Source organism: Micromonospora pisi, assembly GCF_003633685.1.
Lineage (GTDB): Bacteria > Actinomycetota > Actinomycetes > Mycobacteriales > Micromonosporaceae > Micromonospora_G > Micromonospora_G pisi.
Genome location: NZ_RBKT01000001.1, coordinates 8154769 through 8607562 on the forward strand (window position 1 = coordinate 8154769; position 452794 = coordinate 8607562).

General features: G+C 69.1%; 475 protein-coding genes, 33 tRNA genes and 10 pseudogenes (2 of these 518 running past the window's edge). 195 read left to right on the forward strand and 323 right to left on the reverse strand.

Features of this window, described 5'->3' with window-relative positions:
- The 3 genes in view from BDK92_RS39910 to BDK92_RS35015 are tightly spaced (at most 13 nt apart) and all read left to right on the forward strand, a layout consistent with a single transcriptional unit that may run on beyond the window.
- Positions 1 to 238, forward strand: the 3' portion of a protein-coding gene (locus BDK92_RS39910) for an XRE family transcriptional regulator (protein WP_211349481.1). It extends 209 nt beyond the left edge of the window; only the last 238 of its 447 coding nucleotides appear in the window; its start codon lies beyond the left edge, outside the window; the stop codon is at positions 236 to 238.
- 13 nt (positions 239 to 251) lie between these two features.
- Positions 252 to 848, forward strand: a complete 597-nt coding sequence (locus tag BDK92_RS35010; protein WP_147457214.1) for a hypothetical protein — start codon at positions 252 to 254, stop codon at positions 846 to 848.
- Between the two features lie 11 nt (positions 849 to 859).
- Positions 860 to 2107: an MAB_1171c family putative transporter gene (locus BDK92_RS35015; RefSeq protein WP_121160591.1), complete on the forward strand. Its 1248-nt coding sequence runs from the start codon at positions 860 to 862 to the stop codon at positions 2105 to 2107.
- 73 nt (positions 2108 to 2180) lie between these two features.
- Here the strand turns inward: BDK92_RS35015 and BDK92_RS35020 are convergent, their stop codons facing one another.
- From BDK92_RS35020 to BDK92_RS35135, 26 genes are all read right to left on the reverse strand, one after another.
- Entirely contained in the window at positions 2181 to 3029 is an 849-nt protein-coding gene (locus BDK92_RS35020) for a TIR domain-containing protein (RefSeq protein WP_121160592.1), read from the reverse strand.
- Positions 3026 to 3226 (reverse strand): hypothetical protein, encoded by a 201-nt coding sequence (locus tag BDK92_RS35025; RefSeq protein WP_121160593.1) that lies wholly within the window; start codon positions 3224 to 3226, stop codon positions 3026 to 3028. The genes BDK92_RS35020 and BDK92_RS35025 overlap by 4 nt, the downstream gene beginning before the upstream one ends.
- Positions 3223 to 3615, reverse strand: coding sequence for a hypothetical protein (locus BDK92_RS35030; protein ID WP_121160594.1), 393 nt, complete (start codon positions 3613 to 3615; stop codon positions 3223 to 3225). The genes BDK92_RS35025 and BDK92_RS35030 overlap by 4 nt, the downstream gene beginning before the upstream one ends.
- A complete protein-coding gene (locus BDK92_RS35035; protein ID WP_121160595.1) occupies positions 3612 to 3947 on the reverse strand; it encodes a hypothetical protein in 336 nt (111 codons plus the stop codon). Before BDK92_RS35035 ends, BDK92_RS35030 begins: the two co-directional genes overlap by 4 nt.
- Positions 3940 to 4158, reverse strand: coding sequence for a hypothetical protein (locus tag BDK92_RS35040; protein WP_121160596.1), 219 nt, complete (start codon positions 4156 to 4158; stop codon positions 3940 to 3942). The genes BDK92_RS35035 and BDK92_RS35040 overlap by 8 nt, the downstream gene beginning before the upstream one ends.
- Positions 4158 to 4727 carry a hypothetical protein gene (locus BDK92_RS35045; protein ID WP_121160597.1) on the reverse strand — a complete coding sequence of 190 codons (570 nt, stop codon included), beginning with the start codon at positions 4725 to 4727 and terminating at the stop codon, positions 4158 to 4160. The genes BDK92_RS35040 and BDK92_RS35045 overlap by 1 nt, the downstream gene beginning before the upstream one ends.
- Entirely contained in the window at positions 4724 to 4957 is a 234-nt protein-coding gene (locus BDK92_RS35050; protein WP_121160598.1) for a hypothetical protein, read from the reverse strand. The genes BDK92_RS35045 and BDK92_RS35050 overlap by 4 nt, the downstream gene beginning before the upstream one ends.
- Positions 4954 to 5640: a nucleotidyltransferase domain-containing protein gene (locus BDK92_RS35055; RefSeq protein WP_121160599.1), complete on the reverse strand. Its 687-nt coding sequence runs from the start codon at positions 5638 to 5640 to the stop codon at positions 4954 to 4956. Before BDK92_RS35055 ends, BDK92_RS35050 begins: the two co-directional genes overlap by 4 nt.
- Before the next feature lies 1 nt (position 5641).
- On the reverse strand, positions 5642 to 6568 hold the full coding sequence (locus BDK92_RS35060; RefSeq protein WP_121160600.1) for a phosphatase domain-containing protein: 927 nt from the start codon (positions 6566 to 6568) through the stop codon (positions 5642 to 5644).
- Entirely contained in the window at positions 6568 to 7674 is a 1107-nt protein-coding gene (locus BDK92_RS35065; RefSeq protein WP_246017422.1) for an RNA ligase, read from the reverse strand. Before BDK92_RS35065 ends, BDK92_RS35060 begins: the two co-directional genes overlap by 1 nt.
- Positions 7671 to 8012 (reverse strand): hypothetical protein, encoded by a 342-nt coding sequence (locus BDK92_RS35070; protein ID WP_121160601.1) that lies wholly within the window; start codon positions 8010 to 8012, stop codon positions 7671 to 7673. The genes BDK92_RS35065 and BDK92_RS35070 overlap by 4 nt, the downstream gene beginning before the upstream one ends.
- Positions 8013 to 8014: 2 nt before the next feature.
- Positions 8015 to 9052: a hypothetical protein gene (locus BDK92_RS35075; RefSeq protein ID WP_121160602.1), complete on the reverse strand. Its 1038-nt coding sequence runs from the start codon at positions 9050 to 9052 to the stop codon at positions 8015 to 8017.
- Positions 9053 to 9055: 3 nt separating this feature from the next.
- Positions 9056 to 9271, reverse strand: a complete 216-nt coding sequence (locus tag BDK92_RS35080; protein ID WP_147457215.1) for a hypothetical protein — start codon at positions 9269 to 9271, stop codon at positions 9056 to 9058.
- On the reverse strand, positions 9268 to 9576 hold the full coding sequence (locus tag BDK92_RS35085) for a hypothetical protein (protein WP_121160604.1): 309 nt from the start codon (positions 9574 to 9576) through the stop codon (positions 9268 to 9270). The genes BDK92_RS35080 and BDK92_RS35085 overlap by 4 nt, the downstream gene beginning before the upstream one ends.
- A gap of 3 nt (positions 9577 to 9579) precedes the next feature.
- Complete coding sequence (locus tag BDK92_RS39420) at positions 9580 to 9741, reverse strand: hypothetical protein (RefSeq protein WP_170208800.1); 162 nt, start codon at positions 9739 to 9741, stop codon at positions 9580 to 9582.
- Positions 9738 to 10004, reverse strand: coding sequence for a hypothetical protein (locus tag BDK92_RS35090; RefSeq protein ID WP_121160605.1), 267 nt, complete (start codon positions 10002 to 10004; stop codon positions 9738 to 9740). Before BDK92_RS35090 ends, BDK92_RS39420 begins: the two co-directional genes overlap by 4 nt.
- Before the next feature lie 95 nt (positions 10005 to 10099).
- Positions 10100 to 10282, reverse strand: a complete 183-nt coding sequence (locus tag BDK92_RS35095; RefSeq protein WP_147457216.1) for a hypothetical protein — start codon at positions 10280 to 10282, stop codon at positions 10100 to 10102.
- Between the two features lie 95 nt (positions 10283 to 10377).
- Positions 10378 to 10731, reverse strand: a complete 354-nt coding sequence (locus BDK92_RS38655) for a hypothetical protein (RefSeq protein WP_147457217.1) — start codon at positions 10729 to 10731, stop codon at positions 10378 to 10380.
- Positions 10728 to 11096, reverse strand: coding sequence for a hypothetical protein (locus tag BDK92_RS35100; protein ID WP_121160607.1), 369 nt, complete (start codon positions 11094 to 11096; stop codon positions 10728 to 10730). The genes BDK92_RS38655 and BDK92_RS35100 overlap by 4 nt, the downstream gene beginning before the upstream one ends.
- Before the next feature lie 3 nt (positions 11097 to 11099).
- The gene (locus BDK92_RS35105) at positions 11100 to 11768 is read right to left on the reverse strand and encodes a hypothetical protein (protein ID WP_121160608.1); all 669 of its coding nucleotides are present in this window, start codon (positions 11766 to 11768) and stop codon (positions 11100 to 11102) included.
- Positions 11769 to 12173: 405 nt separating this feature from the next.
- Positions 12174 to 12247: transfer RNA gene (locus BDK92_RS35110), tRNA-Cys, on the reverse strand.
- Between the two features lie 12 nt (positions 12248 to 12259).
- A tRNA-Arg gene (locus BDK92_RS35115) sits at positions 12260 to 12332 on the reverse strand.
- Between the two features lie 210 nt (positions 12333 to 12542).
- Positions 12543 to 12616 (reverse strand) — tRNA-His (locus tag BDK92_RS35120).
- 14 nt (positions 12617 to 12630) lie between these two features.
- Positions 12631 to 12704 (reverse strand) — tRNA-Val (locus BDK92_RS35125).
- Positions 12695 to 13234 carry a hypothetical protein gene (locus BDK92_RS35130; RefSeq protein ID WP_121160609.1) on the reverse strand — a complete coding sequence of 180 codons (540 nt, stop codon included), beginning with the start codon at positions 13232 to 13234 and terminating at the stop codon, positions 12695 to 12697. The genes BDK92_RS35125 and BDK92_RS35130 overlap by 10 nt, the downstream gene beginning before the upstream one ends.
- 25 nt (positions 13235 to 13259) lie before the next feature.
- Positions 13260 to 13676 (reverse strand): SEL1-like repeat protein, encoded by a 417-nt coding sequence (locus BDK92_RS35135; RefSeq protein ID WP_147457218.1) that lies wholly within the window; start codon positions 13674 to 13676, stop codon positions 13260 to 13262.
- A gap of 162 nt (positions 13677 to 13838) precedes the next feature.
- On the opposite strand from BDK92_RS35135, the gene BDK92_RS41355 reads away from it, so the two are divergent.
- On the forward strand, positions 13839 to 14543 hold the full coding sequence (locus tag BDK92_RS41355; RefSeq protein WP_425462330.1) for a Scr1 family TA system antitoxin-like transcriptional regulator: 705 nt from the start codon (positions 13839 to 13841) through the stop codon (positions 14541 to 14543).
- On the opposite strand, the gene BDK92_RS35145 is transcribed toward BDK92_RS41355, so the two are convergent.
- The 3 genes from BDK92_RS35145 to BDK92_RS35155 all read right to left on the reverse strand — a co-directional run bounded on the left by BDK92_RS35145 (position 14506) and on the right by BDK92_RS35155 (position 14731).
- Positions 14506 to 14576, reverse strand: a tRNA-Asn gene (locus tag BDK92_RS35145). The two genes, BDK92_RS41355 and BDK92_RS35145, sit on opposite strands and share 38 nt — an antisense overlap.
- Before the next feature lies 1 nt (position 14577).
- Positions 14578 to 14654, reverse strand: a tRNA-Glu gene (locus tag BDK92_RS35150).
- 5 nt (positions 14655 to 14659) lie between these two features.
- Positions 14660 to 14731 (reverse strand) — tRNA-Val (locus BDK92_RS35155).
- Between the two features lie 31 nt (positions 14732 to 14762).
- Here BDK92_RS35155 and BDK92_RS35160 point away from each other — a divergent pair.
- Positions 14763 to 15086, forward strand: a complete 324-nt coding sequence (locus BDK92_RS35160) for a helix-turn-helix domain-containing protein (protein ID WP_170208801.1) — start codon at positions 14763 to 14765, stop codon at positions 15084 to 15086.
- Here BDK92_RS35160 and BDK92_RS35165 read toward each other — a convergent pair.
- The 22 genes from BDK92_RS35165 to BDK92_RS35270 form a co-directional block, all read right to left on the reverse strand.
- A tRNA-Met gene (locus BDK92_RS35165) sits at positions 15065 to 15139 on the reverse strand. The genes BDK92_RS35160 and BDK92_RS35165 overlap by 22 nt on opposite strands.
- Before the next feature lie 2 nt (positions 15140 to 15141).
- Positions 15142 to 15214 (reverse strand) — tRNA-Lys (locus BDK92_RS35170).
- The gene (locus BDK92_RS41360; protein ID WP_121160612.1) at positions 15205 to 15576 is read right to left on the reverse strand and encodes an endonuclease domain-containing protein; all 372 of its coding nucleotides are present in this window, start codon (positions 15574 to 15576) and stop codon (positions 15205 to 15207) included. The genes BDK92_RS35170 and BDK92_RS41360 overlap by 10 nt, the downstream gene beginning before the upstream one ends.
- Before the next feature lie 235 nt (positions 15577 to 15811).
- Positions 15812 to 15887 (reverse strand) — tRNA-Arg (locus BDK92_RS35180).
- Between the two features lie 3 nt (positions 15888 to 15890).
- Positions 15891 to 15966: transfer RNA gene (locus BDK92_RS35185), tRNA-Lys, on the reverse strand.
- A gap of 4 nt (positions 15967 to 15970) precedes the next feature.
- Positions 15971 to 16053, reverse strand: a tRNA-Ser gene (locus tag BDK92_RS35190).
- Positions 16054 to 16057: 4 nt separating this feature from the next.
- Positions 16058 to 16131 (reverse strand) — tRNA-Pro (locus tag BDK92_RS35195).
- Between the two features lies 1 nt (position 16132).
- Positions 16133 to 16206: transfer RNA gene (locus tag BDK92_RS35200), tRNA-Pro, on the reverse strand.
- Between the two features lie 4 nt (positions 16207 to 16210).
- Positions 16211 to 16284 (reverse strand) — tRNA-Pro (locus BDK92_RS35205).
- A 5-nt stretch (positions 16285 to 16289) separates the two neighbouring features.
- Positions 16290 to 16362 (reverse strand) — tRNA-Arg (locus BDK92_RS35210).
- Between the two features lie 136 nt (positions 16363 to 16498).
- A tRNA-Ile gene (locus tag BDK92_RS35215) sits at positions 16499 to 16572 on the reverse strand.
- 4 nt (positions 16573 to 16576) lie between these two features.
- Positions 16577 to 16661 (reverse strand) — tRNA-Ser (locus BDK92_RS35220).
- A 5-nt stretch (positions 16662 to 16666) separates the two neighbouring features.
- Positions 16667 to 16741: transfer RNA gene (locus BDK92_RS35225), tRNA-Asp, on the reverse strand.
- A 125-nt stretch (positions 16742 to 16866) separates the two neighbouring features.
- Positions 16867 to 16939 (reverse strand) — tRNA-Ala (locus BDK92_RS35230).
- A gap of 14 nt (positions 16940 to 16953) precedes the next feature.
- Positions 16954 to 17028 (reverse strand) — tRNA-Leu (locus tag BDK92_RS35235).
- Between the two features lie 13 nt (positions 17029 to 17041).
- Positions 17042 to 17114 (reverse strand) — tRNA-Met (locus tag BDK92_RS35240).
- Between the two features lies 1 nt (position 17115).
- Positions 17116 to 17192 (reverse strand) — tRNA-Thr (locus BDK92_RS35245).
- Between the two features lie 5 nt (positions 17193 to 17197).
- Positions 17198 to 17270: transfer RNA gene (locus BDK92_RS35250), tRNA-Leu, on the reverse strand.
- Between the two features lie 6 nt (positions 17271 to 17276).
- A tRNA-Gln gene (locus BDK92_RS35255) sits at positions 17277 to 17347 on the reverse strand.
- 37 nt (positions 17348 to 17384) lie between these two features.
- Complete coding sequence (locus BDK92_RS35260; protein ID WP_121160613.1) at positions 17385 to 17828, reverse strand: HNH endonuclease; 444 nt, start codon at positions 17826 to 17828, stop codon at positions 17385 to 17387.
- Between the two features lie 60 nt (positions 17829 to 17888).
- Positions 17889 to 17959 (reverse strand) — tRNA-Gly (locus tag BDK92_RS35265).
- Positions 17960 to 18032: 73 nt separating this feature from the next.
- Positions 18033 to 18109: transfer RNA gene (locus BDK92_RS35270), tRNA-Leu, on the reverse strand.
- Between the two features lie 231 nt (positions 18110 to 18340).
- Between BDK92_RS35270 and BDK92_RS35275 the strand changes: the two genes are divergently transcribed.
- Positions 18341 to 18778, forward strand: a complete 438-nt coding sequence (locus tag BDK92_RS35275) for a histone-like nucleoid-structuring protein Lsr2 (RefSeq protein ID WP_170208802.1) — start codon at positions 18341 to 18343, stop codon at positions 18776 to 18778.
- Positions 18779 to 18780: 2 nt separating this feature from the next.
- On the opposite strand, the gene BDK92_RS39425 is transcribed toward BDK92_RS35275, so the two are convergent.
- From BDK92_RS39425 to BDK92_RS35335, 14 genes are all read right to left on the reverse strand, one after another.
- Positions 18781 to 18854 (reverse strand) — tRNA-Gln (locus BDK92_RS39425).
- 5 nt (positions 18855 to 18859) lie between these two features.
- Positions 18860 to 18930 (reverse strand) — tRNA-Gly (locus BDK92_RS35280).
- A 152-nt stretch (positions 18931 to 19082) separates the two neighbouring features.
- Positions 19083 to 19157: transfer RNA gene (locus BDK92_RS35285), tRNA-Glu, on the reverse strand.
- A gap of 213 nt (positions 19158 to 19370) precedes the next feature.
- Positions 19371 to 19443, reverse strand: a tRNA-Ala gene (locus BDK92_RS35290).
- 118 nt (positions 19444 to 19561) lie between these two features.
- Positions 19562 to 19634, reverse strand: a tRNA-Trp gene (locus tag BDK92_RS35295).
- 351 nt (positions 19635 to 19985) lie between these two features.
- A complete protein-coding gene (locus tag BDK92_RS35300; RefSeq protein ID WP_147457219.1) occupies positions 19986 to 20330 on the reverse strand; it encodes a hypothetical protein in 345 nt (114 codons plus the stop codon).
- A 20-nt stretch (positions 20331 to 20350) separates the two neighbouring features.
- Positions 20351 to 20518 carry a hypothetical protein gene (locus BDK92_RS39430; protein WP_170208803.1) on the reverse strand — a complete coding sequence of 56 codons (168 nt, stop codon included), beginning with the start codon at positions 20516 to 20518 and terminating at the stop codon, positions 20351 to 20353.
- A 58-nt stretch (positions 20519 to 20576) separates the two neighbouring features.
- The gene (locus BDK92_RS35305) at positions 20577 to 20894 is read right to left on the reverse strand and encodes a hypothetical protein (protein WP_121160616.1); all 318 of its coding nucleotides are present in this window, start codon (positions 20892 to 20894) and stop codon (positions 20577 to 20579) included.
- A gap of 112 nt (positions 20895 to 21006) precedes the next feature.
- Positions 21007 to 21273 carry a hypothetical protein gene (locus BDK92_RS35310; RefSeq protein ID WP_147457220.1) on the reverse strand — a complete coding sequence of 89 codons (267 nt, stop codon included), beginning with the start codon at positions 21271 to 21273 and terminating at the stop codon, positions 21007 to 21009.
- A gap of 190 nt (positions 21274 to 21463) precedes the next feature.
- Entirely contained in the window at positions 21464 to 21796 is a 333-nt protein-coding gene (locus tag BDK92_RS35315) for a hypothetical protein (RefSeq protein WP_121160618.1), read from the reverse strand.
- Complete coding sequence (locus BDK92_RS35320) at positions 21793 to 22191, reverse strand: hypothetical protein (protein WP_121160619.1); 399 nt, start codon at positions 22189 to 22191, stop codon at positions 21793 to 21795. Before BDK92_RS35320 ends, BDK92_RS35315 begins: the two co-directional genes overlap by 4 nt.
- Positions 22188 to 22424, reverse strand: a complete 237-nt coding sequence (locus BDK92_RS35325; protein WP_121160620.1) for a hypothetical protein — start codon at positions 22422 to 22424, stop codon at positions 22188 to 22190. Before BDK92_RS35325 ends, BDK92_RS35320 begins: the two co-directional genes overlap by 4 nt.
- A gap of 2 nt (positions 22425 to 22426) precedes the next feature.
- Positions 22427 to 22687, reverse strand: coding sequence for a hypothetical protein (locus BDK92_RS35330; protein ID WP_121160621.1), 261 nt, complete (start codon positions 22685 to 22687; stop codon positions 22427 to 22429).
- On the reverse strand, positions 22684 to 22962 hold the full coding sequence (locus tag BDK92_RS35335; protein ID WP_147457221.1) for a hypothetical protein: 279 nt from the start codon (positions 22960 to 22962) through the stop codon (positions 22684 to 22686). Before BDK92_RS35335 ends, BDK92_RS35330 begins: the two co-directional genes overlap by 4 nt.
- Before the next feature lie 89 nt (positions 22963 to 23051).
- On the opposite strand from BDK92_RS35335, the gene BDK92_RS35340 reads away from it, so the two are divergent.
- A complete protein-coding gene (locus BDK92_RS35340; RefSeq protein WP_147457222.1) occupies positions 23052 to 23594 on the forward strand; it encodes a hypothetical protein in 543 nt (180 codons plus the stop codon).
- A gap of 17 nt (positions 23595 to 23611) precedes the next feature.
- Here the strand turns inward: BDK92_RS35340 and BDK92_RS35345 are convergent, their stop codons facing one another.
- The 11 genes from BDK92_RS35345 to BDK92_RS40645 all read right to left on the reverse strand — a co-directional run bounded on the left by BDK92_RS35345 (position 23612) and on the right by BDK92_RS40645 (position 28998).
- Positions 23612 to 24166, reverse strand: coding sequence for a hypothetical protein (locus tag BDK92_RS35345; RefSeq protein ID WP_147457223.1), 555 nt, complete (start codon positions 24164 to 24166; stop codon positions 23612 to 23614).
- A 362-nt stretch (positions 24167 to 24528) separates the two neighbouring features.
- Positions 24529 to 25209 (reverse strand): hypothetical protein, encoded by a 681-nt coding sequence (locus BDK92_RS35350; protein ID WP_121160625.1) that lies wholly within the window; start codon positions 25207 to 25209, stop codon positions 24529 to 24531.
- Complete coding sequence (locus tag BDK92_RS35355) at positions 25206 to 25589, reverse strand: DUF7736 domain-containing protein (RefSeq protein ID WP_121160626.1); 384 nt, start codon at positions 25587 to 25589, stop codon at positions 25206 to 25208. Before BDK92_RS35355 ends, BDK92_RS35350 begins: the two co-directional genes overlap by 4 nt.
- Complete coding sequence (locus tag BDK92_RS35360) at positions 25586 to 26044, reverse strand: HD domain-containing protein (RefSeq protein ID WP_121160627.1); 459 nt, start codon at positions 26042 to 26044, stop codon at positions 25586 to 25588. Before BDK92_RS35360 ends, BDK92_RS35355 begins: the two co-directional genes overlap by 4 nt.
- Positions 26037 to 26450: a hypothetical protein gene (locus BDK92_RS35365; protein WP_121160628.1), complete on the reverse strand. Its 414-nt coding sequence runs from the start codon at positions 26448 to 26450 to the stop codon at positions 26037 to 26039. The genes BDK92_RS35360 and BDK92_RS35365 overlap by 8 nt, the downstream gene beginning before the upstream one ends.
- Positions 26447 to 26827: a hypothetical protein gene (locus BDK92_RS35370; RefSeq protein ID WP_121160629.1), complete on the reverse strand. Its 381-nt coding sequence runs from the start codon at positions 26825 to 26827 to the stop codon at positions 26447 to 26449. Before BDK92_RS35370 ends, BDK92_RS35365 begins: the two co-directional genes overlap by 4 nt.
- A complete protein-coding gene (locus BDK92_RS35375; RefSeq protein WP_121160630.1) occupies positions 26824 to 27270 on the reverse strand; it encodes a hypothetical protein in 447 nt (148 codons plus the stop codon). Before BDK92_RS35375 ends, BDK92_RS35370 begins: the two co-directional genes overlap by 4 nt.
- Positions 27263 to 27613 carry a hypothetical protein gene (locus BDK92_RS35380; protein WP_121160631.1) on the reverse strand — a complete coding sequence of 117 codons (351 nt, stop codon included), beginning with the start codon at positions 27611 to 27613 and terminating at the stop codon, positions 27263 to 27265. The genes BDK92_RS35375 and BDK92_RS35380 overlap by 8 nt, the downstream gene beginning before the upstream one ends.
- Positions 27610 to 28347 carry a hypothetical protein gene (locus tag BDK92_RS35385; protein WP_121160632.1) on the reverse strand — a complete coding sequence of 246 codons (738 nt, stop codon included), beginning with the start codon at positions 28345 to 28347 and terminating at the stop codon, positions 27610 to 27612. Before BDK92_RS35385 ends, BDK92_RS35380 begins: the two co-directional genes overlap by 4 nt.
- Complete coding sequence (locus BDK92_RS35390) at positions 28347 to 28505, reverse strand: BldC family transcriptional regulator (protein WP_121162862.1); 159 nt, start codon at positions 28503 to 28505, stop codon at positions 28347 to 28349. The genes BDK92_RS35385 and BDK92_RS35390 overlap by 1 nt, the downstream gene beginning before the upstream one ends.
- A gap of 25 nt (positions 28506 to 28530) precedes the next feature.
- On the reverse strand, positions 28531 to 28998 hold the full coding sequence (locus BDK92_RS40645; RefSeq protein ID WP_246017423.1) for a hypothetical protein: 468 nt from the start codon (positions 28996 to 28998) through the stop codon (positions 28531 to 28533).
- A 609-nt stretch (positions 28999 to 29607) separates the two neighbouring features.
- Between BDK92_RS40645 and BDK92_RS35400 the strand changes: the two genes are divergently transcribed.
- The gene (locus BDK92_RS35400) at positions 29608 to 29859 is read left to right on the forward strand and encodes a hypothetical protein (RefSeq protein WP_121160633.1); all 252 of its coding nucleotides are present in this window, start codon (positions 29608 to 29610) and stop codon (positions 29857 to 29859) included.
- Between the two features lie 188 nt (positions 29860 to 30047).
- Positions 30048 to 30566 (forward strand): PASTA domain-containing protein, encoded by a 519-nt coding sequence (locus BDK92_RS35405; protein ID WP_246017611.1) that lies wholly within the window; start codon positions 30048 to 30050, stop codon positions 30564 to 30566.
- Between the two features lie 108 nt (positions 30567 to 30674).
- Here BDK92_RS35405 and BDK92_RS35410 read toward each other — a convergent pair whose 3' ends face one another.
- The 8 genes from BDK92_RS35410 to BDK92_RS35435 all read right to left on the reverse strand — a co-directional run bounded on the left by BDK92_RS35410 (position 30675) and on the right by BDK92_RS35435 (position 35940).
- Positions 30675 to 31568 (reverse strand): hypothetical protein, encoded by an 894-nt coding sequence (locus tag BDK92_RS35410; protein ID WP_121160635.1) that lies wholly within the window; start codon positions 31566 to 31568, stop codon positions 30675 to 30677.
- A gap of 58 nt (positions 31569 to 31626) precedes the next feature.
- On the reverse strand, positions 31627 to 32652 hold the full coding sequence (locus tag BDK92_RS35415; RefSeq protein ID WP_121160636.1) for a GIY-YIG nuclease family protein: 1026 nt from the start codon (positions 32650 to 32652) through the stop codon (positions 31627 to 31629).
- A complete protein-coding gene (locus BDK92_RS35420) occupies positions 32649 to 33122 on the reverse strand; it encodes a riboflavin biosynthesis intermediates N-glycosidase (RefSeq protein ID WP_170208804.1) in 474 nt (157 codons plus the stop codon). The genes BDK92_RS35415 and BDK92_RS35420 overlap by 4 nt, the downstream gene beginning before the upstream one ends.
- Positions 33115 to 33648 carry a hypothetical protein gene (locus BDK92_RS39435; protein WP_170208805.1) on the reverse strand — a complete coding sequence of 178 codons (534 nt, stop codon included), beginning with the start codon at positions 33646 to 33648 and terminating at the stop codon, positions 33115 to 33117. The genes BDK92_RS35420 and BDK92_RS39435 overlap by 8 nt, the downstream gene beginning before the upstream one ends.
- 166 nt (positions 33649 to 33814) lie before the next feature.
- Positions 33815 to 34063 carry an HNH endonuclease gene (locus BDK92_RS41365; protein ID WP_121160638.1) on the reverse strand — a complete coding sequence of 83 codons (249 nt, stop codon included), beginning with the start codon at positions 34061 to 34063 and terminating at the stop codon, positions 33815 to 33817.
- 88 nt (positions 34064 to 34151) lie between these two features.
- Positions 34152 to 35006 carry a hypothetical protein gene (locus BDK92_RS38660; RefSeq protein ID WP_147457225.1) on the reverse strand — a complete coding sequence of 285 codons (855 nt, stop codon included), beginning with the start codon at positions 35004 to 35006 and terminating at the stop codon, positions 34152 to 34154.
- Positions 34990 to 35568 (reverse strand): HNH endonuclease, encoded by a 579-nt coding sequence (locus BDK92_RS35430; RefSeq protein ID WP_121160639.1) that lies wholly within the window; start codon positions 35566 to 35568, stop codon positions 34990 to 34992. Before BDK92_RS35430 ends, BDK92_RS38660 begins: the two co-directional genes overlap by 17 nt.
- 126 nt (positions 35569 to 35694) lie before the next feature.
- Positions 35695 to 35940, reverse strand: coding sequence for a hypothetical protein (locus BDK92_RS35435; protein WP_147457226.1), 246 nt, complete (start codon positions 35938 to 35940; stop codon positions 35695 to 35697).
- A gap of 174 nt (positions 35941 to 36114) precedes the next feature.
- On the opposite strand from BDK92_RS35435, the gene BDK92_RS35440 reads away from it, so the two are divergent.
- From BDK92_RS35440 to BDK92_RS35530, 23 genes are all read left to right on the forward strand, one after another.
- On the forward strand, positions 36115 to 36810 hold the full coding sequence (locus BDK92_RS35440; protein ID WP_121160641.1) for a hypothetical protein: 696 nt from the start codon (positions 36115 to 36117) through the stop codon (positions 36808 to 36810).
- Entirely contained in the window at positions 36810 to 36971 is a 162-nt protein-coding gene (locus tag BDK92_RS39440) for a hypothetical protein (protein ID WP_170208806.1), read from the forward strand. The genes BDK92_RS35440 and BDK92_RS39440 overlap by 1 nt, the downstream gene beginning before the upstream one ends.
- Entirely contained in the window at positions 36968 to 37168 is a 201-nt protein-coding gene (locus tag BDK92_RS35445; protein WP_121160642.1) for a hypothetical protein, read from the forward strand. The genes BDK92_RS39440 and BDK92_RS35445 overlap by 4 nt, the downstream gene beginning before the upstream one ends.
- Before the next feature lie 87 nt (positions 37169 to 37255).
- Positions 37256 to 37444, forward strand: coding sequence for a hypothetical protein (locus BDK92_RS35450; protein ID WP_121160643.1), 189 nt, complete (start codon positions 37256 to 37258; stop codon positions 37442 to 37444).
- Positions 37444 to 37611: a hypothetical protein gene (locus BDK92_RS39445; protein ID WP_170208807.1), complete on the forward strand. Its 168-nt coding sequence runs from the start codon at positions 37444 to 37446 to the stop codon at positions 37609 to 37611. The genes BDK92_RS35450 and BDK92_RS39445 overlap by 1 nt, the downstream gene beginning before the upstream one ends.
- Positions 37612 to 37701: 90 nt before the next feature.
- On the forward strand, positions 37702 to 37893 hold the full coding sequence (locus BDK92_RS35455) for a hypothetical protein (RefSeq protein WP_121160644.1): 192 nt from the start codon (positions 37702 to 37704) through the stop codon (positions 37891 to 37893).
- Entirely contained in the window at positions 37893 to 38366 is a 474-nt protein-coding gene (locus tag BDK92_RS35460; protein WP_121160645.1) for a hypothetical protein, read from the forward strand. The genes BDK92_RS35455 and BDK92_RS35460 overlap by 1 nt, the downstream gene beginning before the upstream one ends.
- Positions 38367 to 38508: 142 nt before the next feature.
- Entirely contained in the window at positions 38509 to 38649 is a 141-nt protein-coding gene (locus BDK92_RS39450) for a hypothetical protein (RefSeq protein ID WP_170208808.1), read from the forward strand.
- A 121-nt stretch (positions 38650 to 38770) separates the two neighbouring features.
- A complete protein-coding gene (locus BDK92_RS39455; RefSeq protein ID WP_170208809.1) occupies positions 38771 to 38947 on the forward strand; it encodes a hypothetical protein in 177 nt (58 codons plus the stop codon).
- Positions 38948 to 39162: 215 nt separating this feature from the next.
- Positions 39163 to 39561, forward strand: a complete 399-nt coding sequence (locus tag BDK92_RS35465; RefSeq protein ID WP_121160646.1) for a DUF6573 family protein — start codon at positions 39163 to 39165, stop codon at positions 39559 to 39561.
- Positions 39562 to 39564: 3 nt separating this feature from the next.
- Positions 39565 to 40368, forward strand: coding sequence for a YgjP-like metallopeptidase domain-containing protein (locus BDK92_RS35470; protein ID WP_121160647.1), 804 nt, complete (start codon positions 39565 to 39567; stop codon positions 40366 to 40368).
- Positions 40369 to 40493: 125 nt separating this feature from the next.
- Positions 40494 to 41531 carry a hypothetical protein gene (locus BDK92_RS35475; protein ID WP_121160648.1) on the forward strand — a complete coding sequence of 346 codons (1038 nt, stop codon included), beginning with the start codon at positions 40494 to 40496 and terminating at the stop codon, positions 41529 to 41531.
- Positions 41528 to 42616, forward strand: coding sequence for a deazapurine DNA modification protein DpdA family protein (locus BDK92_RS35480; protein ID WP_121160649.1), 1089 nt, complete (start codon positions 41528 to 41530; stop codon positions 42614 to 42616). Before BDK92_RS35475 ends, BDK92_RS35480 begins: the two co-directional genes overlap by 4 nt.
- A gap of 85 nt (positions 42617 to 42701) precedes the next feature.
- Complete coding sequence (locus BDK92_RS35485) at positions 42702 to 44237, forward strand: hypothetical protein (RefSeq protein ID WP_121160650.1); 1536 nt, start codon at positions 42702 to 42704, stop codon at positions 44235 to 44237.
- Positions 44234 to 45172, forward strand: coding sequence for a Mom family adenine methylcarbamoylation protein (locus BDK92_RS35490; protein ID WP_121160651.1), 939 nt, complete (start codon positions 44234 to 44236; stop codon positions 45170 to 45172). Before BDK92_RS35485 ends, BDK92_RS35490 begins: the two co-directional genes overlap by 4 nt.
- Positions 45173 to 45193: 21 nt before the next feature.
- Positions 45194 to 45445 carry a hypothetical protein gene (locus BDK92_RS35495; RefSeq protein WP_121160652.1) on the forward strand — a complete coding sequence of 84 codons (252 nt, stop codon included), beginning with the start codon at positions 45194 to 45196 and terminating at the stop codon, positions 45443 to 45445.
- Positions 45446 to 45563: 118 nt separating this feature from the next.
- Positions 45564 to 46217, forward strand: coding sequence for a PH domain-containing protein (locus BDK92_RS35500; RefSeq protein WP_147457227.1), 654 nt, complete (start codon positions 45564 to 45566; stop codon positions 46215 to 46217).
- A gap of 139 nt (positions 46218 to 46356) precedes the next feature.
- Positions 46357 to 46857: a hypothetical protein gene (locus tag BDK92_RS35505; RefSeq protein WP_121160654.1), complete on the forward strand. Its 501-nt coding sequence runs from the start codon at positions 46357 to 46359 to the stop codon at positions 46855 to 46857.
- Between the two features lie 156 nt (positions 46858 to 47013).
- Entirely contained in the window at positions 47014 to 47742 is a 729-nt protein-coding gene (locus BDK92_RS35510; protein ID WP_121160655.1) for a DUF4097 family beta strand repeat-containing protein, read from the forward strand.
- Between the two features lie 29 nt (positions 47743 to 47771).
- A complete protein-coding gene (locus BDK92_RS35515; RefSeq protein ID WP_147457228.1) occupies positions 47772 to 48131 on the forward strand; it encodes a ParB N-terminal domain-containing protein in 360 nt (119 codons plus the stop codon).
- A 128-nt stretch (positions 48132 to 48259) separates the two neighbouring features.
- Positions 48260 to 49087, forward strand: a complete 828-nt coding sequence (locus BDK92_RS35520; protein WP_147457229.1) for a hypothetical protein — start codon at positions 48260 to 48262, stop codon at positions 49085 to 49087.
- A gap of 137 nt (positions 49088 to 49224) precedes the next feature.
- Positions 49225 to 49755, forward strand: coding sequence for a hypothetical protein (locus BDK92_RS35525; protein ID WP_121160658.1), 531 nt, complete (start codon positions 49225 to 49227; stop codon positions 49753 to 49755).
- Between the two features lie 34 nt (positions 49756 to 49789).
- Positions 49790 to 50212, forward strand: coding sequence for a hypothetical protein (locus tag BDK92_RS35530; RefSeq protein WP_121160659.1), 423 nt, complete (start codon positions 49790 to 49792; stop codon positions 50210 to 50212).
- Positions 50213 to 50287: 75 nt separating this feature from the next.
- Here the strand turns inward: BDK92_RS35530 and BDK92_RS35535 are convergent, their stop codons facing one another.
- A complete protein-coding gene (locus BDK92_RS35535; RefSeq protein ID WP_147457230.1) occupies positions 50288 to 50527 on the reverse strand; it encodes a hypothetical protein in 240 nt (79 codons plus the stop codon).
- Here BDK92_RS35535 and BDK92_RS35540 point away from each other — a divergent pair.
- From BDK92_RS35540 to BDK92_RS35650, 22 genes are all read left to right on the forward strand, one after another.
- Positions 50520 to 50825, forward strand: coding sequence for a hypothetical protein (locus tag BDK92_RS35540; RefSeq protein ID WP_121160661.1), 306 nt, complete (start codon positions 50520 to 50522; stop codon positions 50823 to 50825). The genes BDK92_RS35535 and BDK92_RS35540 overlap by 8 nt on opposite strands.
- Before the next feature lie 59 nt (positions 50826 to 50884).
- A complete protein-coding gene (locus BDK92_RS35545; RefSeq protein ID WP_121160662.1) occupies positions 50885 to 51097 on the forward strand; it encodes a hypothetical protein in 213 nt (70 codons plus the stop codon).
- A gap of 108 nt (positions 51098 to 51205) precedes the next feature.
- Positions 51206 to 51622 carry a hypothetical protein gene (locus BDK92_RS35550; RefSeq protein ID WP_121160663.1) on the forward strand — a complete coding sequence of 139 codons (417 nt, stop codon included), beginning with the start codon at positions 51206 to 51208 and terminating at the stop codon, positions 51620 to 51622.
- A gap of 148 nt (positions 51623 to 51770) precedes the next feature.
- A complete protein-coding gene (locus BDK92_RS35555; RefSeq protein WP_121160664.1) occupies positions 51771 to 52034 on the forward strand; it encodes a hypothetical protein in 264 nt (87 codons plus the stop codon).
- 26 nt (positions 52035 to 52060) lie between these two features.
- On the forward strand, positions 52061 to 52423 hold the full coding sequence (locus tag BDK92_RS35560; protein WP_121160665.1) for a hypothetical protein: 363 nt from the start codon (positions 52061 to 52063) through the stop codon (positions 52421 to 52423).
- A gap of 14 nt (positions 52424 to 52437) precedes the next feature.
- Positions 52438 to 52752 carry a hypothetical protein gene (locus BDK92_RS35565; RefSeq protein ID WP_121160666.1) on the forward strand — a complete coding sequence of 105 codons (315 nt, stop codon included), beginning with the start codon at positions 52438 to 52440 and terminating at the stop codon, positions 52750 to 52752.
- Between the two features lie 22 nt (positions 52753 to 52774).
- Positions 52775 to 53164, forward strand: a complete 390-nt coding sequence (locus BDK92_RS35570) for a hypothetical protein (RefSeq protein WP_147457231.1) — start codon at positions 52775 to 52777, stop codon at positions 53162 to 53164.
- Between the two features lie 103 nt (positions 53165 to 53267).
- Entirely contained in the window at positions 53268 to 53636 is a 369-nt protein-coding gene (locus tag BDK92_RS35575) for a hypothetical protein (protein WP_121160668.1), read from the forward strand.
- 112 nt (positions 53637 to 53748) lie between these two features.
- Entirely contained in the window at positions 53749 to 54312 is a 564-nt protein-coding gene (locus BDK92_RS35580) for a hypothetical protein (RefSeq protein WP_121160669.1), read from the forward strand.
- Positions 54313 to 54317: 5 nt separating this feature from the next.
- Positions 54318 to 54908 (forward strand): DUF262 domain-containing protein, encoded by a 591-nt coding sequence (locus BDK92_RS35585; RefSeq protein ID WP_170208810.1) that lies wholly within the window; start codon positions 54318 to 54320, stop codon positions 54906 to 54908.
- Positions 54905 to 55318 (forward strand): hypothetical protein, encoded by a 414-nt coding sequence (locus BDK92_RS35590; protein ID WP_121160671.1) that lies wholly within the window; start codon positions 54905 to 54907, stop codon positions 55316 to 55318. The genes BDK92_RS35585 and BDK92_RS35590 overlap by 4 nt, the downstream gene beginning before the upstream one ends.
- 2 nt (positions 55319 to 55320) lie before the next feature.
- Positions 55321 to 55590 carry a hypothetical protein gene (locus tag BDK92_RS35595; RefSeq protein WP_121160672.1) on the forward strand — a complete coding sequence of 90 codons (270 nt, stop codon included), beginning with the start codon at positions 55321 to 55323 and terminating at the stop codon, positions 55588 to 55590.
- Positions 55591 to 55592: 2 nt separating this feature from the next.
- Entirely contained in the window at positions 55593 to 55907 is a 315-nt protein-coding gene (locus tag BDK92_RS35600; RefSeq protein ID WP_121160673.1) for a hypothetical protein, read from the forward strand.
- A gap of 2 nt (positions 55908 to 55909) precedes the next feature.
- Positions 55910 to 56122 carry a hypothetical protein gene (locus tag BDK92_RS35605; RefSeq protein ID WP_121160674.1) on the forward strand — a complete coding sequence of 71 codons (213 nt, stop codon included), beginning with the start codon at positions 55910 to 55912 and terminating at the stop codon, positions 56120 to 56122.
- An 11-nt stretch (positions 56123 to 56133) separates the two neighbouring features.
- On the forward strand, positions 56134 to 56595 hold the full coding sequence (locus BDK92_RS35610; protein ID WP_121160675.1) for a hypothetical protein: 462 nt from the start codon (positions 56134 to 56136) through the stop codon (positions 56593 to 56595).
- Positions 56588 to 56923 (forward strand): hypothetical protein, encoded by a 336-nt coding sequence (locus BDK92_RS35615; RefSeq protein ID WP_121160676.1) that lies wholly within the window; start codon positions 56588 to 56590, stop codon positions 56921 to 56923. The genes BDK92_RS35610 and BDK92_RS35615 overlap by 8 nt, the downstream gene beginning before the upstream one ends.
- A complete protein-coding gene (locus BDK92_RS35620) occupies positions 56916 to 57101 on the forward strand; it encodes a hypothetical protein (protein ID WP_121160677.1) in 186 nt (61 codons plus the stop codon). The genes BDK92_RS35615 and BDK92_RS35620 overlap by 8 nt, the downstream gene beginning before the upstream one ends.
- Positions 57085 to 57390: a hypothetical protein gene (locus BDK92_RS35625; protein WP_121160678.1), complete on the forward strand. Its 306-nt coding sequence runs from the start codon at positions 57085 to 57087 to the stop codon at positions 57388 to 57390. The genes BDK92_RS35620 and BDK92_RS35625 overlap by 17 nt, the downstream gene beginning before the upstream one ends.
- Positions 57387 to 57704, forward strand: a complete 318-nt coding sequence (locus BDK92_RS35630) for a hypothetical protein (protein ID WP_121160679.1) — start codon at positions 57387 to 57389, stop codon at positions 57702 to 57704. Before BDK92_RS35625 ends, BDK92_RS35630 begins: the two co-directional genes overlap by 4 nt.
- The gene (locus tag BDK92_RS35635; protein WP_121160680.1) at positions 57701 to 58339 is read left to right on the forward strand and encodes a hypothetical protein; all 639 of its coding nucleotides are present in this window, start codon (positions 57701 to 57703) and stop codon (positions 58337 to 58339) included. The genes BDK92_RS35630 and BDK92_RS35635 overlap by 4 nt, the downstream gene beginning before the upstream one ends.
- Before the next feature lie 492 nt (positions 58340 to 58831).
- Entirely contained in the window at positions 58832 to 59278 is a 447-nt protein-coding gene (locus BDK92_RS35645; protein WP_121160682.1) for a hypothetical protein, read from the forward strand.
- Between the two features lie 41 nt (positions 59279 to 59319).
- The gene (locus BDK92_RS35650; protein ID WP_121160683.1) at positions 59320 to 59571 is read left to right on the forward strand and encodes a hypothetical protein; all 252 of its coding nucleotides are present in this window, start codon (positions 59320 to 59322) and stop codon (positions 59569 to 59571) included.
- A gap of 57 nt (positions 59572 to 59628) precedes the next feature.
- Here the strand turns inward: BDK92_RS35650 and BDK92_RS35655 are convergent, their stop codons facing one another.
- The gene (locus tag BDK92_RS35655) at positions 59629 to 60765 is read right to left on the reverse strand and encodes an XRE family transcriptional regulator (protein WP_342775878.1); all 1137 of its coding nucleotides are present in this window, start codon (positions 60763 to 60765) and stop codon (positions 59629 to 59631) included.
- A 444-nt stretch (positions 60766 to 61209) separates the two neighbouring features.
- A complete protein-coding gene (locus tag BDK92_RS35660; protein ID WP_121160685.1) occupies positions 61210 to 61491 on the reverse strand; it encodes a hypothetical protein in 282 nt (93 codons plus the stop codon).
- 218 nt (positions 61492 to 61709) lie between these two features.
- Between BDK92_RS35660 and BDK92_RS35665 the strand changes: the two genes are divergently transcribed.
- From BDK92_RS35665 to BDK92_RS35755, 22 genes and pseudogenes are all read left to right on the forward strand, one after another.
- Positions 61710 to 63440, forward strand: coding sequence for a hypothetical protein (locus tag BDK92_RS35665; protein ID WP_121160686.1), 1731 nt, complete (start codon positions 61710 to 61712; stop codon positions 63438 to 63440).
- A gap of 11 nt (positions 63441 to 63451) precedes the next feature.
- Positions 63452 to 63688 carry a hypothetical protein gene (locus BDK92_RS35670; protein WP_147457232.1) on the forward strand — a complete coding sequence of 79 codons (237 nt, stop codon included), beginning with the start codon at positions 63452 to 63454 and terminating at the stop codon, positions 63686 to 63688.
- The gene (locus BDK92_RS40930; RefSeq protein WP_281278669.1) at positions 63685 to 63810 is read left to right on the forward strand and encodes a hypothetical protein; all 126 of its coding nucleotides are present in this window, start codon (positions 63685 to 63687) and stop codon (positions 63808 to 63810) included. Before BDK92_RS35670 ends, BDK92_RS40930 begins: the two co-directional genes overlap by 4 nt.
- A gap of 150 nt (positions 63811 to 63960) precedes the next feature.
- Complete coding sequence (locus BDK92_RS38665; protein ID WP_147457233.1) at positions 63961 to 65241, forward strand: hypothetical protein; 1281 nt, start codon at positions 63961 to 63963, stop codon at positions 65239 to 65241.
- 13 nt (positions 65242 to 65254) lie between these two features.
- Positions 65255 to 67537, forward strand: coding sequence for a hypothetical protein (locus BDK92_RS35680; RefSeq protein WP_121160689.1), 2283 nt, complete (start codon positions 65255 to 65257; stop codon positions 67535 to 67537).
- Positions 67537 to 68280 (forward strand): metal-dependent hydrolase, encoded by a 744-nt coding sequence (locus tag BDK92_RS35685; RefSeq protein WP_121160690.1) that lies wholly within the window; start codon positions 67537 to 67539, stop codon positions 68278 to 68280. The genes BDK92_RS35680 and BDK92_RS35685 overlap by 1 nt, the downstream gene beginning before the upstream one ends.
- A 445-nt stretch (positions 68281 to 68725) precedes the next feature.
- Positions 68726 to 69958, forward strand: a complete 1233-nt coding sequence (locus BDK92_RS35690) for a helix-turn-helix domain-containing protein (RefSeq protein WP_121160691.1) — start codon at positions 68726 to 68728, stop codon at positions 69956 to 69958.
- Positions 69959 to 70205: 247 nt separating this feature from the next.
- Positions 70206 to 70448, forward strand: coding sequence for a hypothetical protein (locus BDK92_RS38670; protein ID WP_147457234.1), 243 nt, complete (start codon positions 70206 to 70208; stop codon positions 70446 to 70448).
- Between the two features lie 5 nt (positions 70449 to 70453).
- The gene (locus tag BDK92_RS35695; RefSeq protein WP_147457235.1) at positions 70454 to 70957 is read left to right on the forward strand and encodes a hypothetical protein; all 504 of its coding nucleotides are present in this window, start codon (positions 70454 to 70456) and stop codon (positions 70955 to 70957) included.
- Positions 70954 to 71184: a hypothetical protein gene (locus tag BDK92_RS35700; protein WP_121160693.1), complete on the forward strand. Its 231-nt coding sequence runs from the start codon at positions 70954 to 70956 to the stop codon at positions 71182 to 71184. The genes BDK92_RS35695 and BDK92_RS35700 overlap by 4 nt, the downstream gene beginning before the upstream one ends.
- Positions 71181 to 71402, forward strand: a complete 222-nt coding sequence (locus BDK92_RS35705; RefSeq protein ID WP_121160694.1) for a hypothetical protein — start codon at positions 71181 to 71183, stop codon at positions 71400 to 71402. Before BDK92_RS35700 ends, BDK92_RS35705 begins: the two co-directional genes overlap by 4 nt.
- 324 nt (positions 71403 to 71726) lie before the next feature.
- A complete protein-coding gene (locus BDK92_RS35710; RefSeq protein ID WP_147457236.1) occupies positions 71727 to 72749 on the forward strand; it encodes a chymotrypsin family serine protease in 1023 nt (340 codons plus the stop codon).
- A 258-nt stretch (positions 72750 to 73007) separates the two neighbouring features.
- Entirely contained in the window at positions 73008 to 73436 is a 429-nt protein-coding gene (locus BDK92_RS35715; protein ID WP_121160696.1) for a hypothetical protein, read from the forward strand.
- 91 nt (positions 73437 to 73527) lie between these two features.
- A pseudogene (locus tag BDK92_RS41370) lies at positions 73528 to 73782 on the forward strand (DUF6879 family protein); the annotation flags it as partial.
- Positions 73742 to 74038, forward strand: a complete 297-nt coding sequence (locus BDK92_RS41030) for a DUF6879 family protein (protein WP_342775879.1) — start codon at positions 73742 to 73744, stop codon at positions 74036 to 74038. The pseudogene BDK92_RS41370 and the gene BDK92_RS41030, both read left to right, overlap by 41 nt.
- A gap of 47 nt (positions 74039 to 74085) precedes the next feature.
- On the forward strand, positions 74086 to 75021 hold the full coding sequence (locus tag BDK92_RS35725) for a hypothetical protein (RefSeq protein WP_147457237.1): 936 nt from the start codon (positions 74086 to 74088) through the stop codon (positions 75019 to 75021).
- A gap of 79 nt (positions 75022 to 75100) precedes the next feature.
- The gene (locus BDK92_RS35730) at positions 75101 to 76240 is read left to right on the forward strand and encodes a hypothetical protein (RefSeq protein ID WP_121160698.1); all 1140 of its coding nucleotides are present in this window, start codon (positions 75101 to 75103) and stop codon (positions 76238 to 76240) included.
- Entirely contained in the window at positions 76237 to 76770 is a 534-nt protein-coding gene (locus tag BDK92_RS35735; protein WP_147457238.1) for a hypothetical protein, read from the forward strand. Before BDK92_RS35730 ends, BDK92_RS35735 begins: the two co-directional genes overlap by 4 nt.
- Positions 76767 to 77135: a hypothetical protein gene (locus BDK92_RS35740; protein WP_121160700.1), complete on the forward strand. Its 369-nt coding sequence runs from the start codon at positions 76767 to 76769 to the stop codon at positions 77133 to 77135. The genes BDK92_RS35735 and BDK92_RS35740 overlap by 4 nt, the downstream gene beginning before the upstream one ends.
- Positions 77128 to 77565, forward strand: a complete 438-nt coding sequence (locus tag BDK92_RS35745) for a hypothetical protein (RefSeq protein ID WP_147457239.1) — start codon at positions 77128 to 77130, stop codon at positions 77563 to 77565. The genes BDK92_RS35740 and BDK92_RS35745 overlap by 8 nt, the downstream gene beginning before the upstream one ends.
- Positions 77565 to 77810, forward strand: a complete 246-nt coding sequence (locus tag BDK92_RS35750; RefSeq protein ID WP_121160702.1) for a hypothetical protein — start codon at positions 77565 to 77567, stop codon at positions 77808 to 77810. Before BDK92_RS35745 ends, BDK92_RS35750 begins: the two co-directional genes overlap by 1 nt.
- Positions 77811 to 77915: 105 nt before the next feature.
- Complete coding sequence (locus BDK92_RS35755) at positions 77916 to 78428, forward strand: hypothetical protein (RefSeq protein ID WP_121160703.1); 513 nt, start codon at positions 77916 to 77918, stop codon at positions 78426 to 78428.
- A gap of 52 nt (positions 78429 to 78480) precedes the next feature.
- Here the strand turns inward: BDK92_RS35755 and BDK92_RS35760 are convergent, their stop codons facing one another.
- The 113 genes from BDK92_RS35760 to BDK92_RS36295 all read right to left on the reverse strand — a co-directional run bounded on the left by BDK92_RS35760 (position 78481) and on the right by BDK92_RS36295 (position 151951).
- Complete coding sequence (locus tag BDK92_RS35760; protein WP_121160704.1) at positions 78481 to 78993, reverse strand: hypothetical protein; 513 nt, start codon at positions 78991 to 78993, stop codon at positions 78481 to 78483.
- A gap of 323 nt (positions 78994 to 79316) precedes the next feature.
- Complete coding sequence (locus BDK92_RS39460) at positions 79317 to 79457, reverse strand: hypothetical protein (RefSeq protein WP_170208811.1); 141 nt, start codon at positions 79455 to 79457, stop codon at positions 79317 to 79319.
- A 217-nt stretch (positions 79458 to 79674) separates the two neighbouring features.
- Positions 79675 to 80136, reverse strand: a complete 462-nt coding sequence (locus BDK92_RS35765) for a hypothetical protein (protein ID WP_121160705.1) — start codon at positions 80134 to 80136, stop codon at positions 79675 to 79677.
- A 429-nt stretch (positions 80137 to 80565) separates the two neighbouring features.
- Complete coding sequence (locus tag BDK92_RS35770; RefSeq protein ID WP_147457240.1) at positions 80566 to 81057, reverse strand: hypothetical protein; 492 nt, start codon at positions 81055 to 81057, stop codon at positions 80566 to 80568.
- The gene (locus BDK92_RS40935; RefSeq protein ID WP_281278671.1) at positions 81054 to 81185 is read right to left on the reverse strand and encodes a hypothetical protein; all 132 of its coding nucleotides are present in this window, start codon (positions 81183 to 81185) and stop codon (positions 81054 to 81056) included. Before BDK92_RS40935 ends, BDK92_RS35770 begins: the two co-directional genes overlap by 4 nt.
- Positions 81182 to 81457 (reverse strand): hypothetical protein, encoded by a 276-nt coding sequence (locus BDK92_RS35775; RefSeq protein ID WP_121160707.1) that lies wholly within the window; start codon positions 81455 to 81457, stop codon positions 81182 to 81184. Before BDK92_RS35775 ends, BDK92_RS40935 begins: the two co-directional genes overlap by 4 nt.
- Positions 81458 to 81589: 132 nt before the next feature.
- Positions 81590 to 82513, reverse strand: coding sequence for a peptidoglycan recognition protein family protein (locus BDK92_RS35780; protein ID WP_121160708.1), 924 nt, complete (start codon positions 82511 to 82513; stop codon positions 81590 to 81592).
- Positions 82514 to 82530: 17 nt separating this feature from the next.
- On the reverse strand, positions 82531 to 83199 hold the full coding sequence (locus BDK92_RS35785; protein WP_121160709.1) for a hypothetical protein: 669 nt from the start codon (positions 83197 to 83199) through the stop codon (positions 82531 to 82533).
- 10 nt (positions 83200 to 83209) lie between these two features.
- Positions 83210 to 84145, reverse strand: a complete 936-nt coding sequence (locus tag BDK92_RS35790) for a hypothetical protein (protein WP_121160710.1) — start codon at positions 84143 to 84145, stop codon at positions 83210 to 83212.
- Positions 84146 to 84148: 3 nt separating this feature from the next.
- Entirely contained in the window at positions 84149 to 85306 is a 1158-nt protein-coding gene (locus tag BDK92_RS35795; RefSeq protein ID WP_121160711.1) for a siphovirus ReqiPepy6 Gp37-like family protein, read from the reverse strand.
- Positions 85307 to 85324: 18 nt separating this feature from the next.
- Entirely contained in the window at positions 85325 to 86152 is an 828-nt protein-coding gene (locus tag BDK92_RS35800) for a phage tail family protein (protein WP_170208812.1), read from the reverse strand.
- Positions 86153 to 86272: 120 nt separating this feature from the next.
- Positions 86273 to 89779 (reverse strand): phage tail protein, encoded by a 3507-nt coding sequence (locus BDK92_RS35805; protein WP_121160713.1) that lies wholly within the window; start codon positions 89777 to 89779, stop codon positions 86273 to 86275.
- Between the two features lie 22 nt (positions 89780 to 89801).
- Positions 89802 to 90011 (reverse strand): HNH endonuclease, encoded by a 210-nt coding sequence (locus BDK92_RS41375; protein WP_121160714.1) that lies wholly within the window; start codon positions 90009 to 90011, stop codon positions 89802 to 89804.
- 737 nt (positions 90012 to 90748) lie between these two features.
- Positions 90749 to 91033 (reverse strand): hypothetical protein, encoded by a 285-nt coding sequence (locus tag BDK92_RS35815; RefSeq protein ID WP_121160715.1) that lies wholly within the window; start codon positions 91031 to 91033, stop codon positions 90749 to 90751.
- Positions 91033 to 91509 carry a hypothetical protein gene (locus BDK92_RS35820; protein ID WP_121160716.1) on the reverse strand — a complete coding sequence of 159 codons (477 nt, stop codon included), beginning with the start codon at positions 91507 to 91509 and terminating at the stop codon, positions 91033 to 91035. Before BDK92_RS35820 ends, BDK92_RS35815 begins: the two co-directional genes overlap by 1 nt.
- A complete protein-coding gene (locus BDK92_RS35825; protein WP_121160717.1) occupies positions 91502 to 91771 on the reverse strand; it encodes a hypothetical protein in 270 nt (89 codons plus the stop codon). Before BDK92_RS35825 ends, BDK92_RS35820 begins: the two co-directional genes overlap by 8 nt.
- Positions 91764 to 92168, reverse strand: coding sequence for a hypothetical protein (locus tag BDK92_RS35830; protein WP_147457241.1), 405 nt, complete (start codon positions 92166 to 92168; stop codon positions 91764 to 91766). Before BDK92_RS35830 ends, BDK92_RS35825 begins: the two co-directional genes overlap by 8 nt.
- A gap of 100 nt (positions 92169 to 92268) precedes the next feature.
- Positions 92269 to 92829 (reverse strand): phage tail tube protein, encoded by a 561-nt coding sequence (locus BDK92_RS35835; protein WP_121160719.1) that lies wholly within the window; start codon positions 92827 to 92829, stop codon positions 92269 to 92271.
- Positions 92830 to 92911: 82 nt separating this feature from the next.
- Complete coding sequence (locus BDK92_RS35840) at positions 92912 to 93247, reverse strand: hypothetical protein (protein WP_121160720.1); 336 nt, start codon at positions 93245 to 93247, stop codon at positions 92912 to 92914.
- Between the two features lie 65 nt (positions 93248 to 93312).
- Positions 93313 to 93708 carry a hypothetical protein gene (locus BDK92_RS35845; RefSeq protein WP_121160721.1) on the reverse strand — a complete coding sequence of 132 codons (396 nt, stop codon included), beginning with the start codon at positions 93706 to 93708 and terminating at the stop codon, positions 93313 to 93315.
- Between the two features lie 3 nt (positions 93709 to 93711).
- Entirely contained in the window at positions 93712 to 94041 is a 330-nt protein-coding gene (locus BDK92_RS35850) for a hypothetical protein (RefSeq protein WP_121160722.1), read from the reverse strand.
- 10 nt (positions 94042 to 94051) lie between these two features.
- On the reverse strand, positions 94052 to 94786 hold the full coding sequence (locus BDK92_RS39920; RefSeq protein WP_211349484.1) for a hypothetical protein: 735 nt from the start codon (positions 94784 to 94786) through the stop codon (positions 94052 to 94054).
- Between the two features lie 2 nt (positions 94787 to 94788).
- Positions 94789 to 95880: a hypothetical protein gene (locus tag BDK92_RS35860; protein WP_121160724.1), complete on the reverse strand. Its 1092-nt coding sequence runs from the start codon at positions 95878 to 95880 to the stop codon at positions 94789 to 94791.
- A gap of 14 nt (positions 95881 to 95894) precedes the next feature.
- Entirely contained in the window at positions 95895 to 96278 is a 384-nt protein-coding gene (locus tag BDK92_RS35865; RefSeq protein ID WP_121160725.1) for a phage tail fiber protein, read from the reverse strand.
- 71 nt (positions 96279 to 96349) lie between these two features.
- Entirely contained in the window at positions 96350 to 97369 is a 1020-nt protein-coding gene (locus BDK92_RS40940; protein WP_121160726.1) for a PKD domain-containing protein, read from the reverse strand.
- Positions 97366 to 99621, reverse strand: coding sequence for a fibronectin type III domain-containing protein (locus BDK92_RS35875; protein WP_121160727.1), 2256 nt, complete (start codon positions 99619 to 99621; stop codon positions 97366 to 97368). The genes BDK92_RS40940 and BDK92_RS35875 overlap by 4 nt, the downstream gene beginning before the upstream one ends.
- A 15-nt stretch (positions 99622 to 99636) precedes the next feature.
- Positions 99637 to 100173: a hypothetical protein gene (locus BDK92_RS35880; RefSeq protein ID WP_121160728.1), complete on the reverse strand. Its 537-nt coding sequence runs from the start codon at positions 100171 to 100173 to the stop codon at positions 99637 to 99639.
- A 64-nt stretch (positions 100174 to 100237) separates the two neighbouring features.
- Positions 100238 to 100933, reverse strand: a complete 696-nt coding sequence (locus tag BDK92_RS35885; RefSeq protein WP_121160729.1) for a glycosyltransferase family 2 protein — start codon at positions 100931 to 100933, stop codon at positions 100238 to 100240.
- Positions 100930 to 101724, reverse strand: coding sequence for a glycosyltransferase family 2 protein (locus BDK92_RS35890; protein ID WP_121160730.1), 795 nt, complete (start codon positions 101722 to 101724; stop codon positions 100930 to 100932). Before BDK92_RS35890 ends, BDK92_RS35885 begins: the two co-directional genes overlap by 4 nt.
- Before the next feature lies 1 nt (position 101725).
- The gene (locus tag BDK92_RS35895) at positions 101726 to 102361 is read right to left on the reverse strand and encodes a class I SAM-dependent methyltransferase (RefSeq protein WP_121160731.1); all 636 of its coding nucleotides are present in this window, start codon (positions 102359 to 102361) and stop codon (positions 101726 to 101728) included.
- A complete protein-coding gene (locus BDK92_RS35900; RefSeq protein WP_121160732.1) occupies positions 102361 to 103050 on the reverse strand; it encodes a glycosyltransferase family 2 protein in 690 nt (229 codons plus the stop codon). The genes BDK92_RS35895 and BDK92_RS35900 overlap by 1 nt, the downstream gene beginning before the upstream one ends.
- Positions 103047 to 103640: a glycosyltransferase family 2 protein gene (locus BDK92_RS35905; RefSeq protein ID WP_211349485.1), complete on the reverse strand. Its 594-nt coding sequence runs from the start codon at positions 103638 to 103640 to the stop codon at positions 103047 to 103049. The genes BDK92_RS35900 and BDK92_RS35905 overlap by 4 nt, the downstream gene beginning before the upstream one ends.
- Positions 103637 to 104284 (reverse strand): glycosyltransferase family A protein, encoded by a 648-nt coding sequence (locus BDK92_RS35910; protein WP_211349486.1) that lies wholly within the window; start codon positions 104282 to 104284, stop codon positions 103637 to 103639. The genes BDK92_RS35905 and BDK92_RS35910 overlap by 4 nt, the downstream gene beginning before the upstream one ends.
- A 28-nt stretch (positions 104285 to 104312) precedes the next feature.
- Entirely contained in the window at positions 104313 to 104795 is a 483-nt protein-coding gene (locus tag BDK92_RS35915) for a hypothetical protein (protein ID WP_121160735.1), read from the reverse strand.
- Positions 104795 to 105730 (reverse strand): phage major capsid protein, encoded by a 936-nt coding sequence (locus tag BDK92_RS35920; RefSeq protein WP_147457243.1) that lies wholly within the window; start codon positions 105728 to 105730, stop codon positions 104795 to 104797. The genes BDK92_RS35915 and BDK92_RS35920 overlap by 1 nt, the downstream gene beginning before the upstream one ends.
- A 130-nt stretch (positions 105731 to 105860) precedes the next feature.
- Positions 105861 to 106217 (reverse strand): capsid cement protein, encoded by a 357-nt coding sequence (locus BDK92_RS35925; RefSeq protein ID WP_121160737.1) that lies wholly within the window; start codon positions 106215 to 106217, stop codon positions 105861 to 105863.
- 1 nt (position 106218) lies between these two features.
- Complete coding sequence (locus tag BDK92_RS39465) at positions 106219 to 108345, reverse strand: 2'-5' RNA ligase family protein (protein WP_170208813.1); 2127 nt, start codon at positions 108343 to 108345, stop codon at positions 106219 to 106221.
- Entirely contained in the window at positions 108338 to 109762 is a 1425-nt protein-coding gene (locus BDK92_RS35935) for a phage portal protein family protein (RefSeq protein WP_121160738.1), read from the reverse strand. Before BDK92_RS35935 ends, BDK92_RS39465 begins: the two co-directional genes overlap by 8 nt.
- A 16-nt stretch (positions 109763 to 109778) precedes the next feature.
- The gene (terL, locus tag BDK92_RS35940) at positions 109779 to 111320 is read right to left on the reverse strand and encodes a phage terminase large subunit (RefSeq protein WP_170208814.1); all 1542 of its coding nucleotides are present in this window, start codon (positions 111318 to 111320) and stop codon (positions 109779 to 109781) included.
- Positions 111307 to 111831: a hypothetical protein gene (locus BDK92_RS35945; protein WP_121160740.1), complete on the reverse strand. Its 525-nt coding sequence runs from the start codon at positions 111829 to 111831 to the stop codon at positions 111307 to 111309. Before BDK92_RS35945 ends, terL begins: the two co-directional genes overlap by 14 nt.
- Positions 111832 to 111948: 117 nt before the next feature.
- Positions 111949 to 112025 (reverse strand) — tRNA-Met (locus BDK92_RS35950).
- Between the two features lie 61 nt (positions 112026 to 112086).
- Positions 112087 to 112308, reverse strand: coding sequence for a hypothetical protein (locus BDK92_RS35955; protein WP_147457244.1), 222 nt, complete (start codon positions 112306 to 112308; stop codon positions 112087 to 112089).
- Positions 112309 to 112437: 129 nt separating this feature from the next.
- Entirely contained in the window at positions 112438 to 112749 is a 312-nt protein-coding gene (locus BDK92_RS35960) for a hypothetical protein (RefSeq protein WP_147457245.1), read from the reverse strand.
- 9 nt (positions 112750 to 112758) lie between these two features.
- The gene (locus tag BDK92_RS35965) at positions 112759 to 112965 is read right to left on the reverse strand and encodes a hypothetical protein (protein WP_211349487.1); all 207 of its coding nucleotides are present in this window, start codon (positions 112963 to 112965) and stop codon (positions 112759 to 112761) included.
- Between the two features lie 102 nt (positions 112966 to 113067).
- Positions 113068 to 113487 carry a hypothetical protein gene (locus BDK92_RS35970; RefSeq protein ID WP_121160744.1) on the reverse strand — a complete coding sequence of 140 codons (420 nt, stop codon included), beginning with the start codon at positions 113485 to 113487 and terminating at the stop codon, positions 113068 to 113070.
- Entirely contained in the window at positions 113484 to 114335 is an 852-nt protein-coding gene (locus BDK92_RS35975) for a hypothetical protein (protein WP_147457246.1), read from the reverse strand. The genes BDK92_RS35970 and BDK92_RS35975 overlap by 4 nt, the downstream gene beginning before the upstream one ends.
- A gap of 117 nt (positions 114336 to 114452) precedes the next feature.
- A complete protein-coding gene (locus BDK92_RS39470) occupies positions 114453 to 114593 on the reverse strand; it encodes a hypothetical protein (protein WP_170208815.1) in 141 nt (46 codons plus the stop codon).
- A 5-nt stretch (positions 114594 to 114598) separates the two neighbouring features.
- Positions 114599 to 114868 (reverse strand): hypothetical protein, encoded by a 270-nt coding sequence (locus tag BDK92_RS35980; RefSeq protein WP_121160746.1) that lies wholly within the window; start codon positions 114866 to 114868, stop codon positions 114599 to 114601.
- Positions 114865 to 115062: a hypothetical protein gene (locus tag BDK92_RS35985; RefSeq protein WP_121160747.1), complete on the reverse strand. Its 198-nt coding sequence runs from the start codon at positions 115060 to 115062 to the stop codon at positions 114865 to 114867. The genes BDK92_RS35980 and BDK92_RS35985 overlap by 4 nt, the downstream gene beginning before the upstream one ends.
- 8 nt (positions 115063 to 115070) lie before the next feature.
- Entirely contained in the window at positions 115071 to 115547 is a 477-nt protein-coding gene (locus tag BDK92_RS35990; RefSeq protein WP_121160748.1) for a DUF6221 family protein, read from the reverse strand.
- Positions 115544 to 116053 carry a DUF6221 family protein gene (locus BDK92_RS35995; protein WP_121160749.1) on the reverse strand — a complete coding sequence of 170 codons (510 nt, stop codon included), beginning with the start codon at positions 116051 to 116053 and terminating at the stop codon, positions 115544 to 115546. Before BDK92_RS35995 ends, BDK92_RS35990 begins: the two co-directional genes overlap by 4 nt.
- 504 nt (positions 116054 to 116557) lie before the next feature.
- Entirely contained in the window at positions 116558 to 116857 is a 300-nt protein-coding gene (locus tag BDK92_RS36005; protein WP_147457247.1) for a hypothetical protein, read from the reverse strand.
- Between the two features lie 183 nt (positions 116858 to 117040).
- Positions 117041 to 117388, reverse strand: coding sequence for a hypothetical protein (locus BDK92_RS36010; protein ID WP_121160752.1), 348 nt, complete (start codon positions 117386 to 117388; stop codon positions 117041 to 117043).
- Complete coding sequence (locus tag BDK92_RS36015; RefSeq protein WP_121160753.1) at positions 117385 to 117777, reverse strand: hypothetical protein; 393 nt, start codon at positions 117775 to 117777, stop codon at positions 117385 to 117387. The genes BDK92_RS36010 and BDK92_RS36015 overlap by 4 nt, the downstream gene beginning before the upstream one ends.
- The gene (locus BDK92_RS36020; RefSeq protein ID WP_121160754.1) at positions 117774 to 119198 is read right to left on the reverse strand and encodes a hypothetical protein; all 1425 of its coding nucleotides are present in this window, start codon (positions 119196 to 119198) and stop codon (positions 117774 to 117776) included. Before BDK92_RS36020 ends, BDK92_RS36015 begins: the two co-directional genes overlap by 4 nt.
- An 81-nt stretch (positions 119199 to 119279) precedes the next feature.
- Positions 119280 to 119519 carry a hypothetical protein gene (locus BDK92_RS36025; protein ID WP_121160755.1) on the reverse strand — a complete coding sequence of 80 codons (240 nt, stop codon included), beginning with the start codon at positions 119517 to 119519 and terminating at the stop codon, positions 119280 to 119282.
- 367 nt (positions 119520 to 119886) lie between these two features.
- Positions 119887 to 120243, reverse strand: coding sequence for a hypothetical protein (locus BDK92_RS36030; RefSeq protein ID WP_147457248.1), 357 nt, complete (start codon positions 120241 to 120243; stop codon positions 119887 to 119889).
- A complete protein-coding gene (locus BDK92_RS36035; protein WP_121160757.1) occupies positions 120240 to 120722 on the reverse strand; it encodes a hypothetical protein in 483 nt (160 codons plus the stop codon). Before BDK92_RS36035 ends, BDK92_RS36030 begins: the two co-directional genes overlap by 4 nt.
- Positions 120723 to 120724: 2 nt before the next feature.
- A complete protein-coding gene (locus BDK92_RS38680; RefSeq protein ID WP_170208816.1) occupies positions 120725 to 120880 on the reverse strand; it encodes a hypothetical protein in 156 nt (51 codons plus the stop codon).
- The gene (locus BDK92_RS36040) at positions 120877 to 121422 is read right to left on the reverse strand and encodes an ADP-ribosylation factor GTPase-activating family protein (protein WP_121160758.1); all 546 of its coding nucleotides are present in this window, start codon (positions 121420 to 121422) and stop codon (positions 120877 to 120879) included. The genes BDK92_RS38680 and BDK92_RS36040 overlap by 4 nt, the downstream gene beginning before the upstream one ends.
- A complete protein-coding gene (locus BDK92_RS36045; RefSeq protein ID WP_121160759.1) occupies positions 121419 to 121712 on the reverse strand; it encodes a hypothetical protein in 294 nt (97 codons plus the stop codon). The genes BDK92_RS36040 and BDK92_RS36045 overlap by 4 nt, the downstream gene beginning before the upstream one ends.
- Positions 121709 to 121921, reverse strand: coding sequence for a hypothetical protein (locus tag BDK92_RS36050; RefSeq protein ID WP_121160760.1), 213 nt, complete (start codon positions 121919 to 121921; stop codon positions 121709 to 121711). Before BDK92_RS36050 ends, BDK92_RS36045 begins: the two co-directional genes overlap by 4 nt.
- On the reverse strand, positions 121918 to 122277 hold the full coding sequence (locus tag BDK92_RS36055; protein WP_121160761.1) for a helix-turn-helix domain-containing protein: 360 nt from the start codon (positions 122275 to 122277) through the stop codon (positions 121918 to 121920). The genes BDK92_RS36050 and BDK92_RS36055 overlap by 4 nt, the downstream gene beginning before the upstream one ends.
- Entirely contained in the window at positions 122274 to 122870 is a 597-nt protein-coding gene (locus tag BDK92_RS36060; RefSeq protein ID WP_121160762.1) for a hypothetical protein, read from the reverse strand. The genes BDK92_RS36055 and BDK92_RS36060 overlap by 4 nt, the downstream gene beginning before the upstream one ends.
- The gene (locus BDK92_RS36065; RefSeq protein ID WP_147457250.1) at positions 122867 to 123238 is read right to left on the reverse strand and encodes a hypothetical protein; all 372 of its coding nucleotides are present in this window, start codon (positions 123236 to 123238) and stop codon (positions 122867 to 122869) included. Before BDK92_RS36065 ends, BDK92_RS36060 begins: the two co-directional genes overlap by 4 nt.
- A complete protein-coding gene (locus BDK92_RS39925) occupies positions 123235 to 124341 on the reverse strand; it encodes a dATP/dGTP pyrophosphohydrolase domain-containing protein (protein ID WP_211349488.1) in 1107 nt (368 codons plus the stop codon). Before BDK92_RS39925 ends, BDK92_RS36065 begins: the two co-directional genes overlap by 4 nt.
- Positions 124334 to 124645 carry a hypothetical protein gene (locus tag BDK92_RS36075; protein WP_147457251.1) on the reverse strand — a complete coding sequence of 104 codons (312 nt, stop codon included), beginning with the start codon at positions 124643 to 124645 and terminating at the stop codon, positions 124334 to 124336. The genes BDK92_RS39925 and BDK92_RS36075 overlap by 8 nt, the downstream gene beginning before the upstream one ends.
- On the reverse strand, positions 124645 to 126009 hold the full coding sequence (dnaB, locus tag BDK92_RS36080; protein WP_246017424.1) for a replicative DNA helicase: 1365 nt from the start codon (positions 126007 to 126009) through the stop codon (positions 124645 to 124647). The genes BDK92_RS36075 and dnaB overlap by 1 nt, the downstream gene beginning before the upstream one ends.
- Entirely contained in the window at positions 126006 to 126461 is a 456-nt protein-coding gene (locus tag BDK92_RS36085; protein WP_121160765.1) for a hypothetical protein, read from the reverse strand. The genes dnaB and BDK92_RS36085 overlap by 4 nt, the downstream gene beginning before the upstream one ends.
- Positions 126458 to 127453: a hypothetical protein gene (locus BDK92_RS36090; RefSeq protein ID WP_147457252.1), complete on the reverse strand. Its 996-nt coding sequence runs from the start codon at positions 127451 to 127453 to the stop codon at positions 126458 to 126460. Before BDK92_RS36090 ends, BDK92_RS36085 begins: the two co-directional genes overlap by 4 nt.
- A gap of 11 nt (positions 127454 to 127464) precedes the next feature.
- A complete protein-coding gene (locus tag BDK92_RS36095) occupies positions 127465 to 127821 on the reverse strand; it encodes a hypothetical protein (protein WP_147457253.1) in 357 nt (118 codons plus the stop codon).
- A complete protein-coding gene (locus BDK92_RS36100; protein ID WP_121160768.1) occupies positions 127818 to 128234 on the reverse strand; it encodes a helix-turn-helix domain-containing protein in 417 nt (138 codons plus the stop codon). The genes BDK92_RS36095 and BDK92_RS36100 overlap by 4 nt, the downstream gene beginning before the upstream one ends.
- Positions 128227 to 128871: a hypothetical protein gene (locus tag BDK92_RS36105; protein WP_121160769.1), complete on the reverse strand. Its 645-nt coding sequence runs from the start codon at positions 128869 to 128871 to the stop codon at positions 128227 to 128229. Before BDK92_RS36105 ends, BDK92_RS36100 begins: the two co-directional genes overlap by 8 nt.
- Positions 128868 to 130034 carry a hypothetical protein gene (locus BDK92_RS36110; RefSeq protein ID WP_121160770.1) on the reverse strand — a complete coding sequence of 389 codons (1167 nt, stop codon included), beginning with the start codon at positions 130032 to 130034 and terminating at the stop codon, positions 128868 to 128870. The genes BDK92_RS36105 and BDK92_RS36110 overlap by 4 nt, the downstream gene beginning before the upstream one ends.
- 80 nt (positions 130035 to 130114) lie before the next feature.
- Complete coding sequence (locus BDK92_RS36115; RefSeq protein ID WP_211349489.1) at positions 130115 to 131632, reverse strand: hypothetical protein; 1518 nt, start codon at positions 131630 to 131632, stop codon at positions 130115 to 130117.
- 148 nt (positions 131633 to 131780) lie between these two features.
- The gene (locus BDK92_RS36120) at positions 131781 to 132455 is read right to left on the reverse strand and encodes a hypothetical protein (RefSeq protein WP_121160771.1); all 675 of its coding nucleotides are present in this window, start codon (positions 132453 to 132455) and stop codon (positions 131781 to 131783) included.
- A 35-nt stretch (positions 132456 to 132490) separates the two neighbouring features.
- A complete protein-coding gene (locus tag BDK92_RS36125) occupies positions 132491 to 132841 on the reverse strand; it encodes an HNH endonuclease (protein ID WP_170208817.1) in 351 nt (116 codons plus the stop codon).
- A 125-nt stretch (positions 132842 to 132966) separates the two neighbouring features.
- Positions 132967 to 133464: a single-stranded DNA-binding protein gene (locus BDK92_RS36130; protein WP_121160773.1), complete on the reverse strand. Its 498-nt coding sequence runs from the start codon at positions 133462 to 133464 to the stop codon at positions 132967 to 132969.
- A 40-nt stretch (positions 133465 to 133504) separates the two neighbouring features.
- Positions 133505 to 134653: a DNA polymerase III subunit beta gene (dnaN, locus tag BDK92_RS36135; RefSeq protein WP_246017425.1), complete on the reverse strand. Its 1149-nt coding sequence runs from the start codon at positions 134651 to 134653 to the stop codon at positions 133505 to 133507.
- On the reverse strand, positions 134650 to 134904 hold the full coding sequence (locus tag BDK92_RS36140) for a WhiB family transcriptional regulator (protein WP_121162866.1): 255 nt from the start codon (positions 134902 to 134904) through the stop codon (positions 134650 to 134652). The genes dnaN and BDK92_RS36140 overlap by 4 nt, the downstream gene beginning before the upstream one ends.
- Before the next feature lie 65 nt (positions 134905 to 134969).
- Entirely contained in the window at positions 134970 to 135173 is a 204-nt protein-coding gene (locus BDK92_RS36145; protein ID WP_121160775.1) for a hypothetical protein, read from the reverse strand.
- A complete protein-coding gene (locus tag BDK92_RS36150; RefSeq protein WP_121160776.1) occupies positions 135170 to 135376 on the reverse strand; it encodes a hypothetical protein in 207 nt (68 codons plus the stop codon). Before BDK92_RS36150 ends, BDK92_RS36145 begins: the two co-directional genes overlap by 4 nt.
- Positions 135373 to 136323, reverse strand: a complete 951-nt coding sequence (locus tag BDK92_RS36155) for a DUF5131 family protein (protein WP_121160777.1) — start codon at positions 136321 to 136323, stop codon at positions 135373 to 135375. Before BDK92_RS36155 ends, BDK92_RS36150 begins: the two co-directional genes overlap by 4 nt.
- On the reverse strand, positions 136316 to 137014 hold the full coding sequence (locus BDK92_RS36160; RefSeq protein ID WP_121160778.1) for a hypothetical protein: 699 nt from the start codon (positions 137012 to 137014) through the stop codon (positions 136316 to 136318). Before BDK92_RS36160 ends, BDK92_RS36155 begins: the two co-directional genes overlap by 8 nt.
- Entirely contained in the window at positions 137011 to 137430 is a 420-nt protein-coding gene (locus BDK92_RS36165) for a hypothetical protein (protein WP_121160779.1), read from the reverse strand. The genes BDK92_RS36160 and BDK92_RS36165 overlap by 4 nt, the downstream gene beginning before the upstream one ends.
- On the reverse strand, positions 137430 to 137861 hold the full coding sequence (locus BDK92_RS36170) for a hypothetical protein (protein ID WP_121160780.1): 432 nt from the start codon (positions 137859 to 137861) through the stop codon (positions 137430 to 137432). The genes BDK92_RS36165 and BDK92_RS36170 overlap by 1 nt, the downstream gene beginning before the upstream one ends.
- The gene (locus BDK92_RS36175) at positions 137861 to 138322 is read right to left on the reverse strand and encodes an ASCH domain-containing protein (protein ID WP_211349490.1); all 462 of its coding nucleotides are present in this window, start codon (positions 138320 to 138322) and stop codon (positions 137861 to 137863) included. The genes BDK92_RS36170 and BDK92_RS36175 overlap by 1 nt, the downstream gene beginning before the upstream one ends.
- The gene (locus BDK92_RS36180) at positions 138315 to 139151 is read right to left on the reverse strand and encodes a hypothetical protein (RefSeq protein ID WP_121160781.1); all 837 of its coding nucleotides are present in this window, start codon (positions 139149 to 139151) and stop codon (positions 138315 to 138317) included. Before BDK92_RS36180 ends, BDK92_RS36175 begins: the two co-directional genes overlap by 8 nt.
- Positions 139152 to 139168: 17 nt before the next feature.
- Positions 139169 to 139612, reverse strand: a complete 444-nt coding sequence (locus BDK92_RS36185; RefSeq protein WP_121160782.1) for an endonuclease VII domain-containing protein — start codon at positions 139610 to 139612, stop codon at positions 139169 to 139171.
- Positions 139613 to 139622: 10 nt separating this feature from the next.
- Positions 139623 to 139967, reverse strand: a complete 345-nt coding sequence (locus BDK92_RS36190; RefSeq protein WP_121160783.1) for a hypothetical protein — start codon at positions 139965 to 139967, stop codon at positions 139623 to 139625.
- Complete coding sequence (locus tag BDK92_RS36195) at positions 139964 to 140497, reverse strand: HNH endonuclease (RefSeq protein ID WP_121160784.1); 534 nt, start codon at positions 140495 to 140497, stop codon at positions 139964 to 139966. Before BDK92_RS36195 ends, BDK92_RS36190 begins: the two co-directional genes overlap by 4 nt.
- Positions 140494 to 141312, reverse strand: a complete 819-nt coding sequence (locus tag BDK92_RS36200; protein ID WP_121160785.1) for a 3'-5' exonuclease family protein — start codon at positions 141310 to 141312, stop codon at positions 140494 to 140496. Before BDK92_RS36200 ends, BDK92_RS36195 begins: the two co-directional genes overlap by 4 nt.
- Positions 141297 to 141857, reverse strand: coding sequence for a hypothetical protein (locus tag BDK92_RS36205; protein WP_121160786.1), 561 nt, complete (start codon positions 141855 to 141857; stop codon positions 141297 to 141299). Before BDK92_RS36205 ends, BDK92_RS36200 begins: the two co-directional genes overlap by 16 nt.
- Positions 141854 to 142750 (reverse strand): recombinase RecT, encoded by an 897-nt coding sequence (locus BDK92_RS36210; protein ID WP_121160787.1) that lies wholly within the window; start codon positions 142748 to 142750, stop codon positions 141854 to 141856. Before BDK92_RS36210 ends, BDK92_RS36205 begins: the two co-directional genes overlap by 4 nt.
- Positions 142747 to 143754: a YqaJ viral recombinase family nuclease gene (locus BDK92_RS36215; RefSeq protein WP_121160788.1), complete on the reverse strand. Its 1008-nt coding sequence runs from the start codon at positions 143752 to 143754 to the stop codon at positions 142747 to 142749. Before BDK92_RS36215 ends, BDK92_RS36210 begins: the two co-directional genes overlap by 4 nt.
- Positions 143751 to 144056 carry a hypothetical protein gene (locus tag BDK92_RS36220; RefSeq protein ID WP_121160789.1) on the reverse strand — a complete coding sequence of 102 codons (306 nt, stop codon included), beginning with the start codon at positions 144054 to 144056 and terminating at the stop codon, positions 143751 to 143753. Before BDK92_RS36220 ends, BDK92_RS36215 begins: the two co-directional genes overlap by 4 nt.
- On the reverse strand, positions 144053 to 144241 hold the full coding sequence (locus BDK92_RS36225) for a hypothetical protein (protein ID WP_121160790.1): 189 nt from the start codon (positions 144239 to 144241) through the stop codon (positions 144053 to 144055). Before BDK92_RS36225 ends, BDK92_RS36220 begins: the two co-directional genes overlap by 4 nt.
- Positions 144238 to 144627 carry a hypothetical protein gene (locus tag BDK92_RS36230; protein ID WP_121160791.1) on the reverse strand — a complete coding sequence of 130 codons (390 nt, stop codon included), beginning with the start codon at positions 144625 to 144627 and terminating at the stop codon, positions 144238 to 144240. Before BDK92_RS36230 ends, BDK92_RS36225 begins: the two co-directional genes overlap by 4 nt.
- Positions 144624 to 145016 (reverse strand): hypothetical protein, encoded by a 393-nt coding sequence (locus BDK92_RS36235; RefSeq protein WP_121160792.1) that lies wholly within the window; start codon positions 145014 to 145016, stop codon positions 144624 to 144626. Before BDK92_RS36235 ends, BDK92_RS36230 begins: the two co-directional genes overlap by 4 nt.
- Positions 145017 to 145118: 102 nt before the next feature.
- Positions 145119 to 145481, reverse strand: a complete 363-nt coding sequence (locus BDK92_RS36240) for an HIT family protein (protein ID WP_211349491.1) — start codon at positions 145479 to 145481, stop codon at positions 145119 to 145121.
- A complete protein-coding gene (locus BDK92_RS36245) occupies positions 145468 to 145698 on the reverse strand; it encodes a helix-turn-helix domain-containing protein (RefSeq protein ID WP_121160794.1) in 231 nt (76 codons plus the stop codon). The genes BDK92_RS36240 and BDK92_RS36245 overlap by 14 nt, the downstream gene beginning before the upstream one ends.
- The gene (locus BDK92_RS36250) at positions 145691 to 146017 is read right to left on the reverse strand and encodes a hypothetical protein (RefSeq protein ID WP_121160795.1); all 327 of its coding nucleotides are present in this window, start codon (positions 146015 to 146017) and stop codon (positions 145691 to 145693) included. The genes BDK92_RS36245 and BDK92_RS36250 overlap by 8 nt, the downstream gene beginning before the upstream one ends.
- Positions 146014 to 146301 carry a hypothetical protein gene (locus BDK92_RS39475; protein ID WP_170208818.1) on the reverse strand — a complete coding sequence of 96 codons (288 nt, stop codon included), beginning with the start codon at positions 146299 to 146301 and terminating at the stop codon, positions 146014 to 146016. The genes BDK92_RS36250 and BDK92_RS39475 overlap by 4 nt, the downstream gene beginning before the upstream one ends.
- A complete protein-coding gene (locus BDK92_RS36255; protein ID WP_121160796.1) occupies positions 146298 to 146834 on the reverse strand; it encodes a hypothetical protein in 537 nt (178 codons plus the stop codon). The genes BDK92_RS39475 and BDK92_RS36255 overlap by 4 nt, the downstream gene beginning before the upstream one ends.
- Positions 146835 to 146878: 44 nt before the next feature.
- Positions 146879 to 147034 (reverse strand): hypothetical protein, encoded by a 156-nt coding sequence (locus tag BDK92_RS39480; RefSeq protein ID WP_170208819.1) that lies wholly within the window; start codon positions 147032 to 147034, stop codon positions 146879 to 146881.
- Positions 147031 to 147225: a hypothetical protein gene (locus BDK92_RS38685; RefSeq protein WP_147457254.1), complete on the reverse strand. Its 195-nt coding sequence runs from the start codon at positions 147223 to 147225 to the stop codon at positions 147031 to 147033. The genes BDK92_RS39480 and BDK92_RS38685 overlap by 4 nt, the downstream gene beginning before the upstream one ends.
- Positions 147206 to 147529: a hypothetical protein gene (locus BDK92_RS36260; RefSeq protein ID WP_147457255.1), complete on the reverse strand. Its 324-nt coding sequence runs from the start codon at positions 147527 to 147529 to the stop codon at positions 147206 to 147208. Before BDK92_RS36260 ends, BDK92_RS38685 begins: the two co-directional genes overlap by 20 nt.
- Before the next feature lie 342 nt (positions 147530 to 147871).
- Entirely contained in the window at positions 147872 to 148093 is a 222-nt protein-coding gene (locus BDK92_RS36270; protein WP_121160799.1) for a hypothetical protein, read from the reverse strand.
- Entirely contained in the window at positions 148090 to 149946 is a 1857-nt protein-coding gene (locus BDK92_RS36275; RefSeq protein ID WP_211349492.1) for a DNA cytosine methyltransferase, read from the reverse strand. Before BDK92_RS36275 ends, BDK92_RS36270 begins: the two co-directional genes overlap by 4 nt.
- 86 nt (positions 149947 to 150032) lie before the next feature.
- Entirely contained in the window at positions 150033 to 150245 is a 213-nt protein-coding gene (locus BDK92_RS36280; protein WP_121160801.1) for a hypothetical protein, read from the reverse strand.
- Between the two features lie 105 nt (positions 150246 to 150350).
- The gene (locus BDK92_RS36285) at positions 150351 to 151283 is read right to left on the reverse strand and encodes a hypothetical protein (RefSeq protein WP_121160802.1); all 933 of its coding nucleotides are present in this window, start codon (positions 151281 to 151283) and stop codon (positions 150351 to 150353) included.
- 184 nt (positions 151284 to 151467) lie between these two features.
- Positions 151468 to 151677 carry a hypothetical protein gene (locus BDK92_RS36290; protein ID WP_121160803.1) on the reverse strand — a complete coding sequence of 70 codons (210 nt, stop codon included), beginning with the start codon at positions 151675 to 151677 and terminating at the stop codon, positions 151468 to 151470.
- Positions 151667 to 151951, reverse strand: coding sequence for a hypothetical protein (locus BDK92_RS36295; RefSeq protein WP_147457256.1), 285 nt, complete (start codon positions 151949 to 151951; stop codon positions 151667 to 151669). Before BDK92_RS36295 ends, BDK92_RS36290 begins: the two co-directional genes overlap by 11 nt.
- 208 nt (positions 151952 to 152159) lie before the next feature.
- On the opposite strand from BDK92_RS36295, the gene BDK92_RS36300 reads away from it, so the two are divergent.
- Entirely contained in the window at positions 152160 to 152606 is a 447-nt protein-coding gene (locus BDK92_RS36300; RefSeq protein ID WP_170208820.1) for a helix-turn-helix domain-containing protein, read from the forward strand.
- A 4-nt stretch (positions 152607 to 152610) separates the two neighbouring features.
- Here BDK92_RS36300 and BDK92_RS36305 read toward each other — a convergent pair whose 3' ends face one another.
- A complete protein-coding gene (locus BDK92_RS36305; protein ID WP_147457257.1) occupies positions 152611 to 154200 on the reverse strand; it encodes a recombinase family protein in 1590 nt (529 codons plus the stop codon).
- Positions 154201 to 154223: 23 nt separating this feature from the next.
- Here BDK92_RS36305 and BDK92_RS36310 point away from each other — a divergent pair.
- The 8 genes and pseudogenes from BDK92_RS36310 to BDK92_RS36345 all read left to right on the forward strand — a co-directional run.
- Positions 154224 to 155108 (forward strand): annotated as a pseudogene (locus BDK92_RS36310) (PTS transporter subunit EIIC); the annotation flags it as partial.
- A 32-nt stretch (positions 155109 to 155140) separates the two neighbouring features.
- Positions 155141 to 155449 carry a PTS lactose transporter subunit IIB gene (locus BDK92_RS36315; protein ID WP_121160808.1) on the forward strand — a complete coding sequence of 103 codons (309 nt, stop codon included), beginning with the start codon at positions 155141 to 155143 and terminating at the stop codon, positions 155447 to 155449.
- Complete coding sequence (locus tag BDK92_RS36320) at positions 155442 to 155900, forward strand: PTS mannitol transporter subunit IIA (RefSeq protein ID WP_246017426.1); 459 nt, start codon at positions 155442 to 155444, stop codon at positions 155898 to 155900. The genes BDK92_RS36315 and BDK92_RS36320 overlap by 8 nt, the downstream gene beginning before the upstream one ends.
- Positions 155897 to 156937, forward strand: a complete 1041-nt coding sequence (locus BDK92_RS36325; protein ID WP_121160809.1) for a zinc-dependent dehydrogenase — start codon at positions 155897 to 155899, stop codon at positions 156935 to 156937. Before BDK92_RS36320 ends, BDK92_RS36325 begins: the two co-directional genes overlap by 4 nt.
- Before the next feature lie 33 nt (positions 156938 to 156970).
- Positions 156971 to 157255: an HPr family phosphocarrier protein gene (locus tag BDK92_RS36330; protein WP_121160810.1), complete on the forward strand. Its 285-nt coding sequence runs from the start codon at positions 156971 to 156973 to the stop codon at positions 157253 to 157255.
- Entirely contained in the window at positions 157248 to 158903 is a 1656-nt protein-coding gene (gene ptsP / locus BDK92_RS36335) for a phosphoenolpyruvate--protein phosphotransferase (RefSeq protein WP_121160811.1), read from the forward strand. Before BDK92_RS36330 ends, ptsP begins: the two co-directional genes overlap by 8 nt.
- A gap of 103 nt (positions 158904 to 159006) precedes the next feature.
- On the forward strand, positions 159007 to 160068 hold the full coding sequence (locus BDK92_RS36340; protein ID WP_121160812.1) for a methyltransferase: 1062 nt from the start codon (positions 159007 to 159009) through the stop codon (positions 160066 to 160068).
- A gap of 200 nt (positions 160069 to 160268) precedes the next feature.
- Positions 160269 to 160916: a hypothetical protein gene (locus BDK92_RS36345; protein WP_342775883.1), complete on the forward strand. Its 648-nt coding sequence runs from the start codon at positions 160269 to 160271 to the stop codon at positions 160914 to 160916.
- 82 nt (positions 160917 to 160998) lie between these two features.
- Here the strand turns inward: BDK92_RS36345 and BDK92_RS40655 are convergent, their stop codons facing one another.
- Positions 160999 to 162705, reverse strand: a complete 1707-nt coding sequence (locus tag BDK92_RS40655) for a glucuronyl esterase domain-containing protein (RefSeq protein ID WP_246017427.1) — start codon at positions 162703 to 162705, stop codon at positions 160999 to 161001.
- 385 nt (positions 162706 to 163090) lie between these two features.
- Between BDK92_RS40655 and BDK92_RS36355 the strand changes: the two genes are divergently transcribed.
- A complete protein-coding gene (locus BDK92_RS36355; RefSeq protein ID WP_121160815.1) occupies positions 163091 to 164194 on the forward strand; it encodes a hypothetical protein in 1104 nt (367 codons plus the stop codon).
- Between the two features lie 109 nt (positions 164195 to 164303).
- On the opposite strand, the gene BDK92_RS36360 is transcribed toward BDK92_RS36355, so the two are convergent.
- Together BDK92_RS36360 and BDK92_RS36365 are read right to left on the reverse strand one after the other, a co-directional pair.
- Positions 164304 to 165272 carry an expansin EXLX1 family cellulose-binding protein gene (locus BDK92_RS36360; RefSeq protein WP_121160816.1) on the reverse strand — a complete coding sequence of 323 codons (969 nt, stop codon included), beginning with the start codon at positions 165270 to 165272 and terminating at the stop codon, positions 164304 to 164306.
- A gap of 61 nt (positions 165273 to 165333) precedes the next feature.
- Positions 165334 to 166170: an MOSC domain-containing protein gene (locus tag BDK92_RS36365; protein WP_121160817.1), complete on the reverse strand. Its 837-nt coding sequence runs from the start codon at positions 166168 to 166170 to the stop codon at positions 165334 to 165336.
- Between the two features lie 138 nt (positions 166171 to 166308).
- Here BDK92_RS36365 and BDK92_RS36370 point away from each other — a divergent pair, with 138 nt between their 5' ends.
- From BDK92_RS36370 to BDK92_RS36395, 6 genes are all read left to right on the forward strand, one after another.
- The gene (locus BDK92_RS36370; protein ID WP_121160818.1) at positions 166309 to 166899 is read left to right on the forward strand and encodes a GNAT family N-acetyltransferase; all 591 of its coding nucleotides are present in this window, start codon (positions 166309 to 166311) and stop codon (positions 166897 to 166899) included.
- A gap of 166 nt (positions 166900 to 167065) precedes the next feature.
- Positions 167066 to 167821 (forward strand): IS701 family transposase, encoded by a 756-nt coding sequence (locus BDK92_RS36375; protein ID WP_246017428.1) that lies wholly within the window; start codon positions 167066 to 167068, stop codon positions 167819 to 167821.
- Positions 167822 to 168189: 368 nt separating this feature from the next.
- Complete coding sequence (locus BDK92_RS36380; RefSeq protein WP_147457258.1) at positions 168190 to 169806, forward strand: IPT/TIG domain-containing protein; 1617 nt, start codon at positions 168190 to 168192, stop codon at positions 169804 to 169806.
- 399 nt (positions 169807 to 170205) lie between these two features.
- Positions 170206 to 174216 carry a Pls/PosA family non-ribosomal peptide synthetase gene (locus BDK92_RS36385; protein WP_121162869.1) on the forward strand — a complete coding sequence of 1337 codons (4011 nt, stop codon included), beginning with the start codon at positions 170206 to 170208 and terminating at the stop codon, positions 174214 to 174216.
- On the forward strand, positions 174213 to 175544 hold the full coding sequence (locus BDK92_RS36390) for a M1 family metallopeptidase (protein WP_121162870.1): 1332 nt from the start codon (positions 174213 to 174215) through the stop codon (positions 175542 to 175544). Before BDK92_RS36385 ends, BDK92_RS36390 begins: the two co-directional genes overlap by 4 nt.
- Positions 175545 to 175628: 84 nt before the next feature.
- Positions 175629 to 176081: a GNAT family N-acetyltransferase gene (locus tag BDK92_RS36395; RefSeq protein WP_121160820.1), complete on the forward strand. Its 453-nt coding sequence runs from the start codon at positions 175629 to 175631 to the stop codon at positions 176079 to 176081.
- 94 nt (positions 176082 to 176175) lie between these two features.
- Here the strand turns inward: BDK92_RS36395 and BDK92_RS36400 are convergent, their stop codons facing one another.
- Entirely contained in the window at positions 176176 to 176388 is a 213-nt protein-coding gene (locus tag BDK92_RS36400) for a Rossmann-fold NAD(P)-binding domain-containing protein (RefSeq protein WP_211349493.1), read from the reverse strand.
- Positions 176389 to 176445: 57 nt separating this feature from the next.
- The gene (locus tag BDK92_RS36405; protein ID WP_211349494.1) at positions 176446 to 178026 is read right to left on the reverse strand and encodes an alkaline phosphatase D family protein; all 1581 of its coding nucleotides are present in this window, start codon (positions 178024 to 178026) and stop codon (positions 176446 to 176448) included.
- Between the two features lie 287 nt (positions 178027 to 178313).
- Here BDK92_RS36405 and BDK92_RS36410 point away from each other — a divergent pair, with 287 nt between their 5' ends.
- On the forward strand, positions 178314 to 182228 hold the full coding sequence (locus BDK92_RS36410) for a phosphodiester glycosidase family protein (protein WP_147457259.1): 3915 nt from the start codon (positions 178314 to 178316) through the stop codon (positions 182226 to 182228).
- Between the two features lie 379 nt (positions 182229 to 182607).
- Here the strand turns inward: BDK92_RS36410 and BDK92_RS36415 are convergent, their stop codons facing one another.
- Entirely contained in the window at positions 182608 to 183153 is a 546-nt protein-coding gene (locus BDK92_RS36415) for a TetR/AcrR family transcriptional regulator (RefSeq protein WP_121160824.1), read from the reverse strand.
- Between the two features lie 38 nt (positions 183154 to 183191).
- Here BDK92_RS36415 and BDK92_RS36420 point away from each other — a divergent pair, with 38 nt between their 5' ends.
- Positions 183192 to 184067, forward strand: coding sequence for an SDR family NAD(P)-dependent oxidoreductase (locus BDK92_RS36420; protein WP_121160825.1), 876 nt, complete (start codon positions 183192 to 183194; stop codon positions 184065 to 184067).
- Positions 184068 to 184460: 393 nt separating this feature from the next.
- Here the strand turns inward: BDK92_RS36420 and BDK92_RS36430 are convergent, their stop codons facing one another.
- From BDK92_RS36430 to BDK92_RS36440, 3 genes are all read right to left on the reverse strand, one after another.
- The gene (locus BDK92_RS36430) at positions 184461 to 185030 is read right to left on the reverse strand and encodes a TetR/AcrR family transcriptional regulator (RefSeq protein ID WP_170208821.1); all 570 of its coding nucleotides are present in this window, start codon (positions 185028 to 185030) and stop codon (positions 184461 to 184463) included.
- The gene (locus BDK92_RS36435; protein ID WP_121160829.1) at positions 185027 to 186382 is read right to left on the reverse strand and encodes an MmgE/PrpD family protein; all 1356 of its coding nucleotides are present in this window, start codon (positions 186380 to 186382) and stop codon (positions 185027 to 185029) included. Before BDK92_RS36435 ends, BDK92_RS36430 begins: the two co-directional genes overlap by 4 nt.
- Positions 186383 to 186528: 146 nt before the next feature.
- Entirely contained in the window at positions 186529 to 187395 is an 867-nt protein-coding gene (locus BDK92_RS36440) for an NAD(P)-binding domain-containing protein (RefSeq protein WP_170208822.1), read from the reverse strand.
- A 202-nt stretch (positions 187396 to 187597) separates the two neighbouring features.
- On the opposite strand from BDK92_RS36440, the gene BDK92_RS36445 reads away from it, so the two are divergent.
- From BDK92_RS36445 to BDK92_RS36460, 4 genes are all read left to right on the forward strand, one after another.
- Entirely contained in the window at positions 187598 to 188305 is a 708-nt protein-coding gene (locus BDK92_RS36445) for a ThuA domain-containing protein (protein WP_121160833.1), read from the forward strand.
- Positions 188278 to 189396: a Gfo/Idh/MocA family protein gene (locus BDK92_RS36450; RefSeq protein ID WP_121160835.1), complete on the forward strand. Its 1119-nt coding sequence runs from the start codon at positions 188278 to 188280 to the stop codon at positions 189394 to 189396. The genes BDK92_RS36445 and BDK92_RS36450 overlap by 28 nt, the downstream gene beginning before the upstream one ends.
- A gap of 404 nt (positions 189397 to 189800) precedes the next feature.
- A complete protein-coding gene (locus BDK92_RS36455) occupies positions 189801 to 190802 on the forward strand; it encodes an aldo/keto reductase (protein ID WP_121160837.1) in 1002 nt (333 codons plus the stop codon).
- Between the two features lie 71 nt (positions 190803 to 190873).
- Entirely contained in the window at positions 190874 to 191806 is a 933-nt protein-coding gene (locus BDK92_RS36460; RefSeq protein ID WP_121160839.1) for a helix-turn-helix domain-containing protein, read from the forward strand.
- A 239-nt stretch (positions 191807 to 192045) separates the two neighbouring features.
- Here BDK92_RS36460 and BDK92_RS36465 read toward each other — a convergent pair whose 3' ends face one another.
- Positions 192046 to 192615 (reverse strand): RICIN domain-containing protein, encoded by a 570-nt coding sequence (locus BDK92_RS36465; protein ID WP_170208823.1) that lies wholly within the window; start codon positions 192613 to 192615, stop codon positions 192046 to 192048.
- Between the two features lie 611 nt (positions 192616 to 193226).
- On the opposite strand from BDK92_RS36465, the pseudogene BDK92_RS41380 reads away from it, so the two are divergent.
- Positions 193227 to 193445 (forward strand): annotated as a pseudogene (locus BDK92_RS41380) (IS5/IS1182 family transposase); the annotation flags it as partial.
- On the opposite strand, the pseudogene BDK92_RS41385 reads toward BDK92_RS41380, so the two are convergent.
- The 10 genes and pseudogenes from BDK92_RS41385 to BDK92_RS36520 form a co-directional block, all read right to left on the reverse strand.
- A pseudogene (locus BDK92_RS41385) lies at positions 193409 to 193604 on the reverse strand (ISL3 family transposase); the annotation flags it as partial. The pseudogenes BDK92_RS41380 and BDK92_RS41385 overlap by 37 nt on opposite strands.
- Positions 193605 to 193770: 166 nt before the next feature.
- The gene (locus BDK92_RS36480; protein ID WP_121160844.1) at positions 193771 to 194931 is read right to left on the reverse strand and encodes an alkaline phosphatase PhoX; all 1161 of its coding nucleotides are present in this window, start codon (positions 194929 to 194931) and stop codon (positions 193771 to 193773) included.
- A 336-nt stretch (positions 194932 to 195267) separates the two neighbouring features.
- The gene (locus BDK92_RS36485) at positions 195268 to 198036 is read right to left on the reverse strand and encodes an FtsX-like permease family protein (RefSeq protein ID WP_121160846.1); all 2769 of its coding nucleotides are present in this window, start codon (positions 198034 to 198036) and stop codon (positions 195268 to 195270) included.
- Positions 198033 to 201215 carry an FtsX-like permease family protein gene (locus BDK92_RS36490; protein WP_121160847.1) on the reverse strand — a complete coding sequence of 1061 codons (3183 nt, stop codon included), beginning with the start codon at positions 201213 to 201215 and terminating at the stop codon, positions 198033 to 198035. Before BDK92_RS36490 ends, BDK92_RS36485 begins: the two co-directional genes overlap by 4 nt.
- 7 nt (positions 201216 to 201222) lie before the next feature.
- Positions 201223 to 201945, reverse strand: coding sequence for an ABC transporter ATP-binding protein (locus BDK92_RS36495; protein WP_121160849.1), 723 nt, complete (start codon positions 201943 to 201945; stop codon positions 201223 to 201225).
- Positions 201942 to 202874, reverse strand: coding sequence for an ABC transporter ATP-binding protein (locus BDK92_RS36500; protein ID WP_121160851.1), 933 nt, complete (start codon positions 202872 to 202874; stop codon positions 201942 to 201944). The genes BDK92_RS36495 and BDK92_RS36500 overlap by 4 nt, the downstream gene beginning before the upstream one ends.
- Before the next feature lie 372 nt (positions 202875 to 203246).
- Positions 203247 to 204260, reverse strand: coding sequence for an RNA polymerase subunit sigma-70 (locus BDK92_RS36505; RefSeq protein ID WP_121160852.1), 1014 nt, complete (start codon positions 204258 to 204260; stop codon positions 203247 to 203249).
- 390 nt (positions 204261 to 204650) lie between these two features.
- Complete coding sequence (locus tag BDK92_RS36510; RefSeq protein ID WP_121160854.1) at positions 204651 to 206288, reverse strand: substrate-binding domain-containing protein; 1638 nt, start codon at positions 206286 to 206288, stop codon at positions 204651 to 204653.
- A gap of 17 nt (positions 206289 to 206305) precedes the next feature.
- The gene (locus BDK92_RS36515; RefSeq protein WP_147457260.1) at positions 206306 to 207361 is read right to left on the reverse strand and encodes a hypothetical protein; all 1056 of its coding nucleotides are present in this window, start codon (positions 207359 to 207361) and stop codon (positions 206306 to 206308) included.
- Positions 207362 to 207542: 181 nt separating this feature from the next.
- On the reverse strand, positions 207543 to 210281 hold the full coding sequence (locus BDK92_RS36520; protein WP_121160858.1) for an ATP-binding protein: 2739 nt from the start codon (positions 210279 to 210281) through the stop codon (positions 207543 to 207545).
- Between the two features lie 58 nt (positions 210282 to 210339).
- Here BDK92_RS36520 and BDK92_RS36525 point away from each other — a divergent pair, with 58 nt between their 5' ends.
- Both BDK92_RS36525 and BDK92_RS36530 read left to right on the forward strand, forming a co-directional pair.
- Entirely contained in the window at positions 210340 to 211014 is a 675-nt protein-coding gene (locus BDK92_RS36525; protein WP_211349495.1) for a dihydrofolate reductase family protein, read from the forward strand.
- A 66-nt stretch (positions 211015 to 211080) separates the two neighbouring features.
- Positions 211081 to 211440, forward strand: a complete 360-nt coding sequence (locus BDK92_RS36530; RefSeq protein WP_211349496.1) for a DUF1801 domain-containing protein — start codon at positions 211081 to 211083, stop codon at positions 211438 to 211440.
- A 218-nt stretch (positions 211441 to 211658) separates the two neighbouring features.
- On the opposite strand, the gene BDK92_RS36535 is transcribed toward BDK92_RS36530, so the two are convergent.
- Genes BDK92_RS36535 through BDK92_RS36550 form a run of 4 tightly spaced genes read right to left on the reverse strand, consistent with a single transcriptional unit; the run spans position 211659 to position 221570 of the window.
- Positions 211659 to 212249, reverse strand: coding sequence for a phage tail protein (locus BDK92_RS36535; RefSeq protein WP_170208825.1), 591 nt, complete (start codon positions 212247 to 212249; stop codon positions 211659 to 211661).
- Positions 212246 to 212863, reverse strand: a complete 618-nt coding sequence (locus BDK92_RS36540; protein WP_211349497.1) for a phage tail protein — start codon at positions 212861 to 212863, stop codon at positions 212246 to 212248. Before BDK92_RS36540 ends, BDK92_RS36535 begins: the two co-directional genes overlap by 4 nt.
- 9 nt (positions 212864 to 212872) lie before the next feature.
- On the reverse strand, positions 212873 to 213436 hold the full coding sequence (locus BDK92_RS36545) for a phage tail protein (RefSeq protein WP_121160865.1): 564 nt from the start codon (positions 213434 to 213436) through the stop codon (positions 212873 to 212875).
- A 31-nt stretch (positions 213437 to 213467) separates the two neighbouring features.
- Complete coding sequence (locus BDK92_RS36550; protein ID WP_121160867.1) at positions 213468 to 221570, reverse strand: RHS repeat-associated core domain-containing protein; 8103 nt, start codon at positions 221568 to 221570, stop codon at positions 213468 to 213470.
- Positions 221571 to 221954: 384 nt separating this feature from the next.
- On the opposite strand from BDK92_RS36550, the gene BDK92_RS36555 reads away from it, so the two are divergent.
- Both BDK92_RS36555 and BDK92_RS36560 read left to right on the forward strand, forming a co-directional pair.
- On the forward strand, positions 221955 to 222428 hold the full coding sequence (locus BDK92_RS36555; RefSeq protein ID WP_121160869.1) for a carboxymuconolactone decarboxylase family protein: 474 nt from the start codon (positions 221955 to 221957) through the stop codon (positions 222426 to 222428).
- A gap of 152 nt (positions 222429 to 222580) precedes the next feature.
- Positions 222581 to 223504, forward strand: coding sequence for an RNA polymerase sigma-70 factor (locus BDK92_RS36560; RefSeq protein ID WP_121160871.1), 924 nt, complete (start codon positions 222581 to 222583; stop codon positions 223502 to 223504).
- Between the two features lie 63 nt (positions 223505 to 223567).
- On the opposite strand, the gene chrA is transcribed toward BDK92_RS36560, so the two are convergent.
- The 4 genes from chrA to BDK92_RS36580 all read right to left on the reverse strand — a co-directional run bounded on the left by chrA (position 223568) and on the right by BDK92_RS36580 (position 227230).
- Positions 223568 to 224959, reverse strand: coding sequence for a chromate efflux transporter (chrA, locus tag BDK92_RS36565; protein ID WP_121160873.1), 1392 nt, complete (start codon positions 224957 to 224959; stop codon positions 223568 to 223570).
- A 122-nt stretch (positions 224960 to 225081) separates the two neighbouring features.
- Complete coding sequence (locus BDK92_RS36570) at positions 225082 to 225513, reverse strand: chromate resistance protein ChrB domain-containing protein (RefSeq protein WP_121160875.1); 432 nt, start codon at positions 225511 to 225513, stop codon at positions 225082 to 225084.
- Positions 225510 to 226013 carry a Chromate resistance protein ChrB gene (locus BDK92_RS36575; RefSeq protein ID WP_121160877.1) on the reverse strand — a complete coding sequence of 168 codons (504 nt, stop codon included), beginning with the start codon at positions 226011 to 226013 and terminating at the stop codon, positions 225510 to 225512. The genes BDK92_RS36570 and BDK92_RS36575 overlap by 4 nt, the downstream gene beginning before the upstream one ends.
- Positions 226014 to 226066: 53 nt before the next feature.
- Complete coding sequence (locus BDK92_RS36580; protein ID WP_121160879.1) at positions 226067 to 227230, reverse strand: cation diffusion facilitator family transporter; 1164 nt, start codon at positions 227228 to 227230, stop codon at positions 226067 to 226069.
- 73 nt (positions 227231 to 227303) lie between these two features.
- Here BDK92_RS36580 and BDK92_RS36585 point away from each other — a divergent pair, with 73 nt between their 5' ends.
- Positions 227304 to 227702 carry an ArsR/SmtB family transcription factor gene (locus BDK92_RS36585; RefSeq protein WP_121160881.1) on the forward strand — a complete coding sequence of 133 codons (399 nt, stop codon included), beginning with the start codon at positions 227304 to 227306 and terminating at the stop codon, positions 227700 to 227702.
- Between the two features lie 36 nt (positions 227703 to 227738).
- On the opposite strand, the gene BDK92_RS36590 is transcribed toward BDK92_RS36585, so the two are convergent.
- On the reverse strand, positions 227739 to 228818 hold the full coding sequence (locus BDK92_RS36590; RefSeq protein WP_121160883.1) for a HupE/UreJ family protein: 1080 nt from the start codon (positions 228816 to 228818) through the stop codon (positions 227739 to 227741).
- Between the two features lie 403 nt (positions 228819 to 229221).
- Here BDK92_RS36590 and BDK92_RS36595 point away from each other — a divergent pair, with 403 nt between their 5' ends.
- On the forward strand, positions 229222 to 230418 hold the full coding sequence (locus BDK92_RS36595; RefSeq protein WP_246017431.1) for a cytochrome P450: 1197 nt from the start codon (positions 229222 to 229224) through the stop codon (positions 230416 to 230418).
- Positions 230419 to 230433: 15 nt separating this feature from the next.
- Here the strand turns inward: BDK92_RS36595 and BDK92_RS36600 are convergent, their stop codons facing one another.
- On the reverse strand, positions 230434 to 231615 hold the full coding sequence (locus tag BDK92_RS36600) for a glycosyltransferase (RefSeq protein ID WP_121160887.1): 1182 nt from the start codon (positions 231613 to 231615) through the stop codon (positions 230434 to 230436).
- Positions 231616 to 231927: 312 nt separating this feature from the next.
- On the opposite strand from BDK92_RS36600, the gene BDK92_RS36605 reads away from it, so the two are divergent.
- Positions 231928 to 233340, forward strand: a complete 1413-nt coding sequence (locus tag BDK92_RS36605) for a methyltransferase (protein WP_246017432.1) — start codon at positions 231928 to 231930, stop codon at positions 233338 to 233340.
- Positions 233341 to 233374: 34 nt separating this feature from the next.
- On the opposite strand, the gene BDK92_RS36610 is transcribed toward BDK92_RS36605, so the two are convergent.
- From BDK92_RS36610 to BDK92_RS36625, 4 genes are all read right to left on the reverse strand, one after another.
- Entirely contained in the window at positions 233375 to 237412 is a 4038-nt protein-coding gene (locus BDK92_RS36610) for a non-ribosomal peptide synthetase (RefSeq protein ID WP_170208826.1), read from the reverse strand.
- A gap of 870 nt (positions 237413 to 238282) precedes the next feature.
- On the reverse strand, positions 238283 to 241669 hold the full coding sequence (locus tag BDK92_RS36615; protein WP_121160891.1) for a CHAT domain-containing tetratricopeptide repeat protein: 3387 nt from the start codon (positions 241667 to 241669) through the stop codon (positions 238283 to 238285).
- Between the two features lie 65 nt (positions 241670 to 241734).
- Positions 241735 to 242352 (reverse strand): hypothetical protein, encoded by a 618-nt coding sequence (locus tag BDK92_RS36620; protein ID WP_121160893.1) that lies wholly within the window; start codon positions 242350 to 242352, stop codon positions 241735 to 241737.
- Positions 242349 to 242696: a hypothetical protein gene (locus tag BDK92_RS36625; protein ID WP_147457261.1), complete on the reverse strand. Its 348-nt coding sequence runs from the start codon at positions 242694 to 242696 to the stop codon at positions 242349 to 242351. Before BDK92_RS36625 ends, BDK92_RS36620 begins: the two co-directional genes overlap by 4 nt.
- A 361-nt stretch (positions 242697 to 243057) precedes the next feature.
- On the opposite strand from BDK92_RS36625, the gene BDK92_RS36630 reads away from it, so the two are divergent.
- Positions 243058 to 243381: an acyl carrier protein gene (locus BDK92_RS36630; protein ID WP_121160897.1), complete on the forward strand. Its 324-nt coding sequence runs from the start codon at positions 243058 to 243060 to the stop codon at positions 243379 to 243381.
- Here BDK92_RS36630 and BDK92_RS36635 read toward each other — a convergent pair.
- A complete protein-coding gene (locus BDK92_RS36635) occupies positions 243359 to 244813 on the reverse strand; it encodes an AMP-binding protein (RefSeq protein WP_121160899.1) in 1455 nt (484 codons plus the stop codon). The two genes, BDK92_RS36630 and BDK92_RS36635, sit on opposite strands and share 23 nt — an antisense overlap.
- 193 nt (positions 244814 to 245006) lie before the next feature.
- Here BDK92_RS36635 and BDK92_RS36640 point away from each other — a divergent pair, with 193 nt between their 5' ends.
- Together BDK92_RS36640 and BDK92_RS36645 are read left to right on the forward strand one after the other, a co-directional pair.
- Positions 245007 to 245834: a class I SAM-dependent methyltransferase gene (locus tag BDK92_RS36640; protein WP_170208827.1), complete on the forward strand. Its 828-nt coding sequence runs from the start codon at positions 245007 to 245009 to the stop codon at positions 245832 to 245834.
- A 57-nt stretch (positions 245835 to 245891) separates the two neighbouring features.
- Complete coding sequence (locus BDK92_RS36645) at positions 245892 to 248276, forward strand: L-tyrosine/L-tryptophan isonitrile synthase family protein (RefSeq protein ID WP_121160901.1); 2385 nt, start codon at positions 245892 to 245894, stop codon at positions 248274 to 248276.
- A gap of 30 nt (positions 248277 to 248306) precedes the next feature.
- Here BDK92_RS36645 and BDK92_RS36650 read toward each other — a convergent pair whose 3' ends face one another.
- Together BDK92_RS36650 and BDK92_RS36655 are read right to left on the reverse strand one after the other, a co-directional pair.
- Positions 248307 to 249719 (reverse strand): condensation domain-containing protein, encoded by a 1413-nt coding sequence (locus BDK92_RS36650; RefSeq protein WP_170208828.1) that lies wholly within the window; start codon positions 249717 to 249719, stop codon positions 248307 to 248309.
- 520 nt (positions 249720 to 250239) lie between these two features.
- Positions 250240 to 255753 carry an ATP-binding protein gene (locus BDK92_RS36655; RefSeq protein ID WP_121160905.1) on the reverse strand — a complete coding sequence of 1838 codons (5514 nt, stop codon included), beginning with the start codon at positions 255751 to 255753 and terminating at the stop codon, positions 250240 to 250242.
- A gap of 427 nt (positions 255754 to 256180) precedes the next feature.
- On the opposite strand from BDK92_RS36655, the gene BDK92_RS36660 reads away from it, so the two are divergent.
- Positions 256181 to 257776: an alkaline phosphatase D family protein gene (locus tag BDK92_RS36660; protein WP_121160907.1), complete on the forward strand. Its 1596-nt coding sequence runs from the start codon at positions 256181 to 256183 to the stop codon at positions 257774 to 257776.
- Between the two features lie 165 nt (positions 257777 to 257941).
- Here the strand turns inward: BDK92_RS36660 and bioB are convergent, their stop codons facing one another.
- The 5 genes from bioB to BDK92_RS36690 all read right to left on the reverse strand — a co-directional run bounded on the left by bioB (position 257942) and on the right by BDK92_RS36690 (position 266068).
- Positions 257942 to 259057: a biotin synthase BioB gene (bioB, locus tag BDK92_RS36665; RefSeq protein ID WP_121162874.1), complete on the reverse strand. Its 1116-nt coding sequence runs from the start codon at positions 259055 to 259057 to the stop codon at positions 257942 to 257944.
- 363 nt (positions 259058 to 259420) lie between these two features.
- Entirely contained in the window at positions 259421 to 262495 is a 3075-nt protein-coding gene (locus BDK92_RS36675) for an AfsR/SARP family transcriptional regulator (protein ID WP_147457262.1), read from the reverse strand.
- Positions 262496 to 262675: 180 nt separating this feature from the next.
- The gene (locus BDK92_RS36680; RefSeq protein ID WP_121160911.1) at positions 262676 to 263053 is read right to left on the reverse strand and encodes a peptidase inhibitor family I36 protein; all 378 of its coding nucleotides are present in this window, start codon (positions 263051 to 263053) and stop codon (positions 262676 to 262678) included.
- A 44-nt stretch (positions 263054 to 263097) separates the two neighbouring features.
- Entirely contained in the window at positions 263098 to 264114 is a 1017-nt protein-coding gene (locus BDK92_RS36685) for a hypothetical protein (RefSeq protein WP_121160912.1), read from the reverse strand.
- 562 nt (positions 264115 to 264676) lie between these two features.
- Positions 264677 to 266068 carry an aminotransferase-like domain-containing protein gene (locus tag BDK92_RS36690; RefSeq protein WP_121160914.1) on the reverse strand — a complete coding sequence of 464 codons (1392 nt, stop codon included), beginning with the start codon at positions 266066 to 266068 and terminating at the stop codon, positions 264677 to 264679.
- Between BDK92_RS36690 and BDK92_RS36695 the strand changes: the two genes are divergently transcribed.
- On the forward strand, positions 266067 to 267005 hold the full coding sequence (locus BDK92_RS36695) for a DMT family transporter (protein ID WP_121160916.1): 939 nt from the start codon (positions 266067 to 266069) through the stop codon (positions 267003 to 267005). The two genes, BDK92_RS36690 and BDK92_RS36695, sit on opposite strands and share 2 nt — an antisense overlap.
- Before the next feature lie 146 nt (positions 267006 to 267151).
- Here the strand turns inward: BDK92_RS36695 and BDK92_RS36700 are convergent, their stop codons facing one another.
- The gene (locus BDK92_RS36700; RefSeq protein WP_147457263.1) at positions 267152 to 267688 is read right to left on the reverse strand and encodes a hypothetical protein; all 537 of its coding nucleotides are present in this window, start codon (positions 267686 to 267688) and stop codon (positions 267152 to 267154) included.
- A 215-nt stretch (positions 267689 to 267903) separates the two neighbouring features.
- Here BDK92_RS36700 and BDK92_RS36705 point away from each other — a divergent pair, with 215 nt between their 5' ends.
- Together BDK92_RS36705 and BDK92_RS36710 are read left to right on the forward strand one after the other, a co-directional pair.
- Entirely contained in the window at positions 267904 to 268293 is a 390-nt protein-coding gene (locus BDK92_RS36705; RefSeq protein ID WP_121160920.1) for an MmcQ/YjbR family DNA-binding protein, read from the forward strand.
- 162 nt (positions 268294 to 268455) lie between these two features.
- Entirely contained in the window at positions 268456 to 269019 is a 564-nt protein-coding gene (locus tag BDK92_RS36710; RefSeq protein ID WP_147457264.1) for a hypothetical protein, read from the forward strand.
- A 7-nt stretch (positions 269020 to 269026) separates the two neighbouring features.
- Here the strand turns inward: BDK92_RS36710 and BDK92_RS36715 are convergent, their stop codons facing one another.
- Entirely contained in the window at positions 269027 to 270076 is a 1050-nt protein-coding gene (locus BDK92_RS36715) for a helix-turn-helix transcriptional regulator (protein ID WP_121162875.1), read from the reverse strand.
- Between the two features lie 146 nt (positions 270077 to 270222).
- Here BDK92_RS36715 and BDK92_RS36720 point away from each other — a divergent pair, with 146 nt between their 5' ends.
- Positions 270223 to 271323: a winged helix DNA-binding domain-containing protein gene (locus tag BDK92_RS36720; protein WP_121160924.1), complete on the forward strand. Its 1101-nt coding sequence runs from the start codon at positions 270223 to 270225 to the stop codon at positions 271321 to 271323.
- Positions 271324 to 271381: 58 nt separating this feature from the next.
- Here the strand turns inward: BDK92_RS36720 and BDK92_RS36725 are convergent, their stop codons facing one another.
- Positions 271382 to 272419 carry an acetamidase/formamidase family protein gene (locus BDK92_RS36725; RefSeq protein WP_170208829.1) on the reverse strand — a complete coding sequence of 346 codons (1038 nt, stop codon included), beginning with the start codon at positions 272417 to 272419 and terminating at the stop codon, positions 271382 to 271384.
- 964 nt (positions 272420 to 273383) lie between these two features.
- On the opposite strand from BDK92_RS36725, the gene BDK92_RS36730 reads away from it, so the two are divergent.
- The 3 genes from BDK92_RS36730 (at position 273384) to BDK92_RS36740 (ending at position 275534) form a co-directional block, all read left to right on the forward strand.
- The gene (locus tag BDK92_RS36730) at positions 273384 to 274268 is read left to right on the forward strand and encodes a fructosamine kinase family protein (RefSeq protein ID WP_246017433.1); all 885 of its coding nucleotides are present in this window, start codon (positions 273384 to 273386) and stop codon (positions 274266 to 274268) included.
- 195 nt (positions 274269 to 274463) lie between these two features.
- Entirely contained in the window at positions 274464 to 274844 is a 381-nt protein-coding gene (locus tag BDK92_RS36735; protein ID WP_211349499.1) for a MarR family winged helix-turn-helix transcriptional regulator, read from the forward strand.
- A gap of 30 nt (positions 274845 to 274874) precedes the next feature.
- The gene (locus tag BDK92_RS36740; RefSeq protein WP_246017613.1) at positions 274875 to 275534 is read left to right on the forward strand and encodes an SDR family NAD(P)-dependent oxidoreductase; all 660 of its coding nucleotides are present in this window, start codon (positions 274875 to 274877) and stop codon (positions 275532 to 275534) included.
- A gap of 288 nt (positions 275535 to 275822) precedes the next feature.
- On the opposite strand, the gene BDK92_RS36745 is transcribed toward BDK92_RS36740, so the two are convergent.
- From BDK92_RS36745 to BDK92_RS39935, 3 genes are all read right to left on the reverse strand, one after another.
- Entirely contained in the window at positions 275823 to 276485 is a 663-nt protein-coding gene (locus BDK92_RS36745) for a hypothetical protein (RefSeq protein ID WP_121160931.1), read from the reverse strand.
- Positions 276486 to 276619: 134 nt separating this feature from the next.
- A complete protein-coding gene (locus tag BDK92_RS36750; RefSeq protein ID WP_121160933.1) occupies positions 276620 to 277357 on the reverse strand; it encodes a GOLPH3/VPS74 family protein in 738 nt (245 codons plus the stop codon).
- Positions 277358 to 277359: 2 nt separating this feature from the next.
- Positions 277360 to 277551, reverse strand: a complete 192-nt coding sequence (locus tag BDK92_RS39935; RefSeq protein WP_211349500.1) for a hypothetical protein — start codon at positions 277549 to 277551, stop codon at positions 277360 to 277362.
- Between the two features lie 313 nt (positions 277552 to 277864).
- Here BDK92_RS39935 and BDK92_RS36760 point away from each other — a divergent pair, with 313 nt between their 5' ends.
- Together BDK92_RS36760 and BDK92_RS36765 are read left to right on the forward strand one after the other, a co-directional pair.
- Positions 277865 to 278473, forward strand: coding sequence for a class I SAM-dependent methyltransferase (locus BDK92_RS36760; RefSeq protein WP_211349501.1), 609 nt, complete (start codon positions 277865 to 277867; stop codon positions 278471 to 278473).
- A 297-nt stretch (positions 278474 to 278770) separates the two neighbouring features.
- Positions 278771 to 279421 carry an HAD family hydrolase gene (locus tag BDK92_RS36765; protein WP_121160936.1) on the forward strand — a complete coding sequence of 217 codons (651 nt, stop codon included), beginning with the start codon at positions 278771 to 278773 and terminating at the stop codon, positions 279419 to 279421.
- A 319-nt stretch (positions 279422 to 279740) separates the two neighbouring features.
- Here the strand turns inward: BDK92_RS36765 and BDK92_RS36770 are convergent, their stop codons facing one another.
- Positions 279741 to 280334 carry a TetR/AcrR family transcriptional regulator gene (locus tag BDK92_RS36770; protein ID WP_121160938.1) on the reverse strand — a complete coding sequence of 198 codons (594 nt, stop codon included), beginning with the start codon at positions 280332 to 280334 and terminating at the stop codon, positions 279741 to 279743.
- Between the two features lie 132 nt (positions 280335 to 280466).
- On the opposite strand from BDK92_RS36770, the gene BDK92_RS36775 reads away from it, so the two are divergent.
- Positions 280467 to 281423, forward strand: a complete 957-nt coding sequence (locus tag BDK92_RS36775; RefSeq protein ID WP_246017434.1) for a quinone oxidoreductase family protein — start codon at positions 280467 to 280469, stop codon at positions 281421 to 281423.
- 1028 nt (positions 281424 to 282451) lie between these two features.
- Here the strand turns inward: BDK92_RS36775 and BDK92_RS36785 are convergent.
- Entirely contained in the window at positions 282452 to 283531 is a 1080-nt protein-coding gene (locus BDK92_RS36785; protein ID WP_121160942.1) for a S66 peptidase family protein, read from the reverse strand.
- Between the two features lie 242 nt (positions 283532 to 283773).
- Complete coding sequence (locus BDK92_RS36790; protein WP_121160944.1) at positions 283774 to 284571, reverse strand: maleylpyruvate isomerase N-terminal domain-containing protein; 798 nt, start codon at positions 284569 to 284571, stop codon at positions 283774 to 283776.
- A 619-nt stretch (positions 284572 to 285190) separates the two neighbouring features.
- Here BDK92_RS36790 and BDK92_RS36795 point away from each other — a divergent pair.
- From BDK92_RS36795 to BDK92_RS36805, 3 genes are all read left to right on the forward strand, one after another.
- Positions 285191 to 285589: a hypothetical protein gene (locus tag BDK92_RS36795; protein ID WP_121160946.1), complete on the forward strand. Its 399-nt coding sequence runs from the start codon at positions 285191 to 285193 to the stop codon at positions 285587 to 285589.
- A gap of 18 nt (positions 285590 to 285607) precedes the next feature.
- A complete protein-coding gene (locus BDK92_RS36800; protein ID WP_121160948.1) occupies positions 285608 to 287968 on the forward strand; it encodes a polysaccharide lyase family protein in 2361 nt (786 codons plus the stop codon).
- 637 nt (positions 287969 to 288605) lie between these two features.
- A complete protein-coding gene (locus tag BDK92_RS36805; RefSeq protein WP_147457265.1) occupies positions 288606 to 290432 on the forward strand; it encodes a glucuronyl esterase domain-containing protein in 1827 nt (608 codons plus the stop codon).
- A gap of 76 nt (positions 290433 to 290508) precedes the next feature.
- Here BDK92_RS36805 and BDK92_RS36810 read toward each other — a convergent pair whose 3' ends face one another.
- From BDK92_RS36810 to BDK92_RS36855, 10 genes are all read right to left on the reverse strand, one after another.
- Positions 290509 to 291213: an ABC transporter ATP-binding protein gene (locus tag BDK92_RS36810; protein ID WP_425462286.1), complete on the reverse strand. Its 705-nt coding sequence runs from the start codon at positions 291211 to 291213 to the stop codon at positions 290509 to 290511.
- Positions 291210 to 291932, reverse strand: coding sequence for an ABC transporter ATP-binding protein (locus BDK92_RS36815; protein WP_121160954.1), 723 nt, complete (start codon positions 291930 to 291932; stop codon positions 291210 to 291212). Before BDK92_RS36815 ends, BDK92_RS36810 begins: the two co-directional genes overlap by 4 nt.
- A complete protein-coding gene (locus BDK92_RS36820) occupies positions 291929 to 292936 on the reverse strand; it encodes a branched-chain amino acid ABC transporter permease (protein WP_121160956.1) in 1008 nt (335 codons plus the stop codon). The genes BDK92_RS36815 and BDK92_RS36820 overlap by 4 nt, the downstream gene beginning before the upstream one ends.
- Positions 292933 to 293793, reverse strand: coding sequence for a branched-chain amino acid ABC transporter permease (locus BDK92_RS36825; RefSeq protein WP_121160958.1), 861 nt, complete (start codon positions 293791 to 293793; stop codon positions 292933 to 292935). Before BDK92_RS36825 ends, BDK92_RS36820 begins: the two co-directional genes overlap by 4 nt.
- Positions 293790 to 295055 (reverse strand): ABC transporter substrate-binding protein, encoded by a 1266-nt coding sequence (locus tag BDK92_RS36830; RefSeq protein ID WP_121160960.1) that lies wholly within the window; start codon positions 295053 to 295055, stop codon positions 293790 to 293792. Before BDK92_RS36830 ends, BDK92_RS36825 begins: the two co-directional genes overlap by 4 nt.
- 123 nt (positions 295056 to 295178) lie before the next feature.
- Positions 295179 to 296492 (reverse strand): hypothetical protein, encoded by a 1314-nt coding sequence (locus BDK92_RS36835; RefSeq protein ID WP_147457266.1) that lies wholly within the window; start codon positions 296490 to 296492, stop codon positions 295179 to 295181.
- Between the two features lie 269 nt (positions 296493 to 296761).
- Positions 296762 to 297016, reverse strand: a complete 255-nt coding sequence (locus BDK92_RS36840; RefSeq protein WP_147457267.1) for a hypothetical protein — start codon at positions 297014 to 297016, stop codon at positions 296762 to 296764.
- Between the two features lie 112 nt (positions 297017 to 297128).
- Positions 297129 to 297500, reverse strand: a complete 372-nt coding sequence (locus tag BDK92_RS36845; protein ID WP_211349502.1) for a peptidoglycan-binding domain-containing protein — start codon at positions 297498 to 297500, stop codon at positions 297129 to 297131.
- Positions 297501 to 297737: 237 nt separating this feature from the next.
- Positions 297738 to 298181, reverse strand: a complete 444-nt coding sequence (locus BDK92_RS36850; RefSeq protein WP_281278673.1) for a tyrosine-type recombinase/integrase — start codon at positions 298179 to 298181, stop codon at positions 297738 to 297740.
- Positions 298182 to 298244: 63 nt separating this feature from the next.
- Complete coding sequence (locus BDK92_RS36855; protein WP_121160966.1) at positions 298245 to 298895, reverse strand: TetR family transcriptional regulator C-terminal domain-containing protein; 651 nt, start codon at positions 298893 to 298895, stop codon at positions 298245 to 298247.
- Between the two features lie 54 nt (positions 298896 to 298949).
- Here BDK92_RS36855 and BDK92_RS36860 point away from each other — a divergent pair, with 54 nt between their 5' ends.
- Entirely contained in the window at positions 298950 to 299789 is an 840-nt protein-coding gene (locus tag BDK92_RS36860; RefSeq protein ID WP_121160968.1) for an alpha/beta fold hydrolase, read from the forward strand.
- 418 nt (positions 299790 to 300207) lie between these two features.
- Here BDK92_RS36860 and BDK92_RS36865 read toward each other — a convergent pair whose 3' ends face one another.
- Positions 300208 to 301209: a GntR family transcriptional regulator gene (locus BDK92_RS36865; RefSeq protein WP_211349504.1), complete on the reverse strand. Its 1002-nt coding sequence runs from the start codon at positions 301207 to 301209 to the stop codon at positions 300208 to 300210.
- A gap of 101 nt (positions 301210 to 301310) precedes the next feature.
- Between BDK92_RS36865 and BDK92_RS36870 the strand changes: the two genes are divergently transcribed.
- Together BDK92_RS36870 and BDK92_RS36875 are read left to right on the forward strand one after the other, a co-directional pair.
- Positions 301311 to 301922, forward strand: coding sequence for a GNAT family N-acetyltransferase (locus tag BDK92_RS36870; RefSeq protein WP_121160972.1), 612 nt, complete (start codon positions 301311 to 301313; stop codon positions 301920 to 301922).
- Positions 301923 to 301960: 38 nt separating this feature from the next.
- A complete protein-coding gene (locus tag BDK92_RS36875; protein ID WP_121160974.1) occupies positions 301961 to 302842 on the forward strand; it encodes an alpha/beta hydrolase in 882 nt (293 codons plus the stop codon).
- Positions 302843 to 303075: 233 nt separating this feature from the next.
- Here BDK92_RS36875 and BDK92_RS36880 read toward each other — a convergent pair whose 3' ends face one another.
- Both BDK92_RS36880 and BDK92_RS36885 read right to left on the reverse strand, forming a co-directional pair.
- Positions 303076 to 304266: an amidohydrolase family protein gene (locus BDK92_RS36880; RefSeq protein WP_121160976.1), complete on the reverse strand. Its 1191-nt coding sequence runs from the start codon at positions 304264 to 304266 to the stop codon at positions 303076 to 303078.
- On the reverse strand, positions 304263 to 305234 hold the full coding sequence (locus BDK92_RS36885) for a hypothetical protein (protein ID WP_211349505.1): 972 nt from the start codon (positions 305232 to 305234) through the stop codon (positions 304263 to 304265). The genes BDK92_RS36880 and BDK92_RS36885 overlap by 4 nt, the downstream gene beginning before the upstream one ends.
- Positions 305235 to 305619: 385 nt before the next feature.
- Here BDK92_RS36885 and BDK92_RS36890 point away from each other — a divergent pair, with 385 nt between their 5' ends.
- Positions 305620 to 306264, forward strand: a complete 645-nt coding sequence (locus tag BDK92_RS36890; RefSeq protein WP_147457268.1) for a hypothetical protein — start codon at positions 305620 to 305622, stop codon at positions 306262 to 306264.
- A gap of 370 nt (positions 306265 to 306634) precedes the next feature.
- Here BDK92_RS36890 and BDK92_RS36895 read toward each other — a convergent pair whose 3' ends face one another.
- Positions 306635 to 307939, reverse strand: a complete 1305-nt coding sequence (locus BDK92_RS36895) for an MFS transporter (protein WP_121160982.1) — start codon at positions 307937 to 307939, stop codon at positions 306635 to 306637.
- A gap of 499 nt (positions 307940 to 308438) precedes the next feature.
- On the opposite strand from BDK92_RS36895, the gene BDK92_RS36900 reads away from it, so the two are divergent.
- Entirely contained in the window at positions 308439 to 310265 is a 1827-nt protein-coding gene (locus BDK92_RS36900; protein ID WP_147457269.1) for a glycosyltransferase family 2 protein, read from the forward strand.
- Here the strand turns inward: BDK92_RS36900 and BDK92_RS36905 are convergent.
- Positions 310256 to 310489, reverse strand: a complete 234-nt coding sequence (locus BDK92_RS36905; RefSeq protein WP_121160986.1) for a hypothetical protein — start codon at positions 310487 to 310489, stop codon at positions 310256 to 310258. The two genes, BDK92_RS36900 and BDK92_RS36905, sit on opposite strands and share 10 nt — an antisense overlap.
- Before the next feature lie 229 nt (positions 310490 to 310718).
- On the opposite strand from BDK92_RS36905, the gene BDK92_RS40665 reads away from it, so the two are divergent.
- Both BDK92_RS40665 and BDK92_RS36915 read left to right on the forward strand, forming a co-directional pair.
- Complete coding sequence (locus BDK92_RS40665) at positions 310719 to 311027, forward strand: transposase (RefSeq protein ID WP_246017436.1); 309 nt, start codon at positions 310719 to 310721, stop codon at positions 311025 to 311027.
- Positions 311028 to 311399: 372 nt separating this feature from the next.
- Complete coding sequence (locus BDK92_RS36915; protein ID WP_121160988.1) at positions 311400 to 312275, forward strand: oxidoreductase; 876 nt, start codon at positions 311400 to 311402, stop codon at positions 312273 to 312275.
- A gap of 96 nt (positions 312276 to 312371) precedes the next feature.
- On the opposite strand, the pseudogene BDK92_RS40670 reads toward BDK92_RS36915, so the two are convergent.
- Positions 312372 to 312638, reverse strand: a pseudogene (locus BDK92_RS40670) (helix-turn-helix domain-containing protein); the annotation flags it as partial.
- A gap of 505 nt (positions 312639 to 313143) precedes the next feature.
- On the opposite strand from BDK92_RS40670, the gene BDK92_RS36925 reads away from it, so the two are divergent.
- Genes BDK92_RS36925 through BDK92_RS36940 form a run of 4 tightly spaced genes read left to right on the forward strand, consistent with a single transcriptional unit; the run spans position 313144 to position 322135 of the window.
- The gene (locus tag BDK92_RS36925) at positions 313144 to 314685 is read left to right on the forward strand and encodes a DUF2397 family protein (RefSeq protein WP_121160990.1); all 1542 of its coding nucleotides are present in this window, start codon (positions 313144 to 313146) and stop codon (positions 314683 to 314685) included.
- Positions 314682 to 315977, forward strand: a complete 1296-nt coding sequence (locus BDK92_RS36930) for a DUF2398 family protein (RefSeq protein ID WP_121160992.1) — start codon at positions 314682 to 314684, stop codon at positions 315975 to 315977. Before BDK92_RS36925 ends, BDK92_RS36930 begins: the two co-directional genes overlap by 4 nt.
- A 5-nt stretch (positions 315978 to 315982) precedes the next feature.
- Complete coding sequence (locus BDK92_RS40945) at positions 315983 to 320950, forward strand: SbcC/MukB-like Walker B domain-containing protein (RefSeq protein WP_121160994.1); 4968 nt, start codon at positions 315983 to 315985, stop codon at positions 320948 to 320950.
- Positions 320951 to 320956: 6 nt separating this feature from the next.
- Complete coding sequence (locus BDK92_RS36940) at positions 320957 to 322135, forward strand: TIGR02679 domain-containing protein (RefSeq protein ID WP_121160996.1); 1179 nt, start codon at positions 320957 to 320959, stop codon at positions 322133 to 322135.
- Between the two features lie 76 nt (positions 322136 to 322211).
- On the opposite strand, the gene BDK92_RS36945 is transcribed toward BDK92_RS36940, so the two are convergent.
- The gene (locus tag BDK92_RS36945; protein WP_121162879.1) at positions 322212 to 323501 is read right to left on the reverse strand and encodes an IS256 family transposase; all 1290 of its coding nucleotides are present in this window, start codon (positions 323499 to 323501) and stop codon (positions 322212 to 322214) included.
- A gap of 198 nt (positions 323502 to 323699) precedes the next feature.
- On the opposite strand from BDK92_RS36945, the gene BDK92_RS36950 reads away from it, so the two are divergent.
- Positions 323700 to 324335: a hypothetical protein gene (locus BDK92_RS36950; protein ID WP_121160998.1), complete on the forward strand. Its 636-nt coding sequence runs from the start codon at positions 323700 to 323702 to the stop codon at positions 324333 to 324335.
- A 659-nt stretch (positions 324336 to 324994) separates the two neighbouring features.
- Here BDK92_RS36950 and BDK92_RS36955 read toward each other — a convergent pair.
- On the reverse strand, positions 324995 to 326044 hold the full coding sequence (locus BDK92_RS36955; RefSeq protein ID WP_121161000.1) for a fatty acid desaturase family protein: 1050 nt from the start codon (positions 326042 to 326044) through the stop codon (positions 324995 to 324997).
- Positions 326045 to 326157: 113 nt separating this feature from the next.
- Here BDK92_RS36955 and BDK92_RS36960 point away from each other — a divergent pair, with 113 nt between their 5' ends.
- Entirely contained in the window at positions 326158 to 327459 is a 1302-nt protein-coding gene (locus BDK92_RS36960) for a sensor histidine kinase (RefSeq protein ID WP_170208892.1), read from the forward strand.
- Positions 327411 to 328046 (forward strand): LuxR C-terminal-related transcriptional regulator, encoded by a 636-nt coding sequence (locus tag BDK92_RS36965; protein WP_121162880.1) that lies wholly within the window; start codon positions 327411 to 327413, stop codon positions 328044 to 328046. Before BDK92_RS36960 ends, BDK92_RS36965 begins: the two co-directional genes overlap by 49 nt.
- Positions 328047 to 328267: 221 nt before the next feature.
- On the opposite strand, the gene BDK92_RS39940 is transcribed toward BDK92_RS36965, so the two are convergent.
- Positions 328268 to 328495: a hypothetical protein gene (locus tag BDK92_RS39940; RefSeq protein ID WP_211349506.1), complete on the reverse strand. Its 228-nt coding sequence runs from the start codon at positions 328493 to 328495 to the stop codon at positions 328268 to 328270.
- A 5-nt stretch (positions 328496 to 328500) separates the two neighbouring features.
- Here BDK92_RS39940 and BDK92_RS39945 point away from each other — a divergent pair, with 5 nt between their 5' ends.
- The gene (locus BDK92_RS39945; RefSeq protein WP_211349507.1) at positions 328501 to 328725 is read left to right on the forward strand and encodes a hypothetical protein; all 225 of its coding nucleotides are present in this window, start codon (positions 328501 to 328503) and stop codon (positions 328723 to 328725) included.
- A 246-nt stretch (positions 328726 to 328971) separates the two neighbouring features.
- On the opposite strand, the gene BDK92_RS36975 is transcribed toward BDK92_RS39945, so the two are convergent.
- Both BDK92_RS36975 and BDK92_RS36980 read right to left on the reverse strand, forming a co-directional pair.
- Positions 328972 to 329544 carry a hypothetical protein gene (locus BDK92_RS36975; RefSeq protein WP_147457270.1) on the reverse strand — a complete coding sequence of 191 codons (573 nt, stop codon included), beginning with the start codon at positions 329542 to 329544 and terminating at the stop codon, positions 328972 to 328974.
- A 156-nt stretch (positions 329545 to 329700) separates the two neighbouring features.
- On the reverse strand, positions 329701 to 332874 hold the full coding sequence (locus BDK92_RS36980; RefSeq protein ID WP_147457271.1) for an AfsR/SARP family transcriptional regulator: 3174 nt from the start codon (positions 332872 to 332874) through the stop codon (positions 329701 to 329703).
- Between the two features lie 435 nt (positions 332875 to 333309).
- On the opposite strand from BDK92_RS36980, the gene BDK92_RS36985 reads away from it, so the two are divergent.
- From BDK92_RS36985 to BDK92_RS37010, 6 genes are all read left to right on the forward strand, one after another.
- Positions 333310 to 334857 (forward strand): FG-GAP repeat domain-containing protein, encoded by a 1548-nt coding sequence (locus BDK92_RS36985; RefSeq protein ID WP_121161005.1) that lies wholly within the window; start codon positions 333310 to 333312, stop codon positions 334855 to 334857.
- A 192-nt stretch (positions 334858 to 335049) separates the two neighbouring features.
- Positions 335050 to 336453, forward strand: a complete 1404-nt coding sequence (locus tag BDK92_RS36990) for an FAD-dependent oxidoreductase (protein WP_121161007.1) — start codon at positions 335050 to 335052, stop codon at positions 336451 to 336453.
- Between the two features lies 1 nt (position 336454).
- Entirely contained in the window at positions 336455 to 336688 is a 234-nt protein-coding gene (locus BDK92_RS36995; RefSeq protein WP_121161009.1) for a hypothetical protein, read from the forward strand.
- Positions 336689 to 337380: 692 nt separating this feature from the next.
- Positions 337381 to 338196, forward strand: a complete 816-nt coding sequence (locus BDK92_RS37000; protein WP_147457272.1) for a hypothetical protein — start codon at positions 337381 to 337383, stop codon at positions 338194 to 338196.
- 2 nt (positions 338197 to 338198) lie between these two features.
- On the forward strand, positions 338199 to 339068 hold the full coding sequence (locus BDK92_RS37005) for a hypothetical protein (protein WP_121161013.1): 870 nt from the start codon (positions 338199 to 338201) through the stop codon (positions 339066 to 339068).
- Between the two features lie 178 nt (positions 339069 to 339246).
- Entirely contained in the window at positions 339247 to 339573 is a 327-nt protein-coding gene (locus tag BDK92_RS37010; protein ID WP_211349508.1) for a hypothetical protein, read from the forward strand.
- Between the two features lie 369 nt (positions 339574 to 339942).
- On the opposite strand, the gene BDK92_RS37015 is transcribed toward BDK92_RS37010, so the two are convergent.
- The 8 genes from BDK92_RS37015 to BDK92_RS37050 form a co-directional block, all read right to left on the reverse strand.
- Positions 339943 to 341196, reverse strand: a complete 1254-nt coding sequence (locus tag BDK92_RS37015) for an iron-containing alcohol dehydrogenase (RefSeq protein WP_121161015.1) — start codon at positions 341194 to 341196, stop codon at positions 339943 to 339945.
- Between the two features lies 1 nt (position 341197).
- Positions 341198 to 341641, reverse strand: coding sequence for an Ldh family oxidoreductase (locus BDK92_RS37020; protein WP_170208831.1), 444 nt, complete (start codon positions 341639 to 341641; stop codon positions 341198 to 341200).
- 43 nt (positions 341642 to 341684) lie between these two features.
- Positions 341685 to 343145 (reverse strand): NAD-dependent succinate-semialdehyde dehydrogenase, encoded by a 1461-nt coding sequence (locus BDK92_RS37025; protein WP_121161019.1) that lies wholly within the window; start codon positions 343143 to 343145, stop codon positions 341685 to 341687.
- 275 nt (positions 343146 to 343420) lie between these two features.
- On the reverse strand, positions 343421 to 344497 hold the full coding sequence (locus BDK92_RS37030) for an ABC transporter ATP-binding protein (RefSeq protein ID WP_121161021.1): 1077 nt from the start codon (positions 344495 to 344497) through the stop codon (positions 343421 to 343423).
- Entirely contained in the window at positions 344497 to 345564 is a 1068-nt protein-coding gene (locus tag BDK92_RS37035) for an ABC transporter ATP-binding protein (RefSeq protein WP_121161023.1), read from the reverse strand. Before BDK92_RS37035 ends, BDK92_RS37030 begins: the two co-directional genes overlap by 1 nt.
- Positions 345564 to 346475, reverse strand: a complete 912-nt coding sequence (locus tag BDK92_RS37040; RefSeq protein WP_121161025.1) for a carbohydrate ABC transporter permease — start codon at positions 346473 to 346475, stop codon at positions 345564 to 345566. Before BDK92_RS37040 ends, BDK92_RS37035 begins: the two co-directional genes overlap by 1 nt.
- Positions 346475 to 347383 (reverse strand): carbohydrate ABC transporter permease, encoded by a 909-nt coding sequence (locus BDK92_RS37045; RefSeq protein WP_246017437.1) that lies wholly within the window; start codon positions 347381 to 347383, stop codon positions 346475 to 346477. Before BDK92_RS37045 ends, BDK92_RS37040 begins: the two co-directional genes overlap by 1 nt.
- A 38-nt stretch (positions 347384 to 347421) precedes the next feature.
- Positions 347422 to 348828, reverse strand: coding sequence for a sugar ABC transporter substrate-binding protein (locus BDK92_RS37050; protein WP_246017438.1), 1407 nt, complete (start codon positions 348826 to 348828; stop codon positions 347422 to 347424).
- Between the two features lie 420 nt (positions 348829 to 349248).
- On the opposite strand from BDK92_RS37050, the gene BDK92_RS37055 reads away from it, so the two are divergent.
- The 5 genes from BDK92_RS37055 to BDK92_RS37075 all read left to right on the forward strand — a co-directional run bounded on the left by BDK92_RS37055 (position 349249) and on the right by BDK92_RS37075 (position 352684).
- Positions 349249 to 349992, forward strand: coding sequence for a GntR family transcriptional regulator (locus BDK92_RS37055; protein ID WP_121161031.1), 744 nt, complete (start codon positions 349249 to 349251; stop codon positions 349990 to 349992).
- Positions 349993 to 350086: 94 nt separating this feature from the next.
- The gene (locus BDK92_RS37060) at positions 350087 to 350656 is read left to right on the forward strand and encodes a DJ-1/PfpI family protein (protein WP_091407098.1); all 570 of its coding nucleotides are present in this window, start codon (positions 350087 to 350089) and stop codon (positions 350654 to 350656) included.
- Positions 350657 to 350675: 19 nt separating this feature from the next.
- The gene (locus tag BDK92_RS37065) at positions 350676 to 351497 is read left to right on the forward strand and encodes an alpha/beta fold hydrolase (RefSeq protein ID WP_121161033.1); all 822 of its coding nucleotides are present in this window, start codon (positions 350676 to 350678) and stop codon (positions 351495 to 351497) included.
- A 69-nt stretch (positions 351498 to 351566) separates the two neighbouring features.
- The gene (locus tag BDK92_RS38690; protein WP_211349510.1) at positions 351567 to 352202 is read left to right on the forward strand and encodes an SGNH hydrolase domain-containing protein; all 636 of its coding nucleotides are present in this window, start codon (positions 351567 to 351569) and stop codon (positions 352200 to 352202) included.
- On the forward strand, positions 352130 to 352684 hold the full coding sequence (locus tag BDK92_RS37075; protein WP_147457274.1) for an SGNH/GDSL hydrolase family protein: 555 nt from the start codon (positions 352130 to 352132) through the stop codon (positions 352682 to 352684). Before BDK92_RS38690 ends, BDK92_RS37075 begins: the two co-directional genes overlap by 73 nt.
- On the opposite strand, the gene BDK92_RS37080 is transcribed toward BDK92_RS37075, so the two are convergent.
- The gene (locus tag BDK92_RS37080; protein ID WP_121161039.1) at positions 352565 to 353860 is read right to left on the reverse strand and encodes a cytochrome P450; all 1296 of its coding nucleotides are present in this window, start codon (positions 353858 to 353860) and stop codon (positions 352565 to 352567) included. The genes BDK92_RS37075 and BDK92_RS37080 overlap by 120 nt on opposite strands.
- Before the next feature lie 589 nt (positions 353861 to 354449).
- On the opposite strand from BDK92_RS37080, the gene BDK92_RS37085 reads away from it, so the two are divergent.
- Positions 354450 to 354749 (forward strand): inositol monophosphatase family protein, encoded by a 300-nt coding sequence (locus BDK92_RS37085; RefSeq protein WP_121161041.1) that lies wholly within the window; start codon positions 354450 to 354452, stop codon positions 354747 to 354749.
- On the opposite strand, the gene BDK92_RS37090 is transcribed toward BDK92_RS37085, so the two are convergent.
- Positions 354720 to 355331 (reverse strand): dihydrofolate reductase family protein, encoded by a 612-nt coding sequence (locus tag BDK92_RS37090; RefSeq protein WP_121161043.1) that lies wholly within the window; start codon positions 355329 to 355331, stop codon positions 354720 to 354722. The genes BDK92_RS37085 and BDK92_RS37090 overlap by 30 nt on opposite strands.
- 27 nt (positions 355332 to 355358) lie before the next feature.
- The gene (locus BDK92_RS37095) at positions 355359 to 355742 is read right to left on the reverse strand and encodes a helix-turn-helix domain-containing protein (RefSeq protein ID WP_211349511.1); all 384 of its coding nucleotides are present in this window, start codon (positions 355740 to 355742) and stop codon (positions 355359 to 355361) included.
- Positions 355743 to 355879: 137 nt separating this feature from the next.
- Between BDK92_RS37095 and BDK92_RS37100 the strand changes: the two genes are divergently transcribed.
- The 4 genes and pseudogenes from BDK92_RS37100 (at position 355880) to BDK92_RS37115 (ending at position 360500) form a co-directional block, all read left to right on the forward strand.
- The gene (locus tag BDK92_RS37100) at positions 355880 to 357703 is read left to right on the forward strand and encodes an Hsp70 family protein (RefSeq protein WP_147457275.1); all 1824 of its coding nucleotides are present in this window, start codon (positions 355880 to 355882) and stop codon (positions 357701 to 357703) included.
- 371 nt (positions 357704 to 358074) lie between these two features.
- Positions 358075 to 359466 carry a serine hydrolase domain-containing protein gene (locus BDK92_RS37105; protein ID WP_121161047.1) on the forward strand — a complete coding sequence of 464 codons (1392 nt, stop codon included), beginning with the start codon at positions 358075 to 358077 and terminating at the stop codon, positions 359464 to 359466.
- A gap of 81 nt (positions 359467 to 359547) precedes the next feature.
- A pseudogene (locus BDK92_RS37110) lies at positions 359548 to 359838 on the forward strand (transposase family protein); the annotation flags it as partial.
- Positions 359839 to 359876: 38 nt separating this feature from the next.
- Positions 359877 to 360500 carry a hypothetical protein gene (locus BDK92_RS37115; protein WP_147457276.1) on the forward strand — a complete coding sequence of 208 codons (624 nt, stop codon included), beginning with the start codon at positions 359877 to 359879 and terminating at the stop codon, positions 360498 to 360500.
- Between the two features lie 159 nt (positions 360501 to 360659).
- On the opposite strand, the pseudogene BDK92_RS37120 reads toward BDK92_RS37115, so the two are convergent.
- The 3 genes and pseudogenes from BDK92_RS37120 to BDK92_RS39485 all read right to left on the reverse strand — a co-directional run bounded on the left by BDK92_RS37120 (position 360660) and on the right by BDK92_RS39485 (position 362996).
- Positions 360660 to 361749: pseudogene (locus BDK92_RS37120) on the reverse strand (IS630 family transposase).
- 44 nt (positions 361750 to 361793) lie between these two features.
- A complete protein-coding gene (locus BDK92_RS37125; RefSeq protein ID WP_121161051.1) occupies positions 361794 to 362366 on the reverse strand; it encodes a peptidoglycan-binding domain-containing protein in 573 nt (190 codons plus the stop codon).
- A gap of 291 nt (positions 362367 to 362657) precedes the next feature.
- Positions 362658 to 362996, reverse strand: a complete 339-nt coding sequence (locus tag BDK92_RS39485) for a peptidoglycan-binding domain-containing protein (protein WP_170208832.1) — start codon at positions 362994 to 362996, stop codon at positions 362658 to 362660.
- Between the two features lie 403 nt (positions 362997 to 363399).
- Here BDK92_RS39485 and BDK92_RS37135 point away from each other — a divergent pair, with 403 nt between their 5' ends.
- A complete protein-coding gene (locus BDK92_RS37135) occupies positions 363400 to 366213 on the forward strand; it encodes an AfsR/SARP family transcriptional regulator (RefSeq protein WP_121161055.1) in 2814 nt (937 codons plus the stop codon).
- Positions 366214 to 366523: 310 nt separating this feature from the next.
- Here the strand turns inward: BDK92_RS37135 and BDK92_RS37140 are convergent, their stop codons facing one another.
- Both BDK92_RS37140 and BDK92_RS37145 read right to left on the reverse strand, forming a co-directional pair.
- A complete protein-coding gene (locus tag BDK92_RS37140; protein WP_121161057.1) occupies positions 366524 to 367195 on the reverse strand; it encodes a response regulator in 672 nt (223 codons plus the stop codon).
- The gene (locus BDK92_RS37145) at positions 367192 to 368394 is read right to left on the reverse strand and encodes a sensor histidine kinase (RefSeq protein ID WP_121161059.1); all 1203 of its coding nucleotides are present in this window, start codon (positions 368392 to 368394) and stop codon (positions 367192 to 367194) included. The genes BDK92_RS37140 and BDK92_RS37145 overlap by 4 nt, the downstream gene beginning before the upstream one ends.
- A gap of 164 nt (positions 368395 to 368558) precedes the next feature.
- Here BDK92_RS37145 and BDK92_RS37150 point away from each other — a divergent pair, with 164 nt between their 5' ends.
- From BDK92_RS37150 to hemC, 4 genes are all read left to right on the forward strand, one after another.
- On the forward strand, positions 368559 to 369068 hold the full coding sequence (locus BDK92_RS37150; RefSeq protein WP_121161061.1) for an anthrone oxygenase family protein: 510 nt from the start codon (positions 368559 to 368561) through the stop codon (positions 369066 to 369068).
- Positions 369065 to 371236: an MMPL family transporter gene (locus BDK92_RS37155; protein ID WP_246017439.1), complete on the forward strand. Its 2172-nt coding sequence runs from the start codon at positions 369065 to 369067 to the stop codon at positions 371234 to 371236. The genes BDK92_RS37150 and BDK92_RS37155 overlap by 4 nt, the downstream gene beginning before the upstream one ends.
- A gap of 81 nt (positions 371237 to 371317) precedes the next feature.
- Entirely contained in the window at positions 371318 to 372415 is a 1098-nt protein-coding gene (locus tag BDK92_RS37160) for an alpha/beta fold hydrolase (RefSeq protein ID WP_147457277.1), read from the forward strand.
- Positions 372416 to 372846: 431 nt separating this feature from the next.
- Complete coding sequence (gene hemC, locus BDK92_RS37170) at positions 372847 to 373788, forward strand: hydroxymethylbilane synthase (RefSeq protein ID WP_121161067.1); 942 nt, start codon at positions 372847 to 372849, stop codon at positions 373786 to 373788.
- Positions 373789 to 374374: 586 nt separating this feature from the next.
- Here the strand turns inward: hemC and BDK92_RS37175 are convergent.
- From BDK92_RS37175 to BDK92_RS37190, 4 genes are all read right to left on the reverse strand, one after another.
- Positions 374375 to 374785, reverse strand: coding sequence for an arsenate reductase ArsC (locus BDK92_RS37175; RefSeq protein WP_121162882.1), 411 nt, complete (start codon positions 374783 to 374785; stop codon positions 374375 to 374377).
- A gap of 14 nt (positions 374786 to 374799) precedes the next feature.
- Entirely contained in the window at positions 374800 to 375447 is a 648-nt protein-coding gene (locus BDK92_RS37180) for an arsenate reductase/protein-tyrosine-phosphatase family protein (protein ID WP_121161069.1), read from the reverse strand.
- Positions 375448 to 375534: 87 nt separating this feature from the next.
- Positions 375535 to 376611, reverse strand: a complete 1077-nt coding sequence (arsB, locus tag BDK92_RS37185) for an ACR3 family arsenite efflux transporter (protein WP_121161071.1) — start codon at positions 376609 to 376611, stop codon at positions 375535 to 375537.
- A gap of 19 nt (positions 376612 to 376630) precedes the next feature.
- Positions 376631 to 376966, reverse strand: coding sequence for an ArsR/SmtB family transcription factor (locus BDK92_RS37190; protein ID WP_121161073.1), 336 nt, complete (start codon positions 376964 to 376966; stop codon positions 376631 to 376633).
- Between the two features lie 20 nt (positions 376967 to 376986).
- Between BDK92_RS37190 and BDK92_RS39490 the strand changes: the two genes are divergently transcribed.
- Positions 376987 to 377127: a hypothetical protein gene (locus BDK92_RS39490; RefSeq protein ID WP_170208434.1), complete on the forward strand. Its 141-nt coding sequence runs from the start codon at positions 376987 to 376989 to the stop codon at positions 377125 to 377127.
- 97 nt (positions 377128 to 377224) lie between these two features.
- Here BDK92_RS39490 and BDK92_RS37195 read toward each other — a convergent pair whose 3' ends face one another.
- The gene (locus tag BDK92_RS37195; RefSeq protein WP_121161075.1) at positions 377225 to 377605 is read right to left on the reverse strand and encodes an ArsR/SmtB family transcription factor; all 381 of its coding nucleotides are present in this window, start codon (positions 377603 to 377605) and stop codon (positions 377225 to 377227) included.
- A gap of 260 nt (positions 377606 to 377865) precedes the next feature.
- Here BDK92_RS37195 and BDK92_RS37200 point away from each other — a divergent pair, with 260 nt between their 5' ends.
- The 6 genes from BDK92_RS37200 (at position 377866) to BDK92_RS37225 (ending at position 383006) form a co-directional block, all read left to right on the forward strand.
- Positions 377866 to 378108 (forward strand): hypothetical protein, encoded by a 243-nt coding sequence (locus BDK92_RS37200; RefSeq protein WP_121161077.1) that lies wholly within the window; start codon positions 377866 to 377868, stop codon positions 378106 to 378108.
- On the forward strand, positions 378105 to 379364 hold the full coding sequence (locus tag BDK92_RS37205) for a M28 family metallopeptidase (protein WP_211349512.1): 1260 nt from the start codon (positions 378105 to 378107) through the stop codon (positions 379362 to 379364). Before BDK92_RS37200 ends, BDK92_RS37205 begins: the two co-directional genes overlap by 4 nt.
- A gap of 18 nt (positions 379365 to 379382) precedes the next feature.
- A complete protein-coding gene (locus BDK92_RS37210) occupies positions 379383 to 379709 on the forward strand; it encodes an ArsR/SmtB family transcription factor (RefSeq protein ID WP_121162884.1) in 327 nt (108 codons plus the stop codon).
- The gene (locus BDK92_RS37215; protein WP_246017440.1) at positions 379709 to 380197 is read left to right on the forward strand and encodes a GNAT family N-acetyltransferase; all 489 of its coding nucleotides are present in this window, start codon (positions 379709 to 379711) and stop codon (positions 380195 to 380197) included. Before BDK92_RS37210 ends, BDK92_RS37215 begins: the two co-directional genes overlap by 1 nt.
- Positions 380198 to 380274: 77 nt before the next feature.
- Positions 380275 to 381699 carry an FAD-dependent oxidoreductase gene (locus BDK92_RS37220; protein ID WP_246017441.1) on the forward strand — a complete coding sequence of 475 codons (1425 nt, stop codon included), beginning with the start codon at positions 380275 to 380277 and terminating at the stop codon, positions 381697 to 381699.
- Positions 381700 to 381704: 5 nt separating this feature from the next.
- Positions 381705 to 383006 (forward strand): MFS transporter, encoded by a 1302-nt coding sequence (locus BDK92_RS37225; protein WP_121161081.1) that lies wholly within the window; start codon positions 381705 to 381707, stop codon positions 383004 to 383006.
- A 118-nt stretch (positions 383007 to 383124) separates the two neighbouring features.
- On the opposite strand, the gene BDK92_RS37230 is transcribed toward BDK92_RS37225, so the two are convergent.
- Positions 383125 to 383475: an NAD(P)/FAD-dependent oxidoreductase gene (locus BDK92_RS37230; RefSeq protein WP_211349513.1), complete on the reverse strand. Its 351-nt coding sequence runs from the start codon at positions 383473 to 383475 to the stop codon at positions 383125 to 383127.
- A gap of 71 nt (positions 383476 to 383546) precedes the next feature.
- On the opposite strand from BDK92_RS37230, the gene BDK92_RS37235 reads away from it, so the two are divergent.
- Entirely contained in the window at positions 383547 to 384128 is a 582-nt protein-coding gene (locus BDK92_RS37235; protein ID WP_147457278.1) for a hypothetical protein, read from the forward strand.
- Positions 384129 to 384152: 24 nt separating this feature from the next.
- On the opposite strand, the gene BDK92_RS39495 is transcribed toward BDK92_RS37235, so the two are convergent.
- Together BDK92_RS39495 and BDK92_RS37240 are read right to left on the reverse strand one after the other, a co-directional pair.
- Complete coding sequence (locus BDK92_RS39495; protein WP_170208435.1) at positions 384153 to 384314, reverse strand: hypothetical protein; 162 nt, start codon at positions 384312 to 384314, stop codon at positions 384153 to 384155.
- Positions 384315 to 384431: 117 nt separating this feature from the next.
- The gene (locus tag BDK92_RS37240; RefSeq protein ID WP_147457279.1) at positions 384432 to 385937 is read right to left on the reverse strand and encodes an SMI1/KNR4 family protein; all 1506 of its coding nucleotides are present in this window, start codon (positions 385935 to 385937) and stop codon (positions 384432 to 384434) included.
- Positions 385938 to 387039: 1102 nt separating this feature from the next.
- Here BDK92_RS37240 and BDK92_RS37245 point away from each other — a divergent pair.
- The 7 genes from BDK92_RS37245 to BDK92_RS37280 all read left to right on the forward strand — a co-directional run bounded on the left by BDK92_RS37245 (position 387040) and on the right by BDK92_RS37280 (position 396763).
- A complete protein-coding gene (locus tag BDK92_RS37245; RefSeq protein ID WP_211349514.1) occupies positions 387040 to 389016 on the forward strand; it encodes an APC family permease in 1977 nt (658 codons plus the stop codon).
- 693 nt (positions 389017 to 389709) lie between these two features.
- Positions 389710 to 389799: a K(+)-transporting ATPase subunit F gene (kdpF, locus tag BDK92_RS37255; RefSeq protein WP_121161089.1), complete on the forward strand. Its 90-nt coding sequence runs from the start codon at positions 389710 to 389712 to the stop codon at positions 389797 to 389799.
- Positions 389800 to 391455, forward strand: coding sequence for a potassium-transporting ATPase subunit KdpA (gene kdpA / locus BDK92_RS37260; protein WP_121161091.1), 1656 nt, complete (start codon positions 389800 to 389802; stop codon positions 391453 to 391455).
- 35 nt (positions 391456 to 391490) lie between these two features.
- A complete protein-coding gene (gene kdpB / locus BDK92_RS37265; protein ID WP_281278707.1) occupies positions 391491 to 393665 on the forward strand; it encodes a potassium-transporting ATPase subunit KdpB in 2175 nt (724 codons plus the stop codon).
- Entirely contained in the window at positions 393665 to 394546 is an 882-nt protein-coding gene (locus BDK92_RS37270) for a potassium-transporting ATPase subunit C (RefSeq protein ID WP_121161093.1), read from the forward strand. Before kdpB ends, BDK92_RS37270 begins: the two co-directional genes overlap by 1 nt.
- 37 nt (positions 394547 to 394583) lie before the next feature.
- Positions 394584 to 396098, forward strand: coding sequence for a DUF4118 domain-containing protein (locus BDK92_RS37275; RefSeq protein WP_425462287.1), 1515 nt, complete (start codon positions 394584 to 394586; stop codon positions 396096 to 396098).
- Positions 396095 to 396763, forward strand: a complete 669-nt coding sequence (locus BDK92_RS37280) for a response regulator (protein WP_121161097.1) — start codon at positions 396095 to 396097, stop codon at positions 396761 to 396763. Before BDK92_RS37275 ends, BDK92_RS37280 begins: the two co-directional genes overlap by 4 nt.
- A gap of 301 nt (positions 396764 to 397064) precedes the next feature.
- On the opposite strand, the gene BDK92_RS37285 is transcribed toward BDK92_RS37280, so the two are convergent.
- The 11 genes from BDK92_RS37285 to BDK92_RS37335 all read right to left on the reverse strand — a co-directional run bounded on the left by BDK92_RS37285 (position 397065) and on the right by BDK92_RS37335 (position 405377).
- Positions 397065 to 397826, reverse strand: a complete 762-nt coding sequence (locus BDK92_RS37285) for an ABC transporter permease (protein WP_121161099.1) — start codon at positions 397824 to 397826, stop codon at positions 397065 to 397067.
- Positions 397827 to 397835: 9 nt separating this feature from the next.
- Positions 397836 to 398642, reverse strand: coding sequence for an ABC transporter ATP-binding protein (locus BDK92_RS37290; protein ID WP_121161101.1), 807 nt, complete (start codon positions 398640 to 398642; stop codon positions 397836 to 397838).
- Complete coding sequence (locus tag BDK92_RS37295; protein ID WP_211349515.1) at positions 398642 to 398965, reverse strand: DUF1048 domain-containing protein; 324 nt, start codon at positions 398963 to 398965, stop codon at positions 398642 to 398644. The genes BDK92_RS37290 and BDK92_RS37295 overlap by 1 nt, the downstream gene beginning before the upstream one ends.
- A 46-nt stretch (positions 398966 to 399011) precedes the next feature.
- A complete protein-coding gene (locus tag BDK92_RS37300; RefSeq protein WP_121161103.1) occupies positions 399012 to 399341 on the reverse strand; it encodes a PadR family transcriptional regulator in 330 nt (109 codons plus the stop codon).
- A gap of 15 nt (positions 399342 to 399356) precedes the next feature.
- Positions 399357 to 399638, reverse strand: coding sequence for a P-loop NTPase family protein (locus BDK92_RS37305; protein ID WP_147457280.1), 282 nt, complete (start codon positions 399636 to 399638; stop codon positions 399357 to 399359).
- Between the two features lie 196 nt (positions 399639 to 399834).
- Complete coding sequence (locus BDK92_RS37310) at positions 399835 to 400365, reverse strand: EXLDI protein (protein ID WP_121162887.1); 531 nt, start codon at positions 400363 to 400365, stop codon at positions 399835 to 399837.
- Positions 400366 to 400843: 478 nt separating this feature from the next.
- On the reverse strand, positions 400844 to 401347 hold the full coding sequence (locus tag BDK92_RS37315) for a hypothetical protein (protein WP_121161107.1): 504 nt from the start codon (positions 401345 to 401347) through the stop codon (positions 400844 to 400846).
- 80 nt (positions 401348 to 401427) lie between these two features.
- Positions 401428 to 402663 (reverse strand): aminoglycoside phosphotransferase/kinase family protein, encoded by a 1236-nt coding sequence (locus BDK92_RS37320; RefSeq protein WP_211349516.1) that lies wholly within the window; start codon positions 402661 to 402663, stop codon positions 401428 to 401430.
- Positions 402664 to 402779: 116 nt separating this feature from the next.
- Positions 402780 to 403439: a response regulator transcription factor gene (locus tag BDK92_RS37325; RefSeq protein ID WP_121161109.1), complete on the reverse strand. Its 660-nt coding sequence runs from the start codon at positions 403437 to 403439 to the stop codon at positions 402780 to 402782.
- Entirely contained in the window at positions 403436 to 404941 is a 1506-nt protein-coding gene (locus tag BDK92_RS37330) for a sensor histidine kinase (RefSeq protein ID WP_121161110.1), read from the reverse strand. The genes BDK92_RS37325 and BDK92_RS37330 overlap by 4 nt, the downstream gene beginning before the upstream one ends.
- Positions 404922 to 405377 (reverse strand): hypothetical protein, encoded by a 456-nt coding sequence (locus tag BDK92_RS37335; RefSeq protein WP_121161112.1) that lies wholly within the window; start codon positions 405375 to 405377, stop codon positions 404922 to 404924. The genes BDK92_RS37330 and BDK92_RS37335 overlap by 20 nt, the downstream gene beginning before the upstream one ends.
- 293 nt (positions 405378 to 405670) lie before the next feature.
- Here BDK92_RS37335 and BDK92_RS37340 point away from each other — a divergent pair, with 293 nt between their 5' ends.
- From BDK92_RS37340 to BDK92_RS37350, 3 genes are all read left to right on the forward strand, one after another.
- Entirely contained in the window at positions 405671 to 414178 is an 8508-nt protein-coding gene (locus BDK92_RS37340) for a right-handed parallel beta-helix repeat-containing protein (protein WP_246017615.1), read from the forward strand.
- 347 nt (positions 414179 to 414525) lie between these two features.
- Positions 414526 to 416004 carry a sensor histidine kinase gene (locus tag BDK92_RS37345; protein ID WP_170208834.1) on the forward strand — a complete coding sequence of 493 codons (1479 nt, stop codon included), beginning with the start codon at positions 414526 to 414528 and terminating at the stop codon, positions 416002 to 416004.
- A complete protein-coding gene (locus BDK92_RS37350) occupies positions 415982 to 416644 on the forward strand; it encodes a response regulator transcription factor (RefSeq protein WP_121161117.1) in 663 nt (220 codons plus the stop codon). The genes BDK92_RS37345 and BDK92_RS37350 overlap by 23 nt, the downstream gene beginning before the upstream one ends.
- 189 nt (positions 416645 to 416833) lie before the next feature.
- Here the strand turns inward: BDK92_RS37350 and BDK92_RS37355 are convergent, their stop codons facing one another.
- Positions 416834 to 418357 carry a purple acid phosphatase family protein gene (locus tag BDK92_RS37355; RefSeq protein ID WP_121161119.1) on the reverse strand — a complete coding sequence of 508 codons (1524 nt, stop codon included), beginning with the start codon at positions 418355 to 418357 and terminating at the stop codon, positions 416834 to 416836.
- A 211-nt stretch (positions 418358 to 418568) separates the two neighbouring features.
- On the opposite strand from BDK92_RS37355, the gene BDK92_RS37360 reads away from it, so the two are divergent.
- Positions 418569 to 419654, forward strand: a complete 1086-nt coding sequence (locus BDK92_RS37360; RefSeq protein ID WP_121161121.1) for a DUF2293 domain-containing protein — start codon at positions 418569 to 418571, stop codon at positions 419652 to 419654.
- Between the two features lie 147 nt (positions 419655 to 419801).
- Here BDK92_RS37360 and BDK92_RS37365 read toward each other — a convergent pair whose 3' ends face one another.
- Positions 419802 to 420443, reverse strand: coding sequence for a TetR/AcrR family transcriptional regulator (locus BDK92_RS37365; RefSeq protein WP_121161123.1), 642 nt, complete (start codon positions 420441 to 420443; stop codon positions 419802 to 419804).
- Between the two features lie 160 nt (positions 420444 to 420603).
- On the opposite strand from BDK92_RS37365, the gene BDK92_RS37370 reads away from it, so the two are divergent.
- Positions 420604 to 421644, forward strand: coding sequence for an aldo/keto reductase (locus BDK92_RS37370; RefSeq protein ID WP_121161125.1), 1041 nt, complete (start codon positions 420604 to 420606; stop codon positions 421642 to 421644).
- An 83-nt stretch (positions 421645 to 421727) separates the two neighbouring features.
- Here BDK92_RS37370 and BDK92_RS37375 read toward each other — a convergent pair whose 3' ends face one another.
- The 3 genes from BDK92_RS37375 to BDK92_RS37385 form a co-directional block, all read right to left on the reverse strand.
- A complete protein-coding gene (locus BDK92_RS37375) occupies positions 421728 to 422162 on the reverse strand; it encodes a hypothetical protein (RefSeq protein WP_121161127.1) in 435 nt (144 codons plus the stop codon).
- Between the two features lie 108 nt (positions 422163 to 422270).
- Entirely contained in the window at positions 422271 to 423284 is a 1014-nt protein-coding gene (locus BDK92_RS37380; RefSeq protein WP_121161129.1) for a helix-turn-helix transcriptional regulator, read from the reverse strand.
- 42 nt (positions 423285 to 423326) lie between these two features.
- The gene (locus tag BDK92_RS37385) at positions 423327 to 423515 is read right to left on the reverse strand and encodes a hypothetical protein (RefSeq protein ID WP_147457282.1); all 189 of its coding nucleotides are present in this window, start codon (positions 423513 to 423515) and stop codon (positions 423327 to 423329) included.
- Between the two features lie 360 nt (positions 423516 to 423875).
- Here BDK92_RS37385 and BDK92_RS37390 point away from each other — a divergent pair, with 360 nt between their 5' ends.
- The 3 genes from BDK92_RS37390 (at position 423876) to BDK92_RS37400 (ending at position 426366) form a co-directional block, all read left to right on the forward strand.
- Positions 423876 to 424694 carry an alpha/beta hydrolase gene (locus tag BDK92_RS37390; protein ID WP_121162889.1) on the forward strand — a complete coding sequence of 273 codons (819 nt, stop codon included), beginning with the start codon at positions 423876 to 423878 and terminating at the stop codon, positions 424692 to 424694.
- Positions 424691 to 425443 (forward strand): MBL fold metallo-hydrolase, encoded by a 753-nt coding sequence (locus BDK92_RS37395; RefSeq protein WP_121161133.1) that lies wholly within the window; start codon positions 424691 to 424693, stop codon positions 425441 to 425443. The genes BDK92_RS37390 and BDK92_RS37395 overlap by 4 nt, the downstream gene beginning before the upstream one ends.
- A 254-nt stretch (positions 425444 to 425697) precedes the next feature.
- The gene (locus tag BDK92_RS37400) at positions 425698 to 426366 is read left to right on the forward strand and encodes a TetR/AcrR family transcriptional regulator (protein ID WP_170208835.1); all 669 of its coding nucleotides are present in this window, start codon (positions 425698 to 425700) and stop codon (positions 426364 to 426366) included.
- Positions 426367 to 426524: 158 nt separating this feature from the next.
- On the opposite strand, the gene BDK92_RS37405 is transcribed toward BDK92_RS37400, so the two are convergent.
- Positions 426525 to 427427 carry a hypothetical protein gene (locus tag BDK92_RS37405; RefSeq protein ID WP_121161137.1) on the reverse strand — a complete coding sequence of 301 codons (903 nt, stop codon included), beginning with the start codon at positions 427425 to 427427 and terminating at the stop codon, positions 426525 to 426527.
- A 703-nt stretch (positions 427428 to 428130) separates the two neighbouring features.
- Between BDK92_RS37405 and helR the strand changes: the two genes are divergently transcribed.
- Positions 428131 to 430269 carry an RNA polymerase recycling motor ATPase HelR gene (gene helR, locus BDK92_RS37410; protein ID WP_211349517.1) on the forward strand — a complete coding sequence of 713 codons (2139 nt, stop codon included), beginning with the start codon at positions 428131 to 428133 and terminating at the stop codon, positions 430267 to 430269.
- 60 nt (positions 430270 to 430329) lie between these two features.
- Here helR and BDK92_RS37415 read toward each other — a convergent pair whose 3' ends face one another.
- Positions 430330 to 431169, reverse strand: coding sequence for an SMI1/KNR4 family protein (locus BDK92_RS37415; RefSeq protein WP_121161139.1), 840 nt, complete (start codon positions 431167 to 431169; stop codon positions 430330 to 430332).
- A 248-nt stretch (positions 431170 to 431417) separates the two neighbouring features.
- Complete coding sequence (locus BDK92_RS37420; RefSeq protein ID WP_121162891.1) at positions 431418 to 433106, reverse strand: ABC transporter ATP-binding protein; 1689 nt, start codon at positions 433104 to 433106, stop codon at positions 431418 to 431420.
- Between the two features lie 218 nt (positions 433107 to 433324).
- On the opposite strand from BDK92_RS37420, the gene BDK92_RS37425 reads away from it, so the two are divergent.
- Together BDK92_RS37425 and BDK92_RS41390 are read left to right on the forward strand one after the other, a co-directional pair.
- Positions 433325 to 433768: a MarR family winged helix-turn-helix transcriptional regulator gene (locus tag BDK92_RS37425; protein ID WP_121161141.1), complete on the forward strand. Its 444-nt coding sequence runs from the start codon at positions 433325 to 433327 to the stop codon at positions 433766 to 433768.
- Between the two features lie 794 nt (positions 433769 to 434562).
- Positions 434563 to 434724 (forward strand): annotated as a pseudogene (locus BDK92_RS41390) (recombinase family protein); the annotation flags it as partial.
- A 334-nt stretch (positions 434725 to 435058) separates the two neighbouring features.
- Here BDK92_RS41390 and BDK92_RS37445 read toward each other — a convergent pair.
- The gene (locus BDK92_RS37445) at positions 435059 to 435835 is read right to left on the reverse strand and encodes a maleylpyruvate isomerase family mycothiol-dependent enzyme (protein ID WP_121161145.1); all 777 of its coding nucleotides are present in this window, start codon (positions 435833 to 435835) and stop codon (positions 435059 to 435061) included.
- A 238-nt stretch (positions 435836 to 436073) separates the two neighbouring features.
- On the opposite strand from BDK92_RS37445, the gene BDK92_RS37450 reads away from it, so the two are divergent.
- From BDK92_RS37450 to BDK92_RS37460, 3 genes and pseudogenes are all read left to right on the forward strand, one after another.
- Positions 436074 to 436856 (forward strand): DUF1062 domain-containing protein, encoded by a 783-nt coding sequence (locus BDK92_RS37450; RefSeq protein WP_211349518.1) that lies wholly within the window; start codon positions 436074 to 436076, stop codon positions 436854 to 436856.
- Between the two features lie 890 nt (positions 436857 to 437746).
- Positions 437747 to 440542 carry a TIM-barrel domain-containing protein gene (locus BDK92_RS37455; RefSeq protein ID WP_121161149.1) on the forward strand — a complete coding sequence of 932 codons (2796 nt, stop codon included), beginning with the start codon at positions 437747 to 437749 and terminating at the stop codon, positions 440540 to 440542.
- A gap of 202 nt (positions 440543 to 440744) precedes the next feature.
- Positions 440745 to 440984 (forward strand): annotated as a pseudogene (locus BDK92_RS37460) (SAM-dependent methyltransferase); the annotation flags it as partial.
- 247 nt (positions 440985 to 441231) lie between these two features.
- Here the strand turns inward: BDK92_RS37460 and BDK92_RS37465 are convergent.
- Positions 441232 to 442111, reverse strand: a pseudogene (locus tag BDK92_RS37465) (Tn3 family transposase); the annotation flags it as partial.
- Between the two features lie 319 nt (positions 442112 to 442430).
- Between BDK92_RS37465 and BDK92_RS37470 the strand changes: the two are divergent.
- Positions 442431 to 442823, forward strand: coding sequence for a Rid family hydrolase (locus BDK92_RS37470; protein WP_121162892.1), 393 nt, complete (start codon positions 442431 to 442433; stop codon positions 442821 to 442823).
- A 15-nt stretch (positions 442824 to 442838) separates the two neighbouring features.
- Here BDK92_RS37470 and BDK92_RS37475 read toward each other — a convergent pair whose 3' ends face one another.
- Complete coding sequence (locus tag BDK92_RS37475; protein WP_121161150.1) at positions 442839 to 443603, reverse strand: SDR family oxidoreductase; 765 nt, start codon at positions 443601 to 443603, stop codon at positions 442839 to 442841.
- Between the two features lie 68 nt (positions 443604 to 443671).
- Here BDK92_RS37475 and BDK92_RS37480 point away from each other — a divergent pair, with 68 nt between their 5' ends.
- Positions 443672 to 444307: a TetR/AcrR family transcriptional regulator gene (locus tag BDK92_RS37480; RefSeq protein WP_121161152.1), complete on the forward strand. Its 636-nt coding sequence runs from the start codon at positions 443672 to 443674 to the stop codon at positions 444305 to 444307.
- Positions 444308 to 444404: 97 nt separating this feature from the next.
- Here BDK92_RS37480 and BDK92_RS39955 read toward each other — a convergent pair whose 3' ends face one another.
- From BDK92_RS39955 to BDK92_RS37490, 3 genes are read right to left on the reverse strand one after another with little or no spacing between them, the layout of a single operon-like run.
- Entirely contained in the window at positions 444405 to 445076 is a 672-nt protein-coding gene (locus BDK92_RS39955; RefSeq protein ID WP_211349522.1) for a hypothetical protein, read from the reverse strand.
- 17 nt (positions 445077 to 445093) lie between these two features.
- Entirely contained in the window at positions 445094 to 445615 is a 522-nt protein-coding gene (locus BDK92_RS39960) for an NAD(P)-binding domain-containing protein (RefSeq protein ID WP_211349523.1), read from the reverse strand.
- Positions 445616 to 445646: 31 nt separating this feature from the next.
- Entirely contained in the window at positions 445647 to 446195 is a 549-nt protein-coding gene (locus BDK92_RS37490) for an OsmC family protein (protein ID WP_121161154.1), read from the reverse strand.
- Between the two features lie 82 nt (positions 446196 to 446277).
- Between BDK92_RS37490 and metX the strand changes: the two genes are divergently transcribed.
- From metX to BDK92_RS37505, 3 genes are read left to right on the forward strand one after another with little or no spacing between them, the layout of a single operon-like run.
- Positions 446278 to 447516 carry a homoserine O-acetyltransferase MetX gene (gene metX / locus BDK92_RS37495; protein ID WP_121161156.1) on the forward strand — a complete coding sequence of 413 codons (1239 nt, stop codon included), beginning with the start codon at positions 446278 to 446280 and terminating at the stop codon, positions 447514 to 447516.
- Entirely contained in the window at positions 447513 to 448850 is a 1338-nt protein-coding gene (locus BDK92_RS37500; protein ID WP_121161158.1) for an O-acetylhomoserine aminocarboxypropyltransferase/cysteine synthase family protein, read from the forward strand. The genes metX and BDK92_RS37500 overlap by 4 nt, the downstream gene beginning before the upstream one ends.
- 5 nt (positions 448851 to 448855) lie before the next feature.
- Entirely contained in the window at positions 448856 to 449335 is a 480-nt protein-coding gene (locus BDK92_RS37505) for a CoA-binding protein (RefSeq protein ID WP_121161160.1), read from the forward strand.
- Between the two features lie 42 nt (positions 449336 to 449377).
- Here BDK92_RS37505 and BDK92_RS37510 read toward each other — a convergent pair whose 3' ends face one another.
- Entirely contained in the window at positions 449378 to 450616 is a 1239-nt protein-coding gene (locus tag BDK92_RS37510) for a D-alanyl-D-alanine carboxypeptidase family protein (protein WP_425462331.1), read from the reverse strand.
- A 451-nt stretch (positions 450617 to 451067) separates the two neighbouring features.
- Here BDK92_RS37510 and BDK92_RS37515 point away from each other — a divergent pair, with 451 nt between their 5' ends.
- A complete protein-coding gene (locus BDK92_RS37515) occupies positions 451068 to 452030 on the forward strand; it encodes a LamG domain-containing protein (RefSeq protein WP_121161163.1) in 963 nt (320 codons plus the stop codon).
- Between the two features lie 96 nt (positions 452031 to 452126).
- Positions 452127 to 452794 carry the beginning of a PQQ-dependent sugar dehydrogenase gene (locus BDK92_RS37520; protein WP_121161165.1) on the forward strand. Its footprint extends 1378 nt past the window's final position, so 668 of the gene's 2046 nt are visible here — the first part of the coding sequence; it begins with the start codon at positions 452127 to 452129; its stop codon lies off the right edge, out of view.

Consider the following 452794-nt stretch of genomic DNA (forward strand, 5'->3'; position numbering starts at 1 on the left):
CGAGGTGGTTGAGGGTCTGGCCAAGGTGTTCGACGTGGAGCCGAAATTTTTCCTTGCCGACGACGAGGAGGTCAAGGGTTTTGAAGATCAGCTCGCACTGCTCGTATCGCTACGGGACAGCGGCGTCAGGCAAGTGGCGCTGCGTGCGTTTGGCCTACCGGCTGACTCCCTGGCGTTTGTACTAGAGGTGATCAAGCGAGAGCGGCGGCTTGGAGGGCTCCCGCCTGACTCGCCGTGACAGAACGGGGATCTTGGAATTGATCATTGGCATGTGGACGTCTGTGGGGGACGCGAAAGTGGGGTCATCAAAGGCGCTACGGCGAAGGTGCGAGAAGATCGTCGCCGAACTCGACGTGCCCGTACCGCTCAACCTGGATGCGATCTGTGCCGAGGTCAGCCGGCTCACCGGTCGACCTATCACCACTCAGGTAGTAGATATGCCCGCGAAAAGCCCTTGCGGGTTGTGGGTCGCGTTCCCGGACGTGGATGCGGTGTACGTCGCCGGAGCTACATCGCTGGAACACCAGCACCACATCACCCTGCACGAGTTGAGTCACGTGCTCGCGGGCCACACGGCCGCGCCGGTCGACGCCGACGAGGTGTACCGCCTGCTCGTGCCGGATCTTGACCCGGAGTTGGTCCGGCGGATTATCGGCCGTACCCGATATCACGGCGGGGTCGGCGGGGAGAGCCACTACCAGATTCCGGAAGAAGTCGAGGCGGAAACGATCGCGTCGATGATCGCGGCCAGGGCTACCGCCTGGACGGGGACGCCGCCGTTGGGTGATGTGCCTGAGTCTGCCGCTGACGTTGTTGCCCGTATTGGGAAGGCTCTTACAAACTCGTAGGGAGGAGTTCCATGCAGGACGTTATGTACCCTTTATGCGCTCTGATCAACTTCACCGCGTTCATCTACAAGGTGGTAGCCCTACGCCGCAACGGCCGCGACCCCGGCACGGTTGCCCTAGCCGCCTCGTTCCTGTTCATCACCGCGACATTCGCCCTCGCCACCCCGGCGGTATGGGAACGGGTCGACGCCGCACTAGGCGTACCGAACATCACCGCGCTGATCTACCAGAGCTGCGTGATCATCTACACGGTCCTCATCCAGATGATGCTGCTGTTCTGGATGCACCCCACCACCAAGCAAGCATGGCGTGCCGGCCGGTGGCGCCTGATCCTCGGCGTTGTCACCCTGCCGCTGATGGCCCTGTTCTTCTCGCTCGCCGAAGTCGACGAACAACGCACCCGAGACTTCATGGCCCACTACGCTGGCCTGTCCGTGTTGTCGATCTACGTGCTGGTGTACCTAGTTACCTTCACCATCGGTCGAATCGACATCGTCCGCCTATGCCTCCAATACGCCCCGCTCGTCGGCCAGCAGTGGCTACGCCGCGGCCTGCACATCACCTGGGTTGCCGGAGCCATCGGCATCGTCTACGGCATCGCCCGCTTCGCCGATGTAATCGCCCCCGCCTTCGGGGGCGACCCAACCCGCTGGGAACCAGTCGCCCAGCTCGGCGCACTCGGCACCAACATCGGAACGATCATCGGTCTCACCATCCCCTCGTGGGGGCCGCACCTCACCCGCGCCAACGAGTGGCGGCGCCGGTACCGCGACTTCCGCCGCCTACACCCTCTCTGGGCGACCCTCACTGCCGCGTATCCGGATATCCGCCTGCCCGGCATGGTGCCATCCCGGTACGCGGTGGCGCGTCATCCCACGCACGTCGGGTTGTGGCTTGACCGGATGGTGGTCGAGATCCGGGATGCGCAGGGCCAGATGCGCGACCACCCCAGTGTGGTCGAGGCCGGTGGGACCGCCCGAGCCCTCGGTGTCACGGCCGGGCTGAAGGACGGGGCACTGGAGGCAGTTGTGCAGGCGTCGCAGATCGCGGTCGCACTGCGGGATGCACCCCCACGTCCGGCGCAGACTTCAGCCCGTGCCGCTGCTACTGAGGCGGGTATGTACGGCGGCCAGGGGATTCTGGGCGAGGTTGCGTTCCTGGTGGACGTCGCACAGGCACTTCGGTCATCGCCGGTCGTCGCCCGGACTCTCCTGACAATTGAGGTGCGGCCAGCGGTGTCAGCCGCGGTTACCGGTTGATCGGCGCACACAGATGCGGGCGACCCGCACATTGTCAGGATGTGCGGGTCGCCCGCAGGCGACACCCGACCGGTCAGAACGTCGGGGTTGAGCTACCCGTGATCGCCGCCGCCCCGGTGCCGGCAACAGCACCGGTTTCCTCGTACCGGTAGGTGACGGGCTTGCCGGCCTGTGTGGCGTGGTCGATCTCGGCGCGGGTGCTGTCGCCCATGTATTTGCCGGGGCACACCACGATGACCTCGTCGGACATGCCGATCGCCGCGAAGTGCCTCGCCTTGAGGTTGGCGATCTGCTCCGAGGTCGGGGCCGGCTCCCCTGGTAGGGGGAAGGCGGGGGACAGGACGACCACCCCGGTCAGGGCCAACTCCCGTTCGACGCGCCGGAACTGGTCGGCGAAGCGGATCGACCCGCACAGGGTGACGACCCGCGGCCGGGTGTTGGCGGCCCGAGGTGGGTGCCCGTCTCCGCGAGATCGCAGTGCAATATCGACGGCGGTCATGGCGGCGACCGCCTGCGCCCACTCCTCCTCGAAGTCCCGCCGGGAGTTGTCCTCCAAGGCGTTCTCGAAGCCGGACAGCGCCTCCCGCAGCTCGGCCAGCGACGAACTCGCCGACACTTCGGCATTCTGCCGGTCCAGGAGCTGGTTCAGGTACTTGACCAGGCGAACCAGGGCCTCTTCCATGTCGAGGGTCTTGAACACCCCACGCCAGTCGCGGTCGCGGTGCCGGCCGGGGTGGAGTTCGTGGACGAAGATCCCGCCGTCGCTGCTGATCGTGTCGAGTCCTTCGGTGGACCTCAGCTCAAACGTGCGGGTCTTGAGCTCGTTGGTCCACCGCTCGGGGAAGTCGACGGTGACGACGGCGATCGGGCCGCCCCACTCGGCGGTGCTGCGGGTGATGGTGAGGTCGTCACGGGTGATCACGGCTTCACCTCCTCCACCTGCGCGAGCAGGCGCATGGCCGTCTGGTGGTTGTGGTAGTGCGGGGCGCTGGTCAGGTGATTGACCACCTCGCTGAGAGTGGCGTCCGGGTCCTCGGGGGACACCTGGAACTGGCGGATGCAGGGCGGCTTGGTGGTGGACGGGCACCGCAGCACCGTGCCCTCGGGGATGTCGTTCACGGGGTCACCGTCGTGATGAAGCCCGTCGGGTCGGGCAACCGCTGGGCGGCGGCGTTGAGCCCGTCGGCCATGGCCTGGGCTTGTGCCCACCGGGCCGGGGCGTCCGTGGACGGGTCACCGTCCTCCACGTACAGGCTGTCCCACAGCCTGATGATGTCCCCGGCGTAGCAGGGGTTGGGCAACCGCAGGTTCATCCGCTCGTCCTCGGTTGAGTCGGGGCCACTCGGGAGGGCCGTGCCGCGCCGGATCGAGATGTTGACTTCGTCCTCGTCGGTGAGGTCGGTGAGGTCATCGAGGACAAAGCCGTCCGTGTCGGTGAGGATGGCCCGCCACGGGCCGCGCAGGTGCTCGTTGATGTCGGGTTCGGTGGTGGTTTGGGTGTCGGTCATGGCATCTCCTCAGTGGCAGGTGGGCGACGGGGAACGATGGACGCAGTCCCCTCCGGCTCGGGTGGCAGGAACTCGTCCAGCAGCGCGGCCTTCGCCTGGCTGCTGATCTGCCGGTCGGTGCCCAGCACCAGTGCGACAGACATGTGGCGCAGGCGGATGACGTACGCGCGGCGCGCGGCGAACAGGTCGCCGGCCAGGGTGGCGCGGCGGTACGGCTGCGTGGGGGCGAGCCGGGAAATGTAGTAGCCGACCCGTAGGTGGGCGGCCCGGAGGAGGAACCCGGCCGCGATGAAGGCGGGGATCGTCAGCAGGCCGAGTAGGTAGTTAGCCACGGTGGCACCACCGTTCCGGTGTGTTCCCGAGCGCCACCCGGGCGGCGTGCATGATCGCCGGGTGGGCGGTCGCCGGGTACTGCTCGGTCAGGGACTCGATCGCAGCGGCGATCTCCCGCTCGGTACGGGCAATGATCTGTGACTCGGCGAGCATGGCTTCGACCTGGGCGGGGTCGCGGCGGGCTGCCTGCGTGGGGTCGTAGCGTGGCATCAGCCAGCCTGATCGGTAAGGAACCGGTCGATCAGGTCCAGGTGCTTCCGGGTCAGCCCGACACCGGTCTTCGGCGACACGATCAGCGTCGGTGCGTGCTTGGCCAGTGCGGCACCGTCGTCGTGGGCACGCAGCTCCCAGTTGGCGTCGTCGTCGGTCCAGACCAGGGCCCGACCCTCGATTCCCACCACCCGCTCCGCGGCCGGGTACTTCCACCACCCGCGCCGCGTCGACAACGCGGCCAGGCCGGCGAGCCCTTGGGGGCACTCAGTGAAATCCGGGGCGGGGCGCACCGGGAAGTGCGGCAGGTCGAGCAGTCTCGACAGGTTGACCGCCTCGTCCTGCCAGGTGGTGTGCCACCAAATCTCGGCCCGGCCGCGGTCGTGGGCGTCGCGGAGGAAGTCGAGAACGGGGGTGGCGGCGAGGATCGGCCAGTCCTGGCCGCCGCTGCGGGCACGACCGGTGAACCACTGGTGCTTGGGCCACACAGGGGTGACGGGTTTGCGGCTGATGGCGTTGATGACCCCGTCGATGTCGAGTAGCCAGATCGGGGGTTTGGAGTCGGTCATGCTGCCTCCTTCGATGTCTCGTTGCGGTGGGCCAGTTCCGCGTCAACCCCTTCGAGGAGGGCGAGCGTGAGAAGCCCGGACTGCGCGGGTGGGGCCGACCCTTTCGGCCCCACCCGGTGGAACGTGCCGGCGGCGAGGTGCCCTGCAACCCGGTCCAGGCCGGCCAGCAGGTTGGCCCGGATCGTGTGCAGCGTCTCGGTGGACGCGGCCTCGAACCCGCCGCCGGTCACGCCGGGGCCAGATGCGCCCGGCGGGCCCGCAGCAACCACGCCTCCACCGGGGTCCGGTCCGGCTCGTCCGGGAGCACCGTGCGGGCCTTTTCGAACATGTGCTTGTACATGGCGATCAGGTGCTCGGCGTCGTTCAGCGCCCCGTCGGCGACCCGCTCACCGAACTTGTGCAGCTCCTCCGGGTTGTGGACCCGGATCGTCAGCTTGCCGGTGGTGTACAGCTCGTACCCCTGCTGGCACAGGCGGGCCAGGTGCCGGGCGTGCTTCGCCGTGCGTTTCCTGGTGTCGGCCGAGAACGAACCGTCGCCGCGGGCCGTGAGCCGCCCGAACTGGCCGATGGCGTACCCGAGGTACGCGTCCCGGACCCGGTGCGCGGACAGGAACGCCGACCGGATGCCGATCAGCTCGTCACCCAGTGGCGTTCGGGTCTCGTACTCGTCGAGCCACACCAGCTCCATCGCCGTCGGGTTGCCCCCCAACGCGAGCCGGCACCACTTCGCCGCCTCGTGGTACGTGGCGTCCGGCTTGTTGGTGACGTGGGTGTCCTTCGGCGGGGTCAGCCCGAGGACGGCTTCGGTGGGGGCGGCAAACAGGCCGAGCCGATCCACGTCCGAACCGGGGCCGGCCAGCCCGTAGGCGGTCGACCCGACCACGCCGGCCAGCAGTAGATTGGTGGGCACCATTTCAGAAGTCACCATCGGCTACCTGGAACACGGTCAGGCCGAGCGACCTCCACATCCGGACCACCCGGTCCCGGTCGTCGAACACCGCAGCGACCCGGTATCGGTCCCGGACGTGGGCGTTGAACAGCTCCAATTTCACGACCGCGTCGTCCCGGCCGTCGCCGGCCGCGCGCATGAACAGACCCTCGTACGCGTACGGGTAGTGCTCCGCCAACCACTTCTCGGTAGCCTCACGGCAGCCCTCAGACCGGCCAGACATGAAGACCACCCGGTGCCCCGCGTGGACCATGGCCAGCACGGCGGACCGTACCGGCATGTTCGGGGCGTCGCCGCCGACAAGGGTTTCGTCGTACGGCGACCGGCGGCCCTCGTGGAGGCACATGGTCCCGTCGAGGTCGACCAGCACGATCGATGGGGCGACGGCCGGCGCCACGTACTGTTCGGCGACCGGGGCGGTCGGCAGCTCCGGGATCGGTAGCCGCTTGCCCTTGGCCTGCTTGAGGTACCGGTCGAACGTCTTCTGGATGAATTCCTCGCCGACCTGGTCGTGCCCCTCCCGGAGTGCGTCCCGGCGCACGCACTCGTCAACCGGAACCTCCAAGAACTCGTCCCGGATGACCAACTCGGCGCCGACCTGGGCGGCGAGCTTCTGCCAACCCTTCACCGCACTGGCCGGCAGGTTGGTGTCGTCCGCGATGACGCTGACGCCGGAGCGGAGCAGCGCCCGGACCTGGGCTTGGTGCGCCACGGTGATCTGCTGCTCGGCCTCGTCGGTGTAGAGCGGCTTGCCGTGGAACAGTCGGCGGAGGCTGTCGCGGTTGACGCGGGCGACCGGTTGTCCGGCGGCCAGCATCTCGTCTCGTAGTGCTAGCGCGAAGGTGGTCTTTCCGGAGGCCATGAGCCCACGGGTGATGATCAGTTTGGCCATCAGGCCGCGTCCTCTCCGTAGGTGCGGCCGGTGGGGGTCCACCCGGCCTCAGGCTTGGCCCGCTTCCACAGCTCGGCGGTGATGTCCTTGCCGTCGAGCAGGTTGAACAGCGCCCACCGCAGTGCGTGCGGGGCGGCGAGGGCGGCGAAGTCCCGGCGAGGGAACTCGTCAGGGAGTTGGGCGAGGATCAGACCAAACACCCACTGTGCGGCGGCTTCGGCTTCGTCCACCCGCTTCGACAGGGTGTAGGCGACCGCCTTGCACCAGTCGTGGAACTCGTCGGGCAGCGGGGCGATCAGGTCGGCGAGCGGTTTGCCGTCCATGAGGTGCTGCCAGATGACGCGGGCGTTGAATCCGGTGACGATCCGATGCAGGGCTACGTAGTCAGCCTGCTTGATCTTCACCATGCCGCCGTCGACCAGCGACCGAACCACCACACCCTCAGCGTTCGGCCGGGGCGGCATCGCCAGCGCATCGGCGAACGTAGCCGCCGGGAAGTGCTCCACGATCGGCCCGTACCAGGTGCCGAACCACGACGGGTCGTACACCGCCCCATCGCCGATGCCGACCCCGCCGAGGAGGATCAGGTCGTCCAACCCGTCGTAGTCGAGCACGATCCGGTTGGCCGGGTAGACGATCTCGACCAGGGTGGTCGTGCCCGGCGTCGGCCGGAAGCTTGCGTACCGGTTGCGCAGCACCTCGGTTGCGTGCACCGCCTGCTCGCTCGTGAAGGAGCCACGAGTGGCGACCGCCCAACCACCGAACGGCAGCGGGTAGATGATTCCGAGGGAACCATCCGCCTTGTCCGTAACCAACACGGGGTCGTTCAGGCCAATCGTGGCGGCGCCGGCCTGACCGTGGTTGAAGAACTTTGGGTAGGGCCGGGCGACGACCTCGTGGGTGTCGCTGCGCGCGATCAGACCCCGGCAGGTCAGAGTGACCGGAGTCCAAGCCCCCGCGTACTGGCACATTTCGGTGTAGTTGTAGATCACCAACGGCTGCGTCGGGTGGTACTGGACACGCACGTACCCGTCGTCAATCGCCTGTTCCAGGTCGCGCAGGTCGAAGAGATGGTCCAGGTACAGCGGGGCGGTCAGCGTGGTCACCGGGCACCGTCCGATGCGAAGAACCCGAACCCGTCGCGTCGCAACCGGGCGTTGATCGCCGCCGACACGGTTGCGTCGTCCTTCGCCTTCTGGATCGGGTCGTAGGTGCTCACCTCGTAGTCGGCGGCGAACGGGTAGTGGTAACCCTTCGTGGTTCTGACCATCAGCACCTCAGTGCCGGGCGTCGCCCGCTTGGCGCCGATGACCCAGCCCATCAGCCACGACGGCGAATCGGTTTCGATCGACCTGCCGTAGGACTCGACGCTATCGACCACGAAATAACCGTGGCCGGTGCGGATCCCGTCGCCGCGCTCCAACTCGTCGGCTCGTTTGCTCATGGTCACTGCCCTTCCGGGGAACTGGTGACCGGCCGGCGGGCGGCGTCGACCTCGGCGGCCTTTGCCCGGATCACCGCGATCAGCTCGGCCCGGAACTCCGGTCCGCGCAGCGCGTCGAGGTCGACCGGACCGGTCCCCGTGATGGGGTAGGCCACGCACCGGGCCGGGCCGTCGCCGAGCAGGTCCAGGTATCCGGACCGCAACCCCCACGCGGAGATGGCGGCGTCGGCGAACCCGGGCAGGATCTTGATGTGCCAGCCCGGGGTCCAGGCCGGGGTCCGGACATGTTCGTTCCTGATGCGCGGGGTCCGGCTGTTCGGGTCCAGACCCCGGTACAACTCGGCCAGGATCGGCACGTCGGCCAACTCCCGCATGATGTCGAGCACCAACGCCTCCGCGACCGCCCGAGTGTTCTCGGCCGGGTCACGCTCCACGACCGGCGGGGCCACGTAGTCGTGCAGGCGGCGGGCCTTGAAGGTCTTGAGCGAGTTCGCCGGGATGACCTGCTGGTCGAGCAGGGCGGCATACACCTCCGGGGTGATCCGCGCCTTCGGGACCTGCCCGTTGCCGTCCACGATGATGGAGATCTCCGTGACCCGCCCAGGGTCGTCGCCCCAGCCCCGGTCCCAGAACACCGACACCCAGTCGTTGGTCTCGGCCAGCTCGCGGAGGGTGGTGATGGCCGCGTCGACCGTGGACAGGGTCGGAACCTCGGGCTCGGCGTCGGCAATCGGGGTCATCTCCCGGAAGCCAGGCGCCTGGTGGACCTGCTCGGCGTGCTTCCCACACACCCCCGTGCGGGTCTCACCGGGGTAGAACAGGCCCTCGGTCTCCATGCCGGTCCGGTAGTCGTCCACGACGACCCGATGGGTGGCCTTGGCCGGGCACATGTCCGCCTCGGACCGCCACGCCTCGGCGAGGAGGACGTAGCAGCCGGTGGTGTCCTTCCGGCCGCCGGTCATCAGGTAGACCTGCTGCACTGCGATGGCCAGGCGGTCGGCGGCTCGGACGGTGCCGGCGTTGTCCAGGGTGTTGATCACGGGCTACTCCTTCGGGTCGGTGAGTTGGGGGAGTGTGGTCTTGCGGCAGCCGGGGCACCGGTCGATGCCACCCGGGCCGGCGCACAACCAGCCGTCGGTACGCATCCGCTCCCGGACTTCGGCGACGGACACACCGGTCCACGCGGCGTCATCCGGGCATCCGAGGTCGGCGTTGGCCGGGCCGTTGCAGCGGACCTCCACCAAGCGGTGAACGCTCACCGGTTGCCGCCGGCCAGCAGTGGCGCCGCGCGGGGGTGGTCAATCGGGACGATGCGGAAGACGAGCGCGTTAGCGGTGATGATCTGCCGGTCCCGGCTGCCGACCTCGTTCATGGCGTTGGTGTACCGCCAGAACCGGCGCCCGCTGGCGGTGAAGATCATGGACGTGGTGACGCGGGTGACCGTCGTCGCGTGGGCCTCGTACTTCCCTCGCCCGAGGTAGGCAAGTTCGGCCACCGGCTCACCGAGGGCGAACCAGCGCTCGGCCTCGGTGAGCGCGACCTGGCGGGCGATGCTTCGGTTCACAGGTCAGCCCTCGTCTTCGTGCTTGGTCGGGTCGACCGGTACGGCCTGGCGCTCCCGTACGGCCTCGATCAACGTGAGGGAGTCGCGGTGCCAGTCGGCGAGTACGTCCAACTCTGGGACCGACAGGTCGGCCAGGTTGATCGGCGGGAACGCCTGGACGGTCATCGGGTGCCGTCGTTGGAGGCGGCGAGGTTGACCACGCGCACCGGGCCGTTGTGGCGCTCGATGAACTTGTCGAGGTCGCTGCGGAACACCTGTCCCCGGACCCCGTCCGGCACCCACTCCTGATCGGTGGGCCAGAAGGCGTCGAACTGTCGCCGGTTGTGGTCGTCGGCCGGGCGGCTCAGGTCGACGTGGACGATGACCTCCGTCGGGAAGGTGAAGTCCTCCCGCGAGGGGATTCCCGCCGTGGGCTTGGTCGTCTTCATCGCTACTCCCTGGCCGATCGATACCGCTTACATCTACTAAGTTACAGTACGGCAGGCATGATCGCTATCAGATCTATCAAGTTTGTGTGAGATTACTAGGCCGACTTGCACTTGGCGAGCGCGGCGATAGTCGCCAACGCGCGGAACAACGCCCGAATCTGCTCGGGAGTGAGCGCAGCCAAGTCCCCGCCGGTCAACCGCACGTCGAGACTCAGCCCCACCAGCACGCCCATGTGATTCCGGACGACGCGTTGGCGAGACACCACAGGCTCAGGCACGCGGGGCACCACCGGCCGAGACAACCGGAGGACGTGCGACCTACTCGGGTCGATGCCGATCGCGGCGAGCGTCCGGGCCACACCCACGTGGGTGCTCAACGGGGGCCACCGCCATCGGCTTCGCGTTCGGCAATGCGTTCCAATGCCTCGTTGTAGTGGCCGCGAGCCCTCGGTGGCGTGGCTTTCCGGGCGGGCTCATCTCGGCCCGCGTGTGGGCTGCACGCGGCGCCGTGGCTGGCCTTCCAGCCATGCCCGGTTGCCGTGACCAGCCACCAGGACTTGTTCTCCCCGATCAGTTCGCCGCCCACGTCGCAGCGGCGCACCGTGGGGATCAAGGGGTGGGGGCCACTGACAACGAACAGGCCGCTCGCTGGCGCGGGACCCTGGACCGGGTTGACCACGGCGCCGAGGTTGTCGAGGCTGATCTCGGGAGGTATGGGCTGCGTCATCGGATGCCCGCCTTGCTGGCCGCGCCCTCGCGGTTTGTCAGTCCGGCGATCCACGCCGGGGCTCCGCTGTTCGGGTCACCCTCGGTCTGCCGCTTTCGCAACCGGGCCGCGAGTTCGGTCAGCCGGGCCGCGAACCGTTCGAGGTGGTCCGCGTCCTCCACGTTGATCCCGCCGACTTGGATCACCCCGCCCAGGTCTACGACGATCACCGCCCGGTCGTTGGTGCCGACGAGTTGTGCGTGCCCCTGCGGGTCGGACAGGTAGACGCCGGGCGCCAACCCTCGGCTGTCGTCGGTGTGCATGTTGGCGGCGGCGAGCGCGGACAGGTCGTCATCCTCGGGCGCGGGCAGTGCGGTGAAGTTCATGGGTTACGCCGCCTTCCGGACGGTGGACTGCTGCTGGGCGATGAGCGCGTCGACCTGCGCGCAGGTGAGTCGCCTGATGACCAAGCGGTGCTGGCGGTAGACCTGCCAGCCGTAGTCGGTCAGCGAGTAGTCACGGGAGTAGCCGTCTCCGGAGAGGGCACCTTCGCTGAAGATTCCCTTCGCGACCAGCGACAGGACCGTCTGCCGTTCCTGGTGGTCGCCGTGGAAATGGGCGGTCGACGCCCAGGTCTTCCCACCGGATTCCGCCGCGCGCTCGATCTCCTCGGCCTGCTTCTCGGAAAGCCGTACACCCCTCGGGGTCGGCTGCTTCGCGTCTTTGGCCGGGATCGGCTTGGCGGCGGCCTCAGCCTCCGCAACCAGCTCAGCCGGCGCATCCCACGGGCTGCGGCGGTACTGGAACACCAACTCGCCGTACGTGTGCCGCTGCTCGGTCGACCAATCGGCGATCCGGGTGCGTCGCGCCTTGTGAGTCGGTACGAGGGTGAAGTTTCCGCCGCCGGTTGACTGGCACTCCTGGCCGAATCCGCGCCGGCAGGTCGGGCAGATGACGGCGTCCGATGCCATGTAGTAGAGGCGCGTCTGCCGGTAGTCGCCGTTGGCAGCTTCGATCGAGGTGTGGACAAGGTCGACGCTGGTGATCGTGGTGGTCATCGGCTTGCCCTCCTGCGGGTCGGCGCTACTTGCATCTACCAATCTACGCCGTCCGCCACGATGAAGCTAGTTTATCTATCAAGTTAGGCCAAGATCTTTCCGCAGGTCGCAGGCAACCCGCTGTACCGTGACGCGGGGGAGCCCCGGCCGCATATGGCGTGGCCGGGGCTCCCTTCGGTGTGGGTCAGACCCACTCGAACGTGCCTCGCTTCATGCGGCCCCCCTCCTTGGTTCGCGAGCCCTCCCTGCGCTGCCCCTCGGCAACACCTCGCCGTTGCATCTATCAAATTAAGTGATGCGTACGTCAAACACAAGGACATCTATCAAGTTTTGTCTGTCCTGGACACGACAAAACCCCGGACCCACATGGGGACCGGGGTTCAGCCACACCACAGCGGACAGCATTGGAGACCGAGCAGGGATTCGAACCCTGGTGTGCGGTGTTGCAGACCGCTCCCTAGCCGCTCGGGCACTCGATCAAGATGGTGAAGTGCCCCCGAGAGGATTCGAACCTCCGACCCCCGGCTCCGGAAGCCGGTGCTCTATCCACTGAGCTACGAGGGCAGGACCGGCGTCAACGGCGAAGGGCCCACCCGAGGCAAGCGGGCGAGCCCTTCCGTGTCCGCATGACCAGACAACCCATGGAGGTGGGCAACTACGTCGGATCGTAGCGGTACCGGTGTGCTGGTGCGCGTCCCTGGTGCCGACCCAGGTATGCCCGAAGGCGACGGAGTTACAGTCCGCTGGGCGTGCCGCCGCCCACGACGCGCAGAGGGTGACTGACGGGGTTTGAACCCGCGAACCTCCCGGACCACAACCGGGCGCTCTACCAACTGAGCTACAGCCACCATGATCACTTGCGTACCCGCGCCTGGGATCGAACCAGGGGCCTCCGCCGTGTGAAAGCGGCGCTCATCCCAACTGAGCTACACGGGCATCTCCGTCCGCCCCCGCCGCCAGTACGTCAGCGAGTTCGGGCACAACTGACAACCGCTCACCGGCGGCTCACCAGGCTTCGGGGCCCACGGCTTCCCCTCGCCGCAGCACATGCCGTCCTCGCGCGGCGCCGGGATGACCGGGGGAGCGGGCACCGCGGCCGGCGGGTCGACGGGCTGCGGGTTCCGGCCCCGTCGCCCCCACCAGTCACCGGTGTTCAGCTTGTGAGCGGGCGCCGGGTCGTAGTCGTCGGGCGACCAGCCGGGGCACATCGCGTCCAGGGCGGCGCGCAGCTCCCCTGCCGGTTCCACCCGCACGTCGAGCCGGTTGCCCTCGGTCCCGCTGTCCACGTACTCGCCGAGCTGCCACGTCGCGGCGGTTTGGGCGGCGGTCAGCGGGCCGGTGACCGCGAACTCCCGGCGCTCCCCGGTTCCCTGAGCGCCGGCCAGGTACAACAGGTGGACCACGGTTGACAGGCTCTCGACGCCGGGGACGGTGACGTACACGCGGGGCAGGGTCGGATCGGTCATCCCAGCAGTCTGCACCAGCACGCGGCTACAGCTCGTTGCGGCGCTCCAACTCGCGTATCGCGTGACGGTCACCACGGCTCGCCGCAGTTCGGTACCAGTTCAGCGCCGCAACGCTGTCGCCCAGTTCCTCGCACAGCACGGCGGCGTTCCACGCAGCTTCAGCGTCCCCAGCTTCGGCGGCTTGCGCGAACCACGGCAGCGCCTCCGGCTTGCGGTTCGCGTCGCCGTCGAGCAGCAGACCGAGGTTGTTCGCGGCGTCGGAGTCCCCAGCCTCAGCCGCCGCCCGGTACCACCGCTCAGCACCCTCACGGTCGCCTGCCCGGTCCAGAGAGAGCCCCAGGTTGAACTGTTCGACGGTGTCCCCGGCGACCGCACCGGCCTGGTGCCGCCGCCCGAGCAGGCGATGCACGGGGGATAACACGCGGGTCAGCAGGTCCGTCATGCCTACCACTGTCGCATACTGCCTGGCGGCAGGGCTTGAACAAGTGCGGGGACGCCACGGGGGCGCCGGCAGTTCGGCGCCGGCCCGGCGAGGGCTACTGCACGTCGGTATGGGAGCGTGCATGATGGGCCGGTGGTAGAGAACCCAACTCCCCGCCGCCGGGTGGCGACCGAGTTGAAACGGCTCCGGGAGACGATCGGCGTACTCGGCGACGATGTTGCCGCCGCCCTCGGTTGGTCGCAGTCGAAGGTGTCGCGCGTCGAGACCGCCCGGATCGGGATCAACCTCCGGGACCTCGCCACGCTGCTGCACTACTACGGCGCCCCGTTGGAGGTTCACGCCGAACTGATGGCCGCGACCGCCGACGCCGAGGGCGTCCCCGGGGCGTGGATCGTGCAGGCCAGCGGGCCACGTCATCCCCGAGCCGGGACCCAACCGATCGGATCCCGCGCCACCTCTGTCCGCCAGTACAGCCCGCTCACCATCCCCGGCCAGTTGCAGCCCGCCGCTGACCCCAGCTCGCCGAGCTACACGCTCCTGCTGGACGCACGCGTGTTCCTCTCGTGGCCAGGTGACGTGAGCCGCCGGCAGGTCCACGCCCTCCGGGACCGCGCACAGAAGCCCGGGATCGTCGTCAAGGTGATTCCCCTCGGGGTCGAGCAGGCAGTTACCGCGGCAACGCCGTTCACGATCTACGAGTTCCCTGCCGCCCCGACCGTTGTCCACGTAGCGACTCAAACGGCGGACCTCTACCTGTCGGCGGCTACCGACGTCCGTACCTATGGGGATGTCTTCGATCGACTCGTGGCCGACGCGCTTGACATCTCGGCTCCGGTGCAGGGATTCGAACCCCGATTAGGCGGTTAACAGCCGCCCGTCCTGCCGTTGAACGACACCGGAATGGTAGCGCCGACGGGATTCGAACCCGCGAACTCCGGGTTGAAAGCCCGGCGACTTTAGCCGCTTGTCTACGACGCCATGCGTGCCCCGAGTTGGGTTCGAACCAACGGCCTCCGTCGCGTCAGGACGGCGCTCTCCCGCTGAGCTACCGGGACATGACCTTGCGTTACTGCTACCGTCCCCATCGTGACCGACAGCGTGTCGACCAGCCGGGCCACCCTTGGAGACTTCCTGACCCGTGCCCGCGAGGCACGCGGCTTCACCCGGACGGACGTCGCCAGGCATATCGGCTGCACCCTGGGAAAGATCACGGGGATCGAACGGGGCGAGGTACGCACCTCAATCCCCGACCTGCGCGCCCTGCTGGAGATCTACCAGGTCACCGATCCGCAAACCGTGGCTGACCTGACGGAACTGGCTCGTGCTACCCGGCGACCGTCACCGCAGTTGGGGGTGCCGGTGCCGCCGAAACGTGGCACGAGCGAAGTTGGGGGCGGGACCCGGAGTTGAACCGGGGGCCCGCGGCTTATGAGGCCGCCGCGCTACCACTGCGCCATCCCGCAAGTGCCCCTGTCCGGATTCGAACCGGAAACCCGCCGATTAAAAGTCGGCTGCTCTGGCCGTTGAGCTACAAGGGCTTAGTGCGATCACGTTCTACCGATACCCGCGCCGGGCGGGCGTTGCCATGCCGTGCCAGTTCGGCGTCTAGATCCGTAACTCGGAGCGCCCGGCGATCGACGTAATCATGGAGTAGTTCAAGGAACGACTTGAAGTCGTGGTTCGGCTGGGCCTCCAACCACCCCACGTTCGTGTTGCACTTCCGACAAAGAAGTGCTCGGACGCACCGGCCGCACGATCGCTCGCCGGGGCAGCACCGATGATCGTGGTCGACTGCCATGCGAGTCTCGTCAAGACCCGTGAAGCACAGGGCACAGAGACCATCCTGGCTGTCCCAGAGTGCTTGCCAGTCTGCGGGCCGGAGTCGGTATAGGGTCCACATCCGGTTGACTACTCGCCGGTTCGCGTGCTTCTTCAGCCACTCGCTGACGTACGCGCTGTTGCACTTTCGGCAGTAGGTCTGCCGCTTATTCTTTGTGCTGATCGAGAAGTCGACTATAGGCAACGTCTGCTCGCAACGCGGGCAACGTTTCGGTGTGTCTACTATGGCTGCCGTCACCTTTTAATCATAGACCATTGGCTAAAGTCCGGAGCCCGGCCATCAGGCGCCGGCGGCATGGTCCCCCGGGCAGGACTCGAACCTGCCACGCCCGCCTTAGGAGTGCGGCGCTCTGTCCTCTGAGCTACCGGGGGGAGTGGTACGCCGGGTGGGAGTCGAACCCACGGCCTACGGATTAAGAGTCCGCAGCTCTGGCCTCTGAGCTACCGGCGCATAGAGGAAGGTGGAGGAGTCGAACCCCTGCCGTTGCCGACACCCCGGTTTTCAAGACCGGTCGCCCACCGCTGAGCGGCACCTTCCGAAGTCGGGTACGAGGGACTTGAACCCCCGGCCTCGCGGTCCCAAACCGCGCGCTCTTCCAAGCTGAGCTAGTACCCGGTCGGGTTGACAGGATTTGAACCTGCGCCCTCGTCGTCCCGAACGACGCGCGCTACCAAACTGCGCTACAACCCGTAAGTCGGGATAGCCGGATTTGAACCGACGACCTCTGCACCCCCAGTGCAGCGCCCTACCAAGCTGGGCCATATCCCGTTGCGTGCCCCTGAGACGAGTCGAACGTCCGACCTCCCGGTTCGTAGCCGGGCGCTCTATCCACTGAGCTACAGGGGCATGAGGTGGAATGCCAGCAGCGTCGTGTGCCATAATGCTGGCTCCCGGAGCCCTTGGGCTCCGGTCACGTGGGAACAGGGATCGCCCCTCCGCTTGTCATGTGCCCCGGAGGGGCTTTTCTGTGCCCCAAGCCGCGTACCGTCGGCGAGAGTCGAACTCGCTGCCTCCGCTGTATCAGAGCGGCGCCCTTACCACCTGGGCCACGACGGCAAAGCGGAAGCGGAGGGATTTGAACCCCCGGTGGTTTCCCACTCCGCGCTAGCAACGCGGTGCAATAGGCCGGACTCTGCCACGCTTCCATGCGCGCCTCGTACGGGATTTGAACCCGTGACCTCCGCCGTGACAGGGCGGCGTCCACTCCTGACTGGACCAACGAGACTTGACACCAGGGCGAGAGGCGCTGTCCTGCGCCGCCCGTACGGTGGGCCATGACCCCACGCGGCGACGTGTCGTGCGTGACCCTGGTGGACTGTACCGACGTTGCCATGGCGTCGGCCTTGGTCGTGGACCCGATCGGTTTCGAACCGACTGCCTCCGATTTGCAAGAGCGGCGCTCTACCAAATGAGCTACGAGCCCAAACTGTTGCTGCGTACCCGGGGCGGGACTCGAACCCGCACAACTCCGCAGTCTGAGTGCGGCGACTTTGCCAATTTGCCCACCCGGGCAGGTGGTGCTGCGTACCGACGCCCGGTCTCGAACCGGGTACCTCCTGGTTATGGACCAGGCGCTCTACCTGCTGAGCTACGTCGGCATGGAGCCGGTGACAGGAATCGAACCCGCGTCCTGCCGCTTACAAGGCGGCTGCTCGACCAACGTGAGCTACACCGACGTGCGTGCCCTCGGTGCGATTCGAACGCACCCTGGACGGCCCCTCAGACCGCTGCCTCTACCGCTGGGCTACGAGGGCATTGCGCTCCCGGACAAGGATTCGAACCTCAGTTCCCTGATCCAGAATCAGGTGTCCTGCCGCTAGACGATCCGGGAAGGGGCCGGCGGGGCTGCGGGATCCCGCCGGCCGGTATCAGCGCTGAGCGAGCGTCGCCCAGGTCGGGGACGCAGGCTGGACCCGCAGCATCATCCCCGCCTCGGCGGGGGTCCGGTCGCCCTTGCGCTGGTTGCAGTCGTAGCAGCTCGCCACGGTGTTCTTCCACGTGTTCCGGCCGCCCCGGGAGCGGGGGAGGATGTGGTCGACGGTGGTGGCCGCGGCCGGGCAGTACCCGCACCGGTGGCCGTCGCGGTTGAGGACACCGCGTTTCGACCAGGCGGGGCCGGCGGTGTACCGCCACTTGGTGACCACGTACCGGACCAGGCGGAGCACCTTCGGCATCGGGAAGACACCGATCAGCCGGTCCGGCTCGGCTTCGTGGATCTCGGCGACCTGGCGCAGCAGCATCCGGATCGCGTGTTTGACCGGGACCCGGTGTAGCGGGCCGAGGTCGGCGTTGAGGATCAGTACGGCGTCCACCAGGTCCCTCCTTTCGGTTCTGGTTGGTTGGACAGATTGACAGATGATCCGTCAATCAAGAGCGGCTGCGGGGAATCGAACCCCGGTATCCACCATGGCAAGGTGGCGCTCTGCCGTTGAGCTACAGCCGCAGAGCCTTCGACGGGCCTCGAACCCGTAACTCCCGTCGTACCAGGACGGGGCCCGACCGGTCGGGCGAAGGCGTGGTGTCCTGGGCGAGAGTCGAACTCGCACTGTGCGCGTTTTGAAGGCGCTGCCTCCTGCCGTTGGGCTACCAGGACCCAACTCGGGGAGTTAAGTAGAAGTTCCATGCTTTCGGTTGACCTTGGGGGGTCCGCCTAGCGTGCTTGGATCACGAAATCGGTTCATGATCCGGAAACATGAGGTCAACCTGAACGGCCACTCGGGTCAGGATCAGTAAGGACCATTGATCCACCCCACACGAGGCGCCTATGTTGGGCCACCTCAGCGGTTTGACCAGCTCAACCCGCCCGACCTGGGGGAAGGTCACCATGTCACGACAGATCATCACCGTCATCACCGACGACCTCGACGGCACCGAAGGCGCTGAGACCGTCCATTTCGCCTTCGAGGGCCGCGAGTACCGAATCGACCTCAGCGACCACAACCGCCGCCGACTGCTGGCCCGCCTGGAGCCGTACATCAACGCCGGGTTGCCCGTCCGCGGTGACCGCACCGCGCAGGCACCGGCGCAAGACCGGGCCAGGCGTGCACAGCTCCGAAAGATGCGGGACTGGTGGAACACCAACCACACCGCGTTGGGGCTGCCCGAGCCGAAGGGCTACGGGCGGATCCCGGCCAAGGTAGAGGAGGCGTACCGGGTGCACGGCAACCGGCAGGTGCCGGTGGTTGCTCGCCCGGTGGAACCGGTCGTGCCGCGGTTGCGTGTGGTGCCGCCGATCCCCGAGGCTACGTTCGCCGCCGGGTGAAGCTCCGGGTGCAGGAATCGAACCTGCGGGCCCCGCGTCCAAAGCGCGGTCACGGACGCCAACGCCGTACCCCGGAAAGAGAGCGGCCACGGGGAATCGAACCCCGGTTCGCTGGGTGGAAACCAGCAGCTCTACCACTGAGCTATGGCCGCGAACGGTGGCGCGGTTCCATCGTCGCTGAGGACTTGCCCCGCGCCACCGGTTGTCGGTCTACCCCTCGTCTCCGACTGCGCGGTCCATCTCGTCTCTCCGCGCTCCCGTCCCGCTGGCGGGATATCCACTTCTCGCAGGCCAGCGGGCTATGTAGGCCAGGCCGGGCTTGAACCGGCGTTCTCCGCCTTGAGAGAGCGGTGAGCTTTGCCAACAGCTCCACTAGCCCATGGAGCTGACAGGGGCCGGGTGCCTCGCCCGGGAGGTTCCCCCGTCAACGTGCCTACCCTCCGACTCGAACGGAGACCCTTCCGGATTTCACCCGGACGCTCGACCAATCGAGCTAGGTAGGCGTGAAGATCGGGTGTCGCTCTGCCCGCACTCGCGGGGCGGGGACCAACCGCCCGCCGGGTGGTCAGCCCGACGTATTAACGACACCCAGTGGACCTGCCCGGATTCGAACCGGGGACCTCTTCCCTGCCGAGGAAGCGCGCTACCAACTGCGCCACAAGCCCATTGCGACAACCCCGGCCGGCGGCGGGCGTGTGCTGCCGCCGGCCGGGTGTCGTTGTATATGCCATCCGCTGTGGAGTTGAGATCGAACATTCCCGCCGGCCGAAGTCGGGGGATGAGCAGGGGTGACAGGACTTGAACCTGCTGCCTGCGGTTTTGGAGACCGCCGCTCTACCTGTTGAGCTACACCCCTATGAAGTTGTTGCTGTGCAACAAAAAAGCCGCCCGGTCCCTTTCGGGTGGGCGGCTTCGCGGTTCGCATCGCGCTAGCCGCGCCACCTGCCCAGCTTGTAGTTATCGGCGGAGCTTTCGGTCCCAACGATGGGCGTGCACCACTCACCGAGCGACAACATGTGTCGCTGCGGTGCGAAGGCGGCTTGCCGCATCATGTCCGTGCTCCCTGCGTCGGTGTTGCTGTGAAAGGTAGTTCCTGGGCTGTCGCGTCGGCAACGTGTTTCCGGTGCTGCGGCCCGTGACGTCAACGGTACGGGTCGACCGCCGTCAACGCAATGACATCTACCAAGTTTCTTGGTGTGTTGGCAGATCAAACCGCGAGCAGTGTCACGTCCATGCCCCGGTACAGGCCAGGCTCGCAGGTCACCACGGCCGCGCGCATGGCCCGTGCCTCGTGGACGGCGTGCCGAACGGACAGCTCCCCGGCCCAGCCGCCGATCTCAATCGCGGCGTGCTGGGCGAGGGGGAGTGGTAGGACGCCGGGGGACAGGAGTAGGGCGTGCCACGCGTCCATGCTTGCCCCGAGTTTGGCTTGGGCGTCGGCGATGGCGGTGGTGGGAAGCAGGAGGTTGACGGTGCCGGCGTCGGCTTGGTCGAGCAGGGCCATCAGGCGGGGGTGGGCGCCGAAGAAGGCCACCATCGCGGACGCGTCCAAGACGCGAGGTGGGCGGTGCCTCACGCGGCGCGGCGCTCGCCGTACCGGGCGGCCAAGTCCAGATCGGCGGCGTCCTGCTCGCGCTCCCAGGCGGCGGCCTCAACCTCGCTGAGCGGGCCAGGGTGCGGAACACCGAGCACGGCGCAGAACCGCTCGGAGGCGGTCATGGGTCGCTGGTCGTCGGCCATGTCCGGATGCTACCCAACACGGGCATGATCATGTTTGTGTCGGCGTGGCGTGTCCGGGTCACGCCGCTTCTCGGTCAGCCGCCTCCCGCGCGTGCCGGCTCATCGCTTTTGTAGCCTGGTACAGCAGCGCCACCGCCTTGTCCTGCGCGTACGCGGCTTGCAGCAGCGCCCTTCGTTCCTCGACGTTGGCAATCCGGTCACTCGCTGCGATCTCCCGGATCGCGCGGTGGAGTGTGACGGCCGTGGTTAGTAGCGCTTCGGTGAGGTGTTGGGGGTCGCCGGGGTCTGTGCCTGCCGTGAGGGACTGGCTGAGGTTGAGTCCGGCGCGTTGGAATTTGTGGGCGAGGTCCGGGACTGGCGGCGAGACATGATCCACATGATGGATCTTGCCAGGCCGGATCAACCGAAAAACGCCAGCCGGCCCCGAACCGCCACGGCGACCTCCCTGGCCAACTCCCGGCCCGCACGGCACTCCTCGACGAATGTGCTCACTGGCGTTCCTCACTACCCGCTGCGGGCTGCCGGTCCAGCCACCACTGCGGCACCCTGAGCAGGCTCGGAGTCCACCACAGGCACCGGCCCGTAAGGCGGTAACCCGCGCTCGCGGACGTGTACCGCATTTCCACCCTCACCGCCCGCCGGGTCACCGACACTTCCCGCACCACACCCTCCCGGAGCTTCGGGTAGGCGCGACCATCGAACTCGTAGCAGAGCACAGGACCGTCGATGTGCGCTGCGGCTTCCGCCAGATTCACCGCCGCCTCCGCCCGTACTCGGTGCGCATCCGGCGGGCCCGGTCGAACGCCCCACACCGGCAGTGCCGGCGGCAGTACCACCGGTCGACGGGGCCGTCTGGTACCCACCACCGGTCCGGGCCGACGTTCCGCTTCGGCTGGGTGCTCGTGTACCGGCCGCGTTCACGGCGTTCCGCTTTTGGTGTGCGGCTCACCGCCGTCGCCGCCCGTACGCTCGGTGCATCCGGGACACCCTGGCCTGACGCCGGTACCAGTGCGCGCACCCGTCGCACCCACCCATCACATACCGGACTTGGTACCTCGGAGGGTTCTCGCCGGGCCGGTCGATCAACTCGGCGCGCGTCGCGTCCGGGCCGTGCGTCTCCAGTTCGGGCGACCCGTACGGCAGGGTGACCCGCTGCCAGCCGTCGACATCGTCGTGCCACACCTTGCAATCGCTGCACCACAGTGGCAGGCCCCCCTCGTTGCCGGCCGACGGCGCGCAGTCACCGTGCTTCCACCACCCGGCCAGCCTCGTGATCACCGGTGCTCCTCGGCGAACGCGGGCAACACCACGTCCTCGTACACGGCGGCCACCGCCATGGCCATTTCGTCGCGCTCGTCCTCCGGTGGCAGGGCCTCGTACGCGGCCAGGATCCGCTGGTGCGCGGTGGTGGGCTGGTGGCCGTCGAGCGTGGCGAGAACACCGGCCGCCGCTGCCCCGGCCCGGTCGAGATTACGCAGGATCTTTCGGACTATGCGCATGTCGTCCTCGTACTCGGGCGCGTCCGGGTCGACTGGCACCTTGAGTATGCCGGGTATGGGGTTCGCGTCGAGCCAGGTCAGGCGCACGTACTGACCGGACCGCTGGCCGGCGACAACCCAGCCGGCGGCGCGGAGTTGGGCTACGAGCTGCTGTGGGTCGAGTGCGGTGCTCACTTGTCCTCCGTGTTGGGCTCGTCGGGGAAGTAGCGGACCTCGTTTATGACGAACAGGTCGACGTACCCCACGTAGTCCGGCCCGTCGGGGTGGTCGACGTTGTCGACGATGGAGAAGACACCGACCTCGTTCCGGACCACCCGCGCATCGGGCACCCGGCCGGCGATGTCGCGCAGGGTGGGCAGGTGCGTTTCGATGTGCTCGACCAGTTCGGTCAGGCTGATGGACGGCATGGTCAGTCCTTTCGTGCTGGCGCGGCTTGCACATACCGCGTTCGGGTGTCGCCAGCGAGTTCGAGGTGTTGGTTGAGCCAGTACACGTCCGCCTGGGTTGCCCCGGGGATTGCGCGCAGTTCGGTTGACGGCTGCTTTGGCGGCGGTACCGACGGGGCCGGGAAAAGCTCGTCGGCGATGCCGATCGCGGCGAAGATGATTGCGCCGAACGACACGAGGCAGACCACGATCATCACGGTGAACGCCCAGAGTGGCACGGTCATGTCCTCCGGTCAGGCGAGTTCGGGCAGGTGCCGCCGGGGCAGTCCTCCGGAAGGTGCCCGGTGAAGGGAACACCGGCCAGGGCGGCCGAGGCGTCGAAGTGGCCGCCAGCGACGATCGCGAACGCCGCGTCGGACATCCAGAAGTGCCCACCGGCGTGGCCTTCGTCGGCGGTCCACCCCTTCGGGATGGGTTTGCGGCACGGCAGCCCGTCGGGGGATGCAACCGGGCAGGGAAGCGGGTTCTCGTTGGTGCTCGTCGGGGCCGGGTTCGTCACGCTGTCCACGTCCCGGATGTCGTCATGCCGACATCACCCCGCCCGTGTGGACCATGCCACCGGTGGCCGCCTGGTTGCACACTGCTCCGATGCGCATTCGTTCCCACATCCTTGCCGTGCCCGCCCTGGCCGTGGCCCTTGCCCTCACCGGTTGCGGGGGAGACGACACCACCCAGCCGAGCACCCCTCAGGTCACCGCCGTTGGACCGGCGGCCCCCGCCCCGACCACCGCGCCGGCGGCTGCCACGGTTGACGCGAAGACGGTGCTCGACAAGCTCACTGCGGCGAAGGTTGGGCTCACGGCCGGCACCGTTCAGGACGAGAACACCGACCCGAACGACCTCCTCGGCCGGCCCAACGGCTACCAGTCCCGGGCCGCGGCTGACCTGCCCGGTGGTGACCCGGAGGGTGACAAGTTCGGGATCGACCGCGGGTTGGTGATCGAGCAGTTCGCGGACACGGCGGGGGCGGACACCCGGTCGAAGTTCATTCAGGACACCCTCCAGAGCCTGCCGATCATGGGCACCGAGTACCACTACCGGGCCGGTGGCGGCACCGTACTGGTGCGGGTCACCGGCAAGGTCAAGCCGTCCGACGCCAAGAAGATCGAAACAGCGGTCGCCGGGCTGTGACCGGTGCGGGGCGGTGGTCACAGGGTCGCCGCCCCGCCCGCCGCCGGCCGCCGCTCGGGCCGCCGATACCCGGTCGCTCCCGGGTGACCCTGCCGGGAGCATCCGCGAGGGCAGCCGGGCATATCCTCCGGCCGGGCCAGGTAGGCGTCTCCGACGTAGCAGGCCGCATGAGCGCCGTGGTCGTGGGTCAGGTGCCCCCGGCAATCGGGTTCGCTCTCGTGGTCGCCGGCAAGGCCAGGGCCGGATCGGCATTCGCTGCTCCCGTCGCCGTGCACGACCAGGATGCCCCCGCATTTCGGGTACGTCAGGATCCGCTCCCGGCGGGGGTCGACGGCGATCCACCGCAGCTCGTACCGCTTCGCGTCACCCGAGCACGTTTCCCGGGTGTGGAACCGGGCCTCGGGACCGCCGGGCAAATCGAGGTTGTCGCCGGGGTAGTCGACGGCCCGTTGCCGGGAGCTGATCGGCTCCCCGCACGACCAGCAGCAGCCGGGTAGGCGGGTGGCGAACACCTCCACCTCGGCGAGCCGGGCGGTGACCTCCCGGTCCTCCAATTCGGCCCGGCACGGCATCGGTTCCCCGCAGCACGAACAGGATGGCCACCGGCCGCTTGATGGGTATACCTCCCAACCGATCCGCTGCCATTTCTGGGCGGGAACGTCCATGTGGGCGGCCGGGACCGGCGCGGGCTGGGCGGGAGCCCAATCGGGTCGCGCACCGGCAATGTGCTGGACGTCAACCCGGTACGGGCGGCCCTTCCACGCGGGAAGGTCTGGCATTCCGGCGTCCAACCAGATCTCCCGGTCGGCAGCAGACAGGGGCAGGTCGGTGACCTTCTCAACCTGCCACACGGCGTGGTCATGGGCGATGAGTCGACCAGGTTCGGGCGGGCTCCACCGGGACTGGGTGCGAATCGGGTACCAACGAGGGACGGTCACGGAAGCGCCCCGCTCGGGACCTGCTTACCGGTCTGCTTGCAGTCCCGGCACGGCCACGACAGATCGACACCAACGAGCGGGTCGAAGTCGTCCACCACGCCCGTGCCGTTGCAGGTTTCGCACGGCTTGTCGGCGCAGTCCGGGTGCCACACGTCCAGGGCGTCTTCGATTGGGTTCTGCCACACGTACACCGCGTCGCCGCAGCCCTCACACCACCCGGTCTGGCAGTCCTCGCACACCAGAGCGCGGCCGTCGACATCGGTCTCCCAGCCGTCGATTTCGTAGTCGCCGAGCTTGGTCAGGGCCTCCGCCGGCCAGGTGGTGGGTTCGCGGTAGTCAGGGTCCCGGTGGACCTGGTGGCAGTGGGAGCAGTGCAGGTGGTAACGGGTGGCGGGCCGGGCGTCGAGACCGGCCGGCACCGTGGCGTTCAGCGCGTCAACCGGCAGGACCCGGCCGTGGATGAGGGCGCCCAGCACCTCCTCGACGAAGATGCGGGCCAGCCCCGCCCCGGTGGCGGTGATGCACTTCGCCGGGTCGGTGTTGCCTTCCTGGCAGCCGCAGGCGTCGGCGTGAAACGGTGGCAGGGCCTCGGTTTCGAGTTGTTCCCCGTACGCCTCGATCAGGGCGGTGGTGGGCTCGTCGAACCCGAACCGGTCCCGAAGCGGCAGGTAGCTCACGGTGTGCCTCCCGGCTGGTTGCGGAGGGCGGCCCTGCGCATCACGAATTCGGTGAGCGGCCCGATCGGGGTGTGGTCCACCTCGGGCATCGGGGTGATGTCCCGGAACTCGCCGTACTGGGCGACCATCTGGGACAGCCATGCCCGCCAGTCAGCCTCGCTGGTGAGCTGCGGCATCACGATGGCCCGAAGGTCGGGGTGCTGCTCGTAGATCGCCGGCTGGCACTCGCTGCCGAACCGGGGGAGCTGGTGAGTCATTGGGGTGTCGCCGGTCATCCAGGCGCACAGGTTGTAGATGCCGTCCATGCCGTTCGGACTGCACATGATGCCGGTGGCGACGCTGAGGATGTCGCCGAGGTGGAAGGGCCTGCTCTCGGTCATGGTGTTGCCTCGCCGGCCAGCAGCACCAGCCGCGCCTTGGCGTACTTCTGCCGGAACCACGCCGCCTGCTCCGGGTCAAGCAGGGCCAGGCGTTCCGGGTCGCTGTTGTGCCTGTTGTCGGCGAGCTTGATCAGCCGACCGAGCGGGTTCGCGGCGGCCCGGCGGATCAGGTCCATGTACGGCTCGTCCGGGCGTCGGGTCACCGAGTCGACGGCGGCCACGACTTCCTCCGGGTAGCCGGCGACGCGAAGGTCATCGAGGGTGATGTTCGTGTCCTCGACAACGTCGTGAAGCAGTCCGGCCATGACGGCGTTGTCGCCGTGGACGTACAGCTCCTTGGCGACGGCGCGCGGGTGGTCGATGTACGGGTTACCGGCCTTGTCGACCTGGCCCCGGTGGGCGGCCTCAGCAAGCCGGTCAGCGTCAGCAACGGTGGGGATGGGTCGATCATTCATGGGGTTCACCTTTGATTCTGAGAGCCCGCGCGATCGTCTCGTTTGCCCACGGCTGCGGCAGGTGCTCTGTCCAGTCGGGGCCGGCGACGACGGCGCGGAGGGCGTCGTACATGCACTGATTGGCTTCGACCCAGTCGTCCGGGTCGTCACTGTTGGCCCAACCGTCGAGCCTCGCGAGGATCTGGACGCGCAGGGCGGTGGTGCCGGCCGCGGCGCGGCTGCGACCGGTAGGCAGGGTGTGCGCCCATTCCAGTCGGTCGCCGGTGACGGCCAGGAAGTAGCTGCCGGGGTGCAGTTCTTGCAGTTTGGCGATGCGCGGGCCGAGCCCGTCGAGAGAAACGGTCTGGTCGTCGCGTGTGTAGTCGAGCCCTCCGCTGACCGGCCGCCAGACGATCATGTACGTCACGGTGTCGCCTCCGGCTCCCAGGCCGTCACGAACACGGCGCCGTCCGGCCACCGGTACACATCACGGCGAACGAGCTGCGCGGTCACCGGGTAGGTGCAGGCGGCCAAGAACCGAACGCGGTCGTTCTCTGCTTCGTTGCGACCGTTGTACGGCAGCGACACGCCCTCACCGTCAGCGGCGGACGACTTCCGTACTGACCACTGCTCGGTGTGCTTGGCGTCGGCGAGCAGTGGAACACCAGCACTCCCCACCGGGGCGGTAAGCGCCAGGATGGCGTGGACCTGGGCGAGCGCGATGTTCCCGCTTGTCGGACCCTCGTAGAGGGCGTTGACCGCGATAAGCCGATCGGCCTCGCGGTGGTGCTCCGTCCCGTTCACGACACCGACCGCCGCTCGTATTCGAGGCCCCACCGGTCCGCGTCGGGCCGTGGATCGTCGCCCGTCAGCACTTCCTTGATGTTGTGGGAGGCGTTGTTGCAGGACTCGCCGATGTACTCCTCGATGGCGGCGAGGGCAGCGAAGCGCTCCCGCAGGTCCGCCAACTCGTCCTGCAACGCGTTCACGTTGGGGTGGGCGGCGGCAATGGGCGCCGACAGCCCGCCCGCGGCGTCGAACGCTGCAAGCACCTGCCGTGCGTCCGCGCGGAACAGTTCCCGGTCGCCCTCACCTCTGCGGGAGTAGCCCCGCCCGTGCCAGTCGTCGTCGGCGTGCCGGTCCTGATCCTCAACCGGCCGGTGCGACATACTCGCCGTCGCGATGCGGTGGTGCAGGGCTCGGGCTACCGCCTCCACCCACGCTTTCGGGTAGTCGCGGTCAGCCATGGTCGGGCTCCTCTGGAACCGGCTGCCACGTCTGGCCGCCAAGGCGAACGGCGAGCATCCGCACGACTGGGCCGGATCCGTGGAGATCGCGCTTCCAATCGCGTGCGTGCTCCTGGTCGTCGCACTCGAAGATCTCGCCCGGCTTGGCCGGGTCCCACACGACGCCGTAGTGCCAGTCGGCGGTGAACAGGGGCAGCATGGCGTCCGCTACGGCGTCGCATACGGCGCGGGTAGCTGGGCTGCGGTACCCGTCGAGAGAGATCCCGTGCCGGCGGGTGGCCTCGGTCTCGGCCAGCAGGTCCCGCAGGGCTGCGGTTGCGGTCTCGATGTCGTCGGTTGTCATGCCGGCCGCCGGGTGGTGATCGGGCCGAAGTGCTGGACCAGTTCCCGCCACGCCGATGGGTAGCCGAAGTCATCGTTGAGCGGAAGGCCGTGCCACGACCTCGGAATCCAGCCCGCCGTGACCCGCTTCCACTGGTCGCCGTCGCAGTCCCAGACCTCGGTGACCTCGGGGCCGGGCTCGGCTTCGAGGCGCCCGGGGCCGGGGCCTCGGGTGACGTGGTAGGTGACTACCTCGGGGGTCGGTTCGTCCGTAGGTTTGTCGTACGGCGGACACCACGGGTGGTGCAGTTTGCCGCACTTCGGGCACTCGCCGGACGCCTCGGGTCCCGGGCCGGTGACCGCGGGCAGAGTGATGGACGCAGTGCCGACGCTGCGGCCGAGCGTGGGTAACGCCGGCTTGGCGTCCGTGTCCGCTATCTCACCGGTCGGGTTGTCTGCATCTGGAAAGTGCTCGGTGATCGCATCAGCCAGGTAGGACCACGACAGCGGTCCGGGCGGCAACGACACGGTCCAGCCGCACGAGTGTTCCATGACGATCCGGGTGTGAGCCGGGCCCGCCATGGCACCCATGCGTTCCCGGTACTCGGCTTCGGGGCCCATGAAGTTCTGCCACGCCTCGACCACCACCTGCGAGGGGTCGGCGTCGGGGTTCGGGCACGCGGAGTTGATGCTTGGGGAACGCCAGACCGCCGGGCGGGGCTCGGCGTCAATCCGGATGGGCTCGATTTGGTTCATCACGCCCCGCCCCCTTTCAGCAGCGCCCGGACCTCGGACTCACGGAACCGGCGGTGCCCACCCGGCGTGCGGATCGACCCGATCCGGCCGGCAGCAGCCCACCGGGTCACGGTCTTCGGGTCAACCCTCATCAGCGCGGCGACCTCGCCGGGGGTCATCAGCCGGTCACCCGGCAGCAGCGGACTACTCACCGGTGCCACCGTTCGCCAGCGCCCGGGTCACAGCCAGCGCGGTCTTCTCGACCGCCTCCATGCCGGACCAGCCGTGCTCGTCGTAGTTGGCGGACGCCACCAGCGCGCCGTCCACCCAGACCTCGATGGCCTCGTCATTCGGGCGTTCGATGGTGACACGGTCAACCCTGGTCGACGGCTCATCGGCCTGGTAGTGCTCGCGAACCGTCATCAGCAGTTGCTCCGCGACCCTGACCGCGTTGTCGGCCGTGAGGTGCATCGGCGCCTCGTGGGTCGGCCCGTTCGGGTCGTTGAGGTCGGTCGGCGCGGTCGCGCGCAGCCAGACGTGCGGGCCGATCGCGGCGGACGGCTCGGACACGGACACGTGGCCGCCGTACTCGGACGGAATGTTGGGCAGGTAGGAGAACCCGCGCTCGCTGACGACCTTTTGGAGGTGCCAGCGTTCGTTGGTGTCGGTCATGCCGGTTGGCCTCCAAGTAGCTCGGCGGCAGGGATATCTACCAAGCTACGGCATGACCAGGCTCGCGGCAATCACATCTACCGAGTTTCGCTAGCCGCCTCTCGGGCCAGGGCCCGCTTCAGCCGCCGGCGCACCTGGCGGGGCGAGTGGGATCGCACCGGGCAGTCCGGTCCCGGCGGCTTCCGGCAGATCGGGCACCACGGCGGCGACGCACGACCCGGCATCCGAGCCACGTCAACCACCCCCGAACGTACGGCGGCCCCGGTAACCGCCGGGGATTCTCCCCCCAGCGCCGGGGCCGCAATGTCGCATAGCCGCGCTTCCACTTCGGTCACACCCGCACGGACGATGCGACCTGCCGATCGGACGGCCCAACCGCGCTGAGTTTTCCCTAGTAGCCCGCCCGGCGTTGGCCCTGCGGGGATTGTCCGCAGGCAAGGCGCCGGGCAGTACGTTCGGTACGCCAGGGTTAAGGGCTGGGAACTACCCCTGGTTCGTGTGCTTCCCGTGACCCGATCTGCCGTTGAGTGTACCGGGGGTCACCGACCGTTTCGAGGCGCCGGGGCCAGTCAGCCCACTCCAGCCCGGGTTGTCCCGTACGGTGACCCGATGAGCGACAGCGAAGGGCTCACCCGGAAATTCGGCCCGATCACCGTCACCGCCAGCCCCGCCACCGGCCTCGCCAGCCTGTCATTTCTCACCGAAGGTGGGGAACGCGTCGCCGTGCTCTCGGTAGACGAACTAACGAAGATCGAATCCACCCTGATCGAACGCATCGCCGCACACCTCGAATTCGGAGAACCCATCGACCTCGCCGGGGCGTTCACCGAGGCGATGGGCCGGAACCCGTTCGAGGCGTAACCCGTCCGCGGCGCGCTTCCAGCGGGGGACCGGATGGCAATTTGCCATGGGTTTGCTATCCGCTTGCTACCGGGTTGCCATGGCTTGATGGCAAAAGGCCATCGCCGGGGGTCGGATCACCGACAGCCCGCAACCCGATCAGGCAGTGCAAACGATCAACGACGCCCATCACACTTCGCCACGTGACCATGCCTCAACCACACGCTCACGGCCCGCAGCAGCAGACCAGCCGAACCGCCCTGATCGTCTTCGGCGTGGCCGGCGTCCTGATCCTCTGCGGAGGCGCCGTCGGGATCGTCGCCGCTCTCGGGGAAGATCCCGTTGACCCAGCGGCCCAACCGCTGGCGACGTCGACACCCGCAAGCCGGCCGCCGGCCGCGCCCGCGGCGACCGCGGCGGCACCCCAGGTGGTTCCGACGGTCGAGCCGGTGACCAGCCCCACAGTGGCGGCACCGAGTAGCGCCGCGCCGGCCAAGACCGCCGCCCCGAAAACCCTGACGGTGCCGACCCTGGTGGGGAAAAACGCGGCCGTCGCCGACGACGAGCTGCGGAAGCTCGGGTTTACGAACATCAGCTTCGGGTCGCAGGACAAGAACGACACCGTCGTGATCCTGCTGACGAACTGGACGGTCACGAAGCAGTCAACGAAGGCGGGCGCGAAGGTGGCGGCGGACACGCTCATCGTCCTGACCTGCACGAAGGAGTAACGGCGCGTCGCAGTTCGGTTGCCCAGGTGACTTTAGGGTCGCCAGTGCAGGACGCCTACGGGCTCCCGCACCCGCCTTAGGCCCCGCCCCGTGCGGGGCCTTCGTGCATCACCGGGCGAACGCCTCCTCCAACCGGGCATCCCGGTCGTGGGCGAGCAGGTCGAACACGGACAGGCCGTGCCCGAACACGAACCCATCCCAGTCGTCCGGGGTCAACTCCAGACGGCCTGGGTTGCCCCGCAAACCGGCCATGCCCAGCTCCCACCGCCGGGCGGTCGGGATCTCGGACCACAGCTCCTCGACGTGCTGATCCCGGTAGTCCTCCTGCCCCGCGGCCGTCATGTCCGCCCACTCGTTGGCCCCGTCCCCGTACGCCCAGTCCGGTCGCCAGTCCGGTTTGATGACCGGCTCCCACCTGGCGGCCTTCCGGTTCGGGAACTGATCCTCCACCGAATACGACGTAACCACCGGCTCGTCATCGCGCGCCCGTAGCAGCTCGATCACCTGCGTCCAGCCCTGGTCCGACCACCGGCGAGGCCCGTCCGGTCCGTCGTTGAACCAGAACCCGTCCCGGAAGACCGACCGGTTGAGCCCGTCCTGCATGATGTCGGCCAGCCACGCCCGGTTCGGCCCGTCGACCCAGGCGTGAATCTCGCACTGGTAGTACAGGCGGGCGGCCAACCGGATTGGGTCGTTCCCGAGGGCAAGGGCGGTGTTGAACAGCAGTGGCTTCGACGCGATCGGGTGTCCACGCCAGTGGAACGGGTCGTCGCCGACGACGAGCGACGTCTCGACGCCCCGTCGCCACCCCTGGTACTGGTGGGCGGGCGGGACCTGGCCCACGGCGGGTGACAGGAGTTTGGCGATCCGCTTCACCGCGATGGGGCTGCCGAGCCCAAGCATGGCGATGACCATGTCGGTGCACAGTGCACCGAAGTGGGCGTGTTCGCTGCCATTCAATGCGGCTTCACCGAAGGGGGAGTGGAAGTGAAGCTTGCTCATGCTGCGCGGCCTTCCTCGCTGGTGGTTGCCCGCTCGACCAGGATGGTGCGGATCTCCATCAGCAACCGGCCGAGGTAATTCTCCCCGGTCGCCTGACGGCCAGCTTCCAGCCCTTGTGAGCGTCACGCTTGCCGTTCAGCAACTCACTGAGTTTTCCCTTGTCCAGATGGTGCGCGGCGGCGAAGGCGACAACGCCCACGCCTTCGACCTCTTCACCCTCGGGGTTTAGCAGAACGAAGTGCTTCCGTGGACGAGGGATGGCGCGAACGGTGCCACGCCGGCCAGCAAGCAACTGCACCGCCTTGGCTGCCTCCTCCGAGGTGCAGTGCCCCAGGTCTACTGCGGCCCTGACGGCGTGAGGTGTGTTCGCGCAGGCCGTTGCGTGCGTTTGTGCCGCCGCCCGCATCGCCCGCGAGAACGAGCTACGGCACCCAGGACACACCAAAGACTCGTCCGTGTCGAACAGGGTCGCTGGTAATGGATCGGCAACCAGCCGCCATCCCTGATGCGACGGGCGCACTCCCCAAGCCACTGCCCGAAGGTTGCTGTAACTCAGTCCCACCTCCTTGCAGAACTTCCCCGGGTTGCTGATCACGATCGACTCCCCGGACGGGTTGATCAAAGTCCAGGGCCGTCGCCGCTCCGCGAAAGTCGCCGCTGCGGCAATGTACGCCCGTTCGGGGAGTCTGCGTCCCTGCCACAGCTCGCTCAACGCCTGACGGCGTTCGGGCGTCATCGCCGATCGGAGTGCATCGCGTGCCTGCTGGCTGACCGCACCGATTCCGTTGCCAGCGCGGAGGTTATACCCGTGAGGCGCGAACGTGTTCTGGCACACGGCCCAAGCCTTCTCCGCAGCGTCCAGGGCCTCCTGGCTATCGCACTGGGCCAGCTCCCTCATGACGAACGACTCGACCCCGTACTTGCGAAGGGCTGCCGTAATCGGCTGAGTCCGTCGGCGGTTGCTCATAGCGTGGACATGACCCCGCCATCGCCGCTCAAGCGTAAACGTGGTCTGACCGACGTATTCCTTGCCCGTCAGCTTGTTGATGATGACGTAAATCCGGCCGTACGGCTCAGCCGTCATCCCTGCTCCCGCAGTTCGGCACGTAGAGCCATGAGCAACTTGCCTAGGCAGTTCTGCCCCGGCCGGACGCACGCTGGCCGCCCGCAGTGGCAGAACCCTCCCCAGGTCAGGTCATGCCACATCGTGCCCTCAATCAGGGTTGCGTCTCCGGTCGCAACCAGGGCGGCGGCCTTGTCCGGGTGCGCCCGGAACTTCGCCGCCAACACCTCGGCCATCACCTCGTACCTGACCTTCTCGTCCCACCGCGGCCGGAGCTGCACCGACCGGCCGCGGCGCTTCGCCTCGGCCGGGGTCCGAGCTTCGGCGATCCACAGCCGGACGCCCATGTCCAGGGACTTGCCGGCGTTGAAGCTGTGTTCGGTGGTCGGGTAGTCGATTTGCTCCCACCGGTGGGGTGCGTGGTCGAAGTTCGACAGGAACCCGTGCCGGCCCCGGAAGTCGCTGATCACCACCCTGGCCACGTCAACCACGGCGCACCTCGGTCTTGTGCTCGGCGTGCCACTCACGCCGGGCGTTGTCCGACGGCAACACCGGGGACGGCTCCCCACACGAGCAGGCAGTGGCGCCTTCCCGGATCCGGGAACCCTGGTCGAAGATACGGCCTTCGGCGGGCAAGGTGTGCCCGGCAAGGCGGGCGCCCGGCCGCTGCCGCTCCGTCTCGTCTGCGAACCCCAGAACATCCAGGATTGTCTGTACGCGAAGGAGGTCTCTCGGCTGTTCGGCGGCTAGGGCTTCGAAGAACGGGGCCACCTCTACGAACGCGGAAAACATATCGTCCAACACCCTCACCTGGATCCTCGGACTACCGAAAATCGCGCTGATGTCCTCGACAAGGACCATCCAGGCATCTTGTTCGTTGTTGTCCTGTTTGAAGATGTGGATCGAGGGCGAGGGAGCTTTGCCGAGTATCCGGGCCTCGCTCTTGGCGTACCAGTGTTCGTGTTCCACGGTGTACGCAAGCCGGTAGCCGGGGTCGGTGCTCAGCTTCTCCGTCATGGTGCGCTCCTGTCGTAGTGGTTCAGTGTGTGTGACTGCGGTGTGACTTCCGCGTGACTCACGGCGTGACGGGCGGTCAGCCGCGAGACACGGCCGGGGCGAGCAGGTCCGTACGACCATGCACATCCTCATCGCGATCAATAACCATCACGGTCACGGGCGGAGGTCACCCCAGGCCGGCGGCGCGCCGCTGCTCCTCCCACTCCTCCACGAGAAGGTCACCCTTCTCAAAGTTGCACTCAGCGCAGGCGCAATCCAGGTTGTCCAGCTCGTTCGTCCCACCCCGAGAGACGGGCACCCGGTGCTCGACCCAAAACGGCCCGTCAACGTTGCCGCAGTAGCAGCAGCGGCCGATACCAAGAACTCGGCGACGGCGCGCGATGGGAACCCTGGTCCGCTTCCTCCCCCTAGGCATGGGTGGCTCGCCTGCTACTGGACCGCCAGTAGCGGCGGCAGCCGGTCCGGGTGTACCAGGTTGTGCGAGATGGTCAGTTTCGTATCGGTCATGCGGCTGGCTCCTGTTCTGGCTGGTCAAGGTACATGTCGGCGGTGTGGTCAGTTCCGTGTGCTGCGTTCCATGTGTCCAGCACCTTCTGGACCACGTCAAGCAGGGTGCCGTTCCGCTTGACCGCCACCCACCAGCCGTTGCCGTCCACGAGGTTGTCGGCGGTGATCCGGGCGATAAGCCAGTCGGCGTCGGTTCCGATCCAACCGATCTCGGCGAGGTACCGGTGGGGGAGACTCCTGAACTTCGGCTTGGGCCTCTTGCCGTCTCTCTCACGATCTTGATTTGCCCGCCGCGTCGGCGGTGGTGCGTTCGCGCCGGAGAGAGAGGCGGTAGTTAGTGGTTGTTCTTGTAGTGGTCCTAATGGTTGCGTTCCACCGTTGGAACTACCAGCGGCCGAAGTGGAACTACCGTGGTCCGCTGATGGAACTACCGTAGTTCCGACGTTGGAACTACCGGCCGTTTCGTCGGTGGTTCCAACGTCGGAACTACCAGCATCGTCGTTAGTTCCGACGCTGGAACTAACGACGGGAACCACCAGCCGGTAGATCGTGGACCGGCGAGGCGCCTCGTGCACCAGTGCCAACCAACCGGCCGCCACAAGACTGTCGACGATCGCCGGTACCTTCGCCCGCCGCCGGATACCGGACTTCGCCATGAGCCTCGGGTACGTCAACCAGGCCAGGTCCGCATCGGGCCCCTTGTCGCCGGCCGCGTTCCGGGCGTGCCGGGCGTACGTCTCCAGAACGGCCTTCTGGTCGGCGCTCAGGTGCTCAGACTCCCACACGGCATCCCGGTAGATGTCGCGGAACCATCGGCCACTTGGGCGCTCGCTGTCAGTCGGCGAGGTCATCGATTACCTCGATCCGGGCGCCCTTACGGGAGTTGCACGATCCGCACAGCACCCGCAGGTTTTCGACGGTGTCCGGGCCGCCCCTGGACCACGGGTAGATGCGATCGAGGGCGAGCAAGTGGGTCGAACCGCATTTGATGCACGCGTCGCCGTCCCGCGCGAAGACCGCCACCCTCACGGCCGTGGGGATGGGGCGACGTCGGACACCCTCGGGGGCAATCCGTTCGGCGGAGTAGCGAGGCGCCCGGACGGGCTTCGTCCCCTTGATGTGGAGTGGCACGTCGTACACGGTGGGCCGTTGCCCGGACGCCAGGTTATGCACCAGCGTCTGGTCCCCGAGCAGCAGGAGACCGAGCGACCGAAGCCGTGCGATATCGCGTTGGGTTTGCTTGACCGACTTGCCTGTCTTCTTCGCGATCTTCGCTACCGGTTGGGACGAGCCCTGCCCCTGGTCATCGCAAGCGCGGGCGATGACGACCAGCGTGCCGGCAAGTTCGGCTGGCACGGGGGCATCGTCAATCACCCAATCGATGGCGCGCATGCAGACCGGCTCGTGGTCCATCGGTCGGCCGCTCGCCGGTGGGATCTTGCTAGTGTGTTGCACAGCCCAGGGCCTACTTTCTGGGTCAGGCTCGGGGGCGCATGGCGTTGGTAGCGCCGCTCCCGGGCCGAACTATTTGCGCTGCCGCTACTGCGGCCCGTCAGTCTTCGCGGGTTCCTCCTTGAGGATCTTGTCGAGCCAGGTGTCTGACCAGACGTGGCCCATACCGCGCAGGATCGCGGCCTTCCTTATGTTCTCGGCGTACGCGGCGCGCGCTTCGGCGGCCAGCCTGTCTCGCGGGCCGGCAAGGATCCGTTCGGCTTCGTTTCGTGCCTGCTGATACTCGTCACCCGCTTTCTTGAGTCGCGCGAGCCGCGCGCTGTGATCGGTCATGCCGGGGATCATGTCATGAACCGGTTGGGAAAGCAATTAGCCAACATGTTCCCATCATGTTTGCCAACCTGGTTGACATGGCCCAACGCAGCCCGTAACTTGGTAGATGTAAGGCGAACGGCCACGGCCGGTGCTACCAACACCACCGAGGCCCTGATCGGGAGAGGCCCCGATATGAGCAGCACCACCAGCACCACCAGCCGGCGGATCTTCGGCGCGCTCACCATCACCGCACAGATCACCATTGACGGCGGCTACACCATCAACGTCTTAACCGGCCCGATCCGCGAGCACGAGCTGTTCTTCTCCACCAAGGACCGAGACCTGTACCGCCGCGTCTACGCCGTCATCCGCGAAGGCGGACGCAAAGGGGTCACGCCGGCCGGTATCCACGCCGCCGTGGTCGACGCCCTCACCGACGACCTGCACGCCGCCCGCCGCAACCGGGACGGGCGCCGGATCGAGTTGCTGAACCAGGCGCTCGACCGGCTCGAAACCCAGGCCCAGCGGAAGGCGAACCAGGAGCTTATCGGCGGCATCCGCGCCAACATGCAGGCGGCTGCCGCCGGCAACCCTCGTGTCGACGAGCCGAACGCGCTCGAAACCCTGGCTGCGCAGGGCACCCGCTCGGTGACTCCGCCGACCCGGGGCGGCGCCGAGTACACCCCGGCGTCCGACCCCGGCATGAAGGTCATCCGCGCGGCCAAGGCCAACGGCGGCACCATCGCCCGAGGCCAGAGCGCCAGCATCACCCAGCTCCACGCCCTGGAGCGGCGGGGCCTGATGACCCTCACCCGCCGGCCCGGTACGGCGATCGTCACCTCCGGCACCCTCACCGGCCCCGGCTGGCAGACCCCGGTCGGTGCCTGATGGCCGCCGACCAGCAGACCAACCCGCTCGACGACCTGTACCGCGAGTTCCTGGAAGCGGACGACGACGGCGCGAGCAGCAACGACATCGCGCAGATGCTCGACGACTTCCTCACCAAGCGCGGTTACCCGACCGTCCTGTACCGGGCCGGTCGACGGTGAGCGCCGGGAAGCCGGCGAAGGACCCGGCGGAAGACCCGGCGGACCGGCTCGACAGGCAGATGACCGAGGCCGTGGATCACATCCGGCAGATGCTCGCCAAGCTCGCCCGCCCGGTCGACGTGTCGTACGGCTACGACGCCGACGGGGCGTTCCGGGCCGACAGCAGCCCCACGAACGGCCCCACCACCGAGCAGTAACCCGCTCCCGGTCGGGCCGTCCACAAGGCGGCGGCCCGGCCCGCACTACCAAACCCAACCCATTCCACTCGCAAGAGGAGCACGGCCATGACCCGCACCGACACGATCGCCCGCCGCGCCGCCCGCACCGTCACCCGCACCAACCGGCGCCGCAACGTCCAGATCCCCGCCGACGACCGGTACCCGAACCTCCGCCCGCAGCGCCTCGACCGGCCCAGCCGGCACAGCGCCAACACGGTCGCCATCCAGGCGTCGCTGTACGGGGTCACCGCCTGATGGACGACACCGCCCCCGATCCGGTACCGGCCGAGATCGCGGACGCGGTGGCGGATGAACTCACCGCCCTCGGCGACCTCCTCGCCCCGCCCGTTTCGTACGGCTACGACACCGAGGACACGTACCGGGCCGACACCAGCCCGACCACCGGCCCCACCCAGGAGTAACGACCTCCGGTCGGGCCGCCGCCTACGGGACGGCCCGGCCCGCACTACCCGAACCCAAACCCAGAGCACAACCACGTCAAGGAGCACGCCATGAACACCGTCATCGTCACCCCGGCCGACCGCCGCACCAACCGAATCGACGCCCGCAGCAACCGGCGCCGCCGGATCCAGCCCACCAACGACCGGCACGCGAACCTCCGCCCGCAGCCGCTCAACCGGCCGGCCCGCCGTAACACCGCCGCCGCCGCGATCGCGGAGTCGCTGAACGGGGTCACAGTCTGATGGGCGAGCTCAACATGGACGCCATCGCGCGGCTCAACGACGACGTTCAGCAGTGGGCCGCCGACCGGCTCCGGGCCGGCGAGTTCACCGACCGGATGGCGTCCATGTTCGACGCGGCGATCGGGTGGCGGGTCGAGCGGCGGGACTGCTGCGACCGGTGGGGGATCGACGTTGACTCCGCCGCGAGGACCGCCCTGCGGGCCGAGCTGGCGGAGGAGAAGGCCGACATGTACGGCAACGGGACCCTGCTGATCCTGCCGGACGGGCACGAGCTGTACGCCCGGCACCGGTCCCAGGGAGCGCGGGCGTTGGCCGCCGCCGAGTACCGGGCGTCCATGACGGCCGCGCCGGCGCCCCGCCGCTGGTCACTCACCGAGCTTGCCGTGTCGGCGACCAGCGTGGCCGCGTACACGACCTTGGTGTTCCTGGTCGGCGCCGCCTCCATGTTGATCGCCCTCGGCTACCAGCCCTGAGCCTGCCGGTAAGCCTGCGGGGCCGGAACCAGCACGCCCGGCCCAAGCAGGGTCACCGCAGACCAGACCGGGGCGCGGCCCATGCCCTGAGAAGCCGGCCGCGCCCCGCCCGTTCCCTCCCGCAGGAAGGAGAAACCCCATCATGTCCGACGCCCAGCTTCGCCGGCAGTCCGAGTACGTACGGGCCCGCGCCCGTGACGCCCGCCTGGCGCAGATGGCCGAAGCGCAACGGCAGGCCGACGAGCGCAACGCCGCCAGGGCCGCCGCCGCGACGACCACCTGACCGTGCGTGGGGGCGGCCCCGCCTGCGAAGCGAGCCGCCCCCACTGAACCCCAACCACAGGATTCACCCCGCCGGGTGCTCGAACACCGAGGCGGGTCGACCAGCCCGAAGGAGGCTGACCATGTCGAACAGTTTCGCAGACCAGCACGCCGCGTGGCAGGAGCAGACCGCTGTCGCGCGGCAGACCGGCACCGAAGCGGACCGGGCCGAGGCCGAACGGCTGCGGCAGGAAGTCGTCGCCAGCCCGGCCGTGCAGCGCGCCCGCAAGGCGACCGACGCCCGTCCGGTGCGCTCGTAACCCGCACCCATATCGGTGCACCCCCATGTGGCCGCGCACGTCGGCATGCTCGCCGCCGCGCTCGGGGGTGAGGGCACATCGAGCTGTAGTGACTGGCCCCCGAGGTGATTCTCGGGGGCTTCTCTTTGGACAAACTTGGTAGATGTTCTGTCGTTCAGTCGGTCAAACTGGTAACTTGGTAGATGTAAGGATTGTCGAGCGGCAAGGAGCGGGGCATGTTCACCGAAGACGACATCATCCACCGGTACACCCGGGCGCAGGCCCTCGCCGACGGCACCCTGATCGACGCCGGACCGCTCGCACGAGAGGCCGGCTTCCGCTGGCCGGTCGCACTCACCGCCGCCGCCTGGGCCGACTGCGTCGCCTGGACCGACGCCGATAACAAGCGCAAGGGCGCCATCCAGGACGAGACCGGTCGCCTGTGGGACGTCCTCAACATGGCCCGCTTCGCCGCCGCCCGCAGCGGCGGCGGCAACCGGATTCTGTTCCAACTCGTGCGGGTACCAGTCGCCGGCAAGGCCACCCGTCCCCGGCTGGTGACCCTCGCCCTGATGGCTGGCCCCGGTGACAACGGTGAGCCGGTCATGGTCATCGGCACCCCCGACGAGGACTGACCGATGACCACCGACACCGCCGCCGCGCCGTACGTCACCGCCCTTACTGCTGCCGCCCTACCGGACTGGCTCCGCTGGCGGGTCGAGATCCGACCCCGGCGCCGCAGCCTCGGGATCATCACCGAGCCTGGTGGCCAGGTCGTGATCGCCATCCCGCCGGGCGTGGACCCGCAACGGGTGGTCGCCGTGGTGCAAGCCAGCCTTGCTCAGCTACGCCGGCACGTGCGCGACAGCGAAGAGAGCGCCCTACGTCGCCCGGTCAAGGAACTGGTGAACGGCGAAGGGTTCCCCCTCCTGGGTGCGAACCACCGCCTGCGGCTCGTGGGCGACGCGGATATGCCGATCGTCGGCGAGCCGGGGCCGTCGACCTGGAGCGGCGTCCGGACCCGGCAACTGACCCTCCGTCGAGACGCGGCCAGCGCCGCCACCATCGTCGGCTGGTACCAGGCGCAGGGTCAGGCGTTCGCCGACCGGTACGCCCCGGAGATGGCCGCCCGCCTGGGTGTCGCCGACGGGCTGACGGTGCGGGTACGCGGCTACCGGCCCGGCCAAGGCGTCGCGAGCTGGGGCACGTATCGCCCACGTACGCACAGCATTTCGCTCCACTGGTCCCTGTTCCAGCTTCCCCGGGAGATGCCCGAAGCGGTGCTGGCGCACGAGGTGGCGCACGCCGCCCGGCCGAGCGGAGGGCCGCACGGCCGGGGGTGGGAACGCCTGTTCGTGCGACTCGTACCCGAGTGGCGGGAGCGTGCGCGGGAGTTGGAGCTGGCTGCCCGATCGATGTGGTTCGGTGACGTAGCCCCCTGACTCGATGGCCCCCGGGTGTCACCGGGGGCTTTCTTGTGCCCGAACTTGGTAGATGTTCTGGCGGTAGCAAGGGAGATGCGGTAACTTGATAGATGTAAGAGCTACCGAGCGCCACGGAGGCACGGATGACCACCACGACGACCGAGCGAGTCACCCCCACCAGCAGCCCCGTCGAAATCGACACCCACCTCCACCGCCTCTACATCCGGGAGATGCAGGCCACCCAGCGCCTCATGGCCGCGAACATCAGCCTCCACCGCGCCAACGGCGAAACCCCCGTGCACCTCGGCCGCCGGCAGGAATGGCCCACCAGCGACGCCGACGCGCTCGCCGCGTGCCGCGCCAAGGTCGCCGCCCCCGACTACAAGGAGGTCCCCTGGGGTTCCTCTCCCACCAAGGCCATCGCCGCTCTCACCGCCGCCACCGCCGACCTAGCCGCGATCGAAGCTGAAGCCGCGTCCCTCGAAGCGGAATGGGTCCGCCGGGGGCGCTGGACGCGGTACTTCACGGTGCAGCAGCACGACGGGCATATCCACTCCAGCATGAACTGTTCGACCTGCAACCGGGGCATGTCCGCCACCCGGTTCACCTGGAACCCGGACCTGTCCGGTCTGACCGAAGCGGAGGCGGTCGCCAAGCTTGGCCCGAATCTGTGCACCGTGTGTTTCCCCTCGGCCCCAGTGGAGTGGACGAGGGGCGCCGACACCGACGCCGTCGCCCTGGCCGATGGGTGGTGCCTCAACCGGGTGCCGACAGACAGCAACTACAACACCCACCGCCCGTACGGCCGCTGCAACGACTGCGACGCGCGGAACGTCCCCCTTACCCAGCAAGGGCTCCGCAAGCACAAGCACGAGCGGAACCTGACCGAGGCCGCCCGCAAGGCTCGACGCGAGGACCCGAAGCTGATCGGAACCCCGGAGGGGGACGAACTGCGGGTCGACCGCGAAACGATCAAAACGGTCGTCGCCGCGAAGAACCGCTACGTGTGGCACATGGAGTGGGTGCTGACCAGCCGCAACCCGGCGTTCGCCGCCGACCACGCGAAGCACGCCGCGACGATCGCCGAGGCCCTGGCCGCGAAGCTCGGCAAGCGGGTGGACGAGATCCGGGCGGAGTTGCAGCCCCGCGTCACCAAGATGTTGAAGGCGTACGGCCGATGAGCCCGGCCGCGGTGGGGGTGCTCGACCGCCCCCACCGGCCCGGCCTGCCCCCGGAGACCGGCGACGAAGCGGCCGACCTCGCCGCGTTCCTCGCATGGGAAGCCGACGAGCGGGAAGCCAGCAGGGCAGCCGCCGCCGAGTACCACCGGGAGTTGCGCCGCAAGTACGGGCTACGACCCGAACCGGCGACCATGAGCACCGAGTGGGGCGAGCTGACCAACCCCACCATCGACCGCGACGACCCGGCCCGCCGGCTGACTTACTACCTCGGTGCCCACCACCCGAGCTGGCTGAACTACTCCCCGGTGCCGTTGTTCATCTCCGCCGCGTCCCTCGCCCGGTACCGCACCACCGGCGACAGGTGGCCTGTCCGGATGGGGATGACCTGGGCGCTCGACTCCGGCGCGTTCACCGCGCTCACCCCGGCCGGGATCGCCAAGGGCGACGCCCCGTGGTGGCAACACCCCGACGAGTACGGCGGCATGGCCACACGGTTCGCAGAGGAAGTCGGCCCGCCGGACTTCTGCGCGCCGCAGGACTGGCCGTGTGAGCCACCCGTACGGGAGCGGACCGGGATGACGGTCCGCGAGCACCAGCAGCTCACCCTGGACAACTTCCTGTACCTGCGGGAGGAGTTCTACTTCCTGCCCTGGATCCCGGTGTTGCAGGGTTGGGAGGCGGACGAGTACCTGGAGCATGCCGAGATGTACGAGGCCGCCGGGGTCGACCTGGCCGCCGCGTACCGGGTGGGTGTTGGGTCGATCTGCCGGCGCGGGCATGTCCCGTCGATCGTGCGGGTGATCGAGCAGTTCGCGTCGCGCGGGTACCGAATGCATGGTTTCGGGGTCAAGGTGACTGCGTTGCCGCTGATTGGTCACCTGTTCGCGTCGGCGGACTCGATGGCATGGTCGGACACCGCCCGGCGGGACCGGATCCGGCTGCCGGAGTGCACCCACCGGTCGAAGTCGGGGGAGTTGTCGGACTGCCGGAACTGCTTCCGCTGGGCGTTGAGGTGGCGGGAGCGGGTGTTGGAGTCGTTGCGGTCGGGTCGTCCCGCCCGGTCGTCGCAGCTCGCGCTGTTCTGAGCCAAACTTGGTAGATGTACTGGCTGTGACTGACCGTTCATGCTAACTTGATAGATATACGGCGACCGAGTTACCGGAGGCACCAATGACCACTCGCAACCCCACCAAGGCGCAGCTCGTCGCACTGCTCGACGCCATCGCGAACGGCAATGAGGCGTTGCACAAGTACCGCAAAGACATGATCGACCGAATGGAGCTCGCCGGTCTCCTGGATGGTTACGCCGTCACCGACGCGGGCCGCGTGGCCGCTCACCGCAGCGACCCGACCGGGTACGCCCTGGCGATTGGCGTCGAGCCGGACGCGCACATCGCCGAGGGCAACGATCTCCGCACGGAGGCCGAGCGGGTTGCCGCCGGGCTGTCTTCGCAGATGATCGGCACCCTCGGTACGGGGCACGCCAGTGCGCATAGCGCCACGGTGATCGGTCGCCCGCAGGTCATGAAGGCGCTGCGCAGCCGTGGTCTGATCGGCAACGATGACCGCTGGACTCGACTCGGCTTGGAGGTTGCCGCCATCGTCCTCGGTGGCCGAGTGTGGTCGATCGACGAGCTGCACGTCATGGCGCTGAGTGATGAAGCGCACGCGGAAGCGCTCGCGATGAACGCCGAGCGCGACACGCAGTTGATCGAGCCCGCGCCTGCGCCGGCCCCGCTGACCACGCGAGACCTGAAGGTTGGCATGCGCGTCAAGATGCCCGCCGTGTGGTGCACGTCGGACGCACCGTGCGCCCAGTACCGCATCGTCACGAGCGACGCGCAACGCGAGCCGTACCACAGCCACTCCGTGGAATTCGACGGCGTTGGCGAGGTGTGGCGCTCGGACGCCGAGTGGGAGATCGAGTCCGCCGCGCACGCCGCGCTGGCGACCGGCCTGCCGCACGGCGTCGGACCGGCGTGCCTCGACGGATGCGTAACCGAAGGCGGGATCACGACGTGCCTCGACGGGTGCCCGCGCTTCGCGGCAGTCGCCGCAGCGAACCGCTCCACCGTCCGCCCGATCGCGGTCGGCGACCGCGTCCGGGGCCGCGACGTCACCATGGGAAGCACCGTGGAGGGCGCGGTCACCGGCATCCTGTACCCGCGCGGACTCGGCTACTACCAGGACGAGCCGACCGACAGGCCGGTCCACTCGCGCAGGTACCACATCACGGCCGACGACGGCCGCACCCGAATCGTGGAGTGCGCCGAGCGGATCGAGCCGCCCGCCGCCCCGGAGCCGGACGAGATGAGCCAGGGGGAGCGCGACCAGCGCTCGTCCGACTACTGGCAGGCCGCCACCGCCAACCTGCCGCGCGTACCCGCGTTCGAGCCGCCCGCGCCCGCCGACGGAGTGAGCGTCGACCAGTGGATCGCCGAGCAGGTGGCGCAGCTCAGCGAGAACGAGCTGCTGATGGTCAAGGGCGTACTGGACGACATTGCTGCTGGCCGACCGGTGGAGCACTTCGCGGTGGGCACGAAGGTATACGTCGGCTCGTACGGCACTACCGAGTTCGTCGTTCAGGGAACGGCGCCGTGGCACGAGAACGGCGTGGTGTCGCGCAAGGTCGAGATCCGGAGCACGACGGGCAACCTTTCCGGCCACGTCGACCCGCGCGAGTTGCGGCGAGTCGACGAGTCATGAGCCGAACTGGGGCCGAGCTGCCCAGCCTCGGGCAGCTCGGCCTGTTCGACCCCGGGTGGTGCCAGCGCTGGACCAACGGCAAGAGCCTGTGGCTGCCGACCGGGGATGAGCGGTTCAACCCGAAGCGGCACACCGTACGGGCCATCCCGGAGCAGGTGGCCCGTGCGTTCATCTCGACCCACCACTACAGCCACTCGTACCCCGCCGCACGCCTGAGGTACGGCCTCTTTGAGGGCTGCCACCTGGTCGGCGTAGCGGTGATCGGGCAGCCGATGCACCGGCAGGTCACCGGCAAACCGTTCCCGACGCTGGGCAAGACTGCGGCCGAGTTATCCCGGTTCGTTTTGCTCGATCCGGTTCCGCCCCCGGCGGAGAGTTGGCTCCTCGGCCGGGTGTTCCGGCTGGCCGCCGCCGACGGGCTCCGTGGCCTGGTCGCGTTCAGCGACCCCATGCCCCGGCTGGCTATCAACGGTCAGTTGATCATGCCTGGTCACGTCGGCACCATCTACCAGGCGACCAACGGCCGCTACACCGGCCGGGCCACCCGGCGCACCCTCGTCGTGCTGCCGGACGGGACCGTGTTCAGCGAACGCAGCCTGCAAAAGATCCGGGGCTGCGAACGGGCCGACGGCGAGCCCATGTCCCGGCTGGTGACGTATGGCGCCGAGCCGTTCTCCCCGTACCTGCCGCCGGTGGGTTGGCTGCCGGGGGAGTGGAACCGGTTGGACCGGTGGGCCGACCTTGACCTGCGGGGCCGGCGGAAGGTGTGGCTAAAGCACGCGCTGACCTCGATCGGCGCCCGCCGGGCGCGACACCGGGGCAACCACCGGTTCGTCTGGCCGCTCGGAGACCGGTCGCAGCGTCGCCGCACGGTGATCGCCCTGGACGCGCAGCCCTACCCCAAGACGACAGATCCGTGGGACCTGGCGGCGTAAGCCGAAGAGAGGCAGGACAACATGGCCAAAACCACCGCAGAAGCTTCATACACCGGCGACCAGGTGGAGGAGGCGTTGAGCAGGGCGGTTGACGACCTCCTGGACCGGGTCCAGCCGCTCGGCGAGGAGATCGGCGATGCCTTGCGCGTGTTGATGAACGTCGGCATGCACTACCTGGAGCACCCGGATGCTGCCGACCTCGAAGAGGCCATCGGGGCGAAGTACGCCGAGGACCCGGAGACCGTCATGGGGTGGGTGGCTGCGTGCGACTGACCTCGTCAGCGGCTCGACACGGCACCGGCCCGCCGATCGGGCTGTACCCGCTCCCCGAGGACATCGACCGCCGGTCGTGATCAACAATGATCCGATCAGTGGAGAGGCCCGGACGACGATGAACACGCCCACCCCCAGCCCGGCCCAGCTCAGAGCTTTGCTCGCCGCACTGGCCGGCGACCTCGCTGCTATCCAAACTGGTCGAACCACCAGGCGACGACTGGCTGCCAACGGATGGCTCGACGGCCCGCACGCCGACTCGGAGATCACCGACGACGGCCGCGATGCAGCTCGGCGCGCATACCCACACGGGTACGCCGACGCCCTCTCCGTTGACGAGGTCCCCGCCGAACTCGACCGGATCGTGGAGCCAGGCGAGCAGGCGTACGCGGTGTACAGGTGGAGCCGCGATCACCGGAAGTACGGGATCGCCGCTGCGGTTGCCGTCTTCGCCAACTACGGCATTGCCGAGGCGTACGCGGTTGCGCGGGAGCTGGTCGTCAGGTCGGTCTGGCGGGACCTGGGACCGGCGCCTGTTCCTGTGCTGGAGTCGACCCCGACCCCGGAGCCAACCCCGGATCCGGAGCCGGATCCGGACGACACGGTCCGCGTCGCAGGGGAGGGCGACGGTCGGTACCGGGTCATCCGTCACGACGCCTCCGGCACCTGGGCCCTGATCGTGGCCGCCGACGTTGATCCCGACTCGACGCGGGGCGCCCGTTGGGTGTCGACACACGAGGTCCGGTCGGCTCCGGACAAGGCGCCAGCCTGAGCGAGCTGCTGATACCCCGAGGGCCGGATCGCCGACCGTCGGCGCCACACCCAAAAAACTTGATAGATATTGCCGCCAGCGTGACCTTCCTGCGGTAACTTGGTAGATGTAAGTGCTACCGATTTGCGAGGGAGTCACGATGACCGCCAACGACCGCCTCTGGGCCGCATTCACCGCCTCCCACCCCGCCGAGGCCGCCCTGATCTGGGCCAACGAAACGTCGGCCCGACCCAACGCGCCCCTCGGCTACGCCTACAGCTCCGTTGCTGTCGCCGACGAAGCCGACACCAACCCCGAGCAGGCGTTGTGCCTCGTCGCCGACTACCTGACCAGCGTCCAGGACCAGACCATCGGCGGGCGCCCCCTCCGCGACTACCTCCCCCTCAAGCGAGACGAATACCTCGCCTGCCCCGGGCACCGCACGGACAACACCGCCGGCTACGTCATCCGACTCACCGTCGCCGGGGGAGAGGTCGTCAAGACCCCGGACGGGCGAACCGGCATCGACGCCTTCGCCGTCGAGTGCGAGCCTCACTGGGGCAACTACGACAAGGCGATCAACGCCGCGTGCGCGCTCACGGATGAGCACACGTACGCCGTCACCGACCGCCTGTACCGGTGCGGTCACCGCTCGTACTGAGCTGGCTGAGAAGGGGGGCCGGGCTACCTGGCCCCCCTTCTGTGCGCCCGACTAGGGGGCAAACTCGGTAGATGAGATTGCCGGATCTCTGCCCCATGCCGTAGATTGATAGATATGAGGTAGTCCGACCGACCTAGCGACGAGGAGCCGAACCCTGTGACCACAACCAAAACCCACACCGCCGAACATCCCGGACCCATCACCCTGGACGCCCGACTCGCCAGCGGTGCCATCACCGTAACCGTCGAAGACCGCACCCACGCCGTCATCACCATCGCCACCGCCGACAACGACGGGACCTCGGCCAACGCGGTCAACGCCGCCCGCATCAACGACAGCGGCACGAAGATCGCGGTCGGCGTCGACACGGCCGGCGGCGGCAGCGGCGGAGTCGTCATCCAAAGCGGCGGTGTCCAGCGGAACATGTTCAACACCGGTGGCGGCGTCATGATCGCCGGGAACAACTACGGGGTGATCTCCACCGGCAACGGGAGCGTTGTCATCGGCGGCGGGGCCGTCGTGATCGGCGGCAGCCCGATCTTTATCGAGGCCAAGCTCCCCGTCGGGTCGTCGTTGCTCGCGGAGACGACCGACGCCCGAGTGGAAACGACCGGCAGCCTGGACCGGGCACAGGTCCGCACCATGTCCGGGCACATCCGGATCGACGCCGTGACCACCCCGGACCTGCACACCATGTCGGGTCACATCGACATCCGCGCCCTGTACGGCGACGGCCGGGCCGAAACCATGTCCGGCCGGATCACCGTGGTCGCGGCGGTCGAGTGCGCACTGCGCGCCCGGTCCATGTCGGGCGACATCGAGATCTCGGGCGCCCGCGTCGACCTGGACGCCAGCACCATGTCCGGCCGGCTCCGGACCCGTTGACCATCCCACTACTCACCTGAGGAGCTTCCATGACCGACCCCAGCGCCCACTGGGCCCCCCCGGGTGACGCCCGCCCACCTGGCAGGGCTGAACTCGCCGCCATGCTCCGCGCCGTCGCCAACCGCGGTGTCCTCACCCCGGCGATGGGGCGCCCGGAGGTGCTGGCCGGGATCAGGCGTAAGCGCTGGGCCACCACCCCGACGGATGGCACCCCGTCCACGCTCACCGAATTCGGTCACCGTGTGACCCGGGGGGCGAATCCCGAGGCGTACGTGGCGGCGGTGCCCGACGAGCAGGTGCAGGCGTGGGCCGGTCTGATCGCTGCGGCCGAACGGGCACCGGAGTCGACCGACCCGCCCGCTGATCACCGAGGAGGTGAAGCGCCGTGACAACCACGTTGACATATCCTGGTCCGGGTATCGCCTACCGCAACCCTGGACCCGGAGCCGCCCGCATGCCCGAAGTTCCGTTTCTGACCCGGACCGACCTGGCCGCCATCGGCACAGAGGTATGGGGGGTGCCAGTCACCGAAACCAAGATCACCGAGCTGGTTCGGGAATCACGGCCGGGCGGCAAATACGAGGACGACCCGTTCGTGGGGCCGGACTCCTACCTCGGCAACGCCCCCTGGTGGGCCAAGGGCCGGGGCCGGACGGTCACCGCCTGGTTCAAGCGGCACATGCCACCCCCCGTGGTCGACGCCGAAGCAGTCGCTGCCGAACGGCAACTCGAACTCGCCGACGTGCTCTGGTTGGAAGATGTCGCCGCGCTCGGCGGCGTACAAGAGAAGACCATCACCGACCACCTCTACCAGTCACAGGAAGAGGTCGGCGGGAAGCGCGGCGCAGCCAAGAAGCGGGGCAAGTGGGCCGACGACCCGTTCCCGGCACCGGAGGAGAAGCGGGCTGGACGGCGGGTGTACTGGAAGGCGGAGAGGCGAGACGAGATCCTGGCCTGGTTCGGCCGGCACCCGCGGCGGCAGGTTGGTGACGGAATCGGCGGGCCGAGCGGAATCACCCGGGCGGAGGCGCAGGGGTTGCAGCCGCCAAAGCCGCCGAAGCCGCCGAAGCCGCCAGTAAATGCGTCCCCACGCGAGTACCTGGATTGGGCGGCTGGCCACGCCCTTGACATCTACCTGGCCGGCGACACGGCCAGGGCTATCGACTCGTTCGCGGCCGACCTGGTGCAGCACGAGGGAACGACTCACATCGTTGAGGACCCGGAGTTCCGGTCAGCGATGGCGGATGCGGCGGCGAAGGGGTGGGAGGCTTTCAAGGCGGCCATGTCTGGATGGCCGCTGCGGAAGCCGTCGGGGCGGTCGTCGAAGCCGCGCGTCAAGTCCTGAAGTCCTGACGGGAGCGCCCTCGTGATCGCGGGGGCGTTTTTCGTGGCGAAACTTGATAGATGTACTAGCGCTTGAGTCCTTCGTGCGGTAACTTGGTAGATGTAAGGCAGTCGGGTTGCCCAACCAAGGAGACGAAGATGACCACCGCCACCACCGCCACCACCTACAGCGGCGCCAACGGCACCACCTTCGACCACATCTCCGTCACCGCCCTCACCGAACGCGACGTCGACCGCATGGAACGCGTCGAGTCCGCCCTGTGCCGCTGGGCCCGCGTCACCCCCATGCACCACACCCAGGAGGATGAGATCTGCGGCGTCATCAACGACGCGCTGATCCTCCTGGAGGAGTACGGCACCGGTGCCGTCGAGAACGCCGCAACCCCTGCTGACGCCACATACGCCGAGGCCGCTGCGTGGGCGACCGTCCGCAAGGTCACCGCGCAGGCCCTTCGGTTCCCGCTCCCGATCCAGCCGACCGAGCAGATCAGTACCGAGGAGCGGACCGCCCGCAGCACCGCACACATCCACCGCGCCGGTACCGCGCTCCTCGCCGGCAAGCAGCCCGAGGCCCTGTACTGGCTCGACGCCGCCGAGGCCGTCGACCCGGCCCGGGACTACGACGGGCTGTACCACCTGGTCGTCACCCCGTGGGCGATCTGCCGGTAACCCGCCCGCGTAGAGCAGGAGAGAGGAGAGCGGCATGCTCACGCTTGTCGAACTGGCCATGGTCGCCCAGGCCGCCGAGGACTACGCGGCCTGCTGGTACGGGCCGCAACCTGCTGCGGTTTTCAGCCGGTGGGACTGTGAACGGTACGTCTCCGAGGGCTACCTGAAGCACCTCCACCACCGATACAACCTCGACGAGCTGATGGCGGCCGTGGGCGCGCACCTGGACGCGAACCCCAACATCCTGACCGCCGGCCGGGTGAGTGCCGCCGAACTCGTCGCCCGCGAAACCGAACGTCACAAGCGGGCCGAGGCCGTGCTTGACCAGGCCCTGATCGCCTTCAGGGCGGGACGGCGGGCCGAGGGTTTGCGGCTGATCGACGCGGCCGAGGTTGAGGCACCGCTGATGCGCGACTACGACCGGCTGCGCGCCCGGGTGAACGCCACCAAATCCTGACCTGCGCCGGTCCGCCCCCGACCTGCGCCAACCCGACCAAGGGGGACCACCATGCGACCGATCGACCTCAATGCCCTACCGGGGCCAATACTCCAGGCGGCCGAACGCGCCATCCTCCTCGCCTGGGTCGCCGGTCGCAGCCTCCCCGACGCGATCGAAGCCGCCACCAAAGCGGTGGTCCGGGACGCCCTCGCCCGCGACATGACCGTGGCCGGCGCGCAGCGGCTCGGGGACATCACCGTGGCGGTCGGCGCCAAGATGCTGGCCAATCTCGACCCAACCCACCTGACGAATCGAGGAACCCAAGATGCCCACGACACCGGCAACCCAGAGCGAACTGTTCACCCTGCTCGTCGACAGCAACGCCCAGGCCATGCGGGACCTGCTCGTACCGGAAGGGTTCACCCCGTACGGCCCGAACCTCCAGCACGACACCACCGGGGTCATGGTCGCGGTCGGGGCTGACGGGTACCGGATCACGTTCGTGAGCGCCGGCACGTGCGGGCAACTCGGTGTTGTGGACCTGCCGCCGTCGACCGGGTACACGGCCGTGCGCGACACGGCGTTGGCGTTGCACCGGTTCGTGGCCGCCGAGATCGAGGCGGCGGGCTGACCGGCGCGCGGCTGTTGGCCGCGATCGACCCAACCCATCTGATCGACTGAGGAGTACCGATGCTCGTTGAGACGTTGCCCGCCGCCCCGCCGGTGACCCCGCTCGTTGTCCACCCGTGCCAGCCGGCCGAGTTGGAGGAGGTGCGGTTGTCGACCTGCCCGTACGGGTGCAAGGTCATGCGCTGCGCCGGCTGCCAGGGGGAGCATGTCGTGCACATGCCGGCGTACGGGTGCCCGCCGTGGCGGCCGTACGCCGTGGCGCCCCGCCGGTAGTTCGGCTGGAAGCGGTCGGATTCCAAAAACTCGGTAGATGTATTGCGTTCAGCTTGACGGTACCGTAACTTGATAGATGTAAGTGATGCCGAACGCGCGGAGGGCAAGATGGCCACCACACGCACCGCCCCAAAGGCCACCACCGGCACCAAGGCCATCAACACCGCCCTCGACGCCGGGTTCGAGATCACCGAACACGGCGCGACCAACGGCCGCTACCGCCACCACCTCGTCGCCGCCGACGGACGCGCACTCATCATCGACACCGCACTCGGCACCGGCCGGTTCCTCAACGCCGAAGGCCGTAGCCGCTCCTACTGGAACGCAAGCTACCTCGGGGCGCGCAGCCTCAAGGCGCTCCGGGAACTGCTCGCCGCCGGAAGCAAGACCCCAGAGCAGATGCCGGCACAGGCGGCCGAGCAACGCAGCTCCGAACTCACGGACATGCACCTCGCGGCCCTGGACAACGAGCGCCGGCTGCGCAACGACCTGCGCCGCGAACGCCGCCACTTCTACGGACGCTGATCAAAACTCCAGAACGGCCCCCGCTCCTGGGGGACTCACCCGGTTGAGGGGTCACAGCCCCAACCAGTACCGGGGAGACTGCGGACCCCATGTGGTGTCCCTGGGGAGCGGGGGCCACGACCAAGGTCAGCGCAGAGGAGAACCCGAGATGGCCCGCAAGACCACCGTCCCGACCTGTGGCGACTGCCAGGCCACCAACCAACCGCAGGGCCGCGCCCGGGGCCTCTGCATCGTCTGCTCGCCCCTCACCGTCCTGCACCTCAGGCTTGCCGGCGACCAGGCCACCTACTGCGGCCGGAGCATGTACATCGTCACCAACGACCCGGACCAGGACTCCACCATCAACGACCTGGACCACAAGGTGAACTGCCCCGACTGCCTGTGGCAGCTTCGGCACCGCCGCAGCCACTGACCCGACCACCCGCCTGGGAGACCGAGATGACCGACACCGACCGGCCCATGACGTTCATCGAACGCCAGAAGGAAGCCGCCCTCGACGAGCTGCGTGAGCGGGGCGAGGAACGCCGACGCATCGCGGAAATCGTCCTCGGCAAGAACCGCGGCCGGGACCAGGTCACCGAGGTCATCAACCTCAGCGGCGACTACCTGGTGGAGGTCGCCACCCGGGACAGCGGCGTGTACTGGGCGTCCCTCGTTGGCGGGAAGCGCACCGGCCAGTTCCACGTCCGGCAGGAGGACGCGATTCTCCACCTGATCGCCGCCCGGTACGACCCGAACCCGAACACGAACACCTCGGCCGCGTTCTACGCCGGCCGGGTCCTCGGCGTCTCCACCGACTGACGAGGACAGCCAGAATGCCGACCCGACTCGACGCCGCCCGTGAAGCCGCTACCACCGCCGCGACCAACGCTCTCGCTGGTCGCGGCGTGGAAGCGGTCCTCTGCGACCAGCTCGCAGCCGAGATCGTCGCCGTGCTCCTCATCGCCCGGTCCGAACGCGGGCTGACGTGGCTGCGCGGGATGCGGGCCACGGCCAGGCAGAACGAGCTGATCAACCGGCACCACACGATCAGCGCCCTGACCCTGTTCGCCACCCGAACCGCCCTGCAAGACGCGATGGTTGCCGCCGCTGATGCGCTGGTGGCCGCCCTTGGCCGCCGCACGAACTGACCCGACCGTGAAGGAGACCAGCATGTCCGACACCCTGACCCTCGCCCTGGCCGCGTACGACGAGGCCGACCCGGACAACCCCGCCGGCCGCCGCGTTCACGCTGCGGCCCTGTTCCGGGAGGCCACCGGCGCCACCCTCCGTGACTCGCTGGCCGCTGTGGACGAGGTCATCGCGGAGCGGACCACGTTCGAGAACCTGGAGCAGTTCCGGCAGCCCACCACGTTCGGGTGGCGGTACGAGTTCCCGAACAACCGGATGGTGACGGTCATCAACGACGACACCGCCCCGTTCAGGTTCGAGGTGCTGTCCGACGACCCGGCCGACGTGGCGACGGGCAACATCCGCCGGGGGCTCACCACCGAGCAGGTGGAGGCAAAGTTGGTGGCGATCTACGGGATGCCGGCGGTCTAGCCGGGGGAGCGGTTCAAGGAACTTGATAGATGCTCTTGCCTCACGTGGTACGCGTGTGTAACTTGATAGATGTAACCGCTACCGAGGTACACCGGAGGACACCATGCAGGCCACCACCCTGAACCGCCGCCTCATCGCCTACAGCGCGCGCAGCACCGACGGTCCTATCGCCGACATCGTTCAGGGCATCGCCACCGTCATCACCACCCACACCCGGCCCACCTGGTCCGAGTGCGCCGAGCAGATCCCCGGCTACGTCACCGGCACCGACCTCGGGCCGGCGATCGAGTACACCCTCCGGTACACCCACTGCGGCCAGGACGTCGTTCGCGTGCTCGACGCGGCCGGGGTCGAGCGGATCGGCAAGGTCGTCATGGCCAGCAATGCCCGTACCGGGAACATCACCAACATCGCGGTCCTCGACGCCGACGGCGGGGACGTCACCTTCGACTTCGCCTGCTTCCGCGACTGACCCCCACTTCGCCCACCTACATGCTCAACCGGGCCGTACCGGCGCACCAGCAGGGTTCGAATCCCTGACGGCCCACCAAAGCAGGACCCCAACGAACACCGGAGAACCCGACATGACGACTCCACCGGTAGATCCGAAGATCTACACCTCCGACGCCGAACCCGGCGACGTCCTCATCCAACTCAGCTACCCCACGTCGAACCTGGACGACGCAGGCATTGCCGAGCTCGGCGTCACCGACCGCATGTCGGGACAGGCGTTGGTCCGGGTCCGCATGAACGCTGAACAGTTCCTCGGCGTCATGTCGAACACCGGAACCGTCGTCGGCGGCGCGGTCGTGCCGGTCCACCCGGAACGCATCGGGAAGCGGTCGCAGCACACCTCCACCGCCATCGCACGCAACAGCGACCTGGACCCCGAGCAGGTCAAAGCCGACTACCTGGCCAACGGGTGGGACACCGTTCGGATCAGCAAGACGAACTCCGGGCAGCAGGTATCGGCAACCCGGTGGGTCACCGACGGGCCGGAGCCGGTGGCGACAACGCCGGTCGACGTGGAGGCGGTCATGGCGATGGTCACCGAGTACGGCGCCGAATGCAGCAAGGACGCCGGGCTCACCGACCGGGCGATGGAACTCCGCGACGCGATCCGCGCCGCCATCACCGGGCAGGAGTAAGCGACGTGACCCGCCAGACGACCGCCCCGCTGACCCACCTGTCGCTGAATGTCACCAACCGGTTCGCGGACTTCTTCGTGCGCAACGTCGAGCGGGGCAACATACTCCTCGACGCCCCATACCAGCGCGGCTCCGTCTGGAGCGAAAGTCAGCGCATGGGACTGGTTCGCTCGTGGCTGATGGGCCTGCCGATCCCGGCGGTCGTCATCAACGACCGCACGTCGCCGGACTGGGCCCGCGCCAACCCGCAGGACCGCGAGGGAACCGGGTACGTGTACGCGGTCATCGACGGGAAGCAGCGGATCCTCACCGCCGTCGCCTGGTTCGGTGGCGAGCTGCGCGTGCCAGCCTCGTGGTTCCCCGCCAAACACGTCGCCACCACGGAGGACACCGACGACGGCCCGCACGTCAGGTTCACCGGCCTCACCGAGGTCGGCCGCCGGTTCGCCGAGAACCGATGCGTGCTGCCCTGCGCCGAGGGTCGCCTTGCCAGCGTCGAGCAGGAGGCCGAGGTCTACCTGCTCGTTAACGGCGGCGGGACGCCGCAGACCACCACCGACATGGCCAACGCCCGGCGTGTGGCCGAGGGGAAGTGACCATGTCCAAGCTGAAAGTCTTCACGCTCGGCAACCACGGGTTTATCGACACCCCGACCGGCGACGCCCTCAACCTGCCATCCCACACTCGGCAGGCACGCGTCCTCGTCGCCGCTACGAGCAAAGCCCACGCGGTGCAGGTGCTCGCCGAGCGGGGCTTCCCGCACCACCCGCCACGCGACCCCGAATTCCGGACGGCGATGGGGAACGAGCTCAACGCCCTCATCGACGCCGGACTCTTGGCCGAACCGGCTGTGCTCGTGATGCCGCTCCTCGGCCACCCCGGCGACGGTGTCGTGGCGATGCAGCCCGGCGGCACCCCACGTCGGATCGGCCGCCTTGAAGGGGGTTGGGGCGAGCCGACGGTGTTCGTTGCTGACGACTTCCAGCGTGCGTCCGAGGGGAGCTGACCGTGACCGTCCAGAGCACCAACGTCCTGGCCCGTGTCGCCGACGTCATCGAGCCGCACATCGACGGCACGTTCAAGGTCCGTGACCGGGCCGAGGGCATGGCCCGCCAGTTGTACGTCTGCGGTCTGCTGGCCGGCGGCGAACCGGGGCGCAGCAGCCTGCCGGTGCAGGAGCAGGCCGCAAACGTGTTGCAGTGCGTCCAGTCGTGGACGACCGCCGAGCAGATCGCCGCCGAGCTGGCTGAGGCCGGACTACTGCGACAGGAGAACTGACCATGCCCGAAACGACCGCCGCCGAGATGGCCGCGCTCACCATGCACGCCGAGTTCACCCGGGACCGGTTCAGAACACAGGTCACCCGAACTGCCGCCCGGCTGCGGGACCTCGCCGACGACATCGAACGGGCCGCCGGCCGAATCGACTCCGTACCCACCCCCGGTGTGCCGTCGCACGTGACCATCGCCGGCAGCATCCAGCACGACGTGTTGTGGGCGGTGGCGAACATGCACCTCGACCAACTGGCGACGACCGCAGCGGAGGCGGACCAGCTCACCGCCCAGGTCAAAGCCGCCACGGCGCAGCAGGGCTGACCATGCCCAGGCCGTACTGGACCGCAGCCCTGCCGGTTGGATCCGTCATCGAGCACGACGGGATGACGGTGAAAAAGACCCACGACTCCGACCGGGAACCGTTCCCGTGGACCTCGGAGAACGGCACCGAGTACGACGACGAGTGGGCCGCCAATGCTGTCGCCGACGGCGGAGTCCTGACCGAGCCCGAGCCGACTACCAACCCGAGCATCTGAGGAGGAGCCTCGTGTCCGACCAGGACCCGCACAACCCGGACCAGACCCACCCCGACCCGGCCGTCCAGGCGCTCATCGACGCCGCGTGGCTCGGCCAGTGGGACGTGCCGGTCACCGTGGACGACCTTGTCACCGCCGCCCGCCTCGTCCGGGCCGCCGGCACCGGCGCTGTTTCCCTGCCCACCGAATGGGCCGTGAACGTCACCTTCGCCGACGGGAAGGTGAAGACCACCACGGCCGAGAACGAGGAGCACGCGGCGGTGGTCGCTGACAGCATGGCTACCTACCTCGACACCCTGAACGCGCCGACGCGGATCGCGTTCGGTGCGACCAAGGTCGAGATCGTCAGCCGGCGCAGCGAATTCCTTCCCGGTATGGACGCCCGGCTCATCCACGGGTGGCGGCACGTCCGCGACGGGCGGGCGTTCGACTTCGACGACGTCGCCAAGGAAATGGAGGCCGGACGTGGCTGACACCACGAAGGTCCGGACCCGCAGCGAGGCGTTCCGGGTGGCGGTCGCCGAGTTGATGGCCGTATCCGAAGACGATTACGCCTTCACGCGCCCGGACGCGGAGCAGATCAGCAAGCGGACCCTGGCAACCGCCATCGCCTCGGCGCAGGACGTGCCCCGGCTCGCCGACGACGTCGACCGGCTGACCGGGGCGCTCCGCGACATCGAGAAAGTCGCCGCAGGGGTCCTTCTCGAACTGGCCGTCACCATGCCGGACGCCCCGGAATCACTCCGGAACCTGCTCAACACGTTCCGGGACCGGGCACACCGGGCGGTGACCAATGGCTAACACCACCCGCCGCCGGCTCGCCGAGGTGTGCTTCTGGGCCGGGGTCGCCGCCCTCACGATCGTCCTCTTCGGCACCACCCCGCGCACGGTCGAGCTCATCACCGCTCTGATCGGCGTGGTCCTCTTCCTCGCCGCCCGGTGGTTCGGCGCCCAGCAGGAGCGTGACCACCGTGGTTGACCAGCGCCCCGGGTACGCCACCCCAACCCTGACAACCATGGTCGCGCCCGACACGTTCGCCGGCCTGCTGGCCCAGGCCCGCACCCGCGTCCTGACCCAGCTCGCCAAAGCAGCCGCCGACGGTGCCGCCGAGATGCGCCGCCGCGGCCGGCTGATCCCCGATCCGGTGCCTGGTCTCGAAGCCGACGCCGAAGCCCTCGACCGGTACGCCGCCGAATGCCGGGCCGCCGCCGCCGACGACACCCTGCCGACACCGTCCGGACCCCACTACCCGAGGAGGCACCCATGACCGACCGACCCAAAATGGAGATCCACTACGCGGACGGGTGGGCCGCCCTGTACGTAGACGGCCAGGTCGACCCCGACACCGTCGGCGACTCGCACCTTGCCGAGGAGCGCGCCTTCGAACTGCTCGGGGTGAAGCAGGTTCAGAACGACGCGTTCATGTGCGGCCAGTCGCAGCGGGACGGTGTCGCCCCGAGGCTCGACGACGTCGCCGCGTACCGGAAGGAGCGGGACGCCCGTCGCGCCGAGGCAAACCGGCTCCGCAGGCAGGCCGCCGAACTGCTCCAGCAGGCAGACACGCTGGACACGAGCCGGTGAGCACCGACCGGATCCTCACCCAACGCGACCACCTCACCGCCATGGTCGCCCTCGACACGATCGCACCACTCACCACCCGGGTCCGGAGCTTCCTCGCCCACGGCCGCCGCATCACCCTCACCAAGAGGTACACCTACGAGGACAGCCCGCCGGAGGTCACCGTTGGTCTCGCCCTGAACGCCGTTGACGTGTGGAAGCAGCCCGACGCGGCCGGCTTCACCGTCCGACTGAAACCCGGCATCCTCGTCCAGTTCGGGATGGCCGCCTACGCCTCCGACGGCGATGTCACCGAGCAGGCGGCGTGGGCCCGGTATCACGCCGACACCGACCGGCGCCGGAACATGACCCGGGTCGACATCACCGGTGGGCTACCCGACGACGGCCCCGCCCGTGACGACCGGATCGCCATCCGGGCATGGAACCAGCACGGGGTGTGCACCGAAACCGTGGTGGCATTTGACCCCGGCCCCGACACCGACATGGTCGCCCGGCACCTGTACGTCCGCGACTGGGACACCGACACCCACGACGCCGCCCACCGCTGGGACATGGGCAACGTGTCCGAGTTGCAGGTGGCCGACTACCGGGAGGCCGCCCGGAAGCTCCTCGCCGCCATCAACGAACCGGAGCGGTGACGATGACTGACTACCTCGACCCGGCCGACGTAGCTGCCCTCAGGATGTTGGCCGGCGCTAACTTCCTCCATGGGGCGAGCGTCGTCCTGCCTTCTGGGCGGACGCTCGACCCCAACGAGGTTCAGGCGCTCGCGTCGGCGTACGCGCCATCAGCACGGGACGGCCGAGAAGAGGCCGACAACCCTGAAGTTGGCGTGGGGCCAGCCGTCGATCTGTACCTCGCGGGAGGCGGCAACCCGGCGAACGCGCGAACCATGGCCCTGCTCCGTGAGGCAGACCGGGGCGCCGCACGCCGACAGCGTCCGGTAGCCGGTACACCGGTCGCGCCCGAAAGTGTCCTACTGAAGACCCCGAGGTTGCCTTCCTGGCCCTACAGGTATCCGCCCCTGAGTTGGCTGCACGCGGCCATTTCGTGGTGCGGTGACACCCCGTTCCGGGTCGCAGTCACGATGACAACGTGCGTCGCAGGCGGCATCCTGGTGGTGGTCCTCTGTGGCTGACCTGACCGACGCCGAACGGCTGGCCGAAGCCAGCGAGACCATCATCGGCGCCATCGAGAACGGCCCGTGGGTGCTGATCCCGGACCCCACCCTGCGCGCCCTGGTCGGCGGGTACGTCGCCGAAACCTGCCACACGGTGGCGTCCGCCGCCGGCCTCGACCAGGCCATGGAACGGGCCCACGACGCCATGCCGCAGCGGCTCGGCACTACCCTGCCGGTGGTGACCCCGGACGCCCGGGAGCGGATCGCGAAACACCTGTGGGTCGCCGACGCCGGTGACCCCGACACGTGGGACCGGATCCGGGCCGCCGAAACCGCGCTCGCCGAGTACAACGCCGCCGGCGGTAGCGCCCTTCGGCTGGTCGAGTCGGACCGCCGTGCCCGGCTGCTGGCGTGGGCGGACAAGATCCTGGCCATCGCCACCAGCAAGAAGGACTGACCGGCAACGCCGGAACCAACACCCAACAGAGCGGAGACCGCATGCACACCGAAGAGACCGTGGCCGAGATGCTGACCGAACCCGAGGACGGAACCCGTCTCGTCGTCCAGAACGGCGACACCGAGTTCAAGGTCATCTGGCGTGACGACGCCGAAGCCAAGAACTGGAGCCCCAACAAGACCGACCGCTGGTTCGACGCCGAAGACTCCGACCCGATGGAGCTGTACCAGCACGTCAAGTACGCCACGGCCGTCTACCCCCTCGGGGAACCGCTGGCCGTTTACGGCCGCTGACCCGACAACACGAAAGCCGGCCACCCGAACAGGGCGGCCGGCTTCGTCGTGTGTGCGTCAGGCGCCGAGGATCTGGTCCCGCCAACGCCACGCCAGGTCGATGCACCCCGCCCCGGCCGGTGCCACCCGGCCGCCGGCCAGCAGCTCCCGAATCGCCTGCTCGGTGAACGGCACCGTCTCGGCCATCACACCCTCATCGTTCCGGTCGACGAAGTCAGCGCTCAACTCGTCGAACAGGTCCGGGTCGATCACGGCGACGGTCAGCACCTCACCGATCAGGGTCAACGCGTCCAACGCCACCCCGAGCGCGTACACCCGCAACCTGCCGTCGGCCCGCGCCGCGTCCAGTCCGGCGAACGGCTCCACGGTGTAGTCGACCGGGTCCCCGTCCCCGCCGGCCTCGGCCAGGCCCAACAGCTCCTCGCTGTACTCCCGCTGAATGTTCCGCCACAACGAGAAGTCAGCCGCGGCCCCGGCCGGTAGGACCGACGACGGCTGGAAAATCCCGCTGGGGATCACCTGCAACATGCCGCCGGCCGACGCCACCGAACGCGGATCCCGCCGGTGCAGCAAGAACGACGGCTCCGACCCGCCCCGGATCGTCAGCGTCGAGATCGCCGACACCAACGGCCGGCGGCCCAAGTCGAACGGGTCGCCAATCAACTTCCGGTACGGCAGGTCCCGCAACGCCGTCGGCCGCACCTGGCCGCCGTCGAGCGCCACGTAGGCCAGCTCGTGGGCGACGACCTCCGCGATGTCGACCGACGCGAAGTAGCTGCTGTCGGCGTACGCCATCTGCCCCGAACCGCCGGCCCAGCCGATGTCGGTCAGCCGCCAGCACATGCGGTTCTCAAACAACCTCGGCTGGGACAAGTCCCGGATCGCGTGCGTGTACCGGGGGTACCGGCGGACCAGGGTGTTCATCGGCCGCACCAGCGCCGACGCCTCCTCCGTCCCGTCCAGCACCGGCGGCATCGCGGCCGGGTCCGCGCGGAGCTCGACGTCCCGCAGGTCGACCGGGCCGTCCGGCAACCACCCGGGCCCGGCGATCAGGCCGGTGTCGCCGAGCGCAGTCGACCCGTACAAGCCGGCAGCGGCCAGGGCCAGGCGCCGCCGGTTGCCGTTGAGCGCGGCCCGGGTGGTCCGCCACTGCTGTTGGCTGTCGGCGACACGCGGATCCAACTCGTCGGTCATGAACTCCCAATCGTGAGGCTTCCGAGGTTTCGGCACGGTGGGGGAGGACAGGCCAAGCTGGTCGACCGTGGTCCCGAGGGCGGTCGCAAGGTGACCGCGGTTCCGGACCCCTGGCTGCACGACACCTGTTTCCCACCGTGACACCGACCGGCCCGTAACCGCGCTACTGCGGCCCGCAAGACGGTTGATCTCGTCCGCCAGGCCCTCCTGGGTAAGCCCCTTGCTTTCGCGCAGCTCGCTAAGTCGGTTCGGTGTCCCGTTCATGTTCACCGCCTCGGTGCGCTCATCGGATCAGCAATCCGACACCAGCGTATGGGCAGCCATTCAGCAATGCGCATGGGCTGCTGACCGGCTGCGGTGCAAATGCCGTTCCCTGCGGCGCTCGACCGGATCACGGTGGACATCAGCAGGTGATCAACGGCAGGGCGGGAGTGGAACGTGGTCCTACAAGCCATCGGGGTGGTCGGCGTCGCGCCACTTTCGCGACTCGGCCAGCACCGCGAGCACATCCTCGGGGTGGCACAGCCGGTCGCCGGATGGGTCGAGTCGGTATCGGATCAGGATCCGCTTCGCGCCGAATCGGGCGCCCTTGGTGAGCCAGCGGTCGACGCTGGACCGCGATGCCGGTTTGCCGGGACGCCCGAACAGGATCATCAGGTCACCGATCTTGACCTCTTCGCCCTCGTTCAGCCGCCGCTCGACATCGGCCGCGTTCTCTTCGTCCACGCTTCGCCCCCTCACCCGTGTTGGCGGTGATCTTAACCGCGACTTCGGGGCGAGGCGTACAGCCGGACGGCTCGACGCTGCGGGTGTCACGGTGAATCAGTGTACCGCTCATCTCTGTCATGCCGAGTATCCCGGATAGCCCGATCATCCCGAGTGTGGCACACTTCGACAAGGAAGACCCCCACGAACCCAGACCCAAGCGATGAGGAGGAAGGCCCGTGATCCAGACCGCCACGGCCCAGTCGAGCCCCGGCATCCCCGGTTGGCTGACTCCCGTCGCCGACTTCGTTGCGACGTACGCATCCGCGTTCCTCTTCGGAGCCGGAGCGGTCGGGGCGGTGCTCGCCATCACCATGCTCGCCAAGTTCCTCCGCACCGGGCACGCCCACAAAAAGCTCGGCAACCTCGCGGTCCTACTCGCCACCGGCTTCGCCATGGAAGGCATGTTCGAGGTCGCCCGACACCGACTCGACCTCACCTTGGCGCTCGCCGTCGTGTTCTGCGCGACCTTCGAGATCCTTGCCGCCTGGTTGGGGGCGCTCGCCCGCCACAAGCGCAAGCTCGACCCGCTCGCCGACATCGCCCGCTACATGAGCGGGCTGTGGGCCGTAGCCATCGTCTCCGGAATCATCGCCTGCACCGCCGGCAACAACCTCACCGAAGTCCTGCTCCGCCTCGTGAGCCCCTGCGCCGCCGGCCTGGTCTGGTGGATCAACCTCATGGCCGACCGGCCGGCGACGACCACCACCCGGCCCCGGTCCACGTGGATTTACACCCCGCGAGAGATCTGCATCCGCCTTAAGCTCATCCGGCCCGGCGAGCAGGACATCAACGTGGCCGCCCGGGAGCATCGGGTCAACACCATGCTCCGGGTCGCCGCCGGCCTCGTCACCGCCGACCCGGTCCGCGGCCAGAAGCTCGCCGACAAGCTGAGCCGCCTCGCCACCGACGACGAAGACGTGGTGACCGAGGTCGCCGAGCGGTACCGGCGAGGCGCCACCGTCCAAGAACAGATCTTCGGCCGCATCCTGATCCAGCCACACACCCGGCTCACCGCGGCCGTCACCGTGCCGGCCGCATGGTGGGAGGGCATCCTGCCGCACCGACGGGTTCGCCGGCTCGCTGCCGTACTGGCCACCGAGCAAGCGAACGCAGCCGCAACCCTGGCCGCCGCTCACGCCGAGACCGAACGGGTGAGTGGGTCTCTCGCCGAGATGACCGAGCTGTTCGAGACCGCCTCCACTGAGGCGCAGCGAGAGAGTGAGAAGGCCACTCAGGCTCTCAACGCCCAGCGCGCTGCCGAGAGGGACGCGTCCGAGAGTCGACGAGAGATTGAGAGGGTGCGGGCAGAGGTCACCGCTGCGATCGAACGCGAGAGGGCAGCCGTTGCCGCCCGGGTCGCCGCCGTACGAGCTGAGACCGACGAGACTGCCCGGCGGGTTCAGGAACTCGACCGGCAACTCATCGAGACGCGCGCTCTCACCTCTCACGCCAAGCAGACCATCGCCGACCTGCGGGAACGCCTCGCCGACCAGGAAGCACTGCATCGCCGGGAGCTGGACGCCACCATCGGCCGAATGAGCGCCGAGAGGGCAGCCGCCGTCGCGACCGCCCGAGAGGAAGCTCTCGCCTCTCGCCGGGACCGCCCAGCACCCGCCCGCCGGGACAGCGGTGAGAGGACTCCCAAGAGCGGGGGCGACTCTCGCTCACCGGAGTGGACCGATCAGCAGTTGCAGGCGTTCAAACTCCGCGACAGCAACCCGGCTCTCACCGTGAAGGACATCGCCGATCAGATCGGTGTGGGTGAGAGCACCGTCTTCCGGTGGTTCCAGCGCCGCAAGGAAGCGGCCAAGACTCTCGCTCCGGCGGTGCCGACACTCCCGCTCCCGGACCCCCGTCAGCCCGTGACCGCCGGCACGAACGGCACCCACGTCAACACCGAGAAGTGAAGGAGACCTACATGGAGAACACACCCGTCACGGTTGACGCCGTCCGGTCCAAGCGCCGACAGGCGCCCCCGGCCCCAAGCCCGCTCCCTCTGTCGACCGGCCTGTTCAGCGTGAGTGGCGTCGTCGGGGTCCTTGGAGCGGTGTCCGTCTACGCAAATCGGCCCGAACAGGCCGCAATCGTCCTCTCGGTCATGGCGCTACTGCTGATCACAGCGGTCGCCGAGCGAATCAAGGAGCGGCGGCCGTGAGACGCACCGAGATCGAACCGCACCAAAACCGACCGGCGGCACCCCTGATCTACGGGCTACTGGCGGCGATCCTCGTCGTTCTCCTGGCTGGATTCCTCCTCGGCCTCTGGCGGTCACTCTAGGTGATTGTCGGGTTGTCGGTCCGACAACCCGACAAGCCGATGTGGGTACTCCGTCTCCAGGTCAGACCCCAACCCTGGCGGGTCGACAACACAACCGACAGCCCGACAACCGACAACCCGACAACACGTAGCGTCACAGAAGGAGGGTCCATGACTACCGAAGTCGCGACCCCACCAGCGGTGGAGAAGCCAAGCCCTGCCAAGGCACCCAAGGCGCAACCCACCGCCGACAAGCCCACCACCGTCCTCACCGTGCCCGCGAAGCCGGCTGCGGTTACCGGCGCCAACGTGGTCGCAATCGGCGGCACCGCAGCCGCTGCCGCCGGCCCGGTTGGTTGGGCTGTCGCCGCCGTCGTAGCCGGTGGCGCGGTCGCCGGGTACACCGTCCGCCGGGCGGTGATCCGCCGCAACGCGAAGGCTGACGGCGGCGGGACCCCGGGTGTCGGTCCTCTGTTCAGTGGCCGGCCACCTGCCGGCGGGGGGCGTAACAAGGGCTCGCGTGCCGGGGGAGGGGCGTCGAACCGGGCCGGGTCTGGCGGTACGAGCGGTGGTCGGTCGGACCGGTCGGGTGGCTCCTCGCGCACCGCAGCGCAGAGGGCGAAGTCGGCGGGCCGCAGCCTCCTGGACCGGCTGGGCCGCAAACCCGGCGGAGACAAGTCACCGGGCGGTGGGGGCGGGCGCAACAAGCGCACCACTGGAGGGCCGGCAAGCAAGATGAGCCGGGCCGCCGGCCGGGCCGCAGCCAGCGCAGCACGAGGGCTGTGGAACGCGGTCAAAGCACAACGGACCGCAGCCGCGAAGAAGAAGCAAGACCGCGCTGCCGCCGGCAAGAAGACGAAGCCTCAGAAGGCGTGGGGGTGGGCGCGGAAGATCACGCGCCGGGTCCTCGGAAAGAAGGACCAGCCCAAGCCGGCCGCTAAGACACCCACGACGAAACCCGAAGCCCCGCGCGTGACCGGCGACAAGGTCCGCCGCGGTCAGGCGCCCGACGCCACCAACCAGAACCCGAGCAAGCCGGCGACCAACCGGGCCGCCCGCACCACCGAAAGGAACCCTCTCATGGGTAACAACAACGCACAGCAGAGCACCAGCCCATTCTGGGCGGCGGCCCGGCAGGTCCACGCCACCGCAGCCCAGCACAAGCCCCGTGGCATGCTCGCCCGCCGGCAGGAGGCATTCGAGATGCCCGCCGCGCTCGGTGAGATCGCCGCCGGTCTGCGGCTCCTCGCCCAGACCCACACCTCCCAGGAGCCCCTGGAGCCGGCGTACGCCGCTGCGGTCATGCAGGTCGCCGCCACGGTCGAGTCCGCCGCCCAGGCGTCCCGCCACCTCGCCCCCGCCTTCGACGCACTCCACTCCGTCCAGGTCCGCCGGCTGTTGCAGCCGAAGGTCGGCGAGGACATGTGGGACACCGTCAACAACAAGCCCTGATCGGACGACGACGATGACGACGAGCAAGCGACGCCAGAACAAGAACTGGCAGCTCGACTGGGCTGGCCGGCACGGCACCGCCTGGGGCACCGTCAACGCCTGCCTCACGGTGGTGTCCGTGGCGGTCGTCGGCCGGTACGTGCAGGGCTGGTGGCCGATCCGGGAAACCCCGATGCTGCTGTTCGCCGCTGCGCTGACCGTGCTCGCCGTCGTCGCCGTTCTCGGCCGGGCGGCGGTACGGAAGACCGGCACACCGGGCGCGACCGTCTTCTACCAGGTGTGCTGCATGGTCGGCGCCGGCATCTGGGTCATGTTCATGTACGCGGCCGACCAGTGGACATGGCGGTCGGTGATCTCCGGTGTCGCCGCCCTCGCGTTCGCGGCCATCGTCGCCGGGGTGCTCGCCGGGCTCGCGTCCGACGACCCACCCCCGGCAGACGACGAGAAGAAGGAGGAGGAGGTTCCAGCTCGGCCGACCGTCGGCCCCGACGGGAACCCGGACGAGACCCTGCCAAAACGCAACGCCCTCGCGATCGAGTGGGAAGAACGGCTCAACCGGCTGTGCGACGTGCCGAAGGGCAGCACCGTGCAGGTGCCAAACGTCGAACTGTGGCCCAAGGGCAACGGGTACACCGTGGAAGCGGTCATGCCGGCCGTTGGTGGGTTGTCGTGGAAGACGGTCAACCAAGCGGCCGACTCGCTCGCCAACGACCTCGACCTTGACGAAGGGTGCCGCCTGAACGTCGAGATGGGGCCGTCCCGTCGGGTCGCGCTCATCGAGGTGATGACCCAATCGACCTTAGGGGAGGACCAACCGTACGGGGACGACTACAGCCCTCTGTCGATCTACGACCCACTCCCCGGTGCCGTACGCGATGACGGCACGGAGATCGGCCCCGAACTGCGGTCGAAGTGCATGCTCCTCGTCGGCGAAACCGGGTCCGGTAAGACCAACGCCGGCAACGTCATCGGCGTAGGCGTGGCCCGCTGCCGCGACGCCCTGCTGTGGGACATCGATTTCACTGCCGGCCTGTACCTCAACCTCCTCGCCGCGTTCATGGCAGGCAAGGCCAAGCAGCCGGCAGTCGACTGGGCGGCGTGGGACGAACACGAAGCCCTGCTGATGACCCGCGCGGCGATGCGCGGCCACCGGGCTCGGAAGTCCGGCTACCTGGAGCTGATGCGCGAGGTCGATGACGACAAGATCCCCGTGTCGGCGGAGGTGCCCGAGGTGGTCATCCGGGCGGACGAGATCAAACGCATCACCGGTGCCCCCTCCGAGTACCCCGAACTCAAGCAGCACCTCAGCGACATCATTTTTGAGGGGCGTGCGGCGGCCTTCCGGGAAGTCCTCCTCGGGCTCCGGGCCACAGCGGACATCGTCGACACCGGCATCCAGGCCCAGTGCGGTGTGATCGCGGTGACCCGGGCCAAGTCCGACGCCGAGTACGCGTGGGCGTTCGGGTGGCACTCCGGCGCCACCGTGGAAGGCGCACCCCACCCTGGGTGCGGCTTCATCTCATTGGAGTCCGGGGCGAAGCCAATCCCGGAGAAGTGGCGCAGGCTGCGCCCCAAGCAGTTGATGGAGGTAGGCATGGCCGTGGACGGTATTCAGCCACAGATGGACGAACTGACCCGGCTGGCACTCGACGGACGGAACCCGGACGGGACACCGATGCAGGGGCTCCTCCCCGGTGACCTGGACTGCTACTCGACTAGGTGGGAGAGGTTCCGGGACCGGTTCGGCGGTGACCACCCGTCGCAGCCGGGGCTGCCGACGCCGCCGGCCGACGATGTCGAGTCGAACGCCGCCCAGGGTGTGCGCAGCGAGGGCGACGAGCTGCCGACGCCGCCGGCCGGGCCGGTCGTGTCTCAGGCGCAGGCGCTTTCCGACCTCGCCGCCACGATGGCCACTCTTCAGGAGGCGGTCGCCAAGGCCAAGGCCGAGCACGGCGAGGATGCCAACCTGCCCCCGTATGACCCGCAACTGCACGCCGATTTCGATGCCATTCTCGAAGCCGAAGGGTTCGGCACTGATGTGGACTGGGGTGACCCGGACAACTGGGCAACGCTGGTGGAGAGCGCACCGCAGCCCGACGACGAGGACAAGCTGCTCAACCTGATCCGTGATGCCGGCCCGACCGGTGCCCGCCCTCGGGACCTGCTGAACCAGTTGAAGGAGCAGCACGGCATCGTCACCAGCCGGGACACACTCCACACCCGGTTGCGGGCTCTCCGCGACGCCGGCAAGGTCCACAACCGGGAACACGGCCGCTGGAAGCTTGAGACGAACTGATGCTCGGGCGGACTCATGCGCTGAGCGGCGCGACCGGCTGGGTAGCCGGCTGCGCCGCAGCGACCGCCGTCGGGGCGGCGCCCTCGATGCAGGTGATGGTCGTCGGCGGGTTGGTGTCCGCCGGCATGGCGATCTTCCCCGACATCGACCACCCGCAGTCGACGATCGCCCGCACCCTCGGCCCGGTCACCGGCCTGGTGGCCCGGGGCATCGCCGCCGGGGCGTCCCGGCTCCGATCCGCGTCGTGTGACCACTGCGCCACCGGCCGGCGGAAGGGCGGGCACCGGCAGCTCACCCACACCGCTCTGTTTGCCCTCGCCCTCGGCGGGCTGGTCAGCCTCGCCGGCTGGCTGGCCGGGGCGCGCGTCGGCCTGGTCGTCGTGTGGGTTGCGGTTGGGCTCGCCGCCCGGGTGCTCCTGTCCCGCCGGCAGCGCGGCACCCTCGGCGCCGTGTTGATCGCCTCGGTGGTCACAGCCGCGGTTGCGGTCACTACCGAGATGCCGTGGTGGTGGCTCGGTGGGCCAGTCGCGTGGGGAACGTTCGCCCACTCCCTCGGCGACGCGGCCACGAAGTACGGGGCGCCACTGTGGTGGCCGGCCCGGATTCGCGGGTGCCGGTGGGCGCGTGTCGGCATGTGGGAACCGTTGAGATTCACCACTGGCGATACAGTGGAGCGTGTGGTGTGGTGGTTTCTGCTGTTCAGCTCGATCGGCGGCACCAGCTACGTCCTCACAGGAAGCTGATGCGGTGGCCGATGGTTGGCATTGGGAGACCCGTGACGCGCAGGGCACAGTCCGCGCTCACGGGTCCGAACCGATGTGGGGCACCCCCGAAGACCAAGCCCGCGCCATCGGCCTGTGGGTGATGAATCAGATGGCCCAACTCGTGTGGGCCGCCGCCCCCGACTACGACCAGTTGGCTGGTGTACAGATCCGAGCCTGGTCAACCAAGCACCGGATTGAGGCGGTCGCCACCGGTGATGAGTGGCTGGAAACCCTGCGACCGGCCGATCGAGTCACCCCAGATGGTGCACCTCGGAAACGCGAGAGGGGCCGGCGTCCAGACCGGCCCCTTCAATGCGCGCAGGTGTCAGGCTAGCAGCCGTCGACCACGAGCAGTACCGTCGACAACACCTAACGGGACCGTCCAGGGTCCCGCCCATCACCCTCGTCCAGGAGGGCAGGATCAGTGCAGACCATCGGGGATAACATCGCCCGGATTCGTAAGCAGCGAACGATCACCCAGGAACACCTTGCCGAAGCTGCCGGCCTCAGCGTCGAAACGATCCGCAAGCTCGAACGGAATGAGCGCACGGCCGCGCGGATGTCGACCTTGAACAAGATCGCCCGTGTTCTGGGGGTTGCCACATCCACCCTGCTCGGCAACGTGGCCCGAGGTGCAGCCAACCGGGAGCCCGACTCGATACCCCTCGGTCTCGTCGACATGCGGCGAGCACTGACACCGGTACGCGGCCTCGGCGGGCAACTCGTTGAGGCGGGCCCCGAGCAAACCGCCCCCGCCTTGGATGATGTTCGGGACGCGATCCTGACCGCTAACCGGATGTACCACGCCAACGACTACACGAACACGCTGATGGTGCTGCCTGGCCTGCTTGGTGAGGCCCGAATGCTGGTCGACATCACCGATGGGGACGAGCGCCTGACCGCGCACATCCTTGCCGCCCGCGCGCATCAACTCGCAGGCAGGCTGATGATCCAAATGCGTCAGGTTGACCTGGCGCACGCCGCCCTGACGTTGGCGCTCGACCACGCCGACCAGTCCGGTGACGAACTCACCGGCGCGGCAGCTATCGGCCCCATGTGCTGGCTGCTGCTGCGGCAGGGGCGGCTCGGCGAGACTGAGCAGTTGGCCATCAGTACAGCCGACCGAATCGAACCTCGTATGTCCCGGGCTCGGCCTGCTGAGGTCGCCCTGTGGGGTGAGATGTACGTGCGGGCGGCGGCAGCCGCGGTACGGGACAACCGGGACAACGACGCCGATCAGATGTTGGACCTTGCTGCCACAGCGGCGCAGCGCCTCGGCGACGAAACCGATGAGGTCATCGCAACCGGTGGAATCGACCTGTCGACCGGGTCGGTGGCGATGATGAGGGTGGAGGCTGCGGTGATCGCGGGCCGCCCGGATCGGGCGTTGACGCTCTCTACCGGCATTGAGCGGTCTCCGCAGGTCACCCCGTCGTCCCGCCAGCGGCATCGTCTTGACGTTGCGTCGTCGTACGCCCAAACGGGGCAGTACGCCGAGGCGACCGGTGTGCTGCTGGAGATTCGGGAGCAGGCTCCCGCGTGGATTCGTCAGCAGCGGTATGCCCGAGACATCGTGGAATCCATTCGGGATGTGCGACGCAGGGCGATGACGCAGGAGATGGCGGACTTGGCGAAGCTGGTCGGTGTAGACGTCTGACCAGGGAAACCTGTACCGCATGTACCAGTTGGGACGGTGCGTACACGAAGTGGTACGCACCGTCCCTTCACCTTCTGTGATCGTCTGGGGACGATCGGAGTAGGCGCGGCGACTAGTTCCGTGAGGGGTACGTAGTCGCCGCGCCTCCCGATCGGCGCCGGGCCGACTTCCCCCGTGGTGGGCCCGGCGCTTCCCTTTGGTGGGGGAGCAGACGGGCGTCACCCCCACCCGCGACCGAGGTGGGCGAATGACGAACAGCAGCAGGCGAAAATACTTCAACGACGGGCAGGAGCCCGAGAGCGGGCCGCTGCCCGAACCGGAAACCCCACCAACCCCCAAGCCCGCACCGTCCCCGCCGCCGGTGGTCGAGCCGCCGGCCGACGTGGTTAGCCTCATCGCCGCCACGATGGTCATGGGACGCTCCGGCACCCCGCACGCCCAGGCTCTGATCAGCCGCAACCGCAGTCGGCGCTGGCGGCGGATCGGATGATGGCCGTGGAGGACTCCCGCCCGCACGGCACGATCATGCCGCCGCAGGTGTGGCCGGCGATGCTCGGCAACGCGAGGGCGATCGTCGAAGCGCACCTCAACGAGCAGGAGTGTGGACTGTGCCCGGCGTATCGGCGGGGCGAGTGCGCCCGGTTGGCGTGGGCGAACCGGATGCTCGCCGACCCGGTGATGCTCGCGGTCGAGCGTGCCGCCGAGTCTGGAACACGACCGGTTACGGTCGGCGACCTGCCCGCAGTACCGGACGGCACGGTGGTGCACCTGGCGCCGGGGGACTGGTCCGACGGGCGTACGACGCAGACGCTGACCACGAACGTGAGGGTCCTGCGGGTGCATACCGACCGGGCGGACCCGAACGGAACCCAGGTGTGGGTTACCGGCCACTGGTTGGAGTGCGGGTGGGAGTCGGTGCCGCCGCATCCGCCATGCGCGGAGGTGCTGGTGGAGGCTAGGGCTGTCCTGACCGCGCTTGTGGCGTTGGCGGGATCATGAGCCGCGTTGATGAGCCGTTGACCCGGGCCGCGATCTGGGAGGCGGCGGCGATGACGATCGCCCAGCACGAGGGCCGGGGCACCTCCTATGCCCCCGGTACTTGCGCCTGCTGTACCCCGGACGGGTGCGCCCAGCTCGCGTGGGCGGTGGCGATCCGGGCCGGCCGGAGCGCGGTGTACCCGGAACCGCAGCATCAGCCGGTTGATCGGTTGGCAGTCGCCCTGTGACCGATGAGGACGGCGCGGGGTTGACGAAGGTCACCTACAACCTGACGCCGGGTGCGCTTGATGCCCGGGACGAGTTGGTTGCGGGGTGGCGGGTGACGAGGACGAGGGCGGTGGATCGGGCGTTGCGTGTTGCCGCGATGGTGCATCGTATTGCGCCGGATGGGCATATGCGTGTGATGCGGGATGACGGGTCGGTCGCGGACGTGTATTTCGTTTGAGTTGGCGGGGTGGTTGCCGGTTCGCCGGTTGATGAGTGCTGTTCTTTTTTTGCACAACAGAAACACGACTTACATTCATGTGTGTCTATTGACTGATGGAAGACTGGCCCTCTAATGTCCTTCGCTATGAGAACACTCAGCCGCCGCGCAATCGCGGCGACCCTCGCCGTCGTAACCGCCCTCACGGTTATCGGCAACCCCGCCGTAGCGGCATCGGCCTCCTTCACGCCCCCTGCCGAATCGACGATCTCCAGCAGCGCGATCACCGGCCCAGTCCCCGCCCCATTCGCAAGCTGGGACGCGCTTTTCGCGCGGCAGGCCCTGATGAACAGCGCTCTCGACGCGATCCGGGCCGCCGACCCGGTCGACAACTACGGCGGCGCGGTCGCCGACCCCTCCAAAGACGCGTTGGTCATCTACTGGCGCGGTGAGATGTCGCCGGCAGCGCAGGCCGCCCTGGTCGAGCACCGCAAGCGCGTGCCGATCAGCGTCATCCCGGCCCGGTACACGGAGGCTGAACTGCTGGCTGAGGCCCAGCGTCTCAGCGCCAACCGGGAGATTGCCGTCGTCGGCCCGGCCGCCGACGGAAGCGGCCTGGTCATTCAGGGTCACGACGGCGCCCCCGGCGCGGCCGTACGCCAGTGGGTGTCGACAACGTCCCCCGGTGTCGCTGTTCGGTACAGCACCGCACCGGCCGACAAGATGATCCCCGCGACCCGGCAGAACGACAGCTCGCCATGGTCGGCCGGTGCGCGTACCGACGACTGCACCACCGGCCCGGTTGTACGCCGGGGGACGTCCGCGATCCGGATTATGTTCGCGGCCCATTGTGGCGGCAACGGCACGCAGGTGTTCGACAACAACGGTGAGCTAATCGGCACGGTCGAAGACGCCAACGCCACGGCCGATCACTCGCTTATTGTCCCCAACATTTTGGGCAGGGGCTGGACATGGGACGGCCCGGTCCAGTCAACCCAGGCCAAGGCGGTCGCCAGCGCGGGCGCCCCGGTCCTCGGTAACTGGTACTGCTCGTCGGGTAGCCATTCGGGCATCATCTGCACCATCCAGATGACCGAGGGTTTCGCCATGCGCGGCGGGATCGGCCCGCTCGCGCTCGGCGACAAAGACGTGGCCACTCTGCCTGCCGGCGGGCAGGGTGACTCCGGCGCCCCGATCTACGACCTGACCGGAGCAAAGGTGATCATGCGTGGCCAACTCAAGCAGATCAGCACCAGCCGCCTGGTGCCCTGCCAAGGACTCGGCGGTCGCCTCTGCTCCTCCCGGATTGCGTTCTCATCCGTGCCTGCGTCGATGTCCGCACTCGGTGTGGGAATCGTGACCGGGTAACCAATCGGTGGAGCCGTTCGGGGCAGTATGCCCGTCATACTCCCCGAACGGCTTTACTCTCCGTATAGGAACAACTATCAAGAGGTGATCATGCGCACACGCACACCGCTTACCGTCGGCGCCTGCATGCTGCTGGCGATCGTGACGCTCGGAGGATGCGGGCAAGCTACGGCCGCCAACGAATCGGCCCCGGTGCCCCCGCAGTCGACGGAGTACCCAATACCCCGCCCGACCACCCCGCCCCCGTCGAACTCCCCCGTGCAGTCAGAGCTGACCAAATACGCGGAGCAGGTACAGGCGCTCGGCGAACGCCCTGAGTACCGCTCCGTGTACGCCGGGGTGGAGACCGACATCTCCGGAAACCGGCTACTTGTCCACAGTCGCGAGTCCTCCACGTTCGCCGCAGCGGTACGAGCTGTCGTACCGGAGCAACGGCTGTGGCTCCGGGAGGTGCCCCTGAGCGCGGACCAGTTGGCCACCGGTGTGACCGACATCAGCGGAGACATCGCCGACTGGAAGGGCCGAGGTATCGAGATCCGGAGCGTGGGGGCGCAGCCGGGGCTTGGGTGTGTGGAGATCGGTGTGGCGCAGCCCGACCGTGACCGAGAGACCTTGGTCGCCCACTACCAGGCGACCGTGCCGGTGTGCGTGATCCTGGGGAGCGTCCTGATCCCCGCCGCAAGCTAGTTTCGACGATCGCCGCCGACCCGAGAGGCGGCGAGCCAGAAGGGGCGTCCCGGTTGGGTGCGCCCCTTCTGGTATTCCGAGGGAAGGTCTCATGTCGCAAGCCGAATTCCGAGAGCTGTTCCGCGCCACCCGACACTCAGCGGTCCACCTTGAACTCCGCAACAGCTACGAGATCGACGCCCCCCGGCGTCAGAGCGAAATCCATCCCGACCCGGCCGTCCGGTCGACCTGGTGGACGCCGTGGCTCAATGATGTGGATGCCGCGAGAAAGCGCAAGGTGACCGTGCGCCGGGCACGGATGGTTGATGAGCCGGTGTCCGAGTACATCCGTTGGGAGCACTCCACCACCTGGCGCAACCTTTGCTGCGGGGGAGGATGTCCGGTGGCTTCCTCGCCGGCTGGCCACCGGGCTGCTCGTGCCGGTCCATGACTTCTGGCTGTTGGACGGCGAGGTGCTTGCGGTCGCGCACCACGGCGGTGACGGGCAGCTCGTGGAGGTGGAGATCCTGCGCAAACCGGCGCTGGCGGCGATGCACGCGGAGGCGTTCGAGCAGGTGTGGGAGTTGGCGGTGCCGCACGCGGATTACGTGCTGGCTGCCTGAGCCGAGAAATCGCCACACGCGGCAAATTTGTTGCCAGCCTCCTTGACTTGCCCGATCGGGCTGGCAACATATTTGCCATGACGACGGTTCGAATCGCCCCCCTTGAAAAGCCCACGGCGCTCTACCGCCACGCCAACAACAAGGTCATGCCCACCTACCTCCAGCTCAACTTGCAGAACGGAGCACTGGAGGCAATCGCCGAGGAGACCACCAACGACCCGCCGGAACGAGCCATACCCGGCAGCGCGCTCGAAGGACGGGTGCGGCGGTGGCTCATCCCGCTACTGACCGCCGAGGCCGCGAACGCCCTGCTCACCGAAGCCGGCCCGCTGGCTCAGAGGATCCTCAACGGCGTCGACATCCGCCGCACTCGCGACTCCAGCGCCGAAGGCGTCGCCACCCTGAACGACGACGCCCGCGCGGCCGATGACGAACTTGACGTGCTGATCCAGACCTACCAGGGCGCCCCCACCATCAGCGAGATGCCGGCGGCCACATGGCACGCCGACGAGGAGCCCACCGAGATCGCCGACGACTGGGGCATCACCGCATCCTCCGACGATGCCAAGCTGGACCGGGTGGCCGTTGAGATCGCCGCCGAAATCGAGGCGAGCGCCGACGCCACGTACGTCCCAACGGGCGTGCTGGACTACCTGCGCGAGGTACGTGACGGGCTCCGGGATGCCGTCCGGGCGGAGCTTAGCGAGGTAGCTGACCAGCGGGCACGGCTGACGGCTCGCCGCGACAAGTTGATCCGCCGGATCCGGTCCTGGGACGTCGACTCTGACCGGTCGATCGGGATGCTCGCGGGTGTGTCGCACACACAGGTGCAGAACATCGCCAAGGTCAGCGCCGGAGAGGGCGCCGTTGTGCGAGAGATCGCCGACCGTGTGTCCAAGGGCCACGGCCTGGATGACATCGCCGACGATCTCAATGCTCGGGGGGTATCCGTCCCCGAGGACGTACGGAAGTCGGCCCCGTAACCTAACGAAGACCGTTGTGGTTACCACAACAGGAGTGTTACTGTAACCACAACAGACGCGGGAGGAGAGGTGAGCGAACATGACCGACCGTAAGCCCGTCACCGACGGCATACCCACTGACGTTGCCTGGCAGGAAGGCCGCCGCATCTACATCAGATGCGGCTACAACAGCAACCTGAACAAGCAACTCCTGGAAATCAACGCGAAGTGGGACGGCGACGTTGGCGCCCGGTACGTCGGCACCACCCGCCGAGACGCCGTGCTCCCACTGGTGCAAGCCCACGTCGAACGCATCGCCGCCGCGACCGCCATCAAGACCGCCGGCCGCTGGATCGCCATTCCGTACGAGGCCGAGGCGATCCGGGAGCACGCCCAAAGCCTCGGCGGCAAGTACGACAAGCCGACCAAGCGGTGGGCAATGCCCAGCGCCGATACCCTGGCCGACGTTCACCAGCGCGTCCACGACTGGACCGCAGCGGTCGAGGCGAAGCGGCAAGCCGAACGAGAGGCCGAGAAGGAAGCGCGCGCGGCGGCCGAGCGTGAAGGTCGGGACGCAGCAGCCGCGGCCAAGGCATCCCGGGAAGAACGCCTGATCGCCTCGTCGGGGCGCACCATCATGGAGGATCGGGGACAGGTCCGATCGCAGCGCCTACACGGGTGGATGCGCCGGCCGGAAGCGGAGCAGCGCAAACCTCAACCCGGAGACGTCCGCAAACTGCGGGACGGCCGCCGGGTGCTCGTCCTGAACAGTGAGGTGTGGTTCGCCTCCCAGGACGCGATCGATGACGGGCTCGCGGCGGGCGTCAACCTGTGGGAGGACCCCGGCTGGTTCTACAACTACAACTTCGTTGTGGTGGAGCCGACCGCCGAGGAGGTCGAGGCTGACCGCCAGGAGAAAGCCGAGCAGGACGACCTGACCGAATTGGCGGAGGTCATGAAGCTTGCGGATCGCACCCCGCGCCAAGCTGTTGACTCGTTGACCAACCTGGAAGGGGCGACGATCACCGAGGACTCAGCCGGCGGGATGACCATCCACGGCGGGCAGATCACCGTCACCCCCACCGACGAGGTGTGGTACCAGCACCCGGGTTGGTACGACGACTATGTCCGTACAGAAGGCCGGGTGGATGATCCGGAGTTGATCGCGCGAGTGCGCGCCATCATCGCCGGTGGAGACCGCCGCCGGGGAGCCTACGCGGTAAAGGAGTTCCAGCGGTGACGAAGCGCGAACCGGTGTCGGTAGATGAAGCCGACCCGGTAGGGGCCACGGAAATCGCCGAACGGGCCGGGGTGGGGCGGCCTGCTGTGGAGCGGTGGCAGGAGCGTCACGCCGACACGTGGCCCGAGCGCCGGTGGACGGTGGGCGGTCGGCCGGCGTGGGACTGGGCGGTGGACATCGTGCCGTGGCTGGAGGCGACGGGTCGGATCGAACCGCAAGTGCGATCCCGCTCCACCGCAGCGAACCGGCGACGCCGGCTGAGTATTGAGCGTTCGCCCGAGACGGCCCGACCTCGGATCCGCGCCGAGGTGATGGCGTACGACGAGCCGATGGACCAGCAGCGGTTGGACGGCGCCGCCGAGGTGGAGGCGATGGTCGACGAGATTCTTGCCGCATGGCTGGCCAACCCGGTCGGTCACCGCAACGGCCTGCGCGGGTTCACCGAGCGCTGGTTGCGGGACCACTACGCGACCTGGCGAGCGCCGTCCCCGGCATCTACCCACGCGCAGACCGGAGGTCTTGAGGCATGACAGCACCGATCATCGTCAACGCGGTCGACGGGCACCCGGTCTGCGCCGGCCCCGCCGACACCATCCAGGCGGCCCTACGTGGGGCGCAGCCGCTCACCATCACCGGCAAGCACGCCACCGGCGACACCGTGTACCTCGCTCCGCGCGACGGCGCCGACATCGCCCGTACCGTGCCCCACCCGGTGCACGGTGACATCCACTACGCCTGGGTCGACACCGCCCGGATGGGCGACGCGCCACAGCTCTCCGAGTTGTACCGCGATCGGGCCGCTCAAGGCAGGATCGCTGCCATGCAAGCAGAGGACCGCGGCCGGGCGATGGTGCCGGCGTGCGACAACTGTGGGGAGTGCTCGCGCTGTGTCTGACCCGATCGAAGGACGGCTTGGAACCCTGGTGCTCGGGGGCTGGATTGCGCCCGCACCGACAGGCCACGACGAGGCGTTCTTTCTCTTGACCACCCCCGACAAGCGGGCGGCGCTGACGATGCCCGTGGTCGCTGCGACCCTCGGGCTCGGTGCGGCCGGCACGGTGACCGAGCGCCCGGACCCGGAGGTGCGGGTCGAGATCGGGGCCGACGGGTGGGCCACCCTGCACACCCCCGGTGGCGAGCGCTTTACCCGGCCGGTCGCGGCAGAGTGGGCGCAGATCGCGCACGAGCGCGGGCAGGTAGTGCTGTGCGTCGGGATGGCGCCGATGCCGCCCGGGATGAATGAGGACGCCTACACCGATCGGTACGGCGTCAAGATTGCACTCGGGCTTGTCCCAGCAGCGAGGGTGCCGGCGGGGGAGCGCTGATGGGATCACCGCCGGCCTACTGGGACCTTTCGGACCTGGCCGCTACCGGTGACCTCGCCAGCGAGTTCGAGGTCAACAACGCGACGATCTCGAACTGGGCGGCCCGCTACCCCGACTTTCCTCGCCCCCTGGCCACGCTGTCGACCGGCCCGGTCTGGTCCCGGTGGATGGTCCGCCAGTGGCACGACAGCCGAGATTGGCAGCCGGGTCGGCCACGTAAGCAGACACTTCCCGAGCCGGATTGACGACCACAGAGGAGACCACGATGGCCGCAGGGCCTACACCGGCATCAACGAGTGGCAGGACGTCATCCTGCCGGCCGGCTACGACGTTTCGGACGAGGTGAAGGCATGAGCCTTATCGACAAGATCGAAGAGTTGGGTGCGGCCGTTGACGCCGGCCTACTCGACCGGGCCACCGCCGCGCACCAACTCGTCCAGTACAGCGACGGCGGTCTGACGCTCTACGGGGCCAAGGAGTCGATCGACAACTGGCAGACCCGCCGGGCCGCGTACGCCGACATTTTCATGAACGCTGAGCTCGGGGTGGCCGCTGTTCAAGCGGGGCTGCGGCGAGGTGAGCAGCGGGCTACCGGGGCGGAAAACCCCGCCGGCGGCTTTGTGCTGGAGACGACGGACGAAGACCTGCTCGACTGGCTCACCAGCCCGAGCATGGGCACCAGCCTCGCCACCAGGTTTGGTGGCCAGCAGGTCGCTGAGCGGATCGACGGCGGCGCGAGAATCATCCGTTTGGATCTTCTTCGTGAACTCGGCCCGGACGAGGATGGCTCGATCACGGAGGAAGACGGGAGGTTGGCCATGTGGGTTGGGGGCAGCCCGTACCCGATCCGTGTCGACGCCTGACACGCGAAAGCGGCCCCGCACCTGACTGTGCGGGGCCGCTTTGGGCGCGGGGTCAGAAAGGCCAGGTGCCGTTCCGCCGGGCTTCGAGGAGCGGGATCATGCCGAAGCCCTGATCGGTCAACCCCCCGAACGTGTGCCGGTTCGCCACCCCCGACGAGGCGTGGCCGTGCTGGTACCCGGCCAGGTTCCACGTGTACATCGGAACAGACTCCGGTACGGCCCGGTCGACCTCGCTCAAGTCCTGACCCGCCTGCTCATCGGTCAGGATGACCACCCGGTCGTGGCCGGCGAAGTGCTTGCGTACCGCAGCCGCGGTGGCCGTCCCGCCGCCGAGGAACCAGCCGCCGGACTTCCACCGGTCGATCGACCGAAGCAGCGACTCACCACCGGTCAGCGGGAACACCTTCGTGTGGGCCCCGGCGACATCACCCCAGTAGCGGGCGGTCGACGAGAACGACACCACCTCCGCGTTCTGGGCGCGCTGGGCGAGCGCCACCCCGAAGATTACGGCCGCGTCCCACCTCATCAGGGTGCCGTCCTTGCTGAACCCCTCGTTATCCCGCACCCGATCGAGGTGGCGTAACCCGGGCACGCCGAAACGGCCCCCACCCGGACCTCCGAAGAGGCCGAGTGGGGGCCGTTGCCTGCTGTGGCACCCGCAGGCTCGGTCACCAGGTTCACCGCTGGTGCGGTTGGCGCGGACGCACGTGGCTACGTCCGGTTGCGCCGCGAGGGCCCCATGTCCACGGCGGGGCCTCATTTTTAGGAGTAGGTGGCGGGTGGCCCTTCGCGTCCGGCTGTCGGCATCGCACCCGCGTGTTGGTGGCCCGTCCCCGTCCGGTTACCCGGCGCTTCTCGGCATCGCACCAACATGGTCGATGTTACGCCTTAGAGGGCGGCAGCGCCTGCGGGGATCGAGGCGATGACGCAGGCGAACGCGAGCCAACCGAGGTGCACTCGTCCGCCGACGCCGACTGCGTGGAGTACGGCCAGGACCACGGCGGCGGCGAGGAGCAGAACCGCGATCACGGCCTCGCGTCCCCGGCGTAAGTCGGGTGCATGACGCATCCGCACGGGGTGGACACGATCATTGCGGGGATGCCCAGCGGCTTCGGGAAAGCCGTGTGCCGGCATTGCCAGCCGAGCGCCTTCGGGTCGTTGCTGCTCAGCCGGGCGAAAGTTACGGGTGCCGGTGCGGTGGCAGTCCGGTGTAGGTTCCGCTTGGCCCACCGGAGGAAGGTGTCGATCACTGCGCCTGCCTGCGCTGGGTGCGTTCCAGCGCCTCAAGTGACACCTCGGTCGGCGTGAGGGTCATCGTGGGGGATGCCGCCGGTACGACACCGGTGGGGCGCGGGTCGGCGGCCGGTGTCGACTGCGGCCACACCACGATTGCGGTCATCAGGGCCACGGACGCGGCGGACAGGACACCGACCTGCGATTGGGTGAGGTCGAAGCCGTAGGTGCCGAGGAGGGTGGCGCCGGTGGTGATCAGGGTGGTGAAGATCGTGGGGGCGATCGGCCGGACCTTGAACGCGGTCCACACACCGGCGAGCGCGGTCAGGACGGCGGTGATCGCGCCGGACTGGTTGACGGTCAGGGCGTCTGGCATGAAGCCGATGACGACGGCGAGTACGGCTGCGATGGCGGCGATGATGGTGGCCGGTTCGCGCCCGAAGATCGTGACCGGTTTGGGTGTTACGTCACTCATGGTGGGCCTTTCAGGGTGTGCGGGATTCAGGAAAACAGCCGGCGTACGCTGCCCGGGTGAGCGAGCGGAAGCCGGCCGACTGGGGAAAGATCCGAGCCCGGCCAGGGCAGTGGGCGTGCCCGGCCGACGGGATCGTGGAACCGAGGCCCGAGCTCGTGCCGTCGTGCCCGTACTGCATGCGGGCCGTCCACCTCGCCCGGGTCGGCCCGAACGGGATGCTGGAATGGGTCGAACCGGCCCCGAAGACGTGCGGCTGCGGGCAACACCCGGTCCGGGCCGGTCACGTCCTGATCGGCACCTGGGCATGCACGTGCTCACCGACCGGCACCCACCGGACGTGGACCGTCGAGGGATGCGACCGGCCAGCAGAGTGGCCACCCCACGACCCGACCGGCGCGGCCCCGTTCTACGGGCCAGGGTCAGGGCCGGTCAGCAGCTCTGAGACGGCGGCGGCGGCACCGGGTTACTGAGCCGCGCCCGTTCGATCTCCGCCCGGCGATCGCTGTTCAGCCGGCGGGCCTCCGCGTTCTCGGCGCGCACATCGGCAACCTCGGTGCGCACCTTCAACAACGTCTCGAACGCAGTCAGGGTGGCCTGCCGGTCCTGCCCGGCCATCGCCTGCAACAGCACACCCAACGCGTCATCGGCACGGGCCGTTGCCGCCCGGTCAACTTCGGCGATTTGCCGGTCGGCCAGGTCGATGGCCCGGTCCTCGGACGCCGCCTGCGCCCTAGCCGCGGTCGACGACGCGGACGCCTCCGCGTACCGGGCGAGGCACCCGGACACCCGGGCGTACCCGACGACCAGGGCACCGATGATGAGCGCGTAGGCGATCATCCCGACCGTGATCGCCCGGACGGACCCGGGAGAGCCGAGCCACATCCACACCCGCCGCCGGCTGGCAGCACCGGGCACTGTCATTGTCGTCCCCCTTGCTGTCGGGCTTTTTGGTCGTAGGCGCGGCGGGCCGCCCGGCCGGTCATCCACCAGACGACACCGGAGGCGACGGCGAGGACGACGTAGACGGCTAGGTCGAGATCCGGGCTCATGGGGTGGGCTCCGGGGGTTGGGGAATCGCGGGCGTGGCCGGTTCGATCGGCGGGGTTCCGACTGGTCCGGTCCGCTGCCAGGGGGTGTACAACGCGCTGTAAGGCGCCAACGGAATCCCCCAGAACCAAAATGGTGGCAGGGACTCCAGCACCTTGGCGCCGGAGCTAAAGAGCTGGATGACGGCTGCGCCGGCGTAGATGGTCCAGATGCCGAGGATGACCAGCATGATCAGGTCCCGGACCTGCTCGGCGCGGCTACGGGCGGTCGACACGGGGCCCCGCCTTCCGGGTTACGAGTGGGTTGGGCGGTGGTCAGCTCGCGCGGGGGTGGCCGCGACCCGGCGAAGCAGGAACGTCGTCTCGAACGGCTGCCTACCGGAGGTGACGAGGACGGGCGGCACCGATCACCCGCCCGTTGGGGTGGCGCCGTCCACGGAACCGAGGACGGTGGTGAGTGCGGCGACGAGGTCGTCACGGTCTACGGGGCCCTGCTGCGGCAGCCGGGCCATGATGTCGGCGACGACGCCGCTGCGGATTTCCCTTGCCTGCTGGTCGATGCGGGCGAGGATCGCGGACTCGTCCACGCCGTCGCCGAGGTTCGCAACGATGACCGCCAACTTGTCGTGGATCTTGTAGAACTCCTCGCGGACGTCGGTACGGCCGCCCCCGTCACGCCGCTGGGCACCCTGCCACAGCAGGTAGCTGATGTCTTTGAGCCAGGTGTACACCTGCCGCTGTTCGGTCGCGCTCAACTCGGCCATGAAGTCCTCCTCGTCGTCGGTTGTCTGGCCGTCGCCTACGAGGGCGACGGCTTGCCGAAGGATCTCGGCCTTCTGCGCCTTGATCGCCGGTCCGGGGCACTGGGAGTGGCCCCAGTCGTAGCCGGACTCGGCGCCCATGCTGTGGTGACCCAAACCGCGCCCGGCCGGGCTGTTCGCGAGCTGCAACGGGATCCCGTGTTCGCGGTGAGCACGGGCCAGGATCTTCGCGTTGGCTGTCACCTGCGCTGGGGTGAGCGCACCGGGGATGAACCCCTCGTTTTCGATGCTCAGCCAGCTTGAGTTGCCCGTCCGCTGCGTCCACGCCCGCTCTGCGGTGTCGACCACCTGGGCGATCCGGCCGTCCTTGGCCACCACGAAGTGCGACGACACGTCGGCGGACGGGTTCTTCTGCCACGAGATGGTGCCCTCGAAGTAGCCCTCAGCGATGTGGATGATCACGCCCCGGTGTTCAGCCAGCCGGTCGGCCGCCTCACCGGTTTTGCCATCCCCGTCACCCGAGTTGACCGTTGCTCCCCGCCACTGGGCGAGGTCTGTCCAGCGCCCCATGGCGCTCCTCCTTCGGGTTAGGTGCCGATCCAGGTGTCGTGCCAGTCGATCGGGGAGAGGACCACCCCAGTCACGCTGGCAGGGTCGACCGGGCCGATGAAAATGCGCGGGACCTCGGGGTCTACCGCCGCTTTCAGCCCGGTAGGCACGTAGTCGGATCCGGACCAGTACAGGACGTTCCCATTCGTCCCGGCGGGGCTGGTCCACCGCACACCGGACGGCTGCGCCGAGTCGGCGGTCAACACCTGCCCGTCGGACCCGACACTGACCGGGGTCGGCACACCCGCTGAGGCGCCAACAAGGACAGTGCCTTGCTCGATGTACAACTCGGTCGTCACGAACCGGCCATCGAGGTCGTCCACGGATCCGATACCGACGGCGGACATGAGGACCCGGGGCCCGTCATCGCCCTGCGCCCACAACCGGTCCAACCCGTCCGGGCCGAAAAAGGTGGGGATCTGGCCTACGCCGCGGCCGTCGCCGCCGAGAGACGAAACCACGGAGACGATGGGGGTGGTGCCGTCGGAGTCGAGGAGGTCGGTGAGTTGCGCCCCACCGGTCTCGGCGTTCCAGAAGGTAACCACGACACCACCGGCCAAGCCGACGATTTCGTCCTCACCGTCCACATTGTCGATCGCCGCGAACGTCCAGTCGGCGATGCCGCCACCGAACTGAAAACGTGCCATTGGTAGCTCCTTACGAGGCGGCGGGGAACGACCCGGCGATCCACACCTGCGAGGTGCTGCCGAGGCCGCCGTGGGAGACGAGGGTGACGAGACCGTTGCTTGCGGTGACCATTGCGGCGGCGAGAGACCCGTTCGTGGCGGACACCATTCGCCCGAACACGGGGCGGTCGGCGCGGGGCCGGAAACCGGCCGGCAACTGGCACATGGACTGGGAAACACCGGATCCGAGCCCTGTGCCCGCACGCCCGTAGCAAAGGTTCACGAACACCGTGCCGCCGAGCCGGCAGACGGTCGACGCGAGCGTTGTCCACCCGGCACCGGGGGTCGCCGCCACGGGCACCTCACCGGTGTCCTGGTAGAGCACCGTCCACGCCAGCCCGGTCGATTGAAGTTGCCGGCCGGTGTCGGTCTCATACGCCAGGCGGCCCGGGTAGTGCGGTGGGCGCGTCGTCTGGGTGCACAGGATTTGCCCGTCGTCGCCGGCGTACCAGGCCAAGGGGACGACCCTGTTCGCCGCGATCGCGTTGACGCCGGGGTCGACGGCTACCCGAGCCAGGGGGATGTCAAAGAGAGAGTTGGTGTTCAGCGGCGCCGGCACACCTTGCCCGGGTGTACCGGTGATGACCGTCTCGTAGGCGCTGTAGTCGGCCCGGTTGAGCCGCACCACGATCAGGTCGATCCGCTGGGTGCCGCTCACATTCGCAGCCAGGGACGGCATGCTGATGTCGTCGGGACCGGAATCCCACAAGGTGCCGCGGAGGTTGACCCGGCGGTTCGCCCGGAGCTTGACGATCCTTGTCGCGGTGTTGTCCGCGTACGCCACAGGCGGGTCGGATGGCACCCCTTGCAGTCCGTCTGGTGCCCACGCATGCACCAGCCGTTCGTGTTCGAGCTCGGTGATGTGTCCACCGGCGTAGCCAGACCGGGGGTAGCTCTTACTGGCCATGTGTCAGCGCACCTCCAAACGGTCCATGCGGCGGGACAGGTCACGCAGGTACGCGACCCACAGGGGGTCGGCGGACGCGGATTGGGAGCCGACGAGGGCGGTGACGTACTCGCCGGTCTTCGGGGTGGCCTGGTAGTGGGCGCCCCGGACGATGTCGGCGACCTCGATACCGGAGGCCAGCTCGATCGAGACGATGTCGCCGAGCCCGTAATCGACACCGAACCGCTGCTCGGGGATGTCGATGGTCACGGCGGACAGGCGTGCGGTTTCGGCGCCTTCGGCCAACGCTTCGTCGCCGGCCTGCTGTAGTTCGGCGGTGTTGCCCACCGTGTCGTCGGATTGGCGGCGGTCGACGAACGTCTCAAGCCGGCCCCACAGGGCGACTGCGGCGGTGTTGACTCGCTCGACGATGACCCGGTCGACGCCCTCGTCCTGGCCGCCGACGATCGCCACCGTGGCGGTGGGGGCTTGCGGTTCGTACCGGTACGACCGCAGGTTCGACAGGCCCTGGCTGAACCGCACCACGCCCCGCAGGTCGCGGGGCCGGTACACCTGAAACTCGATCAGGCGCCCGGGGACCTGCGTGGTGCGGAACCCGAGACCACCGGCCAGAGCCACGGAGCGGAGCGCATCCCCGAGGGATTCGAACCGGGTGCCGAAGGTGACGTTGGTGCCGACGCCCATGTCCGGGCCGAGGACCAGGCGGGGCAAGCGGCGGGCGGCAAGCGCGGACGGGCCCGCGTTGAGGTTGACCAAAGCGCGGAGGATGTCTTCGGCGTTTCCGGTGGCGGTCCACCGGGCGTCGGTCTGGGCGGTGACCGGCACCGCCGGTGTGGGGTACGTGCGGCGGGCCACCAGCCACGCGAGGTCATCGGACCAGGTGATTTGGGTGGTGCCCGGTTCGGAGTTCGGCCCCTCAACGGACCACTCCTCAACCCCCGGGACCTCGATCCGGCCGGCGCAGAACACCTTGCCGTCGCGGTACATGACCATGCGGCTGCCGGGGGCGACCTGGTCGGCGGTGACCGCCGTCCGGGGAAGGCTGACGGTGGCGGTGCCCGGCTCGTTGTACCGCAACGTCACATCGAGGTTGGTCCAGTCGGCGATCGGGTCGCCGACCGGCACCAGGTTCGCATCGGTGGTGATGAGGGTGACGTCCACACGTCACCGCCCACCGCGTTACTCGGTTTCGTACCGGGCACGGAACGACAAGCTGATCCGTGTGCCGACGTTCGCGCCGGCCACCTCGAAACGCACCGAGTTCGTGCCCGGCGCCAGCGGCCACAGCCGCGCCCCGGTCCAGTCGAGTGCGCCGGTCCACACCTGCCCGGCCGGGCCGCGCAACCTCGGCGGGAACGTGGTGATGGTGACCGTCTCCCCGGCGGCGAGCGGCCCATCGCCGTTCCAGTCCGGGTTCAGGGTGAACGACAACCCTGTGGTGAGGTTCGTGGCGACGATGCTGGAGGCGGGCCCGTCGATCTCCCATTCCGGCCACGCCTCTACCTCGCCGGGGTTGTCGATTGTGGTGTCGCCGAGGACCCGCGACGAGCTGATCGACGGGTACGGGGCGAGGTACGGGGACCCGCCGACGGCGAATTCCCGCTCCACCACGGTCGGTTCGGGGTCCCGCCAGTGCGGGTCAGCGCAGTACAGGGCGAGGACCGCGATGTTGCTGTTTCGGCCGTGGCCCGGGGCTACCTTCAACCCTGCGGTGCAGACGACCTCGATCTCCCGGACGGTGCCTTCGGGCTGTGCGATCTGAAGGAGGCCCGGCCCCCTCGTGCGGGTCATCGCGAGGACCCGCACGAGGCTTTGCCACAGGTTGTTGTAGTCCCGGTGGGTGTGGGCGTACACGGCGAGCGGCCAGTTGATGATCCGCTCACTTTTGAAGAAGTGGCGGATGGTGGTGCCACCCCACGGGTGCGGGTCGGCGGTCAGTTCGCCCTCGGTCGCACCCAGCCCGGTGACGTCGTTGAGGGTGCAGTAGCCGCGGTCCGGCTCATCCAACGGCCACACCGACCCGTCCGGGGCGATGTACGTTGCACGAGCCCGCCCAACATCAACGCCGGCTTGGTACAGCCGTGGTGGTGATGGTGGGCGGGCGGTACCGATGAGGACTGGCATGGGCTACCTGGCCCTCCCGAGTCGCGCTTCGATCGCCTGCCGCTGCTGTAGCGCCGCGAGCTGCGCCAACGTCGCCTCGGAGTTGATCAACGTGGCTTCGAAGTGGTCCCCTCCCCGGACCGGTGCCGGGGCGGGGGTGAGCCCACCGACCCCGTCGACCGGAAACTGCACGGCGGCGGCAAGCCGGCCGGCGGCGGCAGCAACGAGCGGGGTGCGCTCGTCCATACCCCCGGCCAGGAGTTGGGCGATCGACCGGCCGCTGTACCGGGGGTTGCCCTTCCCCGACAGTGGGCCTTCCTTGGCGGGCGAGAAGGGGAGGAACCCACGGATCTTCGACGCGACCCCGGCCATGGTGCTGCCGAGGTCACCGAGTTTGTCCCGGATGCCCTGAATCAGGCCGCTGATCAGGTTCCGGCCGGCGTCTCGCAGCAAGTTCCCGAAGCCGTCGACCGCGTTCCGGATCGTTTCGCCGGCCCGCTGGAACTCGCGGATCGTGGCGCCGATGCCGTCTTTCACAGCCCGCCCGAACGCGGTGGTCGCTGCCGCGGCTACCTGGATGATCGCAACAGCGCCGGCAACAGCGTTGCGGATCAGCATGAGGGCCACGGTCGCCCCACCGACGATCGTGGAGAGGATCGCCATCGCGGCCTTGAGGGATCCCGACTGGACGGCCAGGGTGATGAGCTGACCGGCCAGTTGCATCATCACCGGCAGCAGCGGCAGGACGGCGATCATGAGTTGGCTGAACGCCATCATGAGCTGCAACCCGGAGGCAATGAGGTCCGGCAGCAGCGGCATCAGGGCGGTCAAGGCAACCATGAGGTTGGCGCTGAACGCCTGAGCCACGGCAATGATCACCGGCACCAACTGGGCCGCCATGCTCGCGAATAGCGGCATGTGCGCCAGGAGTTGCTGGGCGATGGTTGTGGCGACACCGACCAAGGCGGGCAGCAGCGGGGCGAGTGCCTGAGCCAGTCCCATGACGGCCTGCGCGACGAGCGGCAGGATCCGCACACCCCAGGCGGCGAAGTTTGTGGCGAGTTGCACCCCGATCGGCAGCAGGGTTTCCGCGAGCGCCACGAACTGCGGTAGGGCGGCCAGGAGACGCCCTGCCAGCACCTCGGCGACGGAAACCAGCGCCGGGACGAGCGGGGCGAGCGCGGCAGCGAACGCGGCGCCGGCCCGCGCCGCGAGCGGCAGGACTGTGGCCGCGAGTTGGGTGAGGACGGGCAGGAACACCTGGAGTGCGCTGACGAGACCGCCGGTCAGGAGCGAGATGACGGGTCCGAGTTCGGTCGCCAACGCCGTCAACGCGGTAGCGACAAACGTCAATGCGGCGGCGAGTCCGTTGCCCAGCACCGGAAGCAGCGGGGCCACCGCAGCCAGCAGGGAACCGAGCGCGTTACCGACTAGCGGGGCGACGGCCGCCAACGGCCGCAACCCGTCCGCCAACGCGGACAGGAACACGGTCACCCCGGGCGCCAACCGGGTAACCAACTCGGCGACGATGACCGCGATCTGACCCAACACCGGGGCCGCAGCCGCGGCGACGCTCCCCAGTGCCTTGCCGACCTGCGACGCGACCGACGCGACCGACCCGAACCCGGATCCCGGGCCAAACGCCGACCCGAACCCGGACCCGGCAACTGTGGCAACCTGGCCGAGCCCGCTCAAAGCCGAGCTGATCGACTCGACGGCCGCCACCAGACCAGGCGACAGCCCGGCAAGGAGCTGCCCGAACACCTGCGCGAGCGGCTGAATTGCTGCCGCGACGGCGGTCAGGACCGGCGCCAGCGAAGACACAGCGGGGGACAGGGATGCGATCCCGACCGCCAGGGCTTCCACGAGTTGTGTCAGGCCGGGTGAAAACGCCTGGGCCACGTCGGCGACCGCCGACGCGAGTGGGCTCAACGCCAAGAACAGGGCGGTCGCGGCCGGGGCCAGGGAGTTCGCCGTGCTGGTCAGCTCGGAGAAGAAGTGGGTCAGGTTTTGCTGACCCTCAACCGAGTTGATCGCCTCGTTGATCCGCCGGAACAGGCCAAACACGCCCTCGCCGGCCTCCCCGGCAGCCTTGCTGATGCCCGAGAAGATCCCGAAGATGTCGCGGGCCAGCTTGAGGAGTTCGCCTGCGGCGTTGAGCCCGTCGAAGAACATGCGCTGCAACTCGCCGGAGTTCGCCATGGCGGAGATGCGGGTGGCGAGGTCGGTGACGGCAGCGCCGAGGCCGACGGTGAACACGGCGACGGCTTGGGAGCCGGCCCGGACCACGTCGAGGAGTGCCTGCGCGACGGGGCGCAGGGCCCGCCCGAGTTCGCCGACCACACTGTTCGCGGCGGAGAACGTCTGGGCGATGTTGTTGCGGTTGGCTTCGGTGTTCAGACCGCGTAGGGCGGTGACGACGGCCCGGTTGATGGTGTCGGCGAGCCGGGTCATGCCGGTGGCGAGGACGGGAAGCCCGGTCTTCGCCAAGTCGCGCAGGGTGCGGGCGGTGTCGGCGAACAGCTCGTTCTGAATCTTGAGCCGGAGCTTGTCGAACGCAGGCTTGATCTTGTTGACCTCTTTGACGAACGCAGCCGCGTTCGGGGCCAACTCCTTCAGCGCCTCCGCCAGGGCCTTCGCGTCGCCCTCACCGACGGCCTTGAACGCCTCACCCAGGCCCACCGTGCCGAGACGGATCGTGCCGATCGCGGCGGCGGCGATCGCCACAGCACCGGGGATCGCAACCAGCGCCCCGGCCGCGGTGACAACGGTGGCGCCAAGTTGCACCAGGGCGGGGATCGCGGCCACGGCGGCACCGGCCAGTCCGAACAGGGCGGACGCGGCAATGGCGGCCCCGGCGGTGATCGCAGCGGTTTTCAACGCGGCGGCGACCCCGCCGGTGAACAGGTCGGTGATCTGCCTGGTGACGTTGGCGATCGCGCGCCGGTCGACGGTGAGCGGCACCCGCAGGGTCGGCATGGACTTCTGCGCCTTCGTGACAGCGGCGCGGGTCTGCTTCCGAACGTTCTTGTCATCGATCTTGACGGGGATGGTGGCCTGAACCCGCCGCTGCACCTGCTCGACCAAGGCCCGAAGCTCGGCCTCGTACTTGGCCCGCTTGGCCGGCTCGGTCGGCACGGTGACCTTGACCCGGCGTTGCAGGTCGGCGAGCTGCGCACCCAACTCGGCGCGAAGGCGCCCGGTTTCGGCGGTGACCGGGATCTTCGTTTCGACCTGGCGGGCGATCCGGGCGGTGTCCGCCTTGACCTTGTCCAAAAAGGCGCGGGTCATCGGGTCGAGCTGCACCCGCGCCCGAGGCGGGTTCTTGGTGGGGATCTCGCTGGGCAGGTCGGACGGGTCGATGTCCGGCCGGATCTTGACCTTCACACCGCTGAGGGCGTCGCCGATCTCCTTGTCCAAGCCGGCCTTCTTGAAGGCGGCGACGACCTCTTTGCGGAGCCGGGCGGCGAACCCCTTAGCGGATGCGTTGACTTCGACCGTGACGCTTCCTACAAGGATCGGGGATGTCATGAGACACCCCCGACCGGCCGCGCTAGGTTGCTACGTCCTGCTGCGCCAGTCGTTCACGGACTGCGTCAGGGTAGGTCGAGACAATGAAGTCGACCAGATCGGCAACACGTTGCCCACGAAGATGGGGAGTTACCCACAACTCAAGATTCTCGGGCCTGTTGTCAAGTCGGTCGCCATTCTTGTGATGAACCGATTCGCGTCGGCTCAGCGACCGACCAAGCACGCTTTCCATGACTAGCCGGTGCTCGCCTACGAGTCGCCCGTTGATCGAGATAACCCGGTAGCCGTTTGGCTTGACGTGGCCCTTGCTGCCCGCCGACCCGTACAGGGGTCGGAGAGGTTTTCCTTCACGCTGTTGGCTGTCGTGCCCCGAGCACAGGGCACTGCCCTGACTGGTTCCCTTGGCTGGTCGGTCGCAGCCGTCGAAGCGGCAGGGTGGTCGAGGTCGCGAGGCCCTTCGGCGGTCGACCAAAATGGGCTTGAGGTCTTCGCCGCGAGCGCGTTGCTTTGCGTGAGTGTCACACAGGCCCCGGTTGCTGATCGCACGGTCGCATCCACTGAATTCACAGGACGGTGACGACCGGCGCTCCCGAACCCTGAGCGGCTTCAGGACGCCGTTGCGTCGGAGTTGCACTCCGTGTGGAGTGCATAGCCCTCGTGTCGACGCCCTGCGGTCGCAGTCCGCGAAATAGCAGACTTTGTATTCGCCGAGGTGTCTCGGTACCGCGTGCTTATAGCAGAACGGATGCGATCCACGTGCGACGAGACTACAACCGCCGTGCTGACAACGTGGCCTGCTGTTGTAGTGCTCAGGGCAGTTCGATGAGCCACGGTACCCACGATTTTCCGAGCACCCGTGTGCGGAGCATTTCACTTACCAATCATAGCGAGATGCATGACGTTCACCTATTTGATGCAACGCTGCCGACGAGGATGGGGGAGGTCACGGTTGACCTCCCCCAGCACTCGTCAGGTGGCGGGGATCAAACCGAGGTTCGCGAGCCGGGCGGCGTAGTCGTCGCCGCGCTGCTGCCGGGTTTTCACCGGCCGGTCCGCCGGCTGCTTGGCCGTGTCGGCGCCGACCTTGACCGGCTTCGGCCTGCTGCCCTTGCCGCCGCCACGCTGCCAGTTCGCGCCGGCGAGCAGGGTGCCGATGTGGGCGAGCAGGTGATCGCCCAAGTCGACGTCAGCGTTGTCGCCAGCGAGTTCCCGGTACAGGGCCGAGTCACGGCCCAGTCGCCGGATGAGGACCATCAGCTCCCGCGCTGTGTACCGTTCCGACGGGCGACCGTGGAGCGCCTTTTTGAGCCGGATGTGGTGGAACTGGCTGAGGTCTGACTCAATGGCTCCGCCGTGCTCCCGGAGGAGTTGGTGGAGCCCGAGGATTCCCCCAGGTCTTCTCCGGAGTGCTGCTGCCACTGTTCGAACAGCAGACCGATGGCGGGGCTTGGTTGGTACTGGTCGTCCCACCGGGCGCGCTGCGCCGGGTCGAACCCGTAGGAGAAGATCTTCCGCAGGATGTCGAGGTCGACGTTGGCGACGTTGTCGGCACCGGTGATCGCGCTGAGTTCGTCCATCAGCCCGGCGGCCCGGTAGTCGATCTCGGAGAAGTGCGGCAGTTCCCACTTCACCCCGCCGAAGCGGAACTTGAACGGGCGCTTCCTGACGGCCTGGAACGCGGCGTCGAGGTCGTACACCTCGTCTTCGTCGTCGTACGGCTGCTCAGACATGCTGCTGCACCTCCTCTTCGGTTTCGGTGGGTTCCTCGGCGCTGATCACGACGTGCCGGGCGAACAGGGTGAGGGTCACCAGCACCTCATCGCGGTTGACCAGCTCGATCCCGTGGACCTTGACCGGGTGGCCTTCGGGGACCAGCAGGGGCTGACCGTTGATCCGGACCTCGTTCGGGACGATGACGTCCCCGGCCGGTGTGTCCATCGGCTCGCGCCGCTTCTCGACGATCTCGATGACCGCCCCGCGTGGTTCAGCCACCGACGACCTCCGGGGTCCAGCCGGGGATGCTCTCCCGGGGATCCCGCTGGGCAGGGTTGCCCCACGACCGGGAGGCCCGCCCTTCCGGGGTAGTCACGGGCGCGGCCCGCCCGATCGACACCTGGTCGGCGTCCACGGTGAAGACGACGACGGTGCCGGTCGGGCTGTGGCCGATCTCGTAGCCGCGCACCACCGCCGGGATCAGGACCCCGTTGACGCGGACGTCGAAGGTCGGCGGGCCGGGCAGTTCGGCCTTAGGTTCGGCCTTCGGTTCGGCGTCGGCGGGCAGGTGGCCGAGGCCGGCGAGCTTCTGGGTGTAGTCGGCGTTCCGGCGGGCGGCGCGTTCGGTGATGACCACCGACACCTGTCCACCGGATCCGCCTGCGGTCATGGGCATGCGGGTCTCCTTCGTGCGGGTCTTGTGCGGGTTCGGGTGGTGAGGTTGGGGACGCTGGCCGGCGACCCGCACGGACTCCGGCCAGCGCCGTACAGGGGGTCTACGAGGAGAGCGCGTCGTCCACGTAGTACCGGTAGGCGACGACGCCGGACTGATCCACGTAGCAGGACAAGGTCCACTCGTAGACGGTGATCTCGGAGTTGGACCAGACGACGTCGCCGCGCTCGGTGACCTCGCCGAGGGGGACGACGATCCGCAGGCCACGGGTGCCGTCGATACCGTGGAGCACCCAGGACCGGATGTCCGTGACGGGGGCGACCTCTTCGACGGTGACCCCGGTCGCGGTCTGGGTGATCGTCGAGCCGGGGAACTGGACACCGATCGTGGTCAGGTTGGTCTCGGCGGCGGCGAAGGTGAAGGTCTTGACGAACTGGCCGGGGATCCGGCGGGCCAGGGTCGAGCCCTGCCAGATGAACAGGTCGGTGCGGTCCTGGGAGGTGGCTTCGGTGACGCCGTCCTCGCTGATGGCACCGACCTCGGCGAGGTCGCCGGACAGGGCGGCCACACCATCGGTCGGCAGGGTGGGGTTCGAGTCGCCGAACGCGGAGACGGCGACGAGCCCGTTGTTGTAGGCACGGATGAGAGAGACGTCGACCGCCATCGGTCAGCTCCTTCGGGCATGGGGACGGCCCGGCGGTCGCGCCGGGTGAGGGAAAAGGGGTGTGCGGGTCCCTTGTGGCCGATCAGGGCAGCCGGTAGGCCGAGAGCTTGAGGTCCGCGTGGTCGACGTCGACCTGCATCTGAGCCCCGTACGTGGCCTGGTCGAACGGGCCGATGTACCGGGACGCGGCGGCGGGGATCTCGTAGGTGCGCGGGGTGACGGCTTGGCCGTCCACGTCGCGGGCGAACCGAACGGTGACGGTTCGGGCGGTCGCGGCGCCGTTGCTGTTACGAACCAGCAAGATCACCTTGCCGTTGTTGGCGACCACGTGGTTGTCGGTGGCGTTGCCGTTGGTCTCGGCCGCCGGTGCGATACCGGCGCGGGTGACCTCGGTGACAGGAATGGAGACGCGGGGCATGGGGTCCTCCGGGCATGCGGAAACGGCCGAGCCCGGAGCCGGGTCGGCGCAGGTTGGTACAGGGGTCAGATGAGGCCGTGCAGGGCGACCCGGTAGGTCGCGTCCCGGCGGAACACGGCCGGGTCAGGTGCCCAGGTGGGCGACATGGCGGTGGTCACCGACTTGATGACCACCCCGCCGAGGACGGTGTTCGGCAGCCGCAGCCGCAGGGCGGCCCGGATACCGGTGGACACCGCCCGGACACGATCGGCGTCGGCCCCGTAGACGTTGACGTCGAGCAGGGCGATGTCGAGAGTGAGTTGCTGGTCGCCGTCGTCGCCGCCCCGTTGCACGTGGGCGATCGGGGCGGTGTAGTCGTACCCGGGCGGCAACCGGGGATCAGCCCACGCCTTGACCCCGAGGGTGGACACCAACCAGTCGGCGATCAGGGTCTCCGGGTCCGCGTACGTCGGTTGCGCCACGAGTCACCCCCGGGCGGTCGCAGCACGCAGGGCGTCGCGCATGATGTGCTGCGCCGGGGCACCGAGGCTGTTGCCGCGCTCCACCCAGTAGCCGTGGGGGGCGAGGTTCGTGACCCGGGCGCCGGCGCCCGTCCGGGACCGGTGCGGGGTGACGTCGAACCCACCCGGCTCGATGGTCCCGTACGCGTACTGGCCGGTGACGACCGGCGGGTTCATCTCGGCCGCGATCCGGACCAGCTCGGCGCGGCGCACCATCTCGTCCTGCATGAAGTCGGCCCGGACCATCCGGTTGACCCCGACCCGGCTGACTTTGACCTTCACCTTGACCGTCACGGCAGCCCCCTCACAGATAGTCGTCGCCCCAGGGGACTGGCCTGGGGAAGGAGTAGATGGGCATCACCGCGTGGTCCTGGCCGGGGGTGGTGCCGGTCTCATCCGCGAGCGCCCTCACCAGGTCGGCCCGGGTGCGCTCGGCGAGCTGCTGCAACTGGGTGGCCCGGTTCAGCGACACATCCGAGTCCGGCCAGCCGCGCTCCACGGCGGCGGCGGCGTACAGGGCTGCGGCCACGGAAGCGGTTTCGGCGAGCGCCGTGGTGACGGTTGGGGCGACGGTGGTTACCCAGGCGACCCCGTCGGCGATGAGCCGGTCGACCTGCACCCCGGCGGGCCGGGTGGTCGAATCGAACGTGTGCGGGTAGATGTCGGCCTTGGTCGTGGTGGTGGCGGTCGATCGCACGAGGGTGCGGGTCGGTACGTAGTTCGCCACCCTGCTCCGCCCGGGTGTCCAGGTGGGTCCACCCGCTACTGGGGACGCGGAGACGTACACCTCTTGGGTCTCAACGCCGGCCCCCGTGCCGGTAACAGTCCACGTGAGGACCCACCGGCCGGGGTAGGTGTACGTGACCGGGGTGGTGATCCACGTCTGGACACCTGCGTTCGTGCCCTCCACATACGGCACGAGAGTGCTCGTCGTGCCGCCCGGACCGGTCACCACCAAGGTCGCGGCCGTGGTGCCGTCGAACGGAGTCACCGTCAGGCGTGGGGTTTCGGCATCACCAACACCAACATCGGTGGCCACAGTTACCCCCTGCTCGTGGTCGCGGTCAGGGACGGGCGGCTACTCGACGCGGTATGAACACCGGGCCGGTACTGCGGCAGGTGTTCCGGTACGGCGGCGGTGAGTACGCTTCCGGCGCTCAGGTCGGCGGCGGCGAAGTGGTTCAGCGCGGCCGTCGCCGTGAGGACGCTGCTCGCGGCGAGCGCGGCAGCCGCCCGCATCGTCGCCGTACCGGTGCCGCCGAGCGTGAAACTCGCGGACAGGTGGGCGGCGGCTTCCTGCTGCCGGGCACCAGCTGCGGTGAGGGTCGACGATCCGACCAGCGCGGCGGCGGCGTACCGGGTCACGACCGGGGCGGCGGTCGCCGTGGTTGCCGACACCAGACCGGCGGCGGCCGGGACCACCCGGACCGCTGTGGCGGTAAGCGTTGAGGACGCGGCGAGGGCGGCGGCGGCAAGGTTCAGCCCGGCCAGCGCCAAGGACACGCCCTGCCGCTGCACGGTGGCCGACGCGGTCGCTACTCGTGTGCCGGTCGGGCCGGCGGCGGTCAGTTCCTGAGTGGCGATCAGCATCGTCGTGTTGCGCTGGGTGGTGCTCGTTGAGCACACGTCCACGCGTTCCGTTGTCGCCGCGTCGGCGGTCCAGGTGGCGGTGGTGTTGATGACGTTGAGAATCACGCCGTGGATTGCGACCAGCAGCGTTGACGTCGGCACGGGGGCTACCGACGGGGCGGTGACTACTGTGCCGTTGCTGTTCGTCTCGTCAACAGCAGAGGCGACTACAGTGGCGCTGGTGACTACCACGCACCCAATTGCGACCCGGGACGACGAATCGATCGTGAAGCTGACGCTGGCACCAACATCCCCGCTGGCCAGGGTTTTTGTCCACACGAGGAAGTTGCCGGAACTGGCTGTGTCGACGGTTGGGGTGCCGGGTAGGGCGGCCCAGCCGGCGGCGGCCATGTCGTTGGTCGGCAGCCCGGCGGAGATGGCCATGGCGAGTACCGCGAGGTGGCCGGCCTGCGCCCCCGCTCCGGCGTCCGGGAGGGTGATCGCTGCGGTGGTGCCGCCGAGGCTGCTGGCGGAGGTGGCTGCGACGTAGGTGGGTGCGGCCACGGCTCAACCCCCGCTCAGGACAGGGCGAGGGTGAACGACCCGGCGGGGAACGACAGGGAGTCCCCGGCGCCGACGGTCTTGCTGGCGGTCAAAGCCCCCCACCACAGGCGGCGGGGCGAACCAGCGGAGTCCCAGACTTCGACGCCGACGACCGTTGCCGCAGGCAGGCCGGCGAACGTCACGGCACCGGAGCTCGCGGACGCGCCGGCCGCAGCTGCGGTCATGGTGATGGTTTGCCGCGTGTACGACCCGCCGGTGACTTCGGTGCCGGCCGCAGTGGCGGACCCGTTCGCGGTGACCAACGCGAGCCGGATCGGGGTGGTGGGCGCCGTGTAGGAGGCGGTGCCCATGGTGGCATCGAGCAGGCGGTTGGCTTCGGTTGTGGTCAGGGCCGGCACATCGGCCCCCTTTCGCGGTGAGCCGATGTGGGTGGTGGTGAGGTGGGGCCGGCCTCGGTGGGCGTGGTCGGCTACAGCCAGTCGTCTTGTGCGCGTAGCCGGATCGGGTGCGGTTCCCACGCCCCGGCGACCCGGGCGCGGGCGGAGCCCATCGCGGCGACGCTGATGGTCACGAAGTCGATGCCGATCCCGGATCGGTCATCGGTGACCGTCAGGCTGAACGTCAGGGTGGCCCCGGTGGTGGTTGCCGGGGCGGTGAACGTGGCGTCCACGGTGCCCGCCCCGGTGAGAGTCACCGGCGGCCCGGACTGCTGTGCCCACAGGTAGGCGGTGACCGTGCCGTCAAGGTCCGTCGACCCGGACGCGTTCAGGTGGACCGTCGCCCCCGGAGGGACGGACCGGTCAGGGCCTGCATTCGCGATCGGCGGCGCGTTCGTCGAGGACAGGATGATCGACGCGCAGGCGGGGCCCACGGTCGACTCGGACAGGCCGTGTGGGGTTGCCGGTACCGGGGCGTTGGTGCCGAGGGCCTTCGTCGCGAGCGCCTGCACCGCGTTCTTGAGCGTCAACGTGGTCGACACCGTTTGCCCGGCCAGGGTCCACCCGACAGCAGGGGTCACCGTTGGCTGCGCCCCGGCCAGGTTGCAAGCCCCGCCGATGACCCCGAGGAGCACCGTTGTTGCCGCAGCCGGGGTGACCGCAGGGGTGTTCGGGGTGGCGGTCTGGGTGCCGGAGTACAGGGTGGTGATCTGCTCGACCACCACGGGTGCCCCACCGGTGTCGTACACGGCGGCCACGTTCATGGCCCACCGGGTGCTGGCACCCAACCCGAACTCCAGGGCCGCCCCAGCGTCCCCGGCCTGGGCCCGCCGACGCGCACCACGCAGCGAACCGGTGGTGGTCGACGCCGGCACCATCTCCGCGAGCTCCGTCCACCCCGCCGGTGGAGCCAGGGTCGCGGCGGCGGCCAGAAGCTGGATGGTGGCGACGAGCAGGTCACCCGGTTGGGTACTGGCGGGGATGTTGCCGAGAGCCGTGGAGGTCGACCCGGCCGACGATGACGATTCGACGGCGCGCACCACAATGGTCACGGGATGAACTCCTCAAAGTGCGAGGCGGTCCAATTCCGCACGGGCGTACCTTCGGTCACATAGTGGGAGTAGAACCACCGTCCGGGTGCTTTCCCTTGCCGGTGATACGTTTGCCCGCTGATGTGCCACACGTTGCTGTCGTCGAATATCTGGTTGAATCCGGGGGTGATTTCGTTGGCCCACGGGCCGGAGATGAACCTCAGCCCGAAACGGTTGCGCCTGTAGAACAGGTTGTAGGTGACGAAGGTGCCCCGAGAAACGGTCTGGGGACTCTCGACCCCGGCCCGGACGATCAGGTTGCAGCCGTCGCCGTAGTTGTCGTCGAAGGCGAACCAGCTACAGTCGCCGGTCATGTGGCCCACGATGGTGATGGCGTTCGCCACGTCGGCGAGCAACGGGCTTGGGGTGTCCTGGCCGCCTGTGTACATGTCGAACCGGTTGAACCGCACGGCCGCGTTGTCACCGGAGGTGATTTGGTGTGAGTCGCAGTGACCGCCTGGCGCCTTTTGTAGGCTGTGGGTCCAGCAGAACTCGATCAGCGTGTCCTTGCCGGTCTTGAACGCGTCATTGCCGCAGTGGTACACCTCGCAGTACCGGGCGGTGTACGACCCGTACGGGGGGATCGCGGCGGACACCGAAAGCCCGCACTCGATCTCGCAGTACGACATGTTGAAACCGGGGTAGGTGTCGCTTGTCGCGATGACGTACTTCCCGGACCCGACAATTTCCCGACCGGAGATCCGGCAGTACCGCATCGTCACATTCGGGGCGGAGATCTTGACCTGTCCGACCATGTCGATGTACTCGACCAGCGCCCCGGGCCGGGTGATTTCCAGCCCCAGTGTGCCGGTGATCGTGTCGAGTCCGATCGTGCCCGACACCAATCCTTTGGCGTCGATGAACGGCTGCCCCACGTGCGAGTAGTCGATCACCCGCAGGTACGTGTAGTCCCGGCCCTGAGCGTCCAAGACTGGCCGAACCCCGCAATACTCCGGGCCCATCTGGGCGCCGTTGGTGACACCCGGAGGCGGCTCGGTTGCCCCGTAGTAGCCCCTGCCGTTGTTCGCCCCACCGTTGCCGCCCCAACCATCGGGGGCGCCGACGATCGGGCCGATCGAGCCGATGACCCACTCGCCGGCGGGAACGGCCAGGACCTCGGCCGGATCCGACGCCAGCGACGCGTTCGCCGCAGTCAGGGTGATCGTGTAGTTGGTGCCGTTGATCAGGCCCTCGATCGTGTGGTTACGCGCTGACGGCGGCAGAGTCACCGGTGCCGCGTCGTCGGGCAGGATCGAAAGGTGGTAGCCGACGATCGGGGCACCACCGGAGTCAGCCGGCGCGTCCCACGTCAGCGCCAGTTCACCGGTCGCGGGGATCGCGGCCAGGTCCCGGGGCGGGGTTGGTGGGACTACTGTGGCGACGTCACCGGACAGGACACGCCACTCCTGGGTGTACCGGGTCCGTACGGTGCTCGCCGCACCGGGCACGTCCACGGCCGGCCCAGCAATGTCCCAGGTGGTGACGACGCTGCCGGTGACAACGGTGGTCGGGGCGGTATCCACATCCCATGTGGTCGCGGCGGTCTTGGTGACCTGTGTCGACACGGACCCGACCGGCAGGACAGCGGCGAGGAACGCGACGTAGGAGGAGAACACCAAGCTGACGGTCAGGTTGCCGGTGCTGCCGGTTGTCGCCTTCGCGGCGGTGGCGATACCGGAGGCGGAGTCCAAGCCCTCCACGGTCAGGATCTCGACCTGCTCGGTCAGCGCGCCAGGGTCGGTGACCGCCCACGCGGACAGGCCCCGGTTGTCGATGACCCCGACCCCGGCGACGATCAGGGTGTCCGCGACGGAGGTGACGATCGCCGGGCAGCAGGAGTCGATCGGCGGGACCGTCGAGTTGATCTGCGATGACGTGCTGTCGAACGGGGAGCCGGTGGCGATGGCGCCGCGTACGACGAGCATCGCGGCAGTGGTAGAGCTGGTGCCGCCGGTCCATGTGTAGGTGGTCGGGTCGGCGCCGTTGACCCTTCGCCACGCCAGGCACGCGTACCCCTGCACCACGGGTGCGTCACCGAACGTCAAACCAGCCTCGGCGGTTGCCCACCCGGCCGGTTGCATCAGCGGGGCGGTGCCGTGGGTCGACGCAACCACCAGCAGCAGGTCACCGGCCTGCGCCTCCACGGGGACGGTGATGGTGACGTCGGTCAAGCCGACCCCGGAGGCGGTGGCGACCACGGTGGGTGCTGGCATGCCCGCCCTCCCCAGTCAGAGGGTGGTGCCGGTGACGGCGAGGGTGAGCCCGTCAGCGGTGACCGCAGCGGAGTTGGTGCAGGTGCGCCGGACCCACACGGCCCGGACACGGCCGGGAGCGATGTCGCCGATACTCAGCGCGGTTCCGGTGGAGGTCGGGACGCTGAACACCACCCCGGGTGGGGCGGTGGTGGCGTTCGCGATCCCCAACGCCTGCGGGGTGCCGGCCTGCCCGACCGGGGACACCGGGGTTGGGTCGACCCCGATGGCGCAGGTGGTGCCGCCGCCGACCTGGGCGGAGATGTACACCCCGGCAGCGTTGAGGGTCAGGGTGGCGTGGGTGTTGCGCACGAACACGCACGCGTAGTCGATGGTCGACGCCACGTTCTGGGCGGCGGTCACGTTCAAGAGCAGGGTGTTCGCCCCGGCGACCATTTGGGTGGTGGCCACGTACCGGCCGAGGCTGGCCCCGACGGTGCCGGCGGCCACGTACCCGGCCGAGGCCCCGGGTGCGCTGAGGTGGAACAGGATGTCGGCGGCGACGATGGCCACGGGTGCGCCTCCCTACTCGCCGGTGGAAAGGGCACGGGTTGGTGGCGCCGGGAACTGCGGCAGGTCACATCCCCGCAGGTGCGGGTAGCGGTGTCTCGTCAAGGAGCGCGCGCACCGCAGCCGGGCCGTGCTTGGCGGCGTACTGGTAACGCACCTGCAACGCCCGGCTTGGTGCGGATCCGACGTGCCGGTTCAGGCGCTCCTGCGGCGGGTGCCACAGGTGGTACAGGGGTGCGGTTCCACGCCAACTGGGCCCGGCCAGGGATGTCAGGGCGAGCGCCCACGACTCGTCCTCGCCGCCCCAGCCCTGGAATCGGGGGTCGAGCGGCACCTGCTCGTACACGATGCGCGGAAGGACGGTGATTCCGCCGCCGTCGAGGCCGCGGTACGGGTCCTGCGTCGTCGCACCGGCAACGGATGCGGGCTTGACTCCACTGAAAACGGCGGTGGTGGCCAGCTCGGTCAACCGGTGCACGTTGCCGTGCGGTACCGCCCACGGGGCACCACGTTCGACCGCGTCCACGGCCAGGTCGACGCCGTGGCAGATCACGTCCGCGTCGGCGATGACCAGCATGTCGCCGTCGGCCCGGGTGAGGGCGTAGCCGACCGCGTTGGCTTTGACCCAAGGGCCGCCGACGTTGGTGCCGGCAACCACCTGCCAGTCAGGGTGTGTGGCCGCCCACCACCGCCGAACCCACGCCCACGCCCGGTCCCGGTGCCCGCCATCGGGCCGCCACGGCACCAGAACGGTGACGGTCACTGCCGCCACCGCAGGTACGCGGCCGGGTCGTGCACCATGCCGGAGTCGGTGGGGGACAGGTACCAGAAGTGCTGCCGGAACACGTCCGCGAGAGCTTCGACGCCGTGCCGTTCGGCGATCTCCCCGTAGGCCCGCCAGTGCGCCCCCTGGTCGGCGGGGAGGTCGGTGCGCCGGTACGCCTCCGCCCCGTTGACCGCCTTCCGCACGAACTGGTCGGCCGACCGGTAGGGGAAATGCCGCACCTGAAGCACCGGCGCCGCCCGGCCACCGGACGGGAGAGTCACCCCATGGTTGCCTTGGTGGATGACCGCCCCGGGTTCCCACCGGAACGCGACCTTCGGCAGCCGAGTCGCCTCACGTTGTCGCCACACCATCGTGCGGAACGGGTCGGAACCGGCCGGGTCCGGGTCCACCGATGTGCAGAAGTGGTTGGTCAGCGCCGCTTGGGCAACCGGGCGGTCCAGTTCGGGAAGCACCAGGCGGATCCGGTCCGCTTCGGCGGTCCACAACTCGTCGGCGTCGAACGGCACAATCCAGGTCTCCCCGGGTCGCAGCGCGGCGGCTTGGTCAGCCAGAGCCGTCATCTTCCGGGACTGGTAGTACGCGGGCTCGGGGTCGTCGACCACGGTCAGCGGCAGCTCCCGGGCCAACCGGTCGAGGATGTCCCTGGTGCCGTCGGTGGAGCCGTTGTCGGCGACGATCAGGTGGTCGACCTCGTCGGCCATGTGCCGCAGGGTGCCCTCAACAACATCCGCTTCGTCGCGAACCATTGAGATCCCGAATACGGCCACGTCAGTGCCTCCTCGCGTCGTAGAGCACGGGGTGGACCACCGGCCACGGCGGAGACAGGGGTGTGTCGAACAGTTCCGGGAACTGCTCGGGTGTGCGGGTCGCTACCAGCAGGTTCTGGCGGTACCAGTTCTCCACCCGGTCGTCGTTCCAGATCGACCAGCGGAGCGCACCGGACACCGACCACCCGTGGGCCTTGAACCGGGTTACCCAGTAGTTGGGCCACTGCTCGTTGACGTGCCCCACACCGCCTTGGCCGGGGATGGCCGCCGAGAACAAGAGCGTCGGGGCCAGGTTGCACAGGTCGTCCACGAGGCTGTCGGCCCGGGACGGGGGAAGGTGCTCGGCTACCTCAAGGCACACCGCAAGGTCGAAACGGCCGTGCAGGTGCGCCGGGAGCGGCAGTGCCAGGTCGTGGGGGATGAACCGGTCGCCGAGCGGTGACCCGGTCACGTAGGCGCCGTCGACACCGATGACCTCGCACCCGTGGCCGGCGAACGTGTCCGCCCACCAGCCCTCACCGCAGCCGACGTCGATCACCGTGGCGGGTTTGACGATGTCGACGACGACGGGCACCACGGCGGCGGCGGATGCCCGGGTGCCGGCCCGGATGGTGTCGTAGAACGAGCCGTTGTACATCAGTACCCGACTCCGATCCGCTGATGACCGACGTGTTCCACCCAAGGTGAGTCGCTGCGCGCGCCCCAGTAGCCGAACCGGACTTGGTCGCCCGGCACGGTGCCGAGCCCGGAGGAAAGGAGCCGGTTGGTGAAGTGGCCTTCGGACTGTTCCCGGTCCGGCCAGCCCACCTGAAGCAGCTCCGTTCGGTACAGGCAGGGGTTGGTGGTGAAGAACTGGCGGTGCTCCAACCACTGGTGCCCGTGATCGTCGTGGCAGGCGGTGTACGCCTCCGGGTGCTGTTCGACAACGCCCCCTGCGGCCCGCTCGGCTGTGTTCCACGACTGCCGGCGGAGCGCCATCTGCACCAGGTGCGGGCGTTCGGTAAGCACTTCGGCCATCGCCGCCAGGTCGACCGGCCGGTGAAAGGTGAAGTCCTGCTCGATGTGGAACAGCCAGTCGGCGGTGCTGTGGGCGGCGAGGTGCGACCACGCTGCCCGGATCGCCCCACCGAACCCTTGCCGTGGGCCGCCGTTGATGTGCCGGAACTCCGGCCAGACGGCGGCGAGTCGGGCCCGGTAGGCGGCGTTGCCGGTGTCGTCGTACATCCACCGCTCGCTGATCGGCCCTTCGAGCGCGTCAAGCGAAGAGATGCACTGGGCGAGGTAGTCATCGCGGCCGTCGGTGATGACGAGGAGGGCGATGCTCAACCAAGCACCGCCTTCACGATCTGGTGGTGAACGCGGTTCTTCTCGACCATCGACGGGGCCCGGTTGCGGCTGCCCCGCCGGACGTGCGCCCGGTACACCGCTCGGGGGATTGCTTCCACCGTCGCGCCGGCGGCCCAGCACCGCAGCCACAGCGACCAGTCCTCGTACAGGGGTTCGTCCCACCAGCCGCCGACGGCGCGGACCAGGCCGGTCCGGACGGCGGTACCGACGACCAGCCAATTCCCGTGGGGCAGGCATCCGGCGTGGCAGATGTGGAGGTGGCCGGCGACCCTCGGCAAGCCCGGTGCGCCGACCCGGCGGCCGTGGACGTACCGGACGGCGGGGGCCCGCAGATCGGCGGTGCCGGCGGCCATGGCGTCGAGGTAGCCCGGCTCCAACTCGTCGTCGGCGTCGAGGTGCACCACCCATTCGGTGGCCACCTGGGCGAGCGCACCGTTACGGGCGCTGTGAAGGGAGTCGGCGTGGACGTGGACGACGGGAACACCGAACGCCTGCGCGGACGGTATCGCCCGTGTTTCGGCGAGCTGCCGCCACGACTCGTTCCCGTAGGTGCCGACGGCGATCGTCACGTCCACAGGCGCCGCCGCCGGTTGAAGATGCTGCGCCCGGCCGCCATCCGGTGTCCCTGCTGGGCGTAGAGCGGATCCATCGGTGCTTTCCCGACGGTGGGGTGGAGGTGTTCGACCACGGCGTCACGCGCGAACGCCCACGCCTTGCGGTGCTTGGCGGTTGCCACGGCCTCGTCGTCGCACCACTCGTGCGGGTAGCCCTCGTGCAGGAACTTGCCGGGCTCGTCGATGGTGCCGTACTCGGTCACGTACTCGCGGGTGACGAGCATGTGGGTTGCGTGATCGCCCCGAAGGACCCGCTTGTTCGCGAGGTCGTTGGTGCCGACCACGCCGATGCCTGCTGCCAGCCGTTTGTGTGCGGCGTTGAGCCACCCGGGGTGGAACCGGAGGTCGTCGGCGGCGGTGAAGAGGAGTGGGGCGGTGGTCGCCCGAATCCCAAAATTGATCTTCCGCTGGTAGTCGCCGCACCCCCGCCAAGGGACCGTCACCCGTCTCCGGCCGGCGGCGTCGATCTCGGCGTGAACCGCAACGTCGTCAGGAGACACCACGAACAGCACCTCGGCGCCCGGTGTCGTAGCGGCGATCGACTCCAGGAGTGGGGCAACCCGGTGGGGGCGGCCGAGCATCGGCACCAAAATGGCCACCTCAGCCCTCATGCCGCCCCCAACCCGGTTACTGCTTCAGCAGGTCCCGCAGCTCGTCCTTCGACGACGCTGCGGCTGCCTCGTACGCGTAGCCGCGTGCCACGGCCGCTTCGATCCACACGGCGTGAGCGGCACGACCGTCCGGGAGGGCACCGTCGTCGGGCAGCTTCGCCCGCGCGGCGGCCCGGTCCGGGTCGTCGAACGGAACCGCCTGTTGGGCGGCGTCACCGGTCCCGTTCGGCTCGGCCACGGGGGCGCTGTCCGGGGCGTCGGCGGGAACCTCGTCCGGCTTGGCCTCGTCCGGCTTGGCCTCGGCCGGCGGGGCTGCCACCGGCGGGGCCGACCGGCCCACGCGTTCGATCATGCCCCGCCGCAGCAGGTGCCGGATCTCCGCCGGTTTCGCCTCGGCCGGCACGAACGCGTCCCGGTACACGTAGCTCAGCGCCGGACCGTGTGCCGTGATCGCTGTCACCACCACCACGGCGGCCGTCACCCGGTACTGGGCCGACATCAGCTACCCTCCGTGTCCGTGATCCAGATGCCGGCGCCGGGCTCCTGCACGATCGGCACCGTCAGCCGGCGGGCCTGGATGTCGTGGGAGTCCGTCTTGTCGATCCGGATGACCTTGACCTGCACGCCCCGGTCGGTCTGGGCGTAACCGGGGTCGACCTCGGTCTCGTCGGCCATCGAGCCGAGCTGCCGGGAGTCGAACAACAGGACGTCGTCCGTCGGCAGGTTCTGCTCCGTGGTCGTCAGGATCCTGTACGGGCCGACCTGGTCCAGCTCGCCCGTGTAGATCGGGTTGGTGGTCGTCTCCCGGCGGCGCAACTGGGCGATGATGTTGTCGGTCATCATCAGCGCCGCCTTGGTGTCGGACATCAGGAGCGTGTCCGGCACGTAGCCCTGGTTCAGGCCCTTGATCTTCGCTGCGGCCAGGGCCACGTCCCGCCACATGCGGGCGGCGTCGTCGTCGTCCCACGGGGCGATCGCCTCGTGCACGGCGGTTACCTGCGAGGCGACGACCGACAGGGTGATCTCGTCGACCATGCTGATGACCGTGTTGACGGTTTTCAGCAGGGCGCGGTCGACGACCTCACCGCCGTACACGGAGCGCTTGATCTGCTCGTCGGTGATCGGCACCGCCTGGCCCCACTTGCGGACGGCGGCGAGGATCGCGGTTCCGACCCCGGGGGTGGCGCGCGGGTACTCGGCGCCGGGGGCGATCGAGCGGGCGTCGCGGGCGTTCCGGAGCGGTTCCGACTGCTCGGCGAGGACCGCCCCGCCCTGGGAGCGGAGACGCCCGGTGAGGATCAGGTCGGACACGAACCGCAGCTCGGCGAGGGTCCGCAGGCGGCGGCTGATCTGACGCGGCGACTGGAGCAGCCGGTGGGTGGTGATGAGGTTGTCCACCATCGTTGGCGGTTGTGCCGGATAGGTACCGGGCATCGCTGGTCCTTTCGCGGGTTGCCCGGTTTCCGGGCACGCAGAAAAGGCCCGCAGCGCGTGATGCGCGGGGCCTGTGGGTGGTGAAGCGGGTGGTGCCGGCTAGTCAGTCACCGGCGGGAAGAGGAGAGGGTCAGATGTCCATGTAGGTGACGAACCCGCCGGAGGCGGTGGTGAGCGCCACCCCGAGGTCGTTGACGTGACCGGAACTGGTGGCGACCGCACCGCCCGCAGCAGGGACGACCCGGGCGCCGGCGGTGATGGCACCGGAAGCGGCGACCTCGTGGACGAGTCCGCGACCGAAGATCTTCACCTCGGCGCCCTGGGGCGCGTCGTAGGCGAAGTGTCCGATTCCGGCGGCGGTCGTCGCGGTGGACGGACCGGCCGTCCACGATCCGGTGACGATGGCGACCTGGCCGCCGGTGACGGCGGCGGACGTGACCATGGTGAACTCGTCGCCTGGCTTGAACAGTGGCTCGTACTCGGGCATGTCAGGCGTCCTTTCCGGCGAACGCGTCAGGGGGGAAGATCCGGGCCAACGCCTCGTCGGACAGGTCGTCCCCGCTCAGCAGTGCTTCGGGGTCGCCGACCTCGCCGGCCGGCTGGACCGGGACGGCGGTGCCGGGGGCGATGGAGGCGAGGATGTCGGTGATGACGTCCGACGCCTGGTCGTACCGGGTGGACCAGTTGTCCCGGTCGGCGGGCCGGATCTTGCCGGCCTTCACCGCACCGTCGAGGACGGACGCCTTGAGGGTGGCCGCCTCACGGGCCTTGATGGTGGCCAACTCCTCGGACACCCGCTTCAACTCGGCGGCGTACTCCGCCGGGATCGAGGCGGCGACCGGGGCCGGCTCCGCGACCGGCTCCGGGGTCGGGTTGGGGGTAGGGGCGGGGGCGGCCAAGCGCGCGTCGAGCGCGGCCAGGACAGCGGTCTCGTCGGCGTCGTCGGCGAGGCCGAGCCGCGAGCGGAACTCGCTCAGGTCGGACACAGGGTCCTCCAATGTGGGGTTGGTGATGGGCTCCGGCTCGGCGGCCGGGAGATCGGGGTCCGGGTCGGGTTCCGGCTCAGGCGCGGGCTCCGGCTCCGGGGAAGGGGCGGGGGCGGGATCGGCCGGGGCCGGCTCCGGGACAGGGGTGGGTTCAGGGGCCGGTTCCGGCTCCACCGGCGGGGGCGGGTCCGACGCCTTCGGCTCCTTGCCGGGGCGGGACTCCGACCGGGACGCGAACACCAGCGACTGCGTGCCGGCCTTCGCCGCCACCGGCTGCTCGTTGGTCGCGTCCACGTACCGGGTCAGGACCTCAACGGCGTCACCGAAGGTGAAGGTGTCCTCGCCGGTGACCTCCACCGGCACCCGGTACCGCTTCCCGCTGTTGTCGTCCACGACGATCATTTGCAGCGGGTCCAGGTGGAACTCGACGATCCAGTACGACCACGGGGCGTCGTCGTAATACTGGCGGCGGACGTCCTCCACGGTGACGCCGGCCGCGACCTGCGTTGGGTGCGGGTTGGGCATGGTGCTCCTTCCGCCGGCAGCGGCTTCGGTGGTTGTTGCGGTGGTGAGGGGGATGTCGGTGTGGTCGCCGCCGAACGCCACCCGGATGCGGTCGAACGCGACGGGGCCCGTCCGGTCGACCAGGTCGGGCAGGGTGTCGAGGTCACCGCTGTAGGTGAGGGTGATGTGCGGGACCCATGGGGCCCGTTGCTCCGGCACCCCGTCCGACGTGACGGCGCCGATCGCGGCGTCGTGGGCCTCTTGAAGGCCCGGCCCGCCGACGAGTAGGACCAGGCAGGGTTCGGGGCCTCCGGGGTTGAACACCGACGGTGCGAACCCGTCAACGGTGAACGCTGGGAGGTTGGCGGCGATCTGCGTGGCCGCGGCGATGACCTCGGCCCGCGCGGTGTCGCCCCACGCGTCGCCCTTGCCCAAGAACATGAGGGTGGTGTGCAGCTCCCCAACGGGTTCGCCGTCGTCAACGGCGAGCCGGGCCGCATCATCTGCGGTGGGGAGCAGGGCGATCATTGCCCCGGTGTGCGCCGCCGCTGCGGCCTTCACCGGCTCGGCCCGGACCGTGGCCCGGATCCGCACCCCGGACTGCGGTGCGGACGCGGCAACCCCGTACAGGGCGGCGATGTCCTGAAGGGATTGGAGGGTGCCGACACCCGGTGGGGTCACACCGAGGAGCGCCACAGCGGTCAGCACGAACGGGTGGGTGTGCCCGATCTGGCAGACAAAGTCGTAGACGCCCTCAATGGACCGGTCCGGGTACGCGGAGGCGATCACCGAACCTTCATCGCCTGCTGCACCTGCCAGCCAGGCGGGCATCCCGGCGAAGTCGCCGACGAGGGTGAGCCCGTCGTCGGTGACCGTGAGGTTGTCGACGTACCCGAGGAGCGGGTCCCCGTCGGCGGTGGGGTCGGTGAACCGCGTGTCGCTGTGGCCGATCTTGATGCCGGGGCGGCGGACCGCAGGGCACGCCAGGGCGGCGACCGCCGCATGCAGGTCCTGCGTCGTGGCGGTCCACACCCCGGTCGAGACCGGCCACGTGCCCGCGTGAACGAGTTCCACCCGGGGGATACGCCGAAGCGCAGGCGGGGCCGGCACGCTGACATCAGCCATGGTCACCGCCTCCTGTTCCAGCAGCGGCGGGGATCGGAAGGGTGAGTTGTTCCGGTGGCGGCTGCTTACGGGGCCGGCGCGACGCCCGGCGGGCTACAACGGCGGGCGCCGGGGGCGAGGCGGGAGGATCCGGCTCGGGCTCGGGCTCAGGGGAGTTGTCGTCGGGCTCGGGAGCTGGTGGGGTCGGGGCCGGGGGTGGCTCGGTGCGCTCCGGAAGCCGGTACTCGCGCCGAACCCACGCCTCAAGAGCCGGATCAGCGGACAGGGCACCCGACGACAGCAGCAGGTCCAGCGACTCGGCGGTCACCTCACGGCGTGACCCGACACCCGCGACGGTGACAACCGGCACTGGTTCGTCTTGGCCCCAGTTCCAGTCGACGATCCGGGCCGCGATCTGCCTGGTGGCGGTGTCGGCGATCTGCTCGCCGATCGTCTCCAACGCCAGGGTCCAGGAGTCGATGAACGCGGTGCCGAGCGCCCGGGATCCGCCGTTGCCGCCTTGACCGAGGTCGAGGTGTTGCATCAGGGCGCCTGCGGACATCTCCCGGTTGAGCCAGTCGAGGAACGCGAGAGTGTCCGGCACCGCACCAGACAGGCCGGCGATCCGGAGCGTGAACCCCGGTGGTGCTGCCGCCCCCGCCGTGTCCCCCGCGCGTGCGGCTGACGCCATTTCCTGCGCCTGACGCATCTGCTCCGGTGTCGGCACCGTGCCAGGCAGGGCTTCCATGACCGGCACGCCGGCACCCCAGCGGCGGTTGCTGATCGCGTGGACGCGCTGCATTTCCCGCTTGATCAGCCATGGGGCGTAGGCGGGCCGAAGCAGGGACACACCCTGCCACGCGGAACCCTCCCGCTCGTGGCAGTACCACGCCAACCGGTCCGCCGGGATCTGCGGCGACCGTTGCTGGCTGGTCAAGATCTGGTCGACTCCGAGCAGGGCGCCGGTGCGTGGGTCGGCGTGGATCGCGCTGATCGACTGCGGCAACCGTTCGGCCAGGGTTACGAGCCGAGCCACGCCCGACGACACATCTGCAACGAGCTCGAACCCCGCGTGCCCGAACGTCAGGCAGTTCAGGGCGGCCCGAAGGTGCTCGTTCCACGACACGCCGCGCCGGAACGCGCCAGTTTCGGTGTCCTGCCCTTTGACGTGCAGCCCGAGCCCGTCGGCGACCAACTGGACAACCTCGGGCCGGCAACCGGTCCCGTCGAGCTGCCATTGCGCACGCCGGAGTTGCAGCGTGTACCCGGCCAGGACCGCGGCCAGGCGGGGGTCCCGGCGCATCATCGAGTAGATCTCGACGCTGTTCGGGTACAGCAGGTCGGGGACGTGTTCGTACACGTCGGCGACGAGGGTGCCGTACTGGTGTTCGTTGACCACACCGAGCGGGTGCAGCGGTGGTTTGATGGGGGCGGTCATGCCCACCCCCCGACCTCTACATCGGCACGGTGTTCCAGTCGACAACCCCGGCGGGGTCCGGTGGCGGTGGCGGGCCCTTAGGCGTTGGGCCGGCGCGGGTGACCGAAACCCGGACCGCGTACGAAAAGGTGTCCACCTGGTCGTCGTTCTTGCTGTTCGGGAACGCGGCGTGTTCGTTGACCCAAACCGCTGTCCACCACGCCCCGGCGGGCAACCAGACCCGGCCGGCGGCGGCCCACGCGGATGCGGGAAGCGCCCGGGACAGCTTGTCGGTTTCGGTGTCCAGGGGGGTGATCGACACCCCGGCGTTCGCCGCCTCCCGGACCAGGGTCATGCCGTACTGGCTGCGCTCCACGAACAGGGTGTCGAGCTTCCACCGCTGCACCAAAGGTTGGGCGTGGGTGAAGTGGTCGTTTTCCGAGATGTGCGCCCGCACCCGGTCCAGCAGGACCAGGTCCCGGTCAGGGGTACGCGCCCACACGGAGATGACGGTCCAGTCCGCCGACGCCTTCGTAGACGCGGCGAGGTCGACGGTCGCGAACCGCCAGCAGTCCTCAAGGGCGACCACCCGGGAGCCGAGGTGCAGGTACCCGTCGACACCGGGTGACCAGTACCGCCACCACAACCGCTTGAACAGGTTGCCCTCAGCGGGTGCCGGCCGCTGCTGGTACAGGGCGGCGAACACGTACGGGCCGACCGTCTTCGCGATCTGCTTCCAGTCCCGGTCACCCCGGGCCGAAACCATGCCCTCACCGCGTTTACGGCCAAGGATGTCGTCGTCGGACTCGGCCACGGCCGGGATGGAGATGACCCGCCACCGGCCGCCAGAAGCCTTGTCGCCCTCGTTGGCCAAGATGCGGCGGATCGGCTCGTCTTCGTGCCAGCACGTTTGGATCCACGCGACCCGGGCCTTCGGGCCCATCCGGGGCACCAGCACCGACTGGTAGGTGGACATCGCTTTTTCGCGGATTTTCTCCGACTGGGCGTCGATCATGTTCCGGATCGGGTCATCCACGATGATCACGTCACCGGGCTTACCGGTGATCGATCCGTTTACGCCGGCACAGTAGATCGACCCCTTGTGGCCGGCGATGTTCCACCGGCCGGCCGCCCGGGAGTCCTTCCGCAACCTCAGGCCGAGGTCGTAGGTGCCCTCGTCCCCGGACCACTGCTCCAGGGCGTTTTTGATGTCGCCGCCCCAACGGCGGGCCATCTCATCCGAGTAGGAAACGATCAGGATGCGCAGGTCGGGGTTGACGCAGGTGAGCAACCACAAGGGGAACCAGTAGGAGACCGTGGTCGACTTGCCCTCTTGCGGGGCCATCATCGCCGACAGCCGGTTCTCCCGACCGTCCGCGAGATCCACCAACGCGGAGTTGATCAGCTCAAGGGCGGGGGTACGGACTACGCCGTGCGGCTCCCCGTCCTCGTCCACGTAGTACGGGTCCAGCTCGGCGGCCATGTCCAACGGGGACGGCCACCGAGCCCGGTTCAGCTCACGTTTCCGTCGGGCCTCCGCCCGGCCCTGCTCCTCGCGCGCGGCCTTAAGCCGACGCACCTCCCGCAGTTTGACCAGCTTCAGTTGCTTCAAGCTCGGCGGTGAGCCGAGCGATTTCAGCATCGAGACTGTCAATGGTGATCGCCTCCACTCGCGTGGGGGCGTCCAGACCCTCGTACTTCGCCCGACGTTCCTGGATCTTGAGGAGGGTCACGACGGCCTGCAACTTGGGCCCGTCGTCGAGGAGCGGCTTGCCCTCGTTGCCCTCACGCTCGTCGTAGATCAGCTTCCCGTGGCTGACCACCACGTGGTCCCGCTTCAGGACCGCCCACGCCTCAGCCCACATCAAGTCGAGGCGTTGCAGCTCCCGGTGCCGGCGGACCTCCACCGACTCCCGTAGCTCGACCACGGCGGTTTCCATCGCCCGGGTGATGTCCTTGTGGGCGGCGGCCCGGTCGGCGTATCCGAGTTCGTCGGCGATCTGGTCGTACGTGGCCCCGGCCAACTGCATGTCGATCGCCTTGCGGCGGCGTTCAGCGGTCGCGGCTCGTTGGGCGCGGGATGCGGGCATGTTGGCTGGTTCCTACGTTGGCGGGTCTCGGTGTACCTGCACGGCTACCAAGATCAAGTTGGGGACACAAAAAAAGCGGGACCGAGAGAACTCCTCTCGGTCCCGCAAGGTGCCAAATGGTTGCGCTGGCAGGATTCGAACCTGCGGCCTTCTGGTTATGAGCCAGACGAGCTACCGGGCTGCTCCACAGCGCGTTGTCCCGGCCCGAGCCCTGGAGGGTTGCTCGGGCCGGAAGTGTGGGGGTGTGGTGCGTGGTCAGGCCGGGGGCTCGACCGGGGGGTTCTCGCTGCCGTCGGCGTCGCCGATCTCGGCGTCGAACGCGGCGACCTTGGCGTTCAGGGAGTCGAGGGCCGCCTGCCCGGTCTCGGTCAGGTTCTCGCGCTCCTCGGTGAGGGTGGCGAGAGCGGCGCGGACGTCTGCGATGAGGTCGTCGAGCTTGGTGGACAGCTCGTTGATCTGCTCGGCTGCGGTGGCCATGTGTTGCTCCGTTCGGTAGACGAGGAGGGGCATGAGGGCGAGCCCCTTCAGGTAGGCGAGGAGGGTTGACCACCCGGATCCGGTGTCCGGGTGGTTGCTGGGGCGGTGCACGGGGTGCCTCCCGGTGGGTTACGGGACGCTGCGGGTGGCGCGGTGCTGGTCGGCGATGGCCTGCGCCTGGTCGGGGGTGAGCCAGTGGCCGCACGGGTAGGGGGCGACGACCCCGAACGCGCGTTGCATCCGGTCGACGGGGCCGACGCAGGTTGGGCAGGTGGGGCGGCGGTCGCCGTGCTCGCGGCCGTCGAGGGAGTGGTGCACGATCACCCAGCCGATCCGCCCGTCTGAGGTGGGAACAGGTTCGGTGGTGGGCCCGCAAACGCAGGCGGCGTCTCGGTCGTGGGCGACGAGGTCGCCGACCGGCATGACGTGCACGTCGGCCACCCGGATCACCTACCCGTCGTTCGACTGGTCCTCCGCGACCTGGGATGAGGTGAGGAGGTCGGTGGCGGTCAGGATGATCGCGAGCCAGCTCAGGCCGAGGATGCCTTGGGGTTCGTCGGCGAAGACCGTGGCGGCGCTGACGGGCCAGCCGATGACGGATCCGATGAGGAGAACCCAGGCGGCGATGGTGCGGGCGCGGCGCATCCGGTTTGCCATGCCAAACCCCCGTCGGACACAGCAAAAGCCAGCCGCGACTGGGTCTACGGCTGGCTTTTGAGACACGGGTGCTCGCGCCAATCTGTATCACGATCACACGTGTTAGTGCAAGGACTGGGTCCGTTTTTGTTGGGCGCGTCGTACGGCGAGGGCTGCTTCGAGGACGGCGCCGGCCAGGTAGAGGGTTTCCTTTCCGCGTCGCCCGAACCGGGGGAGCAGGGTTTTCGACTGGTCTTCAGGGTGTTTCGCGGTCGCCCACTGCCGGATGGTGTGCGGTTGGACGTGGACGAGCTCGGCGGCCTCCGCCGTGGTGACTTCCTGTTCCGGCTCGACGAGCTGTTCCCGCTCCAACATCCAGGTCTCACCGAACTCGGCGGCAACCTCGTCGGCTTGGTCGCAGAGCCGGGTGTTCTGGGCGCGGAGGTGGGTGCGGTACATGCGGGCGATCGCCCGTGCCCGTTGGGCGGGCCCGTCGGTGGGGTTGGGCCACGCCGGGTTGATGAGCCGGTCGAAGGCGTTCACCGGTCGGCGTCCTCGGGGTCCGGGGTGTCGTTGTACTGCGGCCACCGGAGGGTGGTCAGGTACACCTGGTAGTCGTCCCAGTTGCGCCACTGGGAGCACCGGTCGCACCAGATGCGGTCGGAGTCGTCGTCCTCGTGCGGGTGGCCGGTGTCCGGGCGGTGGCGGGGTTCGGACCGGTACAGGGGCCCGTCCTTGGGGTCGTTGTCGCGGCCGTCGCAGGTCCAGCAGTCGCCGGGAACCCAGTGGGAACGTTGGGTCCAGCCGAGCATGCCGCGGGCGCGGGCCCGGAGCCGTTGGAGGTGGTGGACGGCTTCCCAGCCGGCCATGTCGGTTGGGTTGTCTTCCACACCGGACGGGAACACGGTGCGGGGTTCGAGGCGGGCGAGGGTGCCGAGGTGCGGGGCGAGCAGGTTGACGGCGCGTTGGACTGCACCGCCGTGAAGGACCCGCGCCGGCGGTGGCGGGTTCGACACGGTGGTGTGCCACGCCCCGATGATGATCGTCCGCGCCGGTGGGGTCAGCCTGCCCTGTAGGCGCAGCTCGTTGGCCCAGAGGGTGGTGACGTAGTGGATTTCCCGCTGCAACGCTTCGGGTTCGCCGCGGAGTGGCATCGGTGGGGCGGCCTTGCCGCGCGGTTGGCTGCTGATTGCCTGCGACAGGACCGGGGTCTGCAACTGCTCCAGGTCGAGGTAGTCGTAGACGAGGGTGCGGACGTCGCGGACGGCGGCGGCTAGGCACGGGTCGCAGAGGGGGCAACCATCAACCCATCCGGGATGCTTGTCGATGTTGTCGTACGACCGGCACCGGTCGCCGGTGGCGCAGTACGGGTCATTCGGGGTGGTGTTCATGCGGGTGATCTCCGTCCGCGCTGGTGGGGCTACGCTTGCGGTGATCTTCCGCACCTTGGGGGTGAGGGTGGGTCGTTGCCGGCGGTCGGGGTGGTGCCCGGCCGCCGGATCTTTGTGTCAGTCCCGGTCGACCCAGGCCAGGCCGGTGAACAGGATCGCGCCGAAGCCGGCGCCGATGATCCCGTTGACCACAGTGGGGTCACCGGCGTGGTGTGACCAGACTGCCAGCCCGAAGATCGCCCAGAACACTGCGGCCAAGGACTTCACGTGGTTGGCCCCCAGTCGTCAGGTGGTGTCAGGTTGGACTGGAGCCAGTGGTTGCATGCCCAGCAGAGGTCGAGCCACCGGTTCCCGATCTTGGTGTGGGCAATGTAGGCGACTCCAGCGGGTTCGGGGCACCGCAGGCAGTCGTGTACCTCGCCGTAGCGGCGGTACTCGATGGCCGCGGCGAGGTTCCCAGCCTTCGGTGCCGGCGGCAGGAGCGTCGGTTCCGTCTTCAACAGGTGCAGCAGGCCGTCGGCCAGTGTGGTCACGTCAACCCACCCCTGAACAGGTCGGGGTGCTCGGCGATGAACTGGTTGCCGGCGGCGTGCATGGCGGCTGCGAGCTGGTCGTGTACCCAGTCGTCGTAGCCGTCGGTGGTGGTGTCCGCGTCGGCCTGGTCGACGTGCTCGGGTGTCCAGTGGTCGACGTCGGCGACGGTGGCCGCCCAGTGAAGTCGGATCATGGTTGCGCTCACGGCTGGCCCCAGTGTTCGGCGTACCCGGCACGGCCGGCGTACGGCCGCGCATCCAGCTTGAGTAGCGCCTCGGCCCGCATCGCGTCGATCTTGTAAGCCATTCGCGCTTCCGGTCCATCGGACACCTCGGGTGGTCCCTCAAGCATGGCCAGAGCGAGGCTGATGCGCTTCCGTCGGGCGTCGACTTCGGCCAGTACCCGTTTGGGGCTGGCAAACCGGGCGATGTGTTCCGCATCGAACTCCGCGAAGTCTTCCGTCCTCACGACGTGTTGGGCTGTGTACGGAGGGCGGTCGGTCCGAACCCGGTGGTAGTCGATATGCGGCGGCGATTCGTTGTTCACGACCCGCTCCGCTACCCAGTCTTCGGGGTCATTGCCGGCGTAGCTCTCGCGGTGGTGTCGCAGGATCCGGCGGGCGACCCGCTCATCCTTGTCGACCTGTGCCAGTAGCCAAACGATCCGAGGCTCGGTCACTGCTCTCCCCAATGCTCGGTATACCCGGTTCGGGCCGAGTAGACCGGGGCCAGTGCTGTCACAACCCGGGACAGCACGGCGGCGGCAACCCGGTGAAGGTCGTCGTTGGGGTGCTGTTGCACCGCTTGCAGCGCTCCCTCGTACTTGGCGATGATCTCCCGCTTGAAGGCCACCTCCGAAAGCGTGCGCCGCGGGTCCTGGTTGGCGGCGTGCTCAAACGCCGGTATGGGTGACGGTGCGCCGGCGTAGTTGTCGTCGGGGTAGTACGTGACGACGACACCCCAGTGCCCGCCCAACACGTCCGGCGGGCGGGGCAGATCGGGGCGGAGGGCGACAAGCAGTTCCTCGTCACCGTTGACGTCCCGAAGGGCCTCCCACTCGTCGCCAGCCGGAGATGGGCGCCAGTAGCCGGCTTCGCCGACCACGGTTCCACCGGATGCGGCCAGGGCCTTCCGTTCGTCTCGATCGATCTGTGCGAGCAACCAGGTGATTCGTGGTTCGGTCATGGTGTTGCCTTCCGAATCTGTTCATCCCGAAGAAACTGCTGGCCGCAAGCGCACCGGTATTCGTCGACCTGCATCGACCAGACAAGGAAGTGCAGGCCCACTCGGCACAGACCGCGTCGTGCCCGCCAGCGGAGCAGGGGCCGGAACTCCATCTCCCGCTGGGGCTCACGGTGGAACACGGAGCGGAGTACCGGTTTCCATTGCTGCCAGGGCGCATGGACCCAGCGTTGGCGGCGGCGATCCGTGGTACCGCCCTCCCTGTTGCCGCCGATCACGGCCACACCGCCCTGATACGGATGCCGTCGCCTGCCGCGTGCCGACCCGTGTGCTCGGCAAGGCGCGTGCACACGAAGGAACCGCGAGGCGACATGGCGCCGGTGACCCGCCAGCACCGGTCGCGGCGGCGGCCAGTCGGAGTCAGGTCGGGTGGGAGAGAGTCGAAAAGCCCCCCACGCAACCCGATGGTGTCCCACGTTCGCGGGTAGTCGTCTTCGTCGTAGTAGGTCACGTCAGGTCCCCGGCGACGTGGATGGTGGACCTCGGGTTGAGGGCAGCGGCGCCGAACTGCTGCAAGGACCACCAGTGGAGGAGCCGGGCGGCCCGCCGGTCCATGGCCGCGTAGTGCGCCCTGATCTGCGCCACCTGTTCGTCGGTGAAGTCGAAACCGCCGCTGCCGACCCGGATGCCGGTGATGTGGTCGTCGTCGCTGATGTCGAGGACGGCGGCGCCGGCCGGCACAGCGGAGTCGATGTGGACGGGGATCCCCGTCGGGTCACCGAGAGGATGCCCGGACTGGCTATGCATGGTGCCGTCCTCGGAGTTGTTGAAGGCGGGCGTTCGCCTTCCTGATGCGGGCGTTCGCCGCCTCGATCCCTTCCCGTGCCGCAGCCTCCTGCCGCCGGGCTTGGACCGTGATCCGCGCCCAGTGCGCTGCCCGGAGGGCGATCGCAAGGGAAGCGAGCGCAACGACCAACCCCACCCATCCGATCACTGCGGCTCCCCGGCGGGTGGCTGCTCCAAAACGGGCGGGGACGTCTCGGTAGATGGTGCCGGTTGGTAGGTGAGCGTGTAGTAGGGGCCGTCGGTGCGGAAGCGGCGGTACAACACATCTAACGTGATCTTGACCCGGCGGTCCGGAGACGGGTACCACCGATACAGGTCTTCGTCCCCGAACCGAAACACGCTGACCTCGTCCAGATCCGCACCATGCTCCACCTCAACGTCGAACACGCCGCCCTCGTGGAGCTGCATTGCCACTTCGGAGCCATCGGCGTACCGAAGGGTGATCGTCGCTGACACCGGCGGCAGCGGAGGCTGATGCTGGTAGGTGTTCACCGGCGTTCGTCCTGTTCCCAGTAGTACCGGTACGCCCAGACACCGGCGTCATCCACGTACAAGTGGGCCTCGCGCGCGTTGTCGAACTCGATGCGGGGCAGTACGAGGCGGACACTGCGGGCGGGGCCGACAGCAGCGTGAACCACCATCCGGAACGGGCCGGTGAGGGGACGCCAGTTCTGGGCACTCCACCCCGGGTCCATCACTGTCCACGGGACATGCAGCAGCCGGTCGTCTTGGTAGCGCAGCAGAGACTTGTCCAGTGGGTCCCATTCGAGGTAGCCGGCCAGCTTGAACCGCTGGTTCAGGGGGGCGTCGTACGTGACCGGTAGCGGGGTGTCGGCGGGGGCAAGCCACCCGTCGGCCAGCGTCGCGATCGTCTGGTTCATCGGTGTCCCCTCCTGCGGGAGTCGAGTGGGGCCGGGGGCGGCCCAGTGTTGCGGTTGCGGCGGGCGCCCAACGCCCGGCGTTGGTCGTCGGTCAGCCCGCCCTCGAACCGGGTCGGCTCGGCCTGCTGCCCGGTGTGGAAGCGGTCCATGGCGGCCCGAAGTTGTTCGGCCACCGGAACAAGGGGCGCCATGCCTCCCAGGATCGCTTCGTGGACACGCCGGCCGAGTTCAGCAAGCGAGACCCTGAGGCTGGACATGTCCGGTGCGGGGAGGGCCTGGCGTTCGAACCTGATCTGCCGCGCCCGAACCACGGACATGGAGTGAAACCCCGGCGGGGGCTCGGGCTCGTTGAACCGCAGACCGTCCTCGGCGACGTGGCCGAGTTCGGTGTACCTGGTCGGGTCCGTGACGTCGCCGTCGACCGGGCCAACCCAGACCCGCCCGGTGGAAGTCTCGCGCCACACCCGCGCCGGTGGCCGGGGCTGCGGCTCTGCCCCCGGGATCTGCCGCAGCAGTTCGAGCTCCATCCGGTCCCACTCGTACTGGATCAGTGCCGCCGGGTCGACCACGGCGGTGAGGTGTCGCATCGAAAGGAGCTGGCGATGGCCGTACCGGTGCCCGTTGTTAGTGGCGGTCAGCGACAGCCGCCAGGAGTCCCACTCCGGTTCCCGCTCGGCGGCTGGCCGCAACACCGGCCCTGGGTATTCGGTGCCGCAGTGCGGGCACTCCTGGGCTGCCTCAACCCGCACCCTGAGCTCGGTGCCGAGACGTAGCCCGTACTGGGGTGCCCCGTGCCGGTTGCAGCTCATACACAACCGCCTCCACGGGTAGCCCTCCACCAGGACTGGGGCGGGCACCCAGATGGCTTGGGACGCAACCAGTGACATGCCGGGGAAGAGGTTAGAGAGGTCAAGGCTGGTCAGGGGGAGACGGTCATCGGCGACCGTGTGATCCCGGTTGGTCAGCTCCCGCTCCAGGCGGCGCCACACCTCCCCGATGCGGGTGACCAGCTCGTCTGTGACCGGATCCTGCCGGCCGCCGACATCGGCTAGGTCGGTGCCGACGTACCGGTGGCCGTCGTTGAGGCGCAGGTGCCACGCGTCGGTGCCGTCGTGTTCGAAGATCTGCGCTTGGAACCGGCCGGTGTACCACGTTTGCGACCCGAGCGGGGTCAGGCCGGTGTCATCGGCGGCGGTAACCAGGTCGGGGCGCCACCGGGCCGGCCCGTCCGGGTACTGGTAGTCGGGGTCTTCGCTGGTGTAGACCTCGCGAGGGTTGTGGGCTTGGGCGTTGTGCCACCGGGCCTGGCAGTTGGCGCTGCGGAAGTACGCGGACTCACCGTCCGGTGAGAGGGGCCGACCGCAGCCGCAGGCGCAGAGGTTGTTGATGGCGGCGTCGATCTGGTCGAGGGTGTCACTCACAGTTTCGGTCCTTTTCCCCGCAAACAGTCACATGGTTCGCATCTTGTTTGGTGTCCCGCCGGTGGGCGAATCGCACTTTGGTCACTCCGTGTGAGCGGCCTTGCGTTTGGTTTTCTTCGGTCGGGGCCACTCGAACCCGCCTGCCCGGAGGTCACGGAGCAGGTTCCGGGGGCCGCGCCAGTCCGATGACGAGTTGTGCGCAGTCGCGACCAACCGACCATCAGGGTTGTGGATCTTCCAATGTCCGGAGCCGGCCTCGGTCACCGTCCAACGGGCCCGGCGCAGCGCGGCGAACAGCTTCCGGCGGGCGCTGTCATCCATTGACTGGTCCGTCCTCTTCCGGTGCCGGGTTTTCCGGAGGGTTGGTGGTGCAGTCGGGGTGGACCAGGCCGGTCGGGTTGTGGTTCCACACTGCCGGGTCGCCGTGCATGATCACCTCAGGGCACACCTTGCACCGCGTGCGGACCCTGTTGCCGAGCCCGCCCCGGGCGCTCAACCGGTGCGGGGACACGGGGCTCACCGCAGCCACCGGCCCATCGCCCGGAGACGGCGGTGGTGCTCACGGCGGAACCGGCGGCGTGCCCGCGCAACGACGGCGGCGTGCCGAAACCACCAGTCCAGGTCGTTCACGGCCCGACCCGTCTGCACGGCTCGGCCTCGATAGGCCGCTTCCGGTACACCTCGATCATCACGCTGACACCCGAGGTTGCACCGGGGTGGGGGTCTCCAGCGAGGCTGGGCATACCCAGTTCGCTCCGCCCTCGTCCCACTCCACGAACAGGGTGACCATCCCGTGCTGGTTGGCGACCACCTGGGCAACGGTGGCGTCGTCGACCGGGCGCAGTTGGTGCGGTGACACCGGCAGGGCCGGCGCCTTGTAGGTGCCGATCCGGCCCGGTTTGCGCGCCTCCCCATGGAGGACGGGGGTGCCGGCGGGCCAGCGGCGAGCAGCGCCGCGCATCACAGCACAGGTACGGCAACGTTCACCGGGAGGGTGCGGGGCGAACAGGGCGAGACCGGCCTTGGGGTCCTCAGGGGCGCTCACAGCATCTCCCGCTGGGTGCCGGACGGGTCGATGGTGTCGGCGCAGGACGGGCACCGGGGTTCGCCGTTGATGCGTGTGATGGCTGGGTCGTGGGGGTGCGAGTCATTCGTGCGGCAGGCCACCGGGCACTGCTCCTGCTCGACCGCCTTACGCACCAGCGGGGAGTTCGGGTCAACCAACCGTCCCGCAACCCGCAGCCAGAACTGCATGCCGGCGTTCAGGCCCTCGTCGTCGTGGAACACATCGGCCAGGTCTTCGGCCAGCATGGTCCGGAGGTCTTTGCTGTGCTGCTGGTCACGGACGGTCCGGAGTGTCTGAACGGCGGCTTCGACGGCGATCCACGCGGCCCGGTGGGCGGTGTCGGCGGTCAGGTCGTCGGGGAGCCGGCGGCCGACCTCGGTCCGAAGTGCGGTATCGATGGCCGTGTAGGTTTGCCGGCCGAAGTCGGACAGGCTCGACAGGTCGGGTGCGGTGGTCATGGCTACTCCTCCGGGTTTGTGCGGCGGTTTCGGTCTTGCAACCAGGCAGCGGCGCCCCACGCGGCGAGGCCGAGCAGCTTCAGCCAGAGGTGGTTGTGGGCGAGTCCGAGGCCAACCCATATCGCTCCGCCGAGCCAGAGCAGTTCGAATCTGGTCACCGCGTCCGCCAGGCGAGTCGGTGCCACCAGCGGCGGGAAAGGATGGCCTCGGGGCCGGTCGTAACGGGGCGCGGCTCCAGGGCCACGCGTGTCGACGCAACGTGGGCCGCGCTCCCGCTGTCGGCCGGCGCCTCCTGCGAGGCGTCCACCGTTCCGAATTCGGGGCCGGTGCCCTGAAGTGACCTCCACCCCAGGCCGATCGCGCCAGGGTGGTACGCGCCGCAGGGAACGCACTGCGCCTTGCAGGTCCAGCCGCCGTCAAGCGAGACGGACACCCACTGCGGGGAGCCGCAGCGGGGGCACACCTGCGCGGTGTCCTCCGCCCGCACCTCCGCATAGGTACGCGGCGGCGGCCAGTCCAGGTCGGGTTCGCCGAGGTTGAGGTTCGGTACGGGTGCGGTTCGCTCGGCAATCCGGATCCCGACCCGACGTGCGGCCTCACGTGTTGCCTCCGATGGCCAGGTCGGGTCACCGGACGGGGTGTTCGCGTAGGTGGCGTAACCGGGCCGGGTGCGGGCGACGGCGGACGGGTCGTTGCTCATGAGCGAGTCCAGTTGGTGGTGTAGGTGACGATGGTGTGGGTCTCGATGAGCGCTGGGGCGTACAGCCGCGCTGCGATCAATTCGGCTTGATCGCGGGTGGCGGTGGTGGCCCAGACCCCGCCGTCGCCCGTTGCCACCGCCGGGGCGACGACGCGGGAGCAGCGGCAGGTGCAGTTTTCGTGCAGTTGGCAGGCGACGGGTTCGTAAGTGAGTGCCGAGGCGATGACGCGGTACTCCGTCCGCTCGGTGCGGACGCCGGGCTCGCCCATCAGCGAGAGTTGCGTGCTCATCGCCCACCCGCCAGCCACTCCGGGATGTTGACCAGTTCCTGCGGCAGACCGCAGTGGTACCAGTGCCGGCGGCGGACGCTCACCAGGTGCTCGGACTCCCACCGGGCAATGAGGGTCGGCCTGCCGTACGGGCAGCGGCACATGGTGGTCGGCAGGTCGGTCGTTGTCGTGTCGGGTGCGGTCCGGACACGGGTGCGGGTGATGGTCACGCGGACTCCTTCGAGGTGAGCTTGGCCAGGGCGTCGTGCAGGGTGGTGTCGTCGGACTGATCGGCCCAGAGCGCGGCTGCGACGACCAACTCCCGCACCTCGGCGGCGGTCAGCTCCAGCAGCGGCAGGTGGTGGTCGCCGACCAAGGCCACATGCAGCCCGACTACCTCGGCTACGTCGATGAGGGTGCCGCTGAGTACGTCTTGGTTGACCGTCTCGATTCCGGTCATCCGGCTGTGGCTGGTGCCGACCTGGGCGGCCACGTCCCGGGATGTGAAGCCGAGGGCGAGGCGGTGGGCGCGGATGCGGCGGCCGAGGGCCTTGCGCTGCTGCACGGCGCGGGGCTGGCGGTTCATACGATCTTCCGCCCGGCCGCGTCGTTGGTAACCCACTGAAGGATGCCCATGATCTGTTCGGTCGTGACCCGGTCCTTGATGGCCTTCGCCGTGCCCTCCGCTTTGCGTTCCTCCACCCACCGGGTCAGCGGCTCACCGGTCAGCCCATACGGTGGGGCAGGGACCAGTACCTCTGGCGGGCGCTCTCCGGCCTGCCAGGTGCGGATCCGCGACCGGCGGGTGGCCTCCTTGCGGGTGAACCGGCCAGCAACGCTGACGTGATGGACGTACCGGTGCCCGTCCGGTCCCCACCAGGCGTTGCGTTCGTCCGACCAGATCAGCCACGCCGGCTCGTACCCGCGACCGGTGTCGGAGCGGACGTGGGTAGCGAGCGCACGCAGGTCGGCGGCCGGGTCGACGGCCAGCGTTTCGTAGACCGCTTGCGCGGTGGCGAGCAGGTCGGCGGGCGTCTGGTGCAGGTAGCTGTAGACCCGAACCCCGTTTTGAGACGCGGAAACCTCCGGCTCGACTCCGCCGATGATTTCGAGGTCGGTGTCCGGGTGGTACCAGCAGACGCCGGTACTACCGAACGCGTGGGTGACAATGACGATCATGTGGTGGGTTCCTTTCGGTTTGGCGACCCATAGAGATAGGCGCGGGCGACCCACAGCACCGCCCGGTAGTTCCGCTCGATCCAGTCCGCGTCCACCCGGTACTCGGTGTCCTCGATTCGATCCGCCTCTTCCTCAAGCAGTTCGGCGACAGTCGTAGCGGCGGCCGGGTGCCAAGCCGCACAGTGGGCGCCCATCGGCCCGCCGAGGTAGTTGTTCACCAACCCGCCCCACTCGTCCTTCGGGACCGGCGGGATGGTGTTGTCGCCGTACGGGCGGCGGGCTTCGTCGGTGTTCGCGGCCTGCGCCCGTTCGGTCATCAGCCGGGCGGCGCTGCGCAGGATCTCGGCGTACTCCTCTGTCACGCTCACAGAGCACCCGTCCCGTCGAGCGCCCGCGCGATCTGTTGCGCCTCGGCGGTGTTCAGGTCGGCGTACGCGACGTCAGCGACGGTGAGCCGGATCGGCCGGTCCGGGTCGCCCGCCTGCCGCTCCGTCGGCCTGGTGACCCGGACGCCCCGGACGGCGACATCGGCGGGCGCCGGACTACCGGTGGCCCCGTCGGCGCCGAGCACAGCCCATGCCGCCTGGTGGCTCGCGTCGTGGGCCGGTTCCGGGTCGGCGCTGCGGTCGTGTTCGATCGCCCGGCCCGGTTCGGCGGTGCGCCAGTCCGGCCACGTCCGTCCCTCGTTACGGATCTGCTTCGCGATGATCGCGTCGATGATCGCCTGTTCCCCGTGGCCCGCTCGCCACGCCCCGTCGAGGGCGAGGATGACGACGTCGACCCACTCGCCGAGGTCTTCGGGGTCGGCCTCGATCTCGCGCAACTCCTTGCGAATGTGATCAAGTACCCCATGGGTACGAGAACCGGGGCCGAAGGTCCGCTCCGAGAACTCACGCTGGCGAGTGAGGTGCGCGGCGTCGATAACGGCACCGGTGCCCTCGGCCAGCGCCCGGTACGCCTCTACCGCCCGCTCCCGCGACACCCGGGCCAGCTTCGCGTTCTGGCGTTCGTTCTCCCGCCGGTACGCCAACCAGCCCACGAAGGTGCCGATGGCGGGCGCGGCCCCCTCGTACGCGGCACCGAGCTTGTCGGCGTGGGCTTCCCACTCCTCCGGCGGCAAGTCCAGGCCAAGCTGTTCGCGAAGGTTGTCCCGGTCGGCGGTGACCCGGTTCAACTCCGCCTGGAGCCGGACGTTCTCCCGGTTGACGCGCACCAACCCACGGGACAGCTCGCGGGCGCGGGCGTTCGCCCCACCCACGTCGGTCGGTTCAACCTCGTCCGGGTCAGGGGACATGGCGAGGTCGGCGGCCCGGATGGCGTCTTCGGCGAGCCGGTAGTACGCCTCGGCCGGCATGAGCGCCGCGTCCTCGGCGTACTGCTCGCCGCGGTCGTCGGGCCAGTCGAGCACGCGTAGGGCGGCAACAACCCGGTGTTCGGCCACGGGCGGCAAGTCGGTGGGCTGGTCAGGCATTGGTTCCTCCAGTGGGTGTCGTACGGGAGTCGCAGCGGACGCAGACCCGCCCGCCGGCGAGGTGGTCAAGAGGGCTGGCCTGGCGGTGCACGATCTGCCCGCACAGGGCGCGGACCCCGTACCGGACCTCACCGGCCACAAGGTGCAGGGTCCGGCCGGCGTCCGTGACCGCGTAGGTCCACTCCGCCGATGGGCACTGCTGGTTGGGGTGCCCGCACGGTTCCGGTAGCTCAACCGGGGTGCCGGACGGCGACCGGACCCAGGAAAGGAAGTCCCGGGCCGCCCACACCTCGCACACGTCCATCACACGATCGCCAAATCAGCGAACCGGGCCAGGTGCAACTGAGCAGCCACGGTCACCGTGTCGGTAGGCCCGTTCCTGTGCTTAGCCACTATGAAATCCGCTTCACCGGCGCGAGCGGATTCCTTGTCGTAGTAGTCGTCCCGGTGGAGCAGGATCACCACGTCAGCGTCCTGTTCGAGACTGCCCGACTCGCGAAGATCGCTCAGTTGTGGGCGCTTATCAGCCCGCTGCTCGGGGCCGCGGTTCAACTGGCAGACCGCGATGACCGGACAGCCCACCTCCTTCGCAAGAAGCTTCAACCCACGAGACAGGTCGGAAACCTCCTGCTGCCGGGACTCGGTCCGCTGCGGCGACGACACGAGTTGGAGGTAGTCCACGACGATCATTCGCAGGTCGTGGCGCTGCTTCAACCGGCGGGCCTTCGACCGGATCTCCATCAGCGACGTCGCGGCGGTGTCGTCCACGAACAGCGGCGCCTCGGCGATGTCGCCCATGCACCGGGCCAGCTTCGTCCAGTCGTCGTCGGAGAGCTGCCCGTTGCGGAGTACATGGAGCGGCACCCGTGATTCGGCGGACAACAACCGGGTGATGATCTCGACCTTGGACATTTCGAGAGAGAAGATCCCGACCGTTTGCTTCGCCCGGATCGCAGCGTTCCGGGCGAAGTCGAGAGCGGCCGTCGATTTTCCGAGTCCGGGCCTGCCGGCGACAATGATGAGCTGACCAGGGTGGAACCCATTCAGCAACCGGTCTAGGTCAATGAACCCGGTCGGCACCCCGGTCTGCAACGCGTCCTTGCTGCCAGCGGCTTCAATGTCGTCCAGCGTCGGTTGCAGCATCTCCGCCAGCGAGGCGAAATCGTCGTTGCCCTGACGGCCGGTGATGTCGTACACCGTCTGCTGGGCGAGGTCGACCATGTCGCCGAGGGTCTTCCCCGGCACACGGGTGGCGCTGTATCCGAGTTGGGTGATCCGGATTCCGGCTTCGATCATCTTCCGCTGGGTCGAGCACTCCGCCATGATCTTGGCGTAGTGGCCAACGTTCGCTGCACTCGGAACCCCGGCAATCAGGGTGTGTAGGTACGGGGCACCGCCGACCCGGATCAGGTCACCGGACTCGCGCAACGCGTGCGCCACGGTCACGGTGTCCGGTGTGCCGCCCTTCCCGTACAGGTTGATGATCGAGTCGAAGATGGTTCCGTGGCGGGGAAAGTAGAAGTCGCCTGATTTGATCATCTGGCCGACGGCGTCGATCGCATCCTGTGACAGGAGCATCGCCCCGAGGAGCGCCTGTTCCGCCTCAAGATCGTGCGGCGGGGTCCGGTCGTCCTGCCCCGCCGCCGGGGTCTCAATGGTGGCGGTCACGGAAGAACCTCGCCCTCAACCTCGTCGCCGGTCGGCCACGCCGGGCCGGGGGTGATCTCACGCAACTGGTCGAGCGGCGCGGTCTGGCCGGACCGCTGGGCCAGGTGCTTGATCACCATCGCCAGTGCCTCGCGGGCCGCCGCACCACCACGCTCGTTTCGGATCTGCCGGTCCATGTCGTCGGTCTCGAACCGGCCTGGCAAGGCTCGAACCTCGTGTTGCCCGGTCACCCGCCGCTGGTCGGTCCGGATCTGCCTGACGATCCGACGCACGTGGGCGGGCATGATCCGATCGGTGTTCTCCCGGTAGTACAGCGACACCGCGAGCTTGGCGTCCTCGAACTCGATGTCTTCCAGGTCCTGGTGCCAGGCCAGCACATCGGTGTCACCGATGTGGCGGTAGTCCCTGGTAGCGGCCAAGCCGAGAAGGATGGCGACTTCGGACCGGTTCATGCCGCACCTCGATCAAGTTCGGCGTACTTCGCGGCGAGCGCCACCGCGTCGGACATGCGGGCATCGGCAGGGGACCGGGAGGGGTTGCTGCCCGCCAGACCACCGGATTGGCGGCCCTGCCACACCCGATCCGACTGAACCCGCTGCGCCGAAAGCCGATGGAGTTGCATATCGAGGCTCACCCAGCCGCCAACAGCCATCTCCTTCGCCGCCTCAATCAGCTTCTCGGGCGGAACGTTCTCCTTCTCGATGAGCCGCTTGGCGTCGCGGGAGAATTTCCCGATGGCCCCGCTGGTGGGTGGGTCGCCGCCTGCGTCGGTGATGGCGTCGATCCACGCGGCGGTGACGTCCCGGGCGGTGACCTTGTCCGGGACAGCGACGTCCGTGCCGGGTGCGGTCGGGAACAGCGCTTCGGCTGTGGTGGCTTTGGCCGCGGTCCGCTTCGACGGCTTGGTGGTCTTCGGCTCGGCTGTGGTCGCCGGCGGCGGAGAAGAAGGAACTTCCGTAGGAAGTTCGGTCGGGTCGGGTCGGGTCGGGGGGACCGTGACTGCGGGTGCGACATCGGTGTGACTGTCGGCGTGAGTCACGTCAGCGTCACGCCGTGACGCACCCCCCGCTTGGGTGTTTTCGCCCTGATTCTGCGTTTTCGCCTTCGCTCGATCCCGCGCCCGCTGCTGCCGGGCCGCCGCCGCAGCGCGCTCCTTGAGAACCTGCTCCCTGGACGGTTGATGATCGGTCCACTGGTGAAACCGCCATCCCTCCTCGCCGTCACGCGTGACGCGCTCCCACAGACCAGACCGCTCCAACCTCGGGGTCAGGGCCTCACGGAGGCCCGGGGCGAGGTAGTCGACAACGTCATCAGGGACCCATCCGTCGGTGAGGTCATCCGACGCCCACGACCCAGCCACAGCCCACAGACCGATCGCCGCGAGCCCCTCCAGATCGAGGCCGGTACGGATGCGCTTACGGTGCTTGTGGAACCCGTCGTCCATCCGGAACCACGTCACAGGACTCGCGCCCCCTTCCGGGTGTCGCGGGAACGGGAGACAGCCGGGACCGGTGGCAGGTTCATCGGGCACAGCCAGCACCCGTCACGCCTCGGCTTCGGCTGGTACTTCAGCGGGGCCCGTGAGTTGAGCCGGGTCAGCCCGGCGGCCCACGCCACCCCGGCGACGACGCACGAGTCCCACGGGTTCAGAGCCGCAGTCTCCGCTCGGCACTGCTCCAGCACCGGGCAGTCCGACAGGCAGATGTGCCGGGCCAGCGGGTACAGGCTGCGGGTCGTCCACACATGGCTGTTCCGCTGGCACACGGCGTGCTGGCGCCACCCGGCGTCAAGGTCAATGGTTGGTGCGGTCACAGTGCGTCTCCGGTGGCGATCGTGGTGATCCGGCGGCGCCGGTACCGGGCGGGAACCCGAGTCGGGACGGCGTACAGGCGGACCGGGGGAGCGATCGGCCCTTCGACGCGGCACACCTCGCACCCTTCGGTGCGGGTCTGGTGGCGGCGGCGGGCGGTGTCGGTCCCGCAGGGCAACACATCATTCGGCCCGTACCGGGGGCCGCGAGGGGGAAGGAGTCCGTGGTCGCGGGCGTACGCGACGGCGGCCGGGCCGGAGGGCACCCGCAGGAGCGCGAACACCCTGCTGAGTTCCTGCGTGACGGCACCGGTGGTGCGGTTGGTTTTGAGGCCGATGGCGGCCCGGGTGAGCCCGTCGGCGAGGAGGTCGAGCAGGGTGAGTTGGTGGTCGGTGAGTTGCGGAATCTCAGGCATCGTTGGCCGCCTTCCGAGATCCCTTGCGCTTCCGCATCACCGTCACCAGGCGGCTAGCGTTCGCGCCGCGCCGGTCGGTACCCCACGGCCGTGACGGCACCTCGCCCTCATGCCAGTAGGACAGGAACCGGCGGCGGGCGTTCGCCAGGTGGGTGGCGTAGCAGGACAGGTCACCGAGCGCAGCCCGTGCGAGCGCATGGTCATCGAACGCGGCCAGAGCGCCAATGACCTCCCGCTGCCGTTCCGTAAGGGTGGGGAGAATCTGAGCGAGAGCCAGCCGGTCAACGATGTGGTTCTCCGGCGACGGGGTGACCCGGGTGACGTCGGTCCAGTAGGTGACGAAGTTCGGGCCTGTGCCGCTTTCGCCCCACCCCTCGTCGTTCCGGTATGCGGCGCCTCGGTAGCTGAGGGTCTTCCGGTTCTCCGTCCACAGCGAGTCCTGCGCGGCCTGGAACAGCTTGTGCTCCGGGATCCAGTGTTCGGCCTCGTACAGGCGCTCTGCGGCGGCACCGAACGCTTCGGCGTACCGGTCGTCGTAGTCGCCGGCCATCGCCCGGGTTGTTGCCGCAGCGGACCGGGCGACGCGTTGCAGGTCGGCGAGGGTGTAGCCCCATCGGAGTTCGGTGTCGGTGTTCATGCTGCCTCTCCGAAGAGGTCGAGTTGCTGGTGCTGGATGACCACCGGAGATGTGGCCGGCATCGGGTTGGTTGGCTGAGCCGGTTCGGTGTGCTCCGTGGCGGCCCAGTCCCATCCGCTCTGGGTGAAGGACTCACCCGGCAGGTCGGCGAGCTGCGGGTGGTGGTCGTCGTAGACCTGCTTGCTGGTCTTGCCGAGAAGCAGGGAGTCCGCCACGCCGATCCGGGGGATCAGGTTGCGGGGGATGGTGTCGAGCCGGATCGGCCCGGTGGTGAGCCCACCCCGTTGGGCAAGGTGCGCGGCGTACACGGTGCACCGCAAGCGAGCGACGGCCGCGGTGAGCGGGTCCAGCTCCACCCCGTCAACCGAGGCGACCACGCGGGTGAGGGCATCACCGGGGGCGGACACGATGCCGCCCGTGGCGACCAACCCGGCCTTGGCCTGGCGGGGGCGAAGGGTGCCGGTGGTGTACCACTCCCACAGGTAGTCCATGGCCCGGACCATGAAGTGCCCGGTGCCGGCGGTCGGGTCGACGGTGCGAATCAGCCGGTCGGCGCGGAAGGCGACGCACGCGGGGACCATCGTCCGGTCGAGGATGAAATCCGCCACCCACCACGGGGTTTGCGCCAACGCGTGCTCTTTGCGGCGGTCGTCGGTCACGGCCTGAAGCAGGTCCCCGATGATCCAACCGCTGATCGACGGCGGCCCGTCGATCACCTCGTAGGCGAGGGACGGTGCGTCACCGGCCCACCAATCGACCAGGTCTTGGATCGCTGCATCGGACGGGGTGCCGGCGTGCAGGTCCGGGTTGTACCGGGGGTGCATGAGCCACTGGGTAGCGGGATGCACGGTCAACCCAGCCATGGCCTGCAACAGTGCGACGCTCGGCGTCGGGTTCGGCATGTACCAGCCGGGCATTCCCTTCAGCCCGTCACGTAGCCACACGTTAATGAGCCCGTGGTCTTCAGCCCAGGCGGTGACAGCGGACAGGTACACCCACGCCCCGGCGATGCGGGTGCGGCGGGCGTGGTCGGTGTATTCGGTGCTGGCGGGCGGGATGGTGCCGGCGAGGCGGTCGACGTGCTTTCGGAGGGCTTTGACGAGCGTGTGGGTGTATTTGGTGTTGTCCACCGGGTTGCTCGTTGGGTGAGTCTCGGTCGTCATGGCAGTCACCTCCGTCGATGTTTTGGTGGGAATGGTGGAGCGCGGCCCGCCCCGTGCCGGACCGCGCCCCGTCGACCGAATCAGCCGGACTTGCAGGTTTTGTCCAGCCGGCACGCGGCCTCCGCTCCCACCCGCCGCTGTAGCTCGGCGAGCTGCACATCGGTCAGGCCGCGCAACTCGCCGGACGGCACCGGAGCAGACGCCGGGGCACCCGAGGTGTCCGCCCCGTACTGGGTGCCGACCCCGTTGCCGTTGACGCCGGCCAACGTGCCGCACCGGTACACCGACCCGTCGGCGCGCTGGAGACAGGTCGGCTTGTCGCCCTTGAGGTCCCCGGTGCCGGTTGCCCGGTACAGGACGTTCTGGCCGGTGCCGAGGGTCGCCACCCACTGGTTGCCGCCGGTGGGTATGACCTCGTACACGGTGATGGCCTGCCAGTTCGGGATGTCCTGGTAGTCGGCCTTGATCCGATCCACGATCGCCTTCGGCGACACCCACACCGGGTTCGTCTTGTGGATCGTGATCGGTGCCAGCCGTAGCCCGTTATGGCGGGCAGGCACCGTCGACACCACGGAGATCGCGGTTGCGGAACCGCGACCGGTCAGCGGGGTCACGTACACCGGCTGGCCGTCGGCCGACAGGGTGAACTCCGAGTCGTTGCCGGAGTTGACGTCGTCGTCGGGGGTCTCCCACCCGGACCGCTTGAACAGCCAGTCGAAGAACCCGCCCATTCCGGCGGTCGCTTCCCGCTGTTGGGCGGCGAGGCTCAGCGGGTACGAGGGCCCGGGGATGTTCGCCGTGTCGGTGGTGATCGTCAGGGCGCCGGTCTTGCCGTCGTACAGGGCCACCCCGGCGGGGCGCTCGGTGATCACGAACTTCCCGACCTGCCGTTTCAACGGCACCACGACCATCGGCCGGTCCCCGTTGCAGTACGCGTACACGTCGTCGCCGTTGAACCTCAGGTACCGGTCCTCCTTGGAGATTTCCCGGCCGAGGTTGCTGCCCCACCAGCCCGATACCCGGTCGGTGGCCTTGCCTTTGTCGAACGTGCACTTCTGCTCGGCGGCGCCTCGGCCTTGCAACGGGATCTGCTGCGACAGCGCCACCTCATACCCGGACAGGAACCCTCGCCGGTTGACGAGGGTGGCGTACCGGTCCTCACTGGGGAGGTAGGTGGTGCCGGCGATGTCACCGGCGGTGTCGCCCAGGTTGGGTCGGGCCTGCGCCTCGCCGACCTGGTACGGGGCGCGTGGGGCGAGGGTTGGTACCTGATCGGTGGTGACCGTGATCGCTTGTGCGTACGTCCGGTCCTGGCTGTATTGGGTGTGGAGCAGCCAGCCGATTCCGATCACGCCGCCGAGGACGAACCCGAGCGTGATGAGAGCGAACCCGCGCCCGTCGCTACCGGATCCCCCGGCGCCGGCCGCCGCTCCGCCGATCACGAACGCGATGAAGACGGCGAACGCAGCGAGCAGGGGAACCATCTTCCGGAGTTCCCACACGAAGATGGTCGAGTAGTAGGGGGCGATGGCGAACCACAGGGCGGTCAGGGCGGCCAGCACCCCGAGGGTGAGCAGGACTTTTGCGGTGCGGGTCATATGGCGGATCCTTCCGTCGGAATGCGTTGCATCGCATCTATCAAGCTACGCGACGCGGGCAATGCTGGCAAGAATATCTACCGAGTTGGGTACAGGTGTTGTGGGTGCGGCCCGAAGGGTGGTCGGGCCGCACCCACGGCTCGCACCGTCAGGCGACCGACGACAACCGGCGCGTCGACATCCGTACCGGCTGGATCGCCCCCACGAACCGCTTACCGATCCGCACGTGAGCCATCTCGTCCGGACCGGTGAACGTCCACTCCGCCTCGCCGCCGCGTTGACGCACGTCACCGAACCGGCCCAACCGGGCCCCGTTGAACGCGATCTTGCTGACCGGGCGCGCCAGGATCGGGGCGTGGAGGATCGGCCGCGGGTCCGGGAAGTCGACCACGACCCCGTTCGCCACCATTGACAGGCCGAACCCGCCGCCGGTGTCGATGCTCCGGGAGATCCGCAGCCGCCCGTCAGGGCCGTCGCCGATGTAGTCGAGCGCAACCGGAACGCTGCCCTGCTTGGTGCCGAGCTTGAACTTCTTGGTCACCTCGATGGCGGTGGCCAGGTCGATCAGGATCTTCCACGGCTCGTCGTCCCCACCGAAGTCGGGCCACAGCCCGTCCTGCGCGTCGGCGTCGCTGTCAGGGTCGTCGTCGGGGTGCCACGACGAGATACCCGCGTAGACCCGGTCGGTGGCGGCAACGTGAAGCATCTCGCCGTCCCACCGGATCTGGACGCAGTTCAGGTCGGGGACCTCTTTGTTGTCGGCGGCGAACCCGACGACGTCGTTGATGAGGCCGATCAGGTCACTGGTGCGAAGCGTGATCATGGATGTTCTCCGTTCTGGTTGATGGGGGCACTGGATCAAGAGGCCCGCTCGTTCGCGGGGACGTAGAACGGCATCAACTCGCGCCGCTTGATGTCGGCCGCCTCGGCAGCGGTCTGCTCCGAGTCGTAGGTGCCGCACATGTAGGTCTTGCCGCGAAACTTCACGCGTGCGATCCAGCGCCCCGACCGGGTTGGGTGAACGCCCCTGTACTTCGACTTCCCGCGGCCCGCGACGTTCTGACTGGACCCACTCGGATTGACCACCCGTAGGTTGGACCGCCGGTTGTCGAGCCGGTTGCCGCTGCGGTGATCGCCGATCATCCCGTCGCCGGCCGCGAGTCCGAGCACCCACCGGTGGACGACTTGGACGCGCCCGCAGTCGAACATCTGGGCGTATCCGTGCGACCCGATCGACAGTCGCCGACTGGCGAGACGGAGGTAGTCGTCCGAGTCGAGAAGTACCGGCACCGGGCCATCCTTTGTGGAGGCGTTCACCTCAACCCACGCCCGCATCAGAAGGGCGGGTTTTCGTCGAAGTTCCCGCCTGAGCCTCCCTGCGATTCCTGGTGCGCCCACGGGTCGTTCATGCTGCCGCCCTGGGCCGGGGCAGCGCCCCGGGCCTGTCCGCCACCGCCGCCACCGGAGCGGGACATCTTCTGGACGCTCGCCGTGGCGTACCGCAGCGACGGGCCGATCTCGTCGACCTCCAGTTCGATGACGGTGCGCTTCTCGCCCTCGCGGGTTTCGTAGCTGCGCTGCTTGAGTCGGCCCGAGACGATGACCCGGTCACCGCGCTTCAGTGACTCGGCGACGTGCTCGGCCGGCTGGTTCCAGACCTTGCACTGCATGAACAGGGGCTCGCCGTCCTTCCACTCGTTCGTGGTCCGGTCCATGAACCGGGGCGTGGATGCGACCCGGAAGTTCGCGACCGCCGCGCCGTTCGGGGTGAATTTGAGCTCCGGGTCATCGGTCAGGTTGCCGATGATCGTGATGGTGGTGTCTCCAGCCATGGGTGTGTCTCCTTCGTTGTTGTGGTTGGGTTTTGGCCGGTCAGCGGGTCACGCGGATCGGCATGATCAGGTACCGGTAGTGCGGGTCCGGCTCCTCGCCGGCAGACGGGGCCCCCGTCATCACGGCCGGTTTGAACGCGTCCACGAACCCGAAATGCGCCACCGACTGGTTCAGGGCCTGCAACCCCTCCACCAGGTAGTGCGGGTTGAACCCGATGGTGAGCGGGGCGCCGGTGAATCTGGTGTCCATGGCCTCGGATGCGCGGGCGTCCTCGGTACCGCCGGCCTCCACCACGAGCCCGTCCAAGCTGAAGGTCAGGAGGACTGGGGTGGTGCGTTCGGCGACCAACGCCACCCGCTGCACAACCTCGATCAGCGAGGCGACCGGCACCTGCGCATGGGCCGCGTACTCCTTCGGGAACAGGGACCGGACCGGCGGGTAGTTCTGCCCGTCGAGGAGCCGGGAGGTGAACTCGTGCCGGGGGCCGGCGATCCCCGCCACCCCCTGACCGGGGCTGGTCTGGTCCAGGGACAGGGTGACGGTGCCGCCGGCCGACGCGAAACCTTTGGCCATGCCGGCGAGCACCTTCGCCGGGATGAGGGCAGCGAGCCCGTCCGGGAGGTCGGCGGCCGGCTCCCACGGCACCTCGGCCACGGCGAGCCGGTACCGGTCGGTGGCGAGCATCGCCATGGTGTTGCCGTTCAGCTCGACCCGAACACCGGTCATCATCGGCAGGGTGTCGTCCCGGCCGGCGGCCACCGCGACCTGGGCGACCAGCCGGCCGAACGCGGCGGCGTCGATCGTCCCGGCCGGGTTCGGAATGACCGGCAGCGCCGGGTAGTCCTCCACCGGCATCGTCGGCAGGGTGAACCGGGCGCTACCGCACACCATCTCCAGGTGGGTGCCGACAGCGGTCAGCTCAACCGGTTTCGCCGGCAACGCTTTGGTGATCTCGGCGAGGAGCTTGCCCGACACCAGGACCGCGCCGGGCTGCTCGTCGGTGCGGGCGATGGTGTCGACCTGGCTGCGGGTGGACACCTCGTAGTCGAACCCGGTCACTGTGAGGGTGCCGTGCTCGATGCGGAGAAGGAGGCCGGACAGGACCGGCACCGACGGGCGGGCCGGGAGTTGCTTCGCCGCGGTGCCGACCGCTTCGGCGAGCACCTTCGGGTCGACGGTGGCCTTCACGCGGCGGCCCGTAGAACCCGGAGCCCGCCACGGCGCTTGACCGCACGGCGCTCCTCCTCGGACATGCCGCCCCACACCCCGGCGTCCTGCCCGGACTCCAGCGCCCATTGGAGGCAGGCGTCGGTGACCGTGCAGCCACGGCACACGGCCTTGGCCTGCTCGACCTGGAGCAGGGCGGGGCCGGAGGTGCCGATCGGGAAGAACAGCTCGGGGTCCTCGTCGCGGCAGGCGGAGTAGTGGCGCCAGTTCAGCCCCTTGCGCTCGGGGTCGGCGGGCTGGCCGTTGAGCTTCGGCGGCGGGCTGGCCTTCTTGACGGTCATTTGTCCTCCTTGCGTGGTTGGGTTGGTGCTTTTGGGTGGGTGTCCCACCCCTTTTCGTCGTCGCCGGTGGCCGGGATCTGCTCGGGAGTGCGGTAGCCGTACCGGGTGTCGCCGCCGTAGTCGGGGTCGATCACCGGCGGCCGGGGGTCTCGCTTGAAGTTCAGGTGGACCCGCCTGCGGCCGGTCTTCACGCGGTTCACTGGGCACCGGCCCGGCGTAGTCCTCGGAACGGGCGCACGACGCAGGTCCCGTCGGGGAGCTGCACCATGACGTTCCGGGGAGTGGTGGGCTTGAGATCGAGGTGCGGGACCCTGGGCATGCGTTCGGTCTTGCGCTGCTGCCGCCAGGCCACAATCGCCACGACGGGTTCACCGCGCAGCAGGTAAGTGGTCCCGGGGATCACGCCGCCACCGCCGTACGACCAGCCGGGTACTCCCGGATGCGGAGGTCCTCGGGCCAGGTCGACCAGTCGCCGCCCTTACCCGTGCCGGCCCACCGCTGCCCGAGTTGCTTCACGAAGACGGCGGTGCCGGCGGCCCGAGCCTTGCCGATCAGCTCGTACACCCAGTCCAGGTGCATCGGGCGTGACCTGGGCCCGGACTCCCCGCCGATGATCAGCCAGTCGATACCGGTCAGGTCCAGCGACGGCAGCGGCCCGAGCAGCGGTTCGGCGGAGATGAACCGCACTACGGCCGGGGTGGCACGCAGGTCGTCGGCCCGGTCGGTGTGCTTGTCCAGCTCGATCGAGGTGCCCATCCACACGTTCGGCAGAGGCCACTCCATGCGGTGGTATAGACCGTGCTTCAGTCCGGGCACGTACATGGGGTTGTGTGGGGTTGCCGCCCATTCCATCTCCGACCGGAAATGCACGCCCGACTGGTGGCCGGCGCCGCAGTTGCAGTCGTCGGTCAGGATTCGGGCCATCCGGCGAGGGCGCTTGGTGAGGATCTGGTAGGTGTGCTGTCGGGTGTCGGCCATGACCGCCCACACGCGGGTCAGGAACTCGCGGGTGATTCGGGCGTGCCCGAGGTCGGACATGGAGTTAACGAACACGGTGCTGGGCTTGCGCCACCGCAGCGGCTCCGGGAGCACATCGGGGTGCATGGTGACGCCGAACCCCGGCCCGGAGGTGACTGGGTTGCCGTCGTTCTGGTACTTCGCGGACCCCATGGCCTTGAGCCGCTTGGCCATGGTGCAGGCGTAGCAGCCGCCGATGCCGTCTTCGCCTTGGTCGTCGTCGGACATGGGCAGACCGCACCCGGCGCTGATCTTGTCGCAGCCGGTAGTCGGGTTCCAGGTGCGTCCGACGGTGCCGGCCCGCTTCGTCCATTCGATGTCGGTCTCAGACATGTGCCACCTCCTTCATGTGGTTGTGGTTGGGGTGGTGTTTGCCGGCCAGTACCTCGGTCGCGAGCCGGCCAGCCGGGGTGGCCGGGTCGAGGTCGCGGATCTCTTCCAGGGCGATCCGGAACACGGCAGCGTCGGTGAACGCCTGGCCGATCCGGTCGCATGCCAGCGCGGCGCTCGGCGCGGGCGCGGCCGGGGTGAACAGATCCGCCGGGGACAGGTCGGTGATGACCACCGTCATCCCGCCGTGAGGCGACACCAGCCGGCGGCGGTCGGCGGCCGGCAGCCCCGCCAGGACGGTTGGCCACAGCGGGCCGATCGCCAACGTGGCCGACTCCAGGTACTCCGGGGTGTCGTCGGGGATGAGCGACCAGCCGGGCGCCGAAGCGCCATTCGGACGCTTCGCCGTTGGCGCCTGTACGAACGGCGGCCCGAACGCGTCGATGACCGGTTTCGCGGTTTCCGAGTAGTTCAGGGCGTCCCGGCGGGCGCGGTCGGTGAAGTGGAACGTGATGTTGTACCGGACCCGGCGGAGGTGCTTCGGGAGCCGGTAGAACGCGGCGGTGTCGTACCCGGCCTTCCGCCACTGCTTCCGGTTCGCCGACGTCGGCCGCGGCCCCTTGTTGTGGGAGTCGTTGGTCGACCACAACTGCGCCGGGGCGGCGATGTGGAGCGTCCAGGTGCGGCCGGTCACTGGGTCACGTCCAGTGGGGTGATCTCCCGCAGTACCCGGCCCGGGTCGGCGCCCCGCCGTACGGCGGTCGGCCAGTCGATCCATTCCTCGGCGACCACGTCCCACCAGTGGCGGTCGTGGCGGCGCTCGTGCCGGTCGTTGTGGCCTTCGGCGTCGTCCCGGCGGAACACCCGGTCGTTGCTGCCGTCCGGGTCGGTGCCGCCGAGCATGGTGCCGTCAGCGGGCTCGCCGGGCAGGTCCGGGAGGATCACCTTGTCGATCCGGTCCGGTCGTACCCACACCTGCTGCACGTCGGTCTTGCCCAGCACCTCGATCACGGCGCCGACACCGGGCAGCCAGCGGAGGACGGTGCCGCGCACCAGCACCTCATCGCCAACCATCGGTGTTTCCACGCCGGGGTTCAGGTCGCCGACCATCAGCCGTTCACCTCACGGTTGATCAGCAGGTCGGTGTCGACGATCCCGTCCCCGCCGTGCTCCTCTTGGTCGTGGTTGGCCCAGTTCCGTACCAGCCGGTCGTGCTCATCGGCGGTGTCGTCACCGGTGCCGAGGACACCGTGGGTGGTGCAGCGCAGCACCCACACGGCGTTGCCGCCCTTGGGGCGGGATTCGAGGGTTCCGGAGCCCTCGCCGTAGAGGTTGTGCCCGAGGTTGCGGGCGAACACCTCGGCGATGACGGGGTTGTCGCGGAACTCTTCACGGGACTCGTCGTAGGTGTCCCAGTCGGCGTCGCGGAGCTTTTCGAGCAGGGTGCCGAGGACGGCGCGGATGGTGTGCGCCGGGGCGTAGGTATCAATCAGCGCGCTGGCGACCGGGTTGAAGATGTCGCTACCGGAGGAGAGGCCCATCAGCGGGTCACCGCCAGCGCGAGCTGTTGCTGAACCGCCGACACCAGATGCGGCTCCGGTGTCCAGAGCCCCAGCGCACCTCGGGCCGGAATCGGCTGGTCCAGGACCCGCACGTGGTCCAGGACCAAGTGGGCCGCCGGCAGGGTGCCGCGCCGGGTCTCGTACCACTCCTCACCCCACGGCCGGCAGCACCGGTTCTCCGCGCGGTGGGCGTCGACCAGGTCGGCGACGGCGAGGACGGCCCGCATCGGGCGCCCGTGAGCCGGGTCGGTGCCCCAGATGCGGATGCACCGGTAGTCGGCCTCGCCGGTCTTCGAGATGGACGCGCCGGCGTGGATGAGGATCGGGCCCCGGTAGGTGGTGGACTGGCCGCGGTTCTCGACCCGCTTCGCCCCGGGGGCGGTGGTGGCGATGCAGGACGCCCACGGCTGCTGGACAGTGATGGCCTTCATCTCAGCCACGCCACCGCTCCTCACCGCGGGCGACCTCTTCGGTGTGGTCGTCGGCCGAGGACGGCCACTCGACCACCACCGCGTGCCAACGGGGGTCGAGTTCGGACGCGTCCGGGCGCTTCGTGAACTGCTCCCACGCGGCGTTGATCTCGGCGGCCTTGCGGTCGGCCTCAGCCAGGTCGGCGGCGGCGATCACGTCGTCGGGGCCTTCGACGTGCACGGCCCACAGGGCGGACGACGCGACCTCGGTACGGAGACTGTCCGCCTTCGCCGCGTCCTGGCGGTGCGTGGCGGCCTGCGCCTTCCAATATTCGTCGCCCTGCTGCGCCCACCCGTCGGCCTCGGCGGCTTCGGTCAGGTGCCGATCCCGGAGCGCGGCCAGTTCGGTCACGGCGACCTCACGGGTCAGCCACTCGTTGTCGAGGATCGGGGTGTTGCCCTCGTAGAGCATGTCCCGGAGGTAGCTGCCAACGGTGTTCAGCGACATGTGGGCGCTGCGGTCGTAGAACGCCGCCTTGTAGAAGATCGACACCCGGCGCCGGCCGTACCCGTCGACCAGGTACGACCACATGGCGTGATCCGAACCCTCCCGCTTCCAGCCCTCCGGGAGGGTGGCCGGCCGGAACATCGGGTCGCTGGGGTCTGGGTCACCGAACTCGAATCCGACCGCCTCGAACTCGGCCTGGCTGCCGCCGAGAATCCGGGTCGGCAGAAGATCGGAGTGGACGAGCTGGCGCTGGCCGGCGGCCTCCATGTCGGTGATGTAGGTGTCGGTGCCGTCGGACATGGCGCCGAGTAGGTGAAGCATGGGGTCGCGGCGAGCGGTGTTCTCGATCATGGTTGCCTCCTCAGAAGTCATTGGGATCGCTCCGGAATCAGAGCCTTGGCGGTACGCAGGTACTCCACGGCGGCGAGAAGCAGTTCGGGGCTGTCTCCAAACCCACCAAGCGCCGCGTTATGCATTCGGCACAGCAAGCCCCGGACAGTGCCGTCCGAATGGTCGTGGTCAACTGACAGCCATTCGCGTTCGGTCTCGGGCTGGCCGCAGATTGCGCACTTGCCGTCCTGTGCCCGCCACATCTCGTTGTACTGCTCGACGGTGATACCGAACTTGCGGGCTAACCACTGCCTGCGGGTGATGGCCCTGTTCTCCTCGCCGCGAGCGAGCCAACGCTGGTGGCCGTAGTCGCTGGTGCATGCCTTACACCAAGTGCGAAGGCGTCCGTCGCGACGCTTGTAGAACTCCGAGTGGGCCTTGGTGTGCCCACACCTTGTGCAGCAGCCCTGAATGGCAGTCATTTATCAATCCCTACCAATCGTGGATGCAGTGCTGGCAGAAGTGGATGCCGTTGGCCCGGCGGAACAGGGCCCGGACCAGCAGGAGAGGTGCGGCCAGGCGCGGCCACCGGGCGGTCCAGCCGAAGTCGACGCCGGGCGGCGGCCGGAGGGGCGACACCATGTCCCGGCGGAAGAGGGACCAGTGCTGGCGGAGGTACGCCCGGCGCAGCTCCCACCCGGTGCGGTACACGTGCCCGCACTCGATGCAGACGATGTAGAACTTGTCCGCCGTCTCGTCTACGTGGTGCTCCCAGCAGTGCTCGTCGGGAGCGCAACCGGGCGCACCGGGCTCGTGCTGCTCAACCGAGGCGATCACGCGCCCACCGCCGGTTCGGTGGTGGTCCAGCCGCCGTCGCCGGTCAGCCACACCCGTCCGTGGACGGCGTGGTCGATCGGCTTCAGGGCCGGGTTGTCGGTCGAGAGGATTGCCCACCCGAACGGCCGGGCGGCCTCACGCTCGGACTCGACCCACCCGTGACACCCGGTCGTGGCAGACCCGCACAGGAGGATCAGGTTCGGTGCCGTGTTCGTGTCCGGGCGGCGGGTGCCGCCGTTGCCGCGTGCCCGCCGGTGCTGCACCGACCAGTCCCAGCCGCGTTCACCGGTCTGCTCTACCCCGCACCGGACGCACCGGCCCTGATCCCGTTCGATGACCAGGGCCACGGTGGTGGCGTCCGGGCCGGTGTAGACCGGCCGGGCGGTCGGGGAGGGCGGCCTGCGGGCGATCCCGGTCGACTTGTCCGGCCAGGTCCCATAGGTCAGCGTCGAGTACGGGTTGGAGTTGCCGGCCTCGGCGAGCGCGGCCCGCCGCTTCGCGGACATCCGCTGGATCGGAGAGCGGTTCACTTCTGCACCGTCCGCATCGGCCATTCCAGGGACACCCCGTCCGCAGCCGTCCGCAGCTTCTCGACCTCGGCCGCCGCCTCGTCGTCGTCCCGGGCAGCCCTGTGCTCGATCTCGTTGGCCTTCTGCCGCCAGAAGGCGGCCAGCCCCTCCGACTGCTCCCGGTACCAGCCGATCTGCGCGTCGTGCAGCTCGGGCAGGGTCATGGCGGCCAGGGCCGGGAACCGGGCCATGAGCTGCCATGCAACCCGGCCGGCGCGGGTGGCGTCGTACTCGGCGGTGTGGGCCTGCTCGTCGTCCCATCCGACACCGTGGACCTGGGCGAGAGTCTTGAGGCACCGGGCGCCCTGCGTTTCGGACACCCGACGCCGGTACTTGATGACCTTCTTGTCGAGGACACCGGGGTCGATGATCGGGGCGAGGGGGCGGCCTTCGAGCCGGTCGGTGATGGTTGGGACGCCGTTGCGGCGGCAGTCCCGGTCGAGGACGGTGAGGTCGTACGGGGCGTTCATGATCACCAGTGGCATGCCGGCGGTCAGGCACACCGCGATCTCGGCGCAGAAGTCGTCCAGCACCTCGGCCGGCTTCCCGCCCTCAGCCCGCAACTGTTCTGTCGTCAGCCCGTTGACCGCCGACGCCTCAGCCGGCATGTCCACCGCCACCAGCGCGGTCCGGACCTGCATCGACGCGTCAGCGGCCCGCATCAGCCCGAAGCAGATCGACGCGGTCAGCGCGGTCTCCGGGTCCTTGTCCGTGGACTCGATGTCCAGGACTGTGAACCCCTGGCTCCACCACGGGGCGGTCACGGCAGCGTCCATTCCGGGGTGGTATCCGTGGCCGCGTGCTCGGCCCGGATCTGCTCGCACCGGCAGTCGTCGGCACCGGTCCGGACCGGGCACGTCGACCAGTGCTTGGCGCGCTCCGCGAGTTGCACCACCTCGGCCTGCTCAGTGGGCAGGTCGGCGACCAGCGCCCGGTACAGCACCGTGCTTCGCAACCACCCCACCGGGTCGGCAACCCGTTGATCCATCGCCTGGTCGAACGCGTCCGACGCGCTGTCACTCATGAGGTCGAGATCGCTCATTCCCGGCCCGGCGGTGACAGGACGCCCGTTGTCCTCGCCGACGACGTCGAACCACACCGGTGCCGACATCGCCGAGATTTCGCCGAAGCCGTACCGGAACTCCAACGCTTTGGCCCGGCGCTCCAGGAAGCGGGCGGCGTTGAACCGCCACTCCCGGCCCATGTCCGCGACCCGTACCCGCTCACGGGGCGGCTTCGGCAGCCAGATCTCGCCCTGGTTGAAGTACCGGTAGGTAGCGACGCACACTCGCGTGAAGTCGTCCCTGTCGAGGTCGCTCACTGGGAGGCCGGATTCGCGTCGGCGGGCTGCGCGGCCGGCGGCCAACCCATGTCGTCGTCGGTGTCGTTCACGGCCCCGGTGGGCTCGTCGACCACGGTGCTGTCGATAGTCCGCCCGTCGTCCAGGGTGGCCACACCGCCGAGGTCGATGACGGCCCCGTCCAGCAACTCGGCCCGGCGCAACTCCGAAGACTTCGGCGCGTACTTCTGCACCTGCCGCAAAGGCGTCTTGCCCCACATTTCGAGGAAGTTGCTGTCCCACACGTTGCCGTGTTTCTTCCGAAGCTCCTCGGCCTTCCAGCGGGGTGTGATGCTCACCTTGGTCCGGCCGCCGCCGCGCAGGGTGGCGTACGCGTACGCGAACAGCGGGGCGCCCCGCTCCTCCGGCGGCAGCAGCAGCTTCGGTCGGTGGAAGAACCGGCCGCCGTCGCCGAGGGTGTACTCCCACTCGTCGGCCTCGTACACCATCTCGGCTTCGACCTGCTCCACCTGGCCCGACCGGTACATGAGCTGGATGTAGCCCTGGTAGCCGATGATCAGTTGGCACTCCAGGACGTTGCCCCTGCGGCGGTTCTTGAAGGTGGACAGCGACGCCTGCTCGGTGCACGGCGCCAGACCCAGCCGGGCGCACTCCATCAGCGCACCAAGCAGGCTCGGTCGGGTCGCCTCGATCAGCTTGTCGTTCTTGCGCATTCCGGTCAGGGCGATCCGGGCGAACATGTCCCACGGCAGCGCCGACGGCAACAGCTTCCGGAACTCGGACTCCATGGAGGCGATCAGGTCCCCGGCCGGGTCCGGCTTCCGGGTCGCCACCGTGGCGGCACCGTTCGGGGCCGGGGAGGTGGGGGCGTCGGGAATGGCGTCGCGCAACTGCGCGGTACGAGTGATCGTCATGAGGTGAACTCCTTTGCAACGAGCAGGCGGCGCGTCGGCTCGACCTGCCGCTTGATCAGGTATTTGGCGTAGATGGCGGGGTTCTCCTCGGCAAACAGGGCCTCGTTGAACTCCTCCACCTCCCCGCCCTTTGACTTTGAAAAGGTGGCGATCTTCCGTTCGCCGACGAACCCGTAGTTCGGTGAACCGGCGGCCAGGAACGCGGCCCGCAAGTGGTTGCCCGCTTCCTGCTTGCGTGCTTGCGCGGCCTGCTCGTCCCGGTGGGCGTTGCCGTAGATCTGCGCCCACCCGACGACGTTCGGGTCCAACTCGCCCTTGGACTTCGGCACCGGGTTGTGCTGCGCCGCGAGCGCGTCAGCCGTCGACTCCAAGCCGTCCGGCTCCGGAACCACCCCGGCGAGCACGTGCCGCTGCCAGAACGCGTCGCAGTGCGCCCGGAGCTTCGCGGCCAACACCTCGTCGTACTCGATGAGGTATTCCCGGTAGTCCCGACCGTCGAGGAGCACAGCGAGGTAGCCGGTCCGGAGCCCGTACACGTCGAGGTACCAGGTGATTTGGCAGACGTACGGCAACGGAACTTCGTCGGTCAGCTCGTCGCCCCACTCATCGGTGTTCGCCCGCCCGGTCTTCACCTCAACCAGCGCCAGGGGATCCCCACCGGGGCACTCGGCGGCCAGCCCGTCGATCGTGGCGAGCTGCCACGGCCGTTCCGGGTGGCGAACCAGGCCGGGGCCCTCGGCGACGTGGAACTCCGGGTGCTCGTCGGCGAACTTCTGCCGCACCGCCGATTCCAGGCGGCGGCCCCACTCCATGGCGGCGTTGTCCTCGTCGGGGAGCAGGTTGTGCTTGCTGTAGTAGACCTTGACCGGCCCGTCGTACTTCGAGACGCCGAGGATCGCGGCGACGTCGGAGCCGCCGATGCCGTGGCGGCGAGCAGCCAACCACTGGTCGATCGGGGCGTCGGCGGGGAGCACCGGGACGGGCCGGGCGAGGGTCTGCGTCACTGGTCGTCCCTGAGCTTCAGGAACCGGGCGTACACGCCGACCCGGATGGGGCTGCCCTGCACGCGGGGCTGCGACCGGCTACACACCTCGAACTCACCGGCCGGGGCAAACGGTCCGGCCCCCTTTTTGATGTACGCGACCAGGCCGCTGGCCTCGGTCGAGTCGCCCTCGTGGATGCATGCCCACCGGTTCGGGTTGGCGCGCAACTCGGCGGCGATCGGAGCCCACCGGGCTTCCTTGGTCTGAGCGGCCGAGGGCGGGTCTTCCCAGCGGAGGACCGTGGTGGGTGTGGGGGTGCTCATTGGTCGTCCAATCGCACGTACTGGGCGTCCTCGTCGAGGAACCGCTTCCGGCATGCCTCGTTGCCGCAGTCCTCGTACGGGCTGCCTACGGGGTGCACGCCGCCGACACACCAGATGAGGCGCTGGTCGGCTTCGCGGAGCGCGTCGACCAGGTCCATCACCGGGGCGGCCACGGGCGCGTTCACGCCTGCACCTCGCCGGTCGGCCTGGTCATGTGCAGCAGCACAGCCCACCGGTTCAGCCACTCAACGCGGGCGACGGTCCACGTCACGGCCGCGCCCATGTATCCGCAGGTCAGCGGGATTTCGTCGCCGACGGCAGGGATGACCAGTGCGTTGTCCCAGGTCGTGCGGACGTTGTCGGGAGTCAGGGTGTTGTGCTGGAAGTAGATTCGCGCCGGGTCGGCCTTGTACTTCTTCCAGAAGTTCTCCAACCGGACGTACGTGGTGTGCCGGGAACCGCGCACCGCCACGGTGTCGAGCCGGTTGGGACCGGTGCAGCTCCTGACGGTGACCTCGGCCCCGCCCTTGATCCGCCGGTACCGGGCCGGCTCCGGGATCTCGTAGCTCACGCCGGCCGCCCAGCCGAATCCAGTGCGTGGATCTCCAGTTCGGTGCCGTCGCCGACGTCCCACCCGATCGGGTGCCGGCCGGCGGCGAAGTAGCCCGCCACGGCGTCACCGAGCGCGTCGTGGTCCTGGAGGTAGCAGCCGGTGGTCTCGGCCATCCACTTGTGGTTGATCTTCTTGTGGCGCAGGCCGTGCTGAATCGGCTCGTTGTCGCCGTTGTCATAGGCGTTTTCCAGCGCGGCGCGGCCGTCGGTCCCCGGAAGGCACTCCAGCCACTTCCGGCACTCGTCGGTGACGCCGGGGCACTCCACGGTGTACTCGAAGTAGTCCCGTTCCTGGGGGTCCCGCTCGTCGGGGGTGACCACGAGGAAGTGTGTTCGCGGTGTGGTCATACGTGCTCCCTCCGCTCGTCGTTGATTGCATCTACCAATTTACAGGAGATAAAGATCAAGAGCCAGATTATCTATCAAGTCTGTTCAAGATCTTTCCCCAGGTCACGGCAGAGAACGACGCCCCGACCGCCCCGAATACCAAGGCAGCGCCAACCCATCACCCGCAGCACGCGGCACCACGTGCACATGCAGGTGGAACACACTCTGCGTCGCCTCACGACCCGCGTTCGCGATCAGATTGCTCGGATGCGGGGCGATCTCCGCCGCCCGGCCCATCACCACGGCGGTCACCGACGGATCAGTGGTGTGATCCCGAACGTGCACCGTCGGAATCACCAACAGATGCCCGGCGACCACAGGCCCGTGCGGCACGATCGCCAACGCGTCCGGCCACCGGTGGACAACCGTGGCCGGCTCGGTGCCGGCAACGATCGCGCAGAACACGCACTCGTCAGGCACGGCCACCACCTGCCAGCAGCTCCGGCAGGTCCGCGTGTAGCACATCCGCGAACCCGGCCAACAACGTGACCTTGATGTCGCCCTGGCGGCCCGTCTCGATGTTCGCCACCGACGACCGGCACACCCCAACCCGAGCGGCGAGCTGCGCCTGCGTCAGGTCACGCCCCTTCCGGAGCCGGCGCACGTTGGCGCCAATCGTCACAAGCAGGTCAGCGTCAGCCACGGCGGTCCCTCTGCCTCGGAATGTGGTGGTGGAGACGCGGCAGCACCACCGTCGCGTCAACCTGGTCGGTGATCCGGGGGAGCAGCACCGTCGCCGCCTCGGCCCGCTGGGCGGGGACCGGCGCGGCCGTGGCCACCCTGCGGCGAAACCACGGGGCGCGGTGCCGTGGCCGGGGCCACCGGCGGGCAACCCGGACCAGCAACCGGATTGCGAACCACAGCAGCACCGCCAGGCCAAACCACACACCGGCCCACCCGCCGGCCACCGCCAGGCGGCCCCCGGCCAGCACCTCACCGAGTACGGCGTCCACGGCGCTCACCGGCGCCCCGCCCGGTCGCGCAGCTCGGTCAGGTCCAGCGTCCGGTTGGGCTCGTCCACCGTCCCGGTCCGGTGCCGCCGCCGGCGGCGGCTACGGGCACGCGGCGGGGGCGGGATCTCCACCGTCGCCTCCAGGTCGTGTGCCTCAGCCGGGCGGCGGCGGGCAACGAGGACCCCGAGCCCCACCAGCAACAGCGCCACGACCGTGCACCCGACGAAGAACAGGAACCAGTCCCACGGGGTGGGGAACACCACCACGATCGGCTCCACCGAACCGGTGATCACGCCGCCAGCCCCTCATCGACTCGAACCGCGCGCATCGGACCGGTGTGATCCGGGTCAGCAGCCCACCGAGACAGATCCCGCCGCCACGCGTCGATTTCCTCGTCCGTCCGCAGCGGCGGCGGCACCGACACGGCCTCCAACACCACCGGCGGCGGACGCATCAGCGACCCGGCCGGGGCCGGCACCGACGCGAACGTCCACACCGGGTGCTCCACCGGTTGCTCTGCCGGCTGCCGGTGCAGGGCACGCGGAGCCGCCTGCGGGCGCATCGGCAACACCAGCCGGACCAAGTCGGCGAACCGCTCCCGGAGAGTCAGCCGCCGAGCGTGCCGCGCCACGTCGTTGCCGGACCGGACACGCCACGCGGTCGTCGAGCTTTCCGCCGCCCACTGGTCGGCCAGCTCCCGGGCCGGCTTCAATACCGGCCCGAACCTGTCGTCGTCCTCCCGGTGAGCCCGCCGATACTCCTTGGCCTGGTCGATGGTGGCCCAGACCGCGAACCCGATCACCGCGAACAAGAACGCGAACACCACACCGGTAGCCCAAGCGTCACCCGCCGGTGGCGCCGCGAACGCCCTCACTTGTTGCCCCCGCGGCGTGACGTGCGGACCGCGACGACAACCAGCACCAGCACCACGACCAGGACCACGGCCGTGCACACACCGAACCCGGTGGACGCCCACCAATCGGTGCTCTGCTCCCACTCCACGGTGTTCGGGTCGCCGAGGATCACAGCGTCATCTCCACCGGGAGCCCGGGGATCTCCGGGTGGCGGCGCGGCACCGAGTTCACCGGCCACGTGTTCCGTGCCCGCCACGGCTCGATCGGGTTGATCCATTCGGCGGGCGGGTCGTCAAGGTTGACCAGGACCGGCATCACCCGGCGACGGGGTTGCGCCGGCCATTCACGCGAGTTCAGAGACACGGGGGTTCCCTTCCGGGGAGGTGCGGGCGCGCGGGATGTCCACGCGCGCCCGGTAGGGGTCGTTGCAAAAGAGGGGGTGGGCGGCGTCGTGCCGGTGCTGGGCCTCGTGCACGTTGGCCAACTGCCGCTCGGCACGCCGGAGCTGAAGTTCAAGCGGCGCGGTCGCGGCCTTCACCGCGGCGGCGACCGTCATGGCGTCGGCGCGCACCACCGACAGCCGCCCGAAGACGAACGCGACTCCGGCGGTGAAGACCAGCACCGGCAGGGTCGCGAGGACCACGACCAGGACCACGCGGCCCGTCACCGGGCACCTGCTGCGGCCATGGCCCGGCTGCGCGGAGCCGACCGGTTCGGGTGGGTGCCCTTGCCACAAGCGCACGGCTCGTGCCGGTCAGGCTTGGCGGCCTCCGGCCTGTTCTGGCTGCGGAGGATGTCCAGGGTGTGCAAGGTATCCAAGGTGTGCACCGGCACGACACCGTCGCACCGGTCGCACAACCCGAGGAGACAGAGGAGGCAGACCCACGCGTCGGTCGGGCACATCAGCCGAGCACCGCCCACAGCAGGGCCACCAAAGCGGCGACGAGCATCACGATGGGCTGCACACACCCGGCGCCCCGGGACTTCTCCGACGGCGTCTCCGGGCGCATCATCGGAGCACCACCGGGAGGGAGGCGAGGGCGACCGCAGCGAGGCAGAGCAGGATGGTCAGGGCGAACCAGACCGGCCCCTTGCCGACCTCATGCCACCACGACGGCTCGGTGGTCCCGTGCGCGTCGGACGGCGCCTCGGCCGTGATCGGCTCAACCGGAGCCTTCGTGCCGCCGACCGGGGCCCGCAGCGCCCGGAGCTTCGTGTACGCCGGGCTCATGCCGACACCTCGCCGTGTAGCGCAGCCCGCAACCGCGAACCGATCCACTCGCCAACCTGCGGCGAAACGGCGTTCCCGAACCCGTCCGTTTGGTCCCGAGCGGAACCCCACACCGTGAAGCTGCCCTGGTAGCCGGGGAAGTCGACATCGAACCCGCACCCGCGACCGATCTCGTGCGGGCCAAGCATGCGGAAATAGCAGTCCTCCAACGCCAGGCCAGCAAGCGCGGCCCGCCATGCGGCGGTCACGTTCGAGGGGGACTGGTTCTGCTCGTACCAGCCGGAGAACAACACCGCCTGGCTGGCGGCCGACGCGACGACCGTTCCGAGCGGATCATTGACCGGGTGGGCGCGGTACTGTGCCTCATCTAGCGCACCGTTGTTCTTGATGGTCCCGGCCGCAGTCAGTAGACCGGGGACCTGCTCGGACGTCACGGTCGGCATCGGCTCGGCGCCCACGGTCGGCACGGTGTGCTTGCGGAACGGCACGATCCCTGCGGACAGCAGGCCGAGGGTTTCCGAGCCCGCCTGCGTCGGCAGCGGCTCATCCATACCGCGCGGGATGCCCTGGTAGTTGTTGACCGCGGCGAGCAGCACCGCCTTCTCGTGGGTCGAGGTCACCGTGTCCATCGGCCGACTGAGGTGCTGGCCGTCCCCGTTGTGCCGGTGGGCGGCGAACACCTGGCCCGTGAGCGCGACCGGCGGCGCGAGTAGGCCGGTCGTGGCGGTCGCGGTCTGCGTCCACAGCGGCTGGCCCAGGTCGCGGGTCCGGCACTCAGACCCGGGGCGCTCGAACGTGTTCCCGGCGGCGACCATAATCGCGCCGGTGGACAGCAGCGCGGTCTCCTGCTGGCTGGTCTGGGTGGACATCGGCTGCCACGGGTGCCGCTCCGCACCACGCACCGCCTTGGCGGGCATGAGGATCGCGGGAAACTCCGCAAACCGCTGCCGGCAACGCTCGGCACGGGCCAGCGTTGCAGCCGCGAGCGGCCCCGTCGTGCCATCCCTGTGCTTCTTGACCGGCTTGTCGCCGATGCGAGTGCCGAGGTTGCTGAGATCAAGCGCGTCGAGCGAAGGGCTCATCGGCGGGACGACCTCGCCGCGGCAGCGTGGGCACCGATAGTTGTACTGCTGGCCGTAGCGCACCAACCCGGTGGGCGGGATGCCGGTCTTCCATGACCACACCGCGGGGACGATCTCGCTGCACCGGCCACACCACGACGCCGGTCGGTGCTCCAGGTCGGGAGCGGGCAGGTTCTTCTTCCAGAACGCGCCGTAGTACCGGTCCCGCGACTGCGACACCCCGAAGAACTGGGAGTTCAGGTACAGCGCCTGGTGCCGGTAGTCCAGGTTCTCGAACTGCTTGAGCCACCACCGGTACGTCGATCCGTCGCCGATCTTCGGCCGCCCGGGGATGGCGGGCCCCCACGATGTCAGCTCGGTCGTGCACTCGACGAGGATCATGCGTGGGTGGTGCTGGGCGGCGTAGTGCAGCACGCAGTTCGCGGTCGCCCGGTCCCGTTCGCTGCGCGTCACCCGCGCGTCGAAGTCCGGGTCATCCAGGTCGAACAGGCTCATCCGCTGCGCGTACGCCTTCTGCGTGTTCGCGCCTGAGTGATTGGTACAACTCACGCCGGCCACGAGGATGTCTGCGGCCGGGAGGTCGCGGGCCGAGTGGTAGTCGGACGACTCGCGGTCGACCAGGTCGGCGATCCAGTGCTCGGCGTGCGGGTGGTTGGCCTCGTGGACCTTGACCTTGTAGGCGTTGTGGTTCGCCGCCATGATCGTCGTGAATCCGGCCGCCTCGATGCCACGGGTCAGGCCGCCGAACCCGGAGAACAGGTCGACCGCCACCAGGTCATCGTGGGCAAACCGGCGACGGCGAGCGGCGGGCCGGTGCTCTGCGACGCGCCGAGTGTCCCGACGCTTCGTGGTGGACATCAGGCGGCCTCGCGCAGCAGGGTTGCCTCACGGCCGGCGTACGCCCGCCGGTGCTCGAACGCCTCCGGGCATCCGGTGATGCCGCACTCCGGGCACGGCACCGACGGGCAGATGATGCAGTCGGCCTGCGCAACGGGGTGGACTCCGCGGTGAACCTGCGGGTCGGCGGCCAGGTCAACGACCAGGCCGGTGTGCTGTACGGTGTCGGTCAATCGGACCAGCTCCCTCGTGGTGGTGGTCTGGAGCCCTCGGCGGGTCAGGACCGCCTGCGGGCACGGGTAAGGGGGCGGGCGCCTGGCAGGGCGCCCGCCCTTTCGTCACTTCGGGGTGGGGATGTTCTGCGGGGTCCACCCGCCGGGAGGGGCCTGGAGCTTGGTGGGCTTCGACCCCTTGCGGAAGTGGTTCCACGCGCTGATCACGTACGGCCAGGCGTCGTCGCCGGGCATGTTCCGTTTGCCGGCCTGCCCGGCCCGGAGCCGCTGGTAAAGCACCTGTGCCGGGTCGAATTCGGACAAGTTGATGTTCTTGATGAGCTGGTCGACGAAGAACACCTCGGCGTACGCGGTCGCGGTGCCGCCGTCCAACTGGGAACACAGGTGGTACGCCGCGCCGATCACCGCCGGCACGATCGGGACCTTCCGGTTCATCGCCAGGCTGGCGACGTCCACCGCCCGACCCAAGGAGGGGTTGGCGTCGATGTACTCGTTGATCTCGGAGTCGGTGATCGCGTTCGCTCCACCGGCCCTGAACAACCCCCGCTGCACCCGCAAGACCCGGGTGGCGATCGCGACCAGGGTGTTCGCGTTGGCCTCGTCGCGGCTGTCGGCGATCGACCGTTTCGCACCCCGGTCGATGGTCTTCTTGGCCTTCGGGATGATGCCCCGGATGATCGTGTACAGGGCCGGCCGGCCGGTCTGCTTGATCGCCGTCAGCCGGTGTTGCCCGTTGCCCAGCACCTCGTTCGGAAGCAGTTCGTCGAGGGAGAGGCGGTCCAGCGTCGACCAGGCCGGGGTTCCGTCGTCCTCGGGCATGTAGAAGAAACCGATGCTGGAGTCGTTGAACAGCCAGTGGCCGGCGTTCATGTCCCGCTCGTACGTTTCGATCCGGCCCGGCTTGAACTTCCGGTTCCAGTCGTTGTGGTCGGCCAACCACTTGTCGGCGTGCGCGGGGGTAACGATGAGCAGCCCGACCTTCGGCATGACCAACTGGCCGGGGGCGACGGCTTGGATGTCCGCCTGGGTGAGTGTCACGTAGACTCCTACTCGGATTTCGTTGCAGGACGGTCGGCCCGGCTGGGCTCGACCGGGGAGTGGGTCACACCGGTGACGGGTGTGGCCCGCTCTGCGTTTCGGGGTGTTCCGGTCGGCTGGGGTGCCGGCAGTCCCCCTCGGTCTGCCGGCACCCCAACGGGCTCCCCAGGTGCGAAGTCGGTGATCACGCGGCGGCCTGTCGGGGCTCGGCCGGTTCGGCAATGGCGGTCGGCGCGTTGAGCGCCCGGACCTCGGCGCCGGGTTCCGCGTTGTAGGTGTCGCTGTCGGCGCCGATGAGGGACCGGAGCCGGTCCATGACGGCGGTCGACAGCGGCGGGGCGCCGGTGACAGCGGCCTGCACGTACCAGTCCTGGGTGCGCTTGTCAGTGGCCATTGGGGGCCTCGTCGGTGACGGGTTCGCAGGTGTCGGCGAGTGGCCAGCCGATCCAGGTGGCGAAGCCCTGGCAGATGAGGCGGCCGGTGGGGCTGCTGGTGCCGGCGAGCATGCGGTAGAAGGTCGAGCGGGAGAGGCCCATGGCCGTCCAGACCGCTGCGTCGTTGGCGAGCCCGTGTTTGGTCTTGGCGTGTTCGACTGCGGCCCGGGTGAGCCGGTAGCGCCCGGTGGTGTCGGCGATGACCCCTGGCGCTGCGATCAGGGTGTCAGTCATGACACCCATCATGCAGGGTGTCAGTGCTGATACGCAAGCCCCGACACGCCGAGATTTGAAAGTGAGGCTTATCTATGTATAGTGACTACGGTCTGTCCTGATTAGCTCGCAGAAGGTGGTATTCATGTACCGTGACACGGGGGTGTCAGGACTGACACGTGTCAAAGATGACACCCCAGGGATGCCCGAATGGCCCTATCCTCACCGCATGCCGATCGACCCATCAGCCGCAACCGCGCTCGCTGATGCCATCAAAACCGCACGAAAACGCCACAAATGGACACAGGAAGTCCTCGTGGAGAAGGTCGGCGCAGACGTCGTAAGCCTGCCCACCATCAAACGCTGGGAAAACGGCAAAATCGGCAGCCCTGAGGCAGACAAACTCCGCGCCGTCTTTCGCGTGCTCGGCCTCAGCGTCCTCGAAATCCCCGTACTCCTCGGCCTCGTCACCCGCGAGGAGATGGACCTACCCCCCGAGCCCGTACGGCAGTTCACCGCCCAAACGGAAGAACTCATCGCACTCGTCGAACAAGGGGACATGTCCGACGAGGAGATCGGGGCCTTGGTCGAACTCCTCCGGAAGCGCACGGCGAAGCCGTCGGCGAAGAAGGCCAACCCCGCCACGAAGCCAGCACCACGGCGGCAAGCCGGCTAACACCTCAGCCGGCCAACTCCCACCGCTCACCCCACGTCAGCTCATCGCCACGCCACCGCGACTGGGCCAGGCGCTGCACGCTGAACCGGAAGCCCTTGCCAGTAGGGGAGAGGACAATCTCCGCCAACGCCACAATCACCTCGCGGCGGATGTACACCGGATTGTCGGGCCACGTGTCCGCCAGCTTGATCGGGTCAAGCCCTCGCAGAACAGCCGGCACACTCAACTCCCGCACCCGCCGCGCGGCTGCCTCAATCTGAGGGCGTAGCCGGGCCTCCATCGCCGCCAACCCGGCAGGCGACAGCCGACGGGCACCGGCCAGGTCGTAATACTCGTCCAGCTCGGCTTGCAACTCCCGCTCGGTCCGCCGCGCCTCCTCCAACGCCGCGTCCGACGACTGCGTGGCAAACACCGGCGCCGCATCCTCCTGCCGCAGCCGCGCCAGAATGAACCGATCCACAGCAGGGTCCAGGTCCCGCACCTTCGCCGCCACCGCCATGCACCCACTCTTTTCGCACCGGTAGTTGATCCGCGCCTGGGGACGCAACGGGCTGCGGCAAACCCCGCACAACGCCCCGCCGGACAACTGGTAGGTCAACGAGTTGTCGTCACCGTTGCGTCGGGCCGGGTCCAGCAACCGTCCGCGTATCCGGAGGAACCGATCCTCGTCGATCAACCCAGGCCACTTCGCCGGCCCAATCACCTCGCCCTGGTGCACCCGCTCCGCGATATACGTGCGACGAAGCAGCGTCACCCGCACCTGGGAATGGCTCCACTCGCCACCCCTCGGGGCATCCCACACCCTCCCTGCGGTCACCACGTCCCGAACAGCCTTCCACCGCTCACCCCAAGGCCGATCGGTCGCCCCGATCTCCCGCGCCCGCTCCCAAGCCTCCCGCCTGGCGGTCGCCCGCCGCTCGTTCAGGATGCGAGCAATCCTCCGCAGCGGGGTACCCCGATCAACCCGCTCGGCCATCCAACGCAACACCTCCACCTGGCCCGGGTGAGGCACCTGCCGCAGGTAGTGCCCGTGCCCGTCGTACTCCCGCATGTACCCGTACGGCACGATTCCCGCCGGTCGGCCATTCGCGGCGGCATTCCGCTTGTCCCGTCGGATCCGCTCGGACAGCAGCTCCGTCTCGCTCTCCGCGTTTAGACCGTCTTGAGCCAGGGACTTCCGGTCACGGGTCTTGCAGGGGTCGTACGTCTCCTGATCCTTGAGGACATGGATGAGGATTTTCCGATCCCGGCACAAGTCGAGCACGGCAACCCAAGGGCCCAACTTCCTCTCGGCACGGGAGACCTCCCACACGATCAAAACGTGCACGGGGTGGGTCGCTAGGTACTCCAGCAGCGCATCCCAGCCAACCCGGGGCCGCGTCGCGAATCTGGATGCCGACCGGTTGTTGTCCGTGAAGCAGGCATCGTCGGGGAGCGACCAGCCCTCATCGGCCACCACCGCGCGGGCGTCCTTGTCCTGCTCCAGCACCGACTTCCGTCGCCCGCGCCGGTCCATTGAGACGCGGGTGTAGAGGACTGCGGTCAACGTGGTGACTGCGTGCAGGGCCGGCCTGCCAGTAGCCCGAGGAGACATGGGAAGCAGAGTAACCTGCACATGGGAACTCTGCTGGTGCGGACGTGCCGATGTTCCTCGGCGCGATGATCGTCGGGCCGCTCACCGCGTACCTGCTCAAGCTCTTCGACGGGCTGATCGAGGACCGGATCCGACCCGGGTTCGAGATGCTGGTGGACAACTTCTCCGCCGGCATCATCGGTGGCGGCATGGCCCTGGTCGGTGTCTGGGTGATCGGCCCGGTGGTCGAACAGCTCACCACCTGGGCCGGTAACGGCGTCGACTGGCTGATCGGCAACAACCTGCTGCCGCTCGCCTCGGTGCTGGTGGAGCCGGCGAAGGTGCTCTTCCTCAACAACGCGATCAACCACGGCGTGCTCAGTCCGCTCGCGGTCGCGGAGGCGCAGGAGACCGGCAGGTCCATCCTGTTCATGATCGAGTCGAACCCCGGTCCCGGACTCGGCCTGCTTGCGGCCTTCCTGCTTTTCGGTCCCCGCAGTCTGCGGCCGAGCGTGCCACCCGCGATGATCATCCAGTTCCTCGGCGGCATCCACGAGATCTACTTCCCGTACGTGCTGATGAAGCCGCGACTGATCCTCGCCGCCATCGCCGGCGGGGCGACCGGTGTCGGCACTTTCATGATCACCGGTGCCGGACTCGTCGCCACCCCCTCGCCGGGCAGCATCTTCGCCTACGCGGCGGTCACCCCGAAGGGTGGCTGGTTCGGCGTCTTCCTCGGTGTCCTGCTCGCCGCCGTCGTCTCCTTCGTGGTCGCGTCGGCGCTACTCGGCTTCGGCCGACTCGGGGGCGACCGGGAGGCGGCGCAGGAGGTCGACGAGGCGGCGGCCGAGGGGCAACTGCCGGAAAAGGCCACATCGGATGCTGCGGGCAGCCCGGCAACCGCCCGTACCGCGAACGCAGAAGGCTGACCGGACCGTACGAACGAGAGGGGTGCCCCGCCATGGGCAGCATCAACGGCAAGGACGTCCACAAGATCGTGGTGGCCTGCGACGCCGGCATGGGCAGCAGCGTCATGCTCGCCAGCCAGCTCCGCAAGCAGCTCAAGAAGTTCTCGGTCACGGTCGAGCACACCCCGGTCAACTCCATTCCCGCCGACGCCGACCTGGTGGTCACCCACACCGGGTTGGCGGCCCGGGCCCGGGCCAGCGCCCCCGACAAGATCATCATTCCGTTCCAGGTCTTCCTCGGCGATCCGGCCGTGACCAAGGTGGTCAAGGCGATCGAGACGGGCGACGAGATCAGTGGCTGACAACCTGGCCGAACTGCTCGACCCGCGCGCCCTCCGACTGGCTGAGACCGCGACCGACCGCGACGACGCGATCCGCCGCTGTGGACAGGCGCTGGTCGAGATCGGGGCCGCCGACCCGGGGTACGTGGAGACCATGCTCGCCCGCGAGCGCTCGGTCCCCACGTACATCGGGGAGGGTGTGGCCATCCCCCACGGCACCCTCGCCGGCAAGGACCTGGTCCACCGCGACGCGCTCGCCGTGCTTCGGTTCCCCGAACCGGTGGACTGGGACGGCCAGCCGGTCAGCGTCTGTGTCGCCATCGCCGCCCGTGGCGACGGGCACGTCGAGATCCTGGCCCGCCTCGCCGAGATCCTGCTCGACCCCGACCAGGCCCGCGCGTTGCGCGAGGCCACCCACCCCGACGATGTGCTCCGCCTGTTCGCGGCGGCACAGGAGGACAGCAACTCATGAAGGTCGTTCGTTTCCACGCACCCGGTGACGTACGGATCGAGGACATGGCCGAGCCCACCCCGGGTCCCGGCGACGTCAAGATCCGCGTACGCAACTGCTCCACCTGCGGCACCGACGTGAAGATCTCCAAGTTCGGGCACCACCACATCCACCCGCCCCGGGTGATGGGGCACGAGATCGCTGGTGAGGTGGTCGAGACCGGCGCCGACGTCACCGGCTGGGCGGCCGGCGACCGGGTGCAGGTCATCGCCGCGATCCCGTGCGGCACCTGCGCCGAGTGCCGGCGGGGCCGGATGACCGTCTGCCCGAACCAGGAGTCGATGGGCTACCACTACGAGGGCGGCTTCGCCCAGTACCTCGTCGTACCGGCCAAGGTGCTCGCGGTGAACGGGCTCAACCGGATCCCCGACGGGATCGGCTTCGCCGAGGCATCGGTCGCCGAACCGCTCGCCTGCGTCCTCAACGGACAGGAGCTGGCCCGGGTCGGCACCGGTGACGACGTCGTCATCATCGGCTCCGGGCCGATCGGCTGCCTGCACGTACGGCTGGCCCGCGCCCGTGGCGCCGCCCGGGTCTTCCTGGTCGACCTCAACCGGGCCCGGCTGGACATGGCCGCCGCCCTGGTCACCCCGGACGCGGCGATCTGCGGCACCGAGGTCGACCCGGTCGACGAGATCCTGAAACTCACCGAAGGGCGCGGCGCCGACGTCATCATCACCGCCGCCGCCTCCGGCGCGGCCCAGGAACAGGGGATCCAGATGGCCGCACGACAGGGACGGATCAGCTTCTTCGGCGGCCTACCGAAGGACAACCCGATCATCGCGTGCGACTCGAACCTGGTGCACTACCGCGAGCTGACCATCGTCGGCGCCAACGGTTCCAGCCCCGCGCACAACGCCGAGGCACTCCGGCTGATCGCCACCGGCGCGGTGCCGGTCGCCGACCTCATCACCCACCGGCTCCCGCTCGACCAGGCGATCGATGCCCTCGGCATCGTCGCCCGGGGCGAGGCCATCAAGGTCACCATCGAGCCCTGAGCCGTCCGGACCGAGTCGAAGAGGGAGAGCATCATGCCCATGCGTACGGTCGCCGTTGGATCCGCCAGCGGCCTACACGCCCGCCCGGCGGCGCTGTTCGTCGCCGCCGCCGCGGCGCAGCCGGTCCGGGTGACCATCCGGGTCGGCGACAAGCGGCCGGTGCCGGCCAACAGCATGCTCTCGGTGCTCTCCCTCGGCGCCAAGCGCGGCACCGAGGTCGTCATCGAGGCCGAGGGGGAGGGGGCCGACACCGCACTCGACGCCCTCGCCGACCTGCTCGCCCGGGACCTCGACGCGGAGGAGCAGGCCGATGCCTGAACCGTCATCCCCGGCGCCGCTGCGCGGCATCGGGGTCAGCCCCGGCGCCGCCGCCGGCCCCGTGCTCTGGGTCGGCGAGGTGCCCACCCTGCCTGCCCCGACCGTGGTGCCGGATCCGGTGGCGGAGGCCGACCGGGCGGTGGCCGCGCTCGCCACGGTCGTCACCGAACTGGGCCGACGGGCCGACCGGGCCCGCGAGCAGACCGTTGCCGACGTGCTCCGGGCCCAGGCCATGATGGCCGACGACCCGGTCCTCGCCGACTCCTTACGCGCCGAGGTGGCCGCCGGGCAGGACGCCCCGCACGCCATCGACACCGCGTTCGCCGGCTACCGGGCGGTGTTCGAAGCTGCCGGCGGTTACCTGGCCGAACGGGTGGCCGACCTGGACGACCTGCGGGACCGGGCGATCGCCGTCTGCCTCGGGCGGCCGATGCCCGGCGTGCCCTCGCCCGGCCACCCGTACGTGCTCGCGGCCCGGGATCTCGCCCCGGCCGACACGGTCGACCTCGACCCGGAGCAGGTCGTCGCGCTGGTGACCGAGGTCGGCGGACCGACCAGCCACACCGCGATCCTGGCCCGCGCGCTGGAACTGCCGGCGGTGGTCGGCTGCGCCGACCTGCGGGACCTCACCGAGGGCACGACGGTGCTGGTCGACGGGACCACCGGGCTGGTCGAGAGCGGGCTCGACGCCCCCACCCTGGCGGCCCGCGTCTCCGCCGCCGCCCGCGCCGCCGACGTGGGCGCGGTCTCCGGACCCGGCCGTACGACGGACGGTCATCCGGTGGCGCTGCTGGCCAACGTCGGATCGGCCCGGGAGGTACCGGCGACCGGCAACGCCGAGGGCGTCGGCCTGTTCCGGACCGAGTTGCTCTTCCTCGACCGGACCCGTGAACCCGGCCCGGACGAGCAGACGGCGGCGTACCGCGAGGTGTTCAGCCGGATGGGCGGGCGTCGGGTGGTGATCCGTACGCTCGACGCCGGCGCGGACAAGCCGCTGCCGTTCCTGCACCAGGCGCCGGAGCCGAACCCGGCGCTCGGGGTCCGGGGGCTGCGGGTGGCCCGGCGGCAGCCGGCGGTGCTGCGTACGCAGCTCGAGGCGATCGCCCGCGCGGCCAACGACACCGGCGCGGACGTCTGGGTGATGGCGCCGATGGTGGCCACCCGGGCCGAGGCGGCCGGTTTCGCCGAGGCGGTCCGGGCGGCCGGGTTGCCGAAGGCCGGGGTGATGGTCGAGGTGCCCGCGGCGGCGCTGCGCGCGGCGCAGCTCCTCGAGGTGGTCGACTTCCTCAGCATCGGCACGAATGACCTGAGCCAGTACACCTTCGCCGCCGATCGGCACTCCGGCGACCTGGCCGAACTGCTCGACCCGTGGCAGCCCGCACTGCTGCGGCTGATCGCCGACGCGGCGGCCGCCGGGCGGGCGGCGGGCAAGCCGGTCGGGGTCTGTGGCGAGGCGGCGGCGGACCCGTTGCTCGCACCCGTCCTGGCCGGGCTCGGTGTCACCAGCCTCTCCATGTCGGGCCCGGCCCTGCGGCCGGTTCGGGCGGCGCTCGCCGAGCGGACGTTTGCCGAATGCGAGCGGTTGGCGAAGCTCGCGCTCGACGCCGACGACCCCCGCCACGCCCGGACCCTGGTCGGCGCCGCCTGACCGACGGGCACCACACCGGAACGGGAACGGGGTCACCGGCGCGCCGCCGCCGTCGTACGATGAGCCCACCTGCATCGATGACTTACGATCTTCGGGGGGATCAATGGTCGACCAGCCGGTACGTCGTGTCTTCGCGCCGCCGCAGTCCGGGGCAGCGCACCCGGACCAGCCGCCGCCCCCGAATCCCGCGCGGCTCACCGCGGTGGCGTCCGGTTTCATGACCGCCAAGGCGCTCTTTGTCGCCGCCGAGGTCGGCCTCTTCGCCGCCCTACCCGCCGAGGGCGCGACGGCGCGGACGATCGCCGACCGGTGCCAGCTCCCGGTCCGCAGCGCCCGCGCGCTCGCCGATCTGCTGGTCGCCACCGGCCTGCTCGAACACGACGGCGAGCGTTACCGCAACGCCGCCGACGCCGAGGCGTTCCTCGCCGGCCGGGGGCCACTGGACATGCGTCCCATGCTGACCTACTGGGACACGGTCAGTTACCCGGCCTGGACCCGGGCCTCCACCGCGTTCCGTACCCGGCAGGGTGTCCGGGCCGACCTCAGCGACGCGCAGACCCAGGCGTACGAGGCGTCGGTCGCCCTGGTGACCGCGGAGACGGCCGCCGACCTCGCCGGGGCCTACGACTTCGGGCCGCACCGGCGGGTGCTCGACATCGGCGGCGGTCTCGGTACGTTCGCCAAGCCCATCCTGGCCAGCTACCCGCAGCTGACCGCCACCCTGGTCGACCTGCCCGAGGTGGTGGCGGTAGCACAGGGGGAAATCGCCGACGACGTGCTCGCGCAGCGGCTCGACCTGCTCGGCTGCGACGTGTTCACCGACCCTCTGCCGGTCGGACACGACGTGGTGGTCGTGGCGAACTTTCTGCACCTTTTCTCGCCGGAACGCAACATCGAACTGCTCTCCCGGCTGGCCAAGGTGGTCGCACCGGAGGCCCGGCTGCTGCTGGTCGACTGGTGGCGCGACGCGGCGGCACCCCATCCGGCGACCCGTCTCGGATCGGGTGAGTTCCTGATGATCAGCGGTGGTGACACGTACGAGGCGAGCGAGGTGACACAGTGGCTCGAGGCGAGTGGTTGGGCGCTCGTGGCGCACCTGCCGCTGGCGGCGCCGGCCGGACTGATCGTCGCCGAGTCGACGGTTGCCGGGGCGCTGGAACCCTGACGGGGAACGGACTGCGGGACAGGGCAGCGACCGACCGTTGCCCTTCCCACCGGGGGACAAGGTCCGGCACCCTCGTCGATCACTCACTCAGCTAGCATGGCCGGGTTCTCAGGTGGCTGCTGAAACGAGGCGACATGCGGTGGTTCCGGTCTCTGCTGGGTAAAAGGCAGGTCCAGCACGATCCGAGCCGGCAGGAGTCAATGCTTCAGGACGTCCGGCACCGCTTCGGTGGTGCCGTGCAGGTCCGGTTTGCCGACCAGGTCGACGCGGTGACGCGGTTGCTGGAGGGCGACGACGGCGTGGTCGTCGCGGCCAGGATCGTCGCCGAGGTCGCCGACCAGGCCCATGGTGAACTTCTCGCCCAGGCTGGCGATCTGTACCGGCGTACCGGTCACCGGCTCGAGGTCGACCGCCGGAACTACCGGCCGTTGTGGAGGGTGGCCGGACCGCAGCTGCGGTCTCCACTGTTCGCATTGCCGGGTGGCTTCCATCCGTACGTGCAGGTGGCTGCGGCTGTCGCGGTTGTCGGCGAGCGGGCGCCCCGGCTGGTCCGGATGGCTGACCCGTACCCGCTGCTGGCGCACGTGTTCGAGGTACTCGACCTGACCGCCGCCGGTTGGGAGTACGGCCGCGTCCGGGCGGACGTCGACGGCGCCTCACTGGCCCACCGGCTGATCTCCACCGCCCAGCAGCTCCGCGCGGCCATGGAGGAACCACCGCCGCTGCCGCCCCCGGCCCGGGAACTGATGCGGCGCAACAACACCATCGACGTCCATGATCCCGCCAGTGGCCAGGTCGTCGGCGGGATCAATCTGGGCGCGGAGATGAGACCCGCTCTGCTGGTCTGAGAGTCGCCCGTTCCGGGATCCGGACGTGTGGGACCCGGTGTGGCGGTTTGCCGCCGCCACACCGGGCCCGCGAGCGGGAGAGTTACCCGCTGGAGCAGGTAGGGGTCAAGCCCGCGCCCGTACCGGTGCCCTGGAAGCCGAACTCGGTCGACTGACCGGCGGCGAGGGAGCCGTTGTAACTGACGTTGGTGAACTGGACCGTGCCGGTGTTCCCACTACGGTTGACGTTCCAGGCGTTGGTGACGCTTGCGCCCGACGGCAGCGGCACCGAGACCGTCCAGCCGTTGACCGGCGAGGAGCCGGCGGTGACCCGCACCGTGGCGACAAAACCACCCGTCCACTGGTTGATCGACATCGACGCCGAGCAGCCACCACCGGTCGGCGGTGGAGTGGTCGGCGGTGGGGTCGTGGGCGGTGGGGTCGTGGGCGGCGGGGTGTTCGGGGGCGTGGTGGGCGGAGTGGTCGGGCCGTCGGAGAGGGTCGGCGTCTGCCAATCCCGCCAATCAGCCAGGTTGCCCGCCTTCCTGCTCGAGATCCTGATCGCGCCAGGAGCATTGCCCGTTTTCAGCAGGAACTTCTGGATGTTCTGCTGCAACGGCGTCCGCCATTCGGTCCGGGAGGCGCAGTGGGTGCCGTCCTGGACATCGGACCAGTAGGTGATGTTCTCCCCCGCGCCAAGTGCCTTGTAGACCTCCGCTCCGCCCAGGGCCGCCACACTTCCGGATCTGGCGGCCAACCAGTCGATGTGCGGGTTCTCCATGATGAACAGGCCCCGTGGCGCGACCATGGCGACCATCTCGTGTGTGTCCACGGGCAACGTGTTCGGATTGCCGGTGAAGGAACTGAACGCGTCACCCAGCCAGGGCTGCTCCCCGTAGGCGCTGCTCAGAGGCTGGGCGCCGGACTCCCCGGCGATTCCACGGAAGATCGGAGCGCCGGCGCTGCCCGACTCGATCGGCATGGTCAGGGCGATGCGCTGATCGAACACACCGACTGCGAAGGCGCCCTTTCCGTACCGCGAGCATCCGGTTACACCGGTCGCATCCGCTCTGAGAATGTTGCCGCCCGACTGTTCGAGGACGTCGATGATCCGGCTGACGCCCCACGCCCAGGCGGCGAGTAGACCGGTGCTGCTCGAGGCACCGTAGACACTGTAGAACGCGCCTTGTTTGTTGTTCCGTGGTGTGCCTTCGCGGCCGACCGCCAGAGGGTCGTAGCTGATGATGGCGGCACCAGCGGCCCTGATGGTGGCCGTGTCCGCGCCGAGTCCTCCCAGCACGACGACGGCCGGGAACGGGCCGGAGCCACTCGGCAGTTGGACGCCTGCCGAGAAGCTGGAGCTCCTGCCATTGTCTGTCACATTCACGGTGATGCTGGTACTCGAGACCGTCCCCGTGACGCTTGCCGGCTTTCTCGGCTTGTCTCCGTAGACGTACCTCTCCGCCAGTTCCTTGATCTCTGCTCGTCGGCACCGCCATTCGGACTTGGCCGAGATGCGTGTCCCATTCACCTTTCTGAAGGGATCGGGAAGCCTGGAGTTGGCGGTCAAGGAGACTGCGCCGGGCACCGGGCAGTCTGCACCCTCGTCTTCCACGGCGGCGGCGGCCACGAGATTGTCGGCGGCCGCCTGGGCGGTGGTGGTTTGCGTGACTACCGTTACCGCTCCGGTGACCGCGAGCGCCGCTACCGCCAGCAGGACGACTGACGATCGAATCCTAGAGCGGCCCGAGCTAATGATCACTAGGGCTCTCCTTTCGGGTGGGTGGTGACCTGTTTGATCGATGATCACGGATGTCTCGGTATTCCCAAGGGTCGAGTAAGACACCGATGTGCGTCAATATGTTTCCGGAAGTTTTCGGCGTCTCGCGCCGATTGGCGCTCCTGATCACAGAGCGGCGCGTCACCCGGCTACGGCAACCAGTCGATGCCCGCGATGCTCCTGAGGGGGTCCACGCCGTCGCCACGTGGCCGGAAGTACGGTCCGAGGTCACCTGCCACTGTCGACCAACGGTGTCGCGGCCCCGCCGGCCGCCGAGTCACGTCCCGGAAACTTTCCGACAACCAGGCTCCCTGCCGAGAGGCGGCTGCGGTCAGCAGGAGCCGAGCGGGTGCGTCGCGTCCAACAACGAGTTACGGGACACCGCCCGCTGGCCGCCATAACTACGCTGGCCGGAATGAGACTCATTCCGGCCAGGGTCGGGCCGACACCGCGTTTTCCGTCGACCTCCACCACCACGGTCTGGGGAGCGCTGATCCTCGCCGCCGCGGTGGTCGCCTGGGCGTACACGGTGGCGGTGCTCACCCCCCGGATGTCGGTCGTGGCGGGCATCGCACCGATGCCGGGCGGCGACGGTGAACTGTTCATGTGGGTCGCCGAACTGCGCTGGACGGCCATCCTGCTGGCGGCGCTCGGCATGCTGACCGTGGTGGCGGGTCGGCGCGGTGCGCCGGTCGGCGCACTGCTCCTGACGGGATTGCTTCTCGGCGTGGACGCGGCACTGGAACGAACCGGTGTCACCGGTGCGTCAGGGCTGGCGATCGCCCTGACCTCGGCGGCGGTCTCAGTGTGCGTCGCCGGGTGGATAGCCGGGCGGCCCGGCCCGGACGACAGGTCCCTCGTCGTGCGTCGACGGCTTGCCGTTGTCGCGGTCGTCGCGGCCTGTTGCGCGCCCTTGCTCCTGCTCCAGGGCACGCCGACGGTCAACCACCCCTTCCTGCCGGTCGGGCTGCCCACCGTGACCACCGTGCTCCCCGCGCTGCTGACCATGCTGGCCGCCGTCGCGGTCGCCGCGGCCCGGGTCCGCGCGCTGCCGACGATCGCCGCGACCGGGTTCGCCGCGTTGCCCGCACTGCTGCTGGCCGGGTTCGGCGCCACCACCGGCCTTGGGATCGGGCAGCACGTGACGAGTTACGGCGCACTGCTCGTCGGGCCACTGTTCGTGGTCGTCGTCGCCCTGCTGTGGTGGCACCCCGCCGGCCGACGCCGCGGCCCTGTCGCGCTCTGGACGGCGCTCGCCGCCGTCGGTGGCGCGCTGGTCACCGTGCCGGTGGTCTTCGCTGGCCTGGTGTTCTCCATGTTCGGTTCGTCGATGCTCTTCACCCTCGCCGGTACGAGCTATCCGGCCGACGGCGTGTCGGTTGTTCCCGGTGTGACCGTCGTGACCCTGGTGGCCGGCATCCTGATCGCGGCGAGACTGCCCGGGCCGATCGATCCACCGGACCCGACACCGATCGTCGCCGGTGGGCCACGCCCGGCGGGGCCGCCGGCTCCCGCCTGAGCCAGCTCCACCCGGCACGGGGATGGACGTCAGAGACCAACTCACGTGCTCCCTGCCCCAGCTCGCCAGGCGGGGGGCGGTGGGCGGGACTGGCGCGGGTGGGGGTGGATCAGCAGCGGGGGGTGCCGAGCGGGGCGGCACCGGCGAGGGCTTCCAGGGTCGTCGCCGGGGCGATCACCTCCGCCGGGGTCGGCGAGGGTGGGATGGTGACGGTCGGGGCAGGGCTCGCCGTGGGGGTCGGCCGGGCCGAGGGCGAACTGCTGGACGTACGGGCGGTGCCGGCCGGGGTACCGGGGCCGGCGAGGGAGGCCGTGCTGCGTTGGACCTGCTCCGCGAGCATCCGGATGTTGGTGGCGGTTGCCTGGCGCCCGTACACGTCGGTGACCCTGATGCTGTAGGGCCCGGGGCCCAGCCCGCCCTCGATGATCCAGTAGTTGTAGTTCTGGCGAGCCGCCGCGCGGAAGCTGCCGCCCGGCCCCTTCGCCTCGACCGAGCGGAGCGGGTTGCCGTGATTGCCCACCTGCACCGCGAACCACCACTGCGAGGCGCCGTCCTTCATCCGGAAGGTGAGACCTCCGTCGAGCGGCGGGCTCATCACCGCCCGGTACGTCACCGGCACCACGCCCTGCGCCCGGTCGGCGATCCGGGCGAACGCCTCGTCAGAGAGGTCGATGTGGCCGGGCGCGCATCCGGCGCACTGGTCCATGACCACGACCCGGACCTTGCCCTTCGGGCCGCTCACCTCCAGGTAACCGCCGCAGGCCGCCGCCCCGGCGTACTCCGACGGGCCGAGTGCCACATAGAGCCGGTCCGCCGGGGGGCTCGGAAAGGAGCAGTTGCCGCCCGAGCCGGCCGAGTCGTAGAACGTGGCCTTTCCCTTGTGGACGGTGTTGCCCGTCGGTGGTGCGGCGCAGGCCGGGGCGGCGCCGGAGCGTAAGGCGAGAGTGATGCCGAGTACGGCGGCCAGGGCGGTGACCCCGGCGCCGGCCAGCCAGTGTCTGATCCGCCGATTCGACCGGTGCGTGCCGCTGTCGCCGGCCGGGGTGTCGTTCTCGGGGTCCGTGCCTGGTGCAGTCACGGCGCCTGATGTTGCCGCACCACCTGCGGCAGCGCAACAGACTCCGAGCAGGTCGTCCCGGTCAGTCCAGCACCTCCACCGTGTCCCCGACGCTGACTTCAGGGGAGGGTCCGCCCGGTTCGGCCCGCACCGTCATCTGGAGACCGAAGAGAAGCTTCTGGTCGACCTTTCGCCGTGCGGCGAGCATCCACAGCGGTTCCCGTCCTCGTTCCCCGGTCTCCTGGTCGATCGTCGCGACCAGACAGCGGCCACACTCGCTGGTGCCGTGAAACACGGCCCCGCCGATCCTGATCCGCCGGCCGACCCAGTCGCCCTCGGCCCACGGCACGGCACCGCTGACCACCAGATTGGGGCGGAACTGGATCATCGGCAGCGGCCCTTCGGCGCTGCCCGACTCCAGTAGCCAGTCGTTGAACGCGTCCAACGACGCGGTGTTGGCCAGCAGCAGCGGACTGCCGTCGGCGAAGCTCAGCTCGGCGCCCGAGCCGGCCGGAACCGGCCAGGGAACGCGGTTACCGGTGGGGTCACCGAGCCAGACCAGCCGGGCGGTGCGCCCCAACAGCCGGGTGAGCCAGTCGTCCGCCTCGGGGCCGGCGGCGCGAACCGGGGTGGGGGCCCGCCCCCGGAACACCCGGACCTGGATCGCCTCGCCGCCGGTCGGTTCGGCCAGGTCGAGCGTGGTCAGCCCCGGCGCGTCCAGGGTCAGCCCGCCCGGCCGGGACACCGCCCGCATCGTTACCAGTTCCCGGTGCTGGCGCTGGGTCAGGCCGAGCCCGTGCTCGTCCACGATCAGCCAGCGTCGGTCGCCGTCCAGGCCCCACGGCTCGACCCGCGCCGTGTCGCGGTCCACCCGGCGGCACCCCTTCACCGGGTACGTGTGAATCGATGCGACTCGCATCCGGTCAGGATGACACGACACGGCGTGACGCCGGTACCGCCGCTTCGGCGGCCGCCTGCTACCACGCGACCCGGATGCCGTCACCGAGGAACCAGTGCCGGGCCGAGTTTTCGACTCGGCTCCGTAGAATCACCGGTCATGGAATCGAGCGTCGAGCTCCAATGGCCGACCGTCGCGGACGAGCAACTCCGCGCTGACGTGCACCGAGTGCTGCATGCGGTGGCCGAGCTCGGTGGCGCGATCGGATACGCGGTGCCTCCCAGCCGGACCGAGACGGATTCTTGGCTGGACCACGTGCTGATGCTGGTCGGTGCCGGCGACGCGGCGCTGGTACTGGCCGTGCTCGACGACCGGGTGGTTGGTACCGGCCTGTGGCGACGCGGCCCGAAGCCAATCTTCGCGCACTACGCAGATTTGGAAAGGGTGACCGCGCACCCGGCGGGGCGAGGTCGTGGGATCGGACGACTTGTCACCGCCGCCCTGGTCGACGACGCCCGCAAGGCCGGGATCGAGACCCTGGCGCTCGGCGTTCGCGGCAACAACCACGGTGCCATCGAGCTTTACGAGCAGCTCGGATTCCAGGAGTGGGGACGGCTGCCCAACGTCATCGAGGTGGGCGCCGAACGTTTTGACGACGTCCGGATGTTCCTGGAACTCGGCCGCGATCCGCACGTGTTACTGCGTGGCTCGTCTCCGGGCGGCCCCGGGTGGTCACCGCGTCGGTCCTAGATTGGTACGGCAGCTGCCGTCCAAGGTCTTGCTGCTGAGCCGGGGTGGACGCGAGGCGGCCACCGGGTGATCGTCTGTGCGTTGTGGATACAACATCAAATCCCGCGGCCGCATGCCACAGCGTAGCCGTTGCTCGGTGGGAGCGGGTGCTGGCCGGGGTGCTGGGATGCTTCTCGGGCCGGTTCGGGCGGGTGGAGCCGCGTCGTGCGGCGCGGCAGAGTTCGTGACGGGGCTGCTGTCCAATCTTGAGGTCAAGACGTGCTGGCACGACCGGCAGCGGTGCCAGGTCGCCGGTGTGCCCGACGAGATCGAGTTCGCCACCCGGTCAGAGCTGGCCGCCGACATGATCACCGCCGCCCTCGACGCCGGCGTGCCGGCGGGGTGGGCAGCCGCAGACGAGGCCTACGGCAACAGCGCTGCCTTCCGCGTCCACCTGCGCGAACACAGGCTCGGCTACGTCCTCGCCGTGTCCCGCAGCCATCTGATCCCGCTCGACGGCGGCAAAAGCCGGATACGCGCCGACCGGGTAGCCGCAGAACTTCCGGCGTCGACCTGGCAGCGCCGCAGCGCTGGCGCAGGATCCAAAGGCCCCCGCTCCTACGACTGGGCCTGGCTCGACGACGTGTGCGCCGACGCCGACCCCGACGACGGAGGCCACCACAGCCTGCTAATCCGCCGCAACACCACCACCGGGGAACTGGCCTTCTACCGCTGCTGGGCCCCGCGCCCGGCTACCCTCGCTCAACTCGTCCGCGTCGCCGGCATCCGATGGACCGTCGAGGAGCTTCCAGGCGGCCAAGGGCCAGGTCGGCCTGGATCAGTACCAAATCCGCCGCTGGTACTCCTGGCGCCGGTTCACCGCCCTCGCCTTGGCCGCCCTCGCCGTCCTTGCGATCTTCGCTGCCGACGCTGTCGACGATGACCCGGCCGATACCGGACTGATCAAGCTGACGGTGAACGAGATCCGCCGACTGATCAACGCCTGCATCATCCGCCCGATAAGCGACCTCACCCATCGTTTGCACTGGTCGGGCTGGCGACGTCGGCATCAAGCCCGAGCCCGACGAGCCCACTACACACGCCGCCTCAACCTTGAACTCCAGCCATGATCTCGAATGGAGGCTGCCGTACTACTAGGGCTTGTTGGATATTGAGAGTTTCAAAGGTTTCGGCATATGATCGGGTTTGTCGTAACTAGCCCTTTATGTCTTCGTTACAAGGATCGAGTTGGGTGGTCTTCCCCATTCGCCGGGGACGGCTCTGACACGATCTTGAAGCGAGGCGACAACGGTGCGTCCTGTCCGGTGGAACACATCAACAGCACTGGTGATCCTCGCGGCCGCCGGTGCGGCGATGCTGGGACCGGCGTCCCCCGCCCTCGCGGCGCCCGGCGACGCGAGCGCCACGGGATTCTCGGCGCGACTCTTCGCCGACGTGGCCGGTGACCCGGCGTTCAGTGCGAGGGCCACGATCGGCTCGGTAACCGCGCCGCCCGGCGGCGGCACCGACTCCGACACGCTGGCGATCATCCTGCCCGGCGCGGTCGGTGCAAGAGGCACGGTGAGCGTCAACGCCTCCCGCGATCCGGGAATCTCGTACGCATCGTCCACCGTGGAAGACTTCACACTGAACATCCTCGGCACCAGCGGCACCAACATCACAGCCACCGAAATCTCCGCAGACGTGACCTGCCCAGCCGTCGGTACACAGACCGCCGACACTGTGCTGAACGGCCTGACTCTCTTCGGTACCCCGGTCAACCTGGTACCCAACACCCCAGGCGTGAACGGCAGCACCTGGTACGGCTTCAGCGGCCTGGAAGAGGGTGAACTCCACATCACGCTGACCAGCACCGAGACCGTCACCGTCACCGGTGCCATCGCGACCGCCGTATTCGCCACCGTCTCGATCACCGGCAAGATATCCGGCTTCCCAATCGAAGTCGACGCGGGTAGCGTGACTCTCGCCTCGGCGACATGTGAGCGGGCACTGGCCGCCGCAGCTCCCACCGCCGTCTCCATCACCCCGAACTCCGGGCCGCAGTCGGGCGGGCAGCAGGTGACCATCACCGGCACCAACTTCGTCATCGGCGACACCAACGTCGCCTTCGACGGCACACCTGCGACCAACGTGGTCGTCGCGCCCGGCGGCACCTCGCTCACCACGACCACGCCATCAGGAGCGGTCGGACCGGGCTCGGTCTTGGTCAGTACCTCGAGTGGAGCGGCCGCGCCGCTGGCGTACACCTATATCGCCGACGGCAGCGCGACGAGCGTGACCAACCTGACCCCGGTCTCGGGCCCGACCGCCGGCGGCACGCTGGTCACCATCACCGGCACCGGCTTCCAAGGCGCGACCGGGGTGACCTTCGGCGAGATCCCGGGAACCGGCTTCACGGTAAACCCGGTCGGCACCACCATCACCGTTCTGACCCCGACCCACGACGCGGGTTCGGTCCCGGTCCGACTGGTCTTCCCCGCCGGATCCGCGACCGCGCCGAACTTCATCTACGGGCTCGCCACGCCCGCGATCACCGACATCGACCCGGAACAGGGCTCAGCCTCCGGCGGTACCACCGTCACGGTCACCGGCAGCGGCTTCGTGCCCGGCCACACCATCGTCACCATCTGCGCGCGGACCATCGTGGCCAGCGCGGTCACGGTCAGCCCGAACAACCTTTCGCTGACCTTCGTCACCCCAGCCTGTACCAGCGGGGACACCACGGTCACCGTCACCACCCCGGCTGGTACCTCGGATGGTGTCACCTTCCGGTACGTCTACGGTGGCCTGCCGGTCACGGGTACCGAGGTCGGCACCCTGCTCGCCATCGCGGCGGCGCTGATCGGTGCCGGTGCGGTCGCGCTGACGCTGATCCGCCGTCGGGCGCCGTTCTCCTTCACCGCCTGATCCTGGCGCGAGGTCCGCCCTCTCAAGACCGCAGACCTCCGCCGATCGGTACGCCCCGAGGTGACCTTGGATCACGGCATGGTGGCGTGGGTCCCGCACCCGCGGTTCCCGCCGCAACAGGTGGCGGTTCGCCCGGCGGCAGGCCCTGAGGGGCAGTTCGACCGTGTGATACCGGGCACCGGGTTGCCGCTGGCAGCGCGAAAGGGACGCCGCGCGCGTTAAGCTTTTCGGCCGGTGGTCGCGCTGTCCCCGCGACCTGAGAATCGATGCGCCGAGTTCCTGACACGCCGCAGGCGTTGCCATCGTGCGGATCGCCACGTTGACCATGAGCTGGGTAGCCGATGGGCCGGGAACGCCTTCGCCACGCGGGTGCAGTTCAGGTTCGTCGAAAGGTGGAGCATGCGCGGGTACCTGGCAGGCGTCGATGATCGGACCGAGACCCCAAGCGCCCTGATCGGCCCGGTCGAGGCACCCTCCTCCGGCCAGGTCGAGGCGCCTGCCTCCGACCCGGTCGAGGCGCCCCTCCCAGGAGTCGTCGCACCGACCATCGCACCTGACAGGCCGCTCGCGGTGTACCCCGCGCAGACCGCACCGACCACGCGTACGTTGCTCGACATCCTCAGCCAGACCGCACGTCGACATCCGCACGCGCCGGCCGTCGACGACGGGGACACGCTGCTGAGCTACCGGGATCTCGAGGCTCGCGTCGACGAGTTGCGTGAACGGATGGTGCTGGCCGGGATCGGGGTAGGGGACCGGGTCGGCGTACGCGCCCCCTCGGGCACCGTCGGCCTGTACGTCTCGATCCTCGCCGTGCTGGCCGCTGGTGCGGCGTACGTGCCGGTGGACGCGGACGACCCGGACGAACGGGCCGAGCTGGTGTTCACCGAGGCGGACGTGTGCGCCGTCGTCGGCCCGGACGCGACACTCGTCCCGCGCCACGCGCCCGGCGGCGAGGCACGGCGACCCGGTCCCGACGACGACGCGTGGATCATCTTCACCTCCGGATCGACGGGGCGGCCGAAGGGCGTCGCGGTAACCCACCGCGCCGCGGCCGCGTTCGTTGACGCCGAGGCGGGACTCTTCCTGCTCGACGAGCCGATCGGGCCCGGTGACCGGGTACTCGCCGGGCTCTCCGTCGCGTTCGACGCATCCTGTGAGGAGATGTGGCTGGCGTGGCGGCACGGTGCGTGCCTGGTCGCCGCGCCGCGTTCGCTGGTGCGTACGGGGACGGATCTCGGACCCTGGCTGGTCGAGCAGCGGATCACCATTGTGTCCACAGTTCCGACGCTCGCCACCCTGTGGCCGGTCGAGGCTCTCGACAACGTACGGCTGCTCATCTTCGGCGGCGAGGCGTGCCCGCCGGAGCTTGTCGAGCGGCTGGCCGTCGAGGACCGCGAGGTCTGGAACACGTACGGGCCCACGGAAGCCACCGTGGTCGCCTGCGCCGCCCGGCTGACCGGCGAGGGCCCGGTCCGCATCGGGTTGCCGCTCGACGGCTGGGAGCTCGCGGTCGTGGACGCCCGGGGCGAGCTGGTCCCCATGGGCGAGGTCGGCGAACTGGTCATCGGGGGAGTCGGGCTGGCCCGCTACCTGGACGTGGCCAAGGACGCGGAGAAGTTCACCTCGCTACCGGCACTGGACTGGCCGCGCGCGTACCGCAGCGGTGACCTCGTCCGTGCCGAACCCGAGGGGCTGCTGTTCGTCGGCCGGGCCGACGAACAGGTCAAGCTGGGCGGGCGTCGGATAGAACTGGGTGAGGTCGACGCCGCGTTGCAGGCGCTGCCGGGTGTCGCCGGAGCGGCGGCCGCGGTACGCGTGGCGCGGCACGGCAACCAGCTCCTGGTGGGGTACGTCGTGCCGGCGGCGGGGGAGGGCTTCGACAAGGCGACGGCGGTGGAGCGGCTGCGTGCCGTGTTGCCGGCCGCGTTGGTTCCGCTGATCGCCACGGTCGAGGTCCTGCCCACACGGACGTCAGGCAAGGTGGACCGCGCCGCGTTGCCGTGGCCGCTGCCGGAACTGGAGGCGACCGCGACCGTCCACCGGCTGGAAGGTACCGAGGCCTGGTTGGCCGAGTGCTGGGGCGAGATCCTCGGCGTCACGCCGGGCGGCCCGGACGACGACTTCTTCGCCGGTGGCGGCTCCAGTCTGAGCGCCGCGCAGCTGCTCACGTTGCTCCGGGACCGTTACCCCGGTGCGTCGGTGAGTGACGTGTACCAGCATCCGACGCTGCGCGCACTGGCGCGCAGGCTCGACGAGTTCCGGGTCGCCGAGGCGGTCACCCGCACGGTCCGTCCGACGCCGAGACGTGCCGGTCTCGTGCAGACCCTCCTGATGCTGCCGCTCTTCGGCGTGGTCGGGCTGCGCTGGATCGTGGCCCTGGCGACGATCAACGGCGTGCTCGCCCTCTCCGGGTCGTACCCGTGGGCACCAACGGTGTCCTGGTGGTGGATTCTGGTCGGCTGGCTGCTGGTCGTCAGCCCGCCCGGCCGGATCGCGATCGCGGCCGGCGGCGCCCGACTGCTGCTGTCTCGTCTGCGACCAGGCAGCTACCCGCGTGGCGGTGGCGTCCACCTGCGACTCTGGGCCGCCGAGCGGCTCGCGACGGCGAGCGGCGCGACCAACCTCGCCGGCGTGTGGAACACCTACTACGCCCGCGCGCTCGGCGTGAAGATCGCCTCCGCTGTCGACCTGCACTCCATGCCACCGGTGACCGGCATGCTCCGCCTGGGCCAGGGGGCGGCGATTGAGCCGGAGGTCGACCTTTCCGGCTACTGGGTCGACGGTGACCTCGTTCATATTGGCCGGATCCGGATCGATGCCGATGCGAAGGTCGGCGCCCGCAGCACCCTGATGCCTGGCGCGCGGATCGGCAAGCGGGCCGAGGTCGCGCCCGGGTCGTGCGTGCTGGGCTCGGTGCCCGCTGGGCAGCGCTGGGCGGGTGTCCCGGCGACCCGGTCCGGCAAGGCGGCACGCCGTTGGCCGCAGCGCCGCCCCGATCGGGCCGGCCGGTGGACCCTGGCGTACGGGCTGACCTCGCTCGGGCTCGGCTTCCTCCCCATGATCGCGGCGGTACCGGGGCTGCTCACGCTCGGTTGGTTCCTGCGCGGTGCCACCACCCTCCAGAGCGCCCTTGTTCGGGCGCTGATCGGCGTACCGCTCGCCACCGTGCTGGGGATGGCCACGTACGCACTGCTCATCCTGCTCTTCGTACGGGTGCTCAGCATCGGTCTGCGTGCCGGCTACCACCCCGTACACAGCCGGGTCGCGTGGCAGGCGTGGGCGACCGAGCGACTGATGAACCTGGCCCGGGTCGGCCTGTTCCCGCTGTACGCCAGCCTGTTCACCCCGGTCTGGCTGCGTGCGCTGGGTATGCGGGTCGGGCGCCGGGTCGAGGCGTCGACCGTGCTCGCGCTGCCCGCGATGACCACCATCGGTGATGGCGCCTTCCTCGCCGACGACACCATGGTCGCCTCCTACGAGCTGGGTGGGGGTTGGCTGCGTCTCGGCGCCGCCCGTGTCGGCAAGCGGGCGTTTCTCGGCAACTCGGGCATGACCGCGCCCGGCCGTGCCGTGCCCAAGCGAGGGCTGGTCGGCGTGCTGTCCGCCACGCCGAAGGGGGCCAAGGCGGGCAGCTCGTACCTCGGGATGCCGCCGATGAAACTGCCGCGCACGGTGAAGCAGGGTGACCAGAGCCGGACGTTCGAGCCGCCGGCGCGGCTGATGGTGGCGCGTGCCGCCGTCGAACTGTGCCGGGTCATCCCGGTCATGTGTACGGTGGCGCTCGCCGTCGTGACCCTCGCCGCGTTCGAGGCGCTCACTGCCGGCTACGGGTACGTCGTCGCACTCGTCGCCAGCGGCGCGTTGCTGCTCGCCGCCGGCCTCGCCGCCGGTGTTGTCGCCGCCTTGGCGAAGTGGCTGCTGGTGGGTGCTTTCCGGGTACGGGAGCGCCCGCTGTGGAGCGGCTTCGTGTGGCGCAACGAGCTTGCCGACACCTTCGTCGAGGTCCTCGCCGTGCCGTGGCTCGCCGGTGCGGTCGGCGGCACACCGCTGATGAATCTCTGGTTGCGCGCCCTCGGTGCGCGGATCGGGCGCGGGGTGTGGTGCGAGACCTACTGGTTGCCGGAGACGGATCTGATCAGGATCGGTGACGGTGCCTCCGTCAACCGCGGCTGCGTCGTGCAGACCCACCTGTTCCATGATCGGATCATGCGCATGGATCGGGTGACTCTCAGGGAGGGCTCGACGCTCGGCCCGCACGGGATCGTGCTGCCCGGCGCGACGGTGGGGGAGCACGCCACGATCGGGCCGGCGTCGCTCGTCATGGCTGGTGAGACGGTGCCGGGCGGAAGCCGTTGGCTGGGCAACCCGATCACCGCCTGGCCGGCGGGCAGGACCCGCCGGGGATGAACGCGAAGCACTTCCCACCGGGGTCGGTCAGCGGCACCCGAGTGGACCCGTACCTGCCCGACCACGGCAACGTCGGCTACCGGACGACGCACTACGACCTCGACCTGGACTACCGGACCGGCCCCGGCCGGCTTTCCGGGCGGGCGACGATCTCCGCGACGACGGACCGCGTCCTGGCGGAGATCAGCCTGGACCTCGGCAGGTTCCGGGTCGACCGGGTCCTGGTCGACGGCGCGGAGGCCCACTACCGCCATCGTGCCGGAAAGCTGCGGATCCGGCCGGCGATGCCACTGCCCGCTGATACGCCGTTCACGGTCACGGTGCGATACGCCGGGGAACCCCGACCGATCCCCTCCCGTTGGGGTGACCTCGGGTGGGAGCGGATCGACGACGGTGCACTCGTGGCGAGTCAACCGACGGGAGCACCGTCCTGGTTTCCGTGCAATGACCACCCGGGCGACAAGGCCACCTACCGGATCGCGGTGACCACCGGCTCGCGTTACTCCGTCATCGCCAACGGCGCCCTCGTCTCACACGAGGCCGGCGCCAACTCGACCAGGTGGGTGTACGAGCAGAACGCTCCGATGTCCAGCTATCTCGCCACCGTCCAAATCGGACGGTACCGCCTGGTGGGCTTCGATGCCGGTCCGGTCACTCAGCGCGCCGCCGTACCGTCGCGGCTGCTCACCGCCGCCAGGCACGACTTCGGGCGACAGTCGGAGATGATGACGACGTTCGAGCGCCTGTTCGGCCCGTACCCGTTCGGGGAGTACACGGTCGTGGTGGTCGACGAGGACCTGGAGGTGCCGGTCGAGGCGCACGGGTTGTCGGTCTTCGGTGCCAACCATATCGACGGACGGCGCGGGTTCGAGCGGCTCGTCGCCCACGAACTGGCGCACCAGTGGTTCGGTAACAGCCTGACCGTCGCCGACTGGCGTCATATCTGGCTCAACGAGGGGTTCGCGAAGTACGCGGAGTGGCTCTGGTCGGAACTGTCCGGCGGGGCACCGGCCGGCGCGCACGCGGCGCAGTCGTGGGCCGTGGTGGCGGCGATGCCCCAGGACCTGCGGGTAGCCGACCCGGGAGTGCGGCGGATGTTCGACGACCGGGTGTACCAGCGCGGCGCGCTCGCCCTGCACGCCCTGCGCGTGGCCATCGGTGACGAGCCGTTCGTCGCCCTGCTCCGGGAGTGGACGCGGGCGCACCGGCACGCGACGGTGACGACCGGAGAGTTTGTCGCCTTGGCGCAGCGCCACTCGGCGCGGCCGCTCGACGGGTTGTTCGCCGCGTGGCTGTACGAGCGGCCCCTGCCACCGTTGCCGTCCTGACCGGCTGCGGTCGTCGTCACGTCCGAATCAGTGGTCGTGCCCGTTGCTGCGGGGCGGCCACAACGTCAGAGAGGTGTCCGGTCCGTGCAGGTCATCGAGTACGCGGAAAGCGCTCACGCCGTCGGGGTGAGCGCGGTGTTGGGGTCGCTCGGCTGGGAGCAGCGGTATATCGACGGGCAGCTCGGCGCGGTCGCGCGGCTGGCGTTCTCGTCTGACGGGTGCGTCTACGTCGCCACAATGGATGGTCACGTGGTCGGTTACGTGGCGGCGGTGCTGGCACGGTGGAACATGCTGGGCCAGATTCACGGGCTGGCGGTGGATCCCGGCGCTCGTCGAGGCGGCGTCGCCCGGGCGTTGGTCACCGCAGCCGAGGAGCGCCTGCGTTCGTACGGTGCCCGTGGCGTACATGTGGACACCCCGGTCGACAACCTGCTTGGTCGGGGTTTCTACGAGGCGATCGGGTTCACGCAGGACTACATCATGAGCCGTTACTACGCCGATGATCTCGATGGCGTGACGTACGTCCGGTTCTACTGACCGTTTCGTCTCGACCACTGACCTGGCCCATTTATCGAAAGCATGGCGGGTAGCCGGGAGGCGTCATCTCCCGGCTACCTCGATCACCGGACCGTCAGCCGACTGCGGAAGCCGGGTGGTAGAAGGCACTCGGGTCCTCGGCGAGTGATGCCTTCACGTGTGCGCTCCACTTGTCGGCGACGACCTCCGGTTTGCCGGCCTCGATGCCGTCGACGGCGAGCCGGACGATCTCGGCCGGGTCGATCCTGTCGCCGTCGTAGTCGGCCGACGTGTCGGTGTCGGCGGCGCCGAGATGCAGGCCGGTCATCGCTCGGTGTCCATGTCGTGCCGGACGCGGTGTCGGCCGCGCCCGGGTCGCCCCACGTCACACCCGGTGGGCTCCGGGGCGGCCGTTCTCCACGGCGAACGTGGCGAGCGTGCTCTCGACGGCGTCCGGCCGACTCACCGTGTCCACCATCCGCAGTTCGGCGCGGAACTCGTCCCGCCCGACGTGGCACCGGACGTAGCCGCGTCGATCGCCGTCGAAGAAGCGGATGTGCGGGTTGTACCGCATCATCGGGCCGTAGTAAGGGCCGTAGACCTCGCCGTCGCCGTTGCTGGAGATCGACGTACCGACGATCTCCGTGCCGACCACCGGGGAACCGGGAGTGTCGAAATCGCGGTGGATGTCGTTGACGAACGTCGAGTGCCAGTCCCCGGTCACCACCACCGGGTTGGGCACCCGGTGGCGTACCCAGGCGTCGGTGAGCCGGCGCCGGGCCGCCGGAAACCCGTCCCACGCGTCGTGCCACAGCAGGTCGCCTGCGTCCCCGTCGTGGTCGAGACGGCCCATCATCACGTTGCTGCCGAGGATGTTCCACCGGGCCGAGGTGTGGGCAAAGCCGTCGTAGAGCCAACGCTCCTGGTCGGTGCCGAGCATTGTCACCGACGGGTCGTCCTGTCCCGGGCACGCCGGTGCCTCGCCCCAGCCGCACGGCGGCACCGATCGGTACTGCCGACCGTCGAGCAGGTCGAGCTGGGCCAGGCGGCCCCACCGCAGCCGTCGGTAGATGCGCGGGCCCTGGGCGCCGGGCCGGGCCGGCGTACGGACCGGCTGGTGCTCGTACCAGGCTCGGTAGGCCGCCAGCCGCAGTGCGGTGATGTCGCCCTCGTACTGGGAGCGGGTGTTGGCGTAGTCGTTCTGCACCTCGTGGTCGTCCCAGGTCACCATCCACGGAAACGCGAGGTGCGCGGCCTGGAGCTGTGGGTCGCTCTTGACCAGGGCGTACCGCATCCGCCACTGGTCCAGGTCACGCGGTGCGGCCCGGAGCTGTTCCGGTACGGCGGTGCGGCGGAAACCACCGTCGGCGGGGATGCCGTACTCGTACACGTAGTCGCCGAGGTGCACCACCAGATCGAGGTCTTCCCGGACCATGTGCGCGTACGACGGGAAGTAGCCCTCGTCCCAGCGTTGGCACGAGGCGTACGCGAACGACAGCGCCCCGATTCCCGCCGTCGCCGTCGGCGCGGTACGGGTCCGGCCGACCATGGACACGTCGTCGCGGTACCGGAACCGGTAGAACCATTCCCGGTCCGGATCCAGCCCGTCGACCTCGACGTGTACGGAGTGCGACAGCTCGGGCAGCGCCCACGCCGTACCGGTGCGGACCAACCGGCGGAAGCCTTCGTCGCGGGCAACCTCCCATCGCACACCGACCCGACGGGCCGGCATTCCGCCGCCGGGCTCGTACGGTTTCGGCGCCAGCCGGGTCCAGAGCACCACCCCCGTCGGTGCCGGGTCGCCGCTGGCGATCCCGAGTGTGAACGGGTATTCCCCACCGCTCGGGCGAGGAGTGGCGGCGGCCCGGTCGGCCGGCATCTGGGCGAGCGCGGCGGTGCCGGCCACTCCGGCCACCCCGGCCAGGAACCGACGACGATCGACTATGGCGGGTGCTTCGAGATCCACACCAAGACGTCTACCGATACGGGACGACCGGCGGGTGGCCGCAAGGTGAGCACGTTCTTCAATTGGTCCGAACGTACGTCCTCGAGCCGCCGCCGGTGGGGCGGCCGGCCCGGGCCGGCCCGGCGTGGCGGACGGAGTCCGCATACTTCGCCCTTTTAGCTTCATTGGCTGGTCAGGGCTGATTCATCTCTGATTTGATCAAGATCATTAGCGTCGGCTCGATCCCCGGACCGAGCGGGGGCACAGCGCGGCCTCGTCGCCCGCTGTCTTTCGAGTTGAGGATCCACGTGAGATCAAGAATTTTGCACACGAGGCGGGTCACGCCGCTGGTCGGCGTGCTCGCCGCGGCCGTCACGCTGGTGGCGTTTCCGGCCATGGCGAGCGCAAATCCCGGCCAGCCGAACGCACCCGTCACCGGCGGGCTTCAACTTGTCAACACGAATGAGAAGATCGGTCCGGGAATCGGTCTTCAGCACGTGAAGGCGTTGGACCAGAGCGGTTGGTACGACGCGCAGTACCTGACGGTGGACCTGTCGAACAGCGCGGTCAGCACCGACCTGCTGACCTCCGGCCCGGTCGCATCCGGCGGCCCGCTCAGCGTCTCGGCCAACCAGGCCGGCGCCGTGGCCGGCGTCAACGGCGAGTTCTTCGACATCGGCAACAGCAACGCCGCGCTCGGCGGCGAGATTCAGAACGGCCAACTGGTCAAGACGGCGGACATCGGCGGGCGGCAGCACGTCGGAGTCAGCAAGGACGGCATCGCCCAGCTCGTCGACCTGGCGGTCGACTCGAACGCGAACTTCGCCGACGCGGACCACAAGGTCCTGTCGATCAACGCCGCCAACGGCGGCGGAGTACCCGCCGACGGCATGGTCGCCTACACCGCAGCGTGGGGAACCTACAGCCGTAACCGCGGTTTCACCGGCGTCGACGCAAGCCAGATCGCCGAGGTCCTCGTCTCCGGTGACAAGGTGGTCTCCGTCGCTCCGACCGGACCGGCGGGCTCGGGCGCGATCCCGGACGACAGCTTCGTGCTCGTCGGCCGCGACGCCGCGGCGACCGCGCTGCGCGCGCTGCAGCCGGGCGACCCGGTCACGCTGAAGTACTCGCTCTCCAACGACGTCGCCAAGACGATGAAGTTCGCGCTCGGCGAGGGCGGAACGATCGTGTCCGGCGGCAAGGTCGTCGGCGGCCTGGACACCTCGATCGCACCGCGCACCGCCCTCGGCTTCAAGGACGGCGGCCGCACCCTCGTACTCGCCACCTGGGACGGCCCGGGCGGCACCGGCAAGGGCGGCGTCGGCATCGACAAGGAAGCACGCGACCTCGCCGCCCTGGGTGTGGAGACGGCGGTCAACCTCGACGGCGGTGGCTCCACCACGATGGTCGCCCGCGCGCTGGGTGGGACCGACGCGACGGTGCGCAACGTGCCGTCCGACGGCCACGAGCGCAACGACCCGAACGGCGTCGGCGTGTTCGTCACCCCGGGCGACGGCAAGCTCCACCAGCTCCTGATCAACCCGGCCCCGGGCGGGACGTCCACCGACGCGGGCGTGAAGGTCTTCCCGGGGCTGCACCGCGCACTGCTCGCCCAGGGCGTCGACAACCACGAGACGCCCGTCGCGGTGAAGCCGCAGTCGATCCAGTGGGACGCCGATGGTGGGTCGGTGAAGTCCGGCGTGCTGCATGCCTCGTCGCGAGAACACGGAACGGTCAAGGTCACCGCCAGCGTGGGCCGCGAGCGCGCCACGACGAAGGTCGACGTGCTCGGCGAACTCGACAGCGTGGAGCTGTCGGCCGGTCGCCTGTCCATCGCCGACGCGACGCCCGACGGGGCGGCCACGGTGAGCGTCACCGGCCGCGACGACCAGGGCTACACCGCCCCGATCGACCCGACCGACCTCAAGCTGGACTACGACCACAGCGTCGTCAACGTCCAGCCCACCGCCGGCAAACTGCAGATCATCCCGCTGAAGGCCGGCGGCACGATCCTGACCATCTCCGTCGAGGGCGAGTCGGTGCAGCTGCCGATCGCGATCGGCGTGCAGAACGTGTCGGTGTACGACTTCAACGACGACGTGCTCGCCCGGTGGCGCAACAACAGCACCGCGGGGACCACGTTCGCCAAGGACCCTGACGGCCTGCGGATCGACTTCGCCGCGATGCGCAACGTCGGCATCGCCTCGACCTCCACCGCCAACCGGGTAACGGTGCCGGGTCAGCCGCTGCGCGTACGGGTACGGATCAAGTCGAGCATCGCGGTGCCCAGCGGGCTGACCTACCTCGGCTACACCGACGCCAACGGCAAGGGCACGGGCGTCTACGGAACAGCGCTGGTGGCCAGCGACGACTGGCAGTACGCCACGTTCACCCTGCCGGCCAACACCGTGTTCCCGATCGCGATCTCCGGCTTCCAGGGGATCAACACCAGCGTGCCGCAGCAGCAGGCGGGCACGTTCATCCTCAACCGCATCGAGGCCGACATCCCGACCTCGATCGACCTGCCGGCGCAGCTGGACCTGGAGCCCGACCGGCTCGTGTCGACCGACGGCTCGTCGCTGCACGGCGCGGGCACCTGGACCTTCGCGTCGCTGTCGGACGTGCAGTTCACCGCGGACAACCCGAACCTGGCCCAGGTCGCGACGGCCGCCCTGCAGCGGATCCGTCAGACCAAGCCGGACCTGGTGCTCCTCAACGGTGACATCACCGACCGCGGCCTGCCGCAGGATCTCGCGTTGGCCCGACAGGTACTGACCGACGCGGGATGCGACCTGATCCCGGTCGGCCAGGAGCCGGCCGAGAACAGCACGCCGAACCCGAACACCGGGAAGGTGCCCTGCTACTACGTCCCAGGCAACCACGAGTCCTACGGGCTCAACAACACCCAGTCGGACCTGTCCAACTTCAAGGCCGAGTTCGGGCAGCCGTACCGGACGTTCGACCACAAGGGCACCCGGTTCATCCTGCTGGCCAGCTCGCTGGGCACGCTGCGGGGCACCGCCTGGGAGCAGCTGCCGATGATGCAGCAGGCGCTCAACGACGCTAAGCGCGACCCGTCGGTACACAACGTTGTCGTGTCCGCCCACCACCCGGTGGACGATCCGGCCGAGACGAAGTCCAGCCAGCTCGGCGATCGCGACGAGGTGGCGCTCATCGAGAAGCTGCTCACGGACTTCCGCGACGAGAGCGGCAAGGGCGTGACCATGTTCGGCTCGCACGCCCAGATCGCCAACGTCCACCGCGTCGAAGGTGTCCCGTACGTCGTGCTGCCCTCGTCCGGCAAGGACCCGTACGGCACGCCGGACCGGGGTGGCTTCAACGGCTGGGTGAACTGGTCGGTGGACAGCCGCCGCGACGCGAGCCAGCAGTGGCTGCAGGCGGACGTGCGGGCCTTCGCCCAGTCGATCACGCTGGACGCGCCGGAGACGCTCGACCTGAACGAGACGGCGCAGCTCAGCGGCAGCATCGTCCAGCCTCAGGGGGTGTCCACCGGCTCGCGCGTCGTGCCGCTGCGATACCCGATGTCCGTGCACTGGAGCGGATCTTCGAGTCTGGCGATCGGCAGCGGTGCCGAGGCCGTCGCCGATGCCCGCCACGGCGGCAAGGTCGCGATCCTCGACCCGCAGACGCGGACGCTGACGGCACTGCGCCGCGGTTCGGTTACGGTCTCGGTGACAAACGACTCGATGCGGCAGTACACGGACGCCGCCTCGCTGGCGCCGATCAGCACCTCGAAGACCATCCAGGTCGGACCGCCGGCACCGGCGGGGCCGAAGTTCTCCGCCGAGGCCCCGGTGTTCACCGCGCAGCCGGTGGGCACGTCCGGCCAGGTGCAGAGGGTCACTGTCACCAACACCGGCGACCAGGCGTTGCGGATCTCGTCGATCAACGTTGAGAGCAAGATCCTGGAGGCGCGAGACGAGTTGCGCGCCGACCGTGACCGGGACGTGTTCCGGGTCGACCGTGACCAGTGCTCGGGCCGCACAATCGCCCCGGGCGGCACCTGCGTCGTGTCGGTGCGCTTCACGCCGGTGCGGCCGGACGTGACCTCGACGGCGTCGCTGGTCTTCCGGACAAACACCGCCGAGCGCCGCGACACGGTCGCGCTGACCGCAACGAGCACCAAGCTCCACTGGAGCTGGGGTGCTGGAGACGGTCCGGCACAGTACCCGAACCAGACCGGTTTGGTCTGGGCCGAGTAGTCCCAACCGCAGGCCATAAGAAGGTCTGCAAGCCGGCATCGGGGTTGGGGTGGGCGCCAGGCGCCCACCCCAACCCCGATCGGTTTCGTGGGGCTGATCGCGCTGCTATGCAGGTCCGGGTCGAGGGCCTGCAACAGGCGGCGGATCATCGCCTCCGACGGGCGCCGGTCCGGGACGCCCAACGCCAGGGCGCGAATCTCCCGTGGGGGTCTGAGCTGGGGTCTTTGGCCCGGGAAGTGAGCCAGGGCCATTGACCGTACCCCGACGCGGGTGGTCGGCGAGGGTGGTCGGTGGTTGGCTGATAGGGCGGCGGGCGTTTCGATCCGGATCGGCGCCGAAGTGCCCGCGCGGCTGTGCGTCCTCGGCCGCGGGCGAGGAGTCAGGCTTTGCCGAGGCCGTTGAGGAACGTGTCGACGACGATGTCGGCTGCCTGCGGGGGTGCCAGGTCGGGGCACTGATGGGCAGCACTGGCCACCAGTTGGTCGAGGATCGCCCGCACCCATTCCAGGGGTACGTCCGAGCGCAGGAAACCTTCATCGACGGCGCGTTGGAGGAAGTCGTTCAGCCGTTCGCTCTGGCCCTGACGCCGTTGGTGCGCGTCAGGGTCCTGCTGCATCAAGCGGGCCGTGTCGACCGGCCACTCGCGGCTGACGGGGATGATGCCCTCCGCGTAGCGGTGCAGTGCGACCGGCACCGGCGCCTCCGTGAGTCGCGCCTCGTCTAGGACCTGTTCGGCGGAGTCGAGTTTCGCCTGGAACACGGCTGTGAGCAGGGCTTCCCGGCTGGCGAAGCGCCGGTGGACCGTGGTGCGGTCCACCCCCGCCGCGTTGGCGATGGCTGCCACGGACGTGCTCGGATCCTCGGCCAACAGTCGGGCACCTGTGCGCAGGACCGTCGACAGATTGCGGGCGGCATCAGCTCTCATAGTCTCCCTGACCCTATCACTGTGGCGTTTCGGACGCTATGGGCAACTCGTCCCGATCGGCAGGGGCCATTGATGCAACATTGGTGTTGCAGTTACTGGCCGCGGGTGATCAGGTCATGGTGACCTCGCGTCGGCCGGAGGCGCTGGCCGATCTGAAGGCGGAGCACCCGGAGCGGCTGGAGACCGTGGCGCTGGACGTCACGCCACCCACTGAGGCCCGGGACGTGGTCGCGGCGGCGGTCGAGCGTTTCGGTTCCCTCGACGTGGTCGTGAACAACGCCGGTTACGCCACCACCAATTCATTGGAGGACTTCCCGGAGGACGAGTTCCGTGCGCAGATTGAGGCAAACCTGTACGGCGTCATCAACGTGACCCGGGCGGCGCTGCCGGTTCTGCGAGGCCGGCGTTCGGGGCACTTCGTACAGATCTCGTCCATCGGCGGCCGCGTGGGCGGCACTCCCGGGCTCGGCGCGTACCAGACCGCGAAGTTCGGGGTTGAGGGCTTCTCCGAGGTCCTGGCGAACGAGGTGGCCCCGTTGGGCATCAAGGTGACCATCGTGGAGCCGGGCGGCATCCGTACTGGTTGGGCCGGGGGCGCGGCGCTGGCGTCCGGCAGCATCCAGGGCGACTACGAGCAGATCGTCGGACAGTGGCGGGCGATGTTCGCCGAATACGCCGGCAACGAGCCGGGCGACCCCGCCCGCATGGCCCGGGCGATCATCGACGTGGTGGACTCCGAGGAGCCGCCGCGTCGGCTGTTGCTCGGCGGCGACGCCCTGGGACTCGCGCTGGAGTCGGGCGAGAAACGGCTCGCGGAGGCCCGGCGGTGGGCCGAAGTCAGCCGTTCCACGGACTACCCGGACGCGTCGGCGAGTGCTGCGGCGCAACCTGTCGAGATGACGCGGAACATCTGAGGAGGGGCGAGCGGGCGCAGGCGAGCACGTCGATCACCGACGTGGTCGACCTCGACACCACCGGCCGAGGCGGTGCGGATCGGGTTGGAGGCGGCCGGTGGCATGAACCCCGAGATGTTCTCGCCGAGCATCGGCCGTCAGCTTCCCGAACTGGGGCTGATACCGACGAGACCGACCTGCGCAGCGCGCCGATCCTGCTCGGCGAGGGCATCCGGCTGTACGACAACCCGGCGGTGCGCCGATCCGCCTCCACGGAACTTGCGGAGGCGACCCGACATCGGTGGTGAACGTACGGTACCGACCCGCCACGAAGGCGAAGACCTCCACCGGGACAGCGGCCGGTCGTTGAGCGGTGGCCGGGCGGGTCGTCAATCCGACTGATTCACGCCGCTCTCAGGCGCCCGGATGGATGTCCCGCACCCGCTGAGTACGAAACCCGGCCAGCACATACCGCAGGTGCCGCTGCCAGGCGCCGGGCGCGGCCTGTTCGCCGGTGTGAATGATGCCCCGCAGGGCCCACACGGTTGCCGCGATGTCGCCGACGGTCACCTGCGGGTCGATCCCGCCGCCGTCCTTTGCCCGGGCAAGGAGAAGCTCGATCCGGGCCTCAAGGTCGGTCACGAGGGTGGCGGGCGCCAACTCGCCCCACATGCCGTGCATGAAGCCGCGTCGCGCGGCCAGCTCGAATCCGACGGTCTCGAGGCAACGGTCCAGGCACCGTTCCGGTGGCTCGGCGAGCGCCTGGTCGGCGAGTTCCACGAGCCGGCCGAAGAACGTCGCCAGGACCTCCTGCACCAGCGCCTGTTTGGTGCCGAAGCGCCGGTAGAGGGTGGCGGGGGCGATGTCGGCCGCCCGGGCGACGTCCTCCATGCTGGCATCGGTGCCCCGCTCCGCGAAGACCCGCTCGGCCGCGTCGAGCAGCCGGTTGCGGTTGGCCTGGGCATCCCGGCGTAGCACCGTCACCTCCTCAGGATCTCCGCGATGGGGCGTACGCCGTCGCGGCCGTCGAATGATTCCACAGCCGAGATGACCGCGCGCGATTCGTCTGCGGTGAGCACCCCGGACACATTCGCGCGGAACTTCTCCTCGATGTCCGCCGGGCTGGCCGGGCGGGTGGTGTGGCCGTGGAATCCAGCCTGGTAGTGGCCGACGCTTGTGCCGTCGGACAACTCGATGTCGACGCGGGCACTGAACACCGGGTCGCCGGCCGGGATCGGCATCGGGTACGGGTCAACCAGGTCACCGATCGCGAGGATCTCCGTGGCGTACCACCGGGACGGGTCGAAATAGTCGATGGGCGCGTTGCCACCGGTGACGAATTGCAGCCCGACGCCGTACGCGAGGCTGAACTGCGCGGAGATCGCGTCGGTGGGACGGGTGATGCCGGCGCCGTGCCCGACCGCGAAGTCGACGAGGCCGACCCGGATCCGGCGAATCCGCGTCGGGTCGACGGCGTGGACCTCGCGCAGGTGACGGATGGCGTCCAGGGGGGCGTGCACCGTGGCCACCATGGGGTAGAAGCGGAAGATCGTGTCGAGGACCTGCCAGCGTTCCCAGGCGGCGTCGGGTATCGGAGCCTCGGTCTGCGCGAAGAGGCGGAACACCCCGCGATGCCCCTCGAAGATGGTGGCCGGCCCGGTCAGCCCGAGGCGGGCGAGCTGCGCCGCCTCGACGCCGGCTCGGGCCGCGGACCCGGCGTGCAGCCGCTTCACCTCGCCGCCACTGCGGTCGTACTCCATGGTTCCCGACGCGTCGCTGCCGGCGATGCCTAACGCCTCGCGCAGCTCGGTCGTGGTCAGGCCGAGGACGCGGCCGGCGGCGGCGGTGGCGCCGAAGACGCCCAGCACCTTGGATCCGTGCCAGCCGTTCGCGACCATGGCGCCGGTGGTCACGCTGCCGAGCAGGCCCATCACCTGGACGCCCGCGGCGACTGCGGTGATCACCTCGCGGCTGTCCACGTCGTCGCGCTCGGCCAGCGCGAGCGCGGCGGGCACCACCGCGGAGGCGGTGTGCCAGGCCGCCCCGTGGGCGTCGTCGTACTCGCAGCTGTGCCCGAGGGTGCCGTTGACGTACGCGGCCTGCGCGGCGCTGGTCCTGCCACCGCCGGTCACCGTGCTCTCCGGTGGGCCCGGCACGGCTGCGGCCGCGAGTCGGACCGGTTGCACGTTGGGCAGCGTCGTGCCCAGCACCTGCACCCCGATCTGGTCGAGGATCAACTGCTTGGTGCGCTGGACCACCTCGGCCGGCAGGTCGTCGAAGCGCAGTTCGGTCACCCACCGCGCGAGCCGGCCCGCGACGGTCTTGTCATCTGTCATAAGTGAGAGGCTACCCACTCAAGTGCGAGGTCCTACTATCACTTAGGTCACAGAGGCGAATTGGACGGTTTTGCGACATCTTGTGAAGTAATTACCTCAAGTGTGGGGCGGTTGATCGAACAGGGTTCGCAGGCGGCCGACGCCCGCTATCCGGCCGTCGCGGTCAGGCCCTCGTCGCCTCGACCATCCTCGATGAGCGTCTCGATCCTCGCCGCCACCTCGGGCAGACCGCCATCGCCGAGACGTCGACCGGTCCGTAGCTCGATCAGATGGCGGACGACCGTCAGGTGCTCGGAGAGGTTCGCCGGGCCCGGAGGATACGTAGCCTGCCGCAGCTCCGAGACGGTGGCGGGGACCGCCGTGACCACGTGGCCGAGTTGGGCACTCGCCGTCCGGGAGAACTCGACCACGTCGATGCCGGCCGCGCGTGCAGACTCGAGGGCTCGGAGCAGGCCGAGTTGGGCGTCGTACCACACCCCGAAGAGGGCGAGGTCCCAGACGGCGGCCGCCTCCGGCGTTTCGCCGACGAAGCGCGGGCTGCTCAGCAGCGCGAGGGTCGTCCGGTGTTGCTCGAACGCGTGCCGGGAGCCGCTGTAGAGGATGGTCGCGGCATTGGAGCCGATCGTCTCGGGCGCGGCTTGAATTCCCGCGCCCAGGTATAACGCGCCGAGCTCGGTGACCCGCTCGGCGGCCAGCCGCGCCTCGCTGGCGGTGCCCGTGTACATCCCGACGACCGTCAGCTCGGGCAGGTCCGTGTCGAGCTGGGCCAGACACTGCTGTACCGCCTGCTGGTCCTTGAGGGTCAGGAGGGCGAGGGTGCTGGTGGACAACGCCTCCCGGACGGACGGTGCCCGCCGTGCCCCCGCGACCACCAGTTCCGTCGTACGACTTTCGGTGCGGTTCCACACTGTGACGTCGTGTCCACCCTCGAGCAGCCGACGTACCACCGCACCACCGATGGCCCCCGTGCCGATGACCGCCACCGGGAGCGCTGACCTCTTCTTATCGACCATGGCACGATTCTCAAACATCAACATTGCTTGAGGTCAAGGCTCGGCGCGCCCGCCACACCCCTGGGCGGCCCCGACCCTGCTCGCCGCTGCTGTCTTCGTCTTCCATCGATGCCTGACCTACAGCGCGGCCTTCGCTGGGCTCGCCCTCGCGGCGGCAGAGGCGGAAGATGTACGGGCGACGGACCGTTGGAGGGGAGCGAGTGTGGCTCAGCGGAGGGCGTTGGTCGTTCGTGGCGGGTGGGAGGGGCACCAACCGGTCAAGGCGACGGAGTTGTTCATCCCGTTCCTCCAAAGTAGCGGTTATGCCGTACGGGTCGAGGAGTCGACGGAGGTCTACGCCGATGCCGGCGAGATGGCCGCCACCGACCTGGTCGTGCAGTGCGTGACAATGTCGCAGATCGCCTCGGAGCAGGTGGCGGGGCTGAGCGCGGCGGTCGTCGCCGGGACGGGTTTCACCGGCTGGCATGGCGGTGTCGTCGACTCGTTCCGCGCCTCATCCGACTACCTGCACCTGGTCGGCGGGCAGTTCGCTACCCATCCGGGCAAGGAGCCGTGTGAACGTCTCGGCGGCGCGGAGGACAACTTCCTGCCGTACCGGGTGAGCCTCACCGAACTCGGCCGGGAACATGCGATCACCGCCGGGATCGAGGACTTCGACCTGGTCACCGAGCAGTACTGGGTCCTGCACGATGACCTGATCGACGTACTGGCGACCACGACCCACCCGACGCAGGCGTGGCACCCGTGGCACCGGCCGGTCACCTCACCGGCGATCTGGACCCGCCGCTGGGGTGCCGGGCGCGTCGTCGTCACGACCCCCGGCCACAGCGTCGACGTGCTGGAGCACCCGAGCGTCCGTACCGTCATCGAAAGGGGGATGGTGTGGGCGACCCGCACCGCGTCGGCGTAGTAGGTCTCGGGGTCATCTCCCGCGCGTACCTGGAAACGCTCGCGGATCATCCCGCGGTGACCATCGCCGCGCTGGCCGACCTCGACGCCTCTCGGTCGGCTGCGGCCGCCGCCACGATTCCCGGCGCCGAGGCGTTGAGCGTCGAGCGCCTGCTCGAGCGCCCCGACGTGCAGACGGTGCTCAACCTGACGATCCCGGCCGTGCACGCCGAGATCTCGCTCGCCACGATCGACGCGGGCAAGAACGTGTACGTCGAAAAGCCGCTCGCCGTCACGTTCCCGGACGGTCGCCTGATCGTCGACCGGGCCGCGGCGGCCGGCGTCCGTGTGGGTTGCGCGCCGGACACCGTCCTGGGCACGGGTACGCAGACGGCCCGCGCGGCGATCGACGGCGGGCTCATCGGGCGTCCGCTGTCCGCGTCGGCCGTCATGCTCACTCCCGGGCACGAGCGCTGGCATCCCCACCCCGACTTCTACTATGTCGAGGGCGGTGGCCCGCTGCTGGACATGGGGCCGTACTACATTTCGGCGCTCATCCACCTGCTCGGGCCGGTTCGCGCGGTGGTCGGAGCGGCCAGCCGCCTGCGTACCGAACGCGTCATCGGCTCGGGCCCGCGTATCGGCCAACGCATCCCGGTCGAGGTGGACACCCATGTGACCGGCGTGCTTGAGCACGTCAACGGTGCCCTTTCCACCATCACGACGAGCTTCGACGGCGTCGCGACGACGGCCGCGCCGATCGAGGTACGCGGGGAGACCGGCACGCTCGCCGTACCCGACCCGAACCATTTCGACGGCGAGGTGCGTCTCTTCGCGCTCGGCGGCACCGAATGGCGCGTTCTCGAACCGAGAGCGGGCTACGCCGGCGGCTCCCGAGGTATCGGTCTGGTCGACCTTGTCGGAGCGACCCCTCAGCGTCCGCCGCGTGCCGGCGGTGACTTCGCGCTGCACGTCCTCGAAACGATGACCGCCCTCCTCGGGTCGGCCGTCGAAGGGCGACGGATCGAGCTGACGACGGTGGCGGAGCGGCCCGCGCTGGTCCCGCTCACCCCGCTCGAGGAGTGGAAGGCACACCACGCATACGGACACTGACCTCGGCTGGAGAGCTGACAGCGGTGTGTCCGGTGCCGAGGCCCGACGGCCCGGTCTTTCGCTCACCGCACAGTCAGGTCTGCTTGTCGTCAGAGCGCGCCGACGCATGGTTATGCATATGGCGACAACGATCAGATCGTCCCATTCAAGGATTTGCTCTTCCTGTCGCTCCCGCCTTAGTGCGCGTTCAGCAGGCGGCATGCGCCCGAGGAATCTCTTCCCACGTCCGGCCACCCCGGGCCGGCCGTATCAGGAGCCGCACCAACGGTCGGCGAGCCTCCCCGTCAGATCGTCGCACTGTCAGGTCGGGGATAGGCAGAACGCCGATAACCGCCACGATCTGCCGCAGGCTGGTGATGAGCGATCGGACGGCGCTTCGTGACGTCGAGGGAAGAGAGACCAATATGATCTTGAGGAAACATGCAATCGGTGGTCAAGGGCTGGTGGCCTCGGTCGAGGGACTCGGCACCATGGGCATGACAGCGATGTACGGCACGCCGGACGACGCCGAGTCCGCCGCCACCGTTCACCGCGCACTCGAACTGGGCGTGAACCTGTTCGACACCGCCGACATGTACGGCCCGCTCACCGGCGAGGAACTACTTGGCCGGGCGCTGAGAGGGCGTCGCGATCAGGCGGTCATCGCGACCAAGTTCGGCGGTGTGACGTTCGATGATGCCGGCGGCATCATCGGCGGCACGAACGGGCAGCCTGACTACGTGCGCAAGTCGCTCGACGGATCGTTGCGGCGGCTCGGCACCGACTACATCGACCTGTACTTCCAGCACCGGGTCGATCCGAACGTACCGGTCGAGGAGACCTTTGGTGCGCTTGGCGAACTCGTCGCCGAGGGCAAGATCCGCTACCTCGGGATCAGCGAGGCGTCGCCGGAGAGCATCCGCGCCGCGTACGCCGCCGCGCCGCTGTCGGCGGTGCAGACCGAGTACTCGCTGTTCACTCGCAACGTTGAGACCAACGGTGTGCTCGACACGGTGCGCGAACTGGGTATCGGGTTCGTGGCGTACGCGCCGTTGGGTCGTGGCTTCCTCACCGGCTCAGTTCGCACCCTCGAAGACCTGCCCGAGAACGACTGGCGTCGTACCTGGCCCCGATTCGCCGAGGAGAACCTGAGGCAGAATCTGCTCCTGGTGGACCGGATCCGTGCCATCGCGGAACAGGCGGGTGTCACTCCCGGCCAGCTCGCGTTGGCCTGGGTATTGGCGCAAGGTGACCACATCACCGCGATTCCGGGCACCAAGCGTCGTAGGTATCTGGAGGAGAACGTCGCTGCGGCGCAACTCAAGTTTGATGCCGGCGTGTTCGAGGAACTCAGCGCAGCCGCTCCGATCGGTGCCGCCGCCGGCGCGCGGTACACCGGACCGGCAATGGCCGCCATCCAGGAGTAGCTTGGAGATCGACGGGATCTTACGGCGCCACCAGCACCGCTGGTGGCGCCGCGATCCGGAAAGGGCAGTTCGTGGCACGAACCGAACTCGGCGACTTCCTCCGGGCTCGCCGACAGGCACTCCGCCCGGCCGACGTCGGGCTCCCAGCACGCGGGCGGCGCCGCACCCCTGGCCTACGCCGCGAGGAAGTCGCACTCCTGGCGAACCTGTCCGTCGACTACTACGAACGACTTGAGCAGTCGCGCAACACCAACCCCTCGGAGGCCCTACTCGGCAGCCTCGCCCGGGCGCTGCGACTCTCCATCGACGAACGCGACTACCTCTACCGCCTCGCCGGACATCCGGCGCCGACGACCGCCACCGTCAGCGGGTACGTCGACCCCGCGATGATGTTCCTACTCGACGCACATACCACCGTGCCCGCACACGTCATCGACGACCGCACCACCATCCTGGCCCAGAACACCCTCAGCCGCGCGCTGCTGGGCTCTTGGACCGACGGCGATGCCCGGCACTCGAACGTGACCTGGCGCTGGTTCACCCACCCCGAATCCCGCACGCTCAACGTGCCGGAGGAACACGAGGCGATTGGCCGCGGATACGTTGCCGACCTACGCGCAGCAGCCGCCCGCCGCGGCCACGACCCCGTCTCCGACCAACTGATCGCCGATCTCACCATGGCCAGCACCGAGTTCGCCGCTGCCGTGGGACGACGACACGTGGACCGTTCGTCCGGGTTCGCGTTGTTCGACGCGTTCGCCTCGGCGGAGAAGACGTTGCACGCGGAACCCGGGCGACCACCGCAGCGTCCGGCGGGTCGGGGCGGACGACACGTTCCTGTCCGGTCACCTCGGCCGGGCCTGACCGGTACCGGCGTCCGGGCGCGAAGTTGGGCGCCGGTACCGGCGATAAGTGCAGATTCGTGGCGGCGAATGACTCCAGATGCTGCTTTTGTGGCTTACGTCGATGAGCCTTTTTCATCGTGGCGGCGCTGGTCGCGATAAAAATGGCTCATTCAGTTAGTCCGGTCGCGATTCTGATGACGGCGCTGATTGTTGCCGTCGTGCGACGCGGGCGAATGACGTGGTGCGTCAGACAGGTGCGTCGCCCTGATGTCCGATCGAACATCAGGGCGACGGTTGCCTGATTGCTGGTCAGGAAATCGAGGTATTGTCGGCGACGCGGAGCCTCCCCTGACAGATGCGCCTCCGAGAAGGAATCGATTCCGACCCCGGTTCGTCTATCAGGCGAAGTACCAGGACTGGCCGGCGGGGGCGTTCGCCTCGCAGTTCCAGATCTGTACCTTGGTTCCGTTCCCACCGCTGGTGGCGGCGTCGGCGTCGAGGCACCGGCCACTGAAGCCGTTGTAGAGCTGGACTCCGTTGCCGTACTCCCACCATGCCTGCGCGGCTGCCCCGGCCTGGCAGTCCCAGAGCTGTACCTTGCCGCCGTTGCCGGGGGTGTTCCGGTCCGCGTCGAGGCAGCGCCCGCTGGACGCGTTCTGGAACGTCCAGAAGCCATTGCCAGTAGCGGTGTAGGTTGCCCACCACATCTGAGAGGTCGCGCCCAGGCAGTCCCAAAGCTGGATCTTGGTGCCGTTGCTGCCGATGGTGGCGATGTCCGCGTCGAGGCACCGGCCGTCACGGCCGTCGACAATGTAGACCGCGACGGCGGCGGCCGATACCCCTACCGGCCGCGCCAATCCGGCCTTGGCCGACTCCTCCACCGGTGCGAGCCGCATCTTTGCCGAGGTCGAGGCGCCGCTGCTGTCGGGGGACTTGTTTCCTACTGCCGCCTGGCTGGGTGCGGCCACCGCAAGGGACAATGCGAATGCGGCGCCCATAATTGCCGCAGCCCGCATCTTTCTTCCTACTCCGAACATCCGTAATCCTCCCCAGAATATGGCCGCGAAAGTGTCGGCCCGCCTTTCGGCGCTTACGAATGAAGCGATCTTAGGACCAAGAACAACCGGATGACAAGGTTGACTTTCAGCTCGGCATGTGTCGGCGACTCCGCTTATGGATGCGTGGCTACCCTCTGTTACGCGAACCGGTCCAGCTTGTTCTCAGGTTTCGTCACGGCGAGTGACTCCGGCGTGGGATGGCCTGATTGGCCCGGAGGTTGCCCGGAATTGATTGCGGGCTCCAATTGTGTCGACTTTCGATACCGGGTTATTCGTTTCCGTGGCTACGTATCACGCCGTTCGCCGTCGTGAGGCAATTTTCGCCAGGAATCGAGGTTGCCTGGCAGTTAACGTCAGCTTAATGACCGCCTGCGTCGTCCGTGGGGCCCTGCGCGGATTGGTCCGGGGAGCAGGGTTGTCCCGGGTGATCGGTGACTTACCGTGTTGACGTGTTGCTACCGGATGCTGACTCAGCGAGTGTTTGAGAGGGCGTCGCGCGGCGCTTCCACCAAGTAAGTGGATCTTCATGGCGGCAGTTGCCGGTGGACTTCCCGCCGTGGCAGACGGTGTACTGGCAGTTCGGGCGCTGGGAGAAACGCCAAGCCACCGAGCGGGGCCTTGACCTGTTGCGGGAGAAGGCCCGCCTGGTCGAGGGCCGTGAGCCGCAGCCGACGGCGGGGATCATCGACTCCCAGTCGGTGAGGTCTTGTTCACGGCGGCGGCGCAGGTGGTCGCGGTAGGGCCGACGAGGGTGGGCCGGTACTGCGGTGCTGGGACCAGACGTTCCGGTTCGCCTGATCCGAGCGTACCGTTTGACGGTGTTGAGGCCGAGGTTGAGCCGGCGGACGCATTCAAGCAGTCCGACACCATTGTCTGAGCAGGTCGTGGACCTGCTGCCACCACCGCTGCCGGTGGTCTCGGCCCGCGTGTCTCCTGTGGGGGCGGCCCGGCGGTGGCGCATCGGGCCGCCTCGATCTTCCACAGTGGCCGAACTCTGGATTTCGGTGCCGCGAATCACCACCCAGGGGGCATGTGCTGCGGCGTTATCGTGGCGGGCGGCACGGCTCAGGTGCGGAACGGCCCGGTGACGCAGTACGTGATGCCACCGGAGGAAGAGCCCGAGGTGCCGCGTTGGGATGAGAAGTACAGCCGATCCCCGGCCGGGGTAAATGCGGGACCGCAGATCTCCGACGAGCCCTGACCGGTGATCCGCAGGAACACGGAGATCCTGTCGCCTGGCGTGATCAGGCAGATCTCCATGTTGCCACCGTCCTCGGCGACGTAGAGGTCACCGAACGTGGAACCGGTGATGTTGTCCACGCCAGTCAACGGTGCCGGGCCGGGATTGACGAGGTTGTCGTCATAGGCGAGCTCGTAGGTGTTGTCGGCGAGGTTGAGCTGCCAGACCCGGTTGTCGCCCTTGGTGGTGAACCACAGTGTGTCGTTGGCGTAGTAGCAGCCCTCTCCGCCGTTGAACGATTTGGCGCCGGAGACCTGCGACCGGGTCACGGTCGGGGAGCCGTCCGGATCGGGCACGGCCGCCCAGCTGAACGAGCCGGATGTGCCGGTGCCGGCGACCAGCACCTGCAGGCGTCCGCTGGACAGGTCGCCCCAGGTGTCTGGAATGAACCGGTAGAGCTTGCCGTTGCTTTCGTCTTCGGTGAGGTAGATGACCTGCCGGTCCGGGTCGACCGCGGCGGCTTCGTGCTTGAACCGGCCCATTGCCGGACGGACCACAGCGGTGCCGCCGAGCGGGTGGGTCTCCCATACCCGGCCGAGGCTGACCTCCTCGCAGGACAACCAGGTGTTCCACGGTGTCTTGCCACCCGCGCAGTTGTTGTTGGTGCCGGATAGGATGCGCGACGCCCCGATGATGGCTCCGCTGGAGTTGAACAGGATCCGAGACGCGCCACCGCCGGAACCGGCGCTGGTCTCGGAGTTGGACACGTAGACCCAGCCGCTGCCGTTGGCGAACACCGCGCCGCCATCGGGAGCGTCGTGCCAGGTGTACGTGGTGCCGGTTACGACCTGGCCGGAGCGGGCGACGATCTGGCTGGTGAAGCCGGCCGGGAGTTGGATGCCGTGCCCGTTGGCCGGCTGGAGGGGACCGTACGGGCCGGACGCGTTCTGCGCCGGTGCCGCGTACGCGGCTGACCAGGTGGTAAACGGCAGCGCTACCGCGCCGGCTCCGAGCACTGTGGTGCGCAGCAGGTTCCGTCGATCCATCGAAACTCCTTTATGGGGGTCCGAGGAACATATTGATCCGTGATTGCTAGAGGCCGGTCTCGAAAGTGAACATCCGCCATCGGTGCATGAACAAGCGGGTCCGGTCCCCCCAAAATGGGATTAATCGGCGCTCCATAGTCTACGCGGCGTCGGACGAGGTGCCCGGTGTGGAGGCGGGTGTGCGCCGCTATGCACTCTCAACTCGGGCTATTTGTTCCATTGCGGTAGGACCGGTCGGCCAGGCTTTGGTCCAGGCGCCCGGGCTGTCGCTCTACCACATCAGACCGCGTCGCCACACAATCTCGACCAACCTCCCTGGGCAGTACGGCTAGGCCGTTACTCGCCCGCGCGGAGCACCTCGCTCAGCCGGTCGCGCCGCCGCAGCGCTGCCTCGACGGGGACGACCGTGGCGGCCGCCGCCAGCATCGCCACGCTCACCAGGCCGAGCATCCACCACGGCAGGGCCGCCGCCGGGTCGGCGGCTTGGCCGGTGAGCAGCCGTAGGTCGAGTGGGCCGAGCGTCAGGCGTGCGAGTAGGGCCCCGAGCAGCGGTCCGTACACCGCAGCGACCACGACCGGCGGGAGCAGCTCTCCGGCGGCGACCCAGCGGGCGTCGCGCGGCCGCAGGCCGAGGGTCCGCAGCCGGGTCAGGGTCTGCCACCGCTCCGACGCACCCGCGGCCGCGGCGAGCGTGAGGCCGAGCAGCCCCAGCGCCAGCAACGCCGCGGCGGCCGTCCACGCCAGGCGCAGTAGCCCTGCGGTCAGCGGGGCCGCTCGCTGCGCCCGCAGGACGTCCGCGCGCAGCACGACGTCGGCGGCGACGCCGCTGTTCGACACGGCCCGCGCCGCGCCGGGGCCGGTCACCCATACGGTGTTCGGGACGGCGGGCAGTCCGGCGTCGGCGAGGGCCGCGGCGTCCACGATGACGATGTCGGTGCCGCCGCCGACGGAGGGAGCGGTACCGACCGCAGCGAGACGGATTGCTGGGGCGCCGTCGCGGGACAGCTGCAGCCGTGTGCCGGTCCGCAGGTCGCCGTCGCTCGATCGGACCAGCGCCGGGACGTCCCCGAGGCCAGGACCGGGTGCCGCGAGCCGGGCCAGCGCCGGCGCGTCCGGCAGCGGGGTGGTGGCCAGTAGGCGCTGGAACGCGGCGGCGTCCACGATGACCAGGCGTGGGGTGAGCACTGTCGAGTCGGCGACGACGCGCGCCGAGTCGGTCACCTGCGCGACGACGACCTGCCCTACCCCGGGTGCGGCAGCGATGCGCTCGGCGAGGGCGGGGGTGGAGGTCACGGCGTCGGCGCCGACGTCGAGGCGGGCGTCGGCACCGACCGTGCTCCACGCGCCGTCGGCCAGACCCCGGGTGGCGGTGGTGCCGAGGATGAGCGCGAACGACGCCAGCGCCGTGGCGCTGACCAGCACCAGCAGCGGCAGCGCGCGCCCGGCCGTCGCGGCCGCCCGGGCAGCGCCGAACACGGCCAGCGGGTGGCGCGAGCGCAGGGCCTGCCGGAGCGACAACCGCACCCCGACAGGCAGCAGCCGCAGCAGGACGAGCGCGCCGGCGAGCACGCCCAGAGCGACGGCGCTCATGGGTAGGGCCAGGTCGCCGGTCAGCTCATCGGTGTCGCCGTCGGGGGCGGTGGCGGGCATGAGCCCGCGCTGGTGCAGTGCGACGAAGGCGGCCACCGCGGCGATCAGGACAGCGGCCTCCAGCGCGGCACGGCGCAGCTGGCCGGTGCCGCGGATCCAGCGGCGTGCGGCCCGGTTGGCGGGCTTGCGCCGATCGCGGCTGGCTCGGGCGGCGGCGAGTGTGCCGAACGCCGGCCCGGCGACGGCGCCGGCCAGGACCAGGGGCACGGCCCAGGACCAGGAGACGTCAGCAGCGGCTGCGCGGGCGAGCGCGAGCCCGACGGCGGCGGCCGACAGGGCCACCGCGGCGGACTCGATCAGCAGTTCCGCACCGAGGTCGGGCAGCGCCGCCCCGCGCTGCCGGGCGGCGGTCAGCGCCGGGGTACGGCGGCGGACCAGCAGGTCGGCGGCGAGTAGCAGGACCAGTACCGTGGCGGTCAGAACCCCGGCGAGCAGGACTGCGGCCTGCGCGGAAGCGGCGCTGATCTGTTTGCGGGCGTCGCGCAGGACGGTGTCGAGCTGCGATTCCCACTTGAGGGACCCGTCGCGGACACTCGACGCGCCGGAGGCGGCCTTGAGCTCGACCACGGTGCCGGCGAGCGCCGCGGCGGCGTCCCAGGTGAGCGTGCCGGGTTCGGGGGCGAAGCGGACGGTGCGCTGCAGTTGGTCCTCGTCGACGGCGAGACGGGCGTCCGGCAGCGACTCGCGCGACAGCAGGCCGGCGAACCGGGTGGTGCCCACGCCGTCGGCGCCGGGCACGGGGCGCAGGAGCGACGGGGCGAGTCGCCAGGCGGGGTCGGCGCTGTCCGCAGGTCGGTAGATCCCGCTGATCCGCACGTCCTTGTCGCGCTTCTGGGCGTCCTTGAGCGGGATTCGGTCGCCCGGGCCGAGGTTGAGCGCGGCGGCGTCCGCCTCGGAGAGGCCGACCTGCACCGGCCAGGGCGGTCCGCTGTAGGGGATCTCGACGGCCTGGTCCGGGTCGGGGACGGCGGGGCCGGGCGCGCTGCCGGCGATCCAGGTTACGTCCGGGCCGCCGGGGTCACCGGCCAGATAGGTGAACTGGAAGGTACGCGGCACGTTACCGTCGGTGATGCTGAGGACCGGGCCGTTGACGATGGCGACGGGCGGGCGCAGAGCGGCGTCCAGGCGGGGGCCGAGCGTGTCTGCCGCCTGGCTGCGGAAGCCGTCGACGTCTTCGGCGAGGCGGGGTATCCGGATGCGCCCGCCGGTCGGGCCGTCGTCGCGCTCCCAGTTAGCGTGTACGAGGACGTCAGCGTCGTTGCCAGCGCGGCGGATCGTGTCCTGAACGGCGTCGTCGGCGGCGGCGCGCAGCAGCGCCGGCACGGCCCCGGCGAGCAGCGCGACGGCCGCGATGACGGCGGCGGTGAGCAGCAGCGGTCCGGCGTCGGTGCGGCCGCGGCCGCGGACGCTGGGCCAGTGCGGCGCCGGCCACCGGCGGGTCAGCCACCGGTTCACGGCGCCACCCGCAGGTGCGCGGCGTCGGCCCGGCGGACCTGGACGGTGACCACGACGGCGACCGCGAGCGTGCACCCGGCCAGCAGCGCCGCGAGCAGTGCGGCCTCGGCGGACCACGGCCAGTGTGGCTGGGCGGCCGGGACGGGCGCGGCGCCGGTGTCGGAGCGTACGAGCAGGGGTACGACGACGCGGGTGGCGAGCGCGCCGACGGCCGCTCCCGCTGCGAGCAGCGGCAGCAGAACGCCGGCGTGCTGGCCGAGCAGCACGGCCCGGATGCCGCGCCGGGACATCCCCAGGCCGCGCAGCCGCGCCACCTCGACGGCGCGGACCTGCAGGTCGCAGGTCACGTGCAGGACCACGCCGGCGAGCAGCAGCAGGGCCGCGGCCGGGACGACCAGCCGGAGCGCGGCCGGCAGCCCGGCGCGCAGCGGGCCGCCGGTGAGGCGGGCGGTCTCTGCCTCGCGCGTCGTGACGGTGCCCAGGTGCAGGGCGGTGGCCCGCTCGGCGGCACCGGGCCCGGCTGGGTGGCCGACCCACCAGGCGTCGACCGGGAACGTCAGGTCGCCGGTGACGGCAAGTGCGCGGGACAGGGTGTCCAGGTCAGCCAGGACGGCGACGGCGCCGGGGGCGGACGGGACGGTCGGCACGACCTCGGTGACGACGATCGGGACGGGCGTGGTGCCGACCGTGATGCTGAGCTGCCTGCCGCGGCCGGCACCGACCTCGCTGGCGAAGCGGGCGGAGACGGCGACGGGCACCGGGCCGGGGTCCGGGAAGGCGGTGGCGACGAGGTTCCGGGCGGCGTCCGGGGCGCCGCCGAGGTCGACGGTCGCAGCCATTCGCAGCTCGGTCCCCGTCGGCGTGGCGGACAGCGTGACGGTCGGGTCGCTCAGCTGCTTCGCGACCGGCGGCGCGGACGTGGCGGTCCAACCCGATCCGTCAGCCGACGCGGCGGGCGGCACCGTGAGCGTGACGGCTACGGCGATGGGGCCGCCGGCCGCGTCGGACCCGCCATTCGGCCCGGTCGGGTCGGCCGTGACCGGCAGGGACACCGCGACGAGGCGCAGTCCGTCAGCCGTCGCGCACGCGGGCAGCCGGTGCTCCCGGCCGTCGAGCGGCACGGGGGGACCGGTGCAGGGCGTGCGCAGGCCGGTGGCGTCTTGCAGCAGCAGCCGGGGCGTCACGGCGAGCGGGGTGCCGCCGGCCGCAGTCCCGCTCAGGACGAGCGGGGCACCGGCCGGAATGGCGAGGCCGGTGACGCGGGCGTGTGACGCGAGCGCGGCTCCCACGTCCGTCCAGCTACGGTCGCCGTCCAGTCGCCCGCGCAGCAGTGCGTCGGCGCGGGTGGTATCGATGGCGATCAGGCGCGGCGCCTCGCCAGCGGTGCCGAGCCACTGCCCGATGGCGGTGCCGCGGTCGACGGCCGGGCTCACCACCCCCGCAGTGGCCGCGCTGACGTCCGCGCCCTGCCCGGCGACCGGCGGCGCGGTGAGGGCGAGCGCCAGGTCGGTGCCGACGGAAAGCTCGGCCTGGTCGTACTGCGACCGTTGCCAGGTGGCGTCGAAGGCGACGCCGAAGGTCCCGGCCGCGCAGGCCAGCCCGACGAGCAGGCCGGCGGCGACCGCCTGGGGCCGGCGGGCGGCCTCGGCGGCCGCCAGCGGGAGCACCAGCCCGTGGTCACGGTGCGCCAGCCGGTCGGCGCCGCGCAGGGCGGGCAGCACCACGCGGAGCACCAAGGCGGCGCCTGCGGTGAGCAGCAGCGCCGGCGCGAGCACCCGGACCGCGTCGGCGCGCGGGGTGGCGGCGGTGGGCTGCGCGTAAAGCTGCCACCACCCGGCGGCGGCGAATGCCGCGAGCAGCAGGTCGGCGCCGGATCGGGCCAGCAGTTCGCGTCGGTTGCGCCGGTCGCCGGCTGCCGGGACGGGCCGGATCGCCAGGATGATGAGTATGACGGCGAGCACCAGCGCGCTGCCGGCGACCGCGAGAACCTGGGCGCCGGTGATGGCCGGCCGGACGGTCAGGCCGGCGCCGTCCAGCGGCGGCAGGTGGGTCAGGCCGGCGTGTACGGCCGACGAGGCCGGTATCGCGAGCGCGGCGGCGAGGGCGGCGACGACCCCGGCCTCGAGTGTCGCGGTGGCGGCGAGCTGGCCGCGGCTGGTGCCCAGGGCGGACAGCAGGGCGGTCTCATCGGCGCGCATGCTCGCGGTCAGCCGGCCGGCGAGGGCGAGTGCGGTCGCGGCCAGGACGCCGCCGAGGACGGCGAGGGCGAGCACGACGGCGGCGGTGACGTGCCGCTGGTCGTCGGCGGCCCGCAGGGTCAGCGGCAGGCCGGAGGAGACGCGTTTGAGCTGGACGCGGTCGCCGAGGGTGCCCGCCAGCCGTCGGTCGGCGCTGCGGACGGCCCCGGCCACGGTCTCGAGGTCGCGGCGGTTGGCGCGGGACAGGTCCGGATGGGCGGTGATCTCCAGTCGGGTGAGGGTGGCACCGGTGGTGACCAGTTCGGCGAGGTCGATGATGAACGGGCCGTAGGCGTTGACGGGCTGCCCGAAGCGGCCGTCCCGGTAGCCGGTGGCAGAGCCGGCCGCGGCCAGCGGGTCGCGGTCCCAGCCGCGCCCCGGCAGCGGGCGCACGACACCGACGACGGTCACGTCGAGGGCCGGGACGGGCGCGTGGGCCAGTTCCGCGCCGAGGCGCACCCGGCGGCCGGGGGTGAGGCCGAGCAGCTGGGCGGTGGACTCCAGCACCACCGCGTCGCCGGGGTCGCGTAGCCAGCGCCCCGTGATCAGGTGGGCTCGGGCCGGCAGGTCGTCCAGCCCCGACAGGTACGCCTGGGCCGGGACGGTGGTGCCCGGGGCGAGAGTCGGCGGCAGCGCCCGCAGCACGCTCGACGCCCGCGCGGTCGTCGTCGCCGGGAACGGTGCGAGCGCGGAGGTCACCACGGCGCGGGCGTCGGAGGCGACGGATGGCGCGTCCCGGCCTTCGATGGTGCCGGTGTAGGCGGTCACGTCGACGGCACCGGAGGCGGCGCGGGCCATGGCGACCTCCAGCGCCCGCTCGGCGGTGCGGGTGCTCAGCAGGGTGCAGGTGCCCAGCAGGGTCGCGCCGACCGTGACGACCCCGAGGAGGGCCGCCAGCAACGGCCACTGCGCGCGGGCGCGGCGGCTGACCAGCCTCAGCATCGTCGCGTCACGTCGCGTCCGGCACGTGCTCGTACGGCTGTCCGGCTGCCTGTTCGTCGAGATGCCCGTCGTGGATGCGGATCACCCGGTCGGCCAACGCCATCATCACCGCGTCGTGCGTCGACACCAGCGCGGTGACGCCTTCGGACTCCACCACCCCGCGCAGCAGGGCCATCACCGACAGACCCGTCTCGGCGTCCAGTTGCCCCGTGGGCTCGTCGGCGATCAGCAGCCGGGGCGAGGCAGCCAGCGCGCGGGCGATCGCCACCCGCTGCTGCTGGCCGCCGGACAGCTCGGCCGGCCGCTGCCGGGCGTGGTCGGCCAGGCCCACCAGCTCCAGCAGCAGTTCGACTCGCCGCTCGCGCTCGGCCGGGGCGACGCGGGCCAGCCGCAGCGGGGCGCCGACGTTCTCCGCGGCCGACAGCACCGGGATCAGGCCGAAGCTCTGGAAGACGTACGACACCTTTTCGCGCCGCAGCCGGGACAGGCCGTCCTCGTCGAGTGCGGTGACGTCGGTGCCGTCGACGTGCACGGTGCCGGTGTCCGGGCGGTCCAGCCCGCCGATGACGTTGAGCAGGGTGGTCTTGCCCGAGCCGGACCGGCCGACGAGCGCCACCATGGAACCGGCGGCCACGTCGAACGACACGCCGCGCAGGGCGTGCACGGAGGTCGGCCCGGTGTTGAACCGCCGGTGCACGCCGCGCACGCTGAGCAGCGGCTCGATGCTCATTCGTTACTTCCCGCGTCGGGGCGGATCGTGATGTGGTCGGGCTCCAGGGCCAGCCGGACCCGCCGGGTCAGCGCCAGCGCCTGGCGGAAGTCGCGGGGCACCTGGACCCGCCCGGCCCGGTCCATCACGGCGTACTCCTCGGCGATCATGTGCGTGTCGCCCTCCGCGTTGGTGGTGGTACGGCGCAGCACCTCGCTGCTGGTGCGCCCGTCGCGGATCGCGACTGTCCGTTCGACCTGGCCGCTGACCTCCGGGTCGTGGGTCACCACGACAACGGTGACGCCGTACCGTCGGTTGACGTCCCGCAGCACGCCGAAGACCTCCGCGGACGTGGCGGCGTCCAGTTCGCCGGTCGGCTCGTCGGCGAGCAGGACCCGCGGCTGGTTGGCCAGCGCCACCGCGATCGCGACCCGCATCTGCTGCCCGCCGGAGAGCTGCGCGGGGCGTCGGTCGGCGCAGTCGGCGACGCCGAGGCTGTCCAGCAGTTCGGCCGCGCGCTCCCGGCGCTGCTTCTTCTCGGTACGGGCCGCCGTCATCGGTAGGTCGACCATCTCCCGTGCGGTCAGGTAGGGAACCAGGTTGCTCGCCGTCTGCTGTCGTACGAACCCGACGGTGTGCCGCCGGTACTCCACGCGGTCCGCGCGGGACATCGCCAGCAGGTTCCACCGGTCGACCCGGGCCCGTCCGGCGGTGGGGGCGTCGATGCCGGCCAGGATGGACAGCAGCGTCGACTTACCCGACCCGGAGGCGCCGACGACGGCGACCATCTCACCGTTGTCCACGGCCAGGTCGAGTCCCTGCAGTGCCTGCACCTCGATCGAACCGGTCTGGTAGATCCGCACCAGGTTCTCGCAGACGATGAGCGCGTCCCGGCCGAACTCGGGCGCCCGCGCGGATGACTGCGGCAAGGACAGCGGTGTGCTGGGCATTCCCTCCCCGTCAAGGTCGTGCCGACAACGAGCCAGCCTCGTGTAGCGATCAAGTCCGCCCAACGGGCACGCGGTGTCACCCGGCCGCACGTATCGTCGCCGTCCTGCTTCAGGAGCCTCAACCGCCCCTGCTAACGCAGTATTGAAGCAGTTTCGCAATCGGCAGCTCCGTTGACCATGCCCCCGCACGGGCTTTCCTGCGTCCTGCCCCCACAGGCGCGGCGGTGACGGCCCGAGGGCGGCGCATTCCCGACGGCGGTCGGAGCGCAGGAGCGTGCGATCGGCGGATGTGTCCGACGGCCCGGGCGGCAGAAAGTTTGACGTGGCGGCGCCGTGTCGGGGCGGTGTCAGCCACAGAGCGTCCAACCGGGACTACTCCGTACCGTCCGCCGGCAGGCGCTCCGGCAGCCCGAGCCGCGGGAACTGGTCGTCGTGGAACGTGACGATCTCGATGATCGCCCCGCCGGTGACGCGCAGGACGTCGATCGTCAGGGGCAGGTACGCGCCCTCCGGCTTCCGCCAGAGGTAGAAGGCGACGGCGGGCTGCCGGTTTACGGAGGTGAGGACGGCGCGCAGGTGCTTCATGCCCACGAAGCCGCTCGCAACCCAGTCGTTCACCACCATGTCGCGGCCGACGTGCAGGCCCGGCGTGGGCGGCATCGAGTAGCGGACGTCGTCCCGCAGCAGTGCGGCGAGCCCGTCGACGTCCGTGGCGACGCTGGCGTCGGTATAGCGGCGCACCAACTCGCGCGTCCCGGCGTCCTCCTCGCCGCCGGTCCAGTCCTGCCGCTCGGCGGGCAGGTGCTCCCGCATGCCGGCGCGGGCCCGCTGCAGCGCGCTGTTCACGGAGTTGACGGAGTCCCCGAGGAGCTCCGCGACGTCTCTCGCCGGCCAGCCGAGCACGTCCCGCAGGATCAGCACGGCTCGCGGGCGCGGCGCGAGGTGCTGGACTGCGACCAGGTACGCCAGCTCGATCGTCTCCCGCGCGACGGCGACGGTCTCCGGCTCGTCCGCGTCGCCTGCGGGCAGCTCGTCGAGCAGCCGGTCCGGGTAGGGCTGCAGCCACAGCACCTCGCCGCCGGTCGCGGGCTCCGGGCGGCGCTTGGCGAGCAGGTCCAGGCAGGCGTTGGTGGCGATCCGGTACAGCCAGGCCCTGAACGTCGACCGCCCCTCGAAGGTCTCCCGCCGCCGCCAGGCACGGAGGAACGTCTCCTGCACGGTGTCTTCGGCGTCCTCGAACGACCCGAGCATCCGGTAGCAGTGCACGTGCAGCTCCCGCCGGTGCCGCTCCGCCAGTCCCGAGAACGCCGGCTCGTCGACCTCGCCCAGCCCGTTCCCGCCCAGACTGCTCACGCCCAGCTCCTCCAGTCGCGTGTCCGCACTCATCACGTCATCCTTCCGTCTCGTCGTGTCCCGTCGTAGGTGTGACGGGTGCGGGCCCGACAACTCATCACCAGGTCGGTCGGCATGGCCGAGCGTTTTTCCTCCTCGGTAGGTCGGGTCCTTTCGACGTGGTGGAGGACGAGGATGGCCTGCACCATTGCGGTCGTCCGCGAGGGCTGCAGCGCAGCTTGTCAGGATCTTTTAGGTCTTGAGGGTGGCGACGGCGTGTTCGCCGCGGCAGCGGATCCGAGCATGGGCCTTGTCCACGCCTTCTGCCGGCGCCTCGATCACATCCACCGGAGGTACTGGCGGCGTCGCCGCCACCAGTACCGGGCAAAGTGAGCCACTACCAGCAAAGACACCGAATTCCGCAGGTACGGCCGGAGTGTTAGCTCACTGGTAGCCGCGGATCTCCTTGAAGACCGCCGCCAGTGGACCGGTCCGCGCGTCGAACGTACGGCCTCCGGTCAGCGCGGCGATCTCGTCCATCTCGCCCACGTTCCCCTCGCCGAACAGCAGAGCGAACACCGGTACGGCCTTCGCCCGCGCCGGCAGCTTGCCGTGGTACGACCGGAAGTCCGCGAAGCTTCTCCCGACCGTGCGCTCGCCGTCGGTGAGCAGCACGACCGAGGTGATCCGGCCGGGTTCGGTCGCGTCGAGTTGGCGGGCCAGGTCGAGGCCGTTCACGAGCGCGTCGTAGACCGCGGTGTCGCCCTCGGCGGTCAACTGCCGTACGTCGCCGCGGATCCGGTCGAGCGCAGGCTCCCGGTTCGTCTCCGGTACGTCGAACCGGCGCGGTGCCGACGGCCTGGTGCTGAACGGGAGCAGGATCACCTGTTCCCGACCGTTGAACCTGGTCAACTCGCCGGAGAGCGAGGTGTCGGCGCCGGAGAGACCAAGCAGTGCGGACTTGAGCCCGTCCAGCCGGGCACCACGCATCGACCCGGAGACGTCGAGCAGGTAGATGGTGCGCGCCGGTCGGCGTAGTGCGTCGCCGAAGCCGGTGACGAGCGCGGTCGCCGCGTCGTACCGGGACGGGAACGGCAGCTCAACCAGACCACCTTCGAGCGGACCGAGGACGTCGGCGAGGGGGATGCCGGGCACGGCCGGCCGGCGGAACGTGGTCTCCATGATCCGGCGTTGGGTGCTCGGTCGGCGCAGGAAGTCGGCGATCGCCGCGTAGTTGGTCCGCGCCTGTTCGGAGGCGCCGGCGAGCAACGTGAGCGGGTAGTCGGCGGTTACCACGCCGTCGGCGGGGTGGACGATGGTCAGCGGTTCGGCGAGCTTGCCGCCGTGGTTGAGGGACACGAGCACCGACTCGTAGTTGATCAGCCCGTCCACCGGGGCGTCGCCGCCCTGCCGCTTGACGTACGCCTCGGCCAGCCACCCGGACGAACCGGCGGTGAGGGACTGCCCGGCGAAGAAGGGCCGGAGCCGAGGCGTGAGCGCGTTGATTTCGGCCGTACCCAGTGCCCGACCGGTGCCGGCGAGGGCGGCGGCGACACTCACCAGCGCGGAGTAGCCAGAGTTCGACGCCGCCGGATTTGTCATGCCGTACGTGAACCTGCCGTCCCCGGCCGCCGTGGCGATCTCGCTCCAGGTCGGCCGGTGCGCGTCCCAGCCCAGTTGTCGCGCCACCGAGGTGCGCAGCCCGAGCACCACCGGGGAGTTGGCCACCTTGGTGCTCACGTCGATCTTGCCGATGGCGTTCGGGTGCAGCTCCAGGTAGCGGTTGCTGGAGAACCAGATCGCGTCCTGGTCGGCTGCGGCGGCGCCGGAGACCACCCGCTCGATCCCGTCCAGCGTGCCGATCTCGGTGAGTTGCACCCGTACCCCGGTCGCGTCCTCGGCCTGGGCCAGGATCGGCCCCAGGTCGGCCAGTTCCGAGCCGGCCAGCACCCGCAGTACACCCGAGCCGCGCTTGTACGGGGCCTCGGAGCCCTCGGACGGCTCGGGTGGGGCCTGGCTGGTGCACCCGGCCACGGCGGTGAGCAGAACCACCAGCAGGGTCAGATATGCGGTACGGCGCACTCGTCGTCTCCTCGTCGTCACGGTCGTAGGCGTACATCGAGAGTGGTGAGCAGCGACTCGATGGCCGCCGATGCGGGCGGTTCCACCACGTCGCTGATCCGGCCGGGCAACGCCGCACCGCCGGCGGAGACCCCGGCGAGCACGGCCGCGGAGACCGACTCGTCGGCGGTACGGAAGCCGTGCTCGGCAGCGAGCCGGACAAGCCCGGCATCGGTGTTCAGGAGGCGGCCGACCTCGCCTCCCGGACCGGTGAACGCGACCAGGGTGTGGACACTGCGTACGGTCGGCGAGAGGTACAGCAGGGTGCCGTTGCGGGGTAGGAGCCCGGTCCGGATCGCCTCGACGTACTGGGCCTCGTACGCGAGCACCAGCGGCGCGAAGTCCAGGGCCTGGGTCAGGTATTTCTGGAACGGGTCCTCGGTGGACCGTTCCAGGCCGCCCTGATCGGCGAAGAGCCGGACCACCTGGTCGACGACGGAACCGTTGTCGCCGAGTTGCCGGGCCGCCAGCCAGGCGTAGCTCGCGGCGGAGCTGGAGTCACTCGGATGAGTGGTACTGAGCAGGATGTCACGCCGGGCCGGGTAGACGACGTTGCCGGGAAGCTGGTCCCAGCGCACGTCGCGGCGCGCTAGGTCGAGGAACTTCGCCAGGTCGAGCACCTGGTGACCCTCGGCTGCCCGGTGTACGACGCCCTGGGTGGCGAGCAGGTCGACGATCGGGGTGAAGGTCGCGACCGCGAGCGGCGAGGCGAACGGGGCGTACGAGTCGACGGCCGGGCGGACCTGGCGTATTCGCTCGGCTGCCTGCTCGCTGCCGGGGAAGGCGAAGTCGTACCGTCCCAGTGGCACGGTCGTCGACATCTCGCCTGAGCCGCGCGGGTCGACGTCCACCCGGAGTCCGTGCCGGGCAAAGACGTTCTGCACCCGAGGGTCCGAGAAAAACGATGACTTCTCCGACCCGACCACACCGTGGATCGTGGTCGGTCGTTCGGGTACGGCAAGGTGATATCCGATCCCGGCCCCGACAGCGGCGAGGATGACGATCGCGATCACGAAGATCCAGGGGCGCCTCACCGGCCGATGGTGGGAGTGGATCGCGTCCAGGACGGGGTATGGGCGGTGAACGGCTGGCGAACGTTGACTGTCGGGTTCGACCGCCGCCGTGTTCACCGAACTGGCCCACGCGAACTGACCGCAGACCCGAAACGGGTCCGCCATGTCCCTTGTCCGAACGCAACAGCGCCCGCTCATCCACTCATTGAGCCGAGACCTCGACCCCGAGGGCGGCGAGGTCTCGCCGGCCTTCGGCGGCACGGTGGGGTAACAGCAGGAGCGTGCAGGCTCGTTCGAACCGGGCGCCGATGCGCTCCCATCCCGCCACAGAGGCGGTGAGGGCGGCGGCGTCGCCATACAGGCGGCCTCGGGCGCGGGCGGTGCAGGCGGTGGCCCACGCGTTCTCGTGCCGCTCGGCGGCCGATAGCAGGTCCGGTGCGTCGGGGAGTTCGGCGATGACGGCCAGCTCAGCGCCGACCGCCCTCGAGTAGGGCGGGGACCAGCTGCGGATGCCGTTGAACGTCAGGCGGACGAGCGCGGCGGCGTCCTCGACCCGCCCGGTGTGTACGGCGAGCCGCGCGTCGACCATCGACACGAACGTGGAGTGCGGGGGTAGCTCCCCGATGACCTCGATCGCGCGGGAACGCCACAGCGCGCACCCCTCGTCGTCGCCGCGTAGTCCGTGGACCAGGGCGACCGCCGCCATCGGCGGCGACATCGTGCCGGTGCGCGGACGGCCGGCCCGCCGCCAGCCCTCCCACGCGGTGCCCGCCATCCGCAGCGCCTCGTCGAAGCGTCCGCTGAGCACCAGCGGCGTGATCAGGAGGGCGGCCGAGTAGTAGGAACTGCCGGCGAGGTCGTCGTCCAGGGTCCGCTGGCCGATCGACAGGGCGGCCGGCAGGTCACCGACGCCGAGGGCGGCCAGGTGGGCCATCCGGTACGTGTCGACGATCTCCGGGGCGGCGTTCGGGTCGTGCCGGGACATCGCGGGCAGCAGGGCCAACCGTTCGTCCGTGATCCGGCGAACGTCCGTGCCCCGCCCCGCCACGATGTCGGCGGTGGCCACCGCGTCCAGTGCCGCGCTGATCAGCACCGGATCGCCGCTGGCCCGGGCGGCTGCCACGGCGGCCTCGGCGAGCGCCGGGTCGGCCTCGTACCTGTCGGAGGTCGCAGCCCAGGCCGCCGCCTCGGCGAGGCGGGCCGCCACCACGGCGTCGCTCGACCCGGCGGCAGCCGACGCCGCCTCGTCGAGGAGGTCACGCAGGCGCTCGTACGGAACCTCGGCGGCGAACCCCGCCGGGTGCCGCCGCGCGGTGGTGACCGCCTGCGCCAGCGCGATGGCCGTGGCCCCACGATCCCCGGCCACCCGGGCCCGCTGCGCGGCGGCGAGCAGCAGGTCGAAGGGCCGCTGACCGTCGTCGCCGATCGCATGCGAGACGGCGGAGGCCGCGTACAGGTCCGCCGCGGCCTCGGCCGGAGCGGGGGCCCGCTCGGCGGCGGTCCGGTAGTGGCCGAGCGATTCGATCAGGAACCGCCGTGTGTAGGCGAGGTGTGCCAGTGCCTGGGCCAGCCGGTGCGGCAGCTCATCCGGGCCTTCGGGGGCGACGGCGAGGGCGGCTCTCAGATCGTCGGCGACGCCGTCGAACTGTTCGTACCACTCGTCGCCGTCCAGCCGCGTCTCCAGTTCGGTGGCGACGTCCGCCGCCCAGCGCAGGTGCCGGTCCTGGATCTCCGGCCGCTCGCCGGAGGCGTCCAGCTGTTCGATGGCGAACGCGCGCACCGTCTGCAGCAGTCGCCACCGGGCCGCTCCACCCGAGCGGTGCACGCTGACCAGGCTCTTGTCCGCCAGCCTGCCGAGCACGTCGGCAACCGCACCGCGGGTGGTCCCGGCCGGGCTCACCCCGGCGACGGCGGCGAGGTCGAACGCCCCGGCGAAGACGGCGAGCCGCCGGAACAGTGCCTGTTCCTCGTCATCGAGCAGGTCGTGGCTCCAGCCGATGACCGCGCGCAGCGAGCGGTGCCGCTCGTCCACACCCCTACCGCCGGCCACCAGCCGTAGCTGGTCGTCGAGCGCGGCCAACAACCCGTTCTCGCCCAGGGTGGCACTGCGGGCCGCGGCCAACTCGATCGCCAGCGGCATACCGTCCAGTCGCGCGCACAGCTTCGCGACCACTGCGGGGTCCGCCGCGAATCCGGGGTCCGCGGCGGTAGCGCGGTCGACGAAGAGTCGCTCGGCGTCGGACTCCAGCGGCAGCGGGCCCAGCGGTACGGCACGCTCACCCCGTACGCCGAGGCGTTCCCTGCTGGTGGCCAGGATGCGCGTGCCCGGGCAGGCGGCCAGCACCCGCTCCGCGAACGGTGCCACCACGTCGATCACGTGCTCGCAGTTGTCCAGCACCAGCAGCGATCGGCCCTCCCCGAGCCGCTCCACCACGGCGTCCTCCAGCGACTGCTGGGGGCGCTCGCTGACGCCGAGCGTGGCGGCCACCGCCTGTGCGACGTACCCGCCGCGGGCCGGAACGAGATCGACGAAGGCGCCGCCGGAGGGGAAAGAAGGCCCCGCCGCCGCGGCGATCTGGCCTGCCAGCCGCGTCTTGCCCACCCCGCCCGGTCCCACCACGGTCACCAGCCGGGCGCCGCGCAGCGTCTCCATCAGATACTCGCGCTCCGCGTTTCTGCCGATGAAGGTGGTGAGCGTCGATGGCAGGCCGGCCAGCCGTCCAGGTACCGGCGCCCCCGCCTGCACCTGTACGGCGAGCTCGCCGAGGGCCCTCCGGTCGGCGACGCCGTACTTGCGCAGCAGCGAGGAGACGTGATTCTCCACGGTCCGCACGGAGATGTGCAGCCTGCCGGCGATGTCCGCGTTGGACAGGCGCGCGCCCAGCATGACGAGCACCTCGATTTCCCGCTTCGACGCTCCGGCGGGATGCGTGACATCCATCGCGCCATCATGCCCGATCGTGGATCAGTGGTGCGTAGTCGAATGAGTGGTGGAATGCGTGATCGCCACCGATGCCCGTCCCGCCCCCCGTGCGGCAGGCTCGACCTGGGTTCACCGAAACCACTTGGGAGACATCATGGGACGCGTTGTTTTGTCCATATTCACCACTGCCGACGGGGTCGTCGACGATCCGCAGCGGTTCACGTTCCAGTTTGTCAGCGAGGACTCCATGCGGACCGGGCTGGCGCAGCTGCAGGCCGCCGACGCGCTGCTGCTCGGCCGGGTCACCTATGAGGGGTTTGCCGCGTCCTGGCCGAACATGACCGACGAGGCGGGCTTCGCCGACAAGATGAACAGCATGCCCAAGTACGTCGTCTCGACGACGCTGGACCGGGCCCAGTGGAACAACACCACCGTCATCAGCGAGAACGTTGCCGAGACGATCACCAAGCTGAAGGCCGAGGTGAATGGCGACATCCTGATTTACGGCAGCGTCGCACTGGTCAGGTGGCTGCTGCGCAACGAACTCGTCGACGAACTGCGCCTGGTCACCTACCCCGTCGTGATGGGCGGTGGCGTGCGCCTCTTCGAGGAGCCGGGCGAGCCGGGGGTGCTCCGGCTGGTCGGCGCGCAGGCGTTCGACTCGGGTGTGGTCGTGCTGACCTACGCTCCCACCGGGGACAAGCTCGTCGGGTGGGGGCAGGAGCCCGGGGCCCCGGTCGGTGAAGGGTGAGAGCGAGGCGGCCCCGATCCTCGGCTACGACACGTTCTGTAGACCCATGCTTCTCAACGAGCAGCGATGAAGGAGAAGACCGTGAACGACGATGTCACCCAGTACATCAACAAGACGCAGCCGTGGCAGATCGACGTATGTGAGAAACTACGTGTGATGATCGACCAAACCATTCCAGGTGTTGAGGAACGGCTTCAGTACGGCAAGCCGCACTACCTCAAGAACGGCCACTACGCTGCCGTCATTGCGGTAGCCAAGTCCAAGGTCTCGTTCATGGTCTTCAACGCGACGGACATCCCTGAGGTCAAGGGATTCCTCCGGGCAATGGGCAACGGTGAACGCAAAACTGTCGACATCAAAGAAGGGCAAGAAGTCGACTTCGGCGCGCTCGCCAGCATCCTGGGAAAGACCACGGCCGCCCTGTAGGTGCCAGCGTGTCTGCCGTCACCACAAGGCCATTGGCCGGTGACACCTCCCCAACTTCGATCTCAACGGGATCGAAGTTGGGGAAGGACCCGCCGGCCCGCCGCGATCAACAAGGTAGTGATCCGCACTTGCCCGATCCGGTTGGTGCTCCGATGGTGCTCGGACGTCGGGATACTGCGACGAACGCACTCGGAGGCGTAATTCCCGGCGCGGATCCGTCAGGCCCGGTACCGAATGATGAAGTTGACGTACGCGTTGCCGGGGCGTGTCTCGGCGTCGCCGCCCTCGTCGACGGTGTGGTGGTGGTTGCCGCCGGAGTTGGACTCCACATCGTCGTCGTTCCAGATGCTGCGGTAGCTGCCGATCACCGCCCGCGCCGAATACCCCTGGGGGGTGCGGGCCTGGTGGCTGTGGTTGCCAGCGGAGTCCAGCGCGAAGGCGGTCTGTGGTCGGGCGGTGGCGTGGCCCTGCCGCGACCCGCACCGGTTGCCGGACGCGCCGCCCGGTGCCGGTTCGGTCCGGCTTCCCGCGTCCGGGTCGCGTCCGGTGTGGTCGTCCACCCCGCGCAGGAGGTAACCCCGGTAGTCGGGCAGGGTGAACGTGCTGGTGCCGTCGCCGCCGCCGTGCAGGGTTCCGATGACCGCGAACAGATCCGGATAGTCACTGCGACTGATCATCCGCCCGTTGCAGTACATCCAGCCCTGCTCCTCCAGGAAGTTCTCGTCGATCGGCGCACCGGTCGCGTACGGCACGACGGTGCCCACCACGAAGTGACCGCGCGGCACCAGCGGCAGCGACATGTCGCTCATCGGTTCCCCCTCGACGATCCGCTGCCGTAATAGATCAGGTAGTTGAGGTAGGCGTTGACCGGGGTGCTGTCCAGGTCCCCTCCAGTGATCGTGTGGCTGTGTTTGCCGTCGCGCGAGGTTTCCGCGGTTTCCTTGTTCCATCGGGCGTAGTGGTCCGACGGCCCCTTGGCGTGTGAGTAGTCGACCGGCACGTTCGGCACCCAGTGCTTGTGCTCGCCCGTCCAGTTGCTGCTGAGCTGGGCGCCGGCCGGACGCGCGGTGGCCTTCGGCTGGACCGAGCCGACCCGGTCGCCGGTGAGACCGCCGGGGTTCGACGCGGTCCGGCTCCCCGAGTCCGGGTCGTTGCCGGTGCCATCGTCGACGCCACGGTGGAACCGACCGCGGTAGTCGGGCAGGTTGAACGTGTTGGTGCCGTCCCCGCTGCCGTGGATGTCACCGATCACCCGGTACAGGCGGTCGTAGGTGGCACGGGACACGGCGCTGCCGTCGCACAGCAGCCAGCCGTCCGGGGGAGGTGAGTTCCCCGACACGACGCCGCCGTAACCGACGACCGAGCCGATGAGCACCCCGTCGTCGAGGCCCTCAGCGGGCCGGCCCTGTTGGACACCGTTCATGGTCATCCCTCACTGGCTGTATTTGATGATGAAATACACGTATTTGTTGATCGGCCTGGTCTCCGCGTCGCCGCCGTCGGTCACGGTGTGGCCGTGCGCGCCGGCGTCCCTGATCTGTCTCGTGTTGTCCGGCCAGATTCCGTAGTGGCTGCCCTCGGTCGCCAGCCCTTCGTTCTCCGTCGGCAGGTGCGCTACGTCGTGGGCGTGTTCACCGTCGTCGGCCGCCTTGAACGTGGTGGCCGGCAGTGAGGTGTAGTAGCCCTGCAGCGAGCCGGGATTGTTGCCGGCGAGTCCGCCGGGGGCCGACGGTGTGCGCGCCTCAACGTACGGGTCCCGACCCGCGCCGAGGTCGACGCCACGGGTGAAGCGGCCCCGCAGGTCGGGTAGGCGGAAGCTGTTGTGGCCGGCGCCGTAGTTGCCGCCGATCGCGGCGTACAGGGCGGGGTGGTCGGTCTGGCGCAGCTCGGCGCCGTCGCAGTAGAGCCAGCCCTGCTCGTCGAGCCAGATCAGGTCGACGTTGCCGGCGAAGGCGACGATGGTGCCGACCGGCACCGGTGACGGTTCATCTGTCATTGGTCCTCCATACGGGTTGCCGGTCTGCTGCTCAGATCGCCGACCAGCGGGTGCCGACAAGCGACATCCAGAAGTCCGTCGTGGCGGGCGTGCGTGCCCACAGCGGCGAGTGGACGTCGGCTTTGCGTAGCACGCTCTGGACGTACGTGGTGCAGTTGTTGGTGAGGTAGGAGTACGGGGGGATTTGCGGTTCCACCGCCGCGCTGTCGGCAATCATCGCCAGGGCGTAGTCCTCGGCCCTGCCGGCGTTCTCGGCCGGCACCCCGATCCTTCGCCACGTACCGGCCAGAAGATCTCCGGCTTTGTAGACCCCAGCCTCCGTCCCGCGCGGGTGGAGCAGCTCGCTCAGCTCGGGCGCTTTGCCGGGTCGCTGCGTCGCGACCCTGAGGTGTCCCCAGATCATGGTCGGCCGCTTCTTGTTCGCCCGGACGAACAGCTCTCCCCTCGCGTCCGCTGGCGTGCGGCGTCCGGCGCGCAGCGTCAGGCTCGTGCGCAGCATCGGACCTCGGCCGAGCACGCCACCGACGACGCCGCCCGCCGCACCGCCCACCGCTCCCAGCCCGGCCGCGAGGCCACCGCCTTCGAGGAAGTCGCCACCGTGGTAGGCGTTGAGCGACCCGTTGCTGACGAACCCGTCGAGCGCACCGAGTCCCACCCCGATGAACGTCTCGATACCCAGTGCCATCCCCACTCCGATGGGCAGCGCCGCGGCGACGAACCCGAGTCCGGCCGCGGCCATGCCGAAGGCGGCACCCAGGCCGACCGAGATGCCCCACTCCGTCTTGTCAAAGGGCCGGTTGGAGTAGTCGGCATGGCCGAACCCGTAGGCGGCGCTGGCGATTCCGGCGCCGATGAGTCCACCACCGACCACCCCGGCGAGGATCACGAGCGGGGCGGCGGCGCCGGCTGTCAGCACGGTGAGCGCCACGCCTCCCAGGAAAGCCGCGACGCCGCCGACGATCGCCCCGAACGCCGGCCAGGAGAACGCCCCGCTGGGGTCGTACCGGTTGACCGGATCGCAGCCGGCGTACAGGTACGGGCTCGGGTACTGGGCGGCGGGGTCGGTGCTCAGGAACCGTCCGGTGCCTGGGTCGTAGACGCGCTGCGGAAACAGGTACAGGCCGGTGACCGGGTCGCGTTCGACACCGGTGAACAGGTACGGGTACCTGCTGGTGGCGCCACGGTCCAACGGCGTGCCCAGAAAGCCGCCGTACGGCAGGTAACTGAAGGCGCCAGCGAGCCCGGCTGCGTCATAGAGGCCGCGGGTGGAGCCGAGCCGGCCACGAAGGACGTAGAGGGTGCCGGCGGGGGACCAGACGGCGATGGTGCCGCCCGGCCCCGGGATCAGATAGCCGACCCGCTGCTCGCCTGCGGTGTCGACGTGGTGCAGGGCGAGTGGTGCGGTGTTCGTGCCGGGCAGGTAGAGCCGCTGACCGTCGGGACCGGCCCGGAACAGCAGCGTGCCCTCGGCGTCGCGCTCCAGTCGTAGCTGCCCGGCGGCGCCGCGCAGACTCTCGGGAAGCCCGGAGATCGGCCCGTAGCGCAGGTCCCGGACGCCTGCCGGCGGCGCCTCGGTGACCTGCCCGTCGGGGTCGTAGACCAGCGGATCGTGCTCGACGCCGTCGTCGACGACCAACAGCCGGTTGGTGCCGTCGCGGTAGCGGAACCGCTGCCCGGCCGCGCCGACAGTACGTGCCGTCACGTTGCCGTTGGCGTCGTAGGTCAGCCCGCTGACGCCGTACTCCTCGTCGACGCTGTTCTCCGCCACGGTGAGCCGGCCCAGGCAGTCGTAGCCGTACCGGTAGTGGAAGTCGGCCACGAACCCGTCCTGGGTCACTCCGGTGAAGCGGCTGGTGACGCGGGCTGCCCGGCCGTCGTGGTAGCCGGCGTCGTCGTGGCCGCCGCTGGTGTAGTCGGTGGTTTCGGTGAGGTAGCGGTCGCTGACCGAGGCCAGCCAGCCGGGCGGGGTGTACTGGTAGGTGCGGCTGAGCTCCGCGGGGTCGCCGGGCGCCAGCACCTCGCGGACCAGGGCCCCACTCCCGTGGTAGGCGAAGCGTGCCAGTTCGGTGGTTTGCCCGTCGTGTTCGCCGGTGACCGCCACGATCTCGTTGAAGCCGTCGGCTGCGAGTCGGGCGGTGAAGGCGTCCGCCGCGAGTTGGGCGTCGTAGGTGACGTCGGTGACCGCGCCGGTGGCGTCGTAGCCGAATGCCACCGTGTGTGGTGCCCCGTCGGCATAGGCGGCGAGGCTGACGGTGCGGGAGGAGACCAGGCCGAGGTCGTTGTAGGCGTACGTGGTGCGGGTGACGGGCGTGTCGCCGACGGCGGGGCCGGAGCAGGTCTGCCAGAGCCGACCGTACAACTGCGGGTTGCCGCCGTCGCCGTCGTAGCGGTAACGGGTCAGCCAGGTGCCCGGTGCTGGCAGCCAGGTCGGGTCGTCGGCGTGGCGTTGCAACTCCTGCCGGTTCCACACGACGGCGCAGGTGCCCGTCTCGATCAGCCGGCCGAGATTGTCGTAGCGCCGGTAGCACAGGCATCCCTGCGCGGCGTTGCGTGGGCTCTGGCTGAACCGCAGCCGCCCCAAGGTGTCGTATACGTAGTAGGCGGTGCCGTCGAGGTCGGGTCCGCTGATCGCGACCGGGTTGCCGAGAAAGTCGTAGTCGGTGTGCTCGACGAAGTTGTCCCGGTCGCTCACCCGCGCGTCGACCACGTTCGGCTGCTGGCGGCGGACCAGGTTGCCGTACGGGTCGTAGAAGTTCCGGACCAGGGAGAAGGTGCCCGCCGCGCCGGCCAGGTCGCCGCCGACCGCTGCCACGGACCGGCCGAGCCGGTCGGTCCAGGTGCTCGCCGTACGCCCGTCCGGGTCGACACTGACGGTCACCTGGTACTGGCCGGCAGGCAGGTCGGACAGGAGTGGTTCGCAGGTGTTGACCCGGTATTCGGTACGGGTGGTGTGCCGTTGCCCGACCGGTTCGCGGGTGTCGACGGCGAACGCCCTCCCCGGCAGCCCCGCCTCGACCGGACGCCCCAGTGGGGAGGCCTCGAAGACGGTCCGGGAGAACGGGTACCCCTCATCGTCGGGGTAGGCGCGGGTCAGTTCACAGTCGCCCATCGCACCCGTCCGCGGATCGAGCGACGTGACCAGCCCCGGCCGATAGCCGACCGGCTCGCCGTCGAGCTCGACCGCCTTGGTGGAGAAGATCTCCCGTCCCGTCTGGTCGTAGCCGGTCGCGGAGACCCGGATACGGGTGTCGGCGACGCGTTGCAGCTCTCGGGGGCGACCGGCGTTGTCGGTCCAGGAGACGCCGACCAGCGGATCGGTGCCGACCGCGATCCAGCGCAGGGCCAGGGCGCCGTCGGCGGCGAGTTCCACCGGCCCGGAGAAGCCGTCCTCGTTGATGTGCTGGAGCGTGAGTCCGCCGTCGACCCACCACAGCACGCGGTGGGGCCAGACGAGCAGCAGCAGGTCCGTCCCGGCCGGGCCGGTGGACGAGGTGACCTGGCCGCCGTCCGGTTGATGCAGTGACCAGCACCGCTGCGCCCAACGGACCGACCAGCCCCCGCCGAACGACAACCGAGGCGTCGTTGCCGAGTCGGCGGCGAGGCCGAACCGGATCGCGTGGCTGCCCGTGAGCGGCTCGCGCAGGGTCAGCGTGCCGGTGTCGGCTCCTTCGTGGCAGAGCCGGCCCGGGGTCTGTCGCCAACCGGCGCTCGGCTGCCACCGCGCCTGCCACTGCCCGCCCTGACGGAAGTCGGTGTAGCTGCCCGGCTGCCGGAAGGCGACCATCAGCGAGCCGTTGGGGCGGGCGGGGTCGAAGCTGTCGCGCTCGCGGCGCCAGAACTGGTCGGCGGACATCGCCAGCGGCGATCCGTCCGGGCCGATCTCGACGACCGGGCGACCCAGCAGGTCGTAGGCGATGCGGCGGGAGTCGCCGAGCAGGTCCACGGTGCCGCGCAACTCCTGGCCGTCGCTGGAGTACACCGAGGCGCGCAGGCTGGCCTGGACCGGTGCGAACGCGACGTCGTCGACCAGCAGGTAGTGCCGGTCCTGCCGGCTGGTGAGGGTGGCCGTGAGCGACCGGATCTCGCCCACACCGAGTGCCTGTGGGTCGATGAGCTGGTGCAGCCAGCGCCACTGCTCGTCGGTCGCGGGGATGGCCAGCACGATCGACGCGCTGCCGCCCTGCGTCCCGACGACGGTGATCCGCCAGGCGGCCAGCTCCTGGTCGCGGACGAATCCCGGCCCGGTGCAGACCCAGCAGGACAATTGGTAGTTGCGGTCGCCCCGGGCCGGGGCGAAGGTGTTGGTGATGCCGACCGCGGTGGTGGGATTGCCCGGGATGGCCAACCGCCGCGATCCGGCGTGGGCCGGGCCCTCGGTGATGTAGTCCGCCGGGTCCAGTCCGGTGGGGGTGAGGGTCCAGCCGCCGGGCTGTTCGTACTCCTCGAATCCGTAGTAGCTCGCCTCGCCTGCGCGCGGGTCGGCGTTGGCGACGGTGGCGACCGCGAAGCGGCGCCCGCGGTCGTAGGCGAGCGCGGCGATGTGGTCGCCCGCGTCCAGTGCGGCCAGGGGTTGGGCCCGGTCGGTGACGGCGAGCACCTGGCGGACCCGCAGCCATCCCGGGCCGGGGTCCGCGTCCGCGGCCCAGGCCGGGAAGTCGGGGACGCCGACGCCCAGCCACTGGTACGCCCGGTCGGCGGACCACGGGCCGCAGGTGTCGGAGTACGTGGTGACCGCGCTGTCGGTGACCAGGTCCTCGGTGAGGTCGGTGGAGGTGACCTGGCTGACCGGCACGAGACAGTTGCGCTGGCGCAGTTGCGGGTACGCCTGCCAGGCGTACGTGGTGTCGCGGCGCAGCCGGCGCCGTACCCCGGTGTCGTCGACGTTCTCGACGAGTTCGCGGCAGAGCTGCCCGGCGGAGTTGTACTCGTAGTCGGTGACGTCGGTCAGCCAGCCGTAGACGGTCAACCGCCCCGGATCCGCGACGACCTGGTAACCGGTGCCGGTGGCGTCGGTCAGAGCCCACCGTCGTCCCGGCGACTCCACCGCCACCGTGACCGGGTCGCCCAGCGGCAGCCCGGCGGTGGCGAACCGGTCCCGCAGTACGCCCGGCACCGTCTGCCGGTCGAGGTCGCCGGCCGCGTCGGCGGGGGCCGGCGGGAGTTCCACGGCGAGAAGCTGCGCGGCGGTGGCCTCGCTCTTGCGTCGCGACCGGGTGTAGGCGCCGGCGATGCGCTGGTCGCTGTTGCCGCTGGTGTACGTGTAGGGATAGCTGAGACTCTCCTGCACCTGCCGGCCCTGTGCGTCGAAGCCACGGACGCGGAACAGCTGCCCGTTGAGCTGGCTGAAGTAGCCACGGGCGTTGCTGTACTCGTCGGAGACGGGATAGACCACCCCGGGCACGCTCGGGCTCAGCCCGTTGAAGAAGACCCGCTCGACCCGACCGGCCCCGCCGTCGCCCGGCGTGGCGCAGACCGTCACGAACTGGGTTACCAGTCCGTACGGGTCGTAGGTGGCGGTCGCCAGGTCGTAGTCCACGGTGGTGTGCTGCTGGTCGTACCCGGTGTCGGTGGTGACCTTGACGACGGGGTGGGCCGCCAGCCGGGTGGCCACGGCCGTGTCGACCACCCGGTAGAGGGTCAGGGCGGTCGACTTGTCGAAGTCGGTGCCACGGTAGGTGACGAAGGTGGCGGGGCCGGTGAGGATCTGCCCGGGCTGTGGGTCGGTGACCACCACCCGTTCGTCGGCCAGCGTGGCGGCGTCCCGCACCGTCGCGTCGGCGAGGGTCAGTACGTGGGTCGTGCCGGCCCGGTCCTGGTAGGTCAGGTACGCCGGGGCCTGGTTACGCAGGGTGGTCAGGTCCGCGTCGGCCGGGAGGGTGTATGCGGTGGTCCAGGCGCCGTCGGGGGTGCGTCGCAGTAGGTCGCGACCGGCGGTGCGCCAGCCCTCGGCCAGCGTGGGCGGCGCGGCTCCGGCGCCGCTGGCCCGTTTTGGTGTGCCCCAGGCGTTGCGGTAGGGGTCGTACTCGTAGAGGTCGGCGGCCCACTGGCCGTTGTCCTGCATTGTGGTGGCGTAGGCGGTGTCGGCGGCGTAGGCGTAGCTGTAGCGGGGCCCGGTGACCGGCCGGGCGGCGGTCACCTGCTGCCAGCGCGCCCCGTCGAAGCGGAACAGGTGCTGGCCGTTGCCGACCGTGGCGCCGTTGACCACCGCGAACCCCACGGGGTTGCGTGCCGCCAGCGGCTGGCTGCCGTCGGCCCTCACGACCGGGCCGAAGGTGTACGTCGTGGACCAGGTGAGCAGTCGGGTGGCGTACCGGACGGTTTGCGCGCCCTGGTCGATCGCGGTGACGAAGCCCAGCGCGGCGAAGGACGGCCCGGCGGCGAGCATCCGGTCGGGGCGGGTGGTGTCCCAGTCGACGTCCACGTTCTCGGTGGTCGTGTCGCCGCGCCGCCAGCGGCCGTCGGCGTCGGCGCGGTAGATCCCGGTGCTGAGGGTGCGGCCGGTGGTGGCGTAGCTGGTGGCCACGCAGAAGTTGACGCCGCTGGCGAGGCTGACCTGGGTCACGCCGGCAAGGCTGAAGGCGTGCTCCGTCCAGCGCCGGGCGATCAGGTCCCAGCTGATGATTTTCAGTTGGCCGGCGGCGGCGTCGGCGACCGCGACGAACCCGGCACCGACGCTCACCGCGGGATCGGTCATCGGCTTGGCGAGGTTGACCTGGTACGGGGTGCGTTGCCACTGGCCGAACCGGAACTCGTCGGCGCGTACCAGGTTGACCGTGTACTGCCCGGCGCGCGCGTCGCGGTACCAGACGGCGAAGAAGCCGTCTCCGGTCAACACCCGCAGGGTGCCCGGGACGGCGGCCCACTCGCGCGTCTCCTGCTGGCTGGACCAGCTCCCGTTCCACGAGTACACCCCGGTGGTCACCTGGCCGGCGGTCGGGTTCTCCCAGGTGATCACCGTGTACGTCGGGCCGTGCCAGACCCGTGGTGTCCAGCCGGCGCCGGGGCTGGTGACCGGCACCCGCAGTCTGGTGTTGGGCAGTTCGGCGGTGGCGTATTCGAACGTCGTCCGGGCGCCCTGCGGGGTGAGCACCCCGCGTAGCGTGCCGGGGTTCGGCGCGTCGGCACCGTGGTAGTCGAAGCGCAGTTCCGGCACGGACGCGCCGCTCGCCACCGTCTGCCCCACCGCCACCAGATACCGCTTGGTGTACGCGTCACCGGGCGTCCCGGAGACGTTGCACAGCTCGTAGCTCAGCTCGGTGGTCAGCATCAGGGTGCCGGTGGCGTCCCGGACGACGATCTGGTGGAGGTAGTGGTCGTCCAGCCGGTACTGGTAGGCGTTGCCGCCGCCGTGCGGTGGGATCCGGGGCGCCGGTGTCTCGTACGGGTCCTTGCGCAGATAACAGAAGTCGACCGTGCGCCCGAAGACATCGATTATCCGACGCAGCCGGCAGGAGCGGGTGTAGCGAGCGTCGGCGCCGGCCCCGATCGTCACGTCCTCGACGTCGTACTCGAACGACATCGTGTCGCCGGCCATCGATTGGACCGTGCACAGATTCCAGGCGACCGGGAAACTCGCGCCACCAGCGAGCGTGGACGGCCCGATCCAGTTTCCCCACCGCACGCCGCGCTGCACACTACCCAGCCCATAGGTGTACGTGCTGCCGTCATCGCGGACGACCTCCCAGTACTCGCACTCCGGCCGGGCGGCGTCGGGGAAGTACCTGATCTTCCAGAACTGGTGGTCACGGAGTTGGAAGAGCTGCGCGGCCCCGTCGACGCCCACCCGAACGAGCTGTCTCGGCGATCCGCCGGTGACCAGGTAGAACACGTCGTCGACGTTGGTGCCGCTGGTCTGCGACTCGACCATGATCCGTTCGTACGGCATCGACCAGCCCACGCCGAGCAGGTCGGTCGGCTCGGTCAGGTTTGACCGGTTCACCATCCGGTGCACGCCGCTGCTGTAGAACGCGGTCACGGTCACGTCCAGCCCGCCGCGCCCGCCGAGCGCGACAAGGTCGAGTGGGATGTTCACCTCGCCGCGAAACATGTTCACCACATTGGCGACATCGCTGCCCACGAGCAGCTGCGAGATCCGTACCCCAGGGGCGGCCGCAGCCTGCGTAGTACCCGCCATTGCCACCCCCCGCCGGTCGGTTGTCACCGCGCGGTTGCGTCGGCTGCCGAGTACCAGCCTTGACGCGCCATCGGCTCAGCGCCGAGAGATAGGAGAAAATGGGGCTTTTGGAGGACTATGGTCCCCCGTCCGGATGGTTACCCACCCCTGACGACCTGACCAGGATCCGAGTCATCCTCGCTGTGTTCGCGGCCCGGCGTCTTCGGGTCGGTGTGCCAGCGCACGCAGGTCCGCGCACCTGATCTTGGCGACCGTGCCGCCACCGGTCGACACCTGCACCGCGCCGACGGCTGGGAGACGCAGGTCACGTTCGTCCATGTCACAGGGGGTCGGGCTACCCCGTCTCAGGGGGTGTAACCACTGACGACCACAGAGGAGTACATCATGGACGCCCGACTGAACTACTTCGCCGACCCGACCGCCGGCAAGGTGCTCAAGTACTTCATGGCGGCGGGCAAGGCGCTCAAGGACTCGCCGCTGCCGGCCGCCACGCAGGAGCTGGTGGCGCTTCGCGTGAGTCAGATCAACGGCTGCGCCGTCTGCATCGACATGCACACCAAAGACGCCGCCGCTGCCGGCGAGACCTCGGTGCGGCTGAACCTGGTCGCGGCTTGGCGGGAGGCCACGGTCTTCACCGAGGCCGAGCGTGCCGCGTTGGAGCTGGCGGAGGAGGGGACCCGGGTCGCGGATGCGGCCGGTGGGGTCAGCGACGAGGTGTGGGCGTACGCCGCCAAGCACTACGACGAGGAGCAGCTCACCGCCCTGGTGATCCTGGTCTCCTTCATGAACGCGGCGAACCGGCTGAACATCATCAGCCGGCAGCCGGCCGGCGACTACGAGCCCGGGCAGTTCCACTGAGCATCAGCAACTGGCCCGGGGTCCGGCTACGGGCTCCGGGCCCTCGGGCTCGGGGCGTTACTCTGGCCCGCTCGTGATCCGGCTGATCACCAGGAAATGTCTGCGCTGGCGAGTACGGCCGGGTGGGCGGGCATCAAGGGGAGGGGTTCGGCGTGGGCAAGGTCGAGGAGTTCGAGGACCTGCGGCCGCTGCTGTTTTCGATCGCCTATCGGATTCTGGGCAGTGTGGCCGAGGCCGAGGACGCGGTGCAGGAGACATGGCTGCGGTTTGACGGCTCGGCGACCCGGCCCACGTCAACCAAGGCTTTTCTGTCGGCCGCGGTGACGCGGATCTCGATCGATGTACTGCGCTCCGCGCGGACGCGGCGGGAGCAGTACGTGGGCCCATGGTTTCCCGAGCCGCTGTTGAGCGATCCGTATCAGGATCCGGCGCGGTCGGTGGAGCTGGCCGACTCGGTGTCGATGGCGGCGCTACTGCTGCTGGAGCGGCTCAGCCCGCTGGAGCGGGCGGTGTTCGTGCTGCGGGACGTGTTCGCCCTAGGGTTCGACGAGATCGCCACGGCGGTGGGGCGTTCGGAGTCGGCATGCCGGCAGCTGCTGGTACGGGCGCGGCGGCATATGGCGGCCGAGCGGCCGCGATTCGAAGCGGACCGCCAGGAACGGCAGAAGCTGGCGACGCGGTTCTTCGACGCGTTGAAAGACGGCAATGTGCGCGGGCTGCAGGATCTGCTGGCCGCTGATGTGCAGCTGGTCGGGGACGGCGGCGGCAAGGCCCCGCAGCTGGCCAAGGCCGTCATGGGCGCGGAGAACGTGGCCCGGGTGCTGGGCAGGGTCTTCCCCTGGCTGGTCCGGATCGATGTGTCGTTCGAGCCGCACGACGTCAACGGCCAGCCCGGCGCGATCTTCCGCGACCGGGACGGCAAGGTGCTGCAGATCCTGGCCCTCGATGTGCTCGACGGGCAGATTCAGACCATCCGCACGGTGATCAATCCCGACAAGATCGCCCACATCGGGCCGGTCGCCGACGCCTGGGCCATCGACCGCGAGGTGAAGCAGGCCCGTCGGCAGCCGAACTGACCTCGGGAGTGGTGGGCAACGGCATCCGGCGTACGCCTTCCGCCGCATACAACTGGGGATGGATCAGCTGACAGGGAGCCCGGCCAGACCGGCGGTGAGACCCAGTGCCGCGCTGATGCCGAGGGTCCGCAGTACGGACCACTTGAAACGGAAGATGAGCATGGCGGCGATGGAGGCGATGGTCAGTGGTATCCACCGGGCGGTGCCGAGGTCAGGTAGTTCGAGGTGCAGTGGCCCTGCGGTGATCGTGTGGTTGGTGGCGAAGAGGGTGTGGGTGGCGAAGTAGAGGCCGAGGTTGGCGATGACACCGACGACGGCGGCGGTGACGCCGGTGAGCGCGGCGGAGAGGGTGTGGTTTCCGCGCAGGTGTTCGACGTAGGGGGCGCCGAGGAGGATGAACAGGAAGCAGGGTACGAAGGTGACCCAGGTGGTGAGCAGTGATCCGACGACGCCGGCCATCCAGGGGTCGAGGTTGCCAGGGTGATGGTAGGCGCCGAGGAAGGCGACGAACTGGAGGACCATGATCAGTGGTCCGGGGGTGCTTTCGGCGAGGGCGAGGCCGCGGACCATGTCTGGGGCGGTGAGCCAGCCGTAGTCCTCGACGGCGCGTTGGGCGACGTAGGCGAGGACGGCGTAGGCGCCGCCGAAGGTGACGACGGCGGTGCCGGAGAAGAACAGCCCTTGTTGGGTGTAGACGCTGCCGACGCCGGTGGTCGCGGCGACCAGGGCGACGGGTGCGAACCAGGCGATGAGCCCGATGGGCAGGATGGTGGCCGCGCGGCGGGTGGTGGGCTTGTCGTGGTGCAGTGCGTCGTCGGAGATCAGTGGGGCGCGCCCGTCGTCGGTCTTGTCGCCGTGCCCGCCGGAGGTGACGAGCTGGGGTCGCCAGTGGTGCAGCGCCCAGGCGGTGAGTGCGGCGGCGGCGATGACGATGGGGAACGGTACGCCGAAGACGGCGAGGGCGATGAACGCGGTGACGGCGAAGCCGACCAGGACCGGGTTGACGAGCGCGCGGGTGCCGACGCGCCAGACGGCTTGGGCGACGATGGCCACGATGGCGGGGGCGAGTCCGGCGAACAGGGCTGTCACCACGCTGGTGTCGCCGTAGCCGACGTAGACGGCGGACAGGGCGAGGAGTGCGACGAGGCCGGGTAGGACGAACAGGGTGCCGGCGATGATGCCGCCGCGGATGCCGTTGAGGAGCCAGCCGACGTAGATGGCAAGTTGTTGTGCTTCGGGGCCGGGGAGCAGCATGCAGTAGTTCAGGGCGTGGAGGAAGCGGCGTTGGCCGATCCAGCGGCGTTCGTCGACGAGGTGGCGTTGCATGACGGCGATCTGTCCGGCTGGGCCGCCGAAGGTTTGCAGGGAGATCGCGAACCATGCCTTGGTGGCCTGGCCGAGGGGCACGACATCGCGGGTCGCCGAAGGCTCTACCGAGGGCTCGGTGGTCGTCACGACAGTTCTCCATCCCGGGCGGCGGTGGTCGACAGACGCGCCCCGCAGCGGCAGGCGCAGCCGCCCGGGTGGCGGCCGGGCATCGCGGGGGAGAAGTGCGGGCGCGGGGGAGAAGGGGTGGGTCAGGCCGGTGTTCTGCCCAGCAGTAGGGCGCGGTGGTGGTATTCGTAGAGACCGTCGAACAGCGGGCCGGTGAGCTGGAGCACGCGGGGGTCGTCGCAGATCATGGACAGGCCGCGTAGGACCACGTCGAGACCGGGCGCTTCCGGGGCGTCGTAGCGCCCGTCGTCGATGTCGGCCTCGTGGATGATCTCGGCGAGCCGCCACAATACGGGGTCGGCGAGGTCATGGCGGCGCAGGATCGTCTCGAAGGTGCAGTCTGCGCCGTGGTGGGACAGGTCGACGCCGCGCATGTCAAAGGGTGTGGCGTCGGCGGGTACCTCGGCCGGGTCGGCGACGAACACGAACTCGGCGTCGGGGTCGATGTGGCGGCGGATGAGCCAGGCGCACGCGGCGCGGTCGATGTGAATCCCCGCGCGGGTAGCCCACCTCATGACGCACCGCCGGGGACAGGTGTCGCGGCTGGTGTCGCGGCGGTGAGGTCGAGGACCGCTTGTTGGGCGAGGTCGCGCTGCGGTGGTGGGAAGAAGTCCCGGCGGGTGATCCGGCGCAGCTCCCCGCGCAGGCGGCGTACTGCGGCGGCGCGGGCGGTCCCGGCGAGGTGCGCCGAGGCGCTGGCCTCGGCGGTGATCTTCGCGTACTCGACCGCGCGGGCTGCCGCCATCTGTGCGGCGAGGTCCCGTTCGGCGGCGACTGATGCCGGTCGGGCCAGCCACACACTCGCGCTGCCCTGTGCTGCTAGGACGTCGTCGGCGACCCAGTCCAGTTGTTCGCGGGTGCGGGCGTCGGCGGGCAGGCCGACCAGACCGTCACCGATCTGTGCGACGCCGAGTTGTTTGAGCTTGCGCCAGATGGCGATCCGGGGCGTGGACGGCTCGCGTGGTACCCGGTAGGCCAGCAGCACCCACTCACCCGGTCCCTGCGTCACGACCATCACCCCTAGATTGATGCAACCGCGACTACTGTAACCGTGGTTGCATCAATGGTCTAGTGACTGTGCGGCCGGGAGGGTTCCGAACCGAAGGGCCGCGCGCGGCGGTGGTGGGACAGGTCGGCGTGGTGATGATCGCCGGGGTGGCTCGCCGGGTCGGTGTGGACGGTGGCGGTGGTGAGCCGGGGAACGGCGTGCGTGAGTTGGTGCTCGGCGTCGGCGGCGATCTCGTGCGCTGACACCAGGCTGAGGTTGGCGTCGAGGACGAGGACGGCTTCGGCGTGAAGCCGGTGGCCGATCCACCGCATCCGTACGGCGCTGACGTCCTGGACTCCGGGGATGGTTCGCAGAGTCGTCTCGGCTTGGTCGACCAGGGTCGGGTCGACGGCGTCCATCAGGCGCCGGTAAACCTCTCTGGCGGCGTCCTTGAGGACGAAGGCGATGGCGACGGTGATGGCGAGCCCGACGACCGGGTCCGCCCAGGCCCATCCCGCCCAGGCTCCGGCGGCGGCGGCGACCACGGCCAGGGAGGTGAACCCGTCGGTACGGGCGTGCAGTCCGTCGGCGACCAGGGCGGCGGATCCGATGCGCCGGCCGACCCGGATGCGGTAGCGGGCGACGAGTTCGTTGCCGGCGAAGCCCAGCACCCCGGCGGCGGCGACGTAGGGCAGGTGACTGATCCCGGACGGGTTCGTCAGCCGGTCGATGGCGGTCCACCCGGCGGCGACCGCCGAACCGGCGATGACCACGACGATGACGATGCCGGCCAGGTCTTCGGCCCGTCCGTAGCCGTAGGTGTAGGCGCGGGTCGCCGCCCGCCGTCCAATCAGGAACGCGATCCCCAGCGGTACGGCGGTCAACGCGTCGGCGACGTTGTGCAGGGTGTCGCCGAGCAGTGCCACCGACCCGGACAGCACGACGATGACCGCTTGCGCGGCGGCGGTGAGCCCGAGGGCGAGCAACGAGATCCACAGCGCCCGCAGTCCCTCCCGGGACGACTCCAGGGCCGGATCGACCTTGTCTGCCGAGTCGTGCGAATGCGGTACGAGTCGGTGCCGTAAACCGTGCCACCACCCGCCGCCGCCAGTGTGGCCCGTATCGTGATCATGGTGATGTCCGTGGTCGGTCCGGCCCTCGTGCCCGTGGTGTGGGTGGTTCTCGTGCCCGTGGTGTGGGTGGTTCTCGTGTCCGTGGTCGTGGTCGTTCTGGTGTCCGGACACGTCAGATTCCCCTCGTCGCCAGGTTGGCGCGGCCCCGTTTGGGGTTGACCGCCGCCCGCCATATTATGTGCTCATGTACGCACGCGACAACGTTGCAGATGCCGGTGACGGGCAACAGCAACTTCCCGGTGACGAGTTGATCGACGTCGCGACCGCTGCGTTGCGCATGCTCGGTGAGGCCACCCGGCTGCGGTTGATGTGGTTGCTCTGCCACGACGAGTACGACGTCACCGCGCTGACCGAGGCGGTGGGGGTGGCCCGCCCGGCGGTGTCGCAACACCTCGGCAAGCTGCGACTTTCTGGCCTGGTAACGACCCGCCGCGACGGTCGACGGGTCCTCTACGCCGCCCGAGGTGAACACGTGCGCCGCCTGGTGATCGAGACCGTGTACGCCGCCGAGCACCAACTTTCCGCTGCTCCGGGGCACCACGTACAACGGGCGGTCGACCAGCCCGGTACAGAGAACCGGTGACAGAGACGGCCACCCGTACCCGGGCCGGAGGGTTCGCTAGTCGACCGGACGGGAGCGGGGATCGGCGAACCACGCCTTCTTGAACTCGATCAGCGCGGGTACGTCGAAGTCCTGACACACCACCGTCTGGTAGGCGTTCACCGCTTTGAGGGTTTCGGTCTGTTGCGCGTCGGCCCCGCCGACGACACGACTGCCCTCCGCGCCGGTGACGAACTCCCGCAGCTGCGTCAGCTGGTCGGCCGGCATCGTCGGCTGGTAGTGCACGACCACGTACCCGTCACCCAGGACGTGCCCGAAGTCGGCCACAGGGGCGTCCTCGTCGGGCTCGTAGAAGTCCTTTTTCGGATGCCCCCCGTAGCCCTGGTAGGTCTCCGTCCGCTCCCGCACCTGACAACTACCGAGCGCGGCCGTCGGGGCGGGCGTGTCGTCCTCGCCGCCGACCACGGCACCCACGACCAGGATCGAAGCGGTGACCAGCCCGGCCGCGACGAGCCCGACGTTTGTGAACCGGGGCGCCTTGGCCCAGGTGATGTAGCCGCGAAGAACGTCACCGATCATGAACATGGCCACGACCGCCAGGAGCTGCCCGAGCTCGACCCCGACGTTGAAGGCCAGGACACGGGGGATGAGCCCGTCACTCGGTAGTCCGAGGTCCTGCAGCCGGGTGGACAGCCCCAAGCCGTGAATCAGGCCGAACCCGAGGACGACGACGGCGAACCATCGCCAACGTTGCGGGCGTCCGATGAAGCCCACCACGCCGACGAAGACGACGCTCAACGCGATGACGACGTCAACGAGGACGGCGTTGATCCGCCACTCGGCCAGGGTGGCGATGATCAGGGTGGTGCTGTGCCCCAGCGCGAACAGGGAGATCAGCTTCGCCGCCCGTTTCACCTGCCCGGCCAACAACACGACACCGCCGACGAACAGCAGGTGGTCCCAGCCGAACAGCATGTGCGTGAAGCCCAGCCAGACGAAATCGGCGACTGTCTCACCGCCGCCGCCGATACCGTGTGCGGACGCCGGCTGCGCCACGCCGCCGACAAGGGCCGCGAAGACCGCGCCGACAACGACGCATCTGCGCACCAGAACGGGCAGGCCACCCCTACCGGACATCAACGTCTCTCCTCACACGGGGCTCTTCCGAGGAGACGGCCCGCGTGTCATCGTCATCGAGTCCACCGTGCAGGAACCGTCCGATCTTGTAGTCGTCGAAAGCCGCCGCTGAGTTCCCCAACTTTCGATCCCTGGTGTCGCCGCCCCATCACCTCACCCCGTACGCTCGCCGCCACCGCCGACTCACCGCGTCGGCGGTGGCGGCTACGGTCGGCGCGGTGAGCGCCCCGGACGGCAGCAGCACCAGGACCAGCAGCTACCACTCGCCGCTGCCCAGACCGAGTCAGGCGCCGGGGGAGAGAAAAGCGGTCGTCGCGGACCATCCACACGCGACGATCACTGTCGTATGCTGTGCCCGTGCGAGGTGCCGTACCGTGCACATGCCACCGAGGTGGGTGACCGATTGACCACGGACGACACGCTGCGGCCGTACCCCTTCGAGGTTTTTCGCGGCGAGCTGCCCCCCGAGCTGCTGCAGATGGTGACGGATCGACCGGTGAGCCGGGTCCGACTGCCCGATGGTCGGCCCACCTGGCTGGTACTCGGTTACGACGAGGTCTGCACGGTGCTCGCCGACGCCGACTTCACCCGGCACGCGGGGCAGGTCGAGGCCGAGGAGCCGGTCGGAGCCGCCAGTGGCTGCCCGGTCCAGCCGAAGGTGCGCGAGCTGGGCATGAACGGCCAGGCACACACCTCGCTGCGCCGCCTCGCCTCCCGCGCTTTCACCGCCCGGCGGATCGAGGCCTACCGGCCACGGGTCCAGCAGATCGCCGATGACCTCCTCGACGCGATGGAGGCCGCCGGCCCGCCGACCGACCTCATCGGCGGACTGGTGGCGCCGCTACCAGCGCTGGTCGTCTACGAGGTCCTCGGGGTGCCGAGCACCGACGTGGACAGGTTCAACGCCTGGGTCGCCGACATCAACTCGATCACCGCATACGGCTCGCCCGACGCGGCGCGATCGGTCGCGGATCTGCGCGCGTACCTGGCCGAGCAGTTGGAACGGAAGCGGACCGAACCCGGCGACGACCTGCTCTCGGCCTGGCTGGCCGCGCAGGACGGCGACGAACTCAGCGACGAGGAGATCATCGGCCTGGCCGTGGCGGTGCTCATCGGTGGCCGCGAGATCAACTCGATCAGCGCCGGGATGCGGGCACTGTTCCAGCACCCGGAGCAGTTGGAGCGGTTGCGGGCCGATCCGGCGCTGATCGGCCCGGCGGTCGAGGAGATCCTGCGCTACACCTCGGTGAGCCCGATGTTCCTGGTGCAGACCGCCGTGCGGGACGTGACGCTCGCCGGGGTCGAGATCTGTGCCCGTGACGCGGTGATGGCCGTGCCGTGGGCGGCCAACCGTGACACCGCCGCGTTCGAGCGGGCCGACGAGTTCGACATCACCCGCCCGGTCAACCCGCATCTCACGTTCGGCTACGGTCCGCACTTCTGCCTCGGCGCCGCACTCGGCCGCCTCGAGGTGGAGATCGCCATCGGCTCGCTGCTGCGCCGGTTCCCGAACCTGGCGCCGGCGGTTCCGGTCGACAAGATCCCGTGGCGTCCGGAGCGCATCAACTGCGGCATCTCGGAGTTCCCCGTCACCTGGTGAGTGACCGGCTCGGCGTCACCGGGTGAGCGACCCGGTCAACACCGTCTCCACCGCCTCGGCCGCGCGGACCGCGCCGTCGCCCGCCGGTGGTGGTTGCGGTGCCGGCGGGCGCTCCAGGGCCGCGCGCACCTCCTCCGCCACGGCCGTGGGCGTCCACCGTCCGTGCGCCAGCGCCCGTCCGAGGCCCGATGCCGCGAGCCGGGCGGCGTTGTCCGGCCGGTCCATTCCGTCGGCCAGCAACACCTGGGGGGTACGGGCGGCCAGCGCCCGCGCGACCGTACCGATGCCGCCGTGGTGGACAACGGCGGCGACCCGCGACACCAGTGCCCGGAACGGCAGGTGGGCGAACCAGTGGGTGCCGGGCGGCAGCACCTCGGGCACCAGGTCCCGGTGACGGACCACAAGCAGCGCCGGGTGGCGCAACTGCGCCAGCGCCCGCGTCGCACTCCGGTAGAAGTCGGGCTGCAACAGGCGACCGGTGCCGCCGGTCACCAGCAGCGGCGGGGTGTCCGCCCGCAGCAGCTTCTCGGCCTGCGGCGGCAGCCGTACCGGCTGGTCGTCGTCGCCGAGCACGAAACCGGTCAGCAGCGTGCCGGGCGGTGCCGGATCACCCGCCCGGTCGAACCACTCCGGCCACAGCCCGACGTACGCGTCGGCCGACCACATCCAGGCCGTCCAGTCGCGTACCGGACCCAGGTCGTGTACGGCACGCGCGGCGTCGATCCGGTCGGCGAGCACCTGGTCGTACAGCCAGGCGACGCCCGGCAGCTTCATCAGCTGGAACGGCGACTGTGCCAGGCACACGACCGGGGCGCCGGTCACCTCCCCGGCGATGAGCACCGACTGCGCCGTCAGGGGCGCACCGACGAGCACGGTGGCGCCCGGCCGGTGCCGGCGGATCAGCTCCGCGCACTCGAAACGGAGCTGGTCGGCCAGGCCGGTACGGTCGAAGTGCTCGCGGAAGTCGCTGATGTCCTGCGAGTGCTGCTGTACGGCGGCGTCGGCCAGATGAGCCTCGTACTGAGCGAGCGTGTCCACGGCGACGAACTGCACACCGGCGGCCCGTACCGCGCTTTGGTAGTAGGCGTGGGTCAGGATCGTCACGTCGTGGCCACGGGCGAGCAGTTGCCGTCCGACCGCGACGAACGGCAGCACGTCACCGTCGGTGCCGTGCACCACCATCAGTACCAGGGCCACGACCGTCTACGCCGTTCAGTGGTTCTCGACGGCGTCAACGCCGTGGATCTCCGCGCCGGGTGCGCCGGAGACCCTGCTGACGTCGAACATGGTGGCAGCAACCAACATTCTCGCCTCCGGTCCACGGCAACGGCACGACGGATCCGCCCCGTCGTGCCGTTCCGGGAGTATCGCAGAACCGCACCGGCACACCAAGGGGCCGAACGAGAACCGTCAATGGTGACAGTGATGTTGACGGCACCGTCGCGACGCTGACAGCATCGACGACGTAGATCACCGACACCGCCGGTTCTCCAAAGGAGGTCGCTGCCCGTGGCCATCACTGTGTGCCTGCAGTACGACGACGTCGAGCACGCCAGCGGCTGGCTGCACCGGGTGTTCGGGGCGACCCAGCTGAGCTGGCACGAAACCGACGGGCGGGTGAGCGAGGCCGAGCTCGACCTCGACGGCACCCCGCTGCTGCTGCGCTGCGCCACCGCCGGGGACGTCGTACCACCACCGGTGCAGGTGCCGTTGCTCGTCACGGTGGAGGCGCTCGACACGACGTACCGGCGGGTGCTCGCGGAGGGCTCGGCCGTGACCGGGGCACCGGAGCCGGACCGCGACGGACGCCGCGCCTTCACCACCACCGACCCGCAGGGGTACCGGTGGACGGTGACCGAGGCGACGGTGACGGACGTCGACGCCGACCGTCTGCTCGGTACGCTGACCGACCTGTGCACACCGTACGCGGTGCGGGTCCTCGCGACCCTGCGTGTGCCCGACCGCATCGACGCCGGTGTCACCGCCCTCGAACCGCTCGCGTCGGCGTGTGGCGCGGACCCCGACGCGCTGGGCCGGCTGCTGCGATACCTCGCCCACCGGGGCGTGGTGTCCGAACCGGAGCCGGACGTGTTCACGCTGACCGGCGTCGGGCGGCTGCTCTGCGACCGGGGGGCCCCCGGGCAGCGGGACTGGCTCGACCTCGATGGTCTCGGCGCCCGGATGGACCTCGCCTACCGGGGACTGCTGCACTCGGTGCGTACCGGCACCGCCGGCTACGAACAGGTCCACGGCCGCACCTTCTGGGCCGATTTGGACGCCGAGCCCGCCCTGCGTGCCTACTTCGACGCGCTCATGATGAGCCAGCAGCACGTGACCGCGCCTCAGGTGGCGGAGCTGTACGACTGGTCCGGCGCTGAGCACGTGATGGATGTCGGCGGTGGCAGCGGCGCGCTGCTGGCCGAGCTGCTGCACCGGCACCCGCACCTGCGCGGCACGTTCGTCGACCGGCCGATCGCCGCCGAGGCCGCAGCCCGGCGTTTCGCCGCCGAGGGCCTGGCCGAGCGGGTCACCATCGTCGCCGGTGACTTCTTCAGCCCGCTGCCCGGCGGTGCCGATGTCTACGTCGTCTCCCGCGCGCTCACCGACTGGAACGACCGGGACGCCAGCGCGATCCTGCGCCGGTGCGCCGACGCGGCCGGCGCGGCCGGCCGGGTGCTGGTGGTCGAGGTCCTCCCCACCGAGCCGTATGTTCCGTACAGGTCCCCGTTCGACCTGCAGATGCTCGCCGTCGTCGGTGGACGCGAACGGGGGCTCTCGGACTTCCGCGACATCGCCTCGGCCGTCGACCTCGACATGACAACCGTGCTGCACGGCCGCGCGGGGCTGACCGTGATGGAGTACGTCGCCGCCCGCCGCACCGAGCCGGCCAACGTCGGGGAGGGGACGCGCGTCTCCTCCTGACCGACCCGCCCGCGCTGCCGCCCGGCACCGCCCCTCAGCGGTGCGCGGGAACCGGCAGTGCGCGGCGGTGCGCGGCGAGCAACGGCCCGATGAGCGCCACCGCGTCGGGACGCATCATGTGTTCGTGCCGGCAGTCCAACTGCAGCTCGGTGATCCCGCCCTGTACCAGGGGGTGCCACTCGTCGACCGTCTGCAGGTTCACCGGCCGGCTCCGCATGGCGGTGAAGAACAGCAGGTCGCCGTCGAAGGACTCGGGTCGGTACGCCCGGGCCGCCCGCATGTTGCGCAACGCCACCCGCAGCAGCCCGGCGATGCGGTCCGGACTCCAGTCGGCCAGCGCTCCGGGGTGTCGCCGGATCACCTCGACCACGTCCGGCTCCGCCAGCGACTGCCCGTCGAGGATGGCCGGGTCGTAGCCGAAGTCGGAGAGCACGACGTTGAGCAGCACCCGCCGGTGCTCGACGCTGTGCAGCACCGGATCGCTCGGATACGCGTCCAGCAGCGTCAGCAACGGCACGTCGCGCCCCCGGCGGCGCAGTTCGACGGCGGTCGCCCAGGCGAGCAGGCCGCCCAGCGACCAGCCGAGCAGGTGGCACGGTCCCTCCGGGTGCACCGCCCCGATCTCGTCGGCGTACCCCGCGGCCATCTCCTCCAGGGTGGGCTGCCGGTCGGTCAGGGGGTCGTCGACGGCCAGGCCGGGCGACTGCAGCCCGTAGACCGGGTGGCCGGGGTCGATGTGCCGCAGCAGCACCGAGTAGCACCAGCTCAGCCCGGTTACCGGGGGCAGGCAGAACAGCGGCACACCGTTCCCGTCGGCACGCAGCGGCAGCACGACGTCGAGCGCGGTCGGTCTGGCGTCCGGCCCGTCGGCTGCCGCCGGTGCGGTCGTGGTGGTGTCGAGGTGCGCGGCCAGCCCGGCGACCGTGGGGTGCGCGAAGACCGCCCTCAGGTCGAGGTCCACCCCGACCACCGTACGCAGCCGCTTGGCGAGCCGAGCCGCGCGCAGCGAGTGCCCACCGAGGTCGAAGAAGTTGTCGTCGACCCCGACCAGCGGCAGGTCGAGTGCCTCGGCGAACAGCCCGCAGAGTACTACCTCCCGATCGGTGCGCGGGGTCCGTCCGGTCACCGTCGAGGTCGGGTCCGGCACCGGCAGCGCGCCCCGGTCCAGCTTGCCGTTGGAGGTCAGCGGCAGCTCGGTCAGTACCTGGATCGTGGCCGGGACCATCGGTGCCGGAAGCCGGGCGGCCAGGTACGTCCGAAGCGCCTCGGGGTCCGGTGCCGTACCCGTGGGGGCGGGGACCACGTATCCGGCCAGTCGTGGTTCCGTACCGGAGGTGTGTGCGACCACGGCGGCCTGTGACACCTGCGGGTGCGTCGCCAGGCACGCCTCGATCTCGCCGGGTTCGATCCGGTGACCGCGCACCTTCAGCTGGGTGTCGCTGCGTCCGACGAAGACGAGCGTGCCGTCGGCCAGGTGCCGTACCCGGTCGCCGGTGCGGTACATCCGGCTGCCCGGTGGCCCGAACGGGTCGGGTAGGAACCGCTCGGCGGTCAGCGCCGGCCGGCGCAGGTAACCGCGTGCCACCTGTACACCCGCCAGGTACAGCTCGCCCTGCACGCCCACCGGCACCGGGCGCCCGTCCGGGTCGAGCACGTAGCAGCGGGTGTTGCGGAGCGGGCGGCCGATCGGCACCCCGTACACCGGGTCGTACGGCTCGGTGCAGTCGTGGTCGGTCACCGCGACGGTTGCCTCCACCGGCCCGTACAGGTTGTGCAGTCCCGGCCCGAGCACGGCGGTGTAGCGGTCGACGAGGTCGGCGGGCAGGACCTCGCCGATGCACAGGGTCAGGCGCAGCGAGTCGCAGGCGCCGGTGCTCGGCTCGTCCAGGAACTCGCGCAGCATCGACGGTACGAAGCCGGTCACGGTGATCCGCTCGGCCCGTACGAGGTCGGCCAGGTAGCGCGGGTCACGGTGCCCGTCGGGGCGGGCGAGTACCGCCGTGGCACCGGCCAGCAGCGGCGAGAAGTACTCCCACACCGACACGTCGAACGTCGCCGGTGTCTTGACCAGCACCCGGTCGGCGGCGCCGAATCCGAAGTGCTCCTGTGTCCACAGCAGTTGGTTGACCAGCGCCCGGTGCTCCACCAGCACACCCTTCGGTCGGCCGGTGGAGCCGGAGGTGTACAGCACGTACACCGGATCGTCGGTGCGCAGCGCCCGGCGTCGGTCGGCGTCGGTCGGGGCGTCGGCGCGCCGGTGCTCCACGGCCTTGACGGTGGCCGGGTCGTCGAGCACCAGTGGGCGGGGTCCGGTGTCCGGCAGGCCGGTCAGGGACCGCTGGTCGGCCAGCAGCGCCGCGGGTTCGGCGTCCCGCAGCACGAAGGCCACCCGGTCGGGCGGGTACGAGCCGTCCAGCGGCAGGTAGGCCGCACCCGCCTTGAGTACGGCCAGCAGTGCCACCACCTGTGGCGTGCCACGCGGCAGCGCCACCACGACGAGGTCGCCGGGCCCGACGCCGCGGCTGATCAGCTCGTGGGCGAGCCGGTTCGCGCGGGTGTGCAACTGCCGGTAGGTGAGCGTGTCGTCCCCCGCTGGCGGCACGTGCGGGTCACCGGTCCCGGTCGCGGCGCCGACGAGTGCGACCGCGTCCGGGGTGGCGGCGGCCTGCCGTTCCAGCATCGTGACGAGCGTGATGTCGGGTACGTCGTGGACCGCGCCCTGCCACTGCCGCAGTACGGTGCGCCGTTCCCGCTCGTCGAGCAGGTCTACGGCACCGACCCTGGTCCCGGGCCGCTCGGCCAGTTCGAGCAGCAGCCGTACGAAGCGGTCGTGGTGGGCGGTGATGTCGTCCTCGGTGTACAGCGTGGGGTTGGCGGCCACGTCGATGCGGACCCGACCCCGGCGCTCGTCACCGTGCGCGTCGCCGTAGACGTCGAACGAGATGTCCTCGATCGGGCCGGACTCCAGCACGTGTGCCACGGTGACGTGCCCGGCGACCGGTGCCTGGTAGCCGAACGGCATCACGTTGACCGACGGGCCGAACGGGCGGTGGCCTTCACCGCGCAGGCCGAGGTCGGCGCGCAGGTCCTCGAGGCGGTAGCGCTGGTGACGCAGCACCTGGCGGACCTCGCGTGAGGCCGCCGCCAGCACGTCGGCGAAGGACATCGCCGGTCGCACCTCCAGGCGCAGCGGCAGCACCGTCATCATCATCCCGGGCGTCGCCTTGGCCAGCCGTCCCCACCGGCCGGTGACCGGGAAGCCGAGTACGACGTCGGTGGCCCCGGTCATCCGTTGTACGTACACGGCGGCGGCCGCCACGATCGTGTCGGCCCAGGCGCCGCGGCCGACCGCGCCACGCAGCCGCTCGACGTCGGCGGCGGGCAGGTCGACCCGGCGGCGCAGTACATGGTGCGCGGCGCGGGCCGGGCGGTTCGACCGGCTGGAAAGGCTGAGCACCTCGGGCCGGTCCGCGAACCGCTCCAGCCAGAACGCGCGGTCGTCGGCGAACCGGGCCGAGTCGCGGTACGCCTGCTCGTCGTGCCGGACCTTGGGCAGCGATCCGATCGTCGTCGGTGGCAGCGACACTCCGTCGGTCCATGCCGCGTACAGCTCGGCCAGGCGTCCGGCGACCAGCGCGAACGCGTAGGCGTCCAGTACGACGTGGTGGAAGCGCAGGTAGTACAGGTGCAGGCGGGGCGAGACGGTCAGCAGCGCGCTACCCACCAGGTCGTCGGTGAACAGGCCCACCGGCCGGGCGAGGTCGGCCCGCATCCACCGCTGTGCCGCACCGGCCGGATCCCGCTCGCCGGTGAGGTCCAGTACGGTGAGCGGCCGCGGCGGTTCGGCCGTGATGCGCTGCATCGGCTCGCCACCGTCCTCGCCGAACCGGAGCCTGGCCGCTTCGGTCTCGGCCAGGGCCCGGTGGGCCGCCTCGGCTAGGGCGGTGATCTCGACCGGCCCGTGGATCTCCAGATAGCCGCCGATGTTGAAGGCCGGGTTGTCCGGGTCCAGCTGCTGGGCGAACCAGACGCCGGACTGTGCGGCCGACAGCGGTTGAAAAGGATCGGACACGGTACTCCAGCCTGTCGTCATGCACACTGTGCCAGCACCCGGTGACAATGACCCGACGGCAATGACGGCATTGCCCATTCAGACGATATTGACGGCGCGGGCCGGTCACGTCAACCCGTCATCGCCGCGACCCGGTTTCGAAATGAGCGCGGACCGTATCCGGGTCGGCAATGGCTGGGGCCAATTGACACCAGTGCCCGGAAAGCGTGGAATCGGTGTGATGTCTCCAGCGGCCGGGCGGTCACCGGACGCTTCGCGCAACGGGTCGACCCCGACGACACCGTGATCGGAGCGTCTGCTGTGGACAGGCTACGGAGCGTCCAGGTCAGACGCCTGCCGGATGCCTCTCCGAAGTGGACCTTGTCAACCTTCGGGCGGTCCCATAGTCTGGCTCGCGGAAGTGGCCCACCCAATGCGCGCCAATGGCGTTCACTGGCCGGGGCGCAATTTGCCGCACAATTTCCTGCTCTGCTGATCGCGTCAAGCTCCTGACGTCGACCACAACCAACGCGCCCTTTTTCTGCCCGTGACGATCGCTGATCAGGGCGTCGGTCGTACGCGCGACGGAATGCGGCACTTCCGGTTCCTGGTGGTCGGCAACGCCTGTACTGTGCGGAATTCGGTCGCGGCGTCGACGTGCGGGTCTGTGTGACGCTGGGCGTGGGTTGACGGCCATGCTGACGACCGTGATCCTGTCGTGAGTACCTGTTCCTGTGCCGAATTATGCAGTTGATCGTGCTCGGTCTCCGATCAGTGGATGCGGATCATGCTGGCGGACACCCTCGGCATGTGACGCCGGCCGGCGCTGGCGGGTATCGGACGTCGCGTGCCCCGGCGCCAGCGACTGAGGATTTCGGCCCGGGTGCAGTGTCAGAGGCCGGCGTGGATGAACGGCGCCCAGACTGTGGGCTGGCGTGGTTGGCGGTCGCGCAGCCCACGCACAACCGCGTGCAGAGCATGGCTGCTCCGCTCCGGTGCGATTCCGGCGGTCGTGGTGATCGCGGCGTAGACGCCCTGCGCGACCTCGACCGCGGTGTGATCCCACACTGACCAGAGCGTGCCGATGACGTGCCGCCATCCGGCGTACTGCATGGCGGTGACTAGCGTGATGGCCTCGTCGATGTCGGTGATGGCCGGCGTCGCGGTCTTGCATGCCGACAGGAATGCGAACTCGCCGCCGTTGTGCCGTGCGCGGGCGAACTCGTCGGGTCCGATCAGGCCGTTGGCGCGCCAGTCGTGCGGGACGAGTCCGCCGAGGGATGGATCGGTGAGGTTCTGCGTGCCATGGCAGGAGGCGTGGACCCAGCGGTGGCGGGTGAGCGCCGCAGTGACGGCGTCGTGGGTGGCATCGTGCCCGGCAAGGATCGTACGTCGCTGCTCGGGCAGGAGTCGGCTGAGCAACCGTTGCTCGGTGGCGGCGCCAGGCAGGGGTGGGTGGCCGGGGGTGTCGGGGAGTGCGACGACGAGCAGGCGACGGTCGGCCATGGGCGTGTCGCGGGACCGGGCGTGGGCGAGCGCGCGGAGGGTGGGCGTGTACGAGGAGATGACCCGGTCGATCACCGTATTGCCGGCTTCCCCGGCGTGGTGACCGGCAGCGTGCAGCGGCAGGACAGTTAGGGCGCCGGTGGGGCACCACCATACCCGGGGCGGTTCCGTTCCGGACGCGGCGGCGTGCCCGAGCGCGTCCAGCACCGGGCCGGCGATGCTGTCCCAGAGCCACTCCAGCGCCGAGGTGATCGCCCGTTCGAGCGTCAGTACCCCCACCGGGCCGGGCGGGTTCGACTCGTGGAGCTGCAGCGCGTTCAGGTAGCGGTTGGCGGCGTGCAGGACCGCGTCCTCGGTCAGGTCCGGCAGCGGCACGGTCACCACGCCGGCGGCGGTCACGATCAACGCGTCGCACCGCCACCGGCTCACGTTGAGGATGATGACCGGCCCGGCGTCGGAGTCGGGCGTCAGCTCGCGCAGCGCCGGCGGCCGTAGGAACGCCGCCGGGCGCGGGAATTCGGGGGTCGGGGGTAGCGCGCGGACCCGTTCGACGAGGTCGTCGAACTCCTGCGCGGCCCGCATGAGGGCGTCGCTGGAGATGCCGGTGTCGGCGGACGGCGCGTCGAGCAGGTCGCGGCAGCGGGCTACGCCGGCGGCGAGCTCAGGGTGTGCCTGCCGGAGCGCGTCGAGGTCGGTGCGGGTGTCGAGTAGCTGGGCCCACAAGATGCCCCGCCCCTGCTCCAGCAGTTCCACGGCCACGTCGGGGCGACCGGCGTCAATGGCGCACGCGGCGGCCTCGCAGCCCAGCGTCGTCGCCGCGGTCCGGACCAGGTGCCGCAGGTCGGCGCGCGGGACGCCGCGCCAGGCGAGCAGCGGGAGGAGCCCGATCGCGGCGGTGTACATCGGCAGCGCGGACGCGGGGCCGCTGTGCTGCGCGACGGTACGGGCCCACAGGCGTGCCGTCACGAGTCGCGTCACCGCCGGCGCGCCGGTGACCGAGGTGGAGCGTGCGAACGCACCGAGCGCCTCGGCCAGGTCCGCCGCCGTGCCGCGTTCGAGCAGGTTGCGTCCGAGGGTCAGCAGGGCGTGGGCGACGTCGGGCTGTCCGGCCTCGAACAAGTCGACCGCCAGGCGGCTGACGCTGATGCTCTCCGTCAGGTCGGCTTGCGCGCCGCTGTCAAGAAACCGGCTACGCAGCAGGTCGCCCAGGATCGAATGCCAAGAGCCCCGCTCGATGTCCCCGGCGCGACGAAGGTCGATGGCGCGACGGGTGGCCGCGATGGCCTCGTCCAGGTCGTCGGCGGCTCGGGTGTGCTCGAACCGGACCCGCAGGGCCTGGCCGAGGTTCGACAGGTGCTTGCCGGCCGCCGCGCTGGTCGACGGCGTGCCCTGCGTGGCCTCCCGGGCGGCGGTGACCGCGCCGTCAAGGTCCACGGTAGAGCCGGTCCACTCGAACCGCTGGCGCAGCCCGTTGCTCAGGTTCGACAGCCGGCCGGGCCGGTCGGGGTGATCCGGCGGGGTGAGCTCGACCGCACGGCGGGCGGCGTCGACGGCCTCGTCGAGGTCCTGCAGGGATCCGTTGCGGAAGAACCGTAGCTGCAGGGCGGCTCCCAGACTGGACAGCGTCTCCATCAGCATCGGATGTGCCGGCTCGGTGGCCGCCACCGCCCGCCGGCTGGCGTGGACGGACTCGTCCAGGTCGGCGGCCGAGCCCGTGCGCTGGAAACGAAGCCGCAGGAGATTGCTCAGGTTGGACCACCGCCCGCCCGTCGAGGACGCGTCGGATGCCGGGTCACGCAGGGCCTCCCGGGCCGCGTCGATCGCCTCGTCGAGGTCGTTCGCGCCGCCGCTGCGCTCGTACCGGACCTGGAGGGCGGCCGCGAGGTTGCTCCGGAAAGCCGCCCCGTGCGGGTGATCGGCCGGTGTCGCCGCGACCGCCCGGCGGGCAAGCTCGACCGACTCGGTCAGGTCGTCCGCGGCGCCCGCGAGCTGGAACCGGTCGAGCAGTGCAGGGCTGAGCACGGACAGCGGGATGTTCGCGTTGGGGTCGTCGGCCGCAAGCGCGTCCAGTGCCTGCCGCGCGGCCACGATCGTGTCGTCCAGGTCCGCGGCCACTCCCGCCCGCGCGTACCTTGACCTGAGCGCGTTGCCGAGGTTCGACAGGCAGGCGGCGCGGTGCTCGTGGTCGGGCGATGTCTGCGCGACGGCCAGCCGACCGAAGTGGACTGCGGCGTCGATGTCCTCCAGCGCGCCCGACCGCTCGTACCGGAGCTGCATCGCGATGTTCAGGTTTATCAGGTACACGACCAGGTCGGGTGCCCCGGCGGGAGTCTGTTCGGCGGCGGCCGTCAACATCTCGACGGCCCGGTCCAGTGCGGCCTCGTCGTCGGTCGACATCGCCTGATGCAGCAGCTGCAGGGCGGCTGGACCACCGGCGGCCTGCTCCGGGTACCCGCCGGAGGCGAGGTACCGCGCGACGGGCGGCGGCACGGCCTCCGGGTCCACGTCGGCGATAGCCGCGAACAGGGCGAGCGCCTGGTTCAGATCCTCCTGGTCGGGCCCCTCTGGCAGGGCAAGGTACCGGTACCAGTGCAGCCAGGCGAGCACCCGCACCACGTCGAGCGGAACTCCGTCGTCCCCCGTCGCCTGCTCGTACAGCGCGCCGGACTGGGTCACCGCCTCGTCGTCCAGCAACGGTCCGGAGTCACCTTGCTCATGTGCTTCGATGCGGGCGACCACGGCTGCGAACAGATCCTCGAGAGGGGATGTCACGACCCAAGTCAACAGGTCCGTGTGGCTCTACCCAATCTTCTGACGCGTATCTGCCATTTTGCCGCCTACAAGGGAGGCTCAGCCGGGTTGGCCACAGGGATGGACAGCGCCGCGCGGGCGTGCCGGTAACCAGGCAACAACCACGCCGGGCCTCGGCCCCGATGCGCGCTGACGATCCAGACGACCTCGACGGCGATGGCTGCCAGCACGACACCCGTCGCGATCCATCTGCCAGCGTTGCCGTCACGGGGCACGAGGATCGCCGCGAGGCCGCAGAGGTGGGCCAGGATACCGGCGTCGTACGTCGACCTGGCAGAGCGGAAGTACCGGTCAGCCAGCCACGTGTCCTTTTGTTGTACGTCGCTGGCGCGGGCTGCCGCAGCCGCGCTGACCGGCTCGTCTCCGGCCTCCCACGCCATCCGTTCGGCCGGAGTCGCCGCATACAGCAGGCCGGCGAACGTGAACTGGATCGAGAAGACGAACAGAGTCGAGCCGACCGCGAAGGCGACGATGCCAACGGTGCCAAGCCGCGGCGGCCGGTCCCCTGTGATCAGCATGGTAAGCGTGGCGAGGCCGAAGCCAGCCAACAGCGGAGCGGCCACCGTACCCATCGCCCGCATCGCGTCGGTGCGCCCCAGTGGGTACACCACCTGCCAGCGACGCTCTGGCTGGGGCGTACTCATGCGCCGTCTCCGCCTGGGCGGGCCGGCGGATCGATCGGGCGCCCGGCGATGGTCGGCGCGGCTGAACACCACGTTTCATGCCGGCCGGCCGCGTTGCACTCCGGGCACTCGTCGAGGGAAATCGGCGGAGCTCCTCGGGACGCCCTAGCGAGCATGCTCCGGCTAGCCACGCCGAGCGCCGCGCCATCCATCCGGACGAGGACGAACCGCACGGACTCGTCGTTGGCGAAGAGCCGGTCGAGAGCCTGGGCGACGGCAACGACTCCCGAACCCGCCGGCAGGTCCAGCAGGAGCGCATCCTCGACCGGCGCGTCCGGGTCGAACAGGATGTCAAATTCGTTCACGGGCACTCCTTCAGCCGTCCCACGAGTGGACACCCAGGTCCCGGACGCGAACCGCTGAGGCCGTCGCACTCCGGATACTATCGCCCGGACCCGGCACTCGAGCATCTCGCCGCGAAGGCCCTTGCCACTCTCTGCTGATGCGAAGAGGTTGACGAGCCATGCCGGGGCCTCGATCTACGGGGTGCGCGGATTGTGACCGCGGGTACGGTCACACCCGTAGGCTCGTACCTCGACAAGGGTTCACGTCAAGTCGATCCGGCGAAGTGTGCGGTGACGACGGCCGCCTGCCTGGTCGGCACAGCGTGGACGGATAGATGGGCCTGATAGGCTCGGCGCCGCCACCGCTGGGGAGGTCCGCGCGATGCCCGACTCGTCTCTCGACCCGACCGTGGATCCGGCCGTGGATCCGGCCGTCGAATCCGAGGTCCTGACTCGTGTCCGGGAGATCTGGTCCGAGGTGCTCGGGGTGCCGTGCCCGCCCGACGGCACGTTCTTCGCGCTCGGCGGGCACTCGCTCGCCGCGTTCTGGATCGTCGCCCGGATCGAGCAGGACTACGGCGTGAGCGTGGATCCCGCCGGCCTGTTCGAGGACCCGGACGTACGTCGCTTCGCCGCTCAGGTCGCCGACCGGGTACGCGGGAGGCACGGCGACCAGTCTGTGGCTACGCCAGGTCCCGACGCCTAATCTTGCCGGAGCTCTTGCGGGCGACGCTCGCGACCACCTCGTACGACATCGGCACCTTGGTCGGCGAGAGGTGCTCGCGGCAGTGCGCGGCCAGCGCCGTCGCGGTGGGCGGTCGGGCCGCGTCCGCCGGTACGACCAGCGCGTGTGCGACCTGTCCGAGGTACTCGTGCGGTCGCGGCACCACCGCCGCGTCCGCCACCGAGGAGAGTCCCAGCAGCACTGCCTCCACCTCGGCCGGGTAGACGTTGGCGCCGCCGACGTTGATGACGTTGCTCTTGCGGTCGACCAGGTAGAGGTAGCCCTCCTCGTCGAGGTATCCGAGGTCACCGATGCTGAAGAAGCCGTCCCGCTCCGGCAGCGCCGGCCCGGTGCCGACGTATTCGGGCTGCCGGGAGGACGTCGACCGCAGGTAGATCTCGCCGGTCTCGCCGGCGGGCAGTTCCTTCCCGTCCTCGTCGAGGATGCGAATCTCGCAGTCCGTCGGGCGGCCCACGCTGCCGGGGTGGGCGAGCCACTCGTCGCCCCGGATCAGCACCGATCCCACCCGCTCCTGGCTGGCGTAGTCCTCGTAGACCCGCTCGGGGCCGATCAGCTCGAGCCAGCGGCGCTTGACCTTCTCCGGGCACGGCCCCGCGCCGTGGTGCACGCCCTCGATGGTGGACAGGTCGAAGTCGCCGAGGTCGGGGACGTCGAGAATCATGCGCATGAGGGCCGGCACGATGCGTACGTAGCTCACCCGGAATTCCTGCACGAGGCGGGGAAAGAGGCGCGGTACGAAACGTTCCATGAGCACTATCTGGTGGTCGAGCGCGAGTCCCTGGTAGAGCGCGCTGAATCCCGCGTGGTACATCGGCAGCACGACCAGCTGCACCTGTTCGAAGCGCATCCCGCGGGCGCGTTCGCTCGGCGACAGCAGCCCGTCCGGCGGGTACACCCACGGTTTGCGGCGCAGGACCACCCGCGGCAGCCCGGTGGTGCCGCCGGTCAGGGACGCCGACCTCGGTACGCCGCGCGGCGGGATCGGCCCGGTCGGGTAGCCGCCGGTACGCCAACTGCCCGCCGGTACGGTGCTGCCGGGGCCGCCGACACTCAGGTGCTCGCCGAGCGCGGTGGCGATCGCGGCCCGTTCGGAGGCGGTCGCGTACGGGTCCAGCGGCACCACCAGCGCGCCGAGCTTCCACGCGGCGACGGTCGCGACCACGTGGTCGACGCCCGCAGGCAGCGCCACCGCCACGGTGGTCCGCTCCGTCACCCCCGCCTCGGCCAGGCGGCGCGCCGCCGCGTTGCTCTCGCTCGCCAACCGCGCCCAGGTGATGCTGTTCCGGGTCCCGTCGGGGGCGACGGCGATCACGGCGGGCCGATCCGGGTGCGCGGCCGCGAGCTGGCCGATCCGCGTACCGATGCTGATCTCTTCGGAACCCTCTAGCGACATCGACGACCTCCCCCGCCGGAACCACACCGGCCGCACGGAACGTTCGTTCCCGGCGGATGCTACCGATCGGCGACACGCGAAAGCGAGGATAGGATTGCTATGCCTCGATACTTCGATGTCGGATCGTCGAGGGGGCGCGGGCGTCTCAGGGGGAGCGGCCGGTCGGGGTGGGGACCAGGGGGAAGAGGAGCCTGTGACGGAGACGACGGCCAGCCTGTTTGCCGGCGCGGCCGGATACTACGTGCGATACCGCGCGGCGTACCCGGACGACGTCTTCGCCGGGATCGCGGCCCGGCTCGGGCTCGACGGGCGGCAGCGCGCGCTGGATCTGGGCTGCGGGCCGGGGACGGCGACCCTGCCGCTCGCCGGGTACGTGGCCGAGGTGGTCGCGGTGGATCCCGAACCGGCCATGCTCGCCGAGGGGCGGCGGCTGGCCGGGCGGTCCGGCGTCGGGACCGTAACCTGGGTCGAGGGGGATTCGTCGGGGCTCGGGCGGCTCGGACTCGGCGCGTTCGACCTCGCGGTGATGGCCGCGTCGTTCCACTGGATGGACCGGCCGGTCACGCTTCAGGCCCTGGACGGGCTGATCCGCCCCGCCGGCGCGGTGGTGGTGGTCACCGGAAGCGTCAGCGGTACCGCCCGGGACGTGCCTGACCGTCCCACCTGGGCGGACGCGGTGGTCGCGGTACGGGAGCGCTGGATTCCGTTCCGCCGCCGCTGGCGCGGCGACGCCGGATCCGACCGGCGGACGTACTCCCAGGTGCGGCGCGAGCACCGGGACGTGCTCGGCGCCTCCGCGTTCCACCGCGTCGAGTCGTTCGAGGTGCGCTGGGGGCGTCGGCACGACGTGGAGTCGCTCGTCGGCCTGCAGATGACGATGCCCGACTCGACCCCGGGCGCGCTGGCCGAGCGCGCCGAGGGCTTCCGGGACGACCTGCGGGCCGAGCTGATCAAAATCGAACCGAGCGGGGTCTTCGTCGAGCCGATCCGTACGGAGGTGCTGATCGGCCGCCGGGAGTGATCGGCGTGGGATGACGCCGATTGGAGCACGAGTCGCCGACGACACACGGGGGATGGGATGTTCGCGACCGATGCCGTTTTGACCTGGACGAAACCGCCGACCTGGACCGATCTGCGAAGGATGCTCCGGGCGGACCCGATGCTGCGCCTCTACGCGGCCTGCCCGCTGGCGCCACCGCCACCGGGCCGCCTCACGTTGCCGCAGGTGCTCTTCCCGGACCATCCGGCCGTGTCGAAGGGATCGGAAACGGTCAGCGCGCGGGAGCTGGCAGCCACACCGGAGTTCGCGCGGGCGGTACTCACCCATCCGTCGCTTGATCCGGCCGGGGTATCGCACACGCTCGTCGAGTACCTGCTCCGGCCGATGCTGCGGGTTTTCCGTACCTCGCTGGACCGGTACGGCTGGGCGCTGGTCGATCCCGGCACCGACGTGCTGTTCGAGCTGACGCCCGAGGGTGCCCCGACCGGGCGGGTCGTGGTCGCCGAACTGCCGGCCAGCCCGCTGCCGTCGCCCGACACCACCGCGACCGCCACCGCGACCGCCACCGCGACCGCCACCGCGACCGACGGCGACGGCGTCGGGCTGGCCGCCGTCACGGCGCTGGCCACGGCCGGCGCGGCGGCGTCGGAGACTGACCCGGGTGCAATCTTGTCCACACTGGACTCGGTGGTCGCCGCCGAGCTGCGCTTCCTCCAGCCCGACACGGCGCGCCGGCTGGGCGCCGATCCCCGCTGGGCGCCGTACGCGCACGCCACCGAGGCGGGGACCGAGGACGCCGTACGCCGCCTCCTCGAACTGGTACGCCTCGCCCGGGTCGGGGACGGGACCGGGCGACACTCCGCGCCGGTGGTCCGCCTGCTGCGCTCTCCCGGCGACGCCGGGCCGGTCGGGTTGGCCCGCCTGCGGCAGGAGATCTTCCAACTCGGCGGCGAACTGCGCGAGTCGGGCCCGGCCCCGGCGGTGGTCGCGACGCTGGCCACCACCGAAGAAGCCCGCACCCGGGCGCCCGGCCCGGCGACGGCACCGCCACCGGGGGCGACGCCACGAGGCCGCGAGGCGTTCGTGCTGGACACGGTCGAGCGGGCCCCGGACACCTGGCGCCAGGCCACGCCGTACGCGCCACCGGCGTTGTCGTACGCGTCCGCCCTCTCGTCGGTACGCGTCGGCGAGCTGCGCCGCAATCCGCTCGCGCAGCGGTACGCGGTGCACTGGAGCGCCGCGCAGACCGACGCGCTGATCAGCAGGCTCGTGGCCACCGCCAAGAGTTCGGCGGCGCGTACCGCCGAGAACGCGGTGGCCAGCCGGAGCCGTACCGACCGCCGGCTCGGTGCCGTGGAACGCCAGGCCCGGCTCGTCTACCACGTCTGCCGGCGCCGCCAGTTCCGGCTGGGCCCGGGCACGGACTACCCCGTCGAGCGGGCGATCGGGGACCTGATGCCCACGGTCGCGCGGGGTGAGCCGATCCGGCTGGTCCTGATGTGCTTCGCGACCAAGTTCAGCCACAGCCGGCTCAAGGCGCCCGGGCCCATGCCCGACCTGGCGGACCTCGCCATGACGGTCCGCCTGGCCGAGCTGGTCGGCGCGCTGCGCCAGGTCTACCCGCCGGGTGCCCGGGTCACGCTGGTCATCGACGGGGAACACTTCCGCCGGCACCCCATGCTGCCGCTCGAGCGCGGTGTTCAGACGCGGATCCGGTACGCCGAGGCGGTCGGCACCGACTTCCTGGAAATCCGGGACTACGACGACCTGATCGCGCAACGGATCGGGCCCGCGCGCCGCCGGGAGCACGCCGAGTTCGCTGAGCAGGTCCGGCGCGAGTACCGCCGGGCGTTCGAGGAGCTGGAATTCCCCGCCGATCCGTTGACCGCGCTGAGTCGGGCGGCGGCGGTCGACCCGAGGGGCAACTTCGTTCCGCTGTTCCGCTCGCTCGTCCACTCGGTCCCGGTGCCCGCGCCGGTCGGCATGCCGATGCTCGCCTGGTCGGAGGCGCTCTACGCGGAGCTGTACGAGGTGCACGACGGGGTACCGGCGGAGCTTCGCCAGGCCCGACGGGAACTGCTCCGGACCACCTGGGACGACACCCTGGAGTACCTGGCGGCCTGGTACGCCGATCGGGAGTCCGGATACCGCCACGAGATCGTCCCGAACGCCGTGCTCGCCAGCGTCCGACCGGGCCGCAACCGGCTGGGGTTCAACCTGCTCGGTGGCGCGCCGATCCCGCCGTGGCACGCCACCGGCGTCGTCGACGCGCGCGGGACGATCTCGGCCGACTTCCACGTCTCCCTGCACGACCAGGGATTCGTGCCGCTCTACTCACCGCTGCTCGGTACCGCGCAGCCGTTCGCGATGGTGCCGGTCACCGCCGTACAGCTCGCCGCGTCCGGTACGGAGCTGGAGCTGGCACCCGACTTCGTCTCCTCCATCGGCCTGCGCCGCCGGTGACGGCGGCCTCGGTTGGCGGCCGTCGGCCCGCTACCGTTGCCGCCGCGACCAGGCGGCGGCCAGTTCCGGCAGCGTACGGTCGTGCGAAACCGCCTCGATCGCGAGCCACTCCAGATCGGCCAGGAAGGTCTGGGCCGAGCCCGGGGCGAGGAACCGCCCGTCCGTCGCCAGCGTCAGCCTCGCCTCGCCGACCAGAGTGTTCAGGAAGAGGAAGAACTTCGCGTCCTTCTGCCGGCCGTCGCGGTCCAGTGCGGTGACCCTCGTCCGTTGCCGGGCCGTCTCGATCCGCCCGAGCAGGTCCGGCCCGCCCTCGCCGTCGTGACCGCCGCCGACCGCGCCCCTGTCCCCGGAGCGCACCTCGTCGAAGGAGCGGACGTCGTTGAAAAAGCAGTAGGCACCGGCGCCGAAGCCCCGTTCGGCACAGATCGCCTCGATCCGTTCCTCCAGCAGCAACGGATCACACTCGCAGTACTGGTAGGCGCGCATGCTCGCCATCCGGGCCCGGCCGAGGAACTCGGCCAGCGGTTCGGCGCCGAGGCTCAACCGGAGCAGCCCGTTCTGGTTGAAGGCCCCCACGTAGTCCCTGGTCTCGGCGGTGAAGCGGGTGGCCACGATGAGCCGGATGCCGACCCGTGACTCGTGGCGGTAGAAGCCCAGCAGCAGCCCGGTCAGCGCCTGCACGAGCATGGAGAGACTCATCCGGTGCCGGTTGGCCAGTTCGCGCAGGGCGAGGCGGAGCGCGCCGGAGGTGATCCGCGCCCACTGCCGGCGTTCGGGGCCCGGGTCGGGCGCCAGCAGGGCGCCGGGCAGCTCCCGGATGCCGTCGGCCCAGTACTCCAGCGCCTGCCGGGCGCGCCGCCGCGCCGGGTCGCTGGCCTCGTACGCGATCCGGCCGCGCGGTTGCAGCGCACGCAGCGGCAGGTCGCCACCGTCCGTGAGCAGCAGCCGCAGATCCCGGCCGACGATCTCCACGCTGTACCCGTCCACCGCCATGTGGTTGAAGACCAGCACCACGGCGACCGGGGCGTTGTCGGCGGTGACCACGGCGGCGCGCAGCGGCAGCTCGGCGGCCAGGTCGAACGGACGGGAGCGCAGCCGCGACACCAGTTCGTCCATGACGCCCTCCCGGGCGCGGCCGTCCGTCTCGACCAGCGCGACGTCCAGGCGGCCGTGCGGCTCGACCGTCTGTCGCGGCTCCGGGTTCTCGGGCCGGGTGAAGCGGGTACGCAGCACCTCGTGGCGTTCCACCAGCCGGCGCAGGGCATCCGCCACCTCCCCGGTCGTCCGGCCCGCTGGTACGTCACAGACCCGGAGCAGGTTGAGCGAGGCGTCGCCCGGCGGGAGCCAGCGGACCACGTCCCAGATCGCGAGCTGCCCCCAGGTCAGCGGCCCGCTCCAGCGCTCGCCCGCGCGGAACTCGACCGGCAGCGTCTCCGAGGTCATCCCCGCACACCCCTCTCCTCGAAGCCGCCCGGCATGCCATCGCGGCGAGGTGGCGGCCGCGCGGCGGTGCGGTCCTCGACGAGTTCGCGACGCGCGCGGGTCGCCCGCCCGGTCCCGGTCCCGCCGACTCCCCGTGAATCGCCACGACGACCGTAAATGTTTCCAATCGCCGACCGGCGATGTCAACCGCCGCCGGCGCGGGCCAGGCCCCGACCAGGCGCACCCGGAGCTCACCAAGGAACTGCCCGACCAGTCGGCCTGCATCGTGGTGGACTTCGGCCCGCAGGCGGCCCGCAGGCGGCCTTTCCCGACTCCGCGCCGCCGACAAATCCACCGATCAGGCTGAGGTTAGCCGGAAGCAGCCAGCTTGCTTTCGAGGTGGGATAGCAGGGGTGCTGCCGCGTCGGGCGACGCGATTGGGGAAGGGATTCCACGTCGCGTCGCCCGACTCCGCAGGTCAGGCCGAGGTTCTGTGCCGGACGATTGGCGCCAGCCGGATTCGCACCTGCTCGCGGTGCTGTCAGGTCATCGCGACATGTCCGGATGGCGCCCGGCGTGGTGACGGCTGGACCGGTCGACGTAGATGTGACTCGATGGCCTCGATGATGCGTGGACGGAGGTCAACGGGGCGGATGACCGCATCGACCGAGCCGGCCTCGACAGCCCGCTGGACGCTGTGCACCCGATCGAACTCCGCGGCTACCTCGCCGAGCTTCTCGGCGCGGACCGACGAGCGCAACTCGCCGAGTTCGGCGGTCAGCGCGGCGCGATCGGTGCCGGAGACGGCCGCTGCGCGGGCCTCCAGGTCCCGTACCCGCGGGTCGGCTGCGGTGCGGGCATCCACATCGCCGGAGAATACGACTGCGGCGGCGGGAGCGCCGCCGAGCACCGAGGCGAACGAGCCTTCCAGCGCCAGCACGGTCATGTTGGGGTTCAGCGCCTTCGAGAACACGACGAACGCGCCTCCGTGGTACCGCGAGATCACGCAGAACACGATGGGCCCGCGGAAGTTTACGATCGCGCGGCCGATCTCGGCGCCGTACTCCAGTTGCAGCTTGCGCATCGACTCGGGTGAGCCGTCGAAGCCCGACAGGTTCGCCAGCACCACCAACGGCCGGTTGCCGCTGGCCGCGTTGATCGCCCGCGCCGCCTTCTTCGAGGAGCGGGGGAACAGCGTACCGGCGGTGTAGGTGTCGGGGCCGTCGGTGGGCGGGAAGCCGCGCCGGGGCACCGACCGTGACTCGATGCCGAGCAGACACACCGGGATGCCGCCGAGGTGTACGTCCTGTACCACCGCAGTTTCTGCGTCGGCCATGCCCGCCCAGCGTTCCAGCACCGCGTGGTCCTGGTCGGACAGCGCCCGCATGACGGTCCGGATGTCGAACGGCTTCTTGCGATCCGGGTTGGCGGCGGCGGAGAAGATCTCGCCGACGGTGGTGAAGTCGCTGCCGGCCACGGTGTGCGGGAATTCGGAGATGTCGCGGTCGACCGGGTCGCTGGTGCTGGCCCGCCGCGGTGCGTCCTCGCCTGGCGCCACGTACGTGTGCTCGTAGTGCGCCATCAGTACGTCGCGCGCGGCGGCCAGGTTCGGCGCCCAGTACTGCGCTTGACCGTTGGGGCCCATGACCCGGTCGTAGCCGCCGATGCCGAAGTTGTCCTCTGCCGACACGCCACCGGAGAAGTCGAGTGCCTGCTTGCCGGTGAGCACCATCGCCGAGTCCGGGGTCATCACCAGGATGCCCTTCGTGTGCATGAGCATCGTCGCCTCGGCGTTCCAGTACGGCTGGGCGCCGACGTTGATGCCGGCGACGACGATGTTGATCTCGCCGCCGTCCTGCGTGAACTCGACGATTCGCTTCAGCGCTGCGGCCACCCAGTCCATGTTCTCCGTGCCCGACGTCATGGAGATCCGGGCGCCGGCGGACAGTGCGTACCACTCCACCGGCACCCGCATCCGCTCGGCCAGGTCCAGCGCGGCGATCACGCGGCGACACTCGGGTTCTGACAACGCGCCGAGGGATTTCGTCGGGTCACCGAGCAGTACGACCCGGGTGACGCCCTGCGGGTGCCGTGGGATCGGTCTGGTGACCACGCCGGCGACGATGGCCGTGCTGTTGCGCCCCTTTGGCCGGTCGACTGGCACGAGCGTGTGGTTGTCGTCCAGGTCGTGTTCGACGAAGTCGCCGAGCAGGCGGGTCAGCTCGTAGGGGTACACGGTGTTGCGGCTGCTCGCCCGCAGCACCTTCAGCCGGTAGTCGTCGAGCGGCTCGATCGGCTCGACCGGCGGCGCGCCGACGGTCAGCTCGGCGCCGCCGGTGGCGTCGAAGAAGATCCGTACCCCGATTTTGGTCAGCTCGCCGGTCGTACGGTCGCGTTGGCGCGCGATGAACAGGATCTCCTCCAGTCCGGCGCCCGCGGTCGTCGGTCGCACGCGCCCGGCGATGATCTCCATCTCCTCGCGGGTGAGGTCGCTCGGCGGCCAGACGTAGACCACGATCCGGTTGGTGTTGAAGCGTTTCTTCGACGGTCGCCGCGACTGCGCCCGCCGGATCGAGTCGAGGCAGGCGGCGACGGCGTGTTCGGTGGTCGGCAGCGCGACCAGCCGGCCGTCGTGCTCGCGCAGCTCGGTCAGGTCACGCACCTGTGCGAACGCGACGAGGCGGTCGTCCGACGGGTTCTCCCGTGCCACGCACTGGAAGAGGTAGACCTCCTCGTCCGACGACGGCAGCCGGGTGAGGTCGAACTTGCTCAGTCGCTCCAACTGCATCCGCTGCGCGATGTACGGGTGCAGGCCACGGATCAGCCGTTCCTCGGCCATTCCGGTGGTCGATGGGCGGAACGTGAAGTGATGGTGCATCACCGCGCCGCCCCGGCCCGCGACGGCGACGGTAAGTCTGCGGACCTGGCCTGGCAGTGGGTGCGCGCGAACGACCTCGTGCAGCGCGGCCGCCATCGCGTCGGAGTCCTCCGGCTGCTTCTCCCAGGCGAGATAGATGTCGGCGTCGACGGCGTCCTCGTCGCTCGCCAGCTCTCCGAGCCCGTTCAGCGCGCTGCCGAGCGCTTCGAAGCTCACCGCGGCGGAGACCACGCACGAGCCCGCGCGCTCGGCGACCACGAACGTGCAGCCCGCGACCTCGCTGGTGCGGACGCCGGTGAGGCCCTTGTTGCCGTAGTACCGCCGGGTCAGCACTTCCAGCATGGTCGCGTTGTCCAGGTCGGCGCGGATAAGCCGCTGGCCGAGTAGTCGCACCAGCGGTTCCGTGCTGCGTACCATCTCGGCGATGCGTTCGGTGCGGTCCGGCGCTTCCGGATGCGCGTCGAGGTGGCGCAGGTGCTTGCGGACATCGGCGTAGACACGGGCCCGGTTGCGACGCAGTAGCGGCTGGCCGAACCAGGCGAACACCACGCCGCGCGCGAGGTCGGAGACCGCGGGGAAACGGACCTGCGTCGCGGCGACCAGCCGTTCCAGCGCGAGACCGGCCGGCTCGTGCAGCGTCTCGTCCGGCGGCGGCTCCCGCAGCCATGCGCGCAGCAACGTCGCGACGACCGTGGCGTCGGCGGACCCGCGTTGCTGGGCGAGGAAGATCCGGAACACCGCGGCTTCGAGTTCGGGGGAGCGCTCCAACTCGGTGACACCGTAGTGCCCGAGTGCCTTGGCGAGCTTGGCCTGGAACGCCTCCGGCAGCCCGGCCCGCTCGACGTCCAGGCTCTGCAGGTAGGCGTGGAAGTATTCCCGGGCGCTGTGCACGTGGCCGCCACTGCCGCCATCCTCGTCCGCCGGCCGGTTGCGGCTCAGCTCGGCGAGATCGGCGAACAGGCCGACGAGTTCGAGCTCCGCTGCCAGCGGCCGGAGGCCGTTCTCGCTGGCCACCCGGCGGGCGGCGAGGTAGTCGTCGAGCACCCGACGGTCGTCGTGCGGGTCGACATCGAAGCCCAGCAGCAGGCTGCGCAGGTCCTCCTGGCCGCGGGTGGTGCGCTCCAGCACCGGGACCGTCCCGGGTGCGGCGGGTAGGTCCAGTTCGACGGACTCGGCCACCGAGGTGTCCTCGGCCCCGGCATCGGCGAGCGGCTCCAGCCGCAGCAGCGGTGCGCCGGTCTCCACCTGGCTGCCAACGGAGACGACGCATTCCTTGAGCCGCGCCTTGAACGGTGCCCGCAGCACCGTCTCCATCTTCATGCTCTCCAGCACCAGCACCGGTGCGCCCGCCTCGACCTCGGCGCCGACCTCAAGCGGCGTGGCGACGACCAGCGCGGGCATGGACGAGCGGATGACACCGCCCTCGTCGCGGCTGACCCGGTGTGTCACGCCGTCCACCTCGACCAGGTGGGTCGGCCCGTGCGTGGCGGTGAGCAGGCGGTAACGGGTGCCGTTGACGACGATCTGCCCGGTGTGCCGGTCGAAGCGGTCGAGGTCGACGTCGGCGGTGCGGGCGTCGTCACCCGCTTCGATGCCGACGCGGAACCGATGCGCGCCGATCCGCGCGACACGTACGCGGTAGCCGGCGCCACGCAGCTTGAGGTCCAACGGCCGGCCACTCTGGTGCTGCACCTGCGGTCGTCCGCCGGACGCCGTCGACAGCAGCCGCTGCCGCTCGACGCGTTCCTCCTCCTCGTACGTCGCGATGGCGGCGGCCGCCAGTGCGACGGCGGAGTGCTGGTGCGCGACGAGCCTGCCCTGGCCGCGGACACGGTCGATCCAGCCGGTGTCCGCGCTCGCGTCGACGACCTCGGGCTGGTTGAGCAGGTCGAGCACGAAGCTCTTGTTCGTCGCGCCACCCTCGATGATTACCGTGGTGTTCGCCATCGCCCGGCGCAACCTGCCCAGCGCCTCGTCTCGGTCACGGCCGTACGCGATGATCTTCGCGATCATGGAGTCGAAGTCGGCGGGGATGGTGTCACCCTCGCTGACCCCGGTGTCCACGCGGATGCCCGGACCGGCGGGCAGGCCCAGCCGCGTGATGCGGCCCGGGGAGGGCGCGAAGTCACGATCGGGGTCCTCAGCGTTCAGCCGGGCCTCGATGGCGTGCCCGCGCTCCACCGGCGGCGCGCCGTCGAGCCGCCCGCCCGAGGCCACGTGCAGCTGCGCCTTGACCAGGTCAAACCCGGTGGTCAGTTCAGTGATCGGGTGCTCTACCTGCAGGCGGGTGTTGACCTCGAGGAACGCGAACAGCCGGTCGCCGGGGTGGTAGAGGAACTCCACGGTCGCCGCGCCCCGGTAACCGACCGCGACAGCCAGCCGTCCGGCCGATGCCTTGAGTTCGGCTGTCTGCGCCGGGCTGAGCACTGGCGACGCCGACTCCTCGATGACCTTCTGGTTACGCCGCTGCACCGAGCAGTCGCGGACACCGAGCGCCCACGCGGTGCCCTGGCCGTCGGCGATCACCTGGACCTCGACGTGCCGGGCACCGGTGACCAGGCGCTCCAGGAACACGATGCCGCTGCCGAACGCCCGCGCGGCCTCCTGGCTGGTGCGCTCGTAGGCATCGGCGAGCTCGGTCTCGTTCGTGATCACGCGGATGCCGCGACCGCCACCGCCAGCGGTCGCCTTCAGCATCAGCGGGTAGCCGATCTCAGTCGCGGCGGCCAGGGCGGCGTCCAGGGTCTCGACCGCACCGCGGCTCCACGGTGCGACCGGCACACCGACCTCCTCGGCGATCAGCTTCGAGCCGATTTTGTCACCGAGCTTGCGCATCGCCTCTGCGCTCGGTCCCACGAAGGTGACCCCGACCTTCTCGCACAGCTCCGCGAACGCCGGGTCCTCGGCGACGAAGCCCCAACCGACCCACGCGGCGTCGGCCCCGGTCTCCACCAACGCGCGCTCCAGCGCCTTCAGGTCCAGATACGGGCGCGCGGACGCGGGACCGAGGTCGTAGGCGATGTCCGCCTCACGCACGAACGTGGCGGTGCGGTCGACGTCAGTGAACAAGGCGACCGTTTCGATCCGAGTCCCGGTCTCCGCGGCCAGCTCACGGACCGCGTGGATGAGCCGCATCGCGGCCTCACCCCGGTTAACGATGGCAACACGGCTGAACACCCGACGACTCCCCGGCAGACCCGACATGTACGCGCCGCGGAACGGAAAGCCCCCGGCAGTGATCACCCTTCCGTCACCTGGCGGGTGGCGCCATGTCGTAACCACCGAACCCGAGGCGGCACCGTTTGTAGGAACTGTACAAAACTCTTTGGTTTCGCGCCCGCTCACCCGGGCCGGCCTGCAAAACCTGCGGCCGGTTTGGTCGGACGATGTTCGTTTGATCTTGGCGTCCTGTTCGGCCGACCTTGCGACGTCGGCTGGAACGGTGGGTCGGTCGGTCGCGGCCGACCGAGGTGATCGGCATTTCGCTGGTCCCGTCGACCGCCCGCGCCGCCTAACCCGGGCTGGCCGTCAGAGACCCGCAACGCGCGGCCCTGTCCGGCTGGAACCGGCCCGGTTGACAATCACGGAAGGACGCGCCAGGAACATGAACGACCCCGATTCCCACGTCACCCTCAGCCGGATGAGCCGGCGAAATGTGCTTGCCCTGGGCGGATTCGGCACCGCCGCCGCGGTCGTCGGCGGTGTGCTCGGCGGTACCCGGCCGGCGGCCGCCACCCCGTCCTTCTTCGACAATCCGTTCCGCCTGGGTGTGGCTTCCGGTGACCCGCTTCCCGACGGCGTCGTCCTCTGGACCCGCCTCGCTCCCGACCCGCTCGCCGAGGACGGCCGCGGCGGCATGCCTCCGGAGTCGTTCGGCGTTCGCTACGAGGTCGCCGAAGACGAGAGGTTTGCCCGAATCGTCCGCCGTGGAGCGGTTGAGGCGACGCCCGAGTTCGGGCACTCGGTGCACATTGAGGTCTCCGGCCTGAAGCCGGGGCGGGAATACTTCTACCGCTTCCGGGTGGGCCCGGCGATCAGCCCGGTCGGCCGTACCAAGACGGCGCCGGCCCTCGACGCGGCCATGTCGCGGCTGAAGCTCGCCGTCACCAGCTGCCAGAACTACCCGGCCGGCTACTTCGTCGCGTACCGCGACATCGTCGCTTCGGATCTGGACGTGGTCGTCCACCTCGGCGACTACATCTACCAGGGCCCATCGGCCGGCGACGCCTCACTCGGCCGCGCGCACGTGCCACCGGTGGAGATCACGACTCTGGCCGAGTACCGGATCCGGCACGCGCAGTACAAGACCGACCCGGACCTGCAGGCCGCCCACAGCATGCTGCCGTTCATCGTGGTGCCCGACGACCATGAGGTGACCAACAACTACGCCGACGAGGTGGGTCCCGACGGCCCTGCGTTCCCGGCCCGCCGGGCGGCCGCCTACCAGGCGTATTACGAGAACATGCCGCTGCGCCGGGCGTCCATTCCGGTCGGGCCGGACATGCGGCTCTACCGGCGGGTGCGCTTCGGCGACCTCGCCCAGTTCCACATGCTCGACACCCGGCAGTACCGGTCGGACCAGGCCAAGTGGACCGCGGCCACCGCCGTCGGTGGCTATGCCCCGGGTGCCCTGGACCCGAACCGGACAATCCTGGGCGATGCCCAGGAGCAGTGGCTCCAGGAGGGTCTGGCGACGTCGACCACCCGGTGGAACGTCATCGGGAACCAGACGAAGTTCGCGCCGTTCGACCACAAGACCGGGCCCGGGTTGCAGTACGACTCGCCGGACAATTGGGGCGAGGGCTACGTCGCCGACCGCGACCAACTGCTCCGGTTCATCGCCGCACATCGCCCGTCCAACCCGGTGGTCATCACTGGCGATGCGCACCGCAACTGGGTCTTCAACCTCAAGGCCGACTTCGCCGACCCGAGCTCGGAGACGCTGGCCACCGAGTACCTCGGTACCTCGATCAGCAGCGGTGGCGACGGTAACGGTTCGACCGTGTACGGCCCGACCGCCGACAATCCGCACATGATGTTCCAGAACAACCAGCGAGGCTACATCCGGGTCGAGGTCACCCCAGAGCAGTGGCGGGCCGATTTCCGGGTCTCCGACACCGTGCTGACCCGGGACACGCCGCTCTACACGGTCGCCACGTTCGTGACCGACGACGGCAAGCCGGGTGCGCGGCGGGTGTGAGCCACCCGTGACGCCGACGTTGGGTCCGGCCGCTCGGCCGGACCCAACGTCGCGGCCTACGGCGCCGCGCAGCGGTTGCTCCTCAGCCAGACGGTTCCCGGTTTGCCGGGCCGGAAAAGATGTACGGCTATATCGCTGCACCGGGCGTGTGCGGCGAGGTTGATATCAGGTGTTTGGTGGTAGGTCGGTGCCGGCGCCGCGGCGTCGCAGCCGCACCAGGTTCGTGGGTGGCGCAACCATGTTCCCGGCGGTGGTCACCGGCATTCCCGCGGCGGCTCGCGCGGTGGGCAGGCTCGGCTCACCGGCCGCCTCGACGACAAACCCGTTGTCGCTGATCATGTCAAGGTCGGCGTGGCCAGCCTGGCCCTCGCTGGTCAGGTAGTCACCGAGGAATATCGCGTTGGCGATGTGCAGGGCCAGTGGTTGCAGCGTGCGTAGGTGTATCTCCCGCCCGCCGGCAAGCCGTACCTCCACGTCGGGGAAGACGAAGCGCATCATGGCAAGGATCCGTAGGCAGCGTTGCGGAGTGAGCTGCCAGCGACCGGCCATCGGGGTGCCATCAAACGGGATCAGGAAGTTCACCGGTACCGAGTCCGGTGCCAGGTCGGCCAGCGCGAAGGCCACCTCGACCAGGTCGTCGTCGCTCTCGCCCATGCCGGCGATCAGCCCGGAACAGGCCGATAATCCGCCGGACCGGGCCTGCTCCACGGTGGATACCCGGTCGGCGTAGGTGTGGGTGGTGCAGATGTCGGCGTAGCGCTCGCCGGCCGTGTTCAGGTTGTGGTTGTACGCATCGGCGCCAGCGTCGCGGAGCCGGGTGGCCTGCCCGGCGCCGAGCAGGCCCAGGCACGCGCACACCTCGACGTCGGCGTGCCGTTCCCGGATGGCGGCGATCGTCCGGGCTACCCGGTCGATGTCGGGGTCGGTGGGCCCACGACCGCTGGCCACCAGGCAGACCCGTTTGGCGCCGGCGGTGACCCCGGCGCTGGCCGCATCGGCCGCCTGTTCCGGGCTCAGCCAGGTGTAGGAGAGCGCTCCGGACTCCGCACCGAGCCGCTGTGAGCAGTACCCGCAGTCCTCCGGACAGCGTCCGCTTTTCAGGTTGACCAGGTAGTTGAGTTTGACCCGGTTGCCGAAGTAGCGCCGTCGTACCCGTGCGGCCGCTGCCACCACGTCGAGCAGGTCGTCATCGCTGGTGCCCAGGACGGCACGCGCCTCGTCGCGGGTGGCCCGTCCGCCGGCGAGCACGCGTTCGGCGAGCGCGTCGAAGGTCCTTCTCATGCCGATCATGCTGCCAAGGTGCACCGTGCCGGTGCGACTGGTTGACCGCCAACATCAGAACGTTGCAGTTGGAGGAAACCTACAAAAAGAGTTGTGGGGTTTGCTGAGGATGGGCGGGTTGGAACCGGGTCGCAGCGACAGCGGCGCCAGCACGTCTGCTCGTGTTTCGGCAGATCCCTCGCGCCCCTCAGCCGTCCACCGGGTGGCCCGCGAGCTGGCAGTTTCGCGGGAGTCGAGGCGGGCCTGGCCGGGCGGCCACTCGACATCCCCGTCAACAAGGGAGCGGTCGAGACGATGAGCATGACCTTGGCCAGCGAGGTCGAGGTCCGAGGAATCACGGTGAACGCGGTCGCTCCCGGTCCGTCAGCAGGAGGCGAGGCGTCCGGCCGCGGCGGCGTCGAGGCAGGCGATGAGGGCGGCGACCTCGTCGGCCTTGGGACGCTGGCCCAGGCGCCGGTGGATGTCCAGCGCCTCCTGCCAGGTGCGGCGTGCGGCGTTCGGGTCGACCGCGGCCTGGGCCTCGCCGAGAACGCCGAGGGCGTCCGCCAGAAAGGCCGCCCAGCCGCGCTCGCGCCACAGCCGCACCGATGCCTCCAGATGCCTGACAGCCAGGGCATGGTGGCCGTCGGCGAGTTCGACCGCGCCGAGGGCGCCGAGGGCGTCGGCGGTGTGGTGCGGGAGGTTGTACTCGCGGGCGATCGTCAGGGCGGCGGTCGCGTAGCCCCGGGCGCGCCGGTCGTCGTGCAGCAGATGGGCACGGGCGAGGCCGAGCAGTGTCAGGACCTCGGCGTACCGGTCCTGGTAGCGGCGCAGGATGAGCAGTGACTCCTCGAGCGCCGCCACGGCCGGCGCCGCGCGGCCGACGCGGGTGTGCAGGATTCCCAGGAACTGCAGGACGGTCGCCACGTAGCGCAGGTTGTCCAGCCGGCGGGCCAGGTCGAGGGCGGTGGTGAGGTGGCCTTCGGCCTCCGCGAGTGCGAGCGACTCGCCGTGCATCATGGCGCGGGCCACGTGCGCCCGAGCCTGGCCGCCGAGATGTCCGTGCTCCTCGGCCAGGCGCATGGCGTCCTCCGCCCGGGCCGCCGCCTCGGCGTACCGGCCCTTCGCGATCAGGGCCCACGCGACGTCCACGGCGGCATCGGCCATCCCCGGGCCGTGGCCCACCTCGGCGAAGAGCTCGGCGAGCCGCTCGGCCTGGCGGTGCATCCGGTCCATCGCGACGCCGGGGTGGTCCGCCTCGTGCCATGTCTCCAGTTCGATGAGGCCGCGCAGCATCACGGCCTCGCCGAGGCGGTGACCGGCCGAGCGGCACGCCTCCTGCACGTACTTGTTGGTGGCCCGCCAGTCGATGTACATGCCGCGGATGTCGAAGTACTTCTCCAGGCAGCCGGCCAGGTCGAAGGCGAGCTCCACCGCTCCCTCGTCGCAGGCCTGTCGGACGACGGCCAGCAACGCGGCGCGCTCGACGACGAACCAGTCGAGGGCGTCGGGCAGGTCGTCCAGTCCGGTGACGACCGTCGGCGGGGCGTCGCCCCGGATTGCCGCGTAGCACGGCCCCGGGATTCGGTCGCTCATCTGCCCCGCCAGCCACAGGTAGGCGCCGAACCCGGAGCGCAGCACGGCCGCCCCGCCCTCGACCTCCTCCCGGCCGGCTCGCTCCCGCAGGTAGAGCCGGACCAGGTCGTGGAACCGGTATCGGCCGCCGCCGGCGAGGTCGGTCCCGCCGTCGAGCAGCAGCTGAGCGTCGACGAGCCGCTCGAGGAGACCCTCGGCCTCGGCGACCGGCACGTCCAGGACAGCCGCCGCGAGCCACGACGGGAAGTCCGGTACCGAGAAGAGGCTGAGCCGGCGGGCGAGGCGCCGACCGGCCTCACCGATCACGCGGTAGCTGGACGCGAGCGACGTCCGGACCGCCAGGTCGCCCGCGACGAGGTTGTCCAGGCGTCGGTGTTCGTCGCGCAGCGCGCCGGCCAGGCGTGACATCGGCCAGGCGGGCCGTGACCGCAGCCGCGCCCCGGCGATGCGGACGGCGAGTGGCAGCCGCCCGCACCACCGGAGGATCGCCGCGCTCTCTGCCGGCTCCCGAGCGACTCGCTGGGATTGGGCGACGCGCCCGAGCAGTGATGTTGCCTCCTCCTCGGAGAAGACATCGAGCTGTATCCGGCGCGCCCCTTCCAGGCCGTCGAGACCGAACCGGCTCGTTACCACAGCCGCGCAGGAACCGTCGCCGGGCAGCAGCGGGCGAATCTGGCTCTCGTCCGCCGCGTCGTCAAGGACCACCAGGACTCGTCGTCCGGCGAGGCGGGACCGGTACGCGTCGGCGCGTTCCGTCAGATCGAACGGGATCGCCCGCTCGTCGACATCGAGCGCGCGCAGGAAGCGGGCGAGCACATCCCCCGCCTCTACGGGTCTCGGGTCGGTGCCGCGCAGGCTCGCGTAGAGCTGGCCGTCCGGATAGGTGTCGCCCACCCGGTGCGCGGCGTGCACCGCCAGGGTCGTCTTGCCGACCCCGCCCATGCCGGTGATCGTCACGACCCGCAGCGACGTGCCCGGGTCCTCGCCACCGGGAACGAGCGCCGCGTGGAGCTGCTCCAGCTCGGCCCGTCGGCCGGTGAAGTCCACGATGTCCGGCGGCAGCAGCGCGGGTACGGTCGTGGTGGCGCTCTCCGCCGCGGCGGCCTCGCCCGGCACCGCCGGCTCCCGAGCATCCCCGGACTCATCGGCGCGCAGGATCAGCCGCTCCATGTCGAGGAATGCCTGTCCCGGCTCCAGTCCGTGCTCGTTGGCGAGGAATCGGCGGAGTTCACGCCCGGCGGCCAGCGCGTCGGCCCGCCGGGCGCAGCGGTGCAGGGCGAGCATGAGGGCGCACCAGAGTCGCTCCCGGGTGGGCTCGTCACGCGCGGCCCGCCACAGCTCCGGCACCACCTCGTTGTGCCGCCCCAGCTCCAGCTCGGCGTCGAAGAGCGCCTCGTACGCGGCGAGGCGTTCCTCGTCGAACTGGGCGCGGGCAGCCGCCACATAGGCGCCGGCGGCGTCGGCGAGGGCGGGGCCCCGCCACAACGCGAGCGCCTCGCGCAGCAGCGGGACCCGGGTCTCGGGCGGCTTGCCACGGGCGCGGCTCACCAGCGCCCCGAAGCGTAGGTAGTCGAGCTCATCCGGCCCGACCCGCAGCGCGTAGCCGCCGGCCCGCGTCTCCAGCGGCAACGCGTCGGCGCCGCGCACCGATCGCCGGATCGTGGAGACGTCGGCCTGGAGTTGGGAGCGGGCGGTCGCGGGCGCGGCGCCGCCCCACATCGCCTCGGTCAGCGCCTCCACCGTGACCACCCGGCCCGCGTTCAGCAGGAGGTAGCCCAGCACGGCCCGGTGCCGGGGGCGCGGGATGACGGCCTGCTCGTCGCCGTGCCAGACCTCAACTCCGCCCAGGATCCGGTACCGCACGGCCACCCCCTCACCCCGTATCGGCGCGTCGGGGCAAGGCTATCGCCGGGCGTACCAGAAAAGCGATTTCTGTAGGATTGTCGATCCTGGAACCGGCGTGATCGTGGCGCGCCGTGAAACGCCGCCCGGCCAGTGGGCCGGGCGGCGCTGTCATCCGAGATCACGACAGTGGGCGGGCCCTCAGCACCCGTGAACCCACTGGTGGGAGCTGTAGTCGTTGTCATCCATTCCGGCGTCGTAGGTCTCTCCGGGATTGACGCAGATGTCGTAGCCCGCCCAGTCGGCGTGCAGGTAGACCATGACGTTGTCGGGAACGCTGGAACTCGACACGGCGTCGTTGAAGAGGGATTCGGCGTCGTCGGCCATGCCCTCGTTCCCCCAGTTCGAGTCGTTTACGTACCAGCCCCAGAAGTCGCCGCTGAAGCTGTCGTTGGACCAGGCACAGAACTGCCCTGAGGCGCACTGGCTGAGGCTGGCGCTGGCGCTGCTTGGCGCCACCAGCAGGCTCGCCGCCACGACGGTCAGGCCGATGACCATGGCCTTGAACATCTTGATCATGGATCTGTCCTTTCGGTTGTCTTCCTGTCGAACGGTGTGCGGTGCTAGGCGTCGGCCAGGGCTTGCCTGGCCCGGGGAATGGCTTCCCGTTCGAAGGACCTCAGTCCCTCGATCTCGCGTGCGAACCTCCTTTCGATCTCCGGGCGGTACCTGCCCTCCAGCGCGCCGATGGTCCGGGAGAACCCGGTGGAGCCGGCGCACTCCGCCTCGGTCTCGGCTGCGGCGACCTCCGGTGCCGGGGCCCGCTCAGCGGCCGGTTCCGCAGTTCCGGGTGCGACGAGTTCACGCAGTTCCTGCGGGGAGGACGCGGCATATCCGCGCTGCCGCACACACGCGGACCAGGCGGCGAGCCCGGTCCGGTACTCGGGGGCCGCGGTCACCCGACCGGCGACGTAGCTGCCGAGATGGTCGACGATCCGACGCACCCGGTACCAACCGGCGAGGTCCCCGAAAAGGGTCCGCCGGGCCTCGGCGGTGCAGCCGTTGTCGGGCCCCGAGATCCGTCCGAGATCGGGCAGGTCCACGGTGAGCTGGCGCCCGGATCCCTGGAGCGCCTCCTGCCAGTCCCGCTGCTGCCGCGGCGTCAGCTTTTCCAGGTTCGCGAAGTTGGCATCCTGGTCCCGCTCGCGGGCTCTGTCGACCAGGGTTCCGTACCCGTGCTCGCGGGCCCACCCGACGTCATCGAGCACGTAGCGGAAGTCCTGGTCCGTCGGCGACGGCGGCTGCTCCTCGTACGTGAACCCGTGCCGGGCCATGCAGCGCGTGATCAGCCGCTCCGAGGCCCGGTGGAGCAGTTCGTCCTCGCTGGCAGCCACCGGCTGACCCCCGGAGGCCGGTGCGTCCTCGGCGGCACCCGTCCCGTTGGTGATGACCGCCCACCCGGCCATGACGCCGAGGGCGATGCCGGCCGCGACGAGGCCGACCAGCGGGCCGCGCCACCTGGTACGACTGTCCGGGCTGGTCCGCGAGCCCCCGAATGCCCGCGGACCAGCCCCGCTCTCCCGGGCCCTGTTCGCCTCGTCTGACGGTGGCCCGGCGTCGTGCTGGCGCTGTCCAGTCATGCGAAGCACTCCTGAGCGTCGGTGTTGCCGGCCAGTCCGGCGGCGACCACCACACCGACGGTCACCAGCGGCGGCACCGCGGCCAGGCGACGGAGTATTCCTGGCATCAGTTCCTCCATCGATCGACGAAACCGTCCCCCCGCCGATCGGCGAGGCCGGCGCCGGAAGGGGCGCTGGTTCGATGCTCGGCCACGCCATTGATACGGCCGCCATACGCTCGCCATACGTCTGGCATATGCGCGCGCCCCCGCCGCATCGCGGCGGCGCATCAGGCGGGGGGTTATTCGGGGACAGGTCTACCAGCGATGTCGTATTCGCGGCTCACGAAGCCGATCGGCTCGTCGAGCAGAGGAGTCTTCGGTGGTTGGCCGGATGCAGTGCCGACCGACACCAACCCCGCGTGCACGAGCCGACATTCGCCGCGGTCAATGGCCGCAGGTAATTCATGCCCGCAGATCTGAAGGCCGGGCAGAGAGGATCGCATGTCGGAGCAGGCGTTGCGCGATTACCAACAAGAGACCGCCCGCAGTCCCGTAGGGATCAAACGACATCGGCTCGTCGGCTATTGAAGGAGAGCGCGGGCGAGACGGCGGACTGCCTCGTCCATCAGGTCAGGTGGCGCGGCGGCGTAGGTGAGGCGCAGATGTGGGGCCGGGGGTTCGGCGGCGTACCAGGGACGGCCGGGGAAGACGACGACGCCTTCGGCGGCTGCGGCAACGGCGAGCGCGACGTCGTCGGTGCCCTCGGGTAGGCGGGCCCAGAGATGTAGGCCGCCGCGCGGAACCGGCTGCTCGGCGAGTTGCGGGAGGTGCCGGCGGAGGGCGGTCAGGAGCGCCTCACGACGGGTCCGTAGCGCGGTGCGTAGAGCGCGGCGGTGACGCGCCCAGGCGGGGGCGGTGACGAACTCGAGCGTGGCCTGTTGCAGTGGTCCGGCGACGAAGAAGTCGTCGAGCAACCGGGCCGCGCGCAGCCGGGTACCGGCCGGGCCACGGGCGCCGATCGCGGCGACGCGCAGCCCGGGCGCGGCTGACTTGGTGAGTGAGCGCAGGTATATGACGTGTCCGTCGGGGTCGTCGGCGGCCAGGGGTGGCGGGGCCTCCCCGTCGATGGTGAGATCGCGGGCGTAGTCGTCCTCGATCAGGAACGCCCCGGCGTCGCGTACGGCCTCGGCGACCTGGGCCCGGCGGTGACCTGCCAGTGTCGCACCGTGCGGGTTGGCGTGGAGCGGCTGGCAGTAGAACAGCCGGGCGCCGGTACGGGCGAACGCGGCCGCGAGTTGGTCGGGTCGTACGCCGTCGGTGTCGGCGGGCACGGGCACCACCCGCAGTCCGGCGGCCCGGGCGGCGGCCAGTGCGCCCAGGTAGGTCGGCGACTCGACGAGCACCGTGTCGCCAGGTGAGGTCAGCGCGCGCAGTGCGGTGGAGAGGGCGGCCTGTCCACCGGGACAGATCACCATGTCGTCGGCGCGTAGCCCGGTCCCGGCCTCGCGGGCGAACCAGGCGCGCAGGTCCGCGCGTCCCTCGGCCGGTCCTCGCTGCCAGGATGCGGGCTGCCGGGCGGCGCGGGTGAGCGCGGCGCCGAGCGCGGCGGCGGGCTGCAGATCCGCGTCCAGGTAGCCGCCGGAGAGCGGGATCGCTCCTGCGGGTGGTAACGCCAGTAGCGCCTGCATGTCTTCCTCGCCCGGTCGGCGGGGGCCGAGCGCGACGGTCTGCCAGGACAGGTCGGGGGCGCGTCGCTCGTCCGGTGGGGCGGCCACGTAGGTGCCTTTACCGGGTCGTGCGTCGATCAGGCCCTCTGCTACCAGCTGCCGGATCGCCTCGGCGACGGTAACCGGCGAGGCCTGATGCCGGGCGGTCAGCTGACGTACCGAGGGGAGTCGCGTGCCGGGATCCGCGACAGCCACGAGTCGACGCAGATCTTGGATCACGCGTCCGGCTGCGTTACCGTCATTCATGAGTGTCCAGAGTAGCGCTACTGCCAGGAACACGGTAACGGTCAATCGCGGGGTCGGCTTGGCCCTCGGTGCGCTGGGCGTGCTCGCCTTCAGCATGTCGCTGCCGGCGACCCGCGTCGCCGTGCAGCAGTTCGACCCGTGGTTGGTGGCCTTCGGTCGGGCCGTCGGCGCGGCGCTGCTGGCGTGGGCGTACCTACGATTCACCGGCGCTCCCCGGCCGACCGGTGGGCAGTGGCGGCGACTGTCGATCGTCGCGCTCGGCGTCGTCGTCGGCTTCCCGCTCTTCACCTCGCTGGCGCTGATCACCCAGACCTCCGCGCACGGCGCGGTCGTCATCACCGTGCTGCCCGCCATGACCGCCGTGTTCGCGGTGCTGCGGGCAGAGGAGCGCCCACCGTTGCTGTTCTGGGTCGCGAGCGGCGGTGGGCTGCTGGCGGTGCTCACCTTCCTCGGTGCCAGCGGCGCGGTCAACGGCGCCCTGTCCCTGGCCGACCTGTTCCTGCTCGCGGCGGTCGTGCTCTGCGGCCTCGGGTACGCCGAGGGCGGCGCGCTCGCCCGCGAACTGGGCGGCGCCCGGACGATCTGTTGGGCGTTACTGCTGTCGTTGCCGGTCACCGTGCCCGTCACGATCGCCGCCGCCGCTGCCGCGCCCCCGCATGCCGACGCTGTCGCCTGGTCGGCGTTCGGATACCTCAGCGTGGTATCCATGTTCCTGGGCTTCTTCGCCTGGTACGCGGGCCTGGCCCGGGGCGGTATCGCGCAGGTCGGTCAGATCCAGCTCGCACAGCCGGTGCTCACCCTGGTCTGGTCAGCCCTGCTGCTCGGTGAGACCGTCACCCCAGCCTCCATCGCGGCGGCGCTGGTCGTGCTGGCCTGCGTCGTACTGACCCAACGCACCCGTACCAACGTGCGGGTGCCCGCAGTGGGAAAGGCCTGACCAGGTACGTACCGCGCACTTCTCCGCGGACGTGTCGGCGTCCGTGAACTGCTGACCACCACCGCGCTGCCGACACTTCGGCAGCCGATGCGGACGGTGTCGTCGCGGACCTGGGCGCGACGGGGCAGGACACGACCGCCGAGGGGTTACCCGGTCACCAGGCGCAGGATTATGACGCCATCGGTGACGCTCACCAGTTGCAGCGCGGTCGTCCCGGAGCGTGGCTTCGGCGGACCGACGGGTCCTGCCGAGCACGAGGAGCCCCCACCCCCGTCGGTAAAGGTCAGCGTGCAGTTTCCCTTGAGGGTGCCGTTGCTGCTGGCGCCGCTGGCCAGCGTCATGTCGAAGTCGACCCCGTCCGGGAGCACCTTGCGGACCGCGAGTACGCCCGACCCGCGCAACCTGATCTCGACCGGTTCGGAGACAGCGACCTCGCAGTTCCCGTCCCGGCAGGCGGCGTAGGTGGTGCCGTCCGCCGCCGTCGGTGCCGCCGTCGGTGCGGCCGACGTGGCCGCAGGCGTGGTCGGGACGACCGCGGTCGCTCCGACGTCGCTCGGGCTGCTATTCGGCGGGGGAGTGGCCCGACCCCCGCCCTCCGAGGCGCTGCCGCAGCCGGCCGGGGCCAGGGCCGCCAGCAGCACACCGGCGATCAAAGTCGTCCTGTGGAGGCGCGTCGATGTCATGAGTCGACCGTAACCGCACCCTCGGAGGAACACTGGCTCCCAACGCCGACGCGCAGCAGAGCGCCGTACCTGCTGCGGGTTGACATCGGGTACGCCCGGCAGAGGGTGAGCAGGAAGTTCCAACCTCCTCGACCCCGTCGCTCACGCGCCAGTTCACGGTCGGCGTACCGGTTAGCCTGTCGGTATGCACACGCCTGACTCCGGGAGCAACCGCGATGGCTGACGCCGACGACGTCCGTCACCTGGCGCTCGCTCTGCCACACGTGGCCGAGATCGACAGCGAGGGCTTCGACTTCCGGGTCGCCGACAAGGGGTTCGTCTGGTCCTACCCCGAGCGCAGACCTGGGCAGCCACGCCTCATCCGTACCGACATCGCGGTCCTGCACGTCGGCGACGAGGCGGAGAAGCAGGCGCTGTTGCTCGGCGAGCCCGAGATCTTCTTCACCACACCCGCCTACGACGGGCTGCCCCTGGTGATGCTGCACTTGGCGAAGGTGGACGTCGACCGTCTGAGGGAGCTCGTCACCGACGCGTGGCGTATGCGCGCTCCAGACGCGCTCGCCCGGGACCTCGACGCCGATTCAGCGAGCCACAATCCGGGCTGAACAGGGTCGCGCGGGTGAGAAGTTGTGGTTGCAGCGCTGCCCCACACTCCGACTGTGGCTGAAGACAACGCGGCATCCTCGCCAGCGCCAGCGCCAGACGACCCTGACCCGAAGTCGTTGCGTGGCTACTTCATGCGACATCAGGTAGTCATCAACCTTGCGATGGTCGTCATAACGACGATCGTCACCGGCTGGGGTTTCTACTACGCCCGCGAGGCCCACCTGGCCGCCAAGGCGCAGGAGCAGTACAAGAACGCGTCGAACGTCGCGATCTGGACGGTGCCACAAGGGAGCGCTCTCAACCCGTACAAGAAGAACGCGATTCAGATCCAGAACATGTCGACCGCTGTAGCGGACGAGGTGTACCTCATGAACTGGACGGAGGAGCGCCCATTGAAATGGTCGGTGCAGGACGGGCAGACCACCGTCGACTCGTACGGCGCGTGGGACCTGGCCGACATCGGGCCGTGCACCAGTGTGATGATGGCGCACCCCGACCCGGAGAACGACAGGATCGGGCTGCTGTTCATCCAGGAGGGCCGCACATGGCTGGTCGTCGTCGGTGCGCGACCAGAACCCCTCGGCGACAAGGGCTATCTGGTACGCAACCAGACGACGTCCGTGACTGTCCCGTTCAGCATCACGGTTGCCGGCGGGGACGGCACCGGGCCCACCCCGTCACCCACCCCGCCCATCGGGGGACACTGGCGTGACTCCGCCTGTTGACGCCCCTTCACGCGGCCTGCGGATTCCTGTCCTCGGTGCAGGCGCCGCCAACGGCATCGGCGCCAGGCGGGCTGGCTGCGGCGGTGGCGTAGCGGCGGGCAAGGTGTGCGAAGGCGTTCCCGAGTTCGGCGGGGCCGACGACTTCGATGTCGGTGTCGAACCTGCCGATGGTGGCGGCCAGGCCCGGCCACGACCACGATCCCAGGGTGAGCCGGCAGCGGTTCGGGCCGAGTTCCTCGACGACTCCGTCCCGGATGTAGCGGGACACCTCGGCGGCGGGTACGTCGAGGATCACCTTTCCACGGCAAGGCCAGTCGCCAGAGTCGCCGGACCCCCGGAACCTGCTGGCGACAAAGGCGGCCACCTCACCTCCGGGCAGCTCGCGGGGGGTGAAGCGGGGCCCCGTAGGGGTGCGCGGAGTGATCCGGTCGGCACGGAAGGTGCGCCAGTCCTCGCGGTCGAGGTCCCAGGCGACGAGGTACCAGCGCCCGCCCCAGGTGACAAGGTGGTGGGGTTGCACCCGGCGTGGCGGCGTCCGTACGCCCTTGTCGTCCACCCCTGCCGGAGCTGCGAGGATGTAGTCGAAGCGCAGCACCTCACGGGTGTGGATGGCGGCACTGATCGCCATGATCACGCTGCTGTCGACCTGTGGCTCCGGTCGGATCGTCGGCCGCTCGACGGCGGTGAACTGGAGGGTGTCGATCCGGCGGCGCAGCCGTGCGGGCATGACCTGCCGGACGGTGTTCAGCGCACGCGCCGCGGCTTCCTCGATGCCGGCACCGGCGGTGGTGGCGATCTGGAGTGCGATGGCCAGAGCGACGGCCTGCTCGTCGTCGAAGAGTAACGGGGGCAGCTCGGCGCCGGCGTCAAGCCGGTAGCCACCGTCAGGTCCCTTGAAGGCCACGATGGGATAGCCGAGCTCGCGCAGGCGCTCGACATCACGGCGCAGCGTGCGCGGGCTGACCTCCAGCCGCTCGGCGAGCAGCGCCCCCGGCCAGTCCCGGCGCGCCTGGAGTAGCGAGAGCAACGACAGCAGTCGCGCTGAGGTCTTCGGCATGATCCCCATATTGCCCCGAGAAGTGGTCACTCCCTGGCCGCTTTGGCTGCGACTGTTGTCGCGTGCCAGTCATCGACAACCTGAAGGGCCCGAACGCCGGGACCTCGCCCGCCGTCACCACGTCCTCAACCGTCGGGCGCTAGCCGATGGCTGTTCTCGACGCGCGGGCGCTCAACCGTGCGACACTCGCCCGACAGTTGCTACTCGATCACGCCGACGTGCCGGTCCTCGACGCTGTCGCGCACCTTTGTGGCCTGCAGGCGCAGGAACCGCAGGAGCCGTTCGTCGGGCTCTGGTCCCGGCTGCGCGCGTTCGACCCGGCGGTGCTCTCGGACCTGATGACCCGGCGCGGCGTGGTGCGGACCCACCTCATGCGCCGCACCGTCCACCTCCTCACCGCCGACGACGCCGTGGCCTGGCGCGCCCGCCACGACAGCATGCTGCGTCAACGGGTCCTCGGGACCTACCGCCGCGAGCTCGCCGGGGTGGACCTCGACGAACTGGCAGCGGCGGGCCGGGCGGTGATGGCCGACGCCGCGCCCCGCTCGATGACCGAACTCGCGCGGGCGTTGGCCGTACGTTGGCCGGAGCCAGGGCCGCGAGCGCTGGGCGAAATGTTGGTCGCCGCCCTCATTCCGATGGTCCAGTTGCCGCCGCGCGGGCTGTGGCGTACGCGGGCGGGAGTGCGCAACGTCCTGCTTTCCTCCTGGGTGGGGCGCGAGACAGACCCGCCGGCCCCGGAGGGCTCCGACCCGGTTGGCGAATCGCTGGTACGGCGCTACCTCGCCGCGTTCGGCCCGGCCGCCGTCGCCGACGTGCGCGCCTGGTGTGGTCTCGCCGGACTGCCCGCCGCGGTGGCGGCGATACGCCACGAGCTGGTTGCCTTCCGCGACGAGCGAGGCCGGGAACTGTTGGACCTGCCCGACGCACCGCGCCCCGACCCCGACACACCGGCCCCGGTACGGTTCCTGCCGGCGTTCGACAACGCACTCCTCGGTTACGACGACCGCAGCCGGATCGTCGACAACGCGCACCGGGGTCTGTCGGTCGCCGGCGCTCGTGTTGTCCTGGTCGACGGCCGCGTCGCCGCGACGTGGGGCGTCCAGGACGGCACCGTGGTCGTCGCTCCGCTGCGCCGTTTCTCCCGGGCCGACCGCGCCACCGTAGCCGAGCAGGCGCGGGCGCTTGCGTCGTTCCTTTCCGACAACGACAGCGACCGCATCAGGATCGCCGCGTCTCCCCGCTGAACCTGACGTGAGATGCGTTCGGACCGGGACCTGACCGGGGGTTGGACCCCAGGTCGGATCAGCCGCGTCCCTTGAAGACGCTCTTCGGGATGTAGCCGGTCACCACCTGGGTGCGGTCGACGACCTCGGCGTTGTGGTAGTTCACCGCGATAGAGGCGAACGAGTAGGCCTTCGGCACGGTCAGGTTCTGGGTGCTGACGAGGAAGTCGACGGTCTTCTCGACCGCGATCCGCATGGCCCGGTCGAGGTCCCAGTGGATGCCCATCATCACCCAGTGGTCGTCGGTCTCGGCCCACGGCAGCTCGGTCTCCACGTTCTTGATCAGAGTGATGCGGAACGTGCCGGCGAGCGAGTGCTCGACGGCGGTGCCACTGACCTCGCCGTCGCCCTGGCAGCTGTGCGGGTCGCCGATGAAGATCTGCGCGCCGGGTTGGAAGACCGGCAGGTAGAGCGTCGTGCCGGCGTTGAGGTCGCGGACATCCATGTTGCCTCCGAACCTGCCCGGAGGTGTGGAGTTCTGCACGCCGGTGGCCGGCGGCGGGGCATCCTCGGTGTTGCCGATGAACTCGCCTGTCGGCGGGGCGACCGCGATGATCCCCATGAACTTGTGGGTCGGAATGATGATGCCGTCGGCGAAGAAGACGACCTCCTTACCTCGGTACATTCCGGTGCGGTAGAGGTGGGTGCGGACGTCGGGCCAGACGCCTGCGGGAAGGCCGGGTGGGATGTCGACGGGCATGTCGAGGCCCTGGTCCCCGTCACGCCAACCGGGGTAGAACGTCGCCATGACACCGCTGGTCGGTGCGGTGTTGTTGAAGCCGTACGGCACCCGGGTGTCGGTGTCGAGGACGTCGATCGCGATGGTGTCACCTGGCTCGGCGCCTCTGACGTAGATCGGGCCGGTGAGCACGTGCCCGCCGTACTGCCTGCCGGTGGCCTGGCGCTCGGGCAGGCTCTCCCAGAACGCCATTCCGTCGGGCAGGATCTCGTCCGGCTCGACGCCGAAGGCGCCGAAGTAGTCGCGTGGATTGACGGCAGGGTTGGTGAAGCCCTGGTGGGAGAGAGTGTCAACGCGGACGGTCTGACCCGATTCCATCGTGAGTCCGGGCTCCCAGCCAATCGGGAAGCCGCCCCAGTGCAGGTTGTCCGGGGTGGACCTGAGGTGGTGGTCCCACCTGGCCGGCCGGGGACCGCCGCGGCCGCTCCGACTGGCGGATGAGGCCTGGGCGGGGGCGGTGACACCGGCCGTGAACGATGCGGCCAGACCTGCGGCCAACAGGCTTCTACGACTTGCCGAGCTCCAGTGGTTGGTCGACATGCTGAACTCCCATCACTGACGAGTGCGACGCGGCCGCGCCCGGGTGCTCTGACGTGTCCCTTCCGGGAGTAGGGACCGGTACACAGTGGTCGCCCGCTGTGTCAGCCGCATGACGGTCGTGCAAATCCGGTGTGCTTCCCAGCCGAGACGACGCTTTCTCGCGTCTGGCGTCAGGTCCCATCGACGCAAGATACTCCCGTACCGGGCCGGTGCAGGCACGTACGCGAGGCCGCCTGGTCGCAGTGGTGTCGGATGAGGGGCAACCACGGCAACCGGGCGGAGTTGCCGTAGCTCGGGGTACCCGGCGTGGGCGACATACGAGTGGGATCAGAACGTGATGACCGTGGCCCCTTCGAGGGTGAACCGCAGAACTCGTCCCGGACGACCTTAAGGTTCAGCCCGCGCTTCAAGAGTTGCTCCTCGGATCCGTCGGCGCGTGCCCAGTTGACGCAGGCCCCACCAAGAGGCCGGCGCCCACCAGCGGCGTCGCAGCGCAGGAGCGGTGACGGCGGCGATCTCGATGCTGGTTACCTGGGCCCCGGATCCCAAGCAGCGTGGATCCAAGGGCGCGACCGGCAGCTGGGGTGGCACTACTGACGGTCACCGCACCGACGGACAGCGTGCACTGTCGGCGGCAGGTTGGGTCGTCGGACCTCGAACCAGACGTCAGTCTTCGGGAGGTAGTCAACCGTTGGTCACATAAGATCTGGCGAACAAGCACCCGCACAAGGAGGGGCCTGTCGTGACGCGCTCGGCAACGTTCCTCCTCGAGTGCATGCTCCGGGCCGGGATGTGTGACGTCGTCACAGTGGAGCCGGCGACGGGTGGGGTCGCGGCGCTCGCGGGCATAGCCACCCGCCGGGACGCGCCGTCGGTGTTCGTCAAGGCCTTCGCTGACGCGCCGGCCGACGACGTCTTCGTCGTGGAGGCGGAAGGGCTGGCCGCCCTGCGCGAGCTTGGCGGCGTGGCGACACCCGAGGTGATCCTGGCGGACCGAGAACTGCTTGTGTTGTCGGTGCTGCGGCCGAGGCCGCGCAGCGAGACTTTCTGGGAGCAGTTCGCGTACATGCTCGCCCGCCTGCATCTGAGCACGACCCATCCTCGCTTCGGATGGCACCGCGACAACTGGCTGGGTCGCCGCCGGCAGATCAATACCTGGGATGACGACGGCTTTGCGTTCTTCGCGCAGCACCGGCTGCTTCGGTGGCTCGGGCAGCCCCGCGTGGAGGCGGCACTCGAGCGTGGGGACCGGGCGGCGCTGGAGCGGCTGTGTCACCGGCTGCCCGACCTGCTGCCGGACCGGCCGGCATGCCTGACGCACGGCGACCTGTGGGCACAGAACGTCCTGGCGACTCCGGACGGGCACCCCGCGCTGATCGACCCGGCGGTGTCCTACATGTGGGCCGAGGTCGACCTCGCCCATGTGTGGTCCACCTCGCCCCCGCCCGAGGCGCAACGGTTCTTCGAGGTCTACGCGGAGCTGACCTCCCTTGATAGTGACTGGCGGACCCGCATGCCGATTGTCCAGCTCCGACAACACCTAGCCGTGCTGGCGCAGTTCGACGACGACTGGGGCGCGGGCGACCAGGTCCGTGCCACCCTTGCCCCGTTCCGGACACGAACCTGAGCAGAGGCCCGGCGGCTGACCGTGGCTACCGCATGAGGATTGGTGTCGGGGTACGGCTTGGAGCGCAGAGCCAGGTACACGATGTGCGGCTCTGTCGCCGATCTTGTGACGGTGCGGATCAGCTCGGTAGGAGTATCCGTTTGCGGTCGCTGCGGACGCAGGGTCTCAGGGCTGCCGCGGCCACAAGGTGTCGGCTTGTGCGGCGGTCAGGCTCCAGAGCGCCGGAGCGGGCTGAAACACTGGCAGTTCAAGGGGCTGTTGAAGCTGCGCCAGGCTGGCCCCTCGTACACAGCCAGCCCGTCGGATCTCGCCGAGCAACTCGGCTTGACCCGGGGCGCGCTGTCGGCGCGACTCGCCTTCCTGGCGGCAGCGGGCCTGGTGATCCGGACCCGCGACACGGCCGACCAACGCCGGGTACACGTCACACTGACCCCGGCCGGGCACCTGGCGTTCGAGCAGCACACCGGCTCGGAAGGGGCCGGAGAGGACGCGCTGCTGGCGGCGTTGTCCGCCCGGGAACGCGCCACCCTGGCAAACCTGCTACGGAAGGTGGTGCACTCCCTGGAGAACCAGTGACCTCATCGGCGCTGGAGCCACTACCAGCTGATCGCTCCAAGAGAACCTGCAGCAGGTCACACCGTCTACGTCGGTAGCCGGGACGCCGAACGCGGGCGCCGCGCCGCCGAGCAGCTGGGCGCGCGGGCCGTCCAGCTCGACGTCACCGACGACGCGTCCGTGGAGGCCGCAGCGAAGGCCATCGAGGCTGATGGAGGGCTGGACATACTGATCAACAACGCGGGCATCGAGGGAAGAGGTGCCGGCAACATCGTGATCGGCGCTGCGGACGTGACCGCCGACATGATGCGGGAGATGTTCGAGACGAACGTCTTCGGCACGGTCCGTGTCACCCACGCGTTCCTGCCGCTGCTGCAGCGTTCGGCTGCCCCCGTCATTGTCAATCTCAGCAGCGGCCTGGCCTCGCTGGCCCGGGTCACCGACGCGGGCACCCCGACGTACGCCTACCCAGGGGTCGCCTACCCGGCGTCGAAGACCGCGGTCAACATGATCACCGTGCAGTACGCGAAGGCGTTCCCGAACATGCGGATCAACGCGGTCGAGCCCGGTTTCACCAAGACCGACCTGAACGGAAACACCGGTATCCAGACTGTCGAGCAGGGCGCCGAGATCATCGTCCGGATGGCGCAGGTGGGCCCCGACGGCCCCACCGGAGGCTACTGCGATGCCGAGGGCCCCCTCCCCTGGTAGCAGGAGGGGTAACCAGGTGGAGGAAACCGGCCTGGTCGGCCCGTGCACACGCTGGGTCGGCCAGGCCGCAAAGCTCTGCGGACACCGCCAGTGACTGCGAGTGCTTCATCCGCGGGTACCTACTTCTCGGCGGAACCGGACGTCCTTCGTCTGATCAGGTCACGGCCGGCAGCTACCGACGGTGACGACGTGCGATCACTTTCGCGCCCTGACTGCGGCAGGTTCGGACACTGCGGCGGGCGTGGTCGACGACGGCGCCAGCGGCGTGAGAGAGGTTGGTCGGATCAATCAGGATGTCGGGAACGGCTGCGGCTGATCTTGGAGGTCGTTGACCCAGCGACAGAAGGGGTCGTCGGTTTCAGGGTCACCCATCTCGACGGGCTCGGGCACGATCTCCAGGGCGGTGGCCGGAATGGTCGCGCCGAACGTACGGTGCAACCAGTCGCGGTAGGGCGCGTTGACGGTGTCACCGTCCTCGTCCCACGGCTGGGGCGGGGCGGCGAACTCCTCGTTCCAGCAGATCTCTACGTAGCCGATTCCCAGCAACCGCAGGAAATCCAAGCCATTGTCGGCGAGCACGCACGTCATCAATGAGCCGCTGCCCGAACCGAGATGGACGACCCGCGTCCGCCGGTCGCCATCCAGCCATAGCGCAGCCATCGAACCCTCACCGCCGGTCTGCACAAACGGCCACAAACGCGCACTGGGAGCCCCAGCTACGTCCCCGAACCACGAGCGGGCGTACGAGGCCGTCTGCTCGGCGGTGTAGCCACGAAGCTCGACCGCAGTGCCTACCCGGGCGTCACGACAAAGTGAGCCGTACAGGTCTCCATCGTGACCCCTAACCACATAGCCCTGCTCCTCGACCCACTCGAACAGCAGGCGCAACGGTTCAAAGAAATCGAACCCGTGCGGGACGCGGCCCAATGTCATGTTCACGAACTCACCCACGTCGGCATCGTAGGCGAACGACGGTGTCCGACTCTCGACATGTCCGGTCGTCGGCCGGCGCTGGAGGCCAGTCACGGAGTGTGAGAGCTCTGGCTATGGGGGTGTGCACGGACGGGTCAGATGCGGGAGACGGGTCAGGCTGTAGCGCCGGCAGCGGCTGCCGCTGCTGTTGAGGCCGCACGCGCGTCGTCGATTATCCTTTGGACCGTGTTCGCGGCCCATACCGATTGTCGGAACTCGGCGAAGCGGTTGCGTACCTGCATGGGTGGTAGATCCGGTACGACGTGCGGTTCCCAGCCCAGTGCACTGACCAGGCCGCACAGGGCCGCTGTCCGCGCATCAACGCGGTCCGGTCGGGTCGCGGCGGCCCGTATCCGCTGGCGGGCCTCGGTCTCGGCTGGTGGCTCCGACCCGTACTGGGTGGGATAGCGGGTACGGGGAACCACTTTCAACACCTTGTCAGTCTCGCGTCGCAGTGTTCCTGCGTCGATGAGTTGGCTCAGCACGGCGGAACGTACATCCTTGGTGAACCGGATGATCCACTCCCTGGGCGTGCGGGCCCTGCGGTCGCGCTGCACGCGGTGGAGGGCGAAGTCCATCAGTCGGTCACCGGTGGGGGCCGGGTCTGTGACAACGACGTACTTACCGGCAACGTCGATGCGTCCCGCCAGGGCCAGGTCGATGAGCAGCGCGCCGGCCAGGCCGTAGTCGAGGTTCGCGTCGGTGCCTCTGGCCACGCCGTCGTTGTCGTAGGCAAACAACGCGATCAACTCGGCAAGTGACACATTGGCCATGATTGCACCGTAACCATGGCCGGCAACGATCCGCGCACTGATCTTCGCAACGGGTCCGCTCGCCGCCTCCGTCGTCATGTTCAGGAGGCCATGTAGGCGGCGAGGATGTAGTTGGGGTGGCGGTCGAGGTTCTTGCGGGCACGGTCGTAGCGCGTGGTGGTGCGGGGGTCGGCGTGGCGGGCGGCGATCCGCACATCGCGGAGCTGACCGCGTTGACCGCACGGTCGACGGCCCTGCCCACCGCAGGTGGGAGTGGGATTGACCCTGCCCAACGTGCCAGCCTGGACCTGCTGCACCAACGGGCATAGGGCGTGGTGCCGCCGGCGCGGCGGCACACACATCTCGACAGTTCCGCATACTGAGCAACGGTGAAGAGGACTACGGTGCGTGGTGGCACGCCGCCTACCCCAGCGCACGATCCCGGACGTCAGCGACCTCAGGTCCGCGACAGGCCGGTGAGGTGTTCAGAACGTGAGCGAGTTTTACGGCACCCGCGCTCGCCGAATGCGGGCACCCCGAGAAGCGACATACGTCCCTGCGTCGGCCCCGGCTTGCTCTGCCAATCCGAACCCATATAGTCGCGTGGTGCACACGGATCAGGTCCGGCAGGCGTACGCGTCCGTCGCGGAGCTCTACATCGAGCTGTTTGGTACACGCCAAAAGGTACACGCCGACGACCTCGCCTTCATCGGGCGACATCTGGCGGGCCGACCTGGCACGGTGTTCGATCTGGGCTGCGGGCCTGGCCACATCACCGATTACCTTCGCTCGCTCGGTGTCGACGCAACGGGAATCGACCTGGTCCCCGAATTCATCGCCCATGCGCGGGCAGCTCACCCGAGCGGTAGCTACCAACTCGGGTCGATGGAAGATCTCGCCGCTGCCAACCACTCCATCTCCGGCATCCTGGCGTGGGGCTCGTTGATCCATCTGCCTCCGCAAGATCTCGACGGCGTGCTGGCGGAGTTCCGGCGAGTGATGGCCCCGGCCGGAACGTTAGTGCTCGCGCTCTTCGTAGGTGACGAGGTCGATGCCTTCGACCACAAGGTCGTGACCGCCTATCGCTGGCCCGTCGACGAGTTCTCCCAGCGACTGGCGCGAGCCGGCTTCACGGAAGTTGAGCGCCTGCAGCGGCCCAGCGAAGGCGCTCATCGGCCACATGCCGCCATCGCGGCGATCGCGACCGAACGGTGAGCTGAATCGGCGAGCCTCCGTGCACTCACATCGACAGTTCAGGACGCTACGCGACCTAGCAGCCCGTCACGGAGCGTGGCCGCGTCGATCGGCGAGCATGCCCGGTCGGCGGCTACTTATCTACTGGTGTTACGACCGCAGCCCGGCCAGGCTTGGTCGAGGTGACCGGCAGGTGATGCTGGCTCGCGTTCGACTTAGCCAGCTTGGCCACCACCTTCGTGGCCGACAGCGATCCCGCACCTCCGTGAACTGGTGAGCGCCGCCGGGTCCGCCACCCATCCACGTTAGCCTCTCTGGATGATCAATCCGATCGAGCTTGTCATTTTCGACTGCGACGGAGTGCTGGTCGACAGCGAGCGCATCGCGGTCCGCGTCCATGTCGCGGTGGGCGCGAACCTGGGCTGGCCACTTACTGAGGCGGACGTGGTCGAGCAGTTCATCGGCCGGTCCAGCGCGTCCATCCGGGAGCTGATCGCCGTCCACCTCGGGCACGATGTGGCCGCGACCTGGACGGAGCGGTTCGAGCTGGCGCACCGCCAGGAGGTAGACGCCGGACTGACCGCGGTCGAAGGGATCACCGACGCGCTCGACGCGATCAGCCAGCCGACGTGCGTGGCCTCCAGCGGTACGCACGAGAAGATGCGGCGCACCCTGGGCCGCACTGGACTGTATCGCCGCTTTGAGGGCCGTATCTTCAGCGCGACCGAGGTCGCCTGCGGCAAGCCCGCCCCCGACTTGTTCCTGCACGCGGCGGCGAACATGGGTGTCCCGCCTGCGGCGTGCGTCGTGGTCGAGGACAGCCTGTACGGCGCGCAAGCGGCTCGCGCCGCCGGCATGCGCTGCCTCGGCTATGCCGGTGGACTGACCCCCGCCCGCCAGCTTGAGAGCGCCGCCACGGTGATCTTCGATGACATGCGCAAACTGCCGGCCCTGCTCGACGAGGTTTAAGAGGTGCGACTGCGACAACCTCCACTGCAGCAGAGGCGAAGTCGAGTACGACCCGCGTCCGCCGGCTGGTCCGAGTCGCCGGGAGATGCCCGTCGGGAGGTGAGAACGAGCGTTGCACGCCGAACAGATAAACGGTTCGCCGAACGTCCGGTCATCGACACGCCCGGAAGCACTCGGGCCGGGACGTACCACCGCTGATGATCACAAAGGGTGATGGGCGCTCCGGCGTCGATGCGCACGGGTGGCGGCAGAAGACCGCACCTGATCTTGCGGCGGTGGTCAGCCGGGACGAACGACGGTATGTGCAGAGGGCGAGGAGTCATTCTCGCATCAGGGCGGTTACCAGGTCGCGCAGGGTTCGGTCGAGGCGGTTGCCGTCGCCGCGTTCTAGTGCATTCAGGATCGGACCGCTGTGCAGGCTGGCGAGGAGGACGTGGGCGAGCATGTCGGCGTCGAGGTCTGGCCGTTGCTGGTAGACCAGTTGGCTGATGTGGTCGTGCCAGGATCGGTATACCGGGTGCGCCTCGCGTGGCTCCCGGTGTGGCTCAGCGGTGACGGGCGCCTCTGGACCGAGGGCGGCGAGCAGGCCTTTGTTGCGGGCGACCAGGTCAACTACGGCGGTGAGGAAAGCCAGAAGTCGCGCATGTGGCGGGGCGCCCTGGCCTAATGGGGGCGGCCCCGTGGTGATCGCGGTCTCTATGTCCTGTGCGCGTTCCTGCATGAGTGCGCGCATGAGCCCGTACCGACTGCCGAATCGATGAAACACCGTGCCCTTGCCGACGCCGGCCGCCGTTGCCACCTGTTCCATCGAGATCTGCTGCGGGTGATGCTGGGTCAACAGTTCTTCGGTGGCGCGCAGGATGGCTGTGCGGTTGCGGGCCGCATCGGCGCGGAGACGTTCGGACCCGGTCATGACCCACCTCGACAACTGGACTGGCGGTCCAGTAGCATCCTGAACCGAATTTGACTGCCAGTCCATTTTAAGTGAGGGGTGGCCATGCGCCGCGTTCGGTACTACACGTACGGCGGGCCGGAGGTGCTGACCATGGAAGATGTCGAGCAGCCGACGCCGCAAGCGGGACAGGTGCTGCTGCGGACCGAGGCGGTAGGCGTCAACTTCGTCGACACTCGGTTCCGCCGTGGGCCCGGCAGCGGCAGCATCTTCCAGCGCCCGCTGCCCGGCCGTCCGACCGGCGATGTCGTCGGTACGGTCACGCAGACGGGACCCGGCGTCGACCCGCAGCTAATAGGCCGGCGGGTCGCCGCGCTCGCCGAGGACGCGTACGCGGACTTCGTTATCGCCGAAGCGCGATGGCTCGCCAGCGTCCCCGACCACCTCGACCACGGCGACGCCAGCATGCTTGCCATGAGTGCTCCCGTCGCCCTGCGGATCCTTCGCGCCGCGCCGCTGAACCGTGGCGATACCGTCCTGATTCATTCCGCCGCCGGTGGCATCGGGCACCTCACCGTGCAACTCGCCAAGCTCCTCGGCGCCAGCATTGTCATCGGCACTGCCGGGGCACCTGGCAAGCTTGACTTCATCCGGGCCGTTGGTGCCGACTCCGCCGTCGACTACGCCCAGCCGGGCTGGCCCGACCAAGTGCGCGCGGCCGCCCCGAAGGGTGTCGACATCGTCCTCGACGCGGTCGGGGGACCTGTCCTGCAGTCCAGCCTCGACCTGCTCGCACCCTTCGGCCGCGCCGTGGTCTACGGCGCCGCGAACGGCGAACTGGAACAGATCCCGGTCGTTAAACTCTTCGCGCTGCGATCCGTCACTGGGTTCAACCTCACGGCATGGCGCCATGCGAACCCGGATCAGGCGCGCCAGGAGATGGACGAACTCGCGAAGCTGTTCGCGGCCGGCCAGTTGCGCACCACCGTTCACGCCAGCCTCCCACTCAACCAGGCCGCGACGGCCCACGAAATCATCGAAAGCCGATCGCACACCGGACGAATTCTGCTTGTCCCAGCGGCGCCCACGCCCGGGGATCCACAGTCCTAGGCATCCGCACATCGACAATTCCGGATGTCATTGTGTCTGGACGCACCACGACGGCTACCGAAGGTGACGGGCGCGCCAGCACCCGCGCTCTGCCTGCGGCAGATCCGTGCACTTGCACGTGGCGGTCGCTGCTCGCTGCTCGCTGGTCGTGACAGGTCCCTGCCGCGGTGTGACGGCACACGTTCCGTGGCTGATGCCCATACCTCACGCCATCATAAGATGATGTTCGAATCTCGATGCTCGGGTTGCCGTACTCGCTTCGCTGTCGCTGACGTTGCGCGCACCGGTGAGCTTTGCGGTAGGTGTGCGGCCAAGCTGACCTGGGAGTCGCTGCCGCCGGACACGCAACGTTCGATTGATCTAGCGGTCCGTCGAGGGACGCTACAAGCCCTTCTTGCCATGCGCGAAGCAACTCCGCCGATCCGACTGCCGCACGCTGTCGACCTGCTTGCCTTTCGCCACGATGCCGGAGCCGGAACCAGCGACTCGCCGGAATAGTCGGCCCTTCTGCCCAAGGTTGGGTTCGCTCGAACGTCCTCAATTCGGCATGTGCGGAAGCGAGCGGCTCGCGGCACTCGGGGAGATCCGTCACGTACGGTTATCGTCGGGGACACCTCCCGAAATCCGATGGTCGGCAAGGTGGCCGATCACTGGGTATGGGCTGACGCGCCCAGGGCCTGCACTTCGAGACGAACATGGTTTTGTGCTTGTGCCGGTACCCCGACAGTTGGCTCCGGACTGAATCCGGCGATGTGCCCGGCCTCTCCGCCGCCTCGACGCAACCCTGGCATTCGCTGGATCAGCACCATTCACATCGGCTCCCGTTCACCCGCCGGGGCACACGACCTCTCGGTGTTCACGCAGTCGGAGGCGATGATGACAGGAGGGCGACCGGCGCCTTTGACAGTGACAGGGGTCTTGATCGGGTATTGGAGGCGCTCTGGCGCCAAGGCTACGAGGGCACAGGAATCTCCGACCTCACCAAGGCGATGGGCATCAACAACACGGCCCGCTGTGAACGGTCCGGGCTACCGTACGCCCGCCTCCACGGTCAGCGTCCCGGCCTCGGCGTCGATCGTGGCCCGGGCGCCGAGCGGGACGGTGAGCTGGCCATTGCCGTGCCCGAGACGGAGCCCGCCGAGCACTGGGACGCCGAGGTCGTAGAGACGGTCTTTGAGTACGGCCGCGGCGTCCCACTCGCCGGGGGCGCCGACGCTGTTGGTGATCTGGCCGACCACCACCCCGGCAACCCGGCCCAGTACGCCCACCCGGCGCAGTTCGGTCAACATTCGGTCGTAGCTGTACGGAGCCTCGTCCACATCCTCGAAGAACAGGATGGCGTCGTCGAAATCCGGGGCGTCCTCGGCGCCCAGCGAGGTCGAGATCAGGGTCAGGCACCCGCCGAGCAGCCGGCCGGTCGCCCGACCCGGCACCATGACCGAGGCGGCGGTCTCGGCCGGATCCCGGTTGATGGTGATCGGCGCGGTGCTCATAACCGCCCGCCGCAGCGCCTCGGCCGAGTCCGGACCGGTCCGGCTGTCCGTCCAGTTGACCATCGGTCCGTAGAAGCTGACCAGGCCGGCCTCGCGCCACAGTCGACCATGGATGCTGGTGATGTCGCTGAACCCGACCACCACTTTCGGGTCGCGACGCAGGGCGGATACGTCCATCTGGTCCACGATCCGTTGGGTGCCGTAGCCACCGCGGGCGGCGAAGACCGCTCGGACACCCGGGTCGGTGAATGCGCTGTTCACGTCGGCCAGCCGCTGCGCGTCGGTACCGGCCAGGTAGCCGTACCGGGTGAAGGCGTGCTGGCCCAACTCCACCTTCAGCCCCCAGCCACGGAGGATCTCGATGCCACGGTCCATCAGGGCAGGGTCCGGAGTGCGTCCCGGCGACACCACCCGGACCCGGTCACCGGGGACCAGGGCGCGAGCCCGGACCGGATTCCGCCCGCCGCGTGGCGCTGCCTGAGCTGCCCCGATGGTGCCGATCAGCAACGCACCACCACCGGCCGCTGCCGCTGCTCCGACGTGCAGCACGCGTCGCCGGGACAGGGCCGTGGCGCTGGGCCCCGTCGTGGCTACGCCCTTGTCTGAGTTTCGCATCGGCGTCCTCTCTGTCGTGCCGGACCGGCACTCCGGGCCGGACACCTGTCAAGTGGCATCGATGCTAATGATCGTCTGCCACCTCACGCCCGGGATTGTGTCGGATTCCCACATGCAAGATCACCCGGTTGCCCTGGTCGGGGCAGCCTGGGCTGGCGCAAAGGCGGTGCTGCGCCGTCGGCCTCGTCGTGGTCCTGCTGTAGCGCGCCCTCGGGGCGCAGGAGGTGGCGCATCGTCACGTTCTACTGATCTGGTTCCCAGGCTATGAGCAGGTCGAAGAGACGACGGTTGCCTTCGAGCTTCAGGGAGTCCACCGGAATACGGCCGTAAAAGGCCAGGACAAGCTCACTGGCCGTGCCTCGGGCGGAGGCGTCGGCCGCCTCCGGGTTCTCGCCGGCAGCGGTGGCGGGCGCTGTGCCGGATGTGGGCAGGCGGGTGGCCCGTGCGCCGTCGGCGGAGAGCCAGAGGCGCCAGGATCGGCCCTCGGTGGCGTGATAATCGACCGTAGCGGGCTCATGCGGCCAGGCGCTCGTCGTTGCGCAGCAGGTGGACAGAAACTCGTCGACACCGTCGAGTGCTATCTCGTCCGGCAGCGGCTGCGGGGCGCCCAGGGTGAGCTGGGTGTCATAGGTGTGCACCGCGACCTCCTGGAGTTGGTGCCGGGCGACGGCACCGCAGGTCTGCGGCGACTGCGACCCACCCCACCACGTCCAGCAGCCGCGATCCGGGCCGGACTCGCGCAGTGCGTTCAGCAGCCGCTCCGTGGAATCGGCAGACCAGGCAAGCAGGGCCTCGCGTTCCCGAGGCGCAGTCGGGCCCTCCGATGCGGACTTGACCGCGGCGGCAGGCCCTGCGGCGATGGTGGCGGCCCAGGAGCGGCGCCCCTCGCCCGGGTGCCGCACCCGATCGAACAGCGTCCACTCGGGGCAGGTTGGCACCTGTACCTCGAGGCTGGACGCGGCGGCGACCGCGGTGCGGAAGGCGGTCGATCGTTCGTCGATCAGCCGCAGCAGATCGGGGAACCCCGGGGTCTCTTCCACTGCGGCTGTCTATCACGTGCTCCAGCATCCGGACCGCGATTTGCACAGCCCACACGGCAGGCGCGGCTCGGTCCACGCGCCTGGCAAGACGCGTTGCCCTCATCCTGTTGGGATCCGCCAGATCTCCGCAAGCTCCACGGAAGGTGCGACGCCTGGCCACGGGTGAGGAACTTTTTCGGCGCGTCGGGTAGCGGAGGTTCCGTAACTGTCCGTAGGAGTTTTCACGGGGGCAGCTGCGGATGTCTCAGCCCGGTCGGGGCGACGGCTCCGCTGCCATCGGGTCCTTTTGAGCGGGCGGCGGTGTAGGCCGGGGTAGCAAGCCGTTGCCGAAGTCGTCGGCTCCGTGAGTCAGGCGCGGGTTCCGCTCATAGAGGCGCGTCACGGCCGCAGGCGGATGCGCGATCTGCATCCGCCCCCTTGACAAGCCGGACCTCCTACCGCAACACTCTTGAAACCTGAATCGATTCAAACCAATGCTCTCCCGTCGGTGATTACGCCACCGCCGGCACATCCACCTGCCGCTGTGTTTCTCGGGCTCCACAGGCCAAACGACCCCCTGGCGCGGATACCGGTCGCCGCGCGACCGAAACTGAATCGTTTGTAAGACGGGAGCGGTCCCATGGACAATAACCAGGATCGGATCACCTGCCGGATGCTTCTCGGCGGCGCCAGCGCGGCGTGGCGGTCAACGGTGGATATCACGGGTTCGTTGCCGATCGACAACCACTCGAGGATTGCCTGCGGGGCCGACCGCAGCGGATTCCTCCGGCTCGCCACGCTGTCGATCCCGGCGTCGATGGCGGCGGTCGGCAACGTGACGATCATGTTCACCCGCGGCACGGGCACCACCGGCGGCACCGGGTTGGTGTGGGACACGGCAAGCCTTCCATCCGGAGCCACGGCCACTCCGCAGTCGACCGTCGACCTCACCGACGCACCGTACTTCTTCGAATCCGACATGGAGATCTCGTTCAGCGCCCACGGCGGCCGGTCTCGTACCACCGTCATCGGGCATTGAGACAGGAGGATCAGTCACATGGCCGCAGAAGTGTCCCGACGAACCGCCCTCGGACTGATGGGCGCCGCCGCGGCGGCACCCGTCGTGATGGGCCGAGACGCCGCCTGGGCGGCGCCTACGGCGACGAACGTACGGGTCCTGATCAACGGCGCCCCAGCAGCGCCTGGCAACTACCCGTTCCCGGGCGACATCGACACCCTGGTGCTCGACAATGGACTGATTCGGTTCACGTTCGGCCGGGACGACGCGGCTGGCGGCATTGTCACCGGCTGGACCGATGTCTCCATCACCGCGACCTCCGTCGTGGTGGACGGGGTCGAGTTGGCGCACAACCTCAACGGCACGGAGCCGTTCGACCCTGACCGCCAGCACTCGTTCTACGTCGACGCGGGCGGCGGAAGCAGCCGGCTGGTCTGCACCGAGGTGCGGGTGCTGCGCGCCAGCGCAGATCTCGTCGAGGTGGCGTTCGTGGACAACACCAGCCCTCGGCTTCACCACGAGCACCACCTGATCATGCGGCGCGGCAAGCGGGGCCTGTACGGGTACGACATTCTCACCGCGGCGGTCGCGCAGTCGATCAACGAGGTCAGAATGAACGCGCGCTGGGATCGGTCCATCCTGGACCACGCGTTCAACTGGGAGCGCGGCAAGGGCCAGCAGCCGACGTACGCCTACCTGGAAACGCAGGGGGGCGAGACCCAGCCAATCGACGGCATCAACAATCCTGATCTGCCGTCGCCGGAAAGCAACTCCGGCAACCTGCCGCCGGGCAGCGCCTACACGAAGTATGAGTGGAGCCTGTATCACCACGAGAACCCGATGTTCGGGCACTTTGGACACGGCTTCGGAGCCTGGTTCACGCCGCTCGGCGGGGTGACCGACCAGACGCTGTGCGCGTTCTACGGCGTCGGGCCGAACCACCAGGACCTCGCCATCCACCAGGACGCGTTGATCCTGAACTACTTCGGCGCCAACCACTACGGGCTGCCGGCGTATCCGCTGTTCGCTGGCTACCAGCGGATGTACGGGCCCTGGTACACCTTCGTCAACACCGGCGACCCGGACGACCCGGACGCGATGATCGCCAAGGCAGCGAAGATCGCTAAGGCGGAGATCGAGGAGAACCGGGGCGGCTCGGCCTGGATCGACGATCCCTTCTATCCGCGGCCCGACCAACGCACCACGGTCACCGGCCGGCTGCGCATCGCCGACGGTCGACCCGCCGGCGGGCACTGGGTCCTGCTGTCCACCCAGGACGTGACTGACGTCTACACCATCCACGAGCCGAACTACTTCGTGAAGACGGCCGAGGACGGCACCTTCAGCCTGCCCGGGATCCCGCCGGCCTGGCAGCCCGGCACCCGCACTCCCGGTACCTACAACCTCTACGTCTTCGCCGCCACCGGCTCGGTGACCGACCAGCTCAAGCTGACCGGGATCACCGTCAGCGGAAGAACCCAGGATCTCGGCAAGATCGAGTGGGCTCCGACCAATCACACCACGTTCCTCTGGCAGATCGGTTCCGCCGACCGGATGGGCGGCGAGTTCGCGCTCGCCGCCGACCCGAAGACGTTTGCCAACCCGCGCAACTTCGTGAAGCCGACCCGGATACCGGGGAATTTGACGTTCACGATCGGGGAGAGCTGGGAACCACAGGACTGGTACTACGCCCAGACGAACGCGGGCACCTGGACGGTCGCGTTCGAACTGGGCCGCTCGTACACCGGCACCGTGTACCTCACGGTCTCCAGTTCGATGCAGCGCAGCGGCCGGCCCGCCGTGGCGGTCAACGGTTCCACGACGGGTATCACGGGTTCGCTGCCGAACAACAACGACTCGACGATCGCCCGCCAGGCCGACCGTAGTGGATTCCCCCGGCTCGCCACGCTGTCCTTCCCGGCGTCGATGCTGACGGTCGGGACCAACACGATCACGTTCACCCGTGGCGTGGGGACCGCTGGCGGCGACGGGTTGGGCTGGGACACCCTGCTGCTGGAGGTGGACGAGGACGCGGTGACCAGCCGGGCGCAGCTGGCCGGCCGGGTGACCCGGGTCGCCCGCAACCGCCACGGCCGCCCGGGCCCGACGGTCTGGACGGTCGAGGTGACCAACACCGGCCGCGGCGCCGCCAACGACGTACGGCTGGACAGCTTCGCGCCGACCGGACCGGGTAAGTCCGGCAAGTCCGGCCACGTCATCACGAGCCGGGACCCGGGCCGGTTCCCGGTCCCCGTCGCGGCCAGCATCCCGCCCGGCGGGACCGCGACGTTCGAGGTGTCGGTGGACTTCACCGGTGCCCCGAATCTGTTCCGAAGCAAGTTCGAGGTCGGGGTCAGCGCGAACGGCGGGCGAGCCCGGGCCGTGTTCACCGGGCGCTGAGGGCAGTGGCGGAGTCCGACCGACGCCATCACCTTCTCCCGGTGGAAGTGACGCCTCGCGGGCCGAGGCGGTCTATGCCTACGGGGCGGAGAACAGGGACAAGCTGAACCTGGTGGCGGCCACCCTGCCGAAGGGCGACAGCCATGGGCTCACCCTGATGTGGCGGCTCTGCCAGGACGTGGCGTTCGAACGCGCCAGCGGTCCAGGACAGGGCGCAGCAGTTCGTTGACCAGTGACGATGCCTCGTGCCCGCTGCGGCGGGCACGAGGCCAACCCCCATCCCGTACGAGTCCGTCGGCACGCTTCGCGTGCCGGTCTGACCTGGGCTGGCGTAGGAGCCCGGTTCCATGGTGACCACTGCGGTCGTGGTCGTACGGAGCCGACGAGCAGCTCCGAATCCCCGCGCCGGAGACACAAGCGCCGATCCGACAGGAGAGAACCAATGGAGAATCCGGAAATGCCAGACCCGCGTCGTGGTCCTGATTCGGGTGCCGGTGGCGGGCGGGGCACCTCGAGGCGAACCCTGCTTCGTGTCGTAGGTGTCTCACCCCTGGGCTTGGCGATCGCAGCGGCGCCATCCTCGGCATCTGCTTCGACGGGTTCCGCCGCGCGAAGCGAAGTTGCGGTGAACAGATGCGTGGATAAATTCGGAGCGTTTCCGACGCTGCCGATCAGCACCATCCAAGATCGTGATCAGATGCTCTGCCAGCTTGGCATCGGGCTGCCGAGTCTGGGTTCGTGGCTCGATGATCCGAACCGTCCGCGAAACGTAACAGGGGACCCGGCGGCCCGGCTCTGGTTTGATGCCCTTGGCCACCCCATGAGGAGGGGAGCGCTGGGCGGGCTTTGGGCGAGCTATGACGACGCGACCGGTGACGGTGCGATCGGACTTGGCACTGGCGACAATCCTGAGGTTGATGGTTGGGAATACACCCCGATTGAGCTGTTGGCGATGAAGAACGGCACGCCTGTGCGGACGCCCGATGATTGGTGGAACAAGCGCCGCCCGGAGATCTTCACGGCAGTCCAGGAGGAGTTGTACGGCAGAATCCCGGATCGCAGTTTGTGGCCGAAGATCACCTGGGAGCTCGGGGAGGTCTCGTACGGCACGGCGGATGGTGTCGCTTACGTCGAGAGGACGGTAACTGGGAACATCGACACGTCCCGTTACCCGCAGGTACGGAACGTGCCGAGGATCTTCGGCACACTCCGGATTCCACGGCAGGCGTACGACGCTCGGACCAAGGTTCCAGTGGTGATCGTGTTCGGTGGAACGGGAAGATGGTCGAACCTTGGACCAGAGGGATGGGGGATCTTCGGGTTCTCCAATGCCCAGCTTCAGCCTGACAGCGGCGGGGCCAATATGTCCAGCTACATCATCGGCCTGATCAACAAGGGGAAGTGGAGGAAACCAGACGACTGGGGCACGTTGGCCGCCTGGAGTTGGGGTATCAGCCGGTTGATCGACTTCTTCGCCGCGCCGACCAGGTACGTCGGTGTCGATGCCAACCGGATCGGGGCGCAAGGGCACTCGCGGTACGGAAAAGCCACGACCGTCGCCGCTGCCTACGATCCGCGAATCAAGGCGGCTTACGCGAGCTCGTCCGGGTCCCTCGGGGCGAGGATGAACCGCCGCCATTGGGGACAGGATCTCGAGGTGGAGGGCGACTACCCCAACAACGCCGGCGAGAGCCTGGAATACCACTGGATGGCGGGAAACTACTTCAAGTGGATGGGCCCGCTGGTTGAAGATCCGGACAACCCCGGCGTCGGCTTGGTGGAGAACGGTACCTACAAGCCGCGCAAGTTGGAGTTGATGAGCGTTGACGGCCACTCGATGGTGGCACTGGCCGCGCCGCGCGTGGTGTACATCACCGGTGGTAACGCCAATGACGGGTGGGCTGACCCGCGCGGCATGTATCTGGCTGGCCTCCACGCCACGGCGGTCTACAACCTGGTTGGTGTCGACGGACTGGTCGTACCTCCGGGCACGGAATTCACCTCAGGCCCCGGTGAGTCGATCGGTGGGACTCCGCCGTTCGACGAGGCGTTCATTGAAGGGTACGTCGGCTTCCGGCGGCAGAACGCTGGCCATGTCGATTCCCCCGGGTGGCCCGCATTCGTCGAGATGTGCAAGAAGGTCTTTGATTTCGTGCCCTTCCCCGATGCGACCGACGTCAAGGCGGGGAAAAAGGTGAGCAGTGGGAAGTGGAAGGTCGAGGGACTGACCGGTCCGACCCCGATCAGTGTCGTCAACGGCGAGTACCAGACCCGAGGAGGCTGGAGCAGTAAGCCGGGTGTCATCAGGAATGGAGACCACATCCGGGTCCGGCACACCAGTTCTCGCTTGGCCGACGCGCCGGTGGTCACCACCCTGAGGGTCGGCGACGACACCTACGCCTTCACCAGCATCACCGCGGCCGACAGCGGGCGTCCACCTCGACGAGATCACGATCATTCCTAGTCGGCCAGCCGAACCTCGCGCCGTCACCATCAGGTCGGTGGTGGCGGCGGGGGTCCCTCGTGGTCGGAAACGCCACTCACAATCCCAGGTACGAGCGCCGTACCTCGTCGGAGCCGGCGAGTTCGTCGGCCGGTCCGGACATCACCACCCTGCCGGTCTGCAACACGTACGCCCGGTCGGCCAACTCCAGGGCGGCGCGTAGGTTCTGCTCCACCAGGAGCACGGTGGTGCCCGAGCGTCGGATCTCGGCCAGCACCTCGAAGATCATTCTGGTGAACTTGGGCGAGATGCCGAGCGACGGTTCGTCGAGCATCAGCAGCTTCGGTCGGCTCATCAGCGCCCTGCCCAGCGCCACCATCTGCTGCTCCCCACCGGAAAGGGTGCCCGCCCGCTGGCCCGAGCGCTCGGCCAGCACCGGGAACAGTTCGTACACCCGGGTCAGCTCGGCCTCGCGCTCCACTTCGGTCCGGTGGTAGCCGCCGAGCAGCAGGTTCTGCAGCACGCTCTGCTGGCCGAACAGTCGCCGCCCCTCGGGGACCAGCACCGCCCCACGCCGGGCGATCCGGAAGGCCGGCAGGTCGCCGATCTCCTCGCCGAGGAACGTCACGGTGCCGCGTACCGGTCGGTGCAGGCCGGACACCGCCTTGAGCAGGGTGCTCTTGCCGGCACCGTTCGCGCCGACCAGGGCCACCAACTCGCCCTGGTCCACCCGCAGGTCGACACCGCGCAGCGCCACCACACCGCCGTAGTCGACGTGCAGGTCGGCGACGCCCAGCATCACAGCGCCCGACCCAGGTACGCCTCGACGACCGCCGGGTCGTTCGCGACGTGCTCCGGCGGCCCCTCGCTGATCTTCTGGCCGTAGTGGAGTACCACGAGCTGGTCGCAGAGCGGCATGATCACCTCCATCACGTGTTCCACCATCAGGATCGTGACCCCGGTGCGGTTGACGTCACGGACGATCTCGACCGCCTCGCGCGCCTCGGTCGGCGTCAGCCCGGAGAGCACCTCGTCGAGCAGCAGCAGCTTCGGTTCGGTGGCCAGCGCCCTACCCATCTCCAACCGCTTCTTCCAGGCCGCGGTGAGCGAGGCCGCCGGCAGGTCCACCACCGGGCCGAGCCCGGCGACGTCGGCGACCTGTCGGGCGTACCGTCGGGCGTCGCGCGGCCGGGGGCGGCGGACGAACGCCGCGGTGGTGAGGTTCTCCAGCACGGTCATCGAGCCGAAGACCCGCATGAGCTGGAAGGTGCGTCCCACCCCGGCGCGGGCCGCCTCGTGTGCCGCCCAACCGGTGACGTCGCGACCGTCGAAGGTGAGCCGACCAGCGGTGGGTCGTTGGGCGCCGGCGACCATCGAGAACAACGTGCTCTTGCCCGCCCCGTTCGGTCCGATGAGCCCCACGATGCCGCCCCGTTCGACCTGGAAGGTCACCTCTCGGTTGGCCCAGAGGCCGCCGAAGCGGCAGGAGAGGTCGTCGATCTTCAATAACGGCCCGCTCATGGCATCGCCCCCGTCTTGTCCCGGGCCGGGCGTCGGGCCCGGGTCAGCCACCGAGCGACCGCCGCCCGCGCCCGGCGCCCGATCGCCAGCAGCCCGCCGGGCTCGGTCACCGACACCAGCACGATCAGCGCGCCGTAGAGCAGCAGGTCCACCGAGCGTCCGCTGCCGGAGAACTCCTGCCGGGTGGCATCCTGCACGAACACCAGCACCCAGGCACCGAGCAACGGTCCCCAGAACCGGCCGACCCCGCCGAGTACCGCCATCAGGGTGAAGGAGACCGACAGGTCCAGGCCGAGCCCGGACGGGGGATCGACAAAGAGCACGTACATCACATAGAAACCGCCGGCGAGCGCGGTGATCGCACCGGAGAGGGCCGCAGCGGCGAGCTTGTACCGGCGTACGTTGATGCCGACCGCGGCCGCCGCGGCCTGGTCGTCGCGGATCGCGCGGACGTAACTGCCGGCCCGGCCGCCCAGGAACAGCCAGACCGCGACGGCGGCGAGACCGAAGAAGCCGAGCGCCACGTAGTAGTACGGCCTTTTGTCCAGCAGCGAGAACTGCAGGTTGGCCAGGGACGGCTCGACCACCGGCAGCTCCCAACCGCTGGCCTGTCCGAGGCCGGGCAGATTGGTGACCAGGATGAAGACGATCTCGGCAACGGCGATGGTCGCGATCGAGTAGTAGTGGTGGCGCAGCCGGAAGCAGGGGTAGCCGACAACGGCGGCGATCAGCGCGGCCAGCGGCAGCGACACCGCGATCGACAGCCATGGCGACCAGCCGTCGCGTACCAGCAGGGCGGTGGTGTAGGCGCCGGTGCCGAAATAGAGCGCGTGGCCGAAGGAAACCTGTCCGGCGTAGCCGCCGAGCAGGTTCCAGCCGGTGGCGGCGATGCCGAAGGTCAGCGCCAGGATGCCGATGTTGTGCGCCGCCGAACCGGTGAAGACCATCGGGTACGCGGCCAGTGCGGCGACGATCAACGCCGCCCTGATGACTCGCGGGCTCATCGGGTCCCCAGTAGTCCCTGTGGGCGTACCAGGACGACCACCAGGTACAGGGCCAGTGCCACCGCGAGGGTGTAGCTGGGCGCGTACAGCCCGACCACTCCCTGCGCGACGCCGACCAGCAGCCCGGCCAGGGCGGCGCCGGTGATGCTGCCGAAGCCGCCGAACGCCACGACGACAAAGGCCATCAGCGCGAAGCTCACCCCGGCGGTCGGGGAGGCGGAGTACGAGTTCATCAGCAGGGCGCCGGCGACACCGGTGGCGAAGCCGGCGATCACCCAGCAGAGGGCGTACATTCTGCGCGGGTCGATGCCCATCAGCGACGCCGCGGCCGGATCCTCCCCGGCGGCGCGTACGGCACCGCCGAGGCGGGTGCGGTTCATGAAGAACGCCACCGCGCCGGTGGCGACCAGGGCACCGACCGCCATGATCGCCTGTGGGCCGCCGATCACGACCCCGCCGATCTCCCAGCGCAGCCCGACGGCCCAGGGCCGGGGCACGGTACGGGTGTTCGGTGTCCAGAGGAACTGGGCCAGTCCGCGCAGGAACACCTGTAGTCCGAAGGTGACGATGACCTGGGCGAGTGGGGACGAGCCCAGGACCCGGCCGACCGCGCCGACGTACATCAGCGCGCCGGTGAGGGCGATCGAGACACCGGCGAGCGGGATGGAGAGCAGCGGGTCGAGACCCAGCAGTGACCAGGCGAAGAACGAGGTGTACATGCCGAGCATCACCATCTCGCCGTGGGCGAAGTTGATGACGTCCATGACGCCGTAGATGAGTGTCAGCCCGACCGCCACCAGTGCGAGGACCGCGCCGATGAGCAGTCCGTTGACGACTGACTGGAGCAGGTCGTTCACTGCCGCGCCCTGATCATCGGCCAAACCGCCTCGGTCGAGGCAAGGTCGGCGGGGTGGACGACACGGTAACGGCCGTCGAGCATCTGCTCCACCACCCCGGCGGCACCGGTGTTCTGTCCCTTGCCGTCGAACCTGATGCCGGTCCACGGCATGATCGTTTTCTCGCCCGGTACGTCGAGGGCGCGCAACGCGTCCCGTACGGCGGCCGGCTCGACCGACCCGGCGGCGTCGATCGCCTGGGCCAGGGCCAGTACGGCGGTGAAGGCGCGCGCCGAGTTTTCCGTCATCGGTGCCCCGTAGCGCTGTTGGAACAGTTCCGCCACGGTCTTGGCCGCAGGCCGTTTCGCGGCGATCTCGCCCGACCAGGCGGCCCGGGTAGAGACCCCGTCGGCCAGTTCGCCGAGACCGGACGCGAACGCCGGGTCGGCGAAGCCGGTGCCGTACGCCAGCAGCGCCGGCGGGTGATAGGCGAGCTGGTCGAGCGTTTTCATCAGCTTGATCGCCGCGTCGGTGTAGGCGAGCACGAACAGCACGTCAGGGTTCTTCGCGCGTACCTGGGTCACCTGCGAGGCCAGGTCGGCCGCGGTGGGGTCGAATGCCACGTTGACCACGACCGGCAGGCCGATCTCGGCTGCGACCTTCTCGGTGACGCCGGCGCCGTCGTTGCCGAACTGGTCGTTGCTGTGGAACACGCCGACCGTGCCGATCCGCTCACCCTTGGCCTGACGGGCCCTCAGGTAGTCGAACATGGAGCGGGCGAAGGTCTCGTCGGTCGGACCGGTCCGGAAGAACCACTTCAGACCCCGTTCGGTCAGCGCCACCGACGACGACGCCTCGTTGACAAACGGCACACCGAGTCGCTCGGCCCGCTGGCTGGCGGTCAGCGTCACCCCGGACTGGTAGGAGCCGATCACCGCGGCGACCTTCTCCGTGGTCACCAGCCGATCCACCTCACCGGCCCCGACCTCGGGTTTGCCCTGGGTGTCACCGGTGATCAGCTTGATCGGCGCACCACCGAGTCCGGGAAGGCCCGCGCCCGGGGCCAGTGGCAGGTCGACCCCGGGGTGGTCGTTGTTGACGATGTCGACGGCGAGCTCAGCGCCGTGTAGTACGTCGGTGCCCTGGGTGGCGTTCGGCCCGCTCAATGGCCACAGGCCGGCGAGGCGTACCTCCGTGCCGGCTCCGGCCTCGTCTCCGTCCCCGCAGGCGGCGACCCCGACGACGAGCGCTAGAGCCATGGTGATGCTGACGAATCTGCGCATGGTGGGGCCTTTCTTCGCGGCCAGCCCGGGTACGGGCCGGGGGAGTTGCTGCGCGGAACGGGCACCGCCGGGGCGGGGTGGTGCCCGGCCGGGCGGGGTCGTGCTCCCGCCCGGCCGGTGGGTTCAGGCCACGGCCGCGCCGGCGGCCTTCACCAGGGCGATGGTCTGTTCGATGGTCTGGGCCCGGTCGGCGGCGAACGGGCCATCGATGATGGCGAGCGGGTTCTGTGGGTAGACCAGCGCCGAGATGTGCAGGTGCCCGCCGGGTACGTCGGTTGCGCCGAGTGCGGTCCGCAGCCGGTTCGAGCGGTACATGCTCTCGTTCGACAGGTAGTTGCCGCCGCCGCCGGCCTGTGCCTGTGCGTCGGCCGAGGGGCCGTTGTTGTGGCAGGAGACCAGCGCCGGGTCGGGGCGGGTGTTTCCGGTCCATTCGCAGATCCGCGGGTTGAGCGCCACCGGCCAGGGTGTCGTACCGGCGTCGATCATCCGCTGGTACGGCAGGGTGGTCTCGATGAACTCCGGGTTGGGGGTCGGCTGCGGCCAGTTCGTCACCTGGGGCACCAGCTCGGGGGTGCCCTCGTTGTTGTTGTCCGGGTTGCCGCCGCGCCAGGCGCCGGCCCACTGTTCGATCGCCATCTGCCCCCGCAGGCCCTGGCTGATCGTCATGATCAGGTCGGCGCGTTGTTTGCCGCCCCGGGTCAGGTGTGGGCCGAAGGTGTCCTCGACGTAGCCGAGGTCGAATCCGCTCCAGGTCACCGGTAGCGACACCGCCTGGATCTGCACCGTACGGTCACCAGCCTGGTACTGCTGCCCGTCGAGTTGCAGGGCCGAGGCGCCGGACGGGTTCGACCGCCGGATCTCGCCGTTGAGTTGGTACGGATCGAAGCCGCTGACCAGCACGCGGGTGACCTTGCCACTGGTGGAGAAGTCGGTCGAGCTGATGCCCCGGGAGGCGTACTCGAAGGTCTTGAGCAGCGACGCGCGGGCGTCGGGGGAGAGGGCGAACCGGGGCGTCCACTGGCGCAGGTCGCGGGTCAGGATCAGGCGCGACCAGTAGAGCGGGCGGTCGTCGTACCGTTCGATGCTGCCCATCCAGCGTTTGCCCTGGGCCCGGTCGACGGCGGTCCGCCACAGCTCGTCGCCCCGGGTCTGGAGCAGCTTGTCGGCCTCCCGGACCGACCGTACGCCGCACAGGTCGTTGCTGAGGCGCTGGACCAGGCCGGTGAAGCCACCCAACTCGACGAGCGTGTGTGGAACCTGGGCACCGCCGGGAAGCGCGGGTGTGTCGATCCGCGTCTCCTCGTACGTCGTCGGCGCGGTCCGGTCGTAGCAGGGACCGGTCGGCTGGACCGGTCGCGCGACCGCCGGTCCGGGCAGCAGTACCAGCGATGCGGCGATGGCGGTGGCGCCGAGCCACGGGGTCTTGCGCATGCTCACAGTTGTGCCTTCCTCGGTCGGTGCGCCGCCCCCGGCGTTCCGGTCACCGCCGGTGCGCGGAGTCGACGCGACAACTGGGTTGGTGGGAGCGTCTCGATGCTGCGACAGGGTGGGTGGGGTCGTGCCCGTGCTGCCGGGGCCGCTCGTCGGCCATTGACCCGCGCCGTCGTCGGACGGAGCTGTCGGGATCGACGGTTGTCCGCATGGCGCCTCCTGCCGGAACGGCCGTGAGTGTCGCCCATCAGGTTGTCAGACTGTTGATCAATCCGTCAATATCGATGTTCGAGCGCCGGGTCGCGTCGCGTAGAGCCGTTCTGTACCCGCAGGTCGAATTTGACTGTGCGAGCACCCGCCTCGGCGCCGAGCTCGCCGCCGCCGGCCGCGCCCGCCCCGAGCTGGTCGAGCAGCTCGCCACCGTCACCAGCGAGCGGGACACCGTCCGTGCCGACGTCACCCGCCTCAACGCCGAGCTGGCCGAAGCCGGCCGAACTCGCGCCGAGCTGGTCGACCAGGCGTCGGGCCAAGACGGCACGCACACCTGGCGCTGGCCGGGACCGCGCCCAGGGCGGTCCCGGCCAGCGCCAGGATGATGCTCAAGACTCCGAGTGGCGGCGGTTTAGTCCGTTAGATCACCTGCTAGGTGCATGTCGCGTAATAGAGGCTGCCGCCCTGGTAGGTCCACAGGAAGTCGCACATCCGTCCCCTGGTTTGCGATCCGACGATGCCGTCAACCCCGATATTCTCAACGCTCTGGAAACACCTGGTGGCATTCGTCGTTGCTGGGCCGAACTGCCCATCGACCGCCAGGGTGGGGCGACAGATTTGCTTCACCGCCATGTAGAAGTTGAGGTCTTGCTGCCAGAGTCGGACTGCGGATCCGGTGTTTCCCGGACCGAGCGGAATCGGAAGGGCGGCCTGCGCCGGCAGCGCTTGACTGAGTGACAGGGCAAGCGTTCCCAGCAGGGCGACCAACATGGTCGCGCCTCTCCGCATGACGTGGGATGCCATCCATGCTCTCCTTCGCTTCGACTCAGGCGGGGCACCTGGGTCTTTCCTGTAACAGTCTCATCGATATAGATGGATCCAGGCATCCTGATTCAACCGTGATCGAAAAAGGGTCATCAAGACAAATTTGGACAACACTGGTGGCAAGGAGCGCATCGTCGAGATCGTGTAACTACCCCCTCCGACGTCAACGCGAATGACCCGGCGTCTGATGTACTCAGGTTGCCCGCAGGGGCCTCATCACCGGTCGACGGTGAGCCGGGCGACGGCGGCGTCGAGGTCATCGTCGGTGGGCAGGGTGTAGATCCGGGTCGACTCCAGGGACGCGTGACCGAGTAGCTCGGCGACGGTGACGAGGTCGGTGCCGGCCCGGATCAGGTCGGTGGCGAAGGTGTGCCGCAGCACGTGCGGGGTGATGAGGTCGGCGAGTCCGGCGGCGGCCGCGATCGCACCGACTATCTCGTCGGCGGTCCGCGTCGACATCCGGCCGCCGGCCCGGTTGAGGAACAGTGCCGGGTTGGTGTCGGCGCCGGGCCAGTCCCGTCGTACGACGAGCCAGGCGTTGAGTGCGTCGCCCATCTCCGGGTGTACCGGCACGGACCGGTTGCGGCGGCACTTGCCCCCATCGCGTGTACGCGTCTCGGCATCTGGGTGCGGGGCGCTCGGGGTTCCATGAGCCCTCACCGACCCTCGTCCACTCCCGGCCGAGGTGCGGCCACGATCATCGTGCCGGGCAGGCCGTGTCGATCAGGCGCTCGCGGGGCGGACGGGCGGCTGACCGGCGAGGCGCATCAGCATGGCGTCGACCATTTGGGTAAGGCGGCGCGGGTTCCGTTCGGCTTTGACGACGACCTGCAAGCCTTGGAGCAGGGTCATCAGCATGGTCGCTTCGGTGTCGACGTCGGTGTCCGCCGGGATCTCGCCGCGTTGTGCCGCGGCCGTCAGGCCCTGCCGGAAACCGTCTTCGACCAGCGCCAGGATCTCTTGGACGATCTGGCTGGCGGCTTCGTCACGGGGCAGTCGTTCACCCACGGTGTTGACCGCGATACAGCCACGTGGAACGGCCTCGTTGGCGGCGGCCTCGAGATAGTCGATCAGGACCTCGCGGATGCGGGGTAGGACTGGGCCGCCCGCGAGCAGCTTCGGCGTGAGCTGTCGGGTTTGGGTGTCCCGGTAGTGCGCAAGCGCCCGTAGGAAGAGCGTGTGCTTGTCGGTGAAGGTGCGGTAGAGGCTGCCCGGGTGTAGGCCGAGGTGCGTGGTGAGCGCGGCCATGGAGCTTGATTCGTAACCGTTTGTCCAAAAATATTGCATGGCCCGCTCCAGGATGTCGGTCTCCGTGAATCCTCGAGGTCTGGGCACGGATGCCATGCTAGCGGGTATTTGAACGCGCGTACACATAGCTGCTAGCCTGGGCGAACATTGCGAACGAGCGTTCACAAACGAGGAGGGTAGATGCTCGCCGGATTCGAGGACGGCTACGCCGACGTCAACGGCACCACGCTTCACTACGTTGCCGGTGGTGCGGGCGAGCCCCTGATGCTTCTGCCCGGCTGGCCGATGACGTGGTGGGAGTACCACAAGGTGATGCCGATCTTGGCGCGCCGGTACCGGGTGATTGCCGTCGATCTGCGCGGCATGGGTGACTCCGACAAACCCGAAGCCGGATACGACAAGAAGAACATGGCACGGGACGTGGCGGAGCTGGCCCGCCAACTTGGCTACGACCGGGTCAACATCGCCGGTTCCGACATCGGGGCGATGGTGGCGTTTAGCTTCGCGGCCAACCACCCCGATCTGACCCGGAAGCTCGCGATGATCGAGGTGCCACATCCGGACACCTTCTTCTACCAGTTCACCGTGCTACCGCAGCCCGGACAGCCGCACCTGTGGTGGTTCGCCTTCAACCAGGTCAAGGACCTGCCCGAGCGGTTGCTCGCCGGCCGGGCCCGGCTGCTCATCGACTGGTGCGTCGACCACATGGCCAGCGACCTGGACGCGATCGACGAGCAGAGCCGCGCGATCTACGCCGCCGCGTACGACCAACCAGGCGCGATTCGCGCCGCCAACGGCTGGTACCAAGCGTTCCCCCAGGACATCGAGGACATGCGGACCTACGACACGCTCTCCGTGCCGGTGCTCGCCCTGGGCAGCCTCTACTACCAGGCGATGCCGATCGCCCTAGCCGACAAGGCGACGGACATCCGGTTCCTGGAGATCTCCAATGCCGGCCACTACCTCGCCGAGGAACGACCCGACGACCTCGTACGGGCACTCACCGACTTCTTCGGATAACTCATCGGAAATCGCAGCGCGTGCAGGCTGTGTGGCAAGAACGCGCTCTTAAATCGACAGATCTGGACGTCCTCGCAGTTGGACGCACCAGGGTCGACGGCTACCGTTAGTGACGGACGCGCCAGGACCTGCGCGGGTGCGTTGGCTGGCCCGCCTACCGGATTCACGGCTGCCATCGGCGGTGCGATACCACCCCGTGAGTCAAGGCGGACAGCGCACAAGAGCAATCCCTTGCATCCCTTCCTCGGACTGGCGGCGCTCGCGCGAGCGGCTCGCGCGTTCTCAGCGGCAGACCGACCGAACCCATTAGATCCGGACGCTTGGCGCGTCTCCGGGGGACGTGCCGCCCGGACATTCCTGCGGGTGTTCGGTGGAGCCGGACGCGGGGTCATGGCCGCGTCAACTGTCCGCGGCCTCCTCATGACCGTGTTTGGGCGTGATCCTCCAGCATGGTGGCGAAACCGTCGAGATGGCGTGCGAGACCGTACTCGAATAGTCCACCCAGGTCCGACGCGGTTTCCGTCGGGATCGTGGCCAGCAATGGAAATCTTCCACCGTCGAGGAGTTGGTCGGCTCGCTTCTGCTGTGCCAGCCGCCACCCATCGAGCGTGACACCGGTTTCCTGCTCCGATTCGACCTCGGCCGCCATGGACAGCGCGACGGTGACCACCAGTCCGTGGAGCGTGAGCGCCTCGCGGATCCGTGTCGTCATGGGCAGCCCGAGCCCGTCGAGCGCGCGCAGGGTCCACTCGGTGTGCGCCATCATGTTGGGCACAAGAGCCGGACGGGTGAATGAGACGGCCCTGGGCAGCCAGAGGTGTCGCCGGCACAGTTCCCACTGTTGGCGGGAGATCAGTTCGAGTTTCGCGCGCCACCCGGGCGGTCCCGGTACGGGGAGTTCAGATTCGCCGAAGACGTCGTCGGCCATCTGCGTCACCAGTTCGTCCTTGCTTGCCACGTGCCGGTAAAGCGACATCGGGCCGACGCCGAGGTCGGCCGAGAGACGTCGCATAGACACTGCGTCGAGTCCCTCGCCGTCGGCTATCGCGATTGCGGCACGGAGAACGTGCTTCCGGCTCAGTGGCTGCCTGAGGGTGCCGGCCTGCCGCGGTCTCTGCGATGCGGACGCGCTGACCGGGTGCTTGCGGCGGGTGTGGTTGCTGACCACCGTTCCGGAACCGACCGTCGCTTCGACCAGCCCGCTGTCGCGGAGAGTCGCCATCGCTCTGGTCGCGGTCGCAATCGCGACGCCCCATCGCTGGGCGATTTGCCGGACGGAGGGTATCCGGTCGCCGGGCCGCAGGTCGCCGGTCAGGATTCGGCCGCGGATCTCCTCGACGATCCGCCGGTATGGCGGATCCGGGCGCGGCGTTGGCGAAGGCATGGGTGCCCTCCGATCTGCTGGTGAGGTGTCGTGCACCTGGAATGTACTAGTTCGGTTTTCGCCTGGCTAGTACACTTCATCTGTTTGGCTAGACCACGTCAGCGCAATTCCGCCGGGTGCGGAGATACGGTGTACGCATGACCGAAGATACGTCGTACGCACCCGTGTGGCAGGCAGCTGACGCAGAGCGGCAGGCGGTATCGGACGTCCTCACTGAGGCGTTCATGGACGATCAGCTCACCTGTTGGCTCTTCCCCACATCGGGTGAACGCGGTCGTCTTCAGTCGTACTTCTACGGCCACCTGCTGGATCGGAGCGCCGCCGAGGCATATCTGGTCGGCCGTGGTGAGGGTGCCTCGGTGTGGCTGGCGTTGGCTGCGGGCCAGGCACCCGACGAGGAACGTCCGGACGCGTCCGTCGTGGACCAGAACTCGGTTTTTGGCGAGAACGGCGCGCGGTTGCGGACTCTGGGGCGGGCACTGGCCGAGCGGCATCCCCGTCGTGAATCGCACCTCTACCTCTCGTGCATGGGGGTGGTGGGTGGGCGACAGGGCGCCGGACTCGGCTCGGCGATGTTGCGCCACCGGTTGGAGCGAGCGGACGCCGACGGGCTCGCGGTGTACCTGGAGGCGAGTTCGCCCCGAAGCCGTGCCCTCTATCTGCGGTACGGCTTCGAGGACCTCGGTGAACCGGTTCGCGTCGCGGACAGCCCGCTCCTGTGGCCGATGTGGCGCCAACCGCGCCGTTGACCGCTCCATCAACTTCACAAGCGCAAGGGAGAATTTCGATGACTACCAAAGACACCGCCACTGGTGATCGCCGGCCGCCGACCCTGGTTTTCGTACACGGCACCAACTCATCGTCGTACCTTTGCTCGGGACTGATCACCGAACTCACCTTGCGGGGGCACCGGTGCGTGGCCGTCGACCTTCCGGGACACGGCGCTGAAGGATTCTTCCCCCGCTCGTACCAGGCCCCGCAGGACCTCGAAGGGCTGGCAACCGAGCCGTCGCCCCTCGCCAACATCACCATTGACGACTACGTCGAGCGCGTCGTGGACGTGGTGCGCCGCGCTCGCCGCCACGGCCCCGTGATCCTGGCCGGCGCCAGCCAGGGCGGCGTCACCGTGAACAGGGTCGGCAACGCCATCCCCGAACTGCTCGATCGGGTCGTCTACATGGCGGCGTACTGCTGCGTCGACCTGCCGAACGTGGCCGCTTATCTTGCCACCCCAGAGAACAGCGACAGCCTGCTATCCCTGGTGACCCAGGCAGTGGTCGCCGATCCCGCGATCCTGGGGGTGGCCCGGGTCAACTGGCGCTCGGCCGACCCGTCGGTGTTCGACGGCATCAAGCAGTGCCTCGCCGGCGACTTCACTGACGAGGCGGTGAGCCGGCTGCTCAACACGCTCGAGCCTGACGAGCCCGCCAGCATCCCCCTGGCCGACGCCCGCGGCGAAGCGGACACCTGGGGTCGGATTCCCCGAACGTACGTGCGTTTCACCCGCGACCGGCTGATCCCACCTGCGCTACAGGACCGGTTCATCGTCGAGGCCGACCGCCTCACCCCGGACAACCCGACCGACGTGCGAAGCGTCGCGGCTCCCCACGTCGGCCCGTTCGACCGACTCGAACTGGTGGAGATCTTCGCCGAACTCGCGGGCCGCTGACCAGGCGCACAAGGGCCGACCTTCTCAGCCTCGACCAGCATCCCGCTTGTTGGCTTGGTGGGCGAAGTCCCAGCGGGTGGCGCGGTGTGGCCCGGCGGAGGCCACGCCAGCCGCCGTCTGCAGCGTGAGCTGGTACAGGTGCCAGGGCGGGGGGACCCGCACTGGCACGCTGCACGGGGCGGTGAGTGGTAGCTCAGACCATCAACCATCGATCATCGACCCCATGGAATCGATCATCTGCTCACCGGGTCGCCGGCACGGTACACGGCGAGCGGGCGGCGCAGTACCGTGATGTCGCTCGTCGGGTCGCCGTCCACGACCAGCAGGTCGGCGTCGAATCCGGCACGGACGCGGCCCTTGCGCCCTCCCAGGCCACAGACCTCGGCGCCGACCGAGGTGGCTGCGGCGAGGGCGGCGGTGGCGGGTATGCCGCACGCGACGTACTCGACGAGCGTCTCTGGCAGGATCCCGTGTGGCTTCGCCGGGCCGAGACCCGCGTCCGACCCGGCCAGCAGGCGGACCCCGGCCCGGTGCAGGGTGGCGGCGCCGTCGTGCAGCGCGGCCTCGCTCAGCCCGGCCCGCGCCGCCATCGCCACCACCTCCGGCGGCGTGACCACGGCCGGGTCGGTGCCGAGCGTGACACAGACCGCCACGCCGGACGCGGCCAGGCGGTCCGCGATCTCGTCGGGGACGTGGGCGCCGGTCGTGGTCACGCACGTGCAGTGCTCGATGCCGTCGACACCGGCGCGCAGCGCCTGCTCGACCGCGCTGAGCGCGTGCGCGTGCGCGGTCACCGGCAGGCCCAGCTCGTGCGCCCGGGTCACCGCCGCGGTCAGCTCCTGGTCGGTGAACTGCGGCCGGGTGGTGTCGGTGCCGGGGGTGAACACCCCGCCGCTGGCCATGACCTTCACCAGGTCGGCGCCGGCCGCCGCCCGCAGCCGTACGGCCTCGCGGATCCCGTCGACGCCGCTCGCCTCGCCCCCCATCGACCAGCAGTGCCCACCGACGCTGGTGACCGGCGCGCCCGACCCCACCACCGTTGGCAGGCCTTCGCGCACCTCCCGGTCCCGCCACCGGAGCACGGCGTCGCGCCGGTCGCCCAGGTCCCGTACGGTCGTGACGCCGGCCGCCAGGTGCGCGCGCAGCGACGCCTCGATGACCGCGTCGAGGTCCGTCTCGGGACGTTCGGCGAGCCGGCCGAGCGCGTCGAGCCGGGCATCGGCGCACAGGTGCACGTGCGCGTCGACCAGGCCGGGCAGCACGGTGCCGTCCGGCTCCTCGCGTACCGGCCACCCCTCCGGCGCCTCGGCCCAACCCCGGTGCACCTCGGCGATGTGCCCGTCGTCCAGCAGGACCAGCACCCCGCCGTCCACGAGCCGCTCGCCGTCGAACATTCGCGCCGCCCGGACAGCGTGCTGCGTCATCGGCCCTCCCCTTTGAGCTCAACCGTTCCGGCCAGACTCTCAGCTGACGGCGCCCGCGAACACGGGGCCCTGGTCAGCGTGTAATACGACGCGGAAGCCACCAGCAGTCCGATGCCCCAGAATGTGTATCCCAACATCTCAAGCAGCAACGGCAGCAACGGACCACCGAAGTCACCGCGAATCCAGGCGGTCATACCGGCGATGCCGAAGTACGCGGTCAGGCTCGCTCCGATGAACAGCCCGACGCCGAGTACCGGCCACCGGGGCACCGCCCGCCCGCGCAGCGGGCCCAGCCACGCCGGCCAGAGCCGGCCCCAGCGGTGCACCAGAGCCAGCGGCAGCATCGTGCCGGCCAGGCTCATCAACGCGAGGAAGACCACCATCGCGGTCCAGGAGAATTCGTTCGCTTTGCTCGCCGCCGACGGCCACCGGCCCGCGACCGTGTCGTCCAACCACACGCTCATCCGCGCCAGGAACCCACCGATGGCGAGGTAGGCGCCAGCATAGGCCCAGCCGGGAGATTTCTCCTCCCGACGCTCCGGCGACCTGCCGTGGACCCGCCCACAGGACTCGCACGGATGCGCGGCCAGGCGTCGCTCGCGCGCGGCAATGACCAGGCAGAAGACGCCACCAGTGGCGCCGCTACCGGTGGCCAGCAGGCTGACCACCTTGTCGGTGCCACCGCCCTCGAACAGAAGTGACACGATGATGACCGGAAAGAGGAACGAGTACACGCACAGGGCGACGCCCGCAGCGGCGTTGAGACCGGCGAGCACGTAGTGGCGGGTGTCGCTCAGTCCTCGACGGGCGCCCGGTACGACGGCCGCGCAGCCGAGCAAGGCGACCGCGGCAATGACCACGGGAACCCATCCGCCGGGGAAGTAGGATTCTCTGCCCATCAGGAAACGCGGCGCACCGCCGATGGCCCATTGCAGGTGGACCAGCGCGTAAGCGGCCTGCCACGCCACTGCGAAGAGCCCGAACCTGCTCGCCGGTCCGCCGGCGACACCTGCGGGCCGACCCAGGACATCGGCGTTCATGACAGCATCACCATGGCCGCAGTCTCCCGGCCCCACCTTTGACAGCGCTGAGAGAACCTGAGGCGCTGCTCAGCCGGCGGTCACTGCCGCCTACAGGGTAGACAGCCGGTTGGGTGGGGCGGTCGACGTGCTGATGGAGCCATCGGAGCACGATTCGCCCGGCCCGAACCGCGGCACCGGGTTCGGGTTCGTAAGCGGGCGGCTGGCACCAGCCGAGAGAGTCGCATGGGCGCCGTCCGGACGCTGGCGTCATGTCGGGCGACGAGCGCCTCGCGGCTGTTAGCGCGTTGAGCGGATGAGCTTGCCGGATCGCGTGGACCAGCAGCTCTTGAAGGGGCGCGGGGTTGTTAGGATGTCGTCCGCATTCGCGGTCGGCTCACAGGGGCTCAACCGGTTCGTCGGGGTCGGCGGCGGACTCGGTAGGCTTCCCGCCGTGACCGCCCCAGACCTGCCTGTGTTCGCCCTCGACCTACACGTCGTGGCCGACCACGGCCAGATATACATCTACTCCGAGGCCGCGCTCGACCAGGAGAACGACGACCTCTATGAGGACGCGTTCGACGACGCGACCGACAACGAGCGGTTTGTGGGCACAGGGGGAGGCCTGGTCGTCCTGGTGACGCCAGGCACGCGGAACGCGCGTACGCCTATGTGCGTGCAGGTCTGGGCCGCCGAGCCGACCGCCGACACCGAGAGGTGGTCGCACGAGGTCGACATCGACTTGGACGTCCCGGACGGACGGCTGGTGTTCTGTGCGTCCGGCTTCGCCGAGGAGATTCCGGTCGAGATTCCCGCAGGCAGCTACCGGGCGCGTGTTTCCGGTGCCGGCTATCTGGAGAGGGGCGACGCTGGCGCGGACGGTGACGACTACTACCGCCTTCAGTTCTGGCCGCGCTTGACGGACGCCGATCCCGTCCTGCGTAAGTACTGGCCAGGCTGGGCAGGCTACAACGATTGACGCGCACCGGCTCGTCAGCCGCGTGACCGGACCAGGTGTACTGCCCGGCACGTTGGTCGGGATTGTGTGCGACACGATCTGATGTCGTAGGCGGGTGAAGGCCTCCGGTTGCGGAGTGGAGCTGTCCGGGAACCGCTCCGGCAGCAGGAGGCTTCGTGTTCCACGCTACCGGTGCCGGGTCAACCGCCTGTCGCACATCGACCGGGCCACCGGTGGACCCGCCCGCCGCACCAGAGTCCGAAGCACCCACTACGAGCCCAATGGAGCGGTGGCGTACCGGGTAGGCGACCAGAACGTGCGACGTGCGCTCCAGGCGGTGCTGGACGATCTGGCGCGGTTGAGCGACGCGGCTTCTGGCGCATCTTTCGTGTCAATGCGCCTGATCATGAGTCGAATCTGGTGTTGGAAGGGTCCGTCCCAGCCGACCGAGCGGAGACATGACCATGAACACCGGGGACAGCATCATGCCGGCGGCGGCGATGAGCAGAGCGGTGCGTAGCCCCCAACGATCGGCGAGGAGACCGCCGAGCAGTGCGCCTAGTGGACTCATGCCCATGCCCGCGAAGGTGATTGTCGCGGCGACGCGGCCTTGCATGAAGTCGGGAGTGACGGCCTGCCGGACGGCCATGATGGTGACGTTGATCAGTTGGCCGGAGGCGCCGGCCGTCAGGTTGATCGCGATGAGTGCGCAGATGGCGGTCCATGAGCTGCCACGCAACGCGGACAGGCAGAGCATCACTCCGTTGCCGATCACCGCTGCCACGACGAGCACCGGACCGTAGCCCAGGCGGCTCGGCAGCCGCGCGGCGAGCAGCGCGCCCACGAGCGCGCCCGGCCCCGTCGCGGCGAGCGCCAGTCCGATGACGGTGCCGGACAGGTGCAGTTCCCGTGGAAGAAAGAGCAGGTACGCGGTCATCAGGGCAGCGAAGGACAACTGGAACGCCGCCGAGGCGAGGCACACGGTGCGGAGCAAACCGTTGCCGGCGACAAAACGGAGGCCCTCGAGGATCTGTCGCCACATCCGCCGAGGGCCGCCCGGGTGCTGCGGGACCGATTCGTGATCGCGGACATGGGCGATGGCCAGGAACGATGCCCCGAAGAACAGGGCGCTGGACGCGGCGGCGAACGGCGCCGACAGCAACGACGTCATCGCCCCTCCGAGGGCGGGACCGCCCATCTGGGCCGCGGACCGGCTCGCTTCGATCGCGCTGTTGCCCTGCAGCAGCTGATCGCGCTTCACCAGGCGCACCAGAGAGGCTTGGTAGGCCACGTTGAAGAACACCGACAGAACCCCGACAGCGAAGGCGGAGGCCAGCAGCACCGGCAGGCCGAGAGCGCTGGTGACGGCGACCACGGCGACTGCGCTCAGTGCCAGGGCGCGGCCGAGGTCCGACAGCACCATGACGGTAGGGGTCTGCCACTTGTCCACCCACACCCCGACGAACAGCGTGAGCAGCAGTTGCGGTGCCTGCTCCACGGCGCGTAGGACGCCCAGTTGGCCCGCGTCGACGTTCAGTGTCAGGACGGCGATCAGCGGGAGGACCACCAGGCTCGCTTGTTCGCCCAACTGCGAGGCTGTCTGGCCTGCCCACAGGCTGCGGAAGTCGGAGTTGCGCCACAGGCTCGGTGCGACGGATCGAGCGGAATCGGAGAAGGCGGAGGAACCGGACAGCACAGAGACCCCTTGGATGGCCGCGGACGAGGTTCACCTGCCGTCGTACGACGAACGCACTGACGGTGCGGGTGGGAAGGCTCGCTGTGCCGCACTATTCAGGGGCAGCACGCGATGACAGGCCGATCACGGCCAAGACGTCAACGCGCGCTCGAACGACCGACCATGTCTCAGCTCCTTGTGGGGTCACCTGCCGTGCCCGACCCTAGCGTCGGCGGCCCTCCCAGGGAATCGGATTGTTCTCGGCAAGCGTTCCCGACGGTTCCAAGGTCTGGCCGCCCCCGGCGTAGCGGCGGGTGCCCTGCGGTCCCGGTCCACATGAATCGTTTCTCAGGCCGGCCTCATGGCGGGCTCACACGTGATCGGCATTGTCGGGAGTGTCCGAAGCCACCGACACGTGGACGGGAAAATTATGGAAACCGCTCACGCCCCTGCTCGTCGTAACGAACCTGTGGGCATGGCCGATTCCGGGCCTACGGACATCCGACCAGTCGACGTTGCCATGCCGAGGCATCGTCCGCAGCGGCAGGCGGTGGCGCCCCGCCCCTCACCGGCCGCGACCGTGCCGCGACGGCAGGGGGAGTCGCTCCGGTTGCCGGGGTTCCGTTGGTGGATGCCGGGGCTCGTCGTCCTGGTGGCGGCCGTGGGTCTCCTGCTCCATTCCGCCACGCCCGACACCGATCGGATCAAGGTGGGCAGTGCGGGCTGGTGGACGCTCACCACCGTGCTGCACCTACCGATGCTCGTGATCCTGATCTTTCTGGTCGGCGGGCTGATCGAGCGCTTCGGCTACTTCTGGCGGGGGCGTGTACCAACGATGCCCGGCCGGCTGCCATCGCTGCTCCCGACGGTGTGCGTACAACTGCCGATGTTCAACGAGCACGCCGTGGCACGGCGGGCGATCGAAGCCGCCTGCGCCCTGATGTGGCCGGCGGGCCGCCTCACCGTGCAGATACTCGACGACTCCACCGACGAGGACACCCGGGCCTTGGTCGAGAGGACCTGTGCGGACCTCCGGGCGGCCACCGGCGTCGACTGCTACGTGCTACACCGGGTCGATCGCCAGGGCTACAAGGCCGGTGCTCTGGAGGCGGGCCGGCGGCGTACGGACGCGGAGTTCCTCGTGATCTTCGACGCCGATTTCATTCCATCCCGCGACTACCTGCTGCGCGTGATCCCGCACTTCTACCTACCCGACGGCACGCCGGACGACGGTCTCGCGCTCGTGCAGGCGCAGTGGGGACATCTGAACCATGACGAGTCCGCGCTGACCCGTGCACAGTCGCTCTGGGTCGACGACCATCACACGTTGCAGATGTCGTGGCGGTCGGCGATGTGGCGGTTCGTGAACTTCACCGGCACCGCCGGCGTCTGGCGGGCCTCGGCCATCGAGGCGGCCGGTGGATGGCGGGCGGCGAGCCTCGTAGAGGACTGTGAGCTGAGCTTTCGCCATCTCTTCGCCAACTATCGCACCGCGTTCGTCAAGGACGTTGTGGTACCGGCGGAGCTGCCGGCGACCTACACGGCGTACAAGGCCCAGCAGAGGCGTTGGACACAGGGGTGGGTGCAACTGCAGCGGCTGCACCTGGCGACACTGGCGTTCCGATTCGAGTGCACATGGCCCCGACGGATCCATCTCCTCTACCACATGAGCATCTCGTGGCAGTGGCCCGCGTGGGCGATCTGGATCAGCTTGCTGCCCTTCCTGATCGTCAACGGCCTCTGGTTCGGTGCGTTCGGCGCCGCGGCCGGACTCGGTCTGTACATGCTGCCCTGCGCGCTGTGGACCATCGCGGCCACGACCATCGCCTCCCTTGAGACCAGGCACGTTCATCCCGAACGGCCCACACTGACGACCTTTCTCCGACGGGTCGGGCGCGTTGTGCCGTACCTCGTGATCAACACGGGCATGCTTCCGCACCAGTTCAGCGCCTTCTGCGAGGGACTGTTCGGTCCCCTGCACAGCGAGTTCGAACGCACTCCGAAGACCGCCACGATCACCGCGCCGTCCGGGGCGGGCGGCTCCGCCGGGTCAGCGGTCGCGCCGGAGGCACGGGCCGCCGGGAGGCGTTACAACGTCCGGGTCCACTGGCCGTACGTGCTGACCGAAGCGTTCTTCGTCGCGTACCAGTTGGCGTGGTCGGTGCTCTTCGCCACCCAGGGACTGCTCCTGTGCGCCCTCGGTGCGGTGATCGTGGCCGGCTGCGTCCTTGCTCTCGCATACTTCTACGGCGACCACGCCGGCAAGGTCTGCTTCGTCGTCGACAAAGCCGCAGTACGTTCCCTCCTCGGCGCCGCGACCCACAGACCGCCGTCCGGTCAGCGGTAGGGCGCGCGGCCAGCCGGCTCTGGTCCACCTCGGACACGTACCAATACCCCACGGTGCGCATTGAGATCAATCTCGGTGCGCACCGTTTGTGTTTCCGGGTGGTAGGTCAGTCGGAGTACGAGTTGTCGGTAGACCTCGGCCTTGTCGGCGGGGTCGGCGTCGCGAAGCACGGTGACGATGTCGCCGAGTGCCTGCACGAGGGACGTGATCTCTGTGCGGCTCATTCGTCTGGGTGTTGTGCGTGTAGGTCGGCTTCGGTGCGGGTGCGTTCGGCCTGGGCGCGACCTGAGGCGATTGCCGAGATGCCCGGTGGGTACTGGCATCCCGTCGGTACCTGCGCGATGGCCCAGCCTGCACGCCCAGTTGGCCGCTCTGCCCTGGCGGGCCATTGCGGACGCTGACCGTGACACCGACCGCGGCCACGGCCGCCGGGAGATCCGTACCCTGAAGATCGTGTCCGTCTCGACCGGGATCGGCTTCCCGAACGCCGCCCAAGCCTTGCAGATCCGACGCGACAGACGCCGACTCGACCAGCCGAAACGCTTCACCACAGAGACCGTCTACGCGATCACCGACCTGCTCGCGCACCAAGCTCGGCCTGCGCAACTGGCCGCCTGGATCCGCGGCCACTGGTCGATCGAAAACAAGGTGCACTGGATCCGCGACGTCACCTACGACGAAGACCGCTCCCAGATCCGCACCGGCAACGGCCCCAGGTCATGGCAACCCTGCGCAACGCCGCCATCAGCGCCCTCCGACTGACTGGCGTCACCAACATCGCCGCCGCCACCCGCCACCACGCCCGCGACAGCAACCGACCACTGGCCCTACTCGGCATCACCTGAGGACTTTGCCGGGGCACCGGGCGTGCAGCTGGCACGGGCGTGTATTCCCTGACCATCGACCTGCGACAACGAGTACGCATTCTCGACGACAGCCGCGCCGCTGACCTGCCATGCCTCGGCGCCTTGCGACCTGGGACACGCAAGCACTGGGCCAACACACGCTCAACTGGTCACCGAGATAGAGGTCGCAGCGCTCCCTGACCATAAGTAACGTAACAGCGATCTTGGCGTGGCGCTATCGGGCACGCGACCGACTGCGCAGGTCAGCGGCCATGGCTATGGTCGTCCGATGCCTACTCACAAGATCACTGCCGCTTCGGCGGGTACGTGGACGCTCGGCGACCTGACCGTCAACCGGATCGGATTCGGCGCGATGCGACTGACGGGCAGCGCCGCCTTCGACCTCGGCACGCCAAGCAACCGCGACCGGGTCATCGGCGTGCTGCGCCGTGCGGTCGAGCTGGGCGTGAACCACATCGACACCGCAGCGTTCTACTTCTCCCCGCTGCGCTCGGCCAACGAGCTGATCAACCGGGCGCTGGCGCCGTACCCCGACGATTTGGTCATCACCACGAAGGTTGGCCCCGGCCGGGATCCGTCCGGCGAGTGGCTGCCACTGGCCCGGCCGGATCAACTACGTGGGCAGGTCGAGGAGAACCTGCGCCAGCTCGGCCGCGACCACCTGGACGTGGTGAACCTGCGCCAACACGGCCTCGACTCGATCGCCGAGCACTTCGGTGCGCTTGCCGAACTGCGCGACGCCGGCCTGGTCCGGCATCTGGGCATCTCCAATGTCCGCCCGCACCATCTCGCACAGGCCCAGGCGATCGCCCCCGTCGTGTGCGTGCAAAACGCGTACGGCATCGACAACCGCACCAGCGACCAAACCCTCCGCACGTGCGGCGAGCAGGGCATCGCGTTCGTACCATTCTTCGCGATCGTAGGTGACGAACGTGAGGCCGGCGGTGTCGCCCAAAACGACGCGGTCCTCGCAATCGCACGTGCACACGGCGTCTCGCCCGCGCAGGTCCGGATCGCCTGGACGCTGAGTCGCGGGCCGCACGTGTTGGCCATCCCGGGTACGGGCAACCCGGATCACCTGGTCGAGAACCTGGCCGCCGGGGCACTTCGCCTGTCCCCGGACGAGCTTGCCAGCCTCGAATAGCGATGCCCACCCCGCTACCCACATGCAGTGCGCATCTTCACCAACCACTTCAAGCCGGACACCCCACACGACTTTGCCGGGGCCCTGGGCCAGTTCCCAGTTGGACCAGTGCGACAGGCCGGTCACCTCTGGTGGGGTCGTCCGGGTCAGGGCGAGGATCCGTGCCCGCACCGGGCCGGGCACGACGGTCGGTTTACCTGGTTGGGGCCGGTCGGCGAGACCAGCCAGGCCAGAAGCGTGGTAGCGGGCCAACCCGGAAATGTACGCCGCGATCGACGCTGGGAAGGCCCGACCGGTCAGAGCGAAGATCAGCGACTTCAACACTACGAGGGCGTCTGGTGGATGCCCCGCCCCGACGGCCACGGTTGGCAACAGGTCACCGACCCGCTGTTCAGCAACGACTTCACCTGGAGCCGGACCGTCTGTGGGTCACTCACATAACCGAACACCCACCCGGGAGGGCAAGGCCTACTGCGCCGTAGTTCTGGGCACCTACTCACGGAAGGCCGTCGGCTGGTCCATCGACGTCGCCCAGACCGCGACGCTGCCGACGGGGACCAAGGGCACCCAAGGGACCTTGGACCACCGTTCGTCGGTGCAAGTTCCCCGATAGTGCAGGGGCGGGCTGTCGGCTTGCCGACAGTGGCCAACTGCCGCAGGGGCTCGGCGCGGTGGTCGGCCGCGCCTCCCCGATTCCGTCTGGACTGGGCACCAGTGCTTTCGCCGCAGCGAAGCTCCTTCATACCGGCGCGCCTCTCCGCTCAACTGGTTCTAGATTCGCGGCCACCTGTTGATCGCAGAGGTCAGGAAGTGTCAAGGAGTGCTGTGATGATGACGCGGTAGGTTGCGCCCGATGGAGAGGGGAGCCATGGCGAACCCACCGCGACTGTGGTGGCAGGACATCGATCCCATGGTGTGGCGGTGCTTCGGCCAACCAGATGATCTTGCGCGTGAACGCAACATAGCGGTGCTCGCCTCCTTGGAGGAACTCGCCACCCGTGCGCCGATGTCGGCGCTGGGCGACATCGACGCGCAGATGCGCGAAGTCGGATTTCTCGACACGATTACCGATCGTGAGCTGCGCGATGTGCTCGACTACCTGACCAGTGCGCATCTGGTCGAGCCTTTTCGCGACTATGCCGCGCTCAATTCGGGCTTGGACGCGGTGATGCGCCGCCAAGAGGCTTGGGCGTTGACCAAGGTGGGCCGGGCCGTGGTCGGTGCCGTGCGCTCGGCCGTCGTTGACTCGCGGCGGGCGTTGCAGCTGCCGACCCGTCTACTGGATGGCGTCGACCGTACGCTGCGCGCCTTGCTCGAACACGCGGTGCAGGATCCAGGGCTGCTGCCGACCGATCTCGACGACGTGCGTACCCGTCTGGAGGAGATGCAACGCGTCACGGCTGACTTCTACGCAGCCTTGGCGCAGATGGTGCAGTCCGATGTAACCGACGACCTGATCTTCGGTGAGAACCGCGACCGGGTCGTCGAGGCGTTGCGCCAGTTCCCGCGCGAGTCCGAGCGCGCGCTGCGCAGAGTGGAGCTGACCCTCGCCGAACTCGACGCCGCGGGGCCGAGGCTTCTGGTGGAGGCGGCGGCGATGCATGCCGGTCTAATCGACCCCGGCGAACAGCAACACTGGATCGACGAGCGAGCGCGCCGCCTGACGGACCTGCAGGCGTGGTTCGGCCGGGACGGGTCAGTGCAAAGACTGATCTCGTCCGCCGCAGGAGCGGTCCACACACTGCTGGTCGCGATCGACCGCCGCTACACGGCCTTGCGCCGGGGCTCCGACCTGGCCGCCGACTTCCGGGAACTGGCCTACAGCCTGCATGCACAGCCCGACGACGCGCAGGCGCGGCGGGTGTACGCGGCAGCGTTCGGTCGGTGGCCCTCGGCCCACGCTGCGGTCGCCACCGCCGAGGAGGAGGTCGCCTTCGCCACCGCCGCCGAGGCGGGCATTAGCCGCCACCAAGTCGATGTGGTGCTGCGCGAACACGAACGCAGCGGTCCGGCCGGTGGCCGGCCCCGCAAAGTCCCCGACGCCGGCGAGGCCCGGACCGCGGCGCTGCAGCGCGCGGCCGCCGAGTCCGCCGCCCGACGCCGTTTCACAGCGCTGCTGCTCACCGAAGGCGAGGTCCGCATGACCCACTTCTCCGGCCTGGAGACGCCGGCGCTGGCCATCCTCCTGAGCGCCGTCGAGGTCGCCCTGCACACCACCGACCCTGTCACCGGCTACGGCGAGGCCCAAGCCGAGGGCGCCAACGTCGTAGTGCGCGTTCGTGACATCCGCCCCGGCGCGACCGTGGCGGTCCGGTTCGTCGAGGGTGTGCTGCGGGCACCCGACCTGCTGGTGAGCGTCAGCCCTGCGGACACCGGTGTCGTACCTGCGCGGGTTGAGGGGGCGGCATGACCCAGCGGCCCCTCGACCCGGACCTCAGCGAAGCAGCGCGGCATTTGACGGTGACTTGCCGCATCACCGCGGCTGACGATCCGGGGCGTTACCGGCACGTGCTGCGCGGCCGACGCGAACTCACCGAATTCTTCCGTGCTGAGCTGGGCTGGAGTCTGCACATCCACGAGGTGTCCGGGGTGGTGCGGCTGCACAAACGCCGCGACGACGTGCCCGCCGACCGGGGGCCGCATCTGCCGCGCCGGACCGGCCGCGGCGACCTCGCACCCGCCCACGTGCTCGTGCTGGTAGCCCTGGTCTGCGAGCAGTTGTGGCGCCGCCCGCGCATCAGTCTGCGCGAGTTGTTGCAGTCGGTCGCTCAGGTGTGCGCCGCCGAGGCGGCGACCGGACGGCTTCCCTCGTTCCGGATCGTCGCCACGGACGGTGTCAGCAAGCGGGAGGCTCAGACTGCCCGCGAGAACATCGTCGACGCCATCCGGCTGCTGCAAGCCGAAGGCGAAATCACCGTCGACGCCGACCTGGAACGGGCGGTGACCGACGAGGACGCCGAGGTGTTCATCACCGCCGACCGGGACAGCCTCGCCAACAAGTTCGCGTCCCTGTCTCCGACCCTGCTGGCGCTCAACGACCGGCCACCCGCGCAGCACGTCGAGGCGCTGACTGCGGTGTCGCTGCCCGACGCGGATCCGGGCGCCGCCGCGCAACGACGCGCCGGGGTGGAGGGCCGCCGGTTGACAGCGCTGAGGCGCGTCGCCGACGACCCTGCCGCGGACCCCGGCGACGATCCGAACGACGTGGGCTATCTCGCCACCCTGACCGGCCGGGAGCGGGCCCTCAATGTCGCGTCGGCGTTGGGCCTGGTCAGTACCGTACGACGCGACTGGTGGGAGATCACCGACCCGGCGGCATCCGGTACCACCGGTGCTTTCCCACAGGGCAGGCGTATCGAACGGCAGGCGGCGCTGGCTCTGCTGGCAATGTTGCCGGAGTACCACGACCGGTTCGTGACCGTCGCCGACATCACCACGATGGTGGAGCGGATCCGGGCACAGACGCCGCGGTGGGCTGCCGGTTACGCCGAACGCACCGCGGCTCTTGCTCACGCCGCGGCCGCCGACCTCGTCGCCGCCGGACTGCTGCACGCCACCGGCGACGGCGACCGCTGGCAGATCACGCCCGGGGTGCATCTGTGGCGCGTGCGCGTGCGTCACCGGGAGCAGCCACGCAGCCGGACACAGGCGGTGCCGGAGCCGGACAGCCTGTTCAGCATGGCCACCACCCAGGGGGAGTAACAGCAGTGAGCGTGATCCCGCACCAGATCCGACGCCTGCCGGAGCCGGCGCTCGAGGACGTAGCCGACCTCGGTGTCCCACGGGCGGTCGGCAGGTGGCAGCCCACCCGGGCCGGTGCGGTCAACTCGTGGGCCTGGACCGACGAGGTGTTCCTGTTCGCCGACGGCTGGCTAGCCCTGGCCGGGCCGAACGGCTCGGGTAAATCCCTGACCGCGTCGATGCTGGTCACCATGCTCCTGGACGCCGACACCTCGCAGAAAGCACTGTCGGTCTCGGGTGAGGCCGCCGGCACACTCATCGACCGGCACACCGACCGCACCACCACCGAGGACCGCACCGGAGCTTGGTGGCTGGAGTACGGCCTGCATACGGCCGGCTCGGCTGACGTGCGCTACCTGACCACCGGGCTGTGGCTGCGGTCGCAGGGCGGCAGCCTGCAACGAGCGTTCTTCCTCACCCCTGGCCGCGTCGGCATCGACCTGCACCTGCAACGCGACCGCGAACCGGTCGCTGTCGAGGACCTCGCCGCGCAATTGTCCGCCCTCGACGGCCGGCTGTTCACCTCCCACGACCGGCTCACGAGCAAGGCGAAACCCCATCTGCACGTCGCGGACGAAGACCAGTACCGGGACGCCGTACGCACCACGTTGTTCGCTCCGCTGGACGCGGTGCAGTTCGATGCGCTGCTCGGAGTCCTTCGCAGTCTGCGCAGCGTACGCACCGCGGAAGCCATCTCTCCGAACGCGATGCGAACGGTGCTGACCGAGGCCCTTCCCGCTCTGGATCCGCGGGCCTTGCAGTTCATCGCCGACACCATGGAACGCATCGCCGATCTGGAACGTCAGCTGCAGCAGGCCCGGTCCGAGACCCGTCAGCTGGAGCAGGCCGAGCAGCAGTACCGCCGCTACCTAGACACGGTCACCGCAGTGGAGGCCGCACAGCTCTCGCACGCCCAAACCCTCTTCGACGATCATGGCCGTCAAGTGCGCGCCGCCGAGGACAAGCTGACCGAGGCGACACGGGCCGCGGCGGCCGTCGCCGCGCAGCGGGCCGAGCTGCGTACCACGATCACCGAAGTGAAAGGGAAGCTGCAGGCGACCGACGCGGCCCTGCGTGACCACGCCGGCGCGGAACTGCCCCAGCTCGAAGAGCGACTCACCGAGCTGCGCAAGCTGCACGACGCGGCGCGGCAGCGACAAGACGACCTGGCAGACGATGCCGAGCTCACCGCCGCTGCAGCCCAGGAAGCGTTAGAGCAGGCCAGCAGCGGGCAGCGACATCTGGGCGAACTCGTGTCCCATCTGCTGGCAGCCGCGGCCGAGGTCGGCGCGCAAGCCTTCGTCGACCGCATCGCCGACAGCAGTAATCAGCTCACCAGCACCGAACCCGGTTCTGCGGTGACGCTGACGGGCCTCGCCCAGCTGGCCGGCACGCCCCATAGTTGGGTACAGGCACGTCTGGACGTTCTGCAGCGCATCGACGCTGCCATGCGCGAACTCGACATAGCCCAGGAGGGCCAGCGCGGAGCCGCCGCACAGGTACGCGCTGCCGAAGCCGACCGCGACCGGTACGAGCAGACCGCCGAGCAGGCCGTCACCTTGCGCCGCACCGCCGAATCTGAGCTTGGCGCCGCATTGCAGCAATGGGACGGCCACCGTGTCGAGCTTCCCGCCATACCCGCACATCTGCTCGACACCGGCGAAAGGATCGACCCGGACGCACTGGTGAGCTGGCTGCACCGAGCCGGCACGAGCACCCGGCATCGAATCGCACTCGCGGCGCGCGAACAAGACGTCCATAACGCCGGCCGTAACGTGACCGCTGCGGAAGCCGCAGTGGGCACAGCGGCCGGCAAACGCGAAAAGGCGGACGCAACGGCGGCCGAGGCCGAACGCGGCCTTGCCAGCGCCGAGCAGCAAGCCGTCATCGATCACGAGGCTGCCGACGAACGCGCCCGGCAGGACCAGGCAGCTCACGAAGCCGCGGTCGAAGCCGCGCAGCAGATCACCGCGGATGCCGAACAAGCACTTGCCGACGGAGGTACTGCTGCCACCGCCGCCGCGCTCACCTGGGCTCACCGCGTCGCTGCGTGGCGGACCTCGCTGATCCACCTCGACCCCGCCGCAATCAACGTGCCCAGCGCCCCGGACACCGTCGACCTGCACCAGCCGGCAAGAGCCGTCCAACAGGCACACGCCACGGTCGCCGCGCGGCTGCAACGCAGCATCGCCGGCGCCGAACACGACCGAGACCAAGCCCAGCAAAGCGTGCAGCACATCGAGGCTGAGCTCAGCAACGCCCGCCGGCAATCACCCGTACCCGCCGCACCGCCGTGGCGTGCCGTGCGCCACCCGGACGCCGGCGTCCCGTTCTGGGCGGCGGTCGCGTTCGCACCCCAGACAGGCGCCGGCCACGCCGACCGGCTGGAAGGTGCCCTGCTGGTGTCCGGCCTGCTCGACGCGCTGATCACCCATGACGGCCGGCTCATCGGCGACGGCGACGTCATCCTGTCCCCACACGCCCCCGTTCCCGGTCGCAGCCTCGCCGACGTACTGAGCGCGGAACCGGACTGCGGCATCGACCCGCGCCGCATCACCAGCCTGCTGCGCAGCATCACCATCGACGAACACGACAGTGACACCTTCGCCGGACGTCTGCGCATCGGCCCGATGATCGCGACCGCTCCGCGCGACTACCGCGCCGCATTCATCGGTCGCACCGCCCGTGAACGCGCCCGCCGCACACGGGTCTCCGACCTCGAACACCAGCTCGCCATTGCAGGTGACATTCTCACCGGCGCGCAGCGCCACCTACAGTCGATGCAAGAGGCGGCACAAGCCGCGCAGGCTGAAGCCGACAGCTTCCCGGGCACCGACGACATCGCCCGAGCCCGCGACAACCTGGTCCAGCTACGCCTCGCGCTCGCCGACGCCGAGCAGCGCACCACCAGAGCCGCCGCCGAGGCCGATGCCGTCCTGGCCCGTGCGCTGACCGCTGTCGCCGCTACCCGTACCGCCATCGACCGGAGCTTGATCGACGCCGGCCAACGACTCGAATCCGCCGGTGACACCCTGCGAGAATCCCTCGAAGCCGAAACTGCCGCCGCCGAACACCTGACCGCCATGCGTGTCGAACTGGCCACCGCGGTCGACCACCGTGATCAGGCCCAAGCCGCTGAGGACCGGTGCACCCACGAAGAACACTCATTCCCCGACCTGGACGACTTGCGACGAGTCCTGCGCGATGAGGACGCCGCGGAGCAGGCCGCCATCGCCGCCCGAGCCCGCGTCACCGACCACGAAGGTCTGCACCGCGACGCCAGTACCCGCGTCGTGCAGGCGCAGCAGACTGTCAACGTCGCGGCCACGCAGCCGGACAGCACCATGCTGCCCACCAGTGCCCAACCCCTGCACCGGCACCGGCAAGCGGTTGAAGGCTTCGACCGCCAGATCAGCACCTGGTCCAACGCCGCACAACGCACCCTCGATCTGCTCACCACCGCCCACCTCACCAAGAAGACGGCCGGCCGCACCGCCGCAAAGCTGCACGCCGCCGTCGCCGACGCAGGCAACCTGCAGCAGAGCGCGACCAGCCTGAACGCCCGCGTCGAGCAGACCCGGACCCTGCACGGCGCCGAATACACCTACCTTCTGCGCACCCGTGAGGCCCTCGATGCCGAACACAACGCCCGGCAGGCCGAGGACGAGGCACTCGGCAAACAGCACGGCAAGCACGAGGTCGCCGAAGCCGAAGCCCGTCTGACCCTGACCAACCTCGCACCGCAACGAGTCGAGACCGAACAAGCCCGGACCCGCCACCACCACCGCATGGGCCTACTGGCCACCTACGGCTTCGCCGACGTCCCGGACGACATCCCACACGAACCCGACGGCACCCCCGCCAACGTCACGGCCGCACTGAGCTGGGCCCGCCGGATCCTGGCCCAACGACAGGGAAGCACCCGCCTGGACTCCCTCATCGGCAACCGTGACCGGATGCTCCGCCAGCTTGAGAACACCACCCGTACCGTCAATCAGGCCCTCGCCGCGTTCGACCAGCAACTCGACATCACCACCCTGGAGAACACCGACTGGCGCCGTGTCACCCTCGCCGCCCCCAACGCCGCCGTCGGTGACGACCTGCGCCACGCCGCCGCCACACTGCGCACCACCGTCGCGGGCCTGGAAGCCGACCTACGTCACGACATCAAGGGCATCCTGAAAACCTCGACGTTCATCCAGCTGCGCCGCGACATCCAGCAACGACGCGAAGCCGCCCAAGAGCTGGTGCGCCAGATCCGCGCGACCCTGCAGAACGTGCGAACCGGCGTCGCCCGCGTCGGCGTGCAGGTCGACTGGAAGGTCCGCGAGGATGACAACGCCCGCCAGATGGTCGACCTGCTCACCGCACCGCCCTCCGACGAGGTCTTCGAGACGATGTACGACGTCCTGCGCCGCCGGATGGAAGAAGCCGGCGACGAAACCTGGACCGACCGCGTCGCCCACACCTTCGACTACCGCTCCTGGCACGAGTGGCACATCAGCGTCACCCACAGCAGCTTCGGCGCTGACCAGTTCAAACCCGTCAACGCCCGCTCCAACCCGCTCAAGAGCCTGTCCACCGGCGAATCACGCCTGGCCACCATGCTGCCGCTGCTCGCCGCTGCCTGGTCCATGTACTCCGGCGCCACCTACGTTGGCCCCCGCCTGTTGACCATCGACGAGATCGACGCCGCCTTCGACGACAAGAACCTACGTCAGGTCCTGGCCCTGCTTCGCACCTGGAACTTCGACGTGCTCGCCACCACCCCGTCGATCGCCCCACTGATCAAACGCGAGTCCCGCGACGTCGTCATCCACGAAGTCATCACCACCGCGGGCCGTCACCGCGTCACCATCCCCTGGCTGTGGAACGGTGCCGGCGAGGCCACACCCATCACCCTGCCGCTACCAGCCACCACCACCGAGAGCTGACCCACGGTGCCCACCGACCTGACCTACCTCGCCGCCGACACCGACCTGCACCCGCTCTGGCAGGCGATCCACGACCGGCTTTGCGCCGGCACCACGCCTGAAACACTCGCCACCGTCCGCGTCACCGACATGAACCACGCCGGCGTCGCCCAGCTGCGCACCTGGCTCGACACCACCACCCGGCGCCGCCGCCGAATTTCCGCCGTCGCTGCCACCGGCGACACCATCACCGTGCCCGTCCGCGACCTGCTCACCGCCCTCGACCTCACCCCCGGTCAGCTCATCACGATCGTGGAACTCGCCATCAACGCCCCGATTATCGACCGCAGCGCCAAAGCCCGCACCAACGCCGCCCACCGAGAGCAGCTCTGGCAGTACGCCGCCGACCAGCTGCCCGGGCTCCCTCAGCTGGTCACCCGCATGCGCACCGCCGGCCTCGGCGAGGACGACACCGACATCCGCACTACCATCGCAGCCCTGGCCACAGTCATGAAACAGCTACCCCTGACCCCACCGGCGCCGCTGGCCAAACTCGCTCACGACACCGTCGGCGACCCGCACTATTTCGACCTCGATCGGCTCGCGGGCAAACGCCTGGTCGCCGCCATCGCCGAACACACCGGCCAGGCCGTACCAGCCCGGCCGGACCTGGTGCGGGCGCTGCTGGCCGAGTCCGGCATCGTGGCGGACCGGTTGTCGGCCACCGTGCTGCTGTTCAACGTGAACACCACCGGCGACGGGCCCATCGACCGGCGACTGCGCGACAGCCGTACCCCCGTCGCCCTTACCCTGCTCGACCTCCTGCAGGAGCCGCCGATACTCGGCGCGCAAGTCCTCACCGTCGTCGAGAACCCGTCCGTACTGGAAGTCGCCTACCTCAACGGCTCGGCGCAGCCGCTGGCGTGCACCAGCGGACAGCTGCGCGCCGTCGACCACACCCTGTTCCGCCTCGCCGTCCACCACGGCGTCCACCTGCGCTACGCCGGCGACATCGACCACGCCGGCCAGCACATCGCCACGATCGTCGCAGACACCTACGGCGCTGAACTCATCGCCATGGACGCCGACACCGCCCAGCAAGCCCAGCAACGCCCACCAGCCGTCGCGCTCACACTTGCCACGCAGGCCGACACACCGGCTATCTACCAGGAACACGACGTCGTGCTGCACCGCATATTCCAGTAGCGTCTCAGCACGAGACAGGCCCGCGGAGGCTGGGAAACCGGGCCTGTCTCGTGAAGGGTGTTTCCGGCGATCTTGGTTAGTAGGTTTCAGCGGTTGGGAAGCGGTCGTTGAAGGTGATGGCGAAGGCGTTCAACGCGGGTTTCCACCGCATCGCCCACCGCGTCCTGCCGGTCCCGGTCGGGTCCAGCGATCGGGTCACCAGGTACAGACACTTCAACGCCGCCTGCTCGTTCGGGAAGTGCCCCCGGGCCTTGACCGCCCGCCGGTAGCGGGCGTTCAATGACTCGATCGCGTTCGTCGAGCAGATCACCTTCCGGATCTCGAGGTCGTAGTCGAGGAACGGGATGAACTCGGTCCAGGCGTTGTCCCACAGCCGGATCACAGCCGGGTAGCGCCCGCCCCACTTCTCCGCCAGGTCGTCGAACGCCGCCCGGGCCGCGGTCGCGTTGACCGCGGTGTAGATCGGCTTGACGTCCCGCTTCAACTCGTCCCAGCACCTGCGTGACGTCAACCGGAACGTGTTACGGATCAAGTGAATGATGCACGTCTGCACGATCGTGCGGGGCCACACGTTCGTGACGACCTCCGGCAGCCCCTTCAACCCGTCGCAGACGAGGAAGAACACGTCCTTGATACCCCGGTTACGCAGGTCGGTCAGCACGCTCATCCAGAACTTCGCACCCTCACCACCGGTCCCGGCCCACAACCCGAGAACGTCCTTGTCCCCGTCGAGGGTGACCCCGATCGCGGCGTAGAACGGCCGGTTGCTCACCTGCCCGTCCCTGACCTTGACCACGATCGCGTCGATGAACACCGCCGCGTAAACCTCATCGAGGGGGCGGTGGGCCCAGTCGGTCATCTCCTCGACCACTTTGTCGGTGATCCGGGAGATCGTCTCCTTCGACACCGACGCCCCGTAGATCTCGGCGAAGTGCGCGGAGATCTCCCCGGTCGTGAGGCCTTTCGCATACAGCGACAGCACCACCTCGTCGACCCCCGACAACCTGCGCTGACGTTTGCGCACGATCTGCGGCTCGAACGTGCCCGCCCGATCCCTGGGCACGTCGATCTCGACCGGGCCGGTGGTGTCGGTCAGGACCGTCTTCGACCGGGTCCCGTTACGAACATTGCCCGACCGCCCATCGCCGGCGGTCTCGTGTTTCTCATAACCGAGGTGCCCAGTCATCTCCTCGTTGAGCGCGGTCTCGAGGACCGTCTTCGTCAACTGCTTGAGCAGACCGTCCGGGCCGGTCAAAGACAGGCCCTGTTCCTTGGCCAACCGGACCAGGTCGGCGGCGGCCTTCGCCTCCGCCGACAGCTCGGCCTTGACCTTCCTCGGGGTCACATCGTTCAGTGTCGCAGTCATCACGGCACCCTCCTCACCAGGCACAACGCCCAGCAGGTCAGGCCGGAAACACCCTTAAATCCACAGACCCGGGAAACCTGTTTCAATGCGCCGCGTTAGGTTGTTCGCCGAATTGGTTGCCGCTTATTTACCGAACGTTTAACGGCGGGTGTGTCATGCGCAGTCACGGTGCGCACCAGCGGAGATAGTCTGACGCACATGATCGTGCGTCTACTGGTGGCCGGCGTGAGCGCGCTTGCGGGGATCATGGTGCTCGGCGGTTGCTGGTCGGAGGACGAGCCGCAGTCGGGGCACAAGGTCTCGGTGGACGCGGTGCGGCAGGCGGCGATCCAGATCGACCCCGCGCGGTGTCCGATCAAGCTCGACCTGTCCGCCGCGCTGCGGTCCGTAGCTGTCGACCGGCCCGCGCAACTGGACTCCGCGAGCGCCGAGGTGTCGAAGAGCGAGAAACCCGCCGACGACCCGGTCACCGCGCAGCAGAACGGACTACCCCCGCTCGAGGCGGCCGCGGCCACGTACGTCGAATGCGACTATCGGGTCGGCGAAGACAAACTCGGCATCCGCCTGACCGCGACCCGCGCCCCGGCCGCGATCAGCCTGCTCGCCCCGCAGATCGCGCGTGACGCGCACCTGACCCTTCAGGACCTGCAGGGGTTTCTCGACTCACCACCTGGCGCGGGTCAGGTCAAGGTCGCGGGTGGCACGGTGGCCGCCGGGGGCGTCGCGGCCGACGGGGGAGACGTGGCCATGCTGGTCTCGTCCACCGTGCCCGAGTTGCACGACGACACCTTGAGCACGTTCACGGCTGAGCTCATCAATCAAGTGGCGTTCTGAGAGGTCGTGCTGGATCCACGCCAGCTCCACGACAAGCGCACGCAGGTGCGGCTGTTCGCGTACCAGCGGGGCGATGATCCGCTCGGCCTCGGCGTAGCTGCGAAGCACCCGCAGCGCCGCCGACCGGCTCGCCAACGCGGAGGGACCGTCCGGGTTGCACGTGGTGTTGGCGTTGTCCCCCGCCCTCTTTACGCGAGGATTTGCCCGCCACAGTGACGGCTACCGCCTGTCGGTCGGTGTCCCCGGACGCGGGGTGTTCGTCCATGACCGGTGGTGGGGCCCTCGGCATTCACTTGGCGTCGACAAAGCGCGTTGTGTTACAGCCTGCACGGACGTTGTGTTCCGTCCAGGGTCATCCCTGAAATCAAGTCCATCGATCCCGCATCGACGGCAGCTTGAGGTCGCGCAGGCGTTCGTGCGGCATCTCGACGGCGAACACTGCCGGGTGCAGCCGGGCGGTGGTGACCGCCTGTGCCAGCGCGACGGCCGTGGCTCCACGACCCCCGGCCAGGCGAGCCCACTCTACGTCATCGAATGCCTCCGGTATCTAGTTAGGAATCGCGCCATTCACATCGTTACCGTCCACGGGACAGCCCGCGATGACCGAACGCCGGGCGGGGCGCGGATGGCTTCTGAGCTTCGGCCGTAGCCAATCGACGTCAGTTGGCGAGACCGGCTCGGCGATTCGCGTGTTCGGCGCGGGCCGGGGCGCCGACCTGGTGCAGGTATTGCAGGGCTTGACGGTAGGAGGTGATGAGGCTGGTTTGTTCGTAGGCGACGCCGATTTCGGCGCAGTACGCCTGCACGATCGGCTGGGCCTTGCGCAGGTTGGGGGTCGGCATGGCGGGGAACAGGTGGTGCTCGATCTGGTAGTTCAGGCCGCCCAGTGCCGCGTCGGTGAGCCAGCCGCCGCGGACGTTGCGGGAGGTCAGTACCTGCTTGCGGAGGTAGTCCTCGTCGCCGGTCGGGTGCGGCATGCCTTTGTGGTTGGGTGCGAACGTCATGCCGAGGTAGACGCCGAACAGTGCCTGGTGTATGAGCAGGAACGCGATGGCCTGTAACGGTGAGAGGACGACCAGCAGCGCGGACAGATAGCCGACGGCGTGCAGGATCAACAGCGCGGATTCCAGGCCGCGGCGCTTTACGGTGCCGTTGCGCAGCGCCTTGATGCTGGACACCTTCAGGTCGATGGCGAGCAGGGTGAGGAGCGGGAAGAACAGCGCGGCCTGGTACCGGGTGATGAAGCCCTTCAGCCCGCGCCGGCCCAGGGCCGACTTCGTGGCCCAGATGAGTACCTCGGGCGCGACATCCGGGTCGAGGTCGTCGTGGTTGGGGTTGTTGTGGTGGCGGGTGTGCTTGTCCATCCACCAGCCGTAACTCATCCCGACGCCAAGATTCCCGGCCAGCCGTCCGGCGAATTCACCGGGGCGTTTGGTGCGGAACACCTGGCGGTGCGCCAGGTCGTGCGCCACGAGCGCGACCTGGGTGAACGTGACGGCGAGGAACGCGGCCGTCACCAACTGCCACCAGGACGAGCCGATGAGGAAGAACGCGGTCCAACCGCCGAGGAGCATGAGCGCAACGACGCTGAGCCGTACCCCGTAGTAAGCAGGTCGGCGCTGCGTCAGTCCCTCCCCGCCGATCCGCCGGGACAGGACGGCGAAGTCGCTTCCTGTCGGTGTCCGCGAGGGCGTCATGGTGATCGTCATGTTTCTATCAAACCGCTTCACGCCTGAACCGTCAGGAGCGCTACGCCCTCCAACGCGGTGGGGCTAGCACCACCACTGAATCGTCAGTCCGTGGGCACAATATGACCGTGGACATGCGCGGTACCGGTGAACGGTTGGGCCGATGGGCCTGGCGCGGTGTGCGCTCCGTGCTCAGCGGCATGGCCGGAATCGGTCTGGCGTTCACCAACATTCCGCTGCTTGCCGTGTCGGCTGTCGCGTTGGCCCTGACTCCGGTGCCGTTCCTCGGTCTGGCGCTGGTGCCTTGGACGATGACGCTTGTCCGGAAGCGTGCCGATCTCGAACGCAGACGTGCCTCACGGACGGGCGTCCTTGTGACACGCCCGTACCATCCGGCCCCGGAGCGGGCCGGGGCTGGCAGTTGGCCACGTTTCCGGTGGGCTGTGACGGACCCGGCGACCTGGCGTGACCTTGCCTGGCTCGTGCCCGGAGCGGTCGTCGGGTTCACGCTTGGGACGATCTGTGTCGTGGTGCCGTTGTATGGGCTCGCGGGCCTGACGTTGGCGCCGTTGTGGGTCTGGCTCGGCACCGGCTGGTACGGCTACGGCGCAACGTGGTCCATCGACACGTTGAGCGACGGCCTGCTCTGCCTGCCGCAAGGCGCCGTCATCTTCGCCGCAGGCCTGTGGGCAGCGCCGTGGCTGCGCCGCGTCGACGCATACTTCGCGCGGCTTTTCCTCGCGCCGACCAGGGCCGCCGAACTCCGGCTGCGCGTCACGCAGCTGACGGTGACACGTGCTGACACGATGGGCGCCCAGGCGGCGGAGCTGCGCCGCATCGAACGCGACCTGCACGACGGCGTCCAAGCGCGCCTCGTCTCGCTCGGCATGGTGATCGGTCTCGCCGACGAACTGATCGACCGGAACCCGAAGGCCGCCCACGACCTGCTTGCCGAAGCGCGTGAGTCCAGCGGCCTGGCGCTCGTTGAGCTGCGACACCTGGTACGCGGCATCCACCCGCCGGTGCTCGCCGAACGTGGGCTCGGCGGTGCGATCCGTGCGCTGGCGCTCAGCCTCCCGGTGCCGATCATGGTCGACACCGACCTTCCCGGCCGGCCCGACGCACCCGTGGAGTCCGCGGCGTACTTCGCCGTCGCCGAGTCCCTGACCAACATGATCCGGCATAGCCGGGCCCGTGCCGGATCGGTGTCGTTACGGCATGCGGACGGTGTGCTGACAATGGTCGTCACGGACGACGGCGCAGGGGGTGCCGACCCCGCCACCGGCACCGGTCTACGCGGTATCGAACGCCGTCTCGCCGCGTTCGATGGCACGATGGCGCTGTCGAGCCCGTCTGGGGGGCCGACCGTCATCACCATGGAGTTGCCGTGCGCGTTGTCATCGCCGAGGACCATGCCCTCCTCCGTGACGGACTGACCCGACTCCTACAGGCATTCGACTTCGACGTCGTCGCAGCGGTCGACAACGGCCCGGCCCTGTTGCCCGCCCTGATCACACACAAACCCCAGGTGGCAGTTATCGACGTCCGCTTGCCACCGACGTTCACCGACGAAGGGTTACAGGCCGCAATCGAAGCCCGTACCGAGATGCCCGGCCTGCCGATCCTCATGCTTTCCCAGCACGTTGAACCCCTCTACGCCCGCGAACTGCTCAGCACCCCGCATGGCGGTGTCGGCTACCTCCTCAAGGATCGAGTGTCGAACGTCGGCGAGTTCGTCGATGCCGTCCGCCGAGTAGCCGGCGGCGGCACCGCTATGGACCCCGAGGTGATCTCACAACTGCTCGCCCGCCGGGAGCCACTCGCCCTGCTCACCGCCCGGGAACGTCAAGTACTCGGCGAAATGGCTGAAGGTCGCTCCAACGCGGCCATCGCCGCCAAGCTCCACATCACTGAGAAGGCCGTGAGCAAGCACATCAACAACATCCTCACCAAACTGGACATGCCTCCCTCCGACGATGACAACCGCCGAGTCCTCGCCGTTCTCGCTTACCTGAATGCCTGAACGGGTCCGTTGCGTTGTCTGGTCGGGAGAGGTGTAGCTCATCCGGGAGCAGCTCCCCGTCGCCAGTCCGCCCGCGGAGAGTCGAGATCCCGTAACGGACCTGGCCCGCGTGTCTAGTACCGCCGCGGAACGGGAAGACGGTCATCCGAGCCCCGGCGCATTCGCCCACGAAATGCGCTGGGCCGCCGCGGGCGAGGCGGTTCAACCTTCGGTAACCGTTATCAGACTGGCCACGCCAGCGGGGCGTCGGCTTGTGAGCGGAGGAAGTCGGCCCGCGTGCTGCGGGCGCGCTCGGGAGCGGGGTCGATCCCGGCCTCGTGGAGGATCTCCCAGACGGTGGACGCGGCTACCGTGATCCCGAGTACGAGCCGTTCGCGGTGCAGTCGACGATATCCCCAGCTGGGGTTTTCCCGGTACAGGCGCAGCACCAGGATGCGTATCGAGTGCACGGTCCGTGGCCGGCCCGGGCGCTTTGGTCGAGACCGCGTCGCGTGATGGTTACGAGCAGGTCGCGGTGCCAACGCAGCACGGTGTCCGGGCGTACCAGCATCTGCAATCGGCGCAGCACGTGCCGCGGCAACCGGTGCGGCAGAGCGGCCAGGAACGCCCGATCGCTCGGCTGAAACAGCGGTCGCTGTTCGCCCGGTTGCCGCTGCAGGATCGTGATCTGGTGACGTAACGCCAGGATCTCAGCATCCTTGTTCCGGTCGCTCGTCCGCAGGAGGCGCAGCATCGTGGGCGCGTTCGTCACGCCCAGGTACGTGAGTCGAAGCAGCACGGATGATTATGTTGCCTTAGCGAGCGACGGCTTGTGTCGCGCGTTCGGCTCAGGTGGCAGCCGTCGAGGTCCCGGGATGATGAGACAGCTCTCTCACCTGCTCGGATGGAGATCTCGGCAAGCGCAGGACCCATCTCGCGACCGCTCCTACCGTGAGAGTGCCGCACACGCGGTCGCGATGTCCGCCGGCAGCCCGTCGTCACCGCAGTCGAGTCCCGCTGCCGCCCGGCCGACCAAGCGCCACGTCCCACTTTCGAGGTGCAGGAAGACCTGGTCGCTGAGGATCGGATCCGAGGTCCGCGCCGGCAGCGCGATCAGCCGCGCGTACGCGTTCCGGCAGCCGAACACCTCGACCCGGTCGACGGCCACCCCGGCGGCGCGGTCGTCGACCAACGCCCTCGTCGCCGGCAGCAGCACGGCCGGCGCGCAGGACGGGTCGTCGGCCGCCGGCACGATCGGCGCCGCCGGTGCCGTGGACCGGTCACCGGCCGGTTCGGGCCGACCACCCGTACCCTGCGTGCCGCGCTGCCCGTCGGGAGCAGCCTGGGCGGGCACGTCGGGGGCGACCGTGGCGGCGCTGCCGACCGGGACCGGCGCGGGTGGCGTCGCGTCGGCGGGAGTGGTGGGGCTCCCGGTGACCACCGGAGACACCGGCCGCGCGACGGGCCGCTCGGCGGCGCGGGAACAGCCGAACATCGCACAGGTCAGGGCAATCGTCATGGCCAGTAGGGCAGCGCTGCCTCGGGTCCTCATGGTCGCCTCGCATCCTCGTCGTCTCGATCCCTGCCGAGCTGCTGCCCGGGTCTGGTCTCGACGGTAGGAAGCGCGCCTTTTCCGAAACTGAATTAAACCTTGAACGCCTGGCGGTGCCGGGTCTCAGGCGACTCCGGCCAGACTCGACCGGTCGTCCGGATCGACCGTGGCGCCGTCGCACGGACAGTTCCAGCGCAGGTGCCACCCGTCGGCTTCGGCGGACTCCCGGGTGCCCAACCGCTGGAAGGTCGACCGGGCCTCGGCCCATACGGCGTGTGCCGCGACCGGGTCGCCGCGCAGCGCGTGCACCGCGCCGAGGTCCCGGAGCGTACGCGCCTGGCCGAGGTCGTGGTCGAGTTCGCGCCAGGCGTCGTACGCGAGTCGGAGCGTGTCGTGGGCGGCGTCGAGTTCGCCGACGGCGAGATGCGCCTCGCCGATCGTCCGCTGGACCAGCGCTGCCCCCAGCCGGTCGTGCAGTCGTTGACACGTCGCGAGTGCGCGTTCGAGTGGCTCGAGGGCCCGGTCGCCCTCGCCGCGCCGCAGCCAGATCTTGGCCAACGCCTGGGAGGTGTAGCAGGCCAGGTGCTCGTCCTCTCTGCTGACGACCATGTCGTGTGCCCGGGAGCACCACAACTCCGCCGCGTCCAGGTTGCCGGCCGCCCGGTACACCAGGCCGATGCCCCGGGTCGCGATGGCCTCGCCCCGCCAGTGGCCCAGTGAGCGGTACCGGTCGATCGCCTGTTGCAGGCTGTCGATCGACCGGCTGTCGTCGCCCCGTTCCCGGTGGCAGTGCCCCAGACCGTAGAGGGCGTGGGCGGCACCGTCCTCGTCGCCGTGTCGGGCGAGCGCGACGGCGGCCGCCTCCAGCAGGGGGATCGCCTCACGGTGTCGACCCACCTCGCGCAACACCGAACCCAGCCCGTTACGCGCGGCGGCGGCACCGAGCTGGTGACCGGCCTCGTCGAAGAGCGCGATGGCGGAGGGGAAGTACCTCTCGGCCTCGGCGAACCGGTCCTCCTTGTACCGCAGCAGGGCGATGCCGCATTCGATGACGGCCTGCGCCACCCGGTTGCCCGCCTTGCGGGCGGCGCCGAGTGCCGCCGCGTGGGTCCGGTCCCAGCCGACGAAGTCGTTGCGTACCGCGAATGACGCGAAGACCAGCGCGTCGGCGAGCGCGCAGGCGGCAACGTCCATCCCCAGGTCGGCGGCCCGCTCGACCGCGGCGACCAGGCAGGGACCCTCCGCGTCGAGCCATCCGGGCCGCAGGTGGTCGGCGGCGAGGACGTACGACTCCAGGCTGACCGGTATGGGCGGCTGTCGGTACAGCGGCGGTACCGCGTGCGGAAGCCGTTCCCCGAGCCGCTCGCACAGCTCCGTGGCGGCCCGTAGCATCCGGGCGACGGCCAGGTGCAGGACCTCGTTCGTGTCCTCCCGGATGGCGCGCTCCTGGGCGTAGAGCCGTACCAGGTCGTGCATGTGGTAGCGGACGACCCCGTAGGCCGGGCCTTGGGCCACCTCGACCAGCCGTGCGTCGGCGAGCTGTTCGAGCAGTTCCTCGGTCGCGTCCACGGTCTCGCCGGTCAGGGCCGCGGCGAGCCAGTCGGCGAAGCTGGGTGAATCCATGAAACCGAGTAGCCGGAACACCCGTTGCGCGGCGGGGCTGAGGCCCTGGTAGCCGACGGCGATGCTCGCCCGTACCGCCAGGCCGTCGGTGGAGAGTTCGTCGAGTCGCCCGCGTTCGTCGCGCAGCCGGTCGGCGAGCCGGGAGATCCGCCGGTGCGGTCGGGCCGCCAGCCGCGCACCGGCGATACGCAGGGCGAGCGGCAGGCCGGCGCACATCTCGACCACCGTCGCGGCGGCCTCCGGCTCGGCCGCCAACCGCTGCGACCCGATGATCCGACTGAGCAGTGCCAGCGACTGGTCGCCGCGGAACATCCGCATCTCGAGGTGGTGCGCCCCGGGGATGGTGGTCAGCCGGGCCCGGCTCGATGCGATCAGGGCGCTGCCCCCGGCACCCGGGACGAGCGGAAGGACCTCCTCGGCGCTGACCGCGGAGTCGAGCACGATCAGGATGCGGCGGCCGCTCAGTGTGGCCCGGTACTGTCCGAGTTTCTCCTCCAGGGTGCGCAACTGCTGGACGTTGGAGACACCGAGGGCACGCAGCACCTGGTTGAGGGCACCGGCCGGGTCACCGCGCCGGCCTTCGAGCCCGACGAAGATCTGACCGTCCGGGTAGCTGTCGCGCAGCAGGTGGGCCAGCTGGATGCTCAACGACGTCTTGCCGATGCCGCCGGGCCCGGCCAGGATCAGCGGGGGTCGGGGGGCCGGGGACCGCTCCGCCCCGGCGAGCAGGGCGAGTGCCTGGGCGATCTCGGTCTCGCATCCGGTGTGGTCTGGTAGCGCGGGCGGAAGCTGGCATCCGGGTCCCCCCGGACCGGGTACGTCGTCGTCGTTCTCCCACGGGCCGGGCTCGTCAACGGGCGGTGGCACCGGCGCCTGTATCTGTACCGGGGGTGCCATGGGCTCGACGGACGCCACCGGGGGGCGCGGGGGAAGCTCGTCCCGGAGGATCTGCTGGTGGAGTTTCTGCAGCTCGATCCCGGGGTCCACGCCCAGCTCGTTGGCGAGCAACGTACGGGTACGGGCGTACTGGTCGAGTGCCTCCGCCCGGCGGCCGTTGAGGTGCAGCGCCCGCATCAGGTGCAGCACGACCGGCTCGGCGAGCGGGTTGCGCTCCAACGCCTGGCCGAGGCGGTCGGCCACCGGTCCGGGGCGACCCTGCCGCAGTTCGCTGTCGGCCCAGTCGAGCAGCACCCCCAGCAGTTGCTGCCGGAGCCCCTCCCGGACCCGGGCGGCCCAGTCGCCCGGCAGCCCGTCCAGGGGGTCGCCGCGCCACAGGTCGATGGCCTCGCGCAGCAGCCGGACCCGCTGCGGGTCGTTCGGCTCCAGTTCGTGCGCCTGCTCGGTGAGGGTGCGCAGCCGATGCAGGTCGAACCGCCCGTCCGGGGTGCCGAGCAGGTAACCGGCTGGCCGTCGGGCCAGGGTGATCGGGGCGGCGCCGACGGTGTCCGCCGTGGACAGCAGCCGCCGGATCCGGGTGATGTACGTGTAGAGGACCCCACGGGCGTCCGTCGACGCGGAGGAGTCCCAGACCCGGTCGATCAGCACCTCGGGTGGTACGCAGCGGCCGGCGTCCACGGCCAGGGCAGCCAGGACCAGTCGTTGTTTCAGCGGGCCGAGTTCGAGTGGTCCTCCCGTGCCGAGGATCTGTAGTTCGCCGAGTATCCGCAGTTCCACGGCACCGCCCCCGCGCCCGTAGGAACACCGTTCCACCGGCTTCGAGCTGCGCCGATCGAAGGTGTCAAGGATTCGTTCAGTTTCGTTACCGGCCCGGCTGCGAATGTTTTGCCACGCACCGCTCCGGTGTCACGGCCGAGCCGAATGTCACGGCCGAGCCAGGCGTCACCTGCCACCGGAGACCCTCACCCGACCTCTCCATCGAAAGGGGCCACAAGCCACAACTTCATGGGACGTCCGATCGGGAGCCGCAACGTCTGCCGCGGCTCTCCCGATGGCGTACGTCCGCGATGACTTTAGCCGCCGTGTCGATGGCAGCCAATGCGGCTGTCGTGATGCCGGCACTGGACGAAAAGCCCGATTCGATCTGCACGCATCAAACGAGCAAAGGGAGTAGCTGTGAACCATTTCGTCCGACGAGGAGTGATCCGCGCTATGAGCAGGGTCGTTGCGGGTGCCGCGCTCAGCCTGCTGACCATCGGCGCTGGGGCGCTGGTCACCACCGCCCCGGCCGAGGCGTCGACCCTCAATGGTCCGATCGGCCGCGACGAGATCCTCGACCGGGCCCAGAACTGGGTCGACCGCGACATCACGTACACCCAGACCGGCACCTGGGCCAGCGACGCCGAGGGTTCCCACACCTACCGGCGTGACTGCTCCGGCCTGGTGTCGATGGCCTGGCACCTCTCCCGCAGCTACGTCACGGGGGACTTCCAGGGCAGCAACCCGATGTGGACCACCCTCGGCAGCCTGCACGACTTCCAGCCCGGAGACGCCATGGTCCGCAGCGGACACATGGAGCTGTTCTCACACTGGAAGAACCGCAACGACCACTCCGAGGGCGCCTACGTCTACTCCTTCAACAGCGACGGCCAGACGGTCCAGAACCCGTACGCCGACAACAACGCCGGGGCGCTCGGGTTCAACGGGTGGAGCGACCTGTCGACGTACAAGCCGATCCGGCGTACCGGCCTCGACAACTCGGCCAGCGCCAGCGCCAAGGGACCGGCGCTGGCGCACGACGACGGTGGCGGCGCGATGACCATCCACCGGTGGACGTCGACCGGTTCGTCGTTCAGCCGGACCAGCGACTACACCTCCTCGGGGTCGTTCAACCTGAGCAACGTGGGGGACCGGGTCGCCTCCGGTGACGTGACCGGTGACGGGGTGGACGACATCGTGATGGCGTACCAGATCAGCGACGGTACCTTCGGGTTCTACGTGTACAAGAGCGGCATCACCTCGCTCGGCAGGTGGTACACCTCAGGGCCGTTCCACCTCGACCCGGTCGGCGGGCGTCTGGTGGTGGGTGACTTCACCGGCGACGGCAAGGCCGAGCCGGCCCTGGTACGCGACGACGGTGACGGCACCATGACCATCTACCGGTGGACGTCGACCGGTTCGTCGTTCAGCCGGGCCACCGACTACTCGTCGACGGGGTCGTTCAACCTGAGCAACGTGGGGGACCGGGTCGCCTCCGGTGACGTGACCGGTGACGGGGTGGACGACATCGTGATGGCGTACCAGCTCGCTGACGGAACCTTCGGCTACTACGTCTACAAGAGCGGACTCAGCTCGCTCGGCCAGTGGTACACCTCCGGCCAGTACAACCTCGGTCCGGTCGGCGGGCGTCTGGTGGTGGGAGACTTCACCGGCGACCGCAAGGCCGAGCCGGCCCTGGTGCACGACGACGGCGACGGTGCCATGACCATCCACCGGTGGACGTCGAACGGCTCGTCGTTCAGCCGTACCACCGACTTCACCGCACCCTCGTTCACCGTCAGTCAGGTGGGCAACCGGGTCGCCTCGGGTGACGTGACCGGTGACGGGGTGGACGACATCGTGATGGCGTACCAGCTCGCTGACGGAACCTTCGGCTACTACGTGTTCAAGAACGGCGTCAGCTCGCTCGGCCGCTGGTACACCTCCGGCCAGTACAACCTCGGCCCGGTCGACGGGCGCCTCGTCCTCGGCAACTGGTGACCACGACCACGCGACCCGCACCCACCCCGGGCGACCACACCGGTCCCCGGGGTGGGTGCCGTGTTGCCCGTCGTCGTGCGGTGCGGTGCGGTGGATCCAACAGCCGGCCCGGACCGGGCCGGTGTGTGAATCTCCGACGGCTCTGCCCCATGCTGGAGGAGTCAACGTCGGACGATCCCGCCGGAGGTTCATGTGCCACGGTCCGATGCGAAGGTCTTCGCCAGCATCAGTGCCGATGGTGACCCGACGGCTCCGTCAGTCATTCTCGGACGGGCCGTTGTGCTCGGCGGTAGCGTCGGGGGCCTGCTGGCTGCCCGGGTGCTCGCCGACTACGCCGAACGTGTCGTGATCATCGACCGGGACGAGTTGACCGCTGCCGGCGCCGCGCGGGTGGGCGTACCGCAGGGGTCTCAGATACACGCCCTGTTGCCGGCGGGTCGGGCCCAGCTGGAACGGTGGTTTCCGGGATTCTCCCAACAGGCCGTGGCCCGTGGTGTGTACGTCGCGTCCGCCGATGTACGCCGCACCTACCTCGACGGTCGGCTCAAGGTGCGGGGTTCGGATGTCGCCGTACTCTCCGCGAGCCGACCGTTCCTGGAGAGCCTCATCCGCGGACGTACGCTCGAGTTGCCGAACGTGGAGGTGGTCAGGGGGCGGGTCACCGGCCTCGACCTCAGCGCCACAGCGGTCACCGCGGTGCGCTACGAGTCCATGGACGGTCCCGGTGTCGAGGCCGCCGACCTTGTCGTCGACGCGACGGGACGATCCAGCAGGCTTGGTGACTGGCTAGCGCGGGGTGGTTGGGAGCGGTTGCCACTGACCCGGATGACCATCAACATCAACTATGCGACGGCGACGTTCCGGCGTGCCGAGAGCGAGCCGGCGCTCGGCACCGTACTGGCCATCTGCAGCCCCGGGGCTTCCGGGGACATAGCCGGTGCGATGTTCACCGCGATCGAGGGCGACCGGTGGATGGTCATGATGGGCGGCTACGGCGACAGCCAGCCGGGCCGTACCGCCGAGGATCTCGTGCGGCGATTGCGCGAGGACTTCCCGCCGGAGTTCCGTGGGGTGGTCGAGAGCGAGATGCTCGGTGAGGTCGAGACCTACCGCCAGGCCGACAGTCGGCGACGGGACTTCCACGCGCTGGAACGGTTCCCGGCCCGCCTGGTCAGCGTCGGCGACGCGGTCTCGTCGTTCAACCCGATCTACGGCCAGGGGATGACGTCGGCGGCGCTGCACGCGTCGTGTCTGGCCAGGTATCTGAGTGCTGAGCCGGACCTCTCCGTCGCGGCCAGGGAGTTCTTCGCGCTGCAACGGGTCGTCGTGGACGCAGCCTGGGGCATCTCGACCTCCGCCGACCTGTCCCGGCCGTCCGTGTCCGGCCCCTATCCCCGTGGCTACCGGATATCCAGTTGGGTCGGCAACCAGATCCAGGAGGCGTCGGTGACCGATCCGACGGTCGCCCGACGGTTCGACGCCGTGACCCAGATGGATCGTCACCCGAGCTATCTGGCGACCCCGGGTACGGTGTTGCGCGCGATCCGCGCCAACTGGCGGGCACGGCGGCGCGCCGGGCATCCCCACACACCCTGACGTGCGCGGTCAACCCGCCCGGCTGATCTTGACGGCGCCCCGAGCGCCCCATGCGCGGCTCGCGATCGGCTGGCGGGCCTGGGAACCGGGATACGCCGAGTTCCTCGCCGACGAGCAGGAGCCGGTCGGGATCGGCTTCACCCGCTTCCAGGCCCAGATCCACGCCTGGCGACACCAGGCCACCCACCGTGGCGACCTCCTGCCGGAGCAAGAAGCTACGTGCCTGGTGTTCTGAAGGAATCCGTGATCTGCCAATTGATCATCCTCTACCGATCCGGGTCCCGTGGTGCTCCGTGGCACGTCGACCTCCAGCGGACGATCAATCCGGGTTCAAAACGCCACCCTGCAACGTGGAGGCGATGATCGATGGCCCGCGATCAGCCAGACCGTCCGTCGCCTCATCCGGGCAGGGTCTCGTTCGCCGGCAGTAACGCCGCACCTCCAACTCAGCAGACTGACGCCAAACCCATACACCCTCTCGTGGTCATTCCGCGCCGATCGGGCTCGGTACCAGCGCTTTTCCTGGGTGACCGAATGATCGCCGGGAGCCTGTTTGTCGACGGCCGGCTCGCTGTTGTGAAGGATCAATATAATGCGGGGCGCGTCATCCTAATTGCGATCTTGAGGTGATCACGCGTGCCATCCTCTGTGCCTGAGCCCTCGCCAGGTCGACGTACGCCGCAGAGTCGGGCTGCACAGGTCAGGCCAAGGAAGCGTGAGTCGGAGGACCGAGAACAGGAGTCGCGGCCATCGGATCGTCGACGTTCCGGGGCACGAGAACCAGGTTCCGCTGCAGGGCCGACAAAATCCTCTGACGAGTCTCGCCCGCCCGCCGCCAAGGACGGCGACTCTGTGTCGGATGAGCAGCAGGATGGGGCGCAGCCCCGTTCCTCACGACGGACCCTTTTCCTGAGCATGGGGGCCGCGGTGGCGAGTGGACTGATCGGCGCGGTGATCGCCGAGGGAGTCGGTCGGTTCACCTCTCCGGGGCAGGCGGTGCGCGACGATCTCGCGGTCGATCAGGCAAAGCGGGAGCTGGCTCGGCAAAAGGCCCCGATTTCCGCCAACGCCTACTACTACGACCGTTCGGACGATGCCAGGCTGTGGCTGTTTCCGCAGCCACTTGGCGCCGACCAACGTGGACGGCTGCTGACTCCCGGGCTCGGCAGCTACCGCTTTCCGGACGAGATGCTGCAGACCGGGAATGGCATCTTCGCCGTACTCGGGACCTCGCCTGAACACCCGAACCGGCTGTTCACCCGGATCCGGCTGTCCCTGGTCGGCCAGGGGGCCGAGCCCGTGTTCGTCACCCAGATCCGGGCCAGGGTGACACGTCGTGACCAGCCGCCCGCCGGTGCGTGCCTATTTCGGGGCTCGCAAGGGGAAGGGGAACCCCTGGAGATCGGCTTCGACCTGGACGAGCCCGACAGCGTCGCCCGGATCCGTGAGCCCGGCGACGCCAACCTCGGTGTGGCGTACATGGACCGACATTCGGTCACTCTGTCACCCGGCGAGCCGCTCAGCATCGACGTGCAGGCCCAGACGGAACGGTCGTACTGCGAGTGGGTGGTCGACCTGGACCTGGCCCTCGGCAGCGAGAAACGGGTCATCACGGTCGACGACAACGGCCGGCCGTTCCGCAGCACCAACCTGGCGGCCCACTACCAGGAGCGGTACTACACGCATGTCACCGACGGTTGGACCCCGGACGGCGCGGGTCCGTTCGCCGGGCGGATCGACTGATCATGAGCCGCCGCCTACGCCGAATCCTCGTTGTCTGGGTGCTGCCCGCGGTGCTGGTCTTCACCGCCGTGTACACGCTGCGAACAAACGGCGATCACCTACGGGGTTCTCCGCCCTCTGTCAACGGAAACTCTCCCTCCACCAATGCCCCTGCATCCGGCGATGCCGCACCGATCGCTCCTGGCCGCCCGCTGGACCTGACCGCTCCGATCAGCGGGTACGAGGGTGCCGAACCGACCTTGCTCGTCACCGAGGAAGCGGCGAGAACGATCCCGCCGGAGTACGTACGGGACTGCGCCCAGTTTATGGAATGGGCACAGCAGCAGGGCGGCATGCCGGTCAACATCAACCCGGTGCACCTGTTGTCGCTGACCGCGCGCGACCGGGTGGACGTGGAGGTGGTGCAGGTCGAGGCGGAATACGTCAGAGACGTCGAGCCTCCCGAGGAGGAACACACCTGGGTGGAGTTGAGCTGCCGTGACGCGGAACCGAGGGAATCTACCTCTCCCACCGACGCACCGGCTCCGGGCGGAGCCGACCAGGGGTCGTACCCCCTCAACGCCGGGCAGACCCTCGAACATCTGGTGAATGTTGACGAGGTGCAGCCGCCCGACTCGGGCAGGCTGGGCTGGCACGACCCGTTCGAGTACTACCTGGAGGTGGAGTTGCTTGTCGACGGCGTGCCGCAGGTGCATCGACTGGCGAATGGCAGCACCAACTTCCGATGCTGCGGACGCACGACGTTCATGGGATACCAGTCTGCCGGTTACGAGTGGACGTTGACCCCGACCCGCACGCTGCGGTACTGCGCCGAACTGCGCTACTCCGAACAGCCCCCACCCCGCACCTGCACGCCGTGGCCACCCGACTGACTGCGATCATCCGGGCGACCCGGACACGGACCGCCCGGCTCGGCGCCGCATCGAACTCCTCGCACGCGGCGCGGTCGTCCAGTCCGGGAGCCGGCCGGCCAGGGCCGACCGAACCGCGCTGGTCGAATCAGGGAGGTGGCTCGCCGGTCATCCCGCCTTCACCGGCACGGCCACGCGGATGCTGGTCAACCTCGGCCGGCTGGACAATCTGGACGAGATTGCCGCACTGTGTGCGGGTCGGCCTGTCCTCGCGATCCGCACCGCCGAACACGTCGGCGCCCGCCTGCGAGGCCTCCGCGAGTGGCCCGACCCGGCGATCCTCACCGGCACCGTCGCGCGACTGGCGGAACGCGGCGACCTCGCAGGCGGACTGTTCGCGGTGGCACTGGTGCGGCACGGCGCCAGCTTCGGTTGGAAGGCGCCGTGGCGGGATCTGCTGATCGGGCTACGCCGGCACCCCGACGCCGACGTGCGCGAGGAGGCGTACGCCATCGACATGAGCTGACCGCCGCAGCGGACCACGATTCCACCCCCCATTTACCCCTCGAAAACTCCTGTCCGACCGCAACAATCAGTGACCAAGTGGTGATCAGCCTGCTGGGCTGTCTTCGCAGGTCACTACCGGTTGTCGGCAACCGATGACATGCGGTGGGCCGTAACTGTTGGTAACAAGGGGTCGTCGGTTCGAATCCGGCCGTCCCGACAGACAAAAGCCCTGACCAGCGAAAACGTTGGTCAGGGCTTTAATCTTTATCTATAAAGTTTTGAACTTCCCCCGAAAACCCCCTCACTTACTGGGGTCGACAACCACGTTGGTCATCCGTGAGCGTCGTTGCGACGGTTTTGGCGCGGTACAGGGGCAGGGAACTCGTCGTCATGTGAAAGGCCGGTCACTATCTCTGCTCGGAGTCAGGACGTGTCGGGTCCGGTCCCCGGTCCAGGCCGCTTCGAGGATCGCGGTCAGGCTGGCGGTGTCGGTCGGGCCTGGATGGTTCTGGATCAAGCGGGTGACGCCACTGGCCATCTCCGCGAAGCGCGGGAGGTCGGCGCGTGCCACGCCGATGTCCGCCAAGGTGGGAGGGATGCCGATGTCGGCAAGGAGCCCGTCGAGCCAGGTGAGGAACGTTTCTGCGGCCTCGGCATCCGAGGCGTCGGTCACGTCGAGCCCGCACACCCCGGCGAGGATGGCCAACCGGTCGCTGATGGCATCCCTGGCCGCGTCCAGCGCGTAGGGCAGTAGCAGCCCGACGCCCAGGCCGTGCGGCGTGTGCGTGGCTGCGCCGATGGGGTACTGGAGAGCGTGCGGGGCCGCGTTGCCCGCGTGGGAAAATGCGAGCCCGGCGAGCATGGACCCATAGGACATGTCCGCGCGCGCGTCCGTGTCGCCTCCGTCCCTGACAGCACGACGCAGGCTACGGGCGATCCGCTCCGCGGCCAGGAGCGCGTAGTGGTCGGTGATCGCGTTGCGGCCGAGGAACACCTGCTCCACCGGGTCGCGCGGTCCGTGGGCCCGGGGTCGCGCGGTGTAGCTCTCCACCGCGTGACAGAACGCGTCGATGCCGGAGTGGGCGGTGACGGTCGCAGGGCAGGTGTAGGTGAGTTCGGGGTCGACGATGGCGAAGTCGGGCACGATGTGGACGCTGGAAACCCCCACCTTCAGCTCGCGGTCCGGGTCGGTCAACACCGAGACGGGTGTGAGCTCGGAGCCGGTGCCTGACGTCGTCGGGACCGCGACGAGAGGAATCGTCGGCCCCGGCACCTTCGACTCGCCGTAGAAGTCGCGCGGCGTCCCACCGTGGCGCCGGATGACGCCGACGATTTTGGCGAGGTCGATCACCGTGCCACCCCCGATGGCGAGGATCACGTTGGCGTCCATCTCGGCGGCGACCGAGACGGCCAGGGCGACATCGGCGAGTGGTACGTCTGGAGTCGCGTCGGAAAACACCTCGACGACCTCTACCTTCTCCCGCACGGCGGCCACGATTTCGGCCACGCCCGGCTGCCCCAGAAGAACCTGGTCGGTCACGATGAGGACTCGTGAGCCACTCTCGGCCACCACTCGTGGGATGTTCTGCGCGACCCCTTCGCCCACTATCAGCTGGCGTGGTCCGCGAACGGTCTCAAGCATGTCAGTGCCTCTCCGGAACGTCGGCGGCGATTTGCTGGGCGGGCGTCCAGGTCACCTGCGAGACCGGGACGGCGTCGGCAGGGTTGGCCGCCCGGGTGGCGCAGGCGCACGCGTCGGGCGCCCGGACTCGACCGTGCCCGGTCGCCGTCGGCTCCATCGCGATGAAGACGTCGCCCTTGGTGGACGGGTGGGTCGGGTCGAGGGTCCGGTGGACATCGTCGCCAAGGGCGGTACGAGTCCGGGTCGCGACCAGCGCCTCGATCATGAGCCCGAGGGCGTAGCCGTTGGGGCCGCCGGAGGGGCTGATCGCCCCAACCACCGCCGCGGCCGCGGCGGTGGTGCGCAGATCGGCGGAGTCGCCGGCGTCCCGGGTGCCAGCGGGTTCGTGCCGGCCATGGCCCGGGTCCCGGCCGCCGGGTGGAGGCCGGTCAGGTCGTGTGTGCACAGGGCGCGGTGATCCTCGGCGGGCGCCCGGAGCAGCAGGCCGGTCACGGTAGGTCGATCGCCGCGTAGGTGAGGTCGAGGTACTCAAGGATGCCCTCGTGCGACCCCTCCTTGCCGATCCCGGACTGCTTCACGCCTCCGAACGGAGCGGACGGGTCCGATATCAGACCACGGTTGATGCCGAGCATCCCTGTATCCAGCCCCTCGGTGAACCGGAGCGCCCGCTGGAGGTCACGGGTGAAGATGTATCCGGCCAGGCCGTGCTCGGTGTTGTTGGCCTTCGCCATCACCTCGTCGTCGGACGTGAACGAGATGATCGGCGCGACCGGGCCGAAGATCTCCGCCTTCAGCATCCGCGCATCTTCGGGCACGTCGACGAGGACCGTGGGCGGGTAGAAGTGGCCCGGCCCATCCGGACGCTCGCCGCCCACCAAGACCCGGGCGCCGCGATCGACCGCGTCGGCGACGAGCTCGTCGATCTTCGTGACCGAGGCCTCGTCGATCAACGCCCCGACGTCCACGCCGTCGTCGAGACCATGGCCCACCGAAAGCGCGCCCATCCGCTCGGCGAAGCGCGCCGTGAACTCCTCGCGCACCGGCTCCTCGACGTAGATCCGGTTGGCCGCGATGCAGGACTCCCCGATGTTGCGCATCTTGGCCACCATGGCACCGTCGAGCGCGACGTCCAGGTCAGCGTCGGCACACACGATCAAGGCCGCGTTGCCGCCCAGTTCCATGGAGGTGCGCAGCACGTTGTCCGCAGCCTGTCGTAGCAGCACGCGCCCGACCTCGGTCGACCCGGTGAACGACAGCTTGCGGGTCCGACCGTCGGCTAGCAGTGCTGAGACCACCTCGCCGGCACGCTTGGTGGTCACCACGTTGACGACGCCCGGGGGAACGCCGACCTCCTCCATGATGCGGGCCAGCAACAGCATGGTGAGTGGCGTCTGGGCTGCCGGCTTGGTGATCGTCGTGCAGCCCGCGGCCAGCGCAGGAGCGATCTTGCGGGCACCCATGGCCAACGGAAAGTTCCAGGGCGTCACGAAGACGCACGGTCCGACCGGCTTCGGTACGGTGAGGATTCGATATCCACCTGCGGGAGCGGTGCTGTAGCGCCCCTCGACGCGCACCGCCTCCTCGGCGAACCAACGGAAGAACTCGGCGCCGTAGGCCACCTCTGCCCGAGCCTCGGCGAGCGGCTTGCCCATCTCGAGCGTTATCAGCCGGGCGATCTCCTCGGATCGCTCGGTCAGTGCCCGGTACGTCGCGGTCAACAACTCTGACCGTTTCCGCGGCGGGGTCGCCGCCCACTGCGCCATTGCCTTGCTCGCCACGTCCAGAGCGGCGAGCCCGTCAACGACGTCGGCGTCCGCCACCTCGGCGATGGTCTTGCCGGTGGCCGGGTCCTCGACGGCAAAGGTGGCTCCGCTTGCGGCGTCGCGCCAGGCGTCGCCGATCCGGAGCCGCCGGTGCTCGGGGGCCAGGACGTCCATCGGGTCACTCATTGCGTCGCCTCCTGTGCTCTTCTTGGTGATGTCCGGAATGCCTCAGCGATCGCGCTGTGCCTGTAGACGGACGGGTCACACGCCCTCGTCGGGGGCGAGGTTGCCGAGCGGGCCGAATGTGGCCTTGGCCCTGTCTGCAGGGCGACGCCCCGCGCCACCGATCGCCTTCTCGGGCCACGGCCGTCTCAGCGTCGTCAGGCCGTGCTCACTGGTGACGGTCCGCCGAGGCTCGATTGCCACGTGCGGGTGCATGTTGCCGTCGCCGCCCGGCGCGGTTACCGCCCAGCCTCGGACAGCGACAGCCCGGTGCCCGCGTCGAACAGGTGCGCACGGTCCAGGTCGACCGTGACAAGCAGCCGCTCGCCCGGCGTACCGGTGACGGTGGGTCGTGCCTTGACCTTGAGGATCTCCGTCCCCACTCGGACGTCGACCACCGTTCGGTCACCGAGCGGCTCAAGCCCGTAGAGCTCCCCTGACAACGACGCGTTCCCACGCTGCTCGACGGACAGGTCCTCCGCGCGCAGGCCCAGCAGCAGCGCACGACCGTCCTCAGCCGTGGTCCAGCGGGGCCGTGGCAGCGTCCAGCCTTCCGCACCGACCAGACGATCTCCCTCGGTGTGGCAGGCGAGCAGGCTGATCGGCGGGCTCCCGACGAATCCGGCGACCCACTGGTTGGCTGGACGCTCGTACACCTCGGTCGGCGTTCCGACCTGTTGCACCTTCCCCTCCTTGAGGACCGCGACCTGGTCGGCCATGGACAGGGCCTCGACCTGGTCGTTGGTTACGTAGACGAAGGTTGCTCCGAGGCTCCGGTGGATGCGGGTGAGCTCGGTGCGCATCTCGACGCGGAGCTTGAGGTCTAGGTTCGTCAGCGGCTCGTCCATGAGAAACGCGCGCGGGCGACGGACCAGCGCCCGGGCCAGGGCGACACGCTGCATCTCACCGCCTGACAACTGCGCGGGACGACGCTGCAGCAGACGTTCGATGTGCAGCAGGCTCGACATCTGCTCGACGGCAGCGGCGATCTCACTCGAAGAACAGCGGCGTGCCCGCAGGGGCGAAGCGATGTTCTCGTACACCGTGTGTCGCGGGTAGAGGGCATAGCTCTGGAAGACCATGGCCAGGTCGCGTGCGGCCGGGGCGTCACCGGTCGCGTCCCTGCCGTCCAGATGCACCGACCCGGCGTCAAGCTTCTCAAGGCCGGCGATCGCTCGCAGGGTCGTCGTCTTGCCTGCCCCGGAGGGCCCGAGCACGACGAAGAACGAGCCGTCCGGCACGTCCAGCGTCACCCCGTCCAGGGCCTGGACTTTGCCGAAGGATTTGCACAGCCCGTGCGCTGCCACGGTTCCCATCAGGCCACCAGCTCTTCCGTGCTCACGTCGTAGACCGCCGGGGTCCCGCCGGTGTGCCGCAGCCCGACCGTTGCGTCAGCGGCGAAACGGACAGTCGGTGGCATCCGCACCCGTACGTCGCGCTGGCCGCTGTGGTCAACCACGTAGATGATTTCGTCGCCCAGCCACTCCACCGAGACCACGCGGGCCGGGACCGAACGTTCCGCCCCTGGTTCTGTGACTTCCAGCGCCTCCGGCCGGACGCCTGCGACCAGGCAACGGTCGCGCGGCAGGCCTGGCGGTGGCGTGAGGACCAGTCCGCCCTGACCGCGCAGCTTCCCGTCGGCCACCTCCACCTCAATGAGGTTCATTGGCGGGGAGCCGATGAATGCGGCGCAGAAAAGACTCGCCGGACGGTCGTAGACTTCCAGCGGCGTGCCGATCTGCTCGACGCGGCCCTTGTTGAGGATGGCGATTCTGTGACCGAGCGACATCGCCTCGACTTGGTCGTGGGTGACGTAGACCATTGTTGCCCCCAGCTCCCCCTGCAGGTGCTTGATCTCCGTGCGCATGTCCGCCCTCAGCTCCGCGTCCAGATTGGTGAGGGGTTCGTCCATGAGGAAGGCGCGCGGTCGTCGCACCAGGGCGCGCGCAAGCGCGACGCGCTGCTGCTCCCCGCCGGACAGTTGGCGCGGTCGCCGGTCCAGGAGCGGACCAAGCCGCATCAGCCGGGCGGCCTCGTCGACCCGCTTGTGCACCTCCGGCTTGGGCAGTCCCTCGGCCCGCAGTGGGAACGCCAGGTTGTCGCGGGTTCTCAGATGCGGGTAGAGAGCGTAGAACTGGAACACCATGGCGATGTCGCGCTCGGCGGGCGGCAGGTCGTTGACCAGCGTGTTGCCAATGCGGATGTCGCCCGTCGTCTGCCTCTCCAGGCCGGCTATGGCCCGCAGCGTGGTCGTCTTGCCGCAACCCGAAGGGCCGAGCATCACGAACAGCTCGCCGTCGCCGATGGACAGGTCCACGTGGTCAACTGCGACCGTCCCGTCCGGGTAGCGCTTGTGCAGGGCGGTCACCTCGATGCCCGCCATCAGCGTCGCACCGCCCCGAGCGTCACACCGGCGATGAGGTGCTTGCGCACCAGGTAGGCGAAGACGAGCACCGGTAGGGCGAACACCACGGAGGCGGCGGCTACGAGGCCCCAGTCCACAGTGGTGCCGCCGATGAGGCCGGCGATGGCGGGTGGGGCCGTCCGCACGCTGTCGCTGGAGGTAAGGAAGATGGCGAACACGAACTCGTTCCACGAGAAGATGAGTGCGAAGACCGCCGTCGCGGCGATGCCGGGCACGAGCAGGGGAAGGGTGAATCGCCAGAACGCTTGCAAACGGGTGTAGCCGTCGAGCATGGCGGCATCCTCGTACTCCGCGGGCACCTCGTCGACGAACCCCTTCATCATCCAGATCGTGAACGGGACGTTGAACGCGGCGTAGATGAGGATCAGGCCGAGCTTGGAGTCGATGAGTCCGACTTGGCGGTACATGAGAAAGATCGGGACCACGACCACCACCGGCGGCATGAAGCGGGTGGAAAGGATGAAGAACAGTTGGTCCTTCTTGGCCTTCACTGCGAAGCGTGAGTAGGCCCAGGCCGCCGGGACCCCCAGCACAGTGGCCAGCAGCGTGGAGACCCCGGCGACCACGACGGAGTTGAGGAACGAGACGGACAGGGCCGAGCGACCGCCGCCGGGAGCGACGAACACGTCCTTGAAATGATCCATTGTGACCGTGAAGCCGAAGAACTTGGCCGGAATGGCGTAAACGTCCCGGTTTTCCTTGATGGACGTTTCGATCATCCACAGCACCGGAAAGAGCATCACGACGGCCAGCAGGGTCAGCAGCGCGACCTCCAGCACGGAGCGGCCCCGCCCGCCGAGGCGGCGCGCGGGGGGCGTGCGATCGCGGGCAGGACCCGTGGACACGGCCTCGTCGACGGAGACGGCCATCAGCCCTCCTTGAGCTTGTTCAGGTAGCGCAGGTAGAGCTGCGTGAGGACGATGACGACGAGGACCATGAGGATCCCGTATGCCGAGGCGGTTCCGGTGTTGAAGCCCAGGAACGCGACCTTGTAGACGTGGAACGACAACGTCTCGGTGGAGACACCCGGACCTCCGTTAGTGAGGATGTAGACGAGGTCGAACAGCCGGAAGGCCTCGATGGCCCTGAACAACACGGCAATGAGGAGCAGCGGCCACACCAGCGGAAGAGTGATGGTGCGGAACCGGAACCACTCGGACGCCCGGTCGATCGAGGCGGCCTCGTACAAGTACTTGGGAACCGCGGTAAGGCCCGCAAGTGCGATGAGCATGATGAACGGCGTCCATTGCCAGGTGTCGACCACGATCAGGGAAATCAATGCCGTTCGCTGCCGGGTGAGCCACTCCACCTGCCCCAGGCCGAGCGAGCCGAGCATGCTGTTGATCACGCCGAATTGCGCGTCGAGCATGAATCGCCAGAACAGCCCGACCACGACCGGCGACAGCATCATCGGAACCAGGAACAGAGTGGTCAGCAGTCCTCGCCCGTGCGTGCGCCGTGAGATCAGGTAGGCGATGGCGAAGCCGAGCACGGTCTGCAGGCCGACCGCGCCGACCACGTAGATCAACGTCGTCAAGGCCCTCTGGTGGACCTGAGCCGAAGTCAGGATGGCGGTGTAGTTCCCGAACCCGATGAAATGGGCAGGCCCCCCGCGGGTGGCCGAGTAGTCGGTGAAAGACAGGTACAACGCCCACAGCAACGGGAACACTGACATTGCGAGCAACAGCAGCAGCGCGGGGGAGATGAAGGCCACGGCGAGCCCGCGGTCGCTCAGCCGGCGGGACCGACCCGGTGCAGGTGGCGTCGCAGACGCCACCTGCCCGGGGTGGTCGGTCGTCAGAGGTACGGGGTCACTCACAGTCCGCCGCCGCCCTTGCGGCTGCTGGAGTCGAGCACGCCCTGCTGCTCCTTGGCGATGTCGTCGAGCGCATCCTTCGGCTTCTTCGCGCCGTTGAGAGCCGCGTTCACATTGGTGTTCTCAATGTCGACGAGGCGCGCGTACTCGGGCACGTTCCACATGTCCCGCATCCGCGGAACCGAGTCGGTGTACACCTGGTTGAACGGCCCGGCATTGAGGAACTCGGGCGACTCCAGGGCGTCCGTACGCGATGGCACGCCACCGGCCGCGGCCCACTTCTTCTGGATATCAGCCCGCTCGAACCACTTCATGAAGTTCAGGGCCTCCGCCTGGTTCGCCGTGGCGGAGTAGGCCGACACGTGCATGCCCATACCGCCGAGCGGGACCAGGTTCGTCTTCTGGCTCGGCAGGGTGGCAAAACCCAGCTTGTCGAGAATCTGCTCCCGGGTGGTGCCGAGCGTCGACTGCTTCGGATCGAGCAGGCCGCCGCTCGCGGCGATCCAGTTGAACGCGATGCAGGCCTTGCCCTGGGCGACAGCCGCGTTCACCTCGTCGATGAACCAGTTGCCGGAGCCCTTGGCGGTCAGCGGCTTCATCTTGTTGACCAGGACGTCCATCGCCTCCTGGCCCGCAGCGTCGTTGAGGACGCCCTCGATCTTGCGGTTCTTGGGGTCCCAGAGGTTGCCGCCGTAGACGCCGTTGACCGTGTTGTAGGTTACGGCCGCGGCGTCGGAGCCGTTGGCCTGGTGGAAAGCCAGCCCGCTGACGCCAGGGTTGTCCGCCTGGCACGTCTCGGCGACTGAGATCATCTCGTCCCAGGTCTGCGGTGGCTTGTCGCCGATCAGGTCCTTGCGGTAGATCATCGTCCAGGTGTCGCCGAGCAGCGGCAGCCCGTACAGGCTGGCGTTCTCGTCGCGCTTGCCGGTCTCCGCCTGGGGGAACTGGCCGTACGCCGCCAGGAGGTACGGGTTGTAGGCCGCGACGTCGATGTTGTTCTTGACGAAGTCGGTGAGGTCGAGGATGTTGCCGTTCGTCACGGCCTCGCCGATGTGTTGCGAGTCCAGGATCGCGATGTCGAAGTCGGTCTTGCGCGCGGCGAACTGGGTGAACATCGCGTCGTGCCAGTTCGCGTTCGGCACGGTGTTGACCTTGATGGTCGCGTTCGGCCGTTCCTTCTTGTACTCCGCGTTCGCGAAGGCTTCCAGTGCCTGGGCGGGGGGCCAGTCGAACCAGACGAAGCTGAGGGTCAGCGGGTCCTTGGTGAGCTCTGGGATGGTCGCCGGCGCCTTGGGGGCGCTCGCCTTCCCGTCGTCGTCCTTGCCGTCGCCGCAAGCCGTCACGGTCGTGGCCACCAGCAGCATGGCCGCTGTCGCCAGCCGTACCTTTCGGCCGGGAGCGGACATTCTTCCTATTCGCTTCGGAGAGCGCATTTTTATGCCTGCTTTCTGGATGGGGACTTCTAGAACCTCGCTATGTGCTTCGCCGAGCGGTTGCTGGGTTGTTCAGGCGTGTTGCCGGGCCGTCGCGGGGGCCGACCCGCGGACCGGCGTCACGAGTGCGCCGCGATGTACTGGGTCTTCATGTTGTCGAGAAGTCCGTCGGCCCATCTGCGGCCCGGTGACGAACCGAGCAGGACGTCGAACATGCTGAGGGGAGCTTCAGGTGATCGAAGTAGAGCGATGGCGGGCGGCTCCGCCATGGGTGCAGGATGGCGACCATTCGCCACCTTTCCTATACGATCCCGGTGGGGGCGTCAGCATCCCGCAGCGTTGCGATCGATGTCAACAGCTTCCCGAAGGCGCAAGGAAGGACCTCACGTCACGATGGACGACGAAGCGATGATCGCGCGGGGCCGTAGGGCGGTGACGGGCGCAATGCCGCCGGCAAGATCTGGTGGCCGGCTTGCCGACGAGGTGTACGACACGCTGCTCGGACAGCTGATGTCGCTACGGATCGAGCCTGGCTCGCGCGTCACGATCGACGTCCTGGCGCGAGAGCTGGGGGTCTCGCAGACGCCGATCCGAGACGCTCTGAACCGCATGGAGGCCGAGGGCCTGGTCGTGCGTGTGCCCCATGCCGGCTACCGCATTCCTCCCCAGATCACCCGTCACCGATTCGAGGACATGCTCGAGGTCCGCCTGCTCCTTGAGCCGGCGGCGGCGCGCAGATCCGCGGAACGCGCGTCCTTGGAGCAGGTGGCCGGTCTGCGACGCATGCTGGAGGAGATGGCGGAACTGGAGGGGGGCAACGGGCCGATGGCCTACGGCGCCTTCGGGCTACGCGACGCCGCTTTCCACGATCTCGTCGCCCTGAGCGCGGAGAACCAGGTCATCCGTGAAGCGCTCGCTCGCCTGCACAGCCACGTGCACCTCTTCCGGCTTCACCACGACACCCAGGTCACCCACCTGGCCATGGCCGAGCATGAGGACATCGTGGCCGCGATCGCCGCGCGTGACCCGGACGCCGCCGCCTACGCGATGCGTCGGCACATCCTGCGGTCCGGCGAGCGTTTCCGACGACTGTTCGACGAGATCGAGGGCGCGGACGGAATGGCGGTAGAGGCTTGACGGGCACGCTGGGCCCAGGAATGCTGACTCAATCCTGATCGGATCGGATTGGATTGGATCCACCTCACCCGCCCCCAGATGCGAGGAGAAGCAGGTGCCCAGAGCGCTGCTCCTGACCGGCGACGCCGCCGAGGAGCTCGACACGATGTATCCCTACTACCGCGTGCAGGAGGGCGGCTGGGACGTCGACGTCTCGTCACGGACGATGCGCGACGTGCAACTGGTCATCCACGAGTTCGACCCCAACTCCGACGCCTACGTGGAGAAGAACGGCCGGAAGCTGCCGGTGGACGTGCCCTGGGCCGAGGTCGACGTCGAGCGCTATGACGCCCTCATCATTCCTGGGGGACGTGCCCCCGAGTGGATCCGGGTCGACGCCGACGTCAGGCGTATCACCGAGCACTTCTTCGCGCGCAACCTCCCCATCGCGTTGGTGTGCCACGGCGCGCAGGTGCCAGCGGTGTACGGGCTGCTGAAGGGTCGAAAGACGGCGTGCTTCCCCCCGATCACCGGTGACATGGAGAACGCGGGCGCGACGGTCATCGACGCTCCCGACGTCGTGGACGGCAACCTCGTCTCCTGCCGGGGGTGGCCCGACATGCCGCAATTCGGCAGGGCGATGATGGAGCTCTTTTCGAAGTCTGTCGACCCCGCATCGGCATGAGCACACCTGGCCTGCCCCGGTGACGGCACTTCGGATCGTCACAGTCGACGGTTCCCCCGTCCACGTCCTGGAGAGCGGCACCGGGCCCGCGGTGCTGATGCTGCACGGCTCCGGACCCGGCACGACCGGGTCCGGCGCCTGGGCAACGACGGCGCAGGCGCTGGGCACGTCCTGGCAGCTGGTGGCTCCTGACCAGGCGGGGTTCGGCCGTACACCCATCCCGGCGGGCTCCAGGGGTGGGCTCCGGCTGTGGACGGAGCAGGCCGCGGGCCTGATGGATGCTCTCGGTATCGAGCACTACGCCGTGGTGGGTCACTCCATGGGCGGTGCCGTGGCGCTGGCGTTGGCGGCCGCGCGCCCCCAGCAGGTGACCCGTGTCGTCGCGGTCTCGACGATGGGCGCCCCCGGGGCGCCGCTCTCCGCCGACCTCGACGCGGTCTGGGCCGCTCCCGCCGGCCCGATCGGGGCACGAGACATGCTGAGTCGCCTCGTCCTCGACCAAGCGCTCGTGACCGATTCGGCCGTCGAGGCCCGTGCAACCGCGATGCGAGCGGGGGAGGCCGCATTCGCGTCGTTGTTTCCGCCACCCAGGGCACGATGGGTCGACGAGCTCACCCTCTCGGCGCAAACCCTGGCAGCGGTGCGCGCGCCCGTGCTGCTCGTACACGGCGCCGAGGACCGAGTCACCCCACTCGGGACGGCAGCCCAGCCCCTGCTTGAACACCTGGCCGATGTCCGTCTGCACGTGCTCGGCCGATGCGGGCACGTGCCGGCGATCGAGCACCCGCACGAGTTCAGGCAACTGCTGTCGTGCTTCCTCCGCCGGGACCGAGGTTACTAATACTGCGATCCGAGGTCGTTGCTTGATGGGTTTTGGCTCGGTTGTCCTTTGCGGTGACGGTTGAGGTGGTTGTGTCGTGGCGGGTGGGTCTGGAGGCTTCTTACCGCAGCACAAGGGCAGGCTTTCCACCTCGGGCTGCTGGTCGAGCGCCCGATCCGCTATCGGACCTGGTCGGCGCGACACCGTACGTGGCCGACCGGCCGCCGGTTCGCCTCGGCCGCCCTGACCGGTGCCGCGCTCGCCACGGTGGCCGCCCTGACGATGATCGCGACCACGTCCCAGCCTCTACCGGAGACCCGGCAACCGGCTGCCGTCGCCGCCGCGCCGAACGCACCACCCCAGCCGGCCAGCCGCTCACCGCTGTGCCGAGCCGGCCGCAGCCCCGGAGCGATGCCCAGGGTCGCCTTTTTCGGCGACTCGGTGGCCTGGTCACTCGGCACCTACCTGCCCCGGCAACCGAACCTCGCGGTGACCGTACGCGCGGTCCAGGGTTGCGGGATCGCGCGCCTGCCGGACCTGCGCTACCTGGGCACCCCGCACACCAACTACCCGGGCTGCGACAAGTGGGACGCCCGGTGGCGACGTGGCGTACAGAGTGACGACCCGGACCTCGCGGTCATCCTGCTCGACCGGTGGGAGCTGATGGCCGCCGACTCGGCAACGGCTACCAGTACGTGGGGCAGCCCGAGTTCGACGCGTACCTGACCCGCGAGCTGGAGTTGGCGATCGACACCGTGTCAGCCAGGGGCGCGCACGTGGTGCTGCTGACCGCCCCGTACACCCGTCGGGCAAAGCGTCCGGACGGCGGCCTCTGGCCCGAGGACGAGCCGGAGCGGGTCGACGCGTGGAACCGGCTCCAGCAAGCGGTGGCGGCGCGTAGGTCCGGCCGGGTCAGCGTGGTCGACCTCAACCGCCGGGTCTGCCCCGAGGGCCGGTTCACTTCGAACGCGGGCAACATCCGGATCCGCAGCGACGGGCTGCACCCCCCGAGGAGTGCGGGGCTGGATCGAACCCTGGCTGATTCCGCAGCTCACCAAGCTCGCCACCGAGGGGCCGGGCTGACCGCGTCACCCGCTGATCGGCCGGAACTGCGCCCGCAGGCCGGTCGGTGCGAGCCGGCCGAGGAACTCCGGGTCGGCCGCCTCGGCGTTCGGCGACTCGATTGTGAAACGCTGGGCCAGCCGTGAGGTGGCGAGGGTGAGCTGCCGCATGGTCAGTGCCGAGCCCAGGCAGACCCGTGGACCGGCCCCGAACGGCAGGTACGCCGAGCCGGGTGCCGCCTGCCCGCCCAGCCACCGGGCGGGGTCGAACTCGTCCGGTCGCGGCCACCACCGTGGGTCCCGGTGGATCAGGTACGGATTCAGCAGCACGTCGTCGCCGGGGCGCAGCGACCATTTCCCCAGGCTGGTGGCCGTACGGGCGGTGCGGGTCATCAGCCATACCGGAGGGTAGAGCCGGAGCACCTCCTTCACCACCGCCTCGGCCAGCGGAAGCCTTGCCGTTGGCGGGGCCTCGGCACCGGCCGGTCCGCCCGCCTCGGCGCGCAGGTCGGCGGCGAGTCGGGGCCGGCGGGCCAGTTCCCGGACGATGGAGCTGAGCGCGGAGGCGGGCACACCGTGGCCGCCCATCAGGATGCCGCGAAGGGTCGACATCACCGTGCGGTCGGGCATCTCCGGGTGCACACCGAGCAGCATGGAGAGCAGGTCCCCCTGCGACGTTCCGTTCGCGGAGGCGCGTCGCCGCCGGACGATCCCGTACAGCGTCTCGATGGTGTGCCGGTGGGCACGGAAGAAGCGGCGGTTGCGGCGCAGCGGAACCCAGGCGGGGAACTGGTACGACGTTCCCGAGAACGGCCGGGTGACGTCGAGGGCCTCGTCGAGCAGTTCGGGGATGCCGGCCGAGTCGGGCCCGAAACAGTATTCGGAGATCGACCGGGCGGTGAACGTACGCGTCAGGGTGAGCACGTCGCACTCGCGACCGGCCACCTCCCCGGTAACCGTGTCGAGGATCTCGACCGTCCGGTGGTCCGCCTCGGTCGCGGCGGAGTGGCTGAGCCCCGGCCACACCGTGCGGCGGGCGGACATCCAGGAGTCGCCCTGCTCGGCGGCCTGGTCGATGTCCCGTCTGGTGTCGAACGGTGCCAACTCGGTGAGGAAGTCGCGGTTGGTGCGAGCGAGCACATCGTGGGTCAGGTCCGGGTCGATCACGAACACCGTGCGTTCGTCGTACGAGAACACGTCGCCGTACTCGTCGTGGTTGCGTCGGAGGAAACCGATCCGGTCGGCGTCGTACTCCGGAATGTTGCCCATCAGCCAGTGGCCGCGCGGACCTGGCGGCCGATCGGTGTCCGCACCGTTTGCCATCCGGACCTCCCCGGGTAGAGAGAATCACAGGATCCCGGGTGGGGATCCTGTGACCGGTTTCTGCCTGCCGTTCGTGCTGGAATCCGTGCCTGTCGGTGGGGCGGCGGCCTACTCGGGGTATCCGTAGAACCAGTACGGGTAGCGTCCGCTGACCTGCGGCTTGCCCATCAGGCGAGCCGTCACGTGTCGCAGCATCCTGGCCATGAGCACCTCCTACATCGATAGGGGACGATCATCTGAGCGGATGGTGGCACAGGAGGTCGCGGCTGGGCAACGGGCCCCGATGCGAGCCACCAGTGCGCTGACACTCGGGAAATGGCCTTCCGAGATGCCCCCGGAAATGTGGCGGCGGTGTGCCGGGGTTGTCCCGCCATCGGGTCGCGGCCGCTTGACCGGCGGGTACTCCGGCGGTGCGGCCCACCCGGTGGCCACGCGGCGACTGCCGCCCGTCGACCACCAGACCGGTTGTCGACAGCACATGGCTCCCAAAAGGACTATCCCGCTGACGCAGGCATGACCGTACACATCAGTACAAGATCGCGTTGGCCGCTACCGGCCCGCCAGCGGCTCCGCCCGATAGGCTGCACAGGTGATCAACTCGTCTGCGGGAACCGATGATGCCGGGGTGGCGATAGCCGCGGCACGCGCTGGCGCCGACGTGGTGCGCGCCATGTACGGTCAGCGGCTCACCCGGGTGGACAAGGGTGGCGGAGACTTCGCCACGGCCGCCGACCTGGCGGCCGAGCAGGCGATCCTTGACGTCATCCGTGCGCGCCGGTCCGATGACGCGGTGCTCACCCCCGCGCGGGGAGCACGCGAACAGGCTGGTTCTGCCGCTGGCGGTTGCACCCGTCGGGGTCTATCGGCGTACCTTGAACCTCAGGTGTAGTACCCGGTCGCCCTGGATGACCACGTGAGGATCCTCCAGCAAATGCTGCCCGTCGATGCTGCCAAAGTAGCGTTTGCCCGACCCGAACACCACGGGCACCACATCCATTGCCACCTCGTCCACGAGGCCGGCCCCGAAGATCTGGCCGCCCACATTGCCAGCGTCCACAGCGACGTCCCGCCCCCCGGCAAGCTCCTTGGCCTTGTCGATCGCAGTGGTCACGTCATCGAGGAAGTGGTACGACGCCTCGGGGTGCCAGCCCTCGGGCTTGGGCCGGTGCGACACCACGACCACGTGGTCACCCGCGGGCGGATGACCCTCCCAGCCGTTCACCAGATCGAACAGGTGCCGGCCCATCACGATCGTGCCGATGCCATTCCACATCCTCCGGACATACCCCGCCGATGCGCGTGAGACCTTGAAGCGGCTTCCCACTCCGGAGTGATCGTAGGGCTGGTCGCTGCCTTCGGTGATCGGCGTGTCGCCGTTGAAGTACCACTCGTGCAGTGGCCCGACGTCATCGTTCTCGTCCGCGATGAAGCCGTCCACCGACACCACGCTGTGCATGATCACTATGCCCACAGGTTCTCCTCGAATCTCCTTGCGCATTCACCCCCGATCTTTGCGCCCCGGCGGCGCTCGGGCTTGTAAACCCGCCGTTTGAGCGAGCTGGGACCAGTCGACCGGACGCAGGGCGTCCCCGGACACGATCAGCCGCGCGAATCGGTAGATTCGCACCATCCGCTTCGGGGCCACCCCGACATGGGACTTGAACTGCATGGCCAGGTGAGTGCCGCTCACCCCGGCGGCATCGGCCAGCGCGCCGACCGGGACCGCGCCATGGAAAGTCTCCAACCGCCCGGCTGTGTGCTGGACCAGGTCGAGACCGCCAGAGGGAGGCTCAGCAAGTCGCGCTCGCAGCTCCTGCTCCAGCACCCGCAGCATCGCAGTGGCGGATGCGATGTCGCCGACCTCGTTGCGAATCCGGTCCAAGGACCGTAGTACACCAACTATCGGGTGGACGGAGAACGGCGATGCTCGCCGGGTACCAACGCCTCGCGTCGGACCCGCGCTTCGCCGGATAGCACCGCAGCCAAGCGGGGTGTGCGGCACCGTATAACCTGGTGCCGGTGGGCGTAGGCATGATCCGGCTCGGCATTGACTTCGGCACGTCGAACACGGTCGCGGTGCTCTCCAACGCCGGCCGCGAGCCCCGGCCGCTACTGTTCGACGGCTCGCCCCTCCTGCCCTCGGCGGTCTGCGCGGACCAGTCCGGCCGGCTGCTGGTCGGCCGGGACGCCCAACACACCGGCCTGGCCCACCCCGAATGGTTCGAACCGCACCCGAAGCGCTGCATCGACGACCGCATCGTCCTGCTCGGCGAAACGGAAGTACCGGTCGAGCGCCTGATCGCCGCCGTGCTGGAACGGGTCACCGACGAGGCCAGCCGCACCGCCGACGCGCCGATCAACGAGGCGGTGCTCACCTACCCGGCCGCCTGGGGCAACCAACGCCGGGACATCCTGCTCGCCGCCGCCGAGACCGTACTGCCCGGAGTCCGGCTGATGGTCGAGCCGATCGCCGCCGCCAACCGCCTGATCGCGGTGGCCGGTGATCGGGTCGCGGTCGGCACCTGCGCCCTGGTCTACGACTTCGGCGGAGGCACCTTCGACGCGACCGTGCTCCGCCGCACCACCGACGGCTTTGACGTCCTCGCCACCGAGGGCCGCCCCGACTCTGGCGGGCTCGACATCGACGCCGCCATTGTCAACCACCTCGGCACGGTGCTCTCCGCTCGGGCCCCGGAGGCCTGGGCGAAGCTGGTCGAACCGTCAACTCTGCCCGACCGGCGGGCCAGTCGCCAGATGTGGGACAACGTCCGCACCGGCAAGGAGATGCTCGCCCGGACCAGCAGCACGCTGATCCACGTACCGCTGCTCGACATCGAACTCCCGCTCGGCCGTGAGGAACTCGACCGACTCGCCGCACCCGTACTCGACCGCACCATCGAGACCGCCCGCAGCGTCCTGCGTGCCGCCGGCGTCGACGCCAGCGACCTCAGTGCGGTCCTCCTGGCCGGCGGCTCCACCCGCATGCCCGCCGTGACCACCACGCTGCATCGCGCTTTCAACCTCGCCCCCACCATCGTCGACCAGCCCGAACTCGTCGTCGCCGAAGGCGGCCTGCTCACCACGGCGCAGCCTGCCGCCGGCGAGGATCCGACCACCCAGGTTCCGGACAGCGCCCCCGTCACCCCGGCTCTGACCGGCGAGCCGACCCTCCCGGTAGCCGACCAGCAGCCGCCGGCCACGCAGATCCCGCCCTCCCGGCGATACCGGGCACGCGGACCGGCAACGGTCGGCGCGGCCCTCGTACTCGTCATCCTGGCCGCCTTCGCTGGCGCCCGCCTACTGGACGACGACCCGGATCGCACCCAAGCCGGCGCCGGCCCGGCCCCGACAAACTCCCCGGCCAACCCGCCCGCCACCCCCACCCCGACCCTGCCGCCCGGCATCGATCCCTGCGTCCTCGGCTCCTGGACGGCAACGTCGCAGCAGCGGGACCTCAAGATCGACGGTCATCCGGTGCAGTTTGTCAGCCGTGGGGGACAGAAGAAGACCTACCGGGCAGACGGCACCTTGACCATCACCTTCGATGACCGGATCGTCGGCGCGACCGTATACGAGGGCGCACGCTGGGAGGAGCACACCTCCGGCGGCGGCACCCTGAGCTACCGGACCACCGACGACGGATTCCTGCTCTACAGCAACCCGAAGGTGAAGGGGGACTGGAAGTTCACCCGCAACGGCAGGTACACCAACGGCGGGGCGATATCAATGAGCATCGAACCTGAGCGCTACACCTGCACCGACGACACGATGATCCAGGTCTCCAGCTTCTACTCAATCGAACTGCACCGGGACAAGCCGCAACCGGCGGCCAGCCCCACCTAGGGCCTATGTCGAAGTCGGTCACAGCCATTCGTTGACGGCGGCGAGGTGGATGGCGGCCCATAGCGGCCAGGACGCCGGTCCGGGCGGTTCTCGGACGCCCAGTGACCAGGCGTGACCTAACGAAAGACAGGGACAACGCCCTTCGATCGTCCAGTGTGCGGTGGCGGGCCCCGAACCTACGGTTGTGCGGATTCTCGTCACCGGCTCTTGGAGTGCGCGTGTCTCCTTTATCGTCACGAAGAACAACCTCTCTCGCCGGGCCGTGGCGTTATGGGGCTCTGCTGGTCGTCACGGCCCTGATCGGTCTCCTCCTCCCACCCGGCCTCTCTTCAGCTGCTCCGGTCCTCGACGGCGCGGCTGTCGACCGCTTCATGGCTGCTCATCTGGAGAGCACTGGCCTGCCCGGAGCAGCGATCGCCATCACCCACCGCGGCCAGGTCGTCTACCTGCGGGGGTACGGGCACGATTCGGCGGGCGACCGGGTCACGGCAAACTCGCTGTTCCCTGTCGGATCGGTCAGCAAGTCGTTCACCGCCCTGGCCGTCATGCAACTCGTGGATGCGGGCAGACTCGAACTGGACACACCGGTGCAGCGGTATTTGCCTGACTTCGCCCCCCGGGGTTCCCGATCCGCCTCGATCACCGTCCGGCAGTTGCTCAACCAGACCTCGGGTCTGTCCGACCGGACGTTTTCCGACGCGCGCGAGCCGCAGCCCGCCTCTCTGCAGGAGAGCGTGACAAGGTTGCGGAGCGCGGCACCGGCCACAGCACCGGGAGCGAAGTGGAACTATCACAATCCCAACTACCACATCGCGGCTCGGCTCGTTGAGGTCGTCGCGCAAACGCCGTTCGCCGACTACCTCAAACGCCATGTGTTCGGTCCACTCAATATGGCCTCCACTGTCACCCTGAACAACACCCGCGATTTCCACGGCGTACCCAAGGGGCATGCCTACGTCTATGGTCGGGCGGTCGCCCGTTCGGAACCGGCACAGTTCGTCAACGGAAGCCACGGGGTCGTGAGTACGGCGCACGACATGGCGCAGTGGCTCATCCTCCACAACAACCTGGGAAAGAGCATGAACGGCGCCCAGGTTGTCTCTCCACAGGCGCTCGACGTGCTGCACACCGCCCCCAACCCCGAGCCCGGATATGCGATGGGCTGGTTCGCGGAAACCGATGACGGCCGGAACGAGCTCGCCCACGACGGCGCCTGGTTCACCTTCACAGCCGACCAGACACTGCTACCGGAAACCGGATACGGCATCGCCGTCCTGGCCAACGTCGGCATCGGCCTGGGTATCAGCGACACCAGCGTCATCACTCAAGGGCTGATCACCCTGATCGAGGGCGAAACTCCACAGCCCGGATCGAAAAGCACACTGGTCGTTCACCTGGTGTTGGCCGGGTTGACGCTCCTCACCATCGCCGCAGGCGCTTGGGGGGCACTCCGCAGCCGGCTGTGGGCACAGCGCAGGAGTGGTCGGCCCATCTGGCGGCTCGGCCTGCGGCTGCTGCCTTACGGGATCCCCCTGGTCGTACTCTGGTGGTTGCCACCCATCGTGGACGCCGTGTTCAACGGGCCGGCCATCACCTGGTCTCAGATTATGGTCGGCGGGATACCACTGGTGGTGTGGATCGTCAGCGGCGTCGTCATGAGCGTCGCCGTCGTCGGCCTACGATGCATCGCCCTGCTGCGGCTGCGGCCAGTACCCCTGACCGGGCGCAGCCAAAGCACATCTAGTGAGCCCTTTCCAACCTGATTGCGCAGGTCAGGGTGGTAGGCGGGGGCCGCAGATCGATGAGGGTGAGGCTCCAGGTAGGACGGCAAATCGATCCAAAAGGCGCTGACCAGTGCAGACGTGATGACCTTCGCTGATTAGGGCTATCAAGGTGCCCGCGGTAGCGTGCGCACTCCGTTCAAGCGGCGCCGCTTCCGGCCGAAGCTGTCACGCCGGCAGAAGGCCGTGAACGGCGCCCACGCGACGATCCGCGCCCGGGGCGAACGCGCGATCGCCACCCTCAAGACATGGAGGATTCTGGTCAGGCTGCGCTGCTGCCCACGGCGAGCGACCACAATCGTGCAGGCCATCCTCGTTCTGCACCACGCCGGAGCCAACCGCTACGCAGGATGAAAAGGCTCACCCGTTGATCGCCGAGCTGAGGAGACGTGATGCCTGAACCCGCGGATCTGGGGGCGCTGTTGCGCCTCATGCCGCCCGAGACGGAGAGCGACACGGTGGTCGACTGGGACGAGATCGCCGAGTCCTGGGGGAGAGCCTTCCCGGCCGCGTACCAGCGCTTCATCGCAATCTATGGAGCGGGGATGATCGAGGACTATCTGGTGATCGGTACACCGGAGCCCTGGGTCGAGCCGCCCGACGGGGACGGCGCTGACATGCGTGCCGGTACGGCGTTCGCCAGGGTCCTGTGGCAGGATTCGCGTAAGGAGCGTGACCTTGAGGGCGCGATCCCACGGCTGATCCTGTGGGCCGTGGACTCCAGTGGCGACAACCTGTGCTGGGACGCCTCCGATCCGGACCCCGAGAAATGGCCGGTGCTGCTCTACAACCGCGGCAAGGCCATCTGGCGTCGCTACGATTGCGGCATGGTCGAATTTCTCGTCCGCCACCTGGAAGGAGACTTTCCGACCTGCCCTCTGGGCGACGTCGGCCTTTTCGGCCGTAGGAGGGCCACCTTCCTGACCCGGACGGAGTACATGCGCCGGCTGCGGTCCGGGGTGGACCCGTGGACCGGCGAGCCCGACCCCTACGCCGGCATGTACAACTACGGATAGCACGACCACGGATAGCACGACCACGGGATTAGGCCCGGCCGATGACGGCCGGGCCTCATCCCTACGTGAACAGCTTCCAGCGCCCCTCGGAGCCTCGCCCTCATCGGTCTCCGGGCTCGCCGCACCCATCCTGAGCTGCAAGGTCAGGGTGGAAAAGGCTCAGTGTCCTGAGTCTTTGATTCGTTCGCAGTACGTCGCGAGGCTGTTGAGGATCTCGTCGGTGGTCTTGGTCCAGACGTACGGGCGTGGTTGTTCGTTCCAGACGGCCAGCCAGGCCCGGATGTCCTTTTCCAGTGCGACGATGCTGCGGTGGACCCCTCGGTGGATTTGTTGGTGATCTCGGCGAAGAACCGTTCGACGAGGTTGAGCCAACTCGCGCTGGTCGGGGTGAAGTGCAGGTGGAGGCGGGGGTCGCGCAGCAGCCACCGCTTCACCGCCGGGGTCTTGTGCGTGGCGTAGTTGTCCAGCACCAGGTGCACGTCCAGATCACCGGGCACCGAGCCGTTGATCTTCCGCAGGAGCTTCAGGAACTCCTGCTGCCGGTGCCGGCGGTGGACCGACCCGATCACCGTCCCGGTGGCCAGGTCCAACGCCGCGAACAGGCTCGTCACACCCGACCGCAGATTGTCGTGACTACGCCGCTCCGGCACACCGGGCTGCATCGGCAACACCGGCTGCGACCTGTCCAGGGCCTGGATCTGCGACTTCTCATCAACACACAGCACCAAGGCCCGTTCCGGCGGGTCGAGATACAACCCCACCACGTCACGTACCTTGTCGACGAACAACGGATCCGTCGACAGCTTGAACGACTCCGCCCGCCACGGCTGCAACCCGAACGTCCGCCAGATCCGCGACACCGTCGACTGCGACAACCCCGTCGCCGCCGCCATTGACCGGCTCGACCAGTGCGTGGCGTTACGCGGCGCCGACTCCAACGTCTCCACGATCACCCGTTCCACGTCCGCGTCACTGACCTGGCGTGGACGGCCCGGCCGCGGCTCGTCATACAAACCATCAACCCGATGGACGACGAACCGCGACCGCCACGTACCGACCGTCGGCAACGACACACCGAGTAGCCGCGACACCTCACTGTTCGACAAACCACGCGCGCAAGCCAGCACGACCGCGTCCGCACCGGGAGAGCCTGCGCGGTCGAACGCCTACACGTCACCGCCTCCAACGCGTCCCGATCCGCATCCGTCAACTCGAGCAGGGCCAACTTCGGCCCACGATTGTCACCTATACCAGAACTAACAGGAAACTACGGACTCAGGACACTAAACGAGGTCAGCAGGTGCGGGAGTTGTAGGCGGCCCAGTAAGGGCCGCCGCCCTGGGGCGGGTAGAACCTGTAGTTCCCGTCGGGCGACCGCTGCACGACGAATTCGTGCGAGCCGTACGGGCTCCTGGAACCCGTCGCCCCGTGGTACACCACATACAGCCACCCGTTCTGGTTGTCGTGCTGCACCAGCTTGTCGCCAGCCTTTGTCCAGCTGTTCCGACCCGCGGAGCCGTCCGCGACGAGGCCCTTGTCGCGCTGAAAATTCCTCGTCGCGGCGTCGGTCTGATCGCCGAACACACCGTCGATGCCGGACGAGGGAAGGTAACCATTTGCCCAAAGAATGGTTTGCCACAGGCAGGCGACGTTCGAGTTGCGGTGCGTGGTGACGTTGGTGACGCCCTCGTCATCGAAGTCGTCAGACACGGCGCCGCTGCCGTAGACGTACGCCCTGCCGGTGTAGGAGCCGCTCGCCGTGGCCGGCGTGGCGATGGTGACGTTGATGCCGATGGCCAGCACCGCGCCGACGGCGGGGACAGCAGCTCTTTTGAGTACGCGGGGGATGGAGTGGAGCGAGTACATGCATCTCCTCTGGTCGAAAATTGTTTGGGGGGCAACGGTGGAGGGCGGGTTTCCTCCGGGTTGGTGCTGGGGCGTCGTGCCAGCCGGCGGTGCCAGGCCAGCACCGTCGTCGGGGTCACGCTCCGATGCGCACTTACCCCCAAGAGAGCGGGTCAAGGTGGGCAGGATCGCCCGGTCCAGCCAGGACGCTCACGACCGGCCCCGAGGGCTTGACGGTGCGGCATTGCCACTTCGTGTCGAAGCGTGCCCGGTCCGGGACGGGCTTCCCGGACCGGGAGGCCAGCGAGTGGATCAGCAGGCGTACGACTTCGCCCAGCGGTAGTCGGCCTTGGCCTGCATGTCGTCTCCCCAGAACGCCCCGTAGTAACAGAGCACAGCCCAGGTTTGCGGGCCAACCCATCCGTCGGCACCGATGCCTGCCGCACGCTGGATCTTGATGATCGCGGCCTCCGTCTGGGAGCCGTAAATGCCATCCCGGGCGACCGGACCCGCCTCGGACCGGGCCGCATTGGTGATCGAGATGACGTTCGCGATTCCCTGGATGGCCTTGACGCAGTTGCCGGTTCCGCCGTAGCCGTAGCGGTACTGGCGGCATGGGGCCGTGGCGGCGGAGGCCGGACCTGCTGTCACGACCATTGCTGCGAACACCAGTGCGACAGCCGTCAGTAGCGCACCAATTCTGGAGTTCATTGACTTTGATCCAATCGGAGTCAGGTTGTCGGAACGATGAGAAGGGGACAGGCGCCCACGTCGACCGTTCGGTGGCCCGGTCACGCAGCCGCGCCCAGGCAGGACGAGGCGAGGGTGGCCGCGCGCTGGGTGTGGATAGACGGTCCCGTTTGGCTTTGCGTCATCGTGCGCAGCCACGGCCTGGAGGTTGGGTGCTCGTGGATGGGGCGGTGAGGACGGTAGAACGGTACGGTGGGGCCCGTACAATCGCCGCACAACTGGCGTATAGATCATCTATTCGCCCGCGTCACCGGGCGTTGGGCACCTGGTGACAGATGGCAGCGCCCACATGTGAGGTGCCTGGTTGCGTTTCGAACTCCTCGGCCCGTTCCGCGTGTACCACGAAGGACGATCGGTCCCGCTGGGCTCGGTGAAGCAGCGTCTTCTGTTGGCCACCCTGCTGCTGCGTCCCAATGAGGTCGTCGGCACCAACGAGTTGGCCGCAATGTTGTGGGGCGACGAAGAGCCGGCGTCGGCCGCCGCGAACCTGCGCACCTATGTGCGCGGGTTGCGGCGGTCGCTGGGTGGCGGGGCTCCCTGGGATGGGATAACCGCTGCGGCCAGCGGCTACCTGCTGCGAGTGGGCCCAGATGAACGGGACCTGGACCTGTTCGACGCTGCGGCAACGCGGGGCCGCGAGGCTCTCGCCGCTTCGGATCTGGAGCGGGCCGAGGCCGAACTCTCCGTTGCGGTGGGCCTGTGGCGCGGGTCCCCGCTGTCGGACCTGCCGCTGCGTTCGGCGCTGGCTCGGCGGGTGGCGCAGTTGGAGGAGCGCCGGCTGCTCGTCGAGGAGGACTACGCCGAGGCGGTGCTGGCGCTTGGCGCGTCGGCCGACGTGGTGCATCGGTTGCGCGGCCTGCTCGACCGGCACCCGCTGCGGCAGCGGGCGTGGGGCCAGCTGATGGTGGGCCTGTATCGCATCGGAGACGTGGCCGGCGCACTGGATGCCTACCAGCAGGCTCGACAAACGCTGGCGGAGGAGACCGGCCTCGATCCCACACCAGAGCTCATCAAGTTGTACGACGACATCCTGCATCACCGCCCGGGCCTGGCAGCGCCACCGCCAGCGGGTCCGGACAGGCCAACGCCGGGCATGGCGGTGGGACCGCTCACTCAGCGCCCCGAGCAGCTACCGCGTGCGGTGCCGGAGTTCGTCGGCCGCAGCGTCGAGCTGGCGATCCTCGACGGGCTTCTGCACGGCGGAGCGGAGGGGCCGACGAGCGTGGCCATCTCTGTGGTGTCCGGCATGGCCGGAGTCGGCAAGACGGCCCTGGCGTTGCACTGGGCGCACCGGATGGCCGACCGCTTCCCGGACGGCCAGCTCTATGTGAACCTTCGCGGCTACGACGAAGCGGGCGCGGTGTCCCCGCCCGACGCCCTGTCCGGCTTCCTCGAAGCGCTCGGCGTACCCCACGCCCGGATACCCTCCGGCCTGGAGGCCCGGACTGGTCTCTACCGCAGCCTGCTGGCTTCCCGCCGGATGCTCCTGGTGCTCGACAACGCTCGCGACTCCGCCCAGGTGCGCGCCTTGCTGCCCGGTGCGGGCGGCTGCATGGTCGTGGTCACCAGCCGTGACCGGCTCGGCGGCCTGATCGCCGCCGAGTGCGCCACGCCGTTGACACTGGACGTACTCACGGCGGAAGAGTCGATGAGTTTGCTCGCCAGACGGCTCGGGGCCAGCCGGCTCGGCTCCGAACCGGTCGCGGTGGCCGACATTATCGAGGCTGCTGGCCGGCTCCCGCTGGCACTGTCGATAGTAGCGGCGCGCGTCGCGACCCATCCCACGTTCCCGCTCAGCGCGATCGCTGCCGAACTGCACTCGGCCGAGGCGAGGCTCGACGCGTTGGCCGACGGCGACGTCCGGCGCGTCTTCTCCTGGTCGTACCTGGCCCTGGGGGCGGACGCGGCCCGGCTGTTCACCCTGCTGGGGCTGCATCCGGGCCCGGACCTGACCGCCGCCGCGGCCTCGGCGCTCGCCGGTGTGTCGGCCGCGGCCGTTACGCCGATCCTGCGGGAGCTGACCCGGCTCCATCTGCTGACGGAGCACGCGCCCGGCCGGTACGCCTTCCACGATCTTCTGCGCGCCTACGCCGCCGAGCTCGCACAGTCGTCGGAGCGCGGCGACGAACGCGCCGCAGCCCGACAGCGCCTGTACGACCACTACCTGCACGCCGCCTATCCGGCCGCGCTGCTGCTCCAGCCACAGTGGCCCCCGATCGAGCCGGTGCCGCCGCTGCCCGTACCGGCCAGGCGGCCGGTGACCGATCATGACGGCGCGCTCGCCTGGTTCACGGCGGAGCACCGGGTGCTGATCCGGGTGGTCCGCCAGGCCGCCGAGTACGGCTTCGAAGCGTACGCCTGGCAGATCGCGTGGGCGTTGAACACCTTCGTGGCACCGCGCGGCCTGTGGCAGGACCAACTCGCCATCCAAGGGGTCGCGCTGGCCGCCGCAGAGAAGATCGATGACCTTGCCGGTCAGGCCGTCGCCAACCGGCTGCTCTCCCGCGCGCTGACCCGATTGGGCGACCGCACTATGGCCGAGTACCGGCTCAAGCGCGCGCTTGAGCTGCACGAGCGTCTCGGCGACCCGATTGGCCAGGCCCAGACGCTGCACAACTACTGCGAACTCTGCTACCTGGACGGCCGGCTCGACGAGGCGCTCGCACACGGTCGCGAAGCGCTGCGGCTCTACCGACTGGTCGGCAACCACGCGGGCGAAGCCCGGACGCTCAACGCGATCGGTTGGCTGCTCGCCACCACCGGCGACTTTGTCCAGGCCATCGCCAGCTGCACCGAGGCACTCGACCAGCAACGACGGACCGACGACCGCAACGGCCAGGCCGCGACGCTGGACAGCCTGGGCTTCGCCTACGACCGCCTCGGTGAACGCGACCGCGCGGCCGACTGCTACGAGCAGGCGATCCAGCTCTTTCGCGATTCCGCCGACCGGTATCACGAGGCGGAGACCCTCATCCGACTCGGGGACACCCGGGAAGGGATGGGCGACCTGACCGCTGCCGCTGCCGCCTGGCGCCAGGCCGTGCGGATCTACGAGGACGTGGGCGACCCCGCAGCCGAGGAGGCCCGCCGGCGCCTTGAACGTGTGGTGCCGTCCTAGCGTGGGTCTGTGGATTTAAGGGCTCTGGCTCACTCTCGGTGGTAGCTGGGAGTAGCAGCGCATCTGCCTGAGCAGCACCGCTGTCCAAATTGGTGCAGTCAGAGCAAAAGGTGTAGCGGATCATGGTTGTGACAGCCAGACGGAGACCGATCAGCACCAAAGTGCCAGCGTCAGAGGCTCGCGCGAACGTGGACGATACCGTTACGGAATGTCACCACCGAAAGTGAACCAGAGCCCTTAAATCCACAGACCCCCGAATGTGAGACAGAGCCCTTAAAAATCCACAGACCCCTGATCCACGGATCGAGGCTTAGGTTGAGGGAGTGGCCGCAGGGGTGACGAGGCCGGTCTCGTAGGCGAGGACGACGAGCTGCGCCCGATCGCGGGCCTGGAGCTTGGTCATCGCCCGGCTGACGTGCGTCTTGGCGGTGGCGACGCTGATGACCATGTGGGCGGCGATCTCGTCGTTGGACATGCCCCGTGCGGCGAGCGCGACGACCTCCCGTTCGCGGTTTGTGAGGACGTCCAGCTCGGCGGTGCGGCTGTGGTGCGGCGGCCGCGAGACGTACTCGTTGATGAGCTTGCGGGTGATGGCCGGCGACAACAGGGCGTCGCCGCGGGCGGCGATGCGGATGCCGTGGAGGAGGTCGGCGGGCTCGGTGTCCTTTACGAGGAAGCCGGCGGCACCCGCGCGCAGCGCCGTGTAGACGTGCTCGTCGAGGCTGTAGTTGGTGAGGATGACGACGCGTACGCCGGATAGGGCCGGATCGGCGGCGATTCGGCGGGTGGCCTGGATGCCGTCGAGGACGGGCATCTGGATGTCGATGAGCGCGACGTCGGGCAGGTGCCGCGCGGCGAGCGCGACCGCCTCCGTGCCGTCGCCGCCCTCCGCGACCACCGTGAAGTCGTCTTCGGCGTTGATGAGGGCGCGGAACCCGGCCCGGATAAGGGCCTGGTCGTCGACGAGTAGCACGCGGATCACGAGGACTCCTCAAGCTGAAGTGGCGGCGAGTCCAGGGGCGGGGACGGCCGCTTCAGCGGCAGGGTCGCGTGGATGCTGAACCCGCCGCCGTCGCGGTGGCCGGCGTGCAGCGACCCGCCGAGGGCGGTGACCCGCTCCCGCATGCCGACCAGGCCCACTCCGGGCACGACGGCCGCCCGGCCGGTGCCGAGCCCGTCGTCGTCGATGTGGACGGTCAGCGCGTCGTCGCCGTAGTGGAGCCGGATCGAGGCGGTGGCCGGTCCGGCGTGGCGGGTCACGTTGGTGAGGGCCTCCTGCACGATGCGGTACGCGGCACGGTCGACCGGGGCCGGCAGGGTGCAGCGCCGGCCGGTGACGGTCACCGTGACCGGGATGCCCGCCTTGCGGGCGCCCTCGACGAGGCGGTCGAGGCGTTCGAGCCCGCCGCCGGCCGGGGCGTCGTCGGTGCGCAGCACCTCGAGCGTCGCGCGCAGTTCCTGCATCGCCTCGCGGCTGGCCTGTTGGATGGTGACCAGCGCCTCGGGGACCGGCTCGCCGCGTTTGCGGGCGAGGTGGACGGCGACGCCCGCCTGCACTTTGATGAGCGAGATGCTGTGGGTGAGGGAGTCGTGCAGGTCGCGGGCGATCCGCAGCCGCTCCTCGTCAGCGCGGCGGCGGGCGGTCTCCTCGCGCGTGCGTTCGGCGTCGAGCGCCCGCTGCTCGACGTGGGTGAGGTGGACGGCGCGCTGGCGAGACAGCTCGCCGGCGACGCAGGCGGCGACCATCCAGCCGATCAGTAGGAGCCAGCGCTGGACGACGTCGGGCGCCGGCCCGCCGGCGTCGACGCTCGCGAGTTCGCTGGCGGAACCGCCGACGAGGATGACGCCGACGGCTGCCCCGGCCGGCCACCGGTGCCCACTCTTGATGGCGGTGTAGAGGGCCACCATGACGGTCAGGGCCGGTGCGACGCCGGGATAGCCGCGTAGCTGGTAGACGAGCAGACAGACGGTCGCGAGGCCGAGCACGACGAGGGGCAGCCGGCGCCGGGCGGCGGTCGCCATCGCCGGGACCACCAGCAGGAACGAGCTGATCAGGTCGAGCCGGATCCGCCCGGGCGGCGCGGTCACAGCGCTGGCGACGACCAGGACGGTCAAGCCGAACGCCGCTGCCAGGGACCGCCACGCGCGGCCCTGGCCGCCGCGCCCGCCGTCGTCGCCCATGTGCGCAACGATAGGCGACCCGGCCGCCCGGGACGTCAGCCTGCGGACGGAGCCGCCACTACCGCCGGGGATGTACGGTGCGCCGGACTGCGCCGCCGGCGGTAGCGGCAGATGTCATCCGCAGCCTGACGACCGCGACCACTGCGGGACGGCATGGTCATGCCATGTCCACGATCCGCACCATCCGCGCGCTCGCGCTGCTGTCGACTGGTCTGCTCGCCGGCGCGCTCGGCTACGGCGCCGTGAACGTCGTGGCGACGTTCAACGCCGTACCCCTCGATGTCCGCCTGACCTTCCACACCGCCCTGATGCGGATGAACGGCCCGGTCGTCCAGACGGTGATGGCGTCCGCGGCGGTCAGCACGGTGGCCTTCGCCGTCCTGGTCCGCGGGCGTGCCCGCCTGCTCGCCGCCGGATCCGGCGGCCTCGTGCTGCTGTCTTTCCTGGTGACACGGTTCGGCAACGTCCCCATCAACGCCGAGATCAAGACCTGGGCGGTCAGCTCCGCTCCGGCCGACTACCCGGCCGTCCTGCGGCGCTGGGAGATGTTCAACGACATTCGCACCATCGCCGCATTGGCCGCGTTCGTCTGTGTTCTGGCCGCCGCCGACCGCGTCGGCGCGGCCGCGTCCCGCACCGCCCTCAACGAAAGGTCTGTCCCGTGGAGCGGATGACACGGTGGATGCTCGCGCACCGGTTGCCGGTGGTCCTTGTCTGGGTCGCTCTCGCGCTGGTCGGGGGAGCCTTGGCCGGCGGCACCATCGACCGGCTCAGCTACGAAACCCGGTTACCGGATCGTCCGGGCCAGCAGGCGAACGACGCCATCGCGCAACGATTCGACCACACCGGTGGCCGTAATGCCCCACTGCTGCTCGTGGTGACGGTGCCGGAGGGCACGACCGTCGACAGCCTCGAGGTACGCCGGCAGTGGGACGCCCTGGTGGACAGGGTGACCCCGCCGGGCGGCCGGAGCGTTTCCTACCGGGGCCCCGGCAGTGAGTCGTTGGTCTCGGGGGACAAGCGCACCACTGTGGCGCTGGTGTACCCGCCGGCGACTGCCTCGAACGCCCCGTACGAGCGGTGGCTGCCTGGTATCGAGACGGCGGTCGCGCAGGCCAGCATCGCGGGCGCCCCGGTCGAGTTGACCGGTCAGCCGGTGCTGTCCGGCCGTAACAGCGGCGCCCAGCGCAGCCCGATCTACGAGACGCTCATCGGCGCCATGGGGGCGCTGTGCGTGCTGATCCTCGTCTTCGGCAGTGGCCTCGCCATCGTGCCGGTGCTGATGGCCGCCGTGGCGATCCCGACGACGTTCCTGCTGGTGCGTGGGGTCACCGAGCTCACCGACGTCTCGTTCATCGTGCAGTTCCTGGTGACGCTCATCGGACTCGGCGTGGCGATCGACTATGCGCTGCTCGTCGTGACCCGCTGGCGGGAAGAGCGCGCCAAGCCCGGCACCGACGGCCCCGAGCCGCAGGCGCGCCGGGAGGCGATCGTCAGAACCCTGGCCAGCGCGGGCCGCGCGGTCGCGCTCAGCGGCGCTACGGTGGCTATCTCTCTTGCCGCACTTGTCGTTCTGCCGGTGCCGTTCCTGCGCAGCGTCGGCTACGCCGGGCTGCTTATCCCGCTGGTCAGCGTGGCGGTCGCGCTCACCCTGCTGCCCGTCCTGCTGTACTCGTTGGGCGACAAGCTGGACCGGCCCCGTCGTCAGCACCGCCCGGACAGCCGCTTGTGGACCAGGATCGCCCGTGTCACCACCCGGCGCCCGGTACTCAGCGCGCTGGTCAGCGGCGTGGTGCTGCTCGCCCTGGCCGCGCCTGTGCTGGCGCTGCAACTGGGGCAGCCGGCAACCTCGACGCTGGCCCAGGGGGGACAGCCCGCCCGGACCTTCGAGCGGCTCGTCGACGCGGGCTTCGGCGAAGGCATCGCACGCCCCGTCGAGGTCCTCGTCGTCGCCGACGCCACCGACGCCATGCAGGACCGGCTGCGTCGCATCAACGGTGTCGCGGGCAGCGTCGCCCCGCCGGGCTGGGCGCGCGACGGTCACCAGGTCATCGACGTGTGGACCGCAGAGGACCCGTCCAGCGGCGGCGGCCAGGCTGCGGTGTCCGACGTGCTGGACACCACGCGGCAGAACCCAGGCGTGCTGGCCGGTGGTGGTCCAGCAACCGATGCCGACTTCATCGAGGCTGTCTACGGCTCGCTCGGACTCATCCTGCTCTTCGTAGCCCTGCTCACTTTCATCGTCCTGGCACGGACCCTGCGTTCGGTCGTCCTGCCGTTGAAAGCCTTGGCGCTCAACGCGCTGTCCACGTGCGCGGCGTACGGCGTCGTGGTGCTCGTCTGGCAGCAGGGCTACGGCAGCGAGCTGCTGTTCGACACGCCCGCCGTTGGGGCGGTAACCATCTGGATCCCGATGGCGGTCTTCGCGTTCCTCTTCGGGCTGTCCATGGACTACGAAGTGTTCATCCTGCACCGCATCCGGGAAACGCACCTCGACCTGATCGCCAAGGGTGAGCGGGACACCGTGGTGCCGTCCGTCGTGACGGGTCTCAGCCGCACCGGACGGCTCGTGACCTCCGCCGCGCTCATCCTCTTCCTCGCCTTCACGGCGCTGGCCAGTATCCCGATAACCGACGTGCGGGTGTTCGCCACCGCGTTGGCGGCGGGCATCGTCATCGACGCCACCCTGGTCCGCGGCATCCTCACCCCGGCGTTGGTCACGCTCCTCGGCCGGTCGAACTGGTGGTTCCCCCGCCCGTTGAGCCGGCTGCTCGCCGTCTCCCGGCAGCTTCCTGGCGTAGGGGCAGCCCTCGTGACGGGCAACGGACAGAAGTCTGACTAGGCGGTCGCCACGCCTGTGGCGACCGGCGCTGATCACTACCGCTGAACACAAACTGCAGATTCGGATGGTCCAGCCGGCTCTGTGTCGCAGATCGAGAAATTTGGGGTGGAGATGACAGAACACGCACAGGCGCCGCGACGGCGGCGCCGCATTCGGAAGGCAATTCTTGTCACGGTGGGCGTGCTCATTGGTATTCCAGCGCTGCTTGCGACCGGCTTGACCGTGTGGGACGGCGGAGCCAACCTCGATCCGCAGCGGGAGCTGCTGCCGGGTGTCGCGATCGACCTGCGGACCGCCGAAACGGACCGGGGCCCGATCGAGTACGACCTGCACGGCACCGACGGTCCGGTCGTGCTGTCCGTGCATGCCGGGTTGGGTGGCGCCGACCAGGGCCGACTGTTCGCGAGCTGGCTGCAGGATGACGGGTATCGAATCCTCAGCCCGTCGCGTCCCGGGTACCTCGGCACTCCGCTGAGCAGCGGGCGGACCCTCGACGAGCAGGCCGACCTGCTGGCAGCCCTGCTTGACGAGCTTCACATCGACCGCGTCGGCGTCTTCGCGGCCTCGGCAGGCAGCCCGGTCGCGTACACCTTCGCCGCGCGCCATCCAGAGCGGGTGTGGGGACTGGTCTCGATCGGTGGCGTGAGTCTGCCCGATGCCGATGCCGATGTCGATGCCGATGCCGCGCCCAGATCCCCCCTCCGGGCCGCCTTCCTGAACGCGATCGTCCAGAAGCTCGCGAAGCTGACCGCATCGATCTCGCTTGAGTCGATCGTCTCCGGCACCCTGGACGAGACCAGCACGTTCACCGATGAACAGAAGGCGGAACGCGCCGACTACATCATGCATACCGAGAATGCCCGGCTCTTCTTCGAGGCAATCTTCGATGCGACCTTCCCGTACGAGAAGAGAATGCCGGGCACCGACAACGACTCGCTGCAAACGCAAGCGATGGACATCGCGTTCGACCGCGTCACCGCGCCGACGCTCATCCTCCACGGCACACAGGACGGCGACGTGCCGTTCGAGCACGGTGAGAACGCCGCCGCGCAGATCCCGAGCGCCCAGCACCACTGGATGCCGGACGAAGAGCATCTCGGGTTCTGGCTGAGCCCCCAGTCCGAGGACGCCCAGCGCGCCGCAGGGGCGTTCCTCCACGAGCACGCCCCGCAGCGATAGCGGGCTTTCCTTGCCTCGGCCGCTGCCCGCGCCTACCACAAGAAGGCCCCTGCGCGTGCGACATCTACCTGACCTGCCCCAAGTTCATCACCACACCGCAGTACATCATCCGTCCCGCCGCCTGCCCGGGTCAGCGCGTTCGACCTCGCATGCCACGCTCGGCGACCCCGCACAGCGCGTGGACACACGACCATTCATGGCCACACGTCGATCTGTTCTGATCCACGCCCGAACACCGATGATCGTTTTGCCGCCAACTGCGGAACCCGGGTAGGGCGTCGCTGATCAGTGACCGGGGTCGTCAGTGTGCGTCGGTGGTGCGATTCCGACGAGCTTGGTAAGAAATCTATCGAGGGATCCGGCCAGTGGTCATGGGATGGGCATCCGGCCTGGTCGTTGGCGCCCGTACCTAGCGGACTACCCTCGCAGGTATGTCCGACTCCCGCCTGCTACGTATCGGTACCCGCAACTCGCCGATGGCGCTGGCCCAAGTCGAGCGGGTCCGCGCGATGCTCGCTGACCGGCACCCCGAGGTCACTGTGGACGTGATGTCGATGTCGACCAGCGGAGACCGGTGGCACGGCGACCTGGCCGCACTGGGCGGCAAGGGGGCGTTCACCAAGGAGGTGGACGCCGCCCTGCTCGCCGGAGACGTCGACCTGGTGGTGCACTGCGTCAAGGACGTACCCGGGGACCGGCCAACACCGGCCGGCACCGTGATGGCCGCCTACCTCACCCGCGACGACGTCCGGGACTGCCTCGTACACCCGGGCGGACTGCGCATCGAGCAGTTGCCCGCCGGCACCCGGATCGGTACCTCCGCGGTCCGGCGGGTCGCGCAGCTGGCCCTGCACTGGCCGAACCTGATGCCGGTGGCCATCCGTGGCAACGCGAACAGCCGGCTGGCCAAGCTCGACGCCGGCGGAACGTACGATGCGCTGCTGCTCGCGGTCTCCGGCCTGCAGCGGATCGGGCAGGCCGACCGGATCACCCACCCGATCGACGTCGACAGGATGGTCCCGGCCGTCGGCTCCGGCGCCCTGGTCCTGCAATGTCGCGACGACGACACCAGCACCCGCGACCTGGCCGCCAGCCTCAGCGACCCGCGGACCGGGCAGGAGATCGTGGCCGAGCGGACCATGCTGCACGTCCTGCAGGGCAACTGCCACTCACCGATTGCTGCGCTCGCGCGCACCGAGCCCGACGGGCGCCTCGGCCTGCGGGCGAGGGTGATCAGCCTCGACGGCAAGACCGTGCTCGACGTGCACGAATGGGCGGCGGACCCGATTACCCTCGGAACCTCCGTCGCCGCAGCCCTGTTGCGCCAAGGCGCCCGTGACCTCCTCGATCTGCCTGCCCACGAGTCGGCCTGACCGACCGTCAGACACCGTCGCCCTGACGGAGGACGTCACGGGCGGGCGGACCTGCCTCCCGCCGGCCGAGGCGTGGAAGGTCGAAGGCCGGCTCGACTCGCGCACGCCGGGCGTGATGGTTCGCGGCGCTCCTCTTGTCGTATCAGGCGGCCTGGTGTTTCTCGGTTGCCTGGGCTCTGGCCAGTCCGGAGAGGTTGGGTACCAGCCGTAGTGAGGCAAGACCTGTCGGCGAAGGACCATCGAGTTCATCTGAGTGGAGCCGCTACCGCGGCGCTTGATGCCCGGACGGCGGATCGCTGGTGCCGGGTCCGGTCCGCGTCAGGAGGACCAGTGTGAGGTATCCGGCGAGCACGAACGCGTGACTGACTGCCACAGGTGGTTGGGCGACGAGCCGGCCGTTCCGCGAGGTCCGGCACCTGGCGCGGGTCCCGTAGGTCCGCGCCGATCACCCGGCGAGACTGATCGACTTCCGCAAACAGCGGTCTCGCCGCCCATCTACCGGTCACCATGCACCAGCAGCGTGGGGTCCGCTTGCTGCGGACCCACGCTGGATCCTCAGTGCTGGCGGCCCCTTATCCGAGTCCGGTCAGTTGCGGGCAGGGAGCAGTTCGGCGAGGAGGGCCTCGACGCGTTGGCGGATGTCGTCGCGGACCTGACGGACGGTCTCGATGCCCTGGCCGGCGGGGTCGGTGAGTTGCCAGTCCTCGTAGCGCTTGCCGGGGAAGACGGGGCAGGCGTCGCCGCAGCCCATGGTGATGATCGCGTCGGAGGTCTTGGCGAGGTCGTATTCCAGTTTGCGGGGGGTGTTGGCGGTGATGTCGATGCCGACCTCGTGCATGGCTTGGACCGCGACGGGGTTGATTTGGTTGGCGGGTTCGCTGCCGGCGGAACGGACCTCGACGGTGTCTCCGGCGAGGTGGCGCAGCCAGCCGGCGGCCATCTGGGAGCGGCCGGCGTTGTGTACACACACGAACAGGACGGTGGGCTTGTCAGTCATCATTCCTCCGCGATTCAACTGGCGAGGGTGAGTTCGTCGATCAGCGCCCGGACGCGGACGTCGATGTCGTCGCGTACGGTCCGGACGAAGGGCAGTTCCTGCCCGGCGGGATCGGGGATGTCCCAGTCGAGGTAGCGCTTGCCGGCGAGGACCGGGCAGGCGTCTCCGCAGCCCATGGTCACGATCACGTCGCTGGCGCCGAGGACGTCCGAGGTCAACGGCTTCGGGTACGCCCGGCTCATGTTGATCCCCCACTCGCCGAGAGCCTCGACGACGTTGCGATCGAGCCAGTCCGCCGGGTGTGATCCGGCGCAGCGGACATGCACCCTGCCTTGGGCGTACCTGTCCGCCAGTGCGGCAGCGAGTCGCGATCGACCGGCGTTGTAGGCGCAGAGGAACAGCACCTCGGGTACCGGCTTGTCGATGGTGCCTTCGACCTGCGCCAGGGCGGTGAGTCGTTCGGTCGCGAAGTTCTCCGTCAGCGCCGGCAGGTGGGTCTGGAGGCGGACCGTACGGTGCAGGTACATGTACGACTCGAAGACGTACCGCTCGACGGTTTCCCGACCGAACACGCCGGTGAACCGACCGGACAGCCGCGACGCGATCTGTCCGAGCACATGGTCGACATCCCGGGTGTCCACGCCGTGGAAGGGCCTGTCCATCAGGGCGTACCTCCGACGCCGGTGACCCGAGGGGGGAGTGACGCCGTCGACCGGGTGACCGGCCGGGGGAGAGGTCCCGTTCCTGGCTTACCCATTGGTGACCTGGGTGGGGAAGAAGCGGCGGCGGGCGGCGAGGCTGACGTAGACGAGGGCGACCAGGACGGGTACCTCGATCAGTGGGCCGACTACCCCGGCGAGCGCCTGACCGCTGGTGACGCCAAAGACTCCGATCGCGACGGCGATGGCGAGTTCGAAGTTGTTGCCGGCGGCGGTGAAGGCGAGGGTGGTGGTCCGTTCGTAGTTCAGCCCAATCGCACGGCCGATGGCGAAGGAGCCGAACCACATGATCGCGAAGTACGCCAGCAGCGGGAGCGCGATCCGGGCGACGTCCCAGGGCTGGGCGGTGATCGCGTCGCCCTGCAGGGCGAAGAGCAGCACGATGGTGAACAGCAGCCCGTAGAGGGCGACCGGCCCGATCCGTGGCAGGAACTTCGCCTCGTACCAGTCTCGGCCCTTGGCGCGTTCACCAAACTTGCGGGTGAGGTAGCCGGCGGCGAGGGGGATGCCGAGGAAGACCAGGACGCTGCCGGCGATGTCCCAACCGGAGACGGAGAGTCCGGCCTGTTCGAGGCCGAGCCAGCCGGGCAGGACAGTGAGGTAGAACCAGCCGAGCACGCCGAAGGCGAGAACCTGGAAGACGGAGTTCAGGGCGACCAGGACGGCGGCGGCTTCCCGGTCGCCGCAGGCGAGGTCGTTCCAGATGATGACCATGGCGATGCAGCGGGCGAGCCCGACGATGATCAGGCCGGTGCGGTACGCGGGCTGGTCGGGCAGGAGCAGCCAGGCGAGGGCGAACATGACCGCGGGGCCGATCAGCCAGTTGATGACCAGGGAGGAGATCAGCAGGCGCCGGTCGGAGGTGACGGTGTCGAGGCGGTCGTAGCGGACCTTGGCCAGGACCGGGTACATCATGATCAGCAGACCGAGGGCGATCGGTACGGAGATCCCGCCGACCTTGACCTTGTCGAGGGCATCGTCCAGCCCTGGGATCAGCCGGCCGAGGAGCAGCCCGGCGGCCATGGCGGCGCCGATCCAGAGCGGCAGGAGCCGGTCCAGCGTCGAGAGCCGGGCGGTGGTCGGCGCCGGTGTGGCCAGGGTCGTCATGTGATGGTTCCTTCGTTGGTCATTCGGTGGGTGCGTCCGGGCCGCAGGGTCGTCGGCCCTCGGCGCCGGTGGGGGCGCGGTCGGCGAGGGCGGCGATGCCCTGCCCGAGGGCACGTACCGCTTCAGGGCGGAGCCGGTAGTAGGTCCAGTAGCGGTGGCGTTCGGTCTCCACCAGGCCGGCGTGGCGCAGCGCCCGGAGGTGGTGGCTGATCAGCGGCTGGGTGACCCCCAGGTCTTCGACCAGGTGGCACACGCACAGCTGCTCCCGAGCCAGCGCCTGCATGACGCGCCAGCGCAGTGGGTCGGCCATCGCCCGGAGCGCGGCGAGCTGCGTCTCATCTGTATCAACTGTCATTGAATTAAATCCTCGCTGATATGGATCTGGCCGTCAACTTGGCGCCGGCCGGAGGCAACTTTGCCGCCAACGCCATCGCGGGCATCCTGTGGACCGTGTTCTCCCCGACCGTGGCGTTCGCCTACTTGCCGGCTGGATGCTGCTCGCCCTGGTCGCCCTGACGATCACCGTCCGACGCCACTGACGATCCGCCGGCAGGGAAGGCCTGAATTCAGCCAGCGACCCCGCGGTGCGGCCCGCCGGCTTGCCTCGCTGTTTCTATGCGGGCGCGGGCGCCTCGACCGCGAGGAGGTTCGCGAGCTGCCGCATGATGCCGGGCCGCGCGCGGTAGTAGACCCAGGTGCCGCGACGCTCGGCGTCGACAAGGCCGGTTTCGCGCAGGGTCTTCAGGTGGTGGGAGATCGTGGGCCCGGTCAGGTCGAACGCCGGGGTGAGGTCGCAGACGCAGATCTCCCCGTCGGGCGCCGAGGCGATCATCGACATGAGCTGGAGTCGTACCGGGTCGCCGAGGGCCTTGAAGGCCGGCGCGAGTACGGCCGCAGTCTCGGCGGGGATCCGTTGCTCGCTGATCGGCGGGCAGCAGGGCGCACCTTCGTTGAGGTCGGTGAGGCTCAGCGCCGTCCCGGTCTGCTTTGACATTCCTCTAGGTTGACAGATCTCGAAACAGCGTGCAACTCTCTGATTAGAGCAACGTCGAGACAACATCCGCGAGACCATCGGGAGAGCGCCGTGTTCCGGACAATCCGCCGTCGTACGTCTGTTCTCGGGGCGCGGTTCTGCGACGGCTGCGCCGAGGTCACTACTGCGGAGGAGCGGGCCCGTCGTCGTTACGACCGCACCCGAACCGACGTCCACTTGTTCACCTGGCCGCGCTGACCACCGATCGAAGGAGTGCTGCGATGACCGAGAACCAGACCCTCGGCGGGTTCGCCGGGGACCCGACGGCCGCCCTTACGGTGGCCGGCTCGACCGGCTGCTGCGGCAACCCGGCCCAGACCACGAACATCACGCTGCCCGATCCGAGCGACGGGGCTGGCGGCACCTGCTGTGGCACCCCGGCGGCGGCCGAGGCCGCCAACACCTGTTGCGCGCCGGCCGCTAAGGCCGACGCGGTCGCTTCGGGAACGGGCTGCTGCGAATGACCACCGCCAGCTCGCCGGCCCCGGCCCGCGACGACACCCTCGACGCCCTGCTGAGCGCGGTGTCTGCCGACCGGATGACCGCGACGGTGAAGGCGTTGGCCGGCGACGACTTCGCCGGACGACGAGTCGGGACCTCCGGCGGCCGCGCGGCCCGGACCTGGCTCGCGGCACGCCTGGTCGACCTCGGTGCCACCGTCGAGATCGACCCGTTCTCCGTGCGGCGGGTGCCCGAGGTGTACGCCACTCCCAAGGTGCGGTGGCACGACGGCACCACCACGGAGGCGTTGCGGTTCGGGCGGGAGGTCGCGGTACACCTCGGCTCAGCCGACCTCGCCGACGTACGGCACGAACCGCTCGGCATCGCGGGAACGGACGGCCCGATCGGGCGGTGGCTGGTGGTGCCGGCCGGGATGACCCTGTTCGACGCCTACGGACACGCCGACGGCGCGGCCGGACTTCTTCTACCGCGCGGTGTCGACGCGGACGGCTGGCAGTACACGATGCTCGCCGGCCCGGACCCCGGACCGCTGCCGATCCTCACCCTGTCCACCACGACCCACCGGCTCATCGGGGAAGCGGCGTCATCCGGGAACAGTTGGTTCGCGGCCAACGCCCCGATCCGCCGGGTCGACGTGACGGGCGCGAACCTTCATGGGCGACTCCGCCTGCCGGCGCCGGGCGGTGTCGACCTGTTGCTGACCGCGCACTTCGACGGTGTGGGCGACCACCCCGGTCTGCGGCAGCCCGCCGCAGCCGACAATGCCAGCGGCGTCGCGGTCGTCCTGGAAGCGGCACGGATCCTGGTCGGCGTACTACCCGAGGGTGTCGGCCTGTCCGTCGCGCTGCTCGACGGCGAAGAGGTTGGTGCGCTCGGCTCCGCCCACCACGCCGCCACGCTGAAGGCCACCGGTGCCCGTCCGTTGGTGATCAACGTTGATGGCGCGGGGCACCTGCACCAGGCGGCCGGGGTGGAGGCGGGTGGTCCGGCGCACGCACTGCTCGCGGTCCTCGACCAGGCCGGCCGCCACACCGGCGTACCCCTGGTCGCGGGCCTGGTCGCCTCCGACAACCGCCGATACGCTGCCGCTGGGCTGGCGGCGGTCGGCATCGGCGCCGGGATGGCCGGCTACCACAGCCCAGCCGACACTCCGGAGCGGGTGGAACCGCCTACCCTGACCGCGATCGCCCAGCTCGTCGCGGCGACAGTGTGGCTCGGCACCGCACCGACTACACTTTCATCGTTGATCGGCGATTGACGATGAAGGCTGGTGGCGGTGGACGAATTGCTGGCGCGGTCGGTCGCCGAGGAGTACGCCTCGTGGTTCCGCGCCCTTGCCGACCCGAGCCGGGTACAGATCGTGGAGTACCTGGCGCGGCAGGGTCGCCCGATGACCGTGGGGGAGATCGTCGCGGCGGTCGGGTTGGCACAGTCGACCGTGTCGCAGCACCTGAAGATCCTCGCCGAAGTCCGGTTCGTGCTCGCCGAGCAGGTCGGCACCGCGCGGCACTACCGGATCAACGACGCCTGCATCCGGTGCTTCCCGTCCGCCGCCGACGTGGTGATGGGCCGGCCCGCACCAGCCCCGACCGGGAGCTGCTGATGCGGATCCGTCCCATGGGCGCCGCCGACGCCGACATGGTTTTGGCGATCTACCAGGCCGGACTGGACAGCGGCAACGCCAGCTTCGAAACGGTCGCACCCACCTGGGAGGCGTTCGACGCCGGCAAACTGCCCGCGCACCGCCTGGTCGCGGTCGACACCGACAACACGGTGTGCGGCTGGGTGGCCGCTTCGGCGGTGTCCGCCCGCCCGGTCTACGCCGGGGTGGTCGAGCACTCCGTCTACGTCGACCCGCAGGCGCGGGGTCGCGGTGTGGCACGGGCACTGCTCGACGCGCTGATCGTCTCGACCGAGGCCGCCGGGATCTGGACGATCCAGTCCGGCGTGTTCCCCGAGAACGCCGCCAGCCTGACCCTGCATCAACGGGCCGGGTTCCGGATCATCGGCGTACGCGAGCGGGTCGGCCGCCACCATGGCAAGTGGCGTGACGTGGTGCTGCTCGAACGCCGCAGTCCCACCATCACCTGACCCACACCCCTGTTTGAACCAGCACGGCCCCGGTTCGTCCAACTATTTCGAACAGCATCGAGACAACAGGAGTTGTTGTGAGCACTCGCCTGGAAGACCTGCCCGTCGTCGTGATCGGCGCGGGCCCGGTGGGCCTGGCCGCCGCCGCCCACCTGCACGAGCGCGGCCTGCCCTTCACCGTCCTGGAAGCCGGCGATGGTCCCGCCGCCGCCGTGCGCCAGTGGGGGCATGTGCGGCTGCTCTCCCCGTGGCGTTACAACATCGACCGCACCGCCAGCCGTCTGCTCCAGGACGCCGGCTGGGTCGAGCCCGATCTCGACATCCTCCCGAGCGGCGAACAACTCGCCTCGGACTACCTTCAGCCCCTGGCCGACCTCCCGGCGCTGAAGCCGCACATCCGCTACGACACCCCGGTGGTGGCGGTCACCCGCCTCGGCCTCGATCGGGTCCGCACCACCGGGCGGGAGACCGCCCCGTTTCTGATCCGCCTCAGCGCCGGAGAGGACGTCCTGGCACGGGCGGTCGTCGACGCTTCCGGCACCTGGACTACACCCAATGTCCTCGGCGCCTCCGGCATCCCCGCCCACGGCGAGACCGACGTGAGCGCGCTGCTCGACCACGCCCTGCCCAACGTCCTCGGTGCCGACCGCGACCGGTTCGCCGGCCGGCGAACCCTGGTCGTCGGCGCCGGACACTCGGCGGCGAACACGCTGCTGTCCCTGGCCGACCTGGCCGAGCAGGAGCCCGGAACCAGCGTCACCTGGGCGATCCGCGCGACCAGCCCCGCCCGCACCTACGGCGGCGAGGCAGCCGACGCCCTACCGGCACGCGGCGCCCTCGGCACCCGGCTCCGCGAGCACGTCGAAGCGGGCCGGATCCAACTGGTCACGGGGTTTTCCGTCCACGTCCTGACCCCGCTGCCCGACGGTGGGGTGGAGGTGTCGGACGGCTCTCGAACGGTCAAGGTTGACCAGATCGTGGCCGCGACCGGGTTCCGCCCGGACCACTCGATCGTCTCCGAACTCCGCCTCGACCTGGACCCGATCATGGGCTCCACCCGGGCGCTCGCGCCGCTGATCGACCCCAACGAGCACTCCTGCGGCACCGTCCCGCCGCACGGCGTCGACGAACTCACCCACCCGGAACCCGGCTACTACGCCATCGGTGTGAAGAGCTACGGCCGGGCACCGACGTTCCTCATGGCCACCGGCTACGAGCAAGCACGTTCCGTCGTCGCAGCCCTTGCCGGCGACTGGGACGCCGCCCGCGACGTCCAGCTCGACCTGCCCGAAACCGGTGTCTGCAACAGCAACCCGGTCATCGGCGACGACACCATCGCCGCTTCCGGCGGCTGCTGCGCCACACCGGCCGCCGAGTCCGTGACGATCTCCACGGGGAGAGGACTCGCCACCGGGATCTCCGGCGGCCTACTCACCGCGCCGCTCGCCCTCGTCGACATGTCCACGAACACCCAGGCATCCGGCGGCTGCTGCGCCAGCTGAACAGGATGCCCCGCGCGGAAACGGTGGCCACCGACACCCGTCCCGGTGGCCACCGGACCGTCTTCCACGGCTGGCGGATCGTCGCCGCGTTCGCGGTCACCCAAACCGTCGGGTACGGCACCCTCTACTACGCCTTCGCGGTCCTGCTGCAACCCATGGCCACGACCCTGCACACTTCCACCACCGCGGTCACCGGGGCGTTCACCGCCTCCATCCTCGCCGGGGCAGTCGTGGCGGTACCGGTCGGCCGCTGGCTGGACCGCCACGGCGGCCGAGCGCTGATGACCACCGGATCACTGGTCGCGACCACCCTCGTCGTGGCCTGGTCCCAAGTACGGACCGTCGCGCAGCTCTACGCCGTACTCATCGGCATCGGGCTCACCGCGGCGATGGTGCTCTACGAACCGGCGTTCGCCGTCATCATCTCCTGGTTCGACCCCGACCGGCGAGCGAAGGCTCTGCTCGCGGTAACCGTCGTCGCCGGCTTCGCCAGCTCCATCTTCCTACCCCTGACCGGGCAACTCGTGGACCGCTACGGGTGGCGCACCGCGTTACTCATCCTCGCCGTCGTCCACGGGGTGGTCACGGTGCCGCTGCACGCGTTCATCGTGCGCAGACCACCGCGCGGACCTTCCGCCGCGCCGCACACTGTCTCAGCGGTGCGCGGCGCGGCAGTGCGGGCGGCGCTGACCGACAGCCGATTCTGGTGCCTCGCGGTCGCTTTCGTCGCGCACAGCGCCGCGATGAGCGCGATGACCGTCCACCTTGTCGGCTTCCTGGTCCGGGAAGGGCACCGGGCGACCTTCGCCGCCACCTTCGCCGGACTGCTCGGCGCCCTGTCCGTCACCGGACGCCTCCTCCTGACCGGAGCACAACGCCGCGTCCGCATCACCACCATGGTCGCGGCCATCTTCGGCATCCAAGCGGTCGCCGCCCTCTGCCTGCCGGGCATCGCCGACAGCGCACCAGGCGCGGTGGCCGGCGTGACCGCGTTCGGCCTCGGCTTCGGCATCGCCAGCCTCGCCGCACCGGCGCTGCTCACCGAACGCTACGGAACCGCCGCCTACGCCACCATCGCCGGCACCCTCGCCACACCCGTCACCCTCGCCAAAGCCGGTGCGCCACTTGGCGCCGCCGCACTTCTTTCCGCCAATGGCGGCTACAGCGCCGTCCTCGCGGCCATCAGCGGAACCTGCCTTGTCGCGGTCGCCGGCATCCTCACCGGGACAACGAAGCCGGCCCCGGTGCCGGCGCTCGCGGCGGATTTGCACGGTCGAACCAGCAGCACCCCCGGCAACGCGGAATAACCATCACCCATGGCGCGGCCTCAACCTTGGGCCGGCCGGCTTCGAGTTGGTTGGTAGCGAAGGTGGAGGGCTGTAGAGCGGCAGCCCCGTTGATGCCGCTTTGGAGGGCCCGCCTCGGTCAAGTCACCCGCCCAGCATTGCCGACGACGCGGGCCAGGCGGACGGCAGCGCGGACGGCAGCGCGGTCGGCGTCGCGGCCGACTCCGCGCAGGCTCGCGGAATTCAGCCTCGACTGCCATTCCAACCCGACATAGGCCAAGCCCGGATGAGTGGTGGACACACCGTGTACGTGTCGAGGATTTCCGTCGGTGTCGAGCGCGCCGAGCGGGGCGAGGTAGCCAACATCCGGCCGGTACCCGGTTGCCAACAGGATCGTGTCCACGTGCTCGGACGTGCCATCCGACCAGGTGACAACGTTCCCGTCGATGTCGTTGAACAGTGGCCGCCGGTCAGGCCGGCCCGCGGCCAAGGCGACGCGGTAGCGCCCGCGCTAGGTTGGGCTGGGTCCGGTTGACTGTAGTCGACTGCGATACTGCAGGGGTGACAGCTGCAGACCACGAGGGCGCCCGTCTTTCGGCGCCGCCGAGCCAACCTCCCCGGGCCGAGGGCTCGTCGCAGCCGGTGCCCGCGCAGCCCGCCCCGCCGCCTTACTTCACGACACCTCCCGCGCCGGGCGGGGCCGCGATGGCGGCATCGCCCAACGGGCTGTCCTCGCCGCTGCCGCACATCATGGCCGGTGCCGGATTCCTCGCGATGATGGTGGCGATGTTCGCGCCGTTGGCCTCGAACGGTGATCCGGTCTCTGCGCTGCGGACCACGGACCTTCCTTTCCTGACCCCGATGCTGGGCCTGGTGGCGCTGGTAGTGGCGACTGGGGTGCTGTGCGGTAATCCGCAGCTTCTCCGCCTCGGCCGAGCGGCCGCCCCGCTGCTGGGATTGCTGCTGTCGGCCGCCGTCGGCGGCGAGATCGTTCAATGGGGAGCCAAGGCGGCCAATCCCGAGTTGGGTTTGGCCTACATGGTGGCCTCCGGTACCTACTTCCTGATCGGCGGTATCCTGCTGCTGTCGTTGTCCGTGCTGTCCATGCGGCCCGCCGGTCACGCCAGTCCTGTCGCCGGGTAAGGCGCATTCCGCAGCGATTAAGGCTCATTCCAGATGGTTGTTTTTGGTGAGTTGGCGGTAGCAGAGTAGGGCGTAGCCGAGGTCGGCGAAGGCATGGAAGTGGTCGGCCTTGCGTTCGTAGCGGCGTACGAGTCGGCGGTCGTTCTGTAGCCTGTCGGCGAACAGGACGGACGAGGTTTCCGGCACCGGTAACGGCAGACACCGAGGCGACGGGTGCGGCGACGGCCAGGGCGGCGCTTATGTTCTCTTCGGCATGGTGGGTAGACGACGCGGCGAGGCGGAACTCGTCGGTTCGGGCTGCGGTCACAGGCGGCCGCGGGCGGACCTGGTGCGGTGGGCCGTTTCCGTCGGATCGGCGTCGAGGAGGGATCGCCATTCGATGGCCTGCCGGTGGGTCGGGTTGCCGCTGAGGGTGGCCGCGTGCAGTCCGGTGGGGTCCAGCAGCGGTCGTAGCTGCCGCCACTGATCGAACGACAGCTCCAGGTACACCAGCGACGGCAGGTCGGTCAGTACGGCCAGATCGGCCACGTCGGCGTCGGCGAGGGACAGGCCATGCAGGTTCGCGACAGTCCGCAGCGGGGTCAGGTCGCTCGGCGTGGTTCCCTGGGTCAGGCCCAGGGAGCGCAGGGTCGGGTGGCCAGCCAGCGGGGTCAGATCCGACTCCGGGTTCACGTGGAGGTGCTCCACCGGAAGCTCCCGCAGCGGTGCGAGGTCCGCCTTGGCGGTCATCGACAGCGAACGCAGCCGGCGCAGCCTGGCGAGTTCCGCGGTGTTCACGGTGTCGGAGTACAGACGCAGTTCCTGTAGGTCCGGCAGCTGCCGGAGCGGTTCGAGGTCGATGTCGCCGCCGCGCCTTTCCAGTCGGAGGTCGGACCGGCTGACGACCGGACGCGGCCGGCCGGCCAGCACCGCGGTGACCGACTCGGCGACGTACCCGGGCCGCGTGCTCCAGTCGACGCCCACGTTGATGACCTGGCCCGGCCGGCCGTGACGGGCCGGTGCGAGGTCGACCACGAGAAAGTTGCCGCCGGAGTCATCGGCGATCGGGATCCACCCGGGGTGGCCGCTCGCCCGGCGGATCGTGTCGGCCGGGTCGGCGTCGAGAATGACCCGGTTCCACACGCCAGGCCAGGAGCTCTCGGCCGGGGCCGAGGTGATCTCGTACATGCCAATGAGTTCGGTGAGGGGGTACCGGTTCCAGCCGTCGATGGTGCCGCCCCCGTCGGCGAGCGCGTACATAGCCCGTAGGTCCGGCGGCAACCGGTAGCCCAGCTTGGCCTCCGCGGCCGCGATCTGATCCTCGGCCGCGCCGGGAGGCAGGTCCCCGCGGGCCTGGTCCAGCAGCAACGCGATCGCACGGTCGGGATCACCGGCATACGTGGGGTCCAGGACGACGGGCTCGGGATCGAGCGTTTCCGGCGGCAGGTCCTTGCGGAACACGACGGTGTACGAGTTGCCGACGCTCGATCCGCGCAGACCGAACCGGGCGACTGCGTCGAACTCGCCGTCGGCGTCGACCGTCAGGTGCACCGCGACCTGCCGGAAAGTGGTCCCCTCGGCGAGCCGGCCGAACAGCTCGATCATCGGGGAAGCGATCGCGCCATGGTCCATCTCGGGGACGTAGACGCCGGTGCCGTCCGTGGTGCGGTACCGCACGCCCTCGCCGCCGTGGCCGCGGGCGACCAGGTCGACCGACAACGTGGCCGTGCGCCAGCCGGCCGGACCGTGGTCGGACAGGAGCCGTGCGGCGTCGCGCAGGGCGTCCGAGCCGGCATCGCCCGGCGTGGTGTCATCCGCGGAAGCAATCATGACCGACACCGTACCGTCGCCCTCCGAGTGGATTGGCGCGCTCTCCCGAGCGGTTCGACCCCGTCTATCGACGGGTACGCGACGAGCTCAGTGCACTCATCCCGGCCGTGACAGCGCACGTGGCCAGGCACTGCTGTCGCCGCTGGACGAGGGCGTGGGGGAGCGGATTGGGAGCAGTCGGGCGCTCCCAACGGCGCCGAACGGCACTCAACCCTCTGAGCTGCCCCGATCGTCCCAGGGCTGACCAGTACCCGTGGTATCCGTGCTGGTCAGAGCGTTGCGGATCGTTCCTTGACACGGAGAGCGCAACGCTGCTGAACAGACGTCAACGATTCTCTATCTTGCCTGACAGAGTCAGGCGTGGGGGAGTGGTTGTTAACGGGCACCTGGGTAGCTGAACGTTCGTTGGTGGGAGTACGTGATCGTCTAGCTCCGGGTGCCGTAGGCGCAGTTGGTCAGGGGCGACGCGGGGAGCACATGTCGCAGGGGTGCCGCTGTCAGGCAGCAAAGTGATTGACGTCCGCCCGTCAGCTCCACCTCGAGAGAGGCGCGAGCGGCCATGTCAACCGCCCCCGAGGTCCGTGGCGAGCCAGCTCGGGGCGAACCGTAGTGGGCAGAGTGGCTCCAACGCCCGACTCATGCTCGCCGTGCTACATCGTCTGGCCTGCCCGACCCGGTTACGCCACCTTCGAGCCGGCGAAAGACCGTCGAGCTTCGTACCGAGGCGTGGTCAGCGGCTCAGGCCTGGATCCATGTCGCCTACGCCCGCCGACCCGGCCTGCGGCCCGATCCGACGGGCACCGGGTTGGGCAACGCTTTCCAACCGTAGCCCTCGACCCAAAGTCGACGGCTCGATCCGGTCGCAGGACACGTGTCAGGGCCTTGGAAGCAAGGTGTCTTGACAGCTCTCATGCCGCCGCTGGCGCGATCTTGACGCGATCTTGACGGCTGTGGTCGTTGACCACGTCAGCCCGCTCCCATAAGCATGGCGGGCCGGTCGGAACGGCTGTCCGCGTTGAGGGACCGGCATGTGGCGATGAGCAGGCGCGTCGGGTGGTGGGGGCCGCGGTGCGCATGCATGTCCTGGGGAGGACTGATGAGGATGAGCGACGATCTTGCGGTACCGGCCGTGGTGGAAAGGCCCGGCCGCAGACCGGCTCCGACCGGCCGGCTAGCGGGCTGGTTATTGCGGCATCAGGTGCAGCCGGTGGGGCCGGCGGCGGGGGAGGCCCACGCCCAGCCGCATGCCTGGTGGAAGGTGATGTGCCTGACCGGAGTCGACTACTTCTCCAGCCTGGCGTACGTGCCGGCTATCGCCGCGCTCGCGGCCGGGGCGGTGTCGCCGCTGGCCACGCTGCTGATCGTGGCACTGACCCTGCTGGGCATGCTGCCGATGTACCGGCGGGTGGCGCGGGAGAGCCCGCACGGTGCCGGATCGGTGGCAATGCTGGAAAATCTGCTGCCGTTCTGGTGGGGCAAGCTGTTCGTGCTGGTCCTGCTCGGGTTCGTCGCCACCTCGTGGATCATCACGATCACACTGTCGGCAGCGGACGCGTCGGTGCACGTGGTGGAGAATCCGTACCTGCCACATGTGCTGCACGGGCACGAGGTGGCGCTCACCGTCTTCCTGCTGCTGGTGCTGGGTGGGGTCTTCCTGCTCGGGTTCAGTGAGGCGGTGAGCGTGGCGATCCCGCTGGTCGTGGCCTTCCTGGGGCTCAACGCGGTGATCGTGACCGTCGGAATGGTCGACGTGTTCACCGCCCCCGGTGTGTTGTCGGCTTGGACCGACGCGTTTACCTCCAATGGTCTCGGCCTGAGTAGTTTGCTCGGTCCCGCCTTGCTGGCGTTCCCGCTGCTGGTTCTCGGGCTGTCCGGGTTTGAGACCGGGGTGAGCATGATGCCGCTGGTCGCCGCGGACGGCACCGACGAAGCGCAGCGGTTGCGTTCACGTATCCGCAACACCCGCAAGCTGCTGACCGTCGCCGCGGTCATCATGAGTGTCTATTTGTTGGCCAGCAGTCTCGTCACCACGGTGTTGATTCCCGCTGGAGAGTTCCAGCCCGGGGGCGACGCCAACGGCCGGGCACTGGCCTGGCTCGCCCACGAGCGGCTAGGCGAGGCGTTCGGCACCGTGTACGACGTGAGCACGATCCTGATCCTGTGGTTCGCCGGCGCGTCGGCGATGGCCGGCCTGGTCAACATCGTGCCGCGCTACCTGCCTGGTTACGGGATGGCCCCGGAGTGGGGGCGGGCGGTGCGTCCGGTGGTGCTGGTCTACACCGCGATCTGTGTGGCGATCACGATCGCGTTCGGTGCCGACGTGAACGCCCAGGCGGGCGCGTACGCGACCGGCATCCTGGCGATGATGGTCTCCGGCGCGTTCGCGGTCACGGTCACCGCGGCCCGCCGCCGGCAACGACTCGGCACGATGGGTTTCGGGCTGCTGACCGCCGTACTGCTTTACGCCCTGACGCACAACATCATCGAGAAGCCGGACGGGATCGCGATCTCCGGGATGTTCATCGCCGGCATCATCGCCGTGTCGTTGATCTCCCGGGTGTCGCGTACCACCGAGCTTCGGGCCGACCGGATCGAGTTCGACCCGGTCGCGCGGGGCTTCGTCACCGAGTCGTTGGCCCACGACGCGGCGCTGAACATCATCACGAACCGGCGCCAGCACGGGAACGCCGCCGAGTACGCCGCCAAGGAACGAGAGCAACGCGGCAACAACCCGGTACCCAGGGGCGCCGACGTGCTCTTCCTGGAGATCGACGTAGTCGATCCGTCCAACTTCAGCGGAGTGCTGACGGTACGGGGTGTCGACGTGGACGGTCACCGGGTGCTGCGGGCCTCCGCCCCGGCAGCACCGAACGCCATCGCCGCGGTGCTGATGGCCCTGCGGGATGCCACCGGCGTCCGCCCGCACTCTTACTTCGCCTGGGCCGAGGGCAGCCCACTGGTCCACCTGTTCCGCTACCTGCTGCTTGGCCGGGGCGACACCGCACCGGTCGTCCGCGAGATCATCCGACAGCACGAGCCCGATCCCGAGCAGCGGCCCCGCATCCACGTCGGCGGGTAGGCTCTCCGACTTCCGTAACAGCGGTCGATGCGGGGCCGGCGGGATCGATCCGCGGTCCCGCATCGACTTGACCAAGGAACCTCCGGGCTGTCGCGTTCGCCCGCATGTAACAGGGGTCGACGGCCGGGATTGGGATCGGCCTGGCGAAGCACCTCGCGGGTCAGCGGTGCGACCTCCCCTACCTTCAATCGGTCGCGATCGACGCCGGGCCGGTCGAACGGGGGAACTGGGCTATCAGGTCATTGCGTAACGCCAAGCGCCCGGTTGCCAGATAGCGCCAAGGCGACTTGCTCGCTGGGCGTTGGCGCCGCTGGCGCGGGCCGCCACGCCGAAGGCCTTCGACAGCGTCCACGTGCAGTCGCTGGGCGGGAGTCTGACGATTGGGCTCGGGGCGCCACCCTGCCCTGCTGATGTCGATCCGCAACGTTTCAGGGGTTCTTGCGCAGGATGTGGACGGGGGCGTGGGATCTGCACCGGGGGATCGCGTCCTCGGACGAAAATGCTGCCGGATTGGCCGAATTGCCCACATGAAGCGTTCATGGGCGTTTCTATGTCTTGGGGTACTCGCCCCAGCTGCCAAGTTGATGCCCGGTCCAACCTTTAGCAGGCTTCAGTGATAGATGTCGTTTTTGTGGTTATCACGGTGGTGCTCTTCGTGCTCATCGCCCTGCTCGTACGGGCGGTGGAACGGTTGTGAACGCGGTCAACCTGGCCGGACTGATCGTCGCGGCAGCGTTGCTTGTCTTCCTGGTGGTCGCCCTGCTGTTCCCGGAGCGCTTCTAGATGAGTACGACCACTGCGGGCGTGCTCTTCGTCGTCGCGCTCGTCGCCGCCCTCGCCGCGGTCCACCGCGTCTTCGGGGACTACATGTACCGGGTGTTCTCCGGGACCCGGCACAGCCGGGTGGAGCGAATCGTCTACCGCCTCGTCGGGGTCGACGCCAAAGGCGAGCAGTCCTGGGGCGTGTACGCCCGCAGCGTGCTGGCTTTCTCTCTGGTCTCGGTGTTGTTTCTGTACGCGTTCCTGCGGTTGCAGGACAAGCTGTGGCTGTCGCTCGGGTTTCCCGCCGTCACCGATCATGTCGCCTGGAACACGGCCGTCTCGTTCGTGACGAACACGAACTGGCAGGCGTACTCGGGTGAGTCGACCCTGGGGCACCTGGTGCAGATGGCCGGGCTGGCGGTGCAGAACTTCGTCTCGGCGGCGGTGGGTATGGCGGTTGCTGTCGCCCTGGTCCGTGGGTTTGCCCGTAGCCGGACCGACAAGCTGGGCAACTTCTGGGTTGACCTGACCCGTGCGAGCATCCGGATCCTGCTGCCTATCGCTGTGGTCGGCGCCGTTGTGCTGATCGCCGGCGGTGTGGTGCAGAACCTTTCCGGCGGCACGGATGTCACCACCGTGGCGGGCGCGGCACAGACCATCACCGGTGGGCCGGTGGCCAGTCAGGAGGTGATCAAGGAGCTCGGTACGAACGGGGGAGGGTTCTACAACGTCAACAGCGCCCACCCGTTCGAGAACCCAACCACCTGGACGAACTGGGTGGAGATCTTCCTGCTGCTGGTCATCCCGTTCAGCCTGCCCCGGGTGTTCGGCCGGATGATCGGTCAGCCCCGGCAGGGCTATGCGATCGTCGCGGTGATGGCGATCCTGGCGATCGCCAGTGTCGGGCTCACCAACGCTTTCGAGTTTGTCGGCAACGGCACCGTTCCGCAGGCGGTCGGCGCGGCCATGGAGGGCAAGGAGGTCCGTTTCGGGGTCCCCGACTCGGCCACGTTCGCGGCGACGACAACGCTCACCTCGACCGGTGCGGTGAACTCGTTCCACGACTCGTACACGGCGCTCGGCGGCATGGTGTTGATGGTCAACATGATGCTCGGCGAGGTGGCGCCAGGCGGCGTCGGCGCGGGCCTCTACGGGATCCTGGTCATCGCGATCATCACCGTTTTCATCGCCGGTCTCATGGTCGGTCGGACTCCCGAGTTCGTGAACAAGAAGATCGGCGCCCGGGAGGTCAAGTTCGCCTCGCTGTACTTCCTGGTCACTCCGGCGATCGTCCTGATCGGTGTCGCCGCCGCGTTCGCCAGCGGGAACAACTCAACGGCGCTCAATCCTGGTGCGCACGGGCTGTCTGAGGTGTTGTACGCGTTCACCTCGGCGGCCAACAACAACGGGTCGGCATTTGCCGGCATCACCGTCAACACGCCGTGGTGGGACACCGCGTTGGGGCTGGCCATGTTGCTCGGCCGGTTCGTGCCGATCGTTTTCGTACTCGGTCTGGCCGGTGCGCTCGCCAGCCAGCGACCCGTACCCGCCACGGCGGGGACGCTGCCGACGCACAAGCCGCTGTTCGTGGGATTGGTCGTCGGGGTGTTGTTGATCCTCGTTGCGCTGAGCTTCCTGCCCGCCCTCGCGCTCGGTCCCCTCGCCGAGGGCCTGTGAGAGACGTATCGAGGTAGATGATGAGTGTCGCTCCTATGGCGCCCGCCCCGTCGGGCGGGCCGGCTGGTGGCTCATCGTTCGGCCGGGTCGGTGGCGGGCTGCTGGATCCTCGGCAGATGCTGCGGTCGTTGCCGGACGCGCTGCGCAAGCTCGACCCGAGGACGCTGTGGCACAACCCGGTCATGTTCATCGTCGAGATCGGCGCCGTTTTCACCACCGGGCTCGCGATCGCCGACCCGACCTTCTTCGCCTGGTCGATCACCGTATGGCTGTGGTTGACCGTGGTTTTCGCGAACGTGGCCGAGGCGGTCGCCGAGGGACGCGGCAAGGCACAGGCCGCCACCCTGCGGCAGGCGCGTCGGGACATCTCCGCGACCCGGCTGACCGGCTGGTCGCCGGGCGCCCCTCCCGGTCAGTACCGCGAGGAGACCGTCGCGGCCCCCGAACTGCGGCTGGGTGACGTGGTGGTGGTCGAGGCAGGGCAGTTCATACCCGGTGACGGCGACGTGGTGGAGGGCATTGCCAGCGTCGACGAGTCGGCGATCACGGGCGAGTCCGCGCCGGTGATCCGGGAGTCCGGCGGCGATCGCAGCGCGGTCACCGGTGGCACGAAGGTCCTCTCCGACCGGATTATCGTGAAGATCACTCAGAAGCCGGGGGAGAGCTTCATCGACCGGATGATCGCCCTGGTCGAGGGTGCCAACCGGCAGAAGACGCCGAACGAGATCGCGCTCAATATCCTGCTCGCCTCGCTGACGATCATTTTTCTGCTCGCCGTGGTGACGTTGCAGCCGTTGGCGATCTTCTCGAAACAGTTCCAGGCCGCCGCCCCGGACACGGCCTCCATCACCGATGACGGCGTCAGCGGCATCGTCCTGGTGTCGCTGCTGGTCTGCCTGATCCCGACCACGATCGGCGCGTTGCTGTCGGCGATCGGTATCGCCGGCATGGACCGTCTGGTCCAGCGCAATGTGCTGGCGATGAGCGGTCGTGCGGTCGAGGCGGCGGGTGACGTGAACACCCTGCTGTTGGACAAGACTGGCACCATCACGTTGGGCAACCGGCAGGCGGCGGAGTTCGTCGCCGTCGAGGGGGTCAGCGCGGCGGAGATCGCGGACGCGGCGCAGATGTCCAGCCTCGCCGACGAGACCCCGGAAGGGCGGTCGGTGGTCGTCCTGGCAAAGAACGCGTACGGGCTGCGGGAACGTGAACCCGGCGTCATGCCGCAGGCGACGTTCGTGCCGTTCACGGCTCAGACCCGCATGAGTGGCGTCGACCTGGGCCCTGCCGCCGCCGCGGGTGTCGGCGAGACGCGGCAGATCCGCAAGGGCGCTGCCGCCGCGGTCATGAAATGGGTACGCGACAACGGTGGTCACCCGACCGAGCAGGTCGGGGAGATTGTCGACGGGATCAGCGGCACCGGCGGAACACCGTTGGTCGTCGCCGAGCATGTCGAGGGCCAGCCGGCCCGCGCACTGGGAGTGATCCACCTCAAGGACGTGGTCAAGAGCGGTATGCGGGAGCGCTTCGACGAGATGCGTCGGATGGGCATCCGCACCGTGATGATCACCGGCGACAACCCGCGTACGGCGAAGGCGATCGCGGACGAGGCCGGGGTGGACGACTTCCTGGCCGAGGCAACGCCCGAGGACAAGCTCGCACTGATCAAAAAGGAACAGGAGGGCGGGCGGCTGGTCGCGATGACCGGCGACGGCACCAACGACGCGCCCGCACTGGCCCAGGCCGACGTCGGCGTCGCGATGAACACCGGTACGACAGCGGCCAAAGAGGCCGGCAACATGGTCGACCTCGACTCGGACCCGACCAAGCTGATCGAGATCGTGGAAATCGGCAAGCAGTTGCTGATCACCCGAGGTGCGCTGACCACGTTCTCCATCGCCAACGACATCGCGAAGTACTTCGCGATCATCCCGGCCATGTTCGCCGGGGTCTACCCGACTCTGGACACCCTCAACATCATGCGGCTACACAGCCCGGAGTCGGCGATCTTCTCCGCAGTCATCTTCAACGCCCTCATCATCATCGCGCTCGTGCCCCTTGCGCTACGCGGTGTGCGGTACCGGCCGAGCAGCGCATCAGCCCTGCTTGGCCGCAACCTGTGGATCTACGGGCTGGGTGGGATCGTCGCCCCGTTCGTCGGCATCAAAATCATCGACCTCATCGTCCAGTTCATCCCGGGGATCTCGTGATGCGCCTACCTACCTGGCTCGCCCAGCATCTCGCCGCGCTGCGCGCCATTCTGGTCGCCACCGCCGTGCTCGGGTTGGCGTACCCGTTCGTCATGATCGGGATCGCACAGTTGCCCGGCCTCGACGACCGGGCCGAGGGGTCACTGATCCAGGACGGCGGCGGCAGGACCGTCGGCAGCCGGCTGATCGGCCAGCAGTTCGTCGACGGCGAAGGCAATCCACTGCCCGTCTACTTCCAACCCCGACCCTCCGCCGCCGGCGACGGGTACGACCCGACCTCGACCGCCGCCAGCAACCTCGGCCCGGAAAACGTCGTCGACACCCTTGCCGCCAACCCCGACGACGCGACACCCAGCCTTCTCACCCAGGTCTGTCAGCGGAGCAAGATGATCGGCGACCTGGATGGTGTCGACGGCAGCCGGCCGTTCTGCACCCCGAACGGAGTCGGCGCGGTCCTGGCCGTCTTCCACCGCGACGGCCTGACCGGCCCGATCACCCGCGTGGTCAGCGTCAACGAAGCCTGCCCGGCCACCCCGTTCCTGGCGCGGTTCCACGACGTGACCGTCGAGTGCAACACGATCGGCGAGGACATCAGCCGAGGTTTGATCACCCCGGTACGGGGCAACGCGCCGGCCGACCCGGTGGTCCCGCCCGACGCGGTCACCGCCAGCGGCAGTGGACTCGACCCGAACATCAGCCCCGCCTACGCCCGCCTGCAGGTGCCCCGGGTGGCCCGGGAAAGGAACACCGACACCGCCTCGGTCCAACGCCTGGTCGATCGGTACACCGATGACCGGGCGCTCGGGTTCATGGGCGAGCCGGCGGTCAACGTGCTTCAGCTCAACCTCGCGCTGGACCGCACCTTCCCGGCCAACCGCTGACCGCCTCGTCGGTCATGCGATACCGCGGGATCAAGCCTTGACCAGGGGACAACTCCGCGTCTACCTCGGAGCCGCACCTGACATTCCCGCAGCTCTGCTCGACTTCGCCCGAGGTGTCAACGCCACCCAGATCGTGCTCGGCGTGAGCCGCCGCGGACGGTTCGCACAGCTCTTCACTCGCGGCGTCGGCGTCACCACCGCGGCCCGGTCCGGCACCATCGACGTCCATCTCGTCACGCACGAAAACATCGGACGGGGGATACGCGCGCCCCACCCCATCGCTGCGCTGTCCCGCCGCCGCCAACTCGCCGGCTTCGCCGCCACCGTGCTCGGCATCCCGCTGCTGACATACCTGCTCCGGTTGGCGACCGATGAACTCTCCCTGGCCAGTGACATCCTGCTGTTCCTCGCCGGAGTGGTCGGCGTGGCGGTGCTCGGCGGTTGGTGGCCCGCGCTGCTCGCCGCACTCGCCAGCTCACTGGTGATCGACTATTTCTTCACACCGCCGCTGCACACCCTCGACATCGCCCAGCGGGAGAACCTGCTCTCGCTGGTGGTCTTCCTGCTCGTCGCCGCCGCGGTCAGCGCAGTGGTTGATCTCGCCGCCCGGCGCGCCCGGGACGCGGCACGGGCCAGCGGTGACGCCCAGATCCTGTCCACCGTGGCCGGCAGTGTGCTGCGCGGCGCCCGGCCCCTCACCGCGCTTCTCGAACAGCTACGGGAGACATTCGGGCTCACGTCGGTCACCCTGCTCGAACGTACCCCGGACGTCCGGCCCAGCCCTGGCCAGCAGCAAGACCCCCACGCATGGCAGGTCGTCGCCTCCACGGGCGACGAGCAATGTGCGACCCCGGCCAGCGGCGACGTAACCGTGGGCGTCGACGACAACTCGTCGCTGGTACTGCGTGGCCGAGTCCTCGCCGCCGCCGACCGACGCCTCATCGAGGCATTCGCCGCCCAGGCGGCGGTCGCGCTGCGCCAGGAGCGCCTGACCAACAGAGCCGCCACCTCGCGACCCCCGGCCGAGGTCGAGAACCTACTGGACATGACCCGCCTCCAAACAGGAACACTGGAGCTGTCGCTGATGCCGGTCCGCCTGGCGGAGGCCGTCCCACGGGCCCTCGACGAACTCGGCGAACCGGCACGACAGGTCCGCGTACGCCTGCCGACCAACCTTCCGGCAGTGCGAGCGGACCCCACCCTGTTGCAGCGGGTGCTGGTGAACCTGCTCGCGAATGCGCTGCAGTTCAGCCCAGCGGACCAGCCGCCATCGGCGTCAGCAAGCGAGCACAACACGCGAGTGGACCTACGGGTAGTGGACCAGGGACCAGGCATCCCGCAGGATCAGTGGACGCGGATATTCATGCCATTCCAGCGTCACGACGACCGGGACAACCAGACCAGCCTCGGCCTCGGCCTGGCGTTGTCCCGGGGGCTCGCGGAGGCGATGAGTGGCAGCCTCACACCCGAACAGACACCCGGCGGGGGCCTGACCATGGTGCTCAGCCTGCCCGTGGCTGAGCCGTCCGCAGAAGCGGGAGGTGGCAAATGACGAAAGTGCTGGTGGTTGGTGACGAGCCGCAGATGCTTCGGGCATTGCGTATCAACCTGGAGGTCCGCCGCTACCGGGTGACGACGGCGAGCGACGGCGCCGACGCATTGCACCGGGCCGCGGACAACCTCCCGGACTTGCTGGTACTCGATTTCCCCCTGTCAGCCGCAGATGGTGTGGATCTGATCCGGCGGCTGCGGGACCGAACTGCCAACCCGATCATCGTGCTGTTCGGCCGGCCCGGCAGTGGAGACAAGATCGCCGCTCTGAACGCCGGTGCTGACGACTACGTGACCAAACCGTTCGGAATCGGCGAACTGCTGGCTCGGATGCGGGCCGCCGTTCCCCTGGGCGGCGACGGGGGTAGCCCAGTGCAGGTCGGCCGGCACACGATCGACCTGGCCGCCCGAACCGTACGCGCCGCCGCCGACGGCGACGTCGTCCTAGGTCCGGACGAATGGCGCCTGCTCGAGCTCCTTATCCTTAACGCGGGTCGCCTGGTCAGCCACCGCCAGTTGCGCACCGCCGTACCAGGCCCGCAGCCCTCATTGGCCGACCAGCTGCGCCGAGACATGGCGCGGCTCCGACGCAAACTCGAAGTTGATCCGACGCGTCCGCGTCATCTGCTCGCCGAACCCGGCATGGGCTACCGCTTCCAGCCGTAAATCGACTCCTGCCGCCCCGGAACGCGTAGCGCAACATTTGCCTGGGTAACGCGGCGGTGAGGCTCGAAGCTTTTGGGTGGCCCGACAGGCGGTATCACTATCAGCCTGAGAAAACCGGACATGACAGCCCCTGCTGGAACGGCCGGTCGTCAACCTCGGCCGGAGGCACGCTGGTGGAACATGAGAGCCTTCGGTCAGTCGGTGTAGACGTCGCAATCCACACCGAGCCCGAAGGCCCTCACCTATTTCAAGATCATCCGGTTGCGTGTTTTCCCGTCACCAACGTCTGTGGTCCGCACAGCTAGGAGATCTTGCGGCGGTACGTGAGCATGGCGAAGGCGTACGCGACGATGAGGATGCCGAGGCACCAGGCGAGGGCGATCCAGATGTCGGTGCCGACCGGCTGCTGTGTGAACAGGTCGCGGATGGCGTTGACGATGGAGGTCACCGGCTGATGCTCGGCGAAGGCGCGTACCGGGCCGGGCATGGTGTCGGTGGGTACGAATGCCGAGCTGATGAACGGCAGGAAGATGAGTGGGTAAGAGAACGCGCTCGCGCCGTCCACGGACTTCGCGGTGAGGCCGGGGATGACGGCGAGCCACGTCAGCGCCAGGGTGAACAGGGTTAGGATGCCGGCGACCGCGAGCCACGCCAGCGCTCCCGCCCCGGAGCGGAAGCCCATGAGGAGGGCGACGAGCACAACGACGACGAGCGAGATCAGGTTGGCGACCAGCGAGGTCAGCACGTGCGCCCACAGCACGGACGACCGCGCGATCGGCATGGACTGGAATCGTTCGAAGATGCCGCCCTTCATGTCCATGAAGAGCCGGAATGCGGTGTAGGCGATGCCCGAGGCGATCGTGATGAGCAGAATGCCGGGCAGCAGGTAGTTCACATATGAACCCGACCCCGAGTTGATCGCGCCGCCGAACACGTAGACGAACAGCAGCATCATGGCGATTGGCGTGACCGCGGTCGTGATGATCGTGTCCACGCTGCGGGTGACGTGCGTCAGGGATCGTCCCAGCAGGACGGCGGTGTCGCCGAAGAAGTGCTTGGTCATCGTTGGTCCTTACTTGTCCGCGCCGACGGTGCGGTCATTGGCGGCGGCGTCCTTACCGGGGGCACCGACGATGGCGAAAAAGACGTCCTCGAGGGTCGGCTGCTTCTCGACGTATTCGACCTTGGCGGGTGGAAGCAGCTGCTTGAGTTCGGTGAGGGTGCCGTTCACGATGATCCGGCCCTCGTGGAGGATCGCGATCCGGTCGGCGAGTTGTTCGGCCTCGTCCAGATACTGCGTCGTGAGCAGCACCGTCGTACCTTGGTCGGCGAGTTTCTTGACGGCCTGCCACACCTCGATGCGCGCCTGGGGGTCGAGTCCGGTCGTCGGCTCGTCGAGGAAGATGACCGGGGGATTCCCGATGAGGCTCATCGCGATGTCGAGGCGGCGGCGCATGCCACCCGAGTACGTCGACACCTTCCGCGTGGCCGCCTCGGTCAGCGAGAAACGATCGAGCAGTTCGTCCGCGATGATGCGCGGGTTCTTGAGGTGCCGCAGCCGGGCGACCAGGACAAGGTTCTCCCGCCCGGTGAGGATTTCGTCGACGGCCGCGAACTGTCCGGTGAGGCTGATGGACTCCCGTACGTCCGCGGCCTGCGTGGCGACGTCGAAGCCGTTGACGCTGGCGGTCCCCGCGTCGGCCTTGAGTAGTGTGGACAGGATTTTTACGACCGTGGTCTTGCCTGCCCCGTTGGAGCCGAGCAGGGCGAAGATGCTGCCCCGTTGCACGTCGAAGTCCACGCCGCGCAGCACGCGCAGCGCCTTGTACGACTTCTCCAGACCCCGGACGTGGATCGCCGGGGATTGCCGTGTTGTCATCAGACTGCCCTCTCTTGTCTTTCGGTGTCTTCTCCGGCGGCGCGTTCGATCGCCTTCGTCAGCCGGTCCCGCTCCCGGATGATCCACTGACCCTTCGGGTAGTTCCGGACGAACGTCTCGATGAAGTCCACGGGGTCTTCCCCGACGATGTCGCGGATCGGGGTGCCGTTCGCCGCGCCTTGTTCGAACAGGTCGACGAGGTCCCCGTAAAGCGCGGTCCCGTCGCCGCCCGTGCCGAAGTAGTTCAGGTACCGTTCCAGCGCGTCGAGCGCCGTGCGATAGCTCGGGGAAGTTGTCTCCCGCGCGCCTTGTATTCCCGCCATGACCTCTTGTCGCCGACCACCGTGGCGACGAATTTCGAGAACATGGTCAACTGCCTCCCCTGCGGAGCTGGTCGAGTCGTTCGGTGAGGAAGCTCCAGGTCCTCCAGAACTCTTCGAGGTATTCCTGTCCCTCGGCGTTGAGGGAGTACACCTTGCGTGGCGGGCCCTTCTCGGATGGGACCTTTTCCACGTCGACGAGGCGCTTCTGCTCGACCCTGACGAGCAGGGCGTAGATGGTGCCCTCGGCGATGTCGGAGAAGCCCTGCGCCCGTAGCCACGCCGTGATCTCGTAGCCGTACGCGGGCCGCATGGACAGGATCGCGAGCACGATTCCCTCCAGCGTGCCCTTGAGCATCTCCGTCATCTGTCTGCCCACGGAACACCTCCCGCACTACCTAGTGATGTCGACTACCAGTAGGTAGTAACGCTGACTAGCGGTGGCGCAAGCTCCAGATGGATCGGTGGCCCCGATCGCTGCCCGGGCGGTGGCCGGCTCGGTCGTCAGGTCGTGCTCCACGACGCGGATCGCACCGTCGTCGGCGGGCACGAATGTGGACAGGTTCCGTTTCTCCCGCGCCGTCGGTCCGAGCAGGGAGAAGATCGTCCCCTCGGCGACCGTGAGGTCGACGCCGTCGAGGGCGTGCGGCATCGCCGGTCGGGAACCAGTGTCCAACCGGGCAACGGAGACGCGTGCCGTCGCTGGTCAGGCCGGATCAACGCGACCGGACCGGAAAAGATCAGCTGTGGTGGATCAGAAAGTCGGCGCAGACGGCGCGCACGAGCGGCGAGGCCGCATCAGCGCCAACATCGGTGGCGGAATCTGGAGGGCTGGGGCGTGGCTCGCCCCATCCCGGTGTCGCACCAGTTGATCAAATGTCGAGGTCCTCGACCGTGGCCTCCTCCATGACATCGACGACAACGTCGAACAGCTCGGCGGGAACCAACTCGCGCAACTCGTCGAGGGTTTCCGCGGTGCGCAGGCTGGAATCGGCGGGCGTGCGCGTCCACGTCTGGTTCGCGCTCCAGTCCCCGACCCAGGCGCGCCACCCGGTGTTCCACTTCTCTGCGTTCGGACCAACGTTCTTGTGACCCTCGGAACGCTCGAGGTGGACCACGAACTTCCCCTTTCGGGACCTATAGACCCGGAAAGTCTCGGTCCGCTCGTTCGTGGACCGCTCCCACTCGGCAAGCAGCACCCCGGAGAACCGCTGCTTGCGACCCAGTCCAGGTCCGACCCGCACGATGATCTCGTTGTACCCCTGCCTCCGGCCCTCCTCGACCTCCACGTAGCGCCGCAGCGCCGCAGAGATTGCTGCCGACATCGTGCCCCCGGCCAGTTCCTGAGCGCGTTGGAACAGGGGCAGGTCGTCGTCAGACACGTAGATCGTTTTGTTTGGCATCGCGCTCCCTCTCACACAGACTATACGCATACATATACGTACCCGCAAGGTTGGGTGCGGACGACGACCACCACCCGCCCATCGCAGGGACCCCGAAACATCCTGCCGCCTGATTGCCATGCGCCGAACGAGCGGTTCCATGACGTAGACATCGCCGCCGGTCCGTCCTCGGCGGCCCGCAGCAGAGCGAACCGGTCTGCGGCACCATCCACTCCTTCGCCTGCGGCAGCGCCGTCAACGTCCGGTCGATGGAGACACCCGAACGGGTTCCAAGGGGCGGTGCTGGCCTGGTGGTCGGCGGGGGCACCAGATGAACCCGAGCGGCACGCGGACACCAGCACCACGGGCTAAGGCAGCTCCCGGGCTCCAGTCGCACCCGGGCTGACCGAGGCCGACCGGCGTAGCCACCGGCGAACGGCACCGCGGCCCGACCAGACTGGTCGGGCCGCGGCCCTGGAGCGGTGAGGTTCTCGCGGGGTCAGTCGGCCGAGCCACCGGAGTCGGCGGAGCCGCCCGAGTGCGCCGAGTCGCCACCGTCGCCACCACCGCGCTTGCGGACCGGGGCGGGGGAGTCGTCCGGGCTGTCGTCGGCCGCCTTCGGCCTGGTCGTGGTGGTCTTGCCCTTGTCGCCCGCGCCCGTCGCCTGCTTGACCGGCGGTGCCGGCGGTGCCGCCGCGGGTGAGTCCGCCGCCGAGGCGTCGGCGCTGTCCGCCGACTCTGGCGACGGGTCCACCCACTGTGGGTCACCCGGGCTGTCGGACGCCGAGTCGCCGGAGTCGAACGGCGACTGGTGCGGGCTGTCGGCGCTTTCCGGCGACTCGTCGGCGACGCCGTGGTCGACCTGGGTGCTCACCTGGATCGGGCTCACCCTGTCGCGCAGCTCGATGCCGTCGCTGGCCGCCGCCGCGCCGGCCGAAAGCCCGGCCACCAGAGCCGCGGCACCGGCCCCGGCGACGATCCGCCATGGTCGATTGATCTGCATGCCATCCTCCTCTGTGATTTACCTGCACCCAGCTTCGAACCCGCACATGAGGTACGCCTGACGCGCCGGTGAGACCTCCCTCATCCCGCTGCTCGGTCGCGGTGCAGACGCCGGGCGCTGGCCAGCCACAGTGCGGCCAGGTCGAGACGGGTACGGGTGTTCGCCGGCCAGTCCCGCTCCTGCACCCGGTGCGGGCCGGTGGCCAGCGACAGCACCACGGCGGCGGTCCGGTAACGCAGCTCGGCGGGGTCGACCACCCGCTCGAACGAGGCCAGGTAGGCGGCACCCGCCCGCAGGATCGCGCCAGCCCGCTCCGGGCGCATCTGGGCGAGTACGGAGAGATGGCCGAGCAGGCAGGCGAGATCGTCCAAGCGCTCACCCGGGCCGGCGGTGTCGACGTCGAGCAGCCCACAGATCCGGCCCCCGGAGACCAGCAACTGACTCTCGTACAGATCGCCGTGCACGACCGTACGAGGTCCGGTTCCGGACTCGGTGACGATCGCCTCGGCCAGTGCGGTGGCCTGCTCACCCACGCCGGGCAGCGCGGCGGCGAGCACCGCGGCGTAGTGCGGCGCCCTCTCCCGCCAGGACGGTCGGGCCCGCCCGTGCGCCAGCTCGGCCGGCAACCGGTCGAGCAGCGTCAGCAGCGCCCGCCCGGGTGGTGGCGCCTCCCGGGCGTGCAGCGCCTGCCGCAGGGTCCGCCCTGGAAGTGCCTGTAGCACCAGGAGTCCGTCCGGGGTGTAGCCCAGGCTGGGTGCCGCCGGCAGACCGGCACCGACCAGCAGTCGGTGCCGTTCGTGCAGGTCCTGCACCCGATCCGGGCGGACCACCTTCAGGAAGACCCGGTGACGGGACCCGATCGCCTCGATCACCGCCCGTCGCCGGGGCCGGTACGCCCGGACCTCCAGCCGTACCGGTCCGTCGCCGAGGCCGAGGTCGCTCAGGAGTACGCCGACCGCGTGCCTGTCGTACGCGGTGCGCAGCGCGGGCAGGTCCGGGTCGTACGGGAAACGCCAGGCCGCCACCCGATCGGTACCGTCGTCGAGCACCACCGTGCCGCGCGGCGGGCGACCGGTGCAGGCCGCCAGCCGTTCGTCCCGGACCTGCCCGTCCGACCACCGGATCCGGACCTGGTAGGCCGCGGTCGACCTCCGGCCGGGCTGGTGCTCGACCTGAGTTGCCCGCCAGGTGAGCAGTTCGCCACCGCCCGGCCGCAGGACGGTTCGCAGTACCTCCTCGGCGGCCGGTCCGGTGAGGAGGTCGAGATCGGGATCGGGGTGTCCGCCCGCCCCGTTGTTGCTGCTGGTCATCGACATATCGGCGACGATCCCGGTCCGGCATGAGGGGGAGGTGAGCCGACGATGAGAGCCCGCTCAGCCATCGGTGTCCCTTGAGGTCAAGCGGTGCCGGCGGCGGGGCCAGCGGTGGCGGCTCAGCCGGCCAGCCGGTAGCCGATGCCGCGTACCGTCTGGATCAGGTTGGTGCCGAGCTTGCGGCGCAGATAACCGATGTAGACGTCCACCACGTTCGAGCCCGGATCATGTGCCAGCCCCCACACCCGGTCCAGCAACTGCTCCCGACTGAGCACATGACCCGGATGACGCAGCAGCGTCTCGGCGAGCAGGAACTCCCGGCCGGTCAGCTCGACCAGCTCACCGTTCACGGTGGCGGTACGACGTACCAGGTCGAGCTGGATCGGTCCGGCCCGGACCACCGTCGGGGTGGCCTGCCCGTGCTCCCGCAGCCGGGCCCGGACCCGGGCCAGGAGTTCGTCGAAGCTGAACGGTTTGGTCATGTAGTCGTCGGCGCCGAGGTCCAGCCCGGCGACCCGGTCCGGCACCGCGTCCCGGGCGGTCAGCACGATCACGGGCAGTCGCTCGCCCCGGGCCCGGATCTGCGCCAGTGCGGCGAGCCCGTCCTGCCCGGGCAGCCCGAGATCCAGGATCAGCAGGTCGAAGTCGCCGCTGCGGGCCGCGACCGCCACCTCCACCCCGCTGGTCACCACGGTGGTGACGTAGCCGGCCGCGCGGAACCCCTTGGTCAGGAAAGAGGTGATTCGCGGCTCGTCCTCCGCGATCAGCACCCGGTTCATCGCCCGGCTCCCGTCGCCACGGGCAGGACCGCGCCGGCGGGCAGGACCAGGGTGAAGGTGGAACCTGCGCCCGGGATGCTGTCCACCGCGACCATGCCCCGGTGCGCCTCGGCGATCGCGGCCACGATGGCCAGGCCGAGCCCGGCACCCTCGGCGCGCGCCCGGGCGTGCTCGGCCCGGGCGAACCGGGCGAAGATCCGCTCCCGGTCCTCGGGTTCGATGCCGACCCCGGTGTCCCGTACGGCGAGCAGCACCCGGCCGTGCTCACCCCGACCGCCGTGTTCGCCCCGCGTGGGGGATTCGGCCACGTGGGCGGAGAGTTCGATGGTGTCGCCAGGGCTGGTGAACTGGACCGCGTTCTGGGCGAGCTGCATCAGCGCCTGGGTGAGGCGCTGCCGATCAGCCCAGACGGTCACCTCGTCGATGGTGCCGATCCGCCAGTCCCGGTCACCCAGGGCTACGGCCTTGGCGTACACGTCGTGCATCATCAGGGCGACCTCCACGTGGTCGGGGTGCAGGAAGTCGGGTTGCTCCGCCTTGGCGAGCATGAGCAGGTCGTTGACCATGCGGTTCATCCGGTCCAACTCGTCGGTGACCAGCGCGATCGTCTCCGCCCGATCCGCCGGGTCGTCACCCATCAGCTCCAGGTGACCACGGACGATGGTGATCGGGGTACGCAGTTCGTGTCCGGCGTCGGAGACGAACGCCTGCTGCGCGGCGAACGCCCGATGCAGCCGCCCCAGCATGCCGTTGAACGTGTGCGCCAGGTCGGCGACCTCGTCGGAACCGGTGACCGGGATCCGGCGGGACAGGTCCGTCTCCTCGATCGTGCGGGCTGTTTCGGTGACCGTACGGAGTGGACGCAGCGCCCGTCCCATGGCGAGGTAGCCACCGGCCGCCACGACCACGATCACCAGCAGGCAGGCGAGCGCCATCAGCTGTACCGCCCGGTCGATCTCGGCCCGCCGTTCGGCGCCGAACTCGACCACCACCACCTGGCCGCGTACCGCGCCGTCGATGATCACGGGCACGGCGAGCCAGCGCGCCGAACCGCCGGGGCTCTGCTCGACCTGCCCGTACGTGCTGTCGGTGAGCCCGATCCAGTGCCGCAGCAGGGCGGACTCACGGCTCAGGTCGTACGGCGGCGCCTCGGTCGCCCGGTAGAACGCGCCGTCGACCAGCACCAGCACCGCCTCGCCGGCCTGCGGTTCGTTGCGGAGCAGGTAGGTGTCGGCGATCGCACGCAGATCGGGGCCGAACGGTTGCCCGCTGGCCGGGTCACGGCCGCCCACCAGTCGCCGGAACTCGGTCACCTCCTGGCGCATGTCGGTGGCGATCCGGTTCTCCAGTTGGTTGAGCAGCACCTGGCGGATCACCACCACCGAGGCGAGGCTGGCCACGGCGAGCAGGGCCAGCGCCCAGCCGAGCAGCCGTAGTCGCAGTCCGAGGCCGAATGGTCCTCGCCAGGGTCGTACGGGGGAGTCAATCGTCGTCCCCGTCATCACCGCCGGTCTCGTCGTCGCCGTCGTCATTGTCGTCATCGCCGTCGTCGTCATCGTCGTCTCCGGCGGGCTGCCGGTTGCCGCCGCCGGCAGGCTGACCGTCGTCGTCCCCGCCAGCGGCAGGTGGTCCAGCGTCGTCAGTGTCGGCTGGTCCGTCGTCGTCGGTCCCGGCTGGTCCGGCGTCGTCGCCTCCGGTGGCGGGCTGCCCAGCGTCATCGTCATCATCATCTCCGGTGAGGGCGGGGCCGAGGCTCGCGTTGCCGGCCGGGTCGGCTCCATCGTCGTCCCCATCGTCGGTCCTCGTCTGCGCCGCCGGGCTGATGATCTGGATTGCCGGAACCGGGTCGGGGGGCAGCAGCAGCGGCAGACCGACGCCGGTGAGCAGCCCCACCAGCGCCGCCAGCCCGATGCCGGTGGCGACCTTTTGTGTGCTCATGCGGTCAAGGCTGTCGAACCCCGATAACCAGCCGATGAGAACCGGATGAGAACCCTCTCATCTGTGAAGTTCCCAGGTCGGCGGCGGGCGCCGGATAAAGAAGTTCTCACCTTCGGCTGAGCGTCGGCTTACGGATCCTCTGAACACTGACCACCACTGGCAGCGGACCGACGGTGGGGGCGGGTATGAGTGAAACAAGACCATTGACCACAATTGATCGGAGATCCGGTGGTAGACCCAGACGTCGACGGATCCTGGTCTCGATCATCGGGGTAGCTTCCCTGTTGGCCACGATGGTGGCCGTCCAGCCCGCCTGGGCGGTCACCTTCACCGTCAACAGCACCGCCGACGCGGTCGACATCAACGTTGGTAACGGCATCTGCCGGACCAGCGCCAACACCTGCACGCTGCGCGCCGCGATCCAGGAGGCAAACGCGACGCTGTCCGGCGACACGATCCAGGTGCCGGCCGGCACCTACCAGATCACCCGGACACCGGCCGGTGACAACGGCGACGACACCGGTGACCTCGACATCGTCAGTCCACTGACCATCATCGGTGCCGGCGCCGCCGGCACCATCGTGGACGGCGGGCAGCCGCCGGCCGGTTCCCCGGCCGAGCGCCGTGGCCTGGACCGACTGCTCGAGATCTACGACACCGCCGGCAACGTCACGGTCTCCGGGGTCACCCTGCGCGAGGGGTACGACTCGGAGCAGGGCGGCGCCGTACTCAGTCTCTCCTCCGGCGTGGTGCGCCTACAGGGCGTCTCGGTGCTGGACAGCTACGCCGGGGTCTCCGGCGGCGGCATCGACCTCGACGGCGAGGGCCGGGTCGAGATCACCGGCTCGACCATCAAGGGGAACGCGACCGGTGGCGACGGCGGTGGCATCTCCAACCAGCACGAGGTCGAGCTGGCGGTGACCGACACCGCGCTGACCGAGAACACCGCCGGCGCCGACGGCGGCGGGCTCAGCAGCGTTTCCAAGACCCGGCTCACCGTCACCCGGGGCACCGTTTCCGGAAACGCCGCGCACGGCAGTGGTGGCGGCATTCTCGCCGACTCCGAGCGGGCGTCGACCGTCCGCAACACCGTCTTCACCGGTAACACCGCCGGTGACCCGGTCTCCGGTGACGGCGGCGGCGGTGGCCTCTACCTGGGCGGTAGTGGTGGCGGCACGGTCACCGGCGCCTCGTTCACCGAGAATGACGCCATCTCCGAGGGCGGCGGTCTCGCCATCCACTCGGGTGGTGCGGTCACCGTCAGCGACAGCGTGGTCCGGGACAACACGACCAAGGCCGGCGGCGGCGGTGTGGAGAACGGCGGCCAGCGGGTCACCCTGACCCGGCTCACCGTCACCGGCAACACCGCGACCGCCGACGGCGGTGGGATCGAGAGCCAGGGCAGTGGTGCCCTCGCCGTCATCGACACCACGGTCAGCCAGAACACCGCCGAGCACGGTGGCGGCTTCGCCAACGTCGCCGACGGCACCCTCCAGATCACCGGCTCCACGTTCTGGGACAACCGGGCCCGGCAGTACGGCGGCGGCATCTACAACGCCAGCGACGCCGAGGCCCTGATCGAGAACACCACCTCGTCGGGGAACGTGGCCCAGGTCGCCGGCGGTGGTCTCTACACCGACGCGGACGCCGGCCTGCGGGTGGTCAACGTGACCATCAACCGCAACGTCGCCCCGCACGGCGCAGGCATCGGCGACGAGCCCGGCGGCTCGGTCAACTATCCGGTCGAGCCCAGCCAGTCGGTGATCCTGCGCAACACCATCGTGGCCGGCAACCTCCACAGCCCGGAGTGCAGCTTCGCGGTCGGCTCCGAGGGCGGCAACCTGGACAGCGCCGACTCCTGCCATCTGCGCGGCAGCCGGGACCGGTCGAACGCGGGCGAACCGAGGATCGACGCGATCGCCGACAACGGCGGTCCGACCATGACACACGCGATCCAGGACGACAGCTTCGCCCTGGACGGCGGTGTCGCCCCTTGCGTGACCGTCGACCAGCGCGGCGTCACCCGGCCGAAGAACACCACCTGCGACATCGGCGCACTCGAACACGAGGGACCGTTCCCGGCGGCCGACCTGACCCCACCGGAGACCTCGGTGGCCAGCGGGCCGACCTTCGCGGCCGAGCGGGCCACCTTCACCTTCGCCGGCACCGACAACGCCACCCCGGTGGCGGAACTTCTGTACGAGTGCCGGGTGCTCACCAACGACCCGACCGAGCCGCCGGACCCGCCGGACCCGACCGAACCACCGGACCCGGAGTTCATGTTCCTCGGCTGCCCGAACCCGTACGAACTGCTCGACATCGAACTGGGCGAGAACACCCTCGAGGTACGGGCGATCGACCGGGCCGGCAACGTCGACCCGACCCCGGCGGTTCATGTCTTCACCGGTGGTGACGACATCACGCCGCCGGAGACGATCTTCGCCAGCACCCCGCCGAACCCGAGCGCGGGCCGTACCGCGGTCTTCTCGTTCCTCGGCACCGACGACCTGACCCCGACCAACCTGCTCGCGTTCGAGTGCCGGATAGACAGCACCGACGAGCTGGCCTGGCTGGAGTGCGCCAGCCCGTGGAGCTTCTCCAACCTCACCACCGGCTCGCACACCGTGCAGGTACGCGCGATCGACGAGGGTGACAACGTCGACCCGACACCTGCGACGTACACCTGGACGGTCGGCTCGCCGGCCGACTGCGACACCTCGAACGTGATCCTGGGCGCGAACGCCGACTCCTGGGTCGACGAGTCGAACACGCTGGAGAACTTCGGCATCGCCGAGGGGCTCAGCGTCCGGTCCAGGGCGCCCGGCGAGGACGCCCGTACGCTGGTCCGGTTCCCGCTGCCGACCGACGTACCGGCCGCCTGTGAACTGACCGGGGCGACCCTGCGGTTGCACGCCGACGGCGAGGTCGGTCGGACGCTGGAGGCGGTCCCGGTCGGCGCCGCCTGGTCGGAGACGCAGGTCACCTGGGCAAACCAGCCTGGCACCGTCGGCACCGCGGCGACCACCGGCTCCGGTGCCGGGTTCCGTGAGTGGAACGTGACCGGCCAGGTCGCGGCGATGCTCGGCGGGGCGCCGAACCACGGCTTCCTGATCCGGGACTCGGCGGAGGAGGGCGAGGGCGCCGACTCCTCGTTCGCCTCCCGCAACACGGTCGCCGAACCACCGCAGGTGCCGCAACTGGTGCTCCGGTTCGACGGCCCGGGGGCACCCCAGCCACCGGCGCCGCCGGCCCCGGTGGCGACCACGGTCACCTGTGGTCAGGTGCTCACCCAGAGCACCAAGCTGCTCAACGACCTGACCAACTGCCCGCTCGACGGGCTGGTGGTCGGGGCACCGAACATCGAGATCGACCTGAACGGGCACACCGTCGACGGGCCGGGTTACTTCCCCGGCCAGCCGGGTTCGCCGATCGAGCTGCCCGAACTGGGCGGACCGGCCGGCGTACGCAACGTGGGCTTCCAGAACGTCGTCGTCACCGGCGGCACCGTGCAGCAGTTCGCCTACGGGATCACGGCCATGGCGGGCACCCGGTTCAACCTCTTCGAGGGGCTGACCGTACGGGAGAACGCGGTCGCCGGAATCGAGTTGTCCAACGCCGACGACGGCCGCAACGCCAACCAGGTACGCGGTAACGCCTTCGACGGCAACGAGATCGGTGTCGCACTCGTCGCCGGCTCGGAGAACAGCGTGCTGGCGGAGAACACCTTCGCCGGCAACCTCGGGGTGGCCCTCTGGATGCAGGACGCCAGCGGCCACCTGATCGAGGAGAACACGGTCAGCGGGGTGACCGCCGACCCGACCATCGGCAGCGACGGTGGCTTCCTGCTCGAGGACTCCCGCGACAACCGTCTGATCGGCAACACCCTGGCCGACACCGGCGACGGCGGGATCATCATCACCGAGGGGTCGCACCGCACCCGGGTCGAGGGCAACACGATGACCCGGACCGGCGACGCCGGGGTGACGGTGGATGACTCCGACGGGATCCAGGTGATCGGTAACGTCTCCCACCTGGCGGCGGACTCCGGCATCGGACTCGGCGGGTCGAGCAACAGTGTGGTCCGGGACAACGACGTCCGGTACAACCCGGGTGGGGTGGAGCTGGAGGGCTCCAGCGACAACCTGATCGAGCACAACGACGCCAGCTTCTCCGGTGGCGCCGGTATCTCGGTCGGACCCGGCTCGCTGCGCAACCGGGTGCTGGACAACGTGATCCACGGCTCGTCCGGTGGCGGTATCGCGGTCGAGGGCGCGGCGGTGGACCCCGAAGGTGTGCCGCTGGGAGCCAACGTCGTGGAACGTAACGAGGTGATCGGTAACCAGGGCGACGGCATCTCGGTGCCGGAGGCCGGGCACCGGTTGGCCGACAACGTGGCGCACCACAACGCCGGCTTCGGCATCGACGCGGCGGCGGAGGGCACCATCGACGGCGGCGGCAACGTCGCCGGTGGCAACGGGGAGCCGGAGCAGTGCCGTGGCGTGGTCTGCGGGACGGGCACCCCGGCCCAGCCGCCGGCGCCGGACCTGACCGGGCCGGACACCGTACTCACCTCGACGCCGCCGAATCCGAGCAGCAGCCTCGGCAGCATCCACTTCGGGTTCACCGGTACGGACAACCAGGCGCCGCCGACCGCACTGCGTTTCCAGTGCCGGTTGGACCCGCCGCCGGACCCGCCCGCACCGGAGCCGGACCCGGGTGACCCGCCGCAGCCGCCGGATGTCGACAACTGGGTCGAGTGCGTCAGCCTGACCAGCTACCACTTCCTGTTCGCCGGGGTGCACCGGTTCGAGGTGCGCGCGATCGACCCGTCGGACAACGTGGATCTGACTCCGGCGACGTACACCTGGACCGTCGCGGCGGTGCCGCCCGGCCCGGATCCGACCCCGCCGAACACGACCATCTTCTCCACGCCGGACCAGGCGAGCACCAGCCCGGTCGCCGTCTTCGGCTTCCGGGGCAGTGACAACGCCTCGCCCGGCCCGAACCTCGGTTACCAGTGCCGGCTGGACGGGGCGGCGTTCGGGCCGTGCCTGAGCCCGAAGACGTACTCCGGATTGGCGCTGGGCCCGCACACCTTCGAGGCGCGCGCGGTGGACCTGGCCGGCAACGTCGATCCGATGCCGGCCTCGTACACCTGGAGCATCTCGGCGGCACCGGCGGACAGCACGCCGCCGGACACCACCGTCGACGGTGGCCCCGACGCCACCACGGTCAACACGGACGCGAGCTTCACCTTCTCGGCGAGTGAGGCGAACTCCACGTTCGAGTGCTCGTTGGACGGCTCGGCGTTCGCCGCGTGTACGTCGCCGCAGGTCCACGTCGGGCTCTGGGCGACCGATCACGAGTTCCGGGTACGAGCCACCGACCCGGCCGGGAACACCGATCCGACTCCGGCGGCCCACGCCTGGACGATCCGTCCGGCACCGGTGCCGACGCAGGTGAGCTGCGGCCAGACGCTCACCCAGAGCGCGCTGCTGACGAACAACCTGACCAACTGCTCCGGTGACGGGCTGGTGGTCGGCGCGGCCGGCATCACGATCGACCTGAACGGCTTCGGGATCGACGGTATCGGGCAGGGGGTCGGCGTCCGGAACAACGGGCACGACCAGGTGACCGTCACCAACGGCACGATCGGCGGGTTCGACTTCGGCCTGCAGTTGAACGCCGGCACCTTCGGCAACATCATCTCCGGCCTGACGCTGACCCAGAACCAGGAGGCGGGCATCCAACTCGCCGACGCGGACAACGGCAGCGCGGGCAACCTGCTCCGGGGCAACGAGTTGACCGGGAACGCCGCCGGCGTCCTGTTGACCGGCGGCACCCAGGGCACGCTGATGCTGGACAACACGATCAGCGGCAGCGCGCTGGAGGGCATCCACCTGGTGGGTGCCAGCGGCAACCGGATCGAGGCGAACCGGGTCAGCGGATCCAGTGGCACGGGCCTGTGGCTGGAGGGGTCGAGCAACAACACGGTGGTGGGCAACACCATCCTCGACAACTCCGACGCGGCGGCGACCCTGGAAGCGGCGTCGAACGGCAACCGGTTGGAGGGCAACGAGCTGACCGAGAGCGAATCCGGCATCGCCATCCTCGAATCCAGTGGCAACGATGTCATCGCCAACATCGTCACGAACCACAGTGACGCCGGGATCGGCATGGAGGCGGCGCAGAACAACGTGTTGCGGGGCAACGACGTGCGGTTCAACAGCAGCGGCATCGAGCTGCACGAGTCGTCCGGAAACCGGATCGAGTCCAACGACGCCAGTGACTCGTCGTCGAGTGGCATCGGGCTCGGCTCGGGATCGCTGAACAACGTGCTCACGTTGAACACGGCCAGTGGCAACTCCGCGGAGGGGATCTCGGTCGAGGCGGAGGTGCTGCCGGGGAGCAACGAGCCGGGCAACATCATCGACCGGAACATCGCCGGCAACAACAGCAGCGACGGCATCTCCGTCAACAAGGCCGGTCACCGGATCTCGGCCAACACCGCCAACAACAACGGTGGCTGGGGCATCTACGCGGAGACCGGCAACGTCGACGGCGGCGGCAACCGGGCCACCGGCAACACCGAGCCGGCGCAGTGCTACCAGATCTCCTGCGACGGTTCGGCCCCGACACCGCCGGAGGTCGCACCACCGGACACGTTGATCGTCGACGAGCCGGCGAACCCGAGCAACAGCACCTCGGCGAGCTTCACGTTCACCGGGATCGACGACAACACGTCGCTGTTCGATCTCGGGTTCGAGTGCCGTCTGGACAGCACCAGCCCAACCGCCTGGGTGGAGTGCGAGAACCCGCAGACGTACGGCAACCTGGCCGCCGGCACGCACACCTTCGAGGTACGGGCGGTGGACCTGTCCGACAAGGTCGACCCGACGCCGGCCACGTACACCTGGGTGGTGGCGCTCTCGCCGCCCGGCGTGCCGCCGGTGAGCACGATCAGCGCCGGGCCGACGGCCCAGACGGCCGCGCGCACCGCGCTGTTCACCTTCTTCGCCAACGAGACGGACGCCACGTTCGAGTGCTCGCTGGACGGGGCGGTGTTCGCCGACTGCGTGTCGCCGGTGTTCTACGAGGATCTGCTTCCGGGCACGCACGAGTTCCAGGTCCGGGCGCGGGACGCGGAGGGCAACGTCGAGCCGACGCCGGCCACCCGGGCCTGGACGATCACCGGTCCGCCGGTGGTCACCCTGGTGGTCGCACCGGCGGTGGAGGATCCGAGTACGACGGCCACGTTCGCCTTCGTGGCGAACGAGCCGGTGGTCCGGTTCGAGTGCTCGCTCGACCTGGCCGCCTTCACCACCTGCGCCTCTCCGGCGGAGTTCGCCAACCTGGCCATCGGTGACCACTACCTGCGGGTACGTGCGGTGGACCTGGACGGCGTCACCTCGGGCGAGGACGAGTGGGCCGAGCACGAGTGGGCGGTCGTCCCGGGTCCGGACGCCACCCCGCCGGAAACGGTGCTGGGCACCGGGCCGGCGAACCCGAGCCCGGTCGGTACGGCGAGCTTCACCTTCTCCGGTAGTGACAACGTCACCGCGCCGGCTGGTCTGCTCTTCGAATGCCGCCTCGACAGCCAGAACGAGGCCGATTTCGTGGAGTGTGTGAGCCCGCACGGCTATCCGAACCTGGATCTGCCGGACCAGTTGGCGCCGGGGCCGCATGTGTTCGAGGTGCGTGCGGTGGACCAGGAGGACAACGTCGATCTCACCCCGGCGAGCTTCGCGTGGACGGTGGCCGGTACGCCGACGGCACCGCAGACCACCATCGCGACGGCGCCGGATCTCAGCACGGTGAGCACGACCGCGACCTTCACCTTCAGCTCCAGCCAGCCGGGCTCGACTTATCAGTGCGCGCTGGACGGAACGGCGTTCGTGCCGTGCACGTCACCTCATACGATCAACAACCTCGCCGTTGGTGATCACCAGTTCGAGGTGCGGGCGACCAACGGCAGTGGTGCCGGGGACCAGACCCCGGCGGTCTTCGAATGGACGGTGGAGCCACCACCGGACACGACCGCGCCGGAGACGTCGATCGGCAGCACCCCGCCGGCGGCGACGACCAGCCCGACCGCGGCGTTCACCTTCACCGCGACCGAGCCGGGCTCGACCTTCGAGTGTTCGCTCGACGCGGCGGCGTTCGGGGTGTGTGTATCCCCGGTGAACTACACCGGGCTGGCGGCCGGGACCCACCAGTTCCGGGTGCGGGGGATCGACGCGGCCGGCAACGTGGACACCAGCCCGGCGACCTTCTCCTGGACGGTTTCCGTGCCGCCGAGCTGTGCCTCACCGGGTTCGGTGACGCTCGGGGCGAACGCGGACAGTTGGGTGTTGCAGTCCTCCTCGTCGAGCAACTACGGCCAGGATTCGGCGATCAAGGTGGACAGCAAGTCGGGCAACAACGCCCGGGTGGTGGTCCGGTTCAACCTGCCGGCCATCCCGTCGGGCTGCCAGGTGGTCGACGCGAGGTTGCGGCTGTACTCCGGGTCGTACAAGACGGGCCGGACACTGCAGGCGATTCCGCTCGCGGCTGCCTGGTCGGAGGCGAACATCCGGTGGAACAACCAGCCGGCCACCACCGGTACGGCGGCCACCACGGCGTCCGGCAACGGCTACCGCGAGTGGGCGGTGGCCGGTCAGGTGGGTGGCATGTACTCGGCCGGGAACTTCGGGTTCCTGATCCGCGACAGCGTCGAGAACGCGGGCGGGATGGAACAGGCGTTCAACAGCAGAGAGAAGGGAAGTGACAACCCACCCCGGCTGGTGATCACCTTCGGCTGACGCCGGCTGGTTGAAGGCGGGCCGGGCGTTCCGACGCCGGCCGGCTGGCCGGGGCCGCCCCCTCCGACTGATCGGAGGGGGCGGCTCGCTGTGCCTGATCGGGTTGACGCAGGTGGCCCAGAACATGAACCCGACATGAATAACAGATGTACGAGAATTGTATATTGGGTAAGAGGGGATAGCCGGAACGGCTATTTCGCGGGAGAGTGCCGGCCGAGTTGGTCAAGCCATTCGAAGAGTCCCGATATCTCCACAAGGGACGTACGATGCGTTAGGGCGTCGATACGCAGTGATTGGCCGTCGTGCCCGCCGGATCTGCCGGGATGCTTTGTGGAGGAGATTGTTCGATGCTGGGTCGCTCCGGCTGGTCCCGCGCCGCCAGGAGTATCCATACGCGAATCCTGCTGTCGTATATCGGATTGATCGTCCTCTCCGGTGGGCTCTGCGCGGTCGCTATTCACGAGGTGCTGGTAATCCGATTGGAGAGCCGGATCACCGAGGCGGTGCAGCAGGAGTTCCAGGAAATCAACCGGCTGACCACCGACGGCCGCGACCCCCGTACCGGCGCGCCCTTCACCTCCGTACAAGCCGTTTTCGACGTCTACTTCCGGCGCAACGTACCCAGTCACGAGGAGGCCGTGCTCGCCTTCGCGGACGGCCGGCTGCACCATGCCGCGCTGGGCAGGTTTCCGATCGACCAACTGCCGCACGACACCATGCAGTCCTTCGCCACCTCGGTACGGTCGTACTCGCTCGCCGACGGCCGACCGCCGATCGACCGCTTCGACACCGCGCGCGGCGAGGCGTACTACGGCATCCTGCCGGTGCGGGTCGGCGGCAGCAGTGGCGCCTTCGTGGTGACGATCCTGCCGGTGACCCAGCGCCAGGAGATCGCCGACCTCCAGACGTACGGCGCCGCCGCGGTGCTCGGCGTCGTGGTGCTCGCCTCCGGCTGTGCCTGGCTGGTCACCGGCCGGGTGCTCGGGCCGGTACGGCAGCTCACCGAGACCGCCCGGCTGATCTCGCAGTCCGACCTGACCCACCGAATCCCGGTCGGCCGGCAGCGGGAGGCCGCCGAGATGGCGCTCACCTTCAACGCGATGCTCGACCGGCTGGAGGCGGTCTTTCGACGGGAACGCGAATTCATCCTCGACGCGAGTCACGAACTGCGGGGACCGCTCACCATCTCGCTGGGCAACCTCACCATGCTCGACCCCGAGGACAGCGATCGTCCGCAGTGGCGGTCGACAATCGCGTTGGTCACCGATGAACTGGAGCGGATGGGGCGGATCGTCGGCGATCTGCAACTGCTGGCCGACGTCGCCCACCCCCAGTTCCTACAACCGGAACGCATCGACCTTGAACTGTTCGTCGCGGAGCTGGCCGTGAAGCTGAGTGCGCTCGCGCCCCGACACTGGCACGTCGACGACCTCGGCGCCGGCATCGTGGTCGCCGACCGGCACCGGCTCACCGAGGCGGTGATCAACCTGGCTGACAACGCGGTACGCCACACCGAGGACAGCGGAACCGTCGCCCTCGGCGCGAACGTCACCGGCACCGAATTCCGGCTCTGGGTACGCGACACCGGCTGCGGCGTTCCCCTCGACGACCAGCCGCACATCTTCGACCGATTCCGCCGGGGCGACCAGGCACACCTGCGTTACCCGGGCTCCGGACTGGGCCTGTCCATCGTCCGGGCGATCGCCGAGGCGCACGGCGGACGGGCCGAACTGGTCAGCCGGCCCGGCGCCGGCGCCACCTTCACCCTGGTGATACCCCGGCAGACGAGAGAGGGCTGGCACCTTGGCCAGGATTCTGATTGCTGAGGACGACGCGCAGATCGCGTCCTTCCTGAAGAAGGGCCTACAGGCCAACGGTTGGCAGACCGTGCACGTCACCGACGGCGAGCAGGCCGAACAGTTCGGCCTGAGCGACGACTTCAACCTGCTCATCCTCGACATCGGACTACCCGTGCGCAGTGGCCTGGAGGTGCTGCGGTCACTGCGCGCCCACGGCAACAAACTCCCGGTGCTGATCCTCACCGGCCGGGCCCGGATACACGACGTGGTCGACTGCCTGGACGCCGGCGCCGACGACTACATGAGCAAACCGTTCCGGTTCGAGGAGTTGCTGGCGCGGGTCCGGGCCCGACTGCGCGACGTCGGCTCCGACGAGCCACGGGTGCTTGTCGCCGGACCGGTACGCGTGGACCTCTGGTCGCGCCGGGTCACCGTGTCCGGCCGGGACGTGACCCTCACCGGGCGCGAGTTCGCCCTCCTGGAGGCCCTGATCCGGAACGCGGGGCGGGTGCTCAGCCGGGAGCAGTTGCTCTCCCATGCCTGGGGCTACGACTTCGACCCGAGCACCAACCTGGTCAATGTCTACGTCAGCACGCTGCGCAAGAAACTCGGCGAAGACGTGATCGAGACCCTCCGCGGCTTCGGCTACCGCCTCCGTACCTCGTGAAAGAGACATCCCAGAGGAGGTTGCCGGCCCGGTGTGACCATGACGGCGGCCCGACCCCGCCGGCTGAGTCTCGAACGACTGCTGACGGGCGCCGCTGAAGCCGACCCGCCCCAGCCAGAGGCCGGGGCGGGATGCCTGTGCGTGAGGTCCGGCCGGCTCGCGGTCCGAGTCTCGTTCAGGGCACAGCCGCTACTTTCCGCCGTGGGGGTGGCTCGGGTGCTCGTGGTCCGGACGGTGGCTCGGGCGCTTGAGGTTCGACAGATCCCGCGCGACCACGGTGTTGCGGTCGGCGACAGCGGCACCGAGTGCGAACTGCGGCCAGTACCCCATGATTTCCTGCCGGCTGCGCTCGCTCCAACGGCGAGCGAGTTCGCTGCGCGACTTGTAGAAGTTCAACGCGTAACCGCCGGTGTGGAGCCGTAGCACGGAGAAACCGCCGGGATACTCCTTGGCCGCCGCGACCTCCTGCAGCGTGACCTTCGGCGCGATCGGGCTGATCGTGCGCTTGTTGCGGTGGGTGTGGCCCGCGTGGTGCAGGAACACGCCGGGTGTTTTGGCGTAGTCGTTCAGGATGGTCGTCGCCTGGTCCGCCTGGAGCGAACTGCCCGCGGTGATGGGGAACGCGGAGTCCTGCATGACCAGGGGATGGTGGCCGAACACCAGCGTGGGCTGATCGGCGTGGGTGGCCAGTTCGTGACGGAACCAGGCAAGCTGATCGGTCGAGAGTGCTCCCGCGTCGCCCCCGTTACCCGGCTTGTCGTAGGTGTCGAGACCGATGACGCGCAGACCGGAGAGGTCCTTGGAGAAGTACGTCAGCTTGTTACGCGAGAAGAATCCGTCATGGAAGCAGTCGTTGCCCTGCCACTGGCCGGCCCGGCAGCCCGAGTACGGGTCACCCGTGTGCGCCCGGTCGTGGTTGCCGCGGGTGACGAAGTAGTCGCTGCCGTACTCGCCGAAGCCGTCGAGCAGCTGTCCGGCGCGGCTGAGGTCGACCGGGCTGGCTTCGGAGGAGATGTCCCCGGCGGCCAGCAGGTAGGTCGGGTTGTGCCGCCGCACGTCCTCGACCAGGGACCGGAGCATGACCTCCGGGTACGGCGGAAGTCCCGGTTCCTGGGTGATGCCGATGTACTGTGGCTGTCCTCCGACGAGCCCGGCCTGGGTTTCACCCATGTGCAGGTCGTTGCAGAGCACCATCGAGAACAGGTACCGGCCTCTCGGCGGCTGCGGGGTGGTGAACGAGAACGGCCCCTCTGTGCCGAGCCCGTACGTCGAGGTGCCGACGGCGTTGCCGCTGATCAGCGTGAACGGGGTCGGTGACGCGGCCTTGCCCTGGGATCGGGCCTGGTAGTAGTAGGTCTGTCCGGGTTCGAGCCCCGTGAGTTCCACATAGTGGTAGGCCGTGTGGGAGCTGATTCCCCGCGCGACGCGGTTCAGGCGCGAGGGATGGGTGCCGTAGACGACCTCGCCGTCCGCGGGAGCGGGCACCATACGTCCCAGGCCGTCATCGGTGCCCGGTACACCGGTGTACCAGGTGATGACGGCGTGGTCCTCGGCCAGGGTCACGAGTTCCAGGTTGACCGGCAGGATGTCTCCGGGCCGGCCCTGACCCGCTGCTGCGGCGCTGACGGGGTTGGCAAGGACTAGCGGACCGGCGGCGGCGGCGAGTGCGGACCAACGCAGCAGGTCACGACGGGTGAAATCACAAGCAGGCATGCCCGGAACCTAGGCAGCACGAACAACAAGATCATTGGCGTGGCCTGACCGGGAGGTGTCCACAGGAGGAAGAGTCGTGGCGACAAATCGGTGCAGATTGGTCTCGGCGAGGTGGCCAGGCGTAGCCCATGCGGGGATTCGGATCGTGCCGCTCCCGGACACATCGATACCACGGGTCGCCGGGTCCGGCGGCTGGCTATCCTGCCAGATCGTGGCTACCACCCCGACCCCGCCTCGTGACCGGCCGGCCGGCTCCAAGCTGGAGCGGCGCGTCGTCGCCGCAGCGCAGGCAGCTCTGACCCGCCACCGGTACGTCACGCCGCTGGCCCTGCTCAGTGCGCTCGGTTGGCTTCCCGGCGACGTGGTCGACCGGTGGCGCCAGGGCCGCATCCCGGAGTTGGAGCGGGGCGCGGCGGTGTCCCCGTCGCGGCTACTCGAGGCGCTGGAGATCTTCGTCCGTTGGGCCCGGGTCGAGGGGCTGAGCCCGGGTGAGGTCGACTATCTGGCCGCAACCCGGGACCGGCGTCCGTTGCGCTTCACCACCGGCGGCGATCCGGAGGTCGAGCGGGCGTACCGGACGCACTGGACCTCGGCCGCGATGTCCGAGTCCGCACGGGCGCGGCTGGTCCAGCGGCAGAGCGCCCCGCCTGACCTGGTGGTGCATGCGGCGGTCACCCCGTGGACCTGTGTCGAGTGCGGGGACACGGGTGACCTGCTGGTTTTCGAGGACCCGCAGACTCTCTGCCTGACCTGCGCCGACCTGGACCATCTGGTCTTCCTGCCGGCCGGGGACGCGACGATGACCCGACGGGCCAAGAAGGCCAGCACCCTCTCCGCCGTGGTGTTGCGGTTCAACCGGACGCGCAAACGGTACGACCGGTTGGGGTTGTTGGTGGAGCCGGCGGGGCTGGACTACGCCGAGCGGCAGTGTCTGGGTGACGAGGCGGCGCGGTTGCGCCGCCGTGAGCGAGACCGGGAGCGTCGGGCTGATCAGGATGTGGCGTTGATGGCTCGGATGGCGGAGGAGATCCTTCGGCTCTTTCCGGGCTGTCCGGCGCCCCGGGCCGAGGCGATCGCCGGGCACACCGGGCTGCGCGGCAGTGGCCGGGTCGGGCGCTCCGCGGCCGGCCGCGCCGTGGACCAGGACGCGATGACCCGCGCGGTGATCGCCTCGATCCGACACGAGGACACCGGGTACGACCACCTGCTGATGGCTGGCGTCCCGCGCGCCGAGGCGCGAGAGCGCATCCGGACCGACATCGATCGTGTCCTCGCCGCCTGGCGCTCCGGCCCCTGACAGCTGCCGGGCTGTCTCGTGCCGCGGCGGCTGTCCGCGAGGTCGAGCTGGGCGATTATCCTGCGCGTACCACCAGTCGGCTACGGCGCACATCGAGTCCCGTGTTCATCAATCTGGGTTGTCGCACCTGCTTTGTGAGCTGCGAGATCAGCTTGGGGAACGTTCACCGTGGTGAGCCGGGCGGCGGTAGACGCCGTACCACCAGGTCAGTGCAAGTTCGCGGGCGAACGCACCGTCGGCGTGAGGATCTCCGGCGGTGACGTGGTCGACGAGGGCCCGTTCGCCGCCCATGACCACCAACCGGGTAGCGCTCACCGGGTCCAGATCGGCGGGGGTGCGGCCCGCGTCCTGCTCCGCGCGGAGCACCGCGATCGTCCAGTCCGTGAACTGGTTGAGTTCCTGACTCCAGAAGTCACGCACGGTGGCGTCGTAGGTGGCGACCTCGGTGAGTGCCCGTCGTACCGCGGCGTGTTCCCGATAGACCTTCACTACCTGCAAGAAGGCGTCCGCGAGACGTTCGACGCCCTCCGATGGCTTCCATGCCGAGGTGACGTCGAAGGACGAGGTCATGAGCTCGGTCGCCAGTCGCACGAGCAGGTCGATCTTGTCGCGGAAGTGGCTGTAGAAGGTCGAGCGGGCGACGCCGGCCTCGGTGCAGACCTGTTGCACGCCGAGCTCGGTGAAGTTCGCACCGTTGACCAGGAGGCGCTGCGTCGCGGCCAGGATGTCCGTTTCGGCCGAGGTGGGCCGGCCGACATTCGCGGTGCGTCGTCGAGTGATCGAAGGCATGTCCGGGTCCTAGGTAGTAGCTCGGTAGCGCACGTCACATTACACCTCGTCCGGACAGCGTGTAGCGTAATTTCCGGACACGGTGTCCGGACGTCACGGACGGGCGGGCGTGAGGCGCCCACTCGCTCGCCGTACGCATTTGTTACCGAAGGAGTCGCTGGTGAAATACCGTCTGCTGGGACGTACCGGGGTCTGGGTCTCTGAGATCTCCCTGGGCGCGATGACCTTCGGCGGCACGGAGCACCCGGTGTACCGCACCCATGGGGCGCTCGGGCAGGAGGAAGTGGATCGCCTTGTCGGCACGGCACTCGACGCCGGGATCAACTTCTTCGACACCGCCGACGTCTACGCCGATGGCGAGAGCGAGGAGTTGCTCGGTCGGGCCGTCGGACGGCACCGGCGGGACGTGCTGCTCGCCACGAAGCTGATCGCTCCGGTCGGGCCGGGCCCCAACGACCAGGGGCTTTCCCGTCTGCACGTGATGCGGGCACTGGAGGACAGCCTGCGCCGACTGGGGACCGATTACATCGATCTGTATCAGATCCACAACTACGACCACGTGACGCCGATCGAGGAGACGCTGAGCGCGCTCGACGACGCGGTACGCCAGGGCAAGGTGCGCTACATCGGCTGTTCCAACCTCGCCGCCTGGCAGATCAGCAAGGCACTGGGCATCTCCGCGCTGCACAACCAGGCGAAGTTCGTCGCCAACCAGACGCACTACTCGCTGGTGTCGCGAGACGCCGAACGTGACCTCGTGCCCCTGGCCGAGGACGCGGGACTGAGCCTGACCGTGTGGCAACCCCTTGCCGGCGGATTCCTCACGGGCAAGTTCGACCGTGGCGGCGTGACCACCGAACAAGACTCCCGCCGAGCCCGGAACGGTTTCGACTTCGTACCGTTCGACGAGGAGAAAGGCTTCAAGGTCCTCGACGTGCTGCGGACCGTCGCCGCTCGACACGAGGTGAGCCCCGCCCGGGTCGCACTCGCCTGGTTGCTCGCCCAGCGCGGCGTCACCAGTGTCATCGTCGGCGCTCGGAAGCTGGACCAGCTCACGGACAACATCGCGGCCAGCGACCTGACCCTCACCGAGCAGGATCTCGCCGAACTCGACGAGGTCAGCCGACAGCCGGTCGCCTACCCGAACTGGATCCAGGACTGGTTCGCTCCAACCCGGATTCCGGCTGGCAACTCGGCCTGAAGCGGCGCCTCGGGTGCCTGGGCCGGGCTGGGGGGACAGTCCGGCCCGGCACCCGCCTGATCTCACTGCGAGATGCTTACGGGTCAGGCGGGTCGGCGAGCCAGTTCCCGGCGCAGGTGAGTGGGACCTGGCGCCAGCAGCGAGACGTCTGCGGTGATCGCCTGCCCGGAGTGCGCCGGCGTCACCTCGAGTTTCCACCGTAAGTATCGGCGGTAGACGCAGGCATGGGCGATCTCGGACCATGCCGGGTTGATCGGGTCGCCCCCGGAGACGGACAGACTCAGGCCCTGCGTCGACGTCCTCACCCATGTGGGTCGCATGCCAGGGGTCACAAATGCGACGAATGCGGCAACGAGCCCGCCGGTGATGACAGCCTGGAGCAGCTGGCCCCACCACGGGCCGGGTGGGCCGTCGTCAACGAGCAACCAGGACACCAGCGGGCTGACAAAAAGCCAGACCGGAACGAAGACCACCAGTACCCGGTAGAACAGGCGTGTCCGCGAGGTAGAGAACTCCACTCAGGACGCTCTACCCACGGTCGGTGACGCCGACACCCTGTCTATACCGTCCTGCTTCCTGATACTGCCCTCGGGGGGGGGGCGATCACCGGCCGCACCTGTCCGAGGTCAGTCGTGTCCATCCGAGCTGGTCTCCGCGATCTCCAGCAGTGTGACCGGCGCCTGTCGAAACGTCCGGTCGGTGTCCGTGAGGAGGCGCCATTCTGACGGGGTGCACCCGTACCGCTGCTTGAACGCGCGGGAGAACGAGGAGTGGTCGGGGTATCCGGACCTTCGGGCTATTGCCGCGACCGACACCAACGCGTTGGCGGGGTTGGCCAGCGCTCGAGCTGCCCGACTGAGCCGTTCTGTTCGGATCCACTCGCCGAGTGCAACGTTCATCCCTGCGAGCACCGCGTACAGGTAGCGTTTCGAGATACCGAAATGGGCGGCCAGCTTGTCGGCGCTCAGCTCCGGGTCTCCTGCGTGACTGCGTAGGTACAGCATGATCCGCATGCCCAAGGTCCGGCTGAGCGGTTGTCGGCTGAGGGACTCGTCGCCACCGGCGCTCGCCAGCAGTGCGCGGAGCAGGTCGATCGTGGGGTGCGCGAGTGACGCCGCATGCGCCTGGGACAGTTCGGGGAGCCCGGCCAGCTCGGTCAGGTACCTGTTGACGAGAGGCCCGAGTGGGCTGTCACCGATATTGCGGACCATTACGTCGCGGAGGAACAGGTAAGGCAGGCCCAGCTCCTCGATCGTCGCGGTTACGGACCAGGCCCGGGTCGGCTCGTCTGCCTGGAGTCTCATGGCGTCCCCACTCCAGTACGGCACCATCGACCCTGACCGTTGGCGGTTCACCCGACCGTTCTGCTCGATCATGTACGGTCCGGACGAGACGGTCAGGATCAGTCGTGGCAGGGGATCTTTCCGCGCGAGCGTCGCCGACCGGAAACCGTGGAAGTTGTCCAGGGCCGTCTGGGTGACGTTGATGCCTGCGAAGTAACGGTCCAGGTGCTGGAACCTGACCGGGCGGCCACGGTCGGCCGGTCGCGCCCGAAACGGCACCGAGCAGTTGCGGGCCGCCTCGTCGAGGACTTCGACCCGGGACGACGGCTCGCCGTCGGTCAGGTTGAAATAGCGCATCTTGAGTCCTCCGATCGCCGGTTAGGGCGATACGAGCTCGGGTTACATGCCCGGAATCGGCACCGACAGCTTTGCCTTGAGCTGTTCGCCGTACGTGTCGGCCATGATTTTGTAGTCCCGGGCGGCGACCCCCGCCCGTGCCCGGTCCACGATCGTGGCCGGCCCTGGGTCGGCCTCGCGCAGGCCGAGCACCCAACCGGCGACGTGGACGCCCGCCGGGGCAAGCTCCACCCGCACAGCGTTGGTCGCCGGTAAGAGAGCGGCAGGTCGTCGTTGTTCAGCAGAATCGTGGCATCGGAGGCCCCGACCCTGGCCCGCGCGACGGTAGCGGGGAGCTCACCGAGGTCCGACGACGCGTCGGTGACGAAGCCAACTTCCGATTCGGAGACGGACATGGCCCTGCCCTCCTCTGCGCGTACGCGAAGGGTAGCGCCGTGCCTGGTCGAAACGGTTAAGCGTGACGTGGTCCTGCGATGTGCGCGTGCTCATGGTTGGCTGAGCAGCTCGTTCGGTGACCAGTGCACCAGGTGCACAGCAAGATGCACGTCGGGTGAAGGCGCCACACCGGGTGCCACGCCTATGGTTCGGTTCATGACTCCCGACACCATCGTGCTGGTGCACGGTTTCTGGGTGACGCCCCGCAGCTGGGAACACTGGATCACGCACTACGAGCAGAAGGGGTTCCGGGTCATCGCGCCCGGATACCCCGGGTTCGAGGTCGAGGTCGAGGCCCTCAACGCCAACCCGGACGTCATCACCGCCGTCACCGTTCCCGCCATTATTGACAAGCTCGAAAAGATCTTGTCGGGCCTGGACCAGCAACCGATCATCATGGGGCACTCTGCCGGCGGAGCGTTCACGCAGATCCTGCTCGACCACGGCTACGGCGCCGCTGGTGTCGCACTCAACTCCGCACCCACCGAGGGCGTACGGGTGGTGCCGCTGTCGCAGGTGAAGTCGACGTTCCCGGTGCTGAAGTCACCGGCGAACCGGCACAAGGCCGTTGGCCTCACGTTGGAGGAGTGGACGTACGCCTTCACCAACACCTTCACCCCGGAAGAGTCCATGGCGTTGTACGAGCGCTACCACATCCCCGCGAACGGCAGCATCCTGTGGGGGAGTGTGCTGGCCAACTTCCAACCCGGCCACCAGGACACCTGGGTCGACTACCACAACGACAACCGGGCCCCGTTGCTGTTCGTCTCCGGCAGCGAGGATCACATCATGCCGCCGGCCATCCAGCAGTCCAACCACAAGCACTACAAATCCAACACCGTCACCGAGATCCGCGAGTACCCCGGGTACGCCCACCTGCTGCCGGCGCAGAGCGGCTGGGAAGCCATCGCAGACGAGGTCCTCGACTGGGCGCTGAGTCACGCCCGGACCGGCCCCGTGCCGACCACCGGATGACCGAGGTCCGGATCACACACATCGGCGGGCCGACCACGCTGCTCGAACTGGGCGGGGTGCGGCTGCTGGTCGACCCGACCTTCGACACCCCCGGTCGGCGGTACCCGTTCGGCTGGGGCACGTCCTCCCGGAAAACCGCCGGCCCGGCGGTCCCGCCCACCGAACTCGGACCGCTGAACGCCGTACTGCTCACGCACGATCAGCACGCCGACAACCTCGACGACGCCGGCCGCGCGCTGCTGCCCACGGTTCCCGTGGTGCTCACCACCGTGGCTGGCGCGCGGCGGCTCGGCGGCAACGCCGTCGGCCTCGCTCCGTTCGAGACCGCGAACGTCGGCAACCTCACGGTCACCGCCACGCCGTCGCGGCACGGTCCGGCGTGGGCCGTTCCGCTGGTCGGGCCGACAACCGGCTTCGCACTGCGATCGGCAGATGCGGCGGAGGTAGTGTGGATCTCCGGAGACACGGTCCTCTATCCGGGGGTGCTGGAGGTCGCGGAGCGGTTCGCCGTCGGCACCGCGATCCTGCACCTCGGCAAGGTGCAGTTCGGCCTCACCGGGCCGACCCGGTTCACCATGACCGGCCGGGACGCGGCTCGACTGTGCCAGCGGATCATGCCGCGCCGGATCGTCCCCGTGCACTACGAGGGCTGGTCACACTTCCACGAGGGCCGGGCTGAGATCACCGCGGCGTTTCCTCAGGAGAGGCTGACCTGGCTCACTCCCGGAGTCCCGGCCCTGTTGACCTAGCGCCGTGTTCATAAACGTCCACCGGTATGGCGATGGTGTTGTGGATCATCGCCGCAGGTGCGGTCGAGCGACTCCTCACCGGTGGTAGGGCGGGCCAACCGGCTCTCACGCCGTCGCCACCTGGTCGGTGGTGGCGGCGGGGGGTCGGCGGCGCGCCGGCTGTCGGGCCGGGGCTGTCACCCGGCTTGCACTTGCCCTGTCGGTCACGTCACCGCAATCGGACGCCATTCGTCCGATTGCGGTGCGCTTCGGGGATGCCTGATCTGGACCCGGGGCCTGGTGTCCGTGCGGACGCCCGGCGCAACCGACGCCAGCTGATCATCGCGACCCGGGAGGCGATCGCTGCCCGAGGGCTCGACGTCTCGGCTCTGGATATCGCGACGGCGGCGGGCGTGGGAGTGGGCACGTTGTACCGGCGCTTCGGCACGAAGGAGGCGCTGCTCGACGCGGTGGTGCTCGGCCTTTACGACGAGCTGTGCGACGTCGCACGGGATTGCATGGAGCGCGCGGATCCATGGGACGGGCTGGCGGAGTTCGTAATGGAACTGGCTGGCGCGCACCGGGACAGTCGCGGACTGGCCGAGGTCACCGCGGAGTGTGAAGGACCACCGTCGCCCGAACTCGCGGAGCGGACCGCCGCACTGCAGGACGCTGTCAAGCGGCTGACCGAGCGGGCGCACGCGGCCGGTGAGCTGCGTGCGGACGTGACCTGGCAGGACATCCTGATCTGCTCTCGCGCGCCGCTGGACGCCGACCATTGCCTCGGAGTCGACGCAGGACCCGACGGGTGGCGTCGTGTCGTCACGATCCTGCTCGACGGGATACGCGCCCCGGGCGAACCCTTCTTGCGGGCCCGGCGCCGCAGGTTCACCGGGCGGGATGACCCCCGCGTCGAGTGGGAAATGGCGCGATGGTGCGGCTGACCAGGCAGGGCTACGCGAGCCAGCAGCCCGGACGAGCTGGCGCTGACCAGGATCGTCTACGACATCGAGGACCGGACGCGGTCCTTCGAGTTGGTTGCCGAGCATGTCACTGGCGGTCTGCGTAAGAGGTCTGAACAGGAGCTTCACCTACCGGGTCGTCAGCCGGATCCCAGCAGCCCGCCCAACTCGGCCAGAGCCTTCAGGTTGAGTCCGCACGCCTCCGTCGCGACGTTCCACCCGACCGACCGCAGCATGCCCCGGACCTGCTTCCCGAACGACTTGCGCTGACTGACCCGAACGACGCGGCCGTCGGCCAGCACATAAGCGGTATCCGTTCGCCCGCCCTTCCAACCGAAGCGCGGATCCTCCCAGGCAGGCTCCCGGTACGTCGCGCCGTTGACCAGCACCCACGCGGGCGTCCGACTGGTCGTGACCGCGATCCGTCCCCGAATGGGCGAGAATCCCATCCTGCCGAGATCCAACGTCTCGGTCGGCTCGACCCCGGCCATCCTCCGCGCGAACCAGTGGCTGATCACCGCCGAGTCCCACGGCACCGGATCGGGGCCGCGGAACGAGCGCAGGGCTGCCGTCGGGTCCCGGTACTCGCCGACCGTCCCGTCCACGAGTTCCGGGCAGATCCGGTGCAGGTCCGCGTACCGCCAATGCGATCGTCCAGTAATCCCGGTGTTCGCCGGGCCGACGAGCAGGGAACCGCCGGAGGCGGCGTAGCCGGATGCCCGGTAGACGACACGGGCCGCACGCAGCAGCCGTTCCGCCGGGTCGGCGATCGCCGAGAGCCCGGCGAGCGGCCCGCCGTGCGCCGAGCCCGCTGCCTCTCGCGCCGCCGTGGTGCGGGTCGTGGACTGGCGGGGTGCGCTCGTTGACGAGCACTGTTCGCACACGGGCCGCCCGCACGGCCCGCACCGCCCGACCGCATAGCTGCCGCAGGCGCACACCGACGACGCGGCGCCCGTCGAGGCGTCCTGATAGGTCGTGTCGCACGGCGTCGGTTGAGCGATCAGGGCGACGCCCGTCGGCGTCACCGTCGGCACCTCACGCATCGCGGTGCCGTGGCACCGGTAGCTGCCAGGGAGATCTCGGTGCGCCAATCGCTGGTCTTGCACACGGGGCACGACACCGACACAGGCAACCAGACGGGACGCTCGCGCGTGAACCCCCGTACGGCCGCTTATGTCACCGGTTCGGGGGCGACCAGTCTCAGCCCTGCGGCGCGCAGGCGACGTCCTCCCTTATGGAGCATCTGCGGCGGGTAGGGGCTTGGTGGTGTCGTCGCAGGCGCTTCTTTTGACGTTCGAGCCGGACGTGCCAGACGGGTGAAGAACTTCTCGTTGCGTGGATGCGTCCCCGCGCCGAGGGTGGTCTCCCAGGCGCACGGCACCGCCGTGCCGCTTCACGAGGAAGTGACCCATTCACGGCAAGCAATAAAGGAGGTGGAAAGGAAAATACGCACTTCTTTCCACCTCCAACATATAGCACACCGGGGGGCTTGCGGCAAGACCCGGGTGGTGCCGCAGAATCGTCGGCTGAAGCCAGAACCTGCGGAAATAGGGGGAGTCGCGAAATGCGTGTGTTGTTGTCGGCATACGACCCGTGCGGGGGCGTCGAACCGCTGGTGGAACTCGCCGTGCGGTCTGCCGACGTGCCGTCGGTGCCGGTCGGCCGGCCCGTCCACCGTTCGTCGTGCCGCAGTACGCGTACCAGGGTTGCAAGCGACGTCAGATCGGAACTGGTGAATTGAGCCCCATGACTACCAGCGTGTTCGACCTTCCGGACCGCCTTTCCGCCAAAGCCGCCCCGACCCTGATCGCCGGCGACGAGCACCATTTCGCGGCCATCACGGAGAGCCTCGAGCAGACGATCGCCGACCTGGCCGACCGCCTCGATGCCGAGCGTAAGGCGCCCGGCGGCGTCGGCCAGGCGGCGATGGACCGGGACCAGGAGATCTACCGGCTGACCGCCCGCCTACGCACCCTGCGCCGCTACGGTTCAGACCTGTGCCTCGGCCACATGGTCAGCGCGGATGGCCCCGAGCCCGTGTACGTCGGACGACTTGCCCTCACCGACAGCGCGGGCCGACGGCTGCTTCTCGACTGGCGATCCCCGGCCGCCGAGCCGTTCTTCGGCGCGACCCACGCCAATCCGATGGGTTTGACGAGCCGCCGCCGGTATCGCTGGACCCGTGGCCGGATCACCGACTACTGGGACGAGGTGTTCACCCTGGACGGGCTCGAAGGGCACGCCGCGCTCGACGACCAGTCCGCCTTCATCGCCAGCCTCGGCAGCAACCGTTCGGCCCGGATGCGAGACGTGCTCGGCACCATCCAGGCCGACCAGGACGCCATCATCCGGGCGGGATCCCGCGGCGCTCTCGTCGTCGACGGTGGTCCGGGTACGGGAAAGACCGTCGTCGCTCTGCACCGCACCGCCTACCTCCTCTACTCCGACCCCCGTCTCGGCCCCCGCCGAGGCGGCGTGCTGTTCGTCGGTCCACACGAGCCCTACCTGGCCTACGTCGCCGACGTCCTGCCCAGCCTCGGAGAGGAGGACGTGCAGACCTGCACCCTGCGGGACCTCGTTGCCGAGGGCGCCGCGGCGCAGGTGGAGACCGACCCGGAGGTCGCCGTCCTGAAGTCCTCCGTGAGCCTGGTGCGGGCGATCGAGGCGGCCGTCAGGTTCTACGAGGAGCCGCCCACCAAGCCGATGACGGTCACGACCGAGTGGTCCGAGATCCGGCTGAGCGCCGACGATTGGGCCGAGGCCTTCGAAACACCCGATCCGGGCACCCCGCACAACGACGCGCGCGACCAGATCTGGGAGAAGCTGCTGGAAATCCTGATCGACAAGTACGACGGCGACGAACCGGAAGCCCTGCTCGGCCGCTCGCTGCGGCAGAACCGGGAACTGCTTGCCACCTTCAACCGCGCCTGGCCGCTACTCGAAGCGGCTGACCTTGTCGGGGACCTGTGGTCGGTCCCCGCGTACCTGCGCAAGTGTGCCCCCTGGCTCAGTCCTGACGACATCCGGAAGCTGCGGCGTGCGGACGCCCAGGCGTGGACGGTGTCCGACCTGCCACTCCTGGACGCGGCACGCCAGCGGCTCGGTGATCCGGAGGCGTCACGACGTCAGCGTCGGCACAACGCCTCCGTCGCGGCGAGACGCGAGCAGATGGACCGGGTCGTCGAAGACCTGCTGGAGGCCGAGTACGACAACGAGGGCGCGATGATCATGCTGCACGGACAGGACCTGCGGGACGCCCTGGTCAGCGACTCCGCACTGCTCAGCGTCAACCCGGACCTGCTCGCTGGCCCGTTCGCGCACATCGTGGTGGACGAGGCTCAGGAACTGACCGACGCGCAGTGGCAGATGCTGCTGATCCGCTGCCCGTCCCGGAGCTTCACCATCGTCGGCGACCGAGCCCAGGCCAGGCATGGGTTCACGGAGTCGTGGCAGGAACGGCTCGAGCGGATCGGACTCGACCGTATCAACCTGGCCTCCCTGAGCATCAACTACCGGACGCCGAAAGAGGTCATGGCGGAAGCCGAGCCGGTCATCCGGGCCGTGCTCCCGGACGCCAACGTCCCGACCTCCATCCGCAGCAACGATGTCCCCGTCGTACACGGATCTGCCTCGGATCTGGGCTCGATCCTCGGCACCTGGCTCGCCACGCACGGCGACGGGATCGCCTGTGTCATCGGCGATCCCACATTCCAGGCGACGCCCCGCGTCCGGTCGCTGACCCCGGAGTTGTCGAAGGGGCTCGAGTTCGACCTGGTGGTCCTCATCGACCCGGAGGAGTTCGGCAAGGGCATCGAAGGGGCGGTCGACCGCTATGTCGCGATGACCCGAGCGACCCAGCAACTCGTCGTCCTCACGCGACCCTGACAACATCATCGCCACCCGCCGGTCGGGGGAGGACCGCTGTCGAGGGGATGGCACGGGTGGTCAGCCAGCCCAAACCTGTGTGCCCGTCACCGTCTGGGCATGCCTCAGTGTGTGACCCAGCATGGGGACCGCGCTGATGACCGCGACCCGTACGGCCTCCTCGTCCACCGCAGGGAACGCGACGCGGATGAGGCGTGCGGCCGGCGATTCGCTGTAGGTGACCCGCCAGTCCTGTGCCGTGGCGAAGTGGTCGTCACGATCGCTCTCGTCCACGCTGGAGCCGCGATCCCTAACTGGCCCGAGCAGTTGGCGCAGCAGCCGGGTGCGCTCTGTGAAACTGCCGAGCCCGCCATCGAGGTACACGTACACCTGCTTGAGTTTGCGGGCTGGCTCGAACCAGTCGTCAGCTCGCGGTGGCCTGGGCAGAGTACGTGTGGGCAGCTTGCGCTCCAGCCAGCTGGCGATGAAGGCGACAGCACCGCCCTGGTACAGGCGGTAGTCGCTGTTGCGCTGGTGCCATACGACCACCGGCCACTTGTCCGGCTCGCCCCCGGTGAGCCAGCACAGCGAGTGGCCGTCGTAGGTGCCACCCCACAGCAGCAGGCCATTGGCTTCGGGGTAGAGCGGATACGGGTACCACGCTGGGAATTTGTCGCGCGAGGCCGAATGCCCTTCCAACAACAGGCTGTTGCGGCGGATGTTCATGTCGTGGCCGGCCAGGGGGTACGCGAAGAGGTAGTCGAGGAATCTACCGACCCCGTAGGCCGACAGGAGTTCCTTGAAGTCGGCGGGCAGTGCCAACCCGAGCTCCGCCTCGCAGGTGGCGAATTCCTGCGGAGAAGGCACGTCGATCCTACGATCGGGAGTGGCCACCAACGTGATCAACTTCCGCATCGACATGGCGACACCCTAATCGGTTGAGTGGAGGTGCCCTGTCCGTCCGACTGGGCGAGCCAATGGTGACCGGATCCGACGGACGCTCGCGGAGTGGCGCGGGTGGGCCCCGGTCGCCGCCATACAGGTCGAACGGAGACCCGGCGATACGTGTGAGGCGGCAGCTACGGGCCGTCTGGTGGGTCGCGCGTAAGTTGTCTGGCTCCGCGTGGCCGTACCAGCCTCACCTGGTGCCCAGACTGGTGGATCCAGGTCTAGGCGGCCAGGGCGGCGTAGCGGCCGTTGTCCTCGATCAGGCTGGCGTGGGTGCCGGACTCGATGACGCGGCCGTGGTCGATGACGGCGATCTGGTCGGCGTCGCGCACGGTGGACAGCCGATGGGCGATGGTGACCGTGGTACGGCCCCGGGCGAGCGTGTCGAAGGCTTGCTGCACGGCACGTTCGGTCTCGGTGTCCAGCGCGCTGGTGGCCTCGTCCAGGACGAGGACCCGGGGATTGCGGAGCAGGGTACGGGCGATCGCGATGCGTTGCTGCTCGCCGCCGGAGAAGCGGTGTCCCCGGGAGCCGACCACGGTGTCGTAGCCGTCGGGAAGGCCGCTGATGAGGTCGTGCACCTGGGCGGCCCGAGTCGCGTCCTCGATCTCCGCGTCCGTGGCGTCCGGTTTGGCGTACCGCAGATTTTCCCGCACCGTCGTGTGCAGCAGGTAGGTCTCCTGGCTGACCACTCCCACGATCGCGGCGAGGTCGGTGAGCCGGAGGTCCCGGATGTCGATCCCGTCGATGGTGACCCGGCCGGCGGCGGGGTCGTAGAGCCGGGTGATCAGCGCGGCCGTGGTGCTCTTGCCGGAGCCGGTCTCACCGACCAACGCCAGTGTCGTGCCTGCGGGTACGTCGAGGCTGACGCTGGCGACCGCGGCGGTGTCGCTGCCCGGGTAGCTGAACGTGACGTCCTCGAAGCGCAGTTCTCCCTGAATCCGGGAAGGGTCGATCTCCACTGGCCGGGCCGGGTCGGCGACCTCGATTGGCAGGTCCAGGTATTCGAAGATCCGCGCGAACAGCGCCAGTGAGCTGGTGAGCGTCACTCCGACACCGAGCAGCCCCATCAACGGCCGGAACAATCCGGACTGCAGGGCGGTGAAGGCGACCAGGGTTCCGATGCTCAGCGTGTCGGCGGTCATCGGCAGCCCGGCGCTCAGATAGATGATCGCGGGGATGGCGGCGAAGATGATGTTCATGGACGCCATTCGCCACCGGCCGGCCAGATCCGCGCGTAGCTCCAGGTCGATGAGGCGTGCGGACGAGGCGGTGAAGCGGTCGATCATGGAGGCGCCGGTACCCATGGTCTTGCTGAGCTGGACACCGCTGATCGACAGGCCCTCCTCGATGGTGACGTTGAGGTCCGCGAGCTCACGCTGACGTTGCGCGGTGATGGCCCGGCGCATCCGGGCGACCTTGCGGGTCAGGTAGATCGACGGAGGGAACACCACGAGAGAGACCAGGGACAGTTGCCAGGACAGGGCGGCCATGGCGACTGCGGTGGCGATCGTGGTGGTCAGGTTGGACGCGATGGAGGTCGCGGTCGAGGTGACCACCGACTCCATGCCGCCGATGTCGTTGGTGATGCGCGACTGCACCTCGCCGCTACGGGTCCGGGTGAAGAACGCGATCGACTGCCGGTGCAGGTGGGTGAAGACGTCGCTACGCAGACGGTGCATGACCTGTTGACCGACCGTGGTGGAGATCCAGGTCTGGATCACGCCGAGCGCGGAGGTCACCGCGGCGACTGCCACCATGCCGAGAACCAGCCAGACCAGCAGGGTCAGGTTGCGCTCGGGCAGTGCCTTGTCGATGACGGCGCGCAGGAGGAAGGGGGTGGCCATGGCGACCATCGAGGAGGCCACGATGATCGCGGTGACGATGGCCAGTTGCCACCGGTGTGGCATGAAGAGCCGGCCGATCCTGCCCAGCGACACCTCGCTGGCCTGGGCCTTCTCCGTAGCTGCGGCTGTAGGGCCGGCTGATGGTGGGCGGCCGGAACGGCCTCTTCGTTGCTTGATATCCGATTCCAAGGGGGAGTACCACCTCTGCCATCTGGTCAAGGGGCGATGCTGAGGTTACCTCAACTTGAGGTTACAACCAGAGTTGGTGATAACCTATTCCGGTGACCGCGCAGCACGGTGGGGAAGAGGACGAGAGCCTGCCCGAGGCGTTCTGGGGGGTCGCCCGTCAGCTCCGCCACCTGTCCCGGGAGACGTTGCAGCCCTGGGAGATCACTCCGAGCCAGTCTCGGGCCATCGACGTGCTGACCCGGCACGGTGTGATGCGGCTCAGTGAACTCGCCGAGCGATTGCGGATCGTGCCGCGCTCGACCACGGAAGTGGTCGACAGCCTGCAGGAACGTGGCCTGGTCGAACGCCGTCCCGACCCAGGCGACCGTCGGGCGACCCTCGTCGCGCTCACCGAGGAGGGCGCAAAGGTCGCGGTGGCCATCCGCTCGGCTCGGGACGCCGAGGCCGAGCGCTTCTTTGGTGGCCTCGGCGAGCCGGACCGCGACCACCTCGCCCGGATCCTGAGTCAGCTCCGCCGTCAGTCACACGCCGGTTGAGGTGCGCCGGTGCTCGTCGACGAGCATCGGGTAGCGGTTCGACCACCTGCCCCTCAGTCGTCCGGGCCGGGCGGCGCTACCTATTGTCCTAGGATGCTTTAGGGGTGGTGATCTCCGGCACCCGGGACGCCGTTGATCGACTGTTCATGCCGCCGTCCATTACCGATCGCCGGACCGGACGTGTGTGTTCCCCGCAATGGACACAGTGGAGGAGAACCCTGCCGTCATAAGATCCGGAGCATCTCCTTGTCCTCACCCGGACGTCGCCGCCGCCATGGCGCGGCGCGAGTCCTCGCGCTGGCGGCGCTCGCCGTCACCGTGTCCGTCACGGCCGTGCCCGCCGCAGCGGCGGCGCATCCGTTCGGCGACCCGCAGACCGTGGCCATCGCCCGGAGCCGGTCGGCACGGTCAGTGTTGTCGTACGCATGCTGATCGACCTCAATCCCGGGTACCGTGCGCTCGCCACCGGCCCCGGCGGCCAACGGGCGATGTACGACACGGGCGCGGACACCGACGATGGGTCCTTACCGGTGCAGCGCCTGCGGGCAGCACTCGCCCTGGCCGCAGCGCCGCTGTCCAGATCTTTGCCGTCGGTGGCGGCGCGCTGCTCGCGATGGTCACCACGTGGGTGGTGTCCCGGCGGATGCGCCGACGGCGGACTGTCGCATGACCGGGATCATCGGGTACGCAGGATCCGTCGCCGACCGGCTGCGGTACATCATTCACGTCGAGGTTGAGGAAGAGCGGTACAGCGGTTAACGCTGCGAGTCAGTACTGCCGACCAAGATCCGCAACTGCAGCTTGGTGCTCTCGCCGCCGAGGACTGCCTCAAGATCTACAAAGACGTGGCCACCGGGACCAAGGCCGACCGCCCGCAGTGGCAGGCCTACCTGGACGATCTGCGCCCCGGCGACATTCTGATCATCTGGAAGATCGACCGGCTCGGTTGTAGCCTGCGTGACCTGGTGGACATCGTCGCCCTCCTCGAAGCCCACGGCGTCGGGGTCAAGTCGCTGGGCTGGTGCTGGGCATCAGGAGGTCTACCCGCACTGCCCCAAGTCGCTGCTGCGCGACGGGGCCTGGAAGCCGGAACAGTGGCTGCTGGCGGACGCCCAGCCGACCTTGGCCGAGGTGACGCTGGCCCAGCTGCGGATGCCGGAGCTGACGATCGCCGACATCGAGCAGGTGGAGGCGGACTCGCTGAAATTCCGCTACGAGTGACGGGCCGCAGACCCACCGCCGTGCGCTGAGGCCGAGGTCGGCGCAGGGCGGTGGGTCCCCCGTCGCGTCCTATTCCTCCGGCTCCCAGGCGATCAGCTGCTCGAAGACGCGCCGGTCGCCGTCGATCTGCAGGGAGTCCATCGGAATGCGGCCGTAGCAGAACATGACCAGCTCATTGGCCGTGCCCCGGGCGGAGACATCGGCCGCCTCCGGGCCCTCGCCAGCGGCCGGCGTGGGGAGGCGGGCGGTCCGGGCGCCGTCGGCGGAGAGCCAGAGCCGCCAGGAACGGCCTTCGGTGGCGTGGTAGTCGATGACCGCGGGCTTGTGCGGCCATGCGGCCGTCGTCGCGACGCAGGTGGTCAGGAACTCGTCGACACCGTCGAGGGCCACCTCGTCCGGCAGCGGCTGCGGGGCGCCCACGGTGACCTGGGCGTCGTAGGTGTGCACGGCGACCTGCTGGAGCTGGTGCCGGGCGACGGCTCCAGTGGTCTGCGGCGACTGCGACGGACCCCACCACGTCCAGCAACCACGATCCGGGCCGGCCTCCCGCAGCGCGTCCAGCAGCTCCCCCGTCGACGCGGCGAACCAGGCCAGCAGGGCCTCGCGTTCCCGGGGCGCCACCGGGGCGGACATCGCCGGAGGAGCGTCGGCGGGCTCTGCGGCCACGATGGCGGCCCACTTGCGGCGCCCCTCGCCCAGGTGCTGCACCAGGTCGAACAACGTCCACTCGGAGCAGGTCGGCACCCGTACGTCGAGGCTGGGTGCCGCGGCGACCGTCGCCCGGAAAGCGGCCGATCGTTCGTCCATCAGCCGCAACAGGTCGGCGAACTCCAGAGTCTCTTCCACCGCGGCTTTGTACCACCCCGTTCCGACAACCGACAGCGGGTTTCCTCACCCCCTGCGGCGGGGCCACGCGGAAAATCCGTTGCCCGGCGGCCCGCGGGTTGACCATGCTGACCGCATGGATCAGTGACCAGTGGCGCACGTGCGCGACGAAGGCGGGTTCGAGTCACCTCCCCGTCTCGGTCCGCCGTGCCACTCGAAGCCCGCACCGGGTGACCGGTGCGGGCTTCCTTCACGCGACGTGATCTGCGACGTCGCGCCAGCCGGCTTGCTCCGCGCCGAGACGCCGGCTGCCCGCCACTGGATCCGGGAGGCACCCCCCCGGCGCGCCATCGCGCTGCCGGGCGCCTCCTGCCTAGACCTTGGAATCGCCGAAGCCATGAATAGTTCCCGCCATGTCCGCGTGCCGGCCGACGGTCGCGGACCCGGCATCGACCGCAAAGCGCTGTGGGTGGTCAGCGAGCTCGGACTGCCGACCATCGTCAAAGCCTGCGTGTCGTGCAGGTCCACCCGGCACCGTCCCACCGGGAAGATCCGGGTCAACGCGAACCACAAGCTGCTCGACGTGTGGCTACTGATTGGCTGCGACCTGTGCGGCCGCACGTCGAAGATCCCCGTCCACGAGCGTGTCAACGTGCGGGCGCTGGACAACGAGCGGCTACTGAGGTTCGAGAACAACGATCCGGCCATGGTGCGACAGCTGACCATGGACGCGACGCTCGCCCACAAAGCCGCCTACCAGCTCGACTGGACCGGCACCTGGCAGTTGGACACCGACATACCGTTCTACGACCTCCAGCGCGAGGATGCCGCGCCGCTCGAGGTCATCATCAGGTTCGAGCTCCCGGCACCCGTCCGGGTCGAGAAGCTGCTCACCGCCGGGTTCGGCCTGAGCCGTCCCGCCGTGCGAGGCATGGTCGACTCCGGGCGCATCCGCCTGCCCCTGCCCATCGACGCCAAGGCCCGCGAGGACTTCACCTTCCTTGTCGTCACCGCCCCACCGCTGTCACCCGAGCGGGCATAAGGTGCCGCCCCACGGCGCGATGACCTGCGCCGTGGGGCGGCCCGTACCATCCGGCCCGCCGGCGGTCGCGGTCGGCGGGCCGGCCCAGCGTGCGGCGGCTTACTTGAATGTGCTGGCCTTCGCCCGCACGGACATGCCTGCGTGCGAATCCCTTGCTTCAAAGACCTCCGCTTGGCTGTCCGCGACATCTAGCCTGAGCGACTACTCCCGCCTCGCGAGCAACGCATCCGCCCTCGGGGCCGGACAGCACCTCTGATCGCGGTCCGCGACGCGGACACCGAACCCGCGCCTTATCGCCCCCGTTGCACACCGCTGCCACGCACGCAGACGGGCGCCCCCTTAAGGCCGGGCGCGGATCGCCTGCGTCATGGCATCAGCCGACACAGGCGGGGCTGTCTCGCTAGCGGCTCTGGCTCACTTTCGGTGGTAGCTGGGAGTAGCAGCGCATCTACCTGAGCAGCACCGCTGTCCAAATTGGTGCAGTCAGAGCAGAAGGTGTAGCGGATCATGGTTGTGACAGCCAGACGGAGACCGATCAGCACCAAAGTGCCAGCGTCAGAGGCTCGCGCGGACGTGGACGATACCGTTACGGAATGTCACCACCGAGAGTGAGCCAGAGCCGAATGTGAGACAGAGCCCTTAAATCCACAGACCCTCCTCGCAGGCGAATTGAGAGGGGAGGTGGCGTGGATTTGTTGGCTTGGAACTCTTTGCGGACTACCACCGGATCCATCCGAGCGACGAGGGGGCAACGGGCGGCGCCTGCCGGACGAGTACGACCGCTGACGGAAGAGAGAAGGGACACCCCTCAAGACCCGTTGACATGCGTTTCAGTCCAGTGACAGCGTTGTCATCGACTCATTTCTTCCATATCAGACGAGGGGCGCATCTTGCTCTATCGGAGTTCACGGCGCCGCGGCGCGACAGCAGCCGCCGCAGCCGGCATTCTCATCACGGGGCTGATACTCGCTCCGTCCGCGCCGGCCCAGGCCAGCCACAACAAGGCGCAGGACGAAGCCGTTCGGTCGGGCGACGCACGTTTCGAGGTGCTGTCCCCGACCCTGATCCGCACCGAGTACCAGAAGGACGGCAAGTTCACCGACGCCGCCACGTTCAATGCCATCGGGCGCGATGATTTCTCCCGTACGCGTTTCACCAAGCACATCGATCACGGCTGGCTCACCATCGACACCGGTGCGATGACGTTGCGTTACCAGGTTGACTCGGGCACGTTCACCGCCGACAACCTCACCGTGCAGCTCAAGACCGGCAAGCAGATCGTGCAGGGCAGCCCCTGGGCCGGCCACAGTGCTCCGGACTGCACGTTCGGCGCGCTCTGTGAGGCCGAATCGCTGCAGCTGAGCGGTCCCGGCGTGGCCACCGACCACCGGGGATATACCGGACGCGGCTTCGCGGCCGGTTTTGCCTCGTCCGGCGACTCGGTCAAGTTCGCGCTCGCTGCTCCAGAAGACGGCACCAAGCAGCTCACCGTCCGCTACGCCAACAGCGCTGGCGGCGACGGCCAGACCGTGGCCCGCACCCTGACGGTTCAGGTCGACGGTGACGCCGGCCGCACGCTGACGCTGCCGCCCACCGCGAACTGGGACACCTGGGGCCTGGCCAGCGTGCCGGTCGACCTCACTGCGGACCGGCACGAGATCAGCGTCGTGCGGGGTCCCAACGACTCCGGCAATGTGAACATCGACAGCCTCGCGGTGGCCAACCCGGGTGATTCGTTCCCGGCGCCGGCCACGCCGCAGCCGCAGCCCCTGCGGTTCGGCACGCTGGGAGAGGCCGAAACCGGCGCGCTGACCGGCGGTGCGAGGCCCGCGAACGACCACAACGGCGCTTCCGGTACGGGATTCCTGGCCGGCCTGGAAAGCACCACGTCCGCCGACGTTCTCACCGTGACGGATGTTCCGTCCGCGGGTGACTACCAGGTGCAGATCCGCTACGCCAACGGCCAGGCCGGCTCCCAGCCGAGCCAGGCACGCACCATGTCGGTCACGGCGGGAACGGCGGCGCCGGTCACGGCGACCCTTCCGCCGACCAGCGGGTGGGACTACTGGAACACCGCCTCCGTCCCGGTCCACCTCAACCGCGGCACCAACACCGTGACGCTGGGTTGCCCCACGGATGCCAGCTGCAACGTCAATGTGGACACGGTCGCCGTCACGAGCAAGGACTCCCCGCTGCTCGCCCCGCACGCGCCGCTCGGCGGCTACCGCCGGGGCCTGGACGGCGTGACCGGTTCCGCACTTACCGCTCCGGGCCTGCTCTACCAGGACGGCTGGTACCTGCTCGACGACTCGGCCTCGGCTCTGAGCAACACCAAGCCCCGGCCCGCCGCCGAGCAGGACGGCTACGTCTTCGCGTACGGGCAGGACTTCACCCGTGGTCTGAAGGACCTGTCGACCCTGACCGGGCCCACGAAGCTGCTGCCGAAATGGGCGTACGGGGTGTGGTATTCCGAGTACTACGACCGCACCGCGACCGAGTTCCAGAACCTGGTGACCCGGGCCAAGGCCGAGGGTGTACCGATGGATGTGCTTGTCCTCGACACCGACGTCAAGGCGCCGGACAGGTGGAACGGCTGGAGCATCGACCCCACCCGGATCCCCGACCCGAAGGCGTTCTTCGACTGGGCCAAGAAGCAGGGCCTGCACACCGGCATCAACATCCACCCGAGCATCCTTGGCTCGGACCCGAAGTTCGCGCAGGCGCAGGCCACCGCGAAGGGCAAGCTGCAGCGCGTCGGCTGCAACGGCGGTGCCGACTGCTACGCGTTCGACTTCGGCGACCCGGACCAGCTCAAGGCGTACATGCAGCTCCACGACGGGATGATCCCGAAGGGCAGCAGGGGCACGGACTTCTGGTGGTTGGACTGGTGCTGCGACAACACGAAGTCCTCGCTCGCCGGGGTGACTGCGGACGCATGGATCAACCAGCAGTACGCCGACAAGACCGGTTTCGCGTTCTCCCGGGCGTACGGCGCATTGCAGGCCGGCGGCTACAGCAGCCCGACCCCGGTGTCGACCGGACCGTGGGCCGACAAGCGCACCACGCTGCACTTCACCGGCGACACCACCTCCGACTGGCAGACCCTGCAGATGGAGGTCGGCTACACGCCGGGCGAGTCGGCCGCGACCGGACTGGCCGCGGTCAGCCACGACATCGGCGGGCACACGGGCGGCCTGCAGGAGCCGGGCAGCGAACCGGGCAGCACGAAGCTGCCCGACGACCTCTACGCCCGGTGGGTCCAGTTCGGTACGTTCCAGCCGATCGACCGGCTGCACTCCAACCACAGCGACCGGCTGCCCTGGCAGTACGGTCCGGTGGCGAGCGCGTCGGCCAAGAAGTTCCTGAACCTGCGGGAGAAGCTGCTGCCGTACACCTACGCCGCTGCCCAGGAAGCCACGCGCACGGGTACGCCCATTGTCCGTTCGATGTACCTGGCATACCCGAATGAGCAGGCCGCGTACGCCACCGCCGGCTCCGAGTACCTCTACGGCCCGGACTACCTGGTGGCACCGGTGACGACGCCCGGCAACACCGCCACGACGCCGGTGTGGTTCCCGCCGGGCAACAGCTGGACCGACATCTTCACCGGGAAGACGTACCGGGGCGGCACCACGCAGAACATCACCACCACGCTGGACACCATGCCGGTGTTCAAGAAGCACTGAGACGACGGTCAGTCCCAAACCGGCACCCACCACTGCCAGCCTTTCGATGCCGGCTTCCAGGTTCGGGTCCGGACGCCAGCCGGGTGGGGCAACCCACCCGGCCGGCGGGCACCAGTTCGTCGGCTGGACCCGATGAGCGTCCCCTCGGACCGGCACGGAATTTCAGAGTCGATGTGACCGGCGAGGCCGGCGGGCCAGGGACATCCACCCCAGAGACCTGGCGTGCATCCCCATCGGGGCCAAGTCCGAGCGCGCGTTCCTCAAGCGGGTGGTCAGGTTCCTCGTCGAGGATGCCGGCATCCGTCAGTTCCTCGACGTCGGCACCGGGCTCCCCTCGGCGGACAACACCCACGAGGTCGCGCAGTCCCTTGACCCGCGCTGCCGGGTGGTCTACATCGACAACGACTCGCTCGTCATGGCGCATTCGGGTCCGCGCGGCAGACGCTCGACTTCTCGCAGTCGATCGATGCTGCGCGTGATGGGGTCTGTGGATTTAAGGGCTCCGGCTCACTTTCGGTGGTGACATTCCGTAACGGTAGCGTCCACGTCCGCGCGAGCCTCTGACGCTGGCACTTTGGTGCTGATCGGTCTCCGTCTGGCTGTCACAACCATGATCCGCTACACCTTCTGCTCTGACTGCACCAATTTGGACAGCGGTGCTGCTCAGGCAGATGCGCTGCTACTCCCAGCTACCACCGAAAGTGAGCCAGAGCCGTTAGATCCACACTCCCACACAGGCATCCGGGGGCGCGCAGGGACCTGAGCTGCTGTGCGCTTGACGGGGCGGGGAAGGTGTAACGCCCCAGCATGTTGATGTGCGCGTACCCGAGCGGTGACAGGCGGGAGGCGTCCTCGTCGCGGACCTGGTAGCCCTGGCGCGGAGCGCGGTGACGGCCAGGCCGATGTAGCGGGTGTTGAAGAGCACGACCGCGTTGAGGACGAGTCCGAGCGCGCCGAGCTGGTCTTCCTGTCCGGCGCGGTAGGGCTGCATGATGTCGCCGCGGTGTCCGTGCAGGATCTTGCGGGCCAGGGAGTGTCGGGACTCGCCGATGTTCAGTTGCCGGGTCACGGTACGCCGGTAGGTTTCGTCGACCGGGTCGACCATGGCCAGCAGGTGCAGGGTCTTGACGATCCGGCCGTACTCAGCCAGGGCTTGACCGAGCGGGGTGGGATGCCCGTCGCGGGTCAGCATCCGCAGCAGGTCGTAGGCGCGGACCTGGTTAGTGATCAGGGAGCCGGCCACCCGTAGCATGTCCGGCCAGTGGGTGATGATCCGTTCGAGGCTGACCTTGTTGCGGGCGATCGCGTTCAGCGGGCCGTAGTCGCCGGCGGCCCGGCCGGGAATGTCGGCACGCCAGAACCCGGTGCCGCCCACATCGGCGATGCGCGGGGAGAGCCGGTACCCAGCAGCCGAAATAGGCCGAAGACAATGTCCGAGTAGCTGGCCGTGTCGGTCGCCACCATCTCCGGCTTCGGGCCGGCGTCGAGGTTGAGCAGCGTGTCGAGGACGTAGAGGCTGTCGCGGACGGTGCCGGTGATGATGATCGCGCCGAGGCCGGCGAACTCCTCAACCCCGCACGTACCGGGTGTGGCGCCGCTGGCGCTCGCGTCCTCGTAGTGGTGACCGGGCTGCTCCCCGGCCGGGCCGGATCCACCCTGCTCCTCGTTCGGTTCGGTGTGCGCGCTCTCGCGGTTGCCGGCAGGTCCCAGGGCGGCGCGAGACTGCGCGCCGCCCTGGGACCTGCCACCGGCGTGGCTCCCACCCTCGCCGCCAGCGGCCCCACATCGTTCGGCGTCGGCGTCGGCCCTGTGACCGTCCCCGCGATCCACCTCGCCATCGGCAGCTAGGGCCTGTTCGAAGGTGCGGCGCCCAGGGGAGCATGGGGTGATGGAGCGTATGCGGCAGACGGTCAGTTCCGGGTCAGCGCTCGAACCCCGGATAGGGTTTTCACGGGCAATTCGTAAAGGTGCCCATGTCGCGGTTGCTGGCACTGCTCCCATCGGCGACGACGGAAAGACAGTGGGGCAGGGCGACGTCTACACCCAGACCGTCAGGTGTCTGGATATCGCAGCGGCCGCGCTGGAGGCAGTAGGGGCATCACTGGAAGATGTCGTGCGAACCCGCGTCATGCTGACCGATGTGAGTCGATGGAGGGAAGCCGCGCAAGCCCACGGGGAGCGGTTCGCATCGGTCCGTCCAGCGTGCACCTTTGTTGGGGTCGCATGCTTCATCGACCCGGACTGGCTCGTTGAAGTGGAGCTCGACGCCATCCTCGACTAGGTCGACATCCTGCTCTCAGGGGCGCGGTCCGAGGAACAGGCCGCCACTTGCGTCGATCACCTGACCGGTGACCCAGCGCGCGGCGTCGGAGGCGAGAAACGCGACTACGTCGGCGACGTCGTCCGGCCCGCCCAGGCGGCCAAGCGCCGTTCCCTTGACGATGAATTCGGCCAGGCCCGGCGCGTCGAAGGACGATCCGTTGGTCGCGGTCGCAGTGGCGCCGGGAGCGACAGCGTTCACCGTGATTCCTCGGACCCCGACCTCGCTGGCCAAGGTCATGCTCATCGTCTCGACCGCTCCCTTCGTCATGGCGAAGGACGTCTGGTTGGGGAAGGCGCTCCGGGTCGCCACGGACGAGATCGTGATGATGCGGCCACCGTCGCGCAGCAGTGGCAATGCTTGCTGGATGATGAAGTACGGCGCTCGTACGTTCACCGCGAAGAGGTGGTCGAACTCCTTCCGCGTCGTGGCGCCGAGCGGGCCCGCGGGCACAGCCGCCGCGTTGTTGACGAGGATGTCGAGTGGTCGCCCGGCCAGGCCCGCCTCGACTCCGGTGAAGAGCGTCTCGACGTCGTCCTCCACGCCCAGTTCTGCCCTGACCGCGAGGGCGGTTCCACCGGTACGTCCGATCTCGTCGACCGTCGCCGTCGCACCGTCCTTGTCCGTGCCGAAGTGCACGATGACCACCGCACCCTTCGCCGCCAGCCGGGCCGCGATCGCCCGCCCGATGCCGCGCGATGCTCCGGTCACGAGAGCCGTCCTGCCGGTCAGATCACTCATGCCAACCCCTCCCAAATGTTAGCTACCACCAAACTGGTAGTCACTACCAGTGCGATAGTGTCTACCACATGCCCGACCAGCACTCAACCCTGCGAGCCCAACGGAGAGCCGAGACGCAGCGCACGATTCAGGCGCACGCGGTACGGCTGTTCATCGAGCGCGGATACGACGCCACGACCGTGACCGACGTCGCCGAGGCCGCAGGCGTGTCGCCCATGACCGTGTATCGGCACTTCCCGACGAAGGAAGACCTCGTGATCGTCGACCAGCACAGCCAGCTCGTCGCCGAGCGGATCGCCGCGTCGTCGGCCGCGCAGCCCCTGGTTCGCCGCATCGGCGGAGTGCTCATCGACTCGGCCACGATGTTGACCGGAGGCCGTCACGGAGACGATCTGACCGCGAACGAGCAGTTCCTGCTTGCCCGCCTCCGGCTCATGATCTCGACGCCGGCCTTGCGGGCGAAGCACCTGGACAACCACTACGCCCTACAGCAGGCCATCGTCGACGCCCTCGGGGACGAGGTCACCGGTCCGGACATGGTGTTCCACGCCCAGGCGGCCGCCAGCGCCTGCCTGGCCGCCATGCACACGGCACTGATGCGTTGGGCCGAGGACGATGGACGGACCGAGCTGCCCGGATTGATCGCGAAGGCGCTCGCTGCCGCCTTCGGCGATGACACCGTCGACGTCCGCCCTAACGCCTGAGCGGTACTTTTCGAGGGTTCGTATCTGCGACCTGGCCGCATCCGGCAGGTCGGCTCCTACGACACGGTGGGTTCCGCGCCACGAACCCCGACGATCGTCAACGCGTGGCCAGATACCGGGCGAGGTGGGTGATCACCTCACGGGCGTCCTCTTCGATGCCGTAGATGAACGTGGACTTGCGCCGCCGGAGCACGGGTAGCCCCAGGGCGTACAGGCCGGGGCTGTCGACCACGCCGCCGTCGTGGCGCAGCTGCCCCTTCGCGTCGATCACGGGCACCTCGAGCCAGCGGTAGTCGGGTCGAAAGCCCGTCGCCCACACGATCGCGCGGATCTCGCCGCTTCGCAGGTCAAGCTGTAACCGCGTCGATTCGGGGACGCGTGTGGCGGCGAGACGTTCCGGAGGGTCGACCTCGGCTTCGTGTCCACGGGCCCGCGCCCACTCGTCGAAGGTGCCCAGCAAGCGCTCCATCTTGAGATCGGCGAGCGAGAACACGTTGCGCAGGCCGCCGGAGAACAGCGCCTGGCCGTCGCGCACGGCCGCCCAGCGGCCCACCAACTCGACACCTGCCGCGGCGAGCGCGTTCAGATCGAGTGTCCGCCGTTCGGGCGTACCGACGAGCTGCGGCGACGGTAGGCGTCGGGCCCGTACGAGGTCGTCCAGCTCGTCGTACCGTTGGTCCCAGACGCCCGACGCGTCCATCCACCACAGGACGTCCCGTCCCCGGTAGACGCGCGGCAACCGTACGTGTTCGCCTACCGACAGGGTCACCGGTCGTCCCGAGCGTTTCAGCTCGGAGGCCAGTTGTACGCCGGTCGCCGACGCTCCCACGACGAGGACGCCGCCGTCGGGGAGCTTGGCTGGGTCGCGAACGGGGTCAGTTGCTCGACGGACGCCGGTACCGCGTGTCTGATCTGCGGCACCACCGGGTGGTTGCATGCGCCGCTCGCGATGACCACCGCCCGGCAGCGGATCTCGCCGTGGTTGGTTGTCACGCGGTAGTCATCGTCGACGCGTCTGACCGACGTCACGTTCGTGTCGGTGCGGACGGGGGAGCGCGCGACGGTGGCGAAGCGCTCGATGAATTCGATGACTTCGCCGACCGCCATGTAGCCGTCGGGATCCGGGCCCTGGTAGTGATGGCCGGGCAGGCGGCTCTGCCAGTTGGGGGTGAGCAGTCGCAGGGATTCCCAGCGTTCGTGCCGCCAGGAGTTCGCCACCTGGCCGCGCTCGAGCACGACGTGGTCGATGGACTGTTCGGTGAGGAAGTGACTCGCGGCGAGGCCCGCGTGCCCCGCCCCGATCACCACCGCGGTGGTCTGCTCGATGGCTGGGTCCCTCTCAGGCGACCTCGACGGTCACGTTCGTCGGGTTCGTGAGGGCGTCGAAGACGGCGGAGCGTTTCTGGGACTGGGCCACCAACGCTTCGATGTCCCGCGCCGACGCGTCCGCGTCGATGCTGAACGTCACCTTGATGTCGTTGAAGCCGTTGCGGACGTCGCTGTCGACGCCGAGGATGCCACGGATGTCATGCTGGCCCTCGACCGTCGCCTCCACCGAGCGCAACTGGATGCCCCGGTTCTGTGCGACGGACGCGACACCCGCCGTCAGACAGCTCGCCAGGCCGACGAGGAGGTACTCGATCGGCGTGATGCCGTTGTCCTCCGCCGCGAAGACCTCGGGGTGGTCGGCGTCGAACACCGTCTCGGACTTGTGGGCCTGTTCCTGCCCGAGACCGAAGAAGTTCTGCACCGTCGTGGTGCTGTGCACGCCGTTGCGCCACGTGGAGGACGCCCGCCAGGTGAACTGGGCGGCCTCGGGTGCGCCCTTCAGCGCTTGCCGTGCGTCGAGCAGTGCCTGGACGTTAACGCCGTTGTCGACAGTAGTCATGCCGTGTGCTCCACCTTCCACCCAGCTCGCCTAATTACCTATGGGGATGGTAGACAATAACACCGGGGAGAGGAGATTGGCTATGATCACGCCCGTGGCACCAGCCCGGACCGCCTCGGTCGGCACTGTCGAGACGCGGTACCTCGACCTGGCCGAGCCGGCGCAGTTGGACTGTGGACGGAAACTGGGCCCGATCCGCGTGGCGTACGAGACCTACGGCGCCCTCTCACCCGAGCGTGACAACGTGATCCTGGTGTGTCACGCGCTCAGCGGTGACGCCCATGCGGCGGGTCTGGCGAAGGAGCCATCCGGGGAGAGCACTCGCGACGGGTTCGGGGCGGCCGATCGTGATGGCACCGCCGGAAGAGGGCTCGGCTGGTGGGACGGAATGATCGGCCCCGGCAAGGCGTTCGACACCGACCGCTACTTCGTCATCGCCACCAACCTGCTCGGCGGCTGCCGCGGCAGCACAGGCCCGTCGTCGATCGATCCGGCGACGGGCAGGCCGTACGGGGCGGACTTTCCCGTCATCACCGTCGCGGACATGGTACGGACGCAACGCGCGTTCCTGGATGCCCTCGGCATCGAGCGGCTCGCCGCGGTGGCCGGCGGATCACTCGGCGGGATGCAGGCGCTCGAATGGGCGGTCCTGTTCCCGGAGCAGGTGGACGCCGTCGTGGTGATCGCCAGCACGCACGCCCTCCACCCGCAGGGCCTGGCCTGGAACGCGATCGCGCGAGACGCGATCATGCGCGATCCCGCCTGGCAGGGCGGTCACTACTACGGAACCGGACGCGCGCCGGACGGTGGCATGGGTGTGGGAAGGATGGTCGGCCACGTCACGTACCTGTCCGCACCGGCACTCGACGACAAGTTCGGCCGGCGGCTGCAGTTCGCCGACGACGTCCGCTACACGATCACCGAGCCGGAATTCGAGGTCGAGAACTACCTGCGCCACCAGGCCGACTCGTTCGTCAGGCGATTCGACGCCAACACCTACCTCTACCTGTCCCGTGCGCTCACCTACTTCGACCTCGGACGGCAGTACGGCGGCGGATCACTCGTGCGGGCCCTCGAAGGCATGTCGGCGCGGACACTGCTGATCGCCTTCAGCTCCGACTGGCTGTACCCGCCCTCGGCGTCAGAGGAGATCGAAGACGCGCTCCGCACCCTCGGCAAGCCGGTCGAGTTCCACCTGATCGAGGCGCCGTACGGCCACGACTGTTTCCTGCTCGAGGAAGCACGCCAGACGCCCATCATCCGCCAGTTCCTGGCCCACGACCGGGCTGGCAGCCGACGCCGAGGAAAGAGGCCTTCGTGACCGACAAGCACCTGCGGGCCGAGGAAGCCCGCGCCTTCGGATTCGAGACCCGGCAGCTGCACGCCGGGCAACGACCCGACCCGAACACGGGCGCTCGTGCCGTGCCGATCTTCCAGACGACCAGCTACGTGTTCGAGGACCCGGAATCGGCGGCGGCCTACTTCAACCTGCAGGAGTACGGGAACACGTACTCGCGCATCATGAACCCGACCGTCGCGGTATTCGAGGAGCGGATGGCAAACCTCGAGGGTGGCTCTGGTGCGGTGGCGTTCGCCAGTGGCATCGCGGCGCAGGCGGCCGCACTCTTCACGTTGCTGCAGCCGGGCGACCACGTGGTGTCCTCCACGGCGCTCTACGGCGGAACCGTGAACCAGTTCAAGCACCTGCTGCGCAAGATGAGCGTCGAGCTGACCTGGGTCGATCCCGATGATCCGGACGCGTGGCGGCGGGCGGTGCGGGCGAACACGAAGGCCTTCTTCGGTGAGACGATCGGTAACCCTGCCGGGAACGTGCTCGACATCGAGACCGTGGCGGCCATCGCCCATGAGCACGACCTGCCGTTGATCGTGGACAACACGTTTGCGACGCCGTACCTGTGCCGCCCGATCGAGTGGGGCGCCGACATCGTCATTCACTCGGCGACCAAATTCATCGGCGGCCACGGCACGAGCATCGGCGGCGTCGTCGTCGAGGCCGGCACCTTCAACTGGTCCAACGGGCGGTTCCCCGTGATCGCGGATCCGTCTCCGGCCTACCACGGCCTACAGTTCCACGAAACGTTCGGTGCCTACGGCTATCTGATGAAGCTACGGGCCGAAACCCTGCGGGATCTCGGCGGGGCGCTCGCGCCATTCAACGCGTTCCTGTTCCTGCAAGGGCTCGAGACGCTGTCACTGCGGATGCAACGCCACGTCAGCAACGCTAGGACGGTCGCGGCGTTCCTCGAGTCGCACGAACTGGCGACGAATGTGACCTATCCCGGTCTGCCGACGAGCAGGTACCGGCCACTCGTGGAGAAGTACCTGCCACACGGCGCGGGCGCGGTGTTCTCGTTCGACTGCGCCGGCGGCCGAGCCGGTGGGCAGGACCTCATCCGGGGCGTAACTCTCTGGTCCCACCTGGCGAATGTCGGCGACGCGAAGAGTCTGATCATCCACCCCGCCAGCACGACGCACCGCCAGTTGAACGATGACGAACTGCGGGCGGCCGGCGTCGCGCCGGGAACCGTACGCCTGTCGGTCGGCACCGAGTCGGTCGAAGATCTGATCTGGGACCTGGAGCAGGGTTTCTCGGCGGTCACCGCCGCGCTGGGGAAAGAGGTGGCGACGGCATGACGACAATGGATCTTAATCGATACCAGGACCCGTCGACGATCCAGCGCGTACTCCACGCCGGGCGGACCATCGCGATCGTGGGACTGTCGAACAACGAGCTGCGCGCCAGCTATTTTGTCGGCTACTACCTCAAACGGCACGGCTACCGGGTCATTCCCGTGAACCCCCGCGAGACGACGATCCTCGGTGAGACCAGTTACCCGAGCTTGCTCGACGTACCCGTGCCGGTGGACATCGTGAACGTCTTCCGCGCGCCGAATGCGTTGCCGGCGATCGCCCGGGAGGCTGTCGCCATCGGCGCCGGCACCCTCTGGTGCCAGTTCGGCGTGATCAACGCCGAGGGCGGGCGGATCGCGGAGGACGGCGGCGCGACGGTGGTCATGGACCGCTGCCTCAAGATCGAGCACGCGCGCTACCTGGGCCGGATGCACTGGCTCGGTTTCAACACGCAGCGCATCACGTCCGTCCGTACCGGGCTCCAGTAGCCAACGCCGCACCTTCGCTTACCCGAGGTCCGGGCCGGTTCGCTACCGCACGACTCGTCGACGCCGAGCACGTCGCCGGATCAGGAGCAGGATCAGCAGGATGCCGAGCAGGACGACCGGGGAGCCCGCCATCAGCAGCCACCCCGGTCGGGAGGGCGCCTCGTCATTGGCCCGGGTCTCACCGGAACCGCCGGAACCACCGGTTCCGGCGGCCTGGGCCGGGCCCTGTCCCCCGGGGCCGAGCTGGCCCCGGGACACGAGCTGTCCGACCTTCGCGGTCGCGGGCAGCCCGAATCCCCAGTCGAGTAGCGCGGCACCCTGCTGCCAGCCGGCGAGCGGCTGATTCTCCCCGCCGAGCACGGTGACCAGCAGCGTACGGCCGTTCCGTTCGGCAGCGCCGACGAAGCTGTGCCGGGCCAGGTCCGTGTAGCCGGTCTTGCCGCCCAACGCACCCGGATAGCGATGCAGCAGTTGATTGTCGTTCCAGATCGGGAAGCCCTTCGTCTTGTTCGCCGCCTGGGCGGGGACCTGAGCCAGTTTCGTCGCGGCGTACCGCCGGAAGTCGGCCCGGGCGAAGCAGGCACGGGCGATCAGGGCCATGTCGTACGCGCTGGTGTACTGACCGGGACCGTCCAGGCCGGATGGTGTGGCGGCATGCGTCTGGTACGCGCCGAGCTGGTGGGCCTCGCTGTTCATCGCCGCGACACCGCCCGCCTTGCCACCCGGTCCACCGCCCAGTCGGGCGAGTACGTTCGCCGCGTCGTTGCCCGAGTTGAGCAGCAGTCCCAGCCACAGTGTCTCGATCGAGTACCGGCCGCCCCGGACCAGTCCGACCGCCGAGCTGCCCGGCTCGAAGTCGAGATCCGACTCGGTCACGTCGACCACGGTGGTCGGGTCCACGTGCGGCATCACCGCCGCTGCCAGCAGCAGCTTCTGCACACTGGCCGGTACCCCGTACTCGTGCGGGCCACAGCCGCCGAGTACGGCGCCGCTGCTCAGGTCCGCCACCAGCCAGGAGGTCGCGGTTACCGCTGGCGGCGTCGCCGAGCCGGGCGGAGCCACCAGCCCCGGGGTGGCCAACCCGGGCCCACCGACCGCCGCGTGCGCCGGGTCGAGCGGTGGCGGCGCGGGACGGGTCGGTCGGGCCACCGGCGGGGTCGGCGTGGGGCACGGTCGGTTCGGCGTACCCGTGCCCACCGTGTTCGGGGGCCGCGCAGGTGTGATCTGACTCGTTGCCGCGACCTGCGCCGCCGTCGCTGCTCCGGGCGTACCGACAGTCATCACCGGCGGCAGCACCAACACGGCGCCGGCTACGCTGAGTACCAGCAACCCTCGGGCCATACTTCGGAGCGTAACTTCGACCACCCGTACGGGTGACGTTTTTGTGAACGGCCGTACGTCTCTCGCCTGACGACCGCCCGGGTTTCAGCATCGAGCCGCCCCAGGGGCACCGGCGTGGCACGCCCGGAAAATGTCCTGTATCGCCTGTTCGGTGTCGTTCCTGACCTCGACCGCCGGAACTCGACCGATTGGGCGAACAGTGATCTTCGGAGCCGAGGCACCCGTGCCCGAACCGCCAAGGGAAGGGCCCCCAGCAGCATAGATAGACATCCATGCGGCTAATCGATCACAATCAACCGGGTCGGCGTCTGGCTCCATAACTCGACGCGGTTCCGGCAAGCGCTGTGGTCGGCCTTCCCGGTGCCGCGGCACACGGAAGGGGAGGTGCGCGATGTTGATATCCGGACGTGCTGTCATCACCACCGCCGTCCTACTGGTGGTGGCGCTGGCCACCGGCGTCGCCGCGCCGCCGGCACAGGGCCGTGGCAGACAGCACCGCGATGTCCACCCTTCCCTCCGACCCGACCTGGTCGCCTTCTACGACTTCGACCACCCCGTCCGGGGCACCCCTGCCCGGGAACGGGACCAGGGTCGGTCCGGCACCACAATCGACCTGTTCGGGGGTGGCGCCGCGATGCGAGTGCCGGACCGTGCCTATCCGGGCAGCGGGCGGGCGCTGCAGACCCGGCAGGTCAACCCGACCGAGGCCGGAAACGACGACTGGAAGGCCGGCCTCTACTCGCCGACCGGGGTATCGAGCCTGCGCGCCTTCAACGCGGCCGCCGGGATGACGGTCATGGGCTGGGTCAAGATGACCGGGGAGAACCCGCGACCGAACTCCAACACCGCCAACCCCGACGACCGGTTCAACGCCATCGGGTTGGCCGGCGTCCTGACCGGCGACTCCGACGGGCACGCCGTCCGGGCACTGCTCGAACTCATCGACGTGAACGGCGAACTGCGACTGGTCGCCCTCGGCCGCCGGCTGGACGGTGGCAACTCGCAGACGTACGCGGCGAGCGCGGACTGGCGTACGTTGCTGCCGGTCGGCGAGTGGGTCTTCCTCGCCGCTACCTTCGACTTCACCAACGGCAGCCTCGCGCTCTACCGGAACGGGGATCCGATCGACGGCTTCTACACCCGGGCCGACGACCCGTGGTTGGTCGCGGGCCCGGGGGAGCACCGTACGACGGCGACGGATCCACGAGGCATCAAGATCGGTGGCAGCTTCCCGCAGGGCACCCGGGAGCAGAACCCCTGCGAGTGCCGGCTGGACTCGCTGATGTTCCTCGACGCCGTCGTCCCCGCGCGCGACGTCGGGAGGCAGTACCGATACGTGACCGGACGACGCTGACCCACCCACCACCGAATCCCGTCTGTCGAAACGGAGTGATCCCGCGTGCGCATCCCACCCCGTCGTGTCCGGAAACCTGGGACGACGGCCCTGCTCATGGCCGCCTCCCTCGTCCTGTCCACTCTGGTCGTCGCGGCTCCGGCCCAGGCCGCCGACGCCATCTACGACCCGGTACCGGACCAGCAGATCCAGTCACGGCTCGGGCTCGTCCTCACCGAGTACGCGGCGTTCCCGAAGTCCGAGCCGAATCCGGCGCCGACCGACCAGCGTCTCATGCGGCAGGCCCGGATCAACACGATCATGGAGGTGCCGGATGGTTCCGGTCGCCGGGCCGTACCGGACCTGAACGGCAGCCTCTACTTCGTCCGGGACGGCGTGCCGCACGTCTACCTGGACGTGGCCGGCACCTTCGCGCCGAAGTTCTTCTCCGGTCGTGGCCTCGGCCAGGGCTTCGGGTATGTCGCCTTCCATCCTGACTTCCGGCGCAACGGCACGTTCTACACAGTGCACACCGAGGCGGCGTCGGCCGCTACCGAGGTGCCGGACTACACGCAGAGCGGGGTCATCTACCACGGCATCATCACCGAGTGGACCGCCACCGACCCGGCGGCGGAGACCTTCGCCGGCAGCCACCGGGAGGTCCTGCGGATCGGGTTCGGCGGCCAGGTGCACGGCATCCAGGAAATCAACTTCGACCCGACCGCCCGCCGGGGCGACCGGGACTACGGCCTGCTCTACATCGCGGCCGGGGACGGCGGTCTGGG

Coding starts and splice junctions, on each gene's coding strand:
- BDK92_RS36100 (WP_121160768.1), bottom strand. CDS start 128,234: ATGCCTGAGATTCCGCAACTCACCGACCACCAACTCACCCTGCTCGAC.
- BDK92_RS35490 (WP_121160651.1), top strand. CDS start 44,234: ATGAGCCGAACTGGGGCCGAGCTGCCCAGCCTCGGGCAGCTCGGCCTG.
- BDK92_RS37325 (WP_121161109.1), bottom strand. CDS start 403,439: ATGAACCGGGTGCTGATCGCGGAGGACGAGCCGCGAATCACCTCTTTC.
- BDK92_RS37320 (WP_211349516.1), bottom strand. CDS start 402,663: ATGTCGATGACCAGCAGCAACAACGGGGCGGGCGGACACCCCGATCCC.
- BDK92_RS36750 (WP_121160933.1), bottom strand. CDS start 277,357: ATGACGACGGAGGCGGCGAGCGGACCCGTTGCGAAGATCAGTGCGCGG.
- BDK92_RS36035 (WP_121160757.1), bottom strand. CDS start 120,722: ATGACCACCGCACCCGACCTGTCGAGCCTGTCCGACTTCGGCCGGCAA.
- BDK92_RS35710 (WP_147457236.1), top strand. CDS start 71,727: ATGAACAGCGCTCTCGACGCGATCCGGGCCGCCGACCCGGTCGACAAC.
- BDK92_RS35485 (WP_121160650.1), top strand. CDS start 42,702: ATGACCACTCGCAACCCCACCAAGGCGCAGCTCGTCGCACTGCTCGAC.
- BDK92_RS37285 (WP_121161099.1), bottom strand. CDS start 397,826: ATGACCAAGCACTTCTTCGGCGACACCGCCGTCCTGCTGGGACGATCC.
- BDK92_RS37145 (WP_121161059.1), bottom strand. CDS start 368,394: ATGGGCGACGACGGCGGGCGCGGCGGCCAGGGCCGCGCGTGGCGGTCC.
- BDK92_RS36905 (WP_121160986.1), bottom strand. CDS start 310,489: ATGAGCCGCACAGAGATCACGTCCCTCGTGCAGGCACTCGGCGACATC.
- BDK92_RS35765 (WP_121160705.1), bottom strand. CDS start 80,136: ATGAGTGACGTAACACCCAAACCGGTCACGATCTTCGGGCGCGAACCG.
- BDK92_RS36385 (WP_121162869.1), top strand. CDS start 170,206: ATGCGCGGGTACCTGGCAGGCGTCGATGATCGGACCGAGACCCCAAGC.
- hemC (WP_121161067.1), top strand. CDS start 372,847: ATGTCCGACTCCCGCCTGCTACGTATCGGTACCCGCAACTCGCCGATG.
- BDK92_RS37270 (WP_121161093.1), top strand. CDS start 393,665: ATGCGCCTACCTACCTGGCTCGCCCAGCATCTCGCCGCGCTGCGCGCC.
- BDK92_RS37050 (WP_246017438.1), bottom strand. CDS start 348,828: ATGTCCGCTCCCGGCCGAAAGGTACGGCTGGCGACAGCGGCCATGCTG.
- BDK92_RS39450 (WP_170208808.1), top strand. CDS start 38,509: ATGTCCGACGCCCAGCTTCGCCGGCAGTCCGAGTACGTACGGGCCCGC.
- BDK92_RS39490 (WP_170208434.1), top strand. CDS start 376,987: ATGGATCTGGCCGTCAACTTGGCGCCGGCCGGAGGCAACTTTGCCGCC.
- BDK92_RS37395 (WP_121161133.1), top strand. CDS start 424,691: ATGACCGAGGTCCGGATCACACACATCGGCGGGCCGACCACGCTGCTC.
- BDK92_RS36860 (WP_121160968.1), top strand. CDS start 298,950: ATGCTCGCCGGATTCGAGGACGGCTACGCCGACGTCAACGGCACCACG.
- BDK92_RS36985 (WP_121161005.1), top strand. CDS start 333,310: ATGAGCAGGGTCGTTGCGGGTGCCGCGCTCAGCCTGCTGACCATCGGC.
- BDK92_RS37225 (WP_121161081.1), top strand. CDS start 381,705: ATGCCCCGCGCGGAAACGGTGGCCACCGACACCCGTCCCGGTGGCCAC.
- BDK92_RS36650 (WP_170208828.1), bottom strand. CDS start 249,719: ATGACCTCGGAGACGCTGCCGGTCGAGTTCCGCGCGGGCGAGCGCTGG.
- BDK92_RS36105 (WP_121160769.1), bottom strand. CDS start 128,871: ATGAACACCGACACCGAACTCCGATGGGGCTACACCCTCGCCGACCTG.
- BDK92_RS37005 (WP_121161013.1), top strand. CDS start 338,199: ATGAGCCGCCGCCTACGCCGAATCCTCGTTGTCTGGGTGCTGCCCGCG.
- BDK92_RS36770 (WP_121160938.1), bottom strand. CDS start 280,334: ATGACCGGGTCCGAACGTCTCCGCGCCGATGCGGCCCGCAACCGCACA.
- BDK92_RS36830 (WP_121160960.1), bottom strand. CDS start 295,055: ATGCGCAGATTCGTCAGCATCACCATGGCTCTAGCGCTCGTCGTCGGG.
- BDK92_RS36785 (WP_121160942.1), bottom strand. CDS start 283,531: ATGCGAAACTCAGACAAGGGCGTAGCCACGACGGGGCCCAGCGCCACG.
- BDK92_RS36415 (WP_121160824.1), bottom strand. CDS start 183,153: ATGAGAGCTGATGCCGCCCGCAATCTGTCGACGGTCCTGCGCACAGGT.
- BDK92_RS35920 (WP_147457243.1), bottom strand. CDS start 105,730: ATGCCCGGTACCTATCCGGCACAACCGCCAACGATGGTGGACAACCTC.
- BDK92_RS37025 (WP_121161019.1), bottom strand. CDS start 343,145: ATGAGTGACCCGATGGACGTCCTGGCCCCCGAGCACCGGCGGCTCCGG.
- BDK92_RS38670 (WP_147457234.1), top strand. CDS start 70,206: ATGACGAACAGCAGCAGGCGAAAATACTTCAACGACGGGCAGGAGCCC.
- BDK92_RS35985 (WP_121160747.1), bottom strand. CDS start 115,062: ATGATCCGACTTCACTGGGCGGCCACCGTCGCCGACGTCGACCACTGG.
- kdpA (WP_121161091.1), top strand. CDS start 389,800: ATGAGTACGACCACTGCGGGCGTGCTCTTCGTCGTCGCGCTCGTCGCC.
- BDK92_RS39445 (WP_170208807.1), top strand. CDS start 37,444: ATGGACGACACCGCCCCCGATCCGGTACCGGCCGAGATCGCGGACGCG.
- BDK92_RS37280 (WP_121161097.1), top strand. CDS start 396,095: ATGACGAAAGTGCTGGTGGTTGGTGACGAGCCGCAGATGCTTCGGGCA.
- BDK92_RS37405 (WP_121161137.1), bottom strand. CDS start 427,427: ATGCGTGAGGTGCCGACGGTGACGCCGACGGGCGTCGCCCTGATCGCT.
- BDK92_RS35740 (WP_121160700.1), top strand. CDS start 76,767: ATGACAGCACCGATCATCGTCAACGCGGTCGACGGGCACCCGGTCTGC.
- BDK92_RS37200 (WP_121161077.1), top strand. CDS start 377,866: ATGACCGAGAACCAGACCCTCGGCGGGTTCGCCGGGGACCCGACGGCC.
- BDK92_RS37355 (WP_121161119.1), bottom strand. CDS start 418,357: ATGCCTGCTTGTGATTTCACCCGTCGTGACCTGCTGCGTTGGTCCGCA.
- metX (WP_121161156.1), top strand. CDS start 446,278: ATGATCACGCCCGTGGCACCAGCCCGGACCGCCTCGGTCGGCACTGTC.
- BDK92_RS36170 (WP_121160780.1), bottom strand. CDS start 137,861: ATGGGCCTCTCCTCCGGTAGCGACATCTTCAACCCGGTCGCCAGCGCG.
- BDK92_RS36620 (WP_121160893.1), bottom strand. CDS start 242,352: ATGAGTACGCCCCAGCCAGAGCGTCGCTGGCAGGTGGTGTACCCACTG.
- BDK92_RS35700 (WP_121160693.1), top strand. CDS start 70,954: ATGAGCCGCGTTGATGAGCCGTTGACCCGGGCCGCGATCTGGGAGGCG.
- BDK92_RS35780 (WP_121160708.1), bottom strand. CDS start 82,513: ATGGGGCGCTGGACAGACCTCGCCCAGTGGCGGGGAGCAACGGTCAAC.
- BDK92_RS37035 (WP_121161023.1), bottom strand. CDS start 345,564: ATGGCGGGCATCGAGGTGACCGCCCTGCACAAGCGCTACCCGGACGGG.
- BDK92_RS35835 (WP_121160719.1), bottom strand. CDS start 92,829: ATGGCGGTCGACGTCTCTCTCATCCGTGCCTACAACAACGGGCTCGTC.
- BDK92_RS36545 (WP_121160865.1), bottom strand. CDS start 213,436: ATGACAGATGAACCGTCACCGGTGCCGGTCGGCACCATCGTCGCCTTC.
- BDK92_RS35460 (WP_121160645.1), top strand. CDS start 37,893: ATGGGCGAGCTCAACATGGACGCCATCGCGCGGCTCAACGACGACGTT.
- BDK92_RS35465 (WP_121160646.1), top strand. CDS start 39,163: ATGTTCACCGAAGACGACATCATCCACCGGTACACCCGGGCGCAGGCC.
- BDK92_RS36015 (WP_121160753.1), bottom strand. CDS start 117,777: ATGAACCAGACGATCGCGACGCTGGCCGACGGGTGGCTTGCCCCCGCC.
- BDK92_RS35965 (WP_211349487.1), bottom strand. CDS start 112,965: ATGGCAAACCGGATGCGCCGCGCCCGCACCATCGCCGCCTGGGTTCTC.
- BDK92_RS35680 (WP_121160689.1), top strand. CDS start 65,255: ATGACGACGAGCAAGCGACGCCAGAACAAGAACTGGCAGCTCGACTGG.
- BDK92_RS35540 (WP_121160661.1), top strand. CDS start 50,520: ATGCCCACGACACCGGCAACCCAGAGCGAACTGTTCACCCTGCTCGTC.
- BDK92_RS36915 (WP_121160988.1), top strand. CDS start 311,400: ATGCCTACTCACAAGATCACTGCCGCTTCGGCGGGTACGTGGACGCTC.
- BDK92_RS35975 (WP_147457246.1), bottom strand. CDS start 114,335: ATGAACACCACCCCGAATGACCCGTACTGCGCCACCGGCGACCGGTGC.
- BDK92_RS36645 (WP_121160901.1), top strand. CDS start 245,892: ATGTTCGCGACCGATGCCGTTTTGACCTGGACGAAACCGCCGACCTGG.
- BDK92_RS35480 (WP_121160649.1), top strand. CDS start 41,528: ATGAGCCCGGCCGCGGTGGGGGTGCTCGACCGCCCCCACCGGCCCGGC.
- BDK92_RS36820 (WP_121160956.1), bottom strand. CDS start 292,936: ATGAGCCCGCGAGTCATCAGGGCGGCGTTGATCGTCGCCGCACTGGCC.
- BDK92_RS35505 (WP_121160654.1), top strand. CDS start 46,357: ATGACCGCCAACGACCGCCTCTGGGCCGCATTCACCGCCTCCCACCCC.
- BDK92_RS36960 (WP_170208892.1), top strand. CDS start 326,158: ATGCGCGGTACCGGTGAACGGTTGGGCCGATGGGCCTGGCGCGGTGTG.
- BDK92_RS36340 (WP_121160812.1), top strand. CDS start 159,007: ATGGTCGACCAGCCGGTACGTCGTGTCTTCGCGCCGCCGCAGTCCGGG.
- BDK92_RS38660 (WP_147457225.1), bottom strand. CDS start 35,006: ATGACCTCGCCGACTGACAGCGAGCGCCCAAGTGGCCGATGGTTCCGC.
- BDK92_RS35770 (WP_147457240.1), bottom strand. CDS start 81,057: ATGACAGTGCCCGGTGCTGCCAGCCGGCGGCGGGTGTGGATGTGGCTC.
- BDK92_RS35495 (WP_121160652.1), top strand. CDS start 45,194: ATGGCCAAAACCACCGCAGAAGCTTCATACACCGGCGACCAGGTGGAG.
- BDK92_RS36540 (WP_211349497.1), bottom strand. CDS start 212,863: ATGAACGGTGTCCAACAGGGCCGGCCCGCTGAGGGCCTCGACGACGGG.
- BDK92_RS35790 (WP_121160710.1), bottom strand. CDS start 84,145: ATGGCCAGTAAGAGCTACCCCCGGTCTGGCTACGCCGGTGGACACATC.
- BDK92_RS37155 (WP_246017439.1), top strand. CDS start 369,065: ATGACACGGTGGATGCTCGCGCACCGGTTGCCGGTGGTCCTTGTCTGG.
- BDK92_RS37240 (WP_147457279.1), bottom strand. CDS start 385,937: ATGATTGCTTCCGCGGATGACACCACGCCGGGCGATGCCGGCTCGGAC.
- BDK92_RS37215 (WP_246017440.1), top strand. CDS start 379,709: ATGCGGATCCGTCCCATGGGCGCCGCCGACGCCGACATGGTTTTGGCG.
- BDK92_RS39435 (WP_170208805.1), bottom strand. CDS start 33,648: ATGACGGAGAAGCTGAGCACCGACCCCGGCTACCGGCTTGCGTACACC.
- BDK92_RS37345 (WP_170208834.1), top strand. CDS start 414,526: ATGCTGGGTCGCTCCGGCTGGTCCCGCGCCGCCAGGAGTATCCATACG.
- BDK92_RS37055 (WP_121161031.1), top strand. CDS start 349,249: ATGGACGACGAAGCGATGATCGCGCGGGGCCGTAGGGCGGTGACGGGC.
- BDK92_RS35340 (WP_147457222.1), top strand. CDS start 23,052: ATGCGCATTCGTTCCCACATCCTTGCCGTGCCCGCCCTGGCCGTGGCC.
- BDK92_RS35630 (WP_121160679.1), top strand. CDS start 57,387: ATGACCGACCGACCCAAAATGGAGATCCACTACGCGGACGGGTGGGCC.
- BDK92_RS36690 (WP_121160914.1), bottom strand. CDS start 266,068: ATGAATGACGGTAACGCAGCCGGACGCGTGATCCAAGATCTGCGTCGA.
- BDK92_RS35435 (WP_147457226.1), bottom strand. CDS start 35,940: ATGACCGATCACAGCGCGCGGCTCGCGCGACTCAAGAAAGCGGGTGAC.
- BDK92_RS36390 (WP_121162870.1), top strand. CDS start 174,213: ATGAACGCGAAGCACTTCCCACCGGGGTCGGTCAGCGGCACCCGAGTG.
- BDK92_RS39440 (WP_170208806.1), top strand. CDS start 36,810: ATGGCCGCCGACCAGCAGACCAACCCGCTCGACGACCTGTACCGCGAG.
- BDK92_RS39420 (WP_170208800.1), bottom strand. CDS start 9,741: ATGACCGTCCAGGCGTTCCCGCCGATCAACCTGGCCGACCTGTCGGTC.
- BDK92_RS36125 (WP_170208817.1), bottom strand. CDS start 132,841: ATGTTCGACTGCGGGCGCGTCCAAGTCGTCCACCGGTGGGTGCTCGGA.
- BDK92_RS36365 (WP_121160817.1), bottom strand. CDS start 166,170: ATGCGAGTCGCATCGATTCACACGTACCCGGTGAAGGGGTGCCGCCGG.
- BDK92_RS35945 (WP_121160740.1), bottom strand. CDS start 111,831: ATGCCCGCATCCCGCGCCCAACGAGCCGCGACCGCTGAACGCCGCCGC.
- BDK92_RS35805 (WP_121160713.1), bottom strand. CDS start 89,779: ATGACATCCCCGATCCTTGTAGGAAGCGTCACGGTCGAAGTCAACGCA.
- BDK92_RS35575 (WP_121160668.1), top strand. CDS start 53,268: ATGCAGGCCACCACCCTGAACCGCCGCCTCATCGCCTACAGCGCGCGC.
- BDK92_RS36185 (WP_121160782.1), bottom strand. CDS start 139,612: ATGACTGCCATTCAGGGCTGCTGCACAAGGTGTGGGCACACCAAGGCC.
- BDK92_RS35375 (WP_121160630.1), bottom strand. CDS start 27,270: ATGGCTGACCGCGACTACCCGAAAGCGTGGGTGGAGGCGGTAGCCCGA.
- arsB (WP_121161071.1), bottom strand. CDS start 376,611: ATGACGACCCTGGCCACACCGGCGCCGACCACCGCCCGGCTCTCGACG.
- BDK92_RS35105 (WP_121160608.1), bottom strand. CDS start 11,768: ATGACCACCACGATCACCAGCGTCGACCTTGTCCACACCTCGATCGAA.
- BDK92_RS36075 (WP_147457251.1), bottom strand. CDS start 124,645: ATGGACGTGTGCGAGGTGTGGGCGGCCCGGGACTTCCTTTCCTGGGTC.
- BDK92_RS36025 (WP_121160755.1), bottom strand. CDS start 119,519: ATGGATGACAGCGCCCGCCGGAAGCTGTTCGCCGCGCTGCGCCGGGCC.
- BDK92_RS36950 (WP_121160998.1), top strand. CDS start 323,700: ATGATCGTGCGTCTACTGGTGGCCGGCGTGAGCGCGCTTGCGGGGATC.
- BDK92_RS35955 (WP_147457244.1), bottom strand. CDS start 112,308: ATGGCCACCGCAGCCGAGCAGATCAACGAGCTGTCCACCAAGCTCGAC.
- BDK92_RS37295 (WP_211349515.1), bottom strand. CDS start 398,965: ATGGCGGGAATACAAGGCGCGCGGGAGACAACTTCCCCGAGCTATCGC.
- BDK92_RS36480 (WP_121160844.1), bottom strand. CDS start 194,931: ATGGATCGACGGAACCTGCTGCGCACCACAGTGCTCGGAGCCGGCGCG.
- BDK92_RS39925 (WP_211349488.1), bottom strand. CDS start 124,341: ATGCCTGACCAGCCCACCGACTTGCCGCCCGTGGCCGAACACCGGGTT.
- BDK92_RS36120 (WP_121160771.1), bottom strand. CDS start 132,455: ATGATCACGCTTCGCACCAGTGACCTGATCGGCCTCATCAACGACGTC.
- BDK92_RS36925 (WP_121160990.1), top strand. CDS start 313,144: ATGGCGAACCCACCGCGACTGTGGTGGCAGGACATCGATCCCATGGTG.
- BDK92_RS35875 (WP_121160727.1), bottom strand. CDS start 99,621: ATGCCAGCACCCACCGTGGTCGCCACCGCCTCCGGGGTCGGCTTGACC.
- BDK92_RS36550 (WP_121160867.1), bottom strand. CDS start 221,570: ATGGCGGGTACTACGCAGGCTGCGGCCGCCCCTGGGGTACGGATCTCG.
- BDK92_RS35090 (WP_121160605.1), bottom strand. CDS start 10,004: ATGAAGACGACCAAGCCCACGGCGGGAATCCCCTCGCGGGAGGACTTC.
- BDK92_RS35545 (WP_121160662.1), top strand. CDS start 50,885: ATGCTCGTTGAGACGTTGCCCGCCGCCCCGCCGGTGACCCCGCTCGTT.
- BDK92_RS35830 (WP_147457241.1), bottom strand. CDS start 92,168: ATGCCCATGACCGCAGGCGGATCCGGTGGACAGGTGTCGGTGGTCATC.
- BDK92_RS38665 (WP_147457233.1), top strand. CDS start 63,961: ATGACTACCGAAGTCGCGACCCCACCAGCGGTGGAGAAGCCAAGCCCT.
- BDK92_RS37150 (WP_121161061.1), top strand. CDS start 368,559: ATGTCCACGATCCGCACCATCCGCGCGCTCGCGCTGCTGTCGACTGGT.
- BDK92_RS36235 (WP_121160792.1), bottom strand. CDS start 145,016: ATGACCACACCGCGAACACACTTCCTCGTGGTCACCCCCGACGAGCGG.
- BDK92_RS35135 (WP_147457218.1), bottom strand. CDS start 13,676: ATGACGGACCTGCTGACCCGCGTGTTATCCCCCGTGCATCGCCTGCTC.
- ptsP (WP_121160811.1), top strand. CDS start 157,248: ATGCCTGAACCGTCATCCCCGGCGCCGCTGCGCGGCATCGGGGTCAGC.
- BDK92_RS36765 (WP_121160936.1), top strand. CDS start 278,771: ATGATCAATCCGATCGAGCTTGTCATTTTCGACTGCGACGGAGTGCTG.
- BDK92_RS37340 (WP_246017615.1), top strand. CDS start 405,671: ATGGTGGCCGTCCAGCCCGCCTGGGCGGTCACCTTCACCGTCAACAGC.
- BDK92_RS35655 (WP_342775878.1), bottom strand. CDS start 60,765: ATGACCGACGAGTTGGATCCGCGTGTCGCCGACAGCCAACAGCAGTGG.
- BDK92_RS36880 (WP_121160976.1), bottom strand. CDS start 304,266: ATGACGCAGCACGCTGTCCGGGCGGCGCGAATGTTCGACGGCGAGCGG.
- BDK92_RS36180 (WP_121160781.1), bottom strand. CDS start 139,151: ATGATCGAGAACACCGCTCGCCGCGACCCCATGCTTCACCTACTCGGC.
- BDK92_RS35330 (WP_121160621.1), bottom strand. CDS start 22,687: ATGACCGTGCCACTCTGGGCGTTCACCGTGATGATCGTGGTCTGCCTC.
- BDK92_RS36055 (WP_121160761.1), bottom strand. CDS start 122,277: ATGAACCGCCAGCCCCGCGCCGTGCAGCAGCGCAAGGCCCTCGGCCGC.
- BDK92_RS36455 (WP_121160837.1), top strand. CDS start 189,801: ATGATCTTGAGGAAACATGCAATCGGTGGTCAAGGGCTGGTGGCCTCG.
- BDK92_RS37415 (WP_121161139.1), bottom strand. CDS start 431,169: ATGTCGATGCGGAAGTTGATCACGTTGGTGGCCACTCCCGATCGTAGG.
- BDK92_RS37175 (WP_121162882.1), bottom strand. CDS start 374,785: ATGACTGACAAGCCCACCGTCCTGTTCGTGTGTGTACACAACGCCGGC.
- BDK92_RS35385 (WP_121160632.1), bottom strand. CDS start 28,347: ATGAACCAAATCGAGCCCATCCGGATTGACGCCGAGCCCCGCCCGGCG.
- BDK92_RS39465 (WP_170208813.1), bottom strand. CDS start 108,345: ATGGCTGATGTCAGCGTGCCGGCCCCGCCTGCGCTTCGGCGTATCCCC.
- BDK92_RS37190 (WP_121161073.1), bottom strand. CDS start 376,966: ATGACAGTTGATACAGATGAGACGCAGCTCGCCGCGCTCCGGGCGATG.
- BDK92_RS36155 (WP_121160777.1), bottom strand. CDS start 136,323: ATGTCTGAGACCGACATCGAATGGACGAAGCGGGCCGGCACCGTCGGA.
- BDK92_RS37195 (WP_121161075.1), bottom strand. CDS start 377,605: ATGTCAAAGCAGACCGGGACGGCGCTGAGCCTCACCGACCTCAACGAA.
- BDK92_RS36630 (WP_121160897.1), top strand. CDS start 243,058: ATGCCCGACTCGTCTCTCGACCCGACCGTGGATCCGGCCGTGGATCCG.
- BDK92_RS36795 (WP_121160946.1), top strand. CDS start 285,191: ATGGACAATAACCAGGATCGGATCACCTGCCGGATGCTTCTCGGCGGC.
- BDK92_RS35755 (WP_121160703.1), top strand. CDS start 77,916: ATGAGCCTTATCGACAAGATCGAAGAGTTGGGTGCGGCCGTTGACGCC.
- BDK92_RS36845 (WP_211349502.1), bottom strand. CDS start 297,500: ATGGCATCCCACGTCATGCGGAGAGGCGCGACCATGTTGGTCGCCCTG.
- BDK92_RS36945 (WP_121162879.1), bottom strand. CDS start 323,501: ATGACTGCGACACTGAACGATGTGACCCCGAGGAAGGTCAAGGCCGAG.
- BDK92_RS35410 (WP_121160635.1), bottom strand. CDS start 31,568: ATGAGCAAGCTTCACTTCCACTCCCCCTTCGGTGAAGCCGCATTGAAT.
- BDK92_RS41030 (WP_342775879.1), top strand. CDS start 73,742: ATGAGCCGGTGTCCGAGTACATCCGTTGGGAGCACTCCACCACCTGGC.
- BDK92_RS40935 (WP_281278671.1), bottom strand. CDS start 81,185: ATGAGCCCGGATCTCGACCTAGCCGTCTACGTCGTCCTCGCCGTCGCC.
- BDK92_RS36705 (WP_121160920.1), top strand. CDS start 267,904: ATGGCTGACGCCGACGACGTCCGTCACCTGGCGCTCGCTCTGCCACAC.
- BDK92_RS37105 (WP_121161047.1), top strand. CDS start 358,075: ATGGCTGCTCATCTGGAGAGCACTGGCCTGCCCGGAGCAGCGATCGCC.
- BDK92_RS35750 (WP_121160702.1), top strand. CDS start 77,565: ATGGGATCACCGCCGGCCTACTGGGACCTTTCGGACCTGGCCGCTACC.
- BDK92_RS36005 (WP_147457247.1), bottom strand. CDS start 116,857: ATGCATAGCCAGTCCGGGCATCCTCTCGGTGACCCGACGGGGATCCCC.
- BDK92_RS35620 (WP_121160677.1), top strand. CDS start 56,916: ATGGCTAACACCACCCGCCGCCGGCTCGCCGAGGTGTGCTTCTGGGCC.
- BDK92_RS36130 (WP_121160773.1), bottom strand. CDS start 133,464: ATGGCTGGAGACACCACCATCACGATCATCGGCAACCTGACCGATGAC.
- BDK92_RS35440 (WP_121160641.1), top strand. CDS start 36,115: ATGAGCAGCACCACCAGCACCACCAGCCGGCGGATCTTCGGCGCGCTC.
- BDK92_RS35935 (WP_121160738.1), bottom strand. CDS start 109,762: ATGACCGCCCCCATCAAACCACCGCTGCACCCGCTCGGTGTGGTCAAC.
- BDK92_RS36530 (WP_211349496.1), top strand. CDS start 211,081: ATGAAGGAGAAGACCGTGAACGACGATGTCACCCAGTACATCAACAAG.
- BDK92_RS37330 (WP_121161110.1), bottom strand. CDS start 404,941: ATGACGGGGACGACGATTGACTCCCCCGTACGACCCTGGCGAGGACCA.
- BDK92_RS37380 (WP_121161129.1), bottom strand. CDS start 423,284: ATGCGCTATTTCAACCTGACCGACGGCGAGCCGTCGTCCCGGGTCGAA.
- BDK92_RS36370 (WP_121160818.1), top strand. CDS start 166,309: ATGGAATCGAGCGTCGAGCTCCAATGGCCGACCGTCGCGGACGAGCAA.
- BDK92_RS35390 (WP_121162862.1), bottom strand. CDS start 28,505: ATGACCCCCGGCGAGGTCGCCGCGCTGATGAGGGTTGACCCGAAGACC.
- BDK92_RS36435 (WP_121160829.1), bottom strand. CDS start 186,382: ATGACAGATGACAAGACCGTCGCGGGCCGGCTCGCGCGGTGGGTGACC.
- BDK92_RS40645 (WP_246017423.1), bottom strand. CDS start 28,998: ATGACCGACACCAACGAACGCTGGCACCTCCAAAAGGTCGTCAGCGAG.
- BDK92_RS35040 (WP_121160596.1), bottom strand. CDS start 4,158: ATGCCACGCTACGACCCCACGCAGGCAGCCCGCCGCGACCCCGCCCAG.
- kdpB (WP_281278707.1), top strand. CDS start 391,491: ATGGCGCCCGCCCCGTCGGGCGGGCCGGCTGGTGGCTCATCGTTCGGC.
- BDK92_RS37515 (WP_121161163.1), top strand. CDS start 451,068: ATGTTGATATCCGGACGTGCTGTCATCACCACCGCCGTCCTACTGGTG.
- BDK92_RS36555 (WP_121160869.1), top strand. CDS start 221,955: ATGGACGCCCGACTGAACTACTTCGCCGACCCGACCGCCGGCAAGGTG.
- BDK92_RS35060 (WP_121160600.1), bottom strand. CDS start 6,568: ATGGCCAAACTGATCATCACCCGTGGGCTCATGGCCTCCGGAAAGACC.
- BDK92_RS36490 (WP_121160847.1), bottom strand. CDS start 201,215: ATGCTGAGGCTGGTCAGCCGCCGCGCCCGCGCGCAGTGGCCGTTGCTG.
- BDK92_RS35895 (WP_121160731.1), bottom strand. CDS start 102,361: ATGTACAACGGCTCGTTCTACGACACCATCCGGGCCGGCACCCGGGCA.
- BDK92_RS36695 (WP_121160916.1), top strand. CDS start 266,067: ATGAGTGTCCAGAGTAGCGCTACTGCCAGGAACACGGTAACGGTCAAT.
- BDK92_RS36115 (WP_211349489.1), bottom strand. CDS start 131,632: ATGACCCGCACCGCAAAAGTCCTGCTCACCCTCGGGGTGCTGGCCGCC.
- BDK92_RS35055 (WP_121160599.1), bottom strand. CDS start 5,640: ATGGTGCCCACCAATCTACTGCTGGCCGGCGTGGTCGGGTCGACCGCC.
- BDK92_RS35345 (WP_147457223.1), bottom strand. CDS start 24,166: ATGCCGTGCCGGGCCGAATTGGAGGACCGGGAGGTCACCGCCCGGCTC.
- bioB (WP_121162874.1), bottom strand. CDS start 259,057: ATGAGAAGGACCTTCGACGCGCTCGCCGAACGCGTGCTCGCCGGCGGA.
- BDK92_RS37315 (WP_121161107.1), bottom strand. CDS start 401,347: ATGCAGATCAATCGACCATGGCGGATCGTCGCCGGGGCCGGTGCCGCG.
- BDK92_RS36110 (WP_121160770.1), bottom strand. CDS start 130,034: ATGACGACCGAGACTCACCCAACGAGCAACCCGGTGGACAACACCAAA.
- BDK92_RS35605 (WP_121160674.1), top strand. CDS start 55,910: ATGCCCAGGCCGTACTGGACCGCAGCCCTGCCGGTTGGATCCGTCATC.
- BDK92_RS35560 (WP_121160665.1), top strand. CDS start 52,061: ATGACCGACACCGACCGGCCCATGACGTTCATCGAACGCCAGAAGGAA.
- BDK92_RS35530 (WP_121160659.1), top strand. CDS start 49,790: ATGCTCACGCTTGTCGAACTGGCCATGGTCGCCCAGGCCGCCGAGGAC.
- BDK92_RS35915 (WP_121160735.1), bottom strand. CDS start 104,795: ATGTCGGCCCAGTACCGGGTGACGGCCGCCGTGGTGGTGGTGACAGCG.
- BDK92_RS36685 (WP_121160912.1), bottom strand. CDS start 264,114: ATGACTGGACAGCGCCAGCACGACGCCGGGCCACCGTCAGACGAGGCG.
- BDK92_RS36045 (WP_121160759.1), bottom strand. CDS start 121,712: ATGAGCACGCAACTCTCGCTGATGGGCGAGCCCGGCGTCCGCACCGAG.
- BDK92_RS37310 (WP_121162887.1), bottom strand. CDS start 400,365: ATGCCAAACAAAACGATCTACGTGTCTGACGACGACCTGCCCCTGTTC.
- BDK92_RS35820 (WP_121160716.1), bottom strand. CDS start 91,509: ATGTCTGAGCAGCCGTACGACGACGAAGACGAGGTGTACGACCTCGAC.
- BDK92_RS36725 (WP_170208829.1), bottom strand. CDS start 272,419: ATGGAATCGGGTCAGACCGTCCGCGTTGACACTCTCTCCCACCAGGGC.
- BDK92_RS36855 (WP_121160966.1), bottom strand. CDS start 298,895: ATGTGTACGCGCGTTCAAATACCCGCTAGCATGGCATCCGTGCCCAGA.
- BDK92_RS35555 (WP_121160664.1), top strand. CDS start 51,771: ATGGCCCGCAAGACCACCGTCCCGACCTGTGGCGACTGCCAGGCCACC.
- BDK92_RS35815 (WP_121160715.1), bottom strand. CDS start 91,033: ATGGTCCTCATCCGGCGACTGGGCCGTGACTCGGCCCTGTACCGGGAA.
- BDK92_RS36060 (WP_121160762.1), bottom strand. CDS start 122,870: ATGATCGTCATTGTCACCCACGCGTTCGGTAGTACCGGCGTCTGCTGG.
- BDK92_RS37245 (WP_211349514.1), top strand. CDS start 387,040: ATGAGCGACGATCTTGCGGTACCGGCCGTGGTGGAAAGGCCCGGCCGC.
- BDK92_RS36345 (WP_342775883.1), top strand. CDS start 160,269: ATGCTTCAGGACGTCCGGCACCGCTTCGGTGGTGCCGTGCAGGTCCGG.
- BDK92_RS36505 (WP_121160852.1), bottom strand. CDS start 204,260: ATGAGTGCGGACACGCGACTGGAGGAGCTGGGCGTGAGCAGTCTGGGC.
- BDK92_RS35450 (WP_121160643.1), top strand. CDS start 37,256: ATGACCCGCACCGACACGATCGCCCGCCGCGCCGCCCGCACCGTCACC.
- BDK92_RS36660 (WP_121160907.1), top strand. CDS start 256,181: ATGAACGACCCCGATTCCCACGTCACCCTCAGCCGGATGAGCCGGCGA.
- BDK92_RS36520 (WP_121160858.1), bottom strand. CDS start 210,281: ATGGATGTCACGCATCCCGCCGGAGCGTCGAAGCGGGAAATCGAGGTG.
- BDK92_RS36870 (WP_121160972.1), top strand. CDS start 301,311: ATGACCGAAGATACGTCGTACGCACCCGTGTGGCAGGCAGCTGACGCA.
- BDK92_RS36700 (WP_147457263.1), bottom strand. CDS start 267,688: ATGACATCGACGCGCCTCCACAGGACGACTTTGATCGCCGGTGTGCTG.
- BDK92_RS35360 (WP_121160627.1), bottom strand. CDS start 26,044: ATGAATGATCGACCCATCCCCACCGTTGCTGACGCTGACCGGCTTGCT.
- BDK92_RS35570 (WP_147457231.1), top strand. CDS start 52,775: ATGTCCGACACCCTGACCCTCGCCCTGGCCGCGTACGACGAGGCCGAC.
- BDK92_RS36270 (WP_121160799.1), bottom strand. CDS start 148,093: ATGAGCCCGGCGTACACGAAGCTCCGGGCGCTGCGGGCCCCGGTCGGC.
- BDK92_RS36200 (WP_121160785.1), bottom strand. CDS start 141,312: ATGGACGCTGCCGTGACCGCCCCGTGGTGGAGCCAGGGGTTCACAGTC.
- BDK92_RS35470 (WP_121160647.1), top strand. CDS start 39,565: ATGACCACCGACACCGCCGCCGCGCCGTACGTCACCGCCCTTACTGCT.
- BDK92_RS36040 (WP_121160758.1), bottom strand. CDS start 121,422: ATGAGCAACGACCCGTCCGCCGTCGCCCGCACCCGGCCCGGTTACGCC.
- BDK92_RS35455 (WP_121160644.1), top strand. CDS start 37,702: ATGAACACCGTCATCGTCACCCCGGCCGACCGCCGCACCAACCGAATC.
- BDK92_RS37205 (WP_211349512.1), top strand. CDS start 378,105: ATGACCACCGCCAGCTCGCCGGCCCCGGCCCGCGACGACACCCTCGAC.
- BDK92_RS36535 (WP_170208825.1), bottom strand. CDS start 212,249: ATGAGCGACATGTCGCTGCCGCTGGTGCCGCGCGGTCACTTCGTGGTG.
- BDK92_RS36585 (WP_121160881.1), top strand. CDS start 227,304: ATGTACGCACGCGACAACGTTGCAGATGCCGGTGACGGGCAACAGCAA.
- BDK92_RS37030 (WP_121161021.1), bottom strand. CDS start 344,497: ATGGGAACCGTGGCAGCGCACGGGCTGTGCAAATCCTTCGGCAAAGTC.
- BDK92_RS35100 (WP_121160607.1), bottom strand. CDS start 11,096: ATGAACTTCACCGCACTGCCCGCGCCCGAGGATGACGACCTGTCCGCG.
- BDK92_RS36875 (WP_121160974.1), top strand. CDS start 301,961: ATGACTACCAAAGACACCGCCACTGGTGATCGCCGGCCGCCGACCCTG.
- BDK92_RS36220 (WP_121160789.1), bottom strand. CDS start 144,056: ATGAGCACCCCCACACCCACCACGGTCCTCCGCTGGGAAGACCCGCCC.
- BDK92_RS35430 (WP_121160639.1), bottom strand. CDS start 35,568: ATGGACCACGAGCCGGTCTGCATGCGCGCCATCGATTGGGTGATTGAC.
- BDK92_RS35580 (WP_121160669.1), top strand. CDS start 53,749: ATGACGACTCCACCGGTAGATCCGAAGATCTACACCTCCGACGCCGAA.
- BDK92_RS41360 (WP_121160612.1), bottom strand. CDS start 15,576: ATGTGGACCCTATACCGACTCCGGCCCGCAGACTGGCAAGCACTCTGG.
- BDK92_RS36955 (WP_121161000.1), bottom strand. CDS start 326,044: ATGACGATCACCATGACGCCCTCGCGGACACCGACAGGAAGCGACTTC.
- BDK92_RS37365 (WP_121161123.1), bottom strand. CDS start 420,443: ATGCCTTCGATCACTCGACGACGCACCGCGAATGTCGGCCGGCCCACC.
- BDK92_RS36355 (WP_121160815.1), top strand. CDS start 163,091: ATGAGACTCATTCCGGCCAGGGTCGGGCCGACACCGCGTTTTCCGTCG.
- BDK92_RS41365 (WP_121160638.1), bottom strand. CDS start 34,063: ATGCCTAGGGGGAGGAAGCGGACCAGGGTTCCCATCGCGCGCCGTCGC.
- BDK92_RS37390 (WP_121162889.1), top strand. CDS start 423,876: ATGACTCCCGACACCATCGTGCTGGTGCACGGTTTCTGGGTGACGCCC.
- BDK92_RS37505 (WP_121161160.1), top strand. CDS start 448,856: ATGGATCTTAATCGATACCAGGACCCGTCGACGATCCAGCGCGTACTC.
- BDK92_RS36400 (WP_211349493.1), bottom strand. CDS start 176,388: ATGACCGGCCTGCATCTCGGCGCCGCCGACACCGACACGTCGGCCGAC.
- BDK92_RS35355 (WP_121160626.1), bottom strand. CDS start 25,589: ATGACCGAGAGCAGGCCCTTCCACCTCGGCGACATCCTCAGCGTCGCC.
- BDK92_RS36495 (WP_121160849.1), bottom strand. CDS start 201,945: ATGAGCATCGAGCCGCTGCTCAGCGTGCGCGGCGTGCACCGGCGGTTC.
- BDK92_RS37470 (WP_121162892.1), top strand. CDS start 442,431: ATGGAGCGTATGCGGCAGACGGTCAGTTCCGGGTCAGCGCTCGAACCC.
- BDK92_RS35670 (WP_147457232.1), top strand. CDS start 63,452: ATGGAGAACACACCCGTCACGGTTGACGCCGTCCGGTCCAAGCGCCGA.
- BDK92_RS37490 (WP_121161154.1), bottom strand. CDS start 446,195: ATGACTACTGTCGACAACGGCGTTAACGTCCAGGCACTGCTCGACGCA.
- BDK92_RS36930 (WP_121160992.1), top strand. CDS start 314,682: ATGACCCAGCGGCCCCTCGACCCGGACCTCAGCGAAGCAGCGCGGCAT.
- BDK92_RS37015 (WP_121161015.1), bottom strand. CDS start 341,196: ATGCTTGAGACCGTTCGCGGACCACGCCAGCTGATAGTGGGCGAAGGG.
- BDK92_RS35045 (WP_121160597.1), bottom strand. CDS start 4,727: ATGACCGACTCCAAACCCCCGATCTGGCTACTCGACATCGACGGGGTC.
- BDK92_RS36680 (WP_121160911.1), bottom strand. CDS start 263,053: ATGATCAAGATGTTCAAGGCCATGGTCATCGGCCTGACCGTCGTGGCG.
- BDK92_RS37290 (WP_121161101.1), bottom strand. CDS start 398,642: ATGACAACACGGCAATCCCCGGCGATCCACGTCCGGGGTCTGGAGAAG.
- BDK92_RS35325 (WP_121160620.1), bottom strand. CDS start 22,424: ATGCCGTCCATCAGCCTGACCGAACTGGTCGAGCACATCGAAACGCAC.
- BDK92_RS37400 (WP_170208835.1), top strand. CDS start 425,698: ATGCCTGATCTGGACCCGGGGCCTGGTGTCCGTGCGGACGCCCGGCGC.
- BDK92_RS37510 (WP_425462331.1), bottom strand. CDS start 450,616: ATGACTGTCGGTACGCCCGGAGCAGCGACGGCGGCGCAGGTCGCGGCA.
- BDK92_RS35130 (WP_121160609.1), bottom strand. CDS start 13,234: ATGACCGATCCGACCCTGCCCCGCGTGTACGTCACCGTCCCCGGCGTC.
- BDK92_RS36165 (WP_121160779.1), bottom strand. CDS start 137,430: ATGGTCGGCGACCTGAACCCCGGCGTGGAAACACCGATGGTTGGCGAT.
- BDK92_RS35030 (WP_121160594.1), bottom strand. CDS start 3,615: ATGACCGACACCCAAACCACCACCGAACCCGACATCAACGAGCACCTG.
- BDK92_RS36570 (WP_121160875.1), bottom strand. CDS start 225,513: ATGAGGTGGGCTACCCGCGCGGGGATTCACATCGACCGCGCCGCGTGC.
- BDK92_RS35500 (WP_147457227.1), top strand. CDS start 45,564: ATGAACACGCCCACCCCCAGCCCGGCCCAGCTCAGAGCTTTGCTCGCC.
- BDK92_RS35415 (WP_121160636.1), bottom strand. CDS start 32,652: ATGACGGCTGAGCCGTACGGCCGGATTTACGTCATCATCAACAAGCTG.
- BDK92_RS36325 (WP_121160809.1), top strand. CDS start 155,897: ATGAAGGTCGTTCGTTTCCACGCACCCGGTGACGTACGGATCGAGGAC.
- BDK92_RS35515 (WP_147457228.1), top strand. CDS start 47,772: ATGACCGACCCCAGCGCCCACTGGGCCCCCCCGGGTGACGCCCGCCCA.
- BDK92_RS35995 (WP_121160749.1), bottom strand. CDS start 116,053: ATGACCGAACCACGAATCACCTGGTTGCTCGCACAGATCGATCGAGAC.
- BDK92_RS36775 (WP_246017434.1), top strand. CDS start 280,467: ATGGAAGATGTCGAGCAGCCGACGCCGCAAGCGGGACAGGTGCTGCTG.
- BDK92_RS35380 (WP_121160631.1), bottom strand. CDS start 27,613: ATGACAACCGACGACATCGAGACCGCAACCGCAGCCCTGCGGGACCTG.
- BDK92_RS41375 (WP_121160714.1), bottom strand. CDS start 90,011: ATGGAAAGCGTGCTTGGTCGGTCGCTGAGCCGACGCGAATCGGTTCAT.
- BDK92_RS35730 (WP_121160698.1), top strand. CDS start 75,101: ATGACCGACCGTAAGCCCGTCACCGACGGCATACCCACTGACGTTGCC.
- BDK92_RS36575 (WP_121160877.1), bottom strand. CDS start 226,013: ATGGTCGTGACGCAGGGACCGGGTGAGTGGGTGCTGCTGGCCTACCGG.
- BDK92_RS39430 (WP_170208803.1), bottom strand. CDS start 20,518: ATGGCCGACGACCAGCGACCCATGACCGCCTCCGAGCGGTTCTGCGCC.
- BDK92_RS36800 (WP_121160948.1), top strand. CDS start 285,608: ATGGCCGCAGAAGTGTCCCGACGAACCGCCCTCGGACTGATGGGCGCC.
- BDK92_RS37335 (WP_121161112.1), bottom strand. CDS start 405,377: ATGAGCACACAAAAGGTCGCCACCGGCATCGGGCTGGCGGCGCTGGTG.
- BDK92_RS36090 (WP_147457252.1), bottom strand. CDS start 127,453: ATGGACGACGGGTTCCACAAGCACCGTAAGCGCATCCGTACCGGCCTC.
- BDK92_RS36420 (WP_121160825.1), top strand. CDS start 183,192: ATGGGCAACTCGTCCCGATCGGCAGGGGCCATTGATGCAACATTGGTG.
- BDK92_RS35070 (WP_121160601.1), bottom strand. CDS start 8,012: ATGAGCAAACGAGCCGACGAGTTGGAGCGCGGCGACGGGATCCGCACC.
- BDK92_RS37040 (WP_121161025.1), bottom strand. CDS start 346,475: ATGGCCGTCTCCGTCGACGAGGCCGTGTCCACGGGTCCTGCCCGCGAT.
- BDK92_RS35925 (WP_121160737.1), bottom strand. CDS start 106,217: ATGCCCGAGTACGAGCCACTGTTCAAGCCAGGCGACGAGTTCACCATG.
- BDK92_RS37080 (WP_121161039.1), bottom strand. CDS start 353,860: ATGGCAAACGGTGCGGACACCGATCGGCCGCCAGGTCCGCGCGGCCAC.
- BDK92_RS37180 (WP_121161069.1), bottom strand. CDS start 375,447: ATGGACAGGCCCTTCCACGGCGTGGACACCCGGGATGTCGACCATGTG.
- BDK92_RS39455 (WP_170208809.1), top strand. CDS start 38,771: ATGTCGAACAGTTTCGCAGACCAGCACGCCGCGTGGCAGGAGCAGACC.
- BDK92_RS36590 (WP_121160883.1), bottom strand. CDS start 228,818: ATGTCCGGTAGGGGTGGCCTGCCCGTTCTGGTGCGCAGATGCGTCGTT.
- BDK92_RS35650 (WP_121160683.1), top strand. CDS start 59,320: ATGCACACCGAAGAGACCGTGGCCGAGATGCTGACCGAACCCGAGGAC.
- BDK92_RS36295 (WP_147457256.1), bottom strand. CDS start 151,951: ATGACTGACACCCTGATCGCAGCGCCAGGGGTCATCGCCGACACCACC.
- BDK92_RS37475 (WP_121161150.1), bottom strand. CDS start 443,603: ATGAGTGATCTGACCGGCAGGACGGCTCTCGTGACCGGAGCATCGCGC.
- BDK92_RS36305 (WP_147457257.1), bottom strand. CDS start 154,200: ATGTCTCCTCGGGCTACTGGCAGGCCGGCCCTGCACGCAGTCACCACG.
- helR (WP_211349517.1), top strand. CDS start 428,131: ATGACTACCAGCGTGTTCGACCTTCCGGACCGCCTTTCCGCCAAAGCC.
- BDK92_RS35685 (WP_121160690.1), top strand. CDS start 67,537: ATGCTCGGGCGGACTCATGCGCTGAGCGGCGCGACCGGCTGGGTAGCC.
- BDK92_RS35525 (WP_121160658.1), top strand. CDS start 49,225: ATGACCACCGCCACCACCGCCACCACCTACAGCGGCGCCAACGGCACC.
- BDK92_RS35405 (WP_246017611.1), top strand. CDS start 30,048: ATGCCTCAACCACACGCTCACGGCCCGCAGCAGCAGACCAGCCGAACC.
- BDK92_RS36715 (WP_121162875.1), bottom strand. CDS start 270,076: ATGCCGAAGACCTCAGCGCGACTGCTGTCGTTGCTCTCGCTACTCCAG.
- BDK92_RS35840 (WP_121160720.1), bottom strand. CDS start 93,247: ATGCCCCGCGTCTCCATTCCTGTCACCGAGGTCACCCGCGCCGGTATC.
- BDK92_RS35400 (WP_121160633.1), top strand. CDS start 29,608: ATGAGCGACAGCGAAGGGCTCACCCGGAAATTCGGCCCGATCACCGTC.
- BDK92_RS36710 (WP_147457264.1), top strand. CDS start 268,456: ATGGTCGTCATAACGACGATCGTCACCGGCTGGGGTTTCTACTACGCC.
- BDK92_RS35565 (WP_121160666.1), top strand. CDS start 52,438: ATGCCGACCCGACTCGACGCCGCCCGTGAAGCCGCTACCACCGCCGCG.
- BDK92_RS36330 (WP_121160810.1), top strand. CDS start 156,971: ATGCCCATGCGTACGGTCGCCGTTGGATCCGCCAGCGGCCTACACGCC.
- BDK92_RS36300 (WP_170208820.1), top strand. CDS start 152,160: ATGCCGATCGACCCATCAGCCGCAACCGCGCTCGCTGATGCCATCAAA.
- BDK92_RS36210 (WP_121160787.1), bottom strand. CDS start 142,750: ATGACGATCACTCGTACCGCGCAGTTGCGCGACGCCATTCCCGACGCC.
- BDK92_RS36440 (WP_170208822.1), bottom strand. CDS start 187,395: ATGGTCGATAAGAAGAGGTCAGCGCTCCCGGTGGCGGTCATCGGCACG.
- BDK92_RS36635 (WP_121160899.1), bottom strand. CDS start 244,813: ATGTCGCTAGAGGGTTCCGAAGAGATCAGCATCGGTACGCGGATCGGC.
- BDK92_RS35600 (WP_121160673.1), top strand. CDS start 55,593: ATGCCCGAAACGACCGCCGCCGAGATGGCCGCGCTCACCATGCACGCC.
- BDK92_RS37010 (WP_211349508.1), top strand. CDS start 339,247: ATGCTGGTCAACCTCGGCCGGCTGGACAATCTGGACGAGATTGCCGCA.
- BDK92_RS36315 (WP_121160808.1), top strand. CDS start 155,141: ATGGGCAGCATCAACGGCAAGGACGTCCACAAGATCGTGGTGGCCTGC.
- BDK92_RS37125 (WP_121161051.1), bottom strand. CDS start 362,366: ATGTACTCGCTCCACTCCATCCCCCGCGTACTCAAAAGAGCTGCTGTC.
- BDK92_RS36375 (WP_246017428.1), top strand. CDS start 167,066: ATGCTTCTCGGGCCGGTTCGGGCGGGTGGAGCCGCGTCGTGCGGCGCG.
- BDK92_RS35275 (WP_170208802.1), top strand. CDS start 18,341: ATGTCACGACAGATCATCACCGTCATCACCGACGACCTCGACGGCACC.
- BDK92_RS38655 (WP_147457217.1), bottom strand. CDS start 10,731: ATGACGCAGCCCATACCTCCCGAGATCAGCCTCGACAACCTCGGCGCC.
- BDK92_RS37480 (WP_121161152.1), top strand. CDS start 443,672: ATGCCCGACCAGCACTCAACCCTGCGAGCCCAACGGAGAGCCGAGACG.
- BDK92_RS35550 (WP_121160663.1), top strand. CDS start 51,206: ATGGCCACCACACGCACCGCCCCAAAGGCCACCACCGGCACCAAGGCC.
- BDK92_RS36085 (WP_121160765.1), bottom strand. CDS start 126,461: ATGAACCGGTCCGAAGTCGCCATCCTTCTCGGCTTGGCCGCTACCAGG.
- BDK92_RS35475 (WP_121160648.1), top strand. CDS start 40,494: ATGACCACCACGACGACCGAGCGAGTCACCCCCACCAGCAGCCCCGTC.
- BDK92_RS37420 (WP_121162891.1), bottom strand. CDS start 433,106: ATGCCACACCGGTGGCAACTGGCCATCGTCACCGCGATCATCGTGGCC.
- BDK92_RS36290 (WP_121160803.1), bottom strand. CDS start 151,677: ATGGCCACTGACAAGCGCACCCAGGACTGGTACGTGCAGGCCGCTGTC.
- BDK92_RS36900 (WP_147457269.1), top strand. CDS start 308,439: ATGCCGAGGCATCGTCCGCAGCGGCAGGCGGTGGCGCCCCGCCCCTCA.
- BDK92_RS35015 (WP_121160591.1), top strand. CDS start 860: ATGCAGGACGTTATGTACCCTTTATGCGCTCTGATCAACTTCACCGCG.
- BDK92_RS35785 (WP_121160709.1), bottom strand. CDS start 83,199: ATGGCACGTTTTCAGTTCGGTGGCGGCATCGCCGACTGGACGTTCGCG.
- BDK92_RS36815 (WP_121160954.1), bottom strand. CDS start 291,932: ATGAGCGGGCCGTTATTGAAGATCGACGACCTCTCCTGCCGCTTCGGC.
- BDK92_RS36720 (WP_121160924.1), top strand. CDS start 270,223: ATGGCTGTTCTCGACGCGCGGGCGCTCAACCGTGCGACACTCGCCCGA.
- BDK92_RS36975 (WP_147457270.1), bottom strand. CDS start 329,544: ATGACGATTGCCCTGACCTGTGCGATGTTCGGCTGTTCCCGCGCCGCC.
- BDK92_RS37115 (WP_147457276.1), top strand. CDS start 359,877: ATGCCTGAACCCGCGGATCTGGGGGCGCTGTTGCGCCTCATGCCGCCC.
- BDK92_RS36500 (WP_121160851.1), bottom strand. CDS start 202,874: ATGCCCAGCACACCGCTGTCCTTGCCGCAGTCATCCGCGCGGGCGCCC.